Consider the following 408174-nt stretch of genomic DNA (forward strand, 5'->3'; position numbering starts at 1 on the left):
TAAATATGATGAACAAAAAGGCGAAAGATCTAGGGCTGAAAAATACACATTTTCAAAACCCAACAGGTCTTCCGGCCAAAGACCATTATTCGACAGCAAATGATATGGCTATAATGGCGAGAGAATTGATGAAGTATCCACTTATTCGTAAATATACAGGTAAGTACGAAGATTATTTACGTGAAGATACGGATAAAAAGTTTTGGCTCGTTAATACGAATAAGCTAGTACGTTTTTATCCTGGCGTAGATGGAGTAAAAACAGGTTTTACGACAGAAGCGAAATATTGTTTAACAGCATCGGCTGAAAAAAATGGCATGCGTGTCATTTCAGTTGTCATGGGAGCACCGACATCAAAAGAACGGAACAACCAAGTGACGAAGCTTCTTGACTATGCATTTGGTCAATATATGACAAAGAAATTGTATACGCGCGGCGAAAAAATTAAGACAGTTCAAGTAGGGAAAGGGAAAAAAGAAAAAGTAGATTTAGTTGCATCAGATAATGTTTCTCTTCTTATGAAGAAGGGCGAGAATATGGACAAGGTAAAACAAGAAGTAATTGCTGAAAAGAAAGTAAAAGCACCGATTAAAAAAGGTGACGCGCTTGGTACACTTGTTATTAAAAAAGATAAAGATGTTTTATTAAAACAAACAATTGTAGCAAAAGAAGATGTTGCTGCAGCGAGCTGGTGGGAGTTATTTAAAAGAAGTTTTGGGATGTTTTCAACATCAAAATAGCGGCAAATATTTTGCCGCTTTTCTATTCGTATGTAAGTGAATAATGCTGAAAGGTTTCACTTTATGACGAAATAGTTCTTCTTTTGTCAGCAGGAAGGATTCTTATTTTGTATCACGAAAATCTTTATGTATGTGAATAAGTAAAGTTTGAGCATAAGGAGGAAATCGTGTGAGTCTTTCCATGCAATTAGAAGTAAAACGTGACGTCCTATGTGTGAGACTAGAGGGTGAATTAGATCATCATACGGCTGAAGAGTTGCGAACGAAAGTAACAGATATGATTGAGACACATGGTGTTCATCATATTGTTTTGAGCCTAGAGAACTTATCTTTTATGGATAGTTCTGGTCTAGGTGTTATATTAGGCCGATATAAACACGTAAAGGGATTAGGTGGAGAAATGGTTGTTTGTGCAATTTCACCGCCTGTTAAGCGTTTATTTGAAATGTCGGGCTTATTCAAAATCGTTCGCTTAGAAGAAAGTGAAGCGCACGCGCTCGCGACGTTGGGGGTGGCATAGATGAGAAATGAAATGAACCTTCAATTTTCAGCATTAAGTCAAAATGAATCGTTCGCTCGCGTTACAGTAGCGGCTTTCATTGCACAACTAGATCCAACGATGGAAGAATTAACGGAGATTAAAACAGTTGTGTCAGAAGCGGTTACAAATGCAATTATTCATGGATACGAAGGAAATGCAGAAGGTATTGTTTATATTTCTGTAATTTTGGAAGAAGCAATGGTGAAACTCACGATTCGAGATGAAGGGATTGGAATCTTTAACTTAGATGAAGCGAGACAACCCCTTTTTACAACTAAACCTGAATTAGAGCGTTCCGGAATGGGATTTACTATCATGGAAAATTTTATGGATGAAGTAGAAGTTATTTCAAACGAATCTTTCGGGACAACAATCCATTTGACAAAATACTTATCAAATAGTAACGCTCTATGCAATTAAGGAGAATAGCCTATGGACATAGAGGTCAAAAATGAGAAGAAGAAACCTCAGTTAAAGGACCACGAGCTAAAAGCGTTAATTCAAAAAAGTCAAGATGGAGATCAACAAGCGAGAGATACAATCGTTCAAAGTAATATGCGCCTCGTTTGGTCGGTTGTACAGCGGTTTCTTAATCGAGGATACGAACCAGACGACCTATTTCAAATTGGATGTATTGGGCTCTTGAAATCGGTAGATAAATTTGATTTATCTTTCGACGTGAAATTTTCAACATATGCAGTTCCAATGATTATTGGTGAAATACAACGTTTCTTACGTGATGATGGATCAGTGAAAGTTAGTAGGTCTTTAAAAGAAACAGGAAACAAAATTCGAAAGATGAGAGATGAGCTTTCGAAAGAATTCGGAAGGGCTCCAACGATTAATGAAGTGGCAGAGGCACTAGAACTAACGCCAGAGGAAGTTGTTCTAGCACAAGAAGCGAGCCGGGCCCCTTCGTCTATACATGAAACTGTATATGAAAACGATGGAGATCCAATCACTATTTTAGATCAAATTGCAGATCAATCTGAAACGAAATGGTTCGATAAAATTGCTTTAAAAGAAGCGATTAGAGAACTAGATGAACGAGAGCGCTTAATTGTATACTTGCGTTACTATAAAGATCAAACACAGTCAGAAGTAGCAGAGCGCATAGGCATTTCGCAAGTACAAGTTTCAAGACTTGAAAAGAAAATATTAAAACAGATGAAAGATCGAATAGACGAATAATTGTCTATTCGATTTTTTTATGCCGTTAATAGGAGAGAGATGTTAATTTTCGTAAAAATTAACAGAATTTATTTATAATTTAGTCAATTTAAAATATAATCCAAGTATGAACTTGTCATAAAGGGGGAAGGAAACATGGAAACGAGGCAACAATGGGGAACGAGAGCTGGATTTATTTTTGCAGCGGTCGGATCTGCCGTTGGATTAGGAAACATATGGTGTTTTCCTTATACAGCGTATGAAAATGGAGGAGGAGCATTCTTTTTACCGTACTTATTTGCATTATTAACGACTGGTATTTCATTGTTAGCGTTTGAGTTTGCCCTTGGTCATCGTCATCGTGGTTCAGCACCACTTACATTTTTCCGTATTAGCCCGCGTGCCGAATTTATTGGATGGTGGCAAATGTGCGTAACATTTATCGTTTCAACATATTATGCAGTGATTATTGCTTGGTCTATATCGTATACATACTTTGCAATTACTGGAGCATGGGGAAAAGACACGCAATCATTTTTATTTAAAGAGTACTTACATGTTGCAGATAAGCCAGGGCAATTTGGAGGACTTGTACCGGAAGTATTAATTCCATTAGCTCTCGTTTGGATTATTGTACTTGGCGTTGCATTTAAAGGAGTTAAAAAAGGAATAGAAGTTGTTAACCGTATATTTATTCCTTTATTAGTTGTTATGTTCCTTATTATCGTCGTTCGTGCAGTGACGATGGAAGGTGCTATGCAAGGACTAGATGCATTCTTTAAACCAGATTGGAGTCGTATTTTTGATGGGAAAGTATGGCTTGCTGCTTATGGTCAAATATTCTTTAGTTTATCTTTAGCATTTGGAATTATGATTACGTATTCTAGTTATTTACCGAAAAACTCGGATACAACAAATAATGCCTTTATTACTGGATTTGCAAACTCAGGATTTGAATTATTAGCAGGTATTGGGGTCTTTGCAGCTCTTGGATTTATGGCGAATAATATGGGAGTACCGGTTGATAAAGTAGCAAGTGCTGGCGTTGGGCTTGCGTTCGTAGTATTTCCGCAAATTATTAATGAATTGCCGATGTCACCGTTGTTTGGTGTATTATTTTTCTTATCGTTAACGGTTGCTGGAATCACATCACTTATTTCACTCGCGGAAGTATGTTTTGCCGCTGTATCTGAAAAATTCAGTTTAAGTCGGGAAAAAACCATTGGAATTATGGGAACCCTTCTCGTGTTAGTTTCTCTTGTATTTGCAACACGTGGTGGGCTTATGTTCTTAGATGTTGTCGACTATTTCGCTAATAATTTCGGATTAATTACAATTGCACTTGCGGAAGTAGTGACGATAGGGCTCATTTTACGTCGTTTACCAGTTTATCAAAATCATGCAAACTTTGTATCTGATATTAAATTAGGAACGTTTTGGAGAGTGAGTTTACTCGTTATTACTCCGCTTATGTTAGGGTATATGCTAATTGATGGTACAATCCAAAATATTAAAAAGAATTATGGAGATTATCCGACTGAGTTTGTTATAACGTATGGTTGGTCGATAGCAGCAGCCTTCCTTATCGTTGCGCTAATTATTAGTCTAAAGAAATGGAATGCACAAATACATTCGGATTCTGCCAAGCTTGAAAAAGAATGGAAAGATCGAGGTGTTTCATAATGAGTGGATCAGCAATTATGATGATGGTTATTGGAATAGTAGTCATTTGGGGAGGGCTTGCATTAAGTATTGCAAACTTATTTAAGAAAAAGGCATAAGTAAAAAACATCTGTACCGAAATGGTGCAGATGTTTTTTTATGAAAAAATTGTATTAGAAAAAAATTCAATAACCATACTACAACTACGAGGAAGAGTGAAGGGGTGAATGAAAGTTGGAACAAACGATTTATATTAAAATGCGCAATCGTTTAAAAGTTTCTCCTACTTATGAAGTAAAGCTGGGCGATGTTGCTCAACTTGCCGGAGATTCTTCCGTAGTTGAGTTGTTACAAAATGAGATAGTTTACAAAATAACAGCGCATGATAAGACGCATGTTGTAATTGATGTTATGAAAGTAATTGAGATTATTCAACAGAAAGCATCTCATCTACAAATTAATTTACTCGGTTCTGGACAAACTCTTGTTGAAATTATATACGAAAAAAAGAAGACACACCCAATTTTTTTCGGGCTTGTATGGCTGTTACTTTTCATTGGAGCGGCCCTTGCGATCATTTATTTCCATGAAGATGTAAGTATGCAACAAGTACATCAACGGTTATATTACATGATTACTGGAGAATTTAATGCGCAACCACTTTTATTTCAAATTCCTTATTCTTTAGGTCTTGGCTTAGGGATGGTTTTATTCTTTAATCATGTATTTCAAAAGCGAATTAATGAAGAGCCGAGTCCGCTAGAAGTTGAGATGTTTCAATACCAACAGTCACTTGATCAGTATGTAATCGTTAATGAAAACAAGGATAATATGAAACAACTTACCGATGATTGAGTCTGGATTTGTTATTTTAATTGGTTTAGCTGGAGGGATTGCGGTAGGTAGCGGATATGTCGCATTTTTAGCTGTACTTGGTATAATCCCCCGTTTAGCCCAATTAACGAGAAGTGGAAAGCATATTCAATATTTTGAGTGGGCAGTCATTGCAGGTACTTTAACAGGGGCTTGGTGCAGTTTGAAAAACATTACATTTCAAACGTCGCAATATTGGCTCGTTATATTAGGGATATTTTGTGGCACGTTCATTGGAATGCTTGCTGCGGCATTAACAGAGGTGTTAAATGTTCTGCCTATTTTAGCGAAACGAGTAGGGGTAGAGGGGAAGATTATTGTTTTGCTCGTTGCTCTTGTACTTGGGAAAGTAATAGGATCGTTGTTTCACTGGATTTATTTCGTAAAGTAGGAGGCAGTATATAAATGACAAGTCAGAAATTGAAGGATGATTACATAAATAAAGTGAAGGAGTATCATCCAAAGCCAAACTATTTACTAAATTGTATCAAAGCATTTCTTGTAGGTGGACTCATTTGCACAGTTGGAGAAGTATTGATGAAATTTTATATACATTATTTTCACTTCAGTGAACAAGAGGCAGGAAACCCAACTGTTGCAACCCTTGTTTTATTATCCGCGATTTTAACAGGGTGTGGTGTATATGATAAAATCGGTCAATTTGCTGGAGCAGGATCAGCGGTACCGGTAACAGGATTTGCAAATTCTATGGCGAGCGCTGCCTTAGAACATAAGAGCGAAGGGGTTGTTCTAGGGATTGCTACAAATATGTTTAAACTGGCAGGAAGTGTGATTGTATTTGGGGTTGTTGGTGCATATATCATTGGGTTAATAAGGTATACCTTTAAAATTTTTATGTCTTAAAGGAGGGGCTAGTATGAGGTTGACCGGAAAACAAACGTGGGTATTTCAAAATGATATATATGTGAATGCAACGGGTACTGCTGTCGGTCCGAAAGAAGCTGAGGGCCCTCTTGGGAAAAAATTTGATATTTCATATGATGACTTGCATTGTGGAGAAGAAAATTGGGAGCTCGCCGAACGAAGATTAATGTCAGACTCAATTCAACAAGCAGTGCAAAAAGGGAATATAAAAACATCGCAAATTGATTTCTTTTTAGCGGGAGATTTATTAAATCAAACAGTGACAGCAAATTATGTTGCGCGTAAGTGGGGCATTCCTTTTTTAGGAATGTTTAGCGCTTGTGCAACGTCTATGGAGACTTTAGCAGTTGGCTCAGCTTTTATAGACGGTGGATTTGCAAATCGTGTCTTAGCTACAGTAAGCAGTCATAATGCAACGGCTGAAAGACAATTTCGCTATCCAACAGAGTACGGTGGGCAAAAACCAGGGACAGCAAATTCAACTGTGACTGGTGCAGGATCTATATTAATTAGCAATGAAAAAAGTGCAATTAAAATTACGTCAGCTACAATCGGAAAAGTGCAAGATTTAGGAATTACAAATCCTTTGGATATGGGGGCAGCGATGGCTCCAGCAGCAGCTCATACAATTCAACAACATTTTGAAGATTTAAGAAGAAGTGCCGATGATTATGATTTGATTGTTACGGGTGATTTATCAGCTGTTGGGACGCCGATTGCGAAACAACTTTTACTTGAGGAAGGTTATGATCTTGGGCATATATACAATGATTGTGGATTGATGATTTATGAATCAAGTCAAGAAGAAGTGTTTGCAGGTGGTAGTGGTTGCGCTTGTTCAGCAGTTGTTACGTATGGCCATTTATTACACGAGATGCAAAAAGGGAATTTACAACGAATTTTTGTCGTTGCGACTGGTGCATTATTAAGCCCGATGATGATGCAACAGAAGGAAACGATTCCAACAATTGCACATGGTGTCGTATTTGAGAGAGTTAAAGGAGAGTGAATTGTGGATTTTATATATGCATTTCTTGTAGGTGGAGCTATTTGTTTAATTGGGCAACTATTGTTAGATTTCGTAAAGTTAACACCAGCTCATTTAATGGCAACTTTTGTAGTCATCGGAGCAATTTTAGATGGATTTGGATTGTACGATAAACTAATAAAATTTGCAGGTGCTGGAGCGACAGTCCCTATTACAAGTTTTGGACATTCACTATTGCACGGAGCAATGCATGCAGCAGAAAAACATGGATATTTAGGAATTGGTATTGGCATGTTTAGTTTAACGTCTGCGGGCATTTCCGCAGCGATATTGTTTTCATTTTTTATAGCACTTATATGTAAACCGAAAGGATAAAACAAATGAGACGAAGGGTTGTTTTGGTCACAGATGGAGATGAATATGCAAAGCGGACAATTGAGCTTTTAACGAAGGAATTTGGGGGAAGGTGTATTTCAGCATCACAAAGTAATCCAACCAAATTGACAGGGAAAAAAGTTGTTGAGCTTATTATGCAAACGCCATATGACCCTGTATTTGTCATGTTTGATGACAGTGGATTTATTGGAGAAGGATCTGGTGAAAAGGCATTAAAATATGTGGCTACCCATAAACAAATTGATGTGCTCGGTATTTTAGCAGTAGCGTCTAATACGCATCATTGGGAATGGGCACGTGTAGATGTAAGTGTAGATCGGAACGGGAATTTAACCGAATACGGTGTTGATAAATTTGGACTTCCAGATGGTGAAATTGGCAGGATTAGCGGAGATACAATATATTGTTTAGACGATTTAAATGTTCCTGTCATTGTTGGAGTCGGTGACATTGGTAAGATGTGTGGAAATGATGAATGGGAGAGGGGATCACCTATTACGAAGAAAGCAATTCAATTAATTTTGGAAAGGAGTGGTTTTTATGACGAAGCCTAAAAAAGTGGATATCCCTATATCAACTTTCATAAGTGACAATGAAAATTATTTAAAGCAGACAGTTGGACTAGGCGTTACATACGATGTCGGCATTCGTAAATTTCAAATTTTGAATAAAGAAATTGGTGTGTTATTTGTAAACGGACTTTGTGATACAAATTATATTATCCCTATTTTAGAAGAAGCGGTGGATACAAATGAGATAAGGGATGTAGAAGAAGATACAGTGAAGCTTTTAGAGAATCGCTTAATCCATCAACAAGTAAGTAAAGTGAAAACGATGGATGAGGTAATGCTCCAAGTATTATCAGGACTGATCGTGATATTTGTGGAAGGTGAAACGGAAGCGTTCGCGATCGATGTTCGTAGTTATCCAGGGCGAACACCGACAGAACCGGATACCGAAAAGGTAGTACGAGGTGCGAGGGATGGATTTGTTGAAAATATCGTTGTAAATACAGCGTTAATTCGTAGGAGAATTCGAGATCCACGTCTTCGAAATGAAATGGTTCGAGTAGGAGATAGATCGCAAACGGATATTTGTATTACATACGTTCAAGATGTTGCAAATCCAGATTTAGTAAAGATTATAAAACAAGAATTAAATAACATCGATGTAGATGGAATTACGATGGCGGATAAAACAGTAGAAGAATTTGTTGTAAAGCAAAGCTATAACCCATTCCCACTTATTCGATATACAGAAAGGCCAGATGTAGCAGCAAATCATCTACTAGAAGGACATGTGTTAGTACTTGTTGACACATCGCCAAGTGCTATGATTACACCGACAACATATTTTCATCATTTACAGCACGCGGAAGAGTTTAGACAAAATCCAGCTGTCGGTACATTTTTACGCTGGGTGCGCTTTTTAGGTGTTATATTCTCGTTATTTTTATTACCATTTTGGTTAGTGTTTGTATTTGATCCAACTCTTTTGCCAGCAAATCTTGCTTTTATTGGACCGACTAAGATGACGCATTTACCAATTTTATTACAGGTGTTAATGGCAGAGGTCGGACTTGAGTTTTTAAGGATGGCAGCCATTCATACTCCAACGCCGTTATCGTCTGCAGCAGGGTTGATTTCCGCTATATTAATTGGTCAAATTGCAATTGATGTAGGTTTGTTTGTGCCAGAAGTAATTTTGTATGTAGCAGTTTCGATGGTTGGTGCATATGCAACACCGAGTTATGAACTAGGATTAGGGAATAAGGTTGGGAAATTGTTTGTTATTATTTTAACAGGTCTCTTCCATGAGATGGGATTTGTAATTGGTATGACGATATTAATTTTATTTTTAACGTCTATAAAAAGTTTACAAACACCTTATTTATGGCCGTTTTTACCATTTGATTGGGGCGCGTTAACAAAAATTTTACTCCGTCCAACGATGTCTAGTTTAAAAGTACGACCAAGTATTGTAAGACCTCAAAATGTAAAAAGACAAAAATAAACGGGATTATACACCCGTTTATTTTTTTTAGCAAAAATTTATTATTTTTTAACAAAAATCAAACATTTTTTGTGTACACTTAGAGTAGATATTGTGTATGAAAGGGGAAGAGGACATGATTAAATTATTTGTAAGTGATTTAGATGACACGCTCGTTTACGATGTGAATCATATGCAAAAAGAAGATGAACGTGCGCTGTGTTGGTTAGCTGAGAAAGGGACAAATATTTGTTTTGCCTCTGGCCGCTTTACACACAGAATTGATGAAGTTGTAAAAAGGTTTGCATTCCCATATTACACAACTGGCTTAAATGGAGCGACAATGTTACTTCCAGATGGAAATTTATTTCATGAATCGAGTTTTGAAAATGTGGTTGCCCAGGAAATATATCGATATATACATAAAAAAGGACTAGCGGATATTGTTTGTGCAAATGAGCAGCGATATACAAAAAGGAAGAATGAACATCACCATAATTTTGAAGCATATATGGGCGTGCATATCGCTGAAATTGAAGCGTTAGAAGAAGAGTTTGGTAAGACTGTACACCCTGCAAAATTGTTTGTTTTTGGAGAAGAAGAGAAAATTGTGACGTTAGATCAAGAGCTACGAGATACGTTTCAAGGCGAAGCGGAAGTTTTTATATCAGGTAAACGCTATGTTGATATTATGCCAAGAGGCGTGAGTAAGGGGAGTGCTCTAAAGCGACTAATGGATTATTTGCAAATTGAAGCAAATGAAGTTGCTTGTATTGGAGATTCTTTCAATGATATTTCTATGTTTGAAGTAACCCCGCATTCATTTACTCTTCATCATGCCCATCCATATGTAAAGGAGAAAGCAAATCATATAGTGCGTTCGGTTGAAGAGGCTGTTATGAAATTACCGTTACTTGTATAAAAAAGAAGCCCGTCATTGGCGGGCTTCTTTTTTACTTGAATAAAGATTTAACAAAATCAATGATACTTGAGAAGAAATCTTTCACTTTATCTAGAAAACTTTGCCCTTCTTCAGATCCTAAAAAGGCAGAAACATGTTCTTTTGCTTTGTTTAATTGACTACCAACTTGATTCCAATCGATATTAAGATTTTTCATTTTATCAAATAACGATACTAAGTTATCTAACTGTTCATCTGTTAATGTAATGCCGAGTTGGTCAGCAATTTTTTTAATTAATGAACGTAAATCTTCTGTTGTTTTTGGCTGTTCTTTTGCAATTTCTTCTTTAATTTTTGCAACAAGTTGAACTGCTTTTTCTTCACCAATTTTATCACCAAGCTGGGCTGTTTGTACCATTTCTTCATTCGCTACTTTTTTAACTTCTTCAGGAATTTGTTTATTGGACGCAGTTTCGTATGCTTTCATTAATCCAGTTAAAGCTGCAGTTCCTGAAACTTTAAAAGGTGCAGTAATTTGAATTTCTGCATCTTTTACACCTGCTGTAATCAAAGCGTTAGTGTACATTGCATCTGTTACCCAGTTAATGTTCTTTGATCGTACAATAAGACCAGATCCTGGTTTTGTGTATGTAATCATAGAAGAAGAAATTGCTCTCGTACCAATTTGTGCTTTTGGAACAATGCCTTCTAGAAATTTATGTTCTTCCGCATTAGATACAGTGATAATTGTAGCATCTTTTGGTGCTTTCATTTCTTTTAACAGATCTTGTTTTTGTTGTTCGGATAAGTTCTCTCCTAATGTAACAATTGATTCTCCCTCGATGATGTCTGCAAATGAAGCTGTTGGCATCATAAATACCGTTACAGCTAATAGCAGAGCTAATAATTTCGTTTTCACGAAAAATCGCTCCCTTTCTCTTTCTAAAATTTTCGGGCAACAAAGTTATTATAGTATATATTTCTTATTTGTCACCTAGCTTTTTCCACATTTCAAAAAAGAAGTATCTAGATTGTCGGATTCTTTTTGTTTCTAGTCATGAATGTGGTAATATAGTGCTGAGATAATTGAAAGGAGACATATACGCATGAAAACTTTAGGATACATATTAATGGAAAACGGTGAAAAAATCGACTTGGAATTTTTCCCAGAAGAAGCACCGAAAACAGTAGAAAACTTTAAAAAATTAGCAGAGCAAGGATTTTATGATGGTGTGACATTCCACCGTGTTATTCCTGGCTTCGTAAGCCAAGGTGGAGACCCAACAGGTACAGGTGCAGGTGGCCCAGGTTACTCTATTCCATGTGAAACTGATGGAAACCCTCATAGACACCTTGTAGGATCACTTTCTATGGCTCACGCTGGCCGTAACACAGGCGGTAGCCAATTCTTTATCGTTCATGAGCCACAACCGCATTTAGATGGTGTTCATACTGTATTTGGTAAAGCAACAAGCGGTATTGAAACAGTATTAAAAATGCGTCAAGGCGATGTAATGAAAGAAGTTAAAGTTTGGGAAGAATAAGGTAAGGAAAAAGAGAGCTTTTGCTCTCTTTTTTATTTTTAATGAGATTGAGTACTTCTTCTACAGCTCATCATACAAGTAGTATTGTTGCTAAAATATATTGCTTGTGAGAACAAACCTTTAACCAATTACATAGAATACATTACATTATATGTTTCAATAAATATTTTTTGTTATATTAATTTTGCTAGAATTGTGCTGCTTTAGGGTAACTATAAATGAAGTGCTGTTGAATGATATGTTTCTTTCCATTCCATATAAAATTTTCTTTTTTTAACTCTATTTATTAAAGGAATAGTGCTGAAACATAGATTTGACTTTCTTCTTTTCGCTTTGTATGATTATCAAGTTGTTTTAGACTCTTCTCACTCTGTTGAAAATATTGTAAAATGAATGTGATATGAAAAGAGTGATTGAGGGGATTACTAGTTTGTAACTTTTGTAAGAAGGGATAAGGGTTATGTTAATTCGTTTTAAAAAAAGTTATGAAAAAATTGCAATGGGGCTTCTTTCGTTTATGCCAACTGAAAAAGATGTGAAAACATTACAATTGACAATGAAAGAATATGAAGCAAAAGATGATTGGCAATTGTATTTGTGGAAAGAAAATGAAGATTTTGTTGGAATAATGGGGATTGTAAAAAAAGAGAATCAAGTATTAGAAATTCAGCATTTGAGTGTGAACCCGTCTCACCGTCATGTGGGGATTGGGACGAAGATGGTTCAAGAGTTAAAGAGTAAATTTCTTGAGTTTACAATTTGCGGAAATGAGCAAACGGCAAGTTTTTGCGAAAAATGTAAAGGGCTAGAACAAAATATACATTCGTGAAAGCAGAGATAAGTAGTTTATTATCTCTGCTTTCTTTTTTGTAATTGTTCGTTTCGTTCAGTAATGACCTCTGTGCGATCACGCATAGTGTGCTTGTTTATAATATATTCACCTGGGATAGCATTCAAGTCTTTCCAAGAGAGGTTTTGTTTTTGACATAACTCTATGCACTGCTTCTCTAACGATGGATCTGATAAGGGTAAAAATAAAGGTAAAAAACGTTCTTTTTTATGGATAGATTGCAATCTTTCATTGAGCAAGGAAAGAAGTTGTACTTGATTAATTCCTAAACGTTGTAAAGGTACACCGCTTTTTTCTAAAATTATGATTGCGCTTTTCATCATTTTTGTGGAACCATTCCAATTAGCACGTCTTTGGTGGTATAAAGAAACTGCGATTTGAATGAGACCAACTAAGTAATGATCACGATTACCTCTTGGTTTTGTTTTCCAATACTCTTCTAGTATTTCGTGGCATTCAAAATAGTCATAATCTCCATGGAAATGAATTAAAAATTGTATGTATTCGGTAGGATACATGTTTTCTCGCTCCTATCTAACGGTTATACATATAAGTGTATCATAGAAATATGAACAATAAACGACTAGGAGGTTTCCCCCTAGCCGTTATTGTTCATATTAGCAGAAGCAAGCTGCTCCTACAATAATTAGTAAAATAAACAGTACAACAAGTAATGCGAACCCACCGCTAAAACCACAATCAACGTGACCCATAGTTTTTTGACCTCCTACATTGTTCTTACTACACTGTTATCATATGAAGTGGTGGGCATGATGACATAGGCATCGGTCTATTTTTAATTAAATTTCTTAAAAAGGTTGGATAGAACATGAGTATGCTCTATACTTATGTTGTTATAGAAAAAATGTGGTGGGATGCTTTGTGCAATATAATTTTAAAGTAGAGGCTTTTGAAGGGCCGTTAGATCTATTGTTACATTTAATACATCGTTATGAAATTGATATATATAATATTCCTGTAGCAGATATTACAGAGCAATATTTATCTTATGTGCATACGATGAAAGAACTTCAATTAGATGTTGCAAGTGAGTATTTAGTAATGGCTGCAACGTTATTACAAATTAAAAGTAAGATGTTGTTGCCGAAACATGAAGAAGATGTACTTGATAACGGTGATGATTTTATAGATGATCCTCGTCAAGAATTGATGGAGAGGTTAATTGAATATAAGAAATATAAGCAAGTTGCTACTGAGTTAAAAGAAAGAGAACAAGAAAGAGCACAGCTATATACACGTCCACCAATTGACTTTACATCGTTGCAACAAGAAGAGGAGACAAGCTTACCTCTTGATGTTACGTTATATGATATGCTAGCAGCATTTCAAAAATTAATGCGCCGTAAAAAGGCAAAAAAACCTGTAACAACACGTATTACTCGTCAAGAAATACCAATTGAACAGCGAATGACTGATATTTTAAAGCAGTTAAAAATAAAGGGTGGTCGCCAAAGTTTTTACGATTTGTTTGTTGATGATGAACGTGAAATAATGGTTGTAACATTTTTAGCAGTTCTGGAACTTATGAAAAATCAACAAATCATAATTGAGCAAGAACATAATTTTGATGAAATTTTCGTATCAAGCTCTAATAAATCTGCATAGAGCAAGTATGTGAAAATGGGATAGGAACATTTTATCTCATGCTATGTTTTAATGTATCGTTTGGAACAAGAGAAAAAATATTGAACCGAACGCATTAATTGTGATTCGGTTTTTTGATGTGTATTTTTATGGGAAAATAGAAGGAAGGAGCTCGTGAAATGGATAGGAAAGAACAAAAGTCAATTATTGAAGGCCTTTTATTTGTTTCTGGTGATGAAGGGATTTATCCAGAACAAATAGCGAAAGTTCTTGAAATTGAAATGAATGAAGTAATTAATATTTTAGAAGAAATGCAACAAGAATGTGAAGGTGCAAACCGTGGTTTGCAAATTGTACAGTATGCAAAAGTATATCGTTTTGCTACAAAGAAAGAACATGCTTCATATTATCAAAAATTAATAGATACACCAACAGCTGCTTCACTCTCACAAGCTGCCCTCGAAACTTTAGCGATTGTTGCATATCGCCAACCGATCACAAGGACTGAAATGGAAGAGATTAGAGGAGTTAAAACCGATAAGGCGTTACAAACGTTGGTTTCACATTTACTTATAAAAGAAATGGGAAGAGCAGAAGGACCAGGGCGTCCTATTTTATACGGAACAACAAAAGAATTTTTGGACACATTTGGATTGAAAACATTAGATGATTTACCACTGCTTTCTGAAGAGAATGAACAAATGAATGAAGCAGATTTATTCTTCGGTTCCTTACAAGAGATATCGAAATAAAAGCTTAGCATTTTGCTAAGCTTTTTTTGTATATCAATTATTTACAGTGCCATACTAAATGAAAAAAGGAGACGAGTTATGAGAGGTATGCGGATTATTTTATTATTAGTTTCTGTTTTATTATGTTTTTCTTTAAATAGCGCATCAGCTAAAAGGTATATGATGTCCATTCATACTACGTCTCCTTTACATATGCATCGGCAACATCTTAGTAAAATGAAAGTGAGCTTTTTAAAAGTGGGGCAAGGTGACGCAACACTTATTATAATGCCAAATGGACAAACAATGTTAATTGATGGAGGACCTTATGAAGCAGGAGAGGTTATTATTCAGAAATTAATTGAGAAAGGGATTAATCATTTAGATGTAATTGTCAGTACGCATCCCGATATGGATCACATAGGGGGGTTAATTCCAATTGTAGAGCAAATGCCGGTATCGCTTATATTAGATAGCGGAAAAACATATAGTTCTCTTACTTATCATACGTATCGGAATAATATTAAAAAAAGAGGGATACCTTTCGTTTCAGTAAAGGAAGGACAATATATACCGCTGGATCCACATGTTTCTATACAAGTATTAAACAACGGGAAATCAAAAGATGAAAATAATGAATCCTCAATTGTTTTAAAGGTGCGATATGGAAAAGCGGATTTTTTATTAATGGGTGACGCGGATGTACGGACAGAACATGAAATATTAAAACAATTTGATGTCCATGCAGATGTGTTAAAAGTGGGGCATCACGGCTCATATACTTCAACAAGTGAAACGTTTATAAAAAAAGTGGAACCGCAGTTTGCTATTTTGTCGTACGGGAGTAGTAATCCGTATGGACATCCTCACCAAAGTGTAGTGAAACGCTTAAAAAGGCACGGTATAATGGTATATAGAACGAATAAACGTACAGTAGAAATGGAAACAGATGGTGAACATATTATGTTAGAGTCTAGCGGGTTAATGCCATTATTGAAGTGATTTCTAGATTAGGGGGCGATACTGTCCCTTTTTGGAAAAATGAATAATATATATTATAATTATAAGAGACGTAAGAAATTTCCTTTTCTGTTGAATAAAAAGGAAATTTCATTAGAATGTATAGACAACTACTCGTGCGTATATTAAGATGGAACTAGGCGAATAAGGTAATAATAACAAGTAGGTAATTCATGGGAAAGGATCGATGAAAATGAAAACGCAAATTGTCATCAATGCCAAAATTTACACAGGTCAAGAAATAGTGGAAAACGGATTTATTCGTTACGCAGAAACCATTAAAGAAATTGGTTTGATGGCTCAATATGTACCACAAGAAAATGAAACTGTTTTTGATGCTACAGGGAAGATTGTAATTCCAGGTATGATCGATGTTCATATTCATGGTGGATACGATATTGATGCGATGGATGCAAATAGCGATGGGTTAGTAACTCTAGGTAAAGAAATGTTAAAAGAAGGGGTTACAACTTACTTCCCAACAACAATGACACAAGCTCCAGAGGCAATTGAAGCAGCGTTAACTGCTGCAAAAGAAGCAAAAGAAAAAGGAGCGCATTTCGAATATATTCACTTAGAAGGACCTTATGTTTCAAAGAAACGTGCAGGTGCACAACCACTTGAACATATCGTTCCTGCAAATATTGAGCAATTTAAACAATGGCAAGAAGCAAGTGGGAATTTAATTAAATTAGTAACATATGCACCAGAAGAAGAGGGAGCATTAGAGTTTGAACAATATCTTGCTGAAACTGGTGTAGTTGGCACAATGGGGCATACAGATGCAATTGATGCGCAACTAAAAAATAGAAAGATTACACATGCGACACATTTATACAATCAAATGCGTGGATTACATCACCGTGAACCAGGAGTTGTTGGTCATGTGTTATTAAATCCAGATGTAATGGTTGAAGTAATTACAGATGGCATTCATATTCACCCTGATATGGTGAAATTAGCATATAAGTTAAAAGGACCAAAAAAAGTAAGTGTTATCACTGACGCAATGCGTGCAAAGGGTCTTGAAGATGGATTATATGAGCTTGGCGGACAGCCAGTACATGTAAAAGATGGTAGTGCTCGATTAGAAGATGGAACGTTAGCTGGTAGTATTTTAAAAATGGATCAAGCTTTCCGAAATGTAATTGAATTTACAGGTTGTTCAATCGAAGATGCAGTACTGATGACATCAGTTAACCAAGCAGAAGAGTTTGGATTAAATAATAAAGGTGCATTAGCGGTAGGAAAAGATGCAGACTTTGTTGTGATGAATGAAGATTTACATGTATATGATACGGTTCGTTTAGGAATTCATATGAAGGAAGGGAAGTAATTAAATGAATATTCTTGTTGTAAAAACTCCAGAAGAACTAGCAGAAGCAGGTTATAAATTAATTGAAGAAGTTGTAAAAACAAAAGAAAATCCAACATTAGGAATGGCTACAGGAAGCTCTCCATTAGGTATTTATGCAGAAATGCGAAAAAATAAACTTGATACAAGCCGTGTAACCACTGTAAACTTAGATGAGTACGTAAATTTACCACATGAAGATAAAAACAGCTATCACTATTTCATGCAAGAACAGTTGTTTGATCATCTTCCATTTAAACAAACTTATGTACCAAACGGGATGGCAAGTGATTTAGAGGAAGAGTGCAAACGTTACGAGAGCATTCTAGCTGCTAACCCAGTTGACCTACAGATTCTTGGAATCGGTGAAAACGGTCACATCGGATTTAATGAGCCAGGAACACCGTTTAATTCTCCAACAAACATTGTTGAATTAACAGAATCTACACGCCAAGCAAACCTTCGCTTCTTCGAAAAAGAAGAAGATGTGCCAACTCATGCGATTACAATGGGAATTGGAAGCATTATGAAAGCGAAACAAGTTCTACTAGTTGCTATGGGTTCTAAAAAGGCAGAAGCTGTTAAAGAATTATTGCAAGGTGAATATAGTGAAGAGTGTCCGGCTACAGTTTTACAACGTCATCCGAATGTAACCGTAATCGCTGATCAAGAAGCTCTATCTTTATGCAGTGAGGCGATTGCTGATGAACATCGACAAGTATTCACCATTTCCGATCTATTATCAGATTCAAGAGTGGGTGAAACAGCTAATTGAGGACGGCGAATGGAAGCCGGGAGATAAAATCCCATCTGAGAATGAACTTTGTGATAAGTTCGAAGTGAGTCGAATGACAATCAGACAGGCGATTAATAATTTAGTGGAACAAGGCTATTTATATCGGAAGCGTGGAATTGGAACATTTGTCCAACTTCCGAAAGTGGAACAAAAATTGCAAGGAATGACGGGATTCACAGAAGACATGATTTCTCGTGGGATGAACCCAAGTAGTCAATTACTTAGTTTCCGCCTAGTTCCAGCTACTGCGAAAATAGCAGACCGGTTGAGAATACAGGAGGGGGAATCGGTTTATGAAGTGAGGCGTATTCGCTTAGCTGATGATGAACCGATTGCTTTTGAGACGACATATTTGTCGCCAGCTCTTGTAAAAGATATTAACGAAGAGATATTGCAACAATCTTTATATGAACATTTAGAGAAAAAACTGGGCTTTAAACTTGTTAGCGCTACTCAGTCAATTGAAGCTTCCGTTGCGACGGAAAATGAAGCTGAACATCTGCATATTCCTAAAAAGGCGCCTGTACTTGTAATGCGTCAATGGTCATATTCAGAAGGTGAGGTACCGCTAGAGTACGTGAAATGTATTTATCGTGGAGATCGTTATAAATTTATTACGAATATCGCACGTAACAAATAGTATATTTCAGTTTGTGAAGTACAGTGGAATTGAAAATGGTTAACATGTAAAGAAATAAAAATACGACTCATCCTTATAAGGAATGAGTCGTATTTTTATTATGAGCAATTACGTGGTTAACAGCATCTTTGACGTGATTTACTACATAGTGAGCGTGATTTTTTACTGCATCATCTGCTTGTGACATAGCAAAACTGTGAGGAGTTAAAGAAAACATAGGAATATCATTGTAAGAATCCCCTATACAAGCAATTTCCTCAGGTTTTATTTGAAACTCATTTAATAAAACAGAAATGGCAGAGCCTTTACTAACATTCGGTGGCATTACATCTAAACATTGTTCTGCTGAGATGAAAGTACTAACTTTCCCGTGGAATTTTTCATCAATTTTTTTCTGAAGGAGTTGTAAGCTCTCCTTTGTTCCACCGACAGAAATTTTATTTGGGAAAATTGTATCATCAATCTTCTGTAGTAAGTTTGGTTCTTCAACAGAAGTCATAGTTACTTGTTGTTCAAGTTCTTGAATAAAAGGTGTTTTCTCTTCAATGTAATAATTATGCTCATCACTTACATAACGGAAATAAGGATCTTCATTCGTCATAGCTAACAAATCGGGAAGTATGCTGGAATCAAAAGTTGCAGATAATAGTTGTTTATTTTCATGTGTATATACAAAAACACCATTTACACTAATGCGATGAAAATTTGTATTTACAGCTTTCATTAAGTCTGCAATTTCATTATCAAGTCTTCCGGAAGCGAAGCAAAGAATAACATTTTGTTCGGCAAGGCTGCGTAGTGCCGCAACATCTTGTTCATCAATAAGACCTCCGTGTTGCATCATTGTACCATCGATATCACTTACAAACATTTTAATCATGCTGTTATCTCCTTTCTATGTACAGTTGCTCTTACATTATACGCATCATATATAAACATGTCTAAAAAATGAATTTTTATTAAATGGCAGATGTTTTACATTGACGACAAAGAAGAATATTCTGTAACATAAAAGTAGGCTATTTAAGTACGAGGGTGGTGTTATATGAGTAATTATCTAGAAATTAAAAAAGTTTTAAATAATAATGTCATCATTGCTAGCCATCCGGAACACGAGGAAGTAGTAGTGATTGGTAAAGGAATTGGATTTGGGAAAAAAGCGAAAGATGTATTGGAGCAAGAACAAATCGAAAAAATGTTTGTCTTAAAAAATGAACGTGATCGTGAACAATACAAATTATTAGTGCCGCATATTAGTGAAAAATTAATTGAATTGATGAACGATATTATGCTGTACATTCAAGAAAAAGCGAAATCTCCACTAAATGAACATATTCATATTGCGTTAACGGATCATATTTCATTTGCGATTAAAAGGTTAAAACAAGGACTTACAATTGATAACCCTTTTTTAGTTGAAACAAAAATGCTCTATCCAGAGGAATATGAAATTGCGGAAGGTGTTGTACAACTTTTAAATTCTCGTTTGCAAATTACATTGCCAGAAGGAGAAATTGGTTTTATTGCACTTCACATTTACAGTTCGCTTACAAATTCTGATTTATCTTCAGTTAATCAAAACTCCCGTCTCATTGCACAACTTGTATCTTTAATTGAGACAAACTTACAAATTACATTAGACCAAGAGAGCATTCATTATTTACGCCTTATTCGTCATCTTCAATATGCTATTGAGAGGGTGAAAAAAGGAGAAAAAGTAGAAGAATCGCAAAGTTTTGCTGATTTATTAAAGGCGGAGTATCCAGTTTGCTATAACTTGGCTTGGAAGCTAGTTAAGGTCATGCAAAAAGAGTTGCAACTACCTGTATATGAAGCTGAAAGTATTTATTTAACGATGCACTTGCAACGCTTAGTGAAGGCAGAGCATGTGTAAAAAGTCATATATTTTTGTCTAAAATGAAAACGTTAAAAAAAATGATTGAATCGCTTACAATAGTTATGTATAATAACTATTGCAAAGTTATACAAATTTCGACAAACACATTAAGGTGAGTAACGAAAACGTTTGCCTTAATTATAGTGAACTTATACGTAAACCTATTTTTGACACGTGTTACTGATTCGATCAGGCATGAGTGGAGAAAAGTAAGGAATGTAAGCTAGAGAAAGGGATATACTACCCTTTGTATAGCTATCGTTCTATCTTTTTTTCCTCATGTCTTTTTGGCGTTTGTCGGAAGGTATCAATATAGATAAGAGAGGAAGGGTTTCCATGTTTAAGAAGATCTTTGGTGTTCTTCAAAAAGTCGGAAAAGCGTTAATGCTTCCAGTAGCGATTTTACCGGCGGCAGGTATTTTACTTGGATTTGGTAATGCATTTCAAAATCCACAGTTAACAAATGTTATTCCTGCTTTAAAAGCAGATTGGTTCGTAATGGTTGCAAAAATTATGGAACAATCTGGTGATATTATTTTCGCTAACCTTGCATTATTATTCGCAGTTGGGGTAGCAATTGGTTTAGCTGGTGGAGACGGAGTAGCTGGTTTAGCAGCATTCGTCGGCTACTTAATTATGAACAAAACGATGAGTGTGTTCTTAGAAGTAGATAAGCTAGTGAAAGTAACAAGTTCTGGAGCAGACCCAGTAAAAATTGGATTTGCAGATCCAGCGTATGCAAACGTATTAGGTATTCCAACGCTACAAACAGGAGTATTTGGTGGTATTATCGTCGGTATAGTAGCGGCATATTGCTATAATAAATACTTCAACATTGAATTACCATCATACTTAGGTTTCTTTGCAGGTAAGCGCTTCGTACCGATCGCAACTGCAACATTTTCTTTAATAGTAGGTATTATCATGTGCTTCATTTGGCCATACATTCAAGGTGGCTTAAACACGTTCTCACATCAAATGATTGATGCAAATAGAACAATCGCAGCATTTATATTCGGTTTAATTGAACGTTCATTAATTCCATTTGGATTACATCACATTTTCTATTCACCGTTCTGGTTCGAATTCGGTCAGTATACAAATGCAGCTGGCGAATTAATCCGTGGTGACCAAAAAATCTTTATGGCACAGTTAAAAGACGGTGTAGAATTAACAGCAGGTACATTTACAACTGGTAAGTATCCGTTCATGATGTTTGGTCTTCCAGCAGCAGCTTTAGCAATGTACCATGAAGCACGTCCAGAAAATAAAAAATTAGCAGCAGGTATTTTAGGTTCTGCAGCATTAACATCTTTCTTAACAGGTATTACAGAGCCACTTGAATTTTCATTCTTATTCGTAGCGCCAGTATTATTCGGAATTCACGCTGTATTTGCTGGTCTATCATTTATGACAATGCAAATTTTAGGTGTTAAAATTGGTATGACATTCTCTGGTGGTTTAATTGACTTCCTATTATTCGGTGTATTACCAGGCCGTACAGCATGGTGGTGGGTAATTATTGTTGGTCTTGTACTAGCAGTTATTTACTACTTCGGATTCCGCTTTGCAATTCGCAAATGGAATCTAAAAACACCTGGTCGTGAAGTGGCAAATGCAAATGACGGCGCAGGAAAAGCAGAAGCAGGCGAACTTCCTCGTGAAGTATTAGTAGCACTTGGTGGTAAAGAAAACATTGCTTCTTTAGATGCTTGTATTACTCGTTTACGTGTTCAAGTTAACGAACAAAAGAATGTAAACAAAGACCGCTTAAAAGAACTTGGAGCAGCTGGTGTACTTGAAGTTGGAAATAATATTCAAGCTATTTTCGGGCCGAAATCTGACACATTAAAATCACAAATTCATGATATTATGTCAGGTCGTACACCTCATGTTGAAAAAGAAGAACCTGTAAAAGTGGAAGAAACTCCTCAAAAAGTTGATGAAAATGAAACAATTGTATCACCAATCGAAGGAAAAATCTTACCAATTACAGAAGTACCTGACCAAGTATTCTCAGGAAAAATGATGGGAGACGGATTTGCAATTGAACCAACTGAAGGAACAGTAGTTTCTCCAGTGAACGGTGAGATTGTCAATGTATTCCCTACAAAACATGCGATTGGCATTCAATCTGAAGGCGGAAAAGAAATTTTAATCCACTTCGGTATTGATACTGTAAAATTAAATGGTGAAGGTTTTGAAGCGCTTGTAGCACAAGGCGACAAGGTGAAACAAGGCCAACCATTATTAAAAGTAGATCTTGCATTTGTAAAAGAAAATGCACCATCTATCATTACACCAATTGTCTTTACAAACTTACAACAAGGGCAACAAGTCGAATTGAAAAAAGATGGAAATGTTAAGAAGGGCGAAACCGCTATTATTGACATTCAGTAGGAATTTGACGCAAAATGTTTATAATTATAATAGGCGATGTGGTTGACCGAACATCGCCTATTATATACAATAGATGGTGTAGTACTCACGTCTATACAACTAAAAAATACTGTAATTTAAAGGAGATAAATTATCATGGAAAAAATCTTTAAAGTAACTAGCGACTCAGGAATTCATGCTCGTCCAGCAACTCTACTTGTAAACACTGCAAGCAAATTCGGTTCTGACATTAACTTAGAGTATAACGGAAAGAACGTTAACTTAAAATCAATCATGGGCGTTATGTCTTTAGGCATTCAACAAAACGCAGAAATTAAAATCACTGCAAATGGTGATGATGCAGCTCAAGCACTAGCAGCTATCGAAGAAACTATGAAAAACGAAGGATTAGGAGAATAATGACTCTTAACATTCAAGGGATCGCTGCATCAAGTGGGATTGCTATTGCAAAGGCTTTCAGACTTGAAAATCCTGAATTTAACATCGAAAAGAAATCAATTACAAACGAAGCTGCAGAAATTGCACGCTTAGACGCTGCGCTTGAGAAAGCAAAAACTGAATTAGAAGCTATTAAGGACCACGCATTTGCTGAACTAGGTGCTGACAAAGCTGCGATCTTTGAAGCACATTTATTAGTGTTAAATGATCCAGAACTAGTAAACCCAGTAAAAGATAAAGTAAATAGCGAAAAAGTAAATGCTGAATTTGCAATGGATGAAGTTGCATCAATGTTTATTTCTATGTTTGAAAACATGGATAACGAATATATGAAAGAACGTGCTGCGGACATTCGTGACGTAACAAAACGCGTTCTTGCACATTTACTAGGAATTAACTTCTCAAATCCTGGTACAATTTCTGAAGAGGTAATCATCATTGCTGAAGATTTAACACCATCTGATACAGCTCAGTTAAACCGTAAGTATGCAAAAGGTTTCACTACTGATATCGGTGGACGTACATCACACTCTGCAATTATGGCTCGTTCTATGGAAATTCCAGCTGTTGTTGGTACGAAAGTTGTTATGGAGAAAATCCAAAACGGCGATATCGTTATCATTGACGGTTTAGATGGAGAAGTAATTGTAAACCCATCAGAAGAAACTCTTCGTTCGTTTGAAGAAAAGAAAGCGAAATTTGAAGAGCAAAAAGCTGAATGGGCTAAATTAAAAGACCAAGCTACTGTAACAAGTGACGGACATCACGTTGAGCTTGTTGCAAATATCGGAACACCAAATGATGTACAAGGTATTATCGATAATGGCGGAGAAGGCGTTGGCTTATACCGTACAGAATTCTTATACATGGGCCGTGACAATCTTCCAACAGAAGAAGAGCAGTTCGAAGCGTATAAAGCAGTTCTTGAAGGTGTAAAAGAAGGTCAACCAGTCGTTGTTCGTACACTTGACATCGGTGGAGATAAAGAGCTTCCATACTTACATTTACCAAAAGAAATGAACCCATTCTTAGGATACCGTGCAATTCGCTTATGTCTTGATGAGCAAGATGTGTTCCGTACACAACTTCGTGCATTACTTCGTGCTAGCGTATACGGTAACTTAAAAATTATGTTCCCAATGATTGCAACTCTTGATGAGTTCCGTCAAGCGAAAGCGATTTTATTAGAAGAGAAAGCGAAACTTGTAGAAGCGGGTACAACTGTTTCTGATTCTATTGAAGTTGGTATGATGGTTGAAATCCCAGCTTCAGCAGTATTAGCAGATCAATTCGCGAAAGAAGTTGACTTCTTCTCTATCGGAACAAATGATTTAATCCAATACACAATGGCTGCAGACCGTATGAACGAACAAGTATCTTACTTATACCAACCATATAACCCATCTATTTTACGTCTTGTAAAAATGGTTATCGATGCTGCTCATAAAGAAGGCAAATGGGCTGGTATGTGTGGTGAGATGGCGGGCGATTCACTTGCTATCCCATTATTATTAGGATTAGGTTTAGATGAGTTCAGTATGAGTGCAACATCTATTCTTCCTGCAAGAACACAGCTAAGCAAGTTGTCAAAAGCAGAAATGGAAACATTAGCAGAAAAAGCATTAATGATGTCAACTGCTGAAGAAGTTGTTGAACTAGTTAAAAGCATATAATCAATAAAAAAACCTGAGCCGATTTGAAATCGGTCTCAGGTTTTTTCTATGAGAAAAGTAAATCTTATTTGCTTACTATCGAGGATAAGAGACAGAATTAGATAGCGATTGCAACGATATCAGTTGGGCATACACGTAAAATACCAGTAAAAGTATTTCGATTTTGATTGTTCTTATCGTCTTTATTGTTATCTTTGTTATCTTTGTTATTACGAGCTAAAGCAGAGAAAAGAGCAACACCGTTAGCGAAACCTTCAAAAATTACATTATTGAAAGTGCCATTACCTCTAATGCTTAAAAGAGAAAGCTCTGTTCCAACTGAAATGCTAGCAAGTACGTTACATACAGCTGGTTGTTGTGGTCTAACTACTTCTCTCTCTTTCTCGCGATGTTCGCGATGGTCACACTCTCTTTCACGATGATGACAGTCTCTAAAGTTATCACAGCATCCAAATGATCCAAACATAATCCTCATCACCCCCTTCACACTTATAATCTATGTAAGTTCGGTAGTTAGTGACTGGACAGAGAGTGGAATTTTTTCTAGGGGATTTTCTCATTTTAAATGACTAGCTGGGTGTTTAGTATGGAATGATGTTTAAAATAGGGGGAATATAACAAAAAAATGTAAAAACCACCGAAATAAATGAAATGGGTAGCCTTTACACTTTTTTACTTTTATATAAAACGATGATATATACAGGAAGAGCTAGGAGTAGTGGCACAATGGATCGTGCAGTATGTTTTTCTGATTCTAATTGGAATGCTTCTTCTTTTGGAAATTGTAAAATGGAGATGTTTGCGGCATCACCAATAAAATATAGAAGCAGTACAGTTACTATGTAACATAAAAGTGCGATAAAGCTTCCGTATGAACTCAATGAAAATCCCTCTCTTGTTATCTATTTGTTATCATTGTATCACAATTGTAACAAAAATACACGGGTATATTTCAACACCTTAACAAAATTCGACACGAAACGTCACGTTTATTTATGAGGAGGGAATAGAATATACTTTCCCATAAGTATAAATGTCGAATGATTTGTAGTAATATTACAAAAGTATGACAGGAAATAAAAAAACGAAGGCAACGTAGTTACCTTCGTTTTTTATTATTTTGCCCACTCACTCACTTGCTCTACGCTCATGCGAGGTGCAGGGTGGCCTTTTAAAGTTGATTCACCAATTGTAATAAGCATAATTGGAACGTAACGAGATGAAACGTTAAATTCGTCGGTCAGTGCTTGTGGATTGAAGCCACCAATAGCACAAGTATCCCAACCAGTTGCTTTAGCTGCAAGCATAAGTTGCATTGCTGCTAAAGATGCATTTGAAAAGGCAGCATCTCTTGGGAATTGTTCACGAGCATATGCAGATTCAATATTTTTAGCTAAGCGTTCTTTTGCTTCTTCTTTCATAAATCCTTGTTCTACAATTGGACCATATACCGGCTCAACATTTTTATAAGCTTCTAAATCGCCTAAAATAGCGACTACTGCAGAAGCATCAAGAATTTGTTGTTGGTTATAAGCTATTGGGTGTAATCGTTTTTGTACATCTTCACCTTGAAAAACAAGGAATTTCCAGTGTTGTAAGTTCCAAGCGGAAGGTGCTTGTGCTGCGGCTTTTAAAATCTCATGTAATTCTGTAGATGAGATTTCTTTATTTGGGTTGAATGCACGTGTAGATGTGCGTTCATATAGAACATCAAAAAAGTTGTCGTTTGTCATTGTATATCCTCCAAATTGTATATCGAATTATTTTCAAAAAAATAATATACACTACTTACATTTTGTAAGTTATCGAATTTAAGAATATAATATCTTTATTTTAATTGTCAAGTTTTAAAATTTAGCTAGGGCATTCATACAAACGATACAATTCCTACAATCATACACTAAAAAAGGAATTTATAGAGTGAAAAGCGAAGATAACATTCTCAATTAGCTTGTTAATATGTATCTCTCACAAATTAAAGTTTATTGGAGACCAGTCTTTTAAAAAAGTTTGTGAGGAATTCAGTAGAACAAGATATATGAAGTGAGTGAAGACTAGTGATGAACATACTACATTTTTTATTAGAGAATACGGTTTTCCAAAATGTGTTACAAGATCTGCAGTTAAATGTCCTTTATATAGAAAATGGATGTAAGCATCAACAAACGGTAGAAAATATCCATCCAAAATGTATGTTTATAGCAAATAGTTTTGAAGAGGGCGAACTATTATTTCAAAGAACGAAACCACACATTATCATTACGTATGTAACAGATTATTCTCAAATAAAATATATAAAGAATATGTATACTCCGCACAGTACATTCATTGTCATTTGGGATCAACAAATAACAAAAGAATTCACAGATGTACTTGCATTAGGAATACGTAATATTGTAATAGCTCCTGTAACTCCGCAAGCAGTGTTAGAGGAAGTGAATAAGAGTTTGTATCAACTTTCTTTAGTAAGGCAAGTTAGTTTGCAGCAGGAATTGCTTCAAACGATGTTTGATTTTCAAAATGATCTATTATTTATAGTAGAAGATGATGAAATAGTTGATTGTAATACAAATTTTTTAGCTTTTTTCGGATATGAAAATTTGTTTGCCTATCGTGAGCAACATTTAGTATTTGCTGAACATTTTATTAGAGAAAATGGATACTACTCGACGACGCATGATATAACATGGCTAGACGATACTTTATCTAGTGGTAGAAGAATTAAGATGTTAAATTATGAAGGGGCAGTATCTACTTTTCTATTACGTGCGACACCATTGCCAGAAGATTTATCAAGATTTATTGTAAAGTGCACGGAAATTACAGAATTAGATGAAATCTATCAAGAACAAGAAAGACTTGCTATGATAGATTCATTGACAGAGATTTATAATCGTTTAAAGTTTCAACAAATACTAGAGGTAGAATGGGAAAAGGTAATACGTAGTGATGAGAAAATAGCAATCATTTTATTTGATATAGATAATTTTAAAACAGTTAATGACACATATGGTCATGATTTTGGCGATTTAGCATTAATACAACTTGCAGAGCTTATGAAATCTAAAGTGGAGCAGCAACATGTATTTGCAAGATGGGGAGGAGAAGAATTCATTATATTAGTGACAAATACAGTAGAAAAGGAAGCATTTCAAGTTGCGGAGTCATTACGATTCTTTATTGAAACAAAGCAATTTACTGGAATTTCGAAGTTAACAGCTAGCTTTGGAGTTGCGTTATATGAACAAGGAACTACAAGAGAAGAATTAATGCAACGAGCGGACATTGCATTATATGAAGCGAAAAAAAATGGAAAGAATCAAGTATGTGTGTATAGAAAAGAAAAAATGTAATTTTTCGCAACAAATTGTTGCGATTTTTTTTTATTGTTTGATAATAGAATAGGGGGGATAATTTTTAGCGAAGGAATTATGGAGGATCAATATGATAAAAAAAGTAATGGTGATGGCTTCACTGTCTGCTATAGTTGGCGGCGGAGTATACTATTTTCTTGTTAGCCCCAATATAAAGGAAAACACTGTATTAACAACTAAAGTGAATCCTACTATTGAATCGGAAGTACAAGGGAATATAGAAGAAAAAGAAGAGCAACAAATTGATTATGCTAGCATATCTCAAAAATTAGATCAATATTTAGTCGGAAAGCAATTTAATGGAACAGTTTTGGTAACAGATAAAGAGCATGTTATATTGAATAAAGGATATGGGTATGCTGATGTTCAAAATAAAATAGAAAATACGCCTCAAACAAAATATCGTATCGGTTCTATTACGAAAACAGTTGTTGCCACATCTATTTTACAGTTGCAAGAACAAGGTAAATTGAATATTCAAGATAATGTAAATAAATATATTCCTTCATTTCCGGAGAATAAAAATATTACGCTATATCATTTATTAACGCATACCTCTGGTTTACCTGAACATGCGAAAGGAAATGTGAATGCTGCTTCCCGTTTACAGTTAATTAATTGGATTGGACGTCAAAATTTAGAATTTCCTGCAGGAACAGGTTGGAGATATACAGATTATAATTATATGGTTCTTGCTTATATAATAGAACATATCTCCAAAAAACCTTTAGGAGATTACATAAAAGAAAACATATTTATAAAAGCAGATATGCATGAATCCGGTATGGGAAATATGGTACCTGGAGATAAAAATTTTGCAAAGGGTTATGTGAAAAAAGATAAAGAGCTTGTACCAGCGCAGAAGTTAGGCATGGATTGGCTATATGGTTGTGGTGAGATGTATACGACAGTTGGAGATATGAAGAAGTTAGACGAAGCAATTATAAATGGAAAACTTCTTTCTGAACAAAGTATACAAGCAATGTTTTCGCCTTCAGCAGAACGGAAATATGCATTTAGTTTTTATATATATCCAGATTATTTTCATAATCATGGTGTGTTATCTGGTTGGAACACTTTCAATAATTTTAATAAAGAAAAAGGAATTTTTGTTATGTTATTTTCAAATGTGAAAAATAGTATGGATGATGACTTTAATAAAGAGTTCCGAAAGATGGTAAATGATTTATTAGAACAAAGGGGATGAGAAAATGGAACATAAAACTGTATCAATAGGTTTCATTGGTATTGGCGTAATGGGAAAAAGTATGGTTTATCACTTAATGCAAGATGGTCATAAAGTATATGTATATAATAGAACGAAAGCAAAAACAGATTCTTTAGTGCAAGCTGGTGCAAATTGGTGTAATACGCCAAAAGAGTTAGTGAAGCAAGTTGATATTGTAATGACAATGGTTGGATATCCACATGATGTAGAAGAAGTGTATTTTGGTATAGAAGGAATTATAGAACATGCAAAAGAAGGTACGATAGCAATTGACTTTACGACATCTACACCTACTTTAGCAAAACGTATTAATGAAGTTGCAAAAAGCAAAAAAATATATACGTTAGATGCACCTGTCTCAGGAGGAGATGTTGGCGCGAAAGAAGCAAAACTCGCAATTATGGTAGGTGGAGAGAAAGAAATATATGATAGATGCTTACCTTTACTTGAAAAGTTAGGAACAAACATTCAATTACAAGGACCAGCTGGGAGTGGACAACATACAAAAATGTGCAATCAAATTGCCATTGCTTCCAATATGATTGGAGTATGTGAAGCTGTTGCTTACGCGAAGAAGGCTGGACTGAATCCAGATAAAGTGTTAGAGAGTATTTCAACAGGAGCAGCAGGTAGCTGGTCATTAAGTAATTTAGCTCCTCGAATGTTAAAAGGAGACTTTGAGCCAGGATTTTATGTAAAGCATTTTATGAAAGATATGAAAATTGCTTTAGAGGAAGCAGAAAAATTACAATTACCAGTCCCAGGCTTAAGTTTGGCGAAAGAATTGTATGAAGAGTTAATTAAGGATGGCGAAGAAAATAGTGGAACACAAGTATTATATAAAAAATATATAAGGGGGTAAACGAGGTGGACCTTCAAAAGTTTGATGAGATGATTGATACTGTACAGCGAGCTACTTGTATGCAAATTAATGAAAGACAAAAAGAAGCTTTTAAACAAAAATATGATTTTGAACCAGAATTTGAATATGGAAGAGATGAGAAGGGGCATTATGTAATTCGAACCTCAAAAAAGATGTTAGAAGAAATGGAGTTTTATTTAGCATTGAAATATGATCGTGATGGAGTGGATCTTTATATGCAAGCTGAGATTGACGGCATATTTTATGTATCTGTTAGCTATGGTGAAGATGCCCTACATCTACAAGAATTGTTTCAATTTCTAGAAGAAAATAAATAAAAGTCCTCAAATGAGGACTTTTATTTATTTAGTCATCTTTAATTTTTATAATTATAAGTTAGAAGCCCGGCGGCATCGTTCAACCGGGAACGGGATAATTTGTGCGATGTGATTAGGGCCAAATTGTTTTGTACGAGCATGGCGTATTATATAAAAAGCACACAGAATTGAAACAGGAATAGCGCCGAATAAACCAAATAATAAAGCGCTTACACAAGATGCGACAAATCCTAAAACACCAATTTCTAACTCTTCCATAATAGCTCCTAAAATAACAGGAAATGCTCCACATGTAACTCCAAGTATAAGTGCGATAAGTAAGCTCATGATTATCCCCCTCTGTTTGCGATATTATTTTCCTTCTTAGTTAATTGTAGTATATCACATATAAAACAGAATTTTCAGAAAAAATTCAATAAATGTTCAACAAATGTTCGAAAAATGCACTTGAAAAATCAGGGTGTTAAATTTGTGATGAAATAGTACTTTCAAGTAAATAAAAAATCAGGCTTATTTCAAAATGAAATAAGCCTGTTCCATAGGAGGATGTATATATGTAGAGTGAATAAAAGTTTGGAAAAGGGGGTCCAAGTCCTTTTATTCAACTAACTACCTTAATAGATTGGAACCCAGCCTTCAGTTGTCACAAAAATACGAATAGCTACAACTTGGCGATCATCTTGCAAGGTAAAATAATGTCTTGCATTTTCAGGAACAGATATTAAATCGCCTGGCTCAAGTTCAACATCAAAGAATTTCCCATCTTTACCTTCAATAGCGAAAATGCCATGACCACTGACGATAAAGCGAACTTCGTCATCTGTATGATGGTGTTCCTTTTGGAAATTAATTAATAATTCGTCAAGGTTAGGGGTGCTATTTGAAAGTGAAATTACATCATGTGCTTTATAACCACGGCGTGCTGAAACATCAGCGATTTCTTTTGAAAACACAGCTAATATTTCAGCTTTGTTTTCATCTGTTAACGAATAATTTTCATTTAAATGAGTAGGAAGTTTAGAAATATTCCATTTCTCATATAAAACGCCTTCCTCTTGTAGAAATTTAGATACTTCCACTTCATTTTCAATACGAGTATTTACTTCATGAATACGAATTTGCGCCATTAGAAACGCCTCCTTGAATTGATAATAGTTTTATATGAAATTGGAATAAAAACTCATAAGCTTCTAATCTCTTCTTTGCATCAAAGCTATCTCGGCCCCATACAGTAATACCGTGGTTACGGATTAATACTGCACCCGAATCTCCTTGTATATGCTTTCGGAAGTTTTCTCCAAGCGTTGGGATATGGGCATGGTTTTCAATAATAGGAATTTGAATTGTTGCACCTTCTTCCCAAATATCGAGTGCTTTAATAATTTCTTGATTTTGAAGGGTGACTGCATCACTATATAAATTTGTGATGACATTATTATCAGTTGTATGAACATGAAGTACGCACCCGGCATTCGTATTGTTATAAATGTGTGTATGCAATATTGTTTCTGCTGAAGGGCGTAATTCAGTCTCTAAAACGGGAACTCCTACATGATCTACTAATAGAAAATCATCTGGAGTGGTTTTTGTTTTATCTTTACCGCTTGCTGTAATAAGAAAAGTAAGTGGTTCATGGCTAACCTTTATAGAAATATTACCACTTGTTGCTGGAAACCAATTTCGTGTTGTTAACTCTTTTTTTAACTCGCTTAAGTCATACCATTGACGAAAAAGTTGTTTCATGCCTTCACCTCCAACAAAAGTTTTAATTCAGCTTGCACATCTTGAAATGTTTCAAACGGTGTATAAGCAATATGATTTTCTTCACACTTTGTAATAAGAAAATCGCGAGCGAATACTTTATCAGCTTGTTTCGCGGCTTGTAAATCAGTAATAGAATCTCCAATTACAATATGAAAGTCATTTGTATCACTTAATTTACGGATTAATGATGATTTACATAATCCGCAATGATTTTGACAATGATCATCACAAGAATGAGGCCATTTAACTGTAATAAACTCTGCTGAAAAGTCTGTTTCATTACAATAAATTTGCTCTTTTGGAATGATTCCTTGTAAGAGTGGATAGACGAAGAAATCCATTCCACCTGATATCACGTAAAAAGAAATGTTATTTTCCTTTACGAATTGTATAAACTCATGAAAACCACTACGGATTTCAGCAGTTTCTATTAAAAATTGAATAATATCATCGTGCAGATTAGTAGGTATTAATTGAAATAATCGAGAAACACCTTCTTGAATGGATAGTTCTTGTGATAAAATTTTATTCTTTACTTCTTCGGCTTCTGGTGGTGCGAATTTTTCCATAATGGACATAATGTTATCATTATTTGTAATCGTGCCATCGAAATCACAAAATACTTGAATACTCATAATTTCACCTCATAAGAGGGATTTCCCCATATTTGTAGTGCACTATGCAAATTTATGTCGTCTACTTCATGGAGTGGTTTATTTTGCAAAGTAGCATCAATTGCAGTACGGAAAGCTTTACCGCCGCCTTGCGCTCCATTTGGATGTCCGTGTATCCCGCCGCCAGCATTAATAACAACATCTTTACCGAAATCTCGTACAATAAAGGGAACGAAACCAGGATGAATACCAGCAGACGGAACAGAAAAGCTCTTCTTGAAAAATGCATCGTCTTCAGTTAAATATTTTGAGATAGCAAGAGCCTCCTCTTTTTCTAGCGCAACACTTCCGTATGGAGATGGGAATAATGAAAAGTCAGCCCCAGCATAACGTAGTAGCTTTCCAAGTAATAATGGTGATGAAACTCCATATAACTTGGATGCTGAATAAGCACCACTTACAGCAGGATGTGCCATAATAGGAACTGGGATTTCATCATCTTCTGCAAGTGATTGTAGTACATCTAGTCCGTAAGCAAATACGTTAAATAATAGAATATCAGCTCCAGCTTGCACTGCACGTTTAGCATTTTCTTTTAAATCAAAAGTTCGTCCTGTTAAATTTACGGCATAGAACGTTTTATGACCGTATGTTTCGTAGACAGATTGTAAAACTTCTTTTCCAGATACAATGCGTTTCGTAAGTGGTGTTAATGCATTTTCAAATAATATTTCATCATCTTTTACTATATCTACACCACCAATTGCTTGATCGCGTAATTGCGTTTTTAAATACCCAATGTTTCGTCCAATCATTCCTTTAAAAATACTCATTAAAAGGGGACGATCATGCACTTGTAAAAGATTTCGAATACCATCTATCCCGAATTTTGGACCAGGAAAATGTTTTTTTAACTCGTCTGAAAAAGTTAAGTCAATTAGTTTTACTTCGCCATCAAGTGATAGCTTTCCAAATGTAGTGGTTAAAATCGCTGGTAAATCTGGACTGAAGTTTAATAGCGGATATTCGATTTTAATAATTCCGCGTTTTACTTTTTTACGTAAATACGAATTGGTATATTCATGTTCAGCTAATTCCTCAACATGAATGACGTTGCCTTTATGCTGCTTTAATTGTTCTTGCAATAAGTGTGGCAAATGAGTCCAAGAGCCAATTGTTAAACCGAGTGCAATTTGCTCAGCTTTTTTTTCTAAGTTATGTGAATCATCATGGATTAAATACGTCGCTATAATTCCGCTCATTGTTATAACCTCCTAGTTAAATAAAAAAACCTCTCAGCTAAGGAGAGGTTTTTTTACAACCAGCTCCTTATCTGTCAGCGTAATGCTGCGAGAATTAGCACCGTGTCTACAATTGTAGATCGGTTGCCGGGTTTCATCGGGCTCGTCCCTCCACCTGCTCTTGATAAGAAGTATTTAGAAATGTTTAAATTTTTAAGATAACTGAATTTTGTCAGATATTTTTCGTGTTGTCAATTACTTTTTGAAAAAATTTAATTTATCAATTCGATTAATGGCTTCTCGTAATCTATCTTCTGCATGCAAGAGACCAACACGGACATACCCTTCCCCATGATTACCAAATCCAACACCAGGAGCAACTGCGACATGTGCTTTTTCTAGTAAAATATCAGAAAATTGCTCAGAGGTATATCCTTTTGGAACGGGAAGCCATGCAAAGAATGATCCTTTTGGAATGTCTACATTCCAACCAATTGAGTGACAGGCTGAAATAAGAGCGTTTCTTCGAGATTCGTAACTATTTACAAGGTCTATTACGCAAGACTGTGAACTTAATAGCGCTTCTCGAGCAGCATCTTGAACTGCACCGAATATACTAACATACATATGATCTTGTAATAGGTTAATTGTTTCAATCACACTTTCATTCCCTACAGCAAAAGCGATGCGCCAGCCAGCCATATTGAAAGTTTTTGATAATGTGTAAATTTCAATTCCTATATCTTTCGCACCATCTGCTTGCAAGAAACTAACAGGTTTTTGACCATCAAATCCGATAGCGCCATAAGCAAAATCGTGAACAACTAATATATTATGTTTATTAGCAAAGTGAATGGTTGCATCAAAAAAATCTTTTGATGCAGTAGCACCGGTAGGATTATTTGGATAGTTTAAAAACATTAATTTTGCACGCTCTGCAATAGAGTCATCAATGTTCGTATAATCTGGTAAAAAGTTATTTTCTGCAATAAGCGGCATTGTTTCAAAGTGTGCTTTTGCTAAAGCAACCCCGGATAAATAATCTGGATAACCTGGATCCGGAACGAGAATCGTATCACCAGGATTTGTAAAACAAATCGGTAATTCTACTAGTCCAGCCTTCCCGCCAAACAAAATAGCAACTTCAGTTTTTGGGTTTAATTCGATGCCGTATTCACGTTTATAGAATGTAGCCACGGCTTCCTTTAAGCTTTCATGTCCGCGAAATGGCGGATATTTATGATGAATGGTCTTTTCGGCAGCATCTTGTAAAGCTTTTACGATATGCTGCGGTGTTGGTTGATCTGGATTACCTTGACCTAGATTAATAACATCGTGACCAGCTGCAACGACTTTGTTAACTTTTGCAACAAGTGAAGCGAAAAATTGTGTTGGCAATGATGTTACTATCTCAGAAGGTTTAAATAATTTCATACTTTCCACCTCTTTTGAAAGTTGTTACAATTCTAGTGACAAATGATATAATCTTTCCAGTATTTTGTAAAGAAAAAAATAAGAATGGGGCTGAAAAAATGAAAGTCGCATGTATTCAAATGGATATTGTTTTTGGAGATGTAGAAAAAAATATTGAGAATGCTAAAAATAAAATAAGCGAAGCTATGAAGGAAAGGCCAGATGTTATCGTCTTACCAGAACTATGGACAACAGGATATGATTTAACGAGACTTTCTGAAATTGCAGATAGGGATGGAGTGGAAACGAAAGAAAAGTTAATAGAATGGGCGAAGCAATATGATATACATATTGTTGGTGGTTCTATAGCAAAGCAAACAGAGCAAGGCGTTACAAATACGATGTATGTTGTAAATAATGAAGGACAGCTAGTCAACGAATATAGTAAAGTACATTTATTTCAGCTTATGGATGAACATAAATATTTAATAGCCGGTAATGGTACGGGCGAATTTAAGCTAGATGATGTCGAATGCGCTGGAACAATTTGTTATGATATTCGTTTTCCAGAGTGGATGCGTGTCCATACTGCTAAAGGGGCAAAAGTATTATTTGTTGTAGCAGAATGGCCATTAGTTCGTTTAGCACATTGGCGTTTGCTATTGCAAGCAAGAGCAGTTGAAAATCAGTGTTATGTTGTTGCGTGTAATAGAGCAGGAAAGGATCCAAATAATGTATTTGCGGGTCATTCTTTAATTGTGGACCCTTGGGGTGAAGTTGTAGTAGAGGCGAATGAAGAGGAATCAATTTTATTTGGAGAGCTTGAATTCGAGAAAATTAAAGAAGTACGTAAAGGAATTCCAGTTTTTGCGGATCGCCGTCCAGAATTATACAAATAAAATGTTGACAAGTGATTTTTATTCTTGGTATAGTCTTCAACATAAAGTTAAAAATTCAAAAAAATTATACAACTCTTATCAAGAGCAGGTGGAGGGATTTGGCCCGATGAAGCCCAGCAACCGACCGTAATACCATTGTGAAATGGGGCGTTTATTACGCCAAAAGGCACGGTGCTAATTCCAGCAGAAAGTAAAACTTTCTGGCAGATAAGAGGGGAGAAGATAAACTTCAAACCTCTTTCTTAGTGGAAAGAGGTTTTTCTATGTTAGAAAAACCTCTGAATTTAAAAAGGGGGAGAAGACGATGGGATATTATTCATTAACAGAAATAACAGCTGTACAATATGCGAAAGATCATGGCTATTTTGAAGCGAAGGCAAATGTCGTTTGTCATGAAATTGGAGACGGAAACTTAAATTACGTGTTCAAATTAGATGATGGAGAGAAATCCATTATAATAAAACAAGCACTGCCTTATGCGAAAGTAGTTGGTGAAAGCTGGCCATTGTCTATAAAAAGAGCAACGATTGAAAGCAAGGCATTACAAATTTTTGCGCAGTATGTACCGGATTATGTTCCAGTAGTGTACAGTCATGATGAAGAGTTAGCGATAACGGTAATAGAAGACTTATCAAGACTAACAATTACAAGAAAAGGATTAATAGACGGAGAAGAATATCCGCTTTTATCCCAGCATATCGGCCGTTTTCTAGCACATGTTTTATTTTATACTTCAGATTTTGGTTTACAGTCAGAAGAGAAGAGGGTACTAGAAGGTACCTTTGTAAATCCGGACCTTTGTAAAATTACAGAGGATTTAGTGTTTACAGATCCGTTTGGACATTATGATACAAATGATTATGAGCCAGATTTACAGCTCGTGGTTGATGAACTTTGGAGTGATAAAACGTTAAAACTAAAAGTAGCACAATATAAATATAAGTTCTTAACAAGAAAAGAAACTCTTATTCATGGTGATTTACATACTGGTAGTATTTTTTCGTCACCTTCTGAAACGAAAGTGATTGATCCAGAATTTGCGACATATGGCCCATTTGGATTTGACATAGGTCAATTTATTGCAAATCTATTATTAAATGCTTTATCTAGAGAAGAAGAAAAAAGAAGTGTACTATTTTTCCATATAGAAAAGACGTGGAGTTATTTTGTAGAAACTTTTACAAAGTTATGGATTGGAGAAGGTGTAGAAGCATATACGAAAGAAAAACAATGGTTACCAATTATTTTGCAAAATATCTTTACTGATGCAGTTGGATTTGCCGGATGTGAACTGATTCGTAGAACAATTGGTTTAGCTCATGTAGCAGATTTAGATGAAATAGAAAATAAAGAAACAAGAATTCAAGCTAAGAAACAAGCGCTATCCTTAGGTAAAGAACTAATAAAATATGAATCTAAAAGTGCTGATATTCAACTGTTTCGAACATTATTTCAACAGACAGTTTCAGGGGGCGTAAAAGCGTGAGTACAATTGTTACTGTTCCGAGATCTGTAAGCTGGAAAGGTGATGCAATTGCGGTATTAAATCAAACGAAATTGCCGCATAGCACAGAATACAAAACATTGACGACTATTGAAGAGGTTTGGAAAAGCATCGTAATGTTAGAAGTACGAGGAGCGCCTGCAATTGGAATTGTAGCTGCATTTGGCTTGGCGCTTGCATCAAAAAAATATAACACTGTACATATTGAAGAATTTCAAAAGAAGTTTAATAGAGATTGTAATTATTTAGGAACGTCACGCCCGACAGCAGTAAATTTATTTTGGGCAATTGATCGTATGAGAGAATCTATTCGAGAGATTACTACAATAAAAGAAGCACAAAAAACATTAGAAGAAGAAGCGCTTCGCATTCAGCAGGAAGATGAAGAGGTGTGCCGAAATATTGGGGAATATGCGTTAACATGTTTTAAAGATGGCGATAATATTTTAACAATCTGTAACGCTGGAAGTATCGCAACTGCCAGATATGGAACTGCATTAGCTCCCTTTTATATTGGAAAAGAGAAAGGTGTGCGTTTACATGCATATGCGTGTGAAACGAGACCAGTTTTACAAGGTGGTCGCTTAACGACCTGGGAATTGAAGCAAGCAAATATTGATGTGACCCTTATTACAGATAATACTGCAGCTCATGCTATTCAAACGAAAGAAATAAATGCAATTATTGTAGGGGCGGATCGAATTGTCGCAAATGGAGATACGGCAAATAAAATAGGGACAATGAATTTAGCTATTTTAGCAAAGCACTTTAATATCCCATTTTACGTTGCTGCTCCACTGTCAACATTTGATGTTACGAAAGAAACTGGAGCTGAAATTATTATTGAAGAAAGAGATGAAACAGAAGTTACGAAAATCTTTGGAAAACAAGTAGCACCAATTGGAACGGATGTTTATAATCCAGCATTTGACATAACGCCGAATGAATTAATTACAGGAATTATTACTGAGAAAGGTATTATACGCGGGGACTATAAACGAGAAATTGCATCATTATTTGAAAAACAAGCTAATACATAATAGCTTGTTTTTTTATGCCTAAATGCAGTGTTTTCTCTTACTTATATAATGAAAGGAGGGGAAGAGGATGGAAGAGTGGATCAAGATGATAGGTAATGTAGGGTTTCCGATTGTTGTAACATTATATTTACTCCACCGTATTGAAAGTAAACTAGAGGGGGTAATTGTTGCAATTGAGAAGCTCCCGCGGCAATTACTAAAGTACGAAGATCCTCGGGAATAAAAATAAAGTTTGCTCTTCTTGAGCAAACTTTATTTTTATTGAGCGGTATAACCACCATCTATAACAACAGCTTGTCCCGTTATACCTTTAGCTTTTTCACTCGCTAAAAACATCGCATAATCAGCGATTTCTTGTACTTGTAATAAGCGCTTTTGTGGGACGAGTGGATAAATAACATCTTCTAAAACATTTTCAAGTGGTACATTTCGTGTAGTAGCTAAGTCTTGTAGTTGATTACGTACAAGAGGGGTATCGACATAACCAGGGCAAAGGGCATTAACAGTAATACCATGCGTAGCACCTTCTAAAGCAGCAACTTTTGTTAATCCAATTACGCCATGTTTTGCACTATTGTAGGCAGCTTTTCCAGCAAATCCGACAAGGCCGTTAATAGAAGCGACATTAATAATACGACCATATTTTTGTTGTTTCATAATCGGAAAGGCATGCTTAATTGCGATAAACGGAGCAATTTGCATAATTTGAATTAGTAGCTCGAACTTTTCAGTTGGAAAGTCTTCAATGGGTGAAACGTGTTGCATTCCTGCGTTGTTAATTAATATATGTAATGAACCGAAATGATCAACTGTTTGAGAAATTGCTGCTGTAATTTCCTCTTCAGATGTAACGTCACATTTTAAACCGATAGCTTGAAAACCTTCATTTTGTAATTGTTCAGCAGCTTCTTTTGCACGTTCTTCAAGTCGATCGGTAATCACAACTTTTGCACCTTCTTTTGCAAAAGCCTTTCCCATTTCATAACCAATACCACTTGCAGCACCTGTTAAAAAGACAACTCGATTTGTAACCATGATGAAAAACATCCCTTCATAATAAAGTTTTCATAGTGCTCTATTTAGAGAAGCTATAATGAAATTCCTGCAAACATTTGGAAAAAATATCGTTAGGAGGATTTAAATTATGTCGACAAGTCAAATGCTGAAAGGGATTTTAGAAGGATGCTTACTTGCTATTATTTCTGAAGGCGAAATATACGGTTATGAAATGAGTGAAAAGCTAGCGAAGTATGGTTTTACAATGGCGAGTGAGGGAAGTATTTATCCGTTATTAATACGAATGCAAAAAGAAGGACTAATAACAAGCGTAATGAAGGAATCTCCATCTGGTCCAAAGAGAAAATATTATACATTAACAGAAAAAGGCGAGGAAGCACTTGGTAAATTTATGGATCGCTGGGAAGCGATGCAAAGTAGTGTAGAGCGTCTACTTGAAGGGAAGGGGAGAAAAAAATAATGCTATCAAGTGAAGCGCGAAAGTTTTTGTTAAATATGAGATTATTTTTGACGGCAAAGAGTGTAAAAGAAAGTGATATTGAAAACTTTTTAGAAGATGCAGAGTTGCATTTAATAGAAGCTGAGAGTGAGGGGAAGAGTGTAGAAGATATTTTCGGAAGCTCACCGAAAGAATATGCAGATGAACTTGTAAAAGTGATGGAAAGGGATAGACAGGAAACGTGGAAGCAAATTGGTTTTACAGTAATGAATATCGTATCGTTTTGGATTATTGCTTCTATCTTAATGGTGAATCATGGAATGTTACAGATTTCACTTATTCAGTGTATCGGTTACAGTTTTTCATTTATTTTAGTTGTTATAGGTCCTAATTTTCTACTTCGCAAAATGACTTTTGTAACAAGTTTTTCAAAAACGTGGTTTTCTATGTGGTTTTTAGTAATGATAGCGCCAATGTTTTTAATGGGAGTTATTATGGTACTAGATGTGATATATCCTACAAAAATGTTTATATTCACTCAAATGCAAAGTTATTTATTGGCTGGTGGTATTTTTATCATCACAGTAGTGATAAATATGTATTTTGAAGGATGGTTTAAAAACTTATATTTAATCATTCCGCTTTCTATTATGTTAATGTTTAAAACATTTACATCTGAAGATCTCATGCCAATGTTATTTCAAATTATATGTTTATATGGAAGTTTATTTATTTTAATTTTTGTTGAAATTATGATGAAAACAAATAGAAGAGAAATGGTTAAATAAGGGAGGGGTTATAATGAAGATTTCTAAAGAAGGTGAAAAGTTTTTAATCGATACGAAAGTATATTTAATAACAAAAGGGATTAAAGAAGAAGATGTGGACGCTTTTCTAGAAGATGCAGAGCTTCATTTAATAGAAGGTGAAAAAAAGGGAAAGACAGTAAGTGACATATTTGGTGACTCACCAAAAGAGTATGCGGAAGAATTAGCGAAAGAGATGGAGAAGGATAAAAGCGGGAGCATAAAAAGTATTTTAGGGATGATTATTGGTATTGGTGGGTATTGGTTACTGACAAATATTTTATTTGGAAGCCCCGATCAACAATTTGCTTTAACAAATGTACAGTTAATTGGTTATCCTATCGTTTTAATCATTATGATTATTGGAACGATTGTTGCATTTAGAATGTCTTCTTTTAAAAGTAAATTAGTAGAATTTGGAATGATTTATGTAATAGTAATGGTTCCTATTTTATTATTGGTGTTATTGATGTTTATGAATAAATGGTATGGGACACCTGTATTGCAATTGGCGACAATGCAAACATATATATTAGCAGCAATTATCTTTTTATTACTTCTTATTGGTGAAGTATATGTTCTTGGCTGGATGGGTGTTTTTGTACTAATTGTTCCTCTTATGATTATGTTCTTATTTAAAGACTTAGAAGAAAGTAATGTATTTTGGGGAATTGCAAAGGTCTTACTTATGTATGGAAGTATATATGGATTAATGAAATGGTCTTTAAAAATTGAAGAAAGAAAAAGTATGAACTAGAAATTCAATAAAAAGCGGCTGCTCTGGATATACCAAAAATTATTTCCAAAGAAATATTATATAGGGATTTTTAGAGGGATTACATTTACATTTAGTTGTCTATTTTTATTTCTAGCAGCCGGGATTTGTTTTGTTGATTGGAATAAGTTGTTTTAAACAGTAACATGAGGGTTACTGTTTTTTTCTTTGTAATAAAGAGCTTTGTAAAGAGAGCGCTTTTTGTTCTGCTGTTAATAAGGAATGAATATGAACGTTTTCTGGACGAGGGACTATCGGATACATAAGATTTGTTGGAGAAGGGTGGTGCTCCGAGCCGGTTGGAGAATGAGGATCTGCATGAGTAAGTTTTCCATGAATACGTCTTGTAAATAAAATATGACCAATTTCGTGAGCGAGCGTATATATATTTTTCATAGGAGCAGCTGAATTTGTTAAAACGATATAGCCAGTAAGTTGCTGTTGTTTTGCTAAAGAATAAGCGCAGGCAATTACTGCTGTTTCTTTGAAATAATCACTGCCAATATAACAAATATAAAGGTCGCATTCAGGAGCTTCATTTACACATGTTTGGAAAAAGGATGCCAGTTTTTCTTGACTTTGAATGGAATTTTTATAACTGATTTCACGGTCAAAAAAACGGAAAAGTTCATTTAATACAATTACTTCTTGAATTTGAAATGTAATGGGATGCCAAATTGATTCTGCAACAGCTAAATCTTTTGCGATGCGGTCATCAGAAATATCGGCGCCGGGAGTAATGCAAATACATATATTGACGTATGGATCCATAAGGAACACCTCAAATGAAAAAAGTTCTTCCTATAATATATGTGGGAAAAAGATGTCATGTATGGATAAACGCCTTCTTTATTGAATATATAGATGACAAGTCGAAAAAATTTCATAGTTCTATAACATGGTGTGGTCGTCTTTTTGATATAGTAAAGGAAAGGGGGAGAATATATGTATACATTAAAAATCGTTTCAGACAGAGAAGCACTTTATCAATTTGCGAGTTATGTAAGAGTTGTACAAGGGGTTGAAGATGTATATGTAGAGGTGGGAGAACCTTTATATGAACATCCTTTAATGAAGTTTTATGTACATATTAAGCTGAAAGAAACATATGAGCAGCATAAAGCGTTACAGGAAATAGCAAGATTAGTAGAATTGGGTCGTTTTACATATGTCCATTATCGTAATGATGAAATTGAGGAAGCTTTTGAAGCTGTAAAATATGAAAGTTTTAAGAAATAAAGATGAAAAAACGGAGGCGAAAGCTTCCTTTTTTTCTTTAAAATTACATGAACAAAAAGAGAGAAATTTTGTTATGATAAGGGAGGTTAGGGAAAGGGGAATTTACATATGGGGTATATTGAAGAGTTACGAAAAGTCGTTGGTACAAGACCGCTTATTCTCGTAGGATCAGCAATCATTATATTAAATGATAAACAAGAAGTATTGCTTCAATATCGTTCAGATACATATGATTGGGGTGTACCTGGCGGGGCGATGGAACTGGGTGAAACGACAGAAGAAACGGCACGTAGAGAGTTATTTGAGGAAACGGGGTTAACTGCAAAAATAATGCAATTTCTTGGTGTTCTATCAGGAAAAGAAGTATATTTCCGTTATCCGAATGGCGATGAAATTTTCAATGTCATTCATCTGTATCAGGCACATCATGTGAGCGGGGAATTAAAGCTCGATCATGAAGGGTTGAAACTTCAATATTTTCCAGTAGATAAGTTGCCAAAATTGAATGAAACGACAGAGAAAATTTTGCAAAAGTTTTTATATGCACTGACAGAATAGAAGGTTAATTCCTTCTATTTTTATTATATTAAATATTTTGATTTTTTAGTATGTTTATAGTATGATAGTTATAGATATACATCTTATGGAATTTCACCTAAAAACTTACTAGGGTACATAAGAGAGGGGCAAGTACAAAATGCATAATGTTGTTATTACAGCTGCAGTTCGTTCGCCAATTGGAACTTTTGGAGGAGCACTAAAAAATGTAACGCCAGTAGAATTAGCTGTTCCTGTACTTCAGGAAGCTGTAAAACGAGGCGGGGTAGAACCACATGAAGTTGATGAAGTAATTTTAGGTCATTGTATTCAAAGAACTGATGAAGCAAATACAGCGAGAACAGCTGCATTAGCGGCAGGATTTCCTGACACAGTTACGGGATATACAATCCAACGTCAATGTTCTTCAGGTATGCAAGCAATTATGTCAGCTGCAATGCAAATCCAATTAGGTGTAAGTGATGTTGTTGTTGCAGGTGGAGTAGAAGCGATGAGTTCGAGCCCTTATGCATTGAAACAGCACCGCTGGGGACAACGTCTACAGCACGGAGAAATTCGTGATACGGTGTGGGAAGTGTTAGAAGATCCGATTCACCATATTATGATGGGTGAAACAGCGGAAAATTTAGTTGAACAATATGAAATTACAAGAGAGGAACAAGATGAAGTTGCTCTTCGCAGTCATACATTGGCACTGAAGGCAATCGAGTCTGGACACTTTGACGATCAAATTGTTCCTATTACAATAAAAGAACGTAGAAAAGAAGTAGTATTTTCGAAGGATGAGCATCCACGTGCAGATATTACAGCGGAAAAATTAGCAGGGTTAAAACCAGCATTCCGTAAAGATGGGTCTGTAACTGCAGGTAATGCATCTGGCCTGAATGACGGAAGTGCAGTTCTAGTATTAATGAGCGAAGAAAAAGCGAAAGAAAAAGGCTTACAACCGTTAGCTAGAATTGTTGGATATTCAGTAGCTGGAGTAGACCCGAAAATTATGGGTATTGGACCAGCACCAGCAATTCGTAAAGGTTTAGAAAAAGTAGATTGGTCATTGGAAGATGCAGATTTACTTGAAATTAATGAAGCTTTCGCGGCTCAATATTTAGCTGTAGAGAAAGAGTTAGGCTTAGACCGTGAAAAAGTGAACGTAAACGGTAGTGGCGTAGGACTTGGGCATCCAATTGGTTGTACAGGGGCTCGTATTACAGTAAGTTTAATTCACGAATTAAAAAGACGTGGGTTAGAAAAAGGAATTGCCTCTTTATGCGTCGGTGGCGGTATCGGGGTTGCCTTATTTATAGAAGCACTATAAAAAAGAAGCAGCTATTGCTGCTTCTTTTTTTACGACTCAAATAGATGATGAAATAATCGATCACGATTTTCAAAGAAAAGTTTCGTCGTTTGGTAATGCTCAGTTTCTTCTAATGTGGATTCGTGAATCCCTTCTTGTGTTAAAGAATATATAGTGGATTCAGGGTAGGCCATTAAAATAGGAGAATGCGTCGCAATAACAAATTGTGAACCTTGTTCCACTAGCTCATGCATTCGAATAAGCATGGAAAGTTGTCTCATTGGTGATAAAGCTGCCTCAGGCTCATCTAAAATGTATAAACCTTGTCCTGAAAAACGGTTCATAAATAAGGAAAAGAATGATTCGCCGTGAGATTGTTCGTGTAGTGAAACGCCGCCGTAAGATTTTATAGCATCTATTTCATCAATATAAGAAGCAACGTTATAAAATGATTCAGCGCGAAGAAAGAAACCGTCGTTTGGTGTATTGAAACTTTTGGAAATTCGAAGGTATTCATGTAAAGATGAATGTGAATCGTTAGTGCTAAAGCGGAAATTCTTCGTTCCACCTTCTGCATTAAAGCCTAACGCAATTGCAATTCCTTCAAGTAATGTTGATTTACCCGTTCCATTTTCTCCAATAATGAATGTTACATTTGGATGAAAAACTAGTGATTGTAATGTTCGGATAGCAGGTAAGCAGTAAGGATATGCGGAAAAACTAGGGATATTTTCTTTTTTTAATGTAACATTTTGTAAAAAGGGTACGTCAATCAATATATAAACCTCAATTCATAACGGATTTTGATTCTAAAAAGGCGGCAAATACAAGTGTTAATGACACCTGAATTCCTTCCTTATTTTCTGAATATTTTATGTGGATTATATCATTTAAACTATCATATTCCAATGTGAAAATAAATATTGCATGAAGATCCATTCTCTCGTTATGATATATGGTATTCTATTGAAAATGTGAGAAGGAGTTAAAGTATGCCGTTTACATTTGCACATCCAGCAGCAGTTCTTCCTTTTGCGAAAAAGCATTCTAAACATATTTCAGTAACGGCTCTTATATTAGGTAGTATGGCGCCTGACTTTGAATATTTTTTACACTTTAGACCGTATGGTGTTATTGGCCATAAATGGCTCGGGTTCTTATATTTAAATTTACCGCTTGTATTTCTACTCGCATACATATATCACTACATTTTAAAAAAGCCGTTTATAACGCATTTACCTAAACCGTTTGCTGGTTATTATTCATATGCAATAGATGAGAGGTGGGGGCTACATACCTGGAAAGAATTCTTTGTATTTTGCTATTCTGCATTATTCGGTATGCTCACGCATGTTGTTTGGGATGCATTCACTCATAAGACAGGCTATTTCGTTATGAAAATACCATTATTACAAAGAGAATGGTACGGTATCTCTGTTTATAAATATATGCAACATGGAAGTACATGTATTGGTGTTCTACTATTAGTATACGTTTTATGGAAGTATAGAAATGAAATGGGTAAAGATCTTATTTTAGCTTCGGAAAAAAGAAAGTATTGGGTTTCAGTAATTGTTGTAGCAACTATTATATTTATCGTGCACGCGTTCCTAGATCCCTATTTTCATATTTTCCAAATTGGAGGTATAATAGTATCTGGACTGACAAGTTCATTTTGTGGACTTGTCATTGTTTCTATAGTTTACAAAGCCAGGGACTAATTTTATATTCATGAATGATAGCGTTAGGAGAAATGAAATGATGAAAGCATGGAAAAGTATTTTTGTTTTATGTAGTTTTCTTCTTATGTTAAGTGGTTGCTTCCATCAAGAAGAAAAGAAAGCTGAACCGAAGAAGAAAGAATCTATTCCTGAAACAAAAGAATATGGTGGGCGTGAGCTGAAAAAAGTAGGACAAAAAGTGAAAGAAACAGGATGGGGTACTTTTAAGTTAGAGCAGATGCATTCTGTGAATCAAACATTTGAAGTAGCGCCAATGAAAATTCACGTACAAGATGTGAAAGTAATTTCTTTATCACAGATGAGTGAAAAGGCAAAAAAAACATTGAAAGTATACACGGCACTAACCCCTGAAGAAGTAAAACGGAGATTAGGGGATAAAGTAAGCCAAGAAGATGCAGAATTATATGCATCGCTAAGTGGAACAGAGATTAGTAATACAATTCGTTACGTTGAGATTACATATAAAGTGGAGAATACCGGAAATAAAAATATGCAATTTTTCTCTATGAATGATGTTATGATTAATGGTAAGCAACATTTTAAAGTAGCCACTCAAAACTTTTTATATGACGAAGATACGTTAGTTGGTACAAAAAATGTATCAAGAGAAGACTATAAGCCTGGTGAAACAAGAGATGGTATTATTGGTTTAATACTTGACGATGGAAAAGACAAGGTAAAAGATATTCAGTTTACAACTGATGATTTACTTGCAGGAGATTCAGAAACACAAGATGTTGTAAAAGAGCCACAAACGTTTAACATCTCACTAAAATAATGTAAGGCAAAACAGTCAGCATTCAAATATTATGCTGACTGTTTTTTTATTTCTTTTATGTATGAATCTACATTTTGAAAAGGCACCTTAATTTTAAACGCATCTTTTTGTTCATTAAATTGCTTTTCATTGTAGGGACCGAAACGTTTATTGTGCTTTACGTCAATAATCCAATAATGTTCACTTTTTTTATTTGCAATTGCTGCGTCAGGGTTATTCGGATCTGATTTTTCCTCGGTTTGTTTTGCAATAATGTATTTATCATCCCAAGCAATGTCTGTAATTTTTGCAGGGATGTATTGTGTGGCATATACAGCATCTTGCGAGGGGAAAAGTTCAAATGCATTTCCAGAAGTACGTATGAGTTCGTATTCATCGTTAACCGTATAAGTTAAGTGACCTGTGTTTCCTGCACAACCAGTTAATAGGAAGGCGACGAATAGGATTATCCATTTTTTCAATATGGGAACCTCCTTTATAATGCTATTGTAACAAATTGTACAAGAAAAGTAAGAGAAAGGCTAGTTTACAATGTTTTTTAGAAGTGGTACGATGAGACGGGTAAAGAAGGATATGAAGGAGTCGACATAAAATGAAGTTAAAGATGCATCGTCCAGCGCTTGTAATGAATCGCATAGGTGCTTCCCTAATTGACATGTTTTTAATCTCGGTTATGTATGGTGTAGTAGTAGCTATTATGACCGGAAACTATAGTGCTATGTTTAAGCGCTTTAATATAAGCTTAGGTGATTTTAGATATGATTTCGCAGTAGTTTTTATATTAATGGCGATATATTTTATTGTGTTACCCTTTATTTGGAACGGTGTTACACTTGGAAAAAAGGTAACGAGAATAAAATTAATTTCATTGAAGAGTGAAAAGCTAACGTTGCAAACATTAATTATAAGATTTTTTGTAGTGTTATTACCGAACGTATTGCTATTAGGAATTCCATTAATATGTAATATATATATGATGTTGTTCCGCAAAGATAATTGTGGTTTTCAGGATTTAATTACAAAAACGAAAGTAATAAGTCTTGTATAATGAAAAAAAGACCTTTTTATATATAAAAGGGTCTTTTTGATTTTATAAGTATATGGGGAATGTTTACAGTAAGGAAAAGCTAAAATGTGTTAATTCTATTTATAATAGATTGAAAATTAAGAAAATGATATAATGATTAAAAATAATATCTTTATTCCGCCATATTGGGGCTGATTAAAATTTCACTTTATATAATAAGGGGGAGATTAAAATGACTGGAGGTAGTGTAATCTTTTGGGGGATTTTAATTTTCATCGGTTTAGTTTTCGATCAGCGTAATAATAAGAAAAAAGAAGGATAAAAAGTAAACGTTTACAAGTAAAATAGCAATTTTTCTTGCTTGCAGATTAATCTTATAAAGGAGTATACTGAATGACGGTAAGACTTATAGAAGGGGTAATGAAAATGAAGCTTGCAGGAAAAGTTGCTATCGTAACTGGCGGTGGCATCGGTATTGGACGTAATACAGCTCTTTTGTTGGCTAAACAAGGCGCAAAAGTTATTGTGACGGACATTGATCAAGAGAGTGGACAAGCAACAGTGGAGGAAATTATGAATCTAGGCGGAGAGGCACTTTTTGTATCCTATGATATGGGAAAGCAAGGAGATTGGCAACGCGTTATTAGCATTACTTTGAATGCATTCAGTCGCATTGATATGCTTTTTCAAAATGCAGGTTTATATAAAATAGATTCTATTTTTTCTCGCCAACAAGAGAACGATTCCAATGTACTTTGTATTAATGACGTTTGGATAGAGATAAAACAATTAACGTCATCTTTTATGAAACAGCAAGAAGAAGTGGTGCTTAGTGATTTACCGATTTTCGGTATTATTAGCACAAAAGGACAATCATTTCATACAGTAGAAGCCCTAGTATAATAATAAAAACCGCCCTCAATATATGTGGACGGTTTTTTTGTATGTGTATAGTAAAGATAAATTTTTTAGCGAATACGTTGTTCAGTTTGGTTATCAAAGAAATGTGCTTTATTCATATCAAATGCTAATTTAATTTGATCACCAGGTGAAAATGTATGTCTTGCATCTACACGTGCTGCAAAATCTTGATTTCCAAGTTTCATATATAAAATGGATTCAGCACCTAATAATTCAGCGACTTCAATTTTTGTTGTGAAGGCAGTAGATTGCGAAGCTTCTAAAAATAGTAGTTCATCATGAATGTCCTCTGGGCGAATACCTAAAACAATTTCCTTATTTACATAGCCTTGTTCACGTAGCATCTTCATTTTTCCTTCAGATACTTTAATTTTTATAGTATTGTCTATAACGAAATCGGTTTCAGTCAATTTACCACGGAAGAAATTCATCGCTGGTGAGCCGATAAATCCACCCACGAAAATGTTTTCTGGCGTTTCGTATACTTCTTTTGGAGTTCCAATTTGTTGGATTTTTCCATCCTTCATAACGACAAGACGCGAAGCCATAGTCATTGCTTCTGTTTGGTCATGTGTTACATAAATTGTTGTTGTTCCAAGGCGATGATGTAGCTTAGAAATTTCTGAGCGCATTGCAACACGGAGTTTAGCATCTAAGTTTGATAATGGTTCATCCATTAAGAAAACTTTTGCATCTCGAACGATTGCTCTACCTAACGCAACACGTTGGCGCTGTCCACCTGATAATGCTTTCGGTTTTCTATCTAAATATTGTTCAAGTCCTAAAATTTTTGCTGCATCTTTCACACGACGATCGATTTCATCTTTTGGTATTTTTCGAAGTTTTAATCCAAATGCCATATTATCATATACACTCATATGTGGATAAAGAGCGTAGTTTTGGAATACCATAGCGATATCTCGATCTTTTGGAGGAACATCATTCATTAGTTTACCATCAATTGAAAACTCGCCTTTTGAAATATCTTCAAGTCCAGCTACCATTCGTAATGTTGTAGATTTTCCGCATCCAGAAGGACCGACAAATACAATAAATTCTTTATCTTGAATGTGTAAATTAAAATCAGTTACAGCTGTTACGTTATTATCATATATTTTATAAATGTTTTCTAATTTAAGTTCTGCCATGGTATTTCCCCCTAGAAATAATTATGCAAACGTTTTCTTTGAGTTCATTATAAACGAATAGATTCAAAAAATAAATAAAAAAATAAAACGTTTTCATTTATTGGAGATTTATTAGTGGTTTTCATATGTTTTCTTAGAAAAAGAACAATAAAAATTGTAAGCGCTATTTTAAATTGAGATAGAATCTGTTATCATTCATTAATGAAAACGTTTGCGCCTTAAAAAAGAGAAAAATGAATGATGAATGAAATGGGGTAGCATAATGGAAAAACAATGGTGGAAAGAAAGTGTAGTATATCAAATTTATCCTCGTAGCTTTATGGATAGTAATGGTGATGGTATAGGAGATCTTCAAGGGATTATTTCAAAGCTAGATTACTTAAAAGAGTTAGGGATTGATGTGATTTGGTTATCACCAGTCTATGAATCTCCAAATGATGATAATGGTTATGATATAAGCGATTATTGTAAAATTATGAACGAGTTCGGAACAATGGAAGATTGGGATGAGCTATTACATGAAATGCATGAACGTAATATGAAACTTATGATGGACTTAGTTGTTAATCATACTTCGGATGAACATAATTGGTTTATTGAATCACGTAAATCAAAAGATAATAAATATAGAGATTACTATATATGGCGCCCTGGAAAAGAAGGGAAAGAACCGAACAACTGGGGAGCTGCTTTTAGTGGATCTGCATGGCAGTATGATGAAATGACGGATGAATATTATTTACATCTGTTTTCTAAAAAACAGCCAGATTTAAATTGGGATAATGAAAAGGTAAGACAAGATGTTTATGAAATGATGAAGTTTTGGTTAGAAAAAGGAATTGATGGCTTCCGTATGGATGTTATTAATTTTATTTCTAAAGAAGAGGGATTACCAGCTGTTGAAACAGAAGAAGAGGGGTATGTTTCAGGTCATAAGCATTTTATGAACGGTCCAAACATTCATAAATATTTACATGAAATGAATGAGGAAGTATTATCGCATTATGATATTATGACGGTTGGTGAAATGCCTGGTGTAACGACAGAAGAAGCGAAATTGTATACTGGAGAAGAACGAAAAGAGTTGCAAATGGTATTCCAATTTGAACATATGGATTTAGATTCAGGAGAAGGTGGAAAGTGGGATGTAAAACCATGCTCACTTCTTACTTTAAAAGAGAATTTAACAAAGTGGCAAAAAGCATTAGAGCATACCGGATGGAATAGCCTTTATTGGAATAATCATGATCAGCCTCGCGTTGTATCTCGTTTTGGTAATGATGGAATGTATCGCATTGAATCAGCAAAAATGTTAGCGACAGTTCTTCATATGATGAAAGGAACGCCATATATTTATCAAGGAGAGGAAATTGGAATGACGAACGTTCGATTCCAATCAATTGATGAATATCGAGATATTGAAACGTTAAATATGTATAAAGAAAAAGTGATAGACCATGGTGAAGATATAGAAAAAGTAATGGAATCTATTTATATAAAGGGTCGTGATAATGCTAGAACTCCGATGCAGTGGAATGATCAGAATCACGCTGGATTTACAAAAGGTGAACCTTGGATTACTGTAAATCCTAACTATAAAGAGATTAATGTGAAACAAGCAATCCAAGATGAAGGTTCAATTTTTTATTACTATAAGAAATTAATTGAACTACGCAAAAATAATGAAATAGTTGTGTATGGATCATATGATTTAATATTAGATAATGACCCTTCTATTTTTGCTTATGTAAGAACATATGGAGATGAAAAACTACTTGTCATTGCAAACTTTACTGCGGATGAAAGTGTATTTGAAATGCCTAAGGATATTAGTTATAGTGAATCAGAGTTATTTATACACAATTACGATGTAGAAATCGGATCAATAGATAACATTCCATTACGTCCGTATGAAGCGATAGTGTTCAAATTGAAATAAGAAAAAGCCTTATACCATTTCGAACTTGGCATAAGGCTTTTTTGGATTACCATTTTAATATGGAGAATCCATATGGAGGAAGTGTAACTTGTAATACACTTGCTTCCGCTGAAAATTCTTCGTTTGTATAAATGTTAATTATTTTCTTACCAGTAACATGAAGAGGGAGTGAAACTGTAACTTCACTATTAGTAGGGTTTAAAACGAAAAAGATAGTTTCATCCTCATATGTTTTCGTATAAGAAATATAATTATGTTCATCATTTGCTTCGATGAATTGAAAAGTACCATGTCCTCCAAATGCTTTATGTTGTTTACGTAATAAAATCAATGTTTGTATATGGGTAAATAATGCATGATCTTGTTCTTTAGTATCCCAAATCATACATTTACGGCAATCAGGGTCCATGCCGCCATCCATACCAATTTCATCCCCGTAATAAATACAAGGAGAGCCGATGAAAGAAAGATGGAATACATAGAGCAATTTCAACTTATTTTTATCTCCGTTGCATGTTGTTAAAATTCTTGGAGTATCATGGCTGTCTAATAAATGAAATGCTGCTTCATTTACATTCATAGAGTAGGAATGTAGAGATTCTGTAATTTGCTTCATGAATTCACTTGCTTTAATGGAATCGTTAGCAAAGTAAGAAAGTAGAGCATTTGTAACAGGATAGCTCATGACAGCATCAAATTGATCGCCTTGTAGCCACGGAAGGGCATCGTGCCAAATTTCTCCCAAAATATATACTTCAGGATTTAGTGTCTTTATTTCAGTTCGGAATTCTCTCCAAAAGTTGTGATCGACTTCATTGGCGACATCAAGGCGCCAGCCATCTATATTGAATTCTCGTACCCAATAACGTCCTACTTCAAGTAAGTATTCTTTTACATCTGGATGAGCTGTATTTAATTTAGGCATATACGGTGTAAAGGCGAAAGTATCATAATTTGGAAGTGGTTCGGTTATAATCGGAAATTCATGAATGTGGAACCACTCTTTATATGCGGACTTCTCACCATTCTCTAGTACGTCTTGAAATTTCTCGAAAAAGTATCCACTATGATTAAACACAGCATCGAGCATTACTTTTATACCGTGCTTATGACATTCTTCAACGAGCTCTTTAAAGGTTTCTTTCGTCCCAAATTGTGGGTCAATTTCCATATAGTCAATTGTGTCATATTTATGGTTTGAATGAGCTTTGAAAATAGGTGTGAAATATATTCCGGAAATGCCAAGCTTAACAAGGTAATCAAGGTTTTGAATAACACCAGAAAAATCTCCGCCGAAAAAATTAGTTGGAGTTGGATTCGCACTTCCCCAAGGAAGGGTGTTTTCTGGATTCAGCGTACTATCGCCATTAGCGAATCGCTCAGGGAAAATCTGATACCAAATGGTGTCTGTAATCCAAGATGGTGCTTTGAATACATCATCTGCATGAATAAATGGAAAACAGAAAAAGTTACCAACATCATCATTTGGAATGCTAGAAAAGAATCCTCGCTCTGCATAAATAAGAGTGTCTGTTTCAGATTTTAATTCAAACCCATAACGTAAGCGCTTAAATTTTGGTTCGATTGCAATGGACCAATAATCAAATAATGCAGTAGAACCCGTTTTTTTCATGGGTGTACTTGCTGATATCCATTTCCCGTCTTTCCATTCGTAAGGATCACCGTAAATAAGATCGGCGCTTTGAATATCATCTCTCTTAGTACGTACTCGGATGTGAATTGTTTGTTCATCATAAGCGTATGCATAATTATCTTTCGGCCTATGATAAATGGCTTCTTTAAACATATAGAAAATCCCCCTTCAATATCTCTATACATAGTATTCCCTTAAGTGTAATAATAAAGCCTGTATTGCAAACGATTGCCTTTCTCGTAGCTTTAATATTGCTTATAAGAGTAGTATTCATTTTATATAAAGTCAATGTATAAAGAGTATAATGACATAATTTTTAAATTAATATTTGCAAAATGAATAAAAGAATGTATAATGATAGACAAATAGCGCAAACGTTTTCATAGATTGAGATATTGTTTGCGCTTCAATTAAACTATTAAATGCAAACGTTTTCAGTTACTGAGGTACATAGACAATTTAGGGAGGTTTTTGGGATGAAGAAAGCATTATCATTATTAACGGTTTCAGCATTATCTATTGGTATGTTATCTGCATGTGGACCGAAAGATTCAGGGAAAAAAGAGGAAAGTAAAGCGAAAAAAGACTATGATCTTCTTGTTTGGGAAGATGATAAAAAAGGTGTTGGTTTAGAACCAGCAGTGAAAAGCTTTGAGGAAAAATATAAAGTAAAAGTAAAAGTTGTTGAAATGCAAATGACAGATCAAGTGAAGAAGTTACGCCTTGATGGGCCAGCGGGGACTGGACCAGATGTTGTAACATTGCCACACGATCAAATCGGAAATGCAGTAACAGAAGGTTTACTTTCTGAAGTGAAAGCAGATGATGCTGTAAAGAGTAAATTTACTAATTCATCAATAGAAGCACAGACATATAATGGAAAATTATATGGTTTACCAAAAGCAATTGAGACACCAGTCTTTATTTACAATAAAAAACTAATGCCAAAAGCGCCAGAAACGATGGACGAGCTGTTTAACTTCTCAAAAGAATTTACGAAAGATGGCAAGTACGGATTTTTAGCATTAGGAGATAACTTCTACTTTGCTAATGCATTCATGGCAGGTATGGGCGGTTATGTATTTGGTGAAAAAGATGGAAAGCCAAATGCAAGTGATGTTGGATTAAATAATAGTGGAGCAGTACAAGGTGCTGAATATCTTCAAAAATGGTACAAGGAAAAATTATTCCCAAAAGGTATTATCGGTGAATCAGGTGGGCCTGCTGCTGATGGACTATTCAATGAAGGAAAAGCAGCTTCTATCATGAATGGCCCATGGGCGTTCCAAGCAATGGAAAAGAACGGGATTGATTATGGCGTTGCTCCAATGCCGAAATTACCAAATGGTCAACCAATGAAAACGTTTGTTGGGGTTAAAGGATGGCATGTAACAAGTTTCTCTAAACAAAATGATTTAGCTACAAAATTCACTGAGTGGGTAACAAATGAAGAAAACGCAAAAATTCGATTTGAGAAAACAAAAGAAATTCCTCCAGTAAAATCAGTAATGGAAGATCCAATTATTAAAGATAACGAAGCTGCAAAAGCAGTTGCAACGCAATCTGAAAATGGAATTCCAATGCCAAACATTCCAGAAATGCAAGAAGTTTGGAAACCAGCTGGAGATGCGCTTCAATTAGTTGTTACAGATAAAGAGGCACCAAAAGCGGCGCTTGATAGTGCAGTGAAACAAATTAAAGGTAATATTGAGGCAAATCATAACAAGAAAAAATAAGGTGAAATTCGTGCCTCTAATATGAGAGGCACGAATTCTCTCCCTTCCATGTAGGAAGAAAAAAGGGGGAAGGAACATGCAAACATCTATGGAACCAGCAAATGGGTTAAACCATTCAAAGCATAGGAAAATGGCAACCATGTTATCAATCATTCCAGGCGTGGGCCAAATGTATAATAAACAATTTGTAAAAGGTCTTATTTTTCTAGTATTAACAGGTTCTTTTATTGTAGCCTTTGCTGATTTATTAAATATGGGATTATGGGGTATTGTAACGCTTGGTACAGAAGTTCCACGTGACCATTCTGTCTTTCTATTAGTAGAAGGAATCTTGGCCCTTATCGTTATCGCTTTTGGGCTAGGCATATATGCATTTAACTTATATGATGCATACCAAAATGGAAAGAAACGTGATAGCGGAACACCGTTAAATTCTGTAAAAGAGCAATATCGTAATTTGTTAGATCAAGGTTTTCCTTATTTAATGGTTTCACCAGGTTTTCTACTACTTATCTTTGTGGTCGTATTTCCAATCATCTTCGTAATTTTAATTGGATTTACAAACTATGATTTATATCATTCTCCTCCAGCTAAATTAGTAGATTGGGTGGGCTTTAAAAACTTTATTGATATTTTCACTTTACCGATGTGGAGAGAGACATTTGTAAGTGTATTCTCTTGGACTGTCATTTGGACATTCGTTGCAACAACATTACAAGTTGCACTTGGTATTTTCTTAGCGATTATCGTAAATCAGCCTGGTATTAAAGGAAAGGCGATTATTCGAACAATCTTCATTTTACCGTGGGCGGTTCCAGCATTCGTATCTATTCTTGTTTTCTCTGGTATGTTTAATGAAACATTCGGAGCGATTAACAATCAAGTATTAGCTTTATTCGGAATTGAAAAGATTGCTTGGATGACAGATCCATTTTGGGCGAAGATTGCTTTAATTATGATTCAAACGTGGCTTGGGTTCCCGTTTATCTTTGCGATGACAACAGGTATACTGCAATCGATTCCGGGAGAATTATATGAAGCGGCTACAGTAGATGGAGCGACAGCTTGGCAACAGTTTCGTAAAATTACATTGCCACTTGTGTTATATGCAACAGCACCAATATTAATTACGCAATATACGTTTAACTTTAATAACTTTAGTATCATCTATCTATTTAATGGTGGAGGTCCTGCTGTAGCTGGACAAGACGCAGGTGGAACGGATATTTTAATTTCATGGATTTATAAGTTAACGATGACTTCAGCGCAGTACGGAAAAGCAGCAGCTCTTACAATGATATTATCGTTAATTGTTATTACAGTTGCGTTATGGCAATTTAAGAGAACAAAATCATTCCAAGAAGAGGATATGATGTAAATGAATATTAAAAGACAGAAGATGTTACGTCTCTCATTAAGTTATTTAGTTATTTTCGTAATGTGTGCCATCATTTTCTATCCGTTATTATGGATTATTGGCTCATCGTTTAATCCAGGTGATAGTTTATCTGGATCAAGTATTATTCCACAAAATGCAACGTTAGATCATTATCGTAAGTTATTAGATCTAGAGAATAGTAATTACTTACTATGGTATAAAAACACATTAAAAGTAAGTGTTTTAACGATGATTTTCTCAGTGTTAGCAATTAGTTTTACCGCTTATGCATTTTCGAGATATCGTTTTGTTGGAAGAAAAAATGGTTTATTAACATTTTTAATTCTGCAAATGATTCCAAACTTTGCAGCGTTAATTGCTTTATACGTATTAGCTCAATTAACAGGATTAATTGATACACACCTTGCATTAATTTTAATTTATGTAGGCGGGGCTATTCCGATGAATACATGGCTTATGAAAGGGTATTTTGATACGATTCCGAAAGAACTGGATGAATCAGCTCGAATGGATGGAGCAGGACATTTTCGTATTTTTTGGCAAATCATTATGCCACTTGCAAAGCCAATCGTAGCGGTTGTAGCGTTATTTACTTTCATTGGTCCATTTACAGATTTCATTTTAGCGAGTATTATTTTGCGAACACCAGAAAATTATACTTTAGCAGTTGGATTATATGAAATGGTTGCGAAGAAATTCGGTAATGAATTTACAACGTTTGCAGCGGGTTCTGTGTTAATTGCGATCCCAATTTCAATTTTATTCCTATCACTACAAAAATACTTTATTTCTGGTTTAACAGCTGGAGGTACAAAAGGATGAAAAATGGGACATTACGTCCCATTTTTCTTTTCATCTCCCTATAAATAAGTTTATAGGGAGATGAAAAGAGATTTGACATCACATGTGAAAAGAAGTGAAATAAATAGTATATTATAGTATAGGAAAAAATAGCTATATCCCTTACAATACATGAAGAGGGAGAATAGGATTAGTTTTGCAAGATATAAGAAATGAAAGTTTATGACTTGCAATGAGTGCGAGATAAAATATATGAAAAATGGCAGAGAAATGAGAGGAGGGGGATTTTTATGACAGTTACAATTAAAGATGTGGCGAAGCAAGCGAATGTTGCACCATCAACAGTTTCTCGTGTAATTGCTGATAATCCAAGTATAAGTGAAAAGACAAAGCGCCGTGTTAGGAAAGTGATGAGTGAATTAGGGTATCATCCCAATTTAAATGCGAGAAATCTTGCGAACCAAACGACGAAAACACTTGGTCTTGTTATGCCAAGTTCTGCAAGTAAAGCTTTTCAAAATCCATTTTTCCCAGAAGTTATAAGAGGGATTAGTTCATTTGCACACGTAGAAGGTTATGCGCTTTACATGTCGACAGGTGAAACGGAAGAAGAAATTTTTAATGGTGTCGTAAAGATGGTACAGGGACGCCAAATTGGGGGCATTATTCTTTTATATTCAAGGGAGAATGATCGGATTATTCAATATTTACATGAACAAAATTTCCCGTTTGTTTTAATAGGAAAACCATATGATCGAAAAGATGAAATTACATATGTAGATAATGACAATTATACAGCTGCAAGAGAAGTGGCAGAATATTTAATTTCATTAGGGCATAAGCAAATCGCGTTCATTGGTGGTGGATCAGATTTACTTGTAACAAGAGATCGTTTAGCTGGTATGAGTGATGCCTTGAAATTAGCAGACATTGTATTACCAAAAGAATATATTTTACATTTTGATTTTTCGAGGGAAAGTGGTCAACAAGCTGTTGAGGAATTAATGGGACTGCAGCAACCGCCAACGGCAATTATGGCAACGGATGACTTAATTGGACTTGGTGTGTTAAGTGCTCTTTCTAAAAAAGGATTCGTTGTACCGAAAGATGTTTCTATTGTAAGCTTTAATAATGCTTTATTATCAGAAATTGCGAGCCCTCCACTTTCGACAGTTGATGTGAATATTTATCAGCTAGGATATGAGGCAGCAAAAGCTTTAGTTGATAAAGTAGAGAATGCAGAATCCACTGCAAAGTGTATCATTATTCCTCATAAATTACTAAAACGTCAAACTTGTGATCATTATGCATAAAAAAGCTAAGAGTTTAACTCTTAGCTTTTTTCATTAGAAAGGCTTCTAATCGGTCGCAGCCTTCTTTTAAAGTTTCGATACTATACGCATAGGACAAGCGAAGGTAGCCTTCACCGTATTCAGAGAATGCTGTTCCAGGAACTACAGCTAGTCCCGCTTCTTTGACAAGATCAAGTGCAAAATCAAATGATGAAGATGTCAAATGACCAACATATGGGAATAAGTAAAATGCACCTGTTGGCTTTTCAACTGTTAATCCCATTTGAGTGAGTCTATTATATACGTAATCACGGCGTTTTTTATATTGGTGGCGCATCATTTTTGGTGCGTCTTTAGCTGCTGTTAATGCTTCAATTGCAGCGTATTGAGCGATTGAAGTAGCACACGTTACATTGTATTGATGAACTTTTAATATGTGTCCTGCTAAATAACTTGGTGCAAATAAAAGTCCAACACGCCAGCCAGTCATAGAATGTGATTTAGATAAACCGTTAATGACAATTGTTTTTTCACGCATTTCTGGGAAATGAGCGATAGATGTATGCTTTTGTTCATATACAAGCTCGCTATAAATTTCATCTGAAAGGACGAAAATATTTTTATCTTTTAAAACATCTACAATATCTTTTAGCTCTTCTGTTGATAAAGTTACACCGGTTGGGTTAGAAGGATACGGTAGTACGATACATCTTGTTTTTTCTGTAATAGCATTTTTAAGCGCTTCAGCTGTTAAACGAAATCCAGTTTCACGAACATCTACAAAAATAGGCGTTGCACCGCATAATCGAATAATAGGTTCGTAGCCTGGATAAATAGGAGCAGGTAAAATTACTTCTGTTCCTGGCTCTAAAATCGTTCGGAATGCAACATCAATTGCTTCGCTAGCACCGATTGTAACGATGGTTTCGTTTTCAGGTGAATAATGTAAATCGTAGTTATCTTTTACGAAGTTACAAGCTGCCTTACGTAATTCTAGTAAACCAGCGTTATGTGTATAGCTTGTATAGTTTTCTGTAATAGCCCGTTTAGCCGCTTCTTTCACGAGAGAAGGTGTAGGGAAATCGGGTTGTCCAATTGTTAAAGAAATCAAATTATCATAGTTTTGAATCATGTTAGAGAACTGACGGATTCCAGAAATTTGGATGTCCTTCACTCTAGGGTTAATGAATTGTTCCATTGTATCTCCCTTTCTTCCGTTTGAAAATTAAGTTCATTTTATCATATTTTCTATGATTACGCTTTGTATATGTTATTTAGAAAGAGAGAGAAAAGAGAAAAAAAGCCGCTATAAGCGACTTTTTAATATCCGTATTCCCAATCTATTTCATCTTCATTCCAGAGTACAGAGGATACCTTGCCAAGGTGAACGACTGATTCGTTTACAGCACATGTGCAGTTTTCATCTCCCGCTTTATGCTGTAACTCTTCATATACTGATTTTTCAACATTTTCTAGAACAACCAAATTTTCTTCTTTTAAAACAAGCGTAGTACCCGCCATATTTATCTTCCTCCTACTAAAGTAATGATCACTTATTTGTAAACATAGATAGTATGGATTATATGCTGTATTTTGCTATAATTGTCCGTCTAAAAAAGTATTTTTATATTTTCTTTGTAATCCGTATTCATTGTATACTGCACGAAGGAAATTTGGTACAGGGTTTACAATCATTTCGAAAATCTGTAACAATTATTATGAGTTGTTAACAAAGAATTAACAAATATGTTAAGAAAAATCAAAATTTTAAAACAAATACACCTATAAAATGATATAATCATATCAAAATACATATAGGGGATGAGAGGTTATGGAGCTTATCCGTGATTTATTGATTCAAATTGCCATCATAATTTTGCCACTATTTTTATATGAAGCGATTCGTTTAAATCGCTATCAAGAAATGCCTCCGAAGCCAAATCGTTACTTTATTATGTTTTTATCTAGCGTTACGCTCGTTCTCTCCATGACATACTCTATTTGTTTTGGCAATGTGTGTGGGTATAACTTTCACCCCATTCCAATTGTCAGTGGTTTTTTATATGGTGGGATTGTTGGTTTAATCCCAGCGGTTATTTTTGTTGCATATGAATGGTTACTAAAGGGAATGAGCTTTCTTCCAGTTTTAGAAGTAATATTTCTATTGATAGTTCCGCTATTTTTATCAAAGAAATGGTCTCTTTTTTCAAGGGATAAGAAATTAATTTTAGCATTTATGATTTCATCATTTTATGTGCTTGTTTCTTTAGTATTAGGCATGATTAATGTTCTTTTGGAAACAGGATTTACACCGTATATTTCGCAAATATATAGCGGATTTATATTTGCCTCGCTTATCATGGTCATGACAATGGTATTTCAGGTGTATTTAACTGAATATTTAAATGAAAATGCATTGCTACGTACAGAGATGCAAAAATCAGAAAAGCTTAATATTGTAAGTGAGTTAGCAGCAAGTGTGGCACATGAAGTTCGAAATCCACTAACTGTTGTTCGTGGATTTATCCAATTGCTAGAAAGTACGGAAGATGTGAAGAATAAGGATTATATGCGTCTTGTATTAGCTGAATTGGATCGGGCGGAACAAATTATTTCAGATTACTTAAATTTAGCAAGGCCGCAAATTGAGAAAAAAGAACACATTTGTTTATCAGCCCAATTAATAGAAATGACCACTCTTATGTCGTCATTTGCAGCGATGCAAGGTGTATATTTACAAGTTGAAATTTCAGAAAGCCTTTATACGATTGGTGATAAGACAAAATTGAAGCAAGCTATTATGAATGTTGTTAAAAATGGTATTGAAGCAATTCAAGGAAATAAAGGATATTTAAAAGTAACAGCTATTCAAAAAGATGAAACAATCATAATAAGAGTTAAAGATAGTGGTGTTGGTATGACGAAAGAACAGTTAGCAAGGCTTGGGCAACCATATTATTCTTTAAAAGAAAAAGGGACAGGATTAGGACTTATGGTAACATTTAGTATTTTACAAGCGCATAATGGTACATTGGAATATAAGAGTGAAAGTGGAAAAGGCACTGAAGCAATTATTATATTACCAGCTGTACAAAATAAGGAATAAAAGTTACCGATGAAAGGTAACTTTTTAATTTATATTGTTTATTCATTTGTTTTTTCTTGTTTTGCTCGGCTAAATAAACTTTTAAATGATTGAAAGAAGCTTTGCTCTTTTGAGGCAGCAACCATTCTTTTTGTTTCTTGAATTTCTCGAATAACTTGCATAAGCTGTGCATCACGGTTACTGTCTTTGTTATAAATTTGACTAACAAGTTTATTCATTTTTTCTTCCTGTTTGGATTCTCGTTTATACATATGATTCATTAATAAGTCCATCTTTTCTTTTTGCAGTGCATCTGTTTGAGCGGCGTGATCGACTAACTCTTGAAGCATTTTTTCTTGAGAGCCTTCTTTTACATAAACTTGTTGCATCAATTCGTCTAGTTTCTCATCCTTTAAACGATTTTGTGTAATTAGAGTAGAATTTTGATGAATAATTGCTTCATTTAATTGAGCTAGCATTTCAAGTTTTAACATGAACTCCTCAAAGTTACGCCCATCTTCTTTTTCTTTCGTTTGTATCTCTTGCTTATCTTGTATAACTGGTACAGGTGGGGCCTCTTTTTCTTTTAAAATAATCGGTATCGTTTCTGAAATATCTTCTTGTAATGTAGCAGCTCTTTCGTGTATAGATTTCAATAGTTTTAAATCATCAAGTTTATAAATACGAGCATCAGCTGTTTTGGAAATCATATAACCATGTTCCTCTAACAGCTGACTATATTTGCGAACTATATGTTTTGGGATGCCTGTTTTATTCGTGACATCTTTCGTTTTATAGGTAGCTTCCATCATATTTCCTCCCCAAAAAGTATCGTATATATCATTTCAATCTTTTATGAGGACTTCCTTTGAAAAAGAATGTCGGAAGGCTATTAGTTTTCTACAGCATTAGTGAAAAAATGAAAATTTTTGGCGGAATGGCAAGGAATAACTAAAATAATGTCTGAAAACATATACAGGAGAAGTTTGTTATAATAACGGAGGAAAAGAAACTGGTAGAAACATGGAGGTATACATGAAGCAATTAAAAGGTATTATCATTTCAATTATCGCAATTCTGTCTATTTTAGTAGCAGTTTATGAAGTACTTGTGCCAGAGGAAACAAGTGTAAAGAAAACGAATACGTATGATCAAGTGTTAGAATTTCCGAAAGAACGTTATCCAGAGACAGGAAAACATATTACGGATGCTATAAAAGAAGGGCATTCAGAAGTTTGTACAATCGATCGTGGTGGTGCTGCAGATAGAAGGAAATTGTCGTTAGCACCATATCCATCAAAAAAAGGGTATGATCGTGATGAATGGCCAATGGCGATGTGCAAGGAAGGCGGAAAAGGAGCACATATTGAATATATAAGTCCGGCGGATAACCGCGGAGCAGGCTCTTGGGTAGGGAATAAGTTAGATAAATACCCAGATGGTACGCGAGTAAAATTTGAAGTGAAGTAGTAGTTGTATATTTCATAATGAAGGAGAAGGGGAACTATGGAGTTAACGATTTCTTATTCGCAATTAATGTTGATGAACTATGACGGTGAGCAGCCTTATGTAGATTGGACTGATGAAGATTTTGAAAGAGGTTATGCTAAGGCAGATGGAACTGTTATTTTTGAAGCACTTTCTGATTATACTTGTGAAGTGAAAGTGACCCCAGGGAAACATATTGAAAAAGAAGAAGTAGTTAGAACGATTACGGTTCCTTTTACAGTTGAAAATGAAAGTATCGTTATAACGAGTATTCTTTCTAATAAATTTCAAATACCTATTCCAAATGGTGAGTATACAGTTGTATTACAAGCAATTCCTCTTGAAGAGCCAACGGATGATGAATTATATAAAATACAATATGAATTCTTTTTTGAAAGTAAAGAATAAAAAATGGGTTATCCTGAGAAAAGGATAACCCATTTTTGTTATGCGTTTGTTTTTAAAAGGGAACGAGCATCTTTCGCTGCTTGCACCATATGTTCTAAAGCTGGAATAACTTCTTCTGTTCTTCTCGTTTTTAAACCACAATCGGGATTAATCCAGAAATATTTAGGATCACATACTTCTAAAGATTGTTCTACGATTTTATACATTTCATCTTTACTCGGTACACGTGGGCTATGAATATCATATACACCTAGGCCAATGCCTTTTTCATATGTTGTATGTTTTAATGTATCAATAAATTCTCCGTGACTTCTTGATGTTTCGATAGAAATTACATCTGCATCTAATGCGCGAATCGCGTCAACAATATCTTCGAAGTTACTGTAACACATATGAGTATGAATTTGTGTTTCATTTGCTACAGAAGAAGTTGCTAAAAGGAAGGATTGTACTGCCCATGTAATATAAGCATCCCAATCTTTTTCTTTTAGTGGCATTCCTTCACGAAGTGCGGGCTCATCGACTTGGATTACTCTAATTCCAGAAGATTCAAGTAGTTCAATTTCGTGACGAAGAGCTAGTGCAATTTGATACGAAACTTCTTTTCTTGGAATATCATTTCGAACGAAGGACCAATTTAAAATTGTAACAGGTCCGGTTAACATTCCTTTTACAACTTTCTCTGTTAAGCTTTGTGCATAAACTGTTTCCTTAATAGTCATGCCGTTAATAAAGGCTACATCACCATAAATAACAGGTGGTTTTACGCAGCGGGAACCGTATGATTGTACCCAACCGTTTTTAGTGAATGAGAAACCAGCAAGGCGCTCACCAAAATATTCGACCATGTCAGTTCTTTCAAATTCACCATGTACAAGTACATCAAGCCCAATTTCTTCTTGGTAACGAATCCATTTTTCTGTCTCTTTTTCAATAAATTGTTCATATTGGTCATTTGAAATAACACCGTTACGCCATTCTTTTCGCGTTTGACGAACTTCAGTTGTTTGCGGGAAGCTACCAATAGTCGTTGTTGGTAATAGCGGTAACTCTAGAGCAACTTGTTGTAATTCGTATCGTTTTTCAAATGGAAGAGGACGTGAAAAATCTTCTTCTTTTAGTGCTGTTCGTGCTGCTTTGACATCTTCTCGGTTACGTGCAGCAGATGAACGAATTGTATGATGTACGTTTCGATATGTTTCCAGCTCATTACTAATGCTTTCTGTACCTTGAGTGAGAGCGGAATGAATAAGAACTAACTCTTCTAATTTTTGATTTGCAAATGCTAACGCATCAAACAGCTCAGTCGATAAGTGAGTTTCTTCTGTTTTATCGATTGGTGTATGCAATAAGCTACAAGAAGGCTGAACGATGATATCTTTCGTTTGGACTTGTTTTTGTAACGTTGTAAATAACTCAAGAACTTCATCAAGGTCAGCTCTCCAAATGTTACGGCCATCTATACAACCGACAGCTAAAGTTTTATCAGCTGGGAATCCATATTTTGAAATAGCATTTAGATTACCTTCTTTACCATGAATGAAATCTAATCCAATACCGGATACCGGGAATGTAATAATTTCTTCATAGTTTTCTTCTACGCTATCAAAATATGTTTGTAAAAGAAGAGTCACATTTGGAACTTCTTTACGAATAGCTTCATAAATTTCTTTTGCTTGTTGAACTTCTTTTTTAGTTAAAGAAGCGAAAATCGGTTCATCAACTTGAATGGCTTGTGCCCCAGCTGCATGTAGTTCTGAAAGCAGTTGTACGTAAGGTGCAACTAACTGTTTTAAAATGTTAGGAAATTGTTCTTGTGTATAGCCTTTAGCTAATTTTAAGAAAGTATATGGTCCTAAAATAACAGGCTTTCCATCTACTCCTAATTCTTGTTTTGCCTCTTCGTATAAGCGAAGTGGGCGATTATCTTTTAAAGAGATTTGTAATCCCTCTTCATATTCAGGAACGATATAGTGATAGTTTGTGTTAAACCATTTTGTCATTTCGGAAGCTACGTGATCTTTAGAGCCACGCGCCATTGCGAAATATACATCAAGGTAAGATGTAAACTCAGAAAAACGTGATGGAATAAATCCTAGCATATAGGCAGTATCCAAAACGTGATCATAATATGTAAAGTCGCCAATTGGAATGAGTTCAATCCCTTTTTCTTGCTGTACTTTTACGTGTTGAAGGCGAATTTCTTTCATTGTTGTTAAAAATTGTTCTTCATCGATTTTATTGGACCAAAAAGCTTCCAATGTTTTTTTCCACTCTCGTTGTAGTCCGATACGTGGATAACCTAAGTTACTTGTTTGAATTGCCATTTTAAATTCCTCCCTAATTGAAAGTAAGCATTTCCGTTTACTAGGAAATACCTATAACAAAAAGTACAAAGACATAGAAAATAAGCCTTCCTTTTTGTTTTAACACCTCATCATCATCCGTGAATCTATCAGTGTTGTTAAAACAGGCAGGTCTCCTGACTTATGCTTCATATAATTTCTTTCACCTTCCCGTTTTCACAGTGGCACCAAAAAGAAATCTCAGCATTTACAGTGGCGGGACCGTGTTGGAGTTTCACCAAGCTTCCCTTTTAAACACGAAACGAAACTTTCGTGTACCTATTTTCCTTTTGAAAGGAATTTAACAAGCGATATGATATTGAAACAAATTCTAACACAATTTTTGGAATTTTGTCTACTGTTTTGAAATAAGAAAATTCAAAAGTTTTTATTTCTTATTATTATGACTTTTCATCCTGGATTAACTAATAATATTACAGTATAAAAAGAGAAATTGAGCTATGAAAGAAGTAGGGATGCCTTCTTTCATAGCTCAATTTTCATCTATAGCAACTTCTGAAAGTCGGCCTGCTATAGCATCTTTAAGGAGGGTGTTTAGCCATTGTAATTCAACTGTAATATGCTCAATTACACTTTGCAAAATATATAGTTGTGCACGTGGAACCTTTCCTTTATTACAATCATATATCGTTTGCATAGTATGTAAATATTGAAGAGTATCGTTTTTCTTTTTTTCTAAAATAGGAACTAATTCGTGATCATTGCTAAAGTGAGCGAAAGATAAGGCCGAATAAATAGGTTTATATATTTGGTTTTTGGCTTCGAATTGTTTTAATAGTAAAGTGTGGAATAGTTTTTTGCCTTCTTCTGTTATATGAAAAATCGTTTTGTCAGGTCGATTTGTGTCTCTAATTACATTTGTAATATGAATTGCGCCTTGCTTTTCTAATTGCTCGAAGGCGTAATAAAGTGATCCTTTAGCATATTTAATGTAACAATCCATTTGTCGTTCTTTCATAATATGCTGCACTTCATATGGATGTTTATCTCCTTCGAGTAGCAAGCCGAGAATGACTAATTTCATGCTCATGCTGTCTCAACTCCTGTATATAAAAACTTTATCTAGTAAGATCCCCACCCAAAAATTCAGCGGAAGCAAAGAAGTTAGGTGGGGATTAACTGCCCGTAAAAGCCCGATTGGTGAGGGCTAATAATCAGTGGGGGATGAACACCCCCCCACTGATTAAAGTTTCACTTTATACATATTATAAACGGCATATCCTTTTTCATAAAGGAATATGCCGCTTCTTTTTTATATTAACTAACTTGCTTTTGTTTTTCTTTCTTTTTAGGGCCTGTAAAGAGGCGTTCATTTCCCATAAGTAAAATACAAATAATACTTAGTACAGCCGGGATGAGTGCCCAGAAGAATGTATTCGCAATAGATGTAGCGAGAGCTTCTTTAATACCCGCTAATATTTCAGCAGGAATTTTTGCGGTAGCGCCTGGTGATAATAAGAAACTTGTGTCTCCGCCTTTTGGAGCTAATTTTGCTAGTTCAGGGGGAAATACAGAGTTTAGTTTATCTGTAAAAATATGATTTTGAATTGTACCGAAAATCGTTACACCAAGAGTCATACCGAGTGATCGGAAGAATGAGTTTGTTGATGTCGCCGAACCACGGTCCCGCATTTCCAACTTGTGAATAGAAGACATACTTAATACTGAGAATGAGAAACCAACACCAAGCCCAGCGAGAATCATAAATAGTGTTACGAGTAAACGAGGTGTGTCCATTGTTAAAGTACTTAATAAATAAATACCAAGAACGAAGAAGAAACCAGATACCATCATAATGTTACGATAGCTTGTTCGAGACGCTAATTGTCCTCCGGTTTGACTTCCAATTACAGAACCAACCATCATTGGTGTTAAAATTAATCCAGCATTAGAGGCGGAACCTCCAAGAACGCCTTGAATGAAGATTGGAATATAAACTGTACAGATAATAAAAGCGGCACCATAGAAAAAGGCAACTCCTTGACTAGCTGCGAATAAAGGTTTTTTAAATAGATGGAACGAAATAATAGGCTCGGTTGCTTTTCGTTCTACAAAGAAGAAAATAATAAGCGTAATAACTACTGTTGTAAATAAGCCAATAATTACAGTAGAATTCCAGGCATATTCTTTACCACCAAGTTCTAATGCGAACATTAAGCAAACGATACTTATGACAAGTGTAATAGCACCAGCCCAATCAATTTTTTGTTTTCTAAATCCTAGAGACTCACTGTAGTATTTAGTAATGAAGAAAAAGGAGATAAGTCCTAATGGAATATTAATATAGAAGACCCAATGCCAACTTATGTAGTCAGTAATATAAGCACCTAATAAAGGACCGAATACACTAGATGTCCCAAAAACAGCACCAAATAGCCCTGTCATCTTCCCGCGTTTTTCTGGTGGGAAGATATCATACATAATTGTGAAGGCGATAGGCATAAGGGCACCACCACCGATACCTTGAATAGCTCTATAAATACTTAATTGCTCAATACTTGAAGCTGTTCCGCAAAGAGCAGAACCGAATAAGAAAAGAATGAGGCCCCCAATATAAAAACGTTTCCGCCCGTACATATCAGAAAGTTTCCCGAAGATAGGCATCCCTGCCATTGTTGCTACCATATAAGCTGATGTGACCCAAACAAACTTATCAAATCCTCCTAGGTCTCCAACGATTGTTGCCATTGCGGTTGCAACGATTGTATTATCCATTGCGGCCATTAATATACCAAGCAGTAAACCAGCAACAACAAATTTTGTTTTGTTGGCGTCTTTTTTTAATGGTTGAGTTTCCAAATATAACCCTCCTTTAGAAATAAGTAAACTATATTAAGTTTTGAGTGCAGTGGATAAAAAATTTTAAATGTATAGTTGATTTTAATTCCTTTTCCATAAGTGCACTGATATGCCATAAAGAATATTATAGTCAAATTTGACTATAAGGCAAACTTTTTCTTCCGTCAAAATATTCTTTCGTATGAGTAGAGAACGAGTGAGCCATACTGAATATTGCTATAAAGGAAATGAAGTAAATTGTAAAAAAATTTCATAAAGAACACCTTCTGTTAATAGATGAAAAATGGTTTTTTCTTCATATTGTCGAATAGGATAAAAGGAAGAGAAATATTAAACATTGCTTGTAGCAAGCTTTAGTGATTTGGGGAATTCATTGTGTGTATGTTACATCTGAAATGAGGTGAATATATATTATGAAAATATGGGGACGAATTTCGGATACAGGAAAATATTCAATACCGCTACAACCAGTATTGTGGATTGACGGATCGAAAAAGGAAAACGAATTTCCTCAAGTAGCCGTTACATTACAAATTGGTAGTATGTATACAGAACAGTTTTCGTATGAATTGACCTACGATGTAAACGACATACTTATTATGCGAATTGAAGTGGAAAATAAAGGGGTAGAAATGATTTCGAGAGTTGTTGTAAGTCATATGATTCGAGATTACTTTGCTTATATTCCTAATTCTTTAAAAGTTGATAAGGGGATAAGTGAGTTTTTATTCCAGCTTGTTAGATGGCGAATTGATGATTTGTTACCGAATGAGAAGGTGGAACTACGTTGTAAAATAAAAGCTAATAAAGATAAAGCTCTTAAACAAACATTCTTTCAGGCTACATATACATTTCAAGATAAAGAGATATCATATGGCCCACTGCAAACAAATGAAGTTGTTGTGCGTCAATGATAAAAAGGAACCTGTACAAAAGGTTCCTTTTTTAGTGAAGGTTGTGTTTTTTGAGTATTTTCTTTTGCTCCATTCCTTTTTTCCTACATAGTTATTTTTGTAGCCAAAGTATAGAATAAATAAAAATGAAACAACATTAACAATAGCGTCGATTTGATCGTTTGTAATAAAGTGTATCCCGAAAGAGGTAAATAATAATTTTAATGATAATAGAAAACCAGCTAGTAAACGCATAGCATCTGATAGATTCTCTTTTTGTAGCATATAGATTACTCCTTTCTATAAAAGTTATATATTATATATATGAAATAGAGTAGAAAAGGTATACAAGCTTAAGCAGAAATGTACATTGCATATGTACATTTTTTATTTTGTAGAAAAACATTATTGATATAGAAACATATATTGGTATAAAAGGGGGAAAAGTATGAAACATAAAGGGAAAATTAGTGGATTATTGCTTGGCAATACTGTGGCAGTTACAGAATGGATTGCACTTCAGGATGTAATTGCAAAACTGGATTCACGATCATTTTATACCGTCTTTATTATTTATATATTGCAAATGATACTAAGTTATTATTTTGGACATTGGTACGATAAAAGAGCGAACGAGCGTATGGGTATGGAAGTAGGAGGAATGGCAAGCAATGATTTTGTTGTTGATTTTTTTGGGAAAGTAGCTGCTTTATCTGAAAGAGATTCTCGTAATATTACAGTGTACATTCTTTCTGTAAAAGAATGGGAAGGATTAAAAGACACGTTGCAAGAAAAAAAGTTGGGAGTGTTAGTACAAAAATTAGAGAGTACCATTGTAAAGACAATTCGGAAGGGCGATGTTGTTACAAAGTGGGATGAAAATAAGTACGTTATTGTAGCAATTGATAATGGTCATGAAACATCAACAATAACAAAACGATTAATGAAAAATATTGAAAGTGAAATAGAAGGTGATTTACTCAGTGTCACTCTTTTATTTGGAGCAGCTAGCTATCCAGTAGAAGGAAAAACGTTTGAAGAACTGTTGAGAAAGTCGCAAAATCAATTGTACCAGTATAGAAATTTGCAAGAAAATGAGTGAAGCTTTGATTTGAAGATATATGATAGGAAGATGTTTTATTTGTAACATTTTTTTGACTTTTATTACAAAAAAACGCCACGTTTGTAATAAAAGTCTTTAAAAATATATGAAATAAGCATATAATTATGATGGTAGTGTCAATGCAATTTGCACAGTGTGTTTTATTTTAAAAGTGTAGAGGAAAGCAAGCTCTACACTTTTCCTTTTTAGGAAATGAAAAGAATATTTGTAAGTTGTTGCGAGATATCGATTGTACTGTGTAAAATGAACAAAGAGATTAATTGATAGAAAGCTGGAAAGGGAATGATAGACGTGAGAGCGGAGCGATCACCTTTTATCAGGTGAACTATTATAGTCTTATTAAGACTGAGGTGAAATTCCGTGGACATTAAAGTAATACATAGTGTAAACAGGCCTTAAAAAACACGAAGTAGTATACTTAAAGATGGATATGGAATTGCTAAATAATTCAAAAAGAATAATGTAATATCAAGTAATAATTTGTACAAACAATATTAATGATCTTCGTAAAAAAGATGCGAGTGTATAGAACAATTACATATTTTATAACTTTTTTATATTACACGATGGTCGTTTATAAGTAGGAGGAAGAGATGTTGAAATATAGTAAATTAGCAATTGTAACTGCATTATCAATGATTTTATTAGCCGGTTGTTTCGGTCCGAAACCAGAAGAAGAATTATATGTAGCGTTTGAAAACGCTGCTAAACAAGAAAAAACAATGTTTGAAGATGCAAAAAAACTTGAGACTTTAGAGAAAGAAGGACAAGAATTATATAACCAGATTGTTCAAGAAGGAAAAGATAATAATCAAACTGTTAAAGAAAAACTGAATCAAGCAGTGAAAAATACAACTGAACGAGAAAAAGTGCTTGCAAAAGAAAAAGAAGTTTTAAATAAAGCGCAAGAAGAAGTGAAGTCAGCTGATAAGTATGTGAAGAAAATTGAAGATAAGAAATTGAAAGATCAAGCTGATAAAGTGAAAAGCACGTATGAGAAACGACACGATTCATTTAATAAAATGTATGACAGCTATGACAAATCTTTAAAACAAGAAAAAGAGTTATATACAATGTTACAAGATAAAGGTACTAAATTAAAAGATATTAGTGAAAAAGTAAAAGTAGTAAATCAATCTTATAAGGATATTGAGTCAGAAAAAGATAAATTTAATGAATTCACAAAGTCTTATAATACAGAAAAAGTAGCTTTTTATAAACAAGCAAATATTAAAATTAAAGAAGAGAAAAAATAAAACAGTTTGGCCTACACTTGGCCAAACTGTTTTATTTTTTTGTATAAGTACGACTATACCATGGAACAGGTTCACTTAATTTTTTTTCTTGTTTTAATGCTTCAGGACCAATATAATCTTGAATTGTTTTTTTTGCCACTGTTAAAGATAAGGTTGTTTTCGGATTTCGATAGGAGGATTCAAGATGACCAAGATGCGGTAGAATTCGAAAATCTTCTTTCGTAGGAGGGATGTGGAAAAAATAATCGCCTAAACGTATAAGGACATCAGATTGTTGTTGGCTAAAACGTGGGTTTCTAGAAAAATGTAATCCTTCTTTAATTGCTTTTTTTTCAGCAATCAAACGTTCTAAAGCTGTCTTTTTTAACCAGTATAAATATTTAGGATTAGTAGCTGCTTTAGCATGACGATTCACAACGAAAATAGATTGAGCTAGTCGATTAATAGAATGTTGGTTTTGTAATTGAGATTGTGGTTGTGAAGGTTTCATATTGAATCTCCTTTCAATTTTTCATTATTATACCATAAATAAAATAGGTATTTATTATACGCAAAAAGTGATTGTATATATTTTCAATATTAAAGCAATATTGTTACAAAAAACAACTATTTTGTATAATAGTAATAGAATATGTTTTTGAAATTTGATAATGAAAGAGTGAGAAGTTTGAAAGAAATATTAAAACAACAGTATGCCATTATAGATATTGGATCTAATACAATGCGTTTAGTTATTTATGAAAAGCAAAATGGAGGTTTTTATAAAGAGATTGAAAATACGAAAGTTGTTGCTAGGTTAAGGAATTACTTAATTGATGGTGTGTTGAATGAAGAGGGAATAGAAGTATTATTACAGACATTATTTCAATTTCAAGAAAGTACAAGATTCCATCAGTTGCATCATGTACTTTGTGTTGCAACAGCAACAATTAGACAGTCGGAGAATCAAGAGGAAATTAAAAAGCTTGTTGAAGGACAAACGGACTTTACTCTTAGAGTATTATCAGAGTATGAGGAAGCGCGTTACGGATACTTGGCGGTTATGAATTCTACATCGTTTTCAGAAGGAATAACGGTAGATATCGGCGGGGGAAGTACAGAAGTTACATACTTTAGAAATAGAGAGATTTTAGAGTACCATAGTTTTCCATTTGGGGCACTTTCTTTAAAGCAACAATTTATTAAAGGGGATATTCCTACTAAAGATGAGTTAGAGGGAATGCAACAGTATTTAGAGTTTCAATTTCGAACGTTACCATGGTTAATCAATAAGAAATTGCCTCTTATTGCAATTGGTGGTAGTGCTAGGAACTTAGTGAAAATCCATCAAAATTTAATATGCTATCCTATAGCAGGATTACATTTATACAAGATGAAAGAAGAAGATATTGAAAGTGTAAAAGATGAATTGGAAAAATTGTCGTACATAGAACTTCAGAAATTGGAAGGATTGGCAAAAGATCGAGCAGATACGATTATTCCAGCGGTTGAAGTATTTCATACACTTGTTAATGTTATAGAGGCACCGGCATTTGTATTAAGTAGAAAAGGGTTAAGAGAAGGTGTTTTCTATGAAGAGTTGACAAAAGATTTGGGGATTTCATATTATCCGAACGTAGTTGAAGAAAGTCTGCATTTACTATCACATGAATACGAAATGGACATGGAATTTGTTATTCAGCTTATTAAACATGGAAGACTAATTTGCAAACAACTTGAGGAAATAGGGCTTATTTCTATGTCAGTAAAAGATTGGGAAGTGTTCCATCAAGCAGCGAAAGTATTTAATATAGGCAAATATATAGACGAAGAAGCAAGTCGTTTACATACGTTTTATTTATTAGCGAATAAGACAATTGATGGCATGATGCATAAAGATCGAGTAAGGCTAGCGCTTATTGCATCGTATAAATCAAAAATGTTATTTAAACAACATTTATCTCCATTTGAAGGTTGGTTTGATAAAAGCGAACAAAAAAAAATCCGCCTGTTAGGAGCTGTTTTACAATTTTCAGCTACTTTAAATGTAAGGCAACGATCGCTTATTGATACCATATCTATAACAGAAAACGAAGAAGGATTAACATTTAAAGCTTTATGTGAACAATCGGCATTAGCGGAAAAAGTGCAGGCTGAAAAACAAAAAAAACAGTTAGAAAGAGTGTTAAAAACGAATATTAACTTGTTATTCGAACTAAAACATTAGGTTGTACGGATGTCTTTACAAAAAAATTACACTTTATAATATTGTAATTTGCTAAAATAAAAGTAACTAAATTATAGTGAAAAAGTTTCAAGGGGAAGTGTGAAGAGAATGGAATTATTGAAGGGGAATGCAGTAAATTTAAATGATACAGCTTATTACAATAATCGAGAGTTAAGTTGGTTAGCATTTAATGAACGTGTCTTACAAGAAGCGCAAGATGCAAATAATCCACTTTTGGAAAGATTGAAATTTATTAGTATTTTTAGTTCGAATTTAGATGAATTTTTTATGGTACGTGTAGCGGGATTAAAGGATCAAGTGAGTGCTGGATTTAATCAGCCAGAAAATAAAGCTGGCTTAACACCAAAAAAGCAATTAAATAAAATTGCGATAAAAGCCCATGCACTAATGACAGTACAATATGATACATTTAAAAATTATGTATTACCAGCGCTTGAGTTAGAGGGAATTGAACGTTTAACATTCAATGATTTGACGAAAGAGCAGCGAGAATTTATAGAAGAGTATTTTGATGAGCAAATTTTTCCGGTGTTAACTCCTGTAGCTATTGATGCATATCGCCCATTTCCAATGTTATTAAACAAAAGTTTGAATTTGGCTACTCTTTTATATGATGAGAAGCAAGCGGAAGAGGAAAACAGGACGAAGTTAGGAATTGTGCAAGTTCCTTCATTACTTGAGCGCTTCATAATTTTACCGAGCGAAGGGCAAAAGCATAAATTTATTTTATTAGAAGACGTAATTAGTAGCTTTACTCATAAATTATTTACGGGATATACAGTATCATCTGTTACTCGTTTCCGTATTACACGCAATGCAGATTTAACGATTCATGAAGAAGGTGCGAGAGATTTATTAAAGGTAATTGAAAAAGAATTAAAAAAGCGTAAGTGGGGGGCTGCTGTTCGTTTAGAAGTTGGGAAAGAACACATTGATGAAAGAGTACTAGCGTTATTATATGAGGTTCTGGAAGTAAAAGATGAAGATGTATATATAATGGATGGTCCATTAGATTTAACATGTTTGTTTTCTTTATATAAAAAACTAGCTCCTTTATATGAACATCTTGTATATCCGGCTCTTATTGCGCAACCACCTCAAGATTTAGGTGATGAAGAAGATGTATTTGAAAAAGCAATTGAGCATGATATTTTATTACATCATCCTTTTGAATCATTTCAGCCGGTAGTTGATTTTGTCCGTGATGCGGCGGACGATCCGAATGTACTTGCGATTAAACAAACGTTATATCGTGTAAGTGGTGATTCACCGATTATTCAGGCGTTAAAGATAGCGGCTGAAAAGGGAAAACAAGTGACAGTATTAGTTGAATTAAAGGCAAGATTTGATGAAGAAAACAATGTTCATTGGGCTAAAGAATTGGAACAGGCAGGCTGTCATGTTATTTACGGTGTAAGTCACTTGAAAACACATAGTAAAATTACATTAGTTGTAAGAAGAAAAAACGGAAAAATCGAAAGGTTCGTACATCTCGGAACTGGAAACTATAATGATGCAACAGCGAAGTTATATACTGATTTTGGATATATTACATCAAGAAAAGACTTTGGGGTTGATGCAACCAATTTCTTTAATTATTTAAGTGGTTATACAACAAAGCCACATTTTCATCATTTATCGGTTGCTCCATTTGATATAAGAGAGCAATTTATAGATTTAATAGATGAAGAAATCCGTTATCATAGGCAATATGGAAATGGATATATTATCGCTAAGATGAATTCATTAACAGATAAACCATTAATTAAAAAAATGTACGAAGCATCACAAGCTGGAGTAAAGGTAGAGCTCATTGTTCGAGGGACATGTTGTTTAAGACCTGGCATTCCAAATGTAAGTGAAAATATTCGTGTAGTTAGTGTTGTTGGAAGATACTTAGAGCATAGCCGTATTTATTATTTCCATCATAATGGGGAGGAGAAAATATATTTATCTTCAGCTGATTTGATGACGCGAAATATGGAGAAGCGAGTGGAAATATCTTTCCCGATATTAGATATTGAAATGAAGGCACGAATTAAGGCGATTTTACAGCTTACATTAGCTGATAATGTGAAAACACGTGAACAAAATAAAGATGGTGATTACTATTATGTTATTAATAGTAGTACAGAAGAAATTGATAGCCAAGTGAAGTTGTTTAAGATGGCATATCAAAATACAGACGCTGAATAATGAAAAAAGTAAAAACCTCTTATGTCAATAAGAGGTTTTTACTTTTTTCTACTCATATGCTCCAAAAATGGAAGGATGAGTAGAAACAATAGTTTTATTATAAGCGTGTAATGAGATGGCTCGTTGAGAGAATAATATTTGAAAGAATCGTTATTTTAACTTAGTAATAGTATGGTTGCTGACATGGTCCACCGTAACAAGGATAAGGTGCTGGCGGCGGGAAAGGTGGTGGATAAGGTGGATAAAATGGTCGAGGGCCGAAAGCTAATGCTCCGCCGAGCAATCCACCAGCAATTCCAGCTAGAAAGGGAACGCCAAAAAACGGGAAGAAGCGTGAGTCGCCTACTGGACCAATAGGTGCTGAACGGACTGGAATTGGTTGATAATATGGATACATGAACATACCTCCTTTATTGGACTCACTTTTATCATATGGTAAACAAAACGTGGATGAGCGCGTACAAGAAAGGATATGTAAGAAAATAGGCGAATTATTACGAATGTTGGAGTGTGAAAATTGTGATTTCAGGTTTTGACATAAAGCGAAATGGGACACGTGTTCTTCCCAGGCCTCGATTGACATAGAGAGTTAAATCCTGAATTGTATAGAAGCCTTCAATATAGTCTTTGGCGAGTGAAGGTGTAATAATAGCTCCTAAAAAAGGAATTTGTACTTGTCCGCCGTGACTATGACCAGAAAGTTGCAAGTTGATTGGATATTTAGAAACTTTGGGCGCGATATCTGGTTCGTGAACAAGAACAATGTTATAAGTACTTTGCCGTGCATGCTCTAATGTTTTCTCTATTTTTGGTTTGCCTAATAGTATATCATCGAGACCGAAAATAGAAATTTCACTATTATCCATTAGATGAATTCTTTTTTCACTATTGAGCAATAGCTCAAATCCTGATTCACGCATGATGTGCTCATAGTATTCAGTTCCATATCCACCGTGATCATGGTTACCATAAATAGCGAATTTACCAAAGGGGGCTTGTATATTTTTTAAAATGGATGCAACGAAAGGAGTGTCAGTATACGTTTGATAATTATCAATGAGATCTCCGGTAAAAAGGACAATATCTGGATTTACAGCATTAATTTTAGAAACAACTTTAGATAAATGTTGAAGCGAGAAATAGTATCCGAGATGTAAATCGCTGAATTGAAGAATTTTCATACCATGAAAACTTTTTGGGATGAGTTGTGATTTTAATGTGTGCTGTGTAAAAGAAATGAAATGGGGCTCTATATATTTAGCATAGTAGTATCCGATGCTACTGGTTATAAATGAATAGAGACAAGTACGCATACCAATTTTTAAAAAATTTCTTCTTGTAATGTGCTTCATAAAAATATGAGTATACCTCAATGTTTTCATTCCATTTATAGGCTACTCAAATCTCCTTTCAGTTTATTTAAAATATACTTTACATAATAAAAAGTAGTATAGATTACGAAAAAAAATGAATAAAAAGAAAGTTCTTTACGCTAAAATATCAGAAAAGTTTAAAAATATAAAGATTTCTATTAAATAAAGTGATAAAATGAATGTGTATTCATTTTTTGGAGGGGATGTATGTGAAAGAAAAGGTAGTTATTATAACAGGTGGATCGAGTGGAATGGGAAAAGGAATGGCGACTCGTTTTGCAAAAGAAGGGGCACGAGTTGTTATTACAGGACGTACAAAGGAAAAACTAGAGGAAACAAAGTTGGAAATTGAACAATTTCCAGGGCAAGTATTACCTGTACAAATGGATGTAAGAAATACGGATGACATTCAGAAAATGATTGAACAGATTGATGAGAAGTTTGGTAGAATTGATGTTTTAATAAATAATGCAGCTGGAAACTTTATTTGTCCAGCAGAAGATTTATCTGGGAATGGCTGGAATTCAGTCATTAATATTGTATTAAACGGTACGTTTTACTGTAGTCATGCTGTCGGAAAATATTGGATTGAAAAAGGTATAAAAGGGAATATCATTAACATGGTAGCAACATATGCATGGGATGCTGGTCCAGGAGTTATTCATTCGGCTGCAGCGAAGGCAGGAGTATTAGCGATGACGAAGACGCTCGCTGTTGAGTGGGGACGTAAATATGGAATACGAGTTAACGCTATCGCGCCAGGACCAATTGAACGTACGGGCGGTGCTGATAAATTATGGATTTCAGAAGAAATGGCTAAACGTACGATACAAAGTGTTCCGCTTGGAAGGCTGGGTACGCCAGAAGAAATCGCTGGTCTAGCTTATTATTTATGTTCAGATGAAGCTGCGTACATAAATGGAACTTGCATGACAATGGATGGAGGACAACATTTACATCAATATCCATTTTAAAAGGGATAAAAAAATGAATATTTGATTCATTTTTTTATGGCTAAATGTGACGGAATTGTGACATATGAAAGAAAAGTGTTTACAAGAGGTCATATATACGTTATATTTAAGACCTCTTTTTTCTTCATAGTAGAATTGCTAATTCCCCTTAGCATTTTACCCCTCTAATCCCTTCAGGAAAACTGAAGGGATTTTTTATTATTTTTCCGTAAATATCATGTTATAATTTTTGAAAAGTAAAGGGAGGGAAGCACGTTGATAGATGCATTAGATGTAATGAGTAACTTGGATAAAGTCCTTCCTTATTATCAAGCTATTTTTAGTGCTGATGAGCATACTGTAATTGGATACGAAGTAGTAGGACGTATTCAAACAGAAGAGGGCATACAAAGTTTAGCTTCTTTCTTTCACGATGATTCGATTCCAAGTGAATTTCAACTGGAAGCGGATAATATTATAGTAGAAAAAGCTTTAAATCGTTATTTAGAAAGCGATCAAAAATTATTATTATTTATACATCGGAATGCTAATGTATTAATGAATGATGATGATGAAAGCTTGCTTCAACTTTTATTGAGGTATGAAGAACAAGGTTTAAATTTAAAACAAATTGTTTTAGAGATTACAGAACATGAATGTAAAGAAGATATAGAGCAATTTAATCATTTGCTTATGTATTATCGTACATATGGTATTCAAATTTCGATTAATAAAGTCGGAACGGGCACAAGTAATTTAGAGCGTATTAGCGTGTTAGCACCTGATATTTTAAAAGTAGATTTAACGAACTTAAGGCAAACAGCACTTTTACAATCTTATCAAGATATTTTATATTCTTTATCATTACTTGCTAGAAGAATTGGTGCAACTTTGTTATATGAAGAAATAGATGCTTTTTATCAACTGCAATATGCTTGGAAGAACGGCGGAAGATATTATCAAGGTAATTATTTGAAAGAATGTTTACCTGATTTTATTGAAACGAATGTTTTGAAAGAGCGACTAGGTAATGAATGTCATCAGTTTATTCAGCATGAAAAGAAGAAGTTACAAAAAATTTATAATTTAACAGAGATGTTACGCGATCGCATTGGCGATGTTTTATCAAAACAAAAAAAGAATGAAGATATAAATGATTGGTTATTACAATTTAGTCAAAGTGTATCACAGTGTAGTTTTCGTATATTTATTTGTAATGAAGATGGTTTCCAACAATCAGGAAATGTTATGAAAAAAGATGGAGAATGGATTGTGATGCCGGATTATTATATGAAGAACTGGAGTTGGCGCCCGTATTTTCTCGAGAATATCATGAAAATGCGTTTTGAGAATAAGGCGAGGCTTTCAGATTTATATGCAGATATTGAAACGGGAGAAATGGTACGAACATTTTCTTTCCCGATTGATGATGACAACTTTTTATTTATAGATTTATCTTATGAATATTTATATGAAGAAGATGTTTTATTTTAATGCACGAAGAGATTCGTGCATTTTTTGTTTGTTTTTATCATAAATTGGTAATAGTGAAAATGGTGATGAAAATGCTGTCTATCGTTGTAAAGATTTTACGAACGAAATCTGTCCTGTCTTTGCATAATCATTGTTACAATGAATACTACAAAGACAAGTTCTTTTAAAAGGAAGGTGAAAAAATGAGGAAATATGGAATATGGCTTGTTCTATTTGTATGTGTTGCCTTTCTAGTTGGTTATAGTGTTACGACTGTTTTAGGAAAAGAGGAAGTGGAAGTCGATCGGAAAGAAGTATTTACAACGATACAAAAAGGCTATGAAACCCAGTTTTCAATTCGTGGGAAGCATTTGCCGATGAATAAGATGATAGAGACGTTATCACCGTATTTTACAGATAATTTCCTTCAAGTATTTACAGATGAAAATAGCAGAAGTGATAAACAAAGTGGTGAATATTTACTTCCGGCAAAAGAAGCACCGTTTTCTTTTAATTCAGAAACGAAAATGTCGTATGATGAAGAACATAAAAATTTATATGTATATGAGCGGACAAAAAGTGGACAGTATCAAATTGTAACATTGAAAAGGGATCAAGATAAATGGAAGCTAGCAGGATATCATGAAAGTCAGGAACTTTTAACTGAAATAAAAAGGTTGCAACAATTATAAAGTGAAACTTTTAATCAGTGGGAGGGATTACTCTTCCATCTAACTTCTTTGCTGTAGCTAAATTTGGGGTAGGAGTTTTACTACCCACAAATAGCGGGATAAGAATAGGAATAGGTATTTACCTATTCCTATTCTATATTGAGTAGTTGTTGTAACTTTTCAATTTGAAACCCTGCAACTACTTCGCCATCAATTACGACTGTTGGAGTTGAATAAGAATCATAGTCGTATAAAAGACGATTGCGAGCAGCAGCGTCTTTTTTTACGTCAAATTCTTCATATGCAACGTTATTATGCTTCAAAAATTCTTTCACAATAACACAGGGCGGACAATCGGGTTGTGTATAAACCTCAATTTTTTTCATTGTTATTCCTCCTTTTTTCTGTTTTTTATTATATTCTTCCAGTATAAAAACCGCAATAAAGAAGGGGAAATATGTTCTTTCTGTTTTTTCCTTCGCATTTCGACAAATTTTTAGTTGAGTTTCTGGCCAATAACCTTTATCCTAGAGTGTGGAACATTTTTTCTGTTATGACGGATAGAATGAGTATAGCTGTAAAACCTATTGGTAGGAAGATCAGAGAAAGGAGAGATTTCATGTCTCTACTCCAAGGAATTTTAACTCGACTTGTTAGTCTACAAGAACAAGCTGAAAGCGGTGAAGTAGCACAACGCTATTTTGAAGTGAACGGTGAGCGCAAATGTAGCGTGAAATTTTTCGATAAAAGTGAAATGTATGAGTTAGAAGTGTATCAACAAGGTGAAAAACCTCAAGTGTATCAATTCGATAATATCGACATGGTTGCAATTGAGATTTACGATATCATTTCTTGATACATATAAAAAAGGTACTGCCATGTGGCAGTACCTTTTTTAGTTCTATTACTTTCTAGTGGAATGTATAGAAGTTTTTTATTTTTCCTACAATGGTATTAAAATGAAATTTTAATCCGTGCAAGTTTGCTTATCCATGTGGAAAATGAGTCCCGTCAACCGGGTGAATATGTGAAGCTAAACTTCTCACAATCGCTGGGTTCTGCAAATAGCGGGAGAAATATAACTAGGAGGTTATCGTATGGAACGTTTACCAGTTGTGATTTGTCCTAATTGTCAAAGTTCTGCTGAGATTATTCATGTATTAACGGCTCAATCTAATCAAAATGTAATTTATACGTGCCAAGTTTGTCACTTTGTAATTCGAAATATTGAAACGAATAAAGGATAGGAAGTTATAATTTTAGTTTTTGTCCCATACAATGAGAATACGAAAAGTCTGTCTAATTGAAAGGACGTGACTCTGTGGACGGTGCACATAAATTTTACAATGTTTCAGAGAGACATTTAAATTTTGATATGGTCTTTAACCGTATTTGTAGTTTCATTGAAAAGGATCCGCGAAATTTATATCGATTATCCATTGGGACAGACTCACAAGCGCATCAAAAGGATACGAGGTTTATTACAGCAATCCATATTCATCGTGTTGGAAAAGGTGCCTGGGGCTGTTTACACCATAGATCAGTAAAAGATAAGCCGGCAACCTTACGTGAGAAAATATATTTAGAAACGCAGTTTAGTCAAGAAATCGCATGTCTATTTACGCCTACTCATATACAAACAATATGGGAGTTATTGCATCCTTATGCTCAAGATGGGGCTGGATTCATAATGGAAATTCATTTAGACATTGGGAATGATGGTTTAACAAAAGAATTTATTTTAGATATGACAGAAAAAATTCGAGCGATGGGATTAACTGCAAAAATTAAGCCAGATGCTTATGCGGCGTTTAGCTATGCAAATCGATATACGAAATGATTTTTTTTGTATGTATACGATTGCTACATATCTTTTAATAAAAACTGAATATTACATCTATTAAATAGGTTGAATTTTTTATATAATAAGAGTAACGATGCGAGTGTAAGGAGAGGGGTATATGCAAAGGGAAGTTGTTTTAACGAAGGAAGAAGAAAGTTTACTACTAGATATTTTATTTCAGCAAAATTACGCAAGTGAAATTTTAGCTGTGGAACTTACAGATATTGAGAATGGTTTGAAACAGACAGATGTGATGCAATATAAAAAAATCACAAGGTTATTTTACAGATTAAAAAATAAAGGGTATTAAGTGCTACCGGAATGGTAGTCTTTTTTTTGTGCTGTATGCTAAAATAGCTGTGTGATTGTATTTTTATTGAAATAAATTTAGGACAAAATAATAATATGAAAACGCTGTCATAAAATGTGAATAGAGTTGTGAACATAAGCAGGAAAAAGGGAAAATGGGGGATGTAATATGATTAGTATTCCGAAAGACGAATTTCAACAAATTCTTGTGAAGGATTTAATGATTTCATCGGAAAAAGTAGCTCATGTCCAAATTGGAAATAGTTTAGAACATGCTTTACTCGTTCTTGTGAAATCTGGATATTCGGCCATACCTGTCTTAGATCCAATGTATAAACTACATGGTTTGATTAGTACTGCCATGATATTAGATGGTATGTTAGGATTAGAACGTATTGAGTTTGAAAGACTCGATGATATGAAAGTAGAGCAGGTGATGAAAGAAGATATACCTGTTCTTAAATTAGACGATTCATTTGCAAAAGCTTTAGAAATGACAATTGATCATCCTTTTATTTGCGCTGTTAATGAAGAAGGCTATTTTGAGGGGATTTTAACACGTCGGGCTATTTTAAAATTGTTGAATAAGAAAGTAAGGCAACATAATCGATAACGTAAGAAAAGTGACTTCATAGAAACGAAGAAGTCACTTTTTTTTCGTGCATATCACTTGTGTATGTATTATATTTAAAAAGACATAAAACATAAGGAAAGTTTGCGCTGGACAATTGTATTTTCTGAATGAAAGCATTCGGGTAAATTAAGGATGAAAAGCTTATTGAAATAAGGTGTATGGAAGCTAAGGAAAGAGGGAGAAAGTTGCAAATTGATGATTTTCAAATGATGGTTGTGTTAGCTCAGGAATCAAATATGAGAAAAGCGGCGGAACGTTTATTTGTTTCCCAACCTGCGCTGAGTCAACGATTACAATCTATGGAGAAACAATGGGGAATGAAGTTTTTTATTCGCTCACAAAAAGGATTGACAATTACACCTGAAGGGGAAAAAGTTGCAAATTATGCTAAAGAAATGTTGCAAAGGGAAGAAGATATAAAAAGTGAGCTAGCTGTTTTCAGAACGGAAACTCATGGAACGTTAAAAATAGCTGTTGCATCAGTTATTGGTCAATATTGGCTCCCTCCTGTTTTGAAAAAGTTTGTGCATAAATATCCTTCTGTCAAGATATCGCTGTTTACTGGATGGAGTAGTGAAGTGCAAAAGCAGTTTTATGAAGGAGACGTTCATGTTGCTATACTGAGGGGAACACAAGAATATAAAGGTCAGAAGCAACAATTATTTGAAGATGAACTGTATTTAGTTGATAAAGAAATAAAAGATATTTCGATGTTAAAAGAAACAAATAGGCCGTTCATTCAATTTAAAAGTGATTCGACTTATTATGGACAAATACAAAATTGGTGGTATGGTTTATTTTCTAATCCGCCTAAGCGAACGATTGTAGTTGACCAAATTGAAACATGTAAACAACTTGTTTTAAATGGTATAGGTTATGCCCTTTTACCTTCTACTGTTTTAAAGGAAGTACAGGAAAATATGTATAAAACACCTGTTCAACTGACGAGAGAAACATGGTTGTTAACAAGTGACTCGGCAAGGCAGTTGAAGCAAGTACAAGCATTTTTAGAAATTATAGAAGAAATTCAAAGGGAAAAATAAGATTATTATCTTGCTACTCGCTCTTTCGTTTGGTAGAGTAACATTATAAATGGATTTAGGAGGCAACAAGAATGAAAATGATGGACGCTAACGAAATTATTTCGTTTATTCAAAAAAGTGAAAAGAAAACTCCTGTAAAGGTATACATAAAAGGGGATTTAAAAGAAGTAACATTCCCTGAAACAGTACAAGCATTTGTGAATAAAAAGTCAGGTGTATTATTCGGAGAATGGTCTGAAATTAAGACAATTCTTGATGAGAATAATAAGCACATCGTTGACTACGTTGTAGAAAACGATCGTCGTAATTCTGCAATCCCGATGCTTGATTTAAAAGGTATTAAAGCTCGCATCGAGCCAGGTGCTATTATTCGTGACCATGTTGAAATTGGTGACAACGCTGTAATTATGATGAATGCAACAATTAACATTGGTGCTGTAATTGGTGAAGGTTCTATGATCGACATGAACGCAGTACTTGGTGGACGTGCAACAGTCGGTAAAAACTGTCACGTAGGTGCAGGTGCTGTACTTGCAGGTGTTATTGAGCCACCTTCTGCAAAACCAGTTATCGTTGAAGATGATGTAGTAATCGGTGCAAACGTGGTTGTTTTAGAGGGTGTTACAGTAGGGAAAGGTGCAGTCGTAGCAGCAGGAGCTGTTGTAACAGAAGATGTGCCTCCATACACAGTTGTTGCAGGTACTCCAGCACGTGTAATTAAAGAAATTGATGAGAAGACAAAAGCAAAAACAGAAATTAAACAAGAGCTTCGTCAATTAAACCCAGAGAAATAAAAAGTAAAAAAAGCGTAAGAGCGTAAATGGGCTCTTACGCTTTTTATAGATAGAGGTGCAAAAATGACAGTAAGCAAATTTATCCAAATTCGCAGAGATTTACATAGAATTCCAGAAATCGGATTTAAGGAATGGAAAACACAACAGTATATTTTAGATTATATAGGAACACTTTCTCATGAATTTATGGAAGTGAAGACATGGAAAACGGGTGTAATCGTTAAAGTAAATGGAAAAAATCCCGAAAAAATAATAGGTTATCGTGCAGATATAGACGGTTTACCAATTACAGAGGAAACTGGATACGAGTTTGCTTCTATTCATGAAGGAATGATGCATGCATGTGGCCATGATGTACATACAACAATCGGTTTAGGCCTTCTAACGAAAGCTGTGAGCGAAAGAATAGATGATGACCTTGTATTTCTATTCCAGCCAGCAGAAGAAGGACCAGGCGGTGCTCTTCCTATGTTAGAAAGTGAAGAGTTAAAAGAATGGAAACCAAATATAATTCTTGGTCTTCATATTGCACCAGAATACGCTGTGGGGACAATTGCAACGAAAGAAGGACTGTTATTTGCCAATACTTCAGAATTATATATTGATTTAAAAGGGAAAGGTGGCCATGCTGCCTATCCGCATACTGCAAATGACATGATTGTTGCAGCGAGTCACCTTGTTACACAGCTTCAATCCGTTATTAGTCGCAATGTAAATCCTCTTGATAGTGCAGTAATTACAATCGGGAAAATTACAGGTGGTACGGTTCAAAATATTATTGCAGAAAAATCTCGTTTAGAAGGAACGATTCGAACATTATCAGTGGAATCAATGAAGCGTGTGAAAAGCAGAATTGAGTCAATTGTTGCAGGTATCGAAGCTTCTTTCCAGTGTGAGGCGATTATAGATTACGGAGCAATGTATCATCAAGTATATAACCATGAAGAGTTAACGAGAGAGTTTATGGAATTTGTACATAAACAAACTGATATGAATGTTATTACATGTACTGAGGCAATGACGGGTGAAGATTTTGGTTATATGCTTCGAGAAATCCCTGGATTTATGTTTTGGCTTGGAGTAAATTCAGAATATGGTTTACATCATGCAAAATTAAAACCAGACGAAGAAGTGATTGAAAAGGCAATCACATTTTTAAGCCAATATGTAAAGTGGAAAGGGAATAGAAAATAAAACTTCCGCTCTCTTGAAGGTTCCAAAAAACTTTTTGTTCTGAGGTGTAAGTAACGCTCGTATAGATTGATTTTAGACATTTACATACAAATGGAAGAATTAAAGTTAATTGTACTGTTTTAATAATGAGCAGGGGGTTTAGCCACTGCTCATTATTAATTATTTGACTAACTTATATATGTTTACTTTTAGTATGAAAAGTGTGTAAAATCAATGTGAAACATAGAAAAAAGGGTGGGGAATTACGTGCAAATTAGCAGTGCGATTTTATGTTTCGTCTTATATGCGTATGTTATTATTGCGGCGGTTTATTTTGGGATAAGTTTTTATGCCTATCGTCTAGTAGATAATAATGAATATGACGAAACATACAAATGGGTGAAGAGATATTTATCACCTGTACTAGAAATTATGAATGGGTTTGTGCTCTTTTTATTTATTGGATTAATTGCTTTCTCAACGAGTTTAGTAGGGAATAAAACTACGTTATTTGTATTGGGTATCATTATTTTTATGTTGTTAGGAATAAGGATTGGTAATACGGTCTTTTGGAATGAAAGAAAAGTAGATGGTTGGACGGGAATGTTAATTCCGTGCATGTTAGCTGCAATCGTGACAAATATAGAGCATGAATATTATCAATTACATTTTTGGCTTATTATCGTTTTAACAATTCTTTCTGTTTTGTATATAAGCACAGTAGTACTAACATATATTGCACATGAAAAAGGAGATGTTAAAGGCACTCGTTTCTTTAGAGGACGGGCATTATTTTGGAGTGTGCCGACGATGGCAGTTATCGCGCTTATTGCGATATTAGTAAATGGATATCAATTTTCTAATTGGCAACTATTTTTAGAAAATTGGTGGATCTTTATCTTTTCGTTTATTGCTTTTTTAGGTGCAACGCATTATTTATTCCATCAACATCATTACATATGGGCGTTGTTATTTGCATTCACACAGCTTCTATTTGCCTTTTTTGGTCAAGAAACATTATTATTCGTTTTTGAAACATTTAGTTCTTTTGGAAATATATTTGTATTTGCTATGCTACTTGTTGGTATCGCTTTTTACTTGCAACAATATTTTTATATACAAAAACAAAAATAAGAGCTAATCATAGTTTTTGTGACGCATATAAAGTGTGTTACACTGAAAATAAATAGTACTTGAAGTTATTGGAGGAATTCTTGTGGGTGAGAAAGAAAAAGAATTTGCTGTCATTGGACTTGGTCGCTTTGGTGGAAGTATTTGCCGAGAACTAGCTCAATTAGGTATGGAAGTAATGGCAATCGATTCAGATGAGGATAAAATTAATGAATTTGCAAATATAGCTTCGCATGCTGTAATTGCAGATTCAACAGATGAGATGGTATTAAAAAGCCTTGGTATTCGAAATTTTGATCACGTAGTCGTTGCTATTGGAGATAATTTAAATTCAAGTATTTTAACGACTTTGATTTTGAAAGAGTTGGGTGTAAAAAATATTACTGTAAAAGCTCAAAATGATTATCATGAAAAAGTGTTAAGTAAAATAGGTGCAGATCATATTGTGCATCCAGAACGTGATATGGGAAAAAGGATTGCTAATAATATTGCATCAAGCAATGTGCTAGACTACCTTGAGCTTTCAGATGAGCATAGTATTGTAGAGATTATTGCGAATAAAAAAATTGATGGGCACTCTTTAATTGAATTAGATATTCGTGCGAAGTTTGGATTGAATATTGTAGCAATTAAACGAGGCAAAGAAGTTATCGTATCCCCTCGAGCTACGGAGAATATTCAAGCAGGAGATATATTAATTGTCATTGGTCATGACGATGAAGTGGATCGATTTAAACACTTTTTAAGATAAGAGAAAAGAAAAGGACAATGCCTTCATGGCATTGTCCTTTTTCTTATATTTCCATAATGATTGGTAAAATCATTGGACGACGTTTCGTTTTCTCATATAGGAATGGGGCTAATGTGTCTGTAATTTCATTTTTAATTTCAGACCATTGTGTTGTTTTACGCTCCATTACTTTTTCTAAATGAGTTGTAATTAATGTTTGTGCATCATTGATTAAATCGCTGCTTTCACGCATGTAAACGAAACCGCGTGAGATGATATCAGGTCCTGCTGCAACTTTAAATTCTTTCATATCAATGCTTACAACTACAATTACAAGTCCTTCTTCAGAAAGGATACGACGATCGCGTAATACGATATTGCCAATATCTCCAATACCGTTTCCATCAATGTAGACCGAACCAGATGGGATTTTTCCAGCTACGCTAGCTTCATCCGAACGTAAAGCAAGAACATCGCCATTATCCATAATGAAGCAATTTTCTTCAGGGATGCCACAATCATTTGCTATGTTCATGTGCATACGCTGCATACGATATTCACCATGAATTGGCATGAAGTACTTCGGTTTAATTAGACGTAACATTAACTTTTGTTCTTCTTGTCCACCGTGTCCACTTGTATGGATATTTGAAAGTTTCCCGTGAATTACATCAGCGCCAGCGCGGTACAACATGTTAATTGTACGACTTACGCTAATTGTATTTCCTGGAATTGGTGAAGAAGAGAAAACAACTGTATCTCCAGGAATAATTTGAATTTGGCGGTGTGTACCATTTGCAATACGTGAAAGTGCTGCCATCGGTTCACCTTGACTACCTGTACATAAAATAACAACTTTATTAGCTGGTAAGCGGTTTAGTTGAGATGCATCTATGAATGTATCTTTCGGGCAACGAATATAACCAAGGTTTTGTCCAATTTCAATCGCTGCTTCCATACTTCGACCAAACACAGCTACTTTACGGTTGTTTTCAACAGCAGCTTCAACAACTTGTTGTAAGCGGTGGATATTTGATGCAAAGGTTGCGAATATAATCCGTCCTTCTACTTTACGAAAAATGTCTTGAATGCTATCACCAACGCGACGCTCAGACATAGTAAAGTTTGGAACTTCACTGTTCGTACTATCAGATAATAGACATAGTACGCCATCTTTACCGATTTCAGCCATTTTTGTTAAATCAGCTGGTTCACCAACTGGTGTGAAGTCAAATTTGAAGTCACCTGTATGAACAACTTGACCTTGAGGTGTTTTCACAACAACGCCGTACGAATCTGGAATACTGTGAGTTGTACGGAAGAAGGATACAGACGTTTTTTTGAATTTAATAACGTCATCTTCTTGAATCTCGTAAAGTTTTGCTTTACGAAGTAAGCCGTGTTCTTCTAATTTGTTTTTGATGAGTGCAATTGCTAATTTTCCGCCGTAAATCGGAATGTTCACTTGACGTAATAGGTAAGGGATTCCGCCGATATGATCTTCGTGACCATGTGTAATGAATAACCCTTTAATTTTATCTTCGTTTCGCACAAAATAAGTGTAGTCTGGTATTACATAATCGATCCCGAGAAGTTCGTCCTCTGGAAATTTAATTCCAGCATCAATTATAATAATTTCATCTTGAAATTGAACAGCGTATGTATTTTTACCGATTTCACCAAGCCCACCGAGAGCAAATACAGCAACTTGGTCGTTTTTTAGAAATTTCATATCGCTATACGATTTCCGCTAATGTTAAATCAGCGTTTTCTTTTTCATATTCAAGATGAGCGCCAGTAACAGACTGAACAAACTCGATATTATATGCGAACTTATTTAACTTTGTACGAACATCCTTTTCAGACGTAGCCTCTAAATATAAAACTTTTGTATTTTCACGTACTGGAACCTCAGTTAATTTTTCTTGATAAAATACTTTAAAAATCATTTGGAAAACCTCTCCTTGTCTATGTTTTGCATTATCTGTTACTTATTATAAAGCAAACAGTCACGATTTTCATGTTTTTTCGAATGAGAATGAAGAAAAAGCCCGAAATGGGCACAATTTAAGCGATTGTCTTTTTACGGACTAGACCGTTTAAATAACGCTTGAGCTTTTTCTTCAGCTTCTTCAGCATGATTACTCCTTCCTTTCCTTATTTTAAACATGCCTATTACTAGTGAAAACTCTATCTCTGATATAAGAGATAGGACAAAAGTGAATGGTGAATCTTGTCCTTTCCCATACAGTGAAAGTTATTCTATAGTAACGATCAGTAGCCGTTAGTTATAGGTATAGTATGAGGAAGAATGGAAAAGAAAATTCATCCGAACAAGTATCTACATGTTTTACTAATATATATATGCAAAGTTTACAAATAAGGTCAGAAAGGGAACGCTTTCTTCACAGATGTTTAATATGTTATACTTTTTTTTAGAATTTGAAAAGTGATATTCAAAATAGGAATATAGAGTCCCAGAAAGGATTTTGACAAATGAATGATAAAATTGTCTTTTTTGATATTGATGGAACATTATTAGATCATGATAAAAAAATTCCGCAATCTACACGAGATGCAGTAAAACAGTTACAAGAAAAAGGTGTACATGTAGCAATTGCGACAGGGCGCGCGCCATTTATGTTCGAAGATATTCGCAGGGAACTTAATATACATAATTATGTTAGTTTTAATGGACAATATGTTGTCTTTGAAGATGAGGTAATATTTAATAATCCGTTACATCCAGATGCTTTACATAGGTTTACTCAGTTTGCAAAACAAGAAGGATATCCACTTGTATATCTTGACCATCAAGATATGAGAGCATCAGTGGAATATCATGATTATGTGAAAGAAGGCTTTGGAAGCTTAAACTTTGAGCATCCAGCATATGAGCCTAATTTTTATGAGGAACGTAATATTTATCAAACACTACTTTTTTGTGAAGTAAATGAAGAGGAAAAGTTTATTAATCATTATCCAGATTTTCATTTTATTCGTTGGCATGCATATTCAATGGATATCATTCCGAATGGTGGTTCTAAGGCAAAAGGAATTGAGAAATACATTGAAAAGTTAGGTTTTAATCGTGATCAAGTGTATGCATTTGGAGATGGCTTAAATGATTTAGAAATGATCGAAGCCGTTGGCACAGGTATTGTGATGGGAAATGGCCATGAAGACTTGAAAAAACTTGCAAATCATGTGACAAAGGATGTTAATGAAGACGGTATATATCATGGACTAAAGTGGGCTGGATTGCTATAAGTGAATATGGAACCCATTTCATAATAAAAAGGCGGAAGATTAACTTCCGCCTTTTTATTATTATCGCTCTAGAGGTTTGGAATCATCAGGAGCGGCAAAAGGATTTTCTTTATTGATATGGTCATAGAACATAACGCCATTTAAATGATCAATCTCGTGTTGGAATACGATTGCTGGTAAACCTTTTAAACGCAATTTTACTTCTTCTCCGTTAATAGAAGTTGCTTTTACTGTAATTCTTGTATAACGAGGAACATAACCAGGTACTTCGCGGTCTACAGACAGACAGCCTTCACCACCCTGTAAATATGTACGTTCAACAGAATGGCTAATGATTTTTGGATTGAATAATGCATGGCTATATAATGTACCATCCGCATCGGTTACATGAACTGCAATCATTTTTTTTGAAACACCGATTTGCGGAGCCGCTAATCCGATTCCAGGGCGTAAACTATATTTTTCAGCCATTTCAGGATCTTGGCTATTTATTACGAATTCAATCATTTCTTTTAAGGTAGTTGTATCTTCTTCGCTTGCCGGTAATGACACCTCTTCTGCAACGTTGCGCAAAATAGGATCTCCTTCGCGAATAACATCTTTCATTGTAAGCATATGTAATCTCTCCTTTCCTCTTTAGTCTACCAAAGGAGATGGAAAAAGTCATCGGCAAGAAAGGGAAGGCATTTTGGAAATTGTTCTATTATAGAGTAGTTATGTATGTGATAAAAAGAAAAAGACGGCAAAGCCGTCTTTTTCTTTCCATAGTTGTTTCGTTTTACATTAGCGAATGCAAGCAGCACCAACGATAATTAAAAGAATAAACAACACAACGATTAAGGCGAAGCCGCGTCCAGACCCGCCACAAGAACCGCCATAACCGTAGGAAGGATATGAACAAGTTGGATAGCAATATGAGTATCCGTACATGAGATGACCTCCTTTATCATTTCCCGCTAATACTGCGGTTACTATAATGTATGGAAGAGAGGGTAGAAATGTATAGGTATTTACCTAAAAAAGGAAGAGTAGTTTGTATATTTTTGTTACGAAGAGAGAAAAACTAAAGAGAATTAAATCGTTTACATATTATTCTAAGAGAAAAAATAAGTGAAAAAGGGAATAATATAACAGTAGGTCAATGCTTACTAATACAGATGTAAAAAATAAAAACACGTTTGTGTAGTAGAAACCTGCATATTATTTATAAAAAAACGTATTCAAAGTAATTGACATCGTAATTAGAATAGTTGTAAACTAAAAAACGTGATCAAGATTGTATTAATATGTTTCTGAAAAAACATTAGTACAGATTGTTAGGTACACAAAATTATTCTCAACCGACATACAAACATGTTGGTTTACATCGTTGCGCTTTTTAAACTGGAAAATAGCCAGTGAAAGCGTTTCAGAATATGGTTCAAGAGAGGAAGAGGTGAACGGAATGGGTACTAAAACAAAAAAGACCCTATTTAATGTTGATGAGCAAATGAAAGCTATCGCAGCTCAATTTGAAACATTACAAATTTTAAATGAAAACGGTGAAGTTGTGAATGAAGCAGCTATGCCTGAATTATCTGATGATCAATTAAAAGAATTAATGCGTCGTATGGTGTATACTCGCGTATTAGATCAACGTTCTATTTCTTTAAACCGTCAAGGACGTTTAGGTTTCTACGCACCTACAGCTGGACAAGAAGCTTCTCAATTAGCAAGTCATTTCGCACTTGAAGCAGAAGACTTCATCTTACCAGGATACCGTGATGTACCACAATTAGTATGGCACGGATTACCATTATACCAAGCATTCTTATTCTCTCGTGGACACTTCATGGGTAACCAAATGCCTGAGAATGTAAATGCATTAGCTCCACAGATTATTATCGGTGCGCAAATCATCCAAACTGCTGGTGTTGCGTTAGGTATGAAACTACGTGGTAAAAAATCTGTTGCAATTACTTACACTGGTGACGGTGGTGCTTCACAAGGTGACTTCTACGAAGGTATGAACTTTGCAGGTGCATTCAAAGCTCCAGCAATCTTCGTTGTTCAAAACAACCGTTATGCAATCTCTACTCCAGTAGAAAAGCAATCTGCAGCTAAAACTGTAGCACAAAAAGCAGTAGCAGCAGGTATTTACGGAATTCAAGTAGACGGTATGGATCCATTAGCTGTATACGCAGCAACTGCTTTTGCTCGTGAGCGCGCAGTAAATGGCGAAGGCCCTACTTTAATCGAGACTTTAACATTCCGTTACGGTCCACATACAATGGCTGGTGATGACCCAACTCGTTACCGTACAAAAGATATCGAAAACGAATGGGAACAAAAAGACCCAATCGTACGCTTCCGTAAGTTCTTAGAAGCTAAAGGCCTATGGTCTCAAGAAGTTGAAGAGACAGTAATCGAAGAAGCAAAAGAAGATATCAAACAAGCAATTGCTAAGGCTGACCAAGCTCCAAAACAAAAAGTAACTGATTTAATGGAAATCATGTACGAAAAAATGCCTTACAACTTAGCTGAACAATATGAAATCTACAAAGAAAAGGAGTCGAAGTAAGCCATGGCTCAAATGACAATGATTCAAGCAATCACTGATGCTTTACGCGTTGAAATGAAAAATGACCCTAACGTACTTGTATTTGGTGAAGACGTTGGTGTAAACGGCGGTGTATTCCGTGCTACTGAAGGTTTACAAGCTGAATTTGGTGAAGATCGTGTAATGGATACTCCACTTGCAGAGTCTGGTATTGGTGGACTTGCAGTTGGTCTTGCACTTGAAGGATTCCGTCCAGTTCCAGAAATCCAATTCTTCGGTTTCGTTTATGAAGTAATGGATTCAATTTCTGGTCAATTAGCTCGTATGCGTTACCGTTCTGGTGGACGTTGGACTGCTCCAGTAACAGTTCGTTCTCCATTCGGTGGTGGTGTTCATACTCCTGAACTACATGCTGATAGCTTAGAAGGATTAGTGGCTCAACAACCTGGTCTAAAAGTTGTTATTCCATCTACTCCATACGATGCTAAAGGTCTTTTAATCTCTGCGATTCGTGACAACGATCCAGTTATCTACTTAGAGCATATGAAATTGTACCGTTCATTCCGTCAAGAGGTACCAGAAGGTGATTACACAATTGATTTAGGTAAAGCTGATATCAAACGTGAAGGTACAGATGTATCTGTTATCGCTTACGGTGCTATGGTTCACGCTGCATTAAAAGCTGCTGAAGAACTTGAAAAAGAAGGTATCTCTTTAGAGGTTGTTGACTTACGTACAGTTCAACCATTAGATATCGAAACAATCATCGCTTCTGTTGAAAAAACAGGTCGCGTAGTTGTAGTTCAAGAAGCTCAAAAACAAGCTGGTATTGCAGCTAACGTTGTAGCGGAAATTAACGACCGTGCAATCTTAAACTTAGAAGCTCCAGTTGTACGTGTTGCAGCTGCTGATACAGTATTCCCATTCTCTCAAGCAGAGAGCGTATGGTTACCAAACCACAAAGATATTGTTGAAGCTGTAAACAAAGTAATGAACTTCTAATTTTTAGCTTTTCATGTGCAAAAGAAATCAGCACATGCTGGTTTCTTTTGTACATATTCCATAATAATGAAATGAATCAGGGGGCTGAATTCCGTGGCATTTGAATTTAAACTACCAGATATCGGTGAAGGTATCCACGAAGGTGAAATCGTAAAATGGTTTATTAAACCAGGCGATGAAGTAAACGAAGACGATGTACTTCTTGAAGTACAAAATGATAAAGCAGTAGTAGAAATCCCTTCTCCTGTTAAAGGTAAAGTACTTGAAGTACTTGTAGAAGAAGGAACAGTTGCAATCGTAGGAGATACATTAATTAAATTTGATGCTCCTGGATACGAAAACCTTAAATTTAAAGGTGACGATCATGATGAAGCTCCAAAAGCTGAAGAAGCAGCAGTAGAAGCTCCAGCAGCGGAAGCTACTCCAGCAGCAACTGCAGAAGTAGTAAATGAGCGCGTAATTGCTATGCCATCTGTTCGTAAATACGCTCGTGAAAAAGGTGTAGACATTCATAAAGTAGCTGGTACTGGTAAGAATGGCCGTATCGTAAAAGCTGACATCGATGCATTTGCAAATGGTGGACAAACTGTAGCAGCAACTGAGGCTCCAGCAGCAGTAGAAGCTACTCCAGCAGCAGCGAAAGAAGAAGCACCAAAAGCACAACCAATCCCAGCTGGTGAATATCCAGAAACTCGTGAGAAAATGAGTGGTATCCGTAAAGCGATTGCGAAAGCAATGGTTAACTCTAAACACACAGCTCCTCACGTAACATTAATGGACGAAGTAGATGTAACAGAACTTGTTGCTCACCGTAAGAAGTTCAAAGCAGTAGCAGCTGACAAAGGTATTAAATTAACTTACCTTCCGTACGTTGTTAAAGCTTTAACATCTGCATTACGTGAATACCCAATGTTAAACACTTCTTTAGACGATGCATCTCAAGAAGTAGTTCATAAACATTACTTCAACATCGGTATCGCAGCTGATACAGACAAAGGTCTATTAGTACCAGTTGTTAAAGATACAGATCGTAAGTCTATCTTCACAATCTCTAACGAGATCAATGATCTTGCTGGTAAAGCACGTGAAGGTCGTCTAGCTCCAGCTGAAATGAAAGGTGCTTCTTGCACAATTACAAACATTGGTTCTGCAGGTGGACAATGGTTCACTCCAGTTATCAACCACCCAGAAGTAGCAATCCTTGGTATCGGCCGTATCGCTGAAAAACCAGTTGTGAAAAACGGTGAGATCGTTGCAGCTCCAGTATTAGCATTATCTCTAAGCTTTGACCATCGTTTAATTGACGGTGCAACTGCTCAAAAAGCGTTAAACCAAATTAAACGTCTATTGAATGACCCACAATTATTAGTAATGGAGGCGTAATAACAATGGTAGTAGGAGATTTCCCAATTGAATTAGATACAGTCGTTGTTGGTGCAGGTCCTGGTGGATACGTTGCGGCAATTCGTGCAGCACAATTAGGTCAAAAGGTAGCAATCATTGAAAAAGCTAACCTTGGTGGCGTATGCTTAAACGTTGGATGTATTCCTTCAAAAGCGTTAATCAATGCAGGTCATCGTTATGAGAATGCAATGCATTCTGATGACATGGGTATTACTGCAGAAAACGTAAAAGTTGACTTTACAAAAGTTCAAGAATGGAAAAACGGCGTAGTTAAGAAATTAACTGGCGGTGTTGAAGGCCTTCTTAAAGGTAACAAAGTTGAAATCATTCGCGGTGAAGCTTACTTCGTAGATGCTAATACATTACGCGTTATGACTGAAGATGCAGCTCAAACTTATACGTTTAAAAATGCTGTTCTTGCAACTGGTTCTACACCAATCGAAATTCCAGGATTCAAATACTCTAAACGTGTTATCAACTCTACAGGTGCTTTAAGCTTACCTGAAATTCCTAAAAAACTTGTTGTAATCGGCGGCGGTTACATCGGTATGGAATTAGGTACTGCATATGCTAACTTCGGTACAGAAGTTACTGTAGTAGAAGCTGGCGACGAAATCTTAGCTGGTTTCGAAAAAGCTATGAGCTCTGTTGTTAAACGTGCTCTACAGAAAAAAGGTAACGTAAATATCCATACAAAAGCTATGGCTAAAGGCGTTGAAGAAACAGAAACTGGCGTAAAAGTTAGCTTTGAAGTTAAAGGTGAAATCCAAACTGTAGAAGCAGATTACGTATTAGTAACTGTAGGTCGTCGTCCAAACACTCAAGAAATCGGTCTTGAGCAAGTTGGAGTTAAAATGACTGACCGCGGCATCATCGAAATCGATGAGCAATGTCGTACAAATGTACCAAACATCTATGCAATCGGTGATATCGTTCCTGGACCACCATTAGCTCACAAAGCTTCTTACGAAGGTAAAGTAGCTGTAGAAGCAATTAGTGGCCATGCATCAGCTATCGATTACATCGGAATTCCTGCAGTATGCTTCACTGATCCAGAACTAGCATCTGTTGGTTACACTAAAAAACAAGCTGAAGAAGCTGGAATGACTGTAACTGTATCTAAGTTCCCATTCGCTGCTAACGGTCGTGCATTATCATTAAACAGCACTGACGGTTTCCTACAACTTGTAACACGTAAAGAAGATGGCCTTCTTGTAGGTGCTCAAGTTGCAGGTGCAGGTGCTTCTGATATTATTTCTGAGATTGGTTTAGCTATCGAAGCTGGAATGACAGCTGAAGATATCGCTCAAACAATCCATGCTCACCCAACATTAGGTGAAATCACAATGGAAGCAGCTGAAGTTGCTCTTGGAATGCCAATTCACATTGTAAAATAATTTAAGTAATGTAAATAGCCCTTCTCTTATTGTAAGAGAGGGGCTATTTTTATTTTCATCAAATGACTTGCAAGGTCTTTAAACGTACTTGTCGAATGAATATATAATACTTTAACAAATGATTCAGGCTTAACTTACTTCGAAGGTAATATATATCATCCTATAATATGTAATTGATTCAAACTTACCCCCATATATTAATAAAATAGAGCATGTCAAAGGAGAAGGTTCCATGAAAATATTACATGTTATATTTTATCATTTACTACTATGGAGTGGCTTTTCCACTGTATTAACATTATCGAATGGTGATAAGTTTCATTATAAAGTTATTCTTTTTTTCGTATTTCTATATTTAGCCTATGTAATAGCATATTTTGTATTGCACGTAAGAAAGCAAGCTTTATTTCTTACATGTTCGAATTGTATATTATTTTTAATCATATTATCTATTTTTTAAATTAGCGTTTATAAAAATACATTGTTCTTCCATTAAATAATTGTAACTCTCCTTCTAATTTCTTCGCTAAAAAACGGCAAAATTCATTTGCTTTCCCTTTGTCACCAAATGTTGCATTAGGTGGTAAAGAAACTTGGATGAAAGATTGTTCATTTTCTATACCAACACCAATATAAATTGAGTCATACCGGTCGTGAGTGGATTGAAGTTTTAATGTTGTTGTAGATGTATCTAAAATTTCATAAGGAAAAGCGGTATTTGTATACGTGTAATTAATTTGGGCACCAGTTTTAGAAGTAACTGTTTTATAATAATGAAAAAGTTGTTTTATATCATCTATTGAAACTGATTGTTGGTTGGATTTCGGTACAAGCGTAATAAAGGCGTGTTGCATATAAGTTCCCCCTAGCTTAGTAGAATACTATCATTCTACATCCTACTGAATTTTTTGACAATTAAAAGGAGTATTACATGTTTTGTTTAATATACTATTAATGAAACGTGATGTAGAAAGGTGGAAACCAATGTTTGAAAAATTGTATGATGAGCATGAAAGTGTGAAGGTACGATTTTTAGGGTTTATGACACATGATACACGTTATGATTTTGGTGTTATTTATACAAATATGTTTTTTGGAAAGCCGCTCATTGTTTGTATGCAAACAGGAAGGTCTACTTTACTCGGACGAGATGATGTAGAGAATGTTCAATATATACAGGAGATTTTTAAATTAGGATCAGAAGAGGAAGCAAAGGAGTTAGCTCAGTTTTTCAAATTTCTAGTTCCGTCAACTTCTTTACATGCGGAATATGAAGAATAATTAATGTGAAACAGTCGTACTTATAAATATGGCTGTTTTTTTATTTTAATATCGCATACTAATTTAAATTAAAAATATTTAATGTGTTATACTAAAAACCTATTGACGTAAAAAGTATAACATATTAAAATGAAGACAGAAAGTTAAGCGGTTACAAAAAGTTTTTGGGATTATAAACTTAGGGGGAAATGAAAAATGGGAACAATCGTATGTCAAGATTGTGAAGGTACAATTGCACACTTCGAAGATGAGAAAGTAACGGTACTTTACGGGAAATGTGGATCTTGCGGATGTGATCACACAGAGCATACAAAAGCCCAATAATTGATAGGAAATGGACAGCTAAAAGTTTTTAGGACCATAAACTTAGGGGGAAATGAAAATGGGAACAATCGTATGCCAAGTATGTGAAGGAACAATCGGACATTTTGAAGATGAGAAAACGACGGTACTTTACGGAAAATGTGGAACAAATTGTGACTGTGCTAGAAAAGATAATGCGAAAGCTTAATGATAAATAAATAGATTACTATTAAAACTCAGGGGGAAATGAAAATGGGAACAATCGTATGCCAAGTATGTGAAGGAACAATTGGACATTTTGAAGATGAAAAATCAACAGTACTATACGGGAAATGTGGATCTCATTGCGAATGTGACCATAAAGAACATACAAAAGCTTAATAATAAGAAAAAGCGCCTACATGTGTAGGCGCTTTTTTAATAAATTGTAGTTGTATGACCAACTGTTGCAACGATTGCATCATCTCTAATTGGAATAAAGCTTATGGATGTCTGTGGTGTACTAGAAGAAGCATATTGGCTCATTATACGGCTATCGATACGGGTAATAGTATCGGTCAAGAAAGCTGAAATAAAAGCGTAAGGGACTCTTCGTTCATTTAATGAATAAATAATTTCTTCTTTTGTTTTTACACCCACGCCATGTCCGTAAAAAAAGAAATTTCCTAAATAGATTGTGTTTTCTCCTTGCCACTCAATCGTAGCTGGATTCACTTGTGGGTTTTTAAAGTAAACGAGGTCACCTGGAACAAGATCGCCACCGTTTTTTGTTATGAGCCTTAGATCTTGATCGTAGTCCCATGTATAAAGTAAAAGATTTGCAAATAGACGATTGAAAGTTTCTTCCTCATACAATGATAGTAAAGCTTTATAAAAAATAATGATCATAGCGGTTGCGCATTCAGTTCCATATAGTTTTCCATTTTTAAAAATATCTTGTATGGCAATAGAAGATGGTATGTTTGGAAGAAGCTCGAATCCTCCAAGGGATGTTCTTTTCCAATACTGGGGGTTGCAAAAGGATTGTTGAAATGTGCGAAACTGAAATCCACTTTGAAAAAGCTCTAGTGCAGAGATAATAATATTAACTCGTAAATTGAGATCAAAGCTGAGTTCATCAGCTGTTCGGAAGGAATAAACTTCTTGATTTCCTGCCATTATTGATAAAATTTGTTGTTTCTCTGCTGCAAATGGCTCATATTCATTTGTAATATAAGGATGTACAATAGAACGGCCTATTACAATCATAATAGTATCCCCACCTATACGTTACATTCTTAAGTATCGTATGAAGAAAAGGAAAAAAGGTGAAAAAAAAGCCTATCAACTGATAGGCTTGTACTCTTTAATAACACGTAATGTTTGTAATGTCATATCTTCAGGACCTTGTACAGGTAAACCTGCTTCTAAGTTTTTCCGAATATACTCTAAGTTTTCTTGTGTAATAATTTCCCCCGGAGTAAAGATTGGAATCCCTGGCGGATAAACCATAACAAAATCAGCTATAATACGACCCGCTGCATTTTCAAATGGGATGACTTCTGTTTCCGAATAAAAAGCATCTCGAGGAGAAAGTGCTAGCACTGGAATTTCTGGAATCTCTACTTGTACTTGAACACCTTTATCTGCCCTATTTCTAAATGTTGCTGCTAAATCGTGTAAAGCTGCAATAAGTGTATTTGTATCACTTTCTGTATCTCCCAAAGTGATAAGACATAGTATGTTGTATAGATCTGAGAGTTCTACTTCAATGTTATATTGCTCTCTAAGCCATACTTCAGCTTGGTGGCCGGTAATACCTAAATCTTTTACAGATACAATTATCTTTGTAGGATCATAGTTAAAGGTAGCATCTGTACCTAACATTTCTTTTCCAGGACAGTAAAGATGCTCAATAGAATTTATAGCATCACGAACATGCTCAGCTAATTGTATTGTTTGTTCTATGAGTGCTGTTCCTTCTGTAGCAAGACGTTTTCTCGCAACATCAAGGGATGCTAACAAGATGTAAGAAGTTGATGTAGTTGTAAGCATACTAATAATAGATTGGACATGCTTTACATTCACTAAGCCTTCTTTCACATTAAGAATAGAACTTTGAGTTAAAGAGCCTCCTAATTTGTGAACACTTGTTGCTGCCATATCCGCACCAGCTTGCATCGCTGACATAGGTAATTCATCGTGAAAATGAATATGAACACCATGAGCCTCGTCGACTAGTACAGGGATGTCATAAGAATGTGCTAATTGTACAATCTGTTCTAAGTCTGCAGCAAACCCAAAGTACGTTGGGTTAATAACAAGTAAGCCCTTTGCATCTGAGTGCTCTTCAAGTGCTTTTTTGACAGATTGAATTGTGATTCCATGAGAAATACCGAGCTTCGGATCGATTTCAGGATGCATGAAAATCGGTTTTGCACCTGAGAAAATAATAGCTGACATTACTGATTTATGCACGTTTCGTGGTACTAGGATTTTGTCACCAGGACCGCAAACGCTCATCACCATTGTCATAATAGCGCCACTTGTACCTTGAATAGAAAAGAAAGTATGATCTGCACCGAATGCAGCGGCTGCTAAATCCTGTGCTTCTTTAATCATACCTTTTGGATGATGTAAATCATCGAGTGGCGCAATATTAATTAAATCAATTGCTAATGCATTATGCCCAATAAATTCGCGAAATGTAGGATCCATGCCCTGTCCTTTTTTATGACCAGGAATATGGAATTGAATTGGATTTCGCTTACTGTGCTCAACTAAAGCGGTAAACAATGGTGTTTCGTATTGGGACAATCTATACACCCCTTCTTCTTCATAATATTTAGTGTAATTTGTTTTATATAATCCTGCTCTAAAAAAGTGTAGCCTTTTTTAGAATAAGGCTTGTTTTTCTGCCATTCAAAAAATCGTTTTTGAGATGGTAGCTTCACTTTATTTTCTATAAAACAAAAGCATTATATCACCAATAATTATAGATGTATAGAAAAAAATGTTTTTAAGGTGAGTATGTTTAATAGTTAGCCTCAACTAATGAATAGAGGAAGACAATTCCATTAAAATGAATAAATAGTGTATAATGCAGAGTGGCTATAATGAAGAATAAAATATTCTCTTTAAGATAGCATAATGAAACAAGAAGAAATGATAAATGAGGTGCGAAATGGAATATCAATATCCGTTAGATTATGATTGGTCAAATGAGGAAATGGTTACAATTGTTAAGTTTTATGAAGCGATTGAGAAAGCTTATGAAAAAGGGATTATAAGAGAAGAGTTAATGGGTTTATATCGTCGTTTTAAAGAGATTGTTCCATCGAAAGCAGAAGAAAAGAAAATTGATAAAGAATTTCAAGAAGTAAGTGGATACTCTATATATCGTGCTATTCAAAGGGCAAAAGAAGTCGAAGAACAAAAGCTCGTAAAAATGTAAAAAATATTTTGAAAAATAAAAACTGAAGTGATATAATGTGATAACAACTAAAAACGGACAATATAAATTGTCCGTTTTCTACTATCGATTACACAGTGCATATAAAGGAAGGAGTGATTGCATCGTAGATTCAATCTTAGCAAGGAATTGTTCGTTGGTCATTGCTGAAAACTCCTCTGGTGATATATGAATACCAACTAATAATTCTGCTTTTTTTACAGTAGCTAATCGTTCAATCATCTTTTGTAAGTCTTCGGTTTCAAGTGTTTTATGTAATTTCACACTTGGTTTAGTATGGTCAATGGACCAAACGAAGTCATTTGGAATATTTGTTTTTAAATCATTTAAATGTTCTAAGAAGGCATGAGCCGTCTCAACTTTTTGTGGACACTCATAGATTAAACCAAAGTATATGAAGGCATGAGTACCCCATAAGCCGATTTGGAAATGCGGTAGCATTTTATATCCTCGTTTATTTGTTGAAAAAGCAACCCAAGTATCGTTTGGTGGATTGACTTTGCGGCGTGCGTGTTTTGCAACATGATAAAAAAAGTTCTCATCAGTTTGTTTGGATAAGTATTCTGCAAATTGTTCCCCTAAAGCTTCTAGCTTAGGATGAATGTTCGTTTTAATTGCACTCATTCGTTCTTCGAGACCATCAACTGTAAAGACATCAAAATCAGTTGACTTGAATGTTTGTATTGTCATGATTGTTCCTCCAACTCCTATTTTGCTTTTATTTTAGCATAGCTTGTACTATTCATAAAAAAAACAGCACAAAAAAATTTAAATAAAAAAATATAATTTTGTTGCATAGATGATTTATCCAACATAGTATAGTATAAAACAAAAAATCAGAAAATTGAATTAATTCTAGTCCGAGGGCAGACGAATATTGGGAGGAGGCAAATAATATGAGACAGGTGATTAATGCGTTAAAGAGAACAGATGCTGAAAAGAGAATACCGGTGCTACGTTTGGAGCTAGATTATGAATTAGCAACTTTATATGATGCGATGATGGAAGATGACAAACAGAAAAAAGAAGAGTGTGTACAAAAGTTAGAAGTGTTAAGACTTGAAATGATTCGTTTAGAAGCGTAATAATAGTATATGTATAAAAAATTAGTTGGTGCGAACCTTATAAAGGGTTCGTTTTTTCTGTGAACAGTATAGATCGGAGTGTTTAAACATGCAAGAAGTATGGAAAGACATTGATGCACACGCCAAACGGTGGATTCGGGATGCAGGAGAGCATTTAATGGCATCAATGAAAAAAGCACTTATTATAGAAACAAAATCAAATGCAGCTGACTTAGTTACAAATATGGACCGAGAGATAGAACAGTTTTTAATTGGGAAAATTAAAGAAACATTCCCGAATCATAATATTTTAGGAGAAGAGGGTTATGGAGACGAGATAACGTCTTCTGACGGGGTTGTTTGGTTAATTGATCCAATTGACGGCACGATGAACTTTGTTCATCAAAAAAGAAATTTTGCGATTTCAATTGGGATTTATGAGAACGGTATCGGAAAGATTGGACTTATATATGATCCAGTGCATGATGAACTATATCATGCAGTCAAGGGATATGGAGCTTTTTGTAATGATATATCAATTCCTACACTGAAAAAAGGAACTGTAGAGCAAGGTATTGTAGCTTTAAATGCGATATGGCTTACAGATAATCCATTGCTTAATATGGAAAGTATGATGGCACTTGTTAAGAAAGCAAGAGGCACAAGATCATATGGCTGTGCAGCGTTAGAGATGGTATACGTTGCAACAGGAAGAATAGATGCATATGTAACGCCGAGATTATCACCATGGGATTTTGGCGGAGGAAAGATAATTGTAGAAGAAGTTGGAGGTAAGGTGACGACATTCTCTGGAGCGCCACTTTCTATCATAGAGAAGAGCAGTGTGTTAGTTGCAAAACCAGGAGTGTATGAAGAAGTGTTATCGTTTATATGAGAGCAACAAAAAAAGTAAGAGGCTGTGTATAAGCTTCTTACTTTTTAGCGTTATTGTGATTTGCGCATTTTTCTTTTTGTTACAAAACCGTATCCAACTGTAACAAATGTGCCGATAATGCAAATAATAATACCGATTGGACTATTTTCAGCAATCATAATGCCGATACCGATTAAGAAAATAACACCGATAATTGCAGTTAATAAAAAGCGATATTGAATGTGTTCCATTTCTTCACCCTCCAATCTCATTTTACTTTCACAAAAGTAAGAATACAACTATATTTTCATTCTTGCTTTTATTTTAATTGCTATTGTATCCCCTTCGCTCTTATAATAGAGAAGGATTAAAAAGACATTAGGAGTTGGACATGTTGAAAAAACGACAAGATTTACGTAATATAGCAATTATTGCCCACGTTGACCATGGTAAAACAACACTTGTTGACCAGTTATTACGTCAAGCGGGGACTTTCCGTGCGAACGAACACGTTGAAGAACGCGCAATGGATTCAAATGATCTAGAAAGAGAACGCGGTATTACAATTTTAGCGAAAAATACAGCGATTCACTATGAAGATAAAAGAATTAACATTTTAGATACACCTGGTCACGCTGACTTCGGTGGAGAAGTAGAACGTATCATGAAAATGGTTGATGGTGTTTTACTTGTTGTTGATGCATATGAAGGTTGTATGCCACAAACACGATTTGTTTTAAAGAAAGCTCTTGAGCAAAACTTAACTCCAATCGTAGTTGTAAACAAAATTGACCGTGACTTCGCTCGTCCAGATGAAGTAGTTGATGAAGTAATCGACTTATTCATTGAGCTTGGTGCAAACGAAGATCAATTAGAGTTCCCAGTTGTATTTGCATCAGCAATGAACGGAACAGCAAGCTTAGATTCAAACCCAGCAAATCAAGAAGAGAATATGAAATCATTATTCGATACAATTATCGAACATATTCCAGCACCAATTGATAACAGCGAAGAGCCACTTCAATTCCAAGTAGCACTTCTTGATTACAACGACTACGTTGGACGTATTGGAGTTGGTCGCGTATTCCGCGGTACAATGAAGGTTGGACAACAAGTTGCTTTAATGAAAGTAGACGGAAGTGTGAAGCAATTCCGCGTAACGAAATTATTCGGTTACATGGGATTAAAACGTCAAGAAATTGAAGAAGCAAAAGCAGGGGACTTAGTAGCCGTTTCTGGTATGGAAGACATTAACGTAGGTGAAACAGTATGTCCAGTTGAACATCAAGATGCGTTACCATTATTACGTATTGATGAGCCAACACTACAAATGACGTTCCTTGTAAATAACAGCCCATTTGCAGGTCGTGAAGGTAAATACATTACATCTCGTAAAATTGAAGAGCGTCTTCGTTCACAATTAGAAACAGATGTAAGTTTACGTGTAGATAATACAGATTCTCCTGATGCGTGGATCGTATCTGGACGTGGGGAACTACATTTATCTATCTTAATTGAAAACATGCGTCGTGAAGGTTATGAATTACAAGTATCTAAGCCAGAAGTAATCATTAAAGAAGTTGATGGCGTAAGATGTGAGCCTGTAGAGCGTGTACAAATCGATGTACCTGAAGAATACACTGGTTCTATTATGGAATCTATGGGTGCACGTAAAGGTGAAATGTTAGATATGGTGAATAACGGAAACGGTCAAGTTCGCCTTACTTTCATGGTTCCAGCACGTGGTTTAATTGGTTACACAACAGAATTCTTAACATTAACTCGTGGTTACGGTATTTTAAACCATACATTCGATTGCTACCAACCAGTACACGCTGGACAAGTTGGTGGACGTCGTCAAGGTGTTCTAGTTTCACTTGAAACAGGAAAAGCATCACAATACGGTATTATGCAAGTTGAAGACCGTGGTGTAATCTTCGTTGAACCAGGTACAGAAGTATATGCTGGTATGATTGTAGGAGAACACACTCGTGAGAATGACTTAACAGTTAACGTTGTGAAAATGAAACAACAAACTAACATTCGTTCTGCGACGAAAGATCAAACTTCAACAATGAAGAAACCACGCCTAATGACTTTAGAAGAATCATTAGAGTACTTAAACGATGACGAGTTCTGTGAAGTAACTCCAGAATCAATTCGTCTACGTAAAAAGATTCTTGATAAGAGTGAGCGCGAAAGAGCTGCTAAGAAAAAGAAATCTGTCGAAGCGTAAAAATAAAAAAACAACGCCCTTTATAAAGGGCGTTGTTTTTTTATTTTGTTTATTTTTTAGAATATTTACTCATTTTTGTGGACAGTATTTTTTTTGCGAGTTACTCTTGTATTAAGTGTATAAAGAAAATTGCATTTTACTGCTAGGGGGGAAGAGTGTGTTAGAAAGGATGTCTTTTTTTGCAAAATTGTGTAAGGTAGATGAAAATCCAGAGTTAGGAATGTGGTTACTTTATGGGACGATTATTATATTAAGTGCTCTCGTTTATAATTTAGGGTTTGCTAGAAAGTTGTCTGTACTAAAAAATATTGTGATATACATATCATTAGCAATTGGATGCACAGTATTAACCTTTTTTGCTGTGTTTTTACCTGTTGGAGAAGGACTTGTTGTAGCGGCAATTGTACTTGGAATTTATAGATTGCGTTTGCGTCAAGCGAAACAACAAAAAGCAGGATAAGGAAGGGGAGTTTTCATGCGTTCAGTACAAGATGCACTATATAATTGGTTAACAATTAAAACAGTTGCGGAAGCACGCCCAGATGATAGTGCTGCAAAAGAAACATATTTGTTATTTCAAAATATGATATATGAAGAACATAAATTAAGAAATGTGGAAGTCGAAAAGAACGAGGAAATGTATTTAATTACATATGAAATGAATGGAGAACGGAAATCTGCAAGGTTTCCGTTAGAAGCCATTGATTGTTTTTTGGATCAGATGAATCGTGAACCAGAAAAATATAAATAAGTCCTTATCTATATGAGTAAGGACTTATTTACATTTTACCAATCATCTTCGATTTTTTTATCACGATATAATCGGAAATTACCACTTGCATGACGTTCCATTGTACGCTCTGCAATTCGTTCCGAACATTCCATGCACATATATGTATGAATAGGGCGATTACGCAGTTTTTTTGCCATAGGATTTTCATCATCTAACATATCTTTTTTATCACAAATCATACATTTGACTCTCATTTCGTCACCTCAATACGAATTCTATCAGTATAAGTATATCATGGAAGTATAATGTTTTTGAATAATAGTGGGAAAAAATAATATTTTCGCAATTCAAAAAATAAGTTATGATAAGGATATACCAAGTATGTTTGGAGGTGAAAATATGGCGAATGTAGTAGAGCCTACCTTAACAGAGGATTTAGTACAAACGTTGCGTAAAGAGTGTATTGTTATGATAGCAACGACAGATTTCGAAAAGCAAGTTCCTAACGTAAGTGCTATTTCTTGGGTGTATGCAGTGAGTAAAACTAGTATTCGATTTGCAGTAGATCAACGTTCACGTATTGTGGAAAATATACGGCATAATACAGGTGTGGTATTGACTATAATGGCGAATGAATCCGTATTTTCTATAAGTGGTGCAGGTGAAATTTTGACAGATAGAATGGAAGGTATTTCTCTAAAATTAACTGTAATAGAAGTAAATGTGCAAGAAGTGCGTGATGTTATGTTTTATGGAGCGAAACTTGCAATTGAACCAACATATGAAAAAACATATGATCTTCGGGCAGCGAAAAAGCTGGATAATGAAGTGTTAGTAGGGATAAGAGAATTATAAAGATGCTAAATAGGAAATTCGTTTATTCACTTTTGTAATCGGTTATTGTGATTTAACGTTAATAATTATAATAAAAAGTAATATATTGAATAGAAATGAATAAAGAATAAATAAAAGGTTTAATGACTATGATTTTCGATTCTACCTCGTTTACACGGTACATATAATTATAACAATGGTTCGTCCATATTGTATGGATGAAACCCTTGTTCTACAAATTTAAAAGTGGAGTCAGGGGGTAACAGGTTGGATAAAATTTATGTGTTAGATACGAATGTACTTTTGCAGGATCCTTTATCTATTTTTTCATTTGAAACCAATGAAGTAGTGATTCCAGCAGTTGTATTAGAAGAGGTTGATTCGAAAAAACGTTATATGGATGAAGTAGGACGAAACGCTCGTTATGTATCTAAGTTAATAGATAAATTTCGTGAAATAGGAAAGCTGCATGAAAGTATCCCGCTAGAAAACGGCGGAACATTTCGTATTGAATTGAACCATCGTTCATTCGTGCAACTACAAGATATTTTTGTAGAAAAAACAAATGATAATCGAATTTTAGCTGTAGCAAAAAATCTATCTTTAGAAGAACAGGAAAAAGAGGACGGGAAGTCTGTTATTTTAGTAAGTAAAGATGTACTCGTAAGGGTAAAAGCTGATGCAATTGGTTTGAAGGCTGAAGATTATTTAAGTGATCGCGTAATTGAAGTAGAAAATATATATTCTGGCTTTTTAGAAGGATATATATCAAAAGAACAATTGGATTATTTTTATGAGAAAGGTGAATTGCCTCTATCTGAAATTGCGAATCATCCTTTTTACCCAAATCAGTTTGTAGTGATGAAAGATGCATTAGGGGGCTCTAGTTCTGCTCTTGGCATTGTGGATCACTTAGGTAAGAAGGTAAAGAAACTTATTTTTCACAATGAACAAGTATGGGGGATACGACCACGAAACGTGCAGCAAATTATGGGATTAGAATTGTTGCTTCGTGAAGATATTCCGCTTGTAACGTTAACGGGGAAAGCCGGCACAGGAAAAACGTTACTTGCGTTAGCTTCGGGACTTATGCAAACAGAAGACTTAGGGTTATATAAAAAATTACTTGTGGCAAGACCAATTGTTCCAGTCGGAAAAGATATCGGTTATTTACCAGGAGAAAAAGAAGAAAAGTTAAGACCATGGATGCAGCCAATTTTTGATAACCTAGAGTATTTATTTAATACGAAAAAGCCAGGAGAGTTAGATGCTATTTTAGCTGGAATGGGTTCGATTGAAGTAGAAGCCCTTACTTATATACGCGGGAGAAGTATTCCAGATCAGTTCATTATCATTGACGAAGCACAAAATTTAACAAAGCATGAAGTGAAAACGATATTAACTAGGGTAGGGGAAAAGAGTAAGATTGTATTGATGGGAGATCCTCAGCAAATTGATCACCCATATTTAGATGAATATAATAATGGCTTAACATATGTTGTAGAGAAGTTTAAAGAACAGCGTATTAGTGGTCATGTGAAGTTTGTTAAAGGTGAGCGATCTAATTTAGCTCAACTAGCAGCAGATTTATTGTAAAAAGGAGTGAGCTTAAGCTCACTCCTTTTCTTTAAATAATTGTAAATTTACGGATGTTACGGATTGGATTTTGTTGATTAGATCCATCATTGAAATAGAGATGAACAGGTCCGTCTTCTTTTAATGGTTTTCCTTCTTTTGAAAAGCCTAGTATAGCATTTTTGACAGTTTCTAATGGAAGTGTCATTGTATGATCTACCGTTTCAATTTCAACTTGCGTAGCGTCCTCTAAAATTTCAGCGTTAGCAAGAAATGGATGAAATGGTATACCAAATGTTCCAGTAATCAGCTGTTCTTTTTTATATTTCTTCACACTTTGTTGTATTGGAGGAAAAGCGGCACCATCACGGATTTCGCGATCCCAATGTTCTGAAGTGTTTTTTAAATAAGTTTCTAGTTCAGACGTGTTTTCTCTAGTTTCATCAAAGTAAGTTGTCAAATCTACTTTTCGATCATCAAAGATCCAAACAGTTGGATCAATAGTGATTGGAAAACGTACTTTTCCGTTAATAAATAAAATTTCGCTCATTGTTGTTCCCCCATTTGTGTTATACTCCCACTTTTCAGTATAATAGTATTAGACACTGTTGTCACAAAAAATGTTTCTATTGCAATTTATTAAAACTATCGCTAATATTAATAGATAGGATAGAGGAGAGTAGGACGGAAACGGAGGGAATCAATTTGGCGTCTGAGACAGTAGCAAATCATCAGGAAAAGGCACTAGCCCTTCTACAAGCGGATGCAGAGAAGATTTTAAGACTTATTAAGGTGCAAATGGACCATCTTACAATGCCGCAATGTCCATTATATGAAGAAGTGTTAGACACACAAATGTTTGGACTATCCCGCGAGGTCGATTTTGCGGTTCGCCTTGGTCTTATTGCAGAAGAACAAGGGAAAGCAATGTTAGGTGAGCTCGAACGTGAGTTATCTGCACTTCATGAAGCATTTACAAACAAACAACAATAACGGGTTCAAATAAGGGGGCTCAAACTAAATTAGTTTGAGCTTTTTATTTGTATAATAAAGCAGGAAGAATCAATGTACATATGGAATACAACAATAATTAAATTGAAACAGAAAGAGGAAATGAAATGAAAAAAGTATGGAAATCAATGGATTATTCATTATTACTTCCTCTTGTTATCTTATGTGTGCTGGGAGTAATAATGGTATATAGTTCTAGTTCCATTGTTGCGATTTCGAGGCATAACTGGCCGGCAAATTACTTTTTTAAAAAACAATTAATAACTTTAGCTATTGGAACGGTATTGTTAGTAATTGTAGCTTCGTTACCTTATAAGTTTTGGAGAAAACGAATAATTTTATCGGCGATGGGGCTAGGGAGTATTGCTTTACTAGCAGCAGCCTTGATTTTTGGTAAGGAAATAAATGGTGCAAAAGGTTGGATATTAGGTATACAGCCCGCTGAATTTGTTAAATTATCGATTATTATTATATTAGCTCGCTTTTTTGCAAGGAGACAAGAAACAAATACACCTGTTTTTAAAGGGTCGGGACTTACACTTGGTTTTGTTGGAATGGCAATGTTTTTAATTTTAAAGCAAAATGATTTAGGTACCGATTTGTTAATTGCAGGAACAGTAGGGATTATGTTTCTTTGTTCAGGAGTAAGGATTAATTTATGGATTAAACGAATTGTTTTAACTTCTATAGTATGGATTCCAGCTCTATATTTTTTGGCTAATTATAAATTAAGTGGATATCAAAAGGCACGTTTTTCAGTTTTTCTTGATCCATTCAATGATCCTCAGAATGATGGATTCCAATTAGTAAATTCTTTTATTGGAATTGCTTCAGGAGGGCTAAATGGTCGAGGATTAGGAAATAGTGTGCAAAAATATGGTTATTTACCAGAACCTCAAACAGATTTTATTATGGCTATTATATCTGAAGAATTAGGTTTTATTGGTGTAGCTATTATTTTAATTTGCTTGCTACTTATTATTATTCGTTCATTCAGGATTGCTCAAAAATGTAACGATCCTTTTGGAAGTTTAATTGCAATCGGAATTGCAAGTTTAATAGGAGTACAAACTTTTGTTAATGTTGGTGGTATGTCTGGATTAATACCGCTTACTGGAGTGCCTTTACCGTTTATTAGTTATGGTGGAAGTTCCTTAATAGCTAATCTACTTGCAATGGGAATACTACTTAATATTGCTAGTCACGTGAAACGACAAGAGAAACAACAGAATGGTGTAATGAAAGAAAGAGAACAAAATGGACCACATCTTGTAGTTGTAAAATAAAAACACATTGTGCTTTAGAGCATGATGTGTTTTTTATTTTTAAGTAGTTTTAAATATGATGTACTAATTTCTCTTTCAGTTAAAAGATATATCACATTAAGTTAAATGTGATATACAATTAAGTTGTTAGAAAAGGAAGAGGTATGCTATACTATTTTTGTGAAACAAATTGCACAGAAAACTTATCATTTGTTAGAAAATAAGGTATGATGGATAAAAATAAAGTGAAGCTTTCTAAGTATAATATAATGTGGAAAGTGAAGAACTTCACGCTTTTTAAGGTGTGTATATATTTTATCTCTAGAGTGGTAGGAAAGTAGAGGGGGAAAATCATGACAAAGCTGCAACGTATTCAAAAAGTATTGGTAGCTAACCGTGGAGAGATTGCAATTCGTGTGTTTCGAGCTTGTTCGGAACTTGGATTAAAAACAGTTGCAATCTATTCTAAAGAGGATAGTGGTTCTTATCATCGCTATAAAGCCGATGAGTCCTATTTAGTTGGGGAAGGAAAAAAACCAATTGATGCTTATCTAGATATTGAAGGCATTATTGAGATTGCAAAAAGTAATCATGTAGATGCAATCCACCCTGGATATGGTTTCTTATCAGAAAATATTCAATTCGCTAAACGTTGTGAAGAAGAAGGAATTATCTTTATCGGTCCGAAAAGTAAGCATTTAGATATGTTTGGAGATAAAGTGAAAGCAAGAACACAAGCGCAGCTAGCACAAATTCCAGTTATACCTGGTAGTGATGGTCCAGTAAATTCATTAGAAGAAGTCGAAAAATTTGCTGAAAAGTATGATTACCCGATTATTATTAAAGCATCCCTTGGGGGTGGCGGTCGTGGTATGCGTATTGTGCGTACTAGTGAGGAATTAGGAGAATCATATAATCGAGCGAAATCAGAAGCGAAAGCAGCTTTTGGTAATGATGAAGTTTACGTCGAAAAATTCGTTGAAAAACCTAAACATATAGAAGTACAAATTTTAGCAGATGAAGAAGGCAATGTTGTTCATTTATACGAGCGTGACTGTTCTGTACAACGTCGTCATCAAAAAGTTGTAGAAATTGCACCGAGTGTATCACTTTCAGATGATCTGCGTCAGCGTATTTGTGATGCTGCTGTGAAGTTAACGAAAAATGTAAACTATTTAAATGCAGGAACAGTAGAATTCCTTGTAAAAGATGATGAGTTTTACTTTATTGAAGTAAATCCACGTGTTCAAGTAGAACATACGATTACAGAAATGATTACGGGAGTAGATATTGTTCAATCACAAATTTTAATAGCGGATGGACATTCATTACATAGCAAAATGGTAGGTGTTCCGAAGCAAGAGGAAGTAGTTGTACATGGATTTGCAATTCAATCTCGTGTAACAACTGAAGATCCGCTAAATAATTTTATGCCGGATACAGGAAAAATTATGGCGTATCGATCAGGTGGTGGTTTTGGTGTGCGTCTTGATACAGGGAATAGCTTCCAAGGTGCAGTTATTACACCGTACTACGATTCTTTACTTGTAAAAGTTACAACTTGGGCACTTACTTTTGAGCAAGCTGCTGCAAAAATGGAACGTAACTTAAAAGAATTCCGTATTCGTGGTATTAAAACAAATATTCCATTCCTAGAGAATGTAGTAAAGCATAAAAACTTCTTATCAGGAGAATATGATACTTCATTTATCGATGCGTCACCTGAATTGTTCTTGTTCCCGAAACGTAAAGACCGTGGAACGAAAATGTTAAATTACATTGGTACAGTAACAGTAAATGGTTTCCCAGGAGTAGGGAAAAAAGAAAAACCAATATTCCCAGATGCTCGTATTCCATGTTTAAAACATTCAGAGCCAATCCAAAATGGAACGAAACAAATTTTGGACGAGCGTGGAGCGGACGGATTAGTAAAATGGGTACAGGATCAAAAACGTGTACTTTTAACGGATACAACATTCCGTGATGCACACCAGTCATTACTTGCAACTCGTATTCGTACAAAAGATTTACATCAAATTGCGGAGCCAACAGCGAGAATGTTACCGAACCTATTCTCAGCGGAAATGTGGGGCGGTGCAACGTTTGATGTTGCGTATCGTTTCTTAAAAGAAGATCCATGGGAACGATTACTAGATCTTCGTGAAAAAATGCCGAACGTGTTATTCCAAATGTTACTTCGTTCTTCAAACGCAGTTGGATACAAAAACTATCCAGATAATTTAATTCAAAAATTTGTGGAATGTTCTGCTCAAGCAGGCATTGATGTATTCCGTATTTTTGATAGTTTAAACTGGGTGGAAGGCATGAGAGTTGCAATTGACGCTGTACGAGACACTGGTAAAATTGCAGAAGCAACAATGTGCTACACAGGGGATATTCATGATCCACTGCGTAGTAAATATGATTTAAATTATTATAAAAATTTAGCAAAAGAGTTAGAAGCATCAGGAGCTCACATTTTAGGTATTAAAGATATGGCGGGCTTACTAAAACCAAATGCAGCATATGATTTAGTTTCTGCATTAAAAGAGACAGTGTCGATTCCAATTCATCTGCACACGCACGATACGAGTGGAAATGGTATATTAACGTATACGAAGGCAATTGAAGCAGGTGTTGATATCGTCGATGTAGCAGTGAGTTCTATGGCTGGTCAAACGTCACAACCAAGTGCGAACACGCTATACTATGCGTTAGGCGGAAACGAAAGACAACCAGATGTTAATATAGATTCTTTAGAAAAACTATCTCACTATTGGGAAGATGTACGCAAATACTATGCACCGTTTGAAAGTGGTATGAATGCGCCTCATACAGAGGTATATATGCATGAAATGCCGGGTGGGCAGTATAGTAATCTTCAGCAACAAGCGAAGGCGGTTGGTTTAGGAGATCGCTTCGATGAAGTGAAAGTAATGTACCGCCGTGTGAATGACATGTTTGGAGATATTGTAAAAGTAACACCATCATCAAAAGTTGTTGGTGATATGGCATTATTTATGGTTCAAAACCATCTGACAGAACAAGATGTTTTAGAGCGTGGACATGCGATGGACTTCCCAGGATCTGTTGTTGAAATGTTCTCTGGTGATTTAGGTCAACCGTACGGTGGTTTCCCGAAAGAATTACAAAAGATTATTTTAAAAGGGAAAGAGCCATTAACAGTAAGACCAGGTGAATTACTAGAGCCAGTAGATTTCGAAGCGTTAAAAGAAGAATTATTCCATAAACTTGGACGCGAAGTAACGATTTTTGATGTAGTGGCATATGCTTTATATCCAAAAGTATTTATGGATTATGAAAAAGTTGCTGAGCTTTATGGAAATGTATCTGTACTTGATACACCGACGTTCTTCTATGGTATGAGACTAGGTGAAGAAATTGATGTAGAAATTGAACAGGGTAAAACATTGATGGTTAAACTAGTATCAATTGGAGAACCTCAGCCGGATGGAAACCGCGTTCTTTACTTGGAATTTAACGGTCAACCACGTGAAATTATCGTGAAAGACGAGAGTGTAAAAGCAACAGTTGCACAACGTGTGAAAGGAAACCGTGAGAATCCAAATCATATTAGTGCAACGATGCCAGGAACGGTAATTAAAGTAGTTGTAAAAGAAGGCGACGAAGTGAAAAAAGGCGATTCTATGGCAATTACAGAAGCGATGAAAATGGAAACGACAGTTCAAGCGCCGTTCAATGGTAAAGTAAAGAAAGTATATGTTAACGATGGTGATGCGATTCAAACGGGTGATTTACTTATTGAATTAGATCACTAAAATAAGAAAAGAGCTGTGTAAATACAGCTCTTTTTTATTGCAAAAAATCCCTTGCCGAATTGGCAAGGGATTTTAGTTTTAAATTATTTTGTTTGTTTAGAAGTTGATTCGGCTTCTTTGGCATTCACTTTACTTCTTGTTCCTAACATAACTAAATAGCATAGTACGGCAAACAAGCAAGAAATGAATAGAGAATGTAACAATGCCATCGCTAAACTAGCGTTTGTAAATACAACTAAAACTCCTACTACAGCTTGAAGTGTAACAAGGATAAATGAAATGATCCATCCCCAATATACTACAGGTTGCTGCTTGTAATGGCGAATAGCGAGAATCATGGCGTATAGTATCCAAGCGAAAATTAACATCGCTGCAACCCTATGGCCCATTTGAACCCATTCATGTAGTTGAGTTGGCATAGGTCTGTTTTTGCTACATAAAGGAAAGTCTGGACAGGCTAAGCTAGCTCGTTCGTGACGTACTAAAGCACCTGTGTAGACGACGATATAACTGTAAATTGTTACACCATAAATATGAAATTTCATTTTTTTGTCCATAATAAGTGAACGTGCATCAAATTTTTGGTCAATTTCAAAGATAAGACACGTTAATAAAATGACAGAAGCAAATGAAATTAAGGAAATACCGAAATGGATAGCAAGTACAGCTGGCATTTGTCCCCAAACAACTGCTGCTGCTCCCATTAATGCTTGTGCAACTAAAAATACGAAGGATAAAATTGCTAACGTTTTTGTTTCACGCACATGTTTATAATATTTCCAGGACAAAATACAAAGTAGAGTGACAAGAATTCCAGCTGATCCTGATGTTAATCGGTGGCTAAGTTCAATAATAGTTTCCATTGATAAATTAGATGGAACAAATTCACCGTTACAAAGTGGCCATGATTTACCACAACCTTGACCAGAACCTGTTTTTGTAACTAAAGCGCCTCCTAATAAAACTATTAATAAATCAAGGCTTGTAATGACTGCTAACCATTTAATAAAGCGTTGCAATCTCTTTCACCATCTTTCTGCTATGAAGTTATTGCGAAATATTTTCATTCCATTATGTATAGAATAAAACGCGCTAGTTCCTATGATATATAAAAAATAATAAAATAGCAAAGAAATGGAGGGGGAAGGAAAGGGAGAGAAAATAGGTGTAAAAACAGGGTTCGAAAGGAAAATTTTGGGTGAAAAATAGGCTATTTTGAAAAGAAATGGGGAGAATACGTGTTAAATAGGACAAAATAGTTTATTATAGAAGGTAACATCATGTTATGATAAGGACAAGTCAGAATGAAGTTTTTTATATTCGACACAAAAAGTTCATGTTTTCTTCACAAAATGTTCGGGAAATATGATTTAATATATTGGAGTATGGGCGTAGATTAGTAGTAGAATGGGTTAACAATGTTTCTACTGTAATAATATTGCTATATAGAAGCGAATTATTTCATTTGAAATAGGCGCAAAAAGAAAGATGAAAGTTTTAAGAGGGGGTTAGAGTGATGAACCATGCAACAAGTGAGCTGCATGATGAGTCCGCTGTTACAAGTGTACCGGAAACAACTCGGTTACAAGATTTAAAAGCACTCGTTAAAATGGGGATTGTAAACTCAAATACACTTACTGTATTTACAGGATTTTGGTTGGCATTACACTTTAATGGATTAAGTGTAATGGATAATCTGGATAAGTTATTCTTTACAATCGTTGGTTCAGGATTAATTATGGCAGGGGTATGTTGTTTAAACAACTACATTGATCGAGACATCGATCCATTAATGGAAAGAACAAAGACCCGTCCAACGGTTACTGGAAAGTATAAACCAGGATTTGCACTTACATTTGGACTAGTCATATTACTTCTTGGTTTTGTATTTTTATTATTAACAACACCAATGGCAGTCTTAATGGGATTTATTGGTGCTTTCACATATGTTGTTCTATATAGTTTATGGACAAAGAGAAAGTATACACTAAATACTGTTGTAGGTAGTATATCTGGTGCAGTTCCTCCTTTAATTGGATGGGCAGCAATCGATCCATCTTTAGGCCATCCAATTGCTTGGATGTTATTTTTAATTATGTTTATTTGGCAAATCCCACATTTCCTTGCATTAGCAATGAAACGTGTTGATGAATATCGAAATGCAGGAATTCCAATGCTTCCTGTAGTTCATGGATTTGAAATTACGAAACGCCAAATTATGATTTGGACAGTATGTTTATTACCACTACCATTTTATATGAGTGGACTAGGGATAACATTTATGGTAATTGCAACACTGCTTAACATCGGATGGATCGTTTTAGGATTTTATGGCTTCCGTAAGAAAGATGACATCAAATGGTCCGTGCAAATGTTTGTTTATTCCCTAAATTATTTAACAATCTTATTTGTATCAATGATTGTAGTTACATTCTTCTAAGACAACGACATAATTGGATTTCTTTACGTTGAGATTTACTTTACTTAACTATAAAGTACAATCTAATTCACAAGGAAAGTGGGGGTTGTTTGTATGAAGAAACAGTGGCGACTGCTTTCGTTCGTTTCACTGCTGGCTTTACTGTTAGGGGGATGCGGTAAAGCCTTTCAATCTACTTTAATTCCGCAAGGAGAAGTAGCAAAAATGCAATATGATTTACTTCTACTGGCGAGTGCAATCATGGTAGGAGTAGTACTAGTAGTTACTATTATTTTCTTATATGTAATTGTGCGTTTCCGACAAAAGAAAGGTCAGGAAGATTATATTCCAGAGCAAGTTGAAGGGAATCACAAGCTAGAAATTATATGGACAGTTATTCCGATTATTCTTTTACTAATCTTAGCTGTTCCAACAGTTACATATACATTCAAACTTGCTGATGTAAGTGCGATGGAGAAAAAGAATATTGATAAAGATACTATCGTTGTTGATGTAACAGCGAATCTTTATTGGTGGGAATTTTCTTATAAATCAGAAAAGATAGTAACTTCGCAAGATTTGGTCATCCCCACAGGTAAGAAAGTGTATTTAAATTTGAAGGGTGCCGATATTAAACACTCATTTTGGGTTCCATCTTTAGCAGGGAAAATGGATACAAATACAGACAATGTGAACAAAATGTGGTTAAAGGCAGATAAATCGGGCACTTATAATGGTTTTTGTACAGAATTTTGCGGCCCATCACATTCTTTAATGCAATTTAAAGTGAAAGCTTTAGATGAAAGCGAGTACAAAAAATGGCTTGCTGATATGAAGAAGATTGATGGGAAGAAAGAAGTAGTTTCAACAAAGGCGCAAGAGGGCCAAGAAATATTTAATAAAAGCTGTATTGGTTGTCACGCAGTTGGATCTAATGATAGTAGACCACCTTCCGCTCGTATCGCACCAAACTTAGCAAACTTTGCGGATCGCGATATGGTTGCCGGTATTGCCGAAAACAATGAAGAAAACTTAAAAAAATGGCTGAAAGATCCTGAAAATATGAAGCCAGGAAACAAAATGACTGGCAAATATGGCAACTTAACGGATGATCAAATTGATGCATTAAATGCATACTTACAAACGTTAAAAGTTGAAAAGTAAAGAGGGACTATTCGCGAAGGGGAGGTTGAAAACGTGAGTTCTGTAGCAAAAAAACAGGGGATGGGTGCTGTCATATGGGATTATTTAACGACAGTAGACCATAAAAAGATTGCCATTCTCTATTTAATTGCAGGTGGATTGTTTTTTGTAATAGGCGGAATAGAAGCTCTATTTATTCGCCTTCAATTAGCGATTCCTAACAACGCTTTTCTTGTTGGGGATGCTTATAATCAAGTATTAACGATGCACGGTACAACAATGATTTTCCTCGCAGCTATGCCACTCGTGTTTGCATTTATGAACGCCGCTGTACCACTTCAAATTGGTGCACGTGATGTAGCGTTCCCGTTTTTGAATTCACTCGGATTTTGGTTATTTTTCTTTGGTGGAGTATTTTTAAATTTAAGTTGGTTTTTAGGTGGAGCACCTGATGCAGGATGGACATCTTATGCATCTTTAGCTTTAGCCTCTAAAGGTCATGGTGTTGATTTCTATGTACTCGGCTTGCAAATCTCAGGTATTGGTACACTAATTGGAGGAATTAACTTCCTTGTAACCATTATTAATATGCGCGCTCCAGGAATGACGTATATGCGTATGCCGATGTTTACATGGACAACATTTGTAACATCTTCGCTTATATTATTCGCTTTTCCGCCGTTAACTGTAGGATTAGGACTTTTAATGTTAGATCGTTTATTTGGAACAAGTTTCTTTAATCCGGCATTGGGCGGGAATACAATTATATGGGAGCATTTATTCTGGATTTTCGGTCATCCAGAAGTATACATTCTTATACTCCCAGCTTTCGGAATATTCTCAGAAATCTTCGCAACATTTTCGAAAAAACGATTGTTTGGTTATTCATCGATGGTGTTTGCGACTGTATTAATTGGATTTTTAGGATTTATGGTATGGGCGCACCATATGTTTACTGTTGGACTTGGTCCAGTTGCTAATGCTATTTTCTCAGTTGCAACAATGGCGATTGCGGTTCCGACTGGTATCAAAATATTCAACTGGCTCTTTACAATGTGGGGCGGAAGTATTCGTTTTACGACACCAATGATGTGGGCAGTAGCTTTCATTCCATCATTCGTAATGGGTGGAGTTACAGGGGTTATGCTAGCATCTGCACCAGCTGATTATCAATTTCATGATAACTATTTCGTAGTAGCACATTTTCATTATGTAATCGTTGGCGGTGTTGTATTTGGTTTACTTGCAGGAGCTCATTATTATTGGCCACTGATGTTTAATAAAGTATTAAATGAAACATTAGGAAAGATAACGTTTTGGCTATTCTTTATCGGCTTCCATTTAACTTTCTTTATTCAGCATTTCCTTGGCTTGATTGGTATGCCACGCCGTTACTACACATATCTTGAAGGGCAAGGGTTGGAAATGGGGAATATGATTAGTTCCATCGGAGCGGTGTTTATGGCTCTTGGAACGATTGTTCTTCTATTCAATGTAATTAAAACGACAGTATCAAAAGAAAAAGCTGGTCGTGATCCGTGGGATGCACGTACATTAGAATGGACAATGCCAGCACCGACACCAGAATATAACTTTAAACAATTACCATTTGTTCGCGGATTAGATCCGTTTTGGATTGAAAAACGTGAAGGTAATAAAGAAATGACAGCAGCGGAACCAGTTGGTGATATTCATATGCCAAATCCTTCGTTTTCACCATTTGTCATTTCTTTCGGATTGTTTATAGCGGCATTTGGTGCGATGTATATGCAGGGCGGAAAAGATAAGTTCTGGTTATTAGTAGCAATTATTGGTTTAATCATTACATTTGGCACAATGTTCCTACGTTCAGTAATTGATGATCATGGGTATCATATTCATAAAGAAGATTTAGAGGATAAGGGGGGCAAGGCATAATGCATGTAGATGAAAAATTAACGAATGAAACATTTCCAGCAGAGCCTGAAAAAGCAACCCTTGAAGGGAAAAATAAGTTTGTCGGTTTTTGGTTATTTCTTGGAGGCGAAACAGTGTTGTTCGCTTCCTTATTCGGAACATATTTAGCGTTAAAGAATTCTACAAATGGTGGACCAACATCTCAAGAGATGTTCCAAATGCCACTCGTTTTCATTATGACGATGCTTTTATTAACGAGTAGCTTAACGAGTGTATATGCGATGTATCACATGAAAAACTTTAACTTTAAGAAAATGCAGCTTTGGTTACTAGTAACAGTATTGCTAGGTTTAGGGTTTTTAGGATTTGAGATATATGAGTTTTATCATTATACACATGAATTTAAGCATACTATGAGAAGTAGTGCCTTTGGCTCTGCGTTTTATGCTCTTGTTGGTACACATGGACTCCACGTATTGTTTGGGTTATGTTGGATTTTAACATTAATCTTTAGAAATGCGAAGAGAGGTCTAAATTTATACAATGCACCGAAGTTTTATGTTGCATCGATTTATTGGCACTTTATTGACGTAGTTTGGGTGTTTATTTTCACTGTAGTATATTTAATGGGAATGGTGGGATAAACAATGGCGATAAAGCAAACGAATAATCCTAAAGTTGATCTTGTTTATCGGAAGAGAAAAAGTGCGGAGGAAATGAGGCATCAAGTTATTACGTTTGCATTAATGATTTTTTTAACATTAGTTGCATTTGTAGCAGTGGCGTATCCAAAAACTTTTAGTCCGATTTTCTCTGTACCGTTTATTTTACTATTAGCAGTGGTACAAGTAATTTTTCAATTGTATTATTTTATGCATATGAGTCATAAAGGACATGAAGCAGCAAGTTTCTTTCTTTACTCTGGTCTGCTAATAGGGTTAATTACAATTTTAGCTTTTATGACAATCGTGTGGATTTGAAAAGTGAAAAATAAGGGAGCTTGTGTTGTCACAGCTCCCTCTTCATATTATGAGATAACCTTACGAAGGCAGGTGTGAAAATGAGTAACTTGTGGATATTTGGTTTTCAGGCTTTATGGAGTCCAATCTTTTTATTATTTATGCTTTCGATTCTTATTGGGTACTTCTTAATTATTGGACCATATAGAATGCGATTTGAAAATGCGACGAAGGTAAGTAAGAAGCAAATTTTTTATTTTACGACTGGTATTGTTCTTTTGTATTTTGTAAAGGGAGGGCCTATTGATTTAATTGGCCATATTATATTTAGTGCTCATATGTTTGAAATGGCAGTCATGTATATTGCAGTTCCACCGTTACTGTTGCTTGGTATACCAATTTGGTTATATCGTTACATTACTTCTTTTAAGTTCGTTCAAATTATATTAAAGGCATTTGCTAAACCACTTATTGCGTTGTTTGTATTTAACGGCCTGTTTTCTTTTTATCATTTACCAGTTGTTTTTGATACAGTAAAACAAAGTCAAATAGCTCATCCTATTTGTCTCGCTATATTGTTTTTTACAGCAATCATGATGTGGTGGCCGATGTTAAATCCATTACCAGAATATCAAACGTTAAGTGATATAAAGAAACTTGGTTATATGTTTGCTAACGGCATATTATTAACGCCTGCATGTGCGTTAATCATTTTTGCGACAGCCCCGTTATTTGCAACGTATACGGATCCGGCTGCTTGGATGAAAGCGATGGAACTATGTGTACCAGCGGGCACTTTATCAGATTTAAATATAACGGGACCAGAATTTTTGCACTGGATGCCAGTCGTACAAGATCAGCAAACTGGTGGTATCATAATGAAAATTGTCCAGGAAATAGTGTACGGTACAATTATAGGTTATGTATTCTTTAGATGGGCACGTAGAGAACGTGAAAAGGATAAGGAGCAGTTGCAACAATTGCCGCCGTATTTACAGATTAAGTAAAAAAGTGTATGGGATTCCATGCGCTTTTTCTTTTTTAGTTACCTTAAAAAGATTGAATTTTCTAACTTTTTATGTTAAGTTAGTGTAGGCGTGTACTAAAAGTGGAGATAAAATTTACTACTAGCTTTCATGCGTAATAATTCCATATGTAGTGCAAGTTTTTTAGAGAGTTACAAATATATATTGTTATCTTTAATAAACACGAACTATTTTAAGGGGGAGTTTAAATGGGTAGTAGTGGAAGTATGGTAAAGCCGATTAGTGGTTTTTTGACAGCACTAATTCAATATCCAGTACCAGTAGTAGAATCGCGTACAGACATTGATAAACAAATTCAACAAATCATAAAAACAATTCATTCGACCAAATCAGGTTACCCTGGTTTAGAATTGATAGTATTTCCTGAATATAGTACACAAGGGCTCAATACAAAAAAATGGACTACAGAAGAATTTTTATGCACAGTGCCTGGGCCAGAAACAGACTTATTTGCTGAGGCATGTAAAGAATCTAAAGTATATGGTGTTTTTTCAATAATGGAGAAAAATCCTGATGGTGGAGAGCCGTATAATACAGCAGTTATTATTGATCCACAAGGTGAAATGATTTTGAAGTATCGTAAGCTAAATCCTTGGGTGCCAGTCGAGCCTTGGAAAGCTGGAGATTTAGGCTTACCTGTTTGTGATGGACCTGGAGGAAGTAAATTAGCTGTTTGTATTTGTCATGATGGCATGTTCCCTGAAGTAGCTCGTGAAGCGGCCTATAAAGGTGCAAATGTCTTAATTCGTATTTCTGGATATAGTACACAAGTTAGTGAACAATGGATGCTAACGAATCGTTCAAATGCATGGCAAAATTTAATGTATACATTGTCGGTAAACTTAGCGGGTTATGATGGTGTATTTTATTACTTTGGTGAAGGACAAGTATGTAATTTTGATGGGACTACTTTAGTACAGGGTCATCGAAATCCTTGGGAGATTGTTACTGCTGAAGTATATCCAGAACTAGCAGATCAGGCTAGATTAGGATGGGGATTGGAAAATAATATATATAATCTAGGTTCAAGAGGATATGTAGCAACTCCTGGTGGGGTGAAAGAAAATCCATATACGTTTGTAAAAGATTTAGCTGAAGGTAAATATAAGGTCCCTTGGGAAGATGAGATCAAAGTAAAAGATGGATCTATTTATGGATATCCAGTAAAAAAAACGATTCATTCTTAGGGAAGGGAAATGAAACAAGCGCATCATATTGATGCGCTTGTTTTTGTTAATCAATAATTTGAAATTCTTTTAACTCTTTTTCGACATTTTGTAGGAGTTGTTCGCTTTTTTGAAGTACATTCGTTGGGAAAGTCTCATCATCACCATATTCAACGCCGTGAGGATAATAATGTTTTCCTAATAAGGGGGGGAGTAGTTTTACTTCAGCGTGTCTACTGCCAATGTCACCTTCAACAGCAACTCCTTGCACTCGTAAATAATAAACATCCTTTAATATTTCAAATTTATAATCGTATGTAACTCGTTCATAATCCCACTGTCCGGCAAGTACGAAGTGGTTGTTTTCCATGATTTCAGTTAAAAGAGTTAATTCAACGACGGCTCCATTAAATTTCGTATTTGTAAATTGCATATAATACCTCCTTTTTTAATGTTACACCATTATTTTTATAATAGTATGAATAATAAGAAAGTGCAATTCATATTGAGAGAAAAGGGATAATCCAGACTTTTTTCACAAAAATATGATATAGTGAAAAGAGTACGGTACACACAAAAAGAAAGAAAAGGATTTGTGTATATCTCAATTTTATGTTTTGTTCAGGAGGTATATCGTTTGAAGAAATTATTGCGTATCGTAATGATTACATTTTTAATTTTAGCTGTTGATTTATACGGGAAATTACTCGTTTCACAATATATATTAACCCCATCTCAATCAAAGCAAGAAAATAAAATTGTGAAAAAGAAAAAGCAAATTAAGGAAGACTCCTCAGACACTGTTTTAAATATGATTGGTGAAGACTCTGAAAACCTATTAGCGAAGTGGGGAGAACCCTCTCGAATAGAGCCATCTGCATACGGATATGAATGGTGGGTATACAACCAGGATTTAACTCAGTATGTTCAATTTGGAGTTTCTGAACGTAAAGTTGTAACGGCATACGCAGCTGGTGAACAAGTTAAGGTTCCACCTTATTATATAAATGAAAAATATGAAGAAGTATATAAAAAAAGTCCGCTTTCGCATGAAATTTCATTAAAAAGAGGGAAAAATAGTTATCAATTTGAGCTATCTGATACCGAAGTCATGGAACAACCGTTAATACCTGTAGAAGATGGATGGGCGCAATTGTATTTTGATCAATTTACACATGAGCTTGTTGGTGTTCGTTATATGGATGATGAAACTTTATTACGCCAAAGACCGTATCAGCTCGTTTATTCAGGTGAATTAATAGCAGAACAACCATTGACTCCAGAAAAAATAAAACAAGTAGAAAATGGGAATATGCAACAAATTTTTGATTTAACAAATATCATTCGAAGTCGTCATAAATTACCATTATTAACATGGGATCAGGAAACAGCAGATGTTGCTGTTGGTCACAGTAAAGATATGAAAGACAATAATTATTTTTCTCATGACTCACCTACATTAGGTACACTAGGAGATCGTTTGCAGCGCGGGAAAGTAGGATTTCAACTTGCTGGTGAGAACATAGCGGCGCAACATAGTGATGGAATTGCGGCAGTGCAAGGTTGGTTAAATAGTGAGGGGCATAGAAAGAATTTATTAAATGAACAATTTACAGGATTAGGTGTTGGTGTATACGATAAATTTTATACACAAAACTTTATTCGAAAATAAAGCGAAACTGTAAGCGGTGGGGTGTTACATCACCTAATTAGTTACTTCGTATTCACTGAATTGTAGGTGGGAATCTGACCGTATGCAAATAGCAGAAAAAAAGGTGCATGAATCGTCTAAAAATAGGCGAACCATGCGCCTTTTTTTTCTTACTATATAGTAGATATACATGGAGAGGTGAGGATTATGCCAACAACAAAAGGACCGTTACATCCATCGGTTCAACAGTTTAAAGAATTTGTAAACCATCACCCTAAAATGGTTCATGAGGTTAGAAGTGGTCATAAAACATGGCAACAATTTTATGAAGAATGGTACTTACTTGGTGAAGAAGATCCAATATGGGCAACTTATAGACCGGATGGAGCGCCTGCTTTTTCTTCGGTAAAAGAAAATAAAAAAGAAAAAGATAATCGAACTGAAGAGGAAAAAACTGCTGATGTGATGGGGCAAATGCTTTCTTTTTTTAAAAAGTTGGACGTGGAACAAATGCAGAACCATTTAGCCAATGTGACGAGTGCAATTGGGAGCGTGCAACAAGTTATTCAGCAATTTCAAGGTAACCGTACGCAGCAAGAGCAAAGTACTTCAGAAAATAACCCGTTTTTCTTTCAAAAGGATTAGGGGGAAAGATGATGAGAGCAGAAATTATGGAGTTTATAAAGGCTGATGAGGATTTATCTCGTTATATTAGAGAGCAACCGTACTGGTATAGAAAATTAACACGAAATCCTGAAGAAAAAGAGGCTTTTGAGTTAGCGGCGATGCAACATTTCAAAAAAACGATACCAGATAAAGTGGAAAAGTTTCAAAATCAATTGGCCGTTGCTTCGATCATGATTGATATGTTTCAGTATATGAAGCAACAAAACGCAACCTAATTGGAAGTGAAAAATATGTCCGTCATGCAGAACTTTTGTTACAATAGAAGTTGATTATTTAAAAAGGAGTTGCAGCATGACGGAAATTTGTTTAGTACGACATGGACAAACTGATTGGAATTTTCAAGAAATTATTCAGGGGCGAGAAGATATTCCGCTTAATGAAGTTGGTAAGAAGCAAGCGAGTCAAAGTGCAGCTGCTTTACAAGAAGAAACGTGGGATATCATTATAAGTAGCCCGTTAATTAGAGCGCAAGAAACGGCTAATGAAATCGCAACGGCAGTTGGATTACAATCGATTTTATTAGATGAGCGATTTGTTGAACGGAATTTTGGAGAAGCTTCAGGGAAGCCGGTTGCGGCTGTTAGAGAGTTGATTGCTGAGGGTAAAGTAGAAGGTATGGAGCGAGATGAAGAGATTGTAGCTCGTTGCTTTGCTGCTTTAGAAGATGTTGCGACAACTCATTTTGGCAAACGTATTATTATTGTTGCTCACTCACACGCGATAAAAGCGATTTTACATGCCATTGAACCAGATGAAATTACATTTAAGACACCATTAAAAAATGCGTGTATTAGTTATGTGAAACAAAATAGTGGAAAATGGGATGTTCTTAAATATAATATAGCGGAACATATTAATGTATAAGTGTGTACGGATATAGTGTAAAAATAGTTACGTTATATCTTTCTTTTGAGTAAGTCACTTCAATTAGTAGTTCTAATCTAAATGTGGTATGATGGATACTCGGAGGTGTCTCTCATGATTGTAGCGACGCTAGAAAGCGTATTAATATTAGATAAGGCAGAGCAGCTTGCAAAAGCGATTATCTGTTCAGATATAGCAGAAGATTATCGTAAGTATTATAGAGAATTACATGAAGATATGGAACTTCAGACGCTAATTCAGCAATTTACAGCGATGAAAGAACGGTATGAGGAAGTACAGCGTTTTGGAAAATACCATCCTGACTATACTACCGTGTCGATGAAAATGAGAGAATTAAAGCGTTCTGTGGACTTACATGATAAGGTTGCAGCTTTTAAAAGAGCAGAAACTGCTTTGCAGAAGTTATTAGACGAAGTTAGTGTAGCAATCGGTTCGGAAGTGTCTTCTTCCATTAAAGTGCCAACAGGAAATCCATTCTTTGATGCTGGTGGCTGTGGTGGAGGTTGTGGTACTGGCGGAGGTTGTGGTTGTAAAAAAACGGGGTGATGTACCCCGTTTTTTAGAAGTTGGAAGAAAACGTATACAGAGTTTGTCCTGTAATGTTATAAATTTCTGATTGGTTTTCATAGAATATAAAATATATGTTTTTAAAAGGAGAAGATGGAGAAGATTATGTTCGGGCAACGACAAAGTATGATTGTTTATTTACATTCATTGAAACATGCCAAGATTTTAAGGAAATATGGTAACATACATTACATATCAAAACGATTAAAATATGCTGTAGTATATTGTGATATGGAACAAATTGAGCATATGATGCATAAGTTGAACAAACTTCCTTTTGTGAAAAAGATAGAACAGTCGTATCGCCCGTATTTAAAAACGGAATTTGAAAATTCCCGTCCTGATCGAGCAAAAGAATACGATTATAGCTAATAGAAAAAATCCCCTGCTAAATTTAGCGGGGGATTTTTCAATTGAAATAACGTGTTATTTCATCGGAGGAATGAAATTGTTCATTCGTAAAATACCAATTAAATGATTAAAAAATAGTTCTTTTTCTGGGAAAGTTGTAGATGGTTTTACAGTAAAGGTAGCCACTTTTTTCCCGAGTTGTTCTGCCGTTTCTTCAAATAAAATGACACGTTTACTTTTTTTATTTTCAAATACAGGAATGCCTTCACGACATATGTATAATGGTTGGAAATCACCAGTAGTAGTTGGTTTTAATATTACAACAAGCGAACACACTTTTTTATCGTTTTTTATCGTTTCAAATTGTAACATATGTGCTATACGTTCTTGATTTGTTTTGGCAATTTCAAGTAATTCATATAAATCAGAGTAGCCTTCTCCAAGTTCTATAAAGCGTTGAATCATATCTTTTCCTCCTCTTTCTTTTACTGTACCATTTCACTTTTTAAATGAAAAGCACACAAAGAAAAAAAACCCTGCATAGCAGGGCCCTTCTTATACTAGCATGTACTAGTAAGAAGGCAAAGGGAGAGGAGAAACCGGAGGAAGAACTTATGGGGAAACGTAAGTCTTCTCCGCGGTTGGCAACAACATCGAAGGTGATGTTGTTATAATTATTTATGTCCAATCTAAATGAAGATATACATAATGAAATTAAATTTTATGTTGGGCTTTTTATTTTTCTTTTTTTTATTTTGTGATAGGATAAAAAAGATAAAGTGGAACTAATATACATATTGGGTTCATATTAGTGAATGATGAGATGAATACATAAAAATAACGAGAGGTTATTTGAGGCCGAGTTTTTCTATAGTTAGGTGAATGTGGTTTGTTAACGGTTACCGAAGTGGGAATGGCTTTCTATAATCGCTCGATAGATTGAAATAAAGGTAGTGACAACAGATGAGAGTAGTTTCAGGAAAATGTAAAGGACACCCACTTAAAGCGGTTCCTGGTAATACAACACGTCCAACGACAGATAAAGTAAAAGAATCTATTTTTAATATGATAGGTCCTTATTTTGATGGTGGTATCGCCCTTGATTTATTTGGTGGTAGTGGTGGTCTTGGAATTGAGGCTTTGAGCAGAGGGATCGATAAAGCAATTTTTGTTGATCGGGATAGTAAAGCGATAAAAGTAATTCATCAAAATTTAGAAAGTTGTAGAGTACAGGAACAAGCTGAAGTATATCGAAATGATGCTGAACGTGCAGTAAAGGCGTTAATAAAACGTGAAATGTCATTCGATCTTATATTAATAGATCCTCCATATAAAGAGCAAAAAATTGTATCTTTAATTAGTGTAATGGATCAACATGGATTGCTACATAGTGATGGATTAATTATGGCAGAGCATGGTAATGATGTAGTTTTACCTAATTCAATAGGAAGGCTTGTAAAAGTACGAGCTGAGAATTATGGGATTACTGCAATATCGATTTATAAGTATGAAGGTGAGGGGACAGAATGACAAGTATAGCTATTTCTTCAGGAAGTTTTGATCCAATTACCCTTGGGCATCTGGATATTATTAAAAGGGGAGCAAAAGTATTTGATGAGGTGTACGTAGTCGTTTTAAACAATTCATCAAAAAAACCATTCTTTTCAGTTGAAGAGCGATTAGAACTAATTCGAGAAGCGACAAAGGATATCCCGAATGTAAAGGTAGATTCGCATAGTGGGCTATTAGTAGAGTATGCAAAAATGCGTAATGCAAATGCAATATTACGTGGTTTACGAGCAGTTTCTGATTTTGAATATGAGATGCAAATTACTTCTATGAATCGAAAATTAGATGAAAATATTGAAACATTTTTTATTATGACAAACAACCAATATTCATTTTTAAGCTCGAGTATTGTAAAAGAAGTTGCGAGGTATGGAGGAAGTGTAGTGGATCTTGTACCTCCTATTGTAGAGCGTGCTTTAAAAGAAAAGTTTCAAACCCCGTTAAAGTGAACGGGGTTTTTCTTTATACGTGCGCAAAAATAATAAAATAACATATAAGTATAGACAAAATAATGTAAAAATTGGTCCATAATGTATAAAAGATGTCCAAATTTCATGTAGTATAGAAGGATGCTCGGATAAAAATACAGGAATATCTTTTGGCATAGGTGAGAAAGAACTCACTTTCTCATAAAATGGTGTCCAAAATACAAATGTAAAAATAGGGGCAAGAATACTTTGAATAATTCGTGCGAAAAAATAGGGTTTAAATCGGATATCTGTTTCAGCTAATATGCTAGCAACTTGTGCCTGAATAGAAAGACCGCTAAATGCTAAAATGAAGCTTGTTACCATAGCTTGTTGTAAGAGCGGTGTTTCATTTATTTGACTAATCATTTGGCTTCCGAGTGTCATTTCGAAAATACCTGATAATATAGGTATACTAAAATCTGTACTTAGTTGGAAGAATGATAAAATATGTTGCATAATAAAAGAAAGAGCTGCTGTAATGTGGAATACAGTAATCATTTTATTTAACACAGAGAATAAAATAATAAATCCGCCAATCATAAGTAATGTTTGAATAGAAGAAACAATGGCATCCCCAAGTAATTTACCAATTGGTCTTTTTTCTTGTAAGCGTGTCTCGTGAAGAATTAAAAAAGGGTTTTGAAAGCGACGTTTTTTTGTAGTGTGTGTATTATTTTTGTAAGCGGTATTATCGCCGTAAAAACGCATAATTAATCCGACAGCAAAGTTACTGAAATAATGGGCAGCGGCTAATATAATTCCTAATTTCGGATTATTAAAAAAACCGATAGACACAGCACCGAAAATAAAAAGTGGATTAGAAGAATTTGTGAAAGAAACGAGGCGCTCTGCTTCAATCTGAGTTAAAAGATTGCTTTTTCGTAGTCTAGCGCTTAATTTGGCGCCTGCAGGGAAACCAGAAGCCATTCCCATCGCCCAAACAAATCCGCCTATCCCTGGAACGCGAAAAAGTGGGCGCATGAGTGGTTCTAATATAACGCCAATAAATTTTACAACACCGATACTAATTAGAAGTTCCGCAATGATGAAAAACGGTAGTAGTGAAGGGAATACAACTTCCCACCATATATTTAACCCGCGAATAGAAGCTTGCAAAGCGGCTTGGGGGTGGAGTACAAGAGAAAAGGTTAAAAATAGCGTTGATATGGTAAGGAAAGCGGTTTTCCATTTTTCATACATGTAAGTAAATCCCCCTTTGTCCCAAAAAACGTTCATTTCAGTATACGTGGATACGTAGTGAATTTAGACCATAAGTATGAAAAAGGAATGAAAAAAATTAAAGGGTGAGAAAAATGAAAGAACCAAAGATTGGTTTAGCACTTGGGTCTGGAGGAGCCAAAGGGTTTGCTCATATTGGTGTAATAAAGGTTTTAAGGGAAGCTGGTATCCCTATTCACATGATTGCAGGAAGTAGTATGGGGGCGCTAATAGGTACGTTTTATGCGGCAAGTAGTAACGTTGAAAGATTGTATAAATTGGCATCTGTTTTTAAGCGGAAGTATTATTTAGATTTCACGGTACCGAAAATGGGATTTATTGCTGGAAAACGTGTCAAAGATATGATTAAAATGTTTACATATAATAAAAATTTAGAAGAGTTAGATATCCCGACGGCTGTTGTGGCTACTGACATATTGAAGGGGGAAAAAGTGGTTTTTACAAGTGGGCCAGTTGCAGATGCGGTGAGGGCTAGCATATCTGTTCCTGGAGTGTTTGTACCAGAAAAAATAGATGGAAGATTATTAGTGGATGGTGGAGTCATTGATCGCATCCCAGTATCGGTTGTGAAAGAGTTAGGGGCCGATATTGTTATCGCTGTTGATGTATCTCCAATTAAGGTGAATGGCGATGTTACGTCCATTTATGACGTAATCATGCAAAGTATTGAAATTATGCAGCATGAGCTTGTAATGAATCGGCAAATTGCATCGGATTTAATGATGCGACCAGCTGTAGAGCAATTTAGTTCACGTGCTTTTACAAACATTGAAGACATTATTCGAGTTGGAGAAGTAGAAGCAGAAAAACATGTTTCAAATATTTATTTATTAATTGAGCAGTGGAAGGAGAAACATAATGTTTAAGCGTTTTCGGTTTATATATGCAATCTTAATAGGGGTTATATTGGCGATGTTACTTGTTTACGTACGTTTACCGTATTATATAACAAAACCAGGAATGGCTGCCAAATTAGAGCCTTATGTTCAAGTTGAGGGTGGAACGAAAGAATCTGGTGATTTTATGCTTGTTACGGTTTCAATGGGACCAGCAAATGTGGTGAATTTAATAGCGGCACAGTTTAATAAATATACACATATTTCGAAAGCGGAAGAAATATTGCAAAAAGGTGAGAGTGATGAAGAATATCAATTTCGCCAAAATTATGCGATGAAAGATTCGCAAAATGCAGCAATTTATAATGCATATAAACGTGCAAATCGCTCAGTATCTTTTGAAAATAAAGGTGTATTAGTTGCTGGTGTGGCAAAAGGAATGCCGTCAGAAGGAAAGCTTAAGCTTGGTGATGTTATTATAGCTGTTGACGGAAAAACATTTGAAAAGACGGAGCAATTTATTGAATATATGACAGGGAAAAAAGAAAACGATGCTGTAAGTATTGAGTACATGAGAAATGGAAAACAATTGAAAGAGAATTTAAATGTAAAGACGATTCCTAATGGGAATGGGCGTGTCGGCATAGGTGTTTCTATCGTTACGGAAAGAGAATTAGTGGTCGATCCGAAAGTGAAAATTAATTCTCATGAAATTGGTGGACCATCCGCAGGTTTAATGTTCACATTAGAAATATATAATCAACTTGTGGAAGAAGACTTAACGAAAGGACATGAAATAGCTGGAACAGGTACAATTAATGAAAAAGGAGAAGTGGGCCCAATTGGTGGTATAAATCAAAAAGTGGTGGCTGCTAGCGATGCCGGGGCTGAAGTGTTCTTTGCGCCAAATGAAAAAGGTGCGGAGAAATCGAACTATAAAGATGCACTTGAGACTGCAAAGGATATTAAAACAAAAATGAAAATTGTACCAGTAGATACGCTGGATGATGCGTTAACATATTTAGAAAAGATGGATAAGGAAAAAACCTCTCTGAAATAGAGAGGTTTTTTTATAGGAATTTTGTAGTTGTTTCATCATAGCGAACAGGATGGTGTGTTATATCCTGTTTTAATAGTTGTGTGCGTAACGGTTCGTGCATGATGGAGAAATATACAGAGTTTGCTTTTTTCTCTATATCTAAAGCGGCATGGTCGAATGTTTTTGTATGAGTAAGGATTGGAAGTTCGATTTTTTTCTTGTTTTTTGAAAGGTAAGTTTGTCCTTTTTGTGACATACCTAGCAGGCGAATATATGGTGCGTGTTGTTCTATATTTGCACTACGTATTTCCTCTTTTGTTGTGTTTGTTAAAATGTGTGTACAAGCTCTTTGTAATCTAGTCCATGTATAACGTTTTGTTTTTAATGCTTCCATGAATGAATAGAAGGAGGAACTGTTTTGTATTTTTGATAAAATACGATGCTCTAAACCTTCTTCTATTTCATATATATGTCGTAAGTCCCCTGGAGACATCGTCATGAGTCTATATTTAAAAAATGAAAAGTATTGTTCCCAATTATGTAATATCCCGTAGTTTTGTTTGTAATTTGCTAAAAGCGAAGTGGTTGCCTGTGGGAGAAAAGGTTCAATTGTTGTAAATGATCCTTCTTCGCTAAAGAGTTGTTTTCGGATGCTTGTCGCGCTTGCAATATGTTGGTCATTAAATGTTTCATCATGATAATGAGAGGCAAATCTTTTTATAGTTTGAGCTTGTATAGAGCTATTTTGTGACAGAATTGCTTTCATATATTGGAAGCCTAAAATATTATTTGGTTGTGACATATCTATGTTTTTTTCAGATGTTAAAATGTGTGAGAAAGCATCCGATGTTGCTTTTGCATAACTATTACCAGCGTCCATGAATTGTTTTACAAGGCAGTTAAAAGTCTCATCTTCGTTTTTTTGTACGGAGATGGTATTATAAAAATTTTCGATTTGTCCATCCTCACTACCGAAACAAATTTCAGAAACACGTAGGGCATTTAAAATGGAAATAGCACCATTTGCGAAGGTTTCAGCCTTTTGTGTTGCAAAGACGTATGGAAGCTCTACAACAAGGTCTACGCCGTTTGCTAAGGCCATTTTAGTGCGATACCATTTGGAAATGAGTGCGGGCTCACCACGCTGTAAAAAAGGACCACTCATAACGGCAATTATTATATCGGATTGTGTTAACTTTTTTGTCTGTTGCACATGATAAAGATGACCGTTATGAAAAGGGTTATATTCAACAACAATACCACCAGCTTTTATGGTAATCTCTCCTTTCGATGTAGCATCTTTTTGAAAAACGTGATACTCTATATATTATTTACTATGATGACTTCATTATAGTGTAAAGAAAAAACATTGACAAATATAAAATGGCTAGCTATAATTTTGTTTGTTGCCTTGAGGTGATATGATATGAAATGGTCCATCCATCAATTGAATAAATTGAGAAATAAAGGATTGACATTGGATGAGATGGTAGATGTAAGTGAGCTAAAAGAGGTCGAGAAAGATATTCGTGAAATTAATCCTGTTCATGTAACGGGAAGAGTTGATTTTGGCTCCGGTAAGTTTACGTTTCATCTACATATAACTGGAAGCATGGTTTTACCATGTTCTCGCTCTTTAGTAGATGTGACATTACCATTTGACATTAAAACAACTGAGGTGTTCCAAACTTCACAAGAAGAATTTGAAACTGAAGCTGAAATTCATTCTTTAGAAGGAGAAGTACTTGACTTACTGCCCGTAATCAAGGAAAATATACTTTTGGAGATTCCAATGCAAATTTTCAGTGATGATGTTTCTGGTGGAGCACCGACGCAAGGTCAAGACTGGCAAGTGATTTCGGAAGAAGACAAAGAAAAGACTGTTGATCCAAGATTGGCAGGACTTGCAAAGTTTTTTGACAAATAATCGGAAGACTGGTTCAGGCCTTCATATGAAAATAACTATTTCTTTTAAGGAGGTGGGAAGAATGGCTGTACCTTTTAGAAGAACTTCTAAAACAGTAAAAAGAAAGCGTCGTACGCATTTCAAATTATCAGTACCTGGTATGGTAGAGTGCCCAAGCTGTGGTGAAGCGAAATTAGCTCACCGTGTATGTAAAGCATGCGGTACTTACAAAGGTAAAGAAGTAATCAGCAAGTAATTGCGGGAAAATAAACGCAGAAGATATCTTCTGCGTTTATTTTTTTTGTCTTAATCTTTAGTTGTTGTATTCTATCTTTTCTAGTAACTGCATATGCTTAATAAAAAATGCATAGGGAGGACTAGAGAGATGGCGACAACAAGACAAGATGCTTGGACTGATGATGAAGATTTGCTTCTGGCAGAAGTAGTACTCCGGCATATTCGAGAAGGTGGAACACAACTTTCTGCCTTTAAGGAAGTGGGGAAAAATTTATCTCGTACACCAGCAGCATGTGGGTTTAGATGGAATTCTTACGTAAGAAAGCAATATAAAGAACGTATTGAGGAAGCAAAGCAACTTCGTAAAGTAGAAAATTATGAAGTGAAAGAGACAAAGGTGTTAGAACCTACGTCAATTACGTTGAATGATGTTATTGATTTCTTGCAAAATTATAAAGATGAAAACTCTTTAACGGTGTTGCAACAACAAGTTGAATCATTACAAACAGAAAGAGAGCGTCTTCTGGATCGATTATCAGTATATGAAGAAGAGTATAGAACACTACTTGATTATATCGATCAAAAAAGAAGTGTAATGGTAGCGGAAAGAAACAATGCTCGCTCGAATGAGAAGTTAGAGAAGCTTAAGAAATAAAAAAACAGCTGTTATACAGCTGTTTTTTTATTTCTTAAGCCGATTCTTCGTTTGTAACCGCATTCAAATTTGCTTCTGGATGCCAAATATAAAAATCTCCATCAGTTACTGATACGGGGTTGAAATTTAATTTATCCCAAAAACCAGCTGAATGAATACGTGCTATCGTTTTAATAGGAAATTGCATTTGTTTCGCATGATTTACAAGCATTTGCCCGAATCCTTGTTTTTGAAAAGTTGGTAATACTTCAAGTTTATAAAGTTCTAGGTAGGGACCTGTAATTTCGAATGGTTCTCCGCCGTTTCTTTTCATATATAGACTCATACGTGCGATTAGTGATCCGCCATAATAAATACCGTAAAATGGAGATTCACTGTCGTTTTCAATAATGTTTGCTTGTAATTCTTCCAGCATAGATAGTTCCTGGGCTCCGCACCCTTTAAATTTTTTGAATTCATCTAACGTTTTATAATTGATGAGCAAGCGCTCAACTTTTGGGAATCCCATTACATCACATCCTTTTCTTGTCTCGTTGAATGCAGAAAAGTAAAAATATTTATAATAATAGTATAACTCATTTTTTTATTTTTATGAAGAAGATAGTATATTTCTTTTTTTATTTTTTTGAGGATTTGCTAAACTAAGAGTAGAAGCGTATTAATAGGTGGTACATACATAGTGAAAAATGAGAGTATATTTGTTGGGCAGAGGACAGCGGAATTATAGGGCGTGCTCAGGTGCTTTAAAAAGATATAAAGGGGGGAAGGCAAGGGCACTTAGTGTGAATTCCTTGTGTGAAAATGAAAATTGGAATTGTCGGACCAGGTGCTATTGGTCTATTGTATACATTTTATTTACAAAAAAATAACCAAGATGTTACGTTGTTTACAAGAACAGCTAAGCAAGCTGAAGAATTAAATGAAACAGGTGTAACTTGTATTAGAGATGGAAGATGTGAAACAGTATATCCATCTGTTTTACCGATAGAAAGTATGGTAGCGCAAAATTTAGATTATATATTTATTGCTGTGAAGCAATATCATATAGATGACGTACTACCGTTTGTGGAAGGGGCATCATCATTAATCTTTTTGCAAAACGGAATGTCGCATCTTCAAAAGATGCTGAACATAGGGAGTAAAAATATAGCTGTTGGTATTGTAGAACATGGTGCGAAAAAAGAGGGAGGGCATATCGTTTATCATACTGGGATAGGGGTAACAAAATTTGGAGTGGTTTGTGGTCAATCTATACATTTTAAAAAAATATTCAATTATTTTCCTGTTGCTTATTTTCCAGTTCAAATAGAAACGGATTGGGAAGAGATTATGCATAAAAAATTAGTAGTAAATGTATGTATCAATCCGTTGACAGCACTATTGGGAGTTAAGAATGGTGAATTAATCACGAATCGTTTTTTTTATCAAATGATGGAGCAAGTGTTTCAGGAGGCAGCATTTCTTATTAGAGGAGAAAAAGAAATGGTATGGCAAATGGTACGAAATGTGTGTGAAGGAACGTCTCGTAATACATCTTCTATGCTAGCGGATGTAAGAGCGAGTAGACAGACGGAAATTAATGCGATTGTTGGATATGTATTAGAAGAAGCTAAGAAACAGCAACGACCAGTTTCGACACTTCAATTTTTGTTCGATGCAATAAAAGGTTTAGAAACAAGAGTATAAGTGTTATTCTTTGCTTTTACGTGAAACATTGACTACAATGTGGATTGGTGAGAGAACTGGATACGAAAGGAAGAATTATATGGAGATAAAAGAAATCTCTGTTCCGCAACAAGGTATTGTAGCGGACTATATGAACGGTAAAAAAGAGATACAGTCATGTTTTGATTATATGTTAACAGAAGATGCTTTTAAACAACGTTTACATGATTTGCGTGAAAGGGAGTTTTTCCGCCAAGATTTAGTAGCGCATTTATTAGAATATAATACAAAATTACAAGCGGGAGAATCTACACTTCAAAATGTAAAAGCGCTTGGAGATGAAAATACATATGTTGTTATAGCTGGACAACAAGCGGGGTTATTAACTGGACCGCTTTATACAATTCATAAAGTTATTTCAATTTTACAGCTTGCAAAGGAAAAGGAAGAAAGTTTAGGAGTTAAAGTTGTCCCTGTCTTCTGGATTGCGGGTGAAGACCATGATATGGATGAGATTAATCATACTTTTGTAGCGAAAAATAAAAAGATGAAAAAAACTATTTTTTATGACCGTAATCCGAAAAAGGCAAGTGCTTCTGAGTCTGAACTTTCTGTTGAAGATTGTAGAAATTGGATTGAAGAGATTTTTAAAACATACCCAGAAACAAATTTTACAAAAGATGTATTAAAATTTGTTGATGATGCTTTGAAAAAATCGAATACGTATGTAGATTTCTTTGCTCATCTTATTACGAAAATCTTTGCTAATTCTGGTTTAATCCTTGTTGATTCACATCATCCTGAATTAAGAAAGTTAGAAATTCCATTTTTCAAGCGAATTATAAGTAAGTATAAAGAGGTACAAGAGGGCCTTCGTAATCAGCAGGAAGTAATTAAAGAACTAGGATACAAACCGATTATTGAAACGAAGTCTCATGCAGTGCATATATTCATGGAAATAGATAATGAACGAGTATTGCTTGAAGAGCATCAAGGTAAGTTTGTTGGAAAGGATGGGGCGCATTCCTTTTCATACGAAGAGTTGATTGAAGAGATGGAGAGAAATCCGGCACGTTTTAGTAATAATGTTGTAACACGTCCTCTTATGCAAGAGTATGTATTTCCTACGCTCGCATTTATTGGAGGTCCAGGGGAATTAGCTTATTGGAGTGAATTACAACAAGTATTCCATACTGTCGGTTTTCAAATGCCACCTGTCGTTCCTCGTCTTACAATTACTTATGTGGAGAGAGATATAGCGACAGATTTATTCGATCTGCAATTGAGAGAAATTGATCCGTTTTTAAATGATGTCGATAAACTGCGTGAAAACTGGTTGTCTAATCAAATAGAGGAACCGATTGATGATCATTTTGAAAAGGCGAAAAAAGAAATTGCCGATATTCATACATCTTTACAGCAATTTGTAAAGAAAATAGAGCCAGGGTTAGGTGCGTTTGCAGGGAAAAACGAATTGAAAATTAATGAACAAATTGAACTGTTGGAAAGAATGTTGAAAAGAAATGTTGAGAAAAAGTATGAGGTTCAGCTAAATAAATTCCGCCGTATACAATTCGCACTTCGTCCATTAGGTGCGCCGCAAGAACGTGTGTGGAATGTATGTTATTATTTAAATCAGTTTGGTTTGGATTTCGTTGATCGTGTAATGGAAAACCCTTTTTCTTGGGACGGAAAACATCATGTTATAAAACTATAAAATCTTGCTCTTTGGAGCAGGATTTTATTTTTATTCCGTTGAATTTACTGTGAAGTGATTTTTTTCTGAATTATCAATCAAAAAATGTTAGATATGGCAATTGTGTTGGATACTTAAATATATGACAAAATAGCACAAAATGTAAACGTATTATTCGCTTTTTCGACAGTTTTTTATTTAAATTCCCGCAAAAGATGATAAAATTTAGTATATAATAAAAGAAAATAGCGATTTGTATAGTATGTTGCCTTTGTTGGTAAGTTAAATGAGTCGTTCTTTCGTATTATTTCATTCTCTAAGCGTGAAATATGTGTTTAGAGGAAGGGATACATTCAACATAATTAATTGGAAAAAGAGTAGGTGCAACAATGTTTAAACACGTAACAGTGCTTTTAAAGGAAACAGTAGACGGCTTAGATATAAAGCCAGATGGTACATATGTAGATTGTACACTGGGGGGAGGAGGACATAGTTCTTATTTATTATCCCAATTAACTGAAGGTGGAAAATTAATAGCGTTTGATCAAGATGAGATAGCGATTCAAAACGCGAAAGAAAAGTTCTCTTCATACGGTGAACAGTTTATAACAGTAAAGAGTAACTTCCGTTATTTAGCTGAAAAACTGCAGGAAATAGGTATAACAGAAGTAGATGGTATTTTATTTGATTTAGGTGTTTCATCCCCACAATTAGATACACCAGAACGAGGCTTTAGTTATCATCATGATGCACCGCTAGATATGCGGATGGATCAAGATGCCCCATTAACAGCGTATGATGTTGTAAATAGCTGGTCATATGAACAACTTGTAAGGATTTTCTTCCAATACGGTGAAGAGAAATTTTCAAAACAAATTGCAAGAAAAATTGAAGCTTATCGTGAGAATAAAGCTATTGAAACGACAGGAGAATTAGTAGAGCTAATTAAAGAAGGTATTCCGGCTCCAGCTCGTAGAACGGGTGGGCATCCTGCTAAGCGAGTGTTTCAGGCAATTCGTATAGCTGTAAATGATGAATTAAAAGTATTTGAAGAAGCATTGGAATCTGCTATTGAGATGGTTAAGCCAGGTGGAAGAGTTAGTGTTATAACATTCCATTCATTAGAAGATCGTATTTGTAAAACAACGTTTAAGCGAAATAGTACAACGCCACAATTGCCGCCAGGATTACCGATTATTCCTGATGAATTTAAGCCGAAATTAAAGCTTATTACAAGAAAACCGATTTTACCTTCTGATATAGAGCTAGAAGAAAATAATCGTGCGCGTTCTGCGAAGTTGAGAATCGCTGAAAAACGATAAAAGGGAGAGAGAGGTATGACTAATTTAGCTGTAAAGTACAAACAACAAGCGCAAGAAGAGGTGCAAATTCAAACGCCCCCACAGCAGATGGCTAAGCCGAAGGTTAAAGCGAAAATTACAAGAATCGAAAAACTGTTGTATGTAGCGTTTATTGGCTTTTTATTGTATGCCTGTGTCGCGTTTATTGGAAATAAAGCAGGCCTTTATCAAGTTAATGTAGAAGCAGCGACGATAGAAGAAAAAATTGTACAGCAGCAAAAAGAAAATCAAGAATTACAAGCTGAAGTAGAGAAGTTAAGTCGCTATGAACGAATCGCTGAAGTTGCAAAAAAACACGGGCTAGAAATTAATGCGAATAATGTGAAAGGCCTCAAATAAGGCAATAGGTGTGAAGGAACGATGAAGAAGAATATGACTAAATTTCATACCAATAAGGGAGCAGGTTATTTTATGATATTTTTCCTCCTGCTCTTTTTGCTGTTATTAGCCCGATTTTTTTACATACAATCAACAGGAACAGTTCATAATCAGGATTTAGATGCACTTGCTAAACAAAAGCATAGTAAAAAAGGAATTCTTGAAGCGAACCGAGGAACCATTTATGATCAAAACGGTCATGTGTTAGCGCAAGACGCAAACTCTTACAAAATGGTAGCTGCACTAAAAGGTGCTAACTCAGTTGAGAATAAAGAAGATACTGCAAAGAAAATTGCAGGAGTACTTGGAAAAGGCGAAGAGGATATTTTAGCGACGTTAAATAAAGATAAAAGTCAAGTGGAATTTGGGAAGATAGGTAAGGGCTTGACGAAAGAAAAGAAAGAACAAATAGAAGCATTGAAATTGCCAGGGGTTTCTTTTATTACGGAAAATGCGAGAGTTTATCCAAATGGTGATTTCGCATCTTATGTTATAGGGCATGCGAAACCGAATGAAGATGGAATTGCAGTAGGTCAATTTGGATTAGAAAAAAGTTTGGATAAATATTTAGGAGCTTCAAATGGAGAGGTAGCTTATACAGGTGATCGTAGGGGGGTATCTCTTGACGGTGGGAAAGTGAATGTGAAGGCACCTAAAAATGGAGATAATGTATATTTGACAATGGATCAACGTATTCAAAGTTATTTAGAAGACGCGATGAAATCGGCGAGTCAACATTATGAGCCGGAAAGTTTAATTGGAATTGTGGCGGATCCGAAAACGGGGAAAATATTAGCAATGTCTAGTAAACCTAGTTATGATCCGAACATAGAGAATAATAAATACTTTTATAATGACGCAATTGCCAATGCATTTGAACCTGGATCAACAATGAAAATTTTCACGTTAGCGGCAGCTATTAATGAAGGTGTGTACAAAGGCCAAGATTATTATCAGTCCGGGACATATCAAGTCGGAAATAGGAAAATAAAAGATCATAACGGTGGTGCTGGTTGGGGCTCTATCACGTTTGATGAAGGGGTAGAGCGTTCTTCAAACGTAGCGTTTGCAATTTTAGGAGATCAAAAACTTGGTCCAGAACGTTTCCGAAAATATATTCATAGTTTTGGATTAGATGAAAAAACGAACATTGATTTATCAGGTGAAGGATCGAATACAATTTTATTTGATCAGCAAATACAACAAGTGACAACAGCTTTTGGACAAGGTTCCACTGTAACACCAATTCAGCTTGTACAAGCTGCAACGGCCATTGCAAATGATGGGAAAATGATGAAACCTTATGCAATTGATAAAATTGTAGATCCGATAACAGACAAAGTAAAATTAGAACATAAGCCAGAAGAAGTAGGAAAACCTGTTACAAAGGAAACAGCAGCGCAAGTAAGACAATTATTAGAACGTGTTGTTACATCTCCGAAAGGTACAGGGACAGCTTATAAAATTGATGGATATTCAGTTGGTGGTAAAACAGGTACAGCGCAAATTCCGGATGGAAAAGGCGGCTATATGACAGGGAGACAGAATTATATATTCTCATTCTTAGGTATGGCACCAATGGACGATCCACAACTTGTTGTGTATGTAGCTGTTAAACAGCCTAAATTAAAAGATGATGAGAACGGTGCACAACCGTTAGCTGATATTTTTAAATATGTAACAAAAAATAGTTTAGAGTATTTAAAGATTAAGCCAAATGAAGTTAAAGATCCGAAAAAACATCTGAAAGAACAACAAACTACTGTTCCGGATGTAAATGGTAAAACGATGGCTGAAGCGGGGAAAGCGATTGATAAAGCAAAACTTCGTCCAATCGTACTAGGTGAAGGGAAAGTACAGCAACAAGTACCAAAAGCGACTGAACAAACATTAAAAGGCGACCGAGTCTTCTTGGTAGGAGATAAGCCTACAATGCCAAATATACAAGGATGGGCACTGCGTGATGTTATGAATTTAGCGAAGACATTACAGCTTAACTTGAAACCTTCTGGTACAGGATACGTAACAGAACAAAGTGTGGCGGAAGGAACATTATTACAACCTGGTACAGAATTAGGTGTCACACTCGTACCGCCACTCGAACCACAGCAAGAAGCAGAAAAGCCGTAATGGTAAAAGAGAATAAGTTCTAATTAAATAAGTACAAGCATATATTGGAACAAGCTAGGCGTAAGGGAGGCTTGTTCCAATATGCGTGTATCAAATGTAACAGTTAGAAAACGACTTATTTTTATACTTATATCAGGTATACTTATTTTCACGATTATCGATATTCGTCTTGGATATGTGCAATTTTTTCTTGGGAATATGTTAACGGATCGTGCGAAAGATTCATGGAGTCGTAATATTACTTTCGAACCCGAACGTGGGAAAATTTTAGACCGAAATGGTGTGGAACTTGCCACGAATAAAAGTGCTCCAACTGTCTTTGTTGTACCGAGGCAAATTGAAAAACCAGCGGAGACTGCAGAGAAGTTAGCTGCAGTATTAGGTGTGGAAAAAGATGAGATTTATAAAAGGATTACAAAAAAAGAATCGATTGTAAGGTTAGATAAAGGCGGAAGGAAAATATCACATGACAAAGCGAAAGAAGTACGAGGATTAAGTCTGAAGGGCGTGTATATCGCAGAGGATTCTATCCGGTACTATCCATTTGGAAACTTTTTATCACATGTATTAGGTTTTGCAGGTAGCGATAACCAAGGTCTTATGGGACTAGAAAAATATTATGATAAAGAGCTAAATGGGGACAAAGGTCATGTGCGTTTTTTTGCAGATGCGAAAGGACAAAGGATGCCTAATGTTGGTGATGATTTCAAAAAGCCAGAAGCCGGTTTAAATTTAGGATTAACAATCGATGCGCGTATTACAAGGATTATGGAAAGAGAAATGAATATTGCGGAGTCAACTTATAATCCTGACGGTATGATTGCGATTGCAATGAACCCTAAAAATGGTGAAGTTTTAGGGATGTCTAGTCGACCGAGTTTTGACCCAGCGGATTTTCAAAGTGTCTCTCCAGAAGTGTATAACAGAAATCTACCTGTATGGAGTACGTATGAGCCTGGTTCAACATTTAAGATCATTACATTAGCTGCAGCATTGAATGAAAATTTAGTAGACTTAGAGAAGGATACGTTTTATGATGATGGAGCAGCTGAAGTAGGTGGAGCTAGATTGAAATGCTGGAAAGCAGGAGGTCATGGCAGTCAAACGTTTTTAGAAGTCGTTCAAAACTCATGTAACCCGGGATTTATTGAACTTGGTGATCGCCTTGGTAAAGACCGATTGTTTAAATACATTCGTAATTTTGGTTTTGGGCAGAAGACTGGAATTGACTTGCAAGGTGAAGGCAGTGGGATTTTATTTAATTTAGATAAAGTTGGTCCAGTAGAGCAAGCAACAACTTCATTCGGCCAAGGAGTTTCTGTTACGCCGATTCAACAAGTAGCAGCTGTAGCGGCGGCTGTAAATGGTGGAACATTGTATCAGCCGTATATAGCTAAGGAGTTTATTGATCCGAAAAATAATCAAGTTGTTAGTAAAAAGACACCTGTTGAGAAAAGAAAAGTTATTTCCAAGGAAACTTCAGAAAAAGTTCGGTATGCATTAGAGAATGTTGTAGCGAAAGGTTCTGGTAAAGGTGCTTATATTGATGGATATCGCGTAGGTGGAAAAACGGGTACTGCTCAAAAGGTGAAGGATGGTAAATATTTAGAGAATAATTATATAGTATCTTTTATCGGATTTGCTCCAGCGGATGATCCAGAGATTGTTGTGTATGTAGCTGTTGATAATCCAAAAGGGGTTACACAGTTTGGTGGAGTGGTAGCAGCTCCGATTGTCGGGAATATCCTTCGAGATGCGCTTCCTGTTATGGGAGTGAAACCGAGAAAAGAACAAGTTGAGAAAGAATATAAATGGGGCGATACACCAACTGTGGAAGTTCCGAATTTAATTGGAATGAAAAAGAAAGACTTACAAACACAACTCGTCGATTTGAAGCTTGATATAAGTGGAGATGGAGAGAAAGTAATTAAACAATCACCAGAAGCGGGAGCTAAAGTAAAAGAAGGCTCAAAAATTAGAATTTACTTCGGGAATTAAAGGTAACATAGTACGTTTTATGGTACAATTGGTGGAAGTGAGTTCTTTATAGAACAGTTACTTAATTTGAGACAGTAAGTGTCTCATTCATAAATAGGTCAGTAGCACTTACCTCCTTATATAGGAGGTAATGTGTTGCTTACTGAAAAAAGATAAATAAACAATGTAGAGAGGGTTTAGTGAAATGAAGTTGCATACACTTGTATCATGTTTGCATGATTTTCCAGTTGTTCCAAAAGAAAATCCAGAAATCACATCTATAGAAGCTGATTCACGTAAAGTGAAAGAGGGAAGCTTATTTGTATGTATGAAAGGATATACGGTTGATAGCCATGATTTTGCTAAGCAAGCAGCGGCACAAGGAGCGGCTGCTATTGTTGCGGAAAGACCAATTGATGTTGACGTTCCAGTTGTACTTGTGAAAAATACTTTTCGTTCGTTAGCGGTTTTAGCTGATTATTTTTATGGTCAACCGACACACAAGTTACATTTAATCGGAATTACAGGTACAAATGGAAAGACAACAACATCGCATATTATGGATGAGATTATGCGAGCACATGGTCATAAAACAGGGCTAATTGGAACGATTAATATGAAAATCGGTGATGAAACATTTGAGGTGAAAAATACAACACCAGATGCACTAACACTTCAACAGACGTTTTCAAAAATGGTTGAACAAGGTGTGGACAGCACGGTAATGGAAGTTTCGTCACATGCGTTAGATCTTGGTCGTGTACACGGATGTGATTACGATGTAGCGGTGTTTACGAATTTAACACAAGATCATTTAGACTATCATAAAACGATGGAAGAATATAAACATGCAAAAGGGTTACTATTTGCACAGCTTGGCAATAGTTATAATCATAATCGTGAAAAGTACGCTGTGCTGAATAGCGATGATAATGTAACAGAAGAGTATATGAGAAGTACTGCAGCAACAGTTGTAACATATGGTATTGATACAACAAGTGACATTATGGCAAAAAATATCGTTATGACGAGTGGCGGGACTACATTTACGCTTGTCACACCATATGAAAGTGTAAATGTTACGATGAAATTAATAGGTAAATTTAATGTATATAACGTACTTGCAGCAACAGCAGCAGGACTTGTTTCGGGTGTGAAATTAGAAACAATCATTGCTGTTATAAAAGAACTAGCTGGGGTTCCAGGGCGTTTTGAAGTTGTTGATGGAGGACAAAATTATACAGTTATTGTTGATTACGCACATACGCCGGATAGTTTAGAAAATGTATTAAAAACTGCAAAACAATTTGCAAAAGGTGATGTGTATTGTATCGTTGGTTGTGGCGGCGATAGGGACCGAACGAAGAGACCGATAATGGCAAGTGTTGCAACAAAATATGCAACTCATGCAATTTACACATCAGATAATCCAAGAAGTGAAGATCCAGCGGCTATTTTAGATGATATGGTACATGGTGCAAGTGGGAAAAATTATGAAGTGATTATTGATAGAAAAGAAGCGATACACCATGCAATCACTAAAGCGAAAGCAGATGATATCATTATTATTGCTGGTAAGGGTCATGAAACGTATCAAATTATTGGTAAAGAAGTTCATCATTTTGATGATCGTGAAGTTGCTAAAGAAGCAATTAAAGGGCGTTTAAGCAACGAAGAGTAACAACGTGAGAGGAGGACTACATGTGCTTGAGCAAGGTTTATTAGTAACGGCTGGGGTAGCATTCTTAATTTCTGTTGCCCTTTCGCCATTGTTTATTCCATTTTTAAGAAAATTAAAGTTCGGACAGAGTATTCGTGATGAGGGACCAAAGTCACATCAAAAAAAATCAGGGACACCGACAATGGGTGGTATCGTCATATACGTATCTATGATGGTAACTTCACTTATTATGGCGATTAAGTTTAATTATTTAGGTGCAGAGGTTTCGTTATTACTATTAGTGACGTTTGGTTACGGCTTGATTGGATTTTTAGATGACTACATAAAGGTAGTTAAGAAGAGAAATCTTGGTTTAACATCAAAACAAAAATTAGTAGGTCAGCTTGTTATTGCTATTGCATTCTTTTTAATTGGAAAAGGGCAAGCGTTCCACACATACATCATGATTCCGGGAACGGATGTTAAGTTTGAATTAGGTTGGGCGTATTTCGTACTTGTACTATTTATGCTTATTGGTGGATCAAATGCAGTTAACTTAACTGACGGTTTAGATGGTTTATTATCAGGAACAGCTGCTATTGCATTTGGAGCATTTAGTATTATTGCTGTGGCACAAGAGCAATTTGGAGTGGCGATATTCTGTATGGCAGTTGTAGGAGCTGTACTTGGATTTTTAGTATTCAATGCGAATCCAGCAAAAGTGTTTATGGGAGATACAGGTTCATTAGCTTTAGGTGGAGCCATTGCAGCTGTAGCGATTTTATTAAAACAAGAATTGCTACTTGTAATTATCGGCGGAGTATTCGTAATGGAAACTTTATCGGTTATCATTCAGGTCATTTCATTTAAAACAACAGGAAAACGTGTCTTTAAAATGAGTCCATTACACCATCATTATGAATTATGTGGTTGGTCAGAGTGGCGTGTTGTTGTGACGTTTTGGTCTGCAGGATTTTTATTAGCTGTGTTAGGAATTTATATCGGGGTGTGGATGTAATTGAAAACTGTAACTGAATTTCAAAATAAGAATATTCTTGTATTAGGCATTGCAAAAAGTGGTTATGCAGCAGCTACATTGTTACAAAAGTTAGGGGCAAATGTTATTGTAAATGACGGAAAGCCTTTAGCAGAGAATGTACTTGCTGCAGAATTACAAGCAAAAGGAATGGACGTTGTATGCGGTGGTCATCCTTTAGAATTATTAGAGAGAAATATTTCTCTTGTAGTAAAAAATCCAGGAATCCCGTATTCTAATCCAATATTAGTTGCTGCGAAAGAAAAGCAAATTCCGATTGTTACGGAAGTTGAATTAGCATATCGTATTTCAGAAGCACCATTTGTTGGGATTACGGGGTCTAACGGTAAAACGACGACGACAATGCTGACATTTGAAATGCTAAAAGAAGGACAAAAGCATCCTGTAATTGCAGGGAACATTGGAACTGTAGCGTGTGAAGTAGCACAGGATGCAAAAGAAAATGAAGTTGTAGTTACAGAACTTTCATCGTTTCAATTGATGGGAGTAGAATTGTTCCAACCTAAAATTGCTGCGTTTTTAAATTTATTTGAGGCCCACTTAGATTATCATGGGACGAAGAAAGAATATGGTTTAGCGAAAGCAAATATTTTTAAAAACCAAACAGAAAATGATTATAGTGTAATAAATGCGGATGATGCAGATGTGATGGCTTTGTCTGCGTATTCTAAAGGTCAAAAAATCCTGTTTTCGACAACGAAAGAAATTGAAGATGGCGCGTGTATAAAAGATAACGCTCTTTATTTCAAAGGTGAAAAAGTTGTTGAAGTAAGCGATATCGTTTTACCTGGTCAACATAATCTAGAAAATATTTTAGCTGCGATGAGTATTGCGAAATTATTAGGTACTTCTAATGAAGCAATTACGGTCGTGTTAAAACGTTTTACGGGTGTAAAACATCGTTTAGAATATGTAACAACGATTAACAACCGTAAGTTTTATAACGATTCAAAAGCAACGAATATGTTAGCGACTGAGAAAGCACTATCTGCGTTTACACAACCGATTGTGTTACTAGCAGGTGGGCTTGATCGCGGAAATGAATTCGATGATTTAATTCCGTATTTCAAAAATGTAAAAGCGATTGTAACATTTGGACAAACAGCTCCCAAACTAGTAAGAGCGGCAGAAAAAGCGGGATTAGATATAATTGAAAGTGTCGATACTTTAGATGAAGCAGTGGTGAAGGCTTATGCTCATTCTAAAGATGGCGATGTCGTTCTTCTTTCTCCAGCGTGTGCAAGCTGGGATCAATTTAAAACATTTGAAGAAAGAGGAGACATTTTTATACAAGCTGTGCATAAACTTATATAAAGTAAATCAAAACATCAGTAGGCTAACACCTACTGATGTTTTGTTACATAGGGCAAAAGGTTCTGCCTAAAGAGGTGGTGTTTGTGGGTAATGAAGAAAACGCCTGATTTTATTCTCATCATCGTAACACTTTCATTGTTGACAATCGGAATGATTATGGTTTATAGTGCGAGTGCAGTTTGGGCCTCTTATAAAATGGGGGACTCATTCTTTTTTGCAAAAAGACAATTACTGTTTGCGGGTCTTGGTGTAGTAGCTATGTTTTTTATTATGAAAATTGATTATTGGGTGTGGCGTACGTATTCAAAAGTGATTTTGCTAGTTTGCTTCATTCTTCTTATTCTCGTTCTTATTCCTGGAGTAGGTCTTGTTCGAGGAGGAGCACGAAGTTGGATTGGAATCGGAGCATTTTCGATTCAACCGTCAGAATTTATGAAGTTTGCGATGATTATTTTCTTGGCAAAGTTTTTAGCAGAACGTCAAAAATTGATTACATCTTTTAAACGTGGTTTATTACCGGCTCTTAGTTTTGTTTTTCTTGCTTTTGGGATGATTATGTTACAGCCAGACCTTGGGACAGGAACGGTAATGGTTGGGACATGTATCATTATGATATTCATTTCGGGAGCGAGGGTCTTTCACTTTGCAATGTTTGGTTTGATTGGTGTAGCAGGATTTGTAGGGTTAATTGCATCAGCACCGTATCGAATGAAACGCATTACATCATATTTAGATCCGTGGTCAGATCCGCTCGGAAGTGGATTTCAAATTATCCAATCATTACTTGCAATTGGACCTGGTGGATTATTTGGGCTTGGACTTGGACAAAGTAGACAAAAATTTCTTTATTTACCTGAACCGCAAACTGACTTTATATTTGCGATCTTATCCGAGGAATTAGGTTTTATTGGTGGTTCATTTGTGTTATTATTATTTAGTCTATTATTATGGCGCGGGATTCGTATCGCATTAGGAGCGCCAGATTTATATGGTACGTTTTTAGCAGTAGGTATTGTGGCGATGATTGCGATTCAAGTAATGATTAATGTTGGTGTTGTAACAGGACTGATGCCTGTTACGGGTATTACCTTGCCGTTTTTAAGTTATGGTGGATCAAGTTTGACATTAATGTTAATGGCAGTAGGTGTATTATTAAATATAAGTCGCCATTCTCGCTACTAAACCCTGTTTATAAGACAGGGTTTTTCGTATGTGTGTAAAAATGCAATATGTATATAGAAATAAATATAATGGAAATAAGAAAAGAGAAGCGGAGGAGTTAGTAGTGCGTGTATTAGTGAGTGGTGGGGGTACTGGTGGTCATATTTATCCAGCTCTTGCTTTAATTAGAGAAATAAAAAAGTTAAATCCAGAAGCAAGATTTTTATATATTGGTACGGAAAATGGACTAGAGAGTACAATCGTTCCAAAAGCAGGTATACCATTTCAATCTATTGTTATAAGTGGATTTAAACGAAAAATATCATTAGATAATGTGAAAACAGTAATGCGTTTTCTAAAAGGTGTACAGGATAGTAAACGATATATTCGTCGTTTTAATCCGGATATTGTAATTGGAACGGGTGGATATGTATGTGGACCAGTTGTATACGCTGCAGCCAAATTAGGTATTCCAACTATTGTACATGAACAAAATAGTGTACCAGGTGTAACGAACAAGTTTTTAAGCCGTTATGTTGATAAAGTTGCTGTTTGTTTTGAAGCAGCTATAGAGCATTTTCCAGAGTCAAAAGTGGTAATGACAGGTAATCCACGAGCATCAGAGGTAATGGATCAAAATGGAATGAAGGGGAAACGTTCAGTTGGGCTTTCTCTTCCTAAAAAGTCTGTACTTATATTTGGTGGAAGTCGTGGGGCTAGACCGATTAACGATGCCTTCGTTGAAGCAATTGAACAGTTTGGGAACAAAAGCTACGAAATACTATATGTAACGGGTGAAGTACATTATGATAAAGTGATGGAAGCCGTGAAGCAAAAAGGGAACCCAAGCAATGTTATTATTAAGCCGTTCATTCATAATATGCCAGAGGTACTAACTGGTGTAGACCTTGTTGTTTCAAGGGCTGGGGCAACAACACTTGCAGAATTAACAGCGTTAGGAAAACCAAGTGTGTTAATACCGAGTCCATATGTAACAAATAATCATCAGGAAAAGAATGCACGTTCAGTTGTTGATAAAGGAGCGGCAAAAATGTTACTTGAAAAAGATTTAACAGCTGAAACGCTTATTCGTGATATTGATGAGATTTTATTGAATGCACAAACATTACAAAATATGAAGCTAGCGGCTAAGCAACTAGGTATTCCAGATGCAGCAAATAAGCTGTATGAAGTAATGAATAAGCTTGTAAAAAAATAAAGTGAGGCTCTAATCAGTGGGGAGTGATTCTCTCTCGTTGATTATTATCTTTCACTAATCGGATGTTTACTGACATCCTGATTCCGCCTAATTTCTTTGTTATCGCCGAATTTTGATTTAAGAGCTGTACTGCCCGTAAATAGCGGGATAACGTTAGATGAACGCCCTGCATATTATTGTCATAAGGAGACTTAATATGGGGGAGATTGTCTATGGAACAATTAGTAAATGAGCTTATAGAAGCAGACGTTGGTCGTGTTTTAGTTAACGAGCCGTTAGCACGTTATACAACTATGAAAATAGGTGGACCAGCGGACATTTTAATTGTGCCAAAGCATGTAGCCGGTATTGAAAAAACATTACAGTTAGTAAAGCAATACAAAACGAAGTGGACTGTAATTGGTCGCGGTTCAAACCTTCTTGTATCTGATCAAGGCATAGAAGGTGTTGTTATTCGTTTAGGAGAAGGATTAGATCACTTAGAGGTCGAAAAACATAAGGTAAGAGTTGGTAGTGGATATCCTCTTATTAAATTGTCAACTTTACTTAGTCGTCAAGGGTTAGCTGGATTGGAGTTTGCGAGCGGTATTCCAGGAAGTGTCGGTGGTGCAGTATATATGAATGCAGGTGCACATAAATCGGATATATCGAGTGTATTATCGAAGGCTCTCATTCTGTTTGAAGACGGTACAATTGCCTGGTTAACGAATAAAGAACTGGAGTTTTCTTATCGGTCATCTGTATTGCAAACGAAACGTCCTGGTATTGTTTTAGAAGCGGAGTTTCAATTACAGGCGGGAAAACGTGAAGAAATTGTACGTAGCATGCAAAATAATAAAGACTACCGCCGTGAAACGCAACCATGGAATCATCCGTGTGCAGGAAGTATATTTCGGAATCCAATCCCACATTTTGCAGGAGATTTAGTAGAAAAAGCAGGGCTTCGTGGTTATAGGATTGGTGGAGCTCAAATTTCTGAAATGCATGGCAATTTTATTGTTAATACCGGGGGAGCTTCAGCGCAAGATGTATTGTCTTTAATTGAATTAATAAAACATACAATTAAGGATAAATTTGATGTAGATATGCACACAGAAGTAGAAATCATTGGAAGATAACGGTTATTCGTTCCGCTCATTATCATTTATGTTATAATAAGAAGATAAGAACGGCATGAGGAACATGCCGTTCTTTATGTTACATAGGGGGATCGTACATGAATAATAGTAAAGTGATTAAACTACAAGATCGTGTACCAAAATTGAAAAATCAAAAGAAAAAAAACAAAAAAAATGTTAATCATCGATTGATTTTATACATATCAATTTTATTTTTATTAGTGCTCTTTTTAATTTATTTTCGGTCTCCGCTTAGTAATATAAAAAAGATTAGTGTGTTTGGAAATCACTATATGACGGATGAGCAAGTAATGAAGGATTCAGGCGTGACATATGATACAAGTTATTTCCGAGTGACAGCACATAAAGCTGAAGAAAACTTAACGAAGCGAAAAGAAATTAAAGCAGTAAATGTAAAAAAACGTTTTCCAAACAAGATTGATATTCATATCGAAGAATATTTAACGATTGGTTATATAAATAAAGAGGGAAAACTACAACCGTTATTAGAAAATGGAAAAACGCTTGATGTACTACCTAATGGAAAACTTCCTGTTGCAGCACCGATTTTCGAACCTTTTAAAGAAGAGAAAATGAAGGAGTTAATCGCTGAACTAGAAAAATTAACACCAGCTATTTTAAAATCTATTTCGGAGATTCGCTATTCACCAACGAATGCGAATGAAGATCATCTTACTTTATATATGAATGAAGGTTATGAAGTGAGCACTACGATTCAAAATTTCGCAAAACGTATGGAAGCCTATCCACTTATTTTAAAAACAATTGAGCCAGGTAAGAAGGTATTAATTGACTTAGAAGTAGGTGCATATACGAAAGAATTAGGTGCGGAAGACAAAAAAGAATAGAATGGTAGTTTTCGTTGCTTATAGCAGAAAAAACGAAACGAATGTTCTATTATATGTATACGAATTTAGAAGAATGGTTCATTTGATGAAAAATATGTAAAAATTCTTAGATTCATACTAGTATTGGTACAAGTTTCACTTTTCTATGAGTACATCTTAGTGTAGACTTATACTTGGCGGTAAACTTTACACTGGAAATAGAATTATTTCAAGATAAGCAGTTATTCATAGTTTACTGCGATATTCTTAATTGAATGCTAAATAAAAATAAGAAAAATATAGGGTTAAAAAAGGGAAACGTATAAAGACGTTGAATATTTTTCTTATAAATAGTAAAGTTGCGATTGTTGTTCCATATATTGAGTTGTATGGTATAAATAAAGAAGGAGGTGCCAAAGAATGAACAGCAATGAAATATATGTTAGTCTTGACATCGGTACATCCAATGTTAAAGTCATCATTGGTGAAATGGTTAATGACAGCTTAAACATTATTGGTGTTGGAAATGTAAAATCAAATGGTTTAAAGAAGGGATCGATAGTTGATATAGACGAGACTGTTCGATCAATTAAAAAAGCAATTGAACAAGCTGAGCGCATGGTGGGAATCCACATTGAGCAAGTTGTAGTAGGTGTCAATGCAAACCAGGTACAGCTACTTCCTTGTCACGGAGTAGTCGCTGTTTCAAATGAAGATCGTGAAATCGGGAATGAAGATGTCTTACGCGTTCTAGATGCAGCACAAGTTGTGTCAATTGCTCCAGAGCGTGAGTTTATTGATGTGGTACCTCGACAGTTCATCGTAGACGGTCTTGACGAGATTAACGATCCACGCGGGATGATCGGTGTAAGATTAGAAATGGAAGGTACACTTATTACAGGCTCGAGAACTTTACTACATAACCTACTTCGTTGTGTAGAAAAAGCAGGTCTTGAAATTGTTGATATTTGTCTTCAACCTTTAGCGGCTGCAACAGTTGCTATATCTTCAGATGAAAAAAATAGAGGAGTAGCCCTTGTTGATATGGGGGGAGGATCTACAACTTTATCTATTTTTAAAGATGGAGAGTTACAAGCGACGAGCGTATTACCATTAGGTGGAGACCATATAACGAAAGATATTGCGATTGGGTTGAAAACTTCAACAGAAAATGCAGATCAAATTAAGTTGAAATATGGACATGCTTTTTATGATACAGCATCTGAAGAAGAGATGTTTACGGTTCCTATTATGGGAAGTGATCAAACAGAACAATATTCTCAGTTGGAATTATCGGATATAATAGAGGCTCGTGTAGAGGAAATTTTAATGTTTGTTCAAGATGAAGTGCGTAAGTTAGGAGTAAAGCAAGTGGCTTCTGGTTATGTACTAACTGGCGGAATTGCTTCTATGCCAGGTGTTCTTGATCTTGCATATGATATTTTACATGAAAATGTTCGTGTAGCAACTCCTGATTATATTGGTGTGCGTGAGCCCCAATATACAAGTGGAGTTGGATTAATTAAACATTCTTATCAAAAAGCTAAATTACGTGGGAAAAATGTGCAGGAAAAGCAAGAGCATTTTGAACCAGTACCAGCACCAGCACCAACGCCGGTACAACAGCAACCCGCGAAACAAAAAACTCGTAATCAAAACAATAATAATCAAAATGATGACCGCATGATGTCAAAAGTAAAACGTGTATTCCGTTATTTATGGGATTAAAATTGGACACGAAAAATGAGGTTCTAGGGGGATTTCGACATGTTAGAGTTTGATACTACTCAAGATCAATTAGCGAATATAAAAGTTATCGGTGTCGGCGGTGGCGGAAACAATGCTGTAAACCGTATGATTGAACACGGTGTACAAGGTGTAGACTTTATCGCTGTGAACACTGATGCACAAGCATTAAATCTATCAAAAGCTGAAACAAAAATGCAAATTGGTGGAAAATTAACGCGTGGACTTGGTGCAGGCGCAAACCCTGAAGTAGGGAAAAAAGCTGCAGAAGAAAGTAAAGAACAGATCCAAGAAGCACTTCGTGGTGCGGATATGGTCTTCGTAACTGCCGGTATGGGCGGTGGAACTGGAACTGGTGCAGCTCCAGTTGTTGCTCAAGTTGCAAAAGAATTAGGTGCTTTAACAGTTGGTGTTGTAACACGTCCATTTACTTTTGAAGGACGTAAGCGTGCGACGCAAGCAGCATCTGGTATTGCAGCATTTAAAGAAAATGTAGATACTCTTATTGTAATTCCAAACGATCGCTTATTAGAGATTGTTGATAAAAATACGCCAATGTTAGAAGCATTCCGTGAAGCTGATAACGTATTACGTCAAGGTGTTCAAGGTATTTCGGATTTAATTGCAACGCCAGGTTTAATTAACTTAGACTTTGCAGACGTAAAGACAATTATGTCTAATAGAGGTTCTGCTTTAATGGGTATTGGTTCTGGTAACGGGGAAAATCGTGCTGCAGAAGCTGCGAAAAAAGCGATTTCTAGTCCATTACTAGAAACATCTATTGATGGAGCTCAAGGTGTTATCATGAACATTACGGGTGGCGCTAACTTAAGCTTATATGAAGTACAAGAAGCGGCAGATATCGTAGCTTCAGCTTCAGATCCAGAAGTAAATATGATCTTCGGTTCTGTTATTAACGAAGGATTAAAAGATGATATCGTTGTAACTGTAATTGCAACTGGTTTTGATGATAGCATTGCAACTCAACCACCAAAACCAATTATTCGTCCGAATGCGAACCACACGCAACAACAGCAACAACCAGTAGCTCAACCTTCAAAACAACGTGAAGTAAAACGTGAAATGAAGCGTGAAGAGCCAGTTGTACATGAGCGTCATTCAGATTCAGATGATATCGATATTCCAGCATTTTTACGTAACCGTCGTAGACGATAAAAAAAGGAGCTTTCATGCTCCTTTTTTGTTTTTTAAATGGAAAAGACCTGCTAAGCAGGTCTTTTTTTTTATTTGGTATATTTTGTTGGTGAAAATAAGAGTATATCATTCTATGAATTTGTACTTTTATTTTTTACCGACAGATTATGTCTAGAAATCACAAAATAACAAAAAAACACCTCCGCAAATTGACACACTTTCCTATTGGATATGCATTATACTAGTCTCAACTTGAAAAAAGAGGTGAATTGTTTGGTTGTTTACGCCGACGTTGTTTGGTTGTTAAACGCCTGCATTGATTTTCTTTTGCTTTTATTAACAGCTACCGTGTTAAAAAAGAAAATCAAAAAATGGAGGCTTGTGTTAGGGGCATTTATAGGTTCAACTATTGTTATTTTTGCCTTTACTCCTTTTGCTTCTATGATGACACATCCAATTATGAAACTACTGTACTCGTTACTTATTGTGTATACAGCATTTGGGTTTACAACATTTAGAAATTATGCACAAACTGTTTTTACTTTTTACTTTGTAACCTTTATGGTTGGCGGAGGATTAATTGGAACTCATTTCTTTTTGCAAACGAATGAAATGGTAAATGGATTGGTTCAATCTCAGTCAATTTCTTACGGTGATCCAATTAGTTGGTTATTTGTTATTTTTGGTTTTCCAGTAATTTATTATTTTTCTAAAAAGCGTATTGAAAGCGTAGAGGTCACGAAAATACACTATGATCAAATTGTGAAAGTAAAAATTCAATTAGCAGAAGAAGAACTAGAACTGGCAGGTCTTATTGACAGTGGGAACCAACTTTATGACCCATTAACAAAAACACCCGTTATGATTATGCATGTTTCATCATTAGAACATTGCTTACCATCTTGGTTAACAGAACAAATTTATTCCAAAACAGAAATTCCTCAAATACCAGAAAATGATTCTGGTTGGGCGACAAAATTACGCTTAATTCCTTTCCGTGCAGTAGGAGTAGAGAGTCAATTTTTGTGGGCAATTAAGCCTGACAGTGTGCAAGTTGACCATGAAGGTAGTTCTATTGTTGTAAACAAAGTATTAATTGGATTAAATACACAACAGCTTTCTACTAATGGGGAGTATCAATGTATTGTGCATCCAAAAATGTTGATTTCGCAAAAAATGGTAATCGCTTAATAATGAGAGGCGGGATAATATGATGAAATTAAAATTTTATTTAGTATACCTTTGGTATAAAGTATTGCTGAAATTAGGAATTAAGACCGATGAAATTTATTATATTGGTGGAAGTGAAGCGTTGCCACCACCGTTAACAAAAGAAGAAGAGGAAGTTCTTTTGAATAAATTGCCAAAAGGAGATCAGGCAGCAAGGTCATTACTTATTGAACGTAACTTAAGGCTCGTTGTATATATAGCAAGAAAGTTTGAAAATACAGGGATAAATATTGAAGATTTGATTAGTATAGGAACAATCGGCCTTATTAAAGCGGTAAATACATTTAATCCAGAAAAGAAAATAAAATTAGCAACATATGCATCGCGTTGTATAGAAAATGAAATTTTAATGCATTTACGTCGAAATAACAAAAATCGTTCGGAAGTTTCTTTTGATGAACCACTAAACATTGATTGGGATGGGAATGAACTGTTATTGTCTGACGTGTTAGGTACAGATGATGATATTATTACAAAAGATTTAGAAGCTACTGTAGATCGTCACCTTTTAATGAAAGCATTACACCAATTAAATGATCGTGAAAAACAAATTATGGAACTTCGGTTTGGGCTTGCTGGAGGAGAGGAAAAGACGCAAAAAGATGTGGCTGATATGCTTGGGATTTCACAGTCATACATTTCGCGTTTAGAAAAAAGAATTATAAAAAGATTACGAAAAGAATTTAATAAAATGGTGTAAAGAATAAGACCAGCCGTTATGTAGGCTGGTCTTATTCTATTTAGTTGTATTAGGAAAGATAATTTAAATAACAAATCGTGAAAAAACCACATGCATAAAATCCCCTTCAAAGGAAATACTTTACACTGTACAGCAACTCCCGATAGGAGGGAACACTTTGACGAGAAACAAAGTAGAAATTTGCGGTGTTGATACAGCTAAACTTCCAGTATTAAAAAATGAAGAGATGCGTAAATTATTTCGTGAAATGCAAAGTGGAGAGATAAGCGCAAGAGAAAAATTAGTGAATGGAAACTTACGTCTTGTACTGAGCGTCATCCAAAGATTTAATAACAGAGGAGAATATGTTGACGATTTATTTCAAGTTGGTTGCATCGGACTTATGAAATCAATTGATAATTTTGATTTAGGCCAAAATGTAAAATTTTCAACGTATGCTGTGCCGATGATTATTGGGGAAATACGCAGATATTTGCGTGATAATAATCCGATTCGCGTATCGCGCTCATTGCGAGATATTGCGTATAAAGCTTTGCAAGTAAGAGAAAAGTTGATTGCAGAAAATTCAAAAGAACCAACAGCAATGGATATTGCAAAAGTGCTAGAAGTAACTCATGAAGAGATAGTATTTGCTTTAGATGCAATTCAAGATCCAGTTTCATTATTTGAACCGATTTATAATGATGGGGGAGATCCTATCTTTGTTATGGATCAGTTAAGTGATGAAAAACAAAAGGACGAGCAGTGGGTTGAAGAATTAGCATTGAAAGAAGGAATGAAGCGTTTAAATGATAGAGAGAAAATGATTATTAGAAAACGTTTCTTCCAAGGAAAGACACAGATGGAAGTTGCAGAAGAAATTGGGATTTCCCAAGCGCAAGTATCACGTTTAGAGAAGTCAGCCATTAAACAAATGAATAAAACGATTCAAGGATAAGGTCTCACCAATTATGGTGAGACCTTTTTATATGTAATATGGTTTGTGCTCATAGTAGGGGATTAGTGTTCATATAATTTCGTATAGGTGGCTTCCTGTAAATATGAGAAACAGTTTCCAATTTGTCATATAAGGGAGAGGATGAAAATGGTGATACGAATTTCAGAGTTACAGATGAAGGATGTTATAAATATTTCAGATGGAAAAAGGATTGGGAATATTGGAGATATTGAAATTGATATGAACACAGGGAAAATTTGTTCTGTTATTATTTCCAAACAGACACGTATGCTAGGTATTTTTGGAAAAGATGTTGAGATTGTAATTCCTTGGAAGGAAATTGTGAAAATTGGGGAAGATGTCATACTTGTAAGAGTAAATCCTGTTAATTCTGTAACAGAATCAATACAAACACCGACAATTTCATAAAGAATATTACAAATTCCTCTTTTTTTTCTGTTAGGATTATGAAAAAATAAAAGTATGGTAAAATAGACAGGAAGTACCATGCTTTTTTCTGTTATTTTAATTAAAAGGAGCCGCTTTATTATGAGAGAACCATTTAAATATGTGGACGGTATACTGTATTTACAAGCGTGGAAAGAACTTGGAAACATTACTGCTGGATTTACGACAAAAGATGGTGGGATAAGTACGGGCTCCTTTCATGCGATGAATTTAGGATTACATGTGAATGATATCGTGGAGAACGTTCATGAAAACAGACGCATTTTAGCAAATAAGTTACAAAAACCATTAGAAAATTGGATTTGCTCTGAACAAGTTCATGCTCATCATGTTGAAAAAGTAGGGCAACAGGAAAAGGGAAGTGGTGTCTATTCATATGAGGACGGCATTTCAAAAACAGATGGCATTTATACGAGTAATGAAGATGTTCTGTTAACGTCTTGTTACGCGGATTGTGTTCCGCTCTATTTTTATGCACCATCACATGGTATGATAGGACTTGCGCATGCTGGATGGAAAGGCACTGTACAAGAGATTGCAAAGGAAATGATTCAAAAGTGGAATGCAGAAGGTATTTCAAGTGATGAAATTCATGTTGCAATTGGGCCGTCGATCGGATCTTGTTGTTATGTTGTGGATGATCGTGTATTAACAGCAGCACAGGAAGTAGTTAGGGGTGCTGTTCCTCATCAAAAAATTTCTGACGGGCAGTACGCAATTAATTTAAAAGAAATTAATCGTATATTATGTGTACAAGCAGGCATAAAAGAAGAGCATATTGTAATGTCATCTCTTTGTACAAGCTGTGAAGAGCAACTATTTTTCTCTCATCGTCGTGATCAAGGTAAGACAGGAAGAATGTTGAGTTTCATAGGTTTTAAGGAGGAAGAAAGCAAGTGACAGTACAAGAAAATTTAGTAATTGTAAACGAAGCTATTAAAGAATCTTGCGCTCGAGCTGGACGTTCGTTGCAAGATATTAAACTTGTTGCAGTTACAAAAACTGTAGGGATTGAAAAAACAAACGAAGTAATTGAAGCTGGAGTTATCGATTTAGGTGAAAATAGAAATGAAGGTTTCTTACAGAAATACGAGCATTTCTGTAAGAAAGTTAATTGGCACTTTATTGGCTCATTACAAACGAGAAAAGTAAAAGAAATCATTAATGAAATTGATTATTTACATTCGTTAGATCGTCTTTCACTGGCGAAAGAAATTCAGAAACGTGCTGATAAGAAAGTGAAATGCTTTATTCAAGTGAAAACCTCATCTGAAGAATCGAAGCAAGGATTGGCAATAGAAGAGGTTGTTTCTTTTATTCAAAGTTTGCAAGAATTCGATAAAATTGAAGTGGTTGGACTAATGACGATGGCTCCATTTACAGAAGAAGAGGAAGAAATCAGACGCTGTTTTAAGGAATTACGTATGCTGCAAACAGAGGTGCAGGAGCTAGAGTTATTACATGCGCCATGTAAAGAATTATCAATGGGAATGTCCAACGATTACAAGATTGCAATTGAAGAAGGGGCTACATATATTCGTTTGGGAACGATTTTAGTAGGAAAAGCGTAAAAGGAAGGAGAATCTTATTATGAGTTGGTCAAAAGTAAAATACTTCTTTTTTGATACACCGGAAGAAAAAGAAGCAGCTCAATATGGTTATGAAAAGGAGCAAACAGACATGAAAAAGCAGCAAGATCCACCAGAACAACAAGACGTTACGTTTCCGAAAGCGCAACCGAAGCAAAATGTTGTGAGTATTGAAACAGCAAAACAATCTTCAAAAGTTGTTTTATTAGAACCACGCACATATTCGGAAGCACAAGGGATTGCGGACCACTTAAAAGGTAGACGAGCTGTTGTAATTAATTTGCAGAGAATGTCTACTGATCAAGCGGTACGTATCGTTGACTTTTTAAGTGGTACTGTATACGCTATAGGCGGGGACATTCAAAAAATAGGGCCGAAAACATTTATGTGTACACCTGAAAATGTAGATATTGTTGGTGCGATTTCAGAGTTATTCGGTGAAGAAGAAGAAACAAATATAAAGAGGTGGTAATACGCCATGACAACAGTTTTTATAGTGTTAAGTTATGCTATCGAGATTTACTCGTGGGCACTTATTATTTACATTCTCCTATCATGGTTTCCTGGTGCAAAGGAATCATCTTTTGGAGAGTTCCTGGCACGTATTTGTGAACCGTATTTAGAACCATTCCGCCGCTTTATTCCGCCGCTTGGAATGATTGATATTTCTCCAATCGTTGCGATCTTTGCGTTGAAACTTGCTAAAACTGGTTTGTTCAGTTTATTAAGCTATTTCTTATAGTAAGAAGGTAAATACATGAGCATCTACGAACATTTTAGGCCTGATGAGGAGGTCTTTGTGGATAAAGTGCTAGAGTGGAAGCGAGCGGCGGAGTACCATCAAGTGAAGTTAACGGATTTTCTCGATCCTAGGCAACAACAAATTGTTTCTATGGTAATAGGACAAGGTGATGTTGCTGTGCAATTTGGTGGTGCAACGCCTAATGCAGAGCGTAAAAGAGCACTTATTTATCCAGACTATCTAGAATTAAATGAAGAAGAATTTCAAGTAGAAGTATTAGAAATTGACTATCCTTCCAAGTTTTATACGCTAGAACATAGGCAAATATTAGGTACATTTATGTCTCTTGGTTTAACAAGAGAAAAATGTGGTGATATTTTGCTGCAAGAAAATCGTGCCCAAATTGTAGTTGCGAAAGAAATTGTATCGTATATTGAGATGAACTTACAATCAATAGGGAAAGTAAAAGTCTCTTTAGCGTCAGTGCAAGGAGAACAAATTCTACAGATACATGAAACGTGGGGAGAGAAATCTGGAACGGTTTCTTCACTTCGTTTAGATGTTATGTTAGCTGAAATGTTACATTTATCTAGACAGAAAGTACAACCTTTCATAAAAAATGGTTTAGTAAAAGTCAATTGGAAAACAGTGGAGCAAACTTCTTATGAATGTTATCCAGGAGATGTTTTTTCTGTTAGAGGATATGGCCGAAGTAAATTATTTTCTGTAGAAGGTAGAACAAAACGCGACAAATGGAGAATTTTGTATGGTATACTAAAATGATTGGTTTTTTAGAAGGAAATCCTCCTATTTTGTCGAAGAAAAGATATAATTGAAAGAGGAAATTTAGATAACTACTTGGAGGTGGCGTTGTGCCGTTAACACCATTAGATATTCATAACAAAGAATTTGGTCGCGGATTCCGTGGCTATGATGAAGATCAAGTAAATGAGTTTCTTGATCAAATTATCAAAGATTATGAATTGGTCATTCGTGAGAAAAAAGCTTTAGAAGAAAAAGTTGCGCAGTTAGAAGGGAAGTTAGATCATTTCTCTAATATTGAAGATACGTTAAACAAATCTATCGTTGTTGCACAAGAAGCAGCGGAAGAAGTAAAACGTAATGCGCAAAAAGAAGCGAAATTAATTGTGCGTGAAGCTGAAAAGAATGCTGATCGTATTATTAACGAAGCATTAGTAAAATCAAGAAAAGTTGCTTTTGATATTGAAGAGCTAAAGAAACAAGCGAAAGTATTCCGAACTCGTTTCCGTATGTTATTAGAAACACAGCTTGAGATGTTAAACAACGATGATTGGGATAAACTAATTGAATTAGAAGACGAAGTAGATGAACTGTTGAAAAAAGAAGAAACAGTGTAAGCTTGACGTTTTTCTCATTATTACATATAATTTTAAACAACATATTTATTAAGAAAAACGAAGATAGGGATAAGTACCTTTTCAAACCTTATATAGCGAACTGAGGATGGTGTAAGCTCAGGATAAGGAGATAGTGGGAATATCACCCTGGAGTTCCGCGCTGAACAAATAGAGTAAGCGTAGGCGTGTATTCGCGTTAAGAATATAAAGAGGATTATATACATATGTATATAATCTACTAGGGTGGTACCGCGGGAGACTTTCTCGTCCCTTTTGGGGATGAGAAGGTCTCTTTTTTATTCCGTTTTTTAAGTATTTCTTTTATACATGTAAGGAGGAATTGAGCATGGAGTACAAAAATACATTACTGATGCCAAAAACAGAGTTCCCAATGCGTGGGAATTTACCAAAACGTGAGCCTGCAATGCAAGAAAAATGGGCTGAAATGAATATTTACGAAAAAGTACAAGAACATACAAAAGGTCGTCCTTTATTTGTATTGCATGATGGACCTCCATATGCGAATGGTGACATTCATATGGGACATGCATTAAATAAAGTATTAAAAGACTTTATTGTTCGTTATAAATCAATGACTGGTTTTAGTGCGCCATATGTTCCGGGATGGGATACGCACGGTTTACCAATTGAACAAGCTTTAACAAATAAAGGTGTAAAACGTAAAGAAATGACAGTTGCTGAGTTCCGTAAGTTATGTGCAGAGTATGCATATGAACAAGTAGAACGTCAACGTGAACAATTTAAGCGTCTAGGTGTACGTGCAGATTGGGATAATCCATATATTACTTTAGAGCCAGCTTATGAAGCACAACAAATTAAAGTGTTTGGTGACATGGCGAAAAAAGGTTATATCTATAAAGGTCAAAAACCAGTTTACTGGTCTCCAACGAGTGAATCTGCTTTAGCGGAAGCTGAAATTGAATATCAAGATAAAAAATCAGCATCTATTTACGTAGCATTCCCTGTAAAAGATGGAAAGAACGTATTAGAAGGTGATGAAAAGTACATCATTTGGACAACAACACCTTGGACATTACCTGCAAACTTAGGTATTTCTGTTCATCCAGAGCTTGAATATAGCATTGTAAAAGTAAATGATGAGAAATATATCATTGCTTCTGAGCTGTTTGAGACAGTTGCAAAAACGTTAGAGTGGGAAAATGCTGAAGTTGTGAAAACAGTAAAAGGTAGCGAACTTGAGTATACAGTTGCAAAACATCCATTCTACGATCGTGATTCATTAGTTATGCTAGGAGATCACGTAACAACAGATGCAGGTACAGGTTGTGTTCATACAGCACCAGGACACGGGGAAGATGACTTCGTTGTTGGTAAAAAGTATGGATTAGAAGTACTTTGCCCAGTCGATGATAAAGGTGTATTAACAAATGAGGCACCTGGATTTGAAGGCTTATTCTATGATAAAGCTAACAAACCAATTACAGAAAAATTAGAAGAAGTAGGCGCGTTACTGAAACTAACATTCATTACACATTCATACCCACATGATTGGAGAACGAAAAAACCAATTATTTTCCGTGCGACAGCACAGTGGTTTGCATCTATTGAAGCATTCCGTAAAGAATTAATAGAAGCTGTAGCAGAAACAAAATGGGTACCAGCATGGGGAGAAACTCGTCTTCATAATATGGTTCGTGACCGTGGTGACTGGTGTATTTCTCGTCAGCGTGCATGGGGTGTGCCAATTCCGGTATTCTATGCTGAGAATGGTGATCCAATTATTACGGATGAAACAATTAACCATGTAGCAGATTTATTCCGTGAACACGGTTCTAACGTATGGTTCGAGCGTGAAGCGAAAGATCTATTACCAGAAGGATTTACACATCCAGGTAGCCCAAATGGTGAATTCCGTAAAGAAACAGACATCATGGATGTATGGTTCGATTCAGGTTCTTCTCACCAAGCGGTATTAGAAGAGCGCGAAGATTTACAGCGTCCAGCTGATTTATATTTAGAAGGATCTGACCAGTATCGTGGTTGGTTTAACTCTTCATTATCAACAGCAGTTGCTGTAACAGGTAAAGCTCCATATAAAGGCGTACTAAGCCACGGTTTCGTACTAGATGGTGAAGGACGTAAAATGAGTAAGTCGATTGGAAACATCGTCGTACCGAAGAAAATCATGGATCAATTAGGCGGAGACATTTTACGCTTATGGGTATCTTCTGTTGACTATCAATCTGACGTACGTATTTCAGATGATATTTTAAAACAAGTAGCAGAAGTGTATCGTAAAATCCGTAACACATTCCGTTTCTTATTAGGAAACTTAGACGACTTTAAGCCAAGTGAAAATGCAGTAGCTGTAGCTGAACTTCGTGAAGTAGATCGTTACATGTTAGTAAAATTAAATGACTTAATTACAAAAGTTAAAGAAGCATATGAGACATACGATTTCGCTGCTGTGTATCATGCAATTCATAACTTCTGTACAATTGATTTAAGTTCATTCTACTTAGACTTTGCAAAAGACATCTTATACATTGAAGGTGCAAACCACGAAGATCGTCGTGCAATTCAAACTGTATTATATGATGTTCTTGTTGCGTTAACGAAACTTGTAACACCAATCTTACCGCACACAGCTGATGAAGTATGGCCATATATTCCAGGCGTAACAGAAGAAAGTGTACAATTAACTGATATGCCAGAAGCTGTACAATTAGATGACGCGGAAGCGTTAAAAACAAAATGGGATGCATTTATGACATTACGTGATGACGTGTTAAAAGCACTAGAAGTAGCTCGTAATGAAAAAGTAATCGGTAAGTCATTAAATGCAAGCATTACGCTATATCCAACTGCAGAAATGAAAGCTATGTTAGAGTCTATTAGCGAAGACTTAAAGCAATTATTCATCGTTTCTGAGTATAAACTTGGTGGTATGATGGATGAAGCGCCAGCAGATGCACCGAAGTATGAACATACAGCGGTTGTTGTTGTTCAAGCAACTGGTGAAACATGTGAACGTTGTTGGGTAGTTTCAGAAACAATTGGTAAAGATGCTGAACATGAAACATTATGTGAGCGTTGTGCAACAGTTGTTAAAGAAAACTATGTAAAATAATAAAAAACTGACTGCTATTGATGCGGTCAGTTTTTTTGTTGATGGTATATCAAGATCACTTTCAGACTCTTTCCTGTGAAGGAAAAATGTGTGTGAGGTAAGCAAATAAATTTCGGACACACTAACTGTACATTACAGCTAGGAGGAATGTACACGTGAATGAAATTTACATGGAAATAAAAGAAGAATTGCAATTGATGAGAAAAGAGTTGCAAGAGAGACTAGCTAAAGAAGTAATGCACAAATATGATGTCGAGTTCAGCCAAGAGCTTGGATATGAAATTAAGGAAGAGATAAAGAAAAAATTGCTATTACATGATATAAAAGAGGATTTAAAGGATGTAGAACGCGCATTATTTAAAATGGAAATAGACATGTATGGTATTTGTGAAGAGACGGGGAGATTAATTTCGACAAAGCAAATGAAGACAATGCCGACTGCCCGTACGATTCATGAATTCTTCTACGAAAAGGTAAATGTATGAATACGCACAACGATATTATATTACCTTTTTTTAATTTATTTTATTCTTCTATAAAGGTTCATTGTGAAAAGGTAGCAGCTATGCTAAAATTTTGAGGTACACTGTCTTTGTGGGGGAAATGAAAATGATATATTATGTAATAGCGTTATTCGTCATTGCTATCGATCAAATATCGAAGTGGTTAATTGTAAAGAACATGGAATTGGGTACGAGTATTCCGATTATCGACAATGTATTATACATAACATCACATCGAAATAGAGGCGCTGCTTGGGGTATTTTAGAAAATAAAATGTGGTTCTTCTACATTATTACAGTTGTTTTTGTAGTGTTTATTGTATTTTATATGAAAAAGTATGCGAAAACAGACAAGCTTCTAGGTATTTCGTTAAGCCTAATTTTGGGCGGGGCAATTGGTAACTTTATTGATCGTGTATTTAGACAAGAAGTAGTGGATTTCATTCACGTGTATATTTTCTCGTACAACTATCCAGTATTCAATATAGCTGATTCAGCATTATGTATTGGTGTTGTATTAATTATTATTCAAACATTATTAGAAGGCAAGAAAGCGAAGGAGTAATTGAATGAGTGAAGTAGTACAAGTAACAGTTGCAGCAGAGCAAAAAAACGAGCGAATTGATAAATTCGTTGCAGGGATAAATAACGAATGGTCACGTACGCAAGTGCAGCAATGGATTAAAGATGACGTTGTGACAGTAAACGGAAAAGCGGTAAAAGGGAATTATAAAGTAAAAGAAGAAGATGAAATTACAGTAACAATTCCTGAACCAGAAGAGTTAGATATTCAACCAGAGGATTTAAATTTAGAAATTTATTATGAAGATGCAGATGTGCTTGTTGTAAATAAGCCACGTGGTATGGTTGTACATCCAGCACCAGGGCATACAAGTGGTACACTTGTAAACGGCCTTATGCACCATTGTACAGACTTATCAGGCATTAACGGTGTAATGCGTCCAGGTATCGTGCATCGTATTGATAAAGATACATCTGGACTATTAATGGTTGCTAAAAATGATATGGCACATGAATCACTTGTAAATCAGCTTGTAGCAAAAACAGTAACGAGACGTTACAAAGCGATTGTACACGGTGTGATTCCGCATGATAAGGGAACGATTGATGCTCCGATTGCTCGTGATAAGAAAGAGCGTCAAAGTATGACAGTTGATGAAAATGGTAAGAACGCTGTTACGCACTTCCAAGTGTTAGAACGCTTTAAAGACTTTACGCTTGTAGAATGTCGCTTAGAAACGGGACGTACGCACCAAATTCGTGTTCATATGAAATATATTGGCTATCCACTTGCAGGAGATCCGAAGTATGGTCCGAAGAAAACGTTAGATATGAATGGACAAGCACTTCATGCGGGTATTTTAGGCTTTGATCATCCTCGTACTGGTGAATATATTCAGTTTGAGGCACCGATTCCAGAAGTGTTTGAAGACGTATTAAATATTTTACGAAAATAGTATTGACAAATCATAAGAAAACTGAGATACTGACAACAGTTAAATAATGATCCTTTAACACAGCCCCGTGAGGTTGAGAAGGTAACGGTTTGAAATACTTAGGGTATGTTGTACCCTTTTTTCAAAAGTCCTCTCGCACACGCTGAGAGGACTTTTTTTATACCATTACTCTCACGCAAGAAAAAAGCTTGGAGGTGTAGAGCATGCAAGAGAAAGCTGTCGTTTTAGATGACCAAATGATTCGCCGCGCTTTAACACGAATTAGTCATGAAATCGTGGAACGAAATAAAGGTGTCGATAATTGTGTTCTTGTCGGAATTAAAACTCGTGGAATTTTTATTGCACAACGTTTGGCAGAACGAATTGGTCAAATTGAAGGAAAAGAAATGGAAGTTGGAGAGTTAGACATTACGTTATATCGTGATGATTTAACACTACAATCGAAAAATAAAGAACCACTTGTAAAAGGTTCTGATATCCCTGTAGATATTACGAAGAAGAAAGTTATCCTTGTGGATGACGTATTATATACAGGAAGAACAGTTCGAGCAGCAATGGATGCTCTTATGGATTTAGGTAGACCATCTCAAATCCAATTGGCGGTTCTTGTTGATAGAGGTCATCGCGAATTACCAATTCGCGCTGATTATGTAGGGAAGAACATTCCAACATCAAGTGAAGAGCGTATCGAAGTTGATTTGCAAGAGACAGATCAACAAGATCGAGTAAGCATATACGATAAGTAAAGCCCTTTTAAATGTAGTCCTGTGAGGCTGCCAAAGGGTCTTGGCTTTCATATGTCAAATTTGGCATACGAAAGTGTAGGACTCTTTGTGCACAGGCACAAAGAGTTTTTTTATTGCAAAGATTTAAACTGAAGGAGGATGTAACAATGGAACAAAAGCCAGTGTTAGACGTTAATGAAGTACCGAAACCGGGAAAATGGTTATTTTTAAGTATACAACATTTGTTCGCGATGTTTGGATCAACAGTGCTTGTTCCGTTTTTAACAGGATTGAATCCATCAGTAGCATTAATATCAAGTGGATTAGGAACGTTAGCGTTCCTTCTTATAACGAAAGGTCAAGTACCTGCCTATCTAGGATCATCATTCGCCTTTATCGCACCGATTATAACAGCGAAAACGGCAGGTGGACCGGGAGCAGCAATGCTTGGTGGTTTGCTAGCAGGACTTGTGTACATCTTAATCTCACTCGGAATTAAGAAATCAGGATCAGAGTGGATTATGAAATTACTACCACCAATCGTAGTTGGTCCAGTAGTAATGGTAATCGGTCTAGCTTTAGCACATACAGCAGTTAACATGGCGATGAACGGTGCGGATGGCAAATATAGCTTTACACACTTTTCAGTAGCATTAGTAACATTAGCAATTACCATTATATGCTCGATATTTGGAAGAGGATTTTTCAGTATAATACCAGTGTTACTTGGCATTATCGGCGGATATATCTTCGCTTACTTCCAAGGGCTAGTAGACTTAAAGCCGGTAGCTGAGGCAAAATGGTTTGTTGTACCAGATTTCACAGTACCATTTGTAACATATACACCAGAGTTTTCATGGAAGATTGTACTCTTGATGGTACCAGTTGCACTAGTAACAATATCAGAACATATCGGACATCAAATTGTTCTTGGAAATGTTATTAAAAGAGATTTAATTGAAAAACCAGGTTTACACCGTTCAATCTTCGGTGACGGAGTAGCAACATTAATTGCGTCACTAATCGGTGGGCCACCGAATACAACGTATGGTGAAAACATCGGTGTGCTAGCAATTACGAGAGCATACAGTGTATACTTATTCATCGGTTCAGCAGTATTCGCAATCATGTTCGGGTTTATCGGTAAGATTTCTGCACTGATTCATTCGATCCCAACACCAGTTATGGGTGGTGTATCAATCTTACTATTCGGTGTAATCGCATCAAGCGGATTACGCATGATGGTAGATGATAAAACAGATTTAAGTGACAAACGAAACTTAATGATTGCATCAGTAATATTAGTAATCGGTATTGGTGGAGCGGTACTTCACGTAGGAGAATCATTCCAAGTAGAAGGAATGGCACTAGCAGCAATTGTAGGTGTACTGTTAAATCTACTACTACCGGAAACGAAACAAATAAAACAATCTAAGCAGATTGCTTCATAATAATAACCTTTTAATTCAGTCCTGTGAGACCGGAAAGGGTGGCTTCTTTCTTGCACCCTAGTCTCACATGACTAGGGTATTTTTATGCAAAGGTTGTTATAAAAATTCAAAAGTGGTAACATAAAAATCAGAAAGATGAGGGATGACGATGAGCCATTTGTTAACGATGAGTGAATTATCGGAAGTAGAAATTTCAGAAATCCTAAAAGATGCAGAAGATTTTGTGAATGGAAAAGAGAGCAAAACGACAGAGCAAACTTTTGTTGCGAACTTGTTCTTTGAGAATAGTACGAGAACGAGATTTAGCTTTGAAGTTGCTGAGAAGAGATTAGGACTTGATGTTTTAAACTTTTCAGCTGATGCATCTAGCGTACAAAAAGGAGAAACTTTATACGATACGATAAGAACACTAGAATCAATCGGAACAAAAGCAGTGGTCATCCGCCACGAGCAAGATCGCTACTTCGATGAACTAAAAGATCAGGTGAATATTCCAATCTTAAACGCTGGAGATGGATGCGGAAACCACCCAACGCAGTGCCTACTCGATCTTCTTACAATTAAACAAGAGTTTGGAAGATTTGAAGGTTTGAAGATTGCAATAGTAGGAGATGTTCGTCATAGCCGAGTAGCACGTTCTAATGCAGAAGCATTAACGAAGCTTGGTGCAACAATTTACTTTGCAAGTCCAGAAGAGTGGAAAGATGAAGACAACACATTTGGAACATACAAACCATTAGATGAACTTGTTCCAGAAGTTGATGTAATGATGTTACTCCGTGTACAACATGAGCGTCATGATCATTATGAAACAGACATTATGAAAGAATATCATGAGAAACACGGATTAACAGTAGAAAGAGAAAAGCGTATGAAAGAAGGAAGCATTATTATGCATCCAGCTCCTGTAAACCGTGATGTTGAAATTGCAAGTGAACTTGTTGAGTGTGAGCGTTCACGCATATTTAAACAAATGGAAAATGGAGTTTACGTAAGAATGGCTGTACTAAAACGCGCCTTACCAAATGTATTAGGAGGAATGAAACATGAATTATTTGTTTAAAAATGGTCGTTATATGAATGAAGAAGGAAAAATCGTAGCAACGGATCTTCTCGTACAAGACGGTAAAATCGCTAAGGTAGCAGAAAATATTACGGCAGATAATGCTGAAGTAATCGATGTGAACGGAAAGTTAATCGCACCTGGATTAGTAGATGTACACGTACATCTTCGTGAACCAGGTGGTGAACATAAAGAAACAATTGAAACAGGTACACTAGCAGCGGCAAAAGGTGGATTCACTACAATTTGCGCAATGCCAAATACACGCCCGGTACCAGATTGCAGAGAACATATGGAAGACTTGCAAAAACGTATTGAAGAAAAAGCTCATGTTAACGTACTACCATACGGAGCAATTACAGTACGTCAAGCTGGTTCTGAAATGACAGATTTCGAAACATTAAAAGAACTTGGAGCATTTGCTTTCACAGATGACGGCGTAGGCGTACAAGATGCGAGCATGATGTTAGCGGCTATGAAACGTGCAGCAAAATTAGATATGGCAGTAGTTGCGCACTGTGAAGAGAATACGCTTATTAATAAAGGTTGTGTACATGAAGGGAAGTTTTCTGAGAAACACGGATTAAACGGTATCCCATCAGTATGTGAATCTGTACATATTGCAAGGGATATACTGCTTGCTGAAGCAGCAGATTGCCACTATCACGTATGTCATGTAAGTACGAAAGGTTCGGTACGTGTAATCCGTGATGCGAAACGCGCTGGAATTAAAGTAACAGCAGAAGTAACACCGCATCACCTAGTGTTATGTGAAGATGATATCCCATCAGCTGATCCTAACTTTAAAATGAACCCACCGCTTCGTGGAAAAGAAGACCATGCAGCATTAATTGAAGGTTTATTAGATGGAACGATCGATATGATTGCAACTGACCATGCACCGCATACAGCGGAAGAGAAAGCACAAGGAATTGAAAGAGCACCGTTTGGAATTACTGGTTTTGAAACAGCATTCCCGCTTCTATACACAAACCTTGTGAAAAAGGGAGTTATTACGCTAGAACAGTTAATTCAATTCTTAACAGAAAAGCCAGCTGATACATTCGGCTTAGAAGCAGGTCGCCTAAAAGAAGGTAGAGCAGCTGATATTACAATCATTGATTTAGAACAAGAAGAAGAGATTGACCCAACAACATTCTTATCAAAAGGAAAAAATACACCATTCGCAGGTTGGAAATGCCAAGGATGGCCGGTAATGACAATCGTTGGTGGTAAGATCGCATGGCAAAAGGAGAGTGCATTAGTATGAAAAGACAACTTATCTTAGAAGATGGAACAGTATTAATTGGAACAGGTTTCGGAGGCGAAATCGAAAAGTCAGGTGAGGTTGTATTTACAACAGGAATGACTGGATATCAAGAAACATTATCTGATCCATCATATTGCGGTCAAATCGTAACATTCACGTACCCATTAATCGGAAACTACGGCATTAACCGTGACGATTTTGAATCCATTCACCCATCTGTAAATGGTTTAATCGTAAACGAAATTTGTGATCATCCATCAAACTTCCGTAATGAAATTTCGTTAAATGATTACTTGAAAGAAAGAAATATCCCAGGATTAGCAGGGATTGATACGAGAAAATTAACGAGAAAAATTCGTCAATACGGTACATTACGTGGACGCCTTTGTAATATGGATGCAGATGTAGAGTACATTGTAAGTCAATTAAAAGCGACAGTATTTACAGATCATGTAAAACGCGTATCAACGAAAGATCCATACCCAAGCCCAGGTCGTGGTCACCGAGTTGTACTAGTAGACTTCGGTATGAAACATGGTATTTTACGAGAATTAAATAAGCGTGACTGTGATGTAATTGTAGTTCCTTACAACACAACAGCAGAAGAAATTTTACGCCTTAGCCCAGATGGAATTATGTTAAGTAATGGACCTGGAGATCCGAAAGATGTATCAGAAGCAATTGAAATGTTAAAAGACATTATCGGTAAAGTTCCTTTATTCGGAATTTGCCTAGGACATCAATTGTTCGCTCTAGCATCAGGTGCAAATACAAGTAAGTTGAAATTTGGTCACCGTGGTTTAAACCATCCAGTAAAAAATCTTGCAACTGGAAAAGTAGCAATTACATCTCAAAACCACGGATACGCAGTAGAAGAAGAATCAGTTGAAAATACAGATCTTGAAATTACACATGTTGCTTTAAACGATGGAACGGTAGAAGGTCTTCGTCATAAGAAGTTCCCAGCATTTACAGTACAATACCATCCAGAAGCTTCAGCGGGACCAGAAGATGCAAATGATTTATTCGAAGATTTCTTAACAATGATTGAAAACTTCAAGAAAGAAGGGGAAGAGTTATGCCAAAACGCCTAGACATTAACACAATTTTAGTAATCGGATCAGGACCAATTGTAATTGGGCAAGCAGCGGAGTTTGACTACTCTGGTACACAAGCTTGTCAATCTCTTAAAGAGGAAGGTTACAAAGTAATCCTTGTTAACTCTAACCCAGCAACAATTATGACGGATACTGCAACAGCAGATAAAGTATACATCGAGCCATTAACATTAGAATTCGTAAGCCGTATTATTCGTAAAGAACGTCCTGATGCAATCCTACCAACATTAGGTGGTCAAACAGGTTTAAACATGGCTGTTGAACTTGCAAAATCAGGCGTACTTGACGAGTGCGGAGTTGAAATTTTAGGAACAAAATTATCAGCAATCGAGCAAGCGGAAGATCGTGATTTATTCCGTACATTAATGCAAGATTTAAATGAACCAACACCACCAAGTGAAATTATTCATAACCTTGATGAAGCATATGGATTTGTAAATGAAATTGGTTATCCAGTAATCGTTCGACCAGCGTTCACATTAGGAGGAACGGGCGGCGGAATTTGCCATAACGAAGAAGAGCTAATTGAAATCGTAACAAGTGGTTTAAAACATAGTCCAGTAACACAATGTTTATTAGAGAAAAGTATTGCTGGCTGTAAGGAAATTGAATATGAAGTAATGCGTGATTCAAATGATAACGCGATTGTAGTATGTAACATGGAAAACATCGATCCAGTTGGTGTTCACACAGGTGATTCGATTGTAGTAGCACCGAGCCAAACGCTAAGCGACCGTGAATATCAAATGTTACGTAACACTTCATTACGAATTATTCGTGCACTAGGAATTGAAGGTGGATGTAACGTTCAGCTTGCGCTTGATCCATATAGCTTCCAATACTATGTAATCGAAGTAAATCCACGTGTAAGTCGTTCATCTGCACTAGCATCTAAAGCAACTGGATATCCAATTGCGAAATTAGCAGCAAAAATTGCAGTCGGCTTAACGTTAGATGAAATTGTAAACCCAGTAACACAAAAAACTTACGCTTGCTTCGAGCCAGCGTTAGACTATGTTGTTTCAAAAATTCCACGTTGGCCGTTTGATAAGTTTGAATCAGCGAACAGAACGCTTGGAACACAAATGAAAGCAACTGGTGAAGTTATGTCAATCGGACGTAACTTAGAAGAATCATTACTAAAAGCAGTTCGTTCTTTAGAGCTTGGCATTTATCACTTAGAATTAGACCACTTAAAAGAACTTGATAAAGAAACGATGAAAAAACGTATCATTAAAGCGGATGATGAACGACTGTTTATTGTAGCAGAAGCAATTCGCCAAGGTGTAACGAAAGAAGAAATCAATGAATGGTGTGAAATGGACTTCTTCTTCTTACAAAAAGTTGAAAACATCGTAAATATGGAACGTGAAGTAAAAGCGAATGTAGGAAATATAGAAGTACTACAAACTGCAAAAGAAATGGGCTTCAGCGATCACTACATTGCAGCAGCTTGGAACAAAACGGAGCGCGAAATTTACGATATGCGTAAAGAAAATAATATGATGCCAGTATTCAAAATGGTAGATACTTGTGCGGCAGAGTTTGAATCTGCAACGCCATATTACTACAGCACATATGCGGACGAAAATGAATCGATTGTAACAGATCGTAAGAGTGTAGTAGTTCTAGGATCTGGTCCGATCCGAATTGGTCAAGGTGTTGAGTTTGATTACGCAACAGTTCACTCAGTATGGGCAATTAAAGAAGCTGGATATGAAGCAATTATCATTAACAACAACCCAGAAACAGTTTCAACAGACTTCAGTATTTCTGACAAATTATACTTTGAACCATTAACGATTGAAGATGTAATGCACATTATCGATTTAGAAAAACCAGAAGGTGTTATCGTTCAGTTCGGTGGACAAACGGCAATTAACTTAGCAGCGAAACTAGAAGAACACGGTGTGAAAATTTTAGGAACATCACTTGAAGACTTAGACCGTGCAGAAGATCGTGATAAATTCGAAGCTGCTTTAACAAAACTTGGCATCCCGCAACCAGTTGGTAAAACAGCAACGACTGTAGAACAAGCGGTAGCAATCGCAGAAGAAATTGGTTACCCAGTATTAGTAAGACCATCTTACGTACTAGGTGGACGTGCAATGGAAATCGTATATCGTCAAGAAGAACTGCTGCACTACATGAAAAATGCAGTTAAAGTTCATGCAGATCACCCAGTATTAATCGACCGTTACATGGTTGGTAAAGAAATTGAAGTAGATGCAATTTCGGATGGTGAGAATGTATTCATTCCAGGTATTATGGAACATATTGAACGCGCTGGAGTTCACTCTGGTGACTCAATTGGAGTATATCCACCACAAAGTTTATCTGAAAAACTAAAAGAACAAATCATTGAACATACAATTGCACTTGGAAAAGGATTAAACATTGTTGGATTACTAAATATCCAGTTTGTAGTATTCAAAGATCAAGTGTACGTAATTGAAGTAAATCCACGTGCAAGCCGTACAGTACCGTTCTTAAGTAAAATTACAGGCGTACCGATGGCGAATGTTGCAACGAAAGTTATTTTAGGGCAAGACCTAGTAGAGCAAGGATACGGAACTGGCTATCACCCAGAAGAGAAAGAAGTATATGTAAAAGCTCCGGTATTCTCATTCGCGAAACTACGCTCAGTTGATACAACATTAGGACCTGAAATGAAATCAACAGGGGAAGTAATGGGTAAAGACTTAACGCTTGAAAAAGCATTATATAAAGGATTAGTTGCTTCTGGAATTAACATCCCAACGCACGGCTCAGTAATCATTACTGTAGCTGATAAAGATAAAGAAGAAGCGATGGAAATTGCAAAACGTTTCCACGAAATCGGCTATAACTTATTAGCAACAGCTGGAACAGCACAATCATTAGAAGAGCAAAATATCCCAGTACAAGTTGTAAACAAAATTGATTCTGAAGACTACAACTTACTAGATATTATCCGTCAAGGAAAAGCACAGTTTGTAATTAACACATTAACAAAAGGTAAACAACCAGCGCGTGATGGTTTCCGCATTCGCCGTGAATCAGTAGAAAATGGTGTGGCTTGCTTAACATCACTTGATACAACGAGAGCAATCTTACGAGTATTAGAATCTATGACATTCTCAGCTCATTCAATGAAAGAAATTACGCAAACAAAGCGTCACGAGGTGGTACATGCATGATGCAAAAGCAAAATATGATCGTCGTTAATCAAAAAGAAATCGCAAAAAATATTTACGAATTAGTGCTTCAAGGAACGTTAGTACAGCAAATGAACGAACCAGGGCAGTTTGTACACATTAAGGTAGCAGAGGGCATTGCGCCCCTTCTGCGCCGCCCAATTAGTATTTGTAATGTAGATCAAGAGAAGAACGAATTTACAATGCTATATCGTGCCGAAGGACAAGGGACAAAAACATTAGCAACTAGAAAACAAGGTGAAATGGTAGATGTACTAGGACCATTAGGACACGGTTTTCCTGTAGAAGAAGCAGAAGCTGGTCAAACAGCTTTACTAGTAGGCGGGGGAATTGGTGTACCACCACTTTATGAATTATCACAGCGCCTCGTTGCAAAAGGTGTACGTGTTATTCACATCTTAGGCTTTCAAACGAAAGATGTAGTTTTCTATGAAGAAAAATTTGCAGAACTTGGTGATACGTACGTTGCAACAGTAGACGGTACACACGGTACAAAAGGATTTGTCACAGATGTAATTGATAATTACGGAATTGACTTTGATATTCTTTATTCATGTGGTCCGTTAGCGATGCTTCGTGCATTAGAAGGACGTTACAAAGAGAAAAAAGCCTATATTTCATTAGAAGAACGTATGGGCTGTGGTATTGGAGCTTGTTTCGCATGTGTATGCCACTTACAAGAAGATCCAAGTGGACATTCTTACAAGAAGGTGTGTAGCGACGGACCAGTATTTCCAATCGGGGAGGTTGTACTATGAACAGATTGCAAGTTGAATTACCAGGATTATCATTAAAAAATCCAATTATACCGGCATCTGGATGCTTTGGGTTTGGTCGTGAATATGCACAGTTTTACGATTTAAGTGTATTAGGATCAATCATGATTAAAGCGACGACAGAACAACCACGTTATGGAAATCCGACGCCTCGTGTTGCTGAAACACCAGGCGGCATGCTAAATGCAATCGGACTTCAAAACCCGGGATTAGACAAAGTAATGAATTCGGAATTACCATGGTTAGAACAATTTGACCTTCCAATTATTGCAAACGTTGCAGGCTCACAAGCTGAGGATTACGTAGCGGTTGCGAAGGAAATTTCTAAAGCGCCTAATGTCCATGCACTAGAATTAAATATTTCTTGTCCGAACGTAAAAACAGGTGGTATCGCCTTTGGTACAAATCCTGAAATTGCTGCTGATTTAACGAAGCGAGTAAAAGAGGTTTCTGAAGTACCTGTATACGTGAAGTTGTCACCGAACGTGGCAAACATTGTGGAAATTGCAAAAGCGATTGAAAATGCAGGTGCAGATGGTTTAACGATGATTAATACATTGCTTGGTATGCGTCTAGATTTAAAAACAGCTAAACCAATTTTAGCAAACCGTACAGGTGGATTATCAGGTCCTGCGATTAAGCCAGTAGCAATTCGTATGGTACATGAAGTAAGCCAAGCGGTAAACATTCCGATTATCGGAATGGGTGGTATTGAGACAGCGGAAGATGTAATTGAATTCTTCTATGCTGGCGCAAGCGCAGTTGCAGTAGGTACAGCGAACTTTATTGATCCGTTCGTATGTCCGACAATTATTGAAGAGTTACCAGCATTACTAGATGAATTAGGATTTGATCACATTTCGGAATGTCAAGGAAGGAGCTGGAAGCAAACATGTCACAGTCGTTAATCGTTGCATTAGATTTTCCAGGGAAACAAGATGTAGAACAATTCTTGCGCCACTTTGAAGGGGAAGAGTTATTTGTCAAAGTTGGTATGGAGTTATTTTACAAAGAAGGCCCTGCGATTATTACGTACTTAAAAGAAAAAGGACATAAGATTTTTCTAGATTTAAAACTTCATGATATTCCGAATACAGTAAAAAGCGCTATGCGTAGCCTAGCTAGTCTAGATGTTGATATGGTAAATGTTCATGCTGCAGGGGGAAGCAGTATGATGAAAGCTGCGATTGAGGGATTAGAGGAAGGTAAGCAAGAAGGAAAAGAGAGACCGATTTGTATTGCAGTTACACAACTAACAAGCACTTCGGAAGCTATGATGAAAAAAGAGATCGGCATTGAGAAAACGTTAGAAGAAGCGGTTGCTCATTATGCAAAACTAACGAAAGAAAGTGGACTTGATGGCGTTGTTTGTTCAACACTTGAAGTTCCAAAATTACGTGAAGTATGCGGAAATGAATTTGTAACAGTAACACCGGGGATTCGTCTTGCAAGCGATGATGTAAATGACCAGGTGCGCGTAGCAACACCGAAACGTGCGAGGGAACTTGGCTCAAGCTACATCGTAGTTGGACGTAGTATTACAAAAGCAGAAAATCCGCTTGAAGCGTATAAAACAGTAAAACAACAGTGGGAAGGTGTAACAGTATGAAAAAAGAAATCGCATCGCATTTATTAGAAATTGGAGCAGTATTTTTACAACCGAACGATCCATTCACATGGTCTTCAGGTATGAAATCACCAATTTATTGTGATAACCGTTTAACTTTATCTTATCCAAAAGTACGTCAAGCGATTGCAGCTGGATTAGAAGAGTTGATTAAAGAGCACTTCCCAACTGTAGAAGTTATTGCAGGAACAGCAACTGCTGGTATTGCGCACGCTGCATGGGTAAGCGATCGTATGGATTTACCAATGTGCTACGTACGTAGTAAAGCAAAAGGTCACGGTAAAGGGAACCAAATCGAAGGAAAAGCTGAAAAAGGTCAAAAAGTAGTAGTAGTAGAGGACCTAATTTCAACTGGCGGTAGTGCAATTACATGTGTAGAAGCACTTCGCGAAGCTGGCTGTGAAGTATTAGGGATCGTATCAATCTTCACATACGAGCTAGAAGCAGGAAAAGAAAAGTTAGAAGCAGCGAACGTAGCATCATATTCTTTAAGTGATTACAGTGCATTAACTGAAGTTGCAGCAGAAAAAGGTATGATTGGACAAGCTGAAACGAAGAAATTACAAGAGTGGCGTAAAAATCCAGCTAACGAAGCTTGGATCACAGCGTAACACGAAAAAAGACGACCGCGGGGGAACGCGGTCGTCTTTTTTATATCATTGTTATAATTTCATGTAACGAACAGATAGTAGGAATATCGTACTTGATTTGTGAGTTATCCCGATTCAACCATATCCCTTGCATCCCAGCTGCTGTACTACTAATCGCATCAGTCTCTAATCGATCGCCAATATAATAGCAATCTTTCATTTCAAGATTCGATTGTAATACACTTCTGTGAAAAATTTCAGGATCTGGTTTCGATATCCCAAGTTCACTAGAAGTAAATATATATTTGAAATATTGTAGAATGTTTAGAGTAGTTAACTTTTCGACTTGTTGCTCATATTCACCATTACTAATGATACCTAATGAGTACCCTTTTTCCTGCAAGGTCTGTAATGTATAGTTTACATCTTCAAATGCGGTCCAGTTGTTCTTATATAGTTCTATATATTGATTGAATTTATGCTGAGATTCCTCGGGGGATAAGTTTACTCCATATGCTTTAAATAAATGATACATTCGCATCCTTTGTTGTTCCTGAAAAGATAATTCTTTGGACAAAAATTTGTTGAAATATTCTTCTGATAATTCATGCCAGACTTTCGTTGCCTCTAATTCATTGCCTGAAAAAATAGTATTATATATTTGAAAAAAATCTATAATACCATTTCTTTCTGCAGCCTCATAATCAAGTAAAGTTCCATCAATATCAAAGAAAATCATATTACAATCTCCTTAACTACTTAGCGCTTTCTGCAAGCTCATATCCTCTTACAAACAATAAAGTCATATAAGAAACAATAAATGAGAAGATGCTGTACATGCCAACCCAAAAGAAAAATTTTGGAGTAAAGGCGATAACACCTATTATTAAAAAACTAGCAAACGTTACAATCGGCATTACGTAATACGTTTTCGTCTTGCGCGTTCCAATAACAGAAACGATAAAGATAAGTAATGGACAAATTAATAAGACGAAAATCAATTCATTCATAGGTATGTCCCCTTTTCTAATTGCAGTAATCTGTTTCTCGTAAACGTTTTGAAATAATTACTCTCCTAATATAATTTCGCTAAGTAATAACGAATCCCTCTTGAAAACTGATAATTCATGATGAATTTTACAAGCAAAAAACGTAAGCAAGAGAACACTTGCTTACGTTATAGAATAAACATCGCAACGATCGTGGTGACAATTAAACCGATAACAACCGGTAAAAAGTTTCGGCGTGCAAGTTCAAATGGATCGACTTTACAAATCGCAGCAGCAGGAATAAGTGCCCAAGGAATTAACGTCCCGCCCCCGGTCCATATAGCTGCAATTTGCCCGAGTGCTGTTAATGTAGCTGTTCCATGGCCAAGTGCTGTTCCAAAAAGATTGGCAATGGAACCAGCAAGTGATATACCTGAAAAACCTGATCCATCTAAGCCGGTAATGACACCAACGATGGTTAATGTCCCTGCCGATACATATTGATTTAAAGGAACAGTTTGAGATAAAGCGATGCCTAAGTCGTTAATGATTCCGTGTGAACCTTTCGGTAAATAGTCCCCGATAATTTTTACAAATCCACTATCTCCTAAATAAAAGAGTGCAGCGATAGGAATAACTGGTCCGAAAATTTTAAAGCCAAATTGGAGCCCTTCTATGAAATAATCGGTCGTTTTATTCAGTCCATTTCCTTTGTAGGCGATGAGGGAAATGATGATAATCATAATAACAGTCGTTCCGCCGATAAGTGCAGTTGCGTCGCTTCCTTGTAATTTAAATTGAATCATGCAAAGGATATCAATGATATATATGATAGGGATACAAATAGCGAGCCATTTTTTTATGCGAGAAGATAATGAAGTGAGCGTTTTAGAAGACTCAGTTGATGGAATAGCTTCTTGTATAGATAAGCCTGTATGAAACTCTTTTCGTAAGAAGAAAAAAGCGACAGAAGTTGTCACAATGCCCATAACGATAACGAGTGGAACACTTGCAGATACGATGCTGGAAACAGGGAGACCAGCCGCGTCTGCAGTTAATTTCGGTGCACCTTGAATAACGAAGTCTCCAGATAAGGCGATGCCGTGTCCAAATAAGTTCATAGCAATTGCAACCCCAATTGGAGGAAGGCCGACACGTACAGCAACCGGTAATAAAATAGCTCCCATTAAGGCGACAGCTGGAGAAGGCCAAAAGAAGAAAGAAATGGTCATCATTAAAAGGCCGATAATCCAGTAGGCGAGTGTAGGTGTACGAATCATTTTTGTAAATGGTGAAATCATCGTATCATTTATGCCAGTATGAACGAGTAAATTGCTCATTGATACGATAATGGAGATGATTAATATAGTTGGTAATAGCTCAGTAATGGCGTAAATGAAACTTTGAAAAATTCCGCTAATGGCAAGAGGGATAGAACTTGTTGCAGTTAATGCTAATAAAAAGATAAAAACGATACAAATGATAGTCGTATCTTTTCGGAGAATAAAAAAGGTAATAATAGTGAGTAAACAAATAATGTAGAGAGCGTGTAATAGCGTTAATTCAACTCCCATAACATTCACATCCTTTAGGCATTCGTGTAGTGTATTGTATGAAAGCAGTGAAAGTATGTGAGTATAGGAAAAAGAAAAAATGAAATTTCATGTACTGTAATGGTAAGAATGATAAATGGGTGTTACAATACGAAAAATCCTAAAAATGGAATTGAAGGAGAACTTATGCGCAAAAAAATTGGGTTTTGGGGATTTACCATATCTTGTAGTCTATTAATCACTTTAAATTTGTTTACAAACAATGAATGGATCAGTATCATACCTGTTTTCGGCTTTGTTTTTATACTGTTATATAACTGGGATGATATGAAACAATATAGTAAGAAAAGTATCGGAATTATGATAGGTGTCATTGTTGTTTGCTCATTTTTCGTAGGGTTTATTTTAATAGAAGGGCAGAAACAAATAGAGAAAACGTCTATTTTTCAAGAATGGATGTCGTCTGCAAAAGGTCTTTATATTGTAATTATAGCTGTTATTTTTCTAAGAATTATTATAAGCATAGCAAGTTACGTATTAAAGGAGAAGTAGAATGGGGGAGTACGAATGAGAGAGAAAATAGGATATTATGGTGTGCTCGTTTGTTTACTATTATCAGTTATTTCAGGACAATTCCTTAACAGTGACTGGGTACCAGCTATATTATGTATAGGAGTATTGATTTTTGCATCTATGTATCGTTGGAATGAATGGAAAGCATATAGCCGAAAAAAGAAATTTGTTTTCAGTATCGAGTTTGTCATTATTATTAGCACAATTCCGTTTTTGCTATTGAAAGGAAATGAGATAATAGATGGAATTGTAATGTTTTAAGGGTGGTTATTTATTGCGAAAATGCTGTATTTAATATGTATATTAATGTCGGTAGTGGTAATCGTTAAAAAAGTAAACGAAAAGTTATTCGTTAATGAATAAAAGAAAATGCCACCTTATTCGGTGGCATTTTTTTCTATGATTTCAACAAGGAATAACAATTAGTTCCCGATTTGATTTTGTAATAACTTCATAGCCTTCTTTTGTAATGACGATATCGTCTTCAATTCTACAACCGCCCCAGTTCGGTATGTAAATGCCCGGCTCAACTGTAACAACCATACCTTCTTGTAAAGTTACCTTACTTTCTTGGGATAGGCGAAGCGGTTCATGTATTTCTAACCCAAGACCGTGCCCAGTAGAGTGGCCAAAGTATTGACCGTATCCATGTTCTGTAATGTAATCCCTCGTTATATCATCGATACTTTTCGCAGTTTCTCCAGGCTTAATCGCTTCAGTCCCACGTTTTAACGCTTCTCGTACAACATTGTATATTTTTTTGAATTCTTCCGAGGGTTCCCCTATTGCTACAGTACGTGTTATATCGGAACAATATCCGTCGTAAAGTGCACCGAAGTCTAATGTAACGATATCCCCTCGTTCGATTATTTTATTTGATGCAACTCCATGGGGAAGTGAAGAACGAACGCCTGAGGCTACAATAATTTGGAATGAAGAAGATGTAGCCCCTTTTTTTCGCATGAAAAATTCTAATTCATCTCGTACAGCATTTTCACTTATTCCTGGTTTTAGAAACGTAAGAATGTGGTGAAATGCTTCGTCCGCGATATTAGCTGCAATTTTCATTGTTTCTATTTCAGGCGTGTCTTTAATGATACGAATATTTTCGATAATTTCGCACACTTGAATCATTTCCGCCTGTACGTATTTTTGCAAGTTTTTATATTGTTGCAATGTCATGTTGTTTTCTTCAATTCCAAGTTTTTGAATGTTTAATTTCGATACTTGATGTGCAATTTCTTTTTCTAAATTTCCTTTATGCATAATAATTTCAGCATCTTTTATTTGTGATTTCGCTTGATCTACATAGCGGAAATCAGTGATAAAAACAGCTTGATCGGCAGAGATTAAGACGACGCCAGCGCTACCTGTAAAGCCTGTTGCGTATTGACGGTTTTCTTTCTTTGTAATAAGTAACCCGTCGATTCCGTAATTATGTAGTTGTTTTTGGATGTTAGTTATTCTTATATTCATTTTAATTCCTCCTTTTTACATTAATAAAGCAAGAATTGTGCCAATATATTTATTTAGAATAAAAGAGAAGAGGGTAGCTGTGTGTCAAAAAAACTAGACGGATGTAAAATAAATATATATAAAATTTTTACAGTAAGTTTTTATGTGAATGAACAATAATGTAAACTTGCAAACAAAATCTTTTTAATTTAAATATTATATTTTTTGTATAAATAAATTAAAAAATTGGTATAATAAGGGATTGTTACGTTTTTTTGTAGGTAAAGAGATGTAACGAAAAAATTGGGTTAAGGAATGTGAATGTATGAAGAAATTAAGTAAAGTAATGTCATTTTGTTTGGCCGCTAGTATGCTTGTTATAACGGGGTGTGAAACAAGTGAAAACAAAGTTCAAGTGAATAAAATGATTGACCAGCTTGATGAAGCGCCAGAAGTGACAGAAAAAGAAGCAAAAAAGATTGTAAGAAAGAGTGTAGATGGAATAGCAAACGCGTTTAGTGAGATGGAAAAAGAAAATGGATGGAGCCGAAATAATCCTGGGGATTTAGAGACAGTTAAAAAAGGAGTTAAGGGATTAGTTTCAAAAAAGTTTGTAGAGAATCAGCTTCCTGAATTGCTTAATAACTTTAATAGATCGAGAGAGACTGATATGTTACCATTCCCAAATTATTTTCAATCTGAAATAAGATTTTCTTCTTCACAAGATAAAGAAAATTTAACGGTACATACATTAAGTTTAGAAGATGAAATAGGTCATGCGGCCCAAGAATGGGAATTTCATTTGGTGTATAAAGAAGGGGAATGGTTAATGGATAAATGGTCATTCGTTTTTCCTGAAGATTTAAAACTTACAAAAGAAGAAGCAAATAGAATTTTACAAATGCCAGACGATAAGAATGTGTCATTTGTAAGTGAAGAAAATAGTGGCGATAAGAAATATATATTCAAAGATAGTAACGGATTAATTACTGTAAATGCGAAAACATCTCTTATTTCATACAATGTAGATGAAAATAGGTATGAAAAAGTAACGAAAGAAAGAAATATTCAAGAAACAGAACAAGTAAAGAGAAAGGATTCCAGTGCGTATACAGGCTCAAAAGACGAGAAACAATCGCAAAAAGAATCTTCTTCAAAGATAGATAGAGCAAATGTTTTAAGCGAATTAGCTGCTATAGATAAACAAGAAAAACATACGAATGCTATGTCAACCAATGATATAGTAAATGAAATAGAAGGAAATTATGAACTGTGGGATAATAAACTAAATGAAATTTACAGTACATTAAAAAGTACGATGTCAGCTGATGCGTTCCAGTCGTTAAAAACGAAACAAATTGCGTGGGTTAAAGAAAAAGAAAGTAAAGTTAAAGCAATTGGTACTGATACAAATAACGGAACGATGAGGCGTATCGAAGCCTCAGAAGAGAAATATAAGATGACAAAAGCAAGGTGTTATGAATTAGTAAATGGGTATATGAATTAGTGTGAACGAATATAAAAAAATGCGTTGCTTATAAGCAACGCATTTTTTATTTACGCTTTTAATTTCATTACAATATCAGCATCTGGTGTTACATATACGGTTTGCTGATTGTCGTACGTAACAAAACCAAGTTTTGCACCACTCGGTTTTTTGACATGGCGTATTTTGGTGAAATCAACAGGTACAGAGCTAGACTCTTTCGCTTTACTGTAATAGGCAGCAATTTTGGCAGCTTCTAGTAAAGTTTCTTCAGCAGGCTCTAAAGAACGAATGACAACGTGAGAGCCAGGTATGTCTTTCGTATGTAACCAAATTTCATCACGGCGGGCAAACTTCGTTGTTAAATAATCATTTTGTTTATTGTTTTTACCAACGAAAATCTCTGTGCCATCACTTGCTACATATTTATCTAATACTGGTTTAGTAGGCTTTTTCTTTGCGTTTTTCGTTTTGCGATTGCGCACATAACCTTCTTCAGCTAATTCCTCACGAATTTCTTCAATATCTTTTGAAGAAGCAGCTTCCATTTGTTGAAGTAAGCTATCAAAATAAAGAATTTCTTCATTTGTTTTTTCGATTTGTTCTTCTACAACAACAACTGAATTTTTTGCTTTTTGATACTTTTGGAAATAGCGTTGTGCATTTTCAGATGGTGTTTTTAAAGGATCTAATGTAATTTTTACAGTTCCACCATTCTCATCGTAATAATTAACGACCTCAATATCTTTATCGCCCTTTTTTAAAGCGTACATATTGGCTGTAAGTAGCTCTCCAAATAGTTGATATTTATCTGCTTTTCCAGCATCTTGCAGTGTTTTTTCGAGTTTAATGAGTTTTTTCTCGTTTTTATTTTTTTCGTTTTGCATAAAGCGTTCTAAATCATGAGCTTGTTGTTTTACACGATCACGTTCTGCTTTGCCAAAGAAGAAACGATCTAACAATTCGCTCACTGATGAGAATGTTTTTTCTTCTCCTTGCAAGTGTGTAAGAGGGAAAAGATAAAAGAATTCTTTTCCATTTGCAGTAATCATTGTAGGTGTATATGCATGAGATAGTAATGGTGTTTGTATAGAGAAAAATGCTTCTGATAATGCTTTCTCGTTTGCCATACCGGCTTTCTTTACTACTTCTTTTGCAAATAATGGGGATATTCCCATGAAAGCACCGACGAGTTGTTTATCCATATTTCCAGATAGAAAGTCTAGCGGTCTAATAAAATCATCTGCGGTTTCAATTTGCAGAGGATTGATTTTATGTTGGGCTGGTGGCGCGACGTACTCAGCACCAGCATATACAGTTCGGTGACGGTTTACGGCTAATGAAACGTGTTTTAAACTATCTAAAATCACGTTTGTTTTCGTATCTAATAAGATAATGTTACTATGTCGTCCCATTATTTCAATTACTAATGTTTTTAATGATTCGTCTCCGATTTCATTACGACTGCGAACTGTAATTTGAATAATGCGTTCTAAGTCGATTTGTTCAATTTTTTCAATAAATCCACCTTCTAAATGTTTGCGAAGAAGCATACAGAACATCGGCGGTATTGCTGGCGAATCGTAGTTTTGATTCGTTAAGTGCATACGCGCATATGTAGGATGAGATGAAAGAATTAGTTTTTGGTTCTTTCCATTCGCTCGAATATGTAATAAAATCTCGTATTTTGAAGGTTGATATATTTTGGAAATTCTTCCTGTGTAAAGAGAATTTTCAATTTCATGTGTAATCGCTCTTGTAAATAATCCATCGAATGCCATAAATGAACACTCCTTTCTAACTAAATGTTAATTATAGCATTTTTTTGGACGAGGCTGAATAAGCTTTCAATAGAGTATGTCTGGAATCAGGAGGTCGATAGCAGGATGAACTGGTATGGAATGCGAGCACATGAAGTGGAAGAAAGAACGAATACGAATGTAAAGGTTGGACTTACAGAGAAAGAAGCAGAAGGGCGAGTAAAGAAATTTGGTACTAATGAATTAGAAGAAGCAAAAAGGCCTTCTGCACTAATGGTATTTTTAGCACAGTTTAAAGATTTCATGGTACTCGTTTTGTTTGGAGCAACAATTGTTTCTGCGTTTTTAGGTGAATACATTGATTCTATTGCTATTGTTGCCATTGTTATTATCAATGGTATTCTCGGCTTTTTTCAAGAAAGAAAAGCTGAAAAATCATTGGAAGCTTTAAAGGAACTAGCCGCTCCGCAAGTTACTGTAATGCGGAATGGAAAGTGGGTAAAAGCACCATCTAAAGCACTTGTTTTAGGGGATATTATTAAGTTTTCCAGTGGTGATCGTATTGGGGCTGATGTGCGTCTTGTTGAGGCATCAAGTTTATATATTGAAGAGTCTGCTTTGACAGGGGAGTCCGTACCTGTACAAAAGAAGGTAGAAGCATTGCAAGGGCAAGATGTTGCAATTGGGGATCAAAAAAATATGGCTTTTATGGGGACAATGATTACGCGAGGATCTGGTACAGGAGTTGTTGTAGCAACTGGTATGAATACAGCGATGGGGCAAATTGCAAATATGTTGCAAAATGCAGAGCAAATGGAAACGCCACTGCAAAGAAGGTTAGAACAGCTCGGAAAAATATTAATTATTGTAGCTCTTATTTTGACAGCGCTCGTTGTATTGGCTGGTGTGTATCAAGGGAATGAAGTATATCATATGTTTTTAGCTGGCGTATCGCTAGCTGTTGCGGCTATTCCAGAAGGATTGCCAGCAATTGTTACAGTAGCTTTATCACTTGGTGTACAGCGTATGATAAAAAAGAGAGCAATTGTAAGGAAGTTACCGGCCGTAGAAACGTTAGGCTGCGCTTCTGTTATATGCTCTGATAAAACGGGAACAATGACGCAAAACAAAATGATGGTAACACATATGTGGTCAGGCGGAGAATTGTGGAAAGTGACAGGGCAAGGATATGAACCTAATGGCTCTTTTATGAAAGGTGAAAAAGAAGTGAATCCAGCTAAGACAAAATCACTTTATCAGCTACTTACATTTGGTTCACTATGTAACAATGCAAATATTATTCAAAAGAAAAAGGCGTACGTATTAGATGGAGATCCGACAGAGGGAGCGCTTGTAGCTGCAGCAATGAAAGCTGGGATAACACGTGAGGCATTAAAAGGGAAATTTGAAATTATTCGTGAATTCCCCTTTGATTCAACTCGAAAAATGATGAGTGTTATTGTACGAGATCGAGAGGGGAAAAAGTTTATTGTTACGAAAGGAGCACCGGATGTTCTTTTGCAACTGAGTCAAACAATCTTATGGGGGGATAAGCAGCAGCCGTTAAGTGAGCTATATAGAAAAGAAGTACAGGCGGCTATTCATAGCTTAGGTAGTCAAGCGCTTCGAACAATTGCAGTTGCGTTTAAACCTTTAAAAGTCACGGATTCTATTGAACATGAAAGAGACGTTGAAAAAGATTTTATGTTGGTTGGAATACAAGGTATGATTGACCCGCCAAGGCCAGAAGTGGCGCAGGCGGTAAAAGAGTGTAAAGAAGCTGGTATTCGAACAGTAATGATTACAGGTGATCATAAAGTGACAGCAATGGCGATTGCTGAACAATTAGGAGTTTTACCACCAGATGGACGCGTTGTTGAAGGAGTAGAACTCGCGAATATGGATGTGGAGGAATTAGAAAATGTTGTAGAAGATACGTATGTATTCGCTCGTGTATCACCTGAGCATAAATTGAAAATTGTTAAGGCACTGCAAAATCAAGGACATATAGTAGCGATGACAGGTGATGGAGTGAACGATGCTCCAGCGATAAAAACAGCGGATATTGGGATAGCGATGGGAATTACAGGGACAGATGTTGCGAAAGAAGCCTCTTCACTTGTTTTACTAGACGATAATTTTGCTACAATTAAATCAGCAATTAAAGAAGGAAGAAATATATATGAGAACATACGTAAGTTCATTCGCTACTTATTGGCGTCAAATGTTGGAGAAATTTTAGTTATGTTATTTGCGATGTTACTTGCATTACCACTGCCGATGGTTCCTATTCAAATTTTATGGGTGAACTTAGTTACTGATGGTTTACCAGCGATGGCATTAGGTTTGGATAAGGCTGAAGGAGATGTGATGAAGAGAACACCGCGTCACCCGAAAGAAGGGGTATTCGCTAGAGGGCTTGCGTGGAAAATAATAAGTCGAGGGTTTTTAATTGGAGCAGTGACGTTAGTGGCGTTTATTATTGCGTATAACCAACATCCAAATGAACTGAAATATGCACAAACTGTAGCGTTCGCGACGTTGGTACTTGCTCAGCTTATTCATGTATTTGATTGTCGTAGTGAGCATTCTGTCTTTCACCGTAATCCATTTGGGAACGTGTATTTAGTAGGGGCGGTTATTATTTCGTTACTACTCATGCTAGTGGTTATATATTATCCACCGTTACAACCAATCTTTAGCACAATGCCGATACAAGCAAGAGATTGGTTATTAATTGGAGGTTTGTCATCAATTCCGACTTTCTTACTAGTAGGTTCTTTATTAACAGGGAAAAAGGCTAAGAAGAAAAAGCCGATATTATATAAGAAGGGATTAAACTTGAAATAGTCAATGTTATGAAAATGTGATATAATTTACAGAAGGTAGTAGAGCCTTGTCTCTATTACCTTTTTCATTGAGTTATTTTATGGCTTGGATGTGATAAAAATGATTTCTAGTATGACAGGGTTTGGAAGATCGAAAGTAGAAAGTGATACTTTTCAAATTACAGTAGAAATGAAATCGGTGAACCACCGTTTTTTAGAGATGAGTATTCGACTTCCTAAGCAAATGATGGTATTTGAGGACAAAATTCGTAAAATAATTGCACAGCAAGTTCGACGTGGACGCATTGAAGTGTCTATTAGTATAGCAGGTGAAGGACTTGTTGAAAGAAAATTAAGTGTGAATTGGTCACTTCTTGAGCAGTACCAATCGATGATGGAAGATATAAAAGGAAAATTTCAATTACAAGATTCTATTACACTTCAGCAATTAATGGCAATGCCAGAAGTAACAGCAATTGAAGAAATAGAAAATGTAAATGAACATTTTGAGAACAGTTTATATGAGGCTGTTCGTCAAGCTGCTCATATGTTGAAAACGATGAGAGATGGCGAAGGAGAACGATTACATAAAGATATAGCGTATCGTTTACAAGAGATTAGCAACTGTGTAAATGCAATTATTCCACATGCACCAATTGTTACACAAAAATATCGTGAACGATTAGAAAATCGCTTAAAAGAATTACATAATCAAGATCTAGATGAACAAAGATTGCTAACAGAAGTCGCAATCTTTGCAGAGCGTTGTGATATTCATGAAGAGTTAGTTCGTTTGCAAAGTCATTTAGAGCAATTTCGTGAAACATTGCAGATTGAAGAGCCTGTTGGAAGGAAAATGGATTTCATCGTGCAAGAGATGCATAGAGAAATTAATACGATTGGTTCTAAGGCAAATGACTTAACAATTTCAAAATATGTTGTAGAAATGAAAAATAACCTTGAAAAAATTCGTGAACAAGTACAAAATATTGAGTAGCTTTCAAAAAATATATAAAGTTATACGTGGTGGAGAAATCGGATAGACTTACTAGGAGGCGCAAACTATGGCCATGCGGTTTTTAAATATTGGATACGGAAATATTGTATCTGCTCATCGAATTATTGCTATTGTAAGTCCGGAGTCAGCTCCTATTAAACGGACAGTACAGGAAGCACGCGAACATAATGCTTTGCTTGATGCTACGTATGGGAGAAAAACAAGGGCGGTTATTGTTATGGATGATGGGCATGTTGTATTAAGTCCAATTCAACCAGAGACGATTGCACATCGTTTGAATAATAAAGAAGATTTAAGTGAGGAAGGGTAGGTTTTACATATTTATGAGAAGTAGAAGAGGATTGCTCATCGTTCTTTCAGGGCCTTCTGGGGTTGGAAAAGGGACGGTTCGTAAAGAGCTGTTTAGCCATGAGGATACACGTTTTCAGTACTCTATTTCAGTAACGACACGTAAGCCGCGTGAAGGTGAAGTAGATGGTGTGGATTATTTCTTTAAAGAAAGAGAAGAATTCGAGGAAATGATTCGTAATGAAAAATTACTTGAGTGGGCTGAGTTCGTAGGTAATTATTACGGAACACCGATTGACTATGTTGAAAAAACATTACAAGAAGGAAAAGATGTATTCTTAGAAATTGAAGTGCAAGGAGCAATTCAAGTTAAGAAAGCTTTCCCAGAAGGTGTATTTATTTTCTTAGCACCTCCAAGTTTATCTGAACTAAAGAGCCGTATTGTCGGACGTGGTACAGAGACTGAAGATGTTATTGAAAATCGTTTAACTGTAGCGAAAGAAGAAATCGAGATGATGGACGCTTACGACTATGTAGTAGAAAACGATCAAGTTGAATTAGCTTGTGATAGAATTAAAGCAATTGTGGTTGGCGAACATTGCCGCCGCGAAAGGGTAGCAAAATATTATAAAGAAATGACGGAGGGTCTATAATTATGTTAAATCCATCAATTGACTCATTACTACAAAAAATCGATTCTAAGTACACATTAGTAACAGTAGCTGCAAAACGCGCGCGTGAAATGCAACTTGCTAATAACTGTGTTGTAGAAAAACCTGTTTCTCATAAATGTGTAGGTAAAGCATTAGAAGAAATCGATGCAGAAGCATTAAGCTACGTACCAAGTGAAGATAAAGTAGCTGAATAAGCCTTTGCCTTCGACAAAATAAAACATAGACTTTATAATTTTCTATGTAACGGTAACAACCTATTTACAAGTAGGTTGTTATTTTTTTACGAAAGGAATGAAATATTGGTACTGACGAGCTGAGAATTCTATTTCAGTATTATAAGTTTGAAAAAGAAAGAGGACGAGTCATATGCTAAAAGGGAAAAAGATACTTCTATGTGTAACAGGAGGCATTGCGGTTTTTAAAGCAGCTGCGTTAACGAGTAAATTGACACAATCTGGCGCGATTGTAAAAGTAATGATGAGTGAGTCGGCAATGAAGTTTGTTACGCCTCTTACATTCCAAGCGCTTTCTCGCCATGATGTATATACGGATACATTTGATGAGAAAGACTCAGCTGTTATTGCTCATATTGATTTAGCAGATTGGGCGGATGTTGTACTTGTCGCACCTGCTACTGCCAATTGTATTGGAAAGTTAGCTGGTGGTATTGCAGATGATATGATTACAACTACTTTGTTAGCTACTACAGCTCCGGTATGGATTGCGCCTGCTATGAATGTGCATATGTATGAAAATAAAATAGTTCAAAAAAATATGATGACATTGAAAACGCTAGGATATACATTTATTGAGCCTGGGGAAGGCTTTTTAGCATGTGGATATGTAGCGAAGGGACGACTAGAAGAACCTGAAGCAATTATTGCACGGTTAGAGGAAGCTTTCTCAGAACACAAACCATTGCAGGGAAAAAGAATATTAATAACTGCTGGCCCAACACGTGAAAAGGTTGATCCAGTTCGCTTTATGACAAATTTTTCTTCTGGAAAAATGGGGTATGCGATTGCGGAAGTGGCAGCGAATTTAGGCGCTGATGTTATACTTGTTTCAGGACCGACAGCATTAAATCCACCGTTACATGTAACGACAGTGCAAGTGGAATCTGCACAAGATATGTTAGAAGCGGTTCTTCAACATTATCAAAACGTAGACGTTGTCATTAAAACAGCAGCAGTTGCAGATTATCGTCCGAAATATGTTCATGAGAATAAAATGAAAAAGCAAAATGGTGATGCTGTCATTGAACTTGAAAGAACGGTGGATATTTTAAAAACGTTAGGTCAGAAAAAGGATAAACAGTTACTTATCGGTTTTGCTGCTGAAACGACAAATGTAGAGGAATATGCAACGAAAAAACTACGTGAGAAAAATGCAGATATGATTGTCGCGAATGATGTAAAAGCGCAAGGAGCTGGATTTGGCACGGATACGAATATTGTAACAATGTATAGAAAAGATGGAAAAGTTATTGAGTTGCCAATTTTAATGAAAAAAGAGGTAGCTCGTGAAATATTGAAGCAAATTGAAATGATGTTAGAAGATGATCGTTTATGAAATTTGCAAGTGTAATTGTTGATGTACCTGCCCGTCAGACAGATCGACCATTTGATTACATTATCCCTAAAAAATGGGAAGATATTGTACAGACAGGAATGCGTGTAGTAGTTCCGTTTGGCCCAAGAAAATTGCAAGGTTTTATTATTGGGATTAAAGATTCGGTGGATGTAGAAAGTAAGAAGTTAAAGACAATCCATGAAATATTAGATGTAACACCGGTTTTAAATGATGAATTATTAAAGCTTGGATATTGGCTTACAAGTGAAACGTTATGCTACATGATTTCAGCTTTTCAAGTGATGCTTCCAACTGCGATAAAAGCAACGTATAAAAAACGTCTACAACTTTGTAAACAGGAAGAAATAGCACCTGAAATACTATATTTATTTCAGGATAAAGAAGCAATTGATTTTGAAGTAATCGAGCAACAGCCACATTTATACCGAACTATTCAACAAGAAATTAAAAATGGTACGGTTGAAGTCGTTTATCAAGTGAAAGATAAAGTACAAAAGAAGAAGCAAAGAGTGGTTCAGCCGGAGTTGCCAGAAGATAAATTGGAATTAGCGGCATTTGAACTGAAAAGTAAAAAACAACAAGATGTACTTTATTATTTTGTGGAAAATTATAAAAGTGCACCGTTGAAAGTAATTACAGAAGAGTTACAAATAACAGATGCTCCAATAAAAGCACTTGTTAAAAAGGGATTCATTTCAGAAAAGTATGTGGAAGTATACCGAAATCCGTATGACGATGATGATTTTGAACAAACAAAACCATTTCCACTTACGGAGGAACAAAAACAAGTTATTACACCGATTTTATCATCAATTACAAATGAAACTTATAATCCATTTTTACTATATGGTGTTACAGGAAGTGGAAAGACAGAAGTATATTTACAATCTATAGCAGCAGTGCTCAAGAAAGGAAAAGAAGCTATCGTTCTTGTTCCTGAAATTGCACTAACGCCCCAAATGGTGGATCGTTTTAAAGGTAGGTTTGGCTCACAAGTTGCAGTTCTTCATAGTGCGTTGTCTGTTGGAGAAAAGTATGACGAGTGGCGTAAGATTTTAAGAAAAGAAGTGAAAGTTGTAGTTGGTGCGCGTTCAGCTGTTTTTGCGCCTTTTGAGAATTTAGGGATTATTATTATTGATGAAGAGCATGAATCAAGTTACAAACAAGAAGATAATCCGAGGTATCATGCAAGAGATGTAGCTGTCTGGAGAGGACAATATCATAAATGTCCTATCGTTCTTGGTAGTGCGACACCAACACTTGAATCGTTTGCAAGGGCGAAAAAAGGTGTTTATGAACTATTAACAATGGAAAAACGTATGAATGAACAAGCTTTACCAACGGTAGAGATTGTTGACATGCGAGAAGAACTTCGTGACGGGAATCGATCAATGTTTTCTAAGGCGCTGCATGAAAAAATAGCAGATCGATTAGAAAAGAAAGAACAAATGGTACTCTTTTTAAATAGAAGAGGTCATTCTACATTTGTTATGTGCCGTGATTGTGGGTATGTTGTTCAATGTCCGCATTGTGATATTTCATTGACATATCATAAAATGAATCATCGTTTAAAATGTCATTATTGTAGTTACGAAGAGAATATGCCAACTGAGTGTCCAGCTTGTCAAAGTACATACATTCGTTTCTTTGGTACAGGTACACAAAAGGTAGAAGAAGAAATTACAAAACTATTTCCAGAGGCACGAGTCATTCGAATGGATGTAGATACGACAAGTCGAAAAGGAATGCATGAAAAATTATTAAAGGCGTTCGGGGAAGAAAAAGCAGATATATTACTCGGAACACAAATGATTGCTAAAGGATTAGATTTTCCGAAAGTAACGCTCGTTGGGGTGTTAACTGCAGATACGATGCTTCACTTACCTGATTTTCGGGCGAGTGAAAAGACATATCAGCTATTGACGCAAGTAAGTGGACGAGCGGGTAGACATGAATTGCCAGGGGAAGTTGTGATTCAAACGTATACGCCAGAACATTACAGTATAGAGTTAGCGAAGAACCAACAATATGATGTGTTTTTTGACCAAGAAATGCAAATGAGACGAACAAGACAATATCCCCCATATTACTATGTTGTACTCGTAACTGTATCTCATCCTGAATTATTAAAAGCGGTACAAGTGACGGAAAAAATTGCCTCGTATTTACGAACGCATTGCTCACAGCAAACAATGGTGCTAGGACCAGTTGCTTCAGCGATTCCAAGGATAAAAGATAGATATCGTTATCAATGCATGATAAAATACAAACGGGAACCAAACTTAAAGAACGTGCTCAAAATGGTAAATGAACATTATCAAGCAGAAATGCAAAAAGAGCTACAAATCTCAATTGATTTTAATCCAACAATGTTAATGTAGCGGAGGGAAATATGGCAGTTTTAGAAATAATAAAGCATCCAAATGAAGTGTTAGAAACACCATGCGAAAGAGTAATTAACTTTGATAAAAAGTTAGTGAAATTGTTGAAAGATATGCATGAAACAATGTTAATTGCGGACGGAGTCGGTTTAGCTGCGCCTCAAGTAGGTGTAAGCTTGCAAGTAGCGGTTGTTGATGTCGATGATGATACTGGGAAAATCGAGTTAATCAATCCATCAATATTAGAAAAACGTGGTGAACAAGTAGGTCCCGAAGGCTGTTTAAGCTTCCCGGGACTTTATGGTGAAGTAGAACGTGCCGATTATATTAAAGTAAGAGCACAAAATCGCCGTGGGAAAGTATTCTTATTAGAAGCGGAAGGATTTTTAGCGCGTGCAATTCAACATGAAATCGATCATTTACACGGTGTTTTATTTACATCGAAAGTGACAAGATATTATGAAGAAAACGAACTAGAATAGGTGTTAAAAGGAGCGGTTTTTAAATGATAAAAGTAGTGTTTATGGGAACACCGGACTTTTCAGTGCCGGTGCTTCGTCGTCTTATTGAAGATGGCTATGAGGTAGTAGGTGTTGTGACGCAACCTGATCGTCCAGTAGGTAGAAAAAAAGTATTAACACCTACACCTGTTAAAGTTGAAGCGGAAAAACATGGTATCCCTGTGTTACAGCCGTTAAAAATTCGTGAAAAAGATGAATATGAAAAAGTATTGGCATTAGAGCCAGATTTAATTGTAACAGCTGCATTTGGGCAGATTGTACCAAATGAAATTTTAGAAGCACCGAAGTATGGATGTATTAATGTTCACGCTTCTTTACTTCCTGAACTTCGTGGTGGTGCACCAATTCATTATGCAATTATGGAAGGTAAAGAAAAAACAGGTATTACAATTATGTATATGGTAGAAAAATTGGATGCTGGTGATATCTTAACGCAAGTGGAAGTTGAAATTGAAGAGCGTGAAACGACAGGCTCATTATTTGATAAATTAAGTGAAGCAGGAGCACACCTTCTATCTAAAACAGTACCTTTATTAATCCAAGGTAAGTTAGAACCGATTAAACAAAACGAAGAAGAAGTAACGTTTGCGTACAATATAAAACGTGAGCAAGAGAAAATTGATTGGACAAAAACAGGTGAAGAAGTATACAATCACATTCGCGGATTGAATCCATGGCCAGTTGCTTATACAACTTTAGCGGGACAAGTTGTTAAAGTATGGTGGGGAGAAAAAGTGCCTATAACTGAACCGGCTGAAGCAGGTACGATTGTTGCAATCGAAGAAGATGGTTTTGTTGTAGCAACGAGTAATGAAACAGGTGTTAAAATTACTGAATTGCAACCTTCTGGTAAAAAGCGTATGAGTTGTTCACAATTTTTACGTGGAACAAAACCTGAAATTGGAACGAAGTTAGGAGAAAATGCATGAGACAAAATGTTCGTGAATTAGCTCTTGATGGTTTAATTCAAGTGGAAAAAAGTGGTGCATATAGCAACTTACTTTTAAATAATCTAATTGAAAAAAGTGCAATTGATAGAAAAGATATTGGTTTATTAACTGAAATTGTATATGGAACGATTCAACGTCGTGACACATTAGATTATTATTTACAGCCTTTTTTAAAAAAGAAGGTTGAGGCGTGGGTAAGAGTATTGCTTCGCTTATCTTTATATCAAATGATTTATTTAGACCGAGTGCCAGAAAGAGCGGCTATTCATGAAGCGGTTGAGATTGCAAAGCGTCGCGGGCATAAAGGAATTGCTGGTATGGTGAACGGTGTATTACGTTCGATTCAGAGAGAAGGTGTACCTTCTGTAGATGAAATCAAGGATCCAGTAGAACGTCTTGCAATTACAACAAGTCATCCAGTTTGGCTTGTCCAAGAGTGGACTTCAGAATACGGTTTAGAAACTGCAGAAAAAATGTGCGAAGTAAACATGTTACCCCCTGTACCAACAGCGCGTGTGAATGTTGATAAGGTAACGGTAGAAGAAGCGATTGAGTTGTTGGCAAGTGAAGGTATAGAAGCAAAAAGTGGTGACTTATCAGATGATGCAATTCAGATTGAAAGAGGAAATGTAGCGCATACAGAAGCGTTTAAAAAAGGATTTCTTTCTATTCAAGATGAAAGTTCTATGCTTGTAGCACGCGCTTTAGAACCGAATACGGGAGATGCAGTTCTTGATAGTTGTGCTGCTCCAGGCGGAAAAACAACGCATATCGCGGAACGATTAAAGGGAACTGGTAAGGTCATGTCCCTTGATTTACATGCACACAAAGTACGTTTAATTAAACAGCAAGCAGAGCGACTTGGTCTAGAAAATGTCGAAACTAAAGCGCTAGATGCTAGAAAAGTGCAAGAGCACTTTGCAAATGAAACGTTTGATAAAATATTGGTAGATGCACCGTGTTCTGGATTTGGTGTAATTAGACGTAAGCCTGATATTAAGTTAGGAAAAGATAAAGGCGATAGTGAAAGATTATCGACGATTCAAATTGCAATACTAGAAAAAATAGCACCATTATTAAAACAAGGCGGTCGTCTTGTTTATAGTACGTGCACAATTGAGAAAATAGAAAATGAACAAGTAATAGAGAAATTTTTACAAGAACATCCTGAATTTGAATGGGATACTACGCTTAAAGAGCGTATGCCAGAAAAATTAACTCCGTATATTGATGAAGGTCAAGTACAAATTTTACCGCATTATTTTGCGACGGATGGCTTTTATATTGCTTGTTTAAGGAAGAAGGTGTAGCATCATGGAAACGACTGTAAGAAAACAAAAGAAAAATTTAGAAACGAAGAAACCATCAATTTACTCTTTACAACTTCATGAAATGCAAGATTGGTTAAAGGAACAAGGAGAACCGAAGTTCCGTGCTGGACAAATTTTTGATTGGTTATATAAAAAACGTGTAAAAAATTATGAGGATATGTCAAACCTTTCTAAAGGATTGCGTGATAAATTGTCGAATTCCTTTGATATTACTACTTTAAACACGTTAGTAAAACAAACGTCTTCGGATGGAACAATTAAATTCTTATTCCAATTATATGACGGATATTCTATTGAAACGGTATTAATGCGACACGAATATGGAAATTCCATTTGTGTAACAACGCAAGTGGGTTGTCGTATTGGGTGTACGTTCTGTGCTTCGACACTTGGTGGATTAAAGCGAAACCTAGAAGCTGGAGAAATCGTAGCGCAAGTAGTAGAAGTTCAGCGTGCGCTTGATGAAACGGAAGAACGTGTAAGTTCTCTTGTTGTTATGGGGATTGGAGAACCATTTGATAACTATGATAATTTAATGGGATTCTTACGCATCATTAACCATGAAAAAGGACTTCATATTGGTGCGAGACATATGACTGTTTCGACGAGTGGAATTATCCCGAAAATTTATAAGTTTGCTGAAGAAGATCTACAAATTAATTTTGCGATTTCATTGCATGCTCCAAACTCAGAATTACGTTCAAAATTAATGCCGATTAACCGTGCTTATAAATTACCAGATTTAATGGAAGCTATTAAATACTATGTAAATAGAACAGGGCGTCGTATTACTTTTGAATATGGATTATTTGGAGGAGAAAATGACCAAGTAGAGCATGCTGAAGAGCTTGCTGCGCTCTTAAAAGGTGTAAAATGTCATGTGAACTTGATTCCGGTAAACTACGTACCTGAACGTGATTATGTACGTACGCCACGTGAACAAATTTTCTTGTTCGAGAAAACGTTAAAAGATCGTGGAGTGAATGTAACGATTCGCCGTGAACAAGGTCATGATATTGATGCAGCCTGCGGTCAGTTGCGTGCGAAGGAGCGCAAAGAAGAGACGAGGTGACGAGATGAAAGCCGTATTTCTATCGGATAAAGGAAAAGTTCGTCAACATAATGAAGATAGTGCAGGAGTTTTTCACAATTTAGATGGAAATGTATTAGCGGTAGTAGCAGATGGAATGGGAGGTCATCGAGCTGGTGATGTAGCTAGCTCGATGGCCATTCAATTATTCCATGATTATTGGAAGCAAACACATAATATGAATGAGCCGAAAAAAGTAGAACAATGGTTACATACTAGTGTTGGGATTATTAATGAGCGTATATATGAATACGCTCAGCAAAATGCAGAATGTAATGGTATGGGAACAACGCTTATAATAGCTGTTTGTACACCAAGCTTTGTGACAATAGGGCATATAGGAGATAGTCGTTGCTATATGGTATCAGAAGGAGAAATGACGCTAGTAACGGAAGATCATTCACTTGTAAATGAGCTTGTGAAACATGGTGAAATTTCAAAGGAAGACGCAGAGTATCATCCGAAAAAGAATGTGTTATTAAGAGCATTAGGAACAGAAGAAAAAGTTGGGTTAGATGTTAAAACGTTGGTGATTGAGGAAGATGATCAATTACTTCTTTGCTCTGATGGGTTATCAAACAAAGTTTCTATTGATGATATGCGACAAATTTTACAGTTAAATGAACAGCTTGAAGGTAAAGGGCAGTGTCTCATTCAATTGGCAAATGATCGCGGTGGAGAAGATAATATCACACTTGTTCTTATTGATTATGCGGGTTCGACAAACGAAAGTAGGTGAAGTGCAACGTGCTGATTGGAAAACGCTTAAATGACCGTTATAAGCTGCTGAAAATGATTGGTGGTGGCGGAATGGCCAATGTATATTTAGCTCATGATGATATACTTGGCCGAGATGTAGCGGTAAAAATATTAAGACTCGACTACTCAAATAACGAAGAGTTTATTAAACGTTTCCATCGAGAAGCGCAGTCTGTTACAACGTTGTCGCATCCAAATATTGTGAATATGTATGATGTCGGAGAAGAAGATGGTATATACTATCTTGTCATGGAATATGTACCAGGGCAAACATTGAAGCAATACATAATTGAGCGAGGGATGTTACCTATAGGAGAAGCTCTTGATATTATGGAGCAGTTAACATCCGCTATGGCACATGCCCATCATTTTGAAATTGTGCATCGTGATATAAAGCCGCACAATATTTTAATTCGAGCTGATGGAATAATAAAAGTAACAGATTTTGGAATTGCGACAGCTACAAGTGCAACAACAATTACACATACAAATTCAGTGCTCGGTTCAGTCCATTATTTATCGCCAGAACAGGCACGTGGCGGGATAGCAAATAAACAATCAGATATCTATTCTCTTGGAATAGTTATGTTTGAATTGTTAACAGGAAGACAACCGTTTTCTGGCGAATCTGCTGTTGCTATAGCTTTAAAACATTTACAAAGTGAAATCCCATCACCAAAAAGATGGAATGAAAATATTCCGCAAAGTGTTGAAAATATTATATTAAAGGCAACTGCAAAAGATCCGTTTCACCGATATCAATCTGCCAATGCGATGAAGCGAGATATTGAAACTGCGCTATATCCAGAGAGGATAAATGAGCAACCATTTTACATACCGGAAGATATGGAAGCGACGAAAGCGATTCCGATTATTCAACAAGAACAATTATTTGAAAATGTAAGTGATGAAACGATTGTTTTAAAAGGGAGTAAGGTGGAAGAACCGATAAGAGCAGAAGCAGCTGAGTTAGATAAGAAGAAAAAACGGAGTAACAAGTGGCTTAAAGTTTTAATTTCAACATTTTTATTTTTAGCAATAGGAATAACATTAGCACTTACGGTTATTCCAGGATTATTTATTCCGAAAGATGTGAAAGTTCCTGATGTGGCTGGTATGAAATACACGACAGCTGTAAATACATTAGTAGAAAAGGGCTTTGAGGTGACGGAGCCTAATATTGTATATACAGATGATGTTGAAGTTGGGGATGTAATAAAAACGGACCCTGTAGCAGGAAGAGTCGTAAAAGAAAACGCTAAAATTACTATCTATCAATCAGGTGGAAAAAAGAAAAGTAAGATGGCAAATTTCACAGGTCAAAACTTTGAGAGTGTAAAAGCTGAGTTAGAAGAAAAATATAAACAAGTTACGGTAAATTATATTGAAAATGATAAGCCGAAAGGTGAAATTGTAGAACAAATTCCGACGCCTGATCAGATGGTTATAGAAGCGGAGCAAGAACTGAAAATCTGGGTAAGTAAAGGGCCTTATCAAATTAGACCAGGTGACTTTTCGGGGTGGACTGAAAATAGTGTAACTGGTTATTTGAATGAGAGAAAACTAACGTCAGATATAAAACGAGAGTATTCAGATACAGTCGAAAAAGGACTTGTAATTTCGCAATTTCCAAAACCAGGTACACCATTAAAAGAGGGAGATAAAGTAACTATTATTATCTCTGATGGTCAAAAGCCTAAAGTGACTAAAACGGTAAAAGTGGACAATATCTCTATCCCATATGAGCCTGCTGTAACAGGTGAAAAAAAGCCGCAAACAATAGAAATTTATAAAGAAGACATGCAGCAAAAAATGGATAGACCGGTTGAAACGAGAACAATTACTGAATCAGCGACTATTTCTTTAGAATTTGTAATTCAAGAAGGTTCAAAGGGACACTATAAAATTGTACGGGATGGAGTAACGATTATTGATAAAGAAGTACCATATCCAACTCAATAATAGTGAAAGTCTACTTATTATTATTGCCTGTTATGCTGTCTACAAAGTGGACGGTATAGCAGGCAAAAATATATGATTCAAAAAGCTAGTAAAGTGATGCAGCTGTAAATATTTTTTTGCATTTAATGGGAAATTCAATGTATATTAGCGAAAGTATATATGGTAGGTTTTGAAATCGTTATTTGGAAAATTTAAATCCATTCATTTTTAAATTCAGCATCACCTTATACAAAAAAGGAGAATTCTATGCCAGAAGGAAAAATTATAAAAGCTTTAAGTGGGTTTTATTACGTGCAGCATGAAGAAGGGGTTACGCAATGTCGTGGGCGAGGTGTATTTAGAAAAAATAAAATTACACCACTTGTAGGAGACCAAGTTGTTTTTCAGGCAGATAATCCAACTGAAGGTTATGTGCTTGAAGTGTTTGATCGAAAAAATGAACTTGTTAGACCTCCTATTGCTAATGTCGATCAAGCGATCCTTGTGTTCTCTGCAGTAGAACCAGATTTTAATCCTGGACTGTTAGATCGATTTTTAGTGCTGATTGAATATCATAACATTAAGCCAATTATTTGTATTAGCAAGATGGATTTAGTAGATGAAAAGATGAAAGCAACTGTTGAAGCTTATGCGAATGATTATCGTGAGATGGGTTATGATGTTTTATTTACTTCTATTAATACGTCAGAAAGTATTGATATATTAAAACCATACTTAGAAAATTGTGTTTCTGTCGTTGCGGGCCAATCTGGTGTTGGGAAATCTTCAATGCTTAATGTGCTACGTCCAGAATTAGAGCTGAAAACAAATGATATTTCTTCCCATTTAGGACGCGGGAAGCATACGACAAGACACGTAGAATTAATTGCAATTGGGAGTGGACTAGTAGCAGATACACCGGGTTTTAGTTCACTAGATTTCATTGATATAGAAGTAGAAGATCTTACATATTGTTTTCCAGAGTTGAAAGAAGCGAGCCAATACTGTAAATTTAGAGGGTGTACACATCTTTCTGAACCGAAATGTGCGGTGAAAGCTGCGGTTGAAGAAGGGAAGATTACAGAATATCGCTATAAGAACTATAAACAATTCGTAGAAGAAATTAGAGAGAGAAAGCCGAGGTATTAGTTATGATTAAAATTGCACCATCGATTTTATCAGCAGATTTTTCAAAATTAGGGGAAGAGATTAAAGATGTAGAAAAGGGCGGAGCGGATTACATTCACGTTGACGTAATGGATGGACATTTCGTACCAAATATTACGATTGGACCGTTAATTGTAGAAGCAATCCGTCCGATTACATCATTACCATTAGATGTACATTTAATGATTGAAAATCCTGATAACTATATCCCGACTTTCGCACAAGCGGGAGCGGATATTATTACTGTTCACGTAGAGGCGTGTCCGCATCTACATCGTACAATTCAGTTAATTAAATCTCATGGTATTAAAGCGGGCGTTGTATTAAATCCACATACGCCAGTTTCAGTGATTGAGCATGTATTAGAAGATATAGATATGGTATTACTTATGACAGTAAACCCTGGATTTGGTGGACAGAAGTTTATCCATTCTGTATTACCGAAAATTAAACAAGTTGCAGACATGGTGAAAGAGCGCAATCTAGAAGTGGAAATTGAAGTTGATGGTGGTGTAAATGCTGAAACAGCAAGACTTTGTGTGGAAGCAGGAGCAAATGTACTTGTAGCTGGGTCAGCAGTATACAATCAAAAAGACCGCGGTGAAGCAATTCGCGTAATTCGTGGGTAGTGATGAACTTTTATCCTAGTAAGGCATTTATAGGATAGGATAAAAATATGTAAAAAGGCAATCTACCGAATGGCAGATTGCCTTTTTACAATGGGAGGAGAAGAAAAAATGATTATTCATATTTTGGCAGGAGGACCTTCGGAATATTGCGCAGATTTTGCTCGATACGAGAATGAGGAAGTAGTGTGGGCAGCGGTTGATAGGGGAGTATACCGTCTATTAAAGAAAGGGATTACCCCGGCTGTTGCGTTTGGAGATTACGATTCAGTTACTGAAGAAGAATTAGTATGGATGGGACAGCAAACGAACGAATTACATATTGTTCCGCGGGAAAAAGATCAAACGGATTTAGAAATTGCAATCAACTGGGCATTAGAACAGAAGCCGGCACTAATTCGTATTTTTGGTGCTACTGGTGGAAGGCTTGATCACGGTTTGGCAAATATACAGATGCTTTTAAAAGGGTTAGAAGTAGAGATAGAAATGTGTATTGTGGACAATAAAAATGAAATAACAGTTAAAAAAATGGGTACACATATAATTGAAGAAAATAAAAATTTTCCTTATGTATCTTTTGTACCAGTTACTGAAATAGTGGAAGGGATTACATTGTTTGGTTTTAAGTACCCTCTTACTAATAAAACAATAGAGTGGGGATCAACACTTTGTATTAGTAACGAACTCGTTGAGGAAAAAGGTACTTTTTCATTTACTTCTGGCATATTAATGTTGATAAGAAGCACTGATTGAAGAAACAATTTTGCTCCTTACATCATATAGTGACCAAGTGGAGTAATGGGGATTAGGAGGGAAACCATGAGATTTTATACAATTAAGTTACCTAAATTTCTTGGTGGAATAGTTCGTGCAATGTTAAATACCTTCAAAAAAGATTAAAAAAAGCACCTATCACCGGTGCTTTTTCCATTGTTATAGTAAAAAAAGAGCCTATCGGCTCTTTTTTTTATTATTAAACACGTTCGATTTTGCCAGATTTTAATGCTCTAGCAGAAACGTAAACACGTTGAACTTTTCCGTCGATGCGTACGCGAACTTTTTGAAGGTTAGCGCCCCATTTACGTTTTGTAGCGTTCATTGCGTGAGAACGAGAGTTACCAGAACGAGCTTTTCTTCCAGTAATAGCACAAACACGAGCCATTTATATTTCCCTCCCTTGATACCTTACCATACGTAATTTTTCAATGTTAGTCTTTTATGCGATGCTAAAAACACTACTATAATTTAACACAACTAAAAAGAGAATGCAACACCGTAGAAAAAAGAAATCAAGAAAATTTACTTGACACTATATGTCAATGAAGAAAAGTTGAAATCCATAAAAATTGCTTGACATATTATAGTGGTACATGTTGTATAATAACAATGGACTATTTTGCTCATCATAAAAAAGTGTAATTTAAAACATAAAATATGAGAGTGAAAAGAAAGAACGATGGAATTTTCTTTAAAAAGATTATATGATAGTAACTAAAGTAGTCTAGCTCACTTTCACCATTTATGAAGGGGGAAACGAGATGTCAATTGAAATTAAAACGAAGTACGGTCAAATTGATATTAGTACAGATGTAATTGCAACAATTGCTGGAGGTGCCGCGGTAGATTGCTACGGTATCGTAGGTATGGCATCAAAAAATCAGTTAAAAGATGGATTAACAGACATTTTACGAAAAGAAAACTTCACTAGAGGTGTTATTGTTCGTAAAGATGAAGATGAAGTACATATTGATATGTATATTATTGTGAGCTATGGTACGAAAATTTCAGAAGTGGCACATAATGTGCAGACGAAAGTGAAATATACATTAGATCAAACTGTAGGACTAGCAGTAGATTCTGTAAACATCTACGTACAAGGAGTTAAAGTAATAAACTTGTAATGTGCATTAAGGAGGAAAATCTGTGTCAATTCAAAAAATTGATGGAAAACGTTTATCACAAATGATCATGCAAGGAGCGAATAATTTAACAAACAATGTTCAGCTTGTTGATGCATTAAACGTATTTCCAGTTCCAGATGGCGATACCGGTACAAACATGAACTTATCTATGACTTCAGGTGCGCGTGAAGTGAAAGCAAACCCTTCACAGCATGCTGGTAAAGTCGGCGTAAGTTTAGCCAAAGGATTATTAATGGGAGCTCGTGGTAACTCTGGAGTTATTTTATCTCAGTTGTTCCGTGGTTTCTCTAAATCCATTGAACAAAAAGAAGAATTAACAACAGTTGATTTTGCTGCAGCACTAGAAGCTGGAGTAGAGGCGGCTTATAAAGCGGTTATGAAACCGATTGAAGGAACGATTTTAACGGTTGCAAGAGAAACGGGTAAATATGCAGTAACAGTTGCGAAAAAACAGCGCGACTTTGTTTTGTTTATGGAAGACGTTGTGAAAGAAGCAAACGCATCGTTAAATCGTACGCCAGATTTATTACCTGTATTAAAACAAGTTGGCGTTGTAGATAGCGGTGGTAAAGGTCTTGTAGTGGTATACGAAGGATTTTTAGCTGACTTAAAAGGAGAAACGATTTCTTCTGATGCACCGACGCAACCATCTATGAATGAAATGGTACGCGCAGAACATCACCGTAGTGTACAAAGCCAATTGAGTACAGAAGATATTAAGTATGGATATTGTACGGAATTCATGGTGAAATTAGAGGCTGAAAAGGTGAAAGAGCATAATTTCTCTGAACAAAAATTCCGTGAAGATATTAGTGTATATGGTGATTCTCTACTAGTTGTGTCTGATGATGAAATTGTAAAAGTTCATATCCATGCAGAACATCCTGGAGACGCTATGAACTACGGGCAAAAATACGGTAGTTTAATTAAGATTAAAGTAGAAAATATGCGTGAACAGCATACTGCTTTATTAGATGAACCTACTATGGTTCCTGAACAACCAGCTCAATCGAAAGAAAAACAACCATATGGTATCGTAACTGTAGCTATGGGGTCTGGTATTAAAACTTTATTTGAGAGCATCGGCGCAACGAAAGTTATCGAAGGTGGTCAAACGATGAATCCAAGTACGGAGGATATCGTGAAGGCAATTGAAGAAGCAAATGCTGAAAAAATCATTATTTTACCGAATAACGGAAATATTGTAATGGCAGCAGAACAAGCGGCATCAGTTGTAGATCAAGAAGTTATTGTTGTTCGTTCGAAAACAGTTCCTCAAGGTATGGCAGCAATGTTAGCATTTAACCCAGTTGGAACGTTAGAAGAGAATGAAGAAAACATGCAAGAAGCTTTATCTCATGTGAAAACAGGTCAAATTACGTATGCTGTACGTGATACGGAAATTGATGGTGTAGCAATTCAAAAAGATGATTTCATGTGTATTGCAGATGGGAAAATTGTATCTACAAATGCTGAAAAAGTAGGAGCTGCGAAGCAATTACTAGAAGCGCTTATTGATGAAGATTCTGAAATCGTAACGATTCTACAAGGTGAAGATGCAACTGACGAAGAAGTAGCGGAGTTAGTTGAATTTGTAGAAGAGAAATTTGAAGATGCAGAAGTAGAAGTGCATGCTGGAAACCAACCAGTGTATTCTTTCATCTTCTCTGTAGAATAAGATAAGATTCGTTTTGAAAATAAATGGATTACTTACTTGCTAATGGATAAGAAGTAGTAATATGAAGTTTATTACTAGTTTTTATTCAAAAGGCTAGCATATTGAAGAGAGAAAAGAGCCTTGCTGCTAATAGTGAGGCTCTTTTTTACTTGTTTTATATAAGGGATTTGAGTAGTTTCTCTTAGAATGCCTATGATAGAATATATAAGGTGAAAGAGAGCGATTACAGATGCTAATTGGTACTCAAATAAAATGCAATAAAGAAAATAATGTGACGGGGTGTGAGAATCTTGAATGATGTTGTACAAGTTCCTGTTACGGATGTAAAGGGGATCGGAGGAGAAACATCTGAGTTACTACATGAGATGGGTATTTATACAGTTTCTCATCTATTAGAACATTTTCCATACCGTTATGAAGATTATGCGATGAAAGATCTTGCTGAAGTAAAGCATGATGAACGTGTAACGGTTGAAGGGAAGATTCATAGTGCTCCTTTGCTGCAATATTATGGTAAGAAGAAATCGCGTTTAACAGTTCGTGTTCTCGTCGGTCGGTATTTAATTACGGCGGTATGTTTTAATAGGCCTTACTATAAGCAAAAATTAAAGTTAGATGAAACGGTAACGATTACTGGTAAATGGGATCAACATCGTCAAACAATTGCTGTATCAGAACTTCATTTTGGGCCGGTTGTACGTCAACAAGAAGTGGAACCTGTTTATTCAGTAAAGGGGAAACTTACAGTAAAACAGATGCGTCGTTTTATTGCTCAAGCGTTAAAGGAATATGGAGATTCTATAGTCGAAGTGTTACCGGATGGTTTGTTAGGGCGATATAAATTATTACCAAGATATGAAGCGCTTAGGGCATTGCATTTTCCGGTAGGACAGGAAGATTTGAAGCAAGCGCGTCGCCGTTTTGTATATGAAGAATTTTTCTTATTTCAGCTGAAAATGCAAACGCTCCGGAAAATGGAGAGGGAAAATTCAAAAGGGACGAAGAAAGAGATTCCGTCAGTAGAATTACAAGAATTTATCGATGCACTGCCGTTTCCATTAACGGGTGCGCAGCGCCGAGTTGTAGATGAAATTTTGAAAGATATGACATCTCCTTATCGGATGAACCGACTATTGCAAGGTGACGTTGGTTCTGGGAAAACAGTTGTTGCTGCGATTGGCCTTTATGCATCGAAATTAGCTCATTATCAAGGTGCTTTAATGGTTCCTACAGAAATTTTAGCTGAGCAACATTATCAGTCGCTTGCTGAAACGTTTTCGCATTTTGGTATGAAGGTGGAACTGTTAACAAGTTCTGTTAAAGGTGCGAGACGTCGAGAAATTTTAGCGAAGTTAGAACAAGGAGAAATAGATATTCTTGTTGGAACGCATGCCTTAATTCAAGATGAAGTTATATTTCATAGGTTGGGTCTCGTTATTACAGATGAACAGCATCGATTTGGTGTAGCGCAGCGCCGAGTTTTACGGGAGAAAGGTGAAAGTCCAGATGTATTATTTATGACAGCGACACCAATTCCGCGTACGCTTGCAATTACTGCATTTGGAGAGATGGATGTTTCGATAATCGATGAGATGCCAGCAGGTAGAAAGGTGATTGAAACATATTGGGCAAAACATGATATGTTAGATCGCGTTCTCGGTTTTGTTGAAAAGGAGATAAAAAAAGGAAGACAGGCATACGTTATTTGTCCTCTAATTGAAGAATCTGAGAAACTTGATGTGCAAAATGCTATCGACTTACATAGTATGCTGACGCATCATTACCAAGGGAAATGCCAAGTTGGATTGATGCATGGGAGATTATCGTCTCAGGAAAAAGAAGAGATAATGGGACAGTTTAGTGAAAATAAAGTGCAAATTCTTGTATCGACAACAGTTGTTGAAGTAGGTGTGAACGTACCGAATGCGACTGTAATGGTTATTTATGATGCAGAACGTTTCGGTTTATCGCAGCTTCATCAGCTTAGAGGGCGTGTCGGCCGTGGTAGTGAGCAATCATATTGTTTATTAATAGCAGACCCTAAATCAGAAACAGGGAAAGAAAGAATGCGCATAATGACTGAAACAAATGATGGATTTGTATTGTCAGAAAAAGATTTAGAATTACGAGGTCCTGGAGATTTCTTTGGGAGTAAGCAAAGTGGCTTACCAGAATTTAAGGTTGCTGACATGGTACATGATTATCGAGCGTTAGAAACAGCAAGGCAAGATGCGGCGATACTAGTAGATTCAGAAGCGTTTTGGCACAATGATCAGTACGCTGCCTTGCGTACGTATCTTGATGGGACAGGTGTGTTCCAAGGAGAGAAGCTCGATTAAAGGGAGTCAACAAAAGTTTTTGTTGCATTCTACTTTTAATGATTATATACTACTGTTAGTACCTAGTCATAAAAATGGATGGTGCGGTATGAAAAAAAGAAGAAGTAAAAAAGAAAGACAAGAGTTATTACAACAAACAATCGAATCAAATCCTTTTATTACGGATGAAGATTTAGCGGAAAAATTTCAAGTGAGTATACAAACAGTACGACTTGATCGTATGGAATTGTCTATTCCTGAATTAAGAGAGAGAATTAAACATGTAGCTACAAAGCAACATGAAGAAGATGTGAAATCTTTACCGTTAGAAGAGGTTGTTGGAGAAATTATTGATATTGAATTAGATAGACATGCAATCTCTATCTTTGAAGTAAAGGTAGAACATGTATTTAAAAGAAATCAAATTGCCCGTGGGCATCATCTGTTTGCGCAAGCAAACTCACTAGCTGTTGCAGTTATTGATGAAGAATTAGCTTTAACTGCAAAGTCTACCATTCGATACATTCGCCCTGTAAAATTAGGAGAGCGTGTTGTTGCAAAAGCGCGCGTTGAAGATGTAGAGAATGATAAGGGACGGACGGTTGTCAAAGTGCGTAGCTTCGTTGGAGAAGAACTTGTTTTTACAGGCACTTTTGAAATGTATCGATCTAGTAATTATAGTGAGGAAGGTAACAACTTATGAAAATCGCAATAGATGCAATGGGCGGAGATCACGCTCCAAAGGCTGTAGTATTAGGGGCAATGAAAGCTATTAAGGAATATTCTGATTTACATATTACGTTAGTAGGGAAAGAAGAGGAAATTCGTCAATACTTAACGAGTGATGAACGAATTACTATTCTTCATACAGACGAAAAAATAGAATCAACGGAGGAACCAGTAAGAGCGGTTCGTCGAAAAAAACAAGCTTCAATGGTGCTTGCGGCACAACAAGTAAAGGATGGAGAAGCAGACGCTTGTATATCCGCAGGTAGTACAGGAGCTTTAATGGCAGCTGGATTATTTGTTGTCGGTCGTATGGAAGGAATTGAGCGACCAGCTTTATCGCCTACAATGCCAACTGTAGATGGAAAAGGTTTTGTTATGTTAGATGTTGGAGCAAATGTTGATGCAAAACCAATTCATTTATATCAATATGCAGTAATGGGATCTGTTTATGCTGAGAAGGTAAGAGGAATTGAAAATCCTCGCGTTGGACTATTAAACGTTGGAACAGAGGATGGAAAAGGAAACGAGCTTTCAAAGCAAGTATTTGCAATGCTTAAAGATGCGCCAATTAATTTCGTTGGGAACATTGAATCAAGAGATTTATTGCAAGGTGTAGCAGATGTTGTTGTATGTGATGGTTTTACAGGGAATGTAGCGTTGAAATCATTAGAGGGAACAGCACTTGCGCTATTCTCTATGTTGAAAGAACAATTAATGAGTTCATTTACGAGTAAATTAGCAGCGGCGGTATTAAAGCCAAAACTTATGGTATTAAAAGATAAAATGGATTATTCGGAGTATGGAGGAGCTGCATTATTTGGATTGAAAGCACCTGTCATTAAGGCTCACGGTTCTTCTAATGACCAGTCGATATTTAGTGCGATTCGTCAAACGAGAGAAATGGTAGCGAAAGAAGTAATTCCTACAATTTCAAGCGTAATGGAGAAAGAGTCACTCCAATAAGAGGAGGATTTGAAATGGGAAAAATAGCATTTCTTTTTCCGGGCCAAGGTTCACAGGCAGTTGGAATGGGTAAACAATTAGCAGAGAATAATAAAGAGGTTGCAAAAGTGTTTGCAAAAGCAGATGAGGTGTTGCAAGATTCACTTTCAGAAGTGATTTTTGAAGGACCGCAGGAAAAGCTTACATTAACAACAAATGCGCAGCCTGCATTATTAACAACGAGTTTTGCTATTTTGACAGCTTTGAAAGAGTATGACATTACACCTGACTTTGTCGCTGGTCATAGTTTAGGTGAATATAGCGCTCTTGTAGCAGCTGGTGCATTAACTTTTGAAGATGCGGTATATGCTGTAAGGAAACGCGGGGAATATATGGAAGAAGCTGTTCCGGGCGGGGAAGGTGCAATGGCAGCTATATTAGGTGCTGACCCACATATGCTGAAACAAGTTACAGAAGAAGTAACAAGTGAAGGATATGCAGTGCAAATCGCTAATATGAATAGTACGAAGCAAATTGTAATTTCTGGAACGAAGCAAGGCGTAGAGGTTGCTTCTCAAAGAGCGAAAGAAAATGGTGCAAAGAGAGCAATTCCACTAAAAGTAAGTGGGCCATTCCATTCTTCACTTATGAAGCCGGCAGCTGAGAAGTTTCAAAGTGTTTTGAATGAAATTACAATTCATGATACGAACATTCCTGTTATTGCAAATGTTACGGCGGATGTTATTACACGTGGTGCCGACATTCAAGAAAAGTTAATCGAACAGCTTTATTCGCCTGTATTATGGTACCCGTCTATTGAATGTATGGTGAAGCAGGGAGTAGATACATTTATTGAAATTGGGCCTGGAAAAGTACTTGCTGGACTTATGAAGTCAATTGATTCATCAGTGAAAGCATATGCGATATATGATGAAGAGACATTAAAAGATACCATTTCAAATTTGAGAGGAGAAAACTGATGTTAAAAGGGAAGGTAGCATTAGTAACTGGCGCTTCACGTGGAATTGGTCGCGCGATTGCGATCGATTTAGCGAAACAAGGGACAAATGTAGTAGTAAATTATGCAGGTAATGAACAAAAAGCAAATGAAGTAGTAGATGAAATTAAGAAATTAGGTTCTGATGCAATTGCGGTAAAAGCAGATGTTGCAAATGCTGATGATGTTACAAATATGGTGAAACAAACAGTAGATACATTTGGACAAGTTGATATTCTTGTAAATAATGCTGGTGTAACAAAAGATAATTTATTAATGCGTATGAAAGAAGAAGAATGGGATACAGTTATTAATACAAACTTAAAAGGTGTATTCTTATGTACAAAAGCAGTATCTCGTTATATGATGCGTCAACGTCACGGTAGAATTATAAATATCGCTTCTGTTGTGGGTGTTATAGGAAACCCAGGGCAAGCTAATTATGTTGCTGCTAAAGCGGGTGTTATTGGATTAACAAAAACATCTGCAAAAGAGTTAGCAAGTCGAAATATTACTGTGAATGCAATTGCGCCGGGCTTTATTGCGACTGATATGACGGATGTACTAGATGAGAATATTAAAGCTGAAATGTTAAAAGTTATTCCAGCTGCTCAATTTGGTGAAGCGAAAGATATCGCGAATGCTGTAACGTTTTTTGCTTCTGATCAAAGCAAATATGTTACAGGTCAAACGTTAAATGTTGATGGCGGTATGGTAATGTAATAAAAGAATCGATTTCACCTAGTTTTTTTGGTCAATATTTAATATAATATTTGAGGGGAGGTGAATGGAATGGCAGATGTTTTAGAGCGCGTAACAAAAATCATCGTTGATCGTTTAGGAGTAGAAGAGACTGAGGTAGTACCAGCTGCAAGCTTCAAGGAAGATTTAGGAGCAGACTCCCTAGATGTAGTAGAACTTGTAATGCAATTAGAAGATGAATTCGAAATGGAAATTTCTGATGAAGATGCTGAAAAGATTGCTACTGTTGGCGATGCTGTGACTTACATAGAGAGTCATCTATAATGCTTAAGTGAAGTCCCGTTTTTTAGCGGGGCTTTCTGGCTTATATCTGGAGGGACCTATGCCGTACCGAAAATATAGAGAAAAAAAATACGAAACAAAATATCGTGAAGCATTTAAAGTGTTTCAAGAAAAGATAGGTATTACGTTTACAGATGAAAAATTATTGATTCAAGCATTTACGCATTCATCGTATGTGAATGAGCATCGAAAAAAACCGCATGAAGATAATGAGCGTCTTGAATTTCTTGGAGATGCAGTATTGGAACTGACTGTATCACAGTATCTGTTTCAAAAATATCCGACAATGAGCGAAGGAGAGTTAACAAAACTACGTGCAGCTATTGTATGTGAGCCATCTCTTGTTCGTTTTGCGAACGAATTGTCATTTGGCAGCCTTGTTTTATTAGGAAAAGGTGAAGAAATGACAGGTGGACGTGAACGACCAGCTTTATTAGCGGATGTCTTTGAAGCGTTTATTGGTGCCCTTTATCTTGATCAAGGGCTAGAAACAGTTTGGGAATTCTTAAAAGAAATTGTATATCCGAAAATTAATGAGGGTGCTTTTTCTCATGTGATGGATTATAAGAGTCAGTTGCAAGAATTGATTCAGCGTGATGGCAGTGGCAATGTTGAGTATCAAATTTTGCAAGAAAAAGGACCAGCTCACAATCGAGAATTTGTGTCACGTGTTACGTTAAATAACGTAGCTTTAGGTCTTGGTAGTGGTAAGTCGAAAAAAGAAGCAGAGCAACAAGCTGCTGCAGAAGCATTGAAAAAATTAAAAGAACAACTATAAGGAATCCCCCTTTGAATGAGGGGGATTCCTTATGCATAGAATGAAACTTTCTTTTTGTTTATAAAGAAAAAGAAGGTAAATCCGTATAATACTTGTTTTTATATAGAGAACATTTATAACGACGGAGAATAGGAGGAAGGCCTTTCGTGTTTTTAAAAAGATTAGAAATAGCAGGGTTTAAGTCTTTTGCTGAGCGTGTATCTGTTGATTTTGTCCCAGGTGTAACTTCTGTAGTAGGACCTAATGGAAGCGGGAAAAGTAATATTACTGATGCAATTCGCTGGGTACTTGGTGAACAATCTGCAAAATCATTACGTGGTGCAAAGATGGAGGATATTATTTTTGCAGGCAGTGATACGAGGAGAGCGGTTAATGTTGCTGAAGTAACAATAACTTTAAATAATGAAGATCAACGTTTACCAATTGAATACAATGAGGTGTGTGTAACACGTCGTGTATCTCGTTCAGGTGATAGTGATTTTTATATTAATAAACAATCATGTAGATTGAAAGATATTATCGATTTATTTATGGACTCTGGTATGGGAAGAGAAGCTTTTTCAATTATTAGCCAGGGGAAAGTGGAAGAGATTTTAAGTAGTAAGTCAGAAGAGCGTCGAGGTGTATTTGAAGAAGCGGCAGGCGTACTAAAATACAAACTTCGCAAAAAGAAAGCTGAAGGGAAACTAGCAGAAACACAAGAAAACTTAAATCGTGTACAAGATATAATTCATGAATTAAGTAGTCAAGTAGAACCTTTAGAAAGACAAGCTTCTATTGCGAAAGATTATCTTGAGAATAAAGAAGAATTAGAGAAAGTAGAAGCTGCGCTTATTGTTCATGAAATTGAAGAATTGCATGAGAAATGGGAAGCGCTTCGAAATCAGTTTGGGCATAATAAAAACGAAGAAGCTAAAATGTCAACGAATTTACAAAAAAGTGAAGAAGAGCTTGAGGAATTACGAGGACAATTACAAGCGGTAGACGAGTCTGTAGACTCGTTGCAAGAAGTACTTCTTCTTTCTAGTAAAGAGCTAGAAAAACTAGAAGGGCAGCGTGAGTTGTTAAAAGAAAGAAAGCAAAATGCTACGACGCATTGTGCGCAACTTGAGCAGTTAATTGTTGAATTAACTGAGAAAGCTAAAAGTTACGATGGTGAGATTGAGTCAAGTACAGAATCTTTAATGCAATTTGTGAATGAAGTAAAAGAGTTGGAGCAAAAATTGCATGATAATGAGCAACTGCTTGCTACTTTTGCTGACAATTTAGAGGAACAGATTGAGAATTTAAAAGGTGACTATATTGAGCTTTTAAATCAACAAGCTAGTCATCGTAATGAATTATCTATGATTGAAGAACAATCGAAACAGCAAACGTCTAAAAACGAGCGTCTAGATGAAGAGAATGCGAAATATGTAGAAATGCGTATGGAAATTACAGCGAAAAAGACGAAACTTGTAGAAAGTTACGAACAAGCGAAAGAAAAAGTAGCTGGCATTCTCTCAAATATACAGAAGACAGAGGCGGCGCTTGGGAAATGTAAGACGCAGTATAGTGAAAATGAAACAAAACTGTATCAAGCATATCAATTTGTGCAACAGGCACGTTCTCGAAAAGAAATGCTTGAAGAGATGCAAGAAGATTATTCTGGATTCTATCAAGGTGTACGTGAAGTATTGAAAGCTAGAGAAAATAGGTTGCAAGGTATCGAGGGTGCTGTTGCGGAACTGTTAACGGTACCGAAAGAATACGAAGTTGCAATGGAAATCGCTCTAGGTGCAGCGATGCAGCATATTGTTGTACAAACAGAGGAACATGCTCGTAATGCGATTGCATTTCTAAAGCAAAATAAACATGGACGTGCAACGTTTTTACCGCAAGCTGTTATTAAAAGCAGATCGTTATCATTTGAGCAATTACGCATTGCAAATCAACACCCATCGTTTGTAGGTGTGGCGGCAGAACTTGTGCAGTACAACAATAAATATGAAAATGTAGTTTCAAATTTATTAGGTACTGTTATTGTTGCGAAAGATTTACGTGGAGCAAATGAGTTGGCGAAACAACTGCAATACCGTTATCGCATTGTAACAATCGAAGGTGACGTAGTGAATCCTGGCGGTTCTATGACTGGTGGGGCGGTAAAGCAAGCGAAATCTTCTTTATTAGGACGCCAACGTGAACTGGAAGAGTGGACTCGCAAGTTAACTGATATGGAAGAAAAAACAACGAAGTTAGAAAACTTTGTTAAAGCAGTAAAACAAGAGATTCAAGAAAAAGAAGTGAAAATACGCGAACTAAGGCAAACTGTAGAAGCAGATCGTGTAGATGAGCAGAAATTAAGAGAAGAGATTAATCGTTTAGAATTAGAAGAACATCGTATTAATGATCGGTTGTCTATTTATGATTTAGAGATTGAAGGGTTTTTACAAGATCGAGTAAAAATGCAAGGGCGTAAAGAGGAGTTAGAAGGGGTTTTAACGAATCTTCAAGCTGAAATCACTAAGTTAGATAGTAAAATTGTAGCTTTAACAAAACAAAAAAGTGAGCAACATTCTTCGAAAGAAAAAGTTCAAAAAGAAATGACTGAGTTAAAAGTGCTGGCAGCTGAAAAGCAACAACGCTTATCTAATCAAAAAGAAAAAGTTGAACGATTGACGAAGGAAAAAGAAGAAACGGATGCGACACTTGTAAAAACGAAAGAGGATTTAGCGTTCTTAAAACAAGAAATGACATCTAATTCAAGTGGTGAAGAGCAAATTACGAATATGATTGAGAAGAAAGCATATGATCGTAATCAAACTTCAGAATTAATTCGCTCTCGTCGTGAACAACGTGTATCGTTGCAAGAGAGAGTAGAACATTTAGAGCGCAATTTGAAAGAAACGACAGGTAAACATAAATATGTTCTTGAAATGTTGAAAGATCAAGAAGTGAGAATAAATCGACTGGATGTAGAGTTGGAAAATAGATTACAACATTTACGTGAAACATATACGATTTCATTTGAAGCGGCAAAACTAAAATATACAATGACAATGCCTGCAGAAGATGCGCGTAAGAAAGTAAAATTAATCAAATTATCCATAGAAGAGTTAGGTACAGTGAACCTAGGGGCAATTGATGAATATGAACGTGTAGCGGAGCGTCATACATTCTTACTAGAGCAGAGAGACGACTTAGAAGAAGCGAAAGCGACATTGCACCAGCTTATTACCGAAATGGATGAAGAAATGAAAAAACGCTTTTCTACTACGTTTGAAGGCATTAGAATGGAGTTTCAATCGGTATTCTCTGAATTATTTGGAGCCGGTAGAGCGGATTTAGTAATGACTAATCCCGAGGATTTACTAAATACGGGTATTGATATTGTAGCACAACCGCCAGGGAAGAAACTGCAGAACTTAGGTTTACTTTCAGGTGGAGAGCGTGCTTTAACAGCAATTGCGCTTTTATTTGGTATTTTAAAAGTACGCCCAGTACCGTTCTGTGTACTAGATGAGGTAGAGGCAGCCCTTGATGAGGCGAATGTAGCTCGTTTTGCACAGTATTTAAAGAAATTCAGTGATGAGACGCAGTTTATTGTAATTACACATAGAAAAGGTACAATGGAAGAGTCTGATGTGTTGTACGGTGTAACAATGCAAGAATCGGGGGTATCTAAACTTGTTTCGGTTCGTTTAGACGCCGGAGAAGAACTTATTGCAAGTGAATAGGAAGGATGGGAAAGTATGAGTTTTTTTAAAAAACTAAAAGAAAAAATTTCAAAACAAACGGATACAGTTACAGAGAAATTTAAACAAGGATTAGAAAAAACGAGAAATTCATTTGCGGATAAAGTGAATGATTTAGTGTATCGTTACCGTAAAGTGGACGAAGATTTCTTCGAAGAGTTAGAAGAAATTTTAATCGGTGCAGACGTTGGCGTTGCGACGGTAATGGAATTAATTGACCAATTGAAAGAAGAAGTACAACGTCGTAACATTCAAGATCCAAAAGAAGTACAAGCTGTTATTTCAGAAAAACTAGTAGGAATTTACAAAGGTGACAGCGATTTTAGTAACGAAATTAATATGCAAGAGGACCAATTAACGGTCGTTTTATTTGTTGGTGTTAATGGTGTAGGAAAAACGACGACAATTGGTAAACTGGCGCATAAGTTTAAATCAGAAGGTAAGTCAGTCCTATTGGCGGCAGGAGACACATTCCGTGCTGGAGCGATTGAACAATTAGAAGTATGGGGCGATCGCGTTGGTGTAGAAGTGATTAAACAAGGATCTGGATCTGATCCAGCGGCGGTTATGTATGACGCTGTACAAGCAGCGAAAGCACGTAAGGTAGATGTATTACTATGTGACACAGCAGGACGCTTGCAAAATAAAGTGAACTTAATGAAAGAGTTAGAGAAGGTGAAGCGTGTAATTGAGCGTGAAGTACCAGGTGCTCCTCATGAAGTATTGCTTGTTATTGATGCAACAACAGGACAAAACGGTTTAAGCCAAGCGAAAACATTCCGTGAAGCAACGAATGTAACTGGTATTGTTTTAACGAAGTTAGATGGAACTGCTAAAGGTGGTATTGTATTAGCGATTCGTAACGAAATGGATGTACCGGTGAAGTTTGTTGGATTAGGAGAGCAAATGGATGACTTGCAGCAGTTTGATCCAGAACAATATGTGTATGGTTTATTTGCGAACTTAGTAGAAACAGAAGAAGTATAAGCGAAAGAAGCGGTATTTCCGCTTCTTTTTCTATAAAAAATATATGATGTTAAGAAAAAAACTTGACACTCTTTTGGACTACATGTAAACTAATTCATGTAAAGGGAAATCACTTAACAAAGGATGATCCAACATGCTCGAAAAAACAACGAGAATGAACTATTTATTTGATTTTTATCAATCGTTGTTAACGCAAAAACAAAGAAGTTATATGTCGCTTTATTATCTAGATGATTTATCTCTTGGTGAAATTGCGGAAGAATTTGATGTAAGTCGCCAAGCCGTGTATGATAACATTAAACGGACTGAAGCGATGCTTGAAGAATATGAAGAAAAATTAGTATTACTTCAAAAGTTTCAAGAGCGACAGCGACTTGTTGCAAAGCTAAAACAGCTAATCAGCGAAGAAGAGCATGTGAATGAAGAAATGAAACAAGTTGTTGAAGCTATCGAAAAATTAGATTAGGAGGGCGGCAATATGGCATTTGAAGGATTAGCCGACCGACTTCAACAGACAATGCAAAAAATCCGCGGCAAAGGAAAAGTTTCTGAAGCCGATGTGAAAGAAATGATGAGAGAAGTTCGTCTAGCTCTTTTAGAAGCGGATGTTAACTTTAAAGTAGTAAAAGATTTTGTGAAGCGTGTGTCTGAACGTGCTGTCGGACAAGATGTAATGAAAAGTTTGACACCTGGACAACAAGTAATTAAAGTTGTACAGGAAGAACTTACAGAACTTATGGGCGGAGAGCAAAGCAAAATTGCTGTTGCTAATAAGCCACCGACTGTTATTATGATGGTTGGTCTGCAAGGTGCGGGTAAAACAACGACGACAGGTAAGCTTGCGAATTTGCTTCGTAAAAAGCATAATCGTAAACCGATGCTTGTTGCAGCGGATATTTACCGTCCAGCAGCGATTAAACAGCTTGAAACATTAGGGAAGCAATTGGACATGCCTGTATTTTCTTTAGGAGATCAAGTAAGTCCTGTTGAAATTGCGAAACAAGCGATTGCAAAAGCAAAAGAAGATCATCACGATTATGTTTTAATCGATACAGCGGGTCGCCTGCATATTGATGAAGAATTAATGGATGAATTAGCGAAAGTGAAAGAAGTTGCGAAACCGGATGAAATTTTCCTTGTTGTCGATGCGATGACGGGGCAAGACGCGGTAAATGTTGCACAAAGTTTCCATGAACAGTTAGGTTTAACAGGTGTTGTATTAACGAAATTAGATGGTGATACGCGCGGTGGTGCTGCATTATCTATTAAGGCTGTAACAAACACGCCGATTAAATTTGCTGGTATGGGTGAAAAACTAGATGCAATTGAAGCGTTCCATCCAGAGCGTATGGCATCCCGTATTTTAGGGATGGGCGATGTCTTAACGTTAATTGAAAAAGCGCAAGCTACAGTTGATGAAGAGAAAGCAAAAGAACTTGAGCAAAAAATGCGTACGCTTTCGTTTACGCTTGACGATTTCCTAGAACAACTTGGACAAGTGCGCCAACTTGGGCCGCTTGATGAATTGTTAGGAATGCTTCCTGGTGCAAATAAAATTAAAGGGCTGAAAAATGCGCAAGTTGATGAAAAACAAATTGGGCATATTGAGGCAATTATTCGTTCTATGACTAAATTAGAACGAGAACAACCGGAAATAATCAATGCTAGTCGCAAAAAGCGCATTGCCAAAGGTAGCGGTACAACTGTACAAGAAATCAATCGTCTAATTAAGCAATTCGATGACATGAAAAAAATGATGAAGACGATGACGGGAATGCAAAAAGGTAAGAAAAAAGGACTAGGTGGATTGAAGTTTCCATTCATGTAAGGAAAAAAAGATGGCTCTGTTAAGAAAAAATACTTTACAAAGCAATAGTCTTTTTGCTAATATAATTATCTGTGTGAAATAAATTCGGAGGTGCTTTATAAATGGCAGTTAAAATTCGTTTAAAACGTATGGGAGCTAAAAAAACTCCTTTCTATCGTGTAGTTGTTGCAGATTCTCGTTCTCCTCGTGACGGACGTTTCATTGAGGAAATCGGAACTTACAATCCAGTTGCTCAACCAGCTGAAGTTAAGATCAACGAAGAAGCAGCATTAAAATGGTTAGGAAATGGTGCTAAACCATCTGATACAGTTCGTAACTTATTCTCTAACCAAGGTATCATGGAGAAATTCCACTTATCTAAACAAGGTAAGTAATTGAGGCAATGACTATGAAGAAGTTAGTCGAGACGATTGTCAAGCCTCTTGTCGATTATCCTGAAGATGTAAAAGTTACACAGGAACTTTGCAACGGAGAGATAAAGTATCGATTAACTGTACATCCTGAGGATGTTGGAAAAGTCATTGGAAAGCAAGGGAGAGTTGCGAAAGCGATTCGAATGCTCTTGTATTCAGTGGGACATCATAATGATGAAAAAGTAACACTGGAAATTCAATAAACGTAAAAAGGGCGAGGAGTTATTCCTCTCCCTTTTTTAACATTTAAATAGAGATTGCATGTTCCATCTGCGAAATGGAGATGCTTAATTTATATAGAAACCAGGGGTGACATACTATTTATGACAAAATGGTTTAACGTAGGGAAAATTGTAAATACTCATGGCGTAAGAGGAGAAATCCGTGTTATTTCTCGTACTGATTTTCCAGAAGAGCGATATAAAGTAGGAAACACGCTATACATATCGAATGAGAAAGGCACAGACTATCTTCCGGTGAAGGTAACTTCTCATCGCCAACATAAGACATTCGATTTATTAACATTTGAAGGATATAACAATGTAGATGAAGTAGAGAAGTTTAAAGGTTCTTTAATAAAAGTACCAGAAGAGCAGTTAGGCGAACTTGCTGAAGGTGAATACTACTATCATGAAATTATTGGTTGCAGTGTTGTAACGGAAGAAGGAGAAGCGCTAGGGACAATCAAAGAGATTCTATCTCCTGGTGCAAATGATGTTTGGGTAATTAAACGCCCGAAGGGTCAAGATCTCTTAATTCCTTATATCGATGATGTTGTACTTCAAGTTAATATTGAAAATAAATTAGTAACCATTCATGTAATGGAAGGGCTGCTATAATGAAAATTGATATTTTAACGTTGTTCCCAGACATGTTTACCGGTGTATTTGGATCTTCTATATTAAAGAAGGCGCAAGAAAAAGAAGCGGTAAACCTTCGTGTTGTTAACTTTCGTGATTATACAACAAGTAAGCATAATAGCGTAGACGATTATCCTTACGGCGGAGGAGCTGGTATGGTGCTTACTCCTCAGCCTATTTTTGATGCTGTAGAGGATTTGACGAAAGAGACAGAGCGTAAGCCGAGAGTTGTCTTAATGTGTCCGCAGGGCGAAAGATTTACGCAGAAGAAAGCGGAAGAGCTTGCAGGGGAAGAACATTTAATCTTCGTATGTGGGCATTATGAAGGATATGACGAACGAATTCGTGAGCATCTCGTAACGGATGAGATTTCTATTGGTGACTATGTATTAACGGGCGGAGAATTAGCCTCTATGGTTATTACTGATAGTGTGGTACGTCTCTTGCCAGGTGTGCTAGGAAATCATGCTTCACAAGTAGAGGATTCGTTTAGTACAGGTTTATTAGAGCATCCTCATTATACACGTCCAGCTGATTTTCGTGGTATGAAGGTACCGGATGTATTAATGTCAGGGAATCATAAAAACATTGATGAATGGCGACATAAGGAATCTTTGCGCCGAACGTATACGCGTAGACCTGATTTATTAGATGAGAGAGAGCTATCTAAACAAGAGAAAAAATGGCTTGAGGAAATAAAGCGAGAGCAGTAATAACTTCATATATTTGCTATTGCAACAGGCCTAGTAATATGCTATTATAACATTTGTGCTACTGAAATCAGTAGCCGTATTAACGATGTTCCGCTGTAATTTATTAAGACTTTATAAGAGCATCTGTTTAAAGGAGAGAATTTAATATGCAACAATTAATCGCAGAAATTACAAAAGGCCAATTAAAAACTGACCTTCCTTCATTCCGTCCTGGTGACACTTTACGTGTACACGTAAAAGTTGTTGAGGGAACTCGTGAAAGAATTCAGCTTTTCGAAGGTGTTGTAATTAAACGTCGTGGTGGCGGAATCAGTGAAACATTCACAGTTCGTAAGATTTCTTACGGTGTAGGTGTTGAGCGTACATTCCCAGTTCACACGCCAAGAATCGCGAAAATCGAAGTACTTCGCCGTGGTAAAGTACGTCGTGCTAAGTTATACTACTTACGTAACCTTCGCGGTAAAAAAGCACGTATTAAAGAAATTCGATAAGACATGTATGGGAGCTTGTAAATGCACAAGCTCCCTTTTTCCAATCTATATGAAATTTTGGTATAATACGAGCAGTTTACATAACCGTGGAGGGGAAATGCATGAAAAAAGAGAAGAGTTCACTTTGGGAATGGATTAAAGCAATTTTGATTGCTGTTGTATTAGCTGGTGTTATTAGACAGTTTTTCTTTGCGCCAATTCTCGTAGACGGGGTATCGATGGCACCTACTTTACATGATCGTGATCGAATGATTGTGAATAAAATTGGTTATCACATTGGAGATCCAAAACGCTTTGATATTATCGTATTTCGAGCAACAGAAGATAAAGATTACATTAAGCGCATTATAGGCCTGCCAGGCGATGAAATAGAGTATCGTAATGATAAACTGTATATTAACGGAAAGGCTTATGAGGAGCCGTATTTAGACAAGCAGAAAAAGCAAATTGCTGACGGACCGCTTACATATGATTTTAATCTTGAAGAAATGACAGGCAAGAAAACCGTTCCAAAAGATCAATTATTTGTTTTAGGTGATAATCGTCGTTTTAGTAAAGATAGCCGTTCAATCGGTACGATTTCAATGGATCAAGTAATTGGTAAAGCTAATATGTTATATTGGCCGTTAGAAGACGCACGTATTGTGAAATAAATGAAAAAGAAGGTGGCAACATGGTAATTCAATGGTTTCCAGGGCATATGGCGAAGGCTAGACGCCAAGTAACGGAGAAATTAAAATTAATTGATGTTGTAATTGAACTTGTAGATGCTCGATTACCATTATCATCTCGAAACCCAATGATTGATGAAATCATTACACATAAGCCAAGGCTTGTTGTTTTAAATAAAGCGGATATGGCAGATGATCGTTTAACAAAACAATGGATCGCATATTTTAAAGAAAAAGGCCATATGGCAATTTCAATTAACGCGCAAGCTGGACAAGGTATGAAGGAAATTGCAGCAGCTTGTAAAGTGCTTGTTAAAGAAAAATTTGATAAAATGGTTGCAAAAGGTATTAGACCGAGAGCGATTCGTGCATTAATTGTAGGTATACCAAATGTTGGTAAATCTACATTGATTAATAAATTGGCAAAGAAAAATATTGCTAAAACAGGAGATCGTCCAGGTGTGACAACAGCTCAACAATGGATTAAAGTTGGGAAGGAAATGGAATTGTTAGATACACCAGGTATTCTGTGGCCTAAATTTGAAGATCAATTAGTGGGTCTTCGCTTAGCGACAACGGGTGCAATTAAAGATTCAATTTTAAATTTACAAGATGTAGCTGTTTACGCATTACGTTTTATGGAGAAACATTATCCAGAACGCTTGAAAGAACGCTATAATTTAAATGAGATTCCAGAAGATATTGTGGAATTATTCGATGCAATTGGAAAAAATAGAGGCTGCTTAATGGGCGGCGGAATGATTGATTATGATAAGACATCTGAGCTTGTGCTTCGTGAGCTTCGTGGTGGCAAACTTGGAAAAATGACGTTTGAAACACCGGAAGAGTTTGCAGAGCAAGTAGAAGATGTGGAAAAAATAGAAGAAGTATAAGACGTGCGTTTGTGCGTCTTTTCTTTTTGGATATGTTTAAAAAGGAGCTTGTATAAATGCAAACTATAACGATAAAAGAAGCAGAAAATGTATTGAAAGAAATTATGAATGAAGAAGATGATCGCTTTCAACTGTTAATGAAAGATAATCGAAAAGGTGTTCAAAAGCTCGTTTTGAAGTGGTATAAACAAAAAGAGTTAGAACAGAAAGAAAAAGAGAAGTTTTTTGAAATGTCCAAGTATGAAAATGCTTTGCGTGAAAAAGGGGTCACATATATCGCGGGTATTGATGAAGTAGGGCGCGGGCCATTGGCTGGGCCTGTTGTGACGGCAGCTGTCGTTCTTCCTGAGGATTTTTATATTCCAGGGTTAAATGATTCGAAAAAGTTGAGTGAAGCGAAACGTGAGCGTTTTTATGATGAAATAAAAGTACAAGCAATTGCAATTGGAGTAGGAATTGTATCGCCGCAAGTTATTGATGACATTAATATTTACCAAGCAACGAAACAAGCGATGTTAGATGCAGTTGCGAATTTATCTTGTACACCCCAACATTTATTAATTGATGCGATGAAACTTCCTACACCAATTCCGCAAACATCAATTATTAAAGGTGATGCGAAAAGTGTTTCGATTTCAGCCGCATCCATTATCGCAAAAGTAACGAGAGATCGTATGATGAAAGAACTGGGAGAGAAGTATCCTCAATATGGATTTGAGCAACATATGGGATATGGCACAAAGCAACATTTAGAGGCAATTCAAGTGCATGGAGTATTAGATGAACACCGAAAGTCATTCGCGCCAATTAAAGATATGATTCAAAAATAAGCTGTAAATATACAGCTTATTTTTTTATTTTGGCATATAAACATTACTATTTCCGAAAAAGAATAAAGCGATTTCAGTTTTCTGACACTTTATTGTAGACAGCGTGCCAATCATCTTATACAATGGCAATGTAATGTTTTTTAAACATTAAAAAACTTTTCGAGTAAAACAGGAAAACAGGGGAGGATGGGACCATGAATATCCATGAGTACCAAGGTAAGGCAGTCCTTAGAAGCTATGGGGTTAGCGTTCCGAACGGGAAGGTTGCATTTACAGTAGAAGAAGCTGTAGAAGCGGCGAAAGAATTAGGAACAGATGTATGTGTAGTGAAAGCACAAATTCACGCTGGTGGACGCGGCAAAGCTGGCGGAGTAAAAGTTGCAAAAAATTTAGATGAAGTTCGTACATATGCAGAAAGCATTTTAGGAACTACACTTGTGACACATCAAACAGGTCCTGAAGGTAAGGAAGTAAAACGCTTACTTATCGAAGAAGGTTGCGATATTAAAAAAGAATATTATGTAGGTCTAGTTTTAGATCGTGCAACTTCTCAAGTTGTTTTAATGGCTTCTGAAGAAGGCGGAACAGAAATTGAAGAAGTAGCAGAAAAAACACCTGAAAAAATCTTTAAAGAATATATTGATCCAGCAGTAGGCTTACAAGGTTTCCAAGCGCGCCGAATCGCATTTAACATCAATATTCCAAAAGAGCTTGTAGGACAAGCTGTGAAGTTTATGATGGGCTTATACCGTGCGTTTATCGAAAAAGATTGCTCTATCGCTGAGATTAACCCACTTGTTACAACAGGTGAAGGTAAAGTTATGGCATTAGATGCAAAATTAAACTTTGATTCTAATGCATTATATCGCCATAAAGACATTTTAGAGCTGCGTGATCTTGATGAAGAGGATTCAAAAGAAATTGAAGCTTCAAAATACGACTTAAACTACATTCCTTTAGATGGAAATATCGGTTGTATGGTTAATGGTGCAGGTTTAGCGATGGCTACAATGGATATCATTAAACATTACCACGGTGACCCAGCTAACTTCTTAGATGTTGGTGGCGGTGCAACTGCAGAAAAAGTTACAGAAGCATTCAAAATTATCCTTTCTGACAAAAATGTAAAAGGTATCTTTGTTAACATTTTTGGTGGCATTATGAAGTGTGATGTTATTGCAGAAGGTGTTATTGAAGCAACGAAACAAGTAGGTCTTGAGTTACCTTTAGTTGTACGTCTTGAAGGTACAAACGTAGAACTAGGTAAGAAAATTTTAAATGAGTCTGGCTTAAATATTGTTGCAGCAGAATCTATGGCAGACGGTGCACAAAAAATTGTTTCACTAGTGGGCTAATAGAAAGCGGGGGAGAAAAATGAGCGTATTAGTTAATAAAGATACAAAAGTTATTGTTCAAGGTATTACAGGTTCTCAAGGTTTATTCCATACAAAACAAATGATTGAATACGGTACGAAAATTGTCGGTGGTGTAACACCAGGTAAGGGCGGCACTGATATTGAAGGTGTACCAGTATTTGATACAGTAGAAGATGCAGTGAAAGCAACAGGCGCAAACGCTTCAGTTGTATACGTTCCACCCGCTTTTGCGGCAGATGCAATTATGGAAGCTGTTGATGCAGAAATTGATTTAGTAGTATGTATTACTGAAGGGATTCCTGTATTAGATATGGTAAACGTAAAGAGATATATGGCGGGTAAACATACACGTTTACTTGGACCAAACTGCCCAGGTGTAATCACACCGGATGAATGTAAGATTGGTATTATGCCAGGATATATTCATAAAAAAGGTCATGTTGGTATCGTATCTCGCTCTGGTACATTAACGTATGAAGCTGTACATCAGTTAACACAAGAAGGTATTGGCCAATCTACTGCTGTAGGTATCGGCGGAGACCCTGTTAACGGTACAGACTTTATTGATGCTTTAAAAGCATTTAATGAAGATGAAGAAACACATGCTGTAATTATGATTGGTGAAATCGGCGGTACAGCAGAAGAAGAGGCAGCTGAATGGGTAAAAGCTAATATGACAAAACCTGTTGTAGGCTTCATTGGTGGTCAAACAGCGCCTGCTGGCAAACGTATGGGCCATGCTGGTGCAATCATTTCTGGCGGTAAAGGAACTGCTGCTGAAAAGATTAAAACAATGGAAGCTTGTGGCATTAAAGTAGCTGAAACTCCAGCAGTTATGGGAGAAACGCTAATCTCTGTTTTAAAAGAAAAAGGTTTATTTGAGACTTGTAAAAACTATTAATCTGTTGAAAGACACCTTCTTACTTGAGGGTGTCTTTTTAGACTTTTTCTGTTTACATAATAAAAATTATGGGTAAGGAGAATCAAGATGAAAAGAGAGAGATTATTACATCTTCATTACTTGCTAGCAGATTATTGGAAAGCGATGGAGAGGCTACTATATGTCGATCCAGAATTAGAGAACATATATAATTTTAACGAAAAACAAATGGAACACTACACTGGAATATCCTCGAAAAAATCTTCAGAACTAGTAAAATTTCTTCAAAGTTCAAATCTTCCGCAATATATATCTTATTTAGAGAAAAATCGTATTTTTTATATAACGATATGGGATGAAAATTATCCGCAATTATTACGTGAAATACAAGACCCTCCCTTCGTTTTATATGGAAAAGGAGAGAAAGATTTCCTGAATAAAGTAAATAAATTAGCAGTTGTTGGAACGAGAGAACCATCATTATATGGTCATGAGAGTTTGAAGTTTATTTTACACCCTTTATTAGAAAGAGAGTGGCTTATTGTCAGTGGGTTTGCAAAAGGGATAGATACAATGTCTCATGAGATTACAGTAAGGCATCATTGCCCGACTATTGCGATATTAGGGCATGGATTGTCTTTTATGTATCCGAAAGAAAATAGACCTTTATATGAAATGTGGAAGGAATATATATTGTTATTGACAGAGTATCCGCCGCACTATGCACCGAAAAAATGGTATTTTCCAAAAAGAAACCGGATTATTAGTGGTATAAGTAAAGGTGTTTTAGTTGTAGAAGCGAAATCGAGAAGTGGAACACTTATTACTGCGGACCTTGCGTTAGAGCAAAGTAGAGAGGTATTTGCGCTTCCTGGACCTATATTTATAGAGGGGGCATCGGGAACGAATCATCTTATTCAGCAAGGAGCAAAACTAGTAAGAAATGCAGAAGATATCTTGGAAGAGATTTTAAATTAACCTTATATTTTTATGTTTTTATTAAACAATTATTGACAAATGGTAGATTGGCACTGTATGGTATATTCATTCTTGATTGACAAAAACAAGAGAAATCAATAAGATTAATGAAGACTTGAATCCACCTCTTAAGGAGGCACTAGCATGTCAGATTACCTCGTAATCGTGGAGTCGCCTTCTAAGGCGAAGACCATTGAGAAATATTTAGGGAAAAAATACAAAGTTGTCGCGTCTATGGGACATGTTCGCGATTTGCCAAAAAGTCAAATGGGGATAGAAGTAAAGAACAACTTCACCCCGAAGTATATTACCATTCGTGGTAAAGGTCCCGTCTTAAAAGATTTAAAATCAGCGGCCAAAAAAGCAAAGAAAGTCTATCTCGCGGCCGATCCAGACCGTGAAGGGGAAGCGATTGCTTGGCATTTAGCGAATACGTTAAATGTGGACGTTGAATCAGATTGTCGGGTTGTGTTTAATGAGATTACGAAAGATGCGATCAAAGAATCATTTAAACATCCTCGTGCAATTAATATGGATTTAGTGGATGCACAACAAGCAAGACGTATACTTGATCGTCTTGTTGGTTACAATATTAGTCCTTTATTATGGAAGAAAGTAAAAAAAGGATTAAGTGCAGGACGTGTACAATCTGTAGCAGTTCGTTTAATCATCGAGCGTGAAAGGGAAATTCAAAACTTTGAACCTGAAGAATTCTGGACAATTAAAACAGAATTTGTAAAAGGAAAAGACACATTTGAAGCAAGCTTTTACGGTGTAGATGGTGAAAAAGTTCAATTAACAAATGAAACGCAAGTGAATGAAATAATTGAACAGATGAAAGACAATGCGTTTTCAGTTGAAAATGTAACGCGCAAAGAGCGAAAACGTAACCCTGCATTACCGTTTACAACATCTTCCTTGCAACAAGAAGCAGCCCGTAAGTTAAACATGCGAGCAAAGAAAACAATGATGCTTGCACAGCAATTGTATGAAGGGATAGATCTTGGAAAACAAGGAACTGTAGGTCTTATTACGTATATGAGAACTGATTCAACACGTATCTCAGAAACAGCTCAAACAGAGGCTCGTACTTACATCACTGAAGCGTATGGTACGGAATACATAGGAACAGAAAAGAAGAAAGAAACGAAAAAGTCAAATGCACAAGATGCGCATGAGGCAATTCGTCCTACTTCGGTAATGAGAAAGCCAGAGGAACTAAAAAGTTTCTTAGGTCGTGATCAACTTCGATTATATAAATTGATTTGGGAGCGATTTGTTGCAAGTCAAATGGCGTCTGCTATAATGGATACTGTGACAGCGAGACTCATTAATAACAATGTTCAGTTCCGTGCAAGTGGATCGGTTGTAAAGTTCCCGGGATTTATGAAAGTGTATGTAGAGTCAAAAGATGATGGTGCTGAAGAAAAGGATAAGATGTTGCCGCCTTTAGAAGTAGGGGAAACTGTATTTTCAAAGGATTTAGAACCAAAGCAACATTTTACACAACCTCCTCCGCGCTATACAGAGGCTCGCCTAGTAAGAACACTTGAAGAACTTGGAATTGGAAGACCGTCGACATATGTACCTACACTTGAAACGATTCAAAAGCGTGGGTATGTAGGCTTGGATAATAAACGCTTCGTTCCGACTGAACTTGGTGAAATAGTAATTGAACTTATTTTAGAGTTTTTCCCAGAAATTATTAACATTGAATTTACTGCCAATATGGAGCAAAGCCTTGATGAAGTAGAAGAAGGAAATGCGAATTGGGTAAAAATTGTTGATGATTTCTACGTAGGTTTTGAACCGCGTTTAGAAAAAGCGGAAAAAGAAATGCGTGAAGTGGAAATTAAAGATGAACCAGCTGGGGAAGATTGTGAATTATGTAATCACCCAATGGTCTTTAAAATGGGTAAATACGGGAAATTTATGGCTTGCTCGAATTTCCCAGATTGTCGTAATACAAAGCCGATTGTGAAAGAAATCGGTGTTACTTGTCCAAAGTGTGATAAGGGTCAAATTATTGAACGCCGTAGTAATAAAAAGAAACGTCTTTTCTATGGGTGCGGTACGTATCCGGAATGCGACTTTGTATCTTGGGATAAGCCAATTGGTCGTAAGTGTCCGAAGTGCGAAGGCATGCTTGTAGAGAAAAAGTTGAAAAAAGGCGTGCAAGTACAATGTATTTCGTGCGATTATGAAGAAGAACAACAAATGTGAGCGTAACTGCTCACATTTTTTTCGGGAAGAAAAGGAAAGGTGATATAAATGACAACACAAGTAGTAAACGTCATTGGCGCAGGTCTTGCAGGAAGTGAAGCAGCTTATCAAATTGCAAAACGTGGTGTCCAAGTTAGATTATATGAAATGAGACCGGTAAGGCAAACGCCAGCTCATCACACAGATAAATTCGCTGAATTAGTATGTAGTAACTCACTTCGTGCAAACACTTTAACAAATGCAGTTGGAGTTATTAAAGAGGAAATGCGCTTAATGGATTCTGTAATTATTCGTGCGGCGGATGAGTGCTCTGTACCAGCTGGAGGCGCTTTAGCTGTAGACCGTCATGAGTTCGCAGCTAAAGTAACAGAATACGTAAAGAACCATCCAAATGTAACTGTAATGAATGAAGAAATTACAGATATTCCAGAGGGACCGACAATTATTGCTACAGGTCCATTAACATCTCCTGATCTTTCTGCAAAATTGAAAGAATTAACAGGAGAAGATTATTTCTACTTCTATGATGCTGCAGCCCCAATCGTAGAAAAAGACAGCATTGACATGAATAAAGTATATTTAAAATCGCGTTATGACAAAGGTGAAGCTGCATATTTAAATTGCCCAATGACAGAAGAAGAGTTTGATCGTTTTTATGAGGCTCTAATTGCTGCTGAGACAGTGCCTTTAAAAGAGTTTGAAAAAGAAATTTTCTTTGAAGGTTGTATGCCAGTAGAGGTTATGGCAAGTAGAGGGAGACAGACGTTAGTATTTGGACCTATGAAACCTGTTGGATTGGAAGATCCAAAAACAGGGAAAACGCCATATGCTGTTGTTCAGTTACGTCAAGATGATGCAGCGGGGACTTTATACAATATCGTAGGTTTCCAAACACATTTAAAGTGGGGACCGCAAAAAGAAGTGTTACAGTTAATTCCAGGATTGGAAAATGCAGAGATTGTACGTTATGGTGTAATGCATCGTAATACGTTTATTAATTCACCTAATTTGCTTCGTCCAACATATCAATATAAACAACGGGATGATTTATTCTTCGCTGGTCAAATGACTGGAGTAGAGGGATATGTTGAATCGGCAGCATCAGGATTATTAGCAGGAATTAATGCTGCGCGTCTTGTGCAAGGTGAAGAGCCAGTTGTATTACCGCCAGTAACTGCGATGGGTAGCATGGCAAATTACATTACGGCAACGAACGCTAAAAACTTCCAACCGATGAATGCGAACTTCGGTCTATTTGCACCGTTAGAGAAGAAGATTAAAAAGAAAGCAGAACGAAATGAAGCGTACGCAGCACGCGCTTTAGAAACGATTCGAAATTTTGTAAATATTTAGTTAAATTTCTTGCAAAGGCTACTAAGTTGTGATACGATTTAGTAGCCTTTATTGAGGTGAGTTGTGTGAATGTGAAGAAATTGTTACAATTATTCGTTGGATATTTACAAATTGAAAGAAATTATTCAAAATATACAATTGCAAGTTATCAAAATGATTTAGAACATTTTGTGCAATTTATGGAACGAGAAGGCATATCCTCTTTTTTAGACGTTACATACGCGGATGTTCGTTTGTACTTAACGACGTTGCACGATGAGAAGTTAGCCCGTAAATCTGTCGCAAGAAAAGTATCAAGCTTACGAAGTTTATATCGTTTTTTGATGCGTGAAGGTTATCGAAAGGATAATCCGTTTGCACTTGCGTCACTCCCCAAAAAAGAATTGTCAATCCCAAAGTTTTTATATGCTGAAGAGTTAGAGGAATTATTTGAAGTTTCTGACACAGAAACACCATTAGGTCAAAGGAATCAAGCTTTGTTAGAGTTGATGTATGCGACTGGGATCCGTGTGAGTGAATGTGTCAATTTACAACTTACCGATATTGACTTTGCGGTGGGAACAATTTTAGTAATGGGAAAAGGAAAAAAACAAAGGTATATTCCGTTCGGAAGCTATGCGCAAGATTCTTTAATTACTTATATAGAGAATGGGAGAAAACAGTTAGTTAATAAGACTGACGAAGACTCTCATATGGTATTTTTAAATGCGAAAGGTAAACCGCTAACAAGTCGTGGAGTTCGTTATGTTTTAAATGAACTCATTAAAAAGGCTTCGCTGACAATGCGGATAAGTCCCCATATGTTAAGGCATACATTTGCTACACATATGCTAGATGAAGGGGCGGATTTACGTACTGTACAGGAGTTATTAGGCCATGAAAATTTGTCGACGACACAAATTTATACGCATGTCTCTAAAGAAAGATTGCGTTCTGTTTACATGAAGCATCACCCGCGGGCATAAATTGCTTTAAAAGCTATAAAAACAAATAAAGGAGTTTTTTCTATGGGAAATTTCCACGCTACAACGATATTTGCAGTTCATCATAATGGAGAATGTGCAATGGCTGGAGATGGCCAAGTGACAATGGGAAATGCTGTTGTAATGAAACATACAGCTCGTAAAGTTCGTAAACTTTTCCAAGGTAAAGTTTTAGCTGGTTTCGCAGGATCAGTTGCTGACGCATTTACTCTTTTTGAAATGTTTGAAGGGAAATTAGAAGAGTATAATGGCAACTTGCAGCGTGCTGCTGTTGAAATGGCCAAACAATGGCGTGGCGATAAAATGTTACGTCAGCTAGAAGCAATGCTCATTGTCATGGATAAAACAACTATGCTCCTTGTTTCAGGTACAGGAGAAGTGATTGAACCGGATGATGGTATTTTAGCAATTGGATCTGGTGGGAATTATGCACTTTCTGCAGGTCGTGCTTTAAAGCAATATGCAAGTGAACACTTAACAGCGAAGCAAATTGCGAAAGCGAGTTTAGAGATTGCTGGCGATATTTGTGTTTATACGAATCACAACATAATTGTTGAAGAATTGTAGAATCGTAAGGGAGGCATTTTATATGCATTTACATTTTACTCCGCGCCAAATTGTGGAAAAATTAGATCAATACATCATCGGTCAAAAAGACGCAAAGAAAGCGGTTGCTGTAGCGTTGAGAAATCGATATCGTCGCAGTAAATTAGCTGAAAATTTACGTGACGAAATTGCACCTAAAAATATCTTAATGATTGGACCGACAGGTGTTGGGAAAACAGAGGTAGCACGACGAATGGCGAAACTCGTTGGAGCACCTTTTATTAAGGTTGAGGCTACAAAATTCACAGAAGTTGGATATGTGGGTAGAGATGTAGAGTCAATGGTACGTGACCTGGTGGAAACATCGGTTCGTATCGTAAAAGAAGAAATGGTAGTGAAAGTTCAAGATAAAGCCGAAGAGCAAGCGAATCAACGTCTTGTTGAAATTTTAGTACCGAGTCCAGAGAAACAATCTGGATTCAAAAATCCATTAGAGATGCTTTTTGGAGGTACTCAAAATTCGAATCAAACGTCTGATACACAAGAAGATGTTGAAATCGAAAAGAAGCGTCAAGATGTGGAGAGAAAGCTTGCTGCAGGGCTTCTTGAAGACGAAATTGTATCGATTGAAGTGACTGAACAACAGTCTTCCATGTTTGATATGTTACAAGGAACTGGCATGGAGCAAATGGGAATGAATTTCCAAGATGCGCTAGGAAGTTTTATGCCGAAAAAAACGAAAAAACGTAAACTTTCTGTAAAAGAAGCAAGAAAACTCTTGACAAATGAAGAGGCACAGCGCTTAATTGATATGGATGAAGTTACACAAGAGGCTGTTTATCGTGCTGAACAGCTCGGGATTATTTTTATCGATGAAATTGACAAAATTGCTGGTAAGCAGTCGAATAGCGTAGATGTATCACGTGAAGGTGTGCAACGTGACATTTTGCCGATTGTTGAAGGGTCGAATGTTGCGACAAAATACGGATCAGTAAAAACGGATTATATTTTATTCGTTGCAGCTGGAGCGTTCCATATGTCTAAACCGTCGGATTTAATTCCGGAATTGCAAGGGAGATTTCCGATTCGAGTAGAATTAACAAAATTATCGACAGACGATTTTGTTAAAATACTAATCGAGCCTGACAATGCGTTAATTAAACAATATATGGCATTATTAGCGACTGAAGGTATAGAAATTGAATTTTCAGACGAAGCTATTCGTAAGATTGCTGAGATTGCTTATCAAGTTAATCAGGATACAGATAATATTGGAGCAAGAAGACTTCATACGATTATGGAGAAGCTCCTTGAAGATTTATCGTTTGAAGCATCTGAAATTACGTTAGAGAAAATAACGATAACACCTCAATACGTTGAGGAGAAATTAGCAACAATTGCTAAAAATAAAGATGTGAGCCAGTTTATTTTGTAATAGTGTCATCAGGTGACTCGCCCTAGTTTCCAAGTGATGAAAAAATATGTGAGTAACATGTAGGAGGAACTTTTGAAATGGAATTATTAGCAAAAACGAGAAAATTAAATGCGTTATTACAGAGCGCAGCAGGGAAGCCTGTAAACTTTAGAGAAATGTCTGACACAATGTGTGAAGTAATCGAAGCAAACGTATTCGTAGTTAGCCGTCGTGGTAAATTACTAGGTTATGCAATTCACCAACAAATCGAAAACGAACGCATGAAGCAAATGCTTGCAGAACGTCAATTCCCAGAAGAATATACACAAAGCTTATTCAACATTACAGAAACATCTTCAAACTTAGATGTGAACAGTGCTTACACAGCATTCCCAGTAGAAAACAGAGAATTATTTGGTCAAGGTTTAACTACAATCGTACCAATCGTTGGTGGCGGTGAGCGTCTAGGTACATTAGTATTAGCTCGTCTTGGTCAAGAGTTCTTAGATGATGATTTAATCCTTGCTGAGTACAGCTCAACTGTTGTAGGTATGGAAATCTTACGTGAAAAAGCAGAAGAAATCGAAGAGGAAGCACGTAGTAAAGCTGTTGTTCAAATGGCGATCAGCTCATTATCTTACAGTGAGTTAGAAGCGATTGAGCACATCTTCGAAGAATTAAATGGAACAGAAGGTTTACTTGTTGCAAGTAAAATTGCTGATCGCGTAGGAATTACTCGTTCTGTAATCGTAAATGCACTACGTAAATTAGAAAGTGCTGGTGTTATTGAGTCTCGTTCTTTAGGTATGAAAGGAACATACATTAAAGTGCTAAACGACAAGTTTCTACAGGAACTTGCTAAATTAAAAACAAACTAATTTGTAAAAAACTCTCCTCGATTGAGGAGAGTTTTTTATGTGCAATGGATAGATGGTGCTTGTGAAAAGTGTCATAAGCGTGTTTTCTGAGAAAACTATTAATTGTATTTATTTTTTTGCTTAAAAGAAATGAAGGTTGGTAATACTAGAATTCGAGTATGAACAAAGAAAGTTTTACATTGTTCGCATTTTCGACTTGATTGTAATATTTCAGTATGATATAGTAAGCAGTGGTGTCAGTACAAAGTACACACGTTTACTGATTTAAGTGTTGGTGCTACGTTTGTAGTTTCGCTTAGAGATGAAGTAAACGGAGGATATCAAAAACCATTTAGGAGGAACTATATTATGTCAGTAATTTCTATGAAGCAATTGCTTGAAGCTGGTGTTCATTTCGGACATCAAACTCGTCGTTGGAACCCAAAAATGAAGCGTTACATTTTCACAGAGCGTAACGGTATCTACATCATCGACTTACAAAAAACTGTGAAAAAAGTTGAGGAAGCTTACAGAACGATGCGCGACATCGCTGCTGAAGGCGGAGACATCTTATTCGTAGGTACTAAAAAACAAGCACAAGAAGCTATTAAAGAAGAAGCAACTCGTGCTGGTATGTACTTCGTTAACCAACGTTGGTTAGGCGGAACTTTAACAAACTTCCAAACAATCCAAAAGCGTATCAAGCGTCTTAAAGACATCGAAAGAATGCAAGAAGATGGTACTTTCGAAGTACTTCCTAAGAAAGAAGTTGTTCAACTTAAAAAAGAGTTAGAGCGTCTTGAGAAATTCTTAGGCGGTATTAAAGATATGAAAGGTCTTCCAAGTGCATTATTCGTAGTAGACCCTCGTAAAGAGCGTATTGCAGTTGCTGAAGCACGCAAATTACACATTCCAATCATCGGTATCGTTGATACAAACTGTGATCCAGACGAAATCGATCACGTTATCCCAGCAAACGATGATGCAATTCGTGCTGTAAAACTTCTTACATCTAAAATGGCAGACGCGATCCTTGAAGCAAAACAAGGTGAAGAAACTGTTACTGCGTAACAAAGTTGGAAAGGTGATAAGGGGTTCGGCCTTTTATCACCTTTTTTAAGGTATAAACACCTTTATAAAAGGTATAAATACATATTTTAGGAGGATGAAAAGTATGGCAATCACTGCTCAAATGGTAAAAGAATTACGTGAAAAAACTGGCGCAGGTATGATGGACTGCAAAAAAGCTTTAACAGAAACTAACGGCGACATGGAGAAGGCAATTGACTTCTTACGTGAAAAAGGTATTGCGAAAGCTGCTAAAAAAGCTGACCGCATTGCTGCTGAAGGTTTAACTTTCATCGAAACAAACGGTAACGACGCTTTAATCTTAGAATTAAACTCTGAAACTGATTTCGTTGCGAAAAACGAAGGTTTCCAAACACTAATTAAAGAATTAGCTGCTCACTTATTAACTAACAAACCAGCTAACGTTGAAGAAGCTATGGCTCAAACAATGGAAAACGGTAAAAAAGTTGAAGAGCACATCAACGAAGCAATCGCTAAAATTGGTGAAAAACTTACACTTCGTCGTTTCGAAATCGTATCAAAAACTGATGCAGATGCATTCGGCGCTTACCTACACATGGGTGGACGCATTGGTGTATTAACAGTTCTTGAAGGTTCTACTGATGAAGCTGCTGCTAAAGATGTTGCAATGCACATCGCTGCAGTTAACCCTAAATACATCGACCGCGATGCTGTAACAGCTGAAGAAGTTGAGCATGAGCGTCAAGTATTAACACAACAAGCATTAAACGAAGGCAAGCCTGAAAAAATCGTTGCAAAAATGGTTGAAGGCCGTTTAGGCAAATTCTTCGAAGAGATTTGCTTACTTGACCAAGCATTCGTTAAAAACCCTGATATGAAAGTTCGTCAGTTCGTTGAGTCTAAAGGCGGAACACTAAAAGGATTCGTTCGCTACGCTGTTGGTGAAGGTATCGAAAAACGCGAAGACAACTTTGCTGAAGAAGTAATGAACCAAGTAAAAGGTAGCAACTAATACAGATTAGGGAACACATTGTGTTCCCTTTTTTAAAATAAAGATGTAAGCAATTGGAGGTTCATTATGAGTAAACCGAAATATAATCGTGTCGTTTTAAAGCTAAGTGGAGAAGCTTTAGCTGGAGAGCAAGGATTTGGAATTAACCCAACTGTTATTAAGTCAGTTGCGGAACAAGTAAAAGAAATTGCAGAACTTGATGTAGAGGTTGCTGTTGTTGTTGGTGGCGGTAACATTTGGCGTGGGAAAATTGGAAGTGAAATGGGCATGGATCGTGCAGGGGCAGATTACATGGGCATGTTAGCGACAGTTATGAATTCATTAGCTCTTCAAGATAGCTTGGAGAATATCGGAATTCAAACTCGTGTACAAACTTCAATTGAGATGCGTCAAGTTGCAGAACCTTACATTCGTCGTAAAGCAGTTCGTCACTTAGAGAAAAAACGTGTTGTTATCTTTGCAGCAGGTACAGGTAACCCATACTTCTCTACAGATACAACAGCAGCATTACGTGCGGCAGAAATTGAAGCAGATGTAATTTTAATGGCGAAAAACAATGTAGATGGTGTATATAATGCGGATCCATCTATTGATCCAACAGCTACGAAATATGAAACGCTTACTTACTTAGACGTATTAAAAGAAGGTTTAGGTGTAATGGATTCTACAGCTTCTTCTCTATGTATGGATAATGATATTCCATTAATTGTATTCTCAGTTATGGAAAAAGGTAATATTAAACGTGCCGTTTTAGGCGAAAATATCGGAACAGTGGTAAGGGGGAAATAAATATGGGACAACAAGTATTGAAGTCTTCAAATGAAAAAATGGAAAAAGCAGTTGCTGCTTATTCTCGTGAATTAGCAACAGTTCGTGCTGGCCGTGCAAACGCGTCTGTATTAGATAAGGTACAAGTTGATTACTATGGTGCACCAACACCAGTTGTGCAATTAGCGAACATTACAGTTCCAGAAGCGCGTTTACTAGTAATTCAACCTTATGATAAAACTTCTATCGGTGATATTGAAAAAGCAATTTTAAAAGCAGATTTAGGCTTAAATCCTTCTAATGATGGAACTGTAATTCGTATTGCATTCCCTGCATTAACAGAAGAACGTCGTCGTGATCTTGTAAAAGTTGTGAAAAAATATGCTGAAGAAGCTAAAGTTGCTGTTCGTAACGTACGTCGTGACGGAAATGATGATCTTAAGAAGCTTGAAAAAGCTGGCGAGATTACAGAAGATGATTTAAGAGGATATACTGAAGATATCCAAAAAGAAACAGATAAATATATTGCAAAAGTTGACGAAATCGCAAAAAACAAAGAAAAAGAAATCATGGAAGTGTAATAGCGATAACTTCGCAATTATGACCCTCTTCTTAAGGGGGTCTTTTTACACTTTTAGGCATACGTCTGCTTGCTGGAGGGTATGAATGATGTTTAAAAACTTTCCTTTTTTTAAAGGTAAAAAGGACACATCGTTTGATCATCTCGTTGAAGAAGTGAAAAAAGGATATATCCCAGAACATATTGCCATCATTATGGATGGGAATGGAAGATGGGCAAAGAGGAGAGCAATGCCTCGTATTGCGGGACATCATGAAGGTATGCAAGTTGTAAAGAAAATTACAAAATTTGCAAGTAAACTTAATGTGAAAGTGTTAACTCTTTATGCTTTTTCAACTGAGAACTGGAAAAGACCGAAAAAGGAAGTTGATTATTTAATGAAGCTTCCAGAAGAATTTCTAGGTACATTTTTACCAGAATTGATTGAAGAAAACGTACAAGTCCGAGTAATAGGGCAAAAAGATCGTCTTCCTACGCATACACGCAGAGCGATGGAGAAAGCCATGGAAGATACGAAAGAGAATACGGGATTAATTCTTAATTTCGCGTTAAACTATGGAAGTCGAGATGAAATCGTTTCTGCTGTGCAACATATGATGAAAGATAATGAGGAAGGAAAAATTCGTTCTGAAGAGGTAAGTGAAGAAATGCTTTCCTCCTACTTAATGACGAGTTCTTTACCTGATCCAGAGTTGTTAATCCGAACAAGCGGAGAGCTACGTATTAGTAATTTCATGTTATGGCAAATTGCATATTCGGAGTTTTGGTTTACAGACGTGTATTGGCCAGACTTCAAAGAAGAACATTTGCTAAATGCGATTACTGACTTTCAACATAGAGGGCGCAGATTCGGAGGCGTGTAGAAAGAGAGGGTTTGGTAGTGAAACAGAGAATTATTACTGGAGTGGTTGCTGCCGCGCTATTCATTCCCATCGTAATATACGGTGGCGTGCCTTTTACGGTTTTAGTGTATGCACTTGCTTCTATAGGTTTATATGAATTAATTCGTATGAATAAGCTTACGCTTATTTCAGTACCGACAGTTTTAGCTGCAGTATTATTGTGGATTCTTTTAATTCCAAGTAGTGCATCAGAACTGTTTACATGGATTGGATTAGGTAAATTGGAAATCACATTTGTGATTGTTTTATTACTTTTATCATATACAGTCCTTTCTAAGAATACATTTACTTTTGATAATGCTTCATTTTTACTGATGGCAACGACATATGTGGCAATGGGATTCTTATATTTAAATGAAACGAGAATATTAGGAATTAAATATGTATTTTGCGCATTATTTGTTATATGGGCTACTGATTCAGGCGCATATTTCGTAGGAAAAGCATTGGGCAAGAGAAAATTGTGGCCAGAAATCAGTCCAAATAAAACGATTGAAGGTTCATTAGGGGGCATCGTTTGTGGAATTATTGTGGCACTTGTTTACAACGTGTTCTTCCCAGTCGAATCGAATGTAGTAATTTTAATTGTGCTGACAATTATTATTTCTATTTTTGGACAAATTGGTGATTTAGTACAATCTGCTTTTAAACGTCATTATGGCGTAAAGGATTCAGGTACAATTTTACCTGGGCATGGTGGTATATTAGACCGAACAGATAGTTGGTTATTCGTTTTACCAATTCTCTACTTCTTATTACAATATAATTAATAAATGAACGAGGGGTTGGAGTCATGAAAAACATTAGTTTATTAGGTGCAAGCGGATCAATTGGTACACAAACTTTAGATGTATTACGCTCGCACCCAGACCAATTCCGTCTCGTTGCTTTTTCTGTAGGGAAAAATATTGACTACGCAGTAAAGGTAATTCAAGAATTTTCTCCGCAAATCGTCTCTGTGCAAAGAGAAGAAGATGTTTTAAAATTACAATCTGTTTCTGGTAATACAAAAATTGTATATGGTAGTGAAGGACTTTTAGAAGTAGCACTACATCCAGATGCGGAGATTGTAGTAAATGCTGTTGTAGGTAGCGTAGGGTTGTTACCAACACTTCGTGCAATTGAGGCGAAAAAAACAATTGGAATTGCAAATAAAGAAACGTTAGTAACTGCAGGACATCTTGTAATGGAAGCAGCACGAAAACATAATGTTTCGTTACTTCCAGTTGATAGTGAACATTCGGCTATTTTTCAATGCTTGAATGGTGAAAATGAAAAAAGAATTTCTCGTCTTATTATAACGGCTTCTGGTGGAAGTTTCCGCGATAAAACGAGGGATGAATTGCATCATGTGACCGTAGAAGATGCGCTTCGACATCCAAACTGGTCAATGGGTTCGAAAATTACAATTGATTCTGCTACAATGATGAATAAGGGACTAGAAGTAATTGAAGCACATTGGCTTTTTGGTATCCCTTATGAGCAAATCGATGTTGTTTTACATAAAGAAAGTATTATCCATTCTATGGTTGAATTTGAAGATCGTAGTGTAATGGCGCAGCTTGGTTCACCTGATATGCGAGTACCAATTCAATACGCACTTACATATCCGGATAGATTGCCTCTTTCAGACACAAAACAGTTAAACTTATGGGAAATAGGGACGTTGCATTTTGAGAAAATGGACCAAGAACGATTCCGTTGTTTACGTTTTGCGTATGAAGCTGGAAAAGCAGGTGGAAGTATGCCAGCTGTAATGAACGCAGCGAATGAAGTAGCTGTTGAAGCCTTTTTACAAAAGAGAATTGATTTCTTAACAGTGGAAGACCTCATTGAAAAAGCAATGAACCATCACAATGTCATTGCACGACCGAGCTTAGAGGAAATTTTGGAAATTGATGCGGCCACAAGACGGTTTGTGATGGAACAAATTTAGCAAAGGTGGTTATGGAATTGAATACAGCGATTGCCTTTATATTAATTTTCGGTGCACTCGTATTTTTCCATGAGCTAGGGCATCTATATTTCGCAAAAAGAGCAGGTATTTTATGCCGCGAGTTTGCGATTGGTTTTGGTCCGAAAATATTCTCATTTGAAAAGAATGAAACGGTGTATACGATTCGATTACTGCCCCTTGGTGGCTATGTAAGAATGGCTGGCGAGGATGCGGACACAGTTGAGTTAAAGCCTGGGAAAAAGGTTGGCCTTGTATTAAATGAAAAAGACGAAGTTGTGAAATTAGTTTTTGATGGATATGAAAAGTATCCAAATGTTCGTGTTATTGAAGTCGAACAAGCTGATTTGGAGCATAATTTAACAATTTCGGGCTATGAAGAGTACGAGGAAGAGCTTCAAACATTCCGAGTGAATGAAAAGGCTCGTATTATTACTGCGGGGGAAGAAATTCAAATTGCCCCGTATAATAGACAATTTGGCTCGAAAAAACTAGGGCAACGCGCTTTAACAATCTTTGCGGGTCCTGCAATGAACTTCATTTTAGCATTTGTTATTTTTGTGATTCTTGGATTTGTACAAGGGGTTCCTGTTGACAAACCAATGGTCGGAAAAGTGATGGATAACAGTGCAGCACAGCAAGCTGGATTGAAAGAGAATGATACAATTCAAGCTATTGATGGGAAAAACACAAGTACATGGAAAGATGTTGTTACTATTGTACGTGAAAACCCAAATAAAGAAATTACGTTACAAGTAAAGCGTGATAATGAACAGTTTAATGTGAAAGTAACGCCAACACTCGATAAAGAAGGTAAAGAAGAAGTTGGTAGAATTGGTGTCTACTCTCCTGTAGAGAAAACAGTGATGGGTTCTATTAAATCAGGTTTTGAACAAACGTACCAATGGACGAAACTAATTTTTGAGTCTCTTGTGAAATTAGTAACTGGTCAATTTTCTATTAATGAGTTGTCAGGTCCAGTAGGAATTTATAATCTAACAGATCAAGTTGTAGATTATGGGTTTACGCGTGTACTAAGTTTAGCTGCAGTTCTAAGCATTAATCTTGGTTTATTTAATTTATTACCAGTTCCTGCTTTAGATGGTGGCCGTTTATTCTTCTTCTTAATTGAAGCGTTACGAGGGAAACCAATTGATCGCCAAAAAGAAGGAATGGTTCACTTTATTGGTTTTGCATTATTAATGTTACTTATGTTAGTTGTAACTTGGAATGACATTCGTAAGTTTTTCTTGTAAAATAAAGTGAAACTTATAATGAAATAGAGCTCGTAGAATAAAATCCCTCACCTAACTCGAGGTGAGGGGTTTTACTGCGTGTAAGAGTAAAATGAAGAGGTGCAAATAAATGAAACAAAGTATGGTATTCAGTCCTACATTACGTGAAGTTCCAGCTGATGCTGAAATTAAGAGTCATCAGCTATTACTTCGTGCAGGTTTTATGCGTCAAAATGCTTCTGGTATTTATAGCTTTCTACCATTTGGATTAAAAGTATTACACAAAGTAGAACGTATCGTTCGAGAAGAAATGGAGCGCGCAGGAGCTGTAGAATTATTAATGCCAGCTATGCAAGCTGCAGAATTATGGCAAGAATCAGGTCGTTGGTATTCTTACGGATCTGAATTAATGCGTATGAAAGATCGTAACGCTCGTGAATTCGCATTAGGAGCGACACATGAGGAAGTAATTACGGATCTTGTGCGTGATGAAGTGAAATCATATAAAAAATTACCGTTAACATTATACCAAATTCAAACAAAATTCCGTGATGAGCAAAGACCTCGTTTCGGCTTATTACGTGGAAGAGAGTTTCTAATGAAAGATGCATACTCTTTCCATGCTACACAAGAGAGCTTAGATGAAGTATACGATCGCTTATATAAAGCATACTCTAACATTTTTACTCGCTGTGGCTTGAATTTCCGTGCAGTTATTGCTGATTCTGGAGCAATGGGCGGAAAAGATACACATGAATTTATGGTATTATCTGATGTTGGTGAAGATACAATTGCATACTCTGACACATCTGATTATGCAGCAAACATCGAAATGGCTCCTGTTGTAGCTACGTATACGAAGAGTGACGAAGCAGAAAAAGCACTTGAAAAAGTAGCAACACCAGACCAAAAAGCAATTGAAGAAGTATCTGCATTCTTAAACATTGCAGCTGACAAGTGCATTAAGTCTATGGTGTTTAAAGTAGATGAGAAATTAGTAGTTGTACTTGTTCGTGGTGATCACGAAGTAAACGATGTGAAAGTGAAAAATGTATACGGCGCTTCAGTTGTTGAGCTTGCTTCTCATGAAGAAGTAAAAGCATTATTAAATTGTGAAGTTGGTTCATTAGGACCGATTAATGTAACAGGTGATATCGAAATTATTGCTGATCACGCTGTAGCATCAATTGTTAACGGATGTTCAGGAGCGAATGAAGAAGGGTTCCATTATGTAAATGTAAATCCAGAACGTGACTTTAAAGTAAGTCAATATACAGATTTACGCTTTATTCAAGAAGGAGACCAATCTCCAGATGGAAACGGAACAATTCTTTTCGCACGCGGAATTGAAGTTGGTCATGTATTTAAATTAGGAACTCGTTATAGTGAAGCAATGAACGCAACATTCCTAGATGAAAATGGAAAAACACAACCACTTATTATGGGTTGTTACGGTATCGGTGTATCTCGTACAGTAGCAGCAATTGCAGAGCAATTTAACGATGAGAACGGCTTAGTTTGGCCAAAAGCGGTAGCACCGTTCCATGTGCATGTAATTCCAGTAAATATGAAATCTGATGCACAACGTGAAATGGGTGAAAATATCTACAACTCATTACAAGAACAAGGCTATGAAGTGTTATTAGACGATCGTGCAGAACGTGCAGGTGTTAAATTTGCAGATGCAGATTTATTCGGTCTTCCAGTTCGTGTTACAGTTGGTAAAAAAGCAGACGAAGGTATTGTAGAAGTGAAAGTACGTGCTACAGGTGAGTCTGAAGAAGTAAAAGTAGAAGAACTTCAAACATATATTGCAAATATTTTAAAATAAGAAGAGGTACCTCGTAATGGGGTACCTTCTCTTTCTTTGTAAACGTATTTTGTAAAAGAAGAGGTGAGAAATCTTTCTTTGTGGTACGTTTCAATTTATAATAGCAAATGGAAGGAGAGTGCTTATGTCTTTAACAAATGAACAACAAGAGCGATTTCAAATTTTGCTCCAGCAGTTGCAAATACCAGACGACCTTATAAATCAATATTTACAAGGCGGTGGTATTGAAAGGCTCGTTATTGATAAAGCGAATAAAAGTTGGCATTTTGATTTACAAGTGCCACGTATTTTGCCTACAGAATTATATGAATTGCTAGAAACAAAGCTTAAGCAATCATTTTCTCATATTGCAAGAACAACATTTGCATTAGAAACAGAGAATAAACAATTTACAGAAGAAGAAGTGAGGGCGTATTGGCCGCTTTGTACGGAACGAATTACATTTTCACCTATGTTCGCATACTTAAAGAAGCAGCTTCCACAGGTGAATGGAGTGAAGTTGTTAATAAATGTAAATAACGAGCTGGAGTCTACGGCTTTAAAGAAAAACGTTGCGAAACCAGTAGGGGATCAATACGAAGTTTTTGGATTCCCGCGTTTTCAGTTAGACACACATATACAGCAAAATACAGAAGAAATGCAAAAGTTTCGTGAACAAACGCAGCAAGAAGACCGTGAGCGTGTTATACAAGCTATGGAAGAAATGGCGAAGAAGCAAGCTGAAGAAAGCAGCGTTGTGTATGAAGGACCGATTACACTCGGGTATCTTATTAAGCCAGATGAAGAGATTACACCGATGCGAGAAATTCAAGATGAAGAAAGAAGAAAAACGGTTCAAGGATATGTCTTCCATGTAGAAACAAAAGAGCTTCGTAGTGGGCGTACGTTATTAACTTTAAAAATAACGGATTATACGGATTCTATTATGATCAAAATGTTCTCGCGTGACAAAGAAGATATTCCAATGCTGCAATCCTTGAAAAAAGGAATGTGGGTGAAAGCGCGTGGTTCTGTTCAAAACGATACATTCGTTCGAGATTTAGTAATGATTGCAAATGATATTAATGAAATAACAGGACCGTCTCGTAAAGATAAAGCACCAGAAGGCGAAAAACGAGTAGAGCTGCATCTCCATACTCCGATGAGTCAAATGGACGCTGTCACTCCAGTTTCTAAGCTTGTTGCTCAAGCTGGTAAATGGGGACATGAGGCTATCGCGGTTACAGATCATGCCGTGGCTCAGTCCTTCCCAGAGGCGTATTCTGCAGGGAAGAAGGCTGGTGTTAAAGTTATATATGGTGTAGAAGCAAATCTAGTTAATGATGGTGTACCGATAGCGTATAACGAAGCGCATCGTTTACTTGCAGAGGAAACGTATGTTGTTTTCGACGTTGAGACGACAGGTTTATCAGCTGTATACGATACAGTCATTGAGTTGGCTGCCGTAAAAGTAAAGGGTGGCGAAATTATTGATCGCTTTGAATCTTTCGCAAATCCACATCAACCATTATCAGCGACGATTATTGAATTGACAGGTATTACGGATGATATGTTAACTGATGCACCTGAAGTGGACGAAGTGTTTAAAAAGTTTGAGGAATGGATGGGCGACCATACACTTGTTGCCCATAACGCGAGCTTTGATATGGGCTTTATTAACGTAGGTTTTAAAAAAGCTGGACTAGAAAAAACGAATAATCCAGTTATTGATACGTTAGAACTTGCACGATTTTTATTCCCAGAAATGAAAAATCATCGATTAAATACGATGTGTAAAAAACTTGATATTGAATTAACACAACATCACCGTGCGATTTATGATACAGAAGCGACGGGATATTTACTTGTGAAAATGTTGAAAGACGTAATTGAAAAGGGATTTGAATATCACGATCAATTAAATGATAGCATGGGACAAGGGGATGCGTATAAGCGTGGCCGTCCAAGTCATATGACGTTACTTGCCACATCAGATGTTGGATTGAAAAATTTATATAAACTTGTTTCATATTCTCACCTTAATTACTTTTACCGTGTACCACGTGTGCCGAGATCACTATTAAAAAAATATCGTGAAGGGATTTTAGTAGGAACGGCTTGTGATAAAGGTGAAGTGTTCGAGGCAATGATGCAAAAGGCACCTGAAGAGGTAGAAGAAATTGCCCAGTTCTATGATTACATTGAAGTAATGCCTCCAGAGGTGTTGCGTCATTTAGTAGAACGTGAGCTTGTTCGAGACGAAGGTCAATTAAAAACAATTATTTCTAACTTAGTAAAACTAGGTGAGACGTTAGATAAACCAGTTGTTGCTACAGGAAACGTGCATTATTTAGACCCTGAGGATGCGATGTATCGTAAAATTTTAGTCAGTTCGCAGGGCGGAGCCAATCCGTTAAATCGACATTCATTACCGCCAGTACATTTCCGTACAACTGATGAGATGTTAGAATGTTTTTCATTCTTAGGTGAAGACAAAGCGAAAGAAGTTGTTGTAACAAATACACAAAAGATTGCGTCATTAATTGGTGATGTGCATCCAGTAAAAGACGATCTATACACACCGAAAATTGAAGGTGCTGATGATGAAACGCGTGATATGAGTTATAAAATGGCGCGTAGCATTTATGGTGAAGAGCTACCGGAAATTGTAGAAGCACGTTTAGAAAAAGAATTAAAAAGTATTATTGGGCATGGATTCGCCGTAATTTATTTAATTTCACATAAGCTTGTGAAGAAATCGTTAGTAGACGGATATCTAGTAGGTTCGCGTGGATCGGTAGGGTCATCATTTGTTGCAACGATGATGGAAATTACAGAAGTAAACCCATTACCACCACACTATGTATGTCCGAAGTGTAAGCAATCAGAATTCTTTAATGATGGTTCTGTAGGTTCTGGTTTTGACTTACCAGATAAAGAATGTCCTGCTTGTAATATTCCATATGTAAAAGATGGACATGACATTCCTTTCGAAACGTTCCTTGGATTTAAAGGAGATAAGGTGCCCGATATCGATTTGAACTTCTCCGGGGAATACCAACCACGTGCCCATAACTATACGAAAGTACTGTTCGGTGAAGACTATGTATATCGTGCAGGAACGATTGGTACAGTTGCGGAAAAAACTGCTTACGGATATGTAAAAGGTTATGCAAATGATCATAACTTAACGATTCGAAATGCAGAGATTGATCGCTTAGTAGCAGGGTGTACCGGTGTAAAACGTACAACAGGACAGCATCCAGGCGGTATTATCGTTGTGCCAGATTACATGGATATCTTTGATTTCTCACCAATACAGTACCCAGCTGATTCAATTGGTGCTGAATGGAGAACAACGCATTTTGATTTCCACTCGATTCATGATAATTTATTAAAACTTGATATACTAGGACACGATGATCCGACCGTTATTCGTATGTTACAAGATTTAAGTGGTATTGATCCGAAAACAATCCCAACGGATGATCCAGAAGTAATGAAAATTTTCTCTGGTCCAGAATCGTTAGGGGTAACGGAAGAGCAAATTAACTGTAAAACAGGTACACTTGGTATACCAGAGTTTGGTACAAAATTCGTAAGACAGATGTTAGAAGAGACAAAACCGACGACATTCTCAGAGTTAGTCCAAATTTCTGGACTATCACATGGTACTGACGTATGGCTTGGTAATGCAAACGAGTTAATTTATAACGGTACATGTACGCTGAGCGAAGTTATCGGTTGTCGTGATGACATCATGGTATATTTAATCTATCAAGGTCTAGATCCATCATTAGCCTTCAAAATCATGGAGTCGGTTCGTAAAGGTAAAGGTGTACCGGAAGAATGGGAAGAAGACATGAAAAATAATAATGTACCAGGTTGGTATATTGATTCATGTAAGAAGATTAAATACATGTTCCCTAAAGCCCATGCGGCTGCTTACGTACTTATGGCTGTACGTATCGCATACTTTAAAGTACATTTTGCACTGTTATTCTATGCCGCATATTTTACAGTTCGTGCAGATGATTTTGATGTAGAGGCAATGGCGAAAGGTTCAGCATCTATACGTGCAAGAATTGATGAAATTGCTCAAAAAGGATTGGATGCAGCGCCGAAAGAGAAAAGTTTATTAACAGTACTAGAAATGACACTTGAAATGTGTGAGCGTGGATACTCATTCCAAAAGGTGGATTTATACCGCTCACATGCAACAGAATTTATTATTGATGGAGACACATTAATTCCTCCATTTAATGCGGTACCTGGTCTTGGTACAAACGCAGCTTTAAGTATTGTGGAAGCACGTAAAAATGGAGACTTCTTATCAAAAGAGGACTTGCAGCAGCGTAGTAAGGTTTCGAAAACAATTATTGAGTATTTAGATAGTCAAGGTTGTTTAGGAGATTTACCGGATCAAAACCAGTTATCACTGTTCTAGTAGGTAGGAAAAGTCTTTGCAAATCAACATTTCCTATGATATACTATTAACCGAGATAACCATGTCATGTATATTGTGTAAAGAAAAGAGTGGGGAAACCCACTCTTTCGTGTTACTATCTATGTTTTCTCTACGTAGATAGGTAAAAGATTTCTGTCGTATATACATATTTTGTTACAAGTTTTACTTCTTAAATTTGGTAATACTAAGACAGATAATCCCTGCTGAACAGCAGGGGCTTTTGTTAGCTAACGAGAAAGAATAAGATAGACCGTTTTTAAAGTGGCGGGGTCTTCTTCTTTTAAATGGTACATGACGGCAGGAAGGAGGCTGTTTATGGATAAGAAAGTCACAGAAGTTGTAGAAGCATTTGCGCAGCCGATCGTTGAAGAGTTAAATCTTGAACTTGTAGATGTAGAGTATGTGAAAGAAGGACAAGACTGGTTCTTACGCGTATTCATCGATTCTGAAAAGGGAGTCGACATTGAAGAATGCGGTGCGGTAAGTGAACGTTTAAGCGAAGCTTTAGATAAAGAGGATCCAATTCCTCATCTTTACTTTTTGGATGTATCATCTCCTGGAGCGGAACGCCCATTAAAGAAAGAAAAAGACTTCCAGCAAGCGGTAGGAAAACAAGTGGCAATTAAAACATATGAGCCGATTGATGGTGAAAAGATGTTTGAAGGAAAACTGCTTTCTTACGATGGTACAACAATAACATTATTATTAACAATTAAAACACGTAAAAAAGAAATCCAAATTTCGATGGATAAAGTCGCAAATGCGCGACTTGCTGTTACGTTTTAGTTAGAAGGGGGATCTTCATGAGCACTGAGTTATTAGATGCTTTGCTCGTATTAGAATCTGAAAAAGGCATTAGCAAAGACATTATTATTGATGCGATTGAAGCAGCTTTAATCTCTGCTTATAAGCGCAATTTTAATCAAGCACAAAACGTTCGTGTGAGCTTTAACCCAGAAGTGGGAACAATTCAAGTTTTAGCACGTAAAGACGTAGTAGACAATGTGTTTGATCCACGTCTTGAAATTTCTGTAGAGGAAGCAAGACAAATTAATCCAAACTACCAAGATGGTGACGTACTAGAAATTGAAGTAACACCAAAAGACTTTGGTCGTATTGCAGCACAAACTGCAAAACAAGTTGTCACACAACGAGTGCGTGAAGCAGAGCGCGGTGTTATTTACTCTGAGTTTAGTGACCGTGAAGAAGATATTATGGTAGGTATTGTACAACGTCAAGATGCTCGTTTCATCTATGTAAGCTTAGGAAAAGTAGAAGCTTTATTACCTGTAAGTGAGCAAATGCCTAATGAGCAATACAAACCACATGATCGTATTCGCGTATTCATTACGAAAGTAGAAAAAACGACAAAAGGACCACAAATTTACGTATCACGTACACATCCTGGTCTTTTAAAACGTTTATTCGAAATGGAAGTTCCTGAAATCTATGATGGAACTGTAGAAATTCGTTCTGTAGCACGTGAAGCTGGCGATCGCTCTAAGATCTCTGTATATGCAGAGAACACTGATGTTGATCCAGTTGGTTCTTGTGTAGGACCAAAAGGGCAACGTGTACAACGCATTGTAGACGAATTAAAAGGTGAAAAAATTGACATCGTCCGCTGGTCAAATGATCCAGTTGAATATGTTGCAAATGCATTAAGCCCATCACAAGTTGTTAAAGTACTTGTAGATGAAGAAGAAAAAGCGACAACAGTAGTTGTTCCAGACCACCAGTTATCATTAGCTATCGGTAAGCGTGGACAAAATGCACGTCTTGCAGCTAAATTAACAGGCTGGAAAATTGATATTAAGAGTGAGTCTGATGCGAAACAACTTGGTATTGTAACAGAAGAAGATAGCGTAATCGCATTTGGATTCGATTCAGTGGAAGACGAAATCGAATAGAGGTGATGAGTATGAGCAATCGAAAAGTTCCGTTACGAAAATGTGTTGCAACGCAAGAAATGAAATCAAAACGAGAGCTCGTTCGCATTGTTCGTTCCAAAGAGGGAGAAGTGTCCATTGATTTAACTGGGAAAAAATCAGGACGAGGTGCTTACTTGTCGAAGGACAAGGAGAGCATTCTTCAAGCTCAAAAGAAAAATGTTTTGGAACATCATCTAAAAGCGAAAATCGACGGTTCTTTATATGAAGAGCTTCTTGAGCTTGTTGAGAAGGAGTCGAAATAAGTGTCCGATTGGAAATCGTTTTTAGGACTAGCAAACCGGGCTCGGAAAATTATTTCGGGTGAAGAACTCGTTTTAAAAGAAGTACGAAGTGGCAAAGCAAAACTTGTATTGCTATCTGAAGATGCGTCAGTAAATACTACAAAACGCATCACAGATAAAACTACGTACTACAACGTACCAATGAGAAAGGTCGAAAATCGACAACAATTAGGGCATGCGATTGGGAGAGATGAGCGAGTCGTTGTAGCTGTGTTAGATGTAGGCTTTGCGAAAAAGCTGCGTAGCATGCTCGATACAAATTACCGGGGGTGAAGGTATGAGTAAAATTCGAGTGCATGAATATGCAAAAAAACATAATATCTCAAGTAAAGATCTTATGACAAAACTAAAAGAAATGAATATCGAGGTTTCGAATCATATGACAATGTTAGACGATGAAGTAGTAAATAAATTAGATAATGAATATCAAACTGAAAAACCTTCTGTTGCAGATGAGTTTGAAGTAGAAGAAAAAGTTGTTCGCAGTAAAAAGAACAGCAATAAGAAAAAGAAAAAAGGCAAAGGAAACGAAGACAAACGTCAAGAGAACTTTGCTGGTAGACAACAAACTCAAATTGTAGAAACACCAGATAAAATTACTTTCTCTGGAAGCCTTACAGTAGGAGATCTTGCTAAAAAATTAAGCAAAGAGCCATCTGAAATTATTAAGAAGCTCTTCATGCTTGGAATTATGGCAACAATTAACCAAGACTTGGATAAAGATACAATTGAGTTAATTGCTAACGACTACGGTATTGAAGTAGAAGAAGAAGTAATTGTAAGCGAGACTGAGTTTGAAACATTCATTGATGAGCAAGATGATGAAGAGAACTTAAAAGAACGTCCAGCTGTAGTTACAATCATGGGACACGTTGACCATGGTAAAACAACATTACTGGATTCTATTCGTAACTCAAAAGTAACTGCAGGCGAAGCGGGTGGAATTACTCAGCATATCGGTGCATATCAAGTTGAAGTAAACGATAAGAAGATTACATTCTTAGATACACCTGGTCACGCAGCATTTACAACGATGCGTGCTCGTGGGGCACAAGTAACGGATATTACAATCCTTGTTGTTGCAGCGGATGACGGTGTTATGCCACAAACGGTTGAAGCAATTAACCATGCGAAGGCAGCAGGAGTACCAATTATTGTTGCTGTGAATAAAATGGATAAACCAGCTGCAAACCCTGATCGCGTAATGCAAGAACTAACTGAATATGAATTAGTTCCAGAAGCTTGGGGCGGAGATACTATTTTCGTACCAATTTCTGCAATTCAAGGCGAAGGCATTGACAACTTACTAGAAATGATCCTTCTTGTAAGTGAAGTAGAAGAATATAAAGCAAATCCAAACCGCTATGCAACTGGTACAGTAATCGAAGCACAGCTTGATAAAGGTAAAGGAACTATCGCGACATTACTTGTTCAAAATGGTACGCTTCGAGTTGGAGATCCAATCGTTGTTGGAACTTCATTCGGACGTGTTCGTGCAATGGTAAGTGATATTGGTCGTCGTGTAAAAGTTGCTGGTCCATCAACTCCTGTTGAAATTACTGGTTTAAACGAAGTACCACAGGCTGGAGATCGTTTCATGGCATTTGCTGATGAGAAGAAAGCTCGTCAAATTGGTGAATCACGTGCACAAGAAGCGTTAGTTGCACAACGTGGTGAGAAATCTAAATTAAGCCTTGAAGATTTATTCCAACAAATCCAAGAGGGCGATGTAAAAGAAATTAACTTAATCGTAAAAGCAGACGTACAAGGTTCTGTTGAAGCGATGGCAGCATCACTTCGTAAAATTGATGTTGAAGGCGTAAAAGTTAAAATCATTCACACTGGTGTAGGTGCGATTACAGAATCTGATATCATTTTAGCTTCTGCATCTAATGCAATTGTAATTGGATTTAACGTACGTCCAGATGTGAACGCGAAGCGTACAGCTGAATTAGAGAACGTTGATATTCGTTTACACCGTATTATTTATAAAGTAATCGAAGAGATTGAAGCAGCTATGCAAGGTATGCTTGATCCAGAATTCGAAGAAAAAGTAATCGGTCAAGCAGAAGTTCGTCAAACGTTTAAAGTAACAAAAGTTGGAACAATCGCAGGTTGTTACGTAACAGACGGTAAAATTACGCGTGATAGTGGCGTACGTATTATCCGTGACGGCGTAGTAATTTTCGAAGGACAACTTGATACGTTAAAACGTTTCAAAGACGACGTAAAAGAAGTTGCACAAAACTATGAGTGTGGTATTACAATTGAGAGATATAATGATCTTAAAGAAGGGGACATCATTGAAGCGTACATTATGGAAGAAGTGAAGCGATGATTATCGCTTCACTCTCATTCGAGTGTATGATTTACGATGTGCATTCTTTAAAAGAGAAACGTGCAATTTTACAACGTGTGTTAACTCGTGTAAAACAGCGCTATAATGTAGCTGTTTCTGAAGTTGGGCACCAAGATGTATGGCAACGTACAGAAATTGCAGTTGTTTCCGTATCCTCAAATCGTGTTATCTGTGAGAAAGAAATGAATCGTGTACTTGAGTACATCGATTCATTTCCTGAAATTGAACGTACAATAACACATTTGGAATGGTATTGAATGAGGTGAAGAGTTATGAAATTACGTGCGAACCGTGTGGGCGAGCAAATGAAAAAAGAATTAGGCGACATTATCAGTCGTAAAATTAAAGACCCACGTATTGGATTTGTTACAGTAACTGATGTACAAGTGAGTGGTGATTTACAAATTGCTAAAGTATATATTTCTGTTTTAGGTGATGAAGAACAGAAAGAAAATACTTTAAAAGGTTTAGCGAAGGCAAAAGGCTTTATTCGTTCAGAAATTGGCCAACGTATTCGTCTTCGTAAAACACCAGAAATTACCTTTGAGTTTGATGAGTCTATCGGATATGGTCATCGAATTGATACACTTTTACATGAAATTAATAAAGACGGTAAACGTGAAGAATAATGGATAGACATTTGTCTATCCATTTTTTCAATGCAAAATAAGTTTTGGATATTTACTACGAGAGAATTATGATGAGGTGAACATATATGGAAGGTGTAGTATTATTACATAAGCCAAAAGGCATGACATCACATGATTGTGTATTTAAATTAAGAAAGATATTGCGAGAAAAGAGAATTGGTCATACGGGAACATTAGACCCTGATGTAACAGGAGTATTACCAATTTGCGTTGGAAGAGCAACGAAAATTGCACAATTTTTAACAAGTGAAACGAAAACATATGAAGGTGAAGTAACATTAGGGTTTTCAACGACAACTGAAGATGCTTCTGGTGAGGTTGTTGAAACGAAAAATGTAGATCGTACTATTACTCGTAAGGAAGTAGAGAAAGTCCTTGCGGAATTAACAGGCACGATTGAACAAATGCCACCAATGTTCTCGGCTGTAAAAGTAAACGGGAAAAAATTATACGAATATGCAAGAGCAGGGCAAGAGGTGGAACGTCCAGTTCGTACAATTACAATTCATGAATTCATATTACTTGATGATCGTGAAGTTTTTGAAGGAGAAAATATTTCATTCCGTTTCCGTGTAACGTGTAGTAAAGGAACATATGTAAGAACGTTAGCTGTAATGATCGGGGAAAAACTTGGTTTCCCATCACATATGTCGCACCTTATAAGAACGGCATCTGGTGAATTTTTATTAGAAGATTGCATATCATTTGAAGAAATTGAAGAAAACGTGCAAAATGGAACAGTAGAGTCTATCTTCATTTCAATTGATGAAGCATTAAGTAAGTTTCCAAAAATGGTTGTAGATGAAAAGCAAGCAGAGAAAATAAAGAATGGTATGTTCTTAAAAAATGAATTAGAAATAACAGCACCATTTATTACAGTGTTTGATAAAAATGATCGTTGCTTAGCAATTTATGAACATCATCCGAAACATCCTGGTATGTTAAAGCCGATGAAAGTACTTGTGAATAATCAAGAACTAAAGCTATAATGAATTATTGGAAGGATTATTACAGAAAAAGGTGAATTCAAGCGTGAAACTTATTCATTTAACTCATCCACATGAACAAAATAAATTAGAATTACCACCTACTGTAATGGCATTAGGATTTTTTGATGGCATTCATTTAGGACATCAATGTGTAATTCGAACTGCGAAAAAAATAGCGGACGACCGAGGATATAAAAGTGCAGTTATGACATTTCATCCTCATCCATCTGTTGTTTTAGGAAAAAAGGATGCGCATGTGGAGTATATTACACCGATGCGCGATAAAGAAAAAATAGTCGAAAGCTTAGGAATCGATATATTATATGTAATTAAATTTGATGAATCATTTGCAGGGTTATTACCGCAACAATTTGTAGATGATTATATTATTGGTTTAAATGTAAAGCATGTAGTAGCAGGGTTTGATTATTCATATGGACGTTTAGGAAAAGGAAAGATGGAGACTTTACCATTTCATGCAAGAGGGGAGTTTACACAGACTGTGATTGAAAAAGTTGAATTTCAAGAAGAGAAAGTAAGTTCTACAGCATTACGAAAGTTAATTCGAAATGGCGAAATGGAGCAAATTCCATCTATTTTAGGTAGAGCCTATACTGTAGCGGGAACAGTTATACACGGCGACAAACGTGGACGTCAAATTGGTTTTCCAACAGCTAATGTAGGTTTAAGTGATGAGTATTTATTGCCACCTGTAGGTGTTTATGCAGTGAGATTAAAAGTTCACGGTGAATGGTACGATGGTGTATGTAATATTGGATATAAACCGACTTTTAAAGAAGATGAGCGTCAATTATCAATTGAAGTGCATTTATTTGAATTTAACAAAGATATATACGATCAAAATGTTACAGTAGAGTGGCATATGCGTATAAGAGCAGAAAAGAAATTCAACGGTATTGATGAGTTAGTTGAACAAATCGCAAAAGATAAGAAAACAGCCCAAGAATATTTTGTGAGCGAAAAGAATATACTTGCTTTTTCAAATGAAAAGTAGTATTCTATGTTATGTACTTTATGACAACCATTGCTTGGCATTGCGACTCACCGACGCTTGCTAGGTAATTGGGGGTTTAATTAATAGGAGGTGAAATAGGATGGCTTTAACACAAGAGCGTAAAAATGAAATCATTGCACAATTTAGAACTCATGAGACTGATACTGGTTCTCCAGAGGTTCAAATTGCTGTCCTAACGGAGCAAATTAACACTCTAAACGAGCACTTACGTACTCACAAGAAAGATCATCATTCACGTCGTGGTCTATTAAAGATGGTTGGTAAACGTCGTAACTTACTAACTTACCTTCGTAATAGCGATATCACACGTTACCGTGAATTAATCACAAAGCTTGGCTTACGTCGATAGTCAAAGAAGCGGGAATATTCCCGCTTTTTTGTTAGGTAAAAATATATCTTCTACGCTTTATAGCTTACTTAATTTTAGGCAATACTAGAGGTAGAATATTGTGATATACTATCCATTTACATAGAAGAATTGAATACTTTAAATTGAGAGGGGTACTTAAATGAGTCAAGAAAAGCAAGTCTTCTCGATAGATTTAGCTGGTCGCCAGCTAACAGTTGAAACTGGTCAGCTTGCAAAACAAGCGAACGGAGCAGTATTAGTAAGATATGGCGATACAGCGGTTCTATCTACAGCAACTGCATCAAAAGAAGCAAAAAATGTAGATTTCTTCCCACTTACAGTAAACTATGAAGAGCGTTTATATGCAGTCGGAAAAATTCCTGGCGGTTTCATTAAACGTGAAGGTCGTCCAAGTGAAAAAGCAATTTTGGCAAGTCGTTTAATCGACCGTCCAATCCGTCCACTTTTCGCAGATGGTTTCCGTAACGAAGTACAAGTTGTCAGCATCGTAATGAGTGTTGATCAAGATTGTTCTTCTGAAATGGCAGCTATGCTTGGTTCTTCATTAGCGTTATCGATTTCAGATATTCCATTTGAAGGTCCAATCGCGGGTGCAACAGTTGGTCGTATTAACGGCGAATTCGTTATCAACCCAACAGTAGAACAGCAAGAACAAAGTGATATTCACCTTGTTGTAGCTGGTACGAAAGATGCAATTAACATGGTTGAAGCAGGAGCAGATCAAGTGCCTGAGGAAACAATGTTAGAAGCAATTATGTTTGGTCATGACGAAATTAAACGTCTAATTGCATTCCAAGAAGAGATTGTACAAGCTGTAGGTAAAGAGAAATCAGAAGTGAAACTTTATGAAGTTGACGCTGATCTTAACCAAGCTGTACGTGAAATGGCTGAAGAAGATATGCATTCAGCAATTCAAGTACATGAGAAACATGCACGTGAAGATGCAATTAACGAAGTGAAAAAGCGTGTTATTGAGCATTACGAAGCGCAGGAAGCTGATGCTGATACATTAGGACAAGTAAATGAGATTTTATATAAAATTGTAAAAGAAGAAGTACGTCGTCTTATTACAGTTGAAAAAATCCGCCCAGATGGCCGTAAAGGTGACGAAATCCGTCCATTAGCATCAGAGGTTGGCATTTTATCTCGTACACACGGTTCTGGTTTGTTCACTCGTGGACAAACACAAGCATTAAGTATTTGTACATTAGGTGCATTAGGCGATGTGCAAATTTTAGATGGTCTTGGTGTAGAAGAATCAAAACGCTTTATGCACCATTACAATTTCCCATCATTTAGTGTTGGTGAAACTAGACCAATGCGTGGACCAGGTCGTCGTGAAATCGGTCACGGTGCACTAGGAGAACGCGCACTTGAGCCTGTAATTCCATCTGAAAAAGATTTCCCATACACAGTACGTCTTGTATCTGAAGTTTTAGAATCAAATGGTTCTACTTCACAAGCAAGTATTTGTGGTAGTACTTTAGCAATGATGGATGCTGGTGTTCCACTTAAAGCTCCAGTTGCAGGTATTGCAATGGGTCTAGTTAAAACTGGTGAGCATTACACAATTTTATCTGATATTCAAGGTATGGAAGATCATTTAGGTGATATGGACTTTAAAGTAGCAGGTACAGCACAAGGTGTAACTGCACTACAAATGGACATTAAAATCGATGGTCTATCTCGTGAAATTTTAGAAGAGGCATTACAACAAGCGAAAGTTGGTCGTGTGCACATTCTAAATCATATGTTATCTGTTATTCCAGAGCCACGCACTGAATTATCAGCGTACGCTCCAAAGATTATTACAATGACAATTAATCCAGATAAAATCCGTGACGTTATTGGACCGAGCGGTAAACAAATCAATAAAATTATTGAAGAAACTGGCGTTAAAATTGACATCGAGCAAGATGGCACAGTATTCATTTCTTCAATAAACCAAGAAATGAACGACAAAGCTAAGAAAATTATCGAAGATATCGTTCGCGAAGTACAAGTAGGTGAAATCTACGAAGGAAAAGTGAAACGTGTTGAGAAATTCGGTGCTTTCGTTGAATTATTCAGCGGTAAAGATGGATTAGTTCACATTTCTGAACTTGCACTTGAGCGTGTAGGTAAAGTAGAAGACGTTGTAAAAATCGGTGACGTAATTACGGTTAAAGTTATCGAAATTGACAAGCAAGGTCGTGTTAATCTATCTAGAAAAGTATTGCTAAAAGAAGAGCAAGAAAAAGAAGCTGCTAAAGAAGAAAACAAACAAGAGCAGCAATAAGCGAAAGCCAGTTTAACTGGCTTTTTTTGTTATGTAAAAATATGATTTATATATATTTTTATGTCAGTATAGGTATAGTTTTCATTATAACGCTCAAATTAACAAAGATAAGAAGAAAAATGTTTTTTTATATAGTTAATTTGGGAGGGTTTATATGAAAGTTCGTATATTGGCATACATATGTATATTTTCTTTATATGTCAGTTTAGGCTCTTATTCTGTTTTTGCACAGGATAACTTATATGAAGAAATTCAAAAGCATGCAAAACAATATGAGATTGCACCTCAAAATGCGATGATTGATAAGATATGGAAAGCAACACCAGGATATAATGGAAGACAAGTTGATATGGAAGCATCCTATAACAATATGAAGAAGCTAAAGGAATTTGATCAAAAACACCTTGAATTTAAGGAAGTATCACCGAGTGTCCACTTAGAAGATTTATCACCTGCTCCAATTTATAGGGGGCATCCGAATAAAAAGATGGTGGGATTAACAATAAATGTGGCATGGGGAAACGAGTATTTGCCTCGTATATTAGAAATATTGAAAAAGCATGATGTGAAGGCGACTTTCTTTTTAGAAGGACGTTGGGTGAAAGAAAATTTACGATTTGCAAAAATGATTGTCGATGCAAATCAAGAAGTCGGAAATCATTCTTATACGCACCCTAATATGAAAACGCTATCGTCTGATGAAATACGAGAGCAGTTACAAAAAACAAATCGAATGATTGAAGCTGCTACGAATCAAAAGGTGAGATGGTTTGCCCCGCCGAGTGGAAGTTTTCGGGATGAAGTCGTGAAAATCGCTGATGATTTCCAAATGGGAACGATTATGTGGACTGTCGATACAATCGATTGGAAGCGACCTGAGCCAGATGTACTATTGCAGAGAGTAATGAGAAAAATACACCCAGGTGCTATCGTATTAATGCATCCTACTTCGTCAACGGCAGAAGCATTAGATACAATGATAAAAAAATTGAAGGAACAAGGATATAAAGTAGGGAATATAACAGAATTACTGGATGAAAAACGTGTGGATTAAATACATTTGCATGACATTCATCCTTAAACTTGTTATCATTAAATAATAGCACTTATTTAGAGAAACTGGCAGTAGGAGGAAAGTTTTTGATTAAAAAATATACTTGTAAAAATGGTGTAAGAATAGTTATGGAAAATATACCAACTGTAAGATCGGTTGCGATTGGTATTTGGATCCATGCGGGATCAAGAAATGAAAATGAAAAAAATAACGGGATTTCTCACTTTTTAGAGCATATGTTCTTTAAAGGGACAGAAACACGTAGTGCACGCGAAATTGCAGAATCATTTGATAGTATTGGTGGGCAAGTGAATGCTTTTACTTCAAAAGAGTACACTTGTTACTATGCAAAAGTGCTAGATGAACATGCTAAATATGCTTTAGATGTATTAGCTGACATGTTCTTTAATTCAACATTTGATGAAGAAGAATTGAAAAAAGAGAAGAATGTCGTATGTGAAGAAATTAAAATGTACGAAGATGCTCCAGACGATATTGTGCATGATATGTTAACGAAAGCAACATATGAAACGCATCCGCTTGGATATCCTATTTTAGGAACAGAAGAAACACTTGATACGTTTACAGGTGATACGCTACGCCAATATATTAAGGATCATTATACACCTGAAAATGTAGTTGTTTCAGTTGCAGGAAATATTGATGAAGCCTTCTTACAAACGGTAGAGCAATATTTCGGTAGTTATGAAGGAACAACAAACCGTGAACAAGTACATAGTCCAATTTTCCATTTTAACAAAGTAGCACGTAAAAAGGAAACAGAACAAGCTCATTTATGTTTAGGATATAAAGGCTTACAAATGGGACACGAAGATATTTATAACTTAATTGTATTAAATAACGTTTTAGGCGGTAGTATGAGTAGCCGTTTATTCCAAGAAGTACGTGAGCAACGTGGGTTAGCTTACTCAGTATTTTCTTACCATTCTTCTTATGAAGATACAGGTATGTTAACACTGTATGGTGGAACAGGTAGTCAACAATTAGATACACTGTATGAAACAATGCAAGAAACATTAGAAACATTGAAAAATACAGGTATTACAGAAAAAGAGCTTATTAATAGTAAAGAGCAATTAAAAGGAAACTTAATGTTAAGTTTAGAAAGTACGAATAGTCGTATGAGCCGTAATGGTAAAAATGAATTGCTACTTCGTAAGCATCGTTCACTTGATGAGATTATCGAAAGTGTAAACACTGTAACAAAAGAAAATGTAGATGGGTTAATTCGTAACATGTTTACAGATGAATTCTCTGCAGCATTAATTAGTCCAGATGGAAAACTTCCAAAAGGAATAAAACTATAATCAACTTTTACGATGTATCTGAAAATAACCTTCTCTCTTTTTAAATGAGAGAAGGTTATTTTTTTTATACATATAGAATAGGTACTAATTATAGACAATGCAAATGAAAAATTTAGTAGGGGAGTGGAGTGAGTATGCGATTAAGTGAATTAAGCGGTAAAGAGGTTGTAGATATAGAAAAAGCGGAAAAAATGGGAGCCTTAGGTTATATGGATTTAGAGATTAATGAGAAAGACGGACAAATACAAACACTTATAATACCTGTAGGGAAGTGGGGAGGTTTTAAAAAGGAACCACAAGAAGTAAGAGTGGCATGGAGTCAAATAAAGAAAGTCGGACACGATATGCTTCTTTGTGATAGTATAGATCGTTCAAATTCGGAGTGAAGGATGGCCATTTTGGTCATCTTTTTTTGTATCTACATAGAAACCTGATAAATCATATGTGCATTTGGATTTTCAATCACCATAAACTCGTACATTACATATGATGTGGAGGAAAAAGAAAAAGTAGGCACTTTTCTTATAAATGACAGAAAAAGAAGGTGAATTAGGGAATGTTGACTGAGATGCATATTGCTGTCATAGGAGGAGATGCAAGGCAGCTAGAAGTAATTCGTAAGCTAGTTGAATTGGATGCGAAACTTTCTTTGATAGGTTTTGATCAGTTAGATCATGGTTTCACAGGGGCAGCAAAAGAAAGTATACAAAATTTAGATTTCACTTCTGTAGACGCAATTATTTTGCCGGTTGCCGGTACAAATGCCAAAGGAGAAGTAGATACTATTTTTTCAAATGAAAAAGTTTCAATAGCGAAAGAACAAATTGAAAATACACCAGAACACTTTACTATATATTCAGGTATTGGTACACCTTACTTGGAAAATCTCGTATCTACTACGAATCGAAAACTTGTTAAATTATTTGATCGTGATGATGTAGCAATATACAATTCTATTCCAACGGTAGAAGGTACATTAATGATGGTAATTCAACATACCGACTATACAATTCATGGGTCCAATGTAATGGTTCTAGGATTTGGGAGAACAGGAATGAGTGTTGCGAGAGCATTTCAATCATTAGGAGCCCATGTCAAAGTTGGAGCAAGACGATCTGAACATATTGCACGTATTACAGAAATGATGTTTTCTCCTTTTCATATGCAAGACATAGAGAAAGAAGTAGGAAATATCGATATTGTAATTAATACGATTCCGCATCTCGTTGTAACAGCGAATGTTATTGCAAAAATGCCAGCTCATACGTTAGTGATTGATTTAGCTTCTAAACCAGGCGGTACTGACTTTAGATATGCGGAAAAAAGAGGAGTCAAAGCATTGCTAGCACCTGGATTACCAGGTATTGTTGCCCCAAAAACGGCTGGGCAAATTTTAGCAAATGTTCTTTCTCAGTTATTAGCAGCAGATGCAATTGCAAAGGAGGAGGAAAAGAAATGAGTTTGAAGGGGAAACGAATTGGTTTCGGATTTACAGGTTCACATTGTACGTACGAAGAAGTAATGCCTCATTTAGAAAAATTAATTGCTGAGGGAGCAGAAGTACGTCCTGTTGTTTCTTACACTGTTCAATCAACAAATACTAGATTTGGAGAAGGAGCAGAGTGGATTAAGAAGATTGAAGAAATAACAGGTTTTAAAGCAATTAATTCAATCGTTGGTGCAGAACCACTAGGACCTAAAATTCCACTAGATTGTATGGTAATTGCACCACTAACAGGGAATTCTATGAGTAAATTTGCAAATGCAATGACAGACTCTCCAGTATTAATGGCAGCGAAAGCGACGTTAAGAAATGGCAAGCCTGTCGTATTGGCTGTTTCGACGAATGATGCTCTAGGGCTTAATGGAGTAAATCTAATTACACCAACAAGGTGACGACAAAGCACGAACGCTTATATGTCGCCATCTTGAGGGAGCTTAGGGTAAAGCACAAGTTCGAAATCATCAAGTCTTTGCCACTTTTCCTTTTTATAAACAGCCTTTTCTAAAACCGACTTTAGAAGGCTGTTTTTCTTTTTGGGATCATCTGTTTTAAAGTACAGATCAAGAACATGCTCCACTTGAGGTATTGTATCTTTCTTGACTTTTTCCTTCTTAATTTCGGTTTTAATTTCTTTCTTTAAGTTTTCCATCGTGGAAGTAATTTCAGTAATACGATCAGAAACTACATTCGAGCGTTCTAAAAACATATCGACTGTGTAAACACCACGTTCTAATAAATCATGTAAATTATTTTTTTGTTTTTGGACATCCACTAATTCTTTTTCAAGCTTGCGTAATGCAGCTTCATTCATTTGAATAACTTGTGTTTCTTTTAACTTGTCATCTTGCTTATGTTTTTCAAAATCAGCTTTATAATTGATGTACCATTCTTTTAATGCCTCGAGTAAACGCTTCTCAATTAATTCAGTATAACTTGATTTGTTTTCACAACCACGGTGCTTACAATCCATCGTTTCTTTTCGGTTCTTCGGATAACGTTGGACCATGCTATAACCACATTTACTACATTTAATAATGCCAGCTAGAGGATTTTTAATTCCGTTCGTATTGTAAGGAACGTGATATCTTGAGTTTAATTTTTCTTGTACTTGTTCAAATAAACTTTCAGGTATGATTGGCTCATGTTTGCCATCAGCAATAATCCAATCTGATTTATCTTGTCTTGCACAGCTACGTTTTACAGCATCAGGCCGTTTTACTTCTTTTCGCTTTTGCCATGTTACTTTTCCGATATAAACATTGTTTTTTAATATATCCAAGATGCTGTAGGGGTTCCATTCATTACCTAGCTTACTTTTGTAGCCAAGATCATTTAACTTGCTTCTAATTGCATTTGCCCCCATATCCTCATTTGCATACCAATCAAATATCATTCTTACAACTGAAGCTTCTTCTGGATTAATCGTTAAAGTACGTTCACGCTTATTTAAGCGATGGATATCATATCCGAATGGTGCATGTGTACCAAGATAATTCCCAGCCTCTACACTGGCGACACGACCTCGTTGCATACGTCGTGTAATAATCTTTAACTCCTTACGAGCCATAAACGCTTCAAATTCGCTGTATTCTTCATCCCACTCATCATTAAGGTCATAAGTCTTCCTAGGTGTCATAATCTTCGTATTCGAGCGTTTAAACGTCTCTAAAATGATTCCTTGTTCTTTCATACCACCACGACCTAAACGGTCCATATCCATACAAAGAACAACATCATATTTGTTATCTTCAATCTCTTCGAGCAGTGCTAACATCTCAGGGCGTTTCACTAAGCTCTCACCAGAAACGATTTCCTCACGGACAGATAAAACATTTAGGTTCATTTCCTTGGCAATTTTCAGCAGGGTAGTGCGGTGCTTTGCTAACGTTTCTCCTTCACCACGTGCTTCGGCTTCGAGGTCGGCACGGGATTTTCTTAGGTAGATCGCAGTTTTCATAATATGGAAGTCCCCCTTAAGTATTACTAATTTATACGAAAAGAAATTTAGAGAAAGAAGTAATAATATGAATTAAAAAGAAAAAGCTCCAATTAATGGAGCTTTTATGCATAATTTGCAATTTCTATATTTTCATTTGGATTTATATGTTTAATCTTGTTGATAATTGATTGGATTTCTGCATTTCTATCATAGATTATACTCTCTTGGCCGAATTCGTTCATAATAGCTTTTTGTAAGAAATCTTTAGAATCAAAGTAGTAAGTTGCTCTTATTATTTGATTAAGATCTTTAAAAGTTAAGTCTACTTTCGTCCCGGCTTCACTATAAGAGAAATTCACACCAACATAGTCAGGGTCTTTAGCATTTTCTAATAAGTCTTTAGGGAATACAGGATTAAGATAAATTGCTTTCCACAATTGATCACGCAATTGATTAATCATTTATTTCACCTCATATTATTGATTCTATTAATTTACGCAGATAAGGAACTAAATCATTATCTAAGTAATTTTCCGCAAAATTATAATCATTAATTGTCCATAAATCTCTGTCGCTAAATCGCTTCTTCAATTCATTATTAAGGAAAATAACAATTATAGCATCATTCGTTCCTTTATCCAATATCCATTTATCTTTTAGAGAAAGTTTAGAGAGTTCGGTTCCTTTTGTATCTAAATTATATTCTTGAAGTAGAGCCGCTGGTAAATCATATTGAATCTTTTGATTGAACTCTTCTCTTAATGTTAATCTATACTTTTTAGGGTTATTAATCAATGGATTGAACTCATGATCTTGAGTTTCTTCATTAATTAAACGTCGTAATTCAGACTCACTCGCCTTTTTAAATGTTTTTCTTAGCTCTGCAATTTTTTGTTGGATTTCTTTTTCATGCTCTTCATGTTTTTGAGCAGCCAATGTGTATTCATAGTATTCCGTACTAAAATATAGTTCTCCTTCGGTTGCAACTATTCCTACATCTTTTGTATTTTTAGAAAGTTCTTTTTCTAATTTCTTTTCTTTAGATTCGTGTTTTTTAACATCTTCTAGGATAGCGCAATATTCTTTTTCTTTCTTGTATTCTTCCCATAATTTATCTAGGCCTAGCTCTTTATGAGCGATAACCACACCGATATTATCTGAAGGGCTTTTACTTTCTTCGTCAGGTATTCTTCTCAAGATTCTACCTATGAATTGAGAATATGGCGCTAAGCTTCTATATGGTCTAAAGATGGCTGCAATAGATAAGTAAGGGTGATCATACCCTTCCCCAAGCATTGCAACATGTATTACGACATCAGTCTGATGACTCTCAATCATACGAAACGCTTCAATTTTATCGCCCTTTTTCATCTTACTATGCACAATAACTGTTCTTAATCCTGTTTGCTCATACAATTTTTTAACATCTTCAGCATGGTTTATACTACAACAAACAGCAATGATTTTGTGTGGTATTTTATTTTCTTGTGTTTTTTCTTTCCAGTGTTCTATGCTGGAATCCACAATTTGTTGATTACATGCATCAGAAAGGGCTACACTACGTGAAATATAATCTTCATCTCTAATGCCAAGTTCTCTAATCTCTTCTAGCGTATATGTTTGTGATGAATCATTATCTAAAGTTAAATGTAATTTTTCTGGTTTAAGAACAAAGTTTTTTAATGTTTTTACGATACCTTCATTCATTGCTTGTCCTAAACGATAATTTATGATGATTTTGCCTTCAATTTCTTTTCGATCAGTTCGAAATGGTGTACCCGTGACTTTTAGTACTTTGGCATTTTTAAAGTAATTTAATGTATCCTGCCAGGTCTTAGCGGGAGAATGATGTGCTTCATCGATAATAATCATATCAAAGAAATCTTCATTGACTTTTTTTAGTAAAGATTTTCTATATTGAGCTGATAGTTTATGAATATTCAAAATTACAATGTTACTATTATGTAATTCTTCATCTAAAGTTTTATTATCGTACTCAAGTACTACAGGAAGATTTGGAAAATCTTCGAACACATGATGTTTCAACCAAAAATTACTTGGTGAAGATGGATCAAGAGAATCTACTACATGATCTTTAATGACTAATTGAGGAGTTATAATAAGAACTCTTCCCTTTGATATACCGAATGGGGCTATTGCCATAACACCAGTTTTACCCGCTCCAGTAGGCAAAATAGCTACAGCTGGTTGGCTGGACTTTTCCAATAAAAAGTGATTGGCAATTTTAGCATATGACTGAATTTGTGCCTTTCTTAAGCTAGAATTGTCAAGAATATTAGGTTCAGGTATTACCTCAGTAAAATAACGTTCATTAAATTTCATGATTATTTCCTCCTAATTAGTTTATGTGAAAATTATATTAAACCGAAAACTACTAAATATAAAAAATAGTTTCGATAAAAATATTTGTATTATTTAGGAATATAAAATGTCAAATTGAATGGAATTTTTAAACCGGATTAATAGGTTTTTAGTTGAGAAAATCCTCCAGGTATCCCATGAATCTCCGCGATTTCTTGAATAGATAAACAAGTATCTTCATAATTAGAAACCATTTCATCGGTAAGTAACAGCTCAACAGCAAATGTATTTGCTTCAATTTCTAAACGATCTACCGAAAAGAAAGCTTGATTGCGCAAGAAAGGAGTGTTCGCTTTAGGATGAAGTACAGCATGGCCTAGTTCATGAGCACAAACAAATCGTTGAGTGGTTTCGTCAATTCGACTATTAATATGTATGAATTTAAATCGTTTATAAGTGTTGTAAAAGCCAAGGGTATTCCCAAGGTCTTCAAACAACACTATGATATTTTTTTGTTTAGCGATTTTAAATGGATTTGTGGTTTCATGTTTTTGCGCGATGTATAGTACGTATTTTTTTATGTCCATTTTTCGCTCCATTTAATCTTTTTTATACTTGTTTGGAGTGAATTTTTGTTTTGCCAATTGTTTTGCCAATTGTTTTGCCATACGCATAGAATTTTCCAAAGAAATACGAATCATTTCCTTTGTATGTTCATCGATAGGTTCACCATCGAACATAAGGGCATTCTCACTATTTTCTAGATCTTCTAAAGTTTTTTCTAAGTCCTTGGCAATATCACGTTCTTCTTTTATAGATAAATTAGATGGTTCACTAGATACCATTTCTTTTTTTTGTGTCCTATCTAATAAATAATCAGTTGATACTTCAAAAAAATCTGCGATTTTCTTTAAGGTATCATAATCTGGTTCACGTTGACCTTGTTCATAATTAGCTAATTTTCCTCTTGAAAAGCCCAATCGTTCAGCAAGCTCATATTGACTTAGCTTTTGTTTTTTCCTGAGTTCTGAAATCTTTTTTCCAAGCATAAATTCTGCCCTCTTTCTAAATAAGAATAGGTGCTTTGTTTCTTAATTATAGAAACGTTTAGTTTCTAAATCCATAAAGGAAACAAAAAGTTTCTAATAAATATTGACAGAAACGTTTTGTTTCTTTATATTAGGGGTATGAGGAAACAAATTGTTTCTTTAGGGGGTGAAGTAGTGGATAAAAAAAGAAATAAAATGATTGAGTTTAGAAGTGTCCAATCGAGAATAATGGTAGCAAAGAAGTTGGAAATTACTCCTCAAATGTTAGGAGCCATTGAACGAGGTGATAGGACACCCTCATTAGAGTTGGCCAAAAGAATAGCTGATTTGTATAAAACAACAATTGATGATCTTTTTTTTGGTTAAAAAGGAAACAAAATGTTTCTAAGGAGTGAGGAAATGTCAAAACTTCAAATGGCAGTACCAACAGAGCCGTCGCATAAACATATAAAAAGCACTTCAAGAGGTGACACCATGAGCCAACAAGAAGAATATGCGGCGACTTATGAATTTGGAAAAACGAAAGTCCATGTTGTGGCTCCTGAGCCAAAATCACAAAAGGATATTGATAAAATCCGTCAAGCATATTACAAGGCTGGTTGGGCCATCATCAAAGAAATACAAGTAAAAGAAAACGTTGAGGAGTAGTTCCTCTCTTTTTACATGAAAAATAGACAAGTTACATATGTACTAAATTCATTGTAACCATTTGAAAACTAAATATGGAGGCGAACAGATATGGGAACAAGCATATACTGCAATTCAGCGATAGGGGAGTTACTACAGAATGCCAGAGAATGTTGTGACAATGTTCAGCTGAAAACAAAGAAAGGGTTATCTAAGTACCTTGGTATTACACATGAACGATTAACCCGTATTGAATCTGGACTTTCTAAACCAGAATTTGAACTTGCGATGGATTGGTGCCATGCAACAGGAGCAAAGTTGAATCAACAAGCGATCAAACATATTTATGGTGTCGGGTTACCGCCTACAGATCCACGTTTAACTCAAGATGTGAATTTACAATTGATGAACTACATTAAGCAAGCTGAAGAGGGGATTGCAGCAGCAAAGGAAATCATGAACTTACAAGTTACAACAAGATCATGGAAGCATGATGAAAAAAAGAAACATGAATACGCAGTTCATGCAAAAGAAATCTTCGATACAATCCAAGCTACTCAATGTGTAGTACAAGCTCTTGAACAAGTGCATTTTGGCATTATGGAACAAATACAAAGAAGTTGGTTGCAAAAGGCTATGGCGGAGAACGTTATTATTCAATCGGTGGATAGCTTAATGAATTTAACAAAGGTGCTGTAAAGGGGAAGGGAAATGACAGTAGATTATAAGAAACCTAGTTTAAAAGAATATAAGGAATTAATTCGATATGACGCAAAACTAACTGGTGAAATAAAAATAGCAGAATTACTTAATGAGGATGTAAAAACAGTTGAATTAAAGCAAGAGAAGAAATTGTTGGGGATTCGAATCAAAATTATAGAAGCATCATTTATTTTGAAACATAAATGGGCAAATAAAAAAGCTACCGCCTAGGAAACAGTAGCTCTAAAAAAGATAATGTAAAGCAATTATATCATTTTATGAATCATTTGGACAAGCAACTGTGCTTGTCGTTATGACCAGAAAGGGATTGTTCCTCCCATACCTCTACAATGTTCCTTTCTGGTTGTAACGATGCGTACAGCATTAATTTAAATAGAAAGGAATGTAATTCATGAACGATAAAAACAATCGTCTTCATGATCTAGTTCTTTCTGGGGATTTTTCATTTGCAAATAAACTTCGTAACTGCATGAGTGAATGTATTTATAACATGTTTAATGCAGAATCAACCGAAGAATCAAATCACTGGGAAGAAGAGCTGGAGCGATGTATAAGGGAATTTAAAATGCTTCGTAATACCAAAGAGGAACATGAGGCATCGATGAGTTATCGTGTAGTAATTAAAGATTTAAGAGCAAGAGGAGTTAACGTTTCGTTAGTAACACGTAGAAAATAAAAAGATCTATCACTTGGCAGAGTGATAGATAAACGGTCTTGCAAAAGATCTTAGGATTTATTATATCAAATTAGCATTCGTATAACAACGGAGTGTGCTACATGCTTTTAGACAAATCGTTACATAGAGTGTTGCTGAATCCTAAAGTGTTTCAACAAGCAATATCAGAGCAACACCTAATTTACTTAGTAAAACAATATCTCAAAATAGGATACAAGAATTATCGCTTATTACGTGTAGAGGACGGATTCGCGATATGTAAACGGAAGGATGAATAATATGGCAGTTTATAGACCAGTACATGTTTCATTTTGGCAGGATTCATTTGTTTTAGATCTTACACCGGAGGAGAAGTATTTTTACTTATATTTGATGACAAATAGTAAGACATCTCAATCAGGAATCTATGAGCTTCCACTTCGTATCATTGAAACTGATACAGGATATAACCGTGAAACTGTTATGAAACTATTAGAACGTTTTGCTGAGTATGGAAAAATTAATTACAACCAAAAAACAAAAGAGTTGTTCTTAATCAACTGGTTGAAATTCAATCCAATTAAAAATGTAAACATTGAAAAGTGTGTTTTAAAAGAGATTCAATCTGTGAAGGACCAGGATTTTTTAGTTGATTTCTATGAAACTTGCTTGCAATTAGAAAAAGAGCAAGATTTTAAAATTCCTCGTATTAAGGAGTATTTATCAGTCCGTTTGGAGGGGCTTATAAGGGGCTTCCAAGACCCTAGCAAGGAAGAAGAAAAAGAAAAAGAAGAAGAAAAAGAACAACAACAAGAAGAACGCGCAGGCGCGGAAGAAGTTGTTGAGGTTAATCCAATTTCTTTTTACGAGCAAAACTTCGGATTCATTACACCTTTTATTGCAGATGGTATTTATGCTTGGATAGATGATTTAAATGCAGAACTAGTTATTAAGGCTATGGAGATTGCTTTAGAGAAGAATACGAGAAACATGTCTTACGTAAATACGATTTTAAGAGATTGGCATCTTAAAGGCTTTAAAAAAGTAGCTGATGTTGAGGCAGCTGATAAAGCATTTCGTGCTCAGCGATTAACAAAAGCGCAACAACAGACACAAGTTCCTTATCAACAAAAAGGCTTATCGGAATCTACTAAAAACGTAATACAGCAGCAACAAGCATGGGAGCAGAACATTCCGACAGAAGAAGAACTTGCAGTACTTAACCAACAGAATGCGTGGTTGGCCAAATGAGTAACGATATGATTCGCAATGTTGAAGCTGAACAAAGTGTTTTAGGTAGCATAATCCAAGAAGGTGATTTAATTAAAGATTGTCAGCTAAAGGTAAAACAGTTTTCTTTACCCACGCACCAAGTGATTTTCAAGGCAATGAGAGAATTAGAGGATGCTGAGGTTCCGATAGATCTTGTTGCTCTCATTGGAAAATTCGATGAAAGCTTTATGCATCAAATTGGCGGGATCGAATTCTTTGTAAACTTAACAGAAGTTGTAACAACTACTAAGAACTTCTCGTATCACCAAGGGTTAGTGATTGAAGCTTGGAAGATGAGACATGCTCAGGAGGTTGCTGGTAACTTATATAACCGCCTTCAGCAAGATAGGGATATGAGTGCTATTAGTACATCAATTGATGAATTAAGCGCCATTGAAGAAACGGGTTATTCAGATGAATTTAACTTGAAAGATACGCTTGTTGATTTGTATAAGAACATGCAAATTGATGTAGGGGATTTAACCGGTATACCAACTGGTTATGACGACTTGAACAGAATGACAGCAGGGTTACAAGAAGGTGATTTAATCATTGTTGGGGCCCGGCCTTCCATGGGGAAAACAGCATTTGTATTAAACGTTGCTTTTCATGCAGCAAGTGCTCATACAGCAACAGGAATCTTTTCACTAGAGATGGGAGAAGAGCAGCTACTAAAGAGAATGATCTCAAGTACTGGAAATATAGATGCTACAAAATTAAAGAATCCTAAGAAGCTATGTAATTTAAAGGATTGGGAAAAGATTAGTCAAGCGATGGGATTAATTAATGATTTGCCATTAGAAATTTACGATAAAGCAAATGTCACGATGCAAGAGATATACGCTAAAACTAGGAAACTAAAGCGTAAGTACCCTGATAAAAAGGTTTTAATTGCAATTGATTACTTGCAGCTTATTGTAGGGGATCCAAAGCATAGAGGGAACCGCATGCAAGAAATCGGTGAGATTAGTCGTAAGTTAAAACTGCTGGCAAGAGAGCTAAATGTATGTGTAGTTGCATTATCACAGTTAAGTCGTGCTGTAGAAAGTAGACAAGATAAGAGGCCATTGCTATCAGATTTACGTGAAAATGGCCAAATTGAGCAAGATGCGGATTTAATCGCATTCTTATACCGTGAAGATTACTATGACCGCGAGACAGAAAATAAAAACATAACGGAAATTATTTTAGCGAAACAAAGGAACGGTCCAGTTGGTGTTGTTGAACTAGCATTCATTAAAGAATTTAGTAAGTTTGTAAATTTAGAGCGGAAGTTCAATCATCAGCAGGAGGCTTAATCATGTTGTTACGTCAGGAAGTAGAACGTAGAAAACTAATAATCATTCGTAAATTATTGAGCTTAGGATTAGCTGAAATTAACGGTCAAACATTAGATCAATTAACGTTAACGCAGCTTGAAGGGATTCTAATAACAAGTTTGCAGGTATTGGAGGGGAAAAACAATGCCAAAGCAATTAACAATTTTTGATGTAGAACCAGTTATATCATTTGATTTTAAGAAAGCTCATATTCACCGTTTGAATTCAAAATTACGGTATGCAGATGTGGTTGTACAAATACCACGTCAGGCCAAAGCGATTGATGAATTAAAACCAACGACAGCGCCTGATGAACGTTATGAGTTGTTTGAAGATTACACAATTGGGATTTGGCGTTATAAACGAGCGGAGGATAAGCAATTTGTATGGGAAGAAGCAGAAAAATTGTGTAAGCAAGCAAGGGATGAAAAAAAGCCGATTCCAATTCGGCTCCATTTATCACTTGAACCATCATTTGTTCCTGAAAATGTTGTGCAATATCTATAGACAAATAAAAAAAGCTGAGATCACTCTCAACTTACTTCGACAAAGTAATTATAACATATGGGAGTGATCTTGGTGGGAATTAGAAAAGAAAATCTTGTTGAAATGACAGCTGAAATAGATTTGAAAACAAACGGAATATATATTGTTAAAAATGGTCAGGTTCAGCTAATAGAACCACCTCAAGGTGGATTTGGTGAACAGTCATTTGTATATCAAAGCGGAAAAGTAATTCGTATGGAAGAACGAAAAACACAGTTACTTTAATAAAATTTGAATTTTGTACGAAAGAATGGGAAAGGCAATTTAAAACCGACCCAAAAATTATTTGTTTTGGGTCGGTTTGGAATAGTAAAGCATTTTATTTACGATTGTGATTGGAAATGTTGAGATAACGTAGCTAGCTGTTTTAATTTTTCGGGATCCTTAAATGCTTGAGTCATGAATACTTCTAGCATTTTCGTTTCCGGGTTAAAGCTATTCTTTTGTATTTGTTGCATAGCTAAATCTATTGTTTGTGATGCTAATTCATTATTTCGCTCAGTAACCAGGGATTTTAGTTCCGTTAGGCTATCTTGAATGTTAAGTAAATAAGGCACAACATTCAATTGTCCTTGCTCGGATGTAGATTGTGTATTCTGTTGGGTTTCCTTTTTCTCTTGAATATCGAATGATAATATCGTTTCATGTAAACGTTTTTTAGCAACTTCAGCTTTTTCTAGGTCATTTGTAGCATAGGTGATAGTTCGTAAGTTAGCGACATCGAATGGGAGTTTTGTATCTTCTTCCACAATTGGGATTAATGGTTTCCCTAGAGCATGACGGAATCCCATTTCATAAAATGCATTTGGATTATGTTCAGTCATATCAGCAATGACTAAATCTGCATTATTTAAATGTTCAATGATAGTATTATCGATTCTGTCAACACTATGAAGTTTATCCACACGTATAACTTTAAAACCAAGGTCACTACAGACAGGTTCAATAATATGCTTTAAAACAATATCAGATCGTTTTCGTTGAGGTGAATCCTCATTTCCAATTGGACAAACAATAAAACAGTTTTTCATTAAAATTTTTCTCCTTTACTAGATCTTTTGTGTATTGTCATAATCTATGAAATTCCTCTTTTGGGTATTATAGGAATCTTTTTTATTTTAACACGAGGGGGTGAAAAAGTATGGATATAAAAAGAAAATTGGAGAATATTGTTTGGCATATTGAAACAAATAGAGAGATTTTAGGAGATACAAGAATATTGGATGATGTAATGTTCGCTTTAAAAAGAATGGTAGAGAAATCAAAGAACTAAAATTAACAAAAGCGTTATTTTATTATAGATAAATAGGTGACTCAGCAATTGTGCTAGCCGAGTCACCTAGTACTATTGAACCAAATAATGTTCTTTTTCTATATGTAGTTATGTTTAGTTTCTAGAGGCTAGCCCCAAAAAAACAGTTAAAGGACAAAGAAAATCATTGTAGAGAGCTTTAGATTTTATTATGTTAATGCTACAACAGCGAGAGTTAAGCCCAACGTATTTAATGGACTAGAATATGGTCCTACATTAACAGTAAGTGTACTTGGTAAACCTGGAGGTGTAGTAAAAATTGCGGGTGCTGATACAGAAGTAAATCCTGCAGTATATCCTAGAGAAGTACCTGAGCCAATGAGTGCATTATTATTAAGATACATAGTTATACCTGCAGAACTACCCCCTGGCTGAATAATAACTTGCACTTCATAGATTGCCAAATAGGTTCTTCCACCTTCAAGTAAAACAGTTGTTGGTGGTGTGAATGAGATTGCTGTACCATTAGAATTTAACACAGTATCTAGTGGAATCGCAGAATTTACAGAAACTATTGTTGGGGTAGTTTGAACAACATTTAAACTGTTAGCCGTGGGGGATGGACAATTGCACGGTTTGGAGTTGTTATCATTTTGGTAATTCACAAATAATCAAGCTCCTTTACGTAAGAAAATTTTTTATCCTATATAAAACGTAGTTTTTTTGTATCTAAGTTATTTTTAATAAGTTTTTAAAGATAAGTCGAATATTGTTGGTCAGTCAACTCTTAAAAGTATTTGATACTCTGGGATTTCAAAGTGCATCTGATAAATATATATGAATGTTTTTTAAGGGCATTACTGTAAGTTAGGAACCATAATAAAATAGTTATTGTATTGAACAAAAAAACATGCACAAAAATTGTGCATGTATAGTAAAAGCTATGTCTTGTCTATGTAAATATATGCTTAGTTTATATAAATCGTGTGTATGTTTGAACGAAATGGTTATTTGCAAATATAAAGAGCGCTTTTTAAGGCGCTCCATGAGCAAAACTAAAATTGAAAAAGAATACCACATGATATTTTATGTATGTTCTTAATACATGTGCAGATCTTTCTTTTGCACAACAAAGCAGCTAGTTAATAAAACTAACTGCTTGTTGTACAAAAGAAACGCTGCGCTTACAGAAATAGTTTGTAACTTTAAGTTACAAAAATAGTATGAACAGGGTTGAAAATGTTATGCGGAAATGAAAGAAAATAAAATAAAAAAGAGCACTTAGTAAAGTGCTCTTGTGACGAGACCCATTTTATAACGACTATTTTATAAAGAAAGGAACGCAGGATATTATATGTGCGCCAGTCAATTGAGTACCTTGTACAAATAAAGAGCAGCTAGCAAAAGCTAACTGCTCATATAAGGAAATCGGAGAAAGATAACCATGTGTCTACAGTATTGACGGAATATTGGTTTTTATTCGTGAAGAACTACGATTAACTTAATGCATAGCCCACAATCAAAGTTAGTGTTAAAAACACTGATAATAACAGTGTTAGTAGAACTGTTACTATGCTTCTAAGCATTGATATCCAATTATCTACTTTAGAGAATCCTTTAATACCAGCAAAAAAAGTTCCTATTGAAAAAATGAGTACGAAAAATAAAGGGTGAAAATAAACGGCGTTTATAAAAGATGCATTTATTTCAGGTGTACATACTTCAAGATATAAAAGAAAAAAAGCAATGCAAACGAATGAAAAAATAAAGGACCATAGATTTATATTATGTTTCATAGGTTGCTCCTTTGTTATCGGAATATTTCTATTAAATTTTAATGGAAAATATAAGAAAAAGATAGTGTTTATAAATTAGAGTGAAATTTTTAACAAAATAATCCTTTTCTAATAAAAGGTTACTAAAATATGAGGAAATGATATAATAATCCAAATTACACATTTAGTCCTACTGGAAGAACCAGCGGACATCGAACTATAAGAGCATTATTGATATTGCTCTGTAGTTTGGTGTCCGCTTTTTTGTTTTTATTAACAAAATATATAAGGGGTGTTTTTATATATGACGCAATTAACTTTCTTACCTAAAATTGATCGCAAAGCAACGCAGGTTCGTGTAGAAGAGATTCTTGAAAACGTTCGTATCTATAGACAATTTGGGATGATTAGACATGAGATGAAGGTTACAGCATCTAGCGAGGTAAGATATCACGGTCCGACAAATATAGTAGGGAAGCCAGCTGAAGATATCGCTTTAGCCAATGTTGCTATGAGTGAAAGAGAAGTGAAACTACAACGTTTGTCTTTTCAAATTGATAAGGCATTAAGTCGTTTTAGTAAAAACCAAAGGGATATTATTGTAAAACGATATTTAGAAGATGAAGAAGTCTTTGATTACATGGTTTATAACGAAATTGGTATGAGTGAGCGTACGTATAGACGAAATAAATCTAATGCTTTTTATAAATTAGCTTTTGCTCTTAGATTAGAAGTTTATGAAACTGAAGAAACTGGAGGGAATGAATAATGAATTTTGTTCAGCCAATACGTGATCCAGAGCAAATACAGCAGTTAAAAGAGTACTTTAGGAAAAAGAGCTTACGTAATTACATTCTCTTCATTATGGGTATTAATACAGGTCTCAGAATCTCAGATATTTTGAAATTGAAAGTAGGGGATGTTAAAGGCAGTCACATATCTATGCGGGAAAAGAAAACAGGGAAACAGAAACGAATACAAATTACTGCAGCACTGAAAAGAGAACTTAAATGGTTTATTGTAGAAAGAGAAGACAATGAGTATTTATTGCAAAGCAGACAAGGTAGAAATCGTCCAATCGGTCGTAGCATGGCATATAAGATATTAAGTGGAGCAGCGGCAGAGTTTGGATTAGATGAAATCGGAACGCATACCCTAAGAAAGACGTACGGGTACCATATGTACATGCAAACAAAAAACATAGCATTACTCATGGAGATATTCAATCACTCGTCAGAGAAGGTCACGTTACGTTATATAGGTGTTAACCAAGATGCAATGGATAAAGCAATGACTAGGTTTAAAATCTAATTATTGCTTATTTCTTTTTCATTAAAAGTTAAGCACCCCAAATCCCCTTAAAAAAGTTGTATTCGGAATATTTTAACAAAATAAAAAAAGACCCTACAAGAGAGTCTTTTATCAGCTAATATTAAGCTTTTTGAACATTAGTAGCTTGTAGGCCACGTTGTCCTTGTTCTACTTCAAACGTTACACTTTGTCCTTCGTCTAAAGATTTGTAACCGTCGATTTGGATAGCTGAGAAATGTACGAATACGTCTTCTCCACCTTCACGCTCGATGAATCCAAAACCTTTTTCTGCATTAAACCATTTTACTTTACCTTGTTCCATAATTGTTGCCTCCTAGTGTGGATACCCACACATATGTTACTACCCTTGCTCAAATACCTTAGACGAAAAACAAAATTTATTCTTAATCTCAAGCCAAACAAAAATAGGTCTTTCTTAAATTAACACACTTTCTAAAAAATAGCAAATTTCAAAAATAAGTCCTTATGGTAATTAGCTACTAATAGTTGTTGCTGAAGAAAAAGTCACTATGATAGTCATCACAGCAAGAAATTGCCAAAGGATCTCAACAATATCATTGGTTTGATTTTTTTTAGACATTCAACAACTGATAAAATTAGCTATTTTCGAACTGAATTTTACTTCTGGTAACGATAATTATGTAAATAAGCTGTCCATATGGGCAGCTTATTTTATTTTTTTGCTTAGCGTAGGTTATTTTGCAAAATGCTGGTGGTATCTCTATACAGTTACTCATAATTTTCGTACTGTGTAACTCAAAAGACAAAGTTAAATGAAATCAATGATACTAAGGGATTTCACGATAGGGTCAGTTACACACAATATAAGATATGGGTAAGTGGTTCGACAAAGAGTTATTTGGTATATTATTAAATGTAAATGTTAAATGGGAGTTGAAAAAATGAAATTAGATTCTACAGTAAGTTTTGCAGCAGTAATTACATTAGGTTCATTTTTACTGTTACATTACTTTATTGAACCACGTAAAGAAAAGAAAAGGAAAAAAAGTGAGAAATTCAAAAATTTTTATGCGCCGTTATATATGATGATAAACGCTCGATTATCTTTTGTGATTTTTCGTGCAAAGCATGATGACTCTAATTTAGAGAATGTGTATTTCAATGACGCAGGGTCACCAGCATTTATTAATAATAATTATGTAATTAAGTTCATTATAGAAAATTCCGCGTATGCGAGTATTGAACTTCTCAATGAATTAGAACTTTATATTCGTGATGTTACTGAAATGGACGATAGTTCTGAAAAAAACAAGAGGTTAATTGGAATTATTGTAAAGGAGTATCAACAATTACGGAAAGAATTAAAGATGGAATATGATAAGAATGAGTTGAAAACAGGGATTCCTAAGGAAATACAATCTCTAAGAGATAAAAATAGTGTTAAAGAATCTAGTAAAATAGTGGCAGAGTCGTGACCGCTTTTTGGCAGGAAATGTGCCGGTTGCTTTGGAATCAACGTGATATATTTGTATTGTGAGAAGTGGCGGAAAACACAACTCATAATGTTCCTTTATAAACTATTTGTTGTCTAAACGGTTTCATAATGATGGCACATAAAATCCGAAACCAGCAGATGGTAATGATTGAATGATACTATCATTAGGGAGAGCTTTTGCTCTTCTTCCTGTTACTTAATATTGTTGGAGCAGAATGTAATGGCATTAAGTAATTGGCAGAGGAATAAAACTTCATTTACGGTATTTATATAGGAGTGATAAAAGAAATAGACGAAAGGGTAACTGATGCATGGTTGCTCTTTTCTAAATATATAGAAAGCGTGAAATTTTAATGGGGTGGTTACCGGATACAACTTTTATGATGTCTGTTTAAATAAAATGGCGTTTTTAGGGTAAGTAAATAATTAAAAGAGAACTACTAGACTTAATACAATGACATGACCCAATAGACAAAAAGGGTGAAATGGAAGGTATTTCATCTATTAAATTTAAATGTTTTAATTATAAATTAATAAAAAAGAAGCCAGTACAAAGGCTTCTTTTTTATTAAACTTTATTATTACTATCTAATATTTTTGTTATATCAATTGTTTCGGATTTGATACCAATCATATGTAATGCGAGTTGAGCCTGAATCATGGAACGAATTTCTTCATTTTGAATAGAATCAGCAATTTTTATAGCTTGTTTTTGCTTTGAGCTTTCTCTTAAATTATCATGATATCCTTTAGAGGTCTCTCTCGATTTATGTGATTCTTTTAAAAATATCACAGCAATAGCTTCAAATATCAGACTACTTGTCAATTTTATTGTAAGAGCCACGTTATTAGAACTATCTAATGATACGTATAAAATATACACAAAAAAAGCAAATCCTAAAATAGACATTACGATTCCAGTAAAAAATTGTACCTTTGACTGCATCAACGTTTGTTTTTGATGAATGATCATAATGTCTTCATTTTCATTTATAGCAAATTCAATCTTTTTTTTATTGGGAGAGGTGTAAGCAAATACATTTGTATCTCCCATGGAAACTGCCTCTTTCTTTTTGGGAGGGTGTTCTTCGTAAGTTTCTAACGCTTTTTTGTGTGCATTAATTCTATCTGTTAGAGCTTTTTGTGTTTTTTCAGAGACCTTTCTAAGTGAATAAGTATAACCAACTAAAACTGTAGATACTAAAGCAGAAAAAACTACTGGAAACATACTTTCAAGTAAGGTTGACATATATACACCTCGAATTATCGTAGTATATAATGATTTTATAATAAATTAAAATAAATAGAAAGATTTTCTAAAAAATTAGGTTGTACTCGAGTAAAATTTATATTATCAAGAATTAAATAAAACTCTAAATTAATCACGTATAAATATAAATGTAATCAATTTAGAAGAGTGATATTCTGATATGAAATTTGCACTGTGGGAGTGGATAGAATGAGTTTTAAGGATAAACTTGAGTTAATAAATGCACCAGAAGATGTATTTGAAACAGCTGAAGATTTTTTGAAAAAAGGGCATGAGTTAGTTGATACACTTTCTGAATATAGTCCCTATGTTCGTTTAGCAAATAATTTGATGAATAAAAGAAGAGAACATAAGTGTAAAAGTTTTCTTCAAGGACTCGCAATAAAAGTATTTTCAAGAGAAGATATAACTGCTAACGATTTAGAGAAATTAAATAGACTGTTAGAGAAAAGTGAAAATATGATTTTAGTATTAGATATTTTAGAAGAAGCAACAAAAACTGTATCTAATGATTCTTCAAAATTATTAGGGATAATAGCTGGTCAAGTGATGCAAGGGCAACGAACTTTTACTTATAATGATTGGGTTCTTATTAATGGTTTGAAAAACATGAATGATTGGGATATTGAGAATTTCAAAAAAATCTACTTGTATTTTGAAGAACATCCAGAAGATAAGGTAGTAAGCACTGCATGTTTGATTCAAAATATATCTATGGAAGAATATAAACAAATAAGAGATAATACATTAGAAACAAAAGATCGTGCGATAGAAGAAGGTATTATAAATAATGAGGAATATAAAATGCTTAAGTCTTCTTTAATGCGAATTAGTAGTTTGCAAATTATTAGTGTAGGGCCAGTTACTTTTGCTTTGGACAGTGTGACTTTTGAAGGGAATAAGGTCGGTAATGAATTATATAAATTAATAAAGATAGTTTAAATATATTTGATTATTAGCTACAAGCATTCCATATGGAGTGCTTTTTATTTTGGCGGAGGATGAATGATGCCAATCAAAGGTGATGCAAAAGAAATCTGTTTTGCTGTACGTAATGAGAACCGGACAATTGGTGTAACAATATTAGTAAAGTGTGTGAAAGAAGAGGATTTATATGCGGACGGAAGAATATAAAACCAAACAACAAAAGCGTAAGTTCTATGACAGTGTTGAGTGGAGGAGTATACGTGAACAGGTGAAGAAGCGAGACAACTACGAATGCCAAGAGTGCAAACGAAACGGTCGCGTTCAAACAGACACCAATGAATACAGTGAGAGTGCAAAGCGTAAGAAGATTCAACTCGTTGTACATCATATAAAAGAACTCGAACATCATCCAGAGTTTGCATTAGAAATAGCTAATTTAGAGACAGTCTGTGTAAATTGCCATAACAAAGAACACGGAAGATTTTACAAAAAAAAACAAAGTAAATGGGAACACGATGAAAAGTGGTGAAAATGATTCAGAAACAGTCCCCCTTAAAATATTTCATCAAAAATCAATCTAAGGGGCACCGGAGGAGGGGGTTAACTGTCAGGTTTTTTTCGATTTTACGCACGTAAGGGGGGGTGGGTAGATGGCTGTTAGTATTGTGAGGTTAAAAGAACAGCTTATGAATAGTATTGATATTACAGATTTAGTCGAAGTTGAAAAGGTAGAAAGATATATTGATCTTGTAAAAGCATTTAGAAAAATAAATAAAACTATTAATAAAGAAGGCGAGTCCGTAACGATAAAAAACGGTTCTCAAGTTTTTGTTAAAGCCCACCCTCTTATAAGTGAGAGGAATAAAATTAACAGTTCATTAATTGCTTTGGGAAGAGATATAAAACTTTCTCCTAAAGTTGGTGCTTCTAATTCGGGTTACAGTCCAAGTGATTTAGTATGATTAGGCAAAAATATGTAGATGAATACATTGAACTTTATAGAAGTGGTAAAGTAAAGTTCAACAATGAAAGAGAACTGTTAATTGAATACCTGGAAAAATACATTTTAAATAGAGACGACTTGTATTTTGATGATGAAATGATCGAGAAGTGTATCCGCTTTGGTGAAAAGTGGTACTTTCCATTACAGTCATTTCAAAAATTCTTAATAGCATTCGTCTTTTTATTTTATAAGAAAAATGGCCGTGTATTTTATCGTAAATTCTTGTGGATGCTTGGCCGTGGCGGCGGTAAAAATGGTTTAATGACAGTTATTCTTCACTTTTTAATAAGCGAATTACATGGAATTTCTGAATATAACATTTCCGTTGTTGCAAACAGTGAAGAGCAAGCAAAAACAAGCCCAGATGAAATTCATAAATGTATTAAAAGAAATGAAGTTTTACAGAGAGCTTTTAAAACAACATTAACACAAACCATTTCGAAATCGACTGGAAGTGTAGTGAAGTTTAGAACATCAAACGGAGACACAAAAGATGGTCTTCGCGATGGCGCTGTAATGTTTGATGAAGTCCATCAATATGAAAGCAATAAAGATGTCCGTGTTCACATCAGTGGTTTGGGAAAAAAGAAAAATCCGCGTGAGTTTTACATTGGTACAGATGGATATGTAAGAGATGGATTCTTAGATAAATTAAAAGAAAAGGCAATGAAAGTTTTAAAGGGTGAAGCCCGTCCGAATGCGCTGTTCCCTTTCATCTGTAAATTAAATGATGAAAAAGAAGTTGATGAAATCGATAATTGGGAAATGGCGAATCCAATGTTATCTCAGCCGTTAAGTGAGTATGCTGAAGGCTTACTTGAAACAATAAAAGAAGAGTATGAGGATTTAGAGGACGATCCAAGTAACCGAGAAGAGTTCATGACAAAGCGAATGAACTTACCTGTTACAAATTTAGAACGGTCCGTTGCAAAATGGTCAGAAATTCTTGCTACAAATCGTCCTTTTCCTGATTTATATGCTCAAGAATGCATAGGGGCGTTAGACTTTGCAAGTATTCGGGACTTTGCAGCATGTGGTCTTTTATTTAGACAAAATGGGGAATACATTTTTAAAACTCATTCCTTCGTACGAAAAGAATTTGTTGATATCTATTACGGATATTCTAAAAAAGCAGGCGAGTTCAAGAAACAAAAATTCGCTCCAATTAAAGAGTGGGAAGAGCAAGGATTACTAACAGTTGTTGATGAACCGACTATTAATCCTCAACACATTGTTGATTGGTTTGTAGAAATGCGAGAACAATATGGGATTAAAAAAATTATAGCGGATAACTTCCGCATGGAAGCAATAAGACCACTATTAGTAGCAGAAGGATTTGAAATAGAAGTTATACGAAACCCAAAAGCAATTCATAGTTTGTTAGCTCCACGTATTGAAATGGCATTTGCGAATAAACAAATTGTTTTTGATGATAATCCGCTAATGCGTTGGTATACACAAAATGTATTGGTTGTTATCAAAGCTGATGGAAATAAAATATATGAAAAGAAAGAGCCCGTTCGTAGAAAAACAGACGGGTTTCAGTGTTTTGTTCATGCTCTTTATCGGGCGGATGAGATACAAGAAGCTACTGATTTTGTTATAGGCAATATTAAATTCTAATAAAGGGGGTGATAACCATTGGATGGTTAGGTTCAGTATTTAAAAGAAATAAAGAACTAGAATTCATGTTGGATCTGGACATAATAACTGATACTGCAAACAGGCTTCATATGAAACGATTGGCAATTGATACATGCGTTTCATTTTTAGGAAGAACGATTAGTCAATCTGAATTTAGAATAAGAAATGGTAAAGCGTTTAAGAAGAATGAGCTTTATTATCGATTAAACGTAAGACCAAACAAGAATATGACCGCAAGTACCTTTTGGGAACGGTTTGTTCGAAAGCTTATTTATGATAATGAGTGTTTAGTTATACAAGCAGATGATGGTGATTTACTTATTGCAGATGGATTTCAACATAATGAGTACGCTGTGTTTGAAGATACTTTTACGGATGTAAGGGTAAAAGATTATACGTTTAAGAGAAGTTTTAAGCAAAGCGAAGTTATTCATTTGAAGTATCGAAATGATAAATTAACCCCGCTTATTGATGGATTATTTGCAGATTATGGGGATTTGTTCGGCAGAATATTAAACTCTCAAAAACGTAAAAATCAAGTTCGTGGAACAGTTGATATGGATATGATTGGTGCTAAAACTGAGGAACAAATAGCAAAGTTACAAGAGTTTATAGACAACATGTATAAGTCAATTGGTTCAAAAGATATAGCTATTGTTCCACAGCAAAAAGGTATTAATTATAACGAGATATACAATGGTGTTGCAAATGGCCCAAGTGTGGAAGAAATCAATAAAGTAACAAATGGTTTCTTAAATCAAGTAGCTATGGCAATCGGTATTCCTATAGCTTTGATATATGGAGAAATGGCTGATGTAGAAAAGCAAACGAAAAATTATATGCTTTTCACAGTACGACCATTATTAAAAAAACTATCTGATGAAGCGAACGTTAAATTCTTTGAAATGAGTGAATATCTTTTGGGACAAAAAATTGAGGTTAAAGCTGTTTCCTACCAAAGTATATTTGATCTTGCGACAAGTATTGATAAGCTCATTTCTTCAAGTGCATTTACAGGAAATGAAATTCGTTCAGAAGTAGATTATGAAGAGTCAGATGATCCAAACCTAAATGTCCATCATATTACGAAGAACTATACAAAATTAAATGAATCTGAAGGGGGTGAGAAATGATGGAACATGTGAATATGAGTAAGCTTTTGAATTTAAAACGAGACATTCGTTTTGAAGCTAAAGGTGAAAATGAATACAAATTAACTGTTTATGGATCAATTGGTGGGTGGTTTAGTGAAAATAATGCTGAAGCAGTAAGAAGAAAAATTCAAGATGTTAAAGCAGAAAAAATTCACGTTCATATTAATTCGGGTGGAGGTTCCGCATTCGATGGTGTAGCAATTTGTAATCAGTTAAAGCAGCATAGTGCAGAAATTATAGTTCATATTGATGGTTGGGCAGCTAGTGCCGCATCTGTAATTGCAATGGCAGGAGACAGAATTATTATGCCTAGTAATACTATGATGATGATTCACCAAGCAAGTACCTTTGAATATGGAAACGCAGATCTTTTTGAAAAAACAGCAAGAGATTTACGAAAGATTGATTCAGCTTTAGCAGGATCTTATAAGAAACGTTTTGCTGGAACAGATGAAGAATTAAAACAACTTTTAAAAGATGAAACTTGGCTAACAGCAGAGGAAGCAGTAGCTCTTGGTTTAGCTGATGAAATTGCAGATGAAATTGAAATTGATGATACGCAAGAGGAGGAAGAGGAGGAAGTTGTAGAAAATTTAAAAGAAAGTTTAGTAGCTAAGTATACGAAAAAACAAAATAATCAAAATCCAAAAGAGCTTATTCAAGAGCCTGTTCATACAAAACAGAATTTGAGTACGCTCTTTTTAACATTAGGAGGAAAATAAAATATGGTTATCAAGTTTAATAATTTTGAAGAACAGAAACTAGCATTTGCAAAAGCTACACAGGAAGGTACAGCAGAAGAGCAATCAGTAGCATTGAACTCCATGATTGAAGCACTTGCTACAGATGTAAGAACAGATATTTTAAATCAAGTGAATGAATCAATGGTAGATCGTTCTATTATGCAATCTCGCGGTGCTAATGTATTAACAAGTGAAGAAATGAAGTTCTTTAATGCAGTTGTGGAAGAAGGCGGCTTTAAGTCTACTGAAACTTTACCTAAGACAACCCAAGAACGTATTTTTGATGATTTAGTTGAAGATCATCCTTTCCTAAAACATATCGGTCTTGAAAATCTGGGTGCAGTAACAGAATTTATTTATGGAGATCCAGAAGGCGCAGCGGTATGGGGACCATTATTTGATGGTATTAAAGGTCAATTAAATGCTACATTCCGTAAAGATAGCATTTCCCAACTTAAATTGACGGCATTTATTCCATTAGCAAATGACATGTTGAAACTTGGGCCTGTATGGGTAGAACGTTATGTTCGTACAATGATTACAGAAGCGATGAAAGTAGGTTTAGAACGTGGATTTGTAGCTGGTACAGGTAAAAATGAACCTATTGGGTTATTAAAAGATCCAAGTGGAAGTGTTGTGAATGGAGTATATCCAGATAAAAAGCCAGTAGGTACTTTAACGTTCGAGCCAGGCCGCAAAACAATCAATGAATTAAAAGGTGTTGTTAAACTACTAGCTAAAAAGTTAAATGCTGATGGTTCAGACGCAGATCGACCAAAAAATATTGCTGGTAAAGTAGTTATGGTAACTAATCCGTTTGATACTTTTGATATTCAAGCAAACGCGACAATTCAAAATGCGGCTGGAGTATATGTAACTAGTTTGCCATTTAATCCAATTCTTACAGAGTCAGTGTTTGTACCACAAGGAAAAGTATTATTCTTTGTTAAAGGTCAATATGTTGCAGCAATGGGTGGAACAGAGCCAATCAAGAAGTATGAAGAAACATTAGCTTTAGAAGATGCAACTGTTTATATTGCTAAACAATATGCTACAGGTAAACCGAAGGATAAATACACTTCACAAGTTTACACATTAAAGCTTGAAGAAGTAACACCACCGACTGAAGGGTGATGTAAATGGAAACAGTAATTTCAGACGAAATAATACAGCAGTTCAAAGATAGGATGCACTTGGGTGATGATGAAGACGATAACCTAAAGCGCATCCTTTTTGCATCCAATGAAGCTTTATTAAAAGTATGTGGATTGTATGACATAAACAAAGATGAGACGTTCAAAGAATTAGTTTTTGAACGTTCTCGTTATGCTTATAATGATGCACTTGAGTATTTTACTAAAAACTTTTTAACCGAAATTAATAGTTTTGGTATTGCAAAAGCATTAGAAGAAATCAAATTGGACGGTGAGTAATATGCGTCCTTTTCAGTATAAAAAACCACTGAATACAGGTGACTTTAGAAATCGAATTCGCATTGAACAACCTGAAATAATAAAAGATGAATTGAATCAAGCAATTGAAACAGGTAATTGGGAAGAAGTTAAAAGTGCATGGGCAATGATAAAAACGGTGAAAGGGTCTGAGTATATTGAAGCTTCAGCTTCACAGTCTACACGAATTTATCGGTTTGTAATTCCTTATACAACAGGTATTACAGAATTAATGCGAATTAATATGAAGAATCGTATCTTTGACATTATCGAACCGCCAATGAATGATGATGAAATGTATCAAACATTGACTATTATCGCAAAGGAGCATGTTTAATATGAGTAATTTTGCGAGTGATCTTGCAAGAGAATTGCAAAGATATGCAAATGTTGTGGAAGAAGAATTAACAACTGCACAAGAAGATGTAGCTGATATTGCTGTAAACAAGTTAAGACAAAATAGTCCTAAAAAAACAGGTGGTTATCGTAAAGGTTGGCGTAAGAAAAAAGTAGATAAAGCCGTTGTTATCCATAATACAAAAGGGCAATTAACGCATCTTTTAGAAAATGGCCATGCGAAAGCTAGTGGTGGCCGAGTACCGGAGAAAGTGCATATTCGTCCCGTTGAAGAGTATGTAATTGATGAATTGCCAAAACGTATTGAAAGGGCAATTGAATCATGACATTAACATTAGGAGAATTTATAAAAATTCTTGAAGCTACAGGCTATCCTGTGGCTTATTCGCATTTCATAGCAACACCAGGTAATCCAGTTCCGGCGCCACCGTATATCTGTTTTCTTGTGGATGGGTCAGCAAATTTAATGGCTGATAACAAGGTGTATCACAAGATAAATGATGTAAATATAGAGCTTTATACAACTAAGAAAGATGTAGTTGCGGAAGCCAAGCTAGAACAAGTTCTAGATGATCACGAGATTCCTTATGACTCGTATGGGACTTTTATTGAATCTGAAAATATGTATCAAAAATTTTATGAAACGAGGTTGATATAAATGAATGAAAATAAAGTAGCATTTGGTTTAAAGAATGTCCATTATGCGCTTTTCGATATTAAAGATGGTGTAGTTACATTTAATACACCAATTCCATTACCTGGTGCGGTTGAATTAACGTTTGATCCACGAGGGGATTTAATTGAATTCTACGCTGATGACATGCTTTATTACGCTGCAAGTAATAACCAAGGGTATGATGGAACGCTTTCTATTGCGACTATTCCGGAACAATTTGCAATTGATGCACTAGGAGAGGAATTAGACGAAGAAGATGGTGTGTTAAATGAGTTAGCGGATGCGAAAGGAAAATCATTTGCATTATTATTTGAATTTGATGGCGATGTACGAGCAACTCGACACGTTATGTTTAACTGTTCTGCAAGTCGTCCAACACTTGCATCTAAAACGAAAACAAATTCAGCGGAGCCAAATACAAATGAACTTAAATTTGTATCCAGCCCTATTGATATTAATGGAAAACGTATGGTTAAAACGAAAACTACTACTAAATCAAAAACAGATCTTTATAATAATTGGTACAAAAAAGTGTATACAAAAGTACCTGCATTACCAAAAGGAGCGTAAGTAGATGGAAAAGACAATTACAATAGACGGAAAACAGGTCAAATTAAAAGCTAACGCAGCATCAGCCAAGCGATATAAGGCGCAATTTAGACGGGATTTATTTGCCGATATGTTTAAATTAGGAGCTATAGGTACATTCGCTTCGCAAGATGCAACAGAAGGTACTATTGATTTTTCTAACTTAGATTTCGACAAGGTAGATTTTGAAGTTTGTTACGATTTAGTTTGGTTATACGCTAAAACAGCTGATCCTGAAATTCCAGACCCGATGACTTGGTTAGAAGGATTTGATGAGTTTCCTATTTACGATATAATGCCGGAAATTAATGAGATGGTTCAAAAAACAATGGGAGCAAAAAAAAAGTAAAGAAAATTAATGGAGAGCAAGGGACCTTCGGTGATGAAGAATTAAGCACTGAATTGTTCCTTGCTCTTTGTTATGAAGCAAAGCTCACATATTGGGACTTAGAAGTGATGACGATTGGTGATTGTTTTGATTATATCGCTGAGTATGCTGAAATGAAAAATCCAGGAAAAGAAAAAGTTCGAAAAGCAACTCAAGAAGACTTTAATGCTTTCTAAGAAAAAGGGGTGAGATAATGGCGGGAGGAAAAATTAAAGGAATTACGATTGAAATTGGAGGGAATACGCAGCCGTTACAAAATGCCTTAAAAGACGTGAATAAGCAAAGTGATTCTTTGACTAAAGAGTTAAAAGATGTTGAACGTTTATTAAAGTTTAATCCCGGTAACGTTGAGGCACTTGCTCAAAAGCAACAGTTGCTTACACAACAAATTGAAAAAACTACACAAAAGCTCGATAAATTAAAAGAAGCGGAGCAACAGGTTCAAGAGCAATTTCAAAATGGAAAAATTTCAGAAGAGCAGTATCGCGCATTTAGGCGTGAAATTGAATTTACACAAGGGTCACTTGATGGTCTGAAAAACAAGCTCGGTAATATGAAAGCCGAACAAGAAAATGTGGCAAGTTCAACACGACAATTAGAAACTTTATTTAGTGCTACAGGAAAAAGTGTTGATGATTTTGCGAGCGCATTAGGTAATCGTCTTGTAAATGCAATTAAAAGTGGATCGGCTACAAGTCGACAGTTAGAACAAGCAATTGGTCTTATTGGTCGTGAAGCTTTAGGAACTGAAGCTGATATTGAAAAATTACAACGTGCCCTCCGATCTGTGGATGCCGGAAACTCTATTCAACAAGTACAAAATGAGTTAAGAGACTTACAACAAGAAGCTGGCAGAACCGAGAAGAAGTTTGAAGGTCTAAAAGTAGGATTAGAGAATGTTATCGGTGGATTAGCAGCTGGTGGTGGAATTGCGACAGCTGTTGAAAAAGCACTTGATATTTCAAAATTGAAAACCAAAATTGATGTATCTTTTGATGTCCCTGAATCCTCGAAAAAATCAGTAGAAGAAGCAATAAGAGGGGTAACAGCTTATGGAGTGGATGCTGAAGAATCACTTGCTGGTGTACGTAGGCAATGGGCTTTAAATAAAGATATTAGTGATGAAGCGAATGCATCTATCGTTAAAGGTGCAGCAACAATCGCGCAATCCTATGAAGGTATAGATTTTACAGAGTTGATTCAAGAAACCTATGAAATAGGAAATGAATTAGGAATAACACAAGATAGTGCTCTTGGTATGGTTGATGCTTTGTTAAAAATGGGATTTCCGCCAGAACAGTTAGACATCATTGCTGAATATGGTAGCCAGCTAACCCGTGCAGGCTTTAAAGCTGAGGAAGTCCAAGCAATTATGGAAGCTGGTGTTGAAACTGGTAGTTGGAATATTGATAATCTTTTAGACGGACTGAAAGAAGGTAGGATTCAATTAACTGAATTCGCACAAGGAGCTGATAAGGCTTTAAAAGAAGCGCTTGACGGTTCTGGTATTGCGACTGAACAAATAGAAAAATGGGGAGCATCTGTCGCTAAAGGCGGAAGAGATGGCGCAGCAGCGATGGTAGAAGTAGCTAAAGCTATTGACGGAATAGAAGACCCAGTTAAGAAAAATCAGGTTGGGGTCAAAGTTCTAGCCACTATGTTTGAAGATCAAGGTCAAAATTTAACAAACACTTTAATTGAAGCTTCTAAGAAAACAAAAGATCTTCAACAAAACCAAGACAACTTAAATGAATCTGTTAAAAAATTAGATGCAAATCCAGCTGTAAAGTTCCAAAAAGCGATGGGCGATTTACAAATGGCTCTTGAACCTATACTAGGAGTAATTGCTGATGTTGTTGCTAGTATTGCTGATTGGATTTCTAATAATCCAGAATTAGCAGCGACCTTAGCAGCGGTTGCAACGGCTATTGGAGTAATTTCAGGGGCACTTATGGCTATTGCACCAATTGTTGTATCGGTCATGGGGGTATTTGAAATTGGGGCCGCCGCGGCACTAGGTATAGTTGCTATTGTTCCTATTATCATAGCCGCTATAGTTGCTCTTGGAGTGGCTATTTATAAAAACTGGGATGATATTAAAAATTGGACAATAGCAGCATGGGATTCTATTAAAGAGTACTTAGTAGAGCTTTGGGACGGGATATCCCAATCCTGTAGTGAAGCATGGTCTTCATTTTTAGAAGCAATGCACGAATTTTTTGATCCGGTAGGCCAATTTTTTAGTGATTTATGGGAGGGTGTAAAGCAGGCATGTAGCGATGCATGGAATTCTACTGTTGAATTCTTTTCTGAAGCATGGTCTTCTTTCGTAGAAATGATGCATAGTTTCTTTGATCCAATAGGTGAATTCTTTAGTAGTTTATGGTCTGGCATTGTTGAAACTGCTTCCTCCTGGTGGTCCTCTTTAGTTGAAACAGCATCTGAATTGTGGGGAACATTAACGCAAGCATGGCAAGAAACATGGGATACAATTCTTACTGTTTTAGATCCAATTATTTCGGCAGTTTCTACCGTTTTAGAAGCTGGTTGGTTGTTAATACAGGCAGGTGCACAAATTGCATGGGCGGCAATCTGTCAATATATTATTCAACCGATTCAGGAAGCTTACGACTGGGTAAGTACACAAATCGGTGAAATGGTCACTTGGCTTGGTACACAATGGGAAATTGCAAAAACTATGGCACAAATTGCTTGGGGACTATTTAAGCAATATATTATTCAACCTGTTCTAGACACTTGGAACTTAGTAAAAGAAAAGTTCAATGATTTAGTTTCTTGGCTAAATTCACAATGGGAGACAGTTAAATCATATACATCAGCAGCATGGGGTTTATTTAAACAATATATTATAAAACCTGTACAAGATACTTGGAATTTAGTAAAAGAAAAGTTTAGTGATTTATCCAATTGGATGTTAGGAATTTGGGCGAAAATAAAAGGTTATACACTTGAAGCGTGGAAGATGGTTTACACATACATCGTTGAACCAGTTATTTCAGCTTATAATTCTGCAAAAGAGAAATTCAATGATATGTACAACACAGCACGGGAAAAATTTGATTCTGTTAAGAATGCAGCTCAAGAAAAATTTGAAGCGGCAAAACATTTCATTATAGATCCAATTAAAGATGCAGTTGACAGTATAGAAAAATTCATTGGAAAGATTAAAGGATTCTTTAGTGACTTGAAGTTGAAAATTCCAAAACCAGAAATGCCGCCTCTTCCACACTTCAGCTTACAAACTAGTACGAAAAACATTTTAGGAAAAGATATTACATTTCCGTCCGGCCTCAATATAGATTGGCGTGCAAAAGGTGGTATCTTCACTAAACCGACTATCTTTGGAATGAATGGCAGAAACTTGCAAGGTGCAGGAGAAGCGGGGCGAGAAGCAGTGCTTCCTCTGAATAAAAAGACACTTGGAGATATTGGTGCAGGAATTGTGGCAGCCATGCCACGACAACAATTTGCAATGCCGAGAGAAATAAATCAACTAATGGGTGACATGAGCCGTATGATGGCTAGTTCTGTGAGTCAATTATCAGAATTAAAGAGTGTCATGAGTGGTGTGTATGGAAGTATGTCAAATAGTAGACAAGCTATGGCAAGCAGCGTATCAAATCAAGTGATTAATTACGGATCTGGTTCATCTTCTAGTGGTGAAGTTATTCCAATGCTTGGGGGAGATTTAGTTATTGAAGTGCCTGTTAATTTAGAAGGAAGAGACGTGGCACGCGGTACTTATCGCTATACAACCGAGTATCAAGAAAGAGAAGCAAAAAGAAACTCAGCCTTTTAGGTTTGGGTTTCTTTTATTTTATAAAGAAATGAGGTGTTGGCATGAGTTCTTTTACTTTTAACAACCAACGAAAGGAGTACATTCAAATAGAGAAGGGATGGAGTCCACCAACATGGGCACCTCTAAAACGTAATTTCTTAAAAACACCTGGATATCCAGGTGCAAGATTATTAGGAACGGATACAGACCCTCGTCCACTTCCTGTCCCTGTAGGAATTATCGTTCCAGATGGAACAGATTTAGAAACGTTAAAAGAAGAAATAGCAGCATGGTTAATTACAGAAGAAGCAGTTGAGCTAGTATTTGATGCAACTCCTGATCGAACATATTTAGCTATAATTGATGAAGATTTTAATCTTGATGATTTCGTTACGTTAGGTAAAGGTACTTTGAAGTTTATTTGTCCGATGCCTTATAAATTAGGACCTACCCGAACAGTAGAATTTCAAACAGGTGCACTGGGGTTAATGGCAAACGTTCAAAATAAAGGAACTGTTCATTCTAATCCTATTATTGAGATTGACATTACGAAACCAAACACTTTTTTAGATGTATGGTTTGAAGATAAATATTCAAAGGAACCAGATTATTTCCGTATTGGAGTGCCATTAAAAATGGAACAATTGCCTGTAGAAAGAAATCAACGTCTTATATGGGATGAAATGTCCACAACTGTAGGGTGGAGTAAGGTTAGTTCAATGGAAGATGGTAATCCAGTTGGTGAAATGAAAACAGATAGTTACCAATTCTATTGTTCGGACTATGGCTCGGGTAATGGATGGCATGGCGCAGCTGTTAAGAAGAGTATTCCTGGTGGGCCAGTACAAGATTTTATTATGCAAGCCCACGTTACATGTAAAAGTAAAAAGATCAATGAAATGGGACGAGTTGAGATAGCAATACTCGATGAAAACAGCAAAGTTCTTTCAAAAATTGCCATGAATGACCTCTATTGGCAAGCTGAACAAAATTTTGGAACGATGGTAATTGGATATGATAATAAGCCTGGAAAAACAGGTTTAATTTATGAGAGTGGTGATTATCCGAATACATGGAATCAGTATTATGGTAGGTTGTGGATTGCTAGAACCGGTAATGATTGGGAAGCTTATATTTCAAAATTTCTTCCTGGAACAGAAAAAGATGATTCAGAACGCTTTGCAAGATGGACCGATAAAGACAATAAATATATGGAAAAAGCAGCTCAAATACAGATTAGTATCATGCAATGGCAGGATGTACCACCAGTAGAAGCGATGACAGTTTCGGATTTGAAATTTTGGAAAGTAAATTTAAATAATCAAAATACACCGCCTTATATAGTCGATGTTGGTGACAAAGTCGTAATTGATACAGAAAATAGTCATGTAATGATTGAAGGGAAGGATGCAATTAATATTAAGGACATTTTCAGTAATTTTCCTATCATTAATAAAGGTATGAATACACTAGAAATCATGCCTTCTGATATCGGAACAGCAAAGGTTAAATATAGGGAGCGGTTTAGATGAGAACACCAAGTGGAGTCTTACATATTATTGATTTTAAAACCAGTCAAATCGTTTCAGCTATACAACCAAAAGATTATTGGGATGATAAACGTCATTGGGAAATCAAGAATAATATCGATACTTTAGAGTTTAAAGTATTTGATAACACGAAATATGCAGCAACACTTATGCAACAGAACTTAGTATTAAAAGAAGTAAGGGATGGGCGTATTGTTCCGTATGTAATCACTGAAGTAGAAAAAGACCCTGACGATAGATCCGTAATTACTTATGCATCAGGTGCATGGATTAATCTTGCTAAAGATGACTATATTTGTCCGCAGAAAATTGAAGGTAAGACAGTAAATGAATTTATGGATATTGCTCTTGTAGGTACAAAATGGAAGCGTGGTAAAACGGAGTATGCTGGATTTCATTCTATGACTATTGATGAATTTATAGATCCATTGAGTCTCTTAAAAAAGATTGCTTCCCTATTTGAACTAGAAATTATATACCGTGTTGAAGTGGTTGGTTCTCGAATTGCAGGTTGGTATGTAGACATGGTGAAAAAAAGAGGAAGAGAAACAGGAAAGGAAGTCACGTTAGGTAAAGATTTAGTTGGAATTAAACGTATTGAAAACTCACAAAACATTTGTACAGCTTTAATTGGCTTTATCAAAAAAGAAGGTGGAGAAGTTCTCACTATCTCAGATATAAATAAGGGTATTCCATATATTGTGGATAACGATGCATTTCAACGTTGGAATGAAAAAGGTAAACACAAATTTGGATTTTATACTCCAGAAACAGAAGAAGATATAACACCAGAACGCTTATTGACTCTTATGAAAATAGAGTTAGCAAAACGTGTGAATACCTCTGTCTCTTATGATGTTCAAGCACAAAGTATAGGGCGTGTATTTGGACTGGCTCACGAGTTAATCAATGAAGGAGATACAATCCGAATTAAAGATGTTGGATTCACACCTAAGCTTTATTTAGAAGCAAGGGCAATCGCTGGTGATGAATCACATACTGATCCTTCGCAAGATAAATACGCATTTGGTGATTACCGTGAGATTACAGATCCAAATGAAGAACTACGAAAGATTTACAATCGTATCCTTAGTTCACTAGGTAGTAAGCAAGAACTGATAAATCAGTTAGATAAATTAGTGAAAGATGCAAATGAAACAGCTAATAATGCTAAGAGAGAATCAGAAGTAGCAAAAACACTGGCTGAAAAAGTTCAAGAGAATCTTAAAAATAATATGGTAAATATAATCGAAGCTAAAAATCCACCGACCGATAATCTTATAGTAGGTAAAACATTATGGCGAGATATTAGCAACGGTAAACCTGGTATTTTAAAAGTGTGGAACGGTAAAGGTTGGGAACTCCTTATTCCTGATGTAGAGTCAGTAAAACAAGAAACACTGAAACAGGTTAATAAAGATATTCAGCTCACAAAAGAAGAATTAAACAAAAAAGTGGAAGAAGCGCAAAGTGAAACCAATGGACAATTTAATAAAGTAACAGAAAATCTTCAAGAAGTTACAAGAACGATTAAAAATGTACAAAACTCTCAAGGTGAAACTAATAAAACTGTCTCTGAAATGAAACAAACCAACGAAGGTTTTACTAAATCTATTGAGTTATTAACAAAAAAAGATGGTGAAATCACTGGAAAGTTAAATACAGTAGAAGAGACTTTTGAAGGTACAAAAAAGACAATCTCTGAGGTGCAGCAAACAACAAATGCTTTAAAGAAAACCACAACTGAAATTACTGAAAAGGCTGGTCAGATTAGTGAGAAGTTGGAGAGTGTAGAAAAGAAAGTTAATAACGATAAAGCTGGAGGACGTAATCTGTTACTAGATTCAAATGTTAAATACGAAAAAACAGATTATCTAATCAATCCATACTCTCTAACTGAAAATTTCTCTACAGGTGAAGAATATACATTTGTAATTAAAGGTAGCGTTCCGAAGGGGCAGAAGTTCGGGATTTGGCAAAATGGCGGTTCGAATAATGTTGGATATGCTACAAGTGTTTATGCGAATGGAATAACCTATGTAACTTTTAAAGCTGTAGCAGCAACGAGTGGAAATGAAAGAAAGTTGAGTCTGTATAACTTTCCAAGTAACACTACAAAAGCCATTGTAGAATGGGTTGCTTTATATAAAGGTAATAAGCCACAGGATTGGACACCAGCTCCAGAAAATCAAGTAACGAGCGATGAATTCACTAAGAAAACAACCGAGATTGAAAAAAGTGTGGATGGTATTAAAGAAAGTATTAAAACGGTAGAAAAAACACAAATCTCTTTTAATGAACGTGTTAACACTGTAGAAAAGAATGCAGAAGGAACAACTGCAAGTGTTAAGAAATTACAGGAAACACAAACTGAGCAAGGGAAAACATTAACTCAGGCTGCCACAACGATACAGCAACACTCTGAAGCATTGAAATTAACAATGAAAAAGAAAGATGTTGAGGATTATGTAGGCGGTTTAGGTACTGTCAACGAGTTGCGTGATGCTGATTTTAAGTTAGGACAGAAATATTGGTTTTGGAATAGCGGTAACGGGGCTATTGGTTCTGTTGATACGAATTTAAAATACAAAGGTATGAATACATTTGCAATTACCGTTACTAGCCAGACTCAAGATCGTTGGTGGGGACTTACAAGCCAATTCATTGAGTGTCAGGTTAACGAAGAATTTGTTGCATCAGGTTATTTCAATACTGATGGGAAAACACCTATTGATAGTGGTGGTGCATTTATTGAAATTGAATGGTGGACTGGTGACAAAAAAACTCGCATTAAAACAGCTAGGACAAATATCAAGGTTGTAAATCATACATGGGTTCGTGCTGTATGTTCAGATAAAGCGCCAGCCAATGCATCGTTTGTGAGATGGCGTTATTATGTTACAAGAAATGGGCGTTTATGGTGTACTGCACCTATGTTACAACGTGGCACCATAGCTACAGAATTTTGGTTACATCCGAAAGATCAAACGGATGTTGATAAAATGCTAGAAGATATAGCTAATAGAGTAGCTACTGAGAAATACAATCAGAAAGTTACAGAGTTAGAAAGAAGTATTGGCGCAAATGAAAATGGTATTACAATCGTTTCTAGAAAACAAGAAACGTTTATAAATGAGACTTATAATGCCTATGCAAGGAAAACGGAATCTAGGTTAGAAGTTTTAGATGAAGGGATTTTAGCGCAGATTTTAAAGGACGGAATTGTCACTGCCATCAATATGTCTCCTGGGAAAATTACAATCAATGCTGCAAAACTGGATATTAATGCAGATACAATGGTCAAATGGCTAACAGCAAAAGGTATTGATACAAATCTTATTAGAATTAACGGTGATAAGATAACCATTGATAAAGATGGTGTAACTGTTAAAATGTTAGATTTTCTATTCCAAGACGAATGGGGAACAAAAACAACTGCGGTATCAAGACGAAACCTAATAGCAGATCCCGACTTTTCTAGTGTTACAAAGAAAAACATTGGACATAACGATTATTATGGGTTTGAAGGTGGATACGGTCTTACTTGGAGATCATGGGGAAATGTCGTAATAGAAAAGAATACACATATATTCGATTACGAGCAAATGGTGAATGCTACAAGGGTAGACATGTATAACTATCCAGAAGCAATCGTGAATAATGGCATACATCCCGGAAATGAATACACAGTATCTGCTCACTTTAGAGCATCTATGATAAATGGAGTACGTAAAACAGGGAAACCACGCTTACATGTATGTTGTGTTAAATTCCGAGACAATGTAAGTTACGATATATGGAATGAACAAAAAATGGACTTTCCTGAGCCGTCTACATTTTATGGAGAAATCAGAAGATATTCATTTACCTTCAAAGTCCCGAAAAACTATATTCCGCAACAACATGCATTGATTATTAAAGTTTGTTCTGGAAGTGCTGACATGAGACAAGGGACAGCGATTTGTGTAAGTGGTGTAACGCTATACAGTGGCAAATATGCATCTATGTATAATTGGGATCGTGCTGCAGCAGAAAGAGCAGATGGCATTCAGCCGTTTAACGCACTTGCTGTAGGCGGTGTGAATAATAATATAAAACCAGCAGCAGACGGACAAACGTTTGATATAAGTACAGAAAAGGATGTAAAAGTTTTTTCTAATATAAGGGCGATGCAAGGAATTAATTTAGGCGGCGGTGGATTCCAACAATGGGGACATATTCGTTTTGTAGAAGGAAACCGAGGGTTAGGATTCTATGTCTGTAACTCAAATGGATGGCACTTTAATAGTTTAGGATAAAGAAGAAAGGAGTAATAGTATATGAATCAAAATTCAGCTGTTGCACCTCCACAACCTGGGGATGTAACACCGTTTATGGGATATTTAGTAGAGCTGGAAAGATCTGAAGCTGGAATTTTTGTAAACATCCCTATTAATGTATTAAATAATGCAGGGCTTTCAAATGGCATGAATAAAGTTGAGGTATGGAGGGAGCTTGATGGAACTATAAGCTTTAGAATCGCAACAAGATGCGAAATTTGTAAACGTGGAGCACGTCTATATGAACTAGATATGGGGTTTGCGAAGAAGCACATTTGCATGGATTGTTATACATCGCTTACTGGGAATTATCCATCACAACAACCACCAACTAATGAAAATACAACGCAATCAATGTAAGGGTAGCGATAGCTGGTCTTTTTTATATTTCTGTTTATATTAGTTTTTAAGTGTTTAAATTATTAATTATAATATATAATAAATATGATTTTATTATCGTATAATTTAATGTTTCATTTAGGAGGTATATTATGAAAAAGAAATTTATGTTAATGATGTTGTTGTTTGTTTTGATGGTAGGGTTGCATCCTAATTCAATGACAAAAGCAGAAACATCAAGCGCACAAGGTGAACAATTTGAACAAGGGAAGTATGATTTACAAGCTGAGTTTTCTTTTGGTCAGAATTGGAATAAAAATTCCCCTTACGTTGGGCCAGAAACACCTAAAACAAAATGGGAATATAAGCTTTATGATAGAGATGGTGGTCTAATATTTTACACTCAGCCAGCGATTGGAAATGATGGGACGATTTATATAGGAAATGGAAACCAAAAATTGTATGCACTTAATAAAGATGGTTCAGTTAAATGGGTTAAAGATAATATAGCGAATACTTATGCTTCACCAGTTATAGCAGCAGATGGAACTATTTATGCTGTAGGAGGAAAATTAACAGCTCTAAATCCAGATGGTTCAATAAAATGGCAAACTACAGATAATGGTTATGTTGATACTCCTATTCTAGATAGTGAAGGTACACTTTATGTACGCTATGCTGCTTATGATAAGAGAACAATACACGCATATAATCCAGACGGATCAAAAAAATGGGTATCAAGTGAACTGTTTAAAGGAACGACAACTGGAACTAATTCTATGCTTATGTCAAAGGATGGAATCATTTATACTGTATCTTCAAGTGGTGAAAATTATTATCTATATGCTCATGACAAAGATGGCAAAGAATTATGGAATAAAAAGATTAAGGGGAATGGAGGTAATCCTGGTTTTTCTTTAGGTTTAAATAGCGAATTATATATAAATGGTGGATCTATTATATATGTTTTAGATAAAAACGGAAATTTATTGAATAAATGGGAACAGAATGAGATTAGTTCAAAATCTGCTCCTACAATATATTCAAAAGATGGAACTATTTATATAGCTAAAAGTGGTGGCTTGTATGCATATAATTCAGACTACACATTGAAATGGGAGTATTCAACAGGTACCCAGGTTATTAATAACTCACCAGTAATAGATAAAAATGGTGTAATTTATATTCATTCATCCCAACAATTATATGCATTAAATCCAGATGGAACACTAAAGTGGAAGACTGAATGGTCAACTCCTATTTTCCACGGTGGTACTTCAAATAACTCTATCAGCATTGGTAAAGATGGAATTATGTATATTTTAGGGCATGTACCCAAAGCAAATAAAGAAACATATTATTCATTAGTAGCTATTGGCGACTCCTATACAGATAATGTATGTACTAAAGATAGTACATACATGGAAGTGCTTAAATCGTTGGAAGCAAAGAGTAAGACTGCTAAGTTAACAGATGAAGAGAAAAAAGAAGCACGTGATATTTTGAAGAAATTATCCGATGATCTTGATAAAACAGATAAATAAACTTAATTTGATTAATACAATTGTATGTTTTTTAGAAAAGAGGGACAAGCGTCTCTCTTTTTTTATTATAAATAAGGAGATGGAAAGATGGATCGCATTGATGTATTAATGAAAGCATTTATTGCTACATTTGGTGGCTTTTGTGGGTATTTCTTGGGAGGATGGGATGCAACATTGAAAATCTTAGTAACGATGGCAGTTATTGATTATCTAACTGGCATGATTGCAGCAGGATATAACGGAGAATTAAAAAGTAAAGTTGGTTTCAAAGGCATCGCCAAAAAGGTGGTGCTTTTTCTTTTGGCCGGAGCGGCAGCTCAATTAGATGCAGCGTTAGGAAGTAATAGTGCTATTCGTGAAGCGACAATTTTCTTCTTCATGGGTAATGAATTACTTTCACTTTTAGAAAATGCCGGACGAATGGGTATTCCGCTTCCGCAAGCTTTAACAAATGCAGTTGAGATTTTAGGCGGTAAACAAAAACAAGAAGATAAAAAAGGAGATGTTAAGTAATGGGACAAATTATTGATATTTCAAAATGGAATGGTGACATTAACTGGCCTATAGCAAAGCAATACATTGATTTCATCATCGCTCGTGTACAAGATGGTTCAAATTATGTAGATCCATTGTATAAAGGATATGTACAAGCCATGAAGCAACATGGTATTCCTTTTGGTAACTATGCATTCTGTCGTTTCGTTTCTGAAAATGATGCACGAATAGAAGCTCGTGACTTCTGGAACCGTGGAGACAAGAGCGCGACAGTCTGGGTTGCAGATGTTGAAGTAAAAACAATGAATGATATGAGAGCGGGCACACAAGCATTTATTGATGAACTACGCCGATTAGGTGCTCAGAAAGTTGGTTTATACGTTGGTCATCATATGTATGCTCCGTTTGGTATGGCAAATGTAAAATCTGATTTTGTTTGGATTCCTCGTTATGGCGGTAACAAGCCAGCTTATCCATGCGATATTTGGCAATACACAGAGACAGGTAATGTACCTGGTATCGGTAAGTGTGATTTGAACCAATTGATTGGTAGTAAACCGTTATCCTGGTTTACAGGAGAAAAACAACCAGAACAAGCTATTGCCAATGGCGGCTATCAGTATGTTAAATCTGGTGGTTTTGGTATCTCATTGGTTCAGGAAGTCGTAAATGCTATGAATGAGCGTGGAACAAAAGGGAAGGTTGTCTCTGATCCATTAACTGGTTTAGCTTACTTACAAACTGAAGTACTACCTAATGGCGAGCTTGATAAGATTACAGCTTGGATGGATGAAAGAAACTGGTGGTACGAGTACATTAAAAAATAAAACAAAAGAATAGTTTTATTAATAAAGATTATTATCTGGTTCTATATGTAGATAATTATATATTGATTTTCATCTTTATAAATGTTAGTGTAAATATACACCGTTTCTTATTTATCTATGAGTACTGTCTGTAGAACGAATAGAATAATTTGAAAAAATCCCCTTTTGCACCTATATGCAGAAGGGGATTTTAATATTTATGAGATTTAAAATTTACTTTTAGATAATGCTTTAAGTACGGGCTTTACAATTAAACCTATTAAACGAAAGCCTTTAAATATAGAGCGTACAACTTTCAAGGAATGTTCCTCCTAGTTGATGTTAATAAATGTATCATTATATAAAAAATAGAGATATAAAAATTTTTCTTCCATTTATCTTGTTCTTTTAAATTCTTCTTTCTTTGCCCTTAGAATCTAGCAAAATAGCATAAAAATTAATTAAAAAAGACAATTATTCTATTTATAAAACTATTCACTAAATTATTACCTTGATTAATCTTTAGAATCCTCATCGCTCATAATATATTCGATATCTTCATCTGTAAATTCATTGCCTTTAAATACTGGATGCCCATTTGGATCGAGCATACCCATTACTTTTTTATCTCTATCAGACACAATTAGTGTATAGTCCTCCATAAGAAAAGGGTTTTTTGGTAAATCCACTAATATTCTCCAAGCTGGTCTTATATCATCATTGTTTCTATTTTCTTTCACAATTTTAAATGTATAAGCCTCATCAAAGAAAAGCTGGTTGATATCTTCATTAACTACTCCATCTAATTTATTTTTCTTATGATAATGTTTAGCAATTTCTATTGCTTCCTGAGGCTTTAACATTACATCTACAGTAATTTCATTTATTTTCCTATAATGTCTTGAAAAATCTTCTTGCTTTAATTTTATATAATTTTGAAATTCTTCAGTAGACAATTGTTTAAACTCTTCATCAGACATATTTTTATACTTATCTAAAGACATATAAAATTCTCCTTTTATTTATATTTCAATCTTAATCTTTCGATATATTCTATTGAATGGTCAATAGAAGCTTTATCAAATAAATGTTTATTTTTCATTACTTGTTCAAATACATATTCTTCTCTTTCTAACCTACTAAGATTCATATATTGCTCTTTTCCTATATCTAACCACTGCTCTGCATGAAAACCCTCATGATGCATATTTATGACGGATGGTTTTTTCTTTAAATATATATCCCCATTAACAAAATCAAACGCTGCTTCTACATTGTTTGGAAGAATTGTTCCTTTTTTATCTATATTAACTTTTATACCTAATTCTCCCCATTCCTTTTTATACGCTCGAATTTCCTTTCTAGTAGCTAAAGTTTCTCCAATTTCATTGGTTTGAATATTTACTTTTCTAAAATCCAAGTCAGCTCCGCTTGTTGCCTTATTAACTTCAGCTGTACTTTCAGCAAACTGATGAGTCAATAATTTTTCTTTAGATTGTTTAAGGGCATTGCTATCTGAGAAAGAGTCTACAATATTTCTTCCTGTATAAGCAAATTGATTTTTTGGCATTAGAATATTATTCAACATGTCAACGCTTTGCTTATACTTATCTAAAGTTATTACGTTTTTAGTGCCGTGTATAAAATTTACACTTTCACTAAGTTTTGAGGTTTTGCCTAACGTTGAAACTTTATCTACACCTTTTGTTCCTACGAATAATTCAGCGATTGCTAATTTAACTTGCATCTCTACATTTCCATACCATTTAGCTCTGCTATTCCAATCTCCATTTACAACATCTTGATTCCACGAATCAGAAATAGCTTGTTCTACAGCAGCAAATGTTTCGTCGATATGAGAAAGAGCATACACAGCACCCTCAACACTATCTATTGGATGTAAAATTGTGTTTAATATTCCTTTAAGTTCATCTAACACCGCTTCATTCTGCCCTTTTTTGTAATTATAATATTGCCCGATAATAGGAGTGTTTTCTATCTGTCGAATAAACTTTTCGTACAAATGATCTATCGCTTCTACGTTATTTTCAACAGTATCTTTAAATTTATCGAACAACGATTCTTCTATAATATTACTTCCTTCAGAATGACGTTTTTTTTCTTCTGTAATCGCTTGGATAGAAGTTATCCACTCCATATTCAACCCTTGCGTACTAAATGTACCACTTGCAGGACTAAAGCCTTTTCCACTTTGAACTTCCGCTAAACCCATCGCAATGCTAGCGGCTAGTTGGAGTGCAGTATCATAATTATTACTAGAAGTATAATTAAATTCATATAGATGTTCTAATTTTTCTTGCAGTTTTTTCCTCATGACAGTAAAAAGATTCGCCATAGCGTCCATACCCGGGAGTGGCACAGCTTGATTGATGGCTTCTATACTTGTTTTCATTCGGTCAATTTCTCGAATTTGTTCTAGTAACTCTTGTTCAACGACATCCGTGGAAGCGACTTGTGATTGGAATTGACTTGGAAAAGCATCATTCTGACGAATTAACTCTTCACACAGATAAATGATTCCTTGTGCTAAAGGACGAAAGGTTTGTACAAAAAATGATTTTGCACTGCTATATGTTTGCCCTTGTAACACAGTATCCATTGCAAAAGCGTCAATCGACTGAATCGCTTGTTCCATACCTTGAATGGTAGCCGTACATACAGCATTCATACTTTGTGTTTGGGCATGTACTTCCCCTAAATACATATTTAAACTCAAAAATCTCCCCCCTTTTATGCGAACAAGTAAATCATACCAATTAAAGGATATATATGTAAATATGCTACTGTAGTAAACTCAATATCAAAGTAGAACTTTTCCATTTAATTACTAAAGTACCGTCTAATTCGTTTATGGGTACCTGTGAAGAATATGATATACAAAATAAATTTACAGGATTTGAAATGAATATATAATAGAAGAAAAAAGAAATGTTTATATTGTTGCTACCATGTTGGCGTCAACCTCATGCGCCTAATGGCAACAAAAAACATCTACTTCGTCCCATTCGGCCAAGATGCACCAGAGAAAAAACCGAACTCAATGGTAGCTCGCATGGAGCTGCTGGAAGATACAGTGTTAGAAGCGCTGCAAGGGAAGCAATTGCAACCGGTGGTCGTAGAAAAATTCAGATATATGAATTAAAAAACGAAAAAAAACGGACAATTTTTGATGAAACCATCATTCTTACTGTAGAATATGATAAAATTAACGTTATTAAGATCAGAAGGGGTATTGTATACTCCTTCTGATTCTAAGTTATAGAAGGATTGGTATCTAGAAAGGGGCATAGTGATGGAAAAGCAAAAAACTTTTCATGTCGCTGTAGTTGGAGCAACCGGCGCAGTTGGTGAACAAATGTTAAATACTTTAGAGAAACGAGAATTTCCAATCGGGAAATTAACGTTACTTTCATCTAAACGATCTGCAGGTAAGAAACTTGTATTTAAAGGCGAAGAATTTACAGTTCAAGAGGCAACTCCTGAAAGCTTTGAAGGAGTAGATATCGCACTATTTAGTGCTGGTGGATCTGTATCGAAACAATTAGCGCCAGAAGCAGCAAAACGCGGTGCGATTGTTGTTGATAATACAAGTGCATTCCGTATGACAGAAAACGTGCCACTTGTTGTACCTGAAGTAAATGAAAACGACTTAAAAGAACATAATGGTATTATTGCAAATCCAAACTGTTCTACAATTCAAATGGTAGTAGCTCTTGAGCCAGTTCGTCAGCAATATGGTTTAAAACGAGTAATCGTTTCCACATATCAAGCTGTATCAGGTGCTGGTGCGGCAGCTATTGAAGAACTGCATGAACAATCACAAGCAATCTTAAATGGCGAAGAAGTTAAGGCAAATGTTCTTCCTGTATCAGGTGATAAGAAGCATTTCCCAATTGCTTTTAATGCGATTCCACAGATTGATAAATTCCAAGATAATGGATTTACGTTTGAAGAAATGAAAATGATTAACGAAACGAAAAAAATTATGCATATGCCTGAATTAGAAGTAGCGGCAACATGTGTACGTTTACCAGTTGTATCAGGACACTCTGAGTCTGTTTACATCGAAGTAGAAAAAGAAGGCGTAACAGTAGCAGAATTAAAGAGCTTACTTGCAAATGCGGAAGGTATTGTTCTGCAAGATAATCCAGAAGAGCAGTTATATCCAATGCCAGCTACTGCAGTAGGTAAAAACGAAGTATTCGTTGGAAGAATCCGTAAAGATTTAAATAACGATAAAGGATTCCATCTTTGGGTCGTATCTGATAACTTATTAAAAGGCGCTGCATGGAATTCTGTTCAAATTGCAGAGCGCTTAGTAAAATTACAATTAGTGTAAACGGCTAAGAGAAGGTGCAAAATATGAAAATAATTGTTCAAAAATTTGGTGGCACATCAGTACGTGATGACAATGGACGTAAGCATGCGCTTCATCATATAAAAAAATCATTAGCTGCTGGTTATAAAGTAGTTACTGTCGTATCTGCTATGGGCCGTAAAGGTGAACCATATGCAACGGATACGTTATTAAGTCTTGTAAATCAAGAGGAATCTACTATTTCTAAACGTGAGCAAGATTTATTATTATCGTGTGGAGAGTTAATCTCTGCAATTGTTTTCTCTAATATGTTGAATGAGAACGGTATAAAAGCAGCAGCATTAAATGGTGCACAAGCTGGTTTTGTAACGAATGATGACTTTACGAATGCAAAGATTATTGAAATGAATTGCGATCGTATACATGAAGAGTTAGAAAATGTAGATGTAATCGTCGTTACAGGATTTCAAGGGCAAACGAAAAAAGGTGATACGACAACACTTGGACGCGGAGGTAGTGATACTTCAGCTTCAGCATTAGGTGTTGCACTTCATGCTGAATATATCGATATATTCACTGATGTAGAAGGTGTTATGACTGCGGATCCTCGTATTGTAAAAGATGCACGTCATCTTCAAACTGTAACGTATAACGAAATTTGTAACATGGCTTATCAAGGTGCGAAAGTCGTTCATCCACGTGCAGTTGAAATTGCGATGCATGCAAAAGTGCCACTTCGTGTACGTTCTACGTATTCTGAAAGTGAAGGTACTCTTATTGCAGCATACGATGGTGCTACAAAAGGGCAGGATGTAGAAGAACGTCCTGTTACAGGTATTGCCCACGTATCGAACGTAACGCAAATTAAAGTACTTGCAAAAGAAACGGCATACGACATACAGCAGCATGTATTTAAAGAAATGGCAAACGAAGGCATTAGTGTTGATTTAATTAACATTTCTCCTACTGGTGTAGCTTACACAGTAAATGATAATGTATCAGCTCGTGCTGTCGAAGTGCTAAAACAACTTGGATATGAGCCAATTGTGACAGAACATTGTGCGAAAGTATCTATCGTTGGAGCTGGAATGGCAGGCATCCCAGGGGTTACTGCAAAAATCGTTACAGCTTTAGCAGAAAAAGGTATTCAAATCCTGCAATCGGCAGATAGTCATACAACAATTTGGGTTCTTGTAAAAGAAATTGATTTGGTGGAGGCTGTAAATGCATTACATAGTGCGTTTGAGCTTTCAAAAGAAAAGCAACTGGAACAATAAGGAGTGAGACCATGATAGATTTTGGGACAATTGCAACCGCGATGGTAACACCGTTTGATATAAACGGGAATATCGATTTTGCAAAGACAACGAAATTGGTAAATTATTTAATTGATAACGGTACAACAGCAATCGTGGTAGGAGGAACGACAGGAGAATCTCCTACATTAACTTCAGAAGAGAAAGTAGCGTTATATCGCCATGTCGTATCTGTTGTCGATAAAAGAGTGCCCGTAATCGCTGGAACAGGTAGCAATAATACGCATGCTTCTATTGACTTAACTAAAAAGGCAACAGAAGTTGGTGTGGATGCAGTAATGCTAGTAGCACCGTATTATAACAAACCGAGTCAAGAAGGAATGTATCAGCATTTTAAAGCAATTGCTGAAAGTACGCCGCTTCCGGTTATGCTATATAACGTTCCGGGACGATCTATTGTACAAATCTCCGTTGATACAGTTGTTCGTTTATCAGAAATAGAAAACATTGTTGCTATTAAAGATGCCGGCGGCGATGTGTTAACAATGACAGAAATCATTGAAAAAACAGCGGACGACTTTGCGGTATACAGCGGTGATGATGGTTTAACGTTACCAGCTATGGCAGTTGGAGCGAAAGGTATCGTTTCGGTAGCATCTCATGTTATCGGAAACGAAATGCAAGAAATGATTACAGCATTTCAATCAGGAGAATTTAAGAAGGCACAAAAATTACATCAATTACTTGTAAGAGTAACTGATTCATTATTTATGGCGCCAAGTCCAACTCCAGTAAAAACAGCGTTACAAATGGTTGGATTAGATGTAGGTTCTGTACGTTTACCACTTCTTCCATTAACAGAAGAAGAAAGAGTAACGTTACAATCTGTAATGCAATCTATCCCTCGTTAATAAAAAATGACCTAGTGTAGAACTAGGTCATTTTTTATTATATGCAAATCTTTTTCTCGTTTTCTCACCTATATGTGTTCTTATAAGAATATTAATCGCTTCTTCATTATGTGTATAAGAAAATAATCGTACTCCTTTAACCGAGTCAAAAAATGATAGATATTATGGAATAAACGTAATAAACTACGGTGTTTGTTTTTAGAGAAATCCCCTCAAATTTGACGTAATTCATAAAAAAACTCCATTTTGTAAGTGTTTTTGTTGGATTCTAGAAAAATAAATCTTGAAACTCCCTATTATGAAATGAATTTAGCGTATGTATGGCTAGTTCTTCAAAATAATATGGAGTATAAAATCGAAGTAAATATAAAGGAAATACGTTCGATACTTTTGTTGTCATTCCGTTCTTTTACTCTTTCTTTCGCACGATTTAACTTGTGTTCTATTTCTTGTATCAGGTATAATATGGCTAAGTAGCTTAGTACGGGTATGCTTAGCAAAATTGGGAAAAATTATAATTTAATTAAATTTTCATATCATATCGAATAAGATATTTGATTTATATAATGAAAGAGAGGTGAAACCTGGTTTAAAAAATAAACAAGGACATGATATCGCATAACGGTAAGGACATTCGTCTTGGACGGTGAAAATATGGTGGTTGTAGAGTTTCCCCTGGTGTCTCTGCAATTTTAGTGAAATCAGTGTTTGCAAGATTTTTAAACCAGGCAACAACATGAAGAGAAAAGAGAATGAGTCTGTTAAAGTATTTGCTCTTGGTGGAGTAGGTGAAATCGGGAAAAACATGTACTGTGTTGAAATTGATTCTGAAATCTTTATCGTAGATGCAGGGTTAATGTTCCCGGGAGATGAAATGTTTGGAATTGATATCGTTATTCCTGATATTACATATTTAGTGGAAAATCAAGAGCGAGTAAAAGGTTTATTTATTACTCACGGTCATGAAGATCATATTGGTGGAATTGTGTATGTACTTCGTAAATTATCTATTCCAGTCTATGCAACGAAATTAACAGTAGGACTTATACAAGAAAAACTTGGTGAAGCGGGCATGTTAGGCCGTGTAGACCTAAAAACAATCGATTCAAATTCAACAGTAGAATTTAACACTACAACGGTGTCATTCTTCGGAACGACACATAGTATTCCGGATTCTGTTGGCGTTTGTTTCCATACATCAAAAGGTGCAGTCGTATATACGGGAGACTTTAAATTCGATCAAACTCCAATTGGAAATAGTGGAGCAGACCTTGGGAAAATGGCGCAAATCGGAAATGAAGGCGTACTTTGCTTATTATCTGATAGTACAAACGCAGAGCGCCCAGGTTATACAGGTTCAGAAAAAGAAGTTGGTGTAGAAATCTCTAAAGTGTTCTATGGCGCAGAAGGTCGTATTATCGTTGCTTCATTTGCATCAAATGTACATCGTATTCAACAAGTATTTGATGCAGCTGCTGAAACAGGGCGAAAAGTAGCGGTAGTAGGACGTAGTATGGTGAAAGTAGTAGACATTGCAAGACGTCTTGGTTATTTAGATGTTCCAGAAGGTATGGTTATTTCATTACAAGAAGTAGACAACTTCCCAGAGAAAAAGGTAGCTATTTTAACGACAGGTAGTCAAGGTGAACCGATGGCTGCTCTATCTAGAATGGCAAAACAAGCACATAAACAAATTTCAATTCGTAAAGGTGATACTGTTATCATTGCTGCTTCGCCAATTCCGGGTAATGAAATATCTGTATCAAAAATTATTGATTTGTTATTTAGAGCTGGAGCTGAAGTTGTTTATTACGGCGAAAGAAAAGTTCACGTGTCAGGTCACGGTAGCCAAGAGGAATTAAAATTAATGTTAAATTTAATGAAACCAAAGTACTTTGTACCCGTACATGGTGAGTTCCGTATGCAAAAAGCGCATGCATATTTAGCTGAAGATGTAGGTATTACAAGAGAAAATATCTTTATCGTAGAAAAAGGCGATGTAATTGCTTTTGGTGACGATGAAGCGAACTTAGTCGGTAAAGTACAAGCTGGTAATGTTTTAATTGATGGATTAGGTGTAGGTGACGTTGGTAATATCGTTCTTCGAGATAGAAAGATGTTATCTCAAGATGGAATACTAGTAGTTGTTGTAACGCTTGGTAAAGATGAAAAGAAAATTATCTCTGGTCCAGAAATCATTTCACGTGGTTTCGTATATGTTCGTGAATCAGAAGCGTTAATTGAACGTTCTACAGAGATTGTACGTATGATTGTTGAGCAGTCAATTAAAGAATATTCAATTGAATGGTCAATGTTAAAACAAAATATTCGTGAATTATTAGGACAGTTCTTGTACGAAGAGACAAAGAGAAAACCTATGATTTTACCGATTATTATGGAAGTATAAAAAAGATCACCCTTATGGGTGATCTTTTTTCTTTTTAACCCTATCGAATGAAATTTATAACTTAAGAAATAATAGTTATATACGAGTGAAAGGGGATGCGAAATGACAGAACGTGATCGATATACAAATGAAGAAAAAGAAGCTGAGCCAAAAGAAGCTGGAAAAGAGGCTTCGATAGTCGAAAAAATTCAACAGCTTGGACAGACAAATGTACCACAGATGAATGAATCACGTATTCATTGTTTAACGATTATCGGACAAGTGGAAGGTCATGTTCAATTACCACCGCAAAATAAAACAACAAAATACGAGCATATCATTCCGCAAATTGTTGCGATTGAACAAAATCCGAAAATTGAAGGTTTGCTTTTAATATTAAATACGGTTGGAGGTGACGTTGAAGCTGGGCTAGCAATTTCTGAAATGGTAGCTTCACTTTCAAAACCAACAGTATCTCTAGTTTTAGGTGGGGGACATTCCATCGGTGTACCGATTGCTGTTTCTACTGACTATTCGTTTATTGCGGAAACTGCGACGATGACAATTCATCCAATTCGTTTAACAGGTCTTGTCATAGGTGTGCCACAAACATTTGAGTATTTGGATAAGATGCAAGAAAGAGTCATTCGTTTTGTGACGAAGCACTCAAAAGTAACAGAAGATCGTTTTAAAGAGCTTATGTTTGCGAAAGGGAATTTAACGCGAGATATTGGGACGAATGTAATTGGTGGGGATGCAGTAAAGTACGGTCTTATAGATGATGTTGGCGGTATTGGAAATGCGATTCGAAAATTAAACGAATTAATAGATGTTCGCGCGGAAGATAGTACAGAAGGGACAATGCTACAATGATTTTATATACAATTATGCCAGAGCAACTTGTGTATCCGGCCGATTATTCACAATGTGAAAGTCAAAAAGTTGTAAATATAAATGGTGTGGAATTAATGGTTTCTGAAGAGGAACATGGATGTTATTCTATTGTACGTGTGCTAAGTACGGACCCACTTCACTATTTAGAGTTTGAGCCCGGTCAGAAAATAACCTTTTAGCAAAAAGAAGGATTTTGTTTAGAAGCTATGGTATAATATAAAAAACAAGACGGTTGAGCAGCCATGAGTAGGCTGCTTTCTTCTGTTTATTTAGCATTTTACAAGAAGTGTAAAAATAGAAGATATAAAGACCTGAAAAATAGAGAAAACAGACATATAAATAGAGCGTTTTGAGGGGAGCTTTATTTATATGTAGAACGCGAGGTGAAGAAATGGCAAAACAAAAGCAAAGAGGGACGAAGGCAAAGGCAAGACGTACGATAAAGCCAACTTTGTATTATGAAATCGTCGGTTTAACTCTTTTTGCACTTTCAATCATTACGATTTTACAGCTAGGCGTTGTAGGAAAATCGTTTGTGTTATTTTTTCGCTTCTTCTTTGGTGAGTGGTACATAATTGGTGTTTTAGGTGTAATAGCTTTATCGGTTTCCTTTGTTATAAAACGCGGATGGCCGAACCTTTTAAATAAACGATTAATTGGATTTTATTTAATTGTATTGGCGATATTAATGTTTAGTCATATTACATTATTTAACCTTCTTACAAAAGATGGAGCAGTGCAAAATACTTCTGTTATTGTGAGTACGAAAGATAACTTCTTTCTTGAAATGAAAAAGGGGCCAGATAGCGTTCATTTAGGTGGTGGTATGTTTGGTGCGCTTATGTTCGCAACATGTTACTTCTTATTTGACGAAGTAGGAGCTTATATCATTGGTATTATTCTAGTTATTCTCGGTATACTTTGTATAACAAATAAGCATATTGGAGAAGTGTTAGCGCCAGTTGGTAGAATTCTTAGAAGTCAATTTCAAGTGATGCAAGGGGATTATAAAGATTGGAGAGCTAAAAGAACGGCTGAACAAACAGAAAAGAAAAAAACAACAAGAAGCACAAGAAGCAAACGTGCTGCAGAACAAGAAGAAATTATTGAGCCGATGGAAGAAATTTCAATTGATCCTCCGATTATTTCGAATTTCACTGAGAATTATCCTGTAAATGAAGAAGAGGATAAACGAATCGAAGTAGAGGAAGAAGATTTGATCACTTCACCGTTTATTGAAGAGACTCCGCCAATTGAAGAACCAAAGAAAAAGCGTGGAGAAAAAATTGTTGAATCGTTAGAGAGTGAAGCGCAAGCACCTCCTATGCAATTTTCAAATGTAGAAAATAAAGATTACAAGCTTCCTTCACTTGATATATTAAAATTTCCAAAGAATAAGCAAGTTACAAATGAAAATGCGGAAATTTATGAGAATGCTCGTAAATTAGAACGTACATTCCAAAGTTTCGGAGTGAAAGCGAAAGTAACAAAAGTACATAGAGGTCCTGCAGTTACAAAATATGAAGTGTATCCTGATATGGGGGTAAAAGTAAGCAAAATTGTCAGTTTAAGTGATGATTTAGCCCTTGCTTTAGCTGCAAAGGACATTCGTATTGAAGCGCCAATTCCCGGGAAATCAGCTGTAGGGATCGAAGTTCCGAACTCAGAAGTTTCGATGGTAACACTGAGGGAAGTGCTTGATTCTAAGGCTAATAACCATCCGGAAGAGAAGTTGTTAATTGGTCTTGGCCGAGATATTACAGGTGAAGCTGTATTAGCCCGTCTAAATAAAATGCCCCATTTACTCGTAGCTGGTGCGACAGGTAGCGGGAAAAGTGTATGTATTAACGGTATTATTGTTAGTATTTTAATGCGTGCAAAACCACATGAAGTAAAATTAATGATGATTGACCCGAAAATGGTAGAGTTAAATGTATATAACGGTGTGCCTCATTTGTTAACGCCAGTTGTAACTGATCCGAAAAAAGCATCGCAAGCATTGAAAAAAGTTGTGAGTGAAATGGAACGTCGTTATGAATTGTTTGCTCATAGTGGTACACGTAACATTGAAGGATACAACGATTATATAAAAGAGCATAATAGTCAATCAGAAGCGAAACAACCCGAATTACCTTATATTGTAGTAATTGTGGACGAGTTAGCAGATTTAATGATGGTTGCTTCGTCTGATGTAGAGGATGCGATTATGCGTCTAGCGCAAATGGCTCGTGCTGCTGGTATTCATTTAATTATTGCAACGCAACGTCCGTCAGTTGACGTTATTACGGGTGTTATTAAAGCAAATATTCCATCACGTATTGCATTCGCTGTATCTTCTCAAACAGATTCTCGTACAATTCTTGACGGTGGTGGTGCAGAGAAGCTACTAGGTCGTGGAGACATGCTGTTTATACCAATTGGTGCATCGAAACCTGTACGTGTACAAGGCGCATTTTTATCAGATGATGAAGTTGAGAGAGTTGTAGAATATGTTATTGGACAGCAAAAAGCACAATATCAAGAAGATATGATTCCGCAAGATGTTCCTGATACGAAGCAGGAAGTAGAAGATGAATTATATGATGAAGCGGTTCAACTTGTAGTGGAAATGCAAACAGCATCTGTTTCTATGTTACAACGTAGGTTTAGAGTAGGTTATACGCGAGCTGCTCGCCTAATTGATGCAATGGAAATGAATGGTGTAGTAGGTCCGTATGAAGGTAGTAAACCGAGAGAAGTGCTCATTAATGATGTACAAGAAAAAAGTTCTTAAAAAAAGCCTAATTGTTTTTACAATTAGGCTTTTTTATATAGTGTTTTTGTTATATACTATACTCAGTAATAAAGAAAGGGCTTACATTTAGGGGGGCTCTTTAGAATACGAATACTTTGATTATGTTTTATGTAAATGTTCGATATTTAATGCAGAAAAATGTTGGATTTTGTTGACACGTATGAGAGCAAGTGGTAAGATTACTTCGAAAAGAATCACTGCCTCATATAATCTTGGAGATAAGGTCCATAAGTTTCTACCTGGCAACCATGAATTGCTAGACTATGAGGGGAAAAGTGTGTAACAAAGGATGTAAAGGATCTTTGTGCCGAACTTTTTCTCGAAATGAGGAATGTTTATGGTGCAAAGTTTTTTTTATGCAATAAAGAGTGAAAATTTCATTAAAAAAAATTATTATTATTTATTCGACAATTACGCTTATTTTGGTGTTTAGTCATTTGTACTATGTTGTAAGTTGAAAAAAGAGAAAAGAAGTCTTACATCAGAGGTCGAATAATTGAAATGCGGGGGAGTCTTATGTCAGTAAAATCCGATAGTCGTCACCTATATCTACGGGTGATTGATCACATCAAAGAAAAAATTAAAGATGGGGCTTATAAAGAACGACAAAAGTTACCATCAGAGTTTGATTTAGCGAAAGAACTTGGCGTAAGTAGAGCGACTTTAAGGGAAGCGTTGCGTATTTTAGAAGAAGAAAATGTTGTCATTCGTAGACATGGTGTAGGGACATTTGTAAATGCAAAGCCATTATTTTCTTCTGGAATAGAACAACTTTCTAGTATTACAGATATGATTTCTAGTGTGGGGAAAACACCAGGAACAATCTTTTTATCATCATCTACTACAACTTTAACAGAAGAGGAAAAAGAGAAGTTTAATAGTGAAGATGGTTTTAATGCAGTGATGATTGAACGCGTGCGTACAGCAGATGGGGAACCTGTTGTGTATTGTATCGATAAACTTGCAAAAGAAATATTGCCAGATTTATCGGGTTACAATGAGGAATCATTATTAACGGTGATACATAATAACACACATAAGCGCATAACATATGCGGTTGCCCACATTGAGCCAATTGGCTATCACCCTAAAATCTCACCGATTTTAGAATGTGAGCCTGAAACAGCACTGCTTGTATTAAAACAAATGCACTATGATCAAAATGATGAGCCAATCTTATATTCTATCAATTACTTTAGAGCTGATAAATTTAGCTTCCACGTATTAAGAAAGCGTATGTAGGTAAATTCCTTTTTAGGGAGGTGACAGCAAGAAGTAAGGAACAGCAGCGTAAGAATAAATAAATATATATCATTTTTGGAGGGGTTTCTAGTATGAAGAAAAAAGCAGGCCTTTTATTATCATTAACATTAGCAGCAAGTACAGTTTTAGGTGCATGTGGTAACTCGGATAAGGCGAGCAGTGACAAGAAAGACACGAAAGACAATAAAGACTTCAAGGTTGGTCTCGTAACGGATGTTGGGGGCGTTGATGATAAGTCATTTAACCAATCTTCTTGGGAAGGGTTACAAAAGTTTGGTAAAGATAATGGTTTAAAAGAAAAGACAAATTATCGTTACCTTCAGTCTGAAAAAGAAGCTGATTATATTCCGAATTTAAAAAAATTCTCAAAAGATAAATATGATTTAACATTCGGAATTGGTTATAAATTAGAAGGTGCAATTAAAGAAGTAGCAAAAGAATCTTCAAAACAACAATTTGCAATCGTAGATACTGTTGTAGATGCACCGAACGTAACGAGCATTACGTTTAAAGATCATGAAGGATCATTCCTTGTAGGTGCGGTAGCAGCTATGTCAACAAAATCGAATAAAGTAGGATTTGTTGGTGGAATGAAAAGTGATTTAATTAGTAAATTTGAAAATGGATTTAAAGCTGGTGCAAAGGCAGTAAATCCAAACATTGAAATCGTATCTGAATATGCAGAAGCATTCGATAAGCCTGAAAAAGGTACAGTTCTTGCTTCAGCAATGTATGGTCAAGGCGTAGACGTAATTTATCATGCTGCTGGTGGTACAGGTAACGGTGTGTTCACAGAAGCGAAAAACCGTAAGAAAAAAGGTGAAAATGTATGGGTAATCGGTGTTGACCGTGACCAACATCAAGAAGGTATGCCTGAAAATGTAACATTAACTTCAATGATTAAACGTGTTGATGTAGCTGTAGAAAAAGTAGCTAAAGAAGCAAAAGATGGAAATTTAAAAGGTGGGAAAATTGAAGAGTTTGGCTTAAAAGATGACGGTATTGGTATTTCAAAAACAACTGATAACGTGAAAAAAGTTAACCCTGAAATTTTAACAAAAGTAGAAGAGCTTGAAAAGAAAATTACAGCCGGTGAAATTAAAGTGCCAGCTACAGATAAAGAGTATAAAGAATACGAAGCTTCTCTAAAAAAATAAATAGAGAAATAGCAAAGGTTAGTTCATAGAACTAACCTTTGTATGTATAAAACTTCCGAATTGCTTAATAAGTTAATAGTGTAATAGGGAATGTTCCCTGTTAAAAGGAGGAACACAATGGAATACGTAATTGAGATGAATAACATTACGAAAGTATTCCCAGGCATTGTAGCGAATGATGATATTACGCTGCAAGTAAAGCAGGGTGAGATACATGCTTTACTTGGAGAAAATGGTGCAGGGAAATCCACATTGATGAATGTACTATTTGGTTTGTACCAACCAGAGCAGGGTGAAATTAAAATTAAAGGTAAACCTGTAAAAATTACAAATCCGAATATAGCAAATGACCTTGGTATTGGAATGGTCCATCAACACTTTATGCTTGTTCATAATTTTACAGTTACAGAGAATATTATTCTCGGAAATGAACCGAAGAAAAAAGGGAAAATTGCTGTTGAGGATGCTGCTAAAGAAATTCAAAAACTGTCTGAACAATACGGTTTGGCTGTAGATCCATATGCGAAAATACAGGATATTTCAGTTGGTATGCAACAGCGTGTTGAGATTTTGAAAACTCTTTACCGCGGTGCAGAAATTTTAATATTTGATGAACCGACAGCTGTGTTAACACCACAAGAAATTCATGAGCTAATTCAAATTATGAAAAAGCTTGTACAAGAAGGAAAATCTATTGTTCTTATTACACATAAGTTGAAAGAAATTATGGAAGTTTGCGATCGTTGTACGATTATTCGTAAAGGAAAAGGGATTGGAACGGTTGACGTTGCAAATACGGATGAAAATAAACTTGCAGAATTAATGGTCGGACGTCAAGTGAATTTTAAAACAGAAAAAATAGACGCGAAGCCAAAAGAAGATGTACTTTCAATTGCAAACCTTGTTGTTCACGATGCACGTCAACTACCTGCTGTAAAAGGCCTTGACTTAACTGTTCGTGCGGGGGAAATTGTTGGGATTGCAGGGATTGATGGGAACGGACAAAGTGAATTAATAGAAGCGATTACTGGTTTACGAAAAGTTGAGTCAGGTTCTATTGCAATTAAAGGAAAAGAAATAACAAATTGGCCTGTTAGAAGAATAACAGAAGAAGGAATTGGTCATATTCCAGAAGATCGTCATAAACACGGACTCGTTCTTGATTTTTCTGTTAGAGATAATATAGTTCTTCAAACGTACTATAAAAATCCGTTTTCAAAGAAAGGGATTTTAAATTTTAGCAAAATTACAGAAAAAGCAAAGGCTCTTATTGAACAGTTTGATGTACGTACACCTAGTGAGCAAACGTTAGCACGCGCTCTATCTGGGGGGAATCAACAAAAAGCAATTATTGCACGTGAAGTAGACCGAAATCCAGATTTATTAATTGCGGCACAGCCAACACGTGGTTTAGATGTAGGAGCAATTGAATTTATTCATAAGAGATTAATAGAGCAAAGGGATAAAGGAAAAGGTGTATTACTTTTATCATTAGAGTTAGATGAAATCTTAAATGTTAGCGATCGAATTGCTGTTATTTATGAAGGGGAAATTGTAGCAATAGTTGATGCGAAAGAAACGAATGAACAACAGCTTGGATTGTTAATGGCTGGAGGAACAAAGAAGGAGCAGGTGGGTACAAATGGCTAAAAAACTTTTAACAGAACGAACGATAAATATTTTAGTCCCAGTACTATCCGTTATTTTCGGCTTACTTGTAGGAGCGGTTGTAATGCTAGTTAGTGGCTATGATCCAATTGTTGGTTATAGTGCACTTTGGACAGGAATGTTCGGCAGCGCAAGTGCGATTGGTGAAACGCTCCGTACAATGATACCGCTTATTCTTGCTGGCTTATCGGTCGCGTTTGCATTTCGTACAGGTTTATTTAATATCGGGGTAGAGGGTCAATTGTTAGTTGGTTGGCTTGCAGCGGTTTGGTTCGGTTATGCAGTCTCACTACCAGCGTTCCTTCATATTCCATTATCGATTTTATTTGCCGCATTGGTGGGCGGAATTTGGGGCTTCATTCCGGGATATTTAAAAGGGAAGTTTCAAGTGAATGAAGTTATTGTAACTATTATGATGAACTATATTGCGTTGTATGTAACGTATGACATCATTAAGCGTTTCTTACATGCGGGTAATGACAAAACGTATGATATTAAAGAGAGTGCGTCACTATCTTCAGACTGGCTTGCTTCTATTACTGACGGTTCACGTCTACACTGGGGAATTATTGTAGCAATTTTAATCGCTATTTTAATGTGGTTCTTATTAGATCGAACAACTTTAGGTTACGAATTAAAGTCTGTAGGATTTAATCAGCATGCTTCTCAATATGCAGGTATGAAAGTTTCTCGTAATGTAGTATTCTCTATGACAATTGCTGGTGCATTTGCGGGGATTGGTGGAGCGATGGAAGGATTAGGGACATTCCAGAGTATGACAGCGATGTCTTCGTTTACAGGAGTAGGATTTGATGGGATTGCCGTAGCATTACTTGGAGGGAATAATCCGTTTGGTATAATCCTTTCAGCTTTATTATTTGGTGGTTTGAAAAGTGCTTCCCCTCAAATGAACTTTGAGGCAGATGTACCGTCAGAGCTTATTAATGTAATTATTGCATGTATCATCTTCTTTGTTGCATGTAGTTATGTGTTAAGATGGGCGCTTACACGCATGAGCAAGGAGGGGAAATAAATGAGCTTTTTAGATATATTAGCCATTCTTGTGACGGGTACGTTATATACATCGGCACCTATCATTTTCACAGCACTAGGTGGTGTATTTAGTGAACGATCGGGTGTTGTAAATATCGGATTAGAAGGACTAATGCTATTTGGTGCATTTATTGGAGTTGTTACAAACTTATTAATGGGTGATACTTGGGGAACGATGACTCCATGGATTGCGTTATTATTTGCGGCAATTGGTAGTGGATTATTTGCATTACTTCATGCGGTAGCTTCTATTACATTCCGAGCAGATCAAGTTGTAAGTGGTGTAGCCATTAACTTCTTATCTCTTGGTTTAACAGTATTTGCAATTAAGAAGATTTTTGATAAAGGGCAGACTGACTTTATTCAGTATCGTATTGAAAAGATTGATATTCCAGGCCTTTCGGATATTCCGGTTTTAGGGAAAATATTTTTCTCGAACGTACCAATAACGTCGTATATTGCCATTATTTTAGCATTCGTTGTTTGGTATGTTATTTATAAAACACCGTTCGGTCTTCGTCTACGTGCTGTTGGTGAACACCCAATGGCAGCGGATACGATGGGGATTAATGTATATAAAATGCGTTATATTGGAGTCTGTATTTCAGGAGTGTTTGCTGGAATTGGTGGAGCGATTTTTGCAATGTCAATTTCTAATAACTTCTCAGGGGCAACTATTACAGGACAAGGTTTCTTAGCTTTAGCTGCTATGATTTTTGGGAAGTGGAATCCACTAGGTGCATTAGGTGCAGCTCTATTCTTTGGTTTTGCGCAATCTCTAAGTGTAACGGGCGGAACAATTCCTGTATTAGATCAAATTCCAAGTGTTTTGTTAACGATATTACCATATGTATTCACAATATTAGCGCTTGTTGGTTTTGTAGGTCGTTCTGAAGCTCCGAAAGCATTAGGAACTCCTTATGAAAAAGGAAAACGATAAGTATTTTATAAGTATAAAAAAGCTCGCACATTAGTGTGGGCTTTTTTACATAGAATATATTTAATACGGAATTTTACTATGTTCCTTACATATTAAAGTTTTTAGAAAGAATCATATGTAAGCATAATAAGGGAGAAAAGTTGATTTTTTATTTCTAAAAACTGTATATTGAAGAGGAATATTCCTATATACGTAAAGGAGGGCTATAAATGAAACTAATGGAACAACAACTACATGAGTTAGATGGTTTGCGCGTACATATTATTCCGACTGATAAATATAAAACGAATACCTTTGTATTTCGTTTTAAAGCACCTTTAAATGAGGAGACGGTGACAGAGCGTGCCTTATTGCCATACGTATTGCAAAGTGCGACAGAAAAATTACCTTCTGTAATTCGTCTTCGTCAATATTTAGAAGAATTATACGGATCTTCTTTAGCGGTAGATGTAAGTAAAAAAGGGGAAGACCATATTATCTCCATTTATGTAGACATTGCAAATGAAGTTTATTTACATGATGCACCACCGTTATTTGAAAAAGCGCTTTCTATGTTGTCAGATATTGTGTTACATCCAGCAACGGAGGGCAACGGTTTCCTATCTTCTATCGTAGAAAGTGAAAAAAGAGCACTGTTACAGAGAATTGAAGCTACTTATGATGATAAAATGCGTTATGCAAACGAGCGTTTAATTGAAGAAATGTGCAAAGTAGAACCGTATCGTTTAAGTGCAAATGGAAAAAAAGAGAGTGTTATGTCTATTACAAATGAAAGTCTGTATCAATATTATCAAAAGGTGTTAGCGGAAGATGAAATGGATCTATATATTATTGGTGATATTTCAGAAAACGCCGTTGATCTTGTAAGTAAGTATTTTTCTATTTCAGCTCGTCCAGTGAGAGAAAGAAATGTACTCCTTCATAGACGAAATAATGAAGAAAAAGAAGTTGTTGAAAAACAAGAATTAAAACAAAGTAAATTACACATCGGTTATCGTACATTTGTCACATATAAAGATGAAGATTATTTTGCATTGCAATTGTTCAATGGATTGTTTGGTGGCTTTTCTCATTCGAAGTTATTCGTAAATGTGCGTGAAAAAAATAGTTTAGCGTACTATGCAGCATCGCGCTTTGAAAGTCATAAAGGTTTATTATTTGTTATGTCAGGAATTGAAGCGAAAAATTATGAAAAAGCAGTTGAGATTATTAAAGAACAAATGCTTGCGATGCAAAACGGAGAGTTTTCTGAAGAAGAAATACATCAAACAAAAAGTGTCATCCAAAATCAAATATTAGAGGCAATTGATACACCACGTGGCTTTGTAGAAATGCTATATCATGGTATTATTTCAGATCGTACACGTCCAGTTGAAGAATGGCTTACAGGTATAGAAAGTGTGACAAAAGAAGAAATTGTAAAAGTTGCTAAAAATATTGAACTAGATACAATTTACTTTTTACAAGGAACGGAGGGAGAGTAAATGGAGAAAATTGTTTATGAGCAATTAAAAGAAACACTCTATTATGAAAAACTTCCTAATGGATTAGATGTATATGTTTTACCGAAACAAGGATTTAATAAAACATTTGCGACGTTTACGACGAAATATGGTTCTGTAGATAATACATTTATACCATTAGGGAAAGAAGAAATGATTCGTGTGCCAGATGGGATTGCACATTTTCTTGAGCATAAATTATTTGAAAAAGAAGATCACGATGCTTTCCAATTGTTTAGTAAACAAGGAGCATCGGCAAATGCTTTTACATCCTTCACACGAACAGCTTACCTTTTTTCAGGTACTTCAAACGTAGAACAAAATTTAAATACATTGCTAAACTTCGTACAAGAGCCCTATTTCTCTGAAAAAACGGTTGAAAAAGAGAAGGGGATTATTGGGCAAGAAATTCAAATGTATCAAGATAACCCAGATTGGCGTTTGTACTTTGGGTTAATTGATAGCTTATTTGTAAAACACCCAATTAAAATTGATATTGCGGGGACAATCGAATCTATTAGTAAAATTACGAAAGATTTATTATATGAATGTTATGAAACATTTTATCATCCGAGCAATATGTTATTATTTGTTGTGGGTGCAATTGATCCAGAGAAAACAATGGATTTAGTACGTGAAAATCAAGCGAAAAAAGATTATAAAAACCAGCCAGAAATTGTGCGTTCATTTGAAGAAGAACCAAATGAGGTAAATGAAAAGAAAAAAATTATTTCAATGCCTGTGCAAACACCGAAATGTTTAGTTGGTATTAAAGCGACTAATTTAAAAGAAAAGGGGCAAGCGCTTTTAAAACAAGAAATTGCGCTTACGTTACTTTTAGATTATTTATTTGGAAAAAGTTCTGTTCATTACGAAGCTTTATATAATGAAGGACTTATTGATGATTCATTCTCGTATGACTATACAGAAGAAAATAACTTCGGTTTTGCAATGGTTGGTGGTGATACGAAACAACCTGATGAATTGGCAGATCGTTTAAAAGATATTTTATTAAAAACAGATTATGATCAATTAGATGCGGCGGCATTAGAACGAGTGAAGAAAAAGAAAATTGGTGGTTTTTTACGCTCGTTAAATTCACCAGAATATATTGCAAATCAATTTACACGATACGCGTTTAATGAATCTAGCCTATTTGATGCATTGACTGTATTAGAAGGACTAACCGTTCAAGACTTACAAGAAGTAGCGGGATTATTGTTATCAGAAGAAAAAATGAGTGTTTGTCAGGTGTTACCGAAAAAATAAAATTTTAAAGATACCCTCATCTTATCATTGAAAAATTGTAAGATGAGGGTATTATTTAGTTGTGTGAAAATTGAAGTTGTAGAGATAAGAGAGGGAATTTATGAAAAAGTATGCGTTAGTAACTGGAGGGAGCGGAGGGATTGGCTCTGCTATTTCGAAACAATTAATTCAAGATGGATATACAGTTTATGTTCATTACAATAACAGTGAAGAAAAGGTATTGGAATTGCAGAAGGCATGGGGAGAAGTTATCCCTGTTCAAGCTAATTTAGCTTCTAGTGATGGAGCAGAACGATTGTGGGGACAAATTGAACATCCTATTGATGTTATTGTATACGCAGCGGGGAAGAGTATTTTTGGATTAGTAACAGATGTAACAAACGATGAATTAGATTATATGGTAGAACTTCAAGTGAAGAACGTATATAAATTACTTTCAATGGCACTTCCGCCTATGATTGAGAGAAGAAGTGGTAATATTGTAATTGTTTCATCTATATGGGGACAAATAGGGGCTTCTTGTGAAGTACTTTATTCAATGGTAAAAGGGGCGCAAAATTCATATGTGAAAGCTTTAGCGAAAGAAGTTTCTTTAAGTGGAATACGTGTGAATGCAGTAGCACCAGGAGCAATTGAAACGGAAATGTTAAGTGTTTTTTCTGAAGAAGATAAAATGGGAATTGCTGAAGATATACCATTAGGTAGAATAGGATTACCAGAAGAAGTAGCGAAAACAGTTTCATTTCTCGTATCACCAGGAGCGTCTTACATAACTGGACAAATTATCGGAGTGAATGGCGGTTGGCACTGCTAAAAAATTCTTACATAAAAAATGAATAGTTGCACAAATTAAGGATGATTTTATTACTCAATAGTGAGGTGCTTAATTATGTCAGTATTAGATAATTTTGATCAGTGGAAGAGCTTTTTAGGAGAACGTTTAGAGCAAGCGCAAGACAAAGGTTTAGATGGCGGTGCGGTATCAGATATGGCATTTCGTGTTGGCGACTATCTTGCTAATGAAGTAGAAGGACGCAATGACCAAGAGAAATTATTAGCTGAGCTTTGGAAAGTTGCTGATGAACAGGAGCAACATACAATTGCAAATTTAATGGTTAAGTTCGTACAACATAAGTAAAAGTAGAGAGGAGATTCTCCTCTCTACTTTTTTTGTATAATAATTACACAGGATAGATTATACATTTAGCTTCCCTATTAGGGTGAAATCATATAATATAGTACGTAGGTGTAAAGTAAGCAAGGGGAGTGATCTTGGATGATTGAATGGTATTTTGAATATGAAATACATAAAAACCGACCTGGCTTGCTTGGTGACGTTTCTTCGTTAATCGGTATGCTCGGCATTAATATTGTCACAATTAATGGTGTAGATAATGCACGACGTGGGTTACTTCTTATGTGTGATAATCAAGAGCAAATCTCTAGACTTGAATCAATTTTAAATACGATGGATAACATAACGGTAACGAAATATCGTCCGCCCAAGCTAAGAGATAAGCTAGCGGTTAGGCATGGTAGGTACATACAACGAGATGCAGATGATAAGAAAACATTTCGATTTGTGCGTGATGAATTAGGCTTACTTGTAGACTTTATGGCAGAAATCATGAAAAAAGAAGGCCATAAACTAATTGGGATACGCGGAATGCCTCGTGTCGGAAAAACAGAATCCATTGTTGCTGCAAGTGTTTGTGCAAATAAAAGGTGGTTATTTGTATCATCTACTCTTATTAAGCAAACTGTTCGCAGTCAATTAATTGAAGATGAGTATAGCGATGACAATATTTTCATCCTAGATGGAATTGTGTCAACGAAGCGTGCTAACGAAAGACATTGGCAGCTCGTTCGTGAAATTATGAGATTGCCTGCAACGAAAGTTGTGGAACATCCTGATGTATTTGTGAGTCAGTCAGAATACACATTGGATGATTTTGATTATATTATCGAGTTGCGTAACGATTATGATGAAGAAATACAATATAATTTAGTAGATGAAATTGAGCAAGGTACGCAAAATAATTTCTCTATGTTTGACTTTTAAAGAAATATTGAGGTGTTAGTAGTGACGGAATTGGGACAAAAGCTGAAAGAAACAAGAGAAGCGAAAGGCTTGTCTATTGATCAGCTGCATGAGATTACAAAAATTCAAAAACGCCATTTAGTGGCAATTGAAGAAGGCAATTATGATGTATTGCCAGGAGCTTTTTATGCGCGTGCATTCATTAAACAATACGCAGATGCGGTTGGATTAAATGGAGAGGAACTGCTTGTAGAACATCAGAGTACGATACCACAATCTGAAAAGCGTGAAGTTCCACAAGTATCAACGGGACAAAAAACACAAGAAACAATGCAAAAATCTTCATCATGGCCAATTGCAGATCACATGCCGAAAATCTTAGTTGCGCTGTTAGTCATCGCAGTTGGAGTGGTAATCTGGTTTGTGTTTCAAGCGTTAACTGGAAAAGATGATGAAAAAGTTCCAAGCGCTCAAAGTGAGAAAATTGAAGTTCAAAAAGCGAAAGATTCTCCGTTAGATACGAAGAAAGATGAAGTGAAAGCGGAAGAGCCAAAAAAAGAGGAACCAAAGAAAGAAGAACCAAAGAAAGAAGAACCAAAGAAAGAGGAGCAACCAGCACAACCAACTGGACAGCAAGAAGTGAAAGTAGTTGGAACAACTGGAAAGGTATCTACTTTGGAAATTCATAATAATAAAACATTAGAACTGGAAATTTCAGCTAAGGGTACAAGTTATGTAGATGTTAAGGATGATGCGGGTAACGAAATTCTAAACACTACAGTACAAAGCGGTCAAACAGAGAAACGCGATGTATCAACATTAAAAGAAGTACGACTTAATATTGGAAGTGCACCGAATGTTGAAATTAAACTGAATGGCCAAGTGCTTGCTTTCCCGTTAGATCCACAAAAAGAATATCACCAAAGATTGGTGATTAAAAACCAAGGGATAGAGCAACCAGCACAATAACAGTCATCGCTTCGATGACTTTTTTTCGATGAACAAATGTTTTTGATATGATGGAGGAATAGCTGTGAATTTACCAAATAAAATTACAATATCTAGAATCTTCTTAATTCCAATTTTTATGGTAATTATGTTAGCGCCCTTTGATTGGGGTTCATACAAAATTGGTGATGTTGATTTGCCAATTCAACATTTAGTGGGGGCACTTATCTTTATCATTGCTTCAGCTACAGATTGGATTGATGGACATTACGCAAGAAAGTATAATCTTGTAACGAATTTAGGGAAGTTTCTTGACCCGTTAGCTGATAAATTGCTTGTTTCGGCAGCACTTATTACATTGGTAGAGATGCAATATGTACCGGCTTGGATTGTTATTGTAATTATCAGTCGTGAGTTTGCGGTAACAGGTTTACGTCTTGTACTTGCTGGAACAGGGGAAGTAGTTGCAGCAAACCAGCTAGGAAAAATTAAGACGTGGACACAAATTATTGCAATTGCAGCATATTTATTACACGATGTACCTTTAAATTTAATCCATATTCCAGTTGCAGATATCTTCATATGGATTGCATTAATCTTTACTGTTATTTCAGGATGGGATTATTTCTGGAAAAATAGAGCTGCTTTTGTAAACTCAAAATAGAAGTTTATGGGGGAATTGGGATGAATGCTGAGATTATTGCGGTTGGAACTGAATTATTACTTGGACAAATTGCAAATACAAATGCCCAGTTTTTATCTGAAAAGTTAGCTTCAATCGGAATTAACGTGTACTATCATACTGTTGTTGGTGATAATAATAAGCGATTGCAAAAGGCGATTGAAGCTGCGGAAGAACGTGCTGATATACTTATTTTTACAGGTGGATTAGGACCAACAAAAGATGATTTAACGAAAGAAACGATAGCTGCTAGTTTAGATGAAGAGCTTGTGTATGATGAAAAGGCATTAGCCTTAATAAGTAATTACTTTAAGCGTACAGGCCGTGAATTTACGGAGAATAATAAAAAGCAAGCGCTCGTTTTAAATGGAGCAACAGTATTTGCAAATGACCACGGTATGGCGCCTGGTATGGGGGTAAATAAGAACGGAAAAGTTTATATTTTATTACCAGGGCCGCCAAAAGAAATGAAACCAATGTATGTAAGTTACGTAGAGCCTTTTTTACGTAATTTTACAACAGGAGAAAACATTTATTCTCGTGTGCTTCGTTTCTTCGGTATTGGGGAGTCCCAATTAGAGGTGAAAGTGCAAGATTTAATTGATGGACAAACAAACCCAACAATCGCCCCGTTAGCAAATGATGGAGAAGTGACATTACGTTTAACCGCTAAGCATCAAAATGTTAGCGAAGCGGAGAAACTAATTCAACATGTGGAAGATTTGATTTTAGAAAGAGTAGGAGAATTTTTCTACGGATATGACCAAGAATTTTTGCATTATAAGGCAATCGAGTTATTGAAGAGAAAAGGGTTAACTTTAGCGTGTGCAGAAAGTTTAACAGGTGGTCTTTTTGGAAATCAAGTAACTGAAAACGCTGGTGTTTCTTCTGTGTTTAAAGGCGGTGTCATTTGTTATCATAATGATGTGAAGCAACATGTTTTACGTGTGCCTGAAGAAGTGTTGCATACTGATGGTGCAGTTAGTAAAGAATGTGCTCGTTATCTTGCTGAAAATGTTAAGGATGTATTAAAAGCGGATATCGGAATTAGTTTCACTGGGGTAGCAGGGCCAGATGCTTCAGAACAGAAAGAACCAGGAACAGTATTTGTTGGGCTTTCGATTAAGGATGAACCAACTGTAGTCTTTCCTCTTAATTTAAGCGGAAGTCGTCAACAAATTAGAGAACGAACAGCAAAATATGGATTTTATCATTTATATAAAAAGCTAGAAGAGATATAAGTTTCTTCTAGTTTTTTTTACGGTTAAATTTAGATATTATTTGATAGAAAATAAAAAAATCGAATAAATGTTCGATTTTTGTTGGCAAATTGAATTGAAAATAGGTATAATAAGATTAGCAATTCAGTTAAGGAGGAATTTTGAATGAGTGATCGTCAAGCAGCGTTAGATATGGCGTTAAAACAAATAGAGAAGCAATTCGGTAAAGGTTCAATTATGAAATTAGGAGAACAAGCGGAGCGTAGAGTTTCTACGGTTTCTAGTGGTTCTTTAGCACTTGATGTGGCACTAGGAGTAGGCGGATATCCACGTGGCCGTATTATCGAAATTTACGGACCTGAAAGTTCAGGTAAAACGACAGTTTCATTACATGCAATTGCAGAAGTACAACGTCAAGGTGGACAAGCAGCATTCATTGATGCGGAGCACGCAATGGATCCTGTATATGCACAAAAATTAGGCGTTAACATAGATGAATTACTATTATCACAGCCTGATACAGGGGAGCAAGGATTGGAAATCGCGGAAGCACTTGTACGAAGTGGTGCGGTTGACATTATCGTAATTGACTCTGTAGCAGCTCTTGTACCGAAAGCAGAGATTGAAGGCGATATGGGTGACTCACACGTAGGTTTACAAGCACGTTTAATGTCACAAGCACTTCGTAAGCTTTCAGGAGCAATCAACAAATCAAAAACAATTGCAATCTTTATTAACCAAATTCGTGAAAAAGTTGGGGTTATGTTCGGAAATCAACTACAAGTTGCTTAATCAAAGTGATGTACTTGAGTCTTTATTTGTCTTCTTCGACTAAGTCTTTATAAGGGATTTCTTATAGGGAGAGATTAAAGTGGCAGTGACAATTGGAAATAGAACTTATCGAAACATAGAACAATGGCAAGTGGATTTTATTGTGAAACATGCGGATAGAAAATTGAAAGATATAGGTAAAGAAATTAATCTTGATGAAAGGCGAGTAGGTGAAATATTAAAGTTACTCGGAATTAAAAGAACCAGACATAGAAAGATTTACTTGCCTAAAACCGCAGAAGTTGAACAAGAATTGAAAAATCCATATTTATCACATGTTGAAATTGCTATTAAGTATGGCGTATCCGATACATGTGTTGCTAAGAGGAGAAAAGAGCTTAATGTAAAGGTCAGAAAGAAAAATTATGATACTTTACTGGAACAACAGGTTGAACAGATGTTGTTAAGTTTAGATCTGGCGTTCATTAAGCAAAAAAGAATCGATAAGTGGTCTATTGATTTCTACTTAGGTAGAAAATATTGTTTAGATGTCCATGGGAAATGGGCACACTCACTCAAAAAGATAAAAGAACGAGATAAAAGAAAACTTTTATTTATGGAAGAGGGCTGCTATAAATATCTTGTTATACATGAAGAAGAGTTAGCAAATAAAGAAAAAGTCTTACAAAAGATTAAGGAGTTTACCATGGGTTTCCCTTGCTAGTGATAGCATGTTAAAAAACCTTGTGAACCTTATTGCCTAAGGGTGTAACTATCCATATAGTTGCTAACGGTGAAGCCCACCATTATTTAGGGTAATACCGTGCCAAGCTCCATAGTGATATGGGGAAGGTGTAGAGACTACCGAAAAGGACTTTTAGTTAACTGAGTAGGGTACGGCAGATGATAGGCTACTGCTGGAAGTGCAAGGCTCTCTGTAAAGAGATGAAGAGATAGTCCAGACTATAGAGATGGAAAATCTATAGATAGTGCCAGAAACAACTCCAGGTGGTCGTGCGTTGAAATTCTATTCAACTGTCCGTCTTGAAGTGCGTCGTGCGGAGCAATTAAAGCAAGGTAACGACATCGTTGGTAATAAAACAAAAGTAAAAGTAGTGAAAAATAAAGTAGCACCACCATTCCGTGTTGCGGAAGTTGATATTATGTACGGAGAAGGTATTTCAAGAGAAGGTGAAATCTTGGATATGGCTTCTGAGCTTGATATTGTTCAAAAGAGCGGTGCTTGGTATTCTTATAATGAAGAACGCCTAGGACAAGGTCGTGAAAATTCGAAGCAGTTCTTAAAAGAAAATACAGATTTAAGAGAAGAAATTGCCTTCTTTATTCGTGAGCATCACGGAATTAGTGAAGATTCTGGTGCTGAGGGCGCAGAAGATTCAACTCTTCTTGATTAAAAAAATAAAAGACACGGCCTCGTGTCTTTTATTTTTTTATCTACTATTAAGGAGCATAATACTATAGATAAAAATATTTTTTTACTTCAAATGGGTTGTGTAAAGAGGGATATTTAAATATTTTAAGGAAAAAAATGGGGATTACTAAGGTTTTCCAGTATAGTAGGCTCCTTACTTTTTAAATTTAGGTCACATTCAAGGCTGAAGGTAAAGAAAGTAAAAGTAGACAACGCTTGACAATGAAAATTACGATAGATACAATGAGAATGTATATTTTTTCTTATATACAATATACTCTTCTCAAGAAGAGAAGTAATATTCGGAGTAAGGTTTAAATCTTACCGAAATAATAATATGACATTTTAATTGTGAAATGAAGAAAGTCCCTTAAAAAAGCGGGACGACGGTCTTTGCTGTATGTTGTAATTCAATGTACATGCCGACAGTCTTTTTTCATTCATAGCAAGGGGAGGTGAAATCATGACGAGTACAGTTTGGATACTCATCTCCATTTTGCTTGCAACAGTCGGTGCAGTTGTTGGCTTTTTTGTTCGAAAGTCTATTGCTGAAGCGAAGATTAATGGTGCAGCTAATGAAGCGAGACGTATTTTAGACGAAGCGAATCGTGATGCTGAAGCACTTAAGAAAGAAGCGCTTTTAGAAGCAAAGGATGAAATTCATACACTTCGTACAGAAGCTGAATTAGAAATTCGTGACCGTAGAAGCGAATTACAAAAACAAGAAAATCGTTTAATGCAAAAAGAAGAGAACCTTGATCGTAAAGACGAAACGCTCGATAAACGCGAGCAACAGTTAGAGAAGAAAGAGGAATCTCTTGTAGCGAGACAACAACAGATTGAAGAGTTGGAAAGCAAAGTGGGAGAGTTAGTTCAAAAGCAACAAACAGAATTAGAGCGCATTTCCAATCTGACACGCGAACAAGCGAAAGCAATTATTCTTGGTAAAGTAGAAAGTGAAGTTTCTCATGAAATCGCTGTTATGGTAAAAGAAAGTGAAGTTCGCGCGAAAGAAGAAGCGGATAAGAAAGCAAAAGAGATTTTATCTCTTGCAATGCAAAGATGTGCAGCTGATCATGTTGCTGAAACAACCGTTTCGGTTGTAAATCTTCCAAATGACGAAATGAAGGGACGTATTATCGGGCGTGAAGGTCGTAATATTCGTACGTTAGAAACGTTAACGGGTATTGACTTAATTATCGATGATACACCAGAGGCGGTAATCCTTTCTGGATTCGACCCAATTCGTCGTGAAACAGCTCGTATCGCTCTTGATAAACTAGTACAGGACGGACGTATTCACCCAGCGCGTATTGAAGAGATGGTCGAAAAATCAAGACGTGAAGTGGACGAGTATATTCGCGAAGTCGGAGAGCAAACAACGTTTGAAGTAGGTGTTCACGGATTACATCCAGATTTAATTAAAATTTTAGGTCGTTTAAAATACCGTACAAGTTATGGTCAAAACGTCTTAAAACACTCTATGGAAGTTGCATATTTAACTGGACTTATGGCGGCAGAGCTTGGCGAGGATGAAAAACTAGCAAGACGTGCAGGTCTATTACATGATATCGGAAAAGCGATTGACCATGAAGTAGAAGGAAGCCACGTTGAAATTGGTGTTGAACTTGCAACGAAATATAAAGAGCATCCTGTAGTTATAAACAGTATCGCATCTCACCATGGTGACACAGAACCAACTTCTATCATTGCAGTTTTAGTTGCAGCAGCAGATGCTTTATCAGCTGCAAGACCGGGAGCTCGTAGTGAAACACTTGAAAACTATATTCGTCGTCTTGAAAAGTTAGAAGAGATTTCAGAGTCTTATGAAGGCGTTGAAAAATCATTTGCAATTCAAGCAGGACGTGAAGTTCGTATTTTGGTAAAACCAGATACAATCGATGACTTAGAAGCTCATCGTTTAGCTCGTGATATCCGAAAACGTATTGAAAATGAACTGGATTACCCAGGACATATTAAAGTAACTGTTATTCGTGAAACACGTGCAGTGGAATACGCAAAATAAAGTGGTGAAACACCACTTTATTTTTTTGTGTTGGAATTGGATAAAATAAAGACAGTTAGTTATATAGCATAAAAGTGAAACAAACTTATAATAAAGATATTATAAGGAATTTACTTGATGCTATAGCAATAAAAAATGCAGTACATAGAAAGGGTAAGACATATGAGAATATTATTTGTTGGGGATGTAGTAGGATCTCCTGGTAGAGGTATGATTCAACAATACGTACCGGCATTAAAGAAAAAATATACACCTACAGTAACAATCATTAATGGAGAAAATGCAGCAGGTGGCCGTGGGATTACAGAAAAAATATATCGAAACTTTTTAGAGTGTGGGGCGCAGGCAGTTACACTTGGAAACCACGCTTGGGATAATCGTGAAGTATTTGAATTCATCGATGATGCAAAATATCTTGCAAGACCAGCTAACTTTCCAGAAGGAACTCCAGGAAAAGGACTTATCTTTGTGAACTGTAATGGAACAGAAGTTGCAGTTATTAATTTACAAGGACGTACTTTCCTTCCTCCAATTGATTGTCCATTCCGTAAAGTGGATGAATTAATTAATATTGCGAAAAAACGTACGAATATTATATTTGTTGATTTCCATGCGGAGACTACAAGTGAAAAACAAGCGCTAGGTTGGTATGTAGATGGACGTGCTACAGCAGTAGTAGGTACGCATACGCATGTCCCTACAGCGGATAACCGTATTTTACCAAGCGGAACGGCATACATTACAGATGTTGGGATGACAGGGCCGTATGACGGAATATTAGGTATGGACAGAGAAGCAGTATTGAAGAAGTTTTTAACAAACTTACCAGTACGATTTGAAGTAACAAATGGTAGAACGCAATTAAGTGCAGTGTTAATTGATGTGGATCCAAATACAGGAAAAGCAAAGAAAATTGAACGTATTTTAATTAATGATGATCAACCATTTTTTGAGTAAATTTTCGTTAAATTTTAGATAAGTTATTATATTTTAATTTTTTAGAAAAATTACGAAAATTTAGCAGGAATACGCGCCATTCCTCGTGAATATAAGTTAAAGTGAAATAATTGCTAATACTTTTTAAAGAAACGAGGAGGAAACGCGGAATGGAAATATTAAAAGTTAAAGCAACGTCGGTCCCTAATTCTGTAGCTGGTGCACTTGCAGGTGTTATTCGCGAACGCGGAACAGCAGAAATTCAAGCTATTGGTGCAGGTGCATTGAACCAAGCTGTAAAGGCAGTAGCAATCGCAAGAGGATTTGTAGCGCCTAGTGGTTTGGACCTGATTTGTATCCCAGCGTTTACAGATATTATGATTGATGGCGAAGAGCGTACAGCAATAAAATTAATTGTAGAACCTCGTTAAGTTTAAACAACCTGTTTGCAGTATGCAAACAGGTTGTTTTTATAATGGAGGAATGAAAATGAAAATTTTTGATGCTCATTGTGACGTGCTTCTTCAGTTATGGAGTGCACAAGGGAAAAGGAATTTTAAAGATGATTCACAATTACATATTACATTTGAACAGTTAAAGAGAAGAAAAGGAAGTATACAATGTTTTGCTATATATGTACCAGAAACAGTGGCATATGAAAACCGATTTGAAGTAGCATTACAAATGGTAGATATTTTTTATAATGAAATTTTATCCCTACAAGGTGTGAAGTTTATTCAGACAAAAGATGATATTAACATATTAAAACAGGACGAGATTGGAGCGATATTAACAATAGAAGGATGCGAAGCAATTGGAAAAGATGCAATGAAATTACGGTTGTTGTATCGCCTAGGAGTACGTTCTTTTGGACTAACATGGAATTATGCCAATCTCTTAGCTGATGGTGCGCTAGAGACACGTGGGGCGGGTTTAACGACTTTTGGTAAACATGTTGTACAAGAACTGAATACGTTACATGTATGGACTGATGTGTCTCATTTGAATGAAAGAAGTTTTTGGGATGTTATAGAGATTGCAAAAAATCCTATTGCTTCCCACTCAAATTGTATGAAACTTTGCGAGCACCCACGTAATTTAAACGATGAACAACTTAAAGCTCTTATAAAGCGAAATGGCATGATTGGTGTCACTTTTGTACCGCAGTTTCTAACAAATGAAAAACAAGCGAATGTAGCAAATATAGTAAGACATATCGAATATATTTGTTCATTAGGTGGAGAGCGCAATATAGGATTTGGTTCCGATTTTGATGGGATTTTAGAAACAGTTGTAAATGTATCAGCGTATCGAGATTATGAAAATGTAATGAATGAGCTTTGTAAACACTATGCTACATCTACTGTAGAACGATTTTTATATGATAATTTTGTAGAACATATGAGTTTTTAAATTCTGATTTAAAATTCAGAAAAATTAAAATTAATTCATTTGATTTTATTGCTTTTTTTAAGACCTAATACTAGAATGAAAAACAAAATAGCTTTATACTAAAGATTCAGGGAAATCAGAAGAGGCATAATTTGCGTCCGTTGTAGTTTATTTGCATAAAAAATGCTAAACTATTACTGTAAAAAAATACACTACAATGAATGCAGCCAAAAGGGGTGTAGGAGATGATTAGTCAACTTTCATGGAAAGTTGGAGGCCAACAAGGTGAAGGAATTGAAAGTACAGGAGAAATCTTCTGTATTGCATTAAACCGATTAGGATATTATCTATACGGTTACCGCCACTTCTCATCACGTATAAAAGGCGGCCATACAAATAATAAAATTCGTGTAAGTACAACAGAAGTACGAGCGATCTCAGATGATTTAGATATTTTAATTGCTTTTGACCAAGAAACAATTGATTTTAATTTCCACGAACTACGTCCAGGTGGAATTGTAGTTGCGGATGCGAAATTTAATCCAACAATACCTGACAATACAGATGTAAATCTATATGTGATACCGTTTACAGATATTGCTTCAGAATTAGGCACATCATTAATGAAAAACATGGTTGCTGTAGGAGCATCAAGTGCAGTATTAGGATTAGATGAAACAGCTTATTTAGATGTTGTTGAAGAAATCTTTGGTCGTAAAGGAGAGCAAGTCGTTCAAAAGAATATGGACGCAATTAAACGCGGCTCTCAATATATGAAAGAATTACTAGGTGAGAAAGTAAACATGATGCAGCTTGAAAAAGCTGATGGTAAAAAACGCATGTTTATGATTGGAAACGATGCAATCGCATTTGGTGCGGTAGCTGGTGGTGCTCGTTTTATGTCAGCATACCCAATCACACCTGCATCAGAAATTATGGAATACTTAATTAAAAAATTACCGAAAGTCGGCGGAACAGTAATCCAAACTGAGGATGAAATCGCAGCTTGTACAATGGCAATCGGTGCAAACTATGCTGGTGTTCGTACATTAACGGCATCTGCTGGTCCTGGTCTTTCATTAATGATGGAAGCAATTGGTTTAGCAGGTATTACAGAAACCCCATTAGTAATTGTTGATACACAACGTGGCGGCCCAAGTACAGGATTACCAACGAAACAAGAACAGTCTGACTTAATGGCGATGATTTACGGTACGCATGGTGAAATTCCAAAAATCGTAATGGCGCCAAGTACAGTTGAAGAAGCTTTCTATGACATTGTAGAAGCATTTAACTTATCTGAAGAATATCAAGTTCCTGTTATTTTCTTAACAGATTTACAGCTTTCGTTAGGAAAACAAACAGTAGAACCACTTAAATTAGATAAAGTGGAAATTCGTCGTGGTAAGCTTGATTTAGAAGCAGAATTACCAGAACGTGAAAATAAAGCATACTTCAAGCGTTATGAAGTAACAGAAGACGGCGTTTCACCACGTGTTTTACCTGGTATGAAAAATGGTGTTCACCATGTTACAGGTGTAGAACATGATGAAACTGGAAAACCATCGGAATCAGCAATAAACCGTAAAGATCAAATGGACAAACGTTTCCGTAAAATGGAGAACTTGAAGTTTAATACTCCTGTTTATAAAAATGTTAAGCATGAAGAAGCAGACGTATTGCTTGTTGGATTTAACTCAACTCGTGGTGCGATCGAAGAGGCAATGACGCGTTTAGAACAAGAGGGTATGAAAGTAAACCATGCTCATGTGCGTTTAATTCACCCGTTCCCAACAGCTGAAATCGATCCACTTGTGAAAAAGGCGAAGCGTGTTGTAGTAGTAGAAAACAATGCAACAGGTCAGCTTGCTAACATTATGAAAATGAATCTTGGTAATGGTGAGAAAATTTCTAGTCTTTTAAAATATGATGGAAACCCATTCTTGCCGAAAGAGATTTACAACGAATGCAAAAAAGGGGTTGTATTAAATGGCAACATTTAAGGACTTTCGTAACAGTGTAAAGCCAAACTGGTGCCCAGGTTGCGGAGACTTCTCAGTGCAAGCTGCAATTCAACGTGCGGCAGCTAACGTTGGCCTAAATCCAGATGAACTTGCTGTTATTTCTGGTATCGGCTGTTCAGGCCGTATTTCAGGTTATATTAATTCATATGGTGTGCATAGTATTCATGGTCGTGCCCTTCCGATTGCACAAGGTGTGAAAATGGCAAATCGTGATTTAACAGTTATCGCTTCAGGTGGTGACGGTGATGGATTTGCGATTGGTATGGGACATACAATCCATTCTATTCGTCGTAATATCGACATTACGTACATCGTAATGGATAACCAAATTTATGGATTAACAAAAGGGCAAACTTCACCACGTAGTGAAGCTGGATTTAAAACGAAAAGCACACCACAAGGTTCAATTGAACCATCATTAAATGTAATGGAAATGGCCTTAACAGCTGGTGCGACATTTGTGGCGCAAAGCTTTTCGAGTGATTTAAAAGAATTAACACAAATTATTGAAGCTGGTATTAACCATAAAGGATTTTCATTAATTAACGTATTTAGCCCATGTGTTACTTACAATAAAGTAAATACTTACGATTGGTTTAAAGAGAACTTAACGAAACTAAGCACAGTAGAGGGATATGATCCATCTAATCGCATGATGGCTATGCAAACTTTAATGGAAAATAACGGTTTAGTAACAGGGTTAATTTATCAAAATACTAAGCAACCATCATATCAAGAACTTGTTAAAGGCTATAGTGAAGAGCCTTTAGTGAAATCTGATTTAAATATGGATCAGAAAATGTTTGATGAGCTTGTTGCTGAATTTATGTAATGTAAGAAAAAAAGGTTGCCGATTTGGCAACCTTTTTTTATGTACAAAAATATAGGGTAGTCTTATTTACTTAGAAAATTCAGAATGATAAAATAATATATAAATCGTTGTATGAAAATGGCAAGTTCATTGCTTATGAAATGTAAGGTAATAAAAGGCCTTTGTATTGTTAAAATTGGCGAAACACGTCATACTATGGTAATGTTTATAGGGATAAAGCAATATGCTTTTGGGTAGGACAACAAGAAATGATAAAAAGGGAATGTCTATTTGCGTGGGGAAGACTTCATTCTTATGAATGATTAGATTGATTACTCAAGTTTCAAAGGACAAGTTATCTCTCCAGCTATCTAACCATTTTTGAGGTGAGTCTAAGCGCATTAAAATGGACTATAGAGTGTGTATAGTTAAGGGTGAAAGGAGATTACCGATGAACGAGCAACAACGATTAGCAAGTCAACAAGCAAATTCCTCTACGAAAAAAGAAGAGAAAGATTATAGTAAATACTTTGAAAGTGTATATCAACCACCTTCCTTAAAGGATGCGAAAAAGCGTGGGAAAGAAGAAGTTAAAATTGAACGGGATTTTGGCTTACCTGAAGAGTTTCGCAATTTTGGTACAGGAAGAAAGTTCTATATTCGTACATATGGTTGTCAAATGAATGAGCATGATACGGAAGTAATGGCAGGTATTTTCACAGCACTTGGATATGAACCAACTTTTTCAACTGAGGATGCAGATGTAGTTTTATTAAACACTTGTGCAATTCGTGAAAATGCTGAAAATAAGGTGTTTGGTGAGCTAGGCCATTTAAAGTCACTCAAACGAAGAAATCCAGACCTTTTAATTGGTGTATGTGGTTGTATGTCTCAAGAGGAATCTGTTGTAAATAAAATTATGCAAAAAAATCAGCATGTAGATATGGTATTTGGAACGCATAATATTCATAGACTACCGTATATTCTAAAAGATGCGATGTTCTCGAAAGAGACGGTAGTTGAAGTTTGGTCAAAAGAAGGTGACGTAATTGAAAACCTTCCGAAAGTACGTCGTGGTGATATTAAAGCGTGGGTAAATATTATGTATGGCTGTGATAAATTCTGTACGTATTGTATTGTACCGTATACACGCGGAAAAGAGCGAAGTAGACGTCCAGAAGATATTATCCAAGAGATTCGTCATTTAGCTGCAAATGGTTATAAAGAAATTACTTTACTTGGACAAAACGTAAATGCATATGGTAAAGACTTTGAAGATATAGAATACGGTCTTGGCGATTTAATGGACGAACTTCGTAAAGTTGATATTGCCCGTATTCGTTTTACAACGAGCCATCCACGTGATTTCGATGATCACTTAATTGAAGTGCTTGGAAAAGGTGGCAACCTAGTAGAACATATCCATTTACCAGTTCAATCTGGAAGTACAGATATGCTGAAAATTATGGCACGTAAATATTCGCGTGAGCATTATTTAGAACTTGTAAGAAAAATTAAAGAAGCAATTCCAGATGTAGTATTAACAACAGATATTATCGTTGGTTTTCCAAATGAAACAGATGAGCAATTTGAAGAAACGATGTCGTTATATCGTGAAGTAGGGTTTGATACTGCCTTTACATTCATTTATTCTCCTCGCGAAGGTACACCAGCTGCAAAAATGAAAGATAATGTACCGATGGAAGTAAAGAAAGAACGTCTTCAGCGCTTAAATACACTAGTAAATACGTTGGCAATTGAAAAGAATAGTCGTTACAAAGGTCAAATTGTAGAAGTGTTAGTTGATGGGGAAAGTAAAAATAATCCGGAAGTACTTGCAGGTTATACTCGTACGAATAAACTTGTAAACTTCGTCGCTTCAAAATCTTTAATTGGTCAGCTTGTGAAAGTGAAAATAACGGAAGCAAAAACTTGGTCTCTTAACGGGGAATTAGTTGAAGAGCCGATTGAGGTGAAATAATAGATGAAAGTATATTCGAAAGATGACATTGTTGAACAAGCGAAAGAATTAGCAAAAATGATTTCTGAAACAGAAGAAGTTGATTTTTTTAAGAAAGCAGAGGCGCAAATTCATAAAAATGAAAATGTAAAGCGCGCAATCGATGAAATTAAAGCACTGCAAAAACAAGCAGTAAACTTGCAACATTACGGGAAATGGGAAGCTTTAAAAAAGGTAGAAGCTGAAATTGATGCATTGCAAGATAAGTTAGACAGTATTCCAGTCGTACAACAATTTAAATCTTCACAAACATACGTAAATGACTTATTACAGTTAGTTGCTAGTACAATTTCTAACAACGTAACAGATGAAATATTAATTTCAACTGGTGGCGATGTACTAAAGGGTGAAACTGGCGCAGCGGTAGAAAGTAAAAAAGGAAATTGTGGTTGTTAAAGAGATGTCATATTGACATCTCTTTTTTTTTTGTGGATTAAACGTAAGTTCTTCTCAAAAAAAGAATGACACATTCCGCTATTGTCACGCATATGATTAAGTGAATAGTGATTGAGGAGGGTTACGAATGTCCGAATTTAGAGAGATTATTACAAAAGCAGTGGTTGGAAAAGGACGTAAGTATACAAAGTCAACGCATACATGTGAATCGAATAATGAGCCAACAAGTATTTTAGGGTGCTGGGTAATTAACCACTCGTACGAAGCAAGAAAGAATGGAAAACATGTGGAAATTGAAGGTTTCTATGATGTGAACACTTGGTATTCATTTGATGGAAATACAAAGACTGAAGTTGTAACAGAACGTGTGAACTACACGGACGAAGTAAGTATTGGTTATCGTGATAAAAACTTTTCTGGTGACGATTTAGAAATTATTGCTCGTGTTATTCAGCCGCCAAATTGTTTAGAAGCACTTGTATCACCAAATGGTAATAAAATTGTTGTAACTGTAGAACGTGAATTTGTAACAGAAGTAGTTGGAGAAACGAAAATTTGTGTAAGTGTAAATCCTGAAGGCTGCGTAGAATCAGATGATGATTTCCAAATTGCTGATGATGAATTTGAAGAATTAGATCCGAACTTTATAGTTGATGCAGAAGAAGAGTAATAGAAAGCTAGGGAGAAGTTCTTCCTAGCTTTTTACTTTACATAAGTGGGGCTGAATGAACATGATTCTTTATGAAATATGTTATAATGAAGAAAGACTCCTGAAATAGGAGATAAGAGTGTCCGTGAAATGCGACATATATGAAAATAGATTATCATGTAAGAATTATGGAGGAAAAGTATGACTCAATATACGCCTATGATACAGCAATATTTAAAGGTTAAGGCAGATTATCAAGATGCCTTTTTATTTTTTCGCTTAGGCGATTTTTATGAAATGTTCTTTGAGGATGCTGTAAAAGCAGCTCATGAACTTGAAATTACATTAACGAGCCGAGATGGCGGTAGTAGTGAACGTATACCAATGTGCGGTGTACCGTATCATGCGGCTAAAAACTATATTGAACAACTTGTTGAAAAAGGATATAAAGTAGCTGTTTGTGAGCAAGTAGAAGATCCGAAAACAGCTAAAGGTGTAGTACGTCGTGAAGTAGTACAATTAATTACGCCAGGAACGATGATGGAAGGGCGTACAATTGATGAGAAAGAAAATAACTTCTTAGCCGCATTAACACATTTTGAAGATGGATCATATGCATTAGCTTGTAACGACTTAACGACTGGACAAAATACAGTAACGTTATTGACTGGTTCAGTAGAAGATATTTTATTAGAAGTGTATGCAACTGGTTCGAAAGAAATTGTTGTTGATTCTTCATTTTCTAAAGATGAACTAAACAAGTTAACTGAAACATTGAAAATGACGATTTCGTATGAAGATGCAACGGCAATTCCGGAAGGATTAGAACATCTTGTGAAAAATGTTTCACAAGCAAAATTAATTAAAGCAGTTGGACGTTTATTTAACTATGTAATAAGAACGCAAAAACGTTCTTTAGATCATTTGCAACCAGTAGAAATTTATTATACGAATCAATTTATGAAAATAGATGTACATTCAAAGCGAAATTTAGAACTGACAGAAACACTTCGAACGAAAGAAAAAACAGGATCACTATTATGGTTATTGGACAAGACGAAAACAGCTATGGGTGGTCGTATGTTAAAACAGTGGATGGAACGTCCACTTATACAGAAAGAAAGAATTGAAGAGCGTTTAGAAATGGTTGAAACGTTTGTAAATGATTACTTCTTACGTGAAGATTTAAAGGAAAAGTTAAAAGAAGTATATGATTTAGAACGCTTAGCAGGAAAAGTTGCATTTGGTAACGTAAATGCAAGAGACTTATTACAATTAAGACGTTCATTGCTTCAAGTACCAGCTATTTTAGAAGCAATTAGTTTGTTAGATAACGCTTATGCATCGAGATTAATTCAAGGTGCAGATCCATGTGAAAGCTTAACAGAATTACTAGGAAGAAGTATTCAAGAAAACCCACCGCTTTCGATTAAAGATGGAGATATTATTAAAGATGGTTATAATGACAAGCTTGATCAATATCGTTACGTTAGTAAAAACGGGAAAACGTGGATTGCTGAGCTTGAAAAAAGAGAACGTGATATTACCGGAATTAAATCATTAAAAATCGGATACAACCGTATTTTCGGTTACTACATTGAAGTAACGAAAGCGAATCTTGCAGCACTTCCAGAAGGTCGCTATGAGCGTAAACAGACGCTTGCTAATGCTGAACGTTTCATTACAGATGAACTGAAAGAAAAAGAAACGTTAATCTTAGAAGCTGAAGAAAAAATTGTACAGCTAGAATACGATTTATTTACAGCACTTCGTGAAGAAGTAAAAGTATTTATTCCGAAATTACAACATTTAGCGAAAGTAATTAGTGAATTAGACGTACTGCAAAGTTTTGCAACAGTTAGTGAAGAAGAACAGTTTGTAAAACCTGTACTGACAACGAAGCGCGAAATCTTTATTAAAGATGGTCGTCATCCTGTTGTTGAAAAAGTATTGAACGGGAAATTGTATGTACCGAATGATTGTATTATGCCAGAGAATATGGATGTCTTTTTAATTACAGGGCCGAACATGTCTGGTAAAAGTACGTATATGAGACAATTAGCACTTGTAACGGTTATGTCGCAAATCGGTTGTTTCGTACCAGCAACAGAAGCAGTATTACCTGTATTTGACCAAATCTTTACGAGAATTGGTGCAGCGGATGATTTAATTTCAGGTCAAAGTACATTTATGGTCGAAATGTTAGAAGCGAAAAATGCAATTGCAAACGCATCAGAAAGAAGTTTAATTTTATTCGATGAAATTGGACGCGGTACATCTACGTATGATGGTATGGCACTTGCACAAGCGATTATTGAACATATTCATGACCAAATTGGTGCAAAAACGTTATTCTCTACGCATTATCACGAATTGACGGTGTTAGAAGAGAGTTTAAATCAACTGAAAAATGTACACGTTTCAGCAATTGAAGAGAATGGAAAAGTAGTATTCCTTCATAAAATTCAAGATGGAGCAGCTGATAAAAGTTATGGAATTCACGTTGCGCAACTTGCGGAGCTTCCAGATAGCCTAATCGCTCGTGCGAAAGAAGTGTTAGCACAGCTAGAAGGACAGGAAGAAATTATTATTCCAAAGCGAGTAGAAGTGAAAGTACAAGAAGCTACTCCAGAACCTGTAGTTGTAAAAGAAGAAATAGCAGAAATACAGGAAACGAAAGTAGAGACTGAAGAAGAATCGCAACTATCTTTCTTTGGAGGAGAACAGTCTTCGAAGAAACAAGAAAAGCCTCTGCTAGATCAAAAAGAAACAGCAGTACTGGCGCAAATTAAAAAAATCGATTTACTTGATATGACACCTTTAGAAGCGATGAACGAATTGTATCGCTTACAGAAAAAGTTAAAGAAAGGATGAGTAAGTAGATGGGGAAAATTCGCAAACTCGATGACCAACTCTCTAACTTAATTGCGGCAGGGGAAGTAGTAGAGCGCCCTGCTTCAGTCGTAAAAGAACTTGTGGAAAATTCTATCGATGCGAATAGTACATCTATTGAAATCCACTTAGAAGAAGCTGGGTTATCGAAAATTCGTATCATTGATAATGGTGATGGTATTGCAGAAGAAGACTGTATCGTCGCTTTTGAACGCCATGCAACGAGTAAAATTAAAGATGAAAACGATCTGTTCCGCATAAGAACACTCGGTTTCCGCGGTGAGGCATTGCCAAGTATTGCCTCAGTTAGTGAATTAGAATTAATTACTAGCACAGGTGATGCGCCTGGTACACACCTTATTATTAAAGGTGGAGACATTATAAAGCAAGAGAAGACTGCGAGCCGAAAAGGAACAGATATTACAGTACAAAACTTATTCTTTAATACACCAGCACGTCTTAAATATATGAAAACCATTCATACAGAGCTCGGAAATATTACAGATATCGTGTATCGTATTGCAATGTCACATCCAGAAGTATCGTTAAAACTATTTCATAATGAAAAGAAATTGCTTCATACGTCAGGTAACGGTGATGTAAGACAAGTACTTGCATCGATTTACAGTATTCAAGTTGCGAAGAAGCTTGTTCCAATTGAAGCTGAATCTTTAGACTTTACAATTAAAGGTTATGTAACATTACCAGAAGTAACGAGAGCATCTCGTAATTATATGTCAACGATTGTAAATGGTCGTTACGTTCGAAACTTTGTATTAATGAAAGCAATTCAGCAAGGATACCATACATTACTGCCAGTTGGCCGGTATCCAATTGGTTTCTTATCGATTGAAATGGATCCAATGCTAGTTGACGTTAACGTACATCCAGCGAAATTAGAAGTTCGTTTTAGTAAAGAACAAGAATTGCTAAAGCTGATCGAAGAAACATTGCAAGCTGCATTTAAAAAAATACAGCTTATTCCAGATGCAGGTGTAACAACGAAGAAAAAAGAAAAAGACGAAAGTGTGCAAGAACAGTTCCAGTTTGAGCATGCGAAGCCGAAAGAACCATCTATGCCGGACATCGTTTTACCGACTGGCATGGATGCAAAACAAGAAGAACCGCAGGCTGTGAAACAGCCTGCGCAGCTTTGGCAACCACCGAAGCAAGAATGGCAACCACCACAGTCGCTCGTGAGAGAAGAACAAAGTTGGCAACCATCCACTAAACCGATAATCGAAGAGCCAATTCAAGAAGAGAAATCGTGGGACAGTAATGAAGAGGACTTTGAACTAGAGGAATTAGAAGAAGAAGTTCGGGAAATAAAAGAGATTGAGATGAACGGGAACGACTTACCACCGCTTTATCCAATTGGACAAATGCATGGAACATATATTTTCGCTCAAAATGATAAAGGATTATATATGATTGACCAGCATGCCGCGCAGGAACGTATTAATTATGAATACTTCCGTGATAAAGTAGGAAGAGTAGCGCAAGAAGTACAAGAGTTACTTGTACCGTACCGTATTGATCTATCTCTTACTGAATTTTTACGTGTCGAAGAGCAGTTAGAAGAACTAAAAAAAGTCGGGCTATTTTTAGAACAATTCGGCCATCAATCCTTTATCGTCCGCTCGCATCCAACATGGTTCCCGAAAGGACAAGAAACAGAAATCATCGATGAAATGATGGAGCAAGTTGTTAAACTAAAAAAAGTTGATATTAAAAAGTTACGTGAAGAAGCAGCCATCATGATGAGCTGTAAAGCATCCATTAAAGCGAATCAATATTTAACGAACGATCAAATATTTGCTTTACTGGAAGAACTACGTACAACAACAAACCCGTACACATGCCCGCACGGAAGACCAATTCTTGTGCATCATTCTACTTATGAGTTGGAGAAGATGTTTAAGAGGGTTATGTAGAGTGAATAGATTACATTTCAAAAGGGAGCAACATTTACTGTTGCTCCCTTTTCATATGTAGATTTAATTGTAAACGAGAATATGGTGGAGTAATTTTGTAGTGTATTTCTTGGTTGCGTTAACTTAAATTTATCTATGTATAAAAAAGCGCTGTATACAGCACTTTTTAAAAGGTGCATGAATTGTATCATTACTAACTAAATAACTATGCATGGCCAAATGTTGCTTCTTATTTAGCCAATTGTCATAAGGATCTATACAATTACTTATTTTTATTATTATTAATTTTTTCAGTGTATAGAACTTGCTCTTTATAGTGCTTCTTAATTGGGAAGTTATGTGTACCTGTGCCGTTCTTGAATTTTTTGTCAATGGGGTTCTTTAGAGGAACTGTTGTAGTTTCAGTAAATTCATATGGGTAATTTATTTTAGATTTATCTTCAAACATGAAAATGCCTCCTTTTAGGATCTCCTAAATTCTTTACTATAACATGATATGCATATAGATATTTTTTGGACTAGTTATTTATATAGGTTAATGGAATTTAATTACATAACTACTGAAACATTTTAAAGGAAAACAATTTGAGAAAGAAATGGTATGAATAGATGTTGGCTCCTATTGTTGTTTTTTGTTTGACAGCACAGTGAATTGCGCATATAAATTCATTATAGATTGTTTTTATAATATGGTTTATATGGGGTTTTCCTGATAATATAATGTGGAATATTATAGTGTTATTAGGTTATTAGGAACATTTAATGCTGTTTCATAACTGAAAGGGAATTGAAAAAAAACTGAAACTTTTCTCATAAAAATTCAATCTAACTTGAAAAATGAAAGGAAAATGAAATTTTCCAAAAGATATTCTTTGTTAAGATAAAAAGCATACATACAAAAAGCATTGACATATCTTAAAAATGTATTTTCAAGATATAGTGGGGGAAAAGATGAGATTAGAAAAACAATTAATAAAAAAGGTGTATTATGAAACATTCCTAATGGAGAATGAAACAAAGTCAATTCTTGACGTACTTGGACAAGCTTATGTAAACGAAGAAAAAAATGAGATTTCTGATGGGTCTTATATTCGTTTTGCACAAGGTGAATTTTATTATCGTCATCAAGATTTTGAAGCAGCTATTTTTAAATGGGAGAAGGTTAGTAATGAATTAGCACCATGGGCACAAAAAAATATTGCGGATGCTTATTTCGAACTTAATCAATTACCATATGCTGAAAATATTTATACTTCCATTACTACTGATAATAAAATATTGATGACCGAAATTAGATTACAACTACTTTCTCTTTACATTGAGCAAAATAATTTTGATTCAGCTTTCGGTGTTATTAAAGAAGCAGTTTCTTTAAATCCTGATTATCCGAACGTCACAAAAATTGCCCGTTCCTTTTATGAGGAACAGCAAGATTTTGATAGTGCAGTAGAGCTTGCTGTGAATGAGTTAATTCGAATAGAGTCGTATCCGTGGTTTGAGGTGTTAAAAGGATATATCGATAAAGGGTTTACTAAACATATTTCACCAGACTATTTTTATGATGCATTAGCTACATTAAATAATGTAGATCAAGTACAATTTACACAAATGGTTTCATCACTTTGGAACAGTTATAAAGATGAACCAAATTATTTATTATGGCTTAATACAATAAATGAATTTTTCTTACATATTGAAATACATTCGTCCGATATATGGAACAAAGTTTCTGCTCTTTACGAAGAAACGTACTTTACATTAATTCAAGGTCAATATACGCTTAGACAATTAGACGATATCATACCAAATCTGTTAGCAAACTGGTTAAAGGTAGTCAATCCATCTTATGCTGTATTTCCATCTGCAGCTGTATTGGCATGGGATGAGATTTTCCCTTCCAAAATAGATTCAGCAAATATAGAACATGCGGAAAACTTACTGTCACATTCTATTAATCATGTAAATGGCTTAGAGTACAGCTTACACCTTTTTGAATCTATTACACAGTGGGCACAAAAGCAGAATATAGAAATAGGTCACCGATTTAAATGGTTAGTTGACGAGCTCGCAGATTTAAGAACAAATCGTATTTTAGTAACGGGAACTTCAGGGAACGGAAAAACTACATTTATTAACTCTATATTAGGAGAAAATATATTAGAAAAATCAATTTCAAATGTAGTAGTTTTAAAAAATGATGCTCATATAGAAATAAACGCTATAACAGACTCAGCAATTACAACAACGGAAGATATCACTGATTACCATAATATGATGTCTCAGCACCATCAAACATATAGAGATAGAGCGTGTGTTGAATTTAAATTACCATGCAGATTTTTAAATGAAAATAAACTTACATTTGTAGTGACACCTGGCTTTAATAGAAATAACGACACTAGAGATGAGATATTCGAATATTTAAATTCTGTAGACGAATTACTGTTCGTATTGAATGCGGATTCACCTTTTACTGATAAAGAACGTGACATTCTATTAAGTATTCAAGAACATACGCCAAATTTACAAATTCATTTCTTATTAAATAAAATCGATAACATTTACAGTGAAGCAGAAGTGAAAAGGGTATTACATGATACGGCAACGAGAATAAATACATATTTCCCGTATGCGAGAATTTTCCCTTATTCCTCGTTATATACAAGTAGTCAACAATTAAATGGTTTAATCGAGTTTATTCATTTTAACTTTAATCATAAAAATATCGATGCAGAACGTACTGAAAAGTTATTATTTTTCATTCGAAAAACAATTACATATCTTTTGGAGAAACGTGTTGAGAAAGAAAATAACCTGGTGGATGCTATTAATTGGAATGAAGATATGCTAGTGAAACTAAACGGTAGCATTAATAACCTTACTGCATTTGAAAGGGAAAAAATTCATTTCATTACACAATCATATCGTTCAATGAAGACTGAAATTACAAATGATCTTACCGAAAATATTCCGAAGATATTAAAGAGCTGTTCTAATTTAATTAGTGAAGAAAGTGATTTCGGGTACATGGATACGGAACTAAATAAAGCAATGAATGAAAGAGTGCATAAATATTTAGAACAAACTGTATTACCTAATCTTGCTCTTTCTATGCAAAATTGGATTGCAACTTCTAATAATGAGCTTCTTCAAAGTCAAACGTATTTAGAAGAACTTAGTGAAGGGCTTAATTCACTATTTGGAGAAAATAAAATACAGTTAGAATGTGACTTTAAAGTGCTTGATGACTGGCGCAGAGATACTGACAGGATGACGACTAGAATACAAATGGATGAAGTAAATATTTTACGTCGATTTACGCCAGCACAATTTTTACTAAAAAGTGCCGGTAAATTATTTGGAGTTCTTCCTAAAAATAAATCTATGCTATATAACAAATATAAACAGTATGTAGAAAATGAAGATTATACTGAAGTAACGGCTTCTATTATGAAGAAATTTTTCTTGCAATTTGAGCTGTTTGAAAACACACAAGAGAGGGATATTCATATATTCTTTAGGAATCCATTTAACTCCTTAAAGCAAGCTGTAGAAAATACGCAATTAGAAATACAAGAAAAACAAGAGATGTTACATAAAATGAAATCAAATCCTGAAGTTTATCATGATTCTATCATGCTCTTTGAATTGAGATTGCGTCAATGTGAAGTAATTTTAAATATAGGTGATGATAATACCTATACAGATGTAGCTTTAGAAACAAGTGTAGAATAAAAGTAAAAGGGAGCAACTGTAATAAGTTGCTCCTTTTTCATATAGATTATTTTTCTGTTTCTTTAATTTTAGTTTGTACTTCGCCAGTTTTAATTTTATTGCTTTCTGAGAAACGTAATAAATCGCCTTCAATAATTTTGTCAGACATTCGTAATTCATTTTGTGCACGTTTAATGAGGGCTTGAGCTTCTTTTTTTGGTAAATCTACAATTTCACCTGTTATACGGTCGTAGAAAGTGTTGTTTTTGTATGCATACTTATCTGTAACGAAGCTACCATCACGTAAAACAACAAAGCCAGTATATTCATCTGAAAACATATCATGGCCAAAACGGATATCATTCGTAGAATCAACACCTAATAAATTTAGAATCGTAGGTTTCATATCGATTTGTCCCGTAGGCTTTGAAATAGTTTGACCTTCTGTTTGTCCAGGAATATGAATATATAAAGGTGTACGTTGTAAATTTAAAGTATCAAATTCTGTTATTTGATCTTTTTCTAAAAACTGTGCCATTGCACGATTATGTTTTTCGGAAATTCCATAATGATCACCGTATAACACAATAATAGAATTATCGTAAAGCCCCTCGGCCTTTAGACGTTCAATAAATTTTTTAATGGATTCGTCTAAGTAACGTGCTGTTACGATGTAACGATCAAATACGCCATTACCAGAGTTGTATGGTTCAATGAATTTTGTATCTTCATCATACGTAAATGGATAATGGTTTGTTAAAGTAAGGAAACGAGCATAGAATGGTTGATTAACAGTTTTTAATATATCTACTGATTGATCAAAGTATTCGATATCTTTTAATCCCCAATTTAAATTTGTTTCTGGTGTAATTTTGTAATCAAGCTCATTATAGTAACGATCATAACCAAGAGCAGAGTACATGATATTACGATTCCAAAATGTTGCGTTATTCGCATGGAATACAGAAGTGAAATAACCTTGCTGACGTAAAATTTCTGGAGTTGCAGTATAATCATTGTTACCGTGTGTGAAGAATACAGCTCCTCGATTTAATGGATACAACGACGTATCGATTAGAAATTCTGAATCGGATGTTTTCCCTTGACCAGTTTGATGGAAAAAGTTATCAAAGTAATAACTTTCATTTATGAATTCATTTAGGAATGGTGTAACTTCTTGCCCGTTCACTGATGCGCCTATTAAGAAGGTCTGCAAGGATTCAAGAGTGACGACAATTACGTTTTTTCCTTTCGCTGCACCAAACATATTAGGGTTTGGCTCGCTTTGATTTGCTTTTACGTAGTTTTCAGTTTCTTGTAATTTACTACTATCAGCAAGTGCTTTTTGTGACCCAGCTTTTACTTGCAGTGTTAAGTCATATACTTGGTGAGTATATAAGCCTAAATTTTTGACAAGCATGACTCGGTCGAATGATCTTGTTAATAATTCAGGGCGCTCTTTTTCTGCAAGATGTAGATTCGCAAAGAATACACCAATCGTTAAAAGAAAGTATAACAAGCGCGTAGAATGAGTTACACGTTCTGTTTTAAAGACCAATGATTTCTTTTTTAATAAAATAAAGAAGAAAACAATGTCTACGAATGCGAGTATAATTTTGTAGTTTAATATTTCTATAATACTGCCGCCTAATTGGCCAAAGTTTGAGGTTTGTCCAAGTACTGGTAATGTAACGAAATCACTATAAAAATCATAGAACATTACATTTCCAACAAGCACGATTGTTAATAAGAAATTAATACAGAGCGCTATATAATTTCGCTTTTCACCAGTTGCAAATAATGCTAATCCAACAAATGCTAATGATGCGGCTAGAGGGCTAATAAACAAAATGAGCTCTTGCGTTGAAGACTCGATTTTTAAATCAAAACTGAATCGCGTAATAAGATATGTTTTTAACCATACTGCTAAAGCCATTATTATAACAAAACTTATATTTTGCATTTGTAAATTTATTTTGTTCTTCATTTTTACACCTTCTTTATATAATTTATTTAACTAAAGTTATATATTATGTTTTTATAACTATTAGACTGTAATGAACCATTTAGACTTTGTTTTCTAAAGGGAATAATTTGAAGTATTCATATATATACAATGGGGATTTTTAAAGCGTAGTAGCATAAATATAACTCTTTTTTGAGAAACAGGCAGAAAAAGTCATAGTTGTAGTGAAATTGACTTATAGACATCCTACCATATTAAACACTATGATGATGTTACAAAATATCGAACAAATAAAAGTGAAAATGGATAGAGACTTTTAAAACTGTTGACATTCAATTTATTAGAATTGAATGCCAATCGTTTTAAATATACAGTTATATTACATATGTATTTTGTAAAATCCCGATTTTTTGTCGGTTAATCATTAGCAGGGAAGGATAGGGGTCTTATTAATATACTTTTACTATATATAAGTAAAGTGTTTTGAAATTGAAAATATTTGACTGATATTTTAATGATAGAAATTAAATGTCAGATAAGTACTTTCCAACATACAGACCACTTGCAGCTGCTTGAGATAATGAATGCGTAACGCCTGAACAATCTCCAATTAAAAATAGCCCATGTATACTAGTTTCAAAATGATTATTAATTTTTATCGTAGGAGCATAGAACTTTCCATCAATTCCATATAGTAAAGTATGTTGATCGATAGGCTCCTGTATAAATTGTTCTAAGCGTAATAAAAATTCTTTTAGCCCTTCAATATATGATTGAGGAATTTCTTGATTCAAATCTCCATAATCCCCCTGTAGTGTAGGCTGTATACGATTATGCTCCATGCTGTTTTCCACCGTAGGTTGTTTCTTTAGTAAGTCCTCTAAGCGCTGTATAACAATCCGATCTCGTCCTTGGTTAATGCCTTCAATAATTGAACTTGCGTATGTATTTGCTTCTTTGAGAGTTGGAAAATAGCGAGGAATAAATAAAGTGAAATTTAAGTTAGAAGTGCCAGTTCCTTGTTCCCGAAAATTTTGACCGTCAGGCATAACTAAACCTTCTTCGTACTTTCGAATGATGCGGCCTTGTGGATTCATACAGTAAGTAGTTGCTGTGAAATGCTCACCTTGATAAGAAAGTTTTGTTTCAAAAGTATCTTTTAATATAGAACGTAATTGATGTTCTTTCATTTCTACTCTAATTCCTAAATCTACACGTGTTTGCTCCTGAGAAATATTTAGGGAACTGCATATTTCTTTTAACCAATCGGCCCCAGAGCGCCCAGTTGCAAATACAAGTTGCTTAGTTTGAACTGTTCCTTGATTTGTCTCTATTGTAAAATGATCTTCCTGTTTCAGAATATGTTGTACATCTATATGAAATTGGATCTTTATTTTCGTCAGTAAAAATTCATAGAGCTGCTGAAAAATGTTACTGGAAAGTGTAGTACCAAGATGTCTTACTTCTGTTGTTAGCATTTGTAAACCACACGCTTCAGCTCTCTTAGTGAGACTTGAATTTTCAGTAGAATATTTTGAAACCGAACTTCCACCAAACTGACATAGAATTTCATCTACTTCAGCCATGAGTTGTATAAAACCCTCTTTACCGACTTTTTTCTCAAGTTCTCCGCCAAATCCGTTTGTATAATTAAATTTCCCTTCAGATTTTCCTAAACCACCAAACCCGAAATATTTATCACATGTAGTACAATTACACACTTTTCCTTCGTCTAAAGGACAATGGCGATCTTCTAGCGCTTTACCTTTATCAAGAATTAAAACTTTTTTGTTACTTTTAGCTAGTGAATAAGCCATAAAAATGCTACTTACTCCAGCGCCGATAATTGTAACATCATACATATTCTTCCACCTGCTAACGAATAGTTTGTTTTTTATTTTTCTAGTGTATAACAATTTTATGAAGTTAAGAAATAGCTTTTATTAATAAAGTGGGAGTTTTTGAACTTGATGCTTTATTAATTTCTACGAGTGGCGGAGTAAATACAAAAATTTTTATTTGAAAGAAGAAATAGTTTAAAAAATAACTATGTCATATGATTAATAACATCTTACATAGAAAAAAAACAGACCTTTTAAGTGAAGAGGTCTGTTAATGATTTTAAATCTTATTTAGCAAACACATGATTACCAATTACTGCTACTGTCTGACGTGTCGTAATCCACTTGTCTGTTGATGTTTTTGGATTGTAGAAATAAAGCCAGTCAGAATGTACTCCATTTGTGGAGATAGCCTCTTCTACAGCCATTTTTGCTTCTGCGCTTGCAGGCTGATTAATTCTTCCATCTGTAACAGGAGTAAATGCATATCCGTATTTAATAGGTTCATAAATAACGCCTGTTATTGTATTTGGAAAACCTTTTGCATTTACACGATTTAGTATAACTTTCGCTACTGCTACTTTTCCTTTATAGGATTCGCCACCTGCTTCGGCGGTAACTAAGCGTGCCATTAAGTCTTTTTCTTTTTGTGAAATGCTTGAGTTGATTTTTAAATGTTGTCCTGTATAAAGCTTGTTTCCGACTGTATTGTTAATTTGTTTTATAGATTGGACAGTGACATTGTAACGCCTTGCTATCGTTTCTAATGAATCTCCCGGTTGTACTTGATAAATAATTTGTCCAGAAATGTTCGCAGGCTTGGCGTTTTGAGGAACAGTGATTTCATTTGATTTCACGGACCCTGGAATATGTAACTGTTCGCCAATAAAGGTTTGATCGTTTCCTTTATTATTAGCCTGTTTAATGGATTGTATTGAAACTCCGTATTGTTTACTAATGCCCCAAAGTGTATCGTTCTTTTTTACTGTATGAATGGTAGAAGCTTCAGCTGTGCTTTGACTACATACGAATGTAATTGCAGCTGCAGATAAAGGGATTATATGTTTTAGTTTTAGTAATTTCATTGTAAATCCTCCTAAGAAAAAATTAAGGTGAAACTATTAAGTAATGTAGTTTGAAATGTATATATGCGTAATATATTAATGTAAGTATATTAGCACATATAAAATAAATAATCACTATAAGTTTCATATTCGTGTAGTGTAGAGTCCGAATATGAAATATTGCATATGAAAATACATTGAAGTTCATATTTCTGATTACTATAATCTATTTAGTAGAAAGGGAATACGTTATAGAAATGAAATCATTATAGATTAATATAATGATTAATTATTAATAGGAGGATTAATGCAATGGAAATATTTCAAAAAATGTGTGCGTCAACTGTAATCATTACAACACTTTTAGGAACAGGGGGTACTATTAATAGTGTACATGCTGATTCTATAGAACAGCAGATTAAATCAGGGATAGAACAAGAAACAGATAAGCAAATCATTGTAAAATTTAAAGCGGATTTGGATTTGCCATATGAAGATGGTATTGAAAAACAAATACAATCTCAAACGAATGATAAAGTAATAAAAGATCTTTTGACAGAATATCCAGATGTAACATTTACTCGTTTATTCACATCTGTAAGCCCGGAACAAATACAAAACCTTGAAGTGAAAGCACCTAATCATGTATCTACAAGTTTATTAAACTACTATATTCTTCAAAATCAAAATAGTGGGTATGAAGAAGAAATAGTAGATAAGTTAAAGGCATCTTCTTTAATAGAAGATGCGTATATGAAGAAACAAGAGAAAATAATGCCACCTGAAGTGCAATCATCAAGTGTAGCTCTTAATCCTAGTAACAATCCTAGATTTAAAAAACAAGGTTATCTTGAAGCGGCCCCATACGGTATTAATGCGCCTTTCGCCTGGGGAATTCAAGGCGGTAATGGAAATGGTATCACTTTTGTTGATATGGAATACGGATGGTTATTAAATCATGAGGATTTATTACATCAAAAAATTGAGTTAATGTCTGGAAGAAATATAGATCAGCATGTCGGTCATGGGACGTCTGTACTAGGAATTGTATCCTCTGAGGACAATGAAGTTGGGAATATTGGGATTGCGCCAAAAGCGAAAGCAAAGGTTATCTCTCAAATAAGAGATAATGGACAGTATAATACGGCTGATGCAATATTAAGCGCTGTAAATCAGTTAGAAGCTGGGGATGTTTTATTGTTAGAGGCACAAGCATCTTTCGATGGATATGGTGATAAATATTTACCTGTTGAAGTACAACCAGATATCTTTGATGCAATTCGTGCTGGTACAGATAAAGGGATTGTAATTATAGAGGCCGGAGCAAATGGGTGGAATGATTTAGACCAGTTCAAAGATAGAAAAGGTAAGCAAGTCTTAAATCGTAATAGTAAAGATTTTAAAGATTCGGGTGCAATTATGGTAGGAGCTGGCTCTTCATCTTTCCCTCATGAACGTATGTGGTTTTCGAATTATGGAAGCCGTATTGATGTGTACGGATGGGGAGAAAATGTAGATACAACTACAGCCGAGCAAAGTAGAAGTGCTGTAAATCTTTATACTTCAAGCTTTAGCGGAACATCTAGTGCTTCGCCAATTATTGCTGGGGCAGCGACTTTAGTACAAAGCATTGCTAAAGAAAATTTAGGACAACCATATAGACCTAGTGAACTAAGAGCAATATTAAGTAACCAGAGCACAGGAACAAAATCTAAAGATCCATATGCAGATAAAATTGGTGTTTTACCAGATTTGAAGTCTATACTAGCAAACTTAGGCTATGAACAAAGAAAACCAAACGGTGGGAATGAATTACAAGTAACAGAAAATGAACCAAATAATGAGCCTAGACAGGCAAATAAAGTTAACTTTCATACACCGGTGAAAGGAACGCTACATAATAGTGATAGAGTAGATGTATTTACTTTCCAAATTGATTCGCCGGAAAATATTAATATTTCTCTACTAAATGAACAAAATATTGGAATGACATGGGTACTTCATCATGAATCAGATTTAAATAACTATGTAGCATATGGTGAAAATGAAGGCAATGTAGTTAAAGGAACTTATAATGCAAAGCCAGGTAAATATTATTTATACGTCTATAAATATGAGAATAAAAATGGTTCATACGTATTGAACATAAAATAAGTAAAAGGAACTTCAGATGAAGTTCCTTTAAATTTTTCTAATTTAGTATATGTGAATGATTTTTTAACTTTACTTCTATGCAATATTTCATATTGATGAAATGTTATTTATTTTTTCTGAGCTAGCTTATATTATATTCAATAAGTTTGATATAAAAACAGAAAGAGAGAGGGATAATAATGAGCAATAAGAAGTTAATTTTGAAATTATTCATATGTATTACAATATTTATCACATTTGTATTTGCTTTACATGATAAGAGAGTAGTTGCAGCTAGCTCTGTTAATGAGCTTGAAAATTTGTCAAAATGGATGCAACCTATACCTGATAATATCCCGTTAGCACGAATTTCAATTCCAGGAACACACGATAGTGGGACGTTCAAGTTGCAAAATCCGATTAAGCAAGTATGGGGAATGACGCAAGAATATGATTTTCGCTATCAAATGGACCATGGAGCTCGCATTTTTGATATAAGAGGACGTTTAACAGATGATAATACGATAGTTCTTCATCATGGGCCATTATATCTTTACGTAACACTGCATGAATTCATAAATGAAGCGAAACAATTTTTAAAAGATAACCCGAGTGAAACAATTATTATGTTTTTAAAAAAAGAGTATGAGGATATGAAAGGGGCAGAAGATTCATTTAGTAGCACGTTTGAAAAAAAATATTTTGTTGATCCTATTTTTTTAAAAACAGAAGGAAATATAAAGCTTGGAGATGCTCGTGGGAAAATTGTACTACTAAAAAGATATAGTGGTAGTAATGAACCTGGAGGATATAATAATTTTTATTGGCCAGATAATGAGACGTTTACCACAACTGTAAACCAAAATGCAAATGTAACAGTACAAGATAAATATAAAGTGAGCTATGATGAGAAAGTAAAATCTATTAAAGATACGATGGATGAAACGATGAACAATAGCGAGGATTTAAATCATCTATATATTAATTTTACAAGCTTGTCTTCTGGTGGTACAGCATGGAATAGTCCATATTACTATGCCTCTTATATAAATCCTGAAATTGCAAACTATATAAAACAAAAGAATCCTTTGAGAGTGGGCTGGGTAATTCAAGACTACATAAATGAAAAGTGGTCACCATTATTGTATCAAGAAGTTATAAGAGCGAATAAGTCATTAATAAAAGAATAAAGATGATGAGAGTAAGAAGCGATAAAATATATCGCTTCTTTTTCTTTTCCAATAACCAACAATATAAATTGTACTTTTATAATAGAAAAAAATAAAAACATAAGATATAATCATACATATAAAATTTGTACCTATAAATTTTATATGTATGATTGAATTTGATTTGTTGTAATGAAATGGAGGTATATACTATGAAGTTTCCACATGATTTTTTATTCGGAGCTGCTTCAGCTTCTTATCAAGTAGAAGGTGCATGGAATGAAGATGGAAAAGGTGTTACGAATTGGGACGAGTTTTCAAAAATTCCTGGCAAAACATACAATGGAACAAATGGTGATGTAGCTGTTGATCATTATCATCGATATAAGGAAGATGTTCGCTTAATGGCTGAGATGGGATTAGAATCGTATCGTTTTTCTATTTCTTGGGCGAGAATATTGCCGACTGGAGATGGAAAGGTAAATGAAAAAGGGATTGAATTTTATAACAACTTAATTGATGAATGTTTAAAATACGGGATTGTGCCGTTTGTCACTTTATATCATTGGGATTTACCATTACCGTTAGAAAAAGATGGTGGATGGACGAATAAAAGAACAGCAGAGGCTTTCGTAAAATATGCAGAAACTTGTTTTAAGGCATTTGGTGACAGAGTTAAGCATTGGATTACTTTTAATGAGACCGTAATGTTTTGTGGATTAGGTTATTTAAAAGGTGCACATCCACCAGGAATACAAAATGATGTTCCAAAGTATTTTCAAGCTACTCATTATGTATTTTATGCACACGCGAAAACAGTTGCGGTGTACAAGCAGCTGAAACAATATGGTGAAATTGGGATTACACATGTTTTCTTACCAGCTTATAGTGTGGATGATCAAAAAGAAAATATACAAGCAGCAAATCATGCGAATGAATATGAAACGTATTGGTATTATGATCCAATTTTAAAAGGCGAGTATCCGTCTTATGTTGTACAACAATTAAAGGAAAAAGGATGGACTCCTAATTGGACGGTTGAAGAATTAGAAATCATTAAACAAAATGCAGAAGAAAATGATTTTATTGGCTTGAATTATTATCAACCAATACGAGTAGAAAGATACGATATGGATATAAAGAGTGAGGAACATTCTCGAGAAAACTCAACGCTTGCTCCAGGTAACTCTTCTTTTGATGGTTTTTATCGAACAGTTAAAATGGATGATAAAACATATACAAAATGGGGATGGGAAATATCTCCCGAAGGTTTCTTAGAGGGATTGCATATGTTGAAAGCGCGTTACGGTGACATAAAGATGTATGTAACGGAAAATGGACTTGGTGATGAAGATCCGATCATTGACGGAGAAATTGTAGATGTTCCGAGAATTAAATTTATTGAAGCGCATTTAAAAGTAATGAAGCGTGCAATTGAAGAGGGAATTAACTTAAAAGGTTATTATGCATGGTCAGTGATTGATCTTTTAAGTTGGTTAAATGGATATAAAAAGCAATATGGCTTTATTTTTGTCGATCATAATGATAACTTAAAACGTAAGAAGAAACTTTCGTTTCATTGGTATAAACGTGTGATCGAAACGAGAGGGGAAGAGTTATAACAGATAAAAGAGTATTTTAGGAGAAAGTGTATGAGTGCAAAGTATAAACAAATTGCAGATGTGTTAGAGCAAAACATTCGAGATGGGCTTTTTAATGAAACGAAAAAACTACCTACAGAAGAAGCGTTGATGAATCGATTTGAAGTAAGCCGTAATACGATACGTAAAGTAATTAGTCAGCTTGTGAATAGAGGTTATATTTTTCAAGTGCAAGGTAGTGGCATGTTTTTACGCGAAACTTCTGTAACAGATTACATTAATTTAGGAAGTTTACGTGGATTAACGAAAAATCTTGTTTCACAAAATATTGAAACGAAAGTGTTAGAGCTTGAAGTAATAGATGCGGACGAAGAGATAGCAAAGCAGATGCAATGCGAAGCTGGAACTAGGTTGTATTTTTTGAAGCGCTTAAGAATTGTAGATGCTAAACCATTCTCTATTGAAGTAAGTTATTTCAAAAAGGATATTATTCCATATTTGAACGAAGAAATAGCATTAAGCTCTGTATACAGTTATTTCATTGAAGATTTACGATTAAATATTGGTTTTGCTGATAAAGTTATTAGTTGTGAAAAAGTAAATAAAGAAAATGCACAGCTTTTAGAATTAAATGAAGGTGATCCGGCGCTTCTTATTGAAAATACAGTGTATCTTGTAAATGGAACAATTTTTGAGTTATCTCAGTCGATGTTTCATTATGAAAAGGCGAAACTTTTAAATCGAATTAATTTTAAATGAAAAATTATTGTGTGAAAAAAGCAACTGGTCCTAAGTGATCAGTTGCTTTTTATTTTTTAAGTGGATGAGCAAAAAAACACGAAAGTGGTTGGTCCGCTTTTTGCAAACATCTATTATGATAAGAGAAGAAAGGTAGTATGTTATCAACGTTTTAAAGAGGAAGGTTTTTATGTAAGTTCTTTAATTAAAATAGATGGGTCTTAGAGAGGTGAAAAGACAATGAGTTTTGCAATTTCACTAGTCGTTATTATTGTAATTGTATCGCTATTTGGGACTGTACTAGTTGCAAGAAACGTGGAGGAGAATTACGGTAAGTCTACAAAAAGAAATGTGAAAAACTTATCTGCAATCTATATTCTTCTTCTTTTTGTTCTACTAGTTGGGGTAACATGGTATGCGGTAATGATTTAATAGTTTGTAAAAGAACTGAAATGAGAGTATGAAGTTGGAATTTCAGAAGCTATTGAGTAATCAGAAAGAGAACCATTTTGGATATATCCATTTACGGATAAGAAAATGTGACTAATTAATACTATTTTTACGGTGAATACTGTTAGTAAAAAATGAGGATAGTTCGTTTTGAAAGGAGGGAACTATATGGAATGGAAACCAAATCGTGCAGATAAGACACCTGTATATAAACAAATTGCAGATTATATTGAAAGAGGCATTTCTTCAGGCGAATTTCCTTCTGATAGTAAGTTACCTTCTGAGCGTATGTTAGCAAAGGAATTACAGGTGAACCGGAGTACAATAGTAGCTGCGTATGAAGAATTAAAATCACTTGGAGTAGTAGAACGGCAAAAGGGAAGCGGAACACGGGTCAATACAGACATATGGGGTGTCTCACATAAACGAATACCGAACTGGGGTAGGTACGTGGAGGATGGATCGTTCTTACCTAACGTACCACTCGTTCAACAAATTCGAACGGAAACACAAAAAGATGATTTAATTAATTTAGCAAGTGGTGAACTGTCACCAGAATTAATTCCAAGTGATAGATTTCGAACAATTTTGTCGGAGAAAACATTTATGGAAAATCTCGGCTATGACCATCCACTTGGAAATGAGATGTTGAGAAAAACAATTGCAGCACATGTTCAGCAATATAAACAAATTGAAGCAGATTCAAGCTCTATTCTTATTACGTCAGGAGCACAACAGGCGCTTAATCTTATCGTTCAATGTTTATTAAAACCTGGCGATGCGATCGCGATTGAAGATCCTTCGTATTGTTTTTCGCTTCCAATGTTTAAATCGGCCGGTTTAAACATATTTCATTTACCTGTTGATGAGCATGGAATGAATCCAGATGACTTAATCGATTTGCACAAAAAGCATCGCATTCGTATGGTGTTTTTGAATCCAGATTATCAGAATCCGACGGGTACTGTGCTTTCATTAGCGAGACGTAAAAAAATTTTAGAACTGTCTTCTGAGTTCGGTATACCAATTGTAGAAGATGATCCGTATAGTTTAATTTCTTTTAATGGAGAAGTGAACCCAACATTAAAATCAATGGACCAAAATGGAAATGTTCTTTATATAAGTTCACTATCAAAAATTGTTGCATCAGGATTACGTATTGGATGGGTAATTGGTCCTACACGCGTAATTGAGCGTTTAGCAGATGCAAAGCAACAAGTTGATTTTGGCCATAGTGTATTTACGCAGTGGGTAGCAAATCAATTTTTAGAATCAAAGGATTTCCATACACATATTACGATACTTCGTGGACAATTGAAGCAAAGAAGAGATGAATTAATTGCAGAGCTTGAAGGAACATTGGGAGAACGAGTTGAATGTTTCGTGCCAGAGGGTGGAATACATGTATGGTGTAAAGTAACAGGAAAGTTTGATGAATATCACTTATTAGGTGAATCTATACGGAATGGTGTCGCATTTGTTCCGGGCAGTGTTTTAGGTTCGAAAAATGAATATATACGATTTACGTTTGGTAGAGCGAATATAGAACAAATTCAACTTGGAATTAAACGGTTTGCCGACACGCTAAATGAGATTTCATAATATGGATGTGTGATAGTGAAATGAGGGAAAGAAATGAAGTACGTGACGCTTTTACTTCAAGTAGGCGTGCTATATGTATTTAGCCTAGTGGGTACGTGGATTCAGGAAATATTCCATCTATCAATATCGGGGAATTTAATAGGGATGTTAATACTGTTCCTGCTCCTTTCCACTCGCGTTTTACCGTTAAAATGGTTTGAGTTAGGTTCGGAAAAGTTAATCGTATTTTTACCGTTATTTTTAATCCCTTCGACAACAGGGCTCATGGAATACGGGTCTTTTCTTTTCAGTAAGGGAAGTATTATATTCCTTTTAGTAGTTGCAAGTACTGTAGTAACTTTGATTGTTTCAGGGTATATAAGTCAATTATTAGTCACATCAAAAAAATAAAATCGACAAGGTGCACAATTCAAATGGTCTTAATTATTATTACTGTAGCAATTTATTTCTTGGCGACAAAGCTATATAAAAAATTTACGTTTGCATTTACGTTACCAGTGTTAACAGTTACGGCAATTATGATTTGTTTATTTTTGATTTTGGGTATTTCTCATCATGAGTATAGGGAAAATGGGGGAAACATTCTTTCAAGCTTATTGAGCCCTGCAATTGTAGCATTGGCCATACCTCTATTTAAAGAGCGAAAGATACTGATGAAAAATTTTTCATCGATACTAATCGGAGTAGTGATAGGTATAGTGGCTGTAACGAGCATGAATGTAGTGATTGGCGGAATTTTAAATATAGATAAGGAACTTATATTAACTACTTTACCACAGGTAGCGACAATGCCAATTGCCCTTTCAATAGCGGATCAAATTGGTGGTATTCCATCTATGACTTCTAGTTTTGTAGTTGTTGCAGGAATAACAGGTGCTATGATCGGACCAACAGTACTTAAGTTTTTCCGTATAACAAGTACGATTGGAAAAGGAGTTGGAATGGGCTGTGCATCACATATTATCGGTGTGAGTCGTTTAGTGAAAGAAGGCGAGAAAGAAGCGACTATCGGTTCGGTAACGATGATTGTAACTGGAATACTTATTAGTATACTAATACCGTATGGAACGAAATTTATTTTTTAAATGTAATGGAGATGATAACAATGACAACATGGTTTATAGTTACATTATTTGTTTTTGGAGCTATTAAAGTATTAGTTTCTAGCATGCCCACTTCTGTTGTAGAATCAATTATTAGTAGATTTGAATTGCATCAAAAGCTTGAGGCGGAAAATACTTCTATATCGATAGATGGAAAAAATATAGAGGGAGAAATGAAACTACAAGTTATTCATGAATTTAATGAGGCGTTGTTTTTAGATAAACATTATTTCCCGCCGCACGGAGAAGGGACACCAATAGTCATTGATACGAAGAAAGGGAGTAAAGAGATTAGATTTTCGCTATATAGCTATGAGGAACATGTTGATGTCATTAAGCAATATAAGAAGAAAGTCGTTGCCTATCGTTTACGCTCTAAAAGCCTTCAAACATTGACACCATTAGTAATAACGGAAGAGTATGCTTAAGAAGAAACCTATAATGGTCTCTTTATTTTTTTATCCAATTATATACGTTCCAAATAAAAGAATGAAAAATTATATAACCAAATAAAGAATATGTATGGTTCCAATTCGCACTATGTACAAATAAACCTAAACTTTCAGCAATCTGTTCAAAAAGGCTAGCACAAATACCGATTGAAATAATAAATGAAATTCTAGAAACTTTAGATAATTTTTTTGAAATGTGTATAAAGATAACTGTTAAAATCGGCAGTACGAACAATGTAAAAGCTATATTAACCGAAAATGTGGATGAGAAGGGCCTAGCCGGAAAGGAATATATTTGTTTATGAACAAAAAAGGCATCTAAGCAAGTTGCAATAATAGAAGAGAGAAAGATTGTAACTACTAATGCTAGAAACTCATTCTTCTTCTCGGAGGAGGACATTTTTCTTTGCGAGAATGGCGATTTCAATTTTTTCGAGTGTTTTGCAGTAGTCTTCTGTAATTTGTCCATTTATATTTTCCTCCTTATCAACTAAGTAATTTACAACTTGCCAATCGGTAAACCAATCTTCACTGTCAACTTCTTCATGCTTCATATCTCGCCATGCATAGATGAGTGCAGGGCTGTATATACGATAAGCGCCATTTCGTAACTGGCATTTCTTAATTCGGCGCTTATAAAACTCACGGGAAAAAGATTCATTTACACTTGAAAATAAATGGGGCCAGTAATCTTTCCTAGATCCTGTATGTGGATGGTGTTGAGCCCAGCTTATTATTTGAGATAAAACATGTGTATCTCGAAATAATAATGAGTACAATCTTTTTCCAATTAATATCCGTTCATGTAAGGAAGTGAAATGTTTCATTGTATCACCAAATAGTAATACTTTTTGTTTCTTATCATTTTCGTAGAATGGGAAAAGGATATGATTAAACTGAAAGAAATCAAAGAGTTTAAATCCAATACTATTTAGTACAGTCTTTTTAAATTGTACATTTTGAATTACTCTTTTTTCTAAGTAGTTTTGTTCATTAATAATAGTTGCAATTGCTAAAGTTTTTTTGTTACCTGTTTTCCAAAAATGGTTCCACATCGTTTCCATAAATGTAGAAACATTTAGGTGAGGGAGAAGGTGAAATAACTTTTGTGATCTCTTTACACTTTGTTCGTAAAGTAAAAATTGAGGGTATACATCTTGGAAAATAAGCCAATTCCCTCTTTCTAAAAAAGAAAAAAATATGAATTGATCTTTCTCTGATAAAATTCTCGTATATAAATCGCCCTTTAAATCAGTCATATTCCAACCGCCGTTACGTGATACCATATGCCCAAGCAGTGCCCAATGTATTTCTGGATATTGAATGTAAAATTGGTAGTATGCGCGTGTTCTTGTAACATTATTTTTATTTAGTTGTTCTGTTTGTATTTTTATTTTGTTGATGATGAGTTGTTCTTCTTTCGTTAATTTATACATGGTGTCAGAAGGAATAAGTTTGCTTTTTTGTTTCAATTCATTTTTTACGTCGAATAGGGAGAGAGGCAGTGCTTTGGAAGGTCCGTTATATGTATGATTTGAATTGCTTCGGTCCATTCCGTTACCTCCCTTTTTCATAAATTTAAACATGATTATTGGCTATGAATCATTCTATTTATTTTATTACGAGTATAAGAAATAAATGAGCGGTGTTTTTTTACAAGGAATTTATTTATCATGCAAACAGTATAAAAAATCTTACTGTTGTGAGATGAAATGAAAAACAGAAACTACGTTTAATAGTTTCTGTTTTTTTATTTTGTCAATTAAATGTAACAAACGACGATTATGATTTGAATCAATTGAAAATAATTCAATAAATATTATTTAAATTGAGATGTTTCGTAGGAGGAAGAAGAATGTTAAATAAAATAATTTTAATTACTGGTGGTACAGGTTCGTGGGGGCATGAACTTATAAAACAACTATTAGAAAAATCACCGAAAGAAATTAGAATTTTTTCAAGAAATGAAACGGTTCAGTTTGAAATGCAGCAACAGTTTATAAATGATGATAGGTTAAAATTTATTATTGGAGATATTCGTGATAAAGATCAACTAGTCTATGCTTGCCAAGGTGTACATTATGTGTTCCATCTTGCAGCTTTAAAACATGTTCCAGTATGTGAGTATTATCCTTATGAAGCTATAAAAACCAATATACATGGTACGCAAAATGTAATTGAAGCCTCTATACAGATGCAAGTTGAAAAAGTTATATATGTTTCAACGGATAAAGCAGCTGATCCATCAAATACGTATGGGATGACAAAAGCAATTGGTGAAAAATTAATGGTTCATGCGAATATACAAACGAAGAAAACAAAATTCATTTGTGTTCGTGGTGGAAATGTTTTAGGAACGAGTGGAAGTGTAGTACCACTTTTTAAACAACAAATTAAAAAATCTTCAGAAGTAGGGATTACCGATGCGAATATGACTAGATTTTTCTTAACAGTTGAAGATGCTGTTGGGTTGTTATTTAAAGCCGTATCTCAAGGTAGAGGCGGGGAAATTTTTGTTATGAAAATGCCGGCATGTAAAATAACAGATTTAGCAGAAGTATTAATTGAATATTCCGGAAAAGAAAAAGTTAAGGTAAAAGAGGTAGGGATAAGACCGGGTGAAAAATTAAGTGAAATGCTTCTATCTGAGGTAGAGAGTAAAACAAGTATAAGTTTTGATCAAAATTATTTTGTGGTACTACCGACTATTCCTATAGAAGGACTTCAAGAATATTATTCTAGCTATCCGCTAGTGGATGTGAAGAGTTTTAGTTCTCAACAAGACTTACTTGGAAAACATGAGGTGAAACAAATGCTATTAAAAGGAGGGTTTTTGCGATGAAAAAAAATGCGAGCCTTTTAATAACTGGTGCAAATGGTTTCACAGGACGCCATGCTTGCCACTATTTTTTACAGCAGGGCTTTCATGTAATTCCTATGTTTCAAAATCGTGCATATGGAGAAAAAATTAGAAATGGTATTACTTGTAATTTAACTAATAAGAGCGAAGTAATGAAGGTAATGAAACAAATAAAGCCAGACTACGTATTGCATTTAGCAGGAAGGAATTCGGTTATAGAATCTTGGACAGCTGCCCTTGAATATATAGAGGTTAATGTAATAGGAACATTATATTTATTAGAAGCAATTAAGCAAGAAGCCTCGCATTGTAGAACATTAGTTATAGGATCTGCTTTGCAAGCAGATAGTATGAACGAAATAAAAATTTCAAATCCATATAGTTTAAGTAAAACGATGCAAGTTATTATTGCAGAGGCTTGGGGAGGATTAATGGATTCAAATATTATCATTGCAAAGCCCTCAAATTTAATTGGTCCAGGGGTATCGAATGGCATTTGTTCGATTCTCGCAAAGAAAATGATAGATATAGAATCAGGTAGAAGTAAAGCTATTATCGAAGTAAACAGTTTGAAAGATAGTAGAGATTTTCTAGATGTACGTGATGCGGTCAAAGCGTATCATGTGTTATTACGAGATGGAATAAATGGAAAACAATATAATATCGGATCAGGAGTAAAACGATCTTTGTTAAATGTACTAGAACAATATAAAGAATTAACACAGCTAAATTTTTTTATAGAGGAAACAGAGAAAAGTGGGAGCGACTCAAATGAGAGTTTAGCAATAGAGGAAATAAAAAGGTTAGGTTGGATCCCAGAAATTGAATTTCATCAATCATTAAAAGATGTACTTGAGTATGCGAAGTGTAGTGACATCTGCATGCAATGAAAAACAAAAAAGGGTGTAAGAAATATATGAATGATTATGAAATAATAGATAATCAAAATACGCTATTTCTTTCAATTGTTGATGCGTTGGATTGGAGAGATGAAGAAGCGCATGTATTGCGTCTTTATGAGGCAATACATAAATATCAAGCGTATGTAGAAGAAAAAAGGGTTAAACAAATAAAGTCAGCATTAGAGACGAAAACTAGATATGTGATTCAAATCTTTGCTCAATACGAGTGTAGTGAGTATGGAAATGATTTTTATGAACTCATTAAAGATCTTTTACAAGATATAGAGGTGGAGTTAAAGATTTATATAAAAAATAATAATTTTATTTACATTTAAAAGGTAAATATAAAGCTAGATTTTTAATAATAAAGGTGGGTATAAGTTATGAGCAAAACGATTCTTTTTACTGGGGGCGGTACAGCCGGACACGTTATGATTAATATTGTATTAATTCCTAAATTTATAGAGAAAGGCTGGAGAGTCGAGTATATTGGATCCAAAAATGGAATTGAAAAATCATTAGTGCAAAATGTTAAATACAATAGTGTTTCAACGGGCAAGCTTAGGAGATATTGGGATTGGGAAAATTTTAAAGATCCTTTTAAAATTATACGAGGTTGTTTACAAAGTTATAAATTAATTAAGAAAACAAAGCCTGACGTTATCTTTTCAGCAGGAGGATTTGTTTCAGTTCCTGTAGCTATAGGAGCATGGTTAAATCGTGTGCCTATAATTATACGTGAACCAGATAGCACATTAGGACTTGCCAATAAAATAGCATTACCTTTTGCTACAAAGCTATGCACAACATTTCCTCAGACAGGAGAAAATGTAAGTAATGAGAAGAAGGTTTATGTAGGACCAATTGTAAGGGAAGAAATTGAGAAGGGTAACGTATTACGAGGAAGAAGATATTGTGAATTTCAGCAAGATAAACCAGTATTATTAATTATGGGTGGGAGTCAAGGTGCTAAGTGGATAAATGATATGGTAAGGGAATGTTTAGATACAATACTATTAAACTTTAATATTATTCATATATGTGGTAAAGGGAAGGTAGACCCATCTATTGGCATGGAGGGGTATATGCAATTTGAATATATAGGCGACGAGTTGCCGCATATACTAAATATGGCAAGTGTTGTAGTTTCCAGAGCGGGTTCTACTGCTATTTCTGAATTGTTATTTTTGAAGAAACCGATGTTGCTTATCCCGTTAACTAACAGTTCCAGCAGGGGAGATCAAGTTTTAAATGCTGAATATTTTTCACGGCAAGGATATGCGGAAGTTATACTCCAAGACAGAGTAAGTACGAATACATTTATATATGCAGTAAATAAGTTGTATACAAATAAGGAGAAATATATTCAAAACATGAATGGATATAAGAAAACAAATGATGAGGGAATTCATCAAATAATAGATATAATAAATGAAGTGGTGGAGTAATAGAAATGTAAATAGAAAAACAAAAGGAAAGAAGGTATCTTCTTTCCTTTTTACTATATTTGTTCAAATTCATTATTATTTATTCTAATTAGTTATGTACTATCGGTGAATGCCGTTTTCTAATAGCTCAGTAAATGCATGAATATGAATAGGTTTACTGTAATAATAACCTTGAATAAACTGACATTTATTTTTTTGAAGGAAATTTACGTGCTCTTTCGTTTCTACACCTTCAGCAATGACAGACATTCCTAATGTATTTGCTAATGTGATGATCGTTTTAATAATTTCCATTCCATCATCACATGTTTCAGACATTGTAATAAATTCTCTCGGGATTTTTAACGTATCAATTGGATACAAAGGTAAGTAGGCTAGCGAAGAATAACCTGTACCAAAATCGTCGATAGAAATGTGAATCCCTAAACTTTTTAGTGTACGCAGTTTTATCAATGTTTCTCGCTCATCCATCATTGCAATTCGCTCTGTTAATTCAAGATCAAGAGAGCTTGCTGGTAAACCTGTATTTGTTAAAGTAGAAGAAATAGACTTTACAAAATCCTCTTGTTCAAATTCTTTAGCAGATAAATTTACACCTATTTTTAAATGTGAATATCCGAGTGCGTGCCAACGTTTCATTTGCTTGCAAGCCTGCTCTAATGTCCATTTTCCTATTGAAATAATTTGTAGTGTTTCTTCTGCAATCGGAATAAACTCGTATGGAGAAATAATACCTAATTCAGGATGATTCCACCTAATTAAAGCTTCTGCACCGATAATTTTATTAGATTCACTATCAACTTGAGGTTGATACAAAAGGAACAATTCTTCATTTTGTAGTGCGTTTGGTAAATCTTTTTCTAATCGTAATCGTCTTTCAATTTTTTTAGCGATTACATCGTCATAAATAGAGACAGAGTTAAGCTCTTTTGCTTTTGCATCATACATTGCAACATTAGCGTTTTTCAGAAGTGTAGCGGTATCGATTCCGGAATGTGGATAAATAGCGATGCCGATACTCAGTGATAAAGTTAATTTATGCTCATGTATGATAAATGACTTTTTCATGCATTCAAATAATTGGTTACATAATTGGAATAAGTAATCTTCGTCAGTATAGTTTTCAATTATGATTGTAAATTCATCGCCACCGATTCTTGAAAGATGAGTATGTGATGGAAGACATGATTGGAATCGCTTTGCTACTTCTTCTAATATGTAATCTCCTGATGAATGTCCAAGTGTATCGTTAATTGCTTTAAAGCGATCTAAATCTAAATATAATAATGCAAACTCGCTTTCTGTTATTTTAGCATTTTTTATAACTCTCTTTAATTTCTTATGGAAAAAGGCACGGTTCCCAATTTTCGTTACAGTGTCATGGAATGCTAAATATTTTATTTCTTCTTGCTGTTTTTTTAGTGCAGTAATATCTTTCACCATAATATAGCTTCCTGAAATTTGTCCGTCTATTATAATAGGAATGATTGTAACGTATAAAAAATAAGTAAAGCCATCTTTATATTGAGAACTAAGTTGTAAGAATGCCGATTCTTGTTGTTTCACTTTTTCTAATGCCAATGCTAGCTTATGCTTATCTTCATCTAAAATGATCGAAAAACAAGTTTCACCTAGTAACTCATCCGTTGGTGCCCCAAGTAGTACACTCCCAGCCTTATTTACATTTAAGAATATTCCATTTAAATCAATGGTGAAGATAGGGTCAGGATGATATTCATATAATGATTTAAACTTTTGCTGTTTTTGAGAAAGAGCCTCTGATTTATGAACTAAATCAGACGTCCGTAAAGTAACTTTTTCTTCTAGTTGGGCATTAAATGCCTGCAAACGTTTTGTTAAGGAATTGTTTTGCATACGTACGATAGAATGACGAATGAGTACGAAAATAAAAGTAATACAATTTCCTGTAATGAGAGTTGAAGAGGATGTTTGTTCTTTTAATGTAAACCCGATTAGTATTGCAACAGCAAGATAAGGAAATACAACTAAAGCTTTTTTTCCTATTATAGGGTTTACAAGGAAATAATTTTTATGGCTATTATGATCTTCTGAAATAGAGCCAGCTATTGCAATAAGTAATATAGGTATTCTATATAAAAGACGTAATAATATTATAGTTTCAGTTGATAAGTGGTTATTTAAGTAAAAATAAATATAGTTAAAAGTTGCAGAACTTATTAATACAAAAATAAAGATATAAATTTTCCGTTTGGAATTAAAAATTGTTGGACGGAAAAAGAGACTAACACCTAGCAGTAGAAATAATAAATCTGCAATTGGGTATAAAAATGAAAGGAAAACATCTCCTAGTGAAAGAGCGAATATATTTAAATTTGGTTGATTAAATAAATACCATTCTAATGTGAATATGGAAGTAAGCACTATGCATATATCACAAATAAAGAACGCTTTTTCCCATTTATTGCATTCCTTTAAGATTTTATAGCAGAAAGCGATAAGACAGAAAAATAGAAAAAACATGTAAAATACATCAGAAACCGTAAAACGATGTATTGGAATTTCGAAGAAGCTATCTTGATATGTATATACTATTTTTCCTAATAAAAAACTACCAATTGCTATTGTAATACATATCCAAAACGGATTTGAACTGACTTTCTTAGAATATATAGAGTAAATCAGTGATACAAATGTAATGGCTTCAACGACAAGTGAAGCGAAGCGTACATCTGAATTTGAAAAATGAGTAGGGAACAGATAGAAAAACATAAAATAAATTGAATAGCATATTAATGTTCCGATTAATATACATAATTGTAAATTTTTATTTAATTTCAATGAAATCACCTTCTTTAATTATGCACTATGTTCGTTATATCTATACATAATAATATTATTTAAGAATTGTATCAGATTTCCTTATAAAAATCATGTTTATAAGGAAGGTGTTAAAGAGTGTAAGTATTCTTAAGGTTGAAAAAATATTGCGGTTGATAGTATAGACTGTATCAAGACTTTAAATAGAAATTGTATATTTAGTCATCCTTTGAATTGTAAAGTTTTTTTAGTGATTTGTAAGTGGAGATGCAAAATTGCATATAAAATGATGAGTATCTTTTTTTTGGTGAGATTTTTATTTTTAATCTGAAAATTAACATTTGTAAAAATGTTGGGAAAGGATATAAAATAAGAACGTGTATTCTTACAGAGTGGAATAGTATTGCCACTAAATAGGGAGGCTTTTTTATGATATATCGAATTAAAGATGCAGAAATATACTATGAAATTGTGGGAGAGGGTAAACCAGTCATTATCATACATGGCTGTGCCCCTGACCATAGGTTAATGATGAAATGTATGGAATCAGTATTTCAGAAATATGAAGGTTATAAGCGAATATATATTGATTTACCTGGAATGGGAAAATCGAATGCTCCAAATTGGATAAATAGTTCAGATCGTATAGTAGAAGTGCTTATCACATTTATTGAGGAAATCATTTCTACTGAAAAATTTTTATTGGTAGGAGAATCATATGGAGGCTATTTAGCTAAAGGTATACTTGCAAAGATGTTTGAGAGAGTTAGCGGATTACTATTAGTATGTCCTGTTGTTGTAGCGGAGCCAGAAAAAAGGATTCTTCCAGATAAACAGGTAATTGTACAAGATGAGGAATTTTTAAATACGCTCACTTCCACAGAAAGAGAGGAATTTTGTGAGTTAGCTGTAATAGCAAATGAATATACATATAAGCGATTTAAAGAAGAAATTAAGCCTGGGTTAGATGTTGCTAATTATGAATTTATTGAAAGGTTGCAAAAGAATTACTCTCTTACTATGGATTTTCAGCGTGAAAAATATGAAAATCCCGTTCTTTTACTGACTGGAAGACAAGATATATCAGTAGGTTATCAAAATATTATAGAAATTATTGAAGAATATCCAAGGGCAACATTAGCAGTGTTAGATATGGCAGGGCATAATTTGCAAATTGAGCAGCCTGAATTATTTGAGAGTTTAGTAGGAGAATGGATTAGACGAACAAATCAGCACAGTTTATAAAGTATTGTAGTATTACGCCTAAGTGTTGAAATGGGATAAATGAACGTGATTTATTAACTTATCTCGCTATTTTCCTGTAAAAGCCCGATTAGTAAGGGCTAATTAAAGTTTCACTTTATAAAAAATTTTAAGGAGAAATTATGAGCACATATATTTATATGGTTAGACATGGTGAATCACCAAAACTAGAAGGAAATGAAAGAATGCGCGGGTTAACTGAGAGGGGACATATGGATGCCCGTAGAGTAACTGACATATTAAAAGCGGAGAGGATTGATACTTTTATTTCCAGTCCTTATAATCGGGCTATGCTAACGATAGAGGAGTCAGCTAATTTCCATGAAAAAGAAATAGTAGTATATGAAAATCTTAAAGAGTGTATGTTTTCAAGTGAGGATCAGGTTATATCAGACAAAGAGGTGTATCCACTTGTACAGAAGATGTTCTCTAATCCGGACTTTGCACGAACGGAAGGAGAGTCATATGCAGATTGCCAGAGAAGAGTAGTGAAAGTATTAAAAGAAATCTTATTGGATTTTCAAGGACGCAAAATTGTAATTGGTACACATGGGCTTGTCATGACATTAATGATAAATTATTTTGATAAACAATATGGTTTTGAATTTTTAATGAATACGTCAAAACCGGATATATATAAGATGGAGTTTAAAGAAGAACAATTAATGAATGTGGAGAGATTATGGAAAGAGGAATAAAATTAGTTGCATGGATTTTGTTGTAAAAGTTACTTTTATAGCAAAGTCTTTTTTTTTTGAATAGAAAGCATCTTTATCAACTATTTTTAGAATGTTAAATAAATAAGTAATTATTCAGTCTTTGAATAAATTATGGAGAAATTGGTTTAGGGAAACAATTTTAAATGTGTCAAAACTCCAAACGTTGGATTTATATTCAATAGGAGAAAAAGATGTAGAATTTTGTCTTACAGTCCCCGTTTACTTTTCATTTCATTACATATAGGCTTTGTGGTGTAAGGGGGACATTGCCTTTACACAAAATCTATAAGGAGGTCATTGTAATGAAACAGATTAAAAAGTTTGCGGGAGTTGCTTTAGCGGGGACGATTGGATTAAGTGGACTACTGTTTTTAGAACCAAGTGTAAGCGTTGCGGAAGCACAGCAAGTGAGAGTGGAAAATTTCAATACAATTGATGTAACGATGAATCTAAATGAATTGTATGTATTAAGTGGCAGAAGTATTGATATTCTTTCTGGAGATAAAGAAGCAATTCAGTTAAATAAATACACAATTAGTTTTAATAAACCTGGGAAGTATGTGATTAAAGTAAATGGCTGTATTTATGATGATGTATATACTTTTATTGTAAATGAGTAGTATATATTCTTAAATTGCGAGATAAAAACAGAAACACCCTATTTGCGATGAGAGTCGTAAATAGGGTGAATTTATTTGTATTAAGCTGTACTTTAAATATGTTCACTAATTTTCTTTTTGTTATGTAAAGTATGTAAAAGTGTTAACAATGTAAATGAAATATACATCTTCACAGTCAAAAAAGTTAAAATATTTCGTTTTAAGGATTATAATGGAGGGAGAAACATAAAAGGGAGTGAATGAACTTGAAACAAGAACTTATTGAAAGATTTACGAGATATGTAAAAATTGATACGCAATCAAATGAAGAAAGCCATACAGTACCAACAACACCAGGACAAATTGAGTTTGGTAAGTTATTAGTGGAAGAGCTAAAAGAAATTGGTTTAACAGAAGTAACGATGGATGATAATGGCTATGTAATGGCAACACTTCCAGCTAATACGGACAAGGATGTTCCTGTAATCGGATTTTTAGCCCACTTAGATACGGCAACAGACTTTACAGGGAAAAACGTCAAACCACAAATTCATGAAAATTTTGATGGTAATGCAATTACGTTAAATGAAGAGCTAAATGTTGTGTTAACACCAGAGCAGTTCCCGGAATTACCATCATATAAAGGACATACCATTATTACAACTGATGGTACAACACTTCTAGGAGCAGATGATAAAGCTGGTCTTACAGAAATTATGGTTGCAATGAACCATTTAATACATAATCCGCAAATTAAGCACGGGAAAATAAGAGTAGCATTTACACCGGATGAAGAAATTGGTCGTGGGCCAGCGCATTTTGATGTAGAAGCGTTTGGTGCATCATTCGCTTATACGATGGATGGAGGTCCATTAGGTGGTTTAGAGTATGAAAGTTTTAATGCTGCAGGTGCTAAGTTAACGTTTAACGGAACGAATACACATCCTGGAACAGCGAAAAATAAAATGCGCAATGCTACTAAACTAGCTATGGAGTTTAACGGGTATTTACCAGTAGAAGAGGCGCCAGAATATACAGAAGGCTATGAGGGATTCTATCATTTACTTTCTTTAAATGGTGATGTTGAGCAAAGTAAAGCGTATTATATTATTCGAGACTTTGATCGTGAAAATTTCGAGGCACGTAAAAATAACGTTAAAAATATTGTGAAGACTATGCAAGAAAAATATGGCGAAGATGCAGTCGTTTTAGAAATGAATGATCAATACTATAACATGCTTGAAAAAATTGAACCGGTAAGAGAAATTGTTGATATTGCATATGAAGCAATGAAAAGTTTAGACATTGAACCAAATATTCATCCGATTCGTGGAGGCACAGATGGATCACAATTATCATATATGGGATTACCGACGCCGAATATTTTCACTGGTGGTGAAAACTATCACGGTAAATTTGAGTATGTTTCGGTAGATACTATGGAAAAAGCTGTTCAAGTTATTGTGGAAATTGCAAGACGTTTTGAGGAGCAAGCTTAAAAAAGAACCAAGTAGTACGAATGTGCTACTTGGTTCTTTTAATATAGTACTCGCCACAAATAAAAAGTCGCATAAGACTCCCAATTAGCCCAGTTTGCCGCGAAATCTTTTATTTCATTTTTAGTCGGTTTATTTTCGGAGCCTGTTATAAATTTAATTGCATTATGCAGACCAACATCATCAATTGGAAAAGCTGAAGGAAATCTTAAACAACGCATTAAAACATAGTTGGCAGTCCATGGTCCTATACCATGGATAGCGGTTAATTGTTTCTCAGCAACCTTTACATCTTGTGTTTGCAGTAAATCCTCTTTTGATAGTTTTCTCTCTGTAATAAGCTTCGCAATACCGATTAAATATTCACATTTTCTAGTCGTCATTTTTAATTGTTGGAGATCTTCTACATGTAGATTTGCAATTGTTTCAGGTAATGGGAATATCCAATGCTTTCTACCGTCCCATTCTACATAACTGCCAAATTGCTCAACTAATCTTCTTTTTAGCGTATAAGCATATGTTAAGTTAATTTGTTGACCGATAATTCCCCAGGAAAGTGCCTCAAATAAGTCTGGAATACCTAAAGTACGAAGGCCATAATATTGTTCAATTGGTCCTTGAAGGAGTAAATCATGTTTAGCTAATGTATAAAAGGGAGCTAAATCAGTAGTTAAATCAAACCATTCTTTTACATAGTTAGCTACAGTTTCACGTATCGATTTTTCAGATGTATATGATTCTTCTAAACAACGTATTTGAATATTGCCATCTGTATTCACACTAATTTCAACTAAAGGATTTACATCTTGAACAGGGATAACTTTATAAATTTTGTTATCTTCAATATGAAACATACATTCATTGTTAGAACGTGATAGATAACGTAAATTTTCTTGGAAACAAAATTCTTTTGGAACTGCTATAGATAATGCGCTATTATATTCTGCTGTCATATGAATTCCACCTGTAACTTTTCTAATGTAAGCAATTTTTTCTTCATTTCTAATCCACCCCTAAATCCGGTTAGTTTCCCATTCTTCCCAATAACACGGTGACAAGGAATAGTAATAAGGAGAGGGTTAGCAGCAATAGCAGAAGCAACGGCGCGCACAGCTTTAGGTTTTTGAATTTTTTCAGCAATTTCTGTATAAGAATATGTCTTTCCATAAGGAATTTCACGTACCGTATTCCAAACAGATAATTGAAAATTAGTTCCATAAGCATCGATAGGAAATGTAAAAGTTTCTCGCTTGTTTTCTAAATACTCGATAACTTCTTGCGTATATATTTGCAAGTAATCTGGACTATGAATCAATATATGTTGGGGCAGTTTTTTTCTAGCCCATATATTTAATTCTTCAAAGTTTTCGTCTTGTGATCCAATGAAACATAGTCCATTTTCAGTTGCAGCAATATGAAATCGCCAATTTTTATGTGTAAGTAGCGTCCAATATATATAATTATTTTTGTAGGAATTCATTATCGTATCCCTCTTTCATTTTGTTCTTTTTTCGATATTCAGTAGGAGTAAATCCGGTTTTCTTTTTAAATAAAGTTGCGAAATACTCTGGGTTTTCTATCCCGACAGCAGTACTAATTTCTTTAATAGATTGATTTGTGTGTAAAAGGTATTTGGTTGCTTTAAGAACCCTGAATTGTTGTATATATTCTATAGGAGTTAGCCCTATTATTCTTTTGAAAGTACGCTGTAAATGAAAAGGGCTACCGTGACACATTTCCGCAAGCATGTCGAGAGTTAAGGATTCGTCATAATGCTTTTCGATATAGTCTTTAATTTGTTCTACCCACTCTTCATTAGGTAAAGTGATCCCATTTGGCTTACAACGTTTGCACGGGCGAAAGTTTTCGCTTAATGCTTGCTCTGCATGATGAAAAATTCGTACATTGTTTCTATTCGGTATTCTTGATTTGCATGATGGCCTGCAAAAAATTCCAGTTGATTTCACAGCATAAAAGAATTTGCTATCATAGGAAGAATCGTTATGAATAATTGCTTGCCAATACTCATTTGTTAATGTAACTCCTTCATTGTGCAAAGAACATCACCTCTGAAATCAGTATAACCTGAATAAAGTGCGTATGTATGTATTCATAAATGTAAGAGCAAGATTACAAAGGTGAAAATATCGGATGGCGTTTAGATTATTTTGTTGTTTCGGAAAGAATGAAAGACCAGATAACAGAAGCGAAAATTAATAGTGAAGTGATGGGATCAGACCATTGTCCAGTTGAATTACATATAAATTTCTAAAAAAAGAAGTATCTCCCTAATATTAGGGAGATACTTCTTTTTTTAATTCAGTTTGTTAAAATTTTTCAAATCATTCTTGAAATAATTTCATATTAAATATATACTTAGTAACGATAATCATTATCAGTGAAAATGATTATCAAGTGATGAAGGCGTAAAAGAATTATAGTCTAGGGGAAGTGAACGTGAATGAGTTCTGGATAAAATTATTAATCTAATGAAATATATATATGGGATAAGATTCATATAGTTAAATTCTATTGAGAATATAGTTTGAAAATTTGAGAGGAGACATATAAAGATGAACAAGAAATTATTTACTTTAGGGATGGTTACAGTTTTAAGTGTAGGTTTAGCGGCATGTAATAGTGCGGATAAAACTTCAGGCGAGCAAAAACAACAGACAAAAGCTACGGAAACGAAAAAAGATGAAAAACGAAAAATTACATATTTAGGTAAAGAATATACAGTGCCAGCAAAAGTAGATAAAATTGCGACAGCTAGTTTAGAGTCAATGGAAGATGCGGCAGTACTTGGAATTAAACCAGTTGGTGCCATTACTGTAGGTGGTAAACTACCAAAATACCTGGAAAAAGAGTTAGAAGGTGCGAAATCTGTTGGTGAGAAAATGCAACCCAATTTCGAAACATTACTACAATTAAAACCAGATGTGATTACATCAAGTACGAAATTCCCAGCAGAAACAGCTGAAAAGTTTACGAAAGTAGCTCCTACATTCCCGGTATCACACGTTTCAACAAATTGGGAAGATAACTTAAAGTTAATGGGAGAATTAACTGGTAAAAAAGATAAAGCAGAAAAAATTATTAAAGACTACAATTCAGACGCTGAAAAAGCAAAAGCAAAACTAGGAGATAAGTTAAAAGATAAAAAAGTACTTGTCATTAGACTAAGAGCAAACGAATTATTCCTATATCCAGAAGGAGTATACTTCAACCCTGTAATTTATAAAGATCTTGGACTAACTGCTCCAGAACAATTGAAAACTGTAAAAGCACAAGAGAAAATTTCATTTGAAAAACTTGCTGAACTTAACCCAGATTATATTTTCTTACAATATGAGGCAAGTGAAAATAAAAATCCAAAAGTGTTAGAAGAAATTGAAAGTAATCCAATTTGGCAAAGTATGAATGCTGCGAAGGAAAAGAAAGTATTTGTAAACGTTGTAGATCCAATGGCACAAGGTGGTACTGCTTGGAGTAAAACTGCCTTCTTAAAAGAAGCAGTGAAAAATTTATCTAAATAATACAATAAGTAAGGTGCGTTGAATGATATGCAGAAAACAAATGCAGTACCAGTAACTATATTATGTATAGCACCCATACTCATCTTATTTACAGTTATACTTTCGATTTTGTATGGGGCGAAAAGTATTGATGCTGAAACAGTGTGGAACGCATTATTTCATTTTGATTCAAGTGATGTAAATCATAATATTATTATTACTTCACGTTTACCAAGGGTAGTTGCAGCTCTTTTAGTCGGAGCATTTCTAGCCATATCAGGAGCACTTATGCAGGGGATGACAAGAAACTATCTTGCATCCCCTTCTATTATGGGTGTGACGGATGGTGCTGCCTTTGTTATTACACTTTGTATGATTTTTCTTCCAGGAATGTCATCAATTGGTATGGTTATATGTTCAATGATTGGTTCTGCACTCGGAGCCGGTATCGTGTTTGGTTTTGGTTCGCTCCTTCAAAATGGCTTATCACCAGTTAGGTTAGCGATTATAGGAACAGTTATTGGAACATTTTTAAGCAGTGTATCGGCTGCAATGGCTTCGTATTTCCAAATTTCTCAAAATGTTAGTTTTTGGTTTAATGCAAAGTTAGATCAAGTAGATCCTAATATAATTAAAATCACGATACCGTTTGGGATAATTGGAATAATCTTAGCATTGTTAATATCAAAATCTATTACCATTCTTTCATTAGGCGAAGAGGTTTCTATTAATTTAGGACAGCGTACAAAACTAGTTAAAGCGATGGCAATTTTATCGGTAATTTTTTTAACAGGAACAGCAGTTGCTTTAGTGGGGAAAGTTGGTTTTGTAGGTTTAATTATTCCGCACATTACCCGCTTTATAATTGGGGTAGATTATAAGTGGATTTTGCCATGTGCAGGTGTTATTGGTGGCGTTTTCTTAGCGTTATGTGACGTTTTGAGTAGATTTGTAAACTATCCATTTGAAACACCTATTGGAGTCGTTACCTCCTTAATTGGAATTCCTTTCTTCCTTTATTTAATCCGTACTAGAGGAGGAGAGAGACATGCTTAAAAGTTCAAGTCAACGTTTCGGAATGACGATGGGGATTATTATATTTTTCATACTATGTGCTATCTATATTAGTTTAACAAATGGTACGTTCGACATTACGATTACAGATGTATTTAAAACACTTTTTAGAATTGATCCAGTACCAGAACATGATTTAGTTATTTTTGAGTTTCGTCTTCCGCGTATCGTAATTGCTGGATTAGTAGGATTAGGCCTTGGTGTTGCAGGTGCTGTTATTCAAGGGATTACGAGAAATGGATTGGCGGACCCAGGTATTTTAGGAGTAAATGCCGGAGCGGGAACAGCGATTGTCATTTTTATGTTTTTCTTTCAAGGACAATTAAAAAGCACAGACTGGGTTTCTATTATGATGATGCCAATGTTTGGTTTAGTAGGTGGATTAGGTGCAGCTATCATCATTTATCTGTTTTCTTGGAAAAACGGTAAATTAGATTCGCAGCGACTTTTATTAACAGGGATTGCAATTGGATCGGGATTTGGAGCTTTTTCTATGTACTTATCACTCAAAATGAAGTCAACTGATTTCGAGATGGCTGCAGTGTGGGTGTCTGGAAGCATATATAGTGCGAACTGGAAGTATATTGTGGCTATGTTACCATGGCTTATTATCTTAATTCCACTTATACAAAAGAAAGCTTATTTATTAGATTTATTCCAATTGGAAGAAACGAGTATTACAAGTTTAGGTGTTTCAGTAGAAAGAGAGAAATCGATTTTATTATTAAGCAGTATCGGGCTTGTGAGTGCATGTGTTGCTGTTTCAGGGAGTATCGGTTTTATTGGCTTAATGGCACCGCATATAGCGAAAAGACTTGTCGGTATTCAACATAAGTATATAATTCCTACGTGCGGCGTAATCGGAATGTTTCTTGTAATTGCCTCAGACTTTATTGCAAAAACAGTTTTCACACCTGTAGAGTTACCAGTTGGAATCGTTATTTCTATTGTCGGTGTACCGTATTTCTTATATTTACTTTATAAGGCGAAAGCGTAAGAGGAGGAATAAAAGTGAGTATTTTAAGTGCAAAAAATTTAGAAACAAGTTATGAAAAGCTTACAGTGTTTCGCGATTTAAATGTGGAAATACAAGAAGGAAAAGTAACGACAATTATAGGTCCAAACGGTTGCGGTAAATCGACATTGTTAAAAACAATGGGAAGAATTTTAAAACAAAAAAGCGGAAAAGTATATTTGCAAGGGCAAGATTTACATACAATTTCAACGAAAGAAATTGCGAAGCAGTTAGCTTTACTCCCGCAAACTCCAATTGCACCAGGTGAACTTAAAGTGGAAGAATTAATTTCTTATGGACGCTATCCACATCGAAATAACGTAAATAAGTTAACGACAAAAGATAAAGAAATGATTGATTGGGCATTAAATATAACGAAAATTTCTGAATTTCGAACGAGACAAATTGCAAATTTATCAGGTGGTCAAAGACAAAAGGTATGGCTAGCGATGGCATTAGCACAAGAGACAGAAGTGTTGCTATTAGATGAGCCAACTACATACCTTGATATGTCTCATCAATTAGATGTATTACAAATTGTGGAGAAGTTAAATAAAGAACATAATTGTACGGTTGTTATGGTATTACATGATATTAACCATGCAGCAAGATTTTCAGATGAAATTATTGCAATGAAGGAAGGAGAAATTGTTACAACTGGTAGCCCAGAAGAAATCATTACAAATGAAGTATTAAAAGAAGTATTTCATATTGATGCACGTGTCATGATTGATCCGTATAACGGGGCTCCTGTTTGTTTCGGTTATGATAGCGTTGTATCTCAAGAAGAAAAAATCGAAATATATGTAACAAGTTAAAAAGGGGGGGATAGGGTGAATACTACAGTTGAAAAACAGCAGATTATAATATCTAATACAGAACAATGGAAAATGTATTCAAAATTAGAAGGTAAGGAATATCAAATTCATATTTCAAAGCCGAGGCAACCAGCACCGGATTCAGGATATCCTGTCATTTACGTATTAGATGGCAATGCCTTTTTTCAAACATTTCATGAAGCAGTTAAAATACAATCAGTAAGAGCGGAAAAAACTGGTGTTTCACCAGCTGTTATAGTAGGAGTGGGTTATCCAATTGAAGGCGCATTTTCAGGGGAAGAAAGATGTTATGATTTTACGCCTAGCGTAATTTCAAAAGATGCCCCTTTAAAACCAGACGGTAAACCGTGGCCTAAAACAGGAGGAGCACATAATTTCTTTACTTTTATTGAAGAAGAACTGAAACCACAAATTGAAAAGAATTTTGAGATTGATAAAGGTAAGCAAACGTTATTTGGGCATTCTTTAGGTGGATTATTTGCTCTCCATATACTATTTACAAACTTAAATGCTTTTCAAAATTATTTTATTAGTAGTCCATCTATATGGTGGAATAATAAATCCGTACTTGAAAAAGAAGAGAACCTTATAAATGAATTAAACAATGCTAAGTTTGAAACAGGAGTGTTCCTTACAGTTGGGTCACTAGAACGAGAGCATATGGTTGTAGGTGCAAATGAATTATCAGAGCGCCTTCTCCAAGTAAACCACGATAAACTTAAATTTAAGTTTTATGAAGCTGAAGGGGAGAATCATGCATCTGTTGTGCCGACGTCTTTAAGTAAAGGGTTGAGATTTATTAGTTACATATAGGAAAAAAGGTTATGGATGAAACATTCCATAACCTTTTTTGATATGTAGAATTGTCCTTTTTGAAAGTTTTGTTTCAACTTTTCGTCTAAAGAGACAAAAAGTTGTCACAAAACGGTCACAATTAGCATAAACATAAAATAGACGAAATGAACTTATTTCCAAAAAGGCTCGGTTTATTCCGATCATGATTTGTAGAGCTGAAAAAGTATGGATTAAAAGTTCACTATATTCCCAAGGAGGTAGATCGTATGAAAACTATTCTTGCTATCGCTGGACTTATTTGGGTTCTATCGCATGGCATCCCAATTTATGAAGGAGAACAAATTCGCAGTGCTCTGAATAAAAATTTTAATGAATATCATATCATTGACCGGCAAGATAATGTTGTAACAGTTCGAGTAAATGACTGTTTTCATACGGTAACCGTTGAAGGAACTTCAGTAGTGAATGATACAAAAGTATGCGATCAGCAATAATCATATATGGAAAGAAAAAACTCTTGGATTAAATAGCTGAAAATTAAGTTTTTAATATTATAGACAAAGAATAAGCGGGGGCGGGTAATCCCCGCTTATTCTTGTTTCATTTTATTGAACTTTGATGAGAGATATAATGATTTTTTTGAAAAAAAGAAAGGGTATACTGAAAATTGAGATTAAGAAGCTAATGCGTTGTTAAGAATAATCATAAAGCGGAAATATACTCATATGGGGTATCATACATAGATAATTAATGCTATAATTGGTATACTCGTAAAAGCAATTGTTTTATTGGATGAAGAGAAACTTTAAGAAGGTGATAATATGGGTCATAAAGAGCATGAAGCGGTAACACATAGATCAGAAAAAGAAAAAGAACAAATTATAAATAGATTAAAGAGAATTGAAGGACAGGTCCGCGGTATTCAAAATATGATTGAAAATGATCGTTATTGCGTGGATATTTTAGTGCAAATTTCAGCGATTAATGCAGCGATGAAAAAAGTAGGAATGGGTGTATTAAAAAGCCATACAAGTCATTGTGTTTCAGGTGCTATTAAAGATGGCAATGGTGACGAAGCAATTGAAGAATTAATGACTGTATTTGAACGTTTTTCAAAAGCGTAAAAACAAGCTAGTATGTCACTGGCTTGTTTTTTTTTGTTTACCTTCATAATAAGGTTTCGGGGTATTGATGTGAAAAAGTGTGTGTAAAATAAACTTTTAGAAAATAATTGAAAAATCATGATACAAAACCATTGATTACCTTAGGGGGGTATGGTAAGATGTAATTGTGATTAACAAAGAATGAAGAAACAAGAGGAGGATTTTAAATGGAACAGTTAACATTACAAGTTGAAGGTATGTCTTGTGGACATTGTGTAAATGCTATCGAAAGCAGTGTGAAAGAGCTAAACGGTGTTGAACAAGTGAAGGTTCAATTAGCAGAAGGAACTGTTGAAGTTACTATCGACTCGTCTGCCGTAACATTAAAAGATATCGTTGCTGTAATCGAAGACCAAGGATACGATGTTCAATAATTATTTTTAGATATGGAAATAAATCGTACTTTAAATGAAGTACGATTTATTTTGCTAATAATTATACCTCATAAGGGTATATAGAGGTGAGAGACATGAATGAAAAAAAAGAGGCCAATCTTCAAATATCAGGAATGACATGTGCGGCATGTGCAAATAGAATTGAAAAAGGTCTAAAAAAAGTAGAAGGTGTTCATGAGGCGAATGTAAATTTTGCACTTGAAAAAACAAAAATAATGTACGATCCAACTAAAACAAATCCGCAACAGTTTAAAGAAAAAGTTGAATCGTTAGGATATGGAATTGTAAGTGATAAAGCTGAATTTACTGTTTCAGGAATGACATGTGCAGCATGTGCAAATAGAGTTGAAAAGCGTTTAAATAAGTTAGATGGTGTGAACAAAGCGACAGTAAATTTTGCTTTAGAATCAGCTACAGTAGACTTTAATCCTGATGAAGTTAATGTAAATGAAATGAAGAGTGCGATTACGAAGCTAGGATATAAATTAGAAGTGAAACCAGATGATCAAGATGCATCAACTGATCATCGATTACAAGAAATTGAAAGACAAAAGAAGAAGTTTATTATTTCGTTTATTTTATCTTTCCCATTATTGTGGGCAATGGTTAGTCATTTCTCATTTACGTCGTTTATTTATTTACCGGATATGTTAATGAACCCTTGGGTGCAACTAGCACTTGCAACCCCTGTTCAATTTATCATTGGTGGACAGTTTTATGTTGGAGCTTATAAAGCGTTACGTAATAAAAGTGCGAATATGGATGTTCTCGTGGCGCTTGGAACGTCGGCCGCGTATTTCTATAGTGTATATTTAAGTATTCAATCTATTGGTTCTTCGAAACATATGACAGATTTATATTTTGAAACGAGTGCGGTACTTATTACATTAATTATTTTAGGTAAATTATTTGAAGCGAAAGCAAAAGGGCGCTCATCAGAAGCAATTAAAAAATTGATGGGTTTACAAGCGAAGACAGCTACAGTTGTGCGAGATGGAACAGAAATAAAAATTTTGATTGAAGAAGTAGTAGCTGGTGATATCGTCTATGTAAAGCCTGGTGAAAAAATACCAGTAGATGGTGAGATTGTAGAAGGAAAGTCAGCAATTGATGAATCGATGTTAACGGGTGAAAGTATTCCTGTTGATAAGTCAATTGGGGATGTAGTAATAGGTTCGACAATAAATAAAAATGGATTTTTAAAAGTGAAAGCAACTAAAGTAGGAAGAGATACTGCATTAGCTCAAATTATTAAAGTAGTAGAAGAGGCACAAGGTTCAAAAGCTCCTATTCAAAGGGTAGCAGATCAAATTTCAGGTATTTTCGTACCGGTTGTAGTTGTGATTGCGATTATCACATTTGCAGTATGGATGATATTTGTTACACCTGGTGATTTTGGCGGAGCACTTGAGAAAATGATAGCAGTACTTGTTATCGCTTGTCCATGTGCATTAGGTCTTGCAACGCCTACATCTATTATGGCAGGATCAGGAAGATCAGCAGAGTATGGTATTTTATTTAAAGGTGGAGAGCATTTAGAAGCAACGCACCGATTAGATACGGTTATTTTAGATAAAACGGGTACAGTGACAAATGGGAAGCCGGTGTTAACAGATGTAATTGTAGCAGATGGATTCAATGAAAATGAACTGCTTAGATTAGTAGGGGCAGCAGAAAGAAATTCTGAACATCCACTTGCAGAAGCGATTGTAGAAGGAATTAAAGAAAAGAAAATTGATATCCCAAGTTCAGAAACGTTTGAAGCGATTCCGGGATTTGGTATCGAATCAGTTGTAGAAGGAAAACACTTATTAATTGGTACACGTCGATTAATGAAGAAATTCAATATTGATATTGAAGAAGTTTCTAAATCAATGGAAGCGCTAGAACGAGAAGGAAAAACAGCAATGCTTATTGCAATCGATAAAGAATATGCTGGTATAGTTGCCGTTGCAGATACTGTAAAAGATACTTCAAAAGCAGCTATCGCAAGACTGAAAAAAATGGGTCTAGACGTTGTGATGATTACAGGAGATAATACACAAACTGCTCAGGCAATTGCAAAGCAAGTTGGTATTGATCACGTAATTGCAGAAGTATTGCCAGAAGGAAAAGCAGAAGAAGTGAAAAAACTGCAAGCAAATGGTAAGAAAGTAGCGATGGTTGGAGACGGGATAAATGATGCTCCTGCTCTTGCTACAGCGAACATTGGTATGGCAATTGGAACGGGAACGGATGTAGCGATGGAAGCAGCGGATATAACGTTAATCCGCGGTGACTTAAATAGTATTGCTGATGCGATCTTTATGAGTAAAATGACGATAAGAAATATTAAACAAAATTTATTCTGGGCATTAGCTTATAACGCGTTAGGAATTCCAATTGCGGCATTAGGTTTCTTAGCCCCTTGGGTTGCTGGAGCAGCGATGGCATTTAGTTCTGTATCCGTTGTATTAAATGCATTACGATTACAAAGAGTTAAATTAAAATCTTAAAGAGCTACATTAAGTAATTGAATAGAATTAAAAAACAATACTTTGAATAAGTATTGTTTTTTTGTTCGTATAGAAATTAAAACGATATAATAAAGCAGAAATATAGAATCGTATGTAGTAGAAAAGTTAAGAGGTAGTTTCGTAAGGAGACTTATATATGTTAAAAGATATTATAATTAGAACATTCCAGAAAGAAGATTTAGATCAAGTATTACAATTGTTCTATGAAACAGTTCATACGGTTAATGCAAAAGATTATAATGAGTTACAGCTACAGGCGTGGGCACCGGAGCGACTAGATAGAGAAAATTGGTTACAGTCTTTAGAAAAGAATATTAGCTATGTAGCGGATCATAAAGGTGTGATTGTGGGGTTTGGGGATTATAACGATGATCGTTACGTAGATCGTTTATTTACGCATAAAGATTATCAAGGGAAAAGAGTCGCTTCATACATACTACAGAAGTTAGAAAAAGAAGCAGTGAACCTAGGGCATAGGGAGATATATACAGAGGCGAGCATTACCGCAAAACCTTTTTTTGAAAGTAAAGGTTTTATTTGCATAAAAGAACAAAAGAAACAACATAATGGTCAGATTTTTATTAATTATGTTATGAAAAAAATATCCTTCTCATAAATGAGAAGGATATTTTTCATTATTTTACAGCTTCTTTTAGTTCTTTACCAGCTTTGAAAGCAGGTACTTTAGAAGCTGCGATTTGCATTTCTTCACCAGTTTGTGGGTTACGGCCTGTACGAGCAGCTCTTTCACGAACTTCGAATGTACCGAATCCGATAAGTTGTACTTTTTCACCAGCAGCTAAAGTGTTAGTGATTGATTCTACTACAGTTTGTACAACTACAGTAGCTTCTTTTTGAGAAATCTCAGCATTTTGTGCTACGTTTTTAATTAATTCTGTTTTGTTCATGTTTTTCACCTCATATGTAAATAATGCTATTTAAGTTGTTATTATAACGTATAAAACATTCGAGAACAAGTGTACGTACATATATTCGCAAAAAAAATGAAATTTGTAATATTTTTTAGGGCACTTTATAGACATTCCATTTAAGCGGACAGAGATTTGTTCTTCATTTCAGTCTTCTCTTGATGAGCAGGTAGTTTCTTATTATAAGATATGAAGTAAGGTAGTGCTACAAATAACATACCTCCTACTAAATTTCCAAAGAAAACAAAAATAAAGTTTGGAAAATATTCAGCCCAAGTGAAATGACCGGCAAAAATGGCGGCTGGGATGACAAACATATTGGCTACAACGTGTTGAAATCCAATCGCAACAAAAGTCATAACCGGGAACCAAATACCGATAATCTTTCCGATAAATTCTTTACTTCCCATACTGAGCCAAACAGCTAAACAAACGAGCCAATTACATCCGATTGCAGAAATAAATGCTTGCAATGGTGTATCTTGTAGTTTCGCTTGAGCGATAGAAATAGTTTTTGCTAAAAAAGCTCCTTCAGTTAAGCCAACGATATGACCGAAAAAGTAGGCTACAAATACAGCCCCTATGAAATTGCTAAATGTAACAATAACTAAATTTCGTATGAAATAAAATAAAGTAATTTTCTTTTGAAGCCAGGCCATAGAAACTGTCATCATGTTACCAGTTACTAGTTCACCGCCTGCAAGAATAACGAGAATAAGGCCAATAGGGAATACAGCAGCGCCTAGAAAACTAGTAAATGATCCCCAAGCCTTTGGCATTGTTCCAATAACATGAATATCGAGTAAATACCCTAATGCTATAAAAGCACCGCCAAAAAAACCGAGAATTAACATAGGGAGTAATGATAAATGAGCTTTTTTTCTTCCGGAATTAGCAGCAAGTTCCGTAATTTCTTCTGGTGTAAATACAGACATGAATAACCCCTCCGTAATAAAATGATGGAATGAATAGAAAAAATTTCGAAAATCTATGTATTATAAAAATATGTTATGACTTCTGTATAAAATTGTCAAAGTGAATAGAGAGGGAATTACATATTGATAACATTGTTCATGTTGTCACATGAATGTAACAATAAGGATTTAAAGTGTTTCTAGAGGTGAAAACATGAATACGAATCATGTAAAAAAAGAACGGAAAAAATCAATCGTAAAGATATTTATTATTAGTTTTATAAGTATATTAATGATACCAGTAAGTTTGTATTATTATGCGACAGAAATAGAACGAAAACTAGTAACAGTTACGTGGAATGAAATAGAAGCTTCTACAATTCCTAAAGAGTTTAATAATAAAAAAATATTGCAGTTTTCAGATGTACATTTAGGACCAGAGTTTACACTGAAACAACTTGAACATTTAGTGGAGAAGATGAATGAATTACATCCAGATATAGTAGTTTTTACCGGAGATTTAATAGATAAATTTGGGTCTTATAGTGCGGAAAGAGAAGAAGCGAAGGTTATTTTGCAGAAAATTTACGCTCCCTTAGGGAAATATGCTGTGTTTGGGAATCATGATAGGGGCGGGGGCGGTAGTTTATTTTACAAAAAATATATGGAAGAAGCTGGTTTTTCTGTATTAGTAAATGAAGTGCAGAAAATTAAAGTGGAAAACGGCAAATATATTATAATATCAGGTTTGGATGATTTTCTATTAGGGAAGCCGCAAATAGATTCAACTTTAAAAAACTTGAAACAAAATGATTTCAACATGTTATTAGTACATGAGCCGGATGTTGTAACCAAAATAAATCGTTACCCAGTTGATCTTCAACTGTCAGGACATAGTCACGGAGGACAAGTCCAAATTCCTTTTGTAGGTCCGTTAATTACTACCAAACTAGCTGAGCACTACGTTGAAGGTATGTATGAAGTAGAGGGGAAGAGTAAGCCGTTATATTTATATGTAAATCGTGGCATTGGGACTACTAGGATGCCTGTTAGATTTTGTAGTGTACCTGAACTTTCAATTTTTGTGTTGAAGCAAAATAGTAACTAGAATATTTAACAATATGATTCCAAGGAACGTGCGATGTTGGTCGATGGAAAAGAGTTTCTTAAAACTTTAGATGTGACAAAGTAATTTTCATAAGTAAAAAACAACAATAGGACCTATAAAGGGACCTATTGTTGTTTTTATCCTGCATTGATTGCCCATAAATGTCCGATTGATGAGGGCTAATTATAGTTTTACTTTGTTATTTTTGCAAGGAAAGACCATCAAAATATGTTCTATAGTTACTAGAGAATTCAAAGTTGTTTTTTGCATCCCAATTAATAGACCAAGACATTAGGCCGCGGAATGCAGGATAGCCACTCTGGTTAGAAAGTTTATACTTTCCTCCGAATGGAACTCCTTTAATGATATAATTTAAAGCTTTTTTCATTTCAGTTGGCGAAATGTATCCACCACTTGGAGCTGCCGCTGGTGCTGCTGGAAGCCCAATCATGACTTGATCTGAACGAAGAGCTGGGAAAATGTTATTTGCATTACCACCTACAGGAAAACCATGTAAGAGCATATCTGCCATAGCGACCTCGTAGTCTGCAGTACCTTGATTGTAGTTATTACCGTCCATTCCAATCCCGCTACCAGCGTTGTAGTGTTGAACGTGAATGTATGTTAGTTTATCTTTCACTCCGTAAATAATTGGTAAATATGCACCCCATATGCTTCCATATGCGCTATATCCGCCTTGAACATAAGCTGTTTCAGGGGCCATGCTTAATAGAAAATCTGGACCATAATGATCTGAGATTGTTCGAATAGCTGAAATAAGATTTACGATTTGAGGGGTAGTTGGGTTTTTGAAGTTAGTGTCATTTCCGTTTAAGTAAATACCTGATTCAAGGTCAATATCTATTCCGTCAAAACCGTATTTATCGATCAGAGATTGTATGGAATTAATAAAACGATCCTTAGCGGCATTGTCAGGAAGTAAAACGACCCCATTTTGTCCACCTATTGAAAGAACTACTTTCTTTCCTTTACTTTTTAAATAAGAAATATCTGATTTGAATTCTGCATCTGTACCATACACAGGAGAAAATTCAACAGTGGAACGATCACCACCAGTTTCACCAAAAGATACATTGATTACATCCCATTTTGGTGAAACGTCTTTTAATTTAATAATGCCAGTACCGTTATCAAAATTATGCCAGTATCCAACGAGTAATTTTGAACCTAAATTGTTTGCTGCTTGTGCTTGGAAAGGGGATAACGGTAGAAGTAAGAACATTACTAAAATACAACAAAAAAATTTGAACTTGTTTAACATATCAACACTCCTATACAAAAAGTTGTCTAGATGTATAATCTTGTTTATTTAATAATATCTGAAAATTCTTTCTTTTGTAAAGGGACTATAATTTTCTCAACAATTGTGTATGGGAAAGTATTAAACCTAATGTAATAATTTTTGAAGGAGGTTGAATTTTAATTGTTGAATTCAGAATATTTTGATATATTTTAAAGTATAGGACAAAATCTTTCGCACAGTACTCTTACATAAATTTCAAAATTTAGTTTGGAAGGGGATGTACAAGATTTGGATAAAAATCTAAAGAAAGACCTCAAAATACGCCACATTACAATGATTTCAATTGGCGGTGTAATAGGGGCTGGTTTGTTTGTTGGAAGTGGTGCAGTTGTACATTCGGCAGGACCAGGTTCTATCGTTTCATATGCATTAGCAGGACTTCTAGTCATTTTCGTCATGAGAATGCTAGGAGAAATGGCAGCTGTTAATCCGACAAGTGGTTCATTTGCAACGTATGCAAGAGAAGCGATTGGTCCTTGGGCGGGTTATACAATAGGCTGGTTATACTGGTTTTTTTGGGTAATTGTTATTGCAATAGAAGCCACAGCAGGTGCTGGTATTATCCAATATTGGATTCCACAAATACCGCTTTGGTTATTAAGTTTAATATTAACAATTTTATTAACGCTGACGAACGTTTTTTCGGTGAAATCATTTGGAGAGTTTGAATATTGGTTTTCTTTTATTAAAGTAATAAGTATTGTTTTGTTCCTTTGTCTAGGTCTTGCTGTTATTTTAGGATTTGTTCCAGGAACAGAAGCACCCGGCACTTCGAATTTAATTGGACAAGGTGGATTTATGCCAAACGGTATAAGTTCGGTACTGCTTGGAATTACTGTCGTTATATTTTCATTTATGGGATCAGAAATTGTAGCGGTAGCCGCAGGTGAATCTGCAGAACCTGTAAAAGCAGTAAAAACAGCAACAAACAGTGTGATTTGGCGTATTCTTGTATTTTTTATTGGGTCTATAGCGGTAGTTGTTACGCTACTGCCATGGAATTCAGCAAACATATTAAAAAGTCCATTTGTAGCTGTATTGGAACATATAGGAATACCAGCTGCGGCACAAATTATGAATTTTATCGTTTTAACAGCTGTACTCTCTTGTTTAAATTCGGGTTTATATACAAACTCAAGAATGCTTTTTTCGATGGCAGAAAGAGGAGATGCTCCAAAGGCGTTTTTGAAATTGAACAGTAGTGGTGTTCCAGTTCGGGCCGTTTTATTTGGAACTTTCTTCGCTTATATTGGCGTTGTGTTTAGTTACATTTCTCCAGATAAAGTCTTTTTGTTTTTAGTGAATGCATCTGGCGGGATTGCGTTACTAGTTTATCTCGTTATTGCAGTTTCGCATTTAAAGATGCGTAAAAAAATGGGGAAAGTGGAACAACAAAATTTGAAAGTGAAAATGTGGCTTTTTCCGTATGTAACGTATGTTACAATTGTTGCTATTATAGCAGTTTTAGTTGCGATGTTCGCAATTGATACTTTACGTTCACAAGCACTTTTAACAATGTTTGTTACTGTTCTTATCATACTTTCTTATTTTATTTTTAATAGAAATAAAAATAGCACAGTTTTGAATCCTAAAAGTAAGAATGAGGAATCTGTTCGATTCTAATTTTCTAATTTTCGAAGAGAGTTACACCCAGTCATTGCTATAAAAGAATCATATATAATCATAGAAACAAGTAATTACTATTGTCATAGTGGATATAAACTTTTTTCTTGACTTTTTATACGAAGGCGAGCAAAATGGTAAAAAAGGAAGGGGGGGATGATAATGGAAGAGTACGTATTAGAGCTGTATAACCTGTTATATACGACAGAATGGCAAGATATTGTTTCGTTTCTAGGAATCGTATTTTGCATGAAAATTGTAATTGTATATATGGAAGAGCAAGGTATGTTCTATTCCTTCTCATCCCCGTTCGATATGCAGCGCGAGCCGTTGCTAAACTATGCCAATGTGAATTACGAACAAATTCCTTTTGTTATTTTCTTTATGATTCGATTTATTACAGCAATTGTAAGGAAAAAGGAAAGTGACGATGAAGAGTGCCACTCAACTTGTAATATAGCGAATGTTTTTTAAGCTAAATACAAGGAGGAGATTTATATGTGGTTTCGATTTCTTATGATTGGTTTCTTTTCATTAACAGCAATTTCTTTAATGGGATATCAAGTGTCTGAAATTTTTCAAGCATATAGCGATACATTTTTTAACAAAAACTAATCGCGTTGCTATTTGAATAATAAAGCGATAAAATCCTTCTTAAGAAGTTTTATTAAGAAGGATTTTTTCTTTGTCTTATCTTGCTGTGTCAAACTATTGTCACATTTACACTGTGAATAGTATGTTAAAATAGTGAGGTTACGTATACATATTTGAAGGAAGAGGGAGTGACCATTTTGGTGGATCAATCAACAAATCAGAAAAGCTATGCTCCTATTGTGATAACGCTTTCTGTAATTGTAAATGCGATTATTTTATTTTTGTTCTTTGGACCTGTTGGCTATGAAGGAGAATTACATTTTGATGTAACAATTTTACCAATGTTAAATGCAATTTTTAATAGCTTTACGTTCGTATTCTTATTAGCAGCTCTATACTCTATTATTAAGAAGAATGTGAAAATGCACCGTGGTTTCATCCTGGCAGCATTTACAACGACGTTGCTATTTTGTGTTTCTTATTTATCTTATCATTACTTAGCGCCAGCAACACATTTTGGCGGAGAAGGATTCATTAAATATGTGTATTTCATCATTTTAATTACACATATTATCCTGGCGGCAATTATTGTACCGCTTGCATTGTTTGCACTTGTATTTGGTTTTACAAATCAATTAACACGTCATCGTAAAATTGTACGTTGGACGATGCCGATTTGGTTATATGTAAGTTTATCTGGTGTTATTGTTTACTTAATGATCTCACCTTATTACCAATAAAAAATCTCAGCCTGTAGGCTGGGATTTTTTTATTAAGCAAATATTTTTGTGAAATGAAAAAAATATGGTATACAAAAGTATAGTTGCTTTTCATATAGAAGGGATGGTAAAGGAATATGCAAAATTTTGTATTTCGTAATCCAACGAAACTTATTTTCGGTAAAGGTCAATTAGAGCAGTTAAAAACTGAAATTCCACAGTTCGGTAAAAAAGTTCTTCTCGTATACGGGGGAGGCAGCATTAAAAGAAACGGTATTTATGATAATGTAATTTCTATTTTAAAGGATATAAATGCAGAAGTATTTGAATTGACAGGTGTTGAACCGAATCCACGTGTATCAACTGTAAAGAAAGGGATTCAAATTTGTAAAGAAAATGGTGTTGAATTTATTTTAGCAGTTGGTGGAGGAAGTGTGATCGACTGTACGAAGGCAATTGCAGCTGGTAGTAAGTACGATGGAGATGTATGGGATATTGTAACGAAAAAAACATTTGCTAATGAGGCATTACCATTTGGTACTGTACTTACTCTTGCAGCAACAGGATCTGAAATGAATGCAGGCTCGGTAATTACAAACTGGGAAACGAATGAAAAGTATGGATGGGGTAGCCCAGTTACTTTCCCGCAGTTTTCAATTTTAGATCCAGTTCATACTACTTCTGTACCGAAAGATCAAACAATTTACGGTATGGTAGATATTATGTCGCACGTATTAGAACAATATTTCCATCATGGAACGAATACAGAACTACAAGATCGTTATTGTGAAGCTGTTTTAAAAACAGTAATTGAGACAGCACCTAAGCTTTTAAGTGATTTAGAAAATTATGAGCATAGAGAAACTATTTTATATTGTGGTACTATGGCGTTAAACGGCATTTTAGCGATGGGAGTAAAAGGAGATTGGGCGACTCATAATATTGAGCATGCAGTTTCTGCTGTTCATGATATACCACACGGGGGTGGCCTTGCGATTTTATTCCCGAACTGGATGAAACATGTTGTAGAGGAAAATGTAAGTCGTTTTAAACAGTTCGCTATTCGTGTATTTGATATAGAAACAGATGGCAAAACAGATAAAGAAGTGGCTTTAGAAGGAATTAAGGCACTGCGTCAATTTTGGACTTCAATTGAAGCGCCAGCAACATTAGCTGATTACGGTATTGGAGAAAATGAAATTGATATAATGGCTAATAAAGCGATGGCGTATGGTGAATTTGGTAACTTTAAAAAATTAAATAAAGATGATGTTTTAAGTATATATAAAGCTTCTTTATAAGTGAATTTAGAAAAGAAACCTATTTGATTGTTTAATCGAATAGGTTTCTTTTTGCTGTTTATAAATGTTTATGGGTGTTTTTGATTATTTTTGATTGTTTGTGGTTGATTTTTATGACCGTTTTCATTATACTGTAATCAAAGAAGAGGTGAATAAAATGTTAACTCCTGAACGTCATCAAATGATATTGCAACTTGTAAAAGAACAGAAAGTTGTAAAATTACAGCAATTAGTTGAAAGAACAGAAAGCTCTGAGTCGACAATTCGCCGTGATTTAGCACAATTGGAAAAGCAAAGGTTATTAAAAAGAGTTCATGGTGGTGCCGCTGTTTTAACAGGAAAAGGGCAAGAACCAACGATGGTTGAAAAATCATCCAAAAACATTCAAATAAAACAACAAATTGCTAATTATGCGGCTAGCGTTATTGAACAAGGTGATTGTATTTATTTAGATGCAGGAAGTACAACATTTGAAATGATTCCATTTTTAATAAATAAAGATGTGACTGTCGTTACGAATGGACTTATGCATATTGAAGCTTTAGTTGAAAATAATATTCGTGCGTATTTACTAGGTGGAATGATGAAGAGTAGGACGAAAGCTTTAATCGGTGCTATGGCACAGGAAAGTATGCAGAAGTATCGTTTTGATAAATGTTTTTTAGGTGCAAATGGTGTACATGAACAGCTTGGCTTTACAACGCCAGATCCAGAAGAAGCGCTCTTAAAACAAATGGCATTAACATTAGCAAACGAAGGATATTTCTTAATTGATGAAAGTAAGTTTTCAGAAGTTGCATTTGCGAAAATTGCAAATGTTGAAGAAGCAAATATTATTACAAACCATTTAGAAATTGATTTAGAAAAATATAAAAGACAAACCAATGTAATTGAGGCTGATAAACAATGATCTATACAGTTACTTTAAACCCATCTATTGATTATGTAGTACAAGTTAATTCCTTTGATTTAGGCGCAGTCAATCGAGCAGAGAAAGATATGAAGTTTCCTGGAGGAAAAGGGATTAATGTTTCTCGCGTTCTTCATCGTTTAGGTGTGGAAAATATAGCACTTGGATTTACTGGTGGATTCACCGGTCAATTTATTAAAGGTGTATTACAGGCGGAAGGCGTAATGACAAACTTCATCCAAGTAGACGGAGATTCCCGAATTAATGTGAAAATAAAAGGGCAAGAAGAGACAGAATTAAATGGGCAAGGTCCTAATGTGACAAATGAGCAATTTGAACAATTAATGAAACAAATCGAAAGTATGAAGCAGGGAGATTGCGTTGTGCTAGCTGGAAGTGTACCTGCATCTATCCCAACTACCTTTTATGAATCAATCGCAGCGCTCGGAGCTGAAAAAGGTATTCGAGTAGTAGTCGATGCGAGTGGAAGTGCACTGCAGCATGTAATTAAAAATAAGCCATTTTTAATTAAGCCAAACCATCATGAACTTGGTGAGTTGTTTGGAGTGGAGCTTTCAACAGTAGAGGACGTTTTACCTTATGGAAGAAAATTAATTGAACAAGGTATAAAACACGTTATCGTATCGATGGCTGGAGAGGGAGCTTTATTATTTACGGCAGAAGGTATATATGAAGCGACTGTTCCAAAAGGTGTTGTAATTAATTCAGTTGGGGCCGGAGATTCTCTTGTTGCAGGGTTTGTAGGCAAATATGAACAGACAAAAGATATTGAAAAGGCATTTCAATACGGCGTTGCAACAGGGAGTGCAACAGCATTTTCAGCTGATTTATGTAAGAAGGAAAAAGTAGAAGAATTATTGTCGCAAGTAATTGTAGCTAAGCGATAGGGGGAAGCAACATATGAAAATTACAGAACTATTAAAAAGAGATACAGTCATTATGGATTTGACAGCTTCAAATAAAGAAGCTGTCATAGATGAATTAGTTGAGAAATTAAATGGGGCAAATCGTTTAAATAGTAAAATGGAATTTAAAGAAGCTATTTTAAAGCGGGAGTCCCAAAGTACGACTGGAATAGGGGAAGGTATTGCAATACCTCATGCGAAGACAAAGGCTGTTAAACAACCATCGATTTGTTTTGGTAGAAGTGTAAGCGGTATCAATTATGAGTCGCTTGACGGACAGCCAGCACACTTATTCTTTATGATTGCTGCAAGTGAAGGAGCGAATAATACTCATTTAGAAACGTTGTCTCGTTTATCGACATTATTAATGGATGAAGGATTTCGCAAGCAACTATTAGAAGCAAAGGATGAAAGTGAGCTTCTTCAACTATTTGATGAAAAAGAGAATGAAAAAGAAGAAGAGATTGAAGTCGCAAAACCAGAAGTAAATGAACCGTACGTACTTGCTGTTACAGCTTGTCCAACTGGAATCGCTCACACATATATGGCAGCGGATAGCTTAAAAGCAAAAGCGACAGAGTTAGGAATAGCGATTAAAGTTGAAACAAACGGATCGACAGGTATTAAAAACGGTTTAACGAAAGAGGATATTGAACGTGCAACAGCTATTATTGTTGCGGCGGATAAACAAGTAGAAATGAATCGTTTTGCTGGTAAACATGTCATTCAAGTACCAGTCGCTGATGGGATTAGAAAAACGGAAACACTTCTTAATCGAGCTGTAAAGCAAGATGCACCAATCTTTAAAGGTGTAAAAGAAGATGGAAAGGCAGAAAGTACGGAAAAAGAAAAAGGATTAGGAATTTATAAGCATTTAATGAATGGCGTAAGTAATATGCTTCCGTTCGTTGTTGGCGGCGGGATTTTAATAGCGCTAGCGTTTTCGTTTGGTGGTATAAAGGCGGAAGGTCCTTTAGCTGAATTGTTCATGTCAATTGGTGGAGGAAAAACAGGTTCGTTTTTATTCCTTGTACCAATTTTAGCTGGATTTATTGCAAGTTCTATTGCTGATCGTCCTGGTTTTATGCCTGGTGTTGTAGGTGGATTTTTAGCGGCGAATGCGAATGCTGGCTTTTTAGGTGGATTAATTGCTGGTTTCTTAGCTGGATATGTTGTTTTAGGGTTGAAAAGATTATTTTCAGGACTACCAGTACAATTAGAAGGAATTAAACCTGTTTTGTTATATCCAGTCTTTGGATTATTGATTACAGGAGTTGTAATGCAAAAAGCAGTGATTCCGCCTGTAGTAGCATTAAATGAAATGTTGACAGGGTGGTTAAATGGTTTAAACGGTACGAATGCTATATTACTAGGTCTTATTTTAGGTGGTATGATGGCAATTGATATGGGTGGTCCAATTAATAAAGCGGCGTTTACGTTTGGTATTGCTGCAATAGAAGCACAGAATTTTGGAGTGCACTCAGCAGTTATGGCTGGTGGTATGGTACCGCCACTTGCGATTGCATTTGCAACTACATTCTTTAAATCAAAGTTTACAGAAGCGGAACGTAAATCTGGTTTAACAAATTATATTATGGGAGCATCGTTCATTACAGAAGGTGCGATTCCGTTTGCAGCTGCAGATCCGGTTCGAGTAATTGTAAGTTGTGTTGTTGGTTCAAGTATTGCAGGTGCGTTATCTATGTTATTCCAAATTACATTACCAGCACCGCATGGTGGATTATTTGTAATAGCGTTAGTAAATAAACCGTTACTATATATTTTCTCTATATTAATTGGAACGATTGTCTCGGCTATTATGCTAGGTGTTTGGAAAAAGAAAGTTCAATAACAAATGAAAAGAGAGCAGCTTTTAGTAGCTGCTCTCTTTTTATTACAAAAAAATAGGTTAACAATTAAATATTGATGTTTTTTGGTAAAAGATGTAACGAATTGTGAATTTTTTGTAACAAAAAAGTAACACTGTAATTTTTTCTGGAAAAAAGTTCTTGTGCTCGTATATGAAAAATATATGAAAACCACTGGAGATTGTATGAGAAATACATTTTATTAATATGGAAATTTATGTTACAACTCGTTAATCGTATATTACGAATGCTTTGTAATTGTGTGATTTCTAAAAATTCTAAAAATCTGTTGCTATAATGAAAATACGAAAACAAAGCAAATGGAGGCTATTCATGAAAAAATTATTAGGTATAGCAACAGCAGCAGTTTTTGGTCTTGGGATTTTTGCGGGTTCTGCTAAAGCGGAAACAATTGTAACAACAGACGTATTAAATGTTAGAGAAAACCCAAATGTAGAGTCAAAGCTTGTAGGTAAAGTGTTAAGTGGGAATACACTAGATGTTATAAATACAGAAAATGGATGGACAAAAATTAAGTTGAACGGTAAGGAAGCGTTTGTAAGTGCCGATTTTACAAAGAGCACATATTATGTAACGGCGGGTGTATTAAATGTTCGTGCTGGAGCGAATACTGATTCTGAAATTTTAGGTAAACTTAATAAAAATGATGTGATTGAAACGACGAATCAAGTTCAAAATGAATGGTTACAATTTGACTACAATGGAAAAGTTGGATATGTTCACGTGCCATTTTTAACAGGAACAGCACCTGTAATCGAAAAGAAAGAGGTTGTAGCTCAAGAAGAAGCGCCAGCTAGAACAAATACGCCGGTTAAAAATAATACAGTAGTTAAGAATAAAGAGTCTGTTAAGAGTAACGATTCTATTAAGAATGTAGAATCAAGTAAACCTGTGGTAAAAGAAAAACCGGCTGCAAAACCAGTTGCAAAATCTACTGAAACAAGTGCGCCTACTGGTGGTCGTGAAATTACAGTAGAAGCGACGGCATATACAGCAGATCCGAGTGAGAATGGTTCGTATGGTGGTCGTGTATTAACTGCAATGGGGCATGATTTAACAGCAAATCCAAATATGAAAGTAATTGCTGTTGATCCGAAAGTAATTCCGCTTGGATCAAAAGTATGGGTAGAAGGATATGGAGAAGCGATTGCTGGAGACACTGGTGGTGCGATTAAAGGAAATCGTATTGATGTATTAGTCGGTTCAGATGGTAGTGCTAATAGCTGGGGGCGCAAATCTGTAAAAGTGAAAGTTATACAATAGGTTATCGATATTAATATAAAAAGCGGTTGCTTGAAATTATGTAAGCAGCCGCTTTTTATGGATTATTGAAATGGATAAATAGTTTTACCTGTAATAATTTTATATGCACTGCAAAATTGCGTTTGTATATATTCTGTATTTTTATTTTCTGGATGTAATGTTGTTTCATGGAGGGTAGAATGAAAAGCCCGTAGTAAACAATTTAGGGCGAAGTATAATTCCTCTTGTGAACAATTTTGTTCTTTTATAGAAGTAGCTAAAATGAGGTCTTTTGTCAAAGATGAAAAATTGATGGTGGATTGTTTCATAGTTAACTCATCCTCTCGAAACTATTTTTATCATGTATATGCAGAATTGGACAAACTATGTTCTTTTTTCTGTATAATTTCATGTACCGAAATGAAAGAACTTGCAATCATGCCGTTAAAATTGGTAAGATTGGGTATAATCAATAGATGGAGTATATTACATAAAGAGAGTTGAATGATATGGGAGAAGTGCAACGTGAAAAAGTTGCTGTCATCATTGGACCAACTGCTGTTGGAAAGACGAAGTTAAGTATCAATCTTGCCAAAGCGTTGAACGGTGAAATTATTAGTGGTGATTCCATGCAGATCTATCGAACGATGGATATTGGAACTGCAAAGGTAACAAAAGCAGAGATGGACGGAATTCCACATTATATGATCGATATAAAAAATCCGGAAGATTCATTTTCTGTCGCGGAATTTCAAGAACGTGTTCGCAAGCATATTCGAGAAATTACAGAACGTGGTAAATTACCAATTATAGTTGGTGGGACCGGTCTTTATATACAATCTGTTTTATTCGATTATCAGTTTACAGATGATGCTGGTGATGTGATATACCGAGAGCAAATGGAAAAGTTAGCTTTAGAACGCGGTGTGGAATATGTACATAAAAAATTGCAAGAAGTAGATCCAGAAAGTGCGGAGCGTATTCACGCAAATAATGTACGACGTGTCATTCGGGCGTTAGAAATTTTCCACACGTCGGGTGAAAAAATGAGTGAACAAATTGAGAAACAAGAAAAAGAGTTACTCTATGATGTTTCATTAATTGGCTTGACAATGGATCGAGAAATGCTATACGATCGCATTAACTTACGAGTGGATTTGATGATGGAACAAGGCCTATTAGAGGAAGTAGAAGGGCTGTATAATAGAGGGATACGAGATTGTCAATCTATTCAAGCGATTGGATATAAAGAAATCTATGATTATTTTGAGAATCGAGTTTCTTTAGAAGATGCGGTATCACAATTAAAGACGAATTCGCGTCGTTATGCAAAGCGTCAATTAACGTGGTTCCGTAATAAAATGGATGTCACGTGGTTTGATGTTACAAACGGTGAAAAAACGTCAGAAATTTTACGATACATAGAAGGAAAGTTACAAGTAAAGTCGAATAATAGTAAGTAGAGAAAAAGAGGAGGATTCGACATGAAGCAATCAATCAATATTCAAGATCAGTTTTTAAATCAACTCCGTAAAGAAAATACGTTTGTTACGCTGTACTTATTAAATGGTTTCCAGCTTCGTGGACTAATTAAAGGATTTGATAATTTTACAGTCCTGCTGGAAACAGAAGGTAAGCAACAGCTTATTTATAAACATGCAATTTCTACATTTGTACCACAAAAAAATGTTTCAATTGAATTAGAATAGTAATGAATTATTGTACATAACAAAAAAGAGCGAGTTTCCTCGCTCTTTTTTTATTTGTCATAAACAATATATAGTGAAATTTAAGCGATTCTAAATACAGTAAGGCGGATGTTAGTATTTCCTGTTGCAGGGATCGTAATCTCATTAAGTGTAGATTGGACAGAGATTCTTGCACCAGCTGCTAATGTTTCTATTGTAGTAAATGAAAGTGAGTCGCCTATTAAATTTGAAGAGAAATTATCAGTTGCGACTGCTCCATTAATTGAAATTCCTACTCCGAGTGGAGCGCATCCTGGCGCAGTTGTAGAAATGGATACGCTAATTACATAAATACCACCGTTAATAACAGTAACTGTATCTGTGCCGTTGAAGATAATATTGTTTACGTTAATTGCAGTACTAAAAATAAAATTATTAAATTGCAGTACTGTTTGCTGAATATTGTTTGTTACAACAATTGTTGCTATAGGGAAGCTAGGTCCAGTAGGCCCAGTAGGTCCGGTAGGTCCACCAGAAGGTCCAGTAGGTCCAGTAACTCCTATGCCAGTAGCGCCGGTAGCACCCGTTGGTCCTTGAATGCCTTGAGGCCCGGTAGCGCCTGTGTTACCTTGAACACCTTGAGGTCCAGTAGCGCCAGTAGCACCTGTGTTACCTTGAACACCTTGAGGTCCAGTGGCACCAGTAGCACCTGTGTTACCTTGAGCACCTTGAGGTCCAGT

The 408174-nt window shown here is 35.5% G+C and carries 410 protein-coding genes, 8 pseudogenes, 4 riboswitches and 1 other annotated feature (1 of these 423 cut by a window edge); of the genes and pseudogenes, 338 read left to right on the forward strand and 80 right to left on the reverse strand.

Features of this window, described 5'->3' with window-relative positions:
- The 14 genes from dacF to AB6801_RS10085 form a co-directional block, all read left to right on the forward strand.
- On the forward strand, window positions 1-740 hold the 3' portion of the coding sequence (gene dacF / locus AB6801_RS10020; protein WP_000831998.1) for a serine-type D-Ala-D-Ala carboxypeptidase DacF. The gene continues 451 nt to the left of window position 1, outside the view; 740 of the gene's 1191 nt are visible here — the last part of the coding sequence; the start codon falls outside the window, past its left edge; the stop codon is at window positions 738-740.
- 169 nt (window positions 741-909) lie between these two features.
- Entirely contained in the window at window positions 910-1260 is a 351-nt protein-coding gene (spoIIAA, locus tag AB6801_RS10025) for an anti-sigma F factor antagonist (protein ID WP_000059135.1), read from the forward strand.
- Entirely contained in the window at window positions 1261-1701 is a 441-nt protein-coding gene (gene spoIIAB, locus AB6801_RS10030; RefSeq protein WP_001243398.1) for an anti-sigma F factor, read from the forward strand.
- Window positions 1702-1713: 12 nt separating this feature from the next.
- Window positions 1714-2472, forward strand: coding sequence for an RNA polymerase sporulation sigma factor SigF (sigF, locus tag AB6801_RS10035; RefSeq protein WP_000350729.1), 759 nt, complete (start codon window positions 1714-1716; stop codon window positions 2470-2472).
- 135 nt (window positions 2473-2607) lie between these two features.
- The gene (locus tag AB6801_RS10040; protein WP_098851744.1) at window positions 2608-4134 is read left to right on the forward strand and encodes a sodium-dependent transporter; all 1527 of its coding nucleotides are present in this window, start codon (window positions 2608-2610) and stop codon (window positions 4132-4134) included.
- Complete coding sequence (locus tag AB6801_RS10045) at window positions 4134-4232, forward strand: methionine/alanine import family NSS transporter small subunit (protein WP_000016826.1); 99 nt, start codon at window positions 4134-4136, stop codon at window positions 4230-4232. The genes AB6801_RS10040 and AB6801_RS10045 overlap by 1 nt, the downstream gene beginning before the upstream one ends.
- 115 nt (window positions 4233-4347) lie before the next feature.
- Window positions 4348-4968 (forward strand): stage V sporulation protein AA, encoded by a 621-nt coding sequence (locus AB6801_RS10050; protein WP_000438366.1) that lies wholly within the window; start codon window positions 4348-4350, stop codon window positions 4966-4968.
- Window positions 4961-5377, forward strand: coding sequence for a stage V sporulation protein SpoVAB (gene spoVAB / locus AB6801_RS10055; RefSeq protein ID WP_000572936.1), 417 nt, complete (start codon window positions 4961-4963; stop codon window positions 5375-5377). The genes AB6801_RS10050 and spoVAB overlap by 8 nt, the downstream gene beginning before the upstream one ends.
- A gap of 14 nt (window positions 5378-5391) precedes the next feature.
- A complete protein-coding gene (gene spoVAC / locus AB6801_RS10060; protein WP_000203810.1) occupies window positions 5392-5850 on the forward strand; it encodes a stage V sporulation protein AC in 459 nt (152 codons plus the stop codon).
- Window positions 5851-5863: 13 nt separating this feature from the next.
- Window positions 5864-6880, forward strand: a complete 1017-nt coding sequence (gene spoVAD, locus AB6801_RS10065) for a stage V sporulation protein AD (protein ID WP_001241163.1) — start codon at window positions 5864-5866, stop codon at window positions 6878-6880.
- Window positions 6881-6883: 3 nt separating this feature from the next.
- Complete coding sequence (spoVAE, locus tag AB6801_RS10070; RefSeq protein WP_000345904.1) at window positions 6884-7234, forward strand: stage V sporulation protein AE; 351 nt, start codon at window positions 6884-6886, stop codon at window positions 7232-7234.
- A 5-nt stretch (window positions 7235-7239) separates the two neighbouring features.
- Window positions 7240-7809 (forward strand): stage V sporulation protein SpoVABEA, encoded by a 570-nt coding sequence (gene spoVAEA / locus AB6801_RS10075; protein ID WP_001254415.1) that lies wholly within the window; start codon window positions 7240-7242, stop codon window positions 7807-7809.
- On the forward strand, window positions 7796-9268 hold the full coding sequence (gene spoVAF / locus AB6801_RS10080; protein ID WP_000165596.1) for a spore germination protein SpoVAF: 1473 nt from the start codon (window positions 7796-7798) through the stop codon (window positions 9266-9268). The genes spoVAEA and spoVAF overlap by 14 nt, the downstream gene beginning before the upstream one ends.
- 97 nt (window positions 9269-9365) lie before the next feature.
- Window positions 9366-10169 carry a Cof-type HAD-IIB family hydrolase gene (locus AB6801_RS10085; protein ID WP_002062280.1) on the forward strand — a complete coding sequence of 268 codons (804 nt, stop codon included), beginning with the start codon at window positions 9366-9368 and terminating at the stop codon, window positions 10167-10169.
- A 31-nt stretch (window positions 10170-10200) separates the two neighbouring features.
- Here AB6801_RS10085 and AB6801_RS10090 read toward each other — a convergent pair whose 3' ends face one another.
- Window positions 10201-11067, reverse strand: coding sequence for a DUF1002 domain-containing protein (locus AB6801_RS10090; protein ID WP_000850515.1), 867 nt, complete (start codon window positions 11065-11067; stop codon window positions 10201-10203).
- A gap of 187 nt (window positions 11068-11254) precedes the next feature.
- On the opposite strand from AB6801_RS10090, the gene AB6801_RS10095 reads away from it, so the two are divergent.
- Window positions 11255-11692 carry a peptidylprolyl isomerase gene (locus AB6801_RS10095; protein WP_000853782.1) on the forward strand — a complete coding sequence of 146 codons (438 nt, stop codon included), beginning with the start codon at window positions 11255-11257 and terminating at the stop codon, window positions 11690-11692.
- A gap of 460 nt (window positions 11693-12152) precedes the next feature.
- Complete coding sequence (ribT, locus tag AB6801_RS10100) at window positions 12153-12521, forward strand: GNAT family N-acetyltransferase RibT (protein WP_000908401.1); 369 nt, start codon at window positions 12153-12155, stop codon at window positions 12519-12521.
- Between the two features lie 20 nt (window positions 12522-12541).
- Here the strand turns inward: ribT and AB6801_RS10105 are convergent, their stop codons facing one another.
- Window positions 12542-13060: a DUF309 domain-containing protein gene (locus AB6801_RS10105; protein WP_000283588.1), complete on the reverse strand. Its 519-nt coding sequence runs from the start codon at window positions 13058-13060 to the stop codon at window positions 12542-12544.
- Between the two features lie 99 nt (window positions 13061-13159).
- A complete protein-coding gene (locus AB6801_RS10110) occupies window positions 13160-13255 on the reverse strand; it encodes a YjcZ family sporulation protein (protein ID WP_000510194.1) in 96 nt (31 codons plus the stop codon).
- 169 nt (window positions 13256-13424) lie between these two features.
- Between AB6801_RS10110 and scpA the strand changes: the two genes are divergently transcribed.
- The 6 genes from scpA (at window position 13425) to phnF (ending at window position 18688) form a co-directional block, all read left to right on the forward strand.
- Window positions 13425-14168 (forward strand): segregation/condensation protein A, encoded by a 744-nt coding sequence (gene scpA / locus AB6801_RS10115; protein ID WP_001199753.1) that lies wholly within the window; start codon window positions 13425-13427, stop codon window positions 14166-14168.
- Between the two features lie 158 nt (window positions 14169-14326).
- On the forward strand, window positions 14327-14899 hold the full coding sequence (scpB, locus tag AB6801_RS10120; protein ID WP_000375170.1) for a segregation/condensation protein ScpB: 573 nt from the start codon (window positions 14327-14329) through the stop codon (window positions 14897-14899).
- A 78-nt stretch (window positions 14900-14977) separates the two neighbouring features.
- On the forward strand, window positions 14978-15880 hold the full coding sequence (locus AB6801_RS10125; RefSeq protein WP_001214829.1) for a ComEC/Rec2 family competence protein: 903 nt from the start codon (window positions 14978-14980) through the stop codon (window positions 15878-15880).
- Between the two features lie 211 nt (window positions 15881-16091).
- Window positions 16092-17234 (forward strand): N-acetylglucosamine-6-phosphate deacetylase, encoded by a 1143-nt coding sequence (gene nagA / locus AB6801_RS10130; protein ID WP_001987227.1) that lies wholly within the window; start codon window positions 16092-16094, stop codon window positions 17232-17234.
- Window positions 17235-17238: 4 nt separating this feature from the next.
- On the forward strand, window positions 17239-18027 hold the full coding sequence (gene nagB / locus AB6801_RS10135; protein ID WP_001024210.1) for a glucosamine-6-phosphate deaminase: 789 nt from the start codon (window positions 17239-17241) through the stop codon (window positions 18025-18027).
- On the forward strand, window positions 17957-18688 hold the full coding sequence (gene phnF / locus AB6801_RS10140) for a phosphonate metabolism transcriptional regulator PhnF (RefSeq protein WP_021727649.1): 732 nt from the start codon (window positions 17957-17959) through the stop codon (window positions 18686-18688). Before nagB ends, phnF begins: the two co-directional genes overlap by 71 nt.
- Window positions 18689-18761: 73 nt before the next feature.
- On the opposite strand, the gene AB6801_RS10145 is transcribed toward phnF, so the two are convergent.
- The gene (locus AB6801_RS10145; protein ID WP_000594244.1) at window positions 18762-19568 is read right to left on the reverse strand and encodes a Cof-type HAD-IIB family hydrolase; all 807 of its coding nucleotides are present in this window, start codon (window positions 19566-19568) and stop codon (window positions 18762-18764) included.
- A 165-nt stretch (window positions 19569-19733) separates the two neighbouring features.
- Here AB6801_RS10145 and glcT point away from each other — a divergent pair, with 165 nt between their 5' ends.
- The 4 genes from glcT (at window position 19734) to ptsP (ending at window position 25096) form a co-directional block, all read left to right on the forward strand.
- A complete protein-coding gene (glcT, locus tag AB6801_RS10150) occupies window positions 19734-20582 on the forward strand; it encodes a glucose PTS transporter transcription antiterminator GlcT (RefSeq protein ID WP_000073854.1) in 849 nt (282 codons plus the stop codon).
- Window positions 20583-20921: 339 nt separating this feature from the next.
- Window positions 20922-22985, forward strand: coding sequence for a PTS glucose transporter subunit IIABC (gene ptsG, locus AB6801_RS10155; protein ID WP_000473174.1), 2064 nt, complete (start codon window positions 20922-20924; stop codon window positions 22983-22985).
- A gap of 135 nt (window positions 22986-23120) precedes the next feature.
- Window positions 23121-23384 (forward strand): phosphocarrier protein HPr, encoded by a 264-nt coding sequence (ptsH, locus tag AB6801_RS10160; protein WP_000411080.1) that lies wholly within the window; start codon window positions 23121-23123, stop codon window positions 23382-23384.
- The gene (ptsP, locus tag AB6801_RS10165) at window positions 23384-25096 is read left to right on the forward strand and encodes a phosphoenolpyruvate--protein phosphotransferase (RefSeq protein WP_000174207.1); all 1713 of its coding nucleotides are present in this window, start codon (window positions 23384-23386) and stop codon (window positions 25094-25096) included. The genes ptsH and ptsP overlap by 1 nt, the downstream gene beginning before the upstream one ends.
- A 97-nt stretch (window positions 25097-25193) precedes the next feature.
- Here the strand turns inward: ptsP and AB6801_RS10170 are convergent, their stop codons facing one another.
- The 3 genes from AB6801_RS10170 to AB6801_RS10180 all read right to left on the reverse strand — a co-directional run bounded on the left by AB6801_RS10170 (window position 25194) and on the right by AB6801_RS10180 (window position 26829).
- A complete protein-coding gene (locus tag AB6801_RS10170; protein ID WP_000468039.1) occupies window positions 25194-25562 on the reverse strand; it encodes a DUF3915 domain-containing protein in 369 nt (122 codons plus the stop codon).
- Window positions 25563-25758: 196 nt separating this feature from the next.
- Window positions 25759-25977 (reverse strand): hypothetical protein, encoded by a 219-nt coding sequence (locus AB6801_RS10175; RefSeq protein ID WP_000100485.1) that lies wholly within the window; start codon window positions 25975-25977, stop codon window positions 25759-25761.
- Window positions 25978-26211: 234 nt separating this feature from the next.
- Complete coding sequence (locus AB6801_RS10180) at window positions 26212-26829, reverse strand: nitroreductase family protein (protein ID WP_000180372.1); 618 nt, start codon at window positions 26827-26829, stop codon at window positions 26212-26214.
- A 327-nt stretch (window positions 26830-27156) separates the two neighbouring features.
- Here AB6801_RS10180 and AB6801_RS10185 point away from each other — a divergent pair, with 327 nt between their 5' ends.
- The 4 genes from AB6801_RS10185 (at window position 27157) to AB6801_RS10200 (ending at window position 30898) form a co-directional block, all read left to right on the forward strand.
- Complete coding sequence (locus AB6801_RS10185; RefSeq protein WP_001023189.1) at window positions 27157-28449, forward strand: GGDEF domain-containing protein; 1293 nt, start codon at window positions 27157-27159, stop codon at window positions 28447-28449.
- Between the two features lie 91 nt (window positions 28450-28540).
- A complete protein-coding gene (locus AB6801_RS10190) occupies window positions 28541-29677 on the forward strand; it encodes a serine hydrolase (RefSeq protein WP_000592898.1) in 1137 nt (378 codons plus the stop codon).
- A 4-nt stretch (window positions 29678-29681) separates the two neighbouring features.
- Complete coding sequence (locus AB6801_RS10195; RefSeq protein ID WP_000400473.1) at window positions 29682-30560, forward strand: NAD(P)-dependent oxidoreductase; 879 nt, start codon at window positions 29682-29684, stop codon at window positions 30558-30560.
- A 5-nt stretch (window positions 30561-30565) separates the two neighbouring features.
- Window positions 30566-30898 carry a DUF3909 family protein gene (locus AB6801_RS10200; RefSeq protein WP_058840145.1) on the forward strand — a complete coding sequence of 111 codons (333 nt, stop codon included), beginning with the start codon at window positions 30566-30568 and terminating at the stop codon, window positions 30896-30898.
- Between the two features lie 51 nt (window positions 30899-30949).
- Here AB6801_RS10200 and AB6801_RS10205 read toward each other — a convergent pair whose 3' ends face one another.
- From AB6801_RS10205 to AB6801_RS10230, 6 genes are all read right to left on the reverse strand, one after another.
- Window positions 30950-31225, reverse strand: a complete 276-nt coding sequence (locus AB6801_RS10205; protein ID WP_000054659.1) for a hypothetical protein — start codon at window positions 31223-31225, stop codon at window positions 30950-30952.
- 287 nt (window positions 31226-31512) lie between these two features.
- The gene (locus AB6801_RS10210) at window positions 31513-32025 is read right to left on the reverse strand and encodes a 1,2-dihydroxy-3-keto-5-methylthiopentene dioxygenase (protein ID WP_000057317.1); all 513 of its coding nucleotides are present in this window, start codon (window positions 32023-32025) and stop codon (window positions 31513-31515) included.
- Window positions 32003-32641, reverse strand: coding sequence for a methylthioribulose 1-phosphate dehydratase (locus AB6801_RS10215; RefSeq protein ID WP_000811347.1), 639 nt, complete (start codon window positions 32639-32641; stop codon window positions 32003-32005). Before AB6801_RS10215 ends, AB6801_RS10210 begins: the two co-directional genes overlap by 23 nt.
- A complete protein-coding gene (locus AB6801_RS10220) occupies window positions 32638-33297 on the reverse strand; it encodes a 2-hydroxy-3-keto-5-methylthiopentenyl-1-phosphate phosphatase (RefSeq protein ID WP_000027467.1) in 660 nt (219 codons plus the stop codon). The genes AB6801_RS10215 and AB6801_RS10220 overlap by 4 nt, the downstream gene beginning before the upstream one ends.
- Entirely contained in the window at window positions 33294-34538 is a 1245-nt protein-coding gene (gene mtnW / locus AB6801_RS10225) for a 2,3-diketo-5-methylthiopentyl-1-phosphate enolase (RefSeq protein ID WP_098340822.1), read from the reverse strand. The genes AB6801_RS10220 and mtnW overlap by 4 nt, the downstream gene beginning before the upstream one ends.
- A gap of 64 nt (window positions 34539-34602) precedes the next feature.
- A riboswitch (SAM riboswitch) is annotated at window positions 34603-34708 on the reverse strand.
- A 64-nt stretch (window positions 34709-34772) separates the two neighbouring features.
- Window positions 34773-35951 (reverse strand): pyridoxal phosphate-dependent aminotransferase, encoded by a 1179-nt coding sequence (locus AB6801_RS10230; protein ID WP_000765269.1) that lies wholly within the window; start codon window positions 35949-35951, stop codon window positions 34773-34775.
- Between the two features lie 14 nt (window positions 35952-35965).
- Between AB6801_RS10230 and AB6801_RS10235 the strand changes: the two genes are divergently transcribed.
- The 4 genes from AB6801_RS10235 to AB6801_RS10250 all read left to right on the forward strand — a co-directional run bounded on the left by AB6801_RS10235 (window position 35966) and on the right by AB6801_RS10250 (window position 39596).
- Window positions 35966-36829 (forward strand): carbon-nitrogen family hydrolase, encoded by an 864-nt coding sequence (locus AB6801_RS10235; RefSeq protein WP_000869881.1) that lies wholly within the window; start codon window positions 35966-35968, stop codon window positions 36827-36829.
- Window positions 36830-36901: 72 nt separating this feature from the next.
- Window positions 36902-37043, forward strand: a riboswitch (SAM riboswitch).
- 90 nt (window positions 37044-37133) lie between these two features.
- Window positions 37134-38315 carry an S-methyl-5-thioribose kinase gene (gene mtnK, locus AB6801_RS10240; protein ID WP_000542674.1) on the forward strand — a complete coding sequence of 394 codons (1182 nt, stop codon included), beginning with the start codon at window positions 37134-37136 and terminating at the stop codon, window positions 38313-38315.
- Complete coding sequence (mtnA, locus tag AB6801_RS10245; protein WP_000104612.1) at window positions 38312-39373, forward strand: S-methyl-5-thioribose-1-phosphate isomerase; 1062 nt, start codon at window positions 38312-38314, stop codon at window positions 39371-39373. The genes mtnK and mtnA overlap by 4 nt, the downstream gene beginning before the upstream one ends.
- Window positions 39374-39440: 67 nt before the next feature.
- Window positions 39441-39596, forward strand: coding sequence for a YvrJ family protein (locus AB6801_RS10250; protein ID WP_000393337.1), 156 nt, complete (start codon window positions 39441-39443; stop codon window positions 39594-39596).
- Window positions 39597-39631: 35 nt separating this feature from the next.
- Here the strand turns inward: AB6801_RS10250 and AB6801_RS10255 are convergent, their stop codons facing one another.
- Entirely contained in the window at window positions 39632-40408 is a 777-nt protein-coding gene (locus AB6801_RS10255) for a 3-hydroxybutyrate dehydrogenase (protein WP_000258428.1), read from the reverse strand.
- A gap of 109 nt (window positions 40409-40517) precedes the next feature.
- On the opposite strand from AB6801_RS10255, the gene AB6801_RS10260 reads away from it, so the two are divergent.
- The 4 genes and pseudogenes from AB6801_RS10260 to AB6801_RS10275 all read left to right on the forward strand — a co-directional run.
- The gene (locus tag AB6801_RS10260) at window positions 40518-40850 is read left to right on the forward strand and encodes a PadR family transcriptional regulator (protein WP_000107985.1); all 333 of its coding nucleotides are present in this window, start codon (window positions 40518-40520) and stop codon (window positions 40848-40850) included.
- Complete coding sequence (locus tag AB6801_RS10265) at window positions 40850-41617, forward strand: DUF1129 domain-containing protein (protein ID WP_000952895.1); 768 nt, start codon at window positions 40850-40852, stop codon at window positions 41615-41617. The genes AB6801_RS10260 and AB6801_RS10265 overlap by 1 nt, the downstream gene beginning before the upstream one ends.
- Before the next feature lie 13 nt (window positions 41618-41630).
- Window positions 41631-42392 (forward strand): DUF1129 domain-containing protein, encoded by a 762-nt coding sequence (locus AB6801_RS10270; protein WP_370941067.1) that lies wholly within the window; start codon window positions 41631-41633, stop codon window positions 42390-42392.
- 12 nt (window positions 42393-42404) lie between these two features.
- Window positions 42405-42548, forward strand: a pseudogene (locus AB6801_RS10275) (DNA-binding protein); the annotation flags it as partial.
- 15 nt (window positions 42549-42563) lie between these two features.
- Here AB6801_RS10275 and AB6801_RS10280 read toward each other — a convergent pair.
- The gene (locus AB6801_RS10280; protein WP_000371605.1) at window positions 42564-43181 is read right to left on the reverse strand and encodes an ImmA/IrrE family metallo-endopeptidase; all 618 of its coding nucleotides are present in this window, start codon (window positions 43179-43181) and stop codon (window positions 42564-42566) included.
- Between the two features lie 174 nt (window positions 43182-43355).
- Between AB6801_RS10280 and AB6801_RS10285 the strand changes: the two genes are divergently transcribed.
- The 3 genes from AB6801_RS10285 to AB6801_RS10295 all read left to right on the forward strand — a co-directional run bounded on the left by AB6801_RS10285 (window position 43356) and on the right by AB6801_RS10295 (window position 45522).
- Window positions 43356-43649, forward strand: coding sequence for a DUF3928 family protein (locus AB6801_RS10285; RefSeq protein ID WP_000288330.1), 294 nt, complete (start codon window positions 43356-43358; stop codon window positions 43647-43649).
- A 108-nt stretch (window positions 43650-43757) separates the two neighbouring features.
- Window positions 43758-44207 (forward strand): NUDIX hydrolase, encoded by a 450-nt coding sequence (locus AB6801_RS10290; protein ID WP_002005651.1) that lies wholly within the window; start codon window positions 43758-43760, stop codon window positions 44205-44207.
- Between the two features lie 139 nt (window positions 44208-44346).
- Window positions 44347-45522: an acetyl-CoA C-acetyltransferase gene (locus AB6801_RS10295; RefSeq protein WP_000552075.1), complete on the forward strand. Its 1176-nt coding sequence runs from the start codon at window positions 44347-44349 to the stop codon at window positions 45520-45522.
- Between the two features lie 29 nt (window positions 45523-45551).
- On the opposite strand, the gene AB6801_RS10300 is transcribed toward AB6801_RS10295, so the two are convergent.
- The gene (locus AB6801_RS10300) at window positions 45552-46277 is read right to left on the reverse strand and encodes an AAA family ATPase (RefSeq protein WP_000568010.1); all 726 of its coding nucleotides are present in this window, start codon (window positions 46275-46277) and stop codon (window positions 45552-45554) included.
- A gap of 216 nt (window positions 46278-46493) precedes the next feature.
- Between AB6801_RS10300 and AB6801_RS10305 the strand changes: the two genes are divergently transcribed.
- Both AB6801_RS10305 and AB6801_RS10310 read left to right on the forward strand, forming a co-directional pair.
- On the forward strand, window positions 46494-47222 hold the full coding sequence (locus AB6801_RS10305; protein WP_001116847.1) for a DUF4184 family protein: 729 nt from the start codon (window positions 46494-46496) through the stop codon (window positions 47220-47222).
- Window positions 47223-47259: 37 nt separating this feature from the next.
- Window positions 47260-48021, forward strand: a complete 762-nt coding sequence (locus AB6801_RS10310; RefSeq protein WP_000973895.1) for a hypothetical protein — start codon at window positions 47260-47262, stop codon at window positions 48019-48021.
- Between the two features lie 29 nt (window positions 48022-48050).
- On the opposite strand, the gene AB6801_RS10315 is transcribed toward AB6801_RS10310, so the two are convergent.
- Window positions 48051-48482, reverse strand: coding sequence for a DUF3997 domain-containing protein (locus tag AB6801_RS10315; protein WP_000758785.1), 432 nt, complete (start codon window positions 48480-48482; stop codon window positions 48051-48053).
- Window positions 48483-48613: 131 nt separating this feature from the next.
- Between AB6801_RS10315 and AB6801_RS10320 the strand changes: the two genes are divergently transcribed.
- From AB6801_RS10320 to AB6801_RS10330, 3 genes are all read left to right on the forward strand, one after another.
- A complete protein-coding gene (locus tag AB6801_RS10320; protein ID WP_000769098.1) occupies window positions 48614-49069 on the forward strand; it encodes an RDD family protein in 456 nt (151 codons plus the stop codon).
- 211 nt (window positions 49070-49280) lie between these two features.
- Window positions 49281-49370, forward strand: a complete 90-nt coding sequence (locus AB6801_RS10325) for a hypothetical protein (protein ID WP_000145650.1) — start codon at window positions 49281-49283, stop codon at window positions 49368-49370.
- Between the two features lie 71 nt (window positions 49371-49441).
- Window positions 49442-49951 carry an SDR family NAD(P)-dependent oxidoreductase gene (locus AB6801_RS10330; RefSeq protein WP_000218410.1) on the forward strand — a complete coding sequence of 170 codons (510 nt, stop codon included), beginning with the start codon at window positions 49442-49444 and terminating at the stop codon, window positions 49949-49951.
- A gap of 65 nt (window positions 49952-50016) precedes the next feature.
- Here AB6801_RS10330 and AB6801_RS10335 read toward each other — a convergent pair whose 3' ends face one another.
- On the reverse strand, window positions 50017-51117 hold the full coding sequence (locus AB6801_RS10335; RefSeq protein ID WP_000818931.1) for an ABC transporter ATP-binding protein: 1101 nt from the start codon (window positions 51115-51117) through the stop codon (window positions 50017-50019).
- A 262-nt stretch (window positions 51118-51379) separates the two neighbouring features.
- Here AB6801_RS10335 and malL point away from each other — a divergent pair, with 262 nt between their 5' ends.
- Window positions 51380-53056 (forward strand): oligo-1,6-glucosidase, encoded by a 1677-nt coding sequence (gene malL, locus AB6801_RS10340; RefSeq protein WP_000415178.1) that lies wholly within the window; start codon window positions 51380-51382, stop codon window positions 53054-53056.
- Between the two features lie 46 nt (window positions 53057-53102).
- Here malL and AB6801_RS10345 read toward each other — a convergent pair whose 3' ends face one another.
- Window positions 53103-54863 (reverse strand): alpha-glycosidase, encoded by a 1761-nt coding sequence (locus AB6801_RS10345; protein ID WP_370941068.1) that lies wholly within the window; start codon window positions 54861-54863, stop codon window positions 53103-53105.
- A 323-nt stretch (window positions 54864-55186) separates the two neighbouring features.
- On the opposite strand from AB6801_RS10345, the gene AB6801_RS10350 reads away from it, so the two are divergent.
- From AB6801_RS10350 to malR, 4 genes are all read left to right on the forward strand, one after another.
- On the forward strand, window positions 55187-56446 hold the full coding sequence (locus AB6801_RS10350) for an extracellular solute-binding protein (protein ID WP_000709923.1): 1260 nt from the start codon (window positions 55187-55189) through the stop codon (window positions 56444-56446).
- Between the two features lie 76 nt (window positions 56447-56522).
- Window positions 56523-57824, forward strand: coding sequence for a maltosaccharide ABC transporter permease MalC (malC, locus tag AB6801_RS10355; protein WP_001194996.1), 1302 nt, complete (start codon window positions 56523-56525; stop codon window positions 57822-57824).
- Window positions 57825-58667, forward strand: coding sequence for a maltosaccharide ABC transporter permease MalD (gene malD / locus AB6801_RS10360; RefSeq protein WP_001022608.1), 843 nt, complete (start codon window positions 57825-57827; stop codon window positions 58665-58667).
- Between the two features lie 269 nt (window positions 58668-58936).
- Entirely contained in the window at window positions 58937-59959 is a 1023-nt protein-coding gene (gene malR, locus AB6801_RS10365) for a maltose operon transcriptional repressor MalR (protein ID WP_000219053.1), read from the forward strand.
- Window positions 59960-59972: 13 nt separating this feature from the next.
- On the opposite strand, the gene AB6801_RS10370 is transcribed toward malR, so the two are convergent.
- On the reverse strand, window positions 59973-61136 hold the full coding sequence (locus AB6801_RS10370; protein ID WP_000434578.1) for an aminotransferase A: 1164 nt from the start codon (window positions 61134-61136) through the stop codon (window positions 59973-59975).
- Window positions 61137-61258: 122 nt separating this feature from the next.
- The gene (locus AB6801_RS10375; protein WP_000929277.1) at window positions 61259-61459 is read right to left on the reverse strand and encodes a hypothetical protein; all 201 of its coding nucleotides are present in this window, start codon (window positions 61457-61459) and stop codon (window positions 61259-61261) included.
- A gap of 310 nt (window positions 61460-61769) precedes the next feature.
- On the opposite strand from AB6801_RS10375, the gene kinB reads away from it, so the two are divergent.
- Window positions 61770-63044: a sporulation sensor histidine kinase KinB gene (gene kinB / locus AB6801_RS10380; RefSeq protein ID WP_000420369.1), complete on the forward strand. Its 1275-nt coding sequence runs from the start codon at window positions 61770-61772 to the stop codon at window positions 63042-63044.
- Between the two features lie 38 nt (window positions 63045-63082).
- On the opposite strand, the gene AB6801_RS10385 is transcribed toward kinB, so the two are convergent.
- On the reverse strand, window positions 63083-63832 hold the full coding sequence (locus tag AB6801_RS10385; RefSeq protein ID WP_000388471.1) for a DUF3967 domain-containing protein: 750 nt from the start codon (window positions 63830-63832) through the stop codon (window positions 63083-63085).
- A gap of 226 nt (window positions 63833-64058) precedes the next feature.
- On the opposite strand from AB6801_RS10385, the gene nucA reads away from it, so the two are divergent.
- Window positions 64059-64493: a DNA-entry nuclease gene (nucA, locus tag AB6801_RS10390; RefSeq protein WP_000811494.1), complete on the forward strand. Its 435-nt coding sequence runs from the start codon at window positions 64059-64061 to the stop codon at window positions 64491-64493.
- A 36-nt stretch (window positions 64494-64529) separates the two neighbouring features.
- Window positions 64530-64919: a competence protein ComJ gene (gene comJ, locus AB6801_RS10395; protein ID WP_000424030.1), complete on the forward strand. Its 390-nt coding sequence runs from the start codon at window positions 64530-64532 to the stop codon at window positions 64917-64919.
- A gap of 38 nt (window positions 64920-64957) precedes the next feature.
- On the opposite strand, the gene metE is transcribed toward comJ, so the two are convergent.
- From metE to AB6801_RS10410, 3 genes are all read right to left on the reverse strand, one after another.
- Window positions 64958-67246, reverse strand: a complete 2289-nt coding sequence (gene metE / locus AB6801_RS10400; protein WP_098340823.1) for a 5-methyltetrahydropteroyltriglutamate--homocysteine S-methyltransferase — start codon at window positions 67244-67246, stop codon at window positions 64958-64960.
- A 128-nt stretch (window positions 67247-67374) separates the two neighbouring features.
- A riboswitch (cobalamin riboswitch) is annotated at window positions 67375-67562 on the reverse strand.
- A gap of 195 nt (window positions 67563-67757) precedes the next feature.
- Complete coding sequence (locus tag AB6801_RS10405) at window positions 67758-68315, reverse strand: PadR family transcriptional regulator (RefSeq protein WP_000062063.1); 558 nt, start codon at window positions 68313-68315, stop codon at window positions 67758-67760.
- A gap of 227 nt (window positions 68316-68542) precedes the next feature.
- Window positions 68543-70084 (reverse strand): MDR family MFS transporter, encoded by a 1542-nt coding sequence (locus AB6801_RS10410; RefSeq protein ID WP_000449902.1) that lies wholly within the window; start codon window positions 70082-70084, stop codon window positions 68543-68545.
- 413 nt (window positions 70085-70497) lie between these two features.
- Here AB6801_RS10410 and AB6801_RS10415 point away from each other — a divergent pair, with 413 nt between their 5' ends.
- Window positions 70498-70998: a hypothetical protein gene (locus tag AB6801_RS10415; RefSeq protein WP_000708120.1), complete on the forward strand. Its 501-nt coding sequence runs from the start codon at window positions 70498-70500 to the stop codon at window positions 70996-70998.
- A gap of 31 nt (window positions 70999-71029) precedes the next feature.
- On the opposite strand, the pseudogene AB6801_RS10420 reads toward AB6801_RS10415, so the two are convergent.
- Window positions 71030-71262, reverse strand: a pseudogene (locus AB6801_RS10420) (SPP1 phage holin family protein).
- A 163-nt stretch (window positions 71263-71425) separates the two neighbouring features.
- On the opposite strand from AB6801_RS10420, the gene AB6801_RS10425 reads away from it, so the two are divergent.
- Both AB6801_RS10425 and AB6801_RS10430 read left to right on the forward strand, forming a co-directional pair.
- Window positions 71426-72079, forward strand: a complete 654-nt coding sequence (locus AB6801_RS10425) for a diguanylate cyclase domain-containing protein (protein ID WP_000680811.1) — start codon at window positions 71426-71428, stop codon at window positions 72077-72079.
- A 614-nt stretch (window positions 72080-72693) separates the two neighbouring features.
- Complete coding sequence (locus AB6801_RS10430; RefSeq protein WP_000922482.1) at window positions 72694-73356, forward strand: YkyA family protein; 663 nt, start codon at window positions 72694-72696, stop codon at window positions 73354-73356.
- Between the two features lie 31 nt (window positions 73357-73387).
- Here the strand turns inward: AB6801_RS10430 and AB6801_RS10435 are convergent, their stop codons facing one another.
- Entirely contained in the window at window positions 73388-73846 is a 459-nt protein-coding gene (locus tag AB6801_RS10435; RefSeq protein WP_000804862.1) for a YkyB family protein, read from the reverse strand.
- Window positions 73847-73987: 141 nt separating this feature from the next.
- Here AB6801_RS10435 and AB6801_RS10440 point away from each other — a divergent pair, with 141 nt between their 5' ends.
- Window positions 73988-75562 (forward strand): Ppx/GppA family phosphatase, encoded by a 1575-nt coding sequence (locus AB6801_RS10440; RefSeq protein WP_050552234.1) that lies wholly within the window; start codon window positions 73988-73990, stop codon window positions 75560-75562.
- A gap of 108 nt (window positions 75563-75670) precedes the next feature.
- Window positions 75671-77779, forward strand: coding sequence for a polyphosphate kinase (locus tag AB6801_RS10445; protein ID WP_097999117.1), 2109 nt, complete (start codon window positions 75671-75673; stop codon window positions 77777-77779).
- Between the two features lie 160 nt (window positions 77780-77939).
- Here the strand turns inward: AB6801_RS10445 and AB6801_RS10450 are convergent, their stop codons facing one another.
- Window positions 77940-78176, reverse strand: coding sequence for a hypothetical protein (locus AB6801_RS10450; RefSeq protein WP_000283738.1), 237 nt, complete (start codon window positions 78174-78176; stop codon window positions 77940-77942).
- 97 nt (window positions 78177-78273) lie between these two features.
- A complete protein-coding gene (locus AB6801_RS10455) occupies window positions 78274-79131 on the reverse strand; it encodes a metallophosphoesterase (RefSeq protein WP_033667426.1) in 858 nt (285 codons plus the stop codon).
- Between the two features lie 230 nt (window positions 79132-79361).
- Here AB6801_RS10455 and fadH point away from each other — a divergent pair, with 230 nt between their 5' ends.
- The 3 genes from fadH to AB6801_RS10470 all read left to right on the forward strand — a co-directional run bounded on the left by fadH (window position 79362) and on the right by AB6801_RS10470 (window position 82270).
- Window positions 79362-80126 carry a 2,4-dienoyl-CoA reductase gene (fadH, locus tag AB6801_RS10460; RefSeq protein WP_370941070.1) on the forward strand — a complete coding sequence of 255 codons (765 nt, stop codon included), beginning with the start codon at window positions 79362-79364 and terminating at the stop codon, window positions 80124-80126.
- A gap of 255 nt (window positions 80127-80381) precedes the next feature.
- The gene (locus AB6801_RS10465) at window positions 80382-81599 is read left to right on the forward strand and encodes an EAL domain-containing protein (RefSeq protein ID WP_000564306.1); all 1218 of its coding nucleotides are present in this window, start codon (window positions 80382-80384) and stop codon (window positions 81597-81599) included.
- Window positions 81600-81781: 182 nt separating this feature from the next.
- The gene (locus AB6801_RS10470) at window positions 81782-82270 is read left to right on the forward strand and encodes a DUF3993 domain-containing protein (protein WP_001233804.1); all 489 of its coding nucleotides are present in this window, start codon (window positions 81782-81784) and stop codon (window positions 82268-82270) included.
- Between the two features lie 128 nt (window positions 82271-82398).
- Here AB6801_RS10470 and AB6801_RS10475 read toward each other — a convergent pair whose 3' ends face one another.
- Window positions 82399-82635, reverse strand: a complete 237-nt coding sequence (locus AB6801_RS10475; protein ID WP_000717875.1) for a glutaredoxin family protein — start codon at window positions 82633-82635, stop codon at window positions 82399-82401.
- A gap of 233 nt (window positions 82636-82868) precedes the next feature.
- Between AB6801_RS10475 and AB6801_RS10480 the strand changes: the two genes are divergently transcribed.
- The 10 genes from AB6801_RS10480 to AB6801_RS10525 all read left to right on the forward strand — a co-directional run bounded on the left by AB6801_RS10480 (window position 82869) and on the right by AB6801_RS10525 (window position 89927).
- Complete coding sequence (locus AB6801_RS10480; RefSeq protein ID WP_000055151.1) at window positions 82869-83105, forward strand: YkuJ family protein; 237 nt, start codon at window positions 82869-82871, stop codon at window positions 83103-83105.
- Between the two features lie 241 nt (window positions 83106-83346).
- Window positions 83347-83496, forward strand: coding sequence for a hypothetical protein (locus AB6801_RS10485; RefSeq protein WP_000440540.1), 150 nt, complete (start codon window positions 83347-83349; stop codon window positions 83494-83496).
- Between the two features lie 74 nt (window positions 83497-83570).
- Entirely contained in the window at window positions 83571-84089 is a 519-nt protein-coding gene (locus AB6801_RS10490) for a ribonuclease H-like YkuK family protein (protein ID WP_000348489.1), read from the forward strand.
- A 121-nt stretch (window positions 84090-84210) separates the two neighbouring features.
- On the forward strand, window positions 84211-84402 hold the full coding sequence (gene abbA, locus AB6801_RS10495) for an antirepressor AbbA (protein WP_001188692.1): 192 nt from the start codon (window positions 84211-84213) through the stop codon (window positions 84400-84402).
- Between the two features lie 168 nt (window positions 84403-84570).
- Complete coding sequence (gene cbpB / locus AB6801_RS10500) at window positions 84571-85014, forward strand: cyclic-di-AMP-binding protein CbpB (RefSeq protein WP_000623579.1); 444 nt, start codon at window positions 84571-84573, stop codon at window positions 85012-85014.
- Between the two features lie 179 nt (window positions 85015-85193).
- A complete protein-coding gene (locus AB6801_RS10505) occupies window positions 85194-86078 on the forward strand; it encodes a transcriptional regulator CcpC (RefSeq protein ID WP_001987174.1) in 885 nt (294 codons plus the stop codon).
- 71 nt (window positions 86079-86149) lie between these two features.
- Window positions 86150-86872 carry a 2,3,4,5-tetrahydropyridine-2,6-dicarboxylate N-acetyltransferase gene (dapD, locus tag AB6801_RS10510; RefSeq protein WP_000783241.1) on the forward strand — a complete coding sequence of 241 codons (723 nt, stop codon included), beginning with the start codon at window positions 86150-86152 and terminating at the stop codon, window positions 86870-86872.
- A gap of 63 nt (window positions 86873-86935) precedes the next feature.
- Window positions 86936-88066, forward strand: coding sequence for an N-acetyldiaminopimelate deacetylase (locus tag AB6801_RS10515; RefSeq protein WP_000218662.1), 1131 nt, complete (start codon window positions 86936-86938; stop codon window positions 88064-88066).
- 246 nt (window positions 88067-88312) lie between these two features.
- A complete protein-coding gene (locus tag AB6801_RS10520) occupies window positions 88313-89179 on the forward strand; it encodes a cytochrome c oxidase assembly protein (RefSeq protein ID WP_001167321.1) in 867 nt (288 codons plus the stop codon).
- 82 nt (window positions 89180-89261) lie between these two features.
- On the forward strand, window positions 89262-89927 hold the full coding sequence (locus AB6801_RS10525) for a potassium channel family protein (protein WP_000504032.1): 666 nt from the start codon (window positions 89262-89264) through the stop codon (window positions 89925-89927).
- 43 nt (window positions 89928-89970) lie between these two features.
- On the opposite strand, the gene rnjA is transcribed toward AB6801_RS10525, so the two are convergent.
- Both rnjA and AB6801_RS10535 read right to left on the reverse strand, forming a co-directional pair.
- The gene (rnjA, locus tag AB6801_RS10530; RefSeq protein ID WP_000670377.1) at window positions 89971-91638 is read right to left on the reverse strand and encodes a ribonuclease J1; all 1668 of its coding nucleotides are present in this window, start codon (window positions 91636-91638) and stop codon (window positions 89971-89973) included.
- A 4-nt stretch (window positions 91639-91642) separates the two neighbouring features.
- A complete protein-coding gene (locus AB6801_RS10535) occupies window positions 91643-91855 on the reverse strand; it encodes a DNA-dependent RNA polymerase subunit epsilon (RefSeq protein ID WP_000576435.1) in 213 nt (70 codons plus the stop codon).
- Window positions 91856-92402: 547 nt separating this feature from the next.
- Between AB6801_RS10535 and AB6801_RS10540 the strand changes: the two genes are divergently transcribed.
- Window positions 92403-93176, forward strand: a complete 774-nt coding sequence (locus AB6801_RS10540) for a Cof-type HAD-IIB family hydrolase (protein WP_000998279.1) — start codon at window positions 92403-92405, stop codon at window positions 93174-93176.
- 60 nt (window positions 93177-93236) lie between these two features.
- Here the strand turns inward: AB6801_RS10540 and def (AB6801_RS10545) are convergent, their stop codons facing one another.
- Complete coding sequence (gene def / locus AB6801_RS10545) at window positions 93237-93791, reverse strand: peptide deformylase (protein ID WP_000957048.1); 555 nt, start codon at window positions 93789-93791, stop codon at window positions 93237-93239.
- A 168-nt stretch (window positions 93792-93959) separates the two neighbouring features.
- On the reverse strand, window positions 93960-94106 hold the full coding sequence (locus AB6801_RS10550; RefSeq protein WP_000274562.1) for a YjcZ family sporulation protein: 147 nt from the start codon (window positions 94104-94106) through the stop codon (window positions 93960-93962).
- A gap of 514 nt (window positions 94107-94620) precedes the next feature.
- Here AB6801_RS10550 and pdhA point away from each other — a divergent pair.
- The 5 genes from pdhA (at window position 94621) to AB6801_RS10575 (ending at window position 99978) form a co-directional block, all read left to right on the forward strand.
- Complete coding sequence (gene pdhA / locus AB6801_RS10555; protein ID WP_000536895.1) at window positions 94621-95736, forward strand: pyruvate dehydrogenase E1 component subunit alpha; 1116 nt, start codon at window positions 94621-94623, stop codon at window positions 95734-95736.
- Between the two features lie 3 nt (window positions 95737-95739).
- Window positions 95740-96717: a pyruvate dehydrogenase complex E1 component subunit beta gene (pdhB, locus tag AB6801_RS10560; protein ID WP_000068168.1), complete on the forward strand. Its 978-nt coding sequence runs from the start codon at window positions 95740-95742 to the stop codon at window positions 96715-96717.
- Window positions 96718-96810: 93 nt separating this feature from the next.
- Window positions 96811-98100 (forward strand): pyruvate dehydrogenase complex dihydrolipoyllysine-residue acetyltransferase, encoded by a 1290-nt coding sequence (pdhC, locus tag AB6801_RS10565; RefSeq protein ID WP_000863419.1) that lies wholly within the window; start codon window positions 96811-96813, stop codon window positions 98098-98100.
- Between the two features lie 5 nt (window positions 98101-98105).
- A complete protein-coding gene (lpdA, locus tag AB6801_RS10570) occupies window positions 98106-99518 on the forward strand; it encodes a dihydrolipoyl dehydrogenase (RefSeq protein ID WP_000260104.1) in 1413 nt (470 codons plus the stop codon).
- Window positions 99519-99750: 232 nt separating this feature from the next.
- Complete coding sequence (locus tag AB6801_RS10575; protein ID WP_000697469.1) at window positions 99751-99978, forward strand: hypothetical protein; 228 nt, start codon at window positions 99751-99753, stop codon at window positions 99976-99978.
- 1 nt (window position 99979) lies between these two features.
- Here the strand turns inward: AB6801_RS10575 and AB6801_RS10580 are convergent, their stop codons facing one another.
- The gene (locus tag AB6801_RS10580) at window positions 99980-100372 is read right to left on the reverse strand and encodes a DUF1885 family protein (protein ID WP_001163302.1); all 393 of its coding nucleotides are present in this window, start codon (window positions 100370-100372) and stop codon (window positions 99980-99982) included.
- Between the two features lie 130 nt (window positions 100373-100502).
- Between AB6801_RS10580 and AB6801_RS10585 the strand changes: the two genes are divergently transcribed.
- The 4 genes from AB6801_RS10585 to AB6801_RS10600 all read left to right on the forward strand — a co-directional run bounded on the left by AB6801_RS10585 (window position 100503) and on the right by AB6801_RS10600 (window position 101483).
- Window positions 100503-100799 (forward strand): DUF3055 domain-containing protein, encoded by a 297-nt coding sequence (locus tag AB6801_RS10585; RefSeq protein WP_000462038.1) that lies wholly within the window; start codon window positions 100503-100505, stop codon window positions 100797-100799.
- A gap of 195 nt (window positions 100800-100994) precedes the next feature.
- Window positions 100995-101123, forward strand: a complete 129-nt coding sequence (locus AB6801_RS10590) for a GapA-binding peptide SR1P (RefSeq protein ID WP_000536778.1) — start codon at window positions 100995-100997, stop codon at window positions 101121-101123.
- Window positions 101124-101181: 58 nt separating this feature from the next.
- Window positions 101182-101310, forward strand: coding sequence for a GapA-binding peptide SR1P (locus tag AB6801_RS10595; protein ID WP_000536803.1), 129 nt, complete (start codon window positions 101182-101184; stop codon window positions 101308-101310).
- Window positions 101311-101354: 44 nt separating this feature from the next.
- On the forward strand, window positions 101355-101483 hold the full coding sequence (locus tag AB6801_RS10600) for a GapA-binding peptide SR1P (protein WP_000536796.1): 129 nt from the start codon (window positions 101355-101357) through the stop codon (window positions 101481-101483).
- 36 nt (window positions 101484-101519) lie between these two features.
- On the opposite strand, the gene AB6801_RS10605 is transcribed toward AB6801_RS10600, so the two are convergent.
- Both AB6801_RS10605 and speA read right to left on the reverse strand, forming a co-directional pair.
- Window positions 101520-102350, reverse strand: a complete 831-nt coding sequence (locus AB6801_RS10605; RefSeq protein WP_000635342.1) for a protein-glutamine gamma-glutamyltransferase — start codon at window positions 102348-102350, stop codon at window positions 101520-101522.
- Between the two features lie 75 nt (window positions 102351-102425).
- Entirely contained in the window at window positions 102426-103898 is a 1473-nt protein-coding gene (gene speA, locus AB6801_RS10610) for an arginine decarboxylase (protein ID WP_000084898.1), read from the reverse strand.
- 367 nt (window positions 103899-104265) lie between these two features.
- Here speA and AB6801_RS10615 point away from each other — a divergent pair, with 367 nt between their 5' ends.
- A complete protein-coding gene (locus AB6801_RS10615; protein ID WP_000456552.1) occupies window positions 104266-104535 on the forward strand; it encodes a UPF0223 family protein in 270 nt (89 codons plus the stop codon).
- Window positions 104536-104616: 81 nt separating this feature from the next.
- Here AB6801_RS10615 and AB6801_RS10620 read toward each other — a convergent pair whose 3' ends face one another.
- Window positions 104617-105243 (reverse strand): YktB family protein, encoded by a 627-nt coding sequence (locus AB6801_RS10620; RefSeq protein ID WP_000155317.1) that lies wholly within the window; start codon window positions 105241-105243, stop codon window positions 104617-104619.
- 206 nt (window positions 105244-105449) lie between these two features.
- Between AB6801_RS10620 and AB6801_RS10625 the strand changes: the two genes are divergently transcribed.
- Window positions 105450-105638 carry a hypothetical protein gene (locus AB6801_RS10625; protein ID WP_001250164.1) on the forward strand — a complete coding sequence of 63 codons (189 nt, stop codon included), beginning with the start codon at window positions 105450-105452 and terminating at the stop codon, window positions 105636-105638.
- Between the two features lie 88 nt (window positions 105639-105726).
- The gene (locus tag AB6801_RS10630) at window positions 105727-106512 is read left to right on the forward strand and encodes an inositol monophosphatase family protein (RefSeq protein WP_001158705.1); all 786 of its coding nucleotides are present in this window, start codon (window positions 105727-105729) and stop codon (window positions 106510-106512) included.
- 50 nt (window positions 106513-106562) lie between these two features.
- Here AB6801_RS10630 and AB6801_RS10635 read toward each other — a convergent pair whose 3' ends face one another.
- On the reverse strand, window positions 106563-106742 hold the full coding sequence (locus AB6801_RS10635) for a DUF5325 family protein (protein WP_000400127.1): 180 nt from the start codon (window positions 106740-106742) through the stop codon (window positions 106563-106565).
- A gap of 140 nt (window positions 106743-106882) precedes the next feature.
- Between AB6801_RS10635 and typA the strand changes: the two genes are divergently transcribed.
- The 3 genes from typA (at window position 106883) to AB6801_RS10650 (ending at window position 109478) form a co-directional block, all read left to right on the forward strand.
- On the forward strand, window positions 106883-108727 hold the full coding sequence (gene typA / locus AB6801_RS10640; RefSeq protein WP_000914762.1) for a translational GTPase TypA: 1845 nt from the start codon (window positions 106883-106885) through the stop codon (window positions 108725-108727).
- A gap of 157 nt (window positions 108728-108884) precedes the next feature.
- A complete protein-coding gene (locus AB6801_RS10645; protein ID WP_000893662.1) occupies window positions 108885-109187 on the forward strand; it encodes a YlaH-like family protein in 303 nt (100 codons plus the stop codon).
- Between the two features lie 15 nt (window positions 109188-109202).
- On the forward strand, window positions 109203-109478 hold the full coding sequence (locus tag AB6801_RS10650) for a hypothetical protein (RefSeq protein WP_001258147.1): 276 nt from the start codon (window positions 109203-109205) through the stop codon (window positions 109476-109478).
- Window positions 109479-109513: 35 nt separating this feature from the next.
- Here AB6801_RS10650 and AB6801_RS10655 read toward each other — a convergent pair whose 3' ends face one another.
- Window positions 109514-109714, reverse strand: a complete 201-nt coding sequence (locus AB6801_RS10655) for a YlaI family protein (RefSeq protein WP_002082250.1) — start codon at window positions 109712-109714, stop codon at window positions 109514-109516.
- Window positions 109715-109859: 145 nt separating this feature from the next.
- Here AB6801_RS10655 and AB6801_RS10660 point away from each other — a divergent pair, with 145 nt between their 5' ends.
- On the forward strand, window positions 109860-110315 hold the full coding sequence (locus AB6801_RS10660; protein ID WP_000024597.1) for a pyridoxamine 5'-phosphate oxidase family protein: 456 nt from the start codon (window positions 109860-109862) through the stop codon (window positions 110313-110315).
- A 246-nt stretch (window positions 110316-110561) separates the two neighbouring features.
- On the forward strand, window positions 110562-111890 hold the full coding sequence (locus tag AB6801_RS10665; protein ID WP_000358083.1) for a PhoH family protein: 1329 nt from the start codon (window positions 110562-110564) through the stop codon (window positions 111888-111890).
- Window positions 111891-111921: 31 nt separating this feature from the next.
- Here the strand turns inward: AB6801_RS10665 and AB6801_RS10670 are convergent, their stop codons facing one another.
- A complete protein-coding gene (locus tag AB6801_RS10670) occupies window positions 111922-112419 on the reverse strand; it encodes a molybdopterin-binding protein (protein WP_001289809.1) in 498 nt (165 codons plus the stop codon).
- A gap of 155 nt (window positions 112420-112574) precedes the next feature.
- Here AB6801_RS10670 and AB6801_RS10675 point away from each other — a divergent pair, with 155 nt between their 5' ends.
- From AB6801_RS10675 to pyc, 3 genes are all read left to right on the forward strand, one after another.
- The gene (locus AB6801_RS10675) at window positions 112575-112862 is read left to right on the forward strand and encodes an Fpa/YlaN family protein (RefSeq protein ID WP_000135694.1); all 288 of its coding nucleotides are present in this window, start codon (window positions 112575-112577) and stop codon (window positions 112860-112862) included.
- 125 nt (window positions 112863-112987) lie between these two features.
- Window positions 112988-114166, forward strand: a complete 1179-nt coding sequence (locus tag AB6801_RS10680; protein ID WP_000758413.1) for an FtsW/RodA/SpoVE family cell cycle protein — start codon at window positions 112988-112990, stop codon at window positions 114164-114166.
- 332 nt (window positions 114167-114498) lie between these two features.
- Window positions 114499-117945 (forward strand): pyruvate carboxylase, encoded by a 3447-nt coding sequence (pyc, locus tag AB6801_RS10685; RefSeq protein WP_000164087.1) that lies wholly within the window; start codon window positions 114499-114501, stop codon window positions 117943-117945.
- An 83-nt stretch (window positions 117946-118028) separates the two neighbouring features.
- On the opposite strand, the gene ctaA is transcribed toward pyc, so the two are convergent.
- On the reverse strand, window positions 118029-118964 hold the full coding sequence (ctaA, locus tag AB6801_RS10690) for a heme A synthase (protein WP_001188744.1): 936 nt from the start codon (window positions 118962-118964) through the stop codon (window positions 118029-118031).
- 497 nt (window positions 118965-119461) lie between these two features.
- Here ctaA and ctaB point away from each other — a divergent pair, with 497 nt between their 5' ends.
- From ctaB to AB6801_RS10725, 7 genes are all read left to right on the forward strand, one after another.
- Window positions 119462-120385, forward strand: coding sequence for a protoheme IX farnesyltransferase (ctaB, locus tag AB6801_RS10695; RefSeq protein ID WP_001015056.1), 924 nt, complete (start codon window positions 119462-119464; stop codon window positions 120383-120385).
- 93 nt (window positions 120386-120478) lie between these two features.
- Window positions 120479-121528 carry a cytochrome c oxidase subunit II gene (gene coxB / locus AB6801_RS10700; protein WP_000745272.1) on the forward strand — a complete coding sequence of 350 codons (1050 nt, stop codon included), beginning with the start codon at window positions 120479-120481 and terminating at the stop codon, window positions 121526-121528.
- A 60-nt stretch (window positions 121529-121588) separates the two neighbouring features.
- Window positions 121589-123424 carry a cytochrome c oxidase subunit I gene (ctaD, locus tag AB6801_RS10705; protein ID WP_153578907.1) on the forward strand — a complete coding sequence of 612 codons (1836 nt, stop codon included), beginning with the start codon at window positions 121589-121591 and terminating at the stop codon, window positions 123422-123424.
- Window positions 123424-124047, forward strand: coding sequence for a cytochrome c oxidase subunit III (gene ctaE / locus AB6801_RS10710; RefSeq protein WP_000557861.1), 624 nt, complete (start codon window positions 123424-123426; stop codon window positions 124045-124047). Before ctaD ends, ctaE begins: the two co-directional genes overlap by 1 nt.
- A 3-nt stretch (window positions 124048-124050) precedes the next feature.
- Complete coding sequence (gene ctaF, locus AB6801_RS10715; protein ID WP_000985706.1) at window positions 124051-124383, forward strand: cytochrome c oxidase subunit IVB; 333 nt, start codon at window positions 124051-124053, stop codon at window positions 124381-124383.
- A gap of 80 nt (window positions 124384-124463) precedes the next feature.
- The gene (gene ctaG / locus AB6801_RS10720; protein WP_000069022.1) at window positions 124464-125369 is read left to right on the forward strand and encodes a cytochrome c oxidase assembly factor CtaG; all 906 of its coding nucleotides are present in this window, start codon (window positions 124464-124466) and stop codon (window positions 125367-125369) included.
- A gap of 227 nt (window positions 125370-125596) precedes the next feature.
- Window positions 125597-126595 (forward strand): formamidase, encoded by a 999-nt coding sequence (locus tag AB6801_RS10725; RefSeq protein ID WP_000535813.1) that lies wholly within the window; start codon window positions 125597-125599, stop codon window positions 126593-126595.
- A gap of 46 nt (window positions 126596-126641) precedes the next feature.
- On the opposite strand, the gene AB6801_RS10730 is transcribed toward AB6801_RS10725, so the two are convergent.
- Window positions 126642-127007 (reverse strand): YugN family protein, encoded by a 366-nt coding sequence (locus tag AB6801_RS10730; RefSeq protein ID WP_001160947.1) that lies wholly within the window; start codon window positions 127005-127007, stop codon window positions 126642-126644.
- 204 nt (window positions 127008-127211) lie between these two features.
- Between AB6801_RS10730 and AB6801_RS10735 the strand changes: the two genes are divergently transcribed.
- The 6 genes from AB6801_RS10735 (at window position 127212) to AB6801_RS10760 (ending at window position 130736) form a co-directional block, all read left to right on the forward strand.
- On the forward strand, window positions 127212-128246 hold the full coding sequence (locus AB6801_RS10735; RefSeq protein ID WP_000735378.1) for a CAP domain-containing protein: 1035 nt from the start codon (window positions 127212-127214) through the stop codon (window positions 128244-128246).
- 186 nt (window positions 128247-128432) lie between these two features.
- Window positions 128433-128870 carry a YlbD family protein gene (locus AB6801_RS10740; RefSeq protein ID WP_001143346.1) on the forward strand — a complete coding sequence of 146 codons (438 nt, stop codon included), beginning with the start codon at window positions 128433-128435 and terminating at the stop codon, window positions 128868-128870.
- 11 nt (window positions 128871-128881) lie between these two features.
- Complete coding sequence (locus AB6801_RS10745) at window positions 128882-129127, forward strand: YlbE-like family protein (protein WP_001200990.1); 246 nt, start codon at window positions 128882-128884, stop codon at window positions 129125-129127.
- A gap of 76 nt (window positions 129128-129203) precedes the next feature.
- Window positions 129204-129776, forward strand: a complete 573-nt coding sequence (locus AB6801_RS10750; RefSeq protein WP_000134947.1) for a histidine phosphatase family protein — start codon at window positions 129204-129206, stop codon at window positions 129774-129776.
- A gap of 114 nt (window positions 129777-129890) precedes the next feature.
- Window positions 129891-130343 carry a YlbF/YmcA family competence regulator gene (locus tag AB6801_RS10755; protein ID WP_000634366.1) on the forward strand — a complete coding sequence of 151 codons (453 nt, stop codon included), beginning with the start codon at window positions 129891-129893 and terminating at the stop codon, window positions 130341-130343.
- Window positions 130344-130469: 126 nt separating this feature from the next.
- On the forward strand, window positions 130470-130736 hold the full coding sequence (locus AB6801_RS10760) for a YlbG family protein (protein ID WP_002082261.1): 267 nt from the start codon (window positions 130470-130472) through the stop codon (window positions 130734-130736).
- Between the two features lie 54 nt (window positions 130737-130790).
- Here the strand turns inward: AB6801_RS10760 and AB6801_RS10765 are convergent, their stop codons facing one another.
- A complete protein-coding gene (locus AB6801_RS10765) occupies window positions 130791-131180 on the reverse strand; it encodes a DUF7147 family protein (protein WP_000616017.1) in 390 nt (129 codons plus the stop codon).
- Between the two features lie 498 nt (window positions 131181-131678).
- On the opposite strand from AB6801_RS10765, the gene rsmD reads away from it, so the two are divergent.
- Together rsmD and coaD are read left to right on the forward strand one after the other, a co-directional pair.
- Window positions 131679-132245, forward strand: coding sequence for a 16S rRNA (guanine(966)-N(2))-methyltransferase RsmD (gene rsmD / locus AB6801_RS10770; RefSeq protein WP_001266979.1), 567 nt, complete (start codon window positions 131679-131681; stop codon window positions 132243-132245).
- Complete coding sequence (gene coaD, locus AB6801_RS10775) at window positions 132242-132733, forward strand: pantetheine-phosphate adenylyltransferase (protein ID WP_000200601.1); 492 nt, start codon at window positions 132242-132244, stop codon at window positions 132731-132733. Before rsmD ends, coaD begins: the two co-directional genes overlap by 4 nt.
- Here the strand turns inward: coaD and ylbJ are convergent.
- Window positions 132725-133954 (reverse strand): sporulation integral membrane protein YlbJ, encoded by a 1230-nt coding sequence (ylbJ, locus tag AB6801_RS10780; protein ID WP_000273083.1) that lies wholly within the window; start codon window positions 133952-133954, stop codon window positions 132725-132727. The genes coaD and ylbJ overlap by 9 nt on opposite strands.
- A gap of 113 nt (window positions 133955-134067) precedes the next feature.
- Between ylbJ and AB6801_RS10785 the strand changes: the two genes are divergently transcribed.
- Complete coding sequence (locus AB6801_RS10785; RefSeq protein WP_000662590.1) at window positions 134068-134859, forward strand: patatin-like phospholipase family protein; 792 nt, start codon at window positions 134068-134070, stop codon at window positions 134857-134859.
- Window positions 134852-135889, forward strand: coding sequence for a SepM family pheromone-processing serine protease (locus AB6801_RS10790; protein ID WP_000476280.1), 1038 nt, complete (start codon window positions 134852-134854; stop codon window positions 135887-135889). Before AB6801_RS10785 ends, AB6801_RS10790 begins: the two co-directional genes overlap by 8 nt.
- 10 nt (window positions 135890-135899) lie before the next feature.
- Here AB6801_RS10790 and AB6801_RS10795 read toward each other — a convergent pair whose 3' ends face one another.
- A complete protein-coding gene (locus tag AB6801_RS10795) occupies window positions 135900-137081 on the reverse strand; it encodes a nucleotidyltransferase (RefSeq protein WP_002062184.1) in 1182 nt (393 codons plus the stop codon).
- 213 nt (window positions 137082-137294) lie between these two features.
- Here AB6801_RS10795 and AB6801_RS10800 point away from each other — a divergent pair, with 213 nt between their 5' ends.
- From AB6801_RS10800 to AB6801_RS10810, 3 genes are all read left to right on the forward strand, one after another.
- Entirely contained in the window at window positions 137295-137795 is a 501-nt protein-coding gene (locus tag AB6801_RS10800; protein ID WP_000872149.1) for a YceD family protein, read from the forward strand.
- 61 nt (window positions 137796-137856) lie between these two features.
- The gene (gene rpmF, locus AB6801_RS10805) at window positions 137857-138030 is read left to right on the forward strand and encodes a 50S ribosomal protein L32 (protein WP_001984764.1); all 174 of its coding nucleotides are present in this window, start codon (window positions 137857-137859) and stop codon (window positions 138028-138030) included.
- Window positions 138031-138159: 129 nt separating this feature from the next.
- Window positions 138160-138666 (forward strand): RsfA family transcriptional regulator, encoded by a 507-nt coding sequence (locus AB6801_RS10810; RefSeq protein ID WP_097999118.1) that lies wholly within the window; start codon window positions 138160-138162, stop codon window positions 138664-138666.
- 34 nt (window positions 138667-138700) lie between these two features.
- Here the strand turns inward: AB6801_RS10810 and AB6801_RS10815 are convergent, their stop codons facing one another.
- Window positions 138701-139174: an N-acetyltransferase gene (locus tag AB6801_RS10815; RefSeq protein WP_000506692.1), complete on the reverse strand. Its 474-nt coding sequence runs from the start codon at window positions 139172-139174 to the stop codon at window positions 138701-138703.
- 293 nt (window positions 139175-139467) lie between these two features.
- Between AB6801_RS10815 and panE the strand changes: the two genes are divergently transcribed.
- From panE to pyrE, 39 genes are all read left to right on the forward strand, one after another.
- Window positions 139468-140352 (forward strand): 2-dehydropantoate 2-reductase, encoded by an 885-nt coding sequence (gene panE, locus AB6801_RS10820; protein WP_135238182.1) that lies wholly within the window; start codon window positions 139468-139470, stop codon window positions 140350-140352.
- 79 nt (window positions 140353-140431) lie between these two features.
- Window positions 140432-142048: a bacillithiol biosynthesis cysteine-adding enzyme BshC gene (gene bshC / locus AB6801_RS10825; RefSeq protein WP_000403027.1), complete on the forward strand. Its 1617-nt coding sequence runs from the start codon at window positions 140432-140434 to the stop codon at window positions 142046-142048.
- A gap of 368 nt (window positions 142049-142416) precedes the next feature.
- On the forward strand, window positions 142417-143349 hold the full coding sequence (gene rsmH / locus AB6801_RS10830; protein ID WP_000472508.1) for a 16S rRNA (cytosine(1402)-N(4))-methyltransferase RsmH: 933 nt from the start codon (window positions 142417-142419) through the stop codon (window positions 143347-143349).
- A gap of 15 nt (window positions 143350-143364) precedes the next feature.
- The gene (gene ftsL / locus AB6801_RS10835; protein ID WP_000182804.1) at window positions 143365-143727 is read left to right on the forward strand and encodes a cell division protein FtsL; all 363 of its coding nucleotides are present in this window, start codon (window positions 143365-143367) and stop codon (window positions 143725-143727) included.
- 21 nt (window positions 143728-143748) lie between these two features.
- Window positions 143749-145896, forward strand: a complete 2148-nt coding sequence (locus AB6801_RS10840; RefSeq protein WP_097999120.1) for a penicillin-binding protein — start codon at window positions 143749-143751, stop codon at window positions 145894-145896.
- Window positions 145897-145977: 81 nt separating this feature from the next.
- Complete coding sequence (locus tag AB6801_RS10845) at window positions 145978-147894, forward strand: stage V sporulation protein D (RefSeq protein ID WP_001266237.1); 1917 nt, start codon at window positions 145978-145980, stop codon at window positions 147892-147894.
- Between the two features lie 184 nt (window positions 147895-148078).
- On the forward strand, window positions 148079-149554 hold the full coding sequence (gene murE / locus AB6801_RS10850) for a UDP-N-acetylmuramoyl-L-alanyl-D-glutamate--2,6-diaminopimelate ligase (RefSeq protein WP_000766316.1): 1476 nt from the start codon (window positions 148079-148081) through the stop codon (window positions 149552-149554).
- Window positions 149555-149576: 22 nt separating this feature from the next.
- The gene (gene mraY / locus AB6801_RS10855; RefSeq protein WP_000893060.1) at window positions 149577-150551 is read left to right on the forward strand and encodes a phospho-N-acetylmuramoyl-pentapeptide-transferase; all 975 of its coding nucleotides are present in this window, start codon (window positions 149577-149579) and stop codon (window positions 150549-150551) included.
- On the forward strand, window positions 150552-151904 hold the full coding sequence (gene murD / locus AB6801_RS10860; RefSeq protein WP_000860116.1) for a UDP-N-acetylmuramoyl-L-alanine--D-glutamate ligase: 1353 nt from the start codon (window positions 150552-150554) through the stop codon (window positions 151902-151904).
- A gap of 90 nt (window positions 151905-151994) precedes the next feature.
- Window positions 151995-153086 (forward strand): stage V sporulation protein E, encoded by a 1092-nt coding sequence (spoVE, locus tag AB6801_RS10865; protein ID WP_000753520.1) that lies wholly within the window; start codon window positions 151995-151997, stop codon window positions 153084-153086.
- A 103-nt stretch (window positions 153087-153189) separates the two neighbouring features.
- A complete protein-coding gene (gene murG, locus AB6801_RS10870; RefSeq protein ID WP_021728036.1) occupies window positions 153190-154284 on the forward strand; it encodes an undecaprenyldiphospho-muramoylpentapeptide beta-N-acetylglucosaminyltransferase in 1095 nt (364 codons plus the stop codon).
- Window positions 154285-154496: 212 nt separating this feature from the next.
- A complete protein-coding gene (gene murB / locus AB6801_RS10875; RefSeq protein WP_000437021.1) occupies window positions 154497-155402 on the forward strand; it encodes a UDP-N-acetylmuramate dehydrogenase in 906 nt (301 codons plus the stop codon).
- Between the two features lie 98 nt (window positions 155403-155500).
- Window positions 155501-156271, forward strand: a complete 771-nt coding sequence (gene divIB, locus AB6801_RS10880) for a cell division protein DivIB (protein ID WP_001065788.1) — start codon at window positions 155501-155503, stop codon at window positions 156269-156271.
- Window positions 156272-156670: 399 nt separating this feature from the next.
- Window positions 156671-157978, forward strand: coding sequence for a cell division protein FtsA (ftsA, locus tag AB6801_RS10885; RefSeq protein WP_001087557.1), 1308 nt, complete (start codon window positions 156671-156673; stop codon window positions 157976-157978).
- Window positions 157979-158017: 39 nt separating this feature from the next.
- The gene (ftsZ, locus tag AB6801_RS10890; protein ID WP_000888984.1) at window positions 158018-159172 is read left to right on the forward strand and encodes a cell division protein FtsZ; all 1155 of its coding nucleotides are present in this window, start codon (window positions 158018-158020) and stop codon (window positions 159170-159172) included.
- A 252-nt stretch (window positions 159173-159424) separates the two neighbouring features.
- Window positions 159425-160342 carry a sigma-E processing peptidase SpoIIGA gene (spoIIGA, locus tag AB6801_RS10895; RefSeq protein ID WP_000261970.1) on the forward strand — a complete coding sequence of 306 codons (918 nt, stop codon included), beginning with the start codon at window positions 159425-159427 and terminating at the stop codon, window positions 160340-160342.
- Window positions 160343-160361: 19 nt separating this feature from the next.
- A complete protein-coding gene (gene sigE / locus AB6801_RS10900) occupies window positions 160362-161081 on the forward strand; it encodes an RNA polymerase sporulation sigma factor SigE (RefSeq protein WP_000976948.1) in 720 nt (239 codons plus the stop codon).
- 157 nt (window positions 161082-161238) lie between these two features.
- Window positions 161239-162018, forward strand: coding sequence for an RNA polymerase sporulation sigma factor SigG (sigG, locus tag AB6801_RS10905; RefSeq protein WP_000197755.1), 780 nt, complete (start codon window positions 161239-161241; stop codon window positions 162016-162018).
- Window positions 162019-162165: 147 nt separating this feature from the next.
- A complete protein-coding gene (locus AB6801_RS10910) occupies window positions 162166-162447 on the forward strand; it encodes a YlmC/YmxH family sporulation protein (RefSeq protein WP_000236745.1) in 282 nt (93 codons plus the stop codon).
- 120 nt (window positions 162448-162567) lie between these two features.
- Window positions 162568-163386: a peptidoglycan editing factor PgeF gene (pgeF, locus tag AB6801_RS10915; RefSeq protein ID WP_001209006.1), complete on the forward strand. Its 819-nt coding sequence runs from the start codon at window positions 162568-162570 to the stop codon at window positions 163384-163386.
- Window positions 163383-164057, forward strand: a complete 675-nt coding sequence (locus tag AB6801_RS10920) for a YggS family pyridoxal phosphate-dependent enzyme (RefSeq protein WP_000218006.1) — start codon at window positions 163383-163385, stop codon at window positions 164055-164057. The genes pgeF and AB6801_RS10920 overlap by 4 nt, the downstream gene beginning before the upstream one ends.
- 19 nt (window positions 164058-164076) lie before the next feature.
- On the forward strand, window positions 164077-164547 hold the full coding sequence (locus AB6801_RS10925; protein ID WP_000119129.1) for a cell division protein SepF: 471 nt from the start codon (window positions 164077-164079) through the stop codon (window positions 164545-164547).
- A gap of 6 nt (window positions 164548-164553) precedes the next feature.
- The gene (locus AB6801_RS10930) at window positions 164554-164817 is read left to right on the forward strand and encodes a YggT family protein (protein WP_000214233.1); all 264 of its coding nucleotides are present in this window, start codon (window positions 164554-164556) and stop codon (window positions 164815-164817) included.
- Between the two features lie 15 nt (window positions 164818-164832).
- Window positions 164833-165600 carry a YlmH family RNA-binding protein gene (locus AB6801_RS10935; RefSeq protein WP_002098127.1) on the forward strand — a complete coding sequence of 256 codons (768 nt, stop codon included), beginning with the start codon at window positions 164833-164835 and terminating at the stop codon, window positions 165598-165600.
- Between the two features lie 89 nt (window positions 165601-165689).
- The gene (divIVA, locus tag AB6801_RS10940) at window positions 165690-166196 is read left to right on the forward strand and encodes a septum site-determining protein DivIVA (RefSeq protein WP_001131611.1); all 507 of its coding nucleotides are present in this window, start codon (window positions 165690-165692) and stop codon (window positions 166194-166196) included.
- A gap of 51 nt (window positions 166197-166247) precedes the next feature.
- Window positions 166248-166471, forward strand: a binding site (T-box leader).
- Window positions 166472-166542: 71 nt separating this feature from the next.
- Window positions 166543-169308, forward strand: a complete 2766-nt coding sequence (gene ileS2, locus AB6801_RS10945) for an isoleucine--tRNA ligase (RefSeq protein WP_000455952.1) — start codon at window positions 166543-166545, stop codon at window positions 169306-169308.
- 155 nt (window positions 169309-169463) lie between these two features.
- The gene (locus AB6801_RS10950; protein ID WP_001002956.1) at window positions 169464-169793 is read left to right on the forward strand and encodes a TraR/DksA C4-type zinc finger protein; all 330 of its coding nucleotides are present in this window, start codon (window positions 169464-169466) and stop codon (window positions 169791-169793) included.
- Window positions 169794-169917: 124 nt separating this feature from the next.
- On the forward strand, window positions 169918-170376 hold the full coding sequence (gene lspA, locus AB6801_RS10955; protein WP_000642184.1) for a lipoprotein signal peptidase LspA: 459 nt from the start codon (window positions 169918-169920) through the stop codon (window positions 170374-170376).
- Window positions 170377-170380: 4 nt separating this feature from the next.
- Window positions 170381-171289 carry an RluA family pseudouridine synthase gene (locus AB6801_RS10960; RefSeq protein WP_000005830.1) on the forward strand — a complete coding sequence of 303 codons (909 nt, stop codon included), beginning with the start codon at window positions 170381-170383 and terminating at the stop codon, window positions 171287-171289.
- A 203-nt stretch (window positions 171290-171492) separates the two neighbouring features.
- A complete protein-coding gene (gene pyrR / locus AB6801_RS10965) occupies window positions 171493-172035 on the forward strand; it encodes a bifunctional pyrimidine operon transcriptional regulator/uracil phosphoribosyltransferase (RefSeq protein ID WP_001156491.1) in 543 nt (180 codons plus the stop codon).
- 146 nt (window positions 172036-172181) lie between these two features.
- Entirely contained in the window at window positions 172182-173465 is a 1284-nt protein-coding gene (uraA, locus tag AB6801_RS10970) for a uracil permease (protein ID WP_000435928.1), read from the forward strand.
- A gap of 148 nt (window positions 173466-173613) precedes the next feature.
- Window positions 173614-174528 (forward strand): aspartate carbamoyltransferase, encoded by a 915-nt coding sequence (pyrB, locus tag AB6801_RS10975; RefSeq protein ID WP_000018867.1) that lies wholly within the window; start codon window positions 173614-173616, stop codon window positions 174526-174528.
- Entirely contained in the window at window positions 174512-175798 is a 1287-nt protein-coding gene (gene pyrC, locus AB6801_RS10980; RefSeq protein ID WP_001108367.1) for a dihydroorotase, read from the forward strand. Before pyrB ends, pyrC begins: the two co-directional genes overlap by 17 nt.
- Entirely contained in the window at window positions 175795-176892 is a 1098-nt protein-coding gene (locus AB6801_RS10985; RefSeq protein WP_000828684.1) for a carbamoyl phosphate synthase small subunit, read from the forward strand. Before pyrC ends, AB6801_RS10985 begins: the two co-directional genes overlap by 4 nt.
- On the forward strand, window positions 176877-180095 hold the full coding sequence (carB, locus tag AB6801_RS10990) for a carbamoyl-phosphate synthase large subunit (RefSeq protein WP_001126097.1): 3219 nt from the start codon (window positions 176877-176879) through the stop codon (window positions 180093-180095). The genes AB6801_RS10985 and carB overlap by 16 nt, the downstream gene beginning before the upstream one ends.
- Window positions 180092-180871, forward strand: coding sequence for a dihydroorotate oxidase B electron transfer subunit (gene pyrK, locus AB6801_RS10995; RefSeq protein WP_000983359.1), 780 nt, complete (start codon window positions 180092-180094; stop codon window positions 180869-180871). Before carB ends, pyrK begins: the two co-directional genes overlap by 4 nt.
- Window positions 180868-181797 carry a dihydroorotate oxidase B catalytic subunit gene (gene pyrD / locus AB6801_RS11000; protein WP_001081049.1) on the forward strand — a complete coding sequence of 310 codons (930 nt, stop codon included), beginning with the start codon at window positions 180868-180870 and terminating at the stop codon, window positions 181795-181797. Before pyrK ends, pyrD begins: the two co-directional genes overlap by 4 nt.
- A complete protein-coding gene (gene pyrF, locus AB6801_RS11005) occupies window positions 181782-182498 on the forward strand; it encodes an orotidine-5'-phosphate decarboxylase (protein ID WP_000083496.1) in 717 nt (238 codons plus the stop codon). The genes pyrD and pyrF overlap by 16 nt, the downstream gene beginning before the upstream one ends.
- Window positions 182495-183127 (forward strand): orotate phosphoribosyltransferase, encoded by a 633-nt coding sequence (pyrE, locus tag AB6801_RS11010; RefSeq protein WP_000711449.1) that lies wholly within the window; start codon window positions 182495-182497, stop codon window positions 183125-183127. Before pyrF ends, pyrE begins: the two co-directional genes overlap by 4 nt.
- Before the next feature lie 40 nt (window positions 183128-183167).
- Here the strand turns inward: pyrE and AB6801_RS11015 are convergent, their stop codons facing one another.
- The 3 genes from AB6801_RS11015 to AB6801_RS11025 form a co-directional block, all read right to left on the reverse strand.
- Window positions 183168-183845, reverse strand: a complete 678-nt coding sequence (locus AB6801_RS11015) for an HAD family hydrolase (RefSeq protein WP_000575795.1) — start codon at window positions 183843-183845, stop codon at window positions 183168-183170.
- A 16-nt stretch (window positions 183846-183861) separates the two neighbouring features.
- Entirely contained in the window at window positions 183862-184116 is a 255-nt protein-coding gene (locus AB6801_RS11020; RefSeq protein ID WP_001003933.1) for a YbeF family protein, read from the reverse strand.
- A gap of 167 nt (window positions 184117-184283) precedes the next feature.
- Window positions 184284-185669 (reverse strand): hypothetical protein, encoded by a 1386-nt coding sequence (locus AB6801_RS11025; protein ID WP_000537865.1) that lies wholly within the window; start codon window positions 185667-185669, stop codon window positions 184284-184286.
- A gap of 165 nt (window positions 185670-185834) precedes the next feature.
- On the opposite strand from AB6801_RS11025, the gene AB6801_RS11030 reads away from it, so the two are divergent.
- Both AB6801_RS11030 and AB6801_RS11035 read left to right on the forward strand, forming a co-directional pair.
- On the forward strand, window positions 185835-186200 hold the full coding sequence (locus tag AB6801_RS11030) for a YoqO family protein (RefSeq protein ID WP_001227565.1): 366 nt from the start codon (window positions 185835-185837) through the stop codon (window positions 186198-186200).
- A 15-nt stretch (window positions 186201-186215) separates the two neighbouring features.
- Window positions 186216-186584, forward strand: a pseudogene (locus tag AB6801_RS11035) (YoqO family protein).
- Window positions 186585-186626: 42 nt separating this feature from the next.
- Here AB6801_RS11035 and AB6801_RS11040 read toward each other — a convergent pair.
- Window positions 186627-187697, reverse strand: coding sequence for a M24 family metallopeptidase (locus tag AB6801_RS11040; protein ID WP_001026208.1), 1071 nt, complete (start codon window positions 187695-187697; stop codon window positions 186627-186629).
- 304 nt (window positions 187698-188001) lie between these two features.
- Between AB6801_RS11040 and AB6801_RS11045 the strand changes: the two genes are divergently transcribed.
- On the forward strand, window positions 188002-189183 hold the full coding sequence (locus tag AB6801_RS11045) for a lysozyme inhibitor LprI family protein (RefSeq protein WP_069605175.1): 1182 nt from the start codon (window positions 188002-188004) through the stop codon (window positions 189181-189183).
- 50 nt (window positions 189184-189233) lie between these two features.
- Here AB6801_RS11045 and AB6801_RS11050 read toward each other — a convergent pair whose 3' ends face one another.
- On the reverse strand, window positions 189234-190943 hold the full coding sequence (locus tag AB6801_RS11050; protein WP_000863279.1) for an Rqc2 family fibronectin-binding protein: 1710 nt from the start codon (window positions 190941-190943) through the stop codon (window positions 189234-189236).
- A gap of 105 nt (window positions 190944-191048) precedes the next feature.
- On the opposite strand from AB6801_RS11050, the gene AB6801_RS11055 reads away from it, so the two are divergent.
- The 17 genes from AB6801_RS11055 (at window position 191049) to spoVM (ending at window position 208989) form a co-directional block, all read left to right on the forward strand.
- Window positions 191049-193772, forward strand: a complete 2724-nt coding sequence (locus AB6801_RS11055) for a calcium-translocating P-type ATPase, SERCA-type (RefSeq protein ID WP_001104775.1) — start codon at window positions 191049-191051, stop codon at window positions 193770-193772.
- A gap of 99 nt (window positions 193773-193871) precedes the next feature.
- Window positions 193872-194747 carry a YicC/YloC family endoribonuclease gene (locus tag AB6801_RS11060; RefSeq protein WP_000625869.1) on the forward strand — a complete coding sequence of 292 codons (876 nt, stop codon included), beginning with the start codon at window positions 193872-193874 and terminating at the stop codon, window positions 194745-194747.
- 67 nt (window positions 194748-194814) lie between these two features.
- Window positions 194815-195078, forward strand: coding sequence for an extracellular matrix/biofilm regulator RemA (remA, locus tag AB6801_RS11065; protein ID WP_001251456.1), 264 nt, complete (start codon window positions 194815-194817; stop codon window positions 195076-195078).
- Window positions 195079-195091: 13 nt separating this feature from the next.
- Window positions 195092-195709, forward strand: coding sequence for a guanylate kinase (gene gmk, locus AB6801_RS11070; RefSeq protein WP_001257741.1), 618 nt, complete (start codon window positions 195092-195094; stop codon window positions 195707-195709).
- A gap of 2 nt (window positions 195710-195711) precedes the next feature.
- Complete coding sequence (rpoZ, locus tag AB6801_RS11075) at window positions 195712-195924, forward strand: DNA-directed RNA polymerase subunit omega (RefSeq protein WP_000933960.1); 213 nt, start codon at window positions 195712-195714, stop codon at window positions 195922-195924.
- 172 nt (window positions 195925-196096) lie between these two features.
- Window positions 196097-197302 (forward strand): bifunctional phosphopantothenoylcysteine decarboxylase/phosphopantothenate--cysteine ligase CoaBC, encoded by a 1206-nt coding sequence (gene coaBC, locus AB6801_RS11080; protein ID WP_000911749.1) that lies wholly within the window; start codon window positions 196097-196099, stop codon window positions 197300-197302.
- On the forward strand, window positions 197299-199704 hold the full coding sequence (priA, locus tag AB6801_RS11085) for a primosomal protein N' (protein ID WP_000666715.1): 2406 nt from the start codon (window positions 197299-197301) through the stop codon (window positions 199702-199704). The genes coaBC and priA overlap by 4 nt, the downstream gene beginning before the upstream one ends.
- A gap of 11 nt (window positions 199705-199715) precedes the next feature.
- The gene (def, locus tag AB6801_RS11090) at window positions 199716-200186 is read left to right on the forward strand and encodes a peptide deformylase (RefSeq protein WP_000279455.1); all 471 of its coding nucleotides are present in this window, start codon (window positions 199716-199718) and stop codon (window positions 200184-200186) included.
- 23 nt (window positions 200187-200209) lie between these two features.
- Complete coding sequence (fmt, locus tag AB6801_RS11095; protein WP_000598804.1) at window positions 200210-201154, forward strand: methionyl-tRNA formyltransferase; 945 nt, start codon at window positions 200210-200212, stop codon at window positions 201152-201154.
- Window positions 201151-202485 carry a 16S rRNA (cytosine(967)-C(5))-methyltransferase RsmB gene (gene rsmB, locus AB6801_RS11100; RefSeq protein ID WP_001249668.1) on the forward strand — a complete coding sequence of 445 codons (1335 nt, stop codon included), beginning with the start codon at window positions 201151-201153 and terminating at the stop codon, window positions 202483-202485. Before fmt ends, rsmB begins: the two co-directional genes overlap by 4 nt.
- Before the next feature lie 4 nt (window positions 202486-202489).
- Window positions 202490-203578, forward strand: coding sequence for a dual-specificity RNA methyltransferase RlmN (gene rlmN, locus AB6801_RS11105; RefSeq protein WP_000450541.1), 1089 nt, complete (start codon window positions 202490-202492; stop codon window positions 203576-203578).
- 4 nt (window positions 203579-203582) lie between these two features.
- Window positions 203583-204335 (forward strand): Stp1/IreP family PP2C-type Ser/Thr phosphatase, encoded by a 753-nt coding sequence (locus AB6801_RS11110; RefSeq protein WP_000648703.1) that lies wholly within the window; start codon window positions 203583-203585, stop codon window positions 204333-204335.
- An 8-nt stretch (window positions 204336-204343) separates the two neighbouring features.
- Entirely contained in the window at window positions 204344-206317 is a 1974-nt protein-coding gene (gene pknB / locus AB6801_RS11115; RefSeq protein ID WP_000904748.1) for a Stk1 family PASTA domain-containing Ser/Thr kinase, read from the forward strand.
- Between the two features lie 246 nt (window positions 206318-206563).
- Complete coding sequence (gene rsgA, locus AB6801_RS11120; RefSeq protein ID WP_001113932.1) at window positions 206564-207445, forward strand: ribosome small subunit-dependent GTPase A; 882 nt, start codon at window positions 206564-206566, stop codon at window positions 207443-207445.
- Between the two features lie 2 nt (window positions 207446-207447).
- The gene (rpe, locus tag AB6801_RS11125; protein WP_000589974.1) at window positions 207448-208092 is read left to right on the forward strand and encodes a ribulose-phosphate 3-epimerase; all 645 of its coding nucleotides are present in this window, start codon (window positions 207448-207450) and stop codon (window positions 208090-208092) included.
- Window positions 208093-208161: 69 nt separating this feature from the next.
- Window positions 208162-208842 carry a thiamine diphosphokinase gene (locus tag AB6801_RS11130; protein WP_002062149.1) on the forward strand — a complete coding sequence of 227 codons (681 nt, stop codon included), beginning with the start codon at window positions 208162-208164 and terminating at the stop codon, window positions 208840-208842.
- A 66-nt stretch (window positions 208843-208908) separates the two neighbouring features.
- Window positions 208909-208989: a stage V sporulation protein SpoVM gene (spoVM, locus tag AB6801_RS11135; RefSeq protein ID WP_001213599.1), complete on the forward strand. Its 81-nt coding sequence runs from the start codon at window positions 208909-208911 to the stop codon at window positions 208987-208989.
- Between the two features lie 73 nt (window positions 208990-209062).
- Here the strand turns inward: spoVM and rpmB are convergent, their stop codons facing one another.
- A complete protein-coding gene (gene rpmB / locus AB6801_RS11140) occupies window positions 209063-209251 on the reverse strand; it encodes a 50S ribosomal protein L28 (protein WP_000124776.1) in 189 nt (62 codons plus the stop codon).
- Window positions 209252-209627: 376 nt separating this feature from the next.
- On the opposite strand from rpmB, the gene AB6801_RS11145 reads away from it, so the two are divergent.
- The 56 genes and pseudogenes from AB6801_RS11145 to dpaB all read left to right on the forward strand — a co-directional run.
- Complete coding sequence (locus AB6801_RS11145; RefSeq protein ID WP_000021109.1) at window positions 209628-209990, forward strand: Asp23/Gls24 family envelope stress response protein; 363 nt, start codon at window positions 209628-209630, stop codon at window positions 209988-209990.
- Window positions 209991-210012: 22 nt separating this feature from the next.
- Window positions 210013-211689 carry a DAK2 domain-containing protein gene (locus AB6801_RS11150; protein ID WP_000027129.1) on the forward strand — a complete coding sequence of 559 codons (1677 nt, stop codon included), beginning with the start codon at window positions 210013-210015 and terminating at the stop codon, window positions 211687-211689.
- Window positions 211690-211979: 290 nt separating this feature from the next.
- Window positions 211980-214028, forward strand: coding sequence for an ATP-dependent DNA helicase RecG (recG, locus tag AB6801_RS11155; protein WP_001000813.1), 2049 nt, complete (start codon window positions 211980-211982; stop codon window positions 214026-214028).
- Window positions 214029-214116: 88 nt separating this feature from the next.
- A complete protein-coding gene (gene fapR / locus AB6801_RS11160; protein WP_000747349.1) occupies window positions 214117-214710 on the forward strand; it encodes a transcription factor FapR in 594 nt (197 codons plus the stop codon).
- Window positions 214707-215699 (forward strand): phosphate acyltransferase PlsX, encoded by a 993-nt coding sequence (gene plsX, locus AB6801_RS11165; protein WP_000684098.1) that lies wholly within the window; start codon window positions 214707-214709, stop codon window positions 215697-215699. Before fapR ends, plsX begins: the two co-directional genes overlap by 4 nt.
- 14 nt (window positions 215700-215713) lie before the next feature.
- Window positions 215714-216658 carry an ACP S-malonyltransferase gene (fabD, locus tag AB6801_RS11170; protein WP_000515903.1) on the forward strand — a complete coding sequence of 315 codons (945 nt, stop codon included), beginning with the start codon at window positions 215714-215716 and terminating at the stop codon, window positions 216656-216658.
- Complete coding sequence (gene fabG / locus AB6801_RS11175) at window positions 216658-217398, forward strand: 3-oxoacyl-[acyl-carrier-protein] reductase (protein WP_097999122.1); 741 nt, start codon at window positions 216658-216660, stop codon at window positions 217396-217398. Before fabD ends, fabG begins: the two co-directional genes overlap by 1 nt.
- A 69-nt stretch (window positions 217399-217467) precedes the next feature.
- On the forward strand, window positions 217468-217701 hold the full coding sequence (acpP, locus tag AB6801_RS11180; RefSeq protein WP_000786062.1) for an acyl carrier protein: 234 nt from the start codon (window positions 217468-217470) through the stop codon (window positions 217699-217701).
- A 58-nt stretch (window positions 217702-217759) separates the two neighbouring features.
- Entirely contained in the window at window positions 217760-218497 is a 738-nt protein-coding gene (rncS, locus tag AB6801_RS11185; protein ID WP_001146875.1) for a ribonuclease III, read from the forward strand.
- A gap of 146 nt (window positions 218498-218643) precedes the next feature.
- Window positions 218644-222213: a chromosome segregation protein SMC gene (gene smc, locus AB6801_RS11190; RefSeq protein ID WP_370941071.1), complete on the forward strand. Its 3570-nt coding sequence runs from the start codon at window positions 218644-218646 to the stop codon at window positions 222211-222213.
- 15 nt (window positions 222214-222228) lie between these two features.
- Window positions 222229-223218, forward strand: a complete 990-nt coding sequence (gene ftsY, locus AB6801_RS11195) for a signal recognition particle-docking protein FtsY (RefSeq protein WP_000007655.1) — start codon at window positions 222229-222231, stop codon at window positions 223216-223218.
- A 133-nt stretch (window positions 223219-223351) separates the two neighbouring features.
- A complete protein-coding gene (locus AB6801_RS11200) occupies window positions 223352-223684 on the forward strand; it encodes a putative DNA-binding protein (RefSeq protein WP_000891062.1) in 333 nt (110 codons plus the stop codon).
- A 12-nt stretch (window positions 223685-223696) separates the two neighbouring features.
- A complete protein-coding gene (ffh, locus tag AB6801_RS11205) occupies window positions 223697-225046 on the forward strand; it encodes a signal recognition particle protein (RefSeq protein WP_000863460.1) in 1350 nt (449 codons plus the stop codon).
- 101 nt (window positions 225047-225147) lie between these two features.
- Window positions 225148-225420: a 30S ribosomal protein S16 gene (gene rpsP / locus AB6801_RS11210; protein WP_000268750.1), complete on the forward strand. Its 273-nt coding sequence runs from the start codon at window positions 225148-225150 to the stop codon at window positions 225418-225420.
- 14 nt (window positions 225421-225434) lie between these two features.
- Window positions 225435-225662: a KH domain-containing protein gene (locus AB6801_RS11215; protein WP_000737401.1), complete on the forward strand. Its 228-nt coding sequence runs from the start codon at window positions 225435-225437 to the stop codon at window positions 225660-225662.
- Between the two features lie 120 nt (window positions 225663-225782).
- Window positions 225783-226298, forward strand: coding sequence for a ribosome maturation factor RimM (gene rimM / locus AB6801_RS11220; protein ID WP_000170278.1), 516 nt, complete (start codon window positions 225783-225785; stop codon window positions 226296-226298).
- Window positions 226298-227032 (forward strand): tRNA (guanosine(37)-N1)-methyltransferase TrmD, encoded by a 735-nt coding sequence (gene trmD, locus AB6801_RS11225; protein ID WP_000686903.1) that lies wholly within the window; start codon window positions 226298-226300, stop codon window positions 227030-227032. Before rimM ends, trmD begins: the two co-directional genes overlap by 1 nt.
- 146 nt (window positions 227033-227178) lie before the next feature.
- A complete protein-coding gene (gene rplS, locus AB6801_RS11230) occupies window positions 227179-227523 on the forward strand; it encodes a 50S ribosomal protein L19 (protein ID WP_001186516.1) in 345 nt (114 codons plus the stop codon).
- Between the two features lie 101 nt (window positions 227524-227624).
- Complete coding sequence (gene lepB / locus AB6801_RS11235; RefSeq protein ID WP_000711851.1) at window positions 227625-228176, forward strand: signal peptidase I; 552 nt, start codon at window positions 227625-227627, stop codon at window positions 228174-228176.
- A gap of 20 nt (window positions 228177-228196) precedes the next feature.
- Entirely contained in the window at window positions 228197-229087 is an 891-nt protein-coding gene (gene ylqF / locus AB6801_RS11240) for a ribosome biogenesis GTPase YlqF (RefSeq protein ID WP_000236702.1), read from the forward strand.
- A 56-nt stretch (window positions 229088-229143) separates the two neighbouring features.
- On the forward strand, window positions 229144-229917 hold the full coding sequence (locus AB6801_RS11245) for a ribonuclease HII (protein ID WP_097999123.1): 774 nt from the start codon (window positions 229144-229146) through the stop codon (window positions 229915-229917).
- Between the two features lie 194 nt (window positions 229918-230111).
- Window positions 230112-231272 carry an ADP-forming succinate--CoA ligase subunit beta gene (sucC, locus tag AB6801_RS11250; protein WP_001020791.1) on the forward strand — a complete coding sequence of 387 codons (1161 nt, stop codon included), beginning with the start codon at window positions 230112-230114 and terminating at the stop codon, window positions 231270-231272.
- A gap of 19 nt (window positions 231273-231291) precedes the next feature.
- Window positions 231292-232194 carry a succinate--CoA ligase subunit alpha gene (gene sucD, locus AB6801_RS11255; RefSeq protein WP_000115178.1) on the forward strand — a complete coding sequence of 301 codons (903 nt, stop codon included), beginning with the start codon at window positions 231292-231294 and terminating at the stop codon, window positions 232192-232194.
- An 87-nt stretch (window positions 232195-232281) separates the two neighbouring features.
- On the forward strand, window positions 232282-233151 hold the full coding sequence (gene dprA, locus AB6801_RS11260; protein WP_000818039.1) for a DNA-processing protein DprA: 870 nt from the start codon (window positions 232282-232284) through the stop codon (window positions 233149-233151).
- A 144-nt stretch (window positions 233152-233295) separates the two neighbouring features.
- The gene (gene topA / locus AB6801_RS11265) at window positions 233296-235374 is read left to right on the forward strand and encodes a type I DNA topoisomerase (protein ID WP_001286963.1); all 2079 of its coding nucleotides are present in this window, start codon (window positions 233296-233298) and stop codon (window positions 235372-235374) included.
- Between the two features lie 48 nt (window positions 235375-235422).
- Window positions 235423-236727: an FADH(2)-oxidizing methylenetetrahydrofolate--tRNA-(uracil(54)-C(5))-methyltransferase TrmFO gene (gene trmFO, locus AB6801_RS11270; RefSeq protein ID WP_000213002.1), complete on the forward strand. Its 1305-nt coding sequence runs from the start codon at window positions 235423-235425 to the stop codon at window positions 236725-236727.
- Between the two features lie 65 nt (window positions 236728-236792).
- Window positions 236793-237692 (forward strand): tyrosine recombinase XerC, encoded by a 900-nt coding sequence (xerC, locus tag AB6801_RS11275; protein ID WP_001101241.1) that lies wholly within the window; start codon window positions 236793-236795, stop codon window positions 237690-237692.
- A gap of 42 nt (window positions 237693-237734) precedes the next feature.
- Entirely contained in the window at window positions 237735-238277 is a 543-nt protein-coding gene (gene hslV / locus AB6801_RS11280) for an ATP-dependent protease proteolytic subunit HslV (RefSeq protein WP_000526272.1), read from the forward strand.
- A gap of 22 nt (window positions 238278-238299) precedes the next feature.
- Window positions 238300-239691 carry an ATP-dependent protease ATPase subunit HslU gene (gene hslU / locus AB6801_RS11285; protein WP_000550087.1) on the forward strand — a complete coding sequence of 464 codons (1392 nt, stop codon included), beginning with the start codon at window positions 238300-238302 and terminating at the stop codon, window positions 239689-239691.
- A gap of 77 nt (window positions 239692-239768) precedes the next feature.
- A complete protein-coding gene (codY, locus tag AB6801_RS11290; RefSeq protein WP_000421290.1) occupies window positions 239769-240548 on the forward strand; it encodes a GTP-sensing pleiotropic transcriptional regulator CodY in 780 nt (259 codons plus the stop codon).
- A 348-nt stretch (window positions 240549-240896) separates the two neighbouring features.
- On the forward strand, window positions 240897-241598 hold the full coding sequence (gene rpsB / locus AB6801_RS11295) for a 30S ribosomal protein S2 (protein ID WP_000111485.1): 702 nt from the start codon (window positions 240897-240899) through the stop codon (window positions 241596-241598).
- 103 nt (window positions 241599-241701) lie between these two features.
- Window positions 241702-242589 carry a translation elongation factor Ts gene (gene tsf / locus AB6801_RS11300; RefSeq protein WP_001018578.1) on the forward strand — a complete coding sequence of 296 codons (888 nt, stop codon included), beginning with the start codon at window positions 241702-241704 and terminating at the stop codon, window positions 242587-242589.
- Window positions 242590-242655: 66 nt separating this feature from the next.
- A complete protein-coding gene (gene pyrH / locus AB6801_RS11305) occupies window positions 242656-243378 on the forward strand; it encodes a UMP kinase (protein WP_000042668.1) in 723 nt (240 codons plus the stop codon).
- 2 nt (window positions 243379-243380) lie between these two features.
- Complete coding sequence (gene frr, locus AB6801_RS11310) at window positions 243381-243938, forward strand: ribosome recycling factor (protein WP_000531501.1); 558 nt, start codon at window positions 243381-243383, stop codon at window positions 243936-243938.
- An 85-nt stretch (window positions 243939-244023) separates the two neighbouring features.
- Window positions 244024-244800, forward strand: coding sequence for an undecaprenyl pyrophosphate synthase (uppS, locus tag AB6801_RS11315; protein WP_000971296.1), 777 nt, complete (start codon window positions 244024-244026; stop codon window positions 244798-244800).
- 17 nt (window positions 244801-244817) lie between these two features.
- Window positions 244818-245609 carry a phosphatidate cytidylyltransferase gene (cdsA, locus tag AB6801_RS11320; protein ID WP_000813592.1) on the forward strand — a complete coding sequence of 264 codons (792 nt, stop codon included), beginning with the start codon at window positions 244818-244820 and terminating at the stop codon, window positions 245607-245609.
- A gap of 23 nt (window positions 245610-245632) precedes the next feature.
- Window positions 245633-246775 carry a 1-deoxy-D-xylulose-5-phosphate reductoisomerase gene (gene dxr, locus AB6801_RS11325; protein WP_000790372.1) on the forward strand — a complete coding sequence of 381 codons (1143 nt, stop codon included), beginning with the start codon at window positions 245633-245635 and terminating at the stop codon, window positions 246773-246775.
- Window positions 246776-246792: 17 nt separating this feature from the next.
- Window positions 246793-248049 (forward strand): RIP metalloprotease RseP, encoded by a 1257-nt coding sequence (rseP, locus tag AB6801_RS11330; protein ID WP_001090245.1) that lies wholly within the window; start codon window positions 246793-246795, stop codon window positions 248047-248049.
- 109 nt (window positions 248050-248158) lie between these two features.
- A complete protein-coding gene (locus AB6801_RS11335; RefSeq protein WP_000814333.1) occupies window positions 248159-249859 on the forward strand; it encodes a proline--tRNA ligase in 1701 nt (566 codons plus the stop codon).
- A 124-nt stretch (window positions 249860-249983) separates the two neighbouring features.
- A complete protein-coding gene (locus tag AB6801_RS11340; RefSeq protein WP_000060005.1) occupies window positions 249984-254285 on the forward strand; it encodes a PolC-type DNA polymerase III in 4302 nt (1433 codons plus the stop codon).
- A gap of 336 nt (window positions 254286-254621) precedes the next feature.
- Window positions 254622-255092 (forward strand): ribosome maturation factor RimP, encoded by a 471-nt coding sequence (gene rimP / locus AB6801_RS11345; protein WP_000359096.1) that lies wholly within the window; start codon window positions 254622-254624, stop codon window positions 255090-255092.
- Window positions 255093-255109: 17 nt separating this feature from the next.
- Window positions 255110-256216: a transcription termination factor NusA gene (gene nusA / locus AB6801_RS11350; protein WP_000102604.1), complete on the forward strand. Its 1107-nt coding sequence runs from the start codon at window positions 255110-255112 to the stop codon at window positions 256214-256216.
- Between the two features lie 11 nt (window positions 256217-256227).
- The gene (rnpM, locus tag AB6801_RS11355; protein WP_000071127.1) at window positions 256228-256500 is read left to right on the forward strand and encodes an RNase P modulator RnpM; all 273 of its coding nucleotides are present in this window, start codon (window positions 256228-256230) and stop codon (window positions 256498-256500) included.
- Window positions 256501-256812, forward strand: coding sequence for a YlxQ family RNA-binding protein (locus tag AB6801_RS11360; RefSeq protein WP_001286524.1), 312 nt, complete (start codon window positions 256501-256503; stop codon window positions 256810-256812).
- Between the two features lie 4 nt (window positions 256813-256816).
- A complete protein-coding gene (infB, locus tag AB6801_RS11365) occupies window positions 256817-258877 on the forward strand; it encodes a translation initiation factor IF-2 (RefSeq protein WP_000036343.1) in 2061 nt (686 codons plus the stop codon).
- Window positions 258874-259155, forward strand: a complete 282-nt coding sequence (locus AB6801_RS11370; RefSeq protein ID WP_000582367.1) for a DUF503 domain-containing protein — start codon at window positions 258874-258876, stop codon at window positions 259153-259155. The genes infB and AB6801_RS11370 overlap by 4 nt, the downstream gene beginning before the upstream one ends.
- Window positions 259156-259170: 15 nt before the next feature.
- A complete protein-coding gene (gene rbfA, locus AB6801_RS11375) occupies window positions 259171-259527 on the forward strand; it encodes a 30S ribosome-binding factor RbfA (RefSeq protein ID WP_000776437.1) in 357 nt (118 codons plus the stop codon).
- Window positions 259528-259613: 86 nt separating this feature from the next.
- Window positions 259614-260537, forward strand: coding sequence for a tRNA pseudouridine(55) synthase TruB (truB, locus tag AB6801_RS11380; protein WP_000399348.1), 924 nt, complete (start codon window positions 259614-259616; stop codon window positions 260535-260537).
- 43 nt (window positions 260538-260580) lie between these two features.
- Entirely contained in the window at window positions 260581-261552 is a 972-nt protein-coding gene (gene ribF, locus AB6801_RS11385) for a bifunctional riboflavin kinase/FAD synthetase (protein WP_000766704.1), read from the forward strand.
- A 100-nt stretch (window positions 261553-261652) separates the two neighbouring features.
- Window positions 261653-261922 (forward strand): 30S ribosomal protein S15, encoded by a 270-nt coding sequence (gene rpsO / locus AB6801_RS11390; RefSeq protein ID WP_001229392.1) that lies wholly within the window; start codon window positions 261653-261655, stop codon window positions 261920-261922.
- Window positions 261923-262082: 160 nt separating this feature from the next.
- Complete coding sequence (gene pnp / locus AB6801_RS11395; RefSeq protein WP_000076737.1) at window positions 262083-264221, forward strand: polyribonucleotide nucleotidyltransferase; 2139 nt, start codon at window positions 262083-262085, stop codon at window positions 264219-264221.
- 154 nt (window positions 264222-264375) lie between these two features.
- Window positions 264376-265275, forward strand: coding sequence for a polysaccharide deacetylase family protein (locus AB6801_RS11400; protein ID WP_000868232.1), 900 nt, complete (start codon window positions 264376-264378; stop codon window positions 265273-265275).
- An 86-nt stretch (window positions 265276-265361) separates the two neighbouring features.
- Window positions 265362-266603, forward strand: coding sequence for a M16 family metallopeptidase (locus AB6801_RS11405; protein WP_000592989.1), 1242 nt, complete (start codon window positions 265362-265364; stop codon window positions 266601-266603).
- A gap of 134 nt (window positions 266604-266737) precedes the next feature.
- Entirely contained in the window at window positions 266738-266989 is a 252-nt protein-coding gene (locus AB6801_RS11410) for a YlmC/YmxH family sporulation protein (RefSeq protein ID WP_001239756.1), read from the forward strand.
- A gap of 170 nt (window positions 266990-267159) precedes the next feature.
- Window positions 267160-268062 (forward strand): dipicolinic acid synthetase subunit A, encoded by a 903-nt coding sequence (gene dpaA, locus AB6801_RS11415; protein WP_053512443.1) that lies wholly within the window; start codon window positions 267160-267162, stop codon window positions 268060-268062.
- Window positions 268059-268484: pseudogene (gene dpaB, locus AB6801_RS11420) on the forward strand (dipicolinate synthase subunit B); the annotation flags it as partial. The gene dpaA and the pseudogene dpaB, both read left to right, overlap by 4 nt.
- Window positions 268485-268516: 32 nt before the next feature.
- Here the strand turns inward: dpaB and AB6801_RS11425 are convergent.
- The 5 genes from AB6801_RS11425 to AB6801_RS11445 all read right to left on the reverse strand — a co-directional run bounded on the left by AB6801_RS11425 (window position 268517) and on the right by AB6801_RS11445 (window position 273417).
- Window positions 268517-270064 carry a recombinase family protein gene (locus AB6801_RS11425; RefSeq protein ID WP_098330496.1) on the reverse strand — a complete coding sequence of 516 codons (1548 nt, stop codon included), beginning with the start codon at window positions 270062-270064 and terminating at the stop codon, window positions 268517-268519.
- 104 nt (window positions 270065-270168) lie between these two features.
- Window positions 270169-270507, reverse strand: coding sequence for a hypothetical protein (locus AB6801_RS11430; protein WP_098330495.1), 339 nt, complete (start codon window positions 270505-270507; stop codon window positions 270169-270171).
- A 10-nt stretch (window positions 270508-270517) separates the two neighbouring features.
- On the reverse strand, window positions 270518-272389 hold the full coding sequence (locus tag AB6801_RS11435) for a DEAD/DEAH box helicase (RefSeq protein WP_098330494.1): 1872 nt from the start codon (window positions 272387-272389) through the stop codon (window positions 270518-270520).
- Between the two features lie 137 nt (window positions 272390-272526).
- Window positions 272527-272955, reverse strand: coding sequence for an ImmA/IrrE family metallo-endopeptidase (locus AB6801_RS11440; protein WP_098330493.1), 429 nt, complete (start codon window positions 272953-272955; stop codon window positions 272527-272529).
- 12 nt (window positions 272956-272967) lie between these two features.
- Window positions 272968-273417, reverse strand: coding sequence for a helix-turn-helix domain-containing protein (locus AB6801_RS11445; protein ID WP_098330492.1), 450 nt, complete (start codon window positions 273415-273417; stop codon window positions 272968-272970).
- A gap of 174 nt (window positions 273418-273591) precedes the next feature.
- Between AB6801_RS11445 and AB6801_RS11450 the strand changes: the two genes are divergently transcribed.
- The 10 genes from AB6801_RS11450 to AB6801_RS11495 all read left to right on the forward strand — a co-directional run bounded on the left by AB6801_RS11450 (window position 273592) and on the right by AB6801_RS11495 (window position 278784).
- Window positions 273592-273783 (forward strand): helix-turn-helix transcriptional regulator, encoded by a 192-nt coding sequence (locus AB6801_RS11450; protein ID WP_098330491.1) that lies wholly within the window; start codon window positions 273592-273594, stop codon window positions 273781-273783.
- A gap of 33 nt (window positions 273784-273816) precedes the next feature.
- Window positions 273817-274065 carry a hypothetical protein gene (locus tag AB6801_RS11455; protein ID WP_098330490.1) on the forward strand — a complete coding sequence of 83 codons (249 nt, stop codon included), beginning with the start codon at window positions 273817-273819 and terminating at the stop codon, window positions 274063-274065.
- 90 nt (window positions 274066-274155) lie between these two features.
- The gene (locus AB6801_RS11460) at window positions 274156-274743 is read left to right on the forward strand and encodes a hypothetical protein (RefSeq protein WP_000537277.1); all 588 of its coding nucleotides are present in this window, start codon (window positions 274156-274158) and stop codon (window positions 274741-274743) included.
- A 12-nt stretch (window positions 274744-274755) separates the two neighbouring features.
- On the forward strand, window positions 274756-274977 hold the full coding sequence (locus tag AB6801_RS11465) for an RNA polymerase subunit sigma (protein ID WP_098205743.1): 222 nt from the start codon (window positions 274756-274758) through the stop codon (window positions 274975-274977).
- Window positions 274978-275158: 181 nt separating this feature from the next.
- Window positions 275159-275443: a hypothetical protein gene (locus AB6801_RS11470; RefSeq protein WP_098330489.1), complete on the forward strand. Its 285-nt coding sequence runs from the start codon at window positions 275159-275161 to the stop codon at window positions 275441-275443.
- Window positions 275444-275722: 279 nt separating this feature from the next.
- Complete coding sequence (locus AB6801_RS11475; RefSeq protein ID WP_098330488.1) at window positions 275723-276673, forward strand: DnaD domain-containing protein; 951 nt, start codon at window positions 275723-275725, stop codon at window positions 276671-276673.
- A complete protein-coding gene (gene dnaB, locus AB6801_RS11480; protein WP_098330487.1) occupies window positions 276670-277992 on the forward strand; it encodes a replicative DNA helicase in 1323 nt (440 codons plus the stop codon). The genes AB6801_RS11475 and dnaB overlap by 4 nt, the downstream gene beginning before the upstream one ends.
- Before the next feature lie 2 nt (window positions 277993-277994).
- Window positions 277995-278183 carry a hypothetical protein gene (locus tag AB6801_RS11485; protein WP_098330486.1) on the forward strand — a complete coding sequence of 63 codons (189 nt, stop codon included), beginning with the start codon at window positions 277995-277997 and terminating at the stop codon, window positions 278181-278183.
- Window positions 278158-278520: a cell division protein SepF gene (locus AB6801_RS11490; RefSeq protein ID WP_098330485.1), complete on the forward strand. Its 363-nt coding sequence runs from the start codon at window positions 278158-278160 to the stop codon at window positions 278518-278520. Before AB6801_RS11485 ends, AB6801_RS11490 begins: the two co-directional genes overlap by 26 nt.
- 72 nt (window positions 278521-278592) lie before the next feature.
- On the forward strand, window positions 278593-278784 hold the full coding sequence (locus tag AB6801_RS11495) for a DUF3954 domain-containing protein (RefSeq protein WP_016077319.1): 192 nt from the start codon (window positions 278593-278595) through the stop codon (window positions 278782-278784).
- Between the two features lie 98 nt (window positions 278785-278882).
- Here AB6801_RS11495 and AB6801_RS11500 read toward each other — a convergent pair whose 3' ends face one another.
- The gene (locus tag AB6801_RS11500) at window positions 278883-279590 is read right to left on the reverse strand and encodes a hypothetical protein (protein WP_098022882.1); all 708 of its coding nucleotides are present in this window, start codon (window positions 279588-279590) and stop codon (window positions 278883-278885) included.
- Between the two features lie 110 nt (window positions 279591-279700).
- Between AB6801_RS11500 and AB6801_RS11505 the strand changes: the two genes are divergently transcribed.
- A complete protein-coding gene (locus AB6801_RS11505; RefSeq protein ID WP_255262004.1) occupies window positions 279701-279832 on the forward strand; it encodes a hypothetical protein in 132 nt (43 codons plus the stop codon).
- 188 nt (window positions 279833-280020) lie between these two features.
- Here AB6801_RS11505 and AB6801_RS11510 read toward each other — a convergent pair whose 3' ends face one another.
- Together AB6801_RS11510 and AB6801_RS11515 are read right to left on the reverse strand one after the other, a co-directional pair.
- Window positions 280021-280476, reverse strand: a complete 456-nt coding sequence (locus AB6801_RS11510) for a hypothetical protein (protein ID WP_098330484.1) — start codon at window positions 280474-280476, stop codon at window positions 280021-280023.
- Window positions 280477-281307: 831 nt separating this feature from the next.
- The gene (locus AB6801_RS11515) at window positions 281308-281607 is read right to left on the reverse strand and encodes a hypothetical protein (RefSeq protein ID WP_098022880.1); all 300 of its coding nucleotides are present in this window, start codon (window positions 281605-281607) and stop codon (window positions 281308-281310) included.
- 283 nt (window positions 281608-281890) lie between these two features.
- On the opposite strand from AB6801_RS11515, the gene AB6801_RS11520 reads away from it, so the two are divergent.
- Both AB6801_RS11520 and AB6801_RS11525 read left to right on the forward strand, forming a co-directional pair.
- Window positions 281891-282355 (forward strand): ArpU family phage packaging/lysis transcriptional regulator, encoded by a 465-nt coding sequence (locus tag AB6801_RS11520; RefSeq protein WP_098330483.1) that lies wholly within the window; start codon window positions 281891-281893, stop codon window positions 282353-282355.
- On the forward strand, window positions 282355-282897 hold the full coding sequence (locus tag AB6801_RS11525; protein ID WP_097981912.1) for a site-specific integrase: 543 nt from the start codon (window positions 282355-282357) through the stop codon (window positions 282895-282897). Before AB6801_RS11520 ends, AB6801_RS11525 begins: the two co-directional genes overlap by 1 nt.
- A gap of 121 nt (window positions 282898-283018) precedes the next feature.
- On the opposite strand, the gene AB6801_RS11530 is transcribed toward AB6801_RS11525, so the two are convergent.
- Complete coding sequence (locus AB6801_RS11530) at window positions 283019-283219, reverse strand: cold-shock protein (protein WP_000434821.1); 201 nt, start codon at window positions 283217-283219, stop codon at window positions 283019-283021.
- Between the two features lie 601 nt (window positions 283220-283820).
- Between AB6801_RS11530 and AB6801_RS11535 the strand changes: the two genes are divergently transcribed.
- Window positions 283821-284354, forward strand: a complete 534-nt coding sequence (locus AB6801_RS11535) for a hypothetical protein (RefSeq protein ID WP_255262003.1) — start codon at window positions 283821-283823, stop codon at window positions 284352-284354.
- A 588-nt stretch (window positions 284355-284942) separates the two neighbouring features.
- Here the strand turns inward: AB6801_RS11535 and AB6801_RS11540 are convergent.
- Window positions 284943-285623, reverse strand: a complete 681-nt coding sequence (locus AB6801_RS11540) for a TRADD-N-associated membrane domain-containing protein (protein ID WP_098330481.1) — start codon at window positions 285621-285623, stop codon at window positions 284943-284945.
- A 210-nt stretch (window positions 285624-285833) separates the two neighbouring features.
- Here AB6801_RS11540 and AB6801_RS11545 point away from each other — a divergent pair, with 210 nt between their 5' ends.
- The 21 genes from AB6801_RS11545 to AB6801_RS11645 all read left to right on the forward strand — a co-directional run bounded on the left by AB6801_RS11545 (window position 285834) and on the right by AB6801_RS11645 (window position 307448).
- Complete coding sequence (locus tag AB6801_RS11545; RefSeq protein ID WP_098330480.1) at window positions 285834-286586, forward strand: hypothetical protein; 753 nt, start codon at window positions 285834-285836, stop codon at window positions 286584-286586.
- Window positions 286587-286652: 66 nt separating this feature from the next.
- On the forward strand, window positions 286653-286778 hold the full coding sequence (locus tag AB6801_RS11550) for a hypothetical protein (RefSeq protein WP_255262002.1): 126 nt from the start codon (window positions 286653-286655) through the stop codon (window positions 286776-286778).
- Window positions 286759-287100: an HNH endonuclease gene (locus AB6801_RS11555; RefSeq protein ID WP_098330479.1), complete on the forward strand. Its 342-nt coding sequence runs from the start codon at window positions 286759-286761 to the stop codon at window positions 287098-287100. Before AB6801_RS11550 ends, AB6801_RS11555 begins: the two co-directional genes overlap by 20 nt.
- Before the next feature lie 121 nt (window positions 287101-287221).
- Entirely contained in the window at window positions 287222-287533 is a 312-nt protein-coding gene (locus AB6801_RS11560; RefSeq protein ID WP_000301142.1) for a P27 family phage terminase small subunit, read from the forward strand.
- Entirely contained in the window at window positions 287530-289197 is a 1668-nt protein-coding gene (locus AB6801_RS11565) for a terminase TerL endonuclease subunit (protein ID WP_098330478.1), read from the forward strand. The genes AB6801_RS11560 and AB6801_RS11565 overlap by 4 nt, the downstream gene beginning before the upstream one ends.
- Window positions 289198-289205: 8 nt before the next feature.
- Entirely contained in the window at window positions 289206-290351 is a 1146-nt protein-coding gene (locus tag AB6801_RS11570) for a phage portal protein (RefSeq protein ID WP_033668749.1), read from the forward strand.
- The gene (locus AB6801_RS11575) at window positions 290351-291094 is read left to right on the forward strand and encodes a head maturation protease, ClpP-related (protein ID WP_098330502.1); all 744 of its coding nucleotides are present in this window, start codon (window positions 290351-290353) and stop codon (window positions 291092-291094) included. Before AB6801_RS11570 ends, AB6801_RS11575 begins: the two co-directional genes overlap by 1 nt.
- Window positions 291095-291097: 3 nt before the next feature.
- Complete coding sequence (locus AB6801_RS11580; RefSeq protein ID WP_074625016.1) at window positions 291098-292249, forward strand: phage major capsid protein; 1152 nt, start codon at window positions 291098-291100, stop codon at window positions 292247-292249.
- 5 nt (window positions 292250-292254) lie between these two features.
- Window positions 292255-292548: a hypothetical protein gene (locus AB6801_RS11585; protein WP_000450783.1), complete on the forward strand. Its 294-nt coding sequence runs from the start codon at window positions 292255-292257 to the stop codon at window positions 292546-292548.
- Window position 292549: 1 nt separating this feature from the next.
- Entirely contained in the window at window positions 292550-292903 is a 354-nt protein-coding gene (locus AB6801_RS11590) for a phage head closure protein (RefSeq protein ID WP_001247293.1), read from the forward strand.
- Between the two features lies 1 nt (window position 292904).
- Window positions 292905-293249, forward strand: a complete 345-nt coding sequence (locus AB6801_RS11595) for an HK97 gp10 family phage protein (protein ID WP_000064422.1) — start codon at window positions 292905-292907, stop codon at window positions 293247-293249.
- Window positions 293246-293581 (forward strand): hypothetical protein, encoded by a 336-nt coding sequence (locus AB6801_RS11600; protein WP_000176452.1) that lies wholly within the window; start codon window positions 293246-293248, stop codon window positions 293579-293581. The genes AB6801_RS11595 and AB6801_RS11600 overlap by 4 nt, the downstream gene beginning before the upstream one ends.
- Window positions 293582-294169, forward strand: coding sequence for a major tail protein (locus AB6801_RS11605; protein WP_098330477.1), 588 nt, complete (start codon window positions 293582-293584; stop codon window positions 294167-294169).
- Window positions 294170-294173: 4 nt separating this feature from the next.
- A complete protein-coding gene (locus tag AB6801_RS11610) occupies window positions 294174-294536 on the forward strand; it encodes a hypothetical protein (RefSeq protein WP_000415912.1) in 363 nt (120 codons plus the stop codon).
- Between the two features lie 232 nt (window positions 294537-294768).
- Window positions 294769-298395 carry a phage tail tape measure protein gene (locus tag AB6801_RS11615; RefSeq protein ID WP_098330476.1) on the forward strand — a complete coding sequence of 1209 codons (3627 nt, stop codon included), beginning with the start codon at window positions 294769-294771 and terminating at the stop codon, window positions 298393-298395.
- Window positions 298396-298436: 41 nt separating this feature from the next.
- Complete coding sequence (locus AB6801_RS11620) at window positions 298437-299906, forward strand: distal tail protein Dit (protein ID WP_098330475.1); 1470 nt, start codon at window positions 298437-298439, stop codon at window positions 299904-299906.
- Window positions 299903-304222: a phage tail spike protein gene (locus tag AB6801_RS11625; protein ID WP_098394830.1), complete on the forward strand. Its 4320-nt coding sequence runs from the start codon at window positions 299903-299905 to the stop codon at window positions 304220-304222. Before AB6801_RS11620 ends, AB6801_RS11625 begins: the two co-directional genes overlap by 4 nt.
- 21 nt (window positions 304223-304243) lie before the next feature.
- Window positions 304244-304603: a hypothetical protein gene (locus tag AB6801_RS11630; RefSeq protein ID WP_076774786.1), complete on the forward strand. Its 360-nt coding sequence runs from the start codon at window positions 304244-304246 to the stop codon at window positions 304601-304603.
- A gap of 131 nt (window positions 304604-304734) precedes the next feature.
- Window positions 304735-306126 (forward strand): outer membrane protein assembly factor BamB family protein, encoded by a 1392-nt coding sequence (locus tag AB6801_RS11635; protein ID WP_076774787.1) that lies wholly within the window; start codon window positions 304735-304737, stop codon window positions 306124-306126.
- A gap of 87 nt (window positions 306127-306213) precedes the next feature.
- On the forward strand, window positions 306214-306639 hold the full coding sequence (locus AB6801_RS11640; RefSeq protein ID WP_370941072.1) for a phage holin family protein: 426 nt from the start codon (window positions 306214-306216) through the stop codon (window positions 306637-306639).
- Entirely contained in the window at window positions 306639-307448 is an 810-nt protein-coding gene (locus AB6801_RS11645) for a GH25 family lysozyme (RefSeq protein WP_044796938.1), read from the forward strand. Before AB6801_RS11640 ends, AB6801_RS11645 begins: the two co-directional genes overlap by 1 nt.
- A 494-nt stretch (window positions 307449-307942) precedes the next feature.
- Here AB6801_RS11645 and AB6801_RS11650 read toward each other — a convergent pair whose 3' ends face one another.
- On the reverse strand, window positions 307943-308431 hold the full coding sequence (locus AB6801_RS11650; RefSeq protein ID WP_000050864.1) for a hypothetical protein: 489 nt from the start codon (window positions 308429-308431) through the stop codon (window positions 307943-307945).
- Between the two features lie 14 nt (window positions 308432-308445).
- The gene (locus AB6801_RS11655) at window positions 308446-310164 is read right to left on the reverse strand and encodes a zincin-like metallopeptidase toxin domain-containing protein (RefSeq protein ID WP_000056017.1); all 1719 of its coding nucleotides are present in this window, start codon (window positions 310162-310164) and stop codon (window positions 308446-308448) included.
- 237 nt (window positions 310165-310401) lie between these two features.
- Between AB6801_RS11655 and spoVFB the strand changes: the two are divergent.
- The 35 genes and pseudogenes from spoVFB to mutL form a co-directional block, all read left to right on the forward strand.
- Window positions 310402-310590, forward strand: a pseudogene (spoVFB, locus tag AB6801_RS11660) (dipicolinate synthase subunit B); the annotation flags it as partial.
- Window positions 310591-310740: 150 nt separating this feature from the next.
- The gene (asd, locus tag AB6801_RS11665; protein WP_000414846.1) at window positions 310741-311787 is read left to right on the forward strand and encodes an aspartate-semialdehyde dehydrogenase; all 1047 of its coding nucleotides are present in this window, start codon (window positions 310741-310743) and stop codon (window positions 311785-311787) included.
- A gap of 23 nt (window positions 311788-311810) precedes the next feature.
- Window positions 311811-313043 carry an aspartate kinase gene (gene dapG, locus AB6801_RS11670; protein ID WP_000692453.1) on the forward strand — a complete coding sequence of 411 codons (1233 nt, stop codon included), beginning with the start codon at window positions 311811-311813 and terminating at the stop codon, window positions 313041-313043.
- An 11-nt stretch (window positions 313044-313054) separates the two neighbouring features.
- Window positions 313055-313933: a 4-hydroxy-tetrahydrodipicolinate synthase gene (gene dapA, locus AB6801_RS11675; protein ID WP_000564764.1), complete on the forward strand. Its 879-nt coding sequence runs from the start codon at window positions 313055-313057 to the stop codon at window positions 313931-313933.
- 736 nt (window positions 313934-314669) lie between these two features.
- Entirely contained in the window at window positions 314670-316340 is a 1671-nt protein-coding gene (locus tag AB6801_RS11680) for a ribonuclease J (protein WP_000823096.1), read from the forward strand.
- A gap of 102 nt (window positions 316341-316442) precedes the next feature.
- Complete coding sequence (gene tepA, locus AB6801_RS11685; RefSeq protein ID WP_000139806.1) at window positions 316443-317192, forward strand: translocation-enhancing protein TepA; 750 nt, start codon at window positions 316443-316445, stop codon at window positions 317190-317192.
- The gene (locus tag AB6801_RS11690; protein WP_000605020.1) at window positions 317189-317392 is read left to right on the forward strand and encodes a YlzJ-like family protein; all 204 of its coding nucleotides are present in this window, start codon (window positions 317189-317191) and stop codon (window positions 317390-317392) included. The genes tepA and AB6801_RS11690 overlap by 4 nt, the downstream gene beginning before the upstream one ends.
- Before the next feature lie 212 nt (window positions 317393-317604).
- Window positions 317605-319986: a DNA translocase FtsK gene (locus AB6801_RS11695; protein ID WP_001118776.1), complete on the forward strand. Its 2382-nt coding sequence runs from the start codon at window positions 317605-317607 to the stop codon at window positions 319984-319986.
- Between the two features lie 203 nt (window positions 319987-320189).
- Window positions 320190-320291: riboswitch (purine riboswitch) on the forward strand.
- Window positions 320292-320523: 232 nt separating this feature from the next.
- Window positions 320524-321249 carry a GntR family transcriptional regulator gene (locus AB6801_RS11700; RefSeq protein WP_000114182.1) on the forward strand — a complete coding sequence of 242 codons (726 nt, stop codon included), beginning with the start codon at window positions 320524-320526 and terminating at the stop codon, window positions 321247-321249.
- A 92-nt stretch (window positions 321250-321341) separates the two neighbouring features.
- On the forward strand, window positions 321342-322427 hold the full coding sequence (locus AB6801_RS11705; RefSeq protein ID WP_000725771.1) for a BMP family lipoprotein: 1086 nt from the start codon (window positions 321342-321344) through the stop codon (window positions 322425-322427).
- Between the two features lie 117 nt (window positions 322428-322544).
- Entirely contained in the window at window positions 322545-324077 is a 1533-nt protein-coding gene (locus AB6801_RS11710) for an ABC transporter ATP-binding protein (RefSeq protein ID WP_000456906.1), read from the forward strand.
- Window positions 324070-325128, forward strand: a complete 1059-nt coding sequence (locus tag AB6801_RS11715) for an ABC transporter permease (RefSeq protein WP_001085264.1) — start codon at window positions 324070-324072, stop codon at window positions 325126-325128. The genes AB6801_RS11710 and AB6801_RS11715 overlap by 8 nt, the downstream gene beginning before the upstream one ends.
- Window positions 325129-326088, forward strand: coding sequence for an ABC transporter permease (locus tag AB6801_RS11720; protein WP_000008857.1), 960 nt, complete (start codon window positions 325129-325131; stop codon window positions 326086-326088).
- Between the two features lie 209 nt (window positions 326089-326297).
- Window positions 326298-327572, forward strand: a complete 1275-nt coding sequence (gene yfmF, locus AB6801_RS11725) for an EF-P 5-aminopentanol modification-associated protein YfmF (RefSeq protein ID WP_000772405.1) — start codon at window positions 326298-326300, stop codon at window positions 327570-327572.
- Window positions 327573-328859: an EF-P 5-aminopentanol modification-associated protein YfmH gene (yfmH, locus tag AB6801_RS11730; RefSeq protein WP_000411969.1), complete on the forward strand. Its 1287-nt coding sequence runs from the start codon at window positions 327573-327575 to the stop codon at window positions 328857-328859.
- 100 nt (window positions 328860-328959) lie between these two features.
- Window positions 328960-329673, forward strand: a complete 714-nt coding sequence (ymfI, locus tag AB6801_RS11735) for an elongation factor P 5-aminopentanone reductase (RefSeq protein ID WP_097999557.1) — start codon at window positions 328960-328962, stop codon at window positions 329671-329673.
- Window positions 329674-329748: 75 nt separating this feature from the next.
- Window positions 329749-329997, forward strand: coding sequence for a DUF3243 domain-containing protein (locus tag AB6801_RS11740; protein WP_000114450.1), 249 nt, complete (start codon window positions 329749-329751; stop codon window positions 329995-329997).
- 138 nt (window positions 329998-330135) lie between these two features.
- Complete coding sequence (locus AB6801_RS11745) at window positions 330136-330921, forward strand: DUF3388 domain-containing protein (RefSeq protein WP_000574107.1); 786 nt, start codon at window positions 330136-330138, stop codon at window positions 330919-330921.
- Between the two features lie 21 nt (window positions 330922-330942).
- Window positions 330943-331869: a helix-turn-helix domain-containing protein gene (locus tag AB6801_RS11750; protein WP_058840231.1), complete on the forward strand. Its 927-nt coding sequence runs from the start codon at window positions 330943-330945 to the stop codon at window positions 331867-331869.
- A 64-nt stretch (window positions 331870-331933) separates the two neighbouring features.
- Complete coding sequence (gene pgsA / locus AB6801_RS11755) at window positions 331934-332512, forward strand: CDP-diacylglycerol--glycerol-3-phosphate 3-phosphatidyltransferase (protein ID WP_001052967.1); 579 nt, start codon at window positions 331934-331936, stop codon at window positions 332510-332512.
- A gap of 20 nt (window positions 332513-332532) precedes the next feature.
- Window positions 332533-333771, forward strand: a complete 1239-nt coding sequence (cinA, locus tag AB6801_RS11760; RefSeq protein WP_000990688.1) for a competence/damage-inducible protein CinA — start codon at window positions 332533-332535, stop codon at window positions 333769-333771.
- Window positions 333772-333915: 144 nt separating this feature from the next.
- Window positions 333916-334524 (forward strand): annotated as a pseudogene (gene recA / locus AB6801_RS11765) (recombinase RecA); the annotation flags it as partial.
- A 97-nt stretch (window positions 334525-334621) separates the two neighbouring features.
- Window positions 334622-335245 (forward strand): PDDEXK family nuclease, encoded by a 624-nt coding sequence (locus AB6801_RS11770; protein ID WP_000301532.1) that lies wholly within the window; start codon window positions 334622-334624, stop codon window positions 335243-335245.
- A 268-nt stretch (window positions 335246-335513) separates the two neighbouring features.
- Window positions 335514-335936: pseudogene (locus AB6801_RS11775) on the forward strand (recombinase RecA family protein); the annotation flags it as partial.
- Between the two features lie 480 nt (window positions 335937-336416).
- A complete protein-coding gene (gene rny / locus AB6801_RS11780; RefSeq protein WP_000204911.1) occupies window positions 336417-337979 on the forward strand; it encodes a ribonuclease Y in 1563 nt (520 codons plus the stop codon).
- Between the two features lie 162 nt (window positions 337980-338141).
- A complete protein-coding gene (locus AB6801_RS11785; RefSeq protein WP_001221095.1) occupies window positions 338142-338936 on the forward strand; it encodes a TIGR00282 family metallophosphoesterase in 795 nt (264 codons plus the stop codon).
- A 149-nt stretch (window positions 338937-339085) separates the two neighbouring features.
- Complete coding sequence (gene spoVS, locus AB6801_RS11790; RefSeq protein WP_000404341.1) at window positions 339086-339346, forward strand: stage V sporulation protein SpoVS; 261 nt, start codon at window positions 339086-339088, stop codon at window positions 339344-339346.
- A 58-nt stretch (window positions 339347-339404) separates the two neighbouring features.
- A complete protein-coding gene (locus AB6801_RS11795; protein WP_061654840.1) occupies window positions 339405-340328 on the forward strand; it encodes a dipeptidase in 924 nt (307 codons plus the stop codon).
- A gap of 224 nt (window positions 340329-340552) precedes the next feature.
- The gene (locus AB6801_RS11800; RefSeq protein WP_000625417.1) at window positions 340553-342310 is read left to right on the forward strand and encodes a 2-oxoacid:acceptor oxidoreductase subunit alpha; all 1758 of its coding nucleotides are present in this window, start codon (window positions 340553-340555) and stop codon (window positions 342308-342310) included.
- The gene (locus AB6801_RS11805; protein ID WP_000190155.1) at window positions 342297-343163 is read left to right on the forward strand and encodes a 2-oxoacid:ferredoxin oxidoreductase subunit beta; all 867 of its coding nucleotides are present in this window, start codon (window positions 342297-342299) and stop codon (window positions 343161-343163) included. The genes AB6801_RS11800 and AB6801_RS11805 overlap by 14 nt, the downstream gene beginning before the upstream one ends.
- Before the next feature lie 430 nt (window positions 343164-343593).
- Window positions 343594-345123 carry a tRNA (N6-isopentenyl adenosine(37)-C2)-methylthiotransferase MiaB gene (gene miaB, locus AB6801_RS11810; RefSeq protein WP_001005388.1) on the forward strand — a complete coding sequence of 510 codons (1530 nt, stop codon included), beginning with the start codon at window positions 343594-343596 and terminating at the stop codon, window positions 345121-345123.
- A gap of 3 nt (window positions 345124-345126) precedes the next feature.
- Window positions 345127-345558, forward strand: coding sequence for a YlbF/YmcA family competence regulator (locus tag AB6801_RS11815; RefSeq protein WP_000870461.1), 432 nt, complete (start codon window positions 345127-345129; stop codon window positions 345556-345558).
- A gap of 127 nt (window positions 345559-345685) precedes the next feature.
- Complete coding sequence (gene cotE / locus AB6801_RS11820; protein WP_001288799.1) at window positions 345686-346228, forward strand: outer spore coat protein CotE; 543 nt, start codon at window positions 345686-345688, stop codon at window positions 346226-346228.
- A gap of 180 nt (window positions 346229-346408) precedes the next feature.
- Window positions 346409-349081 (forward strand): DNA mismatch repair protein MutS, encoded by a 2673-nt coding sequence (mutS, locus tag AB6801_RS11825; RefSeq protein ID WP_000196029.1) that lies wholly within the window; start codon window positions 346409-346411, stop codon window positions 349079-349081.
- A gap of 8 nt (window positions 349082-349089) precedes the next feature.
- Complete coding sequence (gene mutL / locus AB6801_RS11830) at window positions 349090-351033, forward strand: DNA mismatch repair endonuclease MutL (protein WP_000516463.1); 1944 nt, start codon at window positions 349090-349092, stop codon at window positions 351031-351033.
- Between the two features lie 262 nt (window positions 351034-351295).
- Here mutL and AB6801_RS11835 read toward each other — a convergent pair whose 3' ends face one another.
- Window positions 351296-351481, reverse strand: a complete 186-nt coding sequence (locus tag AB6801_RS11835; RefSeq protein WP_000461138.1) for a hypothetical protein — start codon at window positions 351479-351481, stop codon at window positions 351296-351298.
- A 503-nt stretch (window positions 351482-351984) separates the two neighbouring features.
- On the opposite strand from AB6801_RS11835, the gene AB6801_RS11840 reads away from it, so the two are divergent.
- On the forward strand, window positions 351985-354768 hold the full coding sequence (locus tag AB6801_RS11840; RefSeq protein ID WP_097999555.1) for a dynamin family protein: 2784 nt from the start codon (window positions 351985-351987) through the stop codon (window positions 354766-354768).
- 46 nt (window positions 354769-354814) lie between these two features.
- On the opposite strand, the gene AB6801_RS11845 is transcribed toward AB6801_RS11840, so the two are convergent.
- The 3 genes from AB6801_RS11845 to AB6801_RS11855 all read right to left on the reverse strand — a co-directional run bounded on the left by AB6801_RS11845 (window position 354815) and on the right by AB6801_RS11855 (window position 359639).
- Window positions 354815-356734: an LTA synthase family protein gene (locus AB6801_RS11845; RefSeq protein WP_000791028.1), complete on the reverse strand. Its 1920-nt coding sequence runs from the start codon at window positions 356732-356734 to the stop codon at window positions 354815-354817.
- A 503-nt stretch (window positions 356735-357237) separates the two neighbouring features.
- Window positions 357238-358575, reverse strand: a complete 1338-nt coding sequence (locus AB6801_RS11850) for an NAD(P)/FAD-dependent oxidoreductase (protein WP_097999554.1) — start codon at window positions 358573-358575, stop codon at window positions 357238-357240.
- 266 nt (window positions 358576-358841) lie between these two features.
- On the reverse strand, window positions 358842-359639 hold the full coding sequence (locus AB6801_RS11855) for a cell wall hydrolase (protein WP_000771174.1): 798 nt from the start codon (window positions 359637-359639) through the stop codon (window positions 358842-358844).
- A gap of 291 nt (window positions 359640-359930) precedes the next feature.
- On the opposite strand from AB6801_RS11855, the gene AB6801_RS11860 reads away from it, so the two are divergent.
- From AB6801_RS11860 to AB6801_RS11900, 9 genes are all read left to right on the forward strand, one after another.
- The gene (locus tag AB6801_RS11860) at window positions 359931-361772 is read left to right on the forward strand and encodes a S8 family peptidase (protein ID WP_000402321.1); all 1842 of its coding nucleotides are present in this window, start codon (window positions 359931-359933) and stop codon (window positions 361770-361772) included.
- Between the two features lie 179 nt (window positions 361773-361951).
- Window positions 361952-362941, forward strand: coding sequence for a phosphatidylinositol diacylglycerol-lyase (gene plcA, locus AB6801_RS11865; protein ID WP_097999553.1), 990 nt, complete (start codon window positions 361952-361954; stop codon window positions 362939-362941).
- Window positions 362942-363132: 191 nt separating this feature from the next.
- Window positions 363133-364542: a glycoside hydrolase family 1 protein gene (locus AB6801_RS11870; RefSeq protein WP_000671630.1), complete on the forward strand. Its 1410-nt coding sequence runs from the start codon at window positions 363133-363135 to the stop codon at window positions 364540-364542.
- 30 nt (window positions 364543-364572) lie between these two features.
- On the forward strand, window positions 364573-365280 hold the full coding sequence (locus AB6801_RS11875; protein WP_001274909.1) for a GntR family transcriptional regulator: 708 nt from the start codon (window positions 364573-364575) through the stop codon (window positions 365278-365280).
- Between the two features lie 219 nt (window positions 365281-365499).
- Entirely contained in the window at window positions 365500-365691 is a 192-nt protein-coding gene (locus AB6801_RS11880; RefSeq protein ID WP_000006459.1) for a hypothetical protein, read from the forward strand.
- A gap of 186 nt (window positions 365692-365877) precedes the next feature.
- Window positions 365878-367311: a MocR-like pyridoxine biosynthesis transcription factor PdxR gene (pdxR, locus tag AB6801_RS11885; RefSeq protein ID WP_000454966.1), complete on the forward strand. Its 1434-nt coding sequence runs from the start codon at window positions 365878-365880 to the stop codon at window positions 367309-367311.
- Between the two features lie 33 nt (window positions 367312-367344).
- Window positions 367345-367701 carry a CidA/LrgA family holin-like protein gene (locus tag AB6801_RS11890; protein WP_000878486.1) on the forward strand — a complete coding sequence of 119 codons (357 nt, stop codon included), beginning with the start codon at window positions 367345-367347 and terminating at the stop codon, window positions 367699-367701.
- A 23-nt stretch (window positions 367702-367724) separates the two neighbouring features.
- Entirely contained in the window at window positions 367725-368396 is a 672-nt protein-coding gene (locus AB6801_RS11895) for an LrgB family protein (protein WP_097997975.1), read from the forward strand.
- Window positions 368397-368416: 20 nt separating this feature from the next.
- Window positions 368417-368842: a YfmQ family protein gene (locus tag AB6801_RS11900; RefSeq protein WP_000214645.1), complete on the forward strand. Its 426-nt coding sequence runs from the start codon at window positions 368417-368419 to the stop codon at window positions 368840-368842.
- Window positions 368843-368864: 22 nt separating this feature from the next.
- Here the strand turns inward: AB6801_RS11900 and AB6801_RS11905 are convergent, their stop codons facing one another.
- Together AB6801_RS11905 and AB6801_RS11910 are read right to left on the reverse strand one after the other, a co-directional pair.
- Complete coding sequence (locus AB6801_RS11905; protein WP_033667178.1) at window positions 368865-369266, reverse strand: CBO0543 family protein; 402 nt, start codon at window positions 369264-369266, stop codon at window positions 368865-368867.
- Window positions 369241-370419, reverse strand: coding sequence for a DUF2515 domain-containing protein (locus AB6801_RS11910; RefSeq protein ID WP_000376162.1), 1179 nt, complete (start codon window positions 370417-370419; stop codon window positions 369241-369243). The genes AB6801_RS11905 and AB6801_RS11910 overlap by 26 nt, the downstream gene beginning before the upstream one ends.
- Window positions 370420-370721: 302 nt before the next feature.
- Between AB6801_RS11910 and AB6801_RS11915 the strand changes: the two genes are divergently transcribed.
- Genes AB6801_RS11915 through AB6801_RS11930 form a run of 4 tightly spaced genes read left to right on the forward strand, consistent with a single transcriptional unit; the run spans window position 370722 to window position 374076 of the window.
- Window positions 370722-371708, forward strand: a complete 987-nt coding sequence (locus tag AB6801_RS11915) for a UDP-N-acetylglucosamine 4,6-dehydratase family protein (protein WP_000932589.1) — start codon at window positions 370722-370724, stop codon at window positions 371706-371708.
- Complete coding sequence (locus AB6801_RS11920; RefSeq protein ID WP_000739085.1) at window positions 371705-372616, forward strand: SDR family oxidoreductase; 912 nt, start codon at window positions 371705-371707, stop codon at window positions 372614-372616. Before AB6801_RS11915 ends, AB6801_RS11920 begins: the two co-directional genes overlap by 4 nt.
- Window positions 372613-372963, forward strand: coding sequence for a DUF6572 domain-containing protein (locus AB6801_RS11925; protein WP_002103505.1), 351 nt, complete (start codon window positions 372613-372615; stop codon window positions 372961-372963). The genes AB6801_RS11920 and AB6801_RS11925 overlap by 4 nt, the downstream gene beginning before the upstream one ends.
- Window positions 372964-373011: 48 nt before the next feature.
- Entirely contained in the window at window positions 373012-374076 is a 1065-nt protein-coding gene (locus AB6801_RS11930; RefSeq protein ID WP_000047556.1) for an undecaprenyldiphospho-muramoylpentapeptide beta-N-acetylglucosaminyltransferase, read from the forward strand.
- Window positions 374077-374175: 99 nt separating this feature from the next.
- Here AB6801_RS11930 and AB6801_RS11935 read toward each other — a convergent pair whose 3' ends face one another.
- Complete coding sequence (locus tag AB6801_RS11935) at window positions 374176-376896, reverse strand: putative bifunctional diguanylate cyclase/phosphodiesterase (protein WP_000773555.1); 2721 nt, start codon at window positions 376894-376896, stop codon at window positions 374176-374178.
- A gap of 408 nt (window positions 376897-377304) precedes the next feature.
- On the opposite strand from AB6801_RS11935, the gene AB6801_RS11940 reads away from it, so the two are divergent.
- The 4 genes from AB6801_RS11940 (at window position 377305) to pepT (ending at window position 380955) form a co-directional block, all read left to right on the forward strand.
- Window positions 377305-378120, forward strand: a complete 816-nt coding sequence (locus tag AB6801_RS11940) for an alpha/beta fold hydrolase (RefSeq protein ID WP_000640336.1) — start codon at window positions 377305-377307, stop codon at window positions 378118-378120.
- Window positions 378121-378260: 140 nt separating this feature from the next.
- The gene (locus AB6801_RS11945) at window positions 378261-378836 is read left to right on the forward strand and encodes a histidine phosphatase family protein (protein ID WP_000109177.1); all 576 of its coding nucleotides are present in this window, start codon (window positions 378261-378263) and stop codon (window positions 378834-378836) included.
- 323 nt (window positions 378837-379159) lie between these two features.
- On the forward strand, window positions 379160-379477 hold the full coding sequence (locus AB6801_RS11950) for a hypothetical protein (RefSeq protein WP_000809497.1): 318 nt from the start codon (window positions 379160-379162) through the stop codon (window positions 379475-379477).
- Window positions 379478-379722: 245 nt separating this feature from the next.
- A complete protein-coding gene (pepT, locus tag AB6801_RS11955; RefSeq protein ID WP_000807014.1) occupies window positions 379723-380955 on the forward strand; it encodes a peptidase T in 1233 nt (410 codons plus the stop codon).
- A gap of 38 nt (window positions 380956-380993) precedes the next feature.
- On the opposite strand, the gene AB6801_RS11960 is transcribed toward pepT, so the two are convergent.
- Genes AB6801_RS11960 through AB6801_RS11970 form a run of 3 tightly spaced genes read right to left on the reverse strand, consistent with a single transcriptional unit; the run spans window position 380994 to window position 383009 of the window.
- Entirely contained in the window at window positions 380994-381905 is a 912-nt protein-coding gene (locus AB6801_RS11960; RefSeq protein WP_097995200.1) for a DNA glycosylase, read from the reverse strand.
- Window positions 381902-382432, reverse strand: a complete 531-nt coding sequence (locus AB6801_RS11965) for a methylated-DNA--[protein]-cysteine S-methyltransferase (RefSeq protein ID WP_001089838.1) — start codon at window positions 382430-382432, stop codon at window positions 381902-381904. Before AB6801_RS11965 ends, AB6801_RS11960 begins: the two co-directional genes overlap by 4 nt.
- Complete coding sequence (locus tag AB6801_RS11970; protein ID WP_061655409.1) at window positions 382413-383009, reverse strand: bifunctional transcriptional activator/DNA repair enzyme AdaA; 597 nt, start codon at window positions 383007-383009, stop codon at window positions 382413-382415. Before AB6801_RS11970 ends, AB6801_RS11965 begins: the two co-directional genes overlap by 20 nt.
- A 77-nt stretch (window positions 383010-383086) precedes the next feature.
- Between AB6801_RS11970 and AB6801_RS11975 the strand changes: the two are divergent.
- From AB6801_RS11975 to AB6801_RS12025, 11 genes and pseudogenes are all read left to right on the forward strand, one after another.
- Window positions 383087-383224 (forward strand): annotated as a pseudogene (locus AB6801_RS11975) (exodeoxyribonuclease III); the annotation flags it as partial.
- 301 nt (window positions 383225-383525) lie between these two features.
- Window positions 383526-384491, forward strand: a complete 966-nt coding sequence (locus AB6801_RS11980) for an iron-hydroxamate ABC transporter substrate-binding protein (RefSeq protein WP_001035506.1) — start codon at window positions 383526-383528, stop codon at window positions 384489-384491.
- Between the two features lie 27 nt (window positions 384492-384518).
- Window positions 384519-385526 (forward strand): FecCD family ABC transporter permease, encoded by a 1008-nt coding sequence (locus AB6801_RS11985; RefSeq protein WP_001173053.1) that lies wholly within the window; start codon window positions 384519-384521, stop codon window positions 385524-385526.
- Window positions 385519-386541, forward strand: coding sequence for a FecCD family ABC transporter permease (locus AB6801_RS11990; RefSeq protein ID WP_000920436.1), 1023 nt, complete (start codon window positions 385519-385521; stop codon window positions 386539-386541). The genes AB6801_RS11985 and AB6801_RS11990 overlap by 8 nt, the downstream gene beginning before the upstream one ends.
- A gap of 14 nt (window positions 386542-386555) precedes the next feature.
- Window positions 386556-387377 carry an ABC transporter ATP-binding protein gene (locus AB6801_RS11995; protein WP_097999672.1) on the forward strand — a complete coding sequence of 274 codons (822 nt, stop codon included), beginning with the start codon at window positions 386556-386558 and terminating at the stop codon, window positions 387375-387377.
- 15 nt (window positions 387378-387392) lie between these two features.
- A complete protein-coding gene (locus AB6801_RS12000; RefSeq protein WP_001098697.1) occupies window positions 387393-388211 on the forward strand; it encodes an alpha/beta hydrolase in 819 nt (272 codons plus the stop codon).
- A 248-nt stretch (window positions 388212-388459) separates the two neighbouring features.
- Entirely contained in the window at window positions 388460-388687 is a 228-nt protein-coding gene (locus AB6801_RS12005) for a hypothetical protein (RefSeq protein WP_000849103.1), read from the forward strand.
- 327 nt (window positions 388688-389014) lie between these two features.
- The gene (locus AB6801_RS12010) at window positions 389015-389317 is read left to right on the forward strand and encodes a metal-sensing transcriptional repressor (protein ID WP_097999673.1); all 303 of its coding nucleotides are present in this window, start codon (window positions 389015-389017) and stop codon (window positions 389315-389317) included.
- A gap of 206 nt (window positions 389318-389523) precedes the next feature.
- Window positions 389524-389730: a copper chaperone CopZ gene (gene copZ, locus AB6801_RS12015; RefSeq protein ID WP_000436973.1), complete on the forward strand. Its 207-nt coding sequence runs from the start codon at window positions 389524-389526 to the stop codon at window positions 389728-389730.
- Window positions 389731-389825: 95 nt separating this feature from the next.
- On the forward strand, window positions 389826-392246 hold the full coding sequence (locus tag AB6801_RS12020; RefSeq protein WP_001003182.1) for a heavy metal translocating P-type ATPase: 2421 nt from the start codon (window positions 389826-389828) through the stop codon (window positions 392244-392246).
- A gap of 157 nt (window positions 392247-392403) precedes the next feature.
- Window positions 392404-392883: a GNAT family N-acetyltransferase gene (locus AB6801_RS12025; protein WP_000910158.1), complete on the forward strand. Its 480-nt coding sequence runs from the start codon at window positions 392404-392406 to the stop codon at window positions 392881-392883.
- 19 nt (window positions 392884-392902) lie between these two features.
- On the opposite strand, the gene AB6801_RS12030 is transcribed toward AB6801_RS12025, so the two are convergent.
- Both AB6801_RS12030 and AB6801_RS12035 read right to left on the reverse strand, forming a co-directional pair.
- A complete protein-coding gene (locus tag AB6801_RS12030; RefSeq protein ID WP_001043904.1) occupies window positions 392903-393175 on the reverse strand; it encodes an HU family DNA-binding protein in 273 nt (90 codons plus the stop codon).
- 140 nt (window positions 393176-393315) lie between these two features.
- Window positions 393316-394131, reverse strand: a complete 816-nt coding sequence (locus AB6801_RS12035; protein WP_000110530.1) for a formate/nitrite transporter family protein — start codon at window positions 394129-394131, stop codon at window positions 393316-393318.
- 193 nt (window positions 394132-394324) lie between these two features.
- Between AB6801_RS12035 and AB6801_RS12040 the strand changes: the two genes are divergently transcribed.
- Window positions 394325-395218, forward strand: coding sequence for a metallophosphoesterase (locus tag AB6801_RS12040; RefSeq protein WP_001095345.1), 894 nt, complete (start codon window positions 394325-394327; stop codon window positions 395216-395218).
- A gap of 199 nt (window positions 395219-395417) precedes the next feature.
- On the opposite strand, the gene AB6801_RS12045 is transcribed toward AB6801_RS12040, so the two are convergent.
- Complete coding sequence (locus AB6801_RS12045; RefSeq protein ID WP_000932440.1) at window positions 395418-396500, reverse strand: chitinase; 1083 nt, start codon at window positions 396498-396500, stop codon at window positions 395418-395420.
- A 270-nt stretch (window positions 396501-396770) separates the two neighbouring features.
- On the opposite strand from AB6801_RS12045, the gene gabP reads away from it, so the two are divergent.
- The 8 genes from gabP (at window position 396771) to entD (ending at window position 405767) form a co-directional block, all read left to right on the forward strand.
- A complete protein-coding gene (gene gabP, locus AB6801_RS12050) occupies window positions 396771-398165 on the forward strand; it encodes a GABA permease (protein ID WP_000360110.1) in 1395 nt (464 codons plus the stop codon).
- A gap of 156 nt (window positions 398166-398321) precedes the next feature.
- The gene (locus tag AB6801_RS12055) at window positions 398322-398639 is read left to right on the forward strand and encodes a hypothetical protein (protein WP_103595474.1); all 318 of its coding nucleotides are present in this window, start codon (window positions 398322-398324) and stop codon (window positions 398637-398639) included.
- Between the two features lie 317 nt (window positions 398640-398956).
- Window positions 398957-399499: a DUF420 domain-containing protein gene (locus AB6801_RS12060; RefSeq protein WP_000228314.1), complete on the forward strand. Its 543-nt coding sequence runs from the start codon at window positions 398957-398959 to the stop codon at window positions 399497-399499.
- A gap of 116 nt (window positions 399500-399615) precedes the next feature.
- Window positions 399616-400779 (forward strand): iron-containing alcohol dehydrogenase, encoded by a 1164-nt coding sequence (locus AB6801_RS12065; RefSeq protein WP_001179092.1) that lies wholly within the window; start codon window positions 399616-399618, stop codon window positions 400777-400779.
- 157 nt (window positions 400780-400936) lie between these two features.
- Window positions 400937-401689: a DeoR/GlpR family DNA-binding transcription regulator gene (locus AB6801_RS12070; RefSeq protein WP_000957286.1), complete on the forward strand. Its 753-nt coding sequence runs from the start codon at window positions 400937-400939 to the stop codon at window positions 401687-401689.
- Window positions 401686-402597, forward strand: a complete 912-nt coding sequence (gene pfkB, locus AB6801_RS12075; protein WP_000640830.1) for a 1-phosphofructokinase — start codon at window positions 401686-401688, stop codon at window positions 402595-402597. The genes AB6801_RS12070 and pfkB overlap by 4 nt, the downstream gene beginning before the upstream one ends.
- Window positions 402598-402610: 13 nt before the next feature.
- Complete coding sequence (locus tag AB6801_RS12080) at window positions 402611-404467, forward strand: PTS fructose transporter subunit IIABC (RefSeq protein ID WP_097999674.1); 1857 nt, start codon at window positions 402611-402613, stop codon at window positions 404465-404467.
- 349 nt (window positions 404468-404816) lie between these two features.
- Window positions 404817-405767: a cell wall-binding protein EntD gene (entD, locus tag AB6801_RS12085; protein WP_000734613.1), complete on the forward strand. Its 951-nt coding sequence runs from the start codon at window positions 404817-404819 to the stop codon at window positions 405765-405767.
- Window positions 405768-405829: 62 nt separating this feature from the next.
- Here the strand turns inward: entD and AB6801_RS12090 are convergent, their stop codons facing one another.
- Window positions 405830-406075, reverse strand: coding sequence for a hypothetical protein (locus tag AB6801_RS12090; RefSeq protein WP_000814426.1), 246 nt, complete (start codon window positions 406073-406075; stop codon window positions 405830-405832).
- Between the two features lie 180 nt (window positions 406076-406255).
- On the opposite strand from AB6801_RS12090, the gene miaA reads away from it, so the two are divergent.
- On the forward strand, window positions 406256-407209 hold the full coding sequence (gene miaA, locus AB6801_RS12095; protein WP_000504957.1) for a tRNA (adenosine(37)-N6)-dimethylallyltransferase MiaA: 954 nt from the start codon (window positions 406256-406258) through the stop codon (window positions 407207-407209).
- 21 nt (window positions 407210-407230) lie between these two features.
- The gene (hfq, locus tag AB6801_RS12100; protein WP_000813896.1) at window positions 407231-407455 is read left to right on the forward strand and encodes an RNA chaperone Hfq; all 225 of its coding nucleotides are present in this window, start codon (window positions 407231-407233) and stop codon (window positions 407453-407455) included.
- A gap of 80 nt (window positions 407456-407535) precedes the next feature.
- On the opposite strand, the gene AB6801_RS12105 is transcribed toward hfq, so the two are convergent.
- Window positions 407536-408174 (reverse strand): Gly-Xaa-Xaa repeat protein (locus AB6801_RS12105; RefSeq protein ID WP_370941076.1); only part of this gene is annotated, 639 nt, incomplete at its 5' end.

The sequence above is a fragment of the Bacillus sp. RCC_6_1 genome (assembly GCF_041360755.1).
Taxonomy (GTDB): Bacteria; Bacillota; Bacilli; order Bacillales; family Bacillaceae_G; genus Bacillus_A; species Bacillus_A cereus.

What these genes read in the sequence shown, in the direction of transcription:
- spoIIAB (WP_001243398.1), top strand. Translation starts at nt 1,261, where the DNA reads ATGAGAAATGAAATGAACCTTCAATTTTCAGCATTAAGTCAAAATGAA.
- sigF (WP_000350729.1), top strand. Translation starts at nt 1,714, where the DNA reads ATGGACATAGAGGTCAAAAATGAGAAGAAGAAACCTCAGTTAAAGGAC.
- AB6801_RS10040 (WP_098851744.1), top strand. Translation starts at nt 2,608, where the DNA reads ATGGAAACGAGGCAACAATGGGGAACGAGAGCTGGATTTATTTTTGCA.
- AB6801_RS10045 (WP_000016826.1), top strand. Translation starts at nt 4,134, where the DNA reads ATGAGTGGATCAGCAATTATGATGATGGTTATTGGAATAGTAGTCATT.
- spoVAB (WP_000572936.1), top strand. Translation starts at nt 4,961, where the DNA reads ATGATTGAGTCTGGATTTGTTATTTTAATTGGTTTAGCTGGAGGGATT.
- spoVAC (WP_000203810.1), top strand. Translation starts at nt 5,392, where the DNA reads ATGACAAGTCAGAAATTGAAGGATGATTACATAAATAAAGTGAAGGAG.
- spoVAD (WP_001241163.1), top strand. Translation starts at nt 5,864, where the DNA reads ATGAGGTTGACCGGAAAACAAACGTGGGTATTTCAAAATGATATATAT.
- spoVAEA (WP_001254415.1), top strand. Translation starts at nt 7,240, where the DNA reads ATGAGACGAAGGGTTGTTTTGGTCACAGATGGAGATGAATATGCAAAG.
- spoVAF (WP_000165596.1), top strand. Translation starts at nt 7,796, where the DNA reads ATGACGAAGCCTAAAAAAGTGGATATCCCTATATCAACTTTCATAAGT.
- AB6801_RS10085 (WP_002062280.1), top strand. Translation starts at nt 9,366, where the DNA reads ATGAAAGGGGAAGAGGACATGATTAAATTATTTGTAAGTGATTTAGAT.
- AB6801_RS10095 (WP_000853782.1), top strand. Translation starts at nt 11,255, where the DNA reads ATGAAAACTTTAGGATACATATTAATGGAAAACGGTGAAAAAATCGAC.
- ribT (WP_000908401.1), top strand. Translation starts at nt 12,153, where the DNA reads ATGTTAATTCGTTTTAAAAAAAGTTATGAAAAAATTGCAATGGGGCTT.
- AB6801_RS10105 (WP_000283588.1), bottom strand. Translation starts at nt 13,060, where the DNA reads ATGTATCCTACCGAATACATACAATTTTTAATTCATTTCCATGGAGAT.
- AB6801_RS10110 (WP_000510194.1), bottom strand. Translation starts at nt 13,255, where the DNA reads ATGGGTCACGTTGATTGTGGTTTTAGCGGTGGGTTCGCATTACTTGTT.
- scpB (WP_000375170.1), top strand. Translation starts at nt 14,327, where the DNA reads ATGGATAGGAAAGAACAAAAGTCAATTATTGAAGGCCTTTTATTTGTT.
- AB6801_RS10125 (WP_001214829.1), top strand. Translation starts at nt 14,978, where the DNA reads ATGAGAGGTATGCGGATTATTTTATTATTAGTTTCTGTTTTATTATGT.
- nagA (WP_001987227.1), top strand. Translation starts at nt 16,092, where the DNA reads ATGAAAACGCAAATTGTCATCAATGCCAAAATTTACACAGGTCAAGAA.
- nagB (WP_001024210.1), top strand. Translation starts at nt 17,239, where the DNA reads ATGAATATTCTTGTTGTAAAAACTCCAGAAGAACTAGCAGAAGCAGGT.
- phnF (WP_021727649.1), top strand. Translation starts at nt 17,957, where the DNA reads ATGAACATCGACAAGTATTCACCATTTCCGATCTATTATCAGATTCAA.
- AB6801_RS10145 (WP_000594244.1), bottom strand. Translation starts at nt 19,568, where the DNA reads ATGATTAAAATGTTTGTAAGTGATATCGATGGTACAATGATGCAACAC.
- glcT (WP_000073854.1), top strand. Translation starts at nt 19,734, where the DNA reads ATGAGTAATTATCTAGAAATTAAAAAAGTTTTAAATAATAATGTCATC.
- ptsG (WP_000473174.1), top strand. Translation starts at nt 20,922, where the DNA reads ATGTTTAAGAAGATCTTTGGTGTTCTTCAAAAAGTCGGAAAAGCGTTA.
- ptsH (WP_000411080.1), top strand. Translation starts at nt 23,121, where the DNA reads ATGGAAAAAATCTTTAAAGTAACTAGCGACTCAGGAATTCATGCTCGT.
- ptsP (WP_000174207.1), top strand. Translation starts at nt 23,384, where the DNA reads ATGACTCTTAACATTCAAGGGATCGCTGCATCAAGTGGGATTGCTATT.
- AB6801_RS10170 (WP_000468039.1), bottom strand. Translation starts at nt 25,562, where the DNA reads ATGTTTGGATCATTTGGATGCTGTGATAACTTTAGAGACTGTCATCAT.
- AB6801_RS10180 (WP_000180372.1), bottom strand. Translation starts at nt 26,829, where the DNA reads ATGACAAACGACAACTTTTTTGATGTTCTATATGAACGCACATCTACA.
- AB6801_RS10185 (WP_001023189.1), top strand. Translation starts at nt 27,157, where the DNA reads ATGAACATACTACATTTTTTATTAGAGAATACGGTTTTCCAAAATGTG.
- AB6801_RS10190 (WP_000592898.1), top strand. Translation starts at nt 28,541, where the DNA reads ATGATAAAAAAAGTAATGGTGATGGCTTCACTGTCTGCTATAGTTGGC.
- AB6801_RS10195 (WP_000400473.1), top strand. Translation starts at nt 29,682, where the DNA reads ATGGAACATAAAACTGTATCAATAGGTTTCATTGGTATTGGCGTAATG.
- AB6801_RS10205 (WP_000054659.1), bottom strand. Translation starts at nt 31,225, where the DNA reads ATGAGCTTACTTATCGCACTTATACTTGGAGTTACATGTGGAGCATTT.
- AB6801_RS10210 (WP_000057317.1), bottom strand. Translation starts at nt 32,025, where the DNA reads ATGGCGCAAATTCGTATTCATGAAGTAAATACTCGTATTGAAAATGAA.
- AB6801_RS10215 (WP_000811347.1), bottom strand. Translation starts at nt 32,641, where the DNA reads ATGAAACAACTTTTTCGTCAATGGTATGACTTAAGCGAGTTAAAAAAA.
- AB6801_RS10220 (WP_000027467.1), bottom strand. Translation starts at nt 33,297, where the DNA reads ATGAGTATTCAAGTATTTTGTGATTTCGATGGCACGATTACAAATAAT.
- mtnW (WP_098340822.1), bottom strand. Translation starts at nt 34,538, where the DNA reads ATGAGCGGAATTATAGCGACGTATTTAATCCATGATGATTCACATAAC.
- AB6801_RS10230 (WP_000765269.1), bottom strand. Translation starts at nt 35,951, where the DNA reads ATGAAATTATTTAAACCTTCTGAGATAGTAACATCATTGCCAACACAA.
- mtnK (WP_000542674.1), top strand. Translation starts at nt 37,134, where the DNA reads ATGGGATATTATTCATTAACAGAAATAACAGCTGTACAATATGCGAAA.
- AB6801_RS10250 (WP_000393337.1), top strand. Translation starts at nt 39,441, where the DNA reads ATGGAAGAGTGGATCAAGATGATAGGTAATGTAGGGTTTCCGATTGTT.
- AB6801_RS10255 (WP_000258428.1), bottom strand. Translation starts at nt 40,408, where the DNA reads ATGGTTACAAATCGAGTTGTCTTTTTAACAGGTGCTGCAAGTGGTATT.
- AB6801_RS10260 (WP_000107985.1), top strand. Translation starts at nt 40,518, where the DNA reads ATGTCGACAAGTCAAATGCTGAAAGGGATTTTAGAAGGATGCTTACTT.
- AB6801_RS10265 (WP_000952895.1), top strand. Translation starts at nt 40,850, where the DNA reads ATGCTATCAAGTGAAGCGCGAAAGTTTTTGTTAAATATGAGATTATTT.
- AB6801_RS10270 (WP_370941067.1), top strand. Translation starts at nt 41,631, where the DNA reads ATGAAGATTTCTAAAGAAGGTGAAAAGTTTTTAATCGATACGAAAGTA.
- AB6801_RS10280 (WP_000371605.1), bottom strand. Translation starts at nt 43,181, where the DNA reads ATGGATCCATACGTCAATATATGTATTTGCATTACTCCCGGCGCCGAT.
- AB6801_RS10285 (WP_000288330.1), top strand. Translation starts at nt 43,356, where the DNA reads ATGTATACATTAAAAATCGTTTCAGACAGAGAAGCACTTTATCAATTT.
- AB6801_RS10290 (WP_002005651.1), top strand. Translation starts at nt 43,758, where the DNA reads ATGGGGTATATTGAAGAGTTACGAAAAGTCGTTGGTACAAGACCGCTT.
- AB6801_RS10295 (WP_000552075.1), top strand. Translation starts at nt 44,347, where the DNA reads ATGCATAATGTTGTTATTACAGCTGCAGTTCGTTCGCCAATTGGAACT.
- AB6801_RS10305 (WP_001116847.1), top strand. Translation starts at nt 46,494, where the DNA reads ATGCCGTTTACATTTGCACATCCAGCAGCAGTTCTTCCTTTTGCGAAA.
- AB6801_RS10310 (WP_000973895.1), top strand. Translation starts at nt 47,260, where the DNA reads ATGATGAAAGCATGGAAAAGTATTTTTGTTTTATGTAGTTTTCTTCTT.
- AB6801_RS10320 (WP_000769098.1), top strand. Translation starts at nt 48,614, where the DNA reads ATGAAGTTAAAGATGCATCGTCCAGCGCTTGTAATGAATCGCATAGGT.
- AB6801_RS10325 (WP_000145650.1), top strand. Translation starts at nt 49,281, where the DNA reads ATGACTGGAGGTAGTGTAATCTTTTGGGGGATTTTAATTTTCATCGGT.
- AB6801_RS10330 (WP_000218410.1), top strand. Translation starts at nt 49,442, where the DNA reads ATGACGGTAAGACTTATAGAAGGGGTAATGAAAATGAAGCTTGCAGGA.
- AB6801_RS10335 (WP_000818931.1), bottom strand. Translation starts at nt 51,117, where the DNA reads ATGGCAGAACTTAAATTAGAAAACATTTATAAAATATATGATAATAAC.
- malL (WP_000415178.1), top strand. Translation starts at nt 51,380, where the DNA reads ATGGAAAAACAATGGTGGAAAGAAAGTGTAGTATATCAAATTTATCCT.
- AB6801_RS10345 (WP_370941068.1), bottom strand. Translation starts at nt 54,863, where the DNA reads ATGTTTAAAGAAGCCATTTATCATAGGCCGAAAGATAATTATGCATAC.
- AB6801_RS10350 (WP_000709923.1), top strand. Translation starts at nt 55,187, where the DNA reads ATGAAGAAAGCATTATCATTATTAACGGTTTCAGCATTATCTATTGGT.
- malC (WP_001194996.1), top strand. Translation starts at nt 56,523, where the DNA reads ATGCAAACATCTATGGAACCAGCAAATGGGTTAAACCATTCAAAGCAT.
- malD (WP_001022608.1), top strand. Translation starts at nt 57,825, where the DNA reads ATGAATATTAAAAGACAGAAGATGTTACGTCTCTCATTAAGTTATTTA.
- malR (WP_000219053.1), top strand. Translation starts at nt 58,937, where the DNA reads ATGACAGTTACAATTAAAGATGTGGCGAAGCAAGCGAATGTTGCACCA.
- AB6801_RS10370 (WP_000434578.1), bottom strand. Translation starts at nt 61,136, where the DNA reads ATGGAACAATTCATTAACCCTAGAGTGAAGGACATCCAAATTTCTGGA.
- AB6801_RS10375 (WP_000929277.1), bottom strand. Translation starts at nt 61,459, where the DNA reads ATGGCGGGTACTACGCTTGTTTTAAAAGAAGAAAATTTGGTTGTTCTA.
- kinB (WP_000420369.1), top strand. Translation starts at nt 61,770, where the DNA reads ATGGAGCTTATCCGTGATTTATTGATTCAAATTGCCATCATAATTTTG.
- AB6801_RS10385 (WP_000388471.1), bottom strand. Translation starts at nt 63,832, where the DNA reads ATGGAAGCTACCTATAAAACGAAAGATGTCACGAATAAAACAGGCATC.
- nucA (WP_000811494.1), top strand. Translation starts at nt 64,059, where the DNA reads ATGAAGCAATTAAAAGGTATTATCATTTCAATTATCGCAATTCTGTCT.
- comJ (WP_000424030.1), top strand. Translation starts at nt 64,530, where the DNA reads ATGGAGTTAACGATTTCTTATTCGCAATTAATGTTGATGAACTATGAC.
- metE (WP_098340823.1), bottom strand. Translation starts at nt 67,246, where the DNA reads ATGGCAATTCAAACAAGTAACTTAGGTTATCCACGTATCGGACTACAA.
- AB6801_RS10405 (WP_000062063.1), bottom strand. Translation starts at nt 68,315, where the DNA reads ATGAGCATGAAATTAGTCATTCTCGGCTTGCTACTCGAAGGAGATAAA.
- AB6801_RS10415 (WP_000708120.1), top strand. Translation starts at nt 70,498, where the DNA reads ATGAAAATATGGGGACGAATTTCGGATACAGGAAAATATTCAATACCG.
- AB6801_RS10425 (WP_000680811.1), top strand. Translation starts at nt 71,426, where the DNA reads ATGAAACATAAAGGGAAAATTAGTGGATTATTGCTTGGCAATACTGTG.
- AB6801_RS10430 (WP_000922482.1), top strand. Translation starts at nt 72,694, where the DNA reads ATGTTGAAATATAGTAAATTAGCAATTGTAACTGCATTATCAATGATT.
- AB6801_RS10435 (WP_000804862.1), bottom strand. Translation starts at nt 73,846, where the DNA reads ATGAAACCTTCACAACCACAATCTCAATTACAAAACCAACATTCTATT.
- AB6801_RS10440 (WP_050552234.1), top strand. Translation starts at nt 73,988, where the DNA reads ATGTTTTTGAAATTTGATAATGAAAGAGTGAGAAGTTTGAAAGAAATA.
- AB6801_RS10445 (WP_097999117.1), top strand. Translation starts at nt 75,671, where the DNA reads ATGGAATTATTGAAGGGGAATGCAGTAAATTTAAATGATACAGCTTAT.
- AB6801_RS10450 (WP_000283738.1), bottom strand. Translation starts at nt 78,176, where the DNA reads ATGTATCCATATTATCAACCAATTCCAGTCCGTTCAGCACCTATTGGT.
- AB6801_RS10455 (WP_033667426.1), bottom strand. Translation starts at nt 79,131, where the DNA reads ATGAAGCACATTACAAGAAGAAATTTTTTAAAAATTGGTATGCGTACT.
- AB6801_RS10470 (WP_001233804.1), top strand. Translation starts at nt 81,782, where the DNA reads ATGAGGAAATATGGAATATGGCTTGTTCTATTTGTATGTGTTGCCTTT.
- AB6801_RS10475 (WP_000717875.1), bottom strand. Translation starts at nt 82,635, where the DNA reads ATGAAAAAAATTGAGGTTTATACACAACCCGATTGTCCGCCCTGTGTT.
- AB6801_RS10480 (WP_000055151.1), top strand. Translation starts at nt 82,869, where the DNA reads ATGTCTCTACTCCAAGGAATTTTAACTCGACTTGTTAGTCTACAAGAA.
- AB6801_RS10485 (WP_000440540.1), top strand. Translation starts at nt 83,347, where the DNA reads ATGGAACGTTTACCAGTTGTGATTTGTCCTAATTGTCAAAGTTCTGCT.
- abbA (WP_001188692.1), top strand. Translation starts at nt 84,211, where the DNA reads ATGCAAAGGGAAGTTGTTTTAACGAAGGAAGAAGAAAGTTTACTACTA.
- cbpB (WP_000623579.1), top strand. Translation starts at nt 84,571, where the DNA reads ATGATTAGTATTCCGAAAGACGAATTTCAACAAATTCTTGTGAAGGAT.
- AB6801_RS10505 (WP_001987174.1), top strand. Translation starts at nt 85,194, where the DNA reads ATGGAAGCTAAGGAAAGAGGGAGAAAGTTGCAAATTGATGATTTTCAA.
- dapD (WP_000783241.1), top strand. Translation starts at nt 86,150, where the DNA reads ATGAAAATGATGGACGCTAACGAAATTATTTCGTTTATTCAAAAAAGT.
- AB6801_RS10515 (WP_000218662.1), top strand. Translation starts at nt 86,936, where the DNA reads ATGACAGTAAGCAAATTTATCCAAATTCGCAGAGATTTACATAGAATT.
- rnjA (WP_000670377.1), bottom strand. Translation starts at nt 91,638, where the DNA reads ATGAAATTTCTAAAAAACGACCAAGTTGCTGTATTTGCTCTCGGTGGG.
- AB6801_RS10535 (WP_000576435.1), bottom strand. Translation starts at nt 91,855, where the DNA reads ATGATTTTTAAAGTATTTTATCAAGAAAAATTAACTGAGGTTCCAGTA.
- AB6801_RS10540 (WP_000998279.1), top strand. Translation starts at nt 92,403, where the DNA reads ATGAATGATAAAATTGTCTTTTTTGATATTGATGGAACATTATTAGAT.
- def (WP_000957048.1), bottom strand. Translation starts at nt 93,791, where the DNA reads ATGCTTACAATGAAAGATGTTATTCGCGAAGGAGATCCTATTTTGCGC.
- AB6801_RS10550 (WP_000274562.1), bottom strand. Translation starts at nt 94,106, where the DNA reads ATGTACGGATACTCATATTGCTATCCAACTTGTTCATATCCTTCCTAC.
- pdhA (WP_000536895.1), top strand. Translation starts at nt 94,621, where the DNA reads ATGGGTACTAAAACAAAAAAGACCCTATTTAATGTTGATGAGCAAATG.
- pdhB (WP_000068168.1), top strand. Translation starts at nt 95,740, where the DNA reads ATGGCTCAAATGACAATGATTCAAGCAATCACTGATGCTTTACGCGTT.
- lpdA (WP_000260104.1), top strand. Translation starts at nt 98,106, where the DNA reads ATGGTAGTAGGAGATTTCCCAATTGAATTAGATACAGTCGTTGTTGGT.
- AB6801_RS10575 (WP_000697469.1), top strand. Translation starts at nt 99,751, where the DNA reads ATGAAAATATTACATGTTATATTTTATCATTTACTACTATGGAGTGGC.
- AB6801_RS10580 (WP_001163302.1), bottom strand. Translation starts at nt 100,372, where the DNA reads ATGCAACACGCCTTTATTACGCTTGTACCGAAATCCAACCAACAATCA.
- AB6801_RS10585 (WP_000462038.1), top strand. Translation starts at nt 100,503, where the DNA reads ATGTTTGAAAAATTGTATGATGAGCATGAAAGTGTGAAGGTACGATTT.
- AB6801_RS10590 (WP_000536778.1), top strand. Translation starts at nt 100,995, where the DNA reads ATGGGAACAATCGTATGTCAAGATTGTGAAGGTACAATTGCACACTTC.
- AB6801_RS10595 (WP_000536803.1), top strand. Translation starts at nt 101,182, where the DNA reads ATGGGAACAATCGTATGCCAAGTATGTGAAGGAACAATCGGACATTTT.
- AB6801_RS10600 (WP_000536796.1), top strand. Translation starts at nt 101,355, where the DNA reads ATGGGAACAATCGTATGCCAAGTATGTGAAGGAACAATTGGACATTTT.
- AB6801_RS10605 (WP_000635342.1), bottom strand. Translation starts at nt 102,350, where the DNA reads ATGATTGTAATAGGCCGTTCTATTGTACATCCTTATATTACAAATGAA.
- AB6801_RS10615 (WP_000456552.1), top strand. Translation starts at nt 104,266, where the DNA reads ATGGAATATCAATATCCGTTAGATTATGATTGGTCAAATGAGGAAATG.
- AB6801_RS10620 (WP_000155317.1), bottom strand. Translation starts at nt 105,243, where the DNA reads ATGACAATACAAACATTCAAGTCAACTGATTTTGATGTCTTTACAGTT.
- AB6801_RS10625 (WP_001250164.1), top strand. Translation starts at nt 105,450, where the DNA reads ATGAGACAGGTGATTAATGCGTTAAAGAGAACAGATGCTGAAAAGAGA.
- AB6801_RS10630 (WP_001158705.1), top strand. Translation starts at nt 105,727, where the DNA reads ATGCAAGAAGTATGGAAAGACATTGATGCACACGCCAAACGGTGGATT.
- AB6801_RS10635 (WP_000400127.1), bottom strand. Translation starts at nt 106,742, where the DNA reads ATGGAACACATTCAATATCGCTTTTTATTAACTGCAATTATCGGTGTT.
- typA (WP_000914762.1), top strand. Translation starts at nt 106,883, where the DNA reads ATGTTGAAAAAACGACAAGATTTACGTAATATAGCAATTATTGCCCAC.
- AB6801_RS10650 (WP_001258147.1), top strand. Translation starts at nt 109,203, where the DNA reads ATGCGTTCAGTACAAGATGCACTATATAATTGGTTAACAATTAAAACA.
- AB6801_RS10655 (WP_002082250.1), bottom strand. Translation starts at nt 109,714, where the DNA reads ATGAGAGTCAAATGTATGATTTGTGATAAAAAAGATATGTTAGATGAT.
- AB6801_RS10660 (WP_000024597.1), top strand. Translation starts at nt 109,860, where the DNA reads ATGGCGAATGTAGTAGAGCCTACCTTAACAGAGGATTTAGTACAAACG.
- AB6801_RS10670 (WP_001289809.1), bottom strand. Translation starts at nt 112,419, where the DNA reads ATGAGCGAAATTTTATTTATTAACGGAAAAGTACGTTTTCCAATCACT.
- AB6801_RS10680 (WP_000758413.1), top strand. Translation starts at nt 112,988, where the DNA reads ATGAAAAAAGTATGGAAATCAATGGATTATTCATTATTACTTCCTCTT.
- pyc (WP_000164087.1), top strand. Translation starts at nt 114,499, where the DNA reads ATGACAAAGCTGCAACGTATTCAAAAAGTATTGGTAGCTAACCGTGGA.
- ctaB (WP_001015056.1), top strand. Translation starts at nt 119,462, where the DNA reads ATGAACCATGCAACAAGTGAGCTGCATGATGAGTCCGCTGTTACAAGT.
- coxB (WP_000745272.1), top strand. Translation starts at nt 120,479, where the DNA reads ATGAAGAAACAGTGGCGACTGCTTTCGTTCGTTTCACTGCTGGCTTTA.
- ctaD (WP_153578907.1), top strand. Translation starts at nt 121,589, where the DNA reads ATGGGTGCTGTCATATGGGATTATTTAACGACAGTAGACCATAAAAAG.
- ctaE (WP_000557861.1), top strand. Translation starts at nt 123,424, where the DNA reads ATGCATGTAGATGAAAAATTAACGAATGAAACATTTCCAGCAGAGCCT.
- ctaF (WP_000985706.1), top strand. Translation starts at nt 124,051, where the DNA reads ATGGCGATAAAGCAAACGAATAATCCTAAAGTTGATCTTGTTTATCGG.
- ctaG (WP_000069022.1), top strand. Translation starts at nt 124,464, where the DNA reads ATGAGTAACTTGTGGATATTTGGTTTTCAGGCTTTATGGAGTCCAATC.
- AB6801_RS10725 (WP_000535813.1), top strand. Translation starts at nt 125,597, where the DNA reads ATGGGTAGTAGTGGAAGTATGGTAAAGCCGATTAGTGGTTTTTTGACA.
- AB6801_RS10730 (WP_001160947.1), bottom strand. Translation starts at nt 127,007, where the DNA reads ATGCAATTTACAAATACGAAATTTAATGGAGCCGTCGTTGAATTAACT.
- AB6801_RS10740 (WP_001143346.1), top strand. Translation starts at nt 128,433, where the DNA reads ATGCCAACAACAAAAGGACCGTTACATCCATCGGTTCAACAGTTTAAA.
- AB6801_RS10745 (WP_001200990.1), top strand. Translation starts at nt 128,882, where the DNA reads ATGAGAGCAGAAATTATGGAGTTTATAAAGGCTGATGAGGATTTATCT.
- AB6801_RS10750 (WP_000134947.1), top strand. Translation starts at nt 129,204, where the DNA reads ATGACGGAAATTTGTTTAGTACGACATGGACAAACTGATTGGAATTTT.
- AB6801_RS10755 (WP_000634366.1), top strand. Translation starts at nt 129,891, where the DNA reads ATGATTGTAGCGACGCTAGAAAGCGTATTAATATTAGATAAGGCAGAG.
- AB6801_RS10760 (WP_002082261.1), top strand. Translation starts at nt 130,470, where the DNA reads ATGTTCGGGCAACGACAAAGTATGATTGTTTATTTACATTCATTGAAA.
- AB6801_RS10765 (WP_000616017.1), bottom strand. Translation starts at nt 131,180, where the DNA reads ATGATTCAACGCTTTATAGAACTTGGAGAAGGCTACTCTGATTTATAT.
- rsmD (WP_001266979.1), top strand. Translation starts at nt 131,679, where the DNA reads ATGAGAGTAGTTTCAGGAAAATGTAAAGGACACCCACTTAAAGCGGTT.
- coaD (WP_000200601.1), top strand. Translation starts at nt 132,242, where the DNA reads ATGACAAGTATAGCTATTTCTTCAGGAAGTTTTGATCCAATTACCCTT.
- ylbJ (WP_000273083.1), bottom strand. Translation starts at nt 133,954, where the DNA reads ATGTATGAAAAATGGAAAACCGCTTTCCTTACCATATCAACGCTATTT.
- AB6801_RS10785 (WP_000662590.1), top strand. Translation starts at nt 134,068, where the DNA reads ATGAAAGAACCAAAGATTGGTTTAGCACTTGGGTCTGGAGGAGCCAAA.
- AB6801_RS10790 (WP_000476280.1), top strand. Translation starts at nt 134,852, where the DNA reads ATGTTTAAGCGTTTTCGGTTTATATATGCAATCTTAATAGGGGTTATA.
- AB6801_RS10800 (WP_000872149.1), top strand. Translation starts at nt 137,295, where the DNA reads ATGAAATGGTCCATCCATCAATTGAATAAATTGAGAAATAAAGGATTG.
- rpmF (WP_001984764.1), top strand. Translation starts at nt 137,857, where the DNA reads ATGGCTGTACCTTTTAGAAGAACTTCTAAAACAGTAAAAAGAAAGCGT.
- AB6801_RS10810 (WP_097999118.1), top strand. Translation starts at nt 138,160, where the DNA reads ATGGCGACAACAAGACAAGATGCTTGGACTGATGATGAAGATTTGCTT.
- AB6801_RS10815 (WP_000506692.1), bottom strand. Translation starts at nt 139,174, where the DNA reads ATGGGATTCCCAAAAGTTGAGCGCTTGCTCATCAATTATAAAACGTTA.
- panE (WP_135238182.1), top strand. Translation starts at nt 139,468, where the DNA reads ATGAAAATTGGAATTGTCGGACCAGGTGCTATTGGTCTATTGTATACA.
- bshC (WP_000403027.1), top strand. Translation starts at nt 140,432, where the DNA reads ATGGAGATAAAAGAAATCTCTGTTCCGCAACAAGGTATTGTAGCGGAC.
- rsmH (WP_000472508.1), top strand. Translation starts at nt 142,417, where the DNA reads ATGTTTAAACACGTAACAGTGCTTTTAAAGGAAACAGTAGACGGCTTA.
- ftsL (WP_000182804.1), top strand. Translation starts at nt 143,365, where the DNA reads ATGACTAATTTAGCTGTAAAGTACAAACAACAAGCGCAAGAAGAGGTG.
- AB6801_RS10840 (WP_097999120.1), top strand. Translation starts at nt 143,749, where the DNA reads ATGAAGAAGAATATGACTAAATTTCATACCAATAAGGGAGCAGGTTAT.
- AB6801_RS10845 (WP_001266237.1), top strand. Translation starts at nt 145,978, where the DNA reads ATGCGTGTATCAAATGTAACAGTTAGAAAACGACTTATTTTTATACTT.
- murE (WP_000766316.1), top strand. Translation starts at nt 148,079, where the DNA reads ATGAAGTTGCATACACTTGTATCATGTTTGCATGATTTTCCAGTTGTT.
- spoVE (WP_000753520.1), top strand. Translation starts at nt 151,995, where the DNA reads ATGAAGAAAACGCCTGATTTTATTCTCATCATCGTAACACTTTCATTG.
- murB (WP_000437021.1), top strand. Translation starts at nt 154,497, where the DNA reads ATGGAACAATTAGTAAATGAGCTTATAGAAGCAGACGTTGGTCGTGTT.
- divIB (WP_001065788.1), top strand. Translation starts at nt 155,501, where the DNA reads ATGAATAATAGTAAAGTGATTAAACTACAAGATCGTGTACCAAAATTG.
- ftsA (WP_001087557.1), top strand. Translation starts at nt 156,671, where the DNA reads ATGAACAGCAATGAAATATATGTTAGTCTTGACATCGGTACATCCAAT.
- ftsZ (WP_000888984.1), top strand. Translation starts at nt 158,018, where the DNA reads ATGTTAGAGTTTGATACTACTCAAGATCAATTAGCGAATATAAAAGTT.
- sigE (WP_000976948.1), top strand. Translation starts at nt 160,362, where the DNA reads ATGATGAAATTAAAATTTTATTTAGTATACCTTTGGTATAAAGTATTG.
- AB6801_RS10910 (WP_000236745.1), top strand. Translation starts at nt 162,166, where the DNA reads ATGGTGATACGAATTTCAGAGTTACAGATGAAGGATGTTATAAATATT.
- pgeF (WP_001209006.1), top strand. Translation starts at nt 162,568, where the DNA reads ATGAGAGAACCATTTAAATATGTGGACGGTATACTGTATTTACAAGCG.
- AB6801_RS10925 (WP_000119129.1), top strand. Translation starts at nt 164,077, where the DNA reads ATGAGTTGGTCAAAAGTAAAATACTTCTTTTTTGATACACCGGAAGAA.
- AB6801_RS10930 (WP_000214233.1), top strand. Translation starts at nt 164,554, where the DNA reads ATGACAACAGTTTTTATAGTGTTAAGTTATGCTATCGAGATTTACTCG.
- AB6801_RS10935 (WP_002098127.1), top strand. Translation starts at nt 164,833, where the DNA reads ATGAGCATCTACGAACATTTTAGGCCTGATGAGGAGGTCTTTGTGGAT.
- ileS2 (WP_000455952.1), top strand. Translation starts at nt 166,543, where the DNA reads ATGGAGTACAAAAATACATTACTGATGCCAAAAACAGAGTTCCCAATG.
- lspA (WP_000642184.1), top strand. Translation starts at nt 169,918, where the DNA reads ATGATATATTATGTAATAGCGTTATTCGTCATTGCTATCGATCAAATA.
- AB6801_RS10960 (WP_000005830.1), top strand. Translation starts at nt 170,381, where the DNA reads ATGAGTGAAGTAGTACAAGTAACAGTTGCAGCAGAGCAAAAAAACGAG.
- pyrR (WP_001156491.1), top strand. Translation starts at nt 171,493, where the DNA reads ATGCAAGAGAAAGCTGTCGTTTTAGATGACCAAATGATTCGCCGCGCT.
- uraA (WP_000435928.1), top strand. Translation starts at nt 172,182, where the DNA reads ATGGAACAAAAGCCAGTGTTAGACGTTAATGAAGTACCGAAACCGGGA.
- pyrB (WP_000018867.1), top strand. Translation starts at nt 173,614, where the DNA reads ATGAGCCATTTGTTAACGATGAGTGAATTATCGGAAGTAGAAATTTCA.
- pyrC (WP_001108367.1), top strand. Translation starts at nt 174,512, where the DNA reads ATGAATTATTTGTTTAAAAATGGTCGTTATATGAATGAAGAAGGAAAA.
- AB6801_RS10985 (WP_000828684.1), top strand. Translation starts at nt 175,795, where the DNA reads ATGAAAAGACAACTTATCTTAGAAGATGGAACAGTATTAATTGGAACA.
- carB (WP_001126097.1), top strand. Translation starts at nt 176,877, where the DNA reads ATGCCAAAACGCCTAGACATTAACACAATTTTAGTAATCGGATCAGGA.
- pyrK (WP_000983359.1), top strand. Translation starts at nt 180,092, where the DNA reads ATGATGCAAAAGCAAAATATGATCGTCGTTAATCAAAAAGAAATCGCA.
- pyrD (WP_001081049.1), top strand. Translation starts at nt 180,868, where the DNA reads ATGAACAGATTGCAAGTTGAATTACCAGGATTATCATTAAAAAATCCA.
- pyrF (WP_000083496.1), top strand. Translation starts at nt 181,782, where the DNA reads ATGTCACAGTCGTTAATCGTTGCATTAGATTTTCCAGGGAAACAAGAT.
- pyrE (WP_000711449.1), top strand. Translation starts at nt 182,495, where the DNA reads ATGAAAAAAGAAATCGCATCGCATTTATTAGAAATTGGAGCAGTATTT.
- AB6801_RS11015 (WP_000575795.1), bottom strand. Translation starts at nt 183,845, where the DNA reads ATGATTTTCTTTGATATTGATGGAACTTTACTTGATTATGAGGCTGCA.
- AB6801_RS11020 (WP_001003933.1), bottom strand. Translation starts at nt 184,116, where the DNA reads ATGAATGAATTGATTTTCGTCTTATTAATTTGTCCATTACTTATCTTT.
- AB6801_RS11025 (WP_000537865.1), bottom strand. Translation starts at nt 185,669, where the DNA reads ATGGGAGTTGAATTAACGCTATTACACGCTCTCTACATTATTTGTTTA.
- AB6801_RS11030 (WP_001227565.1), top strand. Translation starts at nt 185,835, where the DNA reads ATGCGCAAAAAAATTGGGTTTTGGGGATTTACCATATCTTGTAGTCTA.
- AB6801_RS11040 (WP_001026208.1), bottom strand. Translation starts at nt 187,697, where the DNA reads ATGAATATAAGAATAACTAACATCCAAAAACAACTACATAATTACGGA.
- AB6801_RS11045 (WP_069605175.1), top strand. Translation starts at nt 188,002, where the DNA reads ATGAAGAAATTAAGTAAAGTAATGTCATTTTGTTTGGCCGCTAGTATG.
- AB6801_RS11050 (WP_000863279.1), bottom strand. Translation starts at nt 190,943, where the DNA reads ATGGCATTCGATGGATTATTTACAAGAGCGATTACACATGAAATTGAA.
- AB6801_RS11055 (WP_001104775.1), top strand. Translation starts at nt 191,049, where the DNA reads ATGAACTGGTATGGAATGCGAGCACATGAAGTGGAAGAAAGAACGAAT.
- AB6801_RS11060 (WP_000625869.1), top strand. Translation starts at nt 193,872, where the DNA reads ATGATTTCTAGTATGACAGGGTTTGGAAGATCGAAAGTAGAAAGTGAT.
- remA (WP_001251456.1), top strand. Translation starts at nt 194,815, where the DNA reads ATGGCCATGCGGTTTTTAAATATTGGATACGGAAATATTGTATCTGCT.
- gmk (WP_001257741.1), top strand. Translation starts at nt 195,092, where the DNA reads ATGAGAAGTAGAAGAGGATTGCTCATCGTTCTTTCAGGGCCTTCTGGG.
- rpoZ (WP_000933960.1), top strand. Translation starts at nt 195,712, where the DNA reads ATGTTAAATCCATCAATTGACTCATTACTACAAAAAATCGATTCTAAG.
- coaBC (WP_000911749.1), top strand. Translation starts at nt 196,097, where the DNA reads ATGCTAAAAGGGAAAAAGATACTTCTATGTGTAACAGGAGGCATTGCG.
- priA (WP_000666715.1), top strand. Translation starts at nt 197,299, where the DNA reads ATGAAATTTGCAAGTGTAATTGTTGATGTACCTGCCCGTCAGACAGAT.
- def (WP_000279455.1), top strand. Translation starts at nt 199,716, where the DNA reads ATGGCAGTTTTAGAAATAATAAAGCATCCAAATGAAGTGTTAGAAACA.
- fmt (WP_000598804.1), top strand. Translation starts at nt 200,210, where the DNA reads ATGATAAAAGTAGTGTTTATGGGAACACCGGACTTTTCAGTGCCGGTG.
- rsmB (WP_001249668.1), top strand. Translation starts at nt 201,151, where the DNA reads ATGAGACAAAATGTTCGTGAATTAGCTCTTGATGGTTTAATTCAAGTG.
- rlmN (WP_000450541.1), top strand. Translation starts at nt 202,490, where the DNA reads ATGGAAACGACTGTAAGAAAACAAAAGAAAAATTTAGAAACGAAGAAA.
- AB6801_RS11110 (WP_000648703.1), top strand. Translation starts at nt 203,583, where the DNA reads ATGAAAGCCGTATTTCTATCGGATAAAGGAAAAGTTCGTCAACATAAT.
- rsgA (WP_001113932.1), top strand. Translation starts at nt 206,564, where the DNA reads ATGCCAGAAGGAAAAATTATAAAAGCTTTAAGTGGGTTTTATTACGTG.
- rpe (WP_000589974.1), top strand. Translation starts at nt 207,448, where the DNA reads ATGATTAAAATTGCACCATCGATTTTATCAGCAGATTTTTCAAAATTA.
- AB6801_RS11130 (WP_002062149.1), top strand. Translation starts at nt 208,162, where the DNA reads ATGGCAGATTGCCTTTTTACAATGGGAGGAGAAGAAAAAATGATTATT.
- spoVM (WP_001213599.1), top strand. Translation starts at nt 208,909, where the DNA reads ATGAGATTTTATACAATTAAGTTACCTAAATTTCTTGGTGGAATAGTT.
- rpmB (WP_000124776.1), bottom strand. Translation starts at nt 209,251, where the DNA reads ATGGCTCGTGTTTGTGCTATTACTGGAAGAAAAGCTCGTTCTGGTAAC.
- AB6801_RS11145 (WP_000021109.1), top strand. Translation starts at nt 209,628, where the DNA reads ATGTCAATTGAAATTAAAACGAAGTACGGTCAAATTGATATTAGTACA.
- fapR (WP_000747349.1), top strand. Translation starts at nt 214,117, where the DNA reads ATGAAAAAAAGAAGAAGTAAAAAAGAAAGACAAGAGTTATTACAACAA.
- plsX (WP_000684098.1), top strand. Translation starts at nt 214,707, where the DNA reads ATGAAAATCGCAATAGATGCAATGGGCGGAGATCACGCTCCAAAGGCT.
- fabD (WP_000515903.1), top strand. Translation starts at nt 215,714, where the DNA reads ATGGGAAAAATAGCATTTCTTTTTCCGGGCCAAGGTTCACAGGCAGTT.
- fabG (WP_097999122.1), top strand. Translation starts at nt 216,658, where the DNA reads ATGTTAAAAGGGAAGGTAGCATTAGTAACTGGCGCTTCACGTGGAATT.
- acpP (WP_000786062.1), top strand. Translation starts at nt 217,468, where the DNA reads ATGGCAGATGTTTTAGAGCGCGTAACAAAAATCATCGTTGATCGTTTA.
- rncS (WP_001146875.1), top strand. Translation starts at nt 217,760, where the DNA reads ATGCCGTACCGAAAATATAGAGAAAAAAAATACGAAACAAAATATCGT.
- ftsY (WP_000007655.1), top strand. Translation starts at nt 222,229, where the DNA reads ATGAGTTTTTTTAAAAAACTAAAAGAAAAAATTTCAAAACAAACGGAT.
- AB6801_RS11200 (WP_000891062.1), top strand. Translation starts at nt 223,352, where the DNA reads ATGCTCGAAAAAACAACGAGAATGAACTATTTATTTGATTTTTATCAA.
- ffh (WP_000863460.1), top strand. Translation starts at nt 223,697, where the DNA reads ATGGCATTTGAAGGATTAGCCGACCGACTTCAACAGACAATGCAAAAA.
- rpsP (WP_000268750.1), top strand. Translation starts at nt 225,148, where the DNA reads ATGGCAGTTAAAATTCGTTTAAAACGTATGGGAGCTAAAAAAACTCCT.
- AB6801_RS11215 (WP_000737401.1), top strand. Translation starts at nt 225,435, where the DNA reads ATGAAGAAGTTAGTCGAGACGATTGTCAAGCCTCTTGTCGATTATCCT.
- rimM (WP_000170278.1), top strand. Translation starts at nt 225,783, where the DNA reads ATGACAAAATGGTTTAACGTAGGGAAAATTGTAAATACTCATGGCGTA.
- trmD (WP_000686903.1), top strand. Translation starts at nt 226,298, where the DNA reads ATGAAAATTGATATTTTAACGTTGTTCCCAGACATGTTTACCGGTGTA.
- rplS (WP_001186516.1), top strand. Translation starts at nt 227,179, where the DNA reads ATGCAACAATTAATCGCAGAAATTACAAAAGGCCAATTAAAAACTGAC.
- lepB (WP_000711851.1), top strand. Translation starts at nt 227,625, where the DNA reads ATGAAAAAAGAGAAGAGTTCACTTTGGGAATGGATTAAAGCAATTTTG.
- ylqF (WP_000236702.1), top strand. Translation starts at nt 228,197, where the DNA reads ATGGTAATTCAATGGTTTCCAGGGCATATGGCGAAGGCTAGACGCCAA.
- AB6801_RS11245 (WP_097999123.1), top strand. Translation starts at nt 229,144, where the DNA reads ATGCAAACTATAACGATAAAAGAAGCAGAAAATGTATTGAAAGAAATT.
- sucC (WP_001020791.1), top strand. Translation starts at nt 230,112, where the DNA reads ATGAATATCCATGAGTACCAAGGTAAGGCAGTCCTTAGAAGCTATGGG.
- sucD (WP_000115178.1), top strand. Translation starts at nt 231,292, where the DNA reads ATGAGCGTATTAGTTAATAAAGATACAAAAGTTATTGTTCAAGGTATT.
- dprA (WP_000818039.1), top strand. Translation starts at nt 232,282, where the DNA reads ATGAAAAGAGAGAGATTATTACATCTTCATTACTTGCTAGCAGATTAT.
- topA (WP_001286963.1), top strand. Translation starts at nt 233,296, where the DNA reads ATGTCAGATTACCTCGTAATCGTGGAGTCGCCTTCTAAGGCGAAGACC.
- trmFO (WP_000213002.1), top strand. Translation starts at nt 235,423, where the DNA reads ATGACAACACAAGTAGTAAACGTCATTGGCGCAGGTCTTGCAGGAAGT.
- hslV (WP_000526272.1), top strand. Translation starts at nt 237,735, where the DNA reads ATGGGAAATTTCCACGCTACAACGATATTTGCAGTTCATCATAATGGA.
- hslU (WP_000550087.1), top strand. Translation starts at nt 238,300, where the DNA reads ATGCATTTACATTTTACTCCGCGCCAAATTGTGGAAAAATTAGATCAA.
- codY (WP_000421290.1), top strand. Translation starts at nt 239,769, where the DNA reads ATGGAATTATTAGCAAAAACGAGAAAATTAAATGCGTTATTACAGAGC.
- rpsB (WP_000111485.1), top strand. Translation starts at nt 240,897, where the DNA reads ATGTCAGTAATTTCTATGAAGCAATTGCTTGAAGCTGGTGTTCATTTC.
- tsf (WP_001018578.1), top strand. Translation starts at nt 241,702, where the DNA reads ATGGCAATCACTGCTCAAATGGTAAAAGAATTACGTGAAAAAACTGGC.
- pyrH (WP_000042668.1), top strand. Translation starts at nt 242,656, where the DNA reads ATGAGTAAACCGAAATATAATCGTGTCGTTTTAAAGCTAAGTGGAGAA.
- frr (WP_000531501.1), top strand. Translation starts at nt 243,381, where the DNA reads ATGGGACAACAAGTATTGAAGTCTTCAAATGAAAAAATGGAAAAAGCA.
- uppS (WP_000971296.1), top strand. Translation starts at nt 244,024, where the DNA reads ATGATGTTTAAAAACTTTCCTTTTTTTAAAGGTAAAAAGGACACATCG.
- dxr (WP_000790372.1), top strand. Translation starts at nt 245,633, where the DNA reads ATGAAAAACATTAGTTTATTAGGTGCAAGCGGATCAATTGGTACACAA.
- AB6801_RS11335 (WP_000814333.1), top strand. Translation starts at nt 248,159, where the DNA reads ATGAAACAAAGTATGGTATTCAGTCCTACATTACGTGAAGTTCCAGCT.
- AB6801_RS11340 (WP_000060005.1), top strand. Translation starts at nt 249,984, where the DNA reads ATGTCTTTAACAAATGAACAACAAGAGCGATTTCAAATTTTGCTCCAG.
- rimP (WP_000359096.1), top strand. Translation starts at nt 254,622, where the DNA reads ATGGATAAGAAAGTCACAGAAGTTGTAGAAGCATTTGCGCAGCCGATC.
- nusA (WP_000102604.1), top strand. Translation starts at nt 255,110, where the DNA reads ATGAGCACTGAGTTATTAGATGCTTTGCTCGTATTAGAATCTGAAAAA.
- rnpM (WP_000071127.1), top strand. Translation starts at nt 256,228, where the DNA reads ATGAGCAATCGAAAAGTTCCGTTACGAAAATGTGTTGCAACGCAAGAA.
- infB (WP_000036343.1), top strand. Translation starts at nt 256,817, where the DNA reads ATGAGTAAAATTCGAGTGCATGAATATGCAAAAAAACATAATATCTCA.
- AB6801_RS11370 (WP_000582367.1), top strand. Translation starts at nt 258,874, where the DNA reads ATGATTATCGCTTCACTCTCATTCGAGTGTATGATTTACGATGTGCAT.
- rbfA (WP_000776437.1), top strand. Translation starts at nt 259,171, where the DNA reads ATGAAATTACGTGCGAACCGTGTGGGCGAGCAAATGAAAAAAGAATTA.
- truB (WP_000399348.1), top strand. Translation starts at nt 259,614, where the DNA reads ATGGAAGGTGTAGTATTATTACATAAGCCAAAAGGCATGACATCACAT.
- rpsO (WP_001229392.1), top strand. Translation starts at nt 261,653, where the DNA reads ATGGCTTTAACACAAGAGCGTAAAAATGAAATCATTGCACAATTTAGA.
- pnp (WP_000076737.1), top strand. Translation starts at nt 262,083, where the DNA reads ATGAGTCAAGAAAAGCAAGTCTTCTCGATAGATTTAGCTGGTCGCCAG.
- AB6801_RS11400 (WP_000868232.1), top strand. Translation starts at nt 264,376, where the DNA reads ATGAAAGTTCGTATATTGGCATACATATGTATATTTTCTTTATATGTC.
- AB6801_RS11410 (WP_001239756.1), top strand. Translation starts at nt 266,738, where the DNA reads ATGCGATTAAGTGAATTAAGCGGTAAAGAGGTTGTAGATATAGAAAAA.
- dpaA (WP_053512443.1), top strand. Translation starts at nt 267,160, where the DNA reads ATGTTGACTGAGATGCATATTGCTGTCATAGGAGGAGATGCAAGGCAG.
- AB6801_RS11425 (WP_098330496.1), bottom strand. Translation starts at nt 270,064, where the DNA reads ATGAAAACTGCGATCTACCTAAGAAAATCCCGTGCCGACCTCGAAGCC.
- AB6801_RS11430 (WP_098330495.1), bottom strand. Translation starts at nt 270,507, where the DNA reads ATGATTAATCAATTGCGTGATCAATTGTGGAAAGCAATTTATCTTAAT.
- AB6801_RS11435 (WP_098330494.1), bottom strand. Translation starts at nt 272,389, where the DNA reads ATGAAATTTAATGAACGTTATTTTACTGAGGTAATACCTGAACCTAAT.
- AB6801_RS11440 (WP_098330493.1), bottom strand. Translation starts at nt 272,955, where the DNA reads ATGGACATAAAAAAATACGTACTATACATCGCGCAAAAACATGAAACC.
- AB6801_RS11445 (WP_098330492.1), bottom strand. Translation starts at nt 273,417, where the DNA reads ATGCTTGGAAAAAAGATTTCAGAACTCAGGAAAAAACAAAAGCTAAGT.
- AB6801_RS11455 (WP_098330490.1), top strand. Translation starts at nt 273,817, where the DNA reads ATGTCAAAACTTCAAATGGCAGTACCAACAGAGCCGTCGCATAAACAT.
- AB6801_RS11460 (WP_000537277.1), top strand. Translation starts at nt 274,156, where the DNA reads ATGGGAACAAGCATATACTGCAATTCAGCGATAGGGGAGTTACTACAG.
- AB6801_RS11465 (WP_098205743.1), top strand. Translation starts at nt 274,756, where the DNA reads ATGACAGTAGATTATAAGAAACCTAGTTTAAAAGAATATAAGGAATTA.
- AB6801_RS11470 (WP_098330489.1), top strand. Translation starts at nt 275,159, where the DNA reads ATGAACGATAAAAACAATCGTCTTCATGATCTAGTTCTTTCTGGGGAT.
- AB6801_RS11475 (WP_098330488.1), top strand. Translation starts at nt 275,723, where the DNA reads ATGGCAGTTTATAGACCAGTACATGTTTCATTTTGGCAGGATTCATTT.
- dnaB (WP_098330487.1), top strand. Translation starts at nt 276,670, where the DNA reads ATGAGTAACGATATGATTCGCAATGTTGAAGCTGAACAAAGTGTTTTA.
- AB6801_RS11485 (WP_098330486.1), top strand. Translation starts at nt 277,995, where the DNA reads ATGTTGTTACGTCAGGAAGTAGAACGTAGAAAACTAATAATCATTCGT.
- AB6801_RS11490 (WP_098330485.1), top strand. Translation starts at nt 278,158, where the DNA reads ATGCCAAAGCAATTAACAATTTTTGATGTAGAACCAGTTATATCATTT.
- AB6801_RS11500 (WP_098022882.1), bottom strand. Translation starts at nt 279,590, where the DNA reads ATGAAAAACTGTTTTATTGTTTGTCCAATTGGAAATGAGGATTCACCT.
- AB6801_RS11505 (WP_255262004.1), top strand. Translation starts at nt 279,701, where the DNA reads ATGGATATAAAAAGAAAATTGGAGAATATTGTTTGGCATATTGAAACA.
- AB6801_RS11515 (WP_098022880.1), bottom strand. Translation starts at nt 281,607, where the DNA reads ATGAAACATAATATAAATCTATGGTCCTTTATTTTTTCATTCGTTTGC.
- AB6801_RS11520 (WP_098330483.1), top strand. Translation starts at nt 281,891, where the DNA reads ATGACGCAATTAACTTTCTTACCTAAAATTGATCGCAAAGCAACGCAG.
- AB6801_RS11525 (WP_097981912.1), top strand. Translation starts at nt 282,355, where the DNA reads ATGAATTTTGTTCAGCCAATACGTGATCCAGAGCAAATACAGCAGTTA.
- AB6801_RS11530 (WP_000434821.1), bottom strand. Translation starts at nt 283,219, where the DNA reads ATGGAACAAGGTAAAGTAAAATGGTTTAATGCAGAAAAAGGTTTTGGA.
- AB6801_RS11535 (WP_255262003.1), top strand. Translation starts at nt 283,821, where the DNA reads ATGAAATTAGATTCTACAGTAAGTTTTGCAGCAGTAATTACATTAGGT.
- AB6801_RS11540 (WP_098330481.1), bottom strand. Translation starts at nt 285,623, where the DNA reads ATGTCAACCTTACTTGAAAGTATGTTTCCAGTAGTTTTTTCTGCTTTA.
- AB6801_RS11545 (WP_098330480.1), top strand. Translation starts at nt 285,834, where the DNA reads ATGAGTTTTAAGGATAAACTTGAGTTAATAAATGCACCAGAAGATGTA.
- AB6801_RS11550 (WP_255262002.1), top strand. Translation starts at nt 286,653, where the DNA reads ATGCCAATCAAAGGTGATGCAAAAGAAATCTGTTTTGCTGTACGTAAT.
- AB6801_RS11555 (WP_098330479.1), top strand. Translation starts at nt 286,759, where the DNA reads ATGCGGACGGAAGAATATAAAACCAAACAACAAAAGCGTAAGTTCTAT.
- AB6801_RS11560 (WP_000301142.1), top strand. Translation starts at nt 287,222, where the DNA reads ATGGCTGTTAGTATTGTGAGGTTAAAAGAACAGCTTATGAATAGTATT.
- AB6801_RS11565 (WP_098330478.1), top strand. Translation starts at nt 287,530, where the DNA reads ATGATTAGGCAAAAATATGTAGATGAATACATTGAACTTTATAGAAGT.
- AB6801_RS11575 (WP_098330502.1), top strand. Translation starts at nt 290,351, where the DNA reads ATGGAACATGTGAATATGAGTAAGCTTTTGAATTTAAAACGAGACATT.
- AB6801_RS11580 (WP_074625016.1), top strand. Translation starts at nt 291,098, where the DNA reads ATGGTTATCAAGTTTAATAATTTTGAAGAACAGAAACTAGCATTTGCA.
- AB6801_RS11585 (WP_000450783.1), top strand. Translation starts at nt 292,255, where the DNA reads ATGGAAACAGTAATTTCAGACGAAATAATACAGCAGTTCAAAGATAGG.
- AB6801_RS11590 (WP_001247293.1), top strand. Translation starts at nt 292,550, where the DNA reads ATGCGTCCTTTTCAGTATAAAAAACCACTGAATACAGGTGACTTTAGA.
- AB6801_RS11595 (WP_000064422.1), top strand. Translation starts at nt 292,905, where the DNA reads ATGAGTAATTTTGCGAGTGATCTTGCAAGAGAATTGCAAAGATATGCA.
- AB6801_RS11600 (WP_000176452.1), top strand. Translation starts at nt 293,246, where the DNA reads ATGACATTAACATTAGGAGAATTTATAAAAATTCTTGAAGCTACAGGC.
- AB6801_RS11605 (WP_098330477.1), top strand. Translation starts at nt 293,582, where the DNA reads ATGAATGAAAATAAAGTAGCATTTGGTTTAAAGAATGTCCATTATGCG.
- AB6801_RS11610 (WP_000415912.1), top strand. Translation starts at nt 294,174, where the DNA reads ATGGAAAAGACAATTACAATAGACGGAAAACAGGTCAAATTAAAAGCT.
- AB6801_RS11615 (WP_098330476.1), top strand. Translation starts at nt 294,769, where the DNA reads ATGGCGGGAGGAAAAATTAAAGGAATTACGATTGAAATTGGAGGGAAT.
- AB6801_RS11620 (WP_098330475.1), top strand. Translation starts at nt 298,437, where the DNA reads ATGAGTTCTTTTACTTTTAACAACCAACGAAAGGAGTACATTCAAATA.
- AB6801_RS11625 (WP_098394830.1), top strand. Translation starts at nt 299,903, where the DNA reads ATGAGAACACCAAGTGGAGTCTTACATATTATTGATTTTAAAACCAGT.
- AB6801_RS11630 (WP_076774786.1), top strand. Translation starts at nt 304,244, where the DNA reads ATGAATCAAAATTCAGCTGTTGCACCTCCACAACCTGGGGATGTAACA.
- AB6801_RS11635 (WP_076774787.1), top strand. Translation starts at nt 304,735, where the DNA reads ATGAAAAAGAAATTTATGTTAATGATGTTGTTGTTTGTTTTGATGGTA.
- AB6801_RS11640 (WP_370941072.1), top strand. Translation starts at nt 306,214, where the DNA reads ATGGATCGCATTGATGTATTAATGAAAGCATTTATTGCTACATTTGGT.
- AB6801_RS11645 (WP_044796938.1), top strand. Translation starts at nt 306,639, where the DNA reads ATGGGACAAATTATTGATATTTCAAAATGGAATGGTGACATTAACTGG.
- AB6801_RS11650 (WP_000050864.1), bottom strand. Translation starts at nt 308,431, where the DNA reads ATGTCTTTAGATAAGTATAAAAATATGTCTGATGAAGAGTTTAAACAA.
- asd (WP_000414846.1), top strand. Translation starts at nt 310,741, where the DNA reads ATGGAAAAGCAAAAAACTTTTCATGTCGCTGTAGTTGGAGCAACCGGC.
- dapG (WP_000692453.1), top strand. Translation starts at nt 311,811, where the DNA reads ATGAAAATAATTGTTCAAAAATTTGGTGGCACATCAGTACGTGATGAC.
- dapA (WP_000564764.1), top strand. Translation starts at nt 313,055, where the DNA reads ATGATAGATTTTGGGACAATTGCAACCGCGATGGTAACACCGTTTGAT.
- AB6801_RS11680 (WP_000823096.1), top strand. Translation starts at nt 314,670, where the DNA reads ATGAAGAGAAAAGAGAATGAGTCTGTTAAAGTATTTGCTCTTGGTGGA.
- tepA (WP_000139806.1), top strand. Translation starts at nt 316,443, where the DNA reads ATGACAGAACGTGATCGATATACAAATGAAGAAAAAGAAGCTGAGCCA.
- AB6801_RS11690 (WP_000605020.1), top strand. Translation starts at nt 317,189, where the DNA reads ATGATTTTATATACAATTATGCCAGAGCAACTTGTGTATCCGGCCGAT.
- AB6801_RS11695 (WP_001118776.1), top strand. Translation starts at nt 317,605, where the DNA reads ATGGCAAAACAAAAGCAAAGAGGGACGAAGGCAAAGGCAAGACGTACG.
- AB6801_RS11700 (WP_000114182.1), top strand. Translation starts at nt 320,524, where the DNA reads ATGTCAGTAAAATCCGATAGTCGTCACCTATATCTACGGGTGATTGAT.
- AB6801_RS11705 (WP_000725771.1), top strand. Translation starts at nt 321,342, where the DNA reads ATGAAGAAAAAAGCAGGCCTTTTATTATCATTAACATTAGCAGCAAGT.
- AB6801_RS11710 (WP_000456906.1), top strand. Translation starts at nt 322,545, where the DNA reads ATGGAATACGTAATTGAGATGAATAACATTACGAAAGTATTCCCAGGC.
- AB6801_RS11715 (WP_001085264.1), top strand. Translation starts at nt 324,070, where the DNA reads ATGGCTAAAAAACTTTTAACAGAACGAACGATAAATATTTTAGTCCCA.
- AB6801_RS11720 (WP_000008857.1), top strand. Translation starts at nt 325,129, where the DNA reads ATGAGCTTTTTAGATATATTAGCCATTCTTGTGACGGGTACGTTATAT.
- yfmF (WP_000772405.1), top strand. Translation starts at nt 326,298, where the DNA reads ATGAAACTAATGGAACAACAACTACATGAGTTAGATGGTTTGCGCGTA.
- yfmH (WP_000411969.1), top strand. Translation starts at nt 327,573, where the DNA reads ATGGAGAAAATTGTTTATGAGCAATTAAAAGAAACACTCTATTATGAA.
- ymfI (WP_097999557.1), top strand. Translation starts at nt 328,960, where the DNA reads ATGAAAAAGTATGCGTTAGTAACTGGAGGGAGCGGAGGGATTGGCTCT.
- AB6801_RS11740 (WP_000114450.1), top strand. Translation starts at nt 329,749, where the DNA reads ATGTCAGTATTAGATAATTTTGATCAGTGGAAGAGCTTTTTAGGAGAA.
- AB6801_RS11745 (WP_000574107.1), top strand. Translation starts at nt 330,136, where the DNA reads ATGATTGAATGGTATTTTGAATATGAAATACATAAAAACCGACCTGGC.
- cinA (WP_000990688.1), top strand. Translation starts at nt 332,533, where the DNA reads ATGAATGCTGAGATTATTGCGGTTGGAACTGAATTATTACTTGGACAA.
- rny (WP_000204911.1), top strand. Translation starts at nt 336,417, where the DNA reads ATGACGAGTACAGTTTGGATACTCATCTCCATTTTGCTTGCAACAGTC.
- AB6801_RS11785 (WP_001221095.1), top strand. Translation starts at nt 338,142, where the DNA reads ATGAGAATATTATTTGTTGGGGATGTAGTAGGATCTCCTGGTAGAGGT.
- spoVS (WP_000404341.1), top strand. Translation starts at nt 339,086, where the DNA reads ATGGAAATATTAAAAGTTAAAGCAACGTCGGTCCCTAATTCTGTAGCT.
- AB6801_RS11795 (WP_061654840.1), top strand. Translation starts at nt 339,405, where the DNA reads ATGAAAATTTTTGATGCTCATTGTGACGTGCTTCTTCAGTTATGGAGT.
- AB6801_RS11800 (WP_000625417.1), top strand. Translation starts at nt 340,553, where the DNA reads ATGATTAGTCAACTTTCATGGAAAGTTGGAGGCCAACAAGGTGAAGGA.
- AB6801_RS11805 (WP_000190155.1), top strand. Translation starts at nt 342,297, where the DNA reads ATGGCAACATTTAAGGACTTTCGTAACAGTGTAAAGCCAAACTGGTGC.
- miaB (WP_001005388.1), top strand. Translation starts at nt 343,594, where the DNA reads ATGAACGAGCAACAACGATTAGCAAGTCAACAAGCAAATTCCTCTACG.
- AB6801_RS11815 (WP_000870461.1), top strand. Translation starts at nt 345,127, where the DNA reads ATGAAAGTATATTCGAAAGATGACATTGTTGAACAAGCGAAAGAATTA.
- cotE (WP_001288799.1), top strand. Translation starts at nt 345,686, where the DNA reads ATGTCCGAATTTAGAGAGATTATTACAAAAGCAGTGGTTGGAAAAGGA.
- mutS (WP_000196029.1), top strand. Translation starts at nt 346,409, where the DNA reads ATGACTCAATATACGCCTATGATACAGCAATATTTAAAGGTTAAGGCA.
- mutL (WP_000516463.1), top strand. Translation starts at nt 349,090, where the DNA reads ATGGGGAAAATTCGCAAACTCGATGACCAACTCTCTAACTTAATTGCG.
- AB6801_RS11835 (WP_000461138.1), bottom strand. Translation starts at nt 351,481, where the DNA reads ATGTTTGAAGATAAATCTAAAATAAATTACCCATATGAATTTACTGAA.
- AB6801_RS11840 (WP_097999555.1), top strand. Translation starts at nt 351,985, where the DNA reads ATGAGATTAGAAAAACAATTAATAAAAAAGGTGTATTATGAAACATTC.
- AB6801_RS11845 (WP_000791028.1), bottom strand. Translation starts at nt 356,734, where the DNA reads ATGAAGAACAAAATAAATTTACAAATGCAAAATATAAGTTTTGTTATA.
- AB6801_RS11850 (WP_097999554.1), bottom strand. Translation starts at nt 358,575, where the DNA reads ATGTATGATGTTACAATTATCGGCGCTGGAGTAAGTAGCATTTTTATG.
- AB6801_RS11855 (WP_000771174.1), bottom strand. Translation starts at nt 359,639, where the DNA reads ATGAAATTACTAAAACTAAAACATATAATCCCTTTATCTGCAGCTGCA.
- AB6801_RS11860 (WP_000402321.1), top strand. Translation starts at nt 359,931, where the DNA reads ATGGAAATATTTCAAAAAATGTGTGCGTCAACTGTAATCATTACAACA.
- plcA (WP_097999553.1), top strand. Translation starts at nt 361,952, where the DNA reads ATGAGCAATAAGAAGTTAATTTTGAAATTATTCATATGTATTACAATA.
- AB6801_RS11870 (WP_000671630.1), top strand. Translation starts at nt 363,133, where the DNA reads ATGAAGTTTCCACATGATTTTTTATTCGGAGCTGCTTCAGCTTCTTAT.
- AB6801_RS11875 (WP_001274909.1), top strand. Translation starts at nt 364,573, where the DNA reads ATGAGTGCAAAGTATAAACAAATTGCAGATGTGTTAGAGCAAAACATT.
- AB6801_RS11880 (WP_000006459.1), top strand. Translation starts at nt 365,500, where the DNA reads ATGAGTTTTGCAATTTCACTAGTCGTTATTATTGTAATTGTATCGCTA.
- pdxR (WP_000454966.1), top strand. Translation starts at nt 365,878, where the DNA reads ATGGAATGGAAACCAAATCGTGCAGATAAGACACCTGTATATAAACAA.
- AB6801_RS11890 (WP_000878486.1), top strand. Translation starts at nt 367,345, where the DNA reads ATGAAGTACGTGACGCTTTTACTTCAAGTAGGCGTGCTATATGTATTT.
- AB6801_RS11895 (WP_097997975.1), top strand. Translation starts at nt 367,725, where the DNA reads ATGGTCTTAATTATTATTACTGTAGCAATTTATTTCTTGGCGACAAAG.
- AB6801_RS11900 (WP_000214645.1), top strand. Translation starts at nt 368,417, where the DNA reads ATGACAACATGGTTTATAGTTACATTATTTGTTTTTGGAGCTATTAAA.
- AB6801_RS11905 (WP_033667178.1), bottom strand. Translation starts at nt 369,266, where the DNA reads ATGTCCTCCTCCGAGAAGAAGAATGAGTTTCTAGCATTAGTAGTTACA.
- AB6801_RS11910 (WP_000376162.1), bottom strand. Translation starts at nt 370,419, where the DNA reads ATGGACCGAAGCAATTCAAATCATACATATAACGGACCTTCCAAAGCA.
- AB6801_RS11915 (WP_000932589.1), top strand. Translation starts at nt 370,722, where the DNA reads ATGTTAAATAAAATAATTTTAATTACTGGTGGTACAGGTTCGTGGGGG.
- AB6801_RS11920 (WP_000739085.1), top strand. Translation starts at nt 371,705, where the DNA reads ATGAAAAAAAATGCGAGCCTTTTAATAACTGGTGCAAATGGTTTCACA.
- AB6801_RS11925 (WP_002103505.1), top strand. Translation starts at nt 372,613, where the DNA reads ATGAAAAACAAAAAAGGGTGTAAGAAATATATGAATGATTATGAAATA.
- AB6801_RS11930 (WP_000047556.1), top strand. Translation starts at nt 373,012, where the DNA reads ATGAGCAAAACGATTCTTTTTACTGGGGGCGGTACAGCCGGACACGTT.
- AB6801_RS11940 (WP_000640336.1), top strand. Translation starts at nt 377,305, where the DNA reads ATGATATATCGAATTAAAGATGCAGAAATATACTATGAAATTGTGGGA.
- AB6801_RS11945 (WP_000109177.1), top strand. Translation starts at nt 378,261, where the DNA reads ATGAGCACATATATTTATATGGTTAGACATGGTGAATCACCAAAACTA.
- AB6801_RS11950 (WP_000809497.1), top strand. Translation starts at nt 379,160, where the DNA reads ATGAAACAGATTAAAAAGTTTGCGGGAGTTGCTTTAGCGGGGACGATT.
- AB6801_RS11960 (WP_097995200.1), bottom strand. Translation starts at nt 381,905, where the DNA reads ATGACAGCAGAATATAATAGCGCATTATCTATAGCAGTTCCAAAAGAA.
- AB6801_RS11965 (WP_001089838.1), bottom strand. Translation starts at nt 382,432, where the DNA reads ATGAATTCCTACAAAAATAATTATATATATTGGACGCTACTTACACAT.
- AB6801_RS11980 (WP_001035506.1), top strand. Translation starts at nt 383,526, where the DNA reads ATGAACAAGAAATTATTTACTTTAGGGATGGTTACAGTTTTAAGTGTA.
- AB6801_RS11985 (WP_001173053.1), top strand. Translation starts at nt 384,519, where the DNA reads ATGCAGAAAACAAATGCAGTACCAGTAACTATATTATGTATAGCACCC.
- AB6801_RS11990 (WP_000920436.1), top strand. Translation starts at nt 385,519, where the DNA reads ATGCTTAAAAGTTCAAGTCAACGTTTCGGAATGACGATGGGGATTATT.
- AB6801_RS12005 (WP_000849103.1), top strand. Translation starts at nt 388,460, where the DNA reads ATGAAAACTATTCTTGCTATCGCTGGACTTATTTGGGTTCTATCGCAT.
- AB6801_RS12010 (WP_097999673.1), top strand. Translation starts at nt 389,015, where the DNA reads ATGGGTCATAAAGAGCATGAAGCGGTAACACATAGATCAGAAAAAGAA.
- copZ (WP_000436973.1), top strand. Translation starts at nt 389,524, where the DNA reads ATGGAACAGTTAACATTACAAGTTGAAGGTATGTCTTGTGGACATTGT.
- AB6801_RS12020 (WP_001003182.1), top strand. Translation starts at nt 389,826, where the DNA reads ATGAATGAAAAAAAAGAGGCCAATCTTCAAATATCAGGAATGACATGT.
- AB6801_RS12025 (WP_000910158.1), top strand. Translation starts at nt 392,404, where the DNA reads ATGTTAAAAGATATTATAATTAGAACATTCCAGAAAGAAGATTTAGAT.
- AB6801_RS12030 (WP_001043904.1), bottom strand. Translation starts at nt 393,175, where the DNA reads ATGAACAAAACAGAATTAATTAAAAACGTAGCACAAAATGCTGAGATT.
- AB6801_RS12035 (WP_000110530.1), bottom strand. Translation starts at nt 394,131, where the DNA reads ATGTCTGTATTTACACCAGAAGAAATTACGGAACTTGCTGCTAATTCC.
- AB6801_RS12040 (WP_001095345.1), top strand. Translation starts at nt 394,325, where the DNA reads ATGAATACGAATCATGTAAAAAAAGAACGGAAAAAATCAATCGTAAAG.
- AB6801_RS12045 (WP_000932440.1), bottom strand. Translation starts at nt 396,500, where the DNA reads ATGTTAAACAAGTTCAAATTTTTTTGTTGTATTTTAGTAATGTTCTTA.
- AB6801_RS12055 (WP_103595474.1), top strand. Translation starts at nt 398,322, where the DNA reads ATGATAATGGAAGAGTACGTATTAGAGCTGTATAACCTGTTATATACG.
- AB6801_RS12065 (WP_001179092.1), top strand. Translation starts at nt 399,616, where the DNA reads ATGCAAAATTTTGTATTTCGTAATCCAACGAAACTTATTTTCGGTAAA.
- AB6801_RS12070 (WP_000957286.1), top strand. Translation starts at nt 400,937, where the DNA reads ATGTTAACTCCTGAACGTCATCAAATGATATTGCAACTTGTAAAAGAA.
- pfkB (WP_000640830.1), top strand. Translation starts at nt 401,686, where the DNA reads ATGATCTATACAGTTACTTTAAACCCATCTATTGATTATGTAGTACAA.
- AB6801_RS12080 (WP_097999674.1), top strand. Translation starts at nt 402,611, where the DNA reads ATGAAAATTACAGAACTATTAAAAAGAGATACAGTCATTATGGATTTG.
- entD (WP_000734613.1), top strand. Translation starts at nt 404,817, where the DNA reads ATGAAAAAATTATTAGGTATAGCAACAGCAGCAGTTTTTGGTCTTGGG.
- AB6801_RS12090 (WP_000814426.1), bottom strand. Translation starts at nt 406,075, where the DNA reads ATGAAACAATCCACCATCAATTTTTCATCTTTGACAAAAGACCTCATT.
- miaA (WP_000504957.1), top strand. Translation starts at nt 406,256, where the DNA reads ATGGGAGAAGTGCAACGTGAAAAAGTTGCTGTCATCATTGGACCAACT.
- hfq (WP_000813896.1), top strand. Translation starts at nt 407,231, where the DNA reads ATGAAGCAATCAATCAATATTCAAGATCAGTTTTTAAATCAACTCCGT.